Source organism: Metabacillus rhizosphaerae (genome assembly GCF_037201795.1).
GTDB classification, from domain to species: domain Bacteria; phylum Bacillota; class Bacilli; order Bacillales; family Bacillaceae; genus Metabacillus; species Metabacillus rhizosphaerae.
The window spans coordinates 1-367,500 of the sequence record NZ_CP147403.1 but is presented as its reverse complement, the minus strand read 5'-3'; the positions used below and the strand labels follow the sequence as shown (position 1 = coordinate 367,500).

331 protein-coding genes, 17 tRNA genes, 8 rRNA genes, 6 pseudogenes and 2 riboswitches (1 of these 364 only partly in view) are annotated in these 367,500 nt (G+C 36.3%); of the genes and pseudogenes, 273 read left to right on the top strand and 89 right to left on the bottom strand.

Annotation, left to right across the window (positions count from 1 at the left end; all coding sequences use genetic code 11):
- The 21 genes and pseudogenes from WCV66_RS01820 to purD all read left to right on the top strand — a co-directional run.
- Positions 1-1,789 (top strand): 23S ribosomal RNA (locus WCV66_RS01820); it begins 1,142 nt to the left of the window's first position.
- A gap of 80 nt (positions 1,790-1,869) precedes the next feature.
- Positions 1,870-1,985, top strand: a 5S ribosomal RNA gene (rrf, locus tag WCV66_RS01815).
- 902 nt (positions 1,986-2,887) lie between these two features.
- Positions 2,888-4,408, top strand: coding sequence for an aldehyde dehydrogenase (gene adh, locus WCV66_RS01810; protein WP_338787775.1), 1,521 nt, complete (start codon positions 2,888-2,890; stop codon positions 4,406-4,408).
- A 71-nt stretch (positions 4,409-4,479) separates the two neighbouring features.
- Positions 4,480-4,836: a DUF779 domain-containing protein gene (locus WCV66_RS01805; RefSeq protein ID WP_338787774.1), complete on the top strand. Its 357-nt coding sequence runs from the start codon at positions 4,480-4,482 to the stop codon at positions 4,834-4,836.
- Positions 4,837-5,144: 308 nt separating this feature from the next.
- Positions 5,145-6,694 (top strand): 16S ribosomal RNA (locus WCV66_RS01800).
- Positions 6,695-6,928: 234 nt separating this feature from the next.
- Positions 6,929-9,859, top strand: a 23S ribosomal RNA gene (locus tag WCV66_RS01795).
- A gap of 80 nt (positions 9,860-9,939) precedes the next feature.
- Positions 9,940-10,055 (top strand): 5S ribosomal RNA (gene rrf, locus WCV66_RS01790).
- Together the 16S, 23S and 5S rRNA genes form the textbook arrangement of a ribosomal RNA operon.
- Positions 10,056-10,476: 421 nt before the next feature.
- Positions 10,477-11,019, top strand: a complete 543-nt coding sequence (locus tag WCV66_RS01785; protein ID WP_066333798.1) for a DUF2179 domain-containing protein — start codon at positions 10,477-10,479, stop codon at positions 11,017-11,019.
- On the top strand, positions 11,016-11,216 hold the full coding sequence (locus WCV66_RS01780) for an NETI motif-containing protein (protein ID WP_338787773.1): 201 nt from the start codon (positions 11,016-11,018) through the stop codon (positions 11,214-11,216). Before WCV66_RS01785 ends, WCV66_RS01780 begins: the two co-directional genes overlap by 4 nt.
- An 85-nt stretch (positions 11,217-11,301) precedes the next feature.
- Positions 11,302-11,403: riboswitch (purine riboswitch) on the top strand.
- Between the two features lie 144 nt (positions 11,404-11,547).
- Positions 11,548-12,036: a 5-(carboxyamino)imidazole ribonucleotide mutase gene (gene purE, locus WCV66_RS01775; RefSeq protein ID WP_338787772.1), complete on the top strand. Its 489-nt coding sequence runs from the start codon at positions 11,548-11,550 to the stop codon at positions 12,034-12,036.
- Complete coding sequence (gene purK / locus WCV66_RS01770) at positions 12,023-13,153, top strand: 5-(carboxyamino)imidazole ribonucleotide synthase (protein WP_338787771.1); 1,131 nt, start codon at positions 12,023-12,025, stop codon at positions 13,151-13,153. The genes purE and purK overlap by 14 nt, the downstream gene beginning before the upstream one ends.
- 16 nt (positions 13,154-13,169) lie before the next feature.
- Positions 13,170-14,485, top strand: a pseudogene (gene purB, locus WCV66_RS01765) (adenylosuccinate lyase).
- A gap of 134 nt (positions 14,486-14,619) precedes the next feature.
- Complete coding sequence (gene purC, locus WCV66_RS01760; protein ID WP_338787770.1) at positions 14,620-15,339, top strand: phosphoribosylaminoimidazolesuccinocarboxamide synthase; 720 nt, start codon at positions 14,620-14,622, stop codon at positions 15,337-15,339.
- The gene (purS, locus tag WCV66_RS01755) at positions 15,339-15,593 is read left to right on the top strand and encodes a phosphoribosylformylglycinamidine synthase subunit PurS (protein ID WP_066333767.1); all 255 of its coding nucleotides are present in this window, start codon (positions 15,339-15,341) and stop codon (positions 15,591-15,593) included. The genes purC and purS overlap by 1 nt, the downstream gene beginning before the upstream one ends.
- Positions 15,590-16,273, top strand: a complete 684-nt coding sequence (gene purQ / locus WCV66_RS01750; protein WP_338787769.1) for a phosphoribosylformylglycinamidine synthase subunit PurQ — start codon at positions 15,590-15,592, stop codon at positions 16,271-16,273. The genes purS and purQ overlap by 4 nt, the downstream gene beginning before the upstream one ends.
- Positions 16,257-18,485 carry a phosphoribosylformylglycinamidine synthase subunit PurL gene (purL, locus tag WCV66_RS01745; protein WP_338787768.1) on the top strand — a complete coding sequence of 743 codons (2,229 nt, stop codon included), beginning with the start codon at positions 16,257-16,259 and terminating at the stop codon, positions 18,483-18,485. Before purQ ends, purL begins: the two co-directional genes overlap by 17 nt.
- A complete protein-coding gene (gene purF, locus WCV66_RS01740; RefSeq protein WP_066333759.1) occupies positions 18,461-19,873 on the top strand; it encodes an amidophosphoribosyltransferase in 1,413 nt (470 codons plus the stop codon). Before purL ends, purF begins: the two co-directional genes overlap by 25 nt.
- Positions 19,874-20,043: 170 nt before the next feature.
- Positions 20,044-21,084, top strand: a complete 1,041-nt coding sequence (gene purM, locus WCV66_RS01735; RefSeq protein WP_066333757.1) for a phosphoribosylformylglycinamidine cyclo-ligase — start codon at positions 20,044-20,046, stop codon at positions 21,082-21,084.
- A complete protein-coding gene (gene purN / locus WCV66_RS01730; RefSeq protein WP_066333749.1) occupies positions 21,081-21,647 on the top strand; it encodes a phosphoribosylglycinamide formyltransferase in 567 nt (188 codons plus the stop codon). Before purM ends, purN begins: the two co-directional genes overlap by 4 nt.
- 18 nt (positions 21,648-21,665) lie before the next feature.
- On the top strand, positions 21,666-23,204 hold the full coding sequence (gene purH, locus WCV66_RS01725; protein WP_338787767.1) for a bifunctional phosphoribosylaminoimidazolecarboxamide formyltransferase/IMP cyclohydrolase: 1,539 nt from the start codon (positions 21,666-21,668) through the stop codon (positions 23,202-23,204).
- Positions 23,205-23,333: 129 nt separating this feature from the next.
- A complete protein-coding gene (gene purD / locus WCV66_RS01720; protein ID WP_338787766.1) occupies positions 23,334-24,602 on the top strand; it encodes a phosphoribosylamine--glycine ligase in 1,269 nt (422 codons plus the stop codon).
- Here purD and WCV66_RS01715 read toward each other — a convergent pair.
- Together WCV66_RS01715 and WCV66_RS01710 are read right to left on the bottom strand one after the other, a co-directional pair.
- Complete coding sequence (locus tag WCV66_RS01715; RefSeq protein WP_332310343.1) at positions 24,583-24,684, bottom strand: EYxxD motif small membrane protein; 102 nt, start codon at positions 24,682-24,684, stop codon at positions 24,583-24,585. The two genes, purD and WCV66_RS01715, sit on opposite strands and share 20 nt — an antisense overlap.
- Before the next feature lie 66 nt (positions 24,685-24,750).
- Positions 24,751-25,017 carry a DUF2892 domain-containing protein gene (locus WCV66_RS01710; RefSeq protein WP_066333739.1) on the bottom strand — a complete coding sequence of 89 codons (267 nt, stop codon included), beginning with the start codon at positions 25,015-25,017 and terminating at the stop codon, positions 24,751-24,753.
- Positions 25,018-25,128: 111 nt separating this feature from the next.
- Between WCV66_RS01710 and WCV66_RS01705 the strand changes: the two genes are divergently transcribed.
- The 8 genes from WCV66_RS01705 (at position 25,129) to pruA (ending at position 36,579) form a co-directional block, all read left to right on the top strand.
- Positions 25,129-26,871 carry an adenine deaminase C-terminal domain-containing protein gene (locus WCV66_RS01705; protein ID WP_066333736.1) on the top strand — a complete coding sequence of 581 codons (1,743 nt, stop codon included), beginning with the start codon at positions 25,129-25,131 and terminating at the stop codon, positions 26,869-26,871.
- A 37-nt stretch (positions 26,872-26,908) separates the two neighbouring features.
- Positions 26,909-27,952 (top strand): DUF3048 domain-containing protein, encoded by a 1,044-nt coding sequence (locus WCV66_RS01700; RefSeq protein ID WP_338787765.1) that lies wholly within the window; start codon positions 26,909-26,911, stop codon positions 27,950-27,952.
- Positions 27,953-27,971: 19 nt separating this feature from the next.
- Positions 27,972-28,280 (top strand): YerC/YecD family TrpR-related protein, encoded by a 309-nt coding sequence (locus tag WCV66_RS01695; RefSeq protein ID WP_066333733.1) that lies wholly within the window; start codon positions 27,972-27,974, stop codon positions 28,278-28,280.
- 225 nt (positions 28,281-28,505) lie between these two features.
- Positions 28,506-29,189 carry a heptaprenylglyceryl phosphate synthase gene (locus WCV66_RS01690; protein WP_066333729.1) on the top strand — a complete coding sequence of 228 codons (684 nt, stop codon included), beginning with the start codon at positions 28,506-28,508 and terminating at the stop codon, positions 29,187-29,189.
- 67 nt (positions 29,190-29,256) lie between these two features.
- Positions 29,257-31,485, top strand: a complete 2,229-nt coding sequence (gene pcrA / locus WCV66_RS01685) for a DNA helicase PcrA (protein ID WP_338787764.1) — start codon at positions 29,257-29,259, stop codon at positions 31,483-31,485.
- A gap of 37 nt (positions 31,486-31,522) precedes the next feature.
- Positions 31,523-33,529, top strand: coding sequence for an NAD-dependent DNA ligase LigA (ligA, locus tag WCV66_RS01680; protein WP_338787763.1), 2,007 nt, complete (start codon positions 31,523-31,525; stop codon positions 33,527-33,529).
- 15 nt (positions 33,530-33,544) lie between these two features.
- The gene (locus tag WCV66_RS01675) at positions 33,545-34,729 is read left to right on the top strand and encodes a CamS family sex pheromone protein (protein WP_338787762.1); all 1,185 of its coding nucleotides are present in this window, start codon (positions 33,545-33,547) and stop codon (positions 34,727-34,729) included.
- A 302-nt stretch (positions 34,730-35,031) separates the two neighbouring features.
- Positions 35,032-36,579, top strand: coding sequence for an L-glutamate gamma-semialdehyde dehydrogenase (gene pruA, locus WCV66_RS01670; RefSeq protein WP_338787761.1), 1,548 nt, complete (start codon positions 35,032-35,034; stop codon positions 36,577-36,579).
- A gap of 215 nt (positions 36,580-36,794) precedes the next feature.
- Here the strand turns inward: pruA and WCV66_RS01665 are convergent, their stop codons facing one another.
- Positions 36,795-37,223: a hypothetical protein gene (locus tag WCV66_RS01665; protein WP_338787760.1), complete on the bottom strand. Its 429-nt coding sequence runs from the start codon at positions 37,221-37,223 to the stop codon at positions 36,795-36,797.
- Between the two features lie 568 nt (positions 37,224-37,791).
- On the opposite strand from WCV66_RS01665, the gene putP reads away from it, so the two are divergent.
- The 6 genes from putP (at position 37,792) to WCV66_RS01635 (ending at position 44,590) form a co-directional block, all read left to right on the top strand.
- Positions 37,792-39,264: a sodium/proline symporter PutP gene (gene putP, locus WCV66_RS01660; protein WP_338787759.1), complete on the top strand. Its 1,473-nt coding sequence runs from the start codon at positions 37,792-37,794 to the stop codon at positions 39,262-39,264.
- Positions 39,265-39,478: 214 nt separating this feature from the next.
- Positions 39,479-39,769 carry an Asp-tRNA(Asn)/Glu-tRNA(Gln) amidotransferase subunit GatC gene (gatC, locus tag WCV66_RS01655; RefSeq protein ID WP_066333703.1) on the top strand — a complete coding sequence of 97 codons (291 nt, stop codon included), beginning with the start codon at positions 39,479-39,481 and terminating at the stop codon, positions 39,767-39,769.
- A 13-nt stretch (positions 39,770-39,782) separates the two neighbouring features.
- On the top strand, positions 39,783-41,240 hold the full coding sequence (gene gatA / locus WCV66_RS01650; RefSeq protein WP_338787758.1) for an Asp-tRNA(Asn)/Glu-tRNA(Gln) amidotransferase subunit GatA: 1,458 nt from the start codon (positions 39,783-39,785) through the stop codon (positions 41,238-41,240).
- Between the two features lie 13 nt (positions 41,241-41,253).
- A complete protein-coding gene (gene gatB, locus WCV66_RS01645; protein ID WP_338787757.1) occupies positions 41,254-42,684 on the top strand; it encodes an Asp-tRNA(Asn)/Glu-tRNA(Gln) amidotransferase subunit GatB in 1,431 nt (476 codons plus the stop codon).
- Positions 42,685-42,887: 203 nt separating this feature from the next.
- Complete coding sequence (locus WCV66_RS01640) at positions 42,888-43,241, top strand: MerR family transcriptional regulator (protein ID WP_413789625.1); 354 nt, start codon at positions 42,888-42,890, stop codon at positions 43,239-43,241.
- A 53-nt stretch (positions 43,242-43,294) separates the two neighbouring features.
- Positions 43,295-44,590 carry a hemolysin family protein gene (locus tag WCV66_RS01635; RefSeq protein ID WP_338787756.1) on the top strand — a complete coding sequence of 432 codons (1,296 nt, stop codon included), beginning with the start codon at positions 43,295-43,297 and terminating at the stop codon, positions 44,588-44,590.
- A gap of 60 nt (positions 44,591-44,650) precedes the next feature.
- Here the strand turns inward: WCV66_RS01635 and WCV66_RS01630 are convergent, their stop codons facing one another.
- The gene (locus WCV66_RS01630; protein WP_338787755.1) at positions 44,651-46,165 is read right to left on the bottom strand and encodes a potassium/proton antiporter; all 1,515 of its coding nucleotides are present in this window, start codon (positions 46,163-46,165) and stop codon (positions 44,651-44,653) included.
- Between the two features lie 17 nt (positions 46,166-46,182).
- A complete protein-coding gene (locus tag WCV66_RS01625; protein ID WP_338787754.1) occupies positions 46,183-46,740 on the bottom strand; it encodes a tyrosine-type recombinase/integrase in 558 nt (185 codons plus the stop codon).
- Positions 46,741-46,987: 247 nt separating this feature from the next.
- On the opposite strand from WCV66_RS01625, the gene WCV66_RS01620 reads away from it, so the two are divergent.
- From WCV66_RS01620 to WCV66_RS01610, 3 genes are all read left to right on the top strand, one after another.
- Positions 46,988-48,124 carry an AI-2E family transporter gene (locus WCV66_RS01620; protein WP_066333666.1) on the top strand — a complete coding sequence of 379 codons (1,137 nt, stop codon included), beginning with the start codon at positions 46,988-46,990 and terminating at the stop codon, positions 48,122-48,124.
- Between the two features lie 218 nt (positions 48,125-48,342).
- The gene (locus WCV66_RS01615; protein WP_338787753.1) at positions 48,343-48,963 is read left to right on the top strand and encodes a DUF47 domain-containing protein; all 621 of its coding nucleotides are present in this window, start codon (positions 48,343-48,345) and stop codon (positions 48,961-48,963) included.
- 19 nt (positions 48,964-48,982) lie between these two features.
- Positions 48,983-49,981: an inorganic phosphate transporter gene (locus WCV66_RS01610; RefSeq protein WP_066333660.1), complete on the top strand. Its 999-nt coding sequence runs from the start codon at positions 48,983-48,985 to the stop codon at positions 49,979-49,981.
- Positions 49,982-50,133: 152 nt separating this feature from the next.
- On the opposite strand, the gene WCV66_RS01605 is transcribed toward WCV66_RS01610, so the two are convergent.
- Positions 50,134-50,892, bottom strand: a complete 759-nt coding sequence (locus WCV66_RS01605; protein ID WP_338787752.1) for an AAA family ATPase — start codon at positions 50,890-50,892, stop codon at positions 50,134-50,136.
- A gap of 589 nt (positions 50,893-51,481) precedes the next feature.
- Between WCV66_RS01605 and WCV66_RS01600 the strand changes: the two genes are divergently transcribed.
- Complete coding sequence (locus WCV66_RS01600) at positions 51,482-52,393, top strand: diacylglycerol kinase (protein WP_066333648.1); 912 nt, start codon at positions 51,482-51,484, stop codon at positions 52,391-52,393.
- A 93-nt stretch (positions 52,394-52,486) separates the two neighbouring features.
- On the top strand, positions 52,487-53,866 hold the full coding sequence (rlmD, locus tag WCV66_RS01595) for a 23S rRNA (uracil(1939)-C(5))-methyltransferase RlmD (RefSeq protein ID WP_338787751.1): 1,380 nt from the start codon (positions 52,487-52,489) through the stop codon (positions 53,864-53,866).
- Positions 53,867-53,916: 50 nt separating this feature from the next.
- Here rlmD (WCV66_RS01595) and WCV66_RS01590 read toward each other — a convergent pair whose 3' ends face one another.
- The gene (locus WCV66_RS01590) at positions 53,917-54,285 is read right to left on the bottom strand and encodes a site-specific integrase (RefSeq protein WP_338787750.1); all 369 of its coding nucleotides are present in this window, start codon (positions 54,283-54,285) and stop codon (positions 53,917-53,919) included.
- Positions 54,286-54,305: 20 nt separating this feature from the next.
- A complete protein-coding gene (locus WCV66_RS01585; RefSeq protein WP_338787749.1) occupies positions 54,306-54,482 on the bottom strand; it encodes a tyrosine-type recombinase/integrase in 177 nt (58 codons plus the stop codon).
- A gap of 54 nt (positions 54,483-54,536) precedes the next feature.
- On the opposite strand from WCV66_RS01585, the gene WCV66_RS01580 reads away from it, so the two are divergent.
- From WCV66_RS01580 to WCV66_RS01535, 10 genes and pseudogenes are all read left to right on the top strand, one after another.
- Entirely contained in the window at positions 54,537-54,848 is a 312-nt protein-coding gene (locus tag WCV66_RS01580; RefSeq protein WP_338787748.1) for a TetR-like C-terminal domain-containing protein, read from the top strand.
- Positions 54,849-55,220: 372 nt separating this feature from the next.
- Positions 55,221-55,865 (top strand): TetR/AcrR family transcriptional regulator, encoded by a 645-nt coding sequence (locus WCV66_RS01575; protein WP_338787747.1) that lies wholly within the window; start codon positions 55,221-55,223, stop codon positions 55,863-55,865.
- Between the two features lie 466 nt (positions 55,866-56,331).
- Complete coding sequence (locus WCV66_RS01570) at positions 56,332-57,528, top strand: MFS transporter (protein WP_338787746.1); 1,197 nt, start codon at positions 56,332-56,334, stop codon at positions 57,526-57,528.
- Between the two features lie 97 nt (positions 57,529-57,625).
- On the top strand, positions 57,626-58,336 hold the full coding sequence (locus WCV66_RS01565; protein WP_338787745.1) for an SDR family oxidoreductase: 711 nt from the start codon (positions 57,626-57,628) through the stop codon (positions 58,334-58,336).
- 115 nt (positions 58,337-58,451) lie between these two features.
- Positions 58,452-58,694: pseudogene (locus WCV66_RS01560) on the top strand (aldo/keto reductase); the annotation flags it as partial.
- A gap of 40 nt (positions 58,695-58,734) precedes the next feature.
- The gene (locus tag WCV66_RS01555; RefSeq protein ID WP_338787744.1) at positions 58,735-59,586 is read left to right on the top strand and encodes an aldo/keto reductase; all 852 of its coding nucleotides are present in this window, start codon (positions 58,735-58,737) and stop codon (positions 59,584-59,586) included.
- Positions 59,587-59,747: 161 nt separating this feature from the next.
- Positions 59,748-60,731 carry an aldo/keto reductase gene (locus tag WCV66_RS01550; protein ID WP_338787743.1) on the top strand — a complete coding sequence of 328 codons (984 nt, stop codon included), beginning with the start codon at positions 59,748-59,750 and terminating at the stop codon, positions 60,729-60,731.
- A gap of 65 nt (positions 60,732-60,796) precedes the next feature.
- On the top strand, positions 60,797-61,594 hold the full coding sequence (locus tag WCV66_RS01545; protein ID WP_338787742.1) for an SDR family NAD(P)-dependent oxidoreductase: 798 nt from the start codon (positions 60,797-60,799) through the stop codon (positions 61,592-61,594).
- Between the two features lie 87 nt (positions 61,595-61,681).
- Positions 61,682-61,999 carry a putative quinol monooxygenase gene (locus WCV66_RS01540; RefSeq protein ID WP_338787741.1) on the top strand — a complete coding sequence of 106 codons (318 nt, stop codon included), beginning with the start codon at positions 61,682-61,684 and terminating at the stop codon, positions 61,997-61,999.
- Between the two features lie 687 nt (positions 62,000-62,686).
- Entirely contained in the window at positions 62,687-63,847 is a 1,161-nt protein-coding gene (locus tag WCV66_RS01535; RefSeq protein WP_338787740.1) for an NAD(P)/FAD-dependent oxidoreductase, read from the top strand.
- Positions 63,848-64,967: 1,120 nt separating this feature from the next.
- Here WCV66_RS01535 and WCV66_RS01530 read toward each other — a convergent pair.
- A complete protein-coding gene (locus WCV66_RS01530; protein WP_338787739.1) occupies positions 64,968-65,300 on the bottom strand; it encodes a DUF4363 family protein in 333 nt (110 codons plus the stop codon).
- Between the two features lie 137 nt (positions 65,301-65,437).
- On the opposite strand from WCV66_RS01530, the gene WCV66_RS01525 reads away from it, so the two are divergent.
- The 15 genes and pseudogenes from WCV66_RS01525 to WCV66_RS01455 all read left to right on the top strand — a co-directional run bounded on the left by WCV66_RS01525 (position 65,438) and on the right by WCV66_RS01455 (position 78,438).
- A complete protein-coding gene (locus WCV66_RS01525) occupies positions 65,438-65,794 on the top strand; it encodes a hydrogenase maturation nickel metallochaperone HypA (protein WP_191560419.1) in 357 nt (118 codons plus the stop codon).
- Complete coding sequence (gene hypB / locus WCV66_RS01520) at positions 65,794-66,453, top strand: hydrogenase nickel incorporation protein HypB (protein WP_066333627.1); 660 nt, start codon at positions 65,794-65,796, stop codon at positions 66,451-66,453. Before WCV66_RS01525 ends, hypB begins: the two co-directional genes overlap by 1 nt.
- Positions 66,438-68,723 carry a carbamoyltransferase HypF gene (gene hypF / locus WCV66_RS01515; protein ID WP_338787738.1) on the top strand — a complete coding sequence of 762 codons (2,286 nt, stop codon included), beginning with the start codon at positions 66,438-66,440 and terminating at the stop codon, positions 68,721-68,723. The genes hypB and hypF overlap by 16 nt, the downstream gene beginning before the upstream one ends.
- Positions 68,724-68,757: 34 nt before the next feature.
- Positions 68,758-69,009, top strand: coding sequence for a HypC/HybG/HupF family hydrogenase formation chaperone (locus tag WCV66_RS01510; protein WP_338789382.1), 252 nt, complete (start codon positions 68,758-68,760; stop codon positions 69,007-69,009).
- Complete coding sequence (gene hypD / locus WCV66_RS01505; RefSeq protein ID WP_338787737.1) at positions 68,966-70,072, top strand: hydrogenase formation protein HypD; 1,107 nt, start codon at positions 68,966-68,968, stop codon at positions 70,070-70,072. The genes WCV66_RS01510 and hypD overlap by 44 nt, the downstream gene beginning before the upstream one ends.
- A 5-nt stretch (positions 70,073-70,077) precedes the next feature.
- Positions 70,078-71,085 carry a hydrogenase expression/formation protein HypE gene (gene hypE, locus WCV66_RS01500; RefSeq protein WP_413789624.1) on the top strand — a complete coding sequence of 336 codons (1,008 nt, stop codon included), beginning with the start codon at positions 70,078-70,080 and terminating at the stop codon, positions 71,083-71,085.
- 56 nt (positions 71,086-71,141) lie between these two features.
- A complete protein-coding gene (locus tag WCV66_RS01495; protein WP_338787736.1) occupies positions 71,142-71,669 on the top strand; it encodes a cytochrome b5 domain-containing protein in 528 nt (175 codons plus the stop codon).
- A gap of 14 nt (positions 71,670-71,683) precedes the next feature.
- On the top strand, positions 71,684-72,574 hold the full coding sequence (locus WCV66_RS01490; protein WP_338787735.1) for a hydrogenase small subunit: 891 nt from the start codon (positions 71,684-71,686) through the stop codon (positions 72,572-72,574).
- Positions 72,567-73,973: a nickel-dependent hydrogenase large subunit gene (locus WCV66_RS01485; protein ID WP_338787734.1), complete on the top strand. Its 1,407-nt coding sequence runs from the start codon at positions 72,567-72,569 to the stop codon at positions 73,971-73,973. Before WCV66_RS01490 ends, WCV66_RS01485 begins: the two co-directional genes overlap by 8 nt.
- A complete protein-coding gene (locus tag WCV66_RS01480) occupies positions 73,973-74,428 on the top strand; it encodes a hydrogenase maturation protease (RefSeq protein ID WP_338787733.1) in 456 nt (151 codons plus the stop codon). The genes WCV66_RS01485 and WCV66_RS01480 overlap by 1 nt, the downstream gene beginning before the upstream one ends.
- A 104-nt stretch (positions 74,429-74,532) precedes the next feature.
- A pseudogene (locus WCV66_RS01475) lies at positions 74,533-75,093 on the top strand (cupin domain-containing protein); the annotation flags it as partial.
- The gene (locus WCV66_RS01470) at positions 75,088-75,420 is read left to right on the top strand and encodes a DUF5661 family protein (protein WP_338789380.1); all 333 of its coding nucleotides are present in this window, start codon (positions 75,088-75,090) and stop codon (positions 75,418-75,420) included. The pseudogene WCV66_RS01475 and the gene WCV66_RS01470, both read left to right, overlap by 6 nt.
- A gap of 352 nt (positions 75,421-75,772) precedes the next feature.
- A complete protein-coding gene (locus tag WCV66_RS01465; RefSeq protein ID WP_338787732.1) occupies positions 75,773-75,988 on the top strand; it encodes a recombinase family protein in 216 nt (71 codons plus the stop codon).
- Positions 75,966-76,910 carry a recombinase family protein gene (locus WCV66_RS01460; protein WP_338787731.1) on the top strand — a complete coding sequence of 315 codons (945 nt, stop codon included), beginning with the start codon at positions 75,966-75,968 and terminating at the stop codon, positions 76,908-76,910. The genes WCV66_RS01465 and WCV66_RS01460 overlap by 23 nt, the downstream gene beginning before the upstream one ends.
- A 259-nt stretch (positions 76,911-77,169) precedes the next feature.
- A complete protein-coding gene (locus WCV66_RS01455) occupies positions 77,170-78,438 on the top strand; it encodes a mechanosensitive ion channel family protein (RefSeq protein WP_338787730.1) in 1,269 nt (422 codons plus the stop codon).
- 460 nt (positions 78,439-78,898) lie between these two features.
- On the opposite strand, the pseudogene WCV66_RS01445 reads toward WCV66_RS01455, so the two are convergent.
- Positions 78,899-79,098: pseudogene (locus tag WCV66_RS01445) on the bottom strand (tyrosine-type recombinase/integrase); the annotation flags it as partial.
- Between WCV66_RS01445 and WCV66_RS01440 the strand changes: the two are divergent.
- From WCV66_RS01440 to WCV66_RS01385, 12 genes are all read left to right on the top strand, one after another.
- Complete coding sequence (locus tag WCV66_RS01440; protein WP_338789575.1) at positions 79,057-79,272, top strand: hypothetical protein; 216 nt, start codon at positions 79,057-79,059, stop codon at positions 79,270-79,272. The pseudogene WCV66_RS01445 and the gene WCV66_RS01440 overlap by 42 nt on opposite strands.
- Before the next feature lie 1,131 nt (positions 79,273-80,403).
- Complete coding sequence (locus WCV66_RS01435; RefSeq protein ID WP_338787729.1) at positions 80,404-81,438, top strand: LacI family DNA-binding transcriptional regulator; 1,035 nt, start codon at positions 80,404-80,406, stop codon at positions 81,436-81,438.
- A 203-nt stretch (positions 81,439-81,641) separates the two neighbouring features.
- Positions 81,642-84,779 (top strand): glycoside hydrolase family 2 TIM barrel-domain containing protein, encoded by a 3,138-nt coding sequence (locus WCV66_RS01430; protein ID WP_338787728.1) that lies wholly within the window; start codon positions 81,642-81,644, stop codon positions 84,777-84,779.
- 747 nt (positions 84,780-85,526) lie between these two features.
- Positions 85,527-86,423 carry an ABC transporter permease gene (locus tag WCV66_RS01425; RefSeq protein WP_413789653.1) on the top strand — a complete coding sequence of 299 codons (897 nt, stop codon included), beginning with the start codon at positions 85,527-85,529 and terminating at the stop codon, positions 86,421-86,423.
- Between the two features lie 15 nt (positions 86,424-86,438).
- Positions 86,439-87,341, top strand: coding sequence for a carbohydrate ABC transporter permease (locus tag WCV66_RS01420; protein ID WP_066327781.1), 903 nt, complete (start codon positions 86,439-86,441; stop codon positions 87,339-87,341).
- Positions 87,342-87,414: 73 nt separating this feature from the next.
- On the top strand, positions 87,415-89,001 hold the full coding sequence (locus WCV66_RS01415; protein WP_338787727.1) for an extracellular solute-binding protein: 1,587 nt from the start codon (positions 87,415-87,417) through the stop codon (positions 88,999-89,001).
- Between the two features lie 269 nt (positions 89,002-89,270).
- Positions 89,271-91,640, top strand: a complete 2,370-nt coding sequence (locus tag WCV66_RS01410) for a glycoside hydrolase family 2 TIM barrel-domain containing protein (RefSeq protein WP_338787726.1) — start codon at positions 89,271-89,273, stop codon at positions 91,638-91,640.
- Positions 91,641-91,768: 128 nt separating this feature from the next.
- On the top strand, positions 91,769-92,761 hold the full coding sequence (locus WCV66_RS01405; protein ID WP_338787725.1) for a glycoside hydrolase family 43 protein: 993 nt from the start codon (positions 91,769-91,771) through the stop codon (positions 92,759-92,761).
- A 508-nt stretch (positions 92,762-93,269) separates the two neighbouring features.
- Positions 93,270-93,803, top strand: a complete 534-nt coding sequence (locus tag WCV66_RS01400; RefSeq protein ID WP_338787724.1) for a DUF1456 family protein — start codon at positions 93,270-93,272, stop codon at positions 93,801-93,803.
- Between the two features lie 26 nt (positions 93,804-93,829).
- Positions 93,830-94,537 carry a SprT family zinc-dependent metalloprotease gene (locus WCV66_RS01395; RefSeq protein WP_338787723.1) on the top strand — a complete coding sequence of 236 codons (708 nt, stop codon included), beginning with the start codon at positions 93,830-93,832 and terminating at the stop codon, positions 94,535-94,537.
- A gap of 237 nt (positions 94,538-94,774) precedes the next feature.
- Positions 94,775-95,773, top strand: a complete 999-nt coding sequence (gene bioB, locus WCV66_RS01390; RefSeq protein ID WP_338787722.1) for a biotin synthase BioB — start codon at positions 94,775-94,777, stop codon at positions 95,771-95,773.
- 280 nt (positions 95,774-96,053) lie between these two features.
- Complete coding sequence (locus WCV66_RS01385; RefSeq protein ID WP_338787721.1) at positions 96,054-96,554, top strand: hypothetical protein; 501 nt, start codon at positions 96,054-96,056, stop codon at positions 96,552-96,554.
- A 117-nt stretch (positions 96,555-96,671) separates the two neighbouring features.
- Here the strand turns inward: WCV66_RS01385 and WCV66_RS01380 are convergent, their stop codons facing one another.
- Entirely contained in the window at positions 96,672-97,193 is a 522-nt protein-coding gene (locus WCV66_RS01380; RefSeq protein WP_338787720.1) for a YpiB family protein, read from the bottom strand.
- A gap of 158 nt (positions 97,194-97,351) precedes the next feature.
- Here WCV66_RS01380 and WCV66_RS01375 point away from each other — a divergent pair, with 158 nt between their 5' ends.
- Together WCV66_RS01375 and WCV66_RS01370 are read left to right on the top strand one after the other, a co-directional pair.
- Positions 97,352-97,960, top strand: a complete 609-nt coding sequence (locus WCV66_RS01375; protein WP_338787719.1) for a methyltransferase — start codon at positions 97,352-97,354, stop codon at positions 97,958-97,960.
- An 85-nt stretch (positions 97,961-98,045) separates the two neighbouring features.
- Complete coding sequence (locus WCV66_RS01370; RefSeq protein WP_338787718.1) at positions 98,046-99,392, top strand: sodium-dependent transporter; 1,347 nt, start codon at positions 98,046-98,048, stop codon at positions 99,390-99,392.
- Positions 99,393-99,522: 130 nt separating this feature from the next.
- On the opposite strand, the gene WCV66_RS01365 is transcribed toward WCV66_RS01370, so the two are convergent.
- A complete protein-coding gene (locus WCV66_RS01365) occupies positions 99,523-99,876 on the bottom strand; it encodes a hypothetical protein (RefSeq protein ID WP_338787717.1) in 354 nt (117 codons plus the stop codon).
- Positions 99,877-100,092: 216 nt separating this feature from the next.
- Here WCV66_RS01365 and WCV66_RS01360 point away from each other — a divergent pair, with 216 nt between their 5' ends.
- From WCV66_RS01360 to WCV66_RS01310, 11 genes are all read left to right on the top strand, one after another.
- Entirely contained in the window at positions 100,093-100,710 is a 618-nt protein-coding gene (locus tag WCV66_RS01360; RefSeq protein WP_413789652.1) for a DNA-3-methyladenine glycosylase, read from the top strand.
- Positions 100,711-100,837: 127 nt separating this feature from the next.
- Positions 100,838-102,223 (top strand): protoporphyrinogen oxidase, encoded by a 1,386-nt coding sequence (gene hemG / locus WCV66_RS01355; protein ID WP_338787716.1) that lies wholly within the window; start codon positions 100,838-100,840, stop codon positions 102,221-102,223.
- Between the two features lie 344 nt (positions 102,224-102,567).
- A complete protein-coding gene (locus WCV66_RS01350; protein WP_338787715.1) occupies positions 102,568-105,207 on the top strand; it encodes an aminotransferase class III-fold pyridoxal phosphate-dependent enzyme in 2,640 nt (879 codons plus the stop codon).
- A gap of 23 nt (positions 105,208-105,230) precedes the next feature.
- On the top strand, positions 105,231-106,397 hold the full coding sequence (locus WCV66_RS01345) for a DUF3419 family protein (protein WP_338787714.1): 1,167 nt from the start codon (positions 105,231-105,233) through the stop codon (positions 106,395-106,397).
- The gene (locus tag WCV66_RS01340) at positions 106,394-107,557 is read left to right on the top strand and encodes a Glu/Leu/Phe/Val family dehydrogenase (protein WP_338787713.1); all 1,164 of its coding nucleotides are present in this window, start codon (positions 106,394-106,396) and stop codon (positions 107,555-107,557) included. Before WCV66_RS01345 ends, WCV66_RS01340 begins: the two co-directional genes overlap by 4 nt.
- A 3-nt stretch (positions 107,558-107,560) precedes the next feature.
- Positions 107,561-108,781, top strand: coding sequence for an MFS transporter (locus WCV66_RS01335; RefSeq protein WP_338787712.1), 1,221 nt, complete (start codon positions 107,561-107,563; stop codon positions 108,779-108,781).
- A 73-nt stretch (positions 108,782-108,854) separates the two neighbouring features.
- A complete protein-coding gene (locus WCV66_RS01330; RefSeq protein ID WP_338787711.1) occupies positions 108,855-109,445 on the top strand; it encodes a TetR/AcrR family transcriptional regulator in 591 nt (196 codons plus the stop codon).
- Between the two features lie 36 nt (positions 109,446-109,481).
- Positions 109,482-109,856, top strand: coding sequence for a DUF5367 domain-containing protein (locus WCV66_RS01325; RefSeq protein ID WP_338787710.1), 375 nt, complete (start codon positions 109,482-109,484; stop codon positions 109,854-109,856).
- Positions 109,857-109,916: 60 nt separating this feature from the next.
- Positions 109,917-111,050 carry an acyl-CoA dehydrogenase family protein gene (locus WCV66_RS01320; RefSeq protein ID WP_066327882.1) on the top strand — a complete coding sequence of 378 codons (1,134 nt, stop codon included), beginning with the start codon at positions 109,917-109,919 and terminating at the stop codon, positions 111,048-111,050.
- A 294-nt stretch (positions 111,051-111,344) separates the two neighbouring features.
- Positions 111,345-112,532 (top strand): methionine gamma-lyase, encoded by a 1,188-nt coding sequence (gene megL / locus WCV66_RS01315; RefSeq protein ID WP_066327890.1) that lies wholly within the window; start codon positions 111,345-111,347, stop codon positions 112,530-112,532.
- Positions 112,533-112,895: 363 nt separating this feature from the next.
- On the top strand, positions 112,896-114,317 hold the full coding sequence (locus WCV66_RS01310) for an alanine/glycine:cation symporter family protein (protein WP_066327898.1): 1,422 nt from the start codon (positions 112,896-112,898) through the stop codon (positions 114,315-114,317).
- A gap of 139 nt (positions 114,318-114,456) precedes the next feature.
- Here the strand turns inward: WCV66_RS01310 and WCV66_RS01305 are convergent, their stop codons facing one another.
- The 3 genes from WCV66_RS01305 to WCV66_RS01295 all read right to left on the bottom strand — a co-directional run bounded on the left by WCV66_RS01305 (position 114,457) and on the right by WCV66_RS01295 (position 117,361).
- On the bottom strand, positions 114,457-114,771 hold the full coding sequence (locus tag WCV66_RS01305; protein WP_066327899.1) for a DUF5634 family protein: 315 nt from the start codon (positions 114,769-114,771) through the stop codon (positions 114,457-114,459).
- A gap of 174 nt (positions 114,772-114,945) precedes the next feature.
- On the bottom strand, positions 114,946-115,527 hold the full coding sequence (locus tag WCV66_RS01300; protein ID WP_066327900.1) for a YitT family protein: 582 nt from the start codon (positions 115,525-115,527) through the stop codon (positions 114,946-114,948).
- A gap of 556 nt (positions 115,528-116,083) precedes the next feature.
- Positions 116,084-117,361, bottom strand: coding sequence for an IS110 family transposase (locus WCV66_RS01295; RefSeq protein ID WP_338786039.1), 1,278 nt, complete (start codon positions 117,359-117,361; stop codon positions 116,084-116,086).
- Between the two features lie 343 nt (positions 117,362-117,704).
- On the opposite strand from WCV66_RS01295, the gene WCV66_RS01290 reads away from it, so the two are divergent.
- Both WCV66_RS01290 and WCV66_RS01285 read left to right on the top strand, forming a co-directional pair.
- Positions 117,705-118,706 carry a cation diffusion facilitator family transporter gene (locus WCV66_RS01290; protein WP_338787707.1) on the top strand — a complete coding sequence of 334 codons (1,002 nt, stop codon included), beginning with the start codon at positions 117,705-117,707 and terminating at the stop codon, positions 118,704-118,706.
- Positions 118,707-118,859: 153 nt separating this feature from the next.
- Positions 118,860-119,264, top strand: coding sequence for a hypothetical protein (locus WCV66_RS01285; protein ID WP_338787706.1), 405 nt, complete (start codon positions 118,860-118,862; stop codon positions 119,262-119,264).
- A gap of 83 nt (positions 119,265-119,347) precedes the next feature.
- Here the strand turns inward: WCV66_RS01285 and WCV66_RS01280 are convergent, their stop codons facing one another.
- From WCV66_RS01280 to WCV66_RS01265, 4 genes are all read right to left on the bottom strand, one after another.
- The gene (locus WCV66_RS01280; RefSeq protein ID WP_066327921.1) at positions 119,348-119,719 is read right to left on the bottom strand and encodes a hypothetical protein; all 372 of its coding nucleotides are present in this window, start codon (positions 119,717-119,719) and stop codon (positions 119,348-119,350) included.
- A gap of 14 nt (positions 119,720-119,733) precedes the next feature.
- On the bottom strand, positions 119,734-120,252 hold the full coding sequence (locus WCV66_RS01275) for an acyl-CoA thioesterase (protein ID WP_066327924.1): 519 nt from the start codon (positions 120,250-120,252) through the stop codon (positions 119,734-119,736).
- A 310-nt stretch (positions 120,253-120,562) separates the two neighbouring features.
- Entirely contained in the window at positions 120,563-121,453 is an 891-nt protein-coding gene (cidR, locus tag WCV66_RS01270) for a cidABC operon transcriptional activator CidR (RefSeq protein ID WP_338787704.1), read from the bottom strand.
- Positions 121,454-121,544: 91 nt separating this feature from the next.
- Positions 121,545-121,658 (bottom strand): aspartyl-phosphate phosphatase Spo0E family protein, encoded by a 114-nt coding sequence (locus WCV66_RS01265; RefSeq protein WP_413789651.1) that lies wholly within the window; start codon positions 121,656-121,658, stop codon positions 121,545-121,547.
- Between the two features lie 402 nt (positions 121,659-122,060).
- On the opposite strand from WCV66_RS01265, the gene WCV66_RS01260 reads away from it, so the two are divergent.
- From WCV66_RS01260 to WCV66_RS01220, 9 genes are all read left to right on the top strand, one after another.
- Complete coding sequence (locus tag WCV66_RS01260; RefSeq protein ID WP_338787703.1) at positions 122,061-123,155, top strand: GerAB/ArcD/ProY family transporter; 1,095 nt, start codon at positions 122,061-122,063, stop codon at positions 123,153-123,155.
- Between the two features lie 31 nt (positions 123,156-123,186).
- Entirely contained in the window at positions 123,187-124,752 is a 1,566-nt protein-coding gene (locus WCV66_RS01255; protein ID WP_338787702.1) for a spore germination protein, read from the top strand.
- A 29-nt stretch (positions 124,753-124,781) separates the two neighbouring features.
- Positions 124,782-125,936: a Ger(x)C family spore germination protein gene (locus WCV66_RS01250; RefSeq protein WP_338787701.1), complete on the top strand. Its 1,155-nt coding sequence runs from the start codon at positions 124,782-124,784 to the stop codon at positions 125,934-125,936.
- Between the two features lie 33 nt (positions 125,937-125,969).
- The gene (locus tag WCV66_RS01245; RefSeq protein WP_157094304.1) at positions 125,970-126,134 is read left to right on the top strand and encodes a hypothetical protein; all 165 of its coding nucleotides are present in this window, start codon (positions 125,970-125,972) and stop codon (positions 126,132-126,134) included.
- Positions 126,135-126,451: 317 nt separating this feature from the next.
- Positions 126,452-126,679 (top strand): hypothetical protein, encoded by a 228-nt coding sequence (locus WCV66_RS01240; protein ID WP_066327957.1) that lies wholly within the window; start codon positions 126,452-126,454, stop codon positions 126,677-126,679.
- Between the two features lies 1 nt (position 126,680).
- Positions 126,681-127,796: an endospore germination permease gene (locus tag WCV66_RS01235; RefSeq protein WP_338787700.1), complete on the top strand. Its 1,116-nt coding sequence runs from the start codon at positions 126,681-126,683 to the stop codon at positions 127,794-127,796.
- The gene (locus WCV66_RS01230; protein ID WP_338787699.1) at positions 127,793-129,394 is read left to right on the top strand and encodes a spore germination protein; all 1,602 of its coding nucleotides are present in this window, start codon (positions 127,793-127,795) and stop codon (positions 129,392-129,394) included. The genes WCV66_RS01235 and WCV66_RS01230 overlap by 4 nt, the downstream gene beginning before the upstream one ends.
- On the top strand, positions 129,391-129,966 hold the full coding sequence (locus WCV66_RS01225) for a hypothetical protein (RefSeq protein ID WP_338787698.1): 576 nt from the start codon (positions 129,391-129,393) through the stop codon (positions 129,964-129,966). Before WCV66_RS01230 ends, WCV66_RS01225 begins: the two co-directional genes overlap by 4 nt.
- Positions 129,888-130,592 carry a Ger(x)C family spore germination C-terminal domain-containing protein gene (locus WCV66_RS01220; protein WP_338787697.1) on the top strand — a complete coding sequence of 235 codons (705 nt, stop codon included), beginning with the start codon at positions 129,888-129,890 and terminating at the stop codon, positions 130,590-130,592. Before WCV66_RS01225 ends, WCV66_RS01220 begins: the two co-directional genes overlap by 79 nt.
- 97 nt (positions 130,593-130,689) lie before the next feature.
- Here the strand turns inward: WCV66_RS01220 and WCV66_RS01215 are convergent, their stop codons facing one another.
- Both WCV66_RS01215 and WCV66_RS01210 read right to left on the bottom strand, forming a co-directional pair.
- Positions 130,690-131,553, bottom strand: a complete 864-nt coding sequence (locus WCV66_RS01215) for a Cof-type HAD-IIB family hydrolase (protein ID WP_338787696.1) — start codon at positions 131,551-131,553, stop codon at positions 130,690-130,692.
- Between the two features lie 14 nt (positions 131,554-131,567).
- Positions 131,568-132,335, bottom strand: a complete 768-nt coding sequence (locus tag WCV66_RS01210) for a DeoR/GlpR family DNA-binding transcription regulator (RefSeq protein WP_338787695.1) — start codon at positions 132,333-132,335, stop codon at positions 131,568-131,570.
- 229 nt (positions 132,336-132,564) lie between these two features.
- Between WCV66_RS01210 and WCV66_RS01205 the strand changes: the two genes are divergently transcribed.
- Positions 132,565-134,517: a BglG family transcription antiterminator gene (locus WCV66_RS01205; RefSeq protein ID WP_338787694.1), complete on the top strand. Its 1,953-nt coding sequence runs from the start codon at positions 132,565-132,567 to the stop codon at positions 134,515-134,517.
- A 308-nt stretch (positions 134,518-134,825) separates the two neighbouring features.
- Here the strand turns inward: WCV66_RS01205 and WCV66_RS01200 are convergent, their stop codons facing one another.
- A complete protein-coding gene (locus WCV66_RS01200; protein WP_066327978.1) occupies positions 134,826-135,188 on the bottom strand; it encodes a winged helix-turn-helix transcriptional regulator in 363 nt (120 codons plus the stop codon).
- A gap of 198 nt (positions 135,189-135,386) precedes the next feature.
- Here WCV66_RS01200 and WCV66_RS01195 point away from each other — a divergent pair, with 198 nt between their 5' ends.
- From WCV66_RS01195 to WCV66_RS01165, 7 genes are all read left to right on the top strand, one after another.
- The gene (locus tag WCV66_RS01195) at positions 135,387-136,583 is read left to right on the top strand and encodes an MFS transporter (protein WP_338787693.1); all 1,197 of its coding nucleotides are present in this window, start codon (positions 135,387-135,389) and stop codon (positions 136,581-136,583) included.
- 97 nt (positions 136,584-136,680) lie between these two features.
- Positions 136,681-137,523: an aldo/keto reductase gene (locus tag WCV66_RS01190; RefSeq protein ID WP_338787692.1), complete on the top strand. Its 843-nt coding sequence runs from the start codon at positions 136,681-136,683 to the stop codon at positions 137,521-137,523.
- Positions 137,524-138,252: 729 nt separating this feature from the next.
- On the top strand, positions 138,253-140,196 hold the full coding sequence (locus WCV66_RS01185) for a PTS fructose transporter subunit IIABC (protein WP_338787691.1): 1,944 nt from the start codon (positions 138,253-138,255) through the stop codon (positions 140,194-140,196).
- A gap of 125 nt (positions 140,197-140,321) precedes the next feature.
- On the top strand, positions 140,322-140,552 hold the full coding sequence (locus WCV66_RS01180) for an excisionase family DNA-binding protein (protein WP_338787690.1): 231 nt from the start codon (positions 140,322-140,324) through the stop codon (positions 140,550-140,552).
- A 99-nt stretch (positions 140,553-140,651) separates the two neighbouring features.
- A complete protein-coding gene (locus WCV66_RS01175; protein WP_338787689.1) occupies positions 140,652-141,614 on the top strand; it encodes an alpha/beta hydrolase in 963 nt (320 codons plus the stop codon).
- A 160-nt stretch (positions 141,615-141,774) separates the two neighbouring features.
- On the top strand, positions 141,775-142,782 hold the full coding sequence (locus WCV66_RS01170; protein ID WP_338787688.1) for a BMP family ABC transporter substrate-binding protein: 1,008 nt from the start codon (positions 141,775-141,777) through the stop codon (positions 142,780-142,782).
- Between the two features lie 20 nt (positions 142,783-142,802).
- Entirely contained in the window at positions 142,803-144,602 is a 1,800-nt protein-coding gene (locus WCV66_RS01165; protein ID WP_338789377.1) for an ATP-binding protein, read from the top strand.
- 213 nt (positions 144,603-144,815) lie between these two features.
- Here the strand turns inward: WCV66_RS01165 and WCV66_RS01160 are convergent, their stop codons facing one another.
- Positions 144,816-146,495: a glutamine--tRNA ligase/YqeY domain fusion protein gene (locus WCV66_RS01160; protein ID WP_338787687.1), complete on the bottom strand. Its 1,680-nt coding sequence runs from the start codon at positions 146,493-146,495 to the stop codon at positions 144,816-144,818.
- 259 nt (positions 146,496-146,754) lie between these two features.
- On the opposite strand from WCV66_RS01160, the gene WCV66_RS01155 reads away from it, so the two are divergent.
- Complete coding sequence (locus WCV66_RS01155) at positions 146,755-147,990, top strand: MFS transporter (RefSeq protein WP_338787686.1); 1,236 nt, start codon at positions 146,755-146,757, stop codon at positions 147,988-147,990.
- Between the two features lie 147 nt (positions 147,991-148,137).
- On the opposite strand, the gene WCV66_RS01150 is transcribed toward WCV66_RS01155, so the two are convergent.
- Entirely contained in the window at positions 148,138-148,263 is a 126-nt protein-coding gene (locus tag WCV66_RS01150) for a hypothetical protein (RefSeq protein ID WP_260445676.1), read from the bottom strand.
- Positions 148,264-148,433: 170 nt separating this feature from the next.
- Here WCV66_RS01150 and WCV66_RS01145 point away from each other — a divergent pair, with 170 nt between their 5' ends.
- From WCV66_RS01145 to WCV66_RS01085, 12 genes are all read left to right on the top strand, one after another.
- Complete coding sequence (locus WCV66_RS01145; protein WP_338787684.1) at positions 148,434-148,907, top strand: hypothetical protein; 474 nt, start codon at positions 148,434-148,436, stop codon at positions 148,905-148,907.
- A 220-nt stretch (positions 148,908-149,127) separates the two neighbouring features.
- A riboswitch (SAM riboswitch) is annotated at positions 149,128-149,235 on the top strand.
- Between the two features lie 143 nt (positions 149,236-149,378).
- Positions 149,379-150,506, top strand: coding sequence for a sugar ABC transporter substrate-binding protein (locus WCV66_RS01140; RefSeq protein ID WP_338787683.1), 1,128 nt, complete (start codon positions 149,379-149,381; stop codon positions 150,504-150,506).
- A gap of 160 nt (positions 150,507-150,666) precedes the next feature.
- Positions 150,667-152,172 carry a sugar ABC transporter ATP-binding protein gene (locus WCV66_RS01135; RefSeq protein ID WP_338787682.1) on the top strand — a complete coding sequence of 502 codons (1,506 nt, stop codon included), beginning with the start codon at positions 150,667-150,669 and terminating at the stop codon, positions 152,170-152,172.
- Between the two features lie 2 nt (positions 152,173-152,174).
- Complete coding sequence (locus WCV66_RS01130; protein WP_338787681.1) at positions 152,175-153,176, top strand: ABC transporter permease; 1,002 nt, start codon at positions 152,175-152,177, stop codon at positions 153,174-153,176.
- A gap of 532 nt (positions 153,177-153,708) precedes the next feature.
- Positions 153,709-154,530, top strand: a complete 822-nt coding sequence (locus WCV66_RS01125) for a basic amino acid ABC transporter substrate-binding protein (RefSeq protein ID WP_066328051.1) — start codon at positions 153,709-153,711, stop codon at positions 154,528-154,530.
- 233 nt (positions 154,531-154,763) lie between these two features.
- Positions 154,764-155,420: an amino acid ABC transporter permease gene (locus tag WCV66_RS01120; RefSeq protein WP_066328057.1), complete on the top strand. Its 657-nt coding sequence runs from the start codon at positions 154,764-154,766 to the stop codon at positions 155,418-155,420.
- Positions 155,417-156,139, top strand: coding sequence for an amino acid ABC transporter ATP-binding protein (locus WCV66_RS01115; protein ID WP_338787680.1), 723 nt, complete (start codon positions 155,417-155,419; stop codon positions 156,137-156,139). The genes WCV66_RS01120 and WCV66_RS01115 overlap by 4 nt, the downstream gene beginning before the upstream one ends.
- A 534-nt stretch (positions 156,140-156,673) precedes the next feature.
- Positions 156,674-158,035, top strand: coding sequence for an aspartate kinase (locus WCV66_RS01110; RefSeq protein WP_338787679.1), 1,362 nt, complete (start codon positions 156,674-156,676; stop codon positions 158,033-158,035).
- 500 nt (positions 158,036-158,535) lie between these two features.
- The gene (locus WCV66_RS01100; RefSeq protein ID WP_338787678.1) at positions 158,536-159,510 is read left to right on the top strand and encodes a carbohydrate kinase; all 975 of its coding nucleotides are present in this window, start codon (positions 158,536-158,538) and stop codon (positions 159,508-159,510) included.
- Between the two features lie 392 nt (positions 159,511-159,902).
- Positions 159,903-160,589, top strand: a complete 687-nt coding sequence (locus tag WCV66_RS01095) for a Na-translocating system protein MpsC family protein (protein WP_338787677.1) — start codon at positions 159,903-159,905, stop codon at positions 160,587-160,589.
- A gap of 255 nt (positions 160,590-160,844) precedes the next feature.
- A complete protein-coding gene (locus WCV66_RS01090) occupies positions 160,845-161,531 on the top strand; it encodes a Na-translocating system protein MpsC family protein (RefSeq protein WP_066328075.1) in 687 nt (228 codons plus the stop codon).
- A 207-nt stretch (positions 161,532-161,738) separates the two neighbouring features.
- Complete coding sequence (locus WCV66_RS01085; protein ID WP_338787676.1) at positions 161,739-162,935, top strand: ATP-binding protein; 1,197 nt, start codon at positions 161,739-161,741, stop codon at positions 162,933-162,935.
- 49 nt (positions 162,936-162,984) lie between these two features.
- Here the strand turns inward: WCV66_RS01085 and WCV66_RS01080 are convergent, their stop codons facing one another.
- The 9 genes from WCV66_RS01080 to WCV66_RS01040 all read right to left on the bottom strand — a co-directional run bounded on the left by WCV66_RS01080 (position 162,985) and on the right by WCV66_RS01040 (position 172,152).
- Positions 162,985-163,122, bottom strand: coding sequence for a hypothetical protein (locus tag WCV66_RS01080; RefSeq protein ID WP_338787675.1), 138 nt, complete (start codon positions 163,120-163,122; stop codon positions 162,985-162,987).
- 17 nt (positions 163,123-163,139) lie between these two features.
- Positions 163,140-163,364: a hypothetical protein gene (locus WCV66_RS01075; RefSeq protein ID WP_338787673.1), complete on the bottom strand. Its 225-nt coding sequence runs from the start codon at positions 163,362-163,364 to the stop codon at positions 163,140-163,142.
- A gap of 348 nt (positions 163,365-163,712) precedes the next feature.
- A complete protein-coding gene (locus WCV66_RS01070) occupies positions 163,713-164,918 on the bottom strand; it encodes a 3D domain-containing protein (RefSeq protein WP_338787672.1) in 1,206 nt (401 codons plus the stop codon).
- A gap of 100 nt (positions 164,919-165,018) precedes the next feature.
- The gene (locus tag WCV66_RS01065) at positions 165,019-166,260 is read right to left on the bottom strand and encodes an MFS transporter (RefSeq protein WP_338787671.1); all 1,242 of its coding nucleotides are present in this window, start codon (positions 166,258-166,260) and stop codon (positions 165,019-165,021) included.
- Positions 166,261-166,481: 221 nt separating this feature from the next.
- Complete coding sequence (locus tag WCV66_RS01060; protein ID WP_338787670.1) at positions 166,482-167,555, bottom strand: ABC transporter ATP-binding protein; 1,074 nt, start codon at positions 167,553-167,555, stop codon at positions 166,482-166,484.
- Complete coding sequence (locus WCV66_RS01055) at positions 167,539-169,266, bottom strand: iron ABC transporter permease (protein WP_338787669.1); 1,728 nt, start codon at positions 169,264-169,266, stop codon at positions 167,539-167,541. Before WCV66_RS01055 ends, WCV66_RS01060 begins: the two co-directional genes overlap by 17 nt.
- Positions 169,267-169,286: 20 nt before the next feature.
- Entirely contained in the window at positions 169,287-170,330 is a 1,044-nt protein-coding gene (locus WCV66_RS01050; RefSeq protein ID WP_338787668.1) for an ABC transporter substrate-binding protein, read from the bottom strand.
- A gap of 306 nt (positions 170,331-170,636) precedes the next feature.
- Complete coding sequence (locus tag WCV66_RS01045; RefSeq protein ID WP_338787667.1) at positions 170,637-171,830, bottom strand: chromate transporter; 1,194 nt, start codon at positions 171,828-171,830, stop codon at positions 170,637-170,639.
- 13 nt (positions 171,831-171,843) lie between these two features.
- Positions 171,844-172,152, bottom strand: a complete 309-nt coding sequence (locus tag WCV66_RS01040; protein WP_338787666.1) for a PadR family transcriptional regulator — start codon at positions 172,150-172,152, stop codon at positions 171,844-171,846.
- Positions 172,153-172,416: 264 nt separating this feature from the next.
- Between WCV66_RS01040 and WCV66_RS01035 the strand changes: the two genes are divergently transcribed.
- The 9 genes from WCV66_RS01035 to WCV66_RS00995 all read left to right on the top strand — a co-directional run bounded on the left by WCV66_RS01035 (position 172,417) and on the right by WCV66_RS00995 (position 183,835).
- Positions 172,417-173,274 (top strand): aldose epimerase, encoded by an 858-nt coding sequence (locus tag WCV66_RS01035; RefSeq protein ID WP_338787665.1) that lies wholly within the window; start codon positions 172,417-172,419, stop codon positions 173,272-173,274.
- Positions 173,275-173,526: 252 nt separating this feature from the next.
- Positions 173,527-175,257, top strand: a complete 1,731-nt coding sequence (locus WCV66_RS01030) for an ABC transporter ATP-binding protein (RefSeq protein WP_338787663.1) — start codon at positions 173,527-173,529, stop codon at positions 175,255-175,257.
- Positions 175,238-177,058 (top strand): ABC transporter ATP-binding protein, encoded by a 1,821-nt coding sequence (locus WCV66_RS01025; protein WP_338787662.1) that lies wholly within the window; start codon positions 175,238-175,240, stop codon positions 177,056-177,058. The genes WCV66_RS01030 and WCV66_RS01025 overlap by 20 nt, the downstream gene beginning before the upstream one ends.
- Positions 177,059-177,479: 421 nt before the next feature.
- Positions 177,480-178,601 carry a sn-glycerol-3-phosphate ABC transporter ATP-binding protein UgpC gene (locus tag WCV66_RS01020; RefSeq protein ID WP_338787661.1) on the top strand — a complete coding sequence of 374 codons (1,122 nt, stop codon included), beginning with the start codon at positions 177,480-177,482 and terminating at the stop codon, positions 178,599-178,601.
- A gap of 35 nt (positions 178,602-178,636) precedes the next feature.
- Positions 178,637-179,536 carry a sugar ABC transporter permease gene (locus WCV66_RS01015; RefSeq protein WP_338789376.1) on the top strand — a complete coding sequence of 300 codons (900 nt, stop codon included), beginning with the start codon at positions 178,637-178,639 and terminating at the stop codon, positions 179,534-179,536.
- Positions 179,533-180,345: a carbohydrate ABC transporter permease gene (locus tag WCV66_RS01010; RefSeq protein ID WP_066328142.1), complete on the top strand. Its 813-nt coding sequence runs from the start codon at positions 179,533-179,535 to the stop codon at positions 180,343-180,345. Before WCV66_RS01015 ends, WCV66_RS01010 begins: the two co-directional genes overlap by 4 nt.
- A gap of 72 nt (positions 180,346-180,417) precedes the next feature.
- Positions 180,418-181,788, top strand: coding sequence for an ABC transporter substrate-binding protein (locus tag WCV66_RS01005; protein ID WP_338787660.1), 1,371 nt, complete (start codon positions 180,418-180,420; stop codon positions 181,786-181,788).
- A 320-nt stretch (positions 181,789-182,108) separates the two neighbouring features.
- Positions 182,109-183,563 carry an alanine/glycine:cation symporter family protein gene (locus WCV66_RS01000; RefSeq protein ID WP_066328152.1) on the top strand — a complete coding sequence of 485 codons (1,455 nt, stop codon included), beginning with the start codon at positions 182,109-182,111 and terminating at the stop codon, positions 183,561-183,563.
- 116 nt (positions 183,564-183,679) lie between these two features.
- Positions 183,680-183,835, top strand: coding sequence for a hypothetical protein (locus WCV66_RS00995; RefSeq protein WP_185653930.1), 156 nt, complete (start codon positions 183,680-183,682; stop codon positions 183,833-183,835).
- Between the two features lie 377 nt (positions 183,836-184,212).
- Here the strand turns inward: WCV66_RS00995 and WCV66_RS00990 are convergent, their stop codons facing one another.
- The 3 genes from WCV66_RS00990 to WCV66_RS00980 are packed head-to-tail and all read right to left on the bottom strand — an operon-like array spanning position 184,213 to position 187,454.
- On the bottom strand, positions 184,213-186,195 hold the full coding sequence (locus WCV66_RS00990) for a DUF6449 domain-containing protein (protein WP_338787659.1): 1,983 nt from the start codon (positions 186,193-186,195) through the stop codon (positions 184,213-184,215).
- Positions 186,170-187,072, bottom strand: a complete 903-nt coding sequence (locus WCV66_RS00985; RefSeq protein ID WP_338787658.1) for an ABC transporter ATP-binding protein — start codon at positions 187,070-187,072, stop codon at positions 186,170-186,172. The genes WCV66_RS00990 and WCV66_RS00985 overlap by 26 nt, the downstream gene beginning before the upstream one ends.
- Positions 187,050-187,454 carry a GntR family transcriptional regulator gene (locus WCV66_RS00980; protein WP_338787657.1) on the bottom strand — a complete coding sequence of 135 codons (405 nt, stop codon included), beginning with the start codon at positions 187,452-187,454 and terminating at the stop codon, positions 187,050-187,052. Before WCV66_RS00980 ends, WCV66_RS00985 begins: the two co-directional genes overlap by 23 nt.
- Positions 187,455-187,639: 185 nt before the next feature.
- Between WCV66_RS00980 and WCV66_RS00975 the strand changes: the two genes are divergently transcribed.
- Positions 187,640-188,092 carry a hypothetical protein gene (locus tag WCV66_RS00975; protein WP_338787656.1) on the top strand — a complete coding sequence of 151 codons (453 nt, stop codon included), beginning with the start codon at positions 187,640-187,642 and terminating at the stop codon, positions 188,090-188,092.
- Positions 188,093-188,234: 142 nt separating this feature from the next.
- Here WCV66_RS00975 and WCV66_RS00970 read toward each other — a convergent pair whose 3' ends face one another.
- On the bottom strand, positions 188,235-188,450 hold the full coding sequence (locus tag WCV66_RS00970) for a hypothetical protein (RefSeq protein ID WP_338787655.1): 216 nt from the start codon (positions 188,448-188,450) through the stop codon (positions 188,235-188,237).
- A 121-nt stretch (positions 188,451-188,571) separates the two neighbouring features.
- On the opposite strand from WCV66_RS00970, the gene WCV66_RS00965 reads away from it, so the two are divergent.
- A complete protein-coding gene (locus WCV66_RS00965) occupies positions 188,572-190,464 on the top strand; it encodes an ABC-F family ATP-binding cassette domain-containing protein (protein WP_338787654.1) in 1,893 nt (630 codons plus the stop codon).
- 41 nt (positions 190,465-190,505) lie between these two features.
- Here WCV66_RS00965 and WCV66_RS00960 read toward each other — a convergent pair whose 3' ends face one another.
- Both WCV66_RS00960 and WCV66_RS00955 read right to left on the bottom strand, forming a co-directional pair.
- The gene (locus WCV66_RS00960; protein ID WP_338787653.1) at positions 190,506-191,000 is read right to left on the bottom strand and encodes a site-2 protease family protein; all 495 of its coding nucleotides are present in this window, start codon (positions 190,998-191,000) and stop codon (positions 190,506-190,508) included.
- A 193-nt stretch (positions 191,001-191,193) separates the two neighbouring features.
- Positions 191,194-192,471 carry an MFS transporter gene (locus tag WCV66_RS00955; RefSeq protein WP_338787652.1) on the bottom strand — a complete coding sequence of 426 codons (1,278 nt, stop codon included), beginning with the start codon at positions 192,469-192,471 and terminating at the stop codon, positions 191,194-191,196.
- A 337-nt stretch (positions 192,472-192,808) separates the two neighbouring features.
- Between WCV66_RS00955 and WCV66_RS00950 the strand changes: the two genes are divergently transcribed.
- The 3 genes from WCV66_RS00950 to WCV66_RS00940 all read left to right on the top strand — a co-directional run bounded on the left by WCV66_RS00950 (position 192,809) and on the right by WCV66_RS00940 (position 196,148).
- A complete protein-coding gene (locus WCV66_RS00950) occupies positions 192,809-193,483 on the top strand; it encodes a hypothetical protein (protein WP_338787651.1) in 675 nt (224 codons plus the stop codon).
- Positions 193,484-193,868: 385 nt separating this feature from the next.
- Positions 193,869-194,978, top strand: coding sequence for an endospore germination permease (locus WCV66_RS00945; protein ID WP_338787650.1), 1,110 nt, complete (start codon positions 193,869-193,871; stop codon positions 194,976-194,978).
- A gap of 234 nt (positions 194,979-195,212) precedes the next feature.
- Positions 195,213-196,148, top strand: coding sequence for an alpha/beta hydrolase (locus WCV66_RS00940; RefSeq protein WP_338787649.1), 936 nt, complete (start codon positions 195,213-195,215; stop codon positions 196,146-196,148).
- Here the strand turns inward: WCV66_RS00940 and WCV66_RS00935 are convergent.
- Complete coding sequence (locus WCV66_RS00935) at positions 196,143-196,628, bottom strand: GNAT family N-acetyltransferase (protein WP_338787648.1); 486 nt, start codon at positions 196,626-196,628, stop codon at positions 196,143-196,145. The genes WCV66_RS00940 and WCV66_RS00935 overlap by 6 nt on opposite strands.
- 396 nt (positions 196,629-197,024) lie before the next feature.
- On the opposite strand from WCV66_RS00935, the gene WCV66_RS00930 reads away from it, so the two are divergent.
- A complete protein-coding gene (locus WCV66_RS00930) occupies positions 197,025-197,540 on the top strand; it encodes a type 1 glutamine amidotransferase domain-containing protein (protein ID WP_338787647.1) in 516 nt (171 codons plus the stop codon).
- A gap of 110 nt (positions 197,541-197,650) precedes the next feature.
- Here the strand turns inward: WCV66_RS00930 and WCV66_RS00925 are convergent, their stop codons facing one another.
- The 3 genes from WCV66_RS00925 to WCV66_RS00915 form a co-directional block, all read right to left on the bottom strand.
- The gene (locus tag WCV66_RS00925) at positions 197,651-197,800 is read right to left on the bottom strand and encodes a hypothetical protein (protein WP_157094307.1); all 150 of its coding nucleotides are present in this window, start codon (positions 197,798-197,800) and stop codon (positions 197,651-197,653) included.
- A 58-nt stretch (positions 197,801-197,858) separates the two neighbouring features.
- Positions 197,859-198,083 carry a DUF1128 domain-containing protein gene (locus WCV66_RS00920; protein WP_066328204.1) on the bottom strand — a complete coding sequence of 75 codons (225 nt, stop codon included), beginning with the start codon at positions 198,081-198,083 and terminating at the stop codon, positions 197,859-197,861.
- A gap of 98 nt (positions 198,084-198,181) precedes the next feature.
- Positions 198,182-199,543: a sodium:alanine symporter family protein gene (locus WCV66_RS00915; RefSeq protein WP_338787646.1), complete on the bottom strand. Its 1,362-nt coding sequence runs from the start codon at positions 199,541-199,543 to the stop codon at positions 198,182-198,184.
- A gap of 206 nt (positions 199,544-199,749) precedes the next feature.
- Here WCV66_RS00915 and WCV66_RS00910 point away from each other — a divergent pair, with 206 nt between their 5' ends.
- The 3 genes from WCV66_RS00910 to WCV66_RS00900 are packed head-to-tail and all read left to right on the top strand — an operon-like array spanning position 199,750 to position 201,399.
- Positions 199,750-200,220, top strand: coding sequence for a low molecular weight protein-tyrosine-phosphatase (locus WCV66_RS00910; protein ID WP_338787645.1), 471 nt, complete (start codon positions 199,750-199,752; stop codon positions 200,218-200,220).
- A 15-nt stretch (positions 200,221-200,235) separates the two neighbouring features.
- On the top strand, positions 200,236-200,568 hold the full coding sequence (locus WCV66_RS00905) for a YtxH domain-containing protein (protein WP_066328209.1): 333 nt from the start codon (positions 200,236-200,238) through the stop codon (positions 200,566-200,568).
- A 9-nt stretch (positions 200,569-200,577) separates the two neighbouring features.
- On the top strand, positions 200,578-201,399 hold the full coding sequence (locus WCV66_RS00900) for a YihY/virulence factor BrkB family protein (protein WP_338787644.1): 822 nt from the start codon (positions 200,578-200,580) through the stop codon (positions 201,397-201,399).
- A gap of 257 nt (positions 201,400-201,656) precedes the next feature.
- On the opposite strand, the gene WCV66_RS00895 is transcribed toward WCV66_RS00900, so the two are convergent.
- Both WCV66_RS00895 and WCV66_RS00890 read right to left on the bottom strand, forming a co-directional pair.
- On the bottom strand, positions 201,657-201,803 hold the full coding sequence (locus tag WCV66_RS00895) for a BH0509 family protein (protein ID WP_066328473.1): 147 nt from the start codon (positions 201,801-201,803) through the stop codon (positions 201,657-201,659).
- Positions 201,804-201,952: 149 nt separating this feature from the next.
- Positions 201,953-203,149 (bottom strand): MFS transporter, encoded by a 1,197-nt coding sequence (locus WCV66_RS00890; protein ID WP_338787643.1) that lies wholly within the window; start codon positions 203,147-203,149, stop codon positions 201,953-201,955.
- Between the two features lie 147 nt (positions 203,150-203,296).
- Here WCV66_RS00890 and WCV66_RS00885 point away from each other — a divergent pair, with 147 nt between their 5' ends.
- From WCV66_RS00885 to WCV66_RS00865, 5 genes are all read left to right on the top strand, one after another.
- On the top strand, positions 203,297-203,677 hold the full coding sequence (locus WCV66_RS00885; protein ID WP_338787642.1) for an OsmC family protein: 381 nt from the start codon (positions 203,297-203,299) through the stop codon (positions 203,675-203,677).
- A 315-nt stretch (positions 203,678-203,992) separates the two neighbouring features.
- Positions 203,993-205,048, top strand: a complete 1,056-nt coding sequence (gene cax, locus WCV66_RS00880) for a calcium/proton exchanger (protein WP_066328227.1) — start codon at positions 203,993-203,995, stop codon at positions 205,046-205,048.
- A 474-nt stretch (positions 205,049-205,522) separates the two neighbouring features.
- Positions 205,523-206,128: a membrane protein gene (locus WCV66_RS00875; RefSeq protein WP_338787641.1), complete on the top strand. Its 606-nt coding sequence runs from the start codon at positions 205,523-205,525 to the stop codon at positions 206,126-206,128.
- A gap of 67 nt (positions 206,129-206,195) precedes the next feature.
- Positions 206,196-206,990, top strand: a complete 795-nt coding sequence (locus tag WCV66_RS00870; protein ID WP_185653936.1) for a YfkD famly protein — start codon at positions 206,196-206,198, stop codon at positions 206,988-206,990.
- A 107-nt stretch (positions 206,991-207,097) separates the two neighbouring features.
- On the top strand, positions 207,098-208,345 hold the full coding sequence (locus WCV66_RS00865) for a hypothetical protein (protein WP_338787639.1): 1,248 nt from the start codon (positions 207,098-207,100) through the stop codon (positions 208,343-208,345).
- A 63-nt stretch (positions 208,346-208,408) separates the two neighbouring features.
- On the opposite strand, the gene WCV66_RS00860 is transcribed toward WCV66_RS00865, so the two are convergent.
- Complete coding sequence (locus WCV66_RS00860) at positions 208,409-209,257, bottom strand: mechanosensitive ion channel family protein (RefSeq protein WP_338787638.1); 849 nt, start codon at positions 209,255-209,257, stop codon at positions 208,409-208,411.
- 9 nt (positions 209,258-209,266) lie between these two features.
- Positions 209,267-210,388, bottom strand: coding sequence for a radical SAM/CxCxxxxC motif protein YfkAB (gene yfkAB, locus WCV66_RS00855; protein WP_338787637.1), 1,122 nt, complete (start codon positions 210,386-210,388; stop codon positions 209,267-209,269).
- A gap of 136 nt (positions 210,389-210,524) precedes the next feature.
- On the opposite strand from yfkAB, the gene WCV66_RS00850 reads away from it, so the two are divergent.
- The 16 genes from WCV66_RS00850 (at position 210,525) to WCV66_RS00775 (ending at position 233,139) form a co-directional block, all read left to right on the top strand.
- Complete coding sequence (locus WCV66_RS00850; RefSeq protein ID WP_066328242.1) at positions 210,525-210,713, top strand: SE1561 family protein; 189 nt, start codon at positions 210,525-210,527, stop codon at positions 210,711-210,713.
- A gap of 266 nt (positions 210,714-210,979) precedes the next feature.
- On the top strand, positions 210,980-212,518 hold the full coding sequence (locus tag WCV66_RS00845; protein ID WP_338787635.1) for a fumarate hydratase: 1,539 nt from the start codon (positions 210,980-210,982) through the stop codon (positions 212,516-212,518).
- A gap of 240 nt (positions 212,519-212,758) precedes the next feature.
- Entirely contained in the window at positions 212,759-213,508 is a 750-nt protein-coding gene (gene pdaA / locus WCV66_RS00840; protein ID WP_413789650.1) for a delta-lactam-biosynthetic de-N-acetylase, read from the top strand.
- Between the two features lie 96 nt (positions 213,509-213,604).
- A complete protein-coding gene (locus tag WCV66_RS00835; RefSeq protein WP_338787632.1) occupies positions 213,605-214,471 on the top strand; it encodes a DNA-3-methyladenine glycosylase in 867 nt (288 codons plus the stop codon).
- Positions 214,472-214,489: 18 nt separating this feature from the next.
- Positions 214,490-215,890, top strand: a complete 1,401-nt coding sequence (gene rlmD, locus WCV66_RS00830; RefSeq protein WP_066328248.1) for a 23S rRNA (uracil(1939)-C(5))-methyltransferase RlmD — start codon at positions 214,490-214,492, stop codon at positions 215,888-215,890.
- A 187-nt stretch (positions 215,891-216,077) separates the two neighbouring features.
- Positions 216,078-217,040 carry a tRNA-dihydrouridine synthase gene (locus tag WCV66_RS00825; RefSeq protein ID WP_338787629.1) on the top strand — a complete coding sequence of 321 codons (963 nt, stop codon included), beginning with the start codon at positions 216,078-216,080 and terminating at the stop codon, positions 217,038-217,040.
- A 423-nt stretch (positions 217,041-217,463) separates the two neighbouring features.
- On the top strand, positions 217,464-218,150 hold the full coding sequence (locus tag WCV66_RS00820) for a response regulator transcription factor (protein WP_338787627.1): 687 nt from the start codon (positions 217,464-217,466) through the stop codon (positions 218,148-218,150).
- The gene (locus WCV66_RS00815) at positions 218,150-219,415 is read left to right on the top strand and encodes a HAMP domain-containing sensor histidine kinase (protein WP_338787626.1); all 1,266 of its coding nucleotides are present in this window, start codon (positions 218,150-218,152) and stop codon (positions 219,413-219,415) included. The genes WCV66_RS00820 and WCV66_RS00815 overlap by 1 nt, the downstream gene beginning before the upstream one ends.
- Positions 219,416-219,555: 140 nt before the next feature.
- Positions 219,556-220,317, top strand: coding sequence for an ABC transporter ATP-binding protein (locus WCV66_RS00810; protein ID WP_338787625.1), 762 nt, complete (start codon positions 219,556-219,558; stop codon positions 220,315-220,317).
- Between the two features lie 10 nt (positions 220,318-220,327).
- Positions 220,328-222,661 (top strand): ABC transporter permease, encoded by a 2,334-nt coding sequence (locus tag WCV66_RS00805; RefSeq protein ID WP_338789375.1) that lies wholly within the window; start codon positions 220,328-220,330, stop codon positions 222,659-222,661.
- Between the two features lie 584 nt (positions 222,662-223,245).
- Positions 223,246-224,484: a serine/threonine transporter SstT gene (gene sstT / locus WCV66_RS00800; RefSeq protein ID WP_338787623.1), complete on the top strand. Its 1,239-nt coding sequence runs from the start codon at positions 223,246-223,248 to the stop codon at positions 224,482-224,484.
- A gap of 192 nt (positions 224,485-224,676) precedes the next feature.
- Positions 224,677-226,008, top strand: coding sequence for a CoA-disulfide reductase (locus WCV66_RS00795; RefSeq protein ID WP_066328417.1), 1,332 nt, complete (start codon positions 224,677-224,679; stop codon positions 226,006-226,008).
- 454 nt (positions 226,009-226,462) lie between these two features.
- Entirely contained in the window at positions 226,463-229,222 is a 2,760-nt protein-coding gene (locus WCV66_RS00790; RefSeq protein ID WP_338787620.1) for a response regulator, read from the top strand.
- A gap of 3 nt (positions 229,223-229,225) precedes the next feature.
- Positions 229,226-230,086, top strand: a complete 861-nt coding sequence (locus tag WCV66_RS00785; RefSeq protein WP_066328419.1) for a CheR family methyltransferase — start codon at positions 229,226-229,228, stop codon at positions 230,084-230,086.
- On the top strand, positions 230,052-232,082 hold the full coding sequence (locus tag WCV66_RS00780; protein ID WP_338787619.1) for a PAS domain S-box protein: 2,031 nt from the start codon (positions 230,052-230,054) through the stop codon (positions 232,080-232,082). The genes WCV66_RS00785 and WCV66_RS00780 overlap by 35 nt, the downstream gene beginning before the upstream one ends.
- 106 nt (positions 232,083-232,188) lie before the next feature.
- Positions 232,189-233,139: a sugar ABC transporter substrate-binding protein gene (locus WCV66_RS00775; protein ID WP_066328427.1), complete on the top strand. Its 951-nt coding sequence runs from the start codon at positions 232,189-232,191 to the stop codon at positions 233,137-233,139.
- A gap of 114 nt (positions 233,140-233,253) precedes the next feature.
- Here the strand turns inward: WCV66_RS00775 and WCV66_RS00770 are convergent, their stop codons facing one another.
- Positions 233,254-233,427: an asparagine synthase gene (locus WCV66_RS00770; protein WP_066328428.1), complete on the bottom strand. Its 174-nt coding sequence runs from the start codon at positions 233,425-233,427 to the stop codon at positions 233,254-233,256.
- A gap of 247 nt (positions 233,428-233,674) precedes the next feature.
- Here WCV66_RS00770 and WCV66_RS00765 point away from each other — a divergent pair, with 247 nt between their 5' ends.
- Together WCV66_RS00765 and WCV66_RS00760 are read left to right on the top strand one after the other, a co-directional pair.
- Positions 233,675-234,793: an FAD-binding oxidoreductase gene (locus WCV66_RS00765; protein WP_338787617.1), complete on the top strand. Its 1,119-nt coding sequence runs from the start codon at positions 233,675-233,677 to the stop codon at positions 234,791-234,793.
- Between the two features lie 111 nt (positions 234,794-234,904).
- Positions 234,905-235,816, top strand: coding sequence for a DMT family transporter (locus WCV66_RS00760; RefSeq protein WP_396652612.1), 912 nt, complete (start codon positions 234,905-234,907; stop codon positions 235,814-235,816).
- 802 nt (positions 235,817-236,618) lie between these two features.
- On the opposite strand, the gene WCV66_RS00755 is transcribed toward WCV66_RS00760, so the two are convergent.
- Positions 236,619-236,813, bottom strand: a complete 195-nt coding sequence (locus WCV66_RS00755; protein ID WP_066328433.1) for a YwbE family protein — start codon at positions 236,811-236,813, stop codon at positions 236,619-236,621.
- Between the two features lie 181 nt (positions 236,814-236,994).
- Here WCV66_RS00755 and WCV66_RS00750 point away from each other — a divergent pair, with 181 nt between their 5' ends.
- The 8 genes from WCV66_RS00750 (at position 236,995) to WCV66_RS00715 (ending at position 245,645) form a co-directional block, all read left to right on the top strand.
- Entirely contained in the window at positions 236,995-238,020 is a 1,026-nt protein-coding gene (locus tag WCV66_RS00750; protein WP_338787616.1) for a LacI family DNA-binding transcriptional regulator, read from the top strand.
- Between the two features lie 103 nt (positions 238,021-238,123).
- The gene (locus tag WCV66_RS00745; RefSeq protein ID WP_338787615.1) at positions 238,124-238,846 is read left to right on the top strand and encodes a ThuA domain-containing protein; all 723 of its coding nucleotides are present in this window, start codon (positions 238,124-238,126) and stop codon (positions 238,844-238,846) included.
- Between the two features lie 99 nt (positions 238,847-238,945).
- On the top strand, positions 238,946-239,977 hold the full coding sequence (locus tag WCV66_RS00740) for a Gfo/Idh/MocA family oxidoreductase (protein ID WP_338787614.1): 1,032 nt from the start codon (positions 238,946-238,948) through the stop codon (positions 239,975-239,977).
- Positions 239,978-239,982: 5 nt separating this feature from the next.
- Positions 239,983-241,002: a Gfo/Idh/MocA family oxidoreductase gene (locus tag WCV66_RS00735; protein WP_338787613.1), complete on the top strand. Its 1,020-nt coding sequence runs from the start codon at positions 239,983-239,985 to the stop codon at positions 241,000-241,002.
- A 13-nt stretch (positions 241,003-241,015) separates the two neighbouring features.
- A complete protein-coding gene (locus tag WCV66_RS00730; RefSeq protein WP_338787612.1) occupies positions 241,016-241,984 on the top strand; it encodes a sugar phosphate isomerase/epimerase in 969 nt (322 codons plus the stop codon).
- A 116-nt stretch (positions 241,985-242,100) separates the two neighbouring features.
- Positions 242,101-243,297, top strand: coding sequence for a class I SAM-dependent rRNA methyltransferase (locus tag WCV66_RS00725; RefSeq protein ID WP_338787611.1), 1,197 nt, complete (start codon positions 242,101-242,103; stop codon positions 243,295-243,297).
- 402 nt (positions 243,298-243,699) lie between these two features.
- Entirely contained in the window at positions 243,700-244,278 is a 579-nt protein-coding gene (locus WCV66_RS00720; protein ID WP_338787610.1) for a histidine phosphatase family protein, read from the top strand.
- Between the two features lie 233 nt (positions 244,279-244,511).
- Complete coding sequence (locus WCV66_RS00715) at positions 244,512-245,645, top strand: DEAD/DEAH box helicase (RefSeq protein WP_066328454.1); 1,134 nt, start codon at positions 244,512-244,514, stop codon at positions 245,643-245,645.
- A gap of 331 nt (positions 245,646-245,976) precedes the next feature.
- On the opposite strand, the gene WCV66_RS00710 is transcribed toward WCV66_RS00715, so the two are convergent.
- The 7 genes and pseudogenes from WCV66_RS00710 to WCV66_RS00680 form a co-directional block, all read right to left on the bottom strand.
- Positions 245,977-246,384 carry a peptidoglycan-binding domain-containing protein gene (locus tag WCV66_RS00710; protein WP_413789649.1) on the bottom strand — a complete coding sequence of 136 codons (408 nt, stop codon included), beginning with the start codon at positions 246,382-246,384 and terminating at the stop codon, positions 245,977-245,979.
- A 156-nt stretch (positions 246,385-246,540) separates the two neighbouring features.
- Positions 246,541-247,062, bottom strand: a pseudogene (locus tag WCV66_RS00705) (N-acetylmuramoyl-L-alanine amidase family protein); the annotation flags it as partial.
- Positions 247,063-247,362: 300 nt separating this feature from the next.
- Entirely contained in the window at positions 247,363-247,554 is a 192-nt protein-coding gene (locus WCV66_RS00700) for a YfhD family protein (RefSeq protein WP_066335972.1), read from the bottom strand.
- A 245-nt stretch (positions 247,555-247,799) separates the two neighbouring features.
- Positions 247,800-247,928 (bottom strand): YfhE family protein, encoded by a 129-nt coding sequence (locus WCV66_RS00695; RefSeq protein ID WP_232329061.1) that lies wholly within the window; start codon positions 247,926-247,928, stop codon positions 247,800-247,802.
- Positions 247,929-248,065: 137 nt separating this feature from the next.
- Positions 248,066-248,623: a GNAT family N-acetyltransferase gene (locus WCV66_RS00690; RefSeq protein WP_066335975.1), complete on the bottom strand. Its 558-nt coding sequence runs from the start codon at positions 248,621-248,623 to the stop codon at positions 248,066-248,068.
- 451 nt (positions 248,624-249,074) lie between these two features.
- Complete coding sequence (locus WCV66_RS00685) at positions 249,075-250,205, bottom strand: amidohydrolase (protein ID WP_066335983.1); 1,131 nt, start codon at positions 250,203-250,205, stop codon at positions 249,075-249,077.
- Positions 250,206-250,486: 281 nt separating this feature from the next.
- Positions 250,487-251,386 carry a TIGR01777 family oxidoreductase gene (locus WCV66_RS00680; RefSeq protein WP_338787609.1) on the bottom strand — a complete coding sequence of 300 codons (900 nt, stop codon included), beginning with the start codon at positions 251,384-251,386 and terminating at the stop codon, positions 250,487-250,489.
- Positions 251,387-251,486: 100 nt separating this feature from the next.
- On the opposite strand from WCV66_RS00680, the gene recX reads away from it, so the two are divergent.
- Positions 251,487-252,287 (top strand): recombination regulator RecX, encoded by an 801-nt coding sequence (recX, locus tag WCV66_RS00675; protein ID WP_338787608.1) that lies wholly within the window; start codon positions 251,487-251,489, stop codon positions 252,285-252,287.
- A gap of 23 nt (positions 252,288-252,310) precedes the next feature.
- Positions 252,311-252,628: a YfhH family protein gene (locus tag WCV66_RS00670; RefSeq protein WP_338787607.1), complete on the top strand. Its 318-nt coding sequence runs from the start codon at positions 252,311-252,313 to the stop codon at positions 252,626-252,628.
- A gap of 33 nt (positions 252,629-252,661) precedes the next feature.
- Here WCV66_RS00670 and WCV66_RS00665 read toward each other — a convergent pair whose 3' ends face one another.
- Together WCV66_RS00665 and WCV66_RS00660 are read right to left on the bottom strand one after the other, a co-directional pair.
- Positions 252,662-252,817, bottom strand: a complete 156-nt coding sequence (locus WCV66_RS00665) for a YpzG family protein (protein ID WP_083964705.1) — start codon at positions 252,815-252,817, stop codon at positions 252,662-252,664.
- 29 nt (positions 252,818-252,846) lie between these two features.
- Positions 252,847-253,011 (bottom strand): small, acid-soluble spore protein K, encoded by a 165-nt coding sequence (locus WCV66_RS00660; protein ID WP_338787606.1) that lies wholly within the window; start codon positions 253,009-253,011, stop codon positions 252,847-252,849.
- 111 nt (positions 253,012-253,122) lie between these two features.
- On the opposite strand from WCV66_RS00660, the gene WCV66_RS00655 reads away from it, so the two are divergent.
- Complete coding sequence (locus WCV66_RS00655; RefSeq protein ID WP_338787605.1) at positions 253,123-253,392, top strand: YfhJ family protein; 270 nt, start codon at positions 253,123-253,125, stop codon at positions 253,390-253,392.
- Between the two features lie 132 nt (positions 253,393-253,524).
- Here WCV66_RS00655 and WCV66_RS00650 read toward each other — a convergent pair whose 3' ends face one another.
- A complete protein-coding gene (locus WCV66_RS00650; protein ID WP_066335998.1) occupies positions 253,525-254,505 on the bottom strand; it encodes a metal-dependent hydrolase in 981 nt (326 codons plus the stop codon).
- A gap of 234 nt (positions 254,506-254,739) precedes the next feature.
- Here WCV66_RS00650 and mutY point away from each other — a divergent pair, with 234 nt between their 5' ends.
- A complete protein-coding gene (gene mutY, locus WCV66_RS00645; protein WP_338787604.1) occupies positions 254,740-255,840 on the top strand; it encodes an A/G-specific adenine glycosylase in 1,101 nt (366 codons plus the stop codon).
- A gap of 11 nt (positions 255,841-255,851) precedes the next feature.
- Here the strand turns inward: mutY and WCV66_RS00640 are convergent, their stop codons facing one another.
- Entirely contained in the window at positions 255,852-256,076 is a 225-nt protein-coding gene (locus WCV66_RS00640) for a cytosolic protein (RefSeq protein WP_066336008.1), read from the bottom strand.
- A 136-nt stretch (positions 256,077-256,212) separates the two neighbouring features.
- On the opposite strand from WCV66_RS00640, the gene fabL reads away from it, so the two are divergent.
- From fabL to WCV66_RS00615, 5 genes are all read left to right on the top strand, one after another.
- Positions 256,213-256,968 carry an enoyl-[acyl-carrier-protein] reductase FabL gene (gene fabL, locus WCV66_RS00635; RefSeq protein ID WP_338787603.1) on the top strand — a complete coding sequence of 252 codons (756 nt, stop codon included), beginning with the start codon at positions 256,213-256,215 and terminating at the stop codon, positions 256,966-256,968.
- Between the two features lie 80 nt (positions 256,969-257,048).
- Positions 257,049-257,258 carry a gamma-type small acid-soluble spore protein gene (locus WCV66_RS00630; protein WP_066336014.1) on the top strand — a complete coding sequence of 70 codons (210 nt, stop codon included), beginning with the start codon at positions 257,049-257,051 and terminating at the stop codon, positions 257,256-257,258.
- Between the two features lie 370 nt (positions 257,259-257,628).
- Positions 257,629-257,883, top strand: a complete 255-nt coding sequence (locus WCV66_RS00625; RefSeq protein ID WP_066336024.1) for a YgaB family protein — start codon at positions 257,629-257,631, stop codon at positions 257,881-257,883.
- Between the two features lie 146 nt (positions 257,884-258,029).
- Positions 258,030-258,560 (top strand): DUF402 domain-containing protein, encoded by a 531-nt coding sequence (locus tag WCV66_RS00620; RefSeq protein WP_066336031.1) that lies wholly within the window; start codon positions 258,030-258,032, stop codon positions 258,558-258,560.
- Positions 258,561-259,083: 523 nt separating this feature from the next.
- Positions 259,084-260,826, top strand: coding sequence for an ABC transporter ATP-binding protein (locus tag WCV66_RS00615; RefSeq protein ID WP_338787601.1), 1,743 nt, complete (start codon positions 259,084-259,086; stop codon positions 260,824-260,826).
- Between the two features lie 134 nt (positions 260,827-260,960).
- On the opposite strand, the gene WCV66_RS00610 is transcribed toward WCV66_RS00615, so the two are convergent.
- Both WCV66_RS00610 and WCV66_RS00605 read right to left on the bottom strand, forming a co-directional pair.
- The gene (locus tag WCV66_RS00610; protein ID WP_338787600.1) at positions 260,961-262,028 is read right to left on the bottom strand and encodes an aromatic acid exporter family protein; all 1,068 of its coding nucleotides are present in this window, start codon (positions 262,026-262,028) and stop codon (positions 260,961-260,963) included.
- A gap of 402 nt (positions 262,029-262,430) precedes the next feature.
- Complete coding sequence (locus tag WCV66_RS00605) at positions 262,431-263,720, bottom strand: glutamate-1-semialdehyde 2,1-aminomutase (RefSeq protein ID WP_338787599.1); 1,290 nt, start codon at positions 263,718-263,720, stop codon at positions 262,431-262,433.
- A gap of 390 nt (positions 263,721-264,110) precedes the next feature.
- Between WCV66_RS00605 and WCV66_RS00600 the strand changes: the two genes are divergently transcribed.
- The 7 genes from WCV66_RS00600 to perR all read left to right on the top strand — a co-directional run bounded on the left by WCV66_RS00600 (position 264,111) and on the right by perR (position 270,009).
- Entirely contained in the window at positions 264,111-265,127 is a 1,017-nt protein-coding gene (locus WCV66_RS00600) for an ATP-binding cassette domain-containing protein (protein ID WP_066336058.1), read from the top strand.
- Between the two features lie 8 nt (positions 265,128-265,135).
- Positions 265,136-265,927 (top strand): ABC transporter permease, encoded by a 792-nt coding sequence (locus tag WCV66_RS00595; RefSeq protein WP_066336064.1) that lies wholly within the window; start codon positions 265,136-265,138, stop codon positions 265,925-265,927.
- Between the two features lie 4 nt (positions 265,928-265,931).
- Positions 265,932-266,717 (top strand): ABC transporter permease, encoded by a 786-nt coding sequence (locus WCV66_RS00590; protein ID WP_066336066.1) that lies wholly within the window; start codon positions 265,932-265,934, stop codon positions 266,715-266,717.
- 365 nt (positions 266,718-267,082) lie between these two features.
- Positions 267,083-267,484, top strand: a complete 402-nt coding sequence (locus WCV66_RS00585; RefSeq protein WP_185653946.1) for an ion channel — start codon at positions 267,083-267,085, stop codon at positions 267,482-267,484.
- A 67-nt stretch (positions 267,485-267,551) separates the two neighbouring features.
- A complete protein-coding gene (gene bcp / locus WCV66_RS00580; RefSeq protein ID WP_338787597.1) occupies positions 267,552-268,019 on the top strand; it encodes a thioredoxin-dependent thiol peroxidase in 468 nt (155 codons plus the stop codon).
- Between the two features lie 16 nt (positions 268,020-268,035).
- Entirely contained in the window at positions 268,036-269,145 is a 1,110-nt protein-coding gene (locus tag WCV66_RS00575; protein ID WP_338787596.1) for an aminopeptidase, read from the top strand.
- Between the two features lie 426 nt (positions 269,146-269,571).
- The gene (gene perR / locus WCV66_RS00570; protein WP_066336074.1) at positions 269,572-270,009 is read left to right on the top strand and encodes a peroxide-responsive transcriptional repressor PerR; all 438 of its coding nucleotides are present in this window, start codon (positions 269,572-269,574) and stop codon (positions 270,007-270,009) included.
- A gap of 214 nt (positions 270,010-270,223) precedes the next feature.
- Here perR and WCV66_RS00565 read toward each other — a convergent pair whose 3' ends face one another.
- Positions 270,224-270,583, bottom strand: a complete 360-nt coding sequence (locus WCV66_RS00565) for a YgzB family protein (RefSeq protein WP_066336079.1) — start codon at positions 270,581-270,583, stop codon at positions 270,224-270,226.
- 264 nt (positions 270,584-270,847) lie between these two features.
- Between WCV66_RS00565 and WCV66_RS00560 the strand changes: the two genes are divergently transcribed.
- The 24 genes and pseudogenes from WCV66_RS00560 to WCV66_RS00445 all read left to right on the top strand — a co-directional run bounded on the left by WCV66_RS00560 (position 270,848) and on the right by WCV66_RS00445 (position 281,813).
- Positions 270,848-271,720 (top strand): nucleotidyltransferase-like protein, encoded by an 873-nt coding sequence (locus WCV66_RS00560; RefSeq protein WP_066336082.1) that lies wholly within the window; start codon positions 270,848-270,850, stop codon positions 271,718-271,720.
- 265 nt (positions 271,721-271,985) lie between these two features.
- Positions 271,986-273,536, top strand: a 16S ribosomal RNA gene (locus WCV66_RS00555).
- A 366-nt stretch (positions 273,537-273,902) separates the two neighbouring features.
- Positions 273,903-276,833: ribosomal RNA gene (locus WCV66_RS00550) — 23S ribosomal RNA — on the top strand.
- Positions 276,834-276,957: 124 nt separating this feature from the next.
- Positions 276,958-277,073, top strand: a 5S ribosomal RNA gene (rrf, locus tag WCV66_RS00545).
- Positions 277,074-277,089: 16 nt separating this feature from the next.
- Positions 277,090-277,164, top strand: a tRNA-Asn gene (locus WCV66_RS00540).
- Between the two features lie 4 nt (positions 277,165-277,168).
- Positions 277,169-277,260 (top strand) — tRNA-Ser (locus WCV66_RS00535).
- Positions 277,261-277,278: 18 nt separating this feature from the next.
- A tRNA-Glu gene (locus WCV66_RS00530) sits at positions 277,279-277,353 on the top strand.
- Positions 277,354-277,356: 3 nt separating this feature from the next.
- A tRNA-Val gene (locus WCV66_RS00525) sits at positions 277,357-277,432 on the top strand.
- A gap of 28 nt (positions 277,433-277,460) precedes the next feature.
- Positions 277,461-277,537, top strand: a tRNA-Met gene (locus tag WCV66_RS00520).
- 3 nt (positions 277,538-277,540) lie between these two features.
- A tRNA-Asp gene (locus WCV66_RS00515) sits at positions 277,541-277,617 on the top strand.
- Positions 277,618-277,789: 172 nt separating this feature from the next.
- Positions 277,790-277,862: transfer RNA gene (locus WCV66_RS00510), tRNA-Phe, on the top strand.
- Positions 277,863-277,894: 32 nt separating this feature from the next.
- Positions 277,895-277,967, top strand: a tRNA-Thr gene (locus WCV66_RS00505).
- 15 nt (positions 277,968-277,982) lie between these two features.
- Positions 277,983-278,066: transfer RNA gene (locus tag WCV66_RS00500), tRNA-Tyr, on the top strand.
- An 8-nt stretch (positions 278,067-278,074) separates the two neighbouring features.
- A tRNA-Trp gene (locus WCV66_RS00495) sits at positions 278,075-278,148 on the top strand.
- Positions 278,149-278,163: 15 nt separating this feature from the next.
- Positions 278,164-278,239, top strand: a tRNA-His gene (locus WCV66_RS00490).
- 41 nt (positions 278,240-278,280) lie between these two features.
- Positions 278,281-278,355, top strand: a tRNA-Gln gene (locus WCV66_RS00485).
- A 63-nt stretch (positions 278,356-278,418) separates the two neighbouring features.
- Positions 278,419-278,493, top strand: a tRNA-Gly gene (locus WCV66_RS00480).
- Positions 278,494-278,504: 11 nt separating this feature from the next.
- A tRNA-Cys gene (locus WCV66_RS00475) sits at positions 278,505-278,578 on the top strand.
- 16 nt (positions 278,579-278,594) lie between these two features.
- A tRNA-Leu gene (locus WCV66_RS00470) sits at positions 278,595-278,680 on the top strand.
- 20 nt (positions 278,681-278,700) lie between these two features.
- A tRNA-Leu gene (locus tag WCV66_RS00465) sits at positions 278,701-278,782 on the top strand.
- Positions 278,783-278,992: 210 nt separating this feature from the next.
- A complete protein-coding gene (locus WCV66_RS00460; RefSeq protein ID WP_338787594.1) occupies positions 278,993-279,997 on the top strand; it encodes a DUF3231 family protein in 1,005 nt (334 codons plus the stop codon).
- 55 nt (positions 279,998-280,052) lie between these two features.
- A pseudogene (locus WCV66_RS26765) lies at positions 280,053-280,239 on the top strand (hypothetical protein); the annotation flags it as partial.
- 556 nt (positions 280,240-280,795) lie between these two features.
- The gene (locus tag WCV66_RS00450; protein WP_066337298.1) at positions 280,796-281,119 is read left to right on the top strand and encodes a hypothetical protein; all 324 of its coding nucleotides are present in this window, start codon (positions 280,796-280,798) and stop codon (positions 281,117-281,119) included.
- A gap of 241 nt (positions 281,120-281,360) precedes the next feature.
- Positions 281,361-281,813 carry an SRPBCC family protein gene (locus WCV66_RS00445; RefSeq protein ID WP_338787593.1) on the top strand — a complete coding sequence of 151 codons (453 nt, stop codon included), beginning with the start codon at positions 281,361-281,363 and terminating at the stop codon, positions 281,811-281,813.
- 122 nt (positions 281,814-281,935) lie between these two features.
- Here WCV66_RS00445 and WCV66_RS00440 read toward each other — a convergent pair whose 3' ends face one another.
- From WCV66_RS00440 to WCV66_RS00430, 3 genes are read right to left on the bottom strand one after another with little or no spacing between them, the layout of a single operon-like run.
- Entirely contained in the window at positions 281,936-283,282 is a 1,347-nt protein-coding gene (locus WCV66_RS00440; RefSeq protein ID WP_338787592.1) for an MFS transporter, read from the bottom strand.
- A gap of 32 nt (positions 283,283-283,314) precedes the next feature.
- The gene (locus WCV66_RS00435) at positions 283,315-284,838 is read right to left on the bottom strand and encodes an FGGY-family carbohydrate kinase (RefSeq protein WP_338787591.1); all 1,524 of its coding nucleotides are present in this window, start codon (positions 284,836-284,838) and stop codon (positions 283,315-283,317) included.
- A 42-nt stretch (positions 284,839-284,880) separates the two neighbouring features.
- A complete protein-coding gene (locus WCV66_RS00430; RefSeq protein WP_066337291.1) occupies positions 284,881-285,657 on the bottom strand; it encodes an SDR family oxidoreductase in 777 nt (258 codons plus the stop codon).
- A 215-nt stretch (positions 285,658-285,872) separates the two neighbouring features.
- Here WCV66_RS00430 and WCV66_RS00425 point away from each other — a divergent pair, with 215 nt between their 5' ends.
- The 6 genes from WCV66_RS00425 (at position 285,873) to WCV66_RS00400 (ending at position 293,998) form a co-directional block, all read left to right on the top strand.
- Entirely contained in the window at positions 285,873-286,997 is a 1,125-nt protein-coding gene (locus WCV66_RS00425) for an ROK family transcriptional regulator (RefSeq protein ID WP_338787590.1), read from the top strand.
- 392 nt (positions 286,998-287,389) lie between these two features.
- Positions 287,390-288,286 carry a carbohydrate ABC transporter permease gene (locus tag WCV66_RS00420; RefSeq protein ID WP_066337345.1) on the top strand — a complete coding sequence of 299 codons (897 nt, stop codon included), beginning with the start codon at positions 287,390-287,392 and terminating at the stop codon, positions 288,284-288,286.
- A complete protein-coding gene (locus tag WCV66_RS00415) occupies positions 288,286-289,113 on the top strand; it encodes a carbohydrate ABC transporter permease (RefSeq protein ID WP_066337285.1) in 828 nt (275 codons plus the stop codon). The genes WCV66_RS00420 and WCV66_RS00415 overlap by 1 nt, the downstream gene beginning before the upstream one ends.
- Before the next feature lie 100 nt (positions 289,114-289,213).
- Positions 289,214-290,500: an ABC transporter substrate-binding protein gene (locus WCV66_RS00410; RefSeq protein WP_338787589.1), complete on the top strand. Its 1,287-nt coding sequence runs from the start codon at positions 289,214-289,216 to the stop codon at positions 290,498-290,500.
- 116 nt (positions 290,501-290,616) lie between these two features.
- Positions 290,617-292,437: a sensor histidine kinase gene (locus tag WCV66_RS00405; protein ID WP_338787588.1), complete on the top strand. Its 1,821-nt coding sequence runs from the start codon at positions 290,617-290,619 to the stop codon at positions 292,435-292,437.
- Positions 292,418-293,998 (top strand): response regulator, encoded by a 1,581-nt coding sequence (locus tag WCV66_RS00400; protein WP_338787587.1) that lies wholly within the window; start codon positions 292,418-292,420, stop codon positions 293,996-293,998. The genes WCV66_RS00405 and WCV66_RS00400 overlap by 20 nt, the downstream gene beginning before the upstream one ends.
- Before the next feature lie 208 nt (positions 293,999-294,206).
- On the opposite strand, the gene manA is transcribed toward WCV66_RS00400, so the two are convergent.
- Positions 294,207-295,154: a mannose-6-phosphate isomerase, class I gene (gene manA / locus WCV66_RS00395; RefSeq protein ID WP_338787586.1), complete on the bottom strand. Its 948-nt coding sequence runs from the start codon at positions 295,152-295,154 to the stop codon at positions 294,207-294,209.
- A 243-nt stretch (positions 295,155-295,397) separates the two neighbouring features.
- Here manA and WCV66_RS00390 point away from each other — a divergent pair.
- Positions 295,398-295,471 (top strand) — tRNA-Gly (locus WCV66_RS00390).
- Positions 295,472-295,574: 103 nt separating this feature from the next.
- Here WCV66_RS00390 and WCV66_RS00385 read toward each other — a convergent pair.
- Complete coding sequence (locus tag WCV66_RS00385; RefSeq protein WP_066337273.1) at positions 295,575-296,237, bottom strand: B3/4 domain-containing protein; 663 nt, start codon at positions 296,235-296,237, stop codon at positions 295,575-295,577.
- Positions 296,238-296,333: 96 nt separating this feature from the next.
- On the opposite strand from WCV66_RS00385, the gene queG reads away from it, so the two are divergent.
- Positions 296,334-297,473: a tRNA epoxyqueuosine(34) reductase QueG gene (gene queG / locus WCV66_RS00380; protein ID WP_338787585.1), complete on the top strand. Its 1,140-nt coding sequence runs from the start codon at positions 296,334-296,336 to the stop codon at positions 297,471-297,473.
- Between the two features lie 118 nt (positions 297,474-297,591).
- Here queG and mscL read toward each other — a convergent pair whose 3' ends face one another.
- On the bottom strand, positions 297,592-297,951 hold the full coding sequence (mscL, locus tag WCV66_RS00375; protein WP_338787584.1) for a large-conductance mechanosensitive channel protein MscL: 360 nt from the start codon (positions 297,949-297,951) through the stop codon (positions 297,592-297,594).
- 174 nt (positions 297,952-298,125) lie between these two features.
- On the opposite strand from mscL, the gene WCV66_RS00370 reads away from it, so the two are divergent.
- The 15 genes from WCV66_RS00370 (at position 298,126) to WCV66_RS00300 (ending at position 316,208) form a co-directional block, all read left to right on the top strand.
- Complete coding sequence (locus WCV66_RS00370) at positions 298,126-299,016, top strand: amidase domain-containing protein (RefSeq protein WP_338787583.1); 891 nt, start codon at positions 298,126-298,128, stop codon at positions 299,014-299,016.
- Between the two features lie 68 nt (positions 299,017-299,084).
- Entirely contained in the window at positions 299,085-299,558 is a 474-nt protein-coding gene (trmL, locus tag WCV66_RS00365; RefSeq protein WP_338787582.1) for a tRNA (uridine(34)/cytosine(34)/5-carboxymethylaminomethyluridine(34)-2'-O)-methyltransferase TrmL, read from the top strand.
- 403 nt (positions 299,559-299,961) lie between these two features.
- A complete protein-coding gene (locus WCV66_RS00360; protein ID WP_066337259.1) occupies positions 299,962-301,857 on the top strand; it encodes a PrkA family serine protein kinase in 1,896 nt (631 codons plus the stop codon).
- Between the two features lie 293 nt (positions 301,858-302,150).
- Complete coding sequence (gene yhbH / locus WCV66_RS00355) at positions 302,151-303,326, top strand: sporulation protein YhbH (RefSeq protein WP_066337258.1); 1,176 nt, start codon at positions 302,151-302,153, stop codon at positions 303,324-303,326.
- Between the two features lie 221 nt (positions 303,327-303,547).
- On the top strand, positions 303,548-304,879 hold the full coding sequence (locus tag WCV66_RS00350; RefSeq protein ID WP_066337256.1) for a hemolysin family protein: 1,332 nt from the start codon (positions 303,548-303,550) through the stop codon (positions 304,877-304,879).
- A gap of 116 nt (positions 304,880-304,995) precedes the next feature.
- Positions 304,996-305,988: an L-glyceraldehyde 3-phosphate reductase gene (mgrA, locus tag WCV66_RS00345; protein ID WP_338787580.1), complete on the top strand. Its 993-nt coding sequence runs from the start codon at positions 304,996-304,998 to the stop codon at positions 305,986-305,988.
- A gap of 271 nt (positions 305,989-306,259) precedes the next feature.
- Positions 306,260-306,649, top strand: coding sequence for a ribbon-helix-helix protein, CopG family (locus WCV66_RS00340; protein ID WP_338787579.1), 390 nt, complete (start codon positions 306,260-306,262; stop codon positions 306,647-306,649).
- Between the two features lie 431 nt (positions 306,650-307,080).
- Positions 307,081-308,037 carry an ABC transporter permease gene (locus WCV66_RS00335; protein WP_066337247.1) on the top strand — a complete coding sequence of 319 codons (957 nt, stop codon included), beginning with the start codon at positions 307,081-307,083 and terminating at the stop codon, positions 308,035-308,037.
- Positions 308,024-308,980: an iron chelate uptake ABC transporter family permease subunit gene (locus tag WCV66_RS00330; RefSeq protein ID WP_338787577.1), complete on the top strand. Its 957-nt coding sequence runs from the start codon at positions 308,024-308,026 to the stop codon at positions 308,978-308,980. Before WCV66_RS00335 ends, WCV66_RS00330 begins: the two co-directional genes overlap by 14 nt.
- Entirely contained in the window at positions 308,977-309,744 is a 768-nt protein-coding gene (locus tag WCV66_RS00325; RefSeq protein ID WP_338787576.1) for an ABC transporter ATP-binding protein, read from the top strand. Before WCV66_RS00330 ends, WCV66_RS00325 begins: the two co-directional genes overlap by 4 nt.
- A gap of 448 nt (positions 309,745-310,192) precedes the next feature.
- Complete coding sequence (locus tag WCV66_RS00320) at positions 310,193-311,239, top strand: siderophore ABC transporter substrate-binding protein (RefSeq protein ID WP_338787575.1); 1,047 nt, start codon at positions 310,193-310,195, stop codon at positions 311,237-311,239.
- 225 nt (positions 311,240-311,464) lie between these two features.
- A complete protein-coding gene (locus WCV66_RS00315) occupies positions 311,465-312,433 on the top strand; it encodes a magnesium transporter CorA family protein (RefSeq protein ID WP_338787574.1) in 969 nt (322 codons plus the stop codon).
- A gap of 217 nt (positions 312,434-312,650) precedes the next feature.
- Positions 312,651-314,726: a GAF domain-containing protein gene (locus WCV66_RS00310; RefSeq protein ID WP_338787573.1), complete on the top strand. Its 2,076-nt coding sequence runs from the start codon at positions 312,651-312,653 to the stop codon at positions 314,724-314,726.
- Positions 314,727-314,920: 194 nt separating this feature from the next.
- Entirely contained in the window at positions 314,921-315,499 is a 579-nt protein-coding gene (locus tag WCV66_RS00305; protein WP_338787572.1) for an NAD(P)H-dependent oxidoreductase, read from the top strand.
- A 130-nt stretch (positions 315,500-315,629) separates the two neighbouring features.
- Positions 315,630-316,208: a class D sortase gene (locus WCV66_RS00300; RefSeq protein ID WP_338787571.1), complete on the top strand. Its 579-nt coding sequence runs from the start codon at positions 315,630-315,632 to the stop codon at positions 316,206-316,208.
- Positions 316,209-316,287: 79 nt separating this feature from the next.
- Here the strand turns inward: WCV66_RS00300 and tatC are convergent, their stop codons facing one another.
- From tatC to WCV66_RS00285, 3 genes are all read right to left on the bottom strand, one after another.
- On the bottom strand, positions 316,288-317,022 hold the full coding sequence (gene tatC, locus WCV66_RS00295; RefSeq protein WP_066337225.1) for a twin-arginine translocase subunit TatC: 735 nt from the start codon (positions 317,020-317,022) through the stop codon (positions 316,288-316,290).
- A gap of 107 nt (positions 317,023-317,129) precedes the next feature.
- Positions 317,130-317,360 (bottom strand): twin-arginine translocase TatA/TatE family subunit, encoded by a 231-nt coding sequence (gene tatA, locus WCV66_RS00290; RefSeq protein ID WP_066337223.1) that lies wholly within the window; start codon positions 317,358-317,360, stop codon positions 317,130-317,132.
- A gap of 349 nt (positions 317,361-317,709) precedes the next feature.
- Positions 317,710-318,618 carry an RluA family pseudouridine synthase gene (locus WCV66_RS00285; RefSeq protein WP_338789570.1) on the bottom strand — a complete coding sequence of 303 codons (909 nt, stop codon included), beginning with the start codon at positions 318,616-318,618 and terminating at the stop codon, positions 317,710-317,712.
- Between the two features lie 234 nt (positions 318,619-318,852).
- Here WCV66_RS00285 and WCV66_RS00280 point away from each other — a divergent pair, with 234 nt between their 5' ends.
- Positions 318,853-319,257, top strand: coding sequence for a DUF5365 family protein (locus tag WCV66_RS00280; protein WP_066337219.1), 405 nt, complete (start codon positions 318,853-318,855; stop codon positions 319,255-319,257).
- A gap of 111 nt (positions 319,258-319,368) precedes the next feature.
- On the opposite strand, the gene WCV66_RS00275 is transcribed toward WCV66_RS00280, so the two are convergent.
- Together WCV66_RS00275 and WCV66_RS00270 are read right to left on the bottom strand one after the other, a co-directional pair.
- Positions 319,369-319,839 (bottom strand): thioredoxin family protein, encoded by a 471-nt coding sequence (locus WCV66_RS00275; protein ID WP_338787570.1) that lies wholly within the window; start codon positions 319,837-319,839, stop codon positions 319,369-319,371.
- A gap of 1 nt (position 319,840) precedes the next feature.
- Positions 319,841-320,272 carry a disulfide oxidoreductase gene (locus tag WCV66_RS00270; protein ID WP_338787569.1) on the bottom strand — a complete coding sequence of 144 codons (432 nt, stop codon included), beginning with the start codon at positions 320,270-320,272 and terminating at the stop codon, positions 319,841-319,843.
- Positions 320,273-320,518: 246 nt separating this feature from the next.
- On the opposite strand from WCV66_RS00270, the gene WCV66_RS00265 reads away from it, so the two are divergent.
- The 5 genes from WCV66_RS00265 to WCV66_RS00245 all read left to right on the top strand — a co-directional run bounded on the left by WCV66_RS00265 (position 320,519) and on the right by WCV66_RS00245 (position 325,896).
- A complete protein-coding gene (locus WCV66_RS00265) occupies positions 320,519-320,944 on the top strand; it encodes a CBS domain-containing protein (protein WP_066337210.1) in 426 nt (141 codons plus the stop codon).
- A 139-nt stretch (positions 320,945-321,083) separates the two neighbouring features.
- On the top strand, positions 321,084-321,743 hold the full coding sequence (locus WCV66_RS00260; RefSeq protein ID WP_338787568.1) for an HAD family hydrolase: 660 nt from the start codon (positions 321,084-321,086) through the stop codon (positions 321,741-321,743).
- 45 nt (positions 321,744-321,788) lie between these two features.
- Positions 321,789-323,333 (top strand): bifunctional GNAT family N-acetyltransferase/carbon-nitrogen hydrolase family protein, encoded by a 1,545-nt coding sequence (locus WCV66_RS00255; protein WP_338787567.1) that lies wholly within the window; start codon positions 321,789-321,791, stop codon positions 323,331-323,333.
- A 405-nt stretch (positions 323,334-323,738) separates the two neighbouring features.
- Positions 323,739-325,484, top strand: coding sequence for a phospho-sugar mutase (locus WCV66_RS00250; protein WP_338787566.1), 1,746 nt, complete (start codon positions 323,739-323,741; stop codon positions 325,482-325,484).
- Between the two features lie 61 nt (positions 325,485-325,545).
- Positions 325,546-325,896 (top strand): VOC family protein, encoded by a 351-nt coding sequence (locus WCV66_RS00245; protein WP_338787565.1) that lies wholly within the window; start codon positions 325,546-325,548, stop codon positions 325,894-325,896.
- A 10-nt stretch (positions 325,897-325,906) separates the two neighbouring features.
- Here WCV66_RS00245 and WCV66_RS00240 read toward each other — a convergent pair whose 3' ends face one another.
- From WCV66_RS00240 to WCV66_RS00230, 3 genes are read right to left on the bottom strand one after another with little or no spacing between them, the layout of a single operon-like run.
- Positions 325,907-326,566, bottom strand: a complete 660-nt coding sequence (locus WCV66_RS00240; RefSeq protein ID WP_338787564.1) for an ABC-2 transporter permease — start codon at positions 326,564-326,566, stop codon at positions 325,907-325,909.
- Positions 326,550-327,407 carry an ABC transporter ATP-binding protein gene (locus WCV66_RS00235; RefSeq protein WP_338789569.1) on the bottom strand — a complete coding sequence of 286 codons (858 nt, stop codon included), beginning with the start codon at positions 327,405-327,407 and terminating at the stop codon, positions 326,550-326,552. The genes WCV66_RS00240 and WCV66_RS00235 overlap by 17 nt, the downstream gene beginning before the upstream one ends.
- A gap of 14 nt (positions 327,408-327,421) precedes the next feature.
- Complete coding sequence (locus WCV66_RS00230; protein WP_338787563.1) at positions 327,422-327,793, bottom strand: GntR family transcriptional regulator; 372 nt, start codon at positions 327,791-327,793, stop codon at positions 327,422-327,424.
- Positions 327,794-327,983: 190 nt separating this feature from the next.
- Between WCV66_RS00230 and WCV66_RS00225 the strand changes: the two genes are divergently transcribed.
- Genes WCV66_RS00225 through WCV66_RS00215 form a run of 3 tightly spaced genes read left to right on the top strand, consistent with a single transcriptional unit; the run spans position 327,984 to position 330,309 of the window.
- Positions 327,984-329,111, top strand: a complete 1,128-nt coding sequence (locus WCV66_RS00225; protein ID WP_338787562.1) for a GAF domain-containing sensor histidine kinase — start codon at positions 327,984-327,986, stop codon at positions 329,109-329,111.
- 3 nt (positions 329,112-329,114) lie between these two features.
- Positions 329,115-329,765, top strand: a complete 651-nt coding sequence (locus tag WCV66_RS00220) for a response regulator (protein ID WP_066337186.1) — start codon at positions 329,115-329,117, stop codon at positions 329,763-329,765.
- A gap of 16 nt (positions 329,766-329,781) precedes the next feature.
- A complete protein-coding gene (locus WCV66_RS00215; protein WP_338787560.1) occupies positions 329,782-330,309 on the top strand; it encodes an NADPH-dependent FMN reductase in 528 nt (175 codons plus the stop codon).
- 141 nt (positions 330,310-330,450) lie between these two features.
- On the opposite strand, the gene WCV66_RS00210 is transcribed toward WCV66_RS00215, so the two are convergent.
- Positions 330,451-330,690, bottom strand: a complete 240-nt coding sequence (locus WCV66_RS00210; protein ID WP_066337175.1) for a YhdB family protein — start codon at positions 330,688-330,690, stop codon at positions 330,451-330,453.
- A gap of 163 nt (positions 330,691-330,853) precedes the next feature.
- On the opposite strand from WCV66_RS00210, the gene WCV66_RS00205 reads away from it, so the two are divergent.
- Positions 330,854-331,828, top strand: coding sequence for a M14 family zinc carboxypeptidase (locus tag WCV66_RS00205; protein ID WP_338787559.1), 975 nt, complete (start codon positions 330,854-330,856; stop codon positions 331,826-331,828).
- 74 nt (positions 331,829-331,902) lie between these two features.
- Positions 331,903-332,256, top strand: coding sequence for a DUF3889 domain-containing protein (locus WCV66_RS00200; RefSeq protein WP_066337173.1), 354 nt, complete (start codon positions 331,903-331,905; stop codon positions 332,254-332,256).
- Positions 332,257-332,345: 89 nt separating this feature from the next.
- On the opposite strand, the gene WCV66_RS00195 is transcribed toward WCV66_RS00200, so the two are convergent.
- Entirely contained in the window at positions 332,346-332,795 is a 450-nt protein-coding gene (locus tag WCV66_RS00195) for an RrF2 family transcriptional regulator (RefSeq protein WP_066337338.1), read from the bottom strand.
- A 176-nt stretch (positions 332,796-332,971) separates the two neighbouring features.
- Here WCV66_RS00195 and hmpA point away from each other — a divergent pair, with 176 nt between their 5' ends.
- A complete protein-coding gene (gene hmpA / locus WCV66_RS00190) occupies positions 332,972-334,195 on the top strand; it encodes an NO-inducible flavohemoprotein (protein WP_338787557.1) in 1,224 nt (407 codons plus the stop codon).
- Positions 334,196-334,402: 207 nt separating this feature from the next.
- Here the strand turns inward: hmpA and WCV66_RS00185 are convergent, their stop codons facing one another.
- Both WCV66_RS00185 and WCV66_RS00180 read right to left on the bottom strand, forming a co-directional pair.
- Positions 334,403-334,690, bottom strand: a complete 288-nt coding sequence (locus WCV66_RS00185; RefSeq protein WP_338787556.1) for a hypothetical protein — start codon at positions 334,688-334,690, stop codon at positions 334,403-334,405.
- Between the two features lie 25 nt (positions 334,691-334,715).
- The gene (locus WCV66_RS00180; protein WP_338787555.1) at positions 334,716-335,183 is read right to left on the bottom strand and encodes a DUF2243 domain-containing protein; all 468 of its coding nucleotides are present in this window, start codon (positions 335,181-335,183) and stop codon (positions 334,716-334,718) included.
- A gap of 639 nt (positions 335,184-335,822) precedes the next feature.
- On the opposite strand from WCV66_RS00180, the gene WCV66_RS00175 reads away from it, so the two are divergent.
- The 18 genes from WCV66_RS00175 (at position 335,823) to arsC (ending at position 351,546) form a co-directional block, all read left to right on the top strand.
- Positions 335,823-336,551 carry a GntR family transcriptional regulator gene (locus WCV66_RS00175; protein ID WP_338787554.1) on the top strand — a complete coding sequence of 243 codons (729 nt, stop codon included), beginning with the start codon at positions 335,823-335,825 and terminating at the stop codon, positions 336,549-336,551.
- A gap of 89 nt (positions 336,552-336,640) precedes the next feature.
- Positions 336,641-337,675 (top strand): PhnD/SsuA/transferrin family substrate-binding protein, encoded by a 1,035-nt coding sequence (locus WCV66_RS00170; protein WP_338787553.1) that lies wholly within the window; start codon positions 336,641-336,643, stop codon positions 337,673-337,675.
- An 18-nt stretch (positions 337,676-337,693) separates the two neighbouring features.
- Positions 337,694-338,482 carry a phosphonate ABC transporter ATP-binding protein gene (phnC, locus tag WCV66_RS00165; protein WP_338787552.1) on the top strand — a complete coding sequence of 263 codons (789 nt, stop codon included), beginning with the start codon at positions 337,694-337,696 and terminating at the stop codon, positions 338,480-338,482.
- Complete coding sequence (locus WCV66_RS00160) at positions 338,475-339,257, top strand: ABC transporter permease subunit (protein ID WP_338787551.1); 783 nt, start codon at positions 338,475-338,477, stop codon at positions 339,255-339,257. The genes phnC and WCV66_RS00160 overlap by 8 nt, the downstream gene beginning before the upstream one ends.
- Positions 339,257-340,123, top strand: a complete 867-nt coding sequence (locus WCV66_RS00155; protein WP_338787550.1) for a PhnE/PtxC family ABC transporter permease — start codon at positions 339,257-339,259, stop codon at positions 340,121-340,123. The genes WCV66_RS00160 and WCV66_RS00155 overlap by 1 nt, the downstream gene beginning before the upstream one ends.
- 175 nt (positions 340,124-340,298) lie before the next feature.
- Positions 340,299-340,736, top strand: coding sequence for a phosphonate C-P lyase system protein PhnG (phnG, locus tag WCV66_RS00150; protein ID WP_338787549.1), 438 nt, complete (start codon positions 340,299-340,301; stop codon positions 340,734-340,736).
- The gene (gene phnH, locus WCV66_RS00145; RefSeq protein ID WP_338787548.1) at positions 340,723-341,355 is read left to right on the top strand and encodes a phosphonate C-P lyase system protein PhnH; all 633 of its coding nucleotides are present in this window, start codon (positions 340,723-340,725) and stop codon (positions 341,353-341,355) included. Before phnG ends, phnH begins: the two co-directional genes overlap by 14 nt.
- A complete protein-coding gene (locus tag WCV66_RS00140) occupies positions 341,356-342,477 on the top strand; it encodes a carbon-phosphorus lyase complex subunit PhnI (protein ID WP_338787547.1) in 1,122 nt (373 codons plus the stop codon).
- 37 nt (positions 342,478-342,514) lie between these two features.
- Entirely contained in the window at positions 342,515-343,375 is an 861-nt protein-coding gene (locus WCV66_RS00135; protein WP_338787546.1) for an alpha-D-ribose 1-methylphosphonate 5-phosphate C-P-lyase PhnJ, read from the top strand.
- Positions 343,372-344,229 (top strand): ATP-binding cassette domain-containing protein, encoded by an 858-nt coding sequence (locus WCV66_RS00130; RefSeq protein WP_066337126.1) that lies wholly within the window; start codon positions 343,372-343,374, stop codon positions 344,227-344,229. The genes WCV66_RS00135 and WCV66_RS00130 overlap by 4 nt, the downstream gene beginning before the upstream one ends.
- A 22-nt stretch (positions 344,230-344,251) precedes the next feature.
- A complete protein-coding gene (locus tag WCV66_RS00125) occupies positions 344,252-345,442 on the top strand; it encodes an alpha-D-ribose 1-methylphosphonate 5-triphosphate diphosphatase (RefSeq protein ID WP_338787545.1) in 1,191 nt (396 codons plus the stop codon).
- A gap of 17 nt (positions 345,443-345,459) precedes the next feature.
- Positions 345,460-346,068, top strand: coding sequence for a DapH/DapD/GlmU-related protein (locus WCV66_RS00120; protein ID WP_066337120.1), 609 nt, complete (start codon positions 345,460-345,462; stop codon positions 346,066-346,068).
- Between the two features lie 24 nt (positions 346,069-346,092).
- On the top strand, positions 346,093-346,806 hold the full coding sequence (gene phnL / locus WCV66_RS00115) for a phosphonate C-P lyase system protein PhnL (protein ID WP_066337117.1): 714 nt from the start codon (positions 346,093-346,095) through the stop codon (positions 346,804-346,806).
- Positions 346,807-346,834: 28 nt separating this feature from the next.
- The gene (locus tag WCV66_RS00110; protein ID WP_338787544.1) at positions 346,835-347,695 is read left to right on the top strand and encodes a PHP domain-containing protein; all 861 of its coding nucleotides are present in this window, start codon (positions 346,835-346,837) and stop codon (positions 347,693-347,695) included.
- 160 nt (positions 347,696-347,855) lie between these two features.
- On the top strand, positions 347,856-349,271 hold the full coding sequence (locus WCV66_RS00105; protein ID WP_185653966.1) for a SpoVR family protein: 1,416 nt from the start codon (positions 347,856-347,858) through the stop codon (positions 349,269-349,271).
- A gap of 170 nt (positions 349,272-349,441) precedes the next feature.
- Positions 349,442-349,786 (top strand): metalloregulator ArsR/SmtB family transcription factor, encoded by a 345-nt coding sequence (locus WCV66_RS00100; RefSeq protein WP_338787543.1) that lies wholly within the window; start codon positions 349,442-349,444, stop codon positions 349,784-349,786.
- A 16-nt stretch (positions 349,787-349,802) separates the two neighbouring features.
- Positions 349,803-351,101: an arsenic transporter gene (locus WCV66_RS00095; RefSeq protein ID WP_338787542.1), complete on the top strand. Its 1,299-nt coding sequence runs from the start codon at positions 349,803-349,805 to the stop codon at positions 351,099-351,101.
- A 25-nt stretch (positions 351,102-351,126) separates the two neighbouring features.
- Entirely contained in the window at positions 351,127-351,546 is a 420-nt protein-coding gene (arsC, locus tag WCV66_RS00090) for an arsenate reductase (thioredoxin) (RefSeq protein ID WP_338787541.1), read from the top strand.
- Between the two features lie 103 nt (positions 351,547-351,649).
- On the opposite strand, the gene WCV66_RS00085 is transcribed toward arsC, so the two are convergent.
- The 5 genes from WCV66_RS00085 to WCV66_RS00065 all read right to left on the bottom strand — a co-directional run bounded on the left by WCV66_RS00085 (position 351,650) and on the right by WCV66_RS00065 (position 355,987).
- Positions 351,650-351,973: a YnfA family protein gene (locus WCV66_RS00085; RefSeq protein ID WP_338787540.1), complete on the bottom strand. Its 324-nt coding sequence runs from the start codon at positions 351,971-351,973 to the stop codon at positions 351,650-351,652.
- A 310-nt stretch (positions 351,974-352,283) separates the two neighbouring features.
- A complete protein-coding gene (locus tag WCV66_RS00080; protein WP_338787539.1) occupies positions 352,284-353,150 on the bottom strand; it encodes a permease in 867 nt (288 codons plus the stop codon).
- 16 nt (positions 353,151-353,166) lie between these two features.
- Positions 353,167-353,343 (bottom strand): hypothetical protein, encoded by a 177-nt coding sequence (locus WCV66_RS00075; protein ID WP_338787538.1) that lies wholly within the window; start codon positions 353,341-353,343, stop codon positions 353,167-353,169.
- Between the two features lie 180 nt (positions 353,344-353,523).
- On the bottom strand, positions 353,524-353,847 hold the full coding sequence (locus tag WCV66_RS00070; protein WP_338787537.1) for a metalloregulator ArsR/SmtB family transcription factor: 324 nt from the start codon (positions 353,845-353,847) through the stop codon (positions 353,524-353,526).
- A gap of 1,279 nt (positions 353,848-355,126) precedes the next feature.
- The gene (locus WCV66_RS00065; protein WP_338787536.1) at positions 355,127-355,987 is read right to left on the bottom strand and encodes a Cof-type HAD-IIB family hydrolase; all 861 of its coding nucleotides are present in this window, start codon (positions 355,985-355,987) and stop codon (positions 355,127-355,129) included.
- A 214-nt stretch (positions 355,988-356,201) separates the two neighbouring features.
- On the opposite strand from WCV66_RS00065, the gene WCV66_RS00060 reads away from it, so the two are divergent.
- The 7 genes from WCV66_RS00060 (at position 356,202) to WCV66_RS00030 (ending at position 363,631) form a co-directional block, all read left to right on the top strand.
- Positions 356,202-357,185: a Gfo/Idh/MocA family oxidoreductase gene (locus tag WCV66_RS00060; RefSeq protein ID WP_338787535.1), complete on the top strand. Its 984-nt coding sequence runs from the start codon at positions 356,202-356,204 to the stop codon at positions 357,183-357,185.
- 156 nt (positions 357,186-357,341) lie between these two features.
- Positions 357,342-358,946, top strand: coding sequence for a catalase (locus WCV66_RS00055; RefSeq protein WP_338787534.1), 1,605 nt, complete (start codon positions 357,342-357,344; stop codon positions 358,944-358,946).
- Positions 358,947-359,057: 111 nt separating this feature from the next.
- Positions 359,058-359,189, top strand: a complete 132-nt coding sequence (locus WCV66_RS00050; RefSeq protein WP_338787533.1) for a hypothetical protein — start codon at positions 359,058-359,060, stop codon at positions 359,187-359,189.
- A gap of 209 nt (positions 359,190-359,398) precedes the next feature.
- Positions 359,399-360,295 carry a YitT family protein gene (locus tag WCV66_RS00045; RefSeq protein ID WP_338787532.1) on the top strand — a complete coding sequence of 299 codons (897 nt, stop codon included), beginning with the start codon at positions 359,399-359,401 and terminating at the stop codon, positions 360,293-360,295.
- Between the two features lie 154 nt (positions 360,296-360,449).
- Positions 360,450-361,046: a DedA family protein gene (locus WCV66_RS00040; protein WP_338787531.1), complete on the top strand. Its 597-nt coding sequence runs from the start codon at positions 360,450-360,452 to the stop codon at positions 361,044-361,046.
- A 462-nt stretch (positions 361,047-361,508) separates the two neighbouring features.
- A complete protein-coding gene (locus WCV66_RS00035) occupies positions 361,509-363,137 on the top strand; it encodes an MDR family MFS transporter (RefSeq protein ID WP_185653976.1) in 1,629 nt (542 codons plus the stop codon).
- Positions 363,138-363,466: 329 nt separating this feature from the next.
- A complete protein-coding gene (locus tag WCV66_RS00030; RefSeq protein WP_157094466.1) occupies positions 363,467-363,631 on the top strand; it encodes a transcriptional regulator SplA domain-containing protein in 165 nt (54 codons plus the stop codon).
- Between the two features lie 108 nt (positions 363,632-363,739).
- Here the strand turns inward: WCV66_RS00030 and WCV66_RS00025 are convergent, their stop codons facing one another.
- Complete coding sequence (locus WCV66_RS00025) at positions 363,740-365,209, bottom strand: SulP family inorganic anion transporter (protein ID WP_338787530.1); 1,470 nt, start codon at positions 365,207-365,209, stop codon at positions 363,740-363,742.
- 262 nt (positions 365,210-365,471) lie between these two features.
- Here WCV66_RS00025 and WCV66_RS00020 point away from each other — a divergent pair, with 262 nt between their 5' ends.
- The gene (locus tag WCV66_RS00020) at positions 365,472-365,891 is read left to right on the top strand and encodes a universal stress protein (protein WP_338787529.1); all 420 of its coding nucleotides are present in this window, start codon (positions 365,472-365,474) and stop codon (positions 365,889-365,891) included.
- Positions 365,892-365,979: 88 nt separating this feature from the next.
- Here the strand turns inward: WCV66_RS00020 and sda are convergent, their stop codons facing one another.
- Positions 365,980-366,144 (bottom strand): sporulation histidine kinase inhibitor Sda, encoded by a 165-nt coding sequence (gene sda / locus WCV66_RS00015; protein WP_338787528.1) that lies wholly within the window; start codon positions 366,142-366,144, stop codon positions 365,980-365,982.
- A 246-nt stretch (positions 366,145-366,390) separates the two neighbouring features.
- Here sda and WCV66_RS00010 point away from each other — a divergent pair, with 246 nt between their 5' ends.
- Positions 366,391-366,495 carry a YhdX family protein gene (locus WCV66_RS00010; RefSeq protein WP_185653977.1) on the top strand — a complete coding sequence of 35 codons (105 nt, stop codon included), beginning with the start codon at positions 366,391-366,393 and terminating at the stop codon, positions 366,493-366,495.
- Positions 366,496-366,565: 70 nt separating this feature from the next.
- Here WCV66_RS00010 and WCV66_RS00005 read toward each other — a convergent pair.
- The coding region (locus tag WCV66_RS00005; RefSeq protein WP_338787527.1) for a ribonucleotide-diphosphate reductase subunit beta at positions 366,566-367,500 on the bottom strand (935 nt) is incomplete at its 5' end.

The following is a 367,500-nucleotide window of genomic DNA, read 5'->3' as shown; positions in this document are numbered from 1 at the left end:
AGCTCACTGGTCGAGTGACTCTGCGCCGAAAATGTACCGGGGCTAAACGTATCACCGAAGCTGTGGACTGTTCTTTTAGAACAGTGGTAGGAGAGCGTTCTAAGGGCTGTGAAGCTAGACCGTAAGGACTAGTGGAGCGCTTAGAAGTGAGAATGCCGGTATGAGTAGCGAAAGAGGGGTGAGAATCCCCTCCACCGAATGCCTAAGGTTTCCTGAGGAAGGCTCGTCCGCTCAGGGTAAGTCGGGACCTAAGCCGAGGCCGAAAGGCGTAGGCGATGGACAACAGGTTGAAATTCCTGTACCACCTCCTCACCATTTGAGCAATGGGGGGACGCAGAAGGATAGGGTAAGCGCGCTGTTGGATATGCGCGTCCAAGCAGTTAGGCTGACAACGAGGCAAATCCCGTTGTCACATAAGGCTGAGCTGTGATGGCGAGGGAACTATAGTACCGAAGTTCCTGATTCCACACTGCCAAGAAAAGCCTCTAGCGAGGTGAGAGGTGCCCGTACCGCAAACCGACACAGGTAGGCGAGGAGAGAATCCTAAGGTGAGCGAGAGAACTCTCGTTAAGGAACTCGGCAAAATGACCCCGTAACTTCGGGAGAAGGGGTGCTTTTTAGGGTGAATAGCCCGGAAAAGCCGCAGTGAATAGGCCCAGGCGACTGTTTAGCAAAAACACAGGTCTCTGCGAAGCCGCAAGGCGAAGTATAGGGGCTGACGCCTGCCCGGTGCTGGAAGGTTAAGGGGAGAGGTTAGCGTAAGCGAAGCTTTGAACCGAAGCCCCAGTAAACGGCGGCCGTAACTATAACGGTCCTAAGGTAGCGAAATTCCTTGTCGGGTAAGTTCCGACCCGCACGAAAGGCGTAACGATCTGGGCACTGTCTCAACGAGAGACTCGGTGAAATTATAGTACCTGTGAAGATGCAGGTTACCCGCGACAGGACGGAAAGACCCCGTGGAGCTTTACTGTAGCCTGATATTGAATTTTGGTACAGCTTGTACAGGATAGGTAGGAGCCTGAGAAGCCGGAGCGCTAGCTTCGGTGGAGGCGTCGGTGGGATACTACCCTGGCTGTATTGAAATTCTAACCCACAGCCCTTATCGGGCTGGGAGACAGTGTCAGGTGGGCAGTTTGACTGGGGCGGTCGCCTCCTAAAATGTAACGGAGGCGCCCAAAGGTTCCCTCAGAATGGTTGGAAATCATTCGTAGAGTGTAAAGGCACAAGGGAGCTTGACTGCGAGACCTACAAGTCGAGCAGGGACGAAAGTCGGGCTTAGTGATCCGGTGGTTCCGCATGGAAGGGCCATCGCTCAACGGATAAAAGCTACCCCGGGGATAACAGGCTTATCTCCCCCAAGAGTCCACATCGACGGGGAGGTTTGGCACCTCGATGTCGGCTCATCGCATCCTGGGGCTGTAGTCGGTCCCAAGGGTTGGGCTGTTCGCCCATTAAAGCGGTACGCGAGCTGGGTTCAGAACGTCGTGAGACAGTTCGGTCCCTATCCGTCGTGGGCGTAGGAAATTTGAGAGGAGCTGTCCTTAGTACGAGAGGACCGGGATGGACGCACCGCTGGTGTACCAGTTGTCTTGCCAAAGGCATAGCTGGGTAGCTATGTGCGGAAGGGATAAGTGCTGAAAGCATCTAAGCATGAAGCCCCCCTCAAGATGAGATTTCCCATAGCGTAAGCTAGTAAGATCCCTGAAAGATGATCAGGTTGATAGGTCTGAGGTGGAAGCGCGGTGACGTGTGGAGCTGACAGATACTAATCGATCGAGGACTTAACCTAATAAAAGCGTTAAATAAAGTGAATTGAATTGTGAATCGTTATCTAGTTTTGAAGGAACATCCCTTCAATTTCATAAATTATCTGGTAATGATGGCGAAGAGGCCACACCCGTTCCCATGCCGAACACGGAAGTTAAGCTCTTCAGCGCCGATGGTAGTTGGGGGTTTCCCCCTGTGAGAGTAGGACGTTGCCAGGTAAGAGAGAAAAAGATCAGTAGAGATACTGATCTTTTTTGATATTTTTTAAACCGAAAGGTTTATTATTTAAAACTGAAGACAAATTTAACCTATTAGCCTGAGGCTTGGGAGAAGCATATAAAGGAACTTCTACTAAAAACCGCCACGTCCTGTGGCAACGTAGAAGTCAGCACATCCTGTGCAAGTGAGGAAGCGCAGAGAGTGAAGACCGGAATGTGCGTTCTTGGCACATGAGGATCTGAATGAACAAGCTGACGAAGAGATTCGCCGCTTATCGCAAGCCGATATCCGAACACGGAAGTTAAGCTCTCAGCGCCGATGGTAGTTGGGGGTTTCCCCCTGTGAGAGTAGGACGTTGCCAGGTAAGAGAGAAAAGGATCAGTAGAGATACTGATCCTTTTTTTATTGTCTTTTTATAAACCGTAAGGTCTATAATTTAGGATCAAAGACAAATTTAACCTACTAGCCTGAGGAGTGGGAGAAGCATAAGGCAATGAAAGAACCTAAAAAAGTTTTATTTAATATAATACACTAGGAGGTGTCGTAGTTTTGTCATCTGAAAAAAGACAAAGCAAAAAGCTGAACTGCCCTAGATGTAACATTTTAATGGAAGAAATTTTACAAAGAAGTTATGGTGAGATTGGAAGTCTATATGAATGCCCTAAATGTAAGGGGATTATACAAAAGTAACCGTCTAATTTAGGCGGTTATTTTTCATTACTCACTATTTCTCTGATTAGTATTTAAACAGTAATGAGAAGTTTTGGACAAGTTTTTTCTTATTAATGTAATAAACCCATTTTTGAAGAATAGGTATATATTGATAGATTGGACAAGGCTTACATAATAAACTTTCTACTATCATTTTCTGTCTTGAAATAATTAATAGGAGGGATTTTAATTGATTTATTCAGAACCGGGTACAAAGGGGTCAAAGGTTACATTTAAATCAAAGTACGAAAATTATATTGGTGGAGAATGGACGCCACCGGTAAAAGGAAAATACTTCGAGAATGTATCACCAGTGAATGGGCGTGTTTTTTGTGAAGTAGCTAGATCTTCATCTGATGATATTGAACATGCGCTCGATGCAGCACATGCAGCGAAAAAATCATGGGGTGAAACGTCTGCCGCCGAAAGAGCAAATATTTTAAACAAAATTGCGGACAGGCTAGAACAAAATTTAGAAATGCTAGCAGTGGCTGAAACTTGGGATAACGGAAAGCCTATTAGGGAAACTTTGAATGCAGATATTCCATTAGCAATTGATCACTTTCGGTATTTTGCAGGGTGTATACGCTCTCAAGAGGGAAGCATAAGTGAGGTAGATAAAGACACTGTTGCTTATCATTTTCATGAACCACTCGGAGTAGTAGGACAAATCATTCCTTGGAACTTTCCAATTCTAATGGCAACCTGGAAACTTGCACCTGCACTTGCAGCTGGAAATTGTGTTGTACTAAAGCCTGCAGAACAAACACCTGTAAGTATTTTAGTTGTAATGGAATTAATCGCAGATCTCTTGCCAAAGGGTGTTGTTAATATTGTTAATGGTTTTGGGGTAGAGGCAGGCAAACCACTTGCTACTAATAACCGTGTAGCTAAAGTCGCTTTCACAGGTGAGACAACAACAGGGCGACTTATTATGCAGTATGCATCTCAGAATTTAATCCCAGTTACACTCGAACTTGGTGGTAAGTCTCCAAATATATTCTTTGAAAATGTAATGGATAGAGATGATGACTTTTTAGATAAAGCAATCGAAGGGTTTGTTATGTTTGCTCTTAATCAAGGAGAAGTTTGTACTTGTCCATCCCGTGCTTTAATTCAAGAATCTATCTATGATGACTTTATGGAAAAGGCATTAAAGCGTGTTAATGAAATTATACAGGCTAATCCTTTAGATACTGACACAATGATAGGTGCACAGGCCTCTACAGAACAGTTAGAAAAAATACTCTCTTATATTGATATCGGGCAACAAGAAGGAGCGCAACTCTTAACCGGAGGAGGAAGAAAATATCTAGAAGGTGACCTAAGCGGAGGATATTATGTAAAACCAACTGTTTTTAAAGGGCATAATCAAATGAGGATCTTTCAAGAAGAAATTTTTGGTCCGGTAGTTTCGGTCACTACATTTAAAAATCAGGAAGATGCATTGGGAATTGCAAATGATACTTTATACGGATTAGGTGCAGGAGTTTGGTCTCGAGATATAAATACTGCATACAGATTTGGGAGAGGAATTGAAGCTGGACGTGTTTGGACAAACTGCTACCACGCTTATCCTGCACATGCAGCATTCGGTGGTTATAAAATGTCTGGTATAGGAAGAGAAAATCACAAAATGATGCTTAGTCATTACCAGCAAACAAAAAATATGTTAGTTAGCTATAGTCAAACTAAATTAGGATTCTTTTAATATATAAAATATGTAAACTTCCGCATCTTAAGTTTAATGCGGAAGTTTACATTATTAAGGAGGAAAGAGGTATGGAGGAAGTTAAAAAAGTAGTTTGTAGAAAAAAAGCATCTGAATTAATTGGTGATTTAAAGCAGAAACATGGTCCATTAATGTTCCATCAATCTGGAGGGTGTTGTGATGGTAGTTCACCGATGTGCTACCAAGCAGATGAAGTTTTAATTGGTGAGCAAGATATTTTACTAGGATATATTGAGGAATGTCCGTTTTATATAGGTAAAGCACAATATGGCTATTGGATGCATACACAATTAATTATTGATGTTGTCGAAGGAAGAGGTGGGATGTTTTCATTAGAAGGGCCTGAGGGTGTAAGGTTTTTAACGAGATCAAGGGTTTTTACAGAAAATGAGAAGAAGACACTTTAGGTTCTTTCTATATACAAGTTCATCTAAAATTTTATTAAAAAAGTTTACTAGAATGATTGACTCATTTATAAATATAGGTTATTATTAACTCCTGTCCTCAAACAGAAGTAACATTACTATTTCAGAAAAATAACTTTTAAAAAAGTTATTGACTTAAAAAAGTATAAATGTTATGATAAATACCTAGTCGTTAAGAACGACTAATAAATGATCTTTGAAAACTAAACAAAACCAAGCGTGCCAACGTTAATTTTTAATTAACAAAAACGTACTATATAGTACAAAACTTATGAGCTATATCAAACACTTTATTGGAGAGTTTGATCCTGGCTCAGGACGAACGCTGGCGGCGTGCCTAATACATGCAAGTCGAGCGAATCGATGGGAGCTTGCTCCCAGAGGTTAGCGGCGGACGGGTGAGTAACACGTGGGTAACCTGCCTGTAAGATTGGGATAACTCCGGGAAACCGGAGCTAATACCGGATAACATTTTGAACCGCATGGTTCAGAATTGAAAGATGGTTTCGGCTATCACTTACAGATGGACCCGCGGCGCATTAGCTAGTTGGTGAGGTAACGGCTCACCAAGGCAACGATGCGTAGCCGACCTGAGAGGGTGATCGGCCACACTGGGACTGAGACACGGCCCAGACTCCTACGGGAGGCAGCAGTAGGGAATCTTCCGCAATGGACGAAAGTCTGACGGAGCAACGCCGCGTGAACGATGAAGGCCTTCGGGTCGTAAAGTTCTGTTGTTAGGGAAGAACAAGTACCAGAGTAACTGCTGGTACCTTGACGGTACCTAACCAGAAAGCCACGGCTAACTACGTGCCAGCAGCCGCGGTAATACGTAGGTGGCAAGCGTTGTCCGGAATTATTGGGCGTAAAGCGTACGCAGGCGGTTTCTTAAGTCTGATGTGAAAGCCCACGGCTCAACCGTGGAGGGTCATTGGAAACTGGGGAACTTGAGTACAGAAGAGGAGAGTGGAATTCCACGTGTAGCGGTGAAATGCGTAGAGATGTGGAGGAACACCAGTGGCGAAGGCGACTCTCTGGTCTGTAACTGACGCTGAGGTACGAAAGCGTGGGGAGCGAACAGGATTAGATACCCTGGTAGTCCACGCCGTAAACGATGAGTGCTAAGTGTTAGAGGGTTTCCGCCCTTTAGTGCTGCAGCAAACGCATTAAGCACTCCGCCTGGGGAGTACGGTCGCAAGACTGAAACTCAAAGGAATTGACGGGGGCCCGCACAAGCGGTGGAGCATGTGGTTTAATTCGAAGCAACGCGAAGAACCTTACCAGGTCTTGACATCCCACTGCCCGGTATAGAGATATACCTTTCCCTTCGGGGACAGTGGTGACAGGTGGTGCATGGTTGTCGTCAGCTCGTGTCGTGAGATGTTGGGTTAAGTCCCGCAACGAGCGCAACCCTTGATCTTAGTTGCCAGCATTTAGTTGGGCACTCTAAGGTGACTGCCGGTGACAAACCGGAGGAAGGTGGGGATGACGTCAAATCATCATGCCCCTTATGACCTGGGCTACACACGTGCTACAATGGATGGTACAAAGGGCTGCAAGACCGCGAGGTCAAGCCAATCCCATAAAACCATTCTCAGTTCGGATTGCAGGCTGCAACTCGCCTGCATGAAGCTGGAATCGCTAGTAATCGCGGATCAGCATGCCGCGGTGAATACGTTCCCGGGCCTTGTACACACCGCCCGTCACACCACGAGAGTTTGTAACACCCGAAGTCGGTGGGGTAACCGTAAGGAGCCAGCCGCCTAAGGTGGGACAGATGATTGGGGTGAAGTCGTAACAAGGTAGCCGTATCGGAAGGTGCGGCTGGATCACCTCCTTTCTAAGGAAAATGAGGCACACTTGGTTTTTGTTTAGTTTTGAGAGATCATTTTAGATCTTTCATTATAAGTAAGAAAAGACATAGGAGTTTAAATGCATCTAGCATTTGCACATCCTGTGCTTTATGTTCCTTGAAAACTAGATAACGATAACAATTCAAGTAATTCACTGAGTTTAAACGCTTAGTTTAGTGATTCTCTTAATAATTGATTTAAATGACATTTTTAATGTCGAAGGTTAAGTTGTTAAGGGCGCACGGTGGATGCCTTGGCACTAGGAGCCGATGAAGGACGGTACTAACACCGATATGCTTCGGGGAGCTGTAAGTAAGCTTTGATCCGGAGATTTCCGAATGGGGAAACCCACTGCTCGTAATGGAGTAGTATTTTTACCTGAATACATAGGGTAATAAAGGCAGACCCGGGGAACTGAAACATCTAAGTACCCGGAGGAAGAGAAAGCAAACGCGATTTCCTGAGTAGCGGCGAGCGAAACGGAATTAGCCCAAACCAAGAGGCTTGCCTCTTGGGGTTGTAGGACACTCTATACGGAGTTACAAAGGAACGAAGTAAATGAAGAGGTCTGGAAAGGCCCGTCAAAGAAGGTAACAACCCTGTAGTTGAAACTTCGTTCCCTCCAGAGTGGATCCTGAGTACGGCGGGACACGAGAAATCCCGTCGGAAGCAGGGAGGACCATCTCCCAAGGCTAAATACTCCCTAGTGACCGATAGTGAACCAGTACCGTGAGGGAAAGGTGAAAAGCACCCCGGAAGGGGAGTGAAATAGATCCTGAAACCGTGTGCCTACAAGTAGTCAAAGCCCGTTAATGGGTAATGGCGTGCCTTTTGTAGAATGAACCGGCGAGTTACGATCCCGTGCAAGGTTAAGTTGATGAGACGGAGCCGCAGCGAAAGCGAGTCTGAATAGGGCGAAAGAGTACGTGGTCGTAGACCCGAAACCAGGTGATCTACCCATGTCCAGGGTGAAGTTCAGGTAACACTGAATGGAGGCCCGAACCCACGCACGTTGAAAAGTGCGGGGATGAGGTGTGGGTAGCGGAGAAATTCCAATCGAACCTGGAGATAGCTGGTTCTCTCCGAAATAGCTTTAGGGCTAGCCTTGAATTTAGAGTCTTGGAGGTAGAGCACTGATTGGACTAGGGGCCCCCAACGGGTTACCGAATTCAGTCAAACTCCGAATGCCAAAGACTTATATTCAGGAGTCAGACTGCGAGTGATAAGATCCGTAGTCAAGAGGGAAACAGCCCAGACCACCAGCTAAGGTCCCAAAGTATACGTTAAGTGGAAAAGGATGTGGAGTTGCTTAGACAACCAGGATGTTGGCTTAGAAGCAGCCACCATTTAAAGAGTGCGTAATAGCTCACTGGTCGAGTGACTCTGCGCCGAAAATGTACCGGGGCTAAACGTATCACCGAAGCTGTGGACTGTTCTTTTAGAACAGTGGTAGGAGAGCGTTCTAAGGGCTGTGAAGCTAGACCGTAAGGACTAGTGGAGCGCTTAGAAGTGAGAATGCCGGTATGAGTAGCGAAAGAGGGGTGAGAATCCCCTCCACCGAATGCCTAAGGTTTCCTGAGGAAGGCTCGTCCGCTCAGGGTAAGTCGGGACCTAAGCCGAGGCCGAAAGGCGTAGGCGATGGACAACAGGTTGAAATTCCTGTACCACCTCCTCACCATTTGAGCAATGGGGGGACGCAGAAGGATAGGGTAAGCGCGCTGTTGGATATGCGCGTCCAAGCAGTTAGGCTGACAACGAGGCAAATCCCGTTGTCACATAAGGCTGAGCTGTGATGGCGAGGGAACTATAGTACCGAAGTTCCTGATTCCACACTGCCAAGAAAAGCCTCTAGCGAGGTGAGAGGTGCCCGTACCGCAAACCGACACAGGTAGGCGAGGAGAGAATCCTAAGGTGAGCGAGAGAACTCTCGTTAAGGAACTCGGCAAAATGACCCCGTAACTTCGGGAGAAGGGGTGCTTTTTAGGGTGAATAGCCCGGAAAAGCCGCAGTGAATAGGCCCAGGCGACTGTTTAGCAAAAACACAGGTCTCTGCGAAGCCGCAAGGCGAAGTATAGGGGCTGACGCCTGCCCGGTGCTGGAAGGTTAAGGGGAGAGGTTAGCGTAAGCGAAGCTTTGAACCGAAGCCCCAGTAAACGGCGGCCGTAACTATAACGGTCCTAAGGTAGCGAAATTCCTTGTCGGGTAAGTTCCGACCCGCACGAAAGGCGTAACGATCTGGGCACTGTCTCAACGAGAGACTCGGTGAAATTATAGTACCTGTGAAGATGCAGGTTACCCGCGACAGGACGGAAAGACCCCGTGGAGCTTTACTGTAGCCTGATATTGAATTTTGGTACAGCTTGTACAGGATAGGTAGGAGCCTGAGAAGCCGGAGCGCTAGCTTCGGTGGAGGCGTCGGTGGGATACTACCCTGGCTGTATTGAAATTCTAACCCACAGCCCTTATCGGGCTGGGAGACAGTGTCAGGTGGGCAGTTTGACTGGGGCGGTCGCCTCCTAAAATGTAACGGAGGCGCCCAAAGGTTCCCTCAGAATGGTTGGAAATCATTCGTAGAGTGTAAAGGCACAAGGGAGCTTGACTGCGAGACCTACAAGTCGAGCAGGGACGAAAGTCGGGCTTAGTGATCCGGTGGTTCCGCATGGAAGGGCCATCGCTCAACGGATAAAAGCTACCCCGGGGATAACAGGCTTATCTCCCCCAAGAGTCCACATCGACGGGGAGGTTTGGCACCTCGATGTCGGCTCATCGCATCCTGGGGCTGTAGTCGGTCCCAAGGGTTGGGCTGTTCGCCCATTAAAGCGGTACGCGAGCTGGGTTCAGAACGTCGTGAGACAGTTCGGTCCCTATCCGTCGTGGGCGTAGGAAATTTGAGAGGAGCTCTCCTTAGTACGAGAGGACCGGGATGGACGCACCGCTGGTGTACCAGTTGTCTTGCCAAAGGCATAGCTGGGTAGCTATGTGCGGAAGGGATAAGTGCTGAAAGCATCTAAGCATGAAGCCCCCCTCAAGATGAGATTTCCCATAGCGTAAGCTAGTAAGATCCCTGAAAGATGATCAGGTTGATAGGTCTGAGGTGGAAGCGCGGTGACGTGTGGAGCTGACAGATACTAATCGATCGAGGACTTAACCTAATAAAAGCGTTAAATAAAGTGAATTGAATTGTGAATCGTTATCTAGTTTTGAAGGAACATCCCTTCAATTTCATAAATTATCTGGTAATGATGGCGAAGAGGCCACACCCGTTCCCATGCCGAACACGGAAGTTAAGCTCTTCAGCGCCGATGGTAGTTGGGGGTTTCCCCCTGTGAGAGTAGGACGTTGCCAGGTAAGAGAGAAAAAGATCAGTAGAGATACTGATCTTTTTTTATTACGTTGAAAAAATTTAGAAAATATCCTCCTCTCTAATTAAGTTAAAGGTTTGATGTGTAAAGATAATCATTGGGTGGAAGATTATAAAGAACTGGGTTATTGGTTGTAAAGCCTTAAAAATATGATTAGGAACAGTGACATTTTTACAGGTCTTTATTTAATACCTTTTATAGAGTTTAATAAGTTCATGTGCATTTAGTTATTTTAAAATATCTTTTCTTCACTTTACATATCTGAATATTCAGTAATTATCAGGAAATCATATTAGTATTCTTAAGCATCGTAACTTTTTTCAAAAGGTTAACTTTGACCCATTGTATCAGTGAAAATATTTTAGTAAAATATAGCCTACTTTATTGTTATCTGAGGAGGAGTTGTGTTGCTTCACAACAGCATTACTATGGTTATAATCATTTTGGTCATTAATATCGTTTATGTCTCATTTTTTACTATCAGAATGATTTTAACGTTAAAAGGTCAGCGTTATTTAGCTGCATTCATAAGTATGTTTGAGGTTGTTATTTATGTTGTTGGTCTTGGCTTGGTGCTTGATAACTTAAATGAGATTCAAAACTTAATTGCATATGCAGTAGGATATGGGATTGGTGTTATAGTAGGGATGAAAATAGAAGAGAAACTAGCTCTGGGTTATATTACGGTTAATGTTATTACAACAGAACATGATAAGGACTTGCCAAAGCAATTGCGGGAAAAAGGATATGGAGTTACAAATTGGATGGCAAATGGATTAGAAGGTGATCGTTTATCGATGCAAATTCTTACTCCACGAAAATATGAGCTTAAGCTTTATCAAACAATAAAAGAGCTAGATCCTAAGGCGTTTATTATTGCCTATGAACCAAAAACGATTCACGGTGGCTTCTGGGTGAAAGCTGTACGGAAAGGGAGAATTAAGGCATGACTTCTAAGCCTAAAAAGCAAAAGTTTATTGTTGAAGATAACGAAACCATTGATGACTGTTTAGATAGAATGCGTCAAGAGGGCTATTTTCCAGTTAGAAGAATGGAACAGCCTATCTTCAAGGAAGAAATTCGAGATAATATCGTTGAACATGTACCTTGTGGTAGGATGATCGTATTTGAAGGGAAATTGCTGTAAAAGACGAACATTAACATACTAATAAAATAAATCGTTCGATTTTACGTTGACATTGATAGTCTTCATTGTTAAGATAATACATGTAAATAAGCGATAACGATAACCTCATATAAAATTGGGAATATGGCCCAGAAGTTTCTACCCGTTGACCGTAAATCATCGGACTATGAGGGAAAGTGTACGTATATACGATTCGGATGAAAAAATGATTAATCCGGGCTCGATATACTGTACTTTCTCTATAAAAGGAGAAAGTACAGGTATCGAGCCTTTTGTGTTTGTATAGAATAACCATTTGTATCAAAGTAAGTAATCTAAAGGTGGGGAAAAGATGAAGCCGCTTGTTGGGGTTATTATGGGAAGTACATCTGACTGGGAAACAATGAAGCATGCATGTGAGATATTAGATGAGCTAAACGTACCATATGAAAAGAAGGTAGTTTCTGCACATCGTACTCCTGATTACATGTTTGAATATGCGGAAAATGCTAGAAATAGAGGTTTAAAGGTAATTGTTGCTGCTGCAGGTGGTGCAGCACATCTACCGGGAATGGTTGCAGCGAAAACAACACTACCTGTTATTGGTATTCCAGTTCAATCAAAGGCATTAAATGGTCTTGATTCATTACTATCAATAGTCCAGATGCCAGGAGGAGTCCCAGTAGCAACAGTTGCTATTGGTAAAGCCGGGGCAACGAATGCTGGATTGCTTGCAGCTGAAATTCTTTCAACAGGAGATCAAAGTTTAGCTGACAAACTTGATACTAGAAGAGAAGAGCTTCGTTTAAAGGTCCTAGAGAGCAGTGATGAACTTGAATAGTAAAAGAATCCTTCCAGATCAGACTATAGGAATTATCGGTGGTGGACAGCTTGGGCGAATGATGGCGATCGCTGCAAGACAACTTGGCTATCGTATCGCAGTATTAGATCCAACAGAAAATTGCCCATGTGGTCAACTTGCTGATATAGAGATTACAGCAAGCTATGATGATTTGGATGCAATAAAAAAGCTTGCTGAAATTAGTGATGTCATTACTTATGAATTTGAAAATATAGATTATACTGCTTTGACTTGGCTAGAGGAAAATGCATATTTGCCTCAGAAAAGTTCATTATTGCTCCTTACACAAGATCGTGAAACAGAAAAGGCTGCAATTGAAAAAGCAGGATGTGTAGTAGCTCCGTATCAAATCATTCACAATGAAGTAGAGCTAACAGATGCCATTAAGCTACTTCAATATCCTAGTGTCTTAAAGACGTGTAGAGGCGGTTACGATGGAAAGGGTCAGGTTGTACTTCGTACAGAACAAGATTTAGCTGAAGCAAAAAAGCTGTTATTACTTGGAGCATGCATTTTAGAGAAATGGGTTCCTTTTGATAAAGAAATTTCAGTTATCGTCACGAGATCTGTTAATGGAGAAACGAAGACTTTCCCAGTAGCTGAAAATATCCATAAAGATAATATTTTATATCAAAGCATTGTACCTGCAAGAATTTCGGAAGAGGTTATAACAAGAGCACAACAGCTAGCAATTAAGCTTTCAAATAGTTTCGAACTTGTTGGGACACTTGCTGTAGAAATGTTTTTAACAAAAGATGGAGACATTTTCATTAATGAATTAGCTCCACGTCCACATAATTCTGGTCACTATACAATTGACTTATGTGAAACAGATCAATTTGAACAACATATTCGAGCGGTATGTAACCTTCCTTTAGGACGTACTACATTGCTACAAAGTGGAATGATGGTTAACCTTTTAGGGGAAGATTTAAGTATTATTAATGACCATATCTCATTACTCGAAACTGCTAAGCTTCACCTTTACGGAAAGAAGGAGCCAGTAGCAAAGCGTAAGATGGGACATGTTACTCTTATAAGTGAATCAATAGAAAAAGACATTGCAAACATTAACCATATATGGGGCCAAAAATAGAACGGAGGCAAAAAGGATGATTGAACGTTATACAAGAGAAGAAATGGGATCTATTTGGACGGAAGAAAACAAATTTAAAGCATGGTTAGAGGTTGAAATTCTTGCTTGTGAAGCTTGGGCTGAATTAGGTGTAATTCCTAAAGAAGACGTTTCTCTTCTTCGCAAAAACGCTTCATTTGATGTTAATCGTATTAATGAAATCGAACTTGAAACCAGACATGATGTTGTAGCATTCACTAGAGCTGTCTCTGAGACTTTAGGTGAAGACGCGCAAGTGGGTTCATTACGGCTTAACATGATGTTTCAACAGAGCTGTCTCTGTAGTAGACAGTGGGTTCAGCCCTTTCTTACTTACTTAAACAAGCAAACGATATTCTTTTAAAAGATATCGAAAACTTCATCCAAATTTTAAAAGATAAAGCACAAGAGCATAAATATACCGTTATGATGGGGCGTACACATGGTGTTCACGCTGAACCAACAACATTTGGCTTAAAGCTTGGTCTTTGGTACGAAGAAATGAAGCGTAACCTAGATCGATTTAAACGTGCGGCATCAGGTGTTGAATTCGGAAAGATATCAGGAGCGGTTGGAACATACGCAAATATCGATCCATTTGTAGAAAAGTATGTGTGTGAGAAATTAGGAACACAACCTGCACCTATCTCAACTCAAACGTTACAACGAGATCGTCACGCAGATTACATGGCAGCTTTAGCATTAGTAGCAACTTCGATTGAAAAATTTGCGATCGAAATCCGTGGATTACAAAAAAGTGAAACACGTGAAGTTGAAGAGTCCTTTGCTAAGGGTCAAAAAGGATCTTCTGCAATGCCACATAAACGAAATCCAATCGGATCAGAAAACATGACAGGTCTTGCACGTGTGATTAGAGGCTATATGCTAACAGCTTATGAAAATGTGCCGTTATGGCATGAAAGAGATATTTCTCACTCATCTGCTGAACGTATTATCTTACCAGATGCAACAATTGCATTAAACTACATGTTAAATCGCTTCGGAAACATTGTGAAGAACTTAACTGTTTTCCCAGAAAATATGAAGCGTAATATGGACCGCACACAAGGCTTAATCTATTCTCAACGTGTATTACTAGCTTTAATTGATACAGGTATGACAAGAGAAGAGGCTTATGACCTTGTTCAACCTAAAGCAATGGAAGCTTGGGAGAAACAAGTACCATTCCGTGGGTTAGTTGAAGCTGAAGAAAAAATTACTTCACGCCTTTCTGCTGAAAAGATTGAAGATTGCTTTGATTATAACTACCACTTAAAAGGTGTAGATGCAATTTTTGAACGTTTAGGTCTATAAAAATCACAAAAAAATAGCAAGGGTCTAATAAAAAGCCCCTTGCTATATCTTTGATTAATATACAGGGTTAGATTATCTAACAAATATTACGTACTAGCCTAAAAGTTCCCAATATTCTGTTTAGGAGGGCTACCATGATTACTGATAAACTTGACTTACTTTACGAAGGTAAAGCAAAACGCATTTATAAAACGAATGAACCCAATATCTTACTAGTATCTTATAAAGATTCTGCAACAGCCTTTAACGGTGTGAAAAAGGAAGAGATTACTGGTAAAGGTCGCTTAAACAATGAGATTTCAACATTAATTTTTGAAAAGCTAACAGCTAATAATATTGAAAATCATTTTGTGAAGCGTCTATCTGAGACAGAACAGCTTGTAAAAAAAGTGACAATTATCCCACTTGAAGTTGTTGTTAGAAATGTTGTTGCTGGAAGTCTTTCTAAACGACTTGGTATTGAAGAAGGAACAGAAATCAAAGAAACACTTGTTGAGTTCTACTATAAAGATGATGCATTAGGTGACCCACTAATTACCGAGGATCACATTGCACTATTAAACCTTGCAACGAAGGAGCAAGGTGAAACGTTAAAAACACTTGCTAAGCAAGTAAATGAAGTATTAAAGGCTCACTTTTTATCATGTGATGTACGATTAATTGATTTTAAACTAGAATTTGGCGTCACTGAAGAAGGAAACATCATTTTAGCTGATGAAGTTTCACCAGATACTTGTCGTTTATGGGATATTAAAACAAATGAAAAATTTGATAAAGATGTATTCCGTCGAGGTATAGGTAGCTTAACTGATGCATATGAAGAGATTTTAACTAGACTTGGAGGCCAATCATAATGTACAAAGTAAAAGTTTATATCACGTTAAGAGAAAGTGTATTAGATCCACAAGGAAGCGCAGTTAAGAGTGCATTACACAGTATGTCTTATAATGAGGTTCAAGATGTTCGTATCGGAAAATATATGGAGCTAACGATTGAAAAGTCAGATCGTGACCTTGATGTAGCCGTTCGTGAAATGTGTGAAAAATTACTTGCTAATACAGTGATTGAAGACTTTAGCTATGAGGTACAGGAGGTTGTCACAAAGTGAAATTCGCTGTGATCGTTTTCCCAGGATCTAACTGTGATGTTGATATGTATCATGCTATTAAAGATGAGCTTGGTGAAGAAGTAGAGTATGTATGGCATGACGAAACAGATTTAAGTGGTTTTGATGGAATTTTATTACCAGGTGGTTTCTCTTATGGAGATTACTTACGTTCAGGTGCTATTGCTGGTTTTTCTAATGTTATGAAAGAAGTTGTAAAAGCAGCTGAAGCAGGTAAGCCTGTCCTTGGCGTATGTAATGGATTCCAGATTTTATTAGAAGTAGGATTACTTCCAGGAGCGATGAAAAGAAACGAGAACTTAAAGTTTATGTGTCGACCAGTAAATCTAAAGGTTGCCAATAATGAGACAGCTTTTACGTCAGCATATAAACAAGATGAGATTATCTCCGTTCCGATTGCACATGGAGAAGGGAATTATTATTGTGATGAAGAAACACTTCAAACGCTTAAAGCAAACAATCAAATTGTGTTTACGTACGAAACGAATCCAAATGGGAGCTTAGTGGATATCGCTGGTATTACTAATGAACGTGGAAATGTATTAGGAATGATGCCACATCCTGAACGTGCGGTTGACGAGTTACTAGGAAGTGCAGATGGATTAAAATTATTTCAATCAATTGTGAAAAACTGGAGGGAATCTCATGTCACTACTGCTTGAACCAACTAACCAGATGATAAAAGATGAAAAAGTCTACAGACAAATGGGTGTAAGTGATGATGAGTTTGCCCTTATTGAAAAGATCATCGGTCGTCTTCCAAATTACACTGAAATCGGAATTTTCTCAGTTATGTGGTCTGAACACTGCAGCTATAAAAACTCAAAGCCTATTTTGAAAAAATTTCCTATAACAGGAGAAAAAGTATTACAAGGTCCTGGGGAAGGAGCGGGGATTGTCGATATCGGTGACAATCAAGCTGTTGTGTTTAAAATTGAAAGTCATAACCACCCTTCAGCAATTGAGCCATACCAAGGTGCAGCAACTGGTGTGGGTGGTATCATTCGTGACGTATTCTCTATGGGAGCAAGACCAATTGCAATCTTAAACTCTTTACGCTTCGGTGAATTACAAACGCCACGTGTTAAATATTTGTTTGAAGAGGTTGTTGCTGGTATTGCTGGCTACGGTAACTGTATTGGGATTCCAACAGTAGGTGGGGAAATCCAATTTGACAGCTCATACGAAGGAAATCCGCTTGTTAATGCAATGTGTGTTGGGTTAATTAATCATGAAGATATTAAAAAAGGTCTGGCAAAAGGCGTTGGCAACACGGTAATGTATGTTGGAGCTAAAACTGGTCGTGATGGAATTCATGGTGCGACATTTGCATCTGAGGAATTGACTGAGGATTCTGGCGAAAATCGTCCAGCTGTTCAAGTTGGAGATCCATTCATGGAGAAACTATTACTAGAAGCTTGTCTAGAAGTCGTAAAAAATGATGCTCTAGTAGGTATTCAAGATATGGGTGCTGCCGGATTAACAAGCTCATCAGCTGAAATGGCTAGTAAAGCTGGATCTGGTATCGAAATGAATCTAGACCTTATCCCACAACGTGAAACAGGCATGACGCCATATGAAATGATGCTTTCTGAATCACAAGAAAGAATGCTACTTGTTATTGAAAAGGGAAGAGAGCAGGAGATCATTGACCTGTTTGAAAAATATGATTTAGAAGCTGTAACAGTAGGTAAAGTTACAGATGATAAAATGCTTCGTCTTTTCCATAAAGGAGAAGTAGTTTGTGAACTTCCAGTTGATGCACTAGCTGAAGAAGCACCAGTTTATCATAAACCTTCAGCAGTACCTGCGTACTTTGAAGAGTTCCAACAAATGGACGTAGCGCCAATTCAAGTGGATAACTATAAAGAGACGCTTATTAATTTATTAAGCCAACCGACAATTGCAAGTAAAGAATGGGTATATGATCAATATGATTATATGGTACGTACAAATACAGTTGTAGCACCAGGCTCTGACGCTGCAGTTGTTCGTATTCGTGATACGAAAAAGGCATTAGCAATGACAACTGACTGTAATTCTCGTTACCTGTATTTAGATCCTGAAGTTGGCGGACAAATTGCAGTAGCTGAAGCTGCACGTAATATTGTTTGTTCAGGTGCAACACCTTTAGCTATTACAGATAACTTAAACTTCGGTAATCCTGAAAAGCCTGAGATTTTCTGGCAAATTGAAAAAGCGGCTGACGGTATTAGTGAAGCATGTCGTGTATTAGATACACCAGTAATTGGTGGAAATGTATCGTTATACAATGAAACGAACGGAACGGCAATCTATCCTACACCTGTTATTGGTATGGTTGGGTTAATTGAAGATACAGACTATATTACAACTCAAGACTTTAAAGCAGCTGGAGATCTTATTTACTTAATTGGGGAAACAAAGCCTGAATTCGGTGGTAGTGAGCTTCAAAAGCTAACTTACGGAAAAATCTTTGGTAAATCACCAGAGCTTGATTTAGAGAAAGAAAGAAATACATTAGGACAGCTTTCAAAAGCGATCCGTGCAAATACAGTAGCATCTGCTCATGATGTATCAGAAGGTGGAGTTGCTGTTGCCCTAGCAGAGCCTTTATTTGGCGGTAACGGGCTTGGAGCAACTGTAACACTTAAAGGTGATGCAACTGCTTCATTATTTAGTGAATCACAAACAAGATTTGTTGTTTCAGTGAAAAAGGAAAATCAACAAGCATTTGAACAATTGGTTAATGCGGTTTGTATTGGAGAAGTAACTGATACAGGAAAACTTATTATAAATAACGAAAACGATGAATCACTTGTCGATGCATCTGTTGAAGAATTGAAGGATGCATGGAAAGGAGCTATCCCATGCTTGCTGAAATCAAGGGATTAAATGAAGAGTGTGGCGTTTTTGGAATTTGGGGGCATAAAGAAGCGGCTCAAATTACGTACTATGGTTTACACAGTCTTCAGCACAGAGGTCAAGAAGGTGCAGGGATTGTTACAACTGATGGTGAGAAGCTAACAGGCATGAAGGGGTTAGGCCTAATTTCCGAGGTTTTCGGAAATGGGAAATTAAACCAGTTATCTGGTAAAGGGGCTATAGGACATGTTCGTTATGCGACTGCAGGTGGAGGCGGATATGAAAATGTCCAGCCTTTACTTTTTAAATCACATAGCGGAAGTTTAGCACTCGCACATAACGGAAACCTTGTTAATGCTAATCAGCTTAAACATCAGCTTGAGAGCCAAGGTAGTATTTTTCAAACAACTTCGGATACAGAGGTGCTTGCACATCTTATAAGAAGAAGCGGCTATAAGGATATGAAGGAAGCTGTCAAAAGTGCGTTATCAGTGATTAAGGGAGCATATGCTTTCTTAATTATGACTGAAACAGAAATGATGGTTGCGCTAGATCCTAATGGTTTGCGTCCTTTGTCAATCGGTGTAATGGGAGATGCTTATGTCGTTGCTTCAGAAACATGTGCCTTTGATGTTGTTGGTGCAAAATACGAAAGAGATGTTCAACCAGGAGAGCTGTTAATAATTAATGATGAAGGAATTCGCTCTGAGCGTTTCTCAATGAATATTAATCGTTCAATTTGTAGTATGGAGTATATTTATTTCTCTCGTCCAGATAGCAATATTGATGGAATTAATGTTCATACAGCTCGTAAAAACCTCGGTAAACGTTTAGCTGTCGAGTCTGAAATTGATGCTGATGTTGTAACGGGTGTACCGGATTCTAGTATTTCTGCTGCGATTGGATTTGCTGAGTTAACTGGTATCCCATATGAGCTAGGCCTGATTAAGAATCGTTATGTAGGACGTACTTTTATACAACCTTCACAAGAATTACGTGAGCAAGGTGTAAAAATGAAGTTATCGGCTGTACGTGGTGTTGTTGAGGGAAAACGAGTTGTTATGGTAGATGACTCTATTGTACGTGGAACAACTAGTAAACGAATTGTAACAATGCTTCGTGAAGCTGGTGCAAAAGAGGTTCATGTTCGAATCAGTTCACCGCCAATTGCGAATCCTTGTTTCTATGGAATTGATACTTCCACACACGAGGAACTGATTGCATCAAGCAATTCAGTAGAAGAAATTCGTCAAATGATTGGGGCAGACAGCTTAGCCTTTTTAAGTGTAGAAGGTTTACTTGAGGGCATTGGTCGCACATATGAAGGTGAAACCAAAGGGCAATGCCTAGCATGCTTCACAGGTCGTTACCCTACAGAAATATATCAAGATACTGTGCTTCCACATGAGAAGGCATAAATAAGAAAAAGCATAAGCACACGTTTAGCGTATGGGAGTCACAAGTTAACTTCTGCTTTAGTGCTAGAGCTGGATAATAAGCAAAACCAGATAGGAATCGACATTTCGATTCCTGTCTTACTTTAAACATAAATTTATCATTTTAAGAGATTGCTGAGGAGGAATCAGACATGTCCGACGTTTATAAACAAGCCGGTGTGGATATCGAAGCAGGCTATGAAGCTGTTTCAAGAATGAAAAAGCATGTTGCCAAGACAATGCGTGCGGGAGTAATGGGTGGACTTGGTGGCTTTGGTGGAATGTTTGATTTAAGTGAATTAGATTATAAAAAGCCTGTTCTCGTTTCAGGTACGGATGGCGTAGGAACAAAATTAAAACTTGCATTTATGGCTGATAAGCATGATTCTATTGGGATTGACGCCGTAGCAATGTGTGTAAATGATATTTTAGCTCAAGGTGCTGAGCCATTATTTTTCTTGGATTATTTAGCATTAGGAAAGGCTGTTCCAGAAAAGATTGAGCAAATTGTAAAAGGAATCGCCGATGGTTGTGAAGAATCTGGTTGTGCATTAGTCGGTGGAGAGACTGCTGAAATGCCTGGATTATATGAAGAGGACGAATATGATGTAGCTGGTTTTTCAGTTGGAGTAGTTGAAAAAGATCAGATTGTAACTGGAGAAAATATTAAGCCAGGACACGTTTTAATAGGTCTTTCATCTAGTGGCTTACACAGCAACGGATTTTCATTAGTTCGTAAAATTCTTCTAGAGGATCAACAACTTGATTTAAAAACTGTATATGAACCATTTACTAAAGACTTAGGTGAAGTTTTATTAACACCAACAAGAATATATGTTAAACCGGTACTTGATGTTGTTAAAAAATTCCAAATAGATGGTATGGCACATATTACAGGTGGCGGATTTATTGAAAATATCCCACGGATGCTTCCTGAAGGAACAGGTGCTGAAATTGATTATGGTTCATGGCCATTCCCAGAAATTTTTGATTTCCTCAAAGAAAAAGGCGAGCTTAGCCGTGAAGATATGTTCAATGTCTTTAACATGGGAATTGGGTTTGTTTTAGCTGTTAAAGAAGAGCTATTACATGACGTCATTCAGCAGTTAGAAGGAAATGGTGAAAAGGCATATATCATTGGCCGAGTGACAAAAGGATCTGGCGTTTCGTTCGGTGGAGGCGCGCTTCGATGAAGAAAATAGCCGTTTTTGCATCAGGAAATGGCAGCAATTTTCAAGCGATACTTGATCAAATACAGCTCGGTGCAGTGAAAGCGGAAATTGGTCTTGTTGTTTGTGATAAACCTCAAGCAGGCGTAGTAGACCGTGCGAAATCAGCTGGTATACCAGTCTTTTGTTTTGTCCCAAAGGAATTTAAAACAAAAGATGAATTTGAAAGTGAAATTTTAGCTGCTTTACAAAAACATCAAATTGATTTTGTTATTCTAGCTGGTTATATGAGGTTAATTGGTTCTACATTGCTAGGTGCGTATACAAATAAAATCGTGAATATTCACCCTTCCTTATTGCCGGCTTTTCCAGGGAAAGATGCTATTGGCCAAGCTTTTCATGCAGGTGTTAAAGTAACCGGTGTTACAGTTCATTTTGTTGATGCTGGTATGGATACTGGACCAATTATTGCTCAGCAAGCAATTGAAATTACAAATGAAGATACTGCCCTAACAATCGCGGATAAAATTCATAAAGTTGAACATGCCTTGTATCCAAAGGTGATCGGGGAGTTAGTGTCAAAATAAAGCTAAGAGGTGAATGAAATGACAATCAAACGCGCGCTTATTAGTGTGTCAAATAAAGAAAATCTCGTTCCTTTTGTTAAAGAGTTAATAGAGTTAGGTGTTGAAGTCATCTCAACAGGTGGAACGAAATCATTACTAGAAGAAAACGGTTTGAATGTAATTGGTATTTCTGAGGTTACTGGATTTCCAGAAATTATGGACGGACGTGTAAAGACGCTTCATCCTAATATCCACGGTGGTTTACTAGCTGTCCGTAACAATGAAAGTCATATGAATCAACTTAAGGAAAATAACATTGAAACAATCGATATGGTTGTTGTGAATCTTTATCCTTTTAAAGAAACAATTTCAAAACCAGATGTTAAATTCCAGGATGCAATTGAAAATATTGATATCGGTGGTCCTTCAATGCTGCGTTCTGCAGCTAAAAACCATGAAGATGTAACTGTTTTAGTTGATCCACAAGATTACAGTGTTGTTTTAGAGGAATTAAAAGCATCTGGAGCGGTTTCATTAGCACAAAAGCAACGTCTTGCTGCAAAGGTATTTAGACATACAGCAGCATATGATGCATTAATTGCAGAATTTTTAACAAACACGATTGGTGATGAAGACCCAGAATCAGTCACATATACATTCGAGAAAAAGCAATCTCTTCGTTATGGAGAAAATCCTCATCAAAAAGCAACTTTCTATCAGAAGCCTTTTGTACCAGTTGCGTCAATCGCAAATGCGAAACAGTTGCATGGTAAAGAGCTTTCATTTAATAACATTAAAGATGCTGATGCAGCATTGCAAATTGTCCGTGAATTTACAGAACCAGCTGCAGTTGCAGTTAAGCATATGAATCCATGTGGTGTTGGTGTTGGAACTTCGACATTTGAGGCATTTACACGTTGTTATGAAGCTGATAAAACATCGATTTTCGGTGGCATTGTTGCTTTGAACCATGAGGTTGATTTAGCAACAGCTGAAAAGCTTCATGAAATCTTCCTTGAAATTGTGATTGCACCTTCTTACAGTCAGGAAGCTTTAAACGTATTAACAGGAAAGAAGAATCTTCGTATTTTAACAATTGATGTTTCAGCACTTTCAAAACCAGAAAAACAGCTTCAATCTGTCCATGGTGGATTATTAGTACAGGATGAGGATATACTGTCTCTTGATGATGTTGAGGTGACAATCCCTACGAAGCGCGAGCCTTCTCCTGAAGAGTGGAAGGATCTAAAACTAGCTTGGAAAGTAGTAAAACATGTAAAATCAAATGCAATTGTTCTTGCTAAGGATGAAATGACAGTTGGAGTTGGAGCAGGTCAAATGAATCGAGTAGGATCAGCGAAAATTGCTATCGAGCAAGCTGGTGAAAAAGCACAAGGTAGTGCACTTGGCTCTGATGCATTCTTCCCAATGTCTGACACAGTTGAAAATGCGGCAAAAGCTGGTATAACAGCTATCATCCAACCTGGTGGATCAATTCGTGATGAAGATTCAATCCGCATGGCTGATGAATATGGAATCACAATGGTATTCACAGGAGTACGTCATTTTAAACATTAAGAACAAAAGCGCAAGCGCCCCTTGATCAGCAACGTATGAACTAGGCCGCTAGGCGCTGGAGCTGGATGTCAAAGCGCTTATCCGAAGTACAAGAATTATAATTTCTTAAACATATAAAGAGGTGTTAACATGAAAGTTCTAATAATTGGACAAGGCGGGCGTGAGCATGCACTTGTATGGAAAGCTGCACAAAGTAACCTTGTAGAAGAAGTCTTTGTTGCACCAGGTAATGATGGTATGGATGAACTTGCAACAAGGGTATCAATAAGTGAGTCAGATAATCACGGCTTATTGGAATTTGCGAAGGAAAAAAACATCGACTTAACAATTGTTGGTCCTGAAGTACCGTTATTAAATGGAGTTGTAAATGACTTTGAAGCTGCAGGCTTAAAGGTGTTTGGGCCAAGAAAAGAGGCAGCTCTTATCGAGGGTAGCAAAAACTTTGCTAAGGAGATCATGTTTAAATACAACATTCCAACAGCAGACTATCAAACATTTACAGATTTAGAAGAAGCAAAAGCATATGTAAAAGAAAAGGGTGCTCCGATTGTTATAAAAGCAGATGGATTAGCTGCTGGAAAAGGAGTAACTGTTGCTGAAACAATTGACGTAGCGATTGACAGTCTAACTGAAATGCTTGAGGATGGAAAATTTGGAGACGCTTCTTCATCAGTTGTTGTTGAGGAATTTCTTGCAGGAGAAGAATTTTCTTTAATGGCGTTTGTTAAAGGTGAGAAGGTGTATCCGATGGTGATCGCTCAAGATCATAAGCGTGCTTATGACAATGATGAGGGTCCTAATACTGGTGGTATGGGGGCTTATTCACCAGTACCACAAATTTCTGAACAAGTTGTTAATACAGCTGTTGAGACAATTTTAAAGCCAGCAGCAAAAGCACTTGTGAGCGAAGGACGTTCTTTTACAGGGATTTTATATGCTGGACTTATCCTTACAACAGATGGTCCAAAGGTAATTGAATTTAATGCACGTTTTGGTGATCCAGAAACACAGGTTGTTCTTCCAAGATTAGAATCTGATTTAGTGGAATCACTTTTAGCAATCCTTGACGACAAACCTGTTGAACTTGTTTGGACTTCTAAAGCTGTGTTAGGAGTCGTACTCGCTTCGAAGGGCTATCCAAACGAGTACGAAAAAGGACAAGCTATTGGCCAACTGACAGAAAAACACGTTGAAGCAGTTATTTTCCATGCTGGAACAAAAAAGGTTGAGGATCAATTCGTAAATAACGGTGGTCGTGTACTTGTTGTTTCAGGATATGGTGATACGATTAGCGAAGCTCAAGAAAATGCGTATGAGCTAGTAGAAAAAATAGCAGTACCAGCTCTTTTCTATCGTAAAGATATTGGTAATAAAGCTATTAAGCACGGCGTTTCTTAATATAAACGAATAATAACGCAATAATCCCGCCAACTAATGCTATCAATATAAACGACATATCGGTTAAATATTCAAAAAACATGGGAACACCTCCAAGATGAATAAATAAGGGGCTGGCTTTTTAAGCCAGTCCCATTTTGATTAATAATTACGATGGATTAAATACAATCTTTTCATCATCTTCTTCATAGCCCTCTTCGTCGTCAAAGAAATATCCATTAGAATTTTCAAACATATAAGTGATTGGACAGAAACGTAGAATTCCCTCTCCGACCTTCATTGCCCCAAGTACGATAACAATTAAATATGAATCTCTCCAAGGTTTTTTACAATATCTAGATGTAGCCCAAGCTAGTATGGAAAGGCCACATGTAATACGTATTAAAGAATTGACGATGCCTATATTTGGTCGCATCAAATTTACCTCCCTAAAATTGTCATAAAAATGCAATAAAACTTTAATGCGTTAATAAATTCCATATGTTAACATAGTATTAAGTTAGTAACTAAAATTGGAGGGTTTTTTATGCCCGAGAGAAAATTTCAATGGAAGATTAGTCAAATCCGAAAACAAATAGATGTTTTATCAAACAAATGTGCACCAACTATTGTCTTAAAAAATGCAACTTATCTTAATTCTTACTTGCGTCAATGGGTTAAAGCTCATATTTGGATAGTCGAGGATCGAATTGTCTATGTGGGAGACAATTTACCAGAGTATACAAATCAAACCGAAATGATTGATTGTACAAACAAAGTGGTAGTGCCAGGATACATTGAACCACATGCTCATCCATTTCAATTATATAATCCCCATACGTTAGCAAAGTATGTATCGCAAACAGGTACAACATCATTTATAGGTGATAATCTTTTTTTTCTTTTACAATACGAGAAAAAGAAAGCGCTTACGTTTTTGGATGATATGGGGAAATTACCATATCACTTTTATTGGTGGGCTAGATTTGATTTGCAAACAGAGGTACATGGTGAGGATAAAATTTTCTCCCATGATTTTCTTAAAACGTGGTTAGAGCATAAATCTGTTGTTCAAGGAGGAGAATTAACGAGTTGGCCAAAGCTACTAGATGGTGATGACTGGATTTTATATTGGCTAAGAGAAACTAAGCGAAGAGGAAAACGGATAGAAGGACATTTTCCAGGAGCTTCAGATAATACTTTAATGAAAATGAAACTATTTGGTGTTGACAGTGATCATGAATCTATGACAGGTAAAGATGTGATAAACCGTCTGAAAATGGGGTATACTGCTGCCTTAAGACATTCATCAATTCGTCCAGATCTCGCAATCCTTCTTAAGGAGATACAGGATGAGGGACTAACAACATATGATCATTTATATTATACTACTGATGGGGCAACCCCTACTTTTTATGAAAATGGAATGATTAATCGTTGTATAGATATAGCTTTAGATTGCAATGTTCCTTCAATTGATGCATATAATATGGCAGCATTCAATGTAGCGAAATATTACCAATTGGAAGAGCAAATAGGTGTTATAGCTCCAGGAAGAATTGCTACTCTAAATATTTTAGATAGTATTGACAAACCTGACCCATCTTCTGTTATGGCAAAAGGAACATGGGTTCTAAAAGAGGGTCATTGTCAGGAGGATAAAGAAGTTGTTGAATGGGCTGAATATGGTATTCAATCAGCAGATATAAAATGGGATCTGACTATAGATGATTTACAATTTTCAATGCCTCTTGGGATGAAGATGAGGAATGCTGTTATTATGGAGCCGTACTCGATTACAATCGATAGCTCTGTTAATGAGCTATCCGAAATACATGACGAAAGCTTTCTAGCTTTAATTGACCGTAATGGAAAATGGAGAGTAAATACAGTGATAAAAGGTTTCTCCAAACAGGTACAGGGTTTTGCAAGTTCTTATTCCACAACTGGAGATATCATTATCATTGGTAAAAATAAAACTGAAATGCTTGCTGCCTTTACTCGAATGAAGGAGATCGGCGGAGGAATTGTGTTGACTGAGAATGGAAATGTTACATTTGAAATGCCGTTAGAGATAAATGGAAGCGCTTCAATAGAGGAGCTTGAAGAGGTTATGAGAAAACAGAATCAGTTGAACACTCTATTAAAAGAAAGAGGCTATGGCTTCGATGATCCTGTTTATTCCTTGTTATTCTTGTCTTCAACGCATTTACCATATATTAGAATAACACCTAGAGGTATTTTTGACGTAATGAAAAAAACGGTACTCTTTCCATCGATAATGCGTTAAAATATAAAAGTGGAAAAGTAGATAAGGTTGTGTTTTTGTGTTTAAAGGAAAATTTTCAATTGCTATATTTTCAATGCTTATAATAATAAGCGCTTGCAGTAATAAGGAAGAACAACGTTCAGTTGAAAATATAGATTCTAATCAGAAAGAAGAAAAGCCAGTTGCTGCTGAAGTTGAAGAAAAAGTGACTTACCCGCTCACTGGAGTAGAAGCAGAAGAAACTGAACTAAACCAACGACCGATAGCTGTTATGATAAATAATCATCCAAGTGCAAGACCACAATCTGGCCTTCATAAAGCTGATGTTGTGTACGAAGTTCTTTCAGAAGGAAGTATTACAAGATTTTTAGCAATCTTTCAAAGCGAAGTACCTGACATAATCGGACCTGTAAGAAGTGCAAGAGAATATTATGTTGATTTAAGTAAAGGCTTTGATGCACTTTATATTAGTCATGGTTGGAGTCCTACTGCTCAAGAAAAGCTTGAAGCAGGCGAAGCGGATTATTTAAATGGATTATTTTATGATGGTACTTTATTTTGGAGAACTGATCATCGAAAGCCTCCCCATAATTCCTATATTTCAAGCGAAAATATAGCGAAGGGTGCAGAGGACAATCATTATGAAATAACCGCTGAAGTTGAGCCTTTTGAGTTTCTTTCTGAGGAAGAAGTGGTAAATTTAAAAGGTGAACCTGTAAACAATTTTGTTATTAAATATGACAACTCTCAAACATGGCATGCGACATATGAGTATAATCAAACTAAACAAAGTTATAGCAGATTTAGTAATAATGAACAAACGGTTGATTTAGAAAGTGAAGAACCGATCCAACTATCAAATGTGTTTGTTGTTGAAATGGAACATAATGCTATCGATAATTATGGAAGACGGGGAATTAATTTAACTTCTGGAGGAAAAGCTTTTCTTTTCCAAAATGGACTTATGCAAGAAGTAGAATGGGAAAATCGTGATGGTAGAATTCTCCCTGTAAAAGATGGAGAACTTATAAAGTTTGTACCAGGAAGAACGTGGATAAATGTAGTTCCAGACATTGAGAAAGCATTTCTAATTCAATCGTAATAGTAAAAGGAGAATGTATATGCAAATAGAGAAGCTACGTGGAAAAGAACTTGATCAGCTTTTTGAATCTATTTTGTCATTAAAAGATTTAGAAGAATGTTATCGTTTCTTCGATGATCTTTGTACAGTAAATGAAATCCAATCGCTTGCACAAAGACTTGAAGTAGCGAGAATGCTGCGAGAAGGATATACTTATCATAAGATAGAAACCGAAACGGGAGCGAGTACTGCAACCATTTCTCGTGTAAAACGTTGTTTAAATTATGGGAATGATGCTTATACAATGGCATTAGAACGAGTGCACGATCAGAAGGAACCAACCGAATAAATTTGTAAAGCACCGAGGATATCGGTGCTTTTTCTTTGTGTAAAAGTAAATAATAAAAGGATATGCACTTTATAAGGAAAACCTCCTTAGTAAAAAACAGCGTTTGTCTACGCCTTTTTATTTCATTTTGATGAAAGCGAAATGGATCATCCGTATTTAAGTTTTTTGCCTCCATGTTATTTGCTATAATAATGAAATGGATGTTTTTGAATGGAGGAATCCTACATGTATGATATTAACGAGTGGAAACATGTGTTTAAACTCGATCCAGATAAAGTAATAAGTGATGAGGACTTAGAGAAAATTTGTGAATCTGGAACAGATGGTATTATTGTTGGGGGAAGCGATAATATTACGGAAGAAAATGTATTGAACTTAATGTCTAGGATCCGTCGCTATCTTATTCCCTGTGTTTTAGAAGTATCAACAGCTGAATCAATTATTCCTGGCTTTGACCTATATTTTATCCCTACAGTATTAAATAGCAGAAGCACAAAATGGATGATTGATTTACATCATGAAGCAGTGAAGGAATATGGAGAAATTATGAATTGGGACGAGCTAATTGTTGAAGGGTATTGTATTTTAAATCCCGATTGCAAAGCTGCGGCACTAACAGATGCAAATACTAATCTCTCACTTGATGATGTAACAGCATACGCAAGAGTTGCTGAGAAAATGTACCAGCTCCCTATTTTTTATCTAGAATATAGCGGAATGCTTGGAGATCTAGCAGTAGTTGAACAAACTAAGAAGGTATTAACAAAAACAAAGTTATTCTATGGTGGAGGCATTACTTCAGCAGAAGAAGCTAATCGTTTTGCTCAATTTGCTGATGTTGTAGTAGTAGGAAATGTTATCTACACTGATTTAAAGGCAGCTCTAACAACAGTAGAAGCTGTAAAATAAATTTTTTTGAACTCAACCTCAATCTTTTGATAAAATAGAACATATGTTTGTTAAGGTGGTGAAGAAGTTGCAATTCTTATCAAATCAATTACTTTCAGGTTTGAATGACATGCAACAAGAGGCAGTAAAAACAACGGATGGTCCGTTATTAATCATGGCGGGTGCGGGTAGTGGTAAAACCCGTGTGTTAACCCATCGGATTGCATATTTAATGACTGAAAAACAAATTGCTCCGTGGAATATTTTGGCGATTACATTTACAAATAAAGCAGCACGTGAAATGAAAGAGAGAATTCAACGGATTTTAGGACCTGGTGCTGATGAAATTTGGATTTCAACCTTTCACTCTATGTGCGTTCGAATTTTGCGTAGAGATAGTGACAGAATGGGAATTAATCGTAACTTTTCTATTCTTGATACGACAGATCAATTGTCGGTTATTAAAACGGTGCTTAAAGAAAAGAACCTTGATCCTAAAAAATATGAGCCAAGAAGCTTATTAGGTTCAATCAGCAGTGCGAAAAATGAACTGATAACACCAGAGGAATATGATAAAACAGCTAACAGTCACTATGAACAAATGGTTAGTGATGTATACAGGGAATACCAGAAGAAACTACGCAAAAATCAATCTCTTGATTTTGATGATTTGATTATGACAACCATTCAATTGTTTCAACGTGTACCTGAAGTGCTTGAATCTTATCAACGTAAATTTCAATATATTCATGTTGATGAGTACCAGGATACGAACAGAGCTCAATATATGTTAGTAAAGCTTTTGGCCTCACGGTTTAAAAACCTTTGTGTTGTAGGTGATTCAGATCAATCAATTTATCGCTGGCGTGGTGCAGATATTGCGAATATCCTTTCCTTTGAAAAGGATTATCCTCAAGCGAATGTAATTTTGCTAGAACAAAACTACCGTTCAACGAAGTTAATTTTAGAGGCTGCAAATGAGGTTATTAAAAGGAATTCAAATCGTAAGCCGAAGAAGCTTTGGACTGAAAATCAACAAGGGGCAAAGATTACGTACTATCGTGCAGATAGTGAAGCAGCAGAAGGGCAATTTGTTGCAGGGAGAATCAAACAGCTGGTAGATTCAGGACAAAGAAAGCTTTCAGAAATTGCAATTCTTTATAGAACAAATGCACAATCAAGGATTATTGAGGAAGTATTACTTAAATCAAATCTAAATTACACAATCGTCGGAGGCATTAAGTTCTATGATCGTAAAGAGATTAAGGACTTACTCGCTTACTTACGATTAATTGCAAACCCAGATGATGATATTAGCTTAGCTCGTATCATCAATGTACCAAAACGTGGTGTTGGTTCGACATCTGTTGATAAAATAGCTAATTATGCAATAGACAATGATTTATCTTTATTTCAAGCATTAGATGAAATTGAACAAATAGGTGTTAGTGCAAGAGTTATAAACGCTTTAGTTGAATTCCGTGAATTGATTCGAAACCTTGGTAATATGCAGGATTATTTATCTGTTACGGAGCTCGCCGAAGAGATCATTGAGAAATCTGGTTATCGAGAAATGCTTAAACTAGAAAAAACAATTGAAGCACAAAGTCGTTTAGAGAATATCGATGAGTTTTTATCGGTCACTCAAACATTTGAAAAGCAAAACGAAGATAAAAGTCTTGTGGCCTTTTTAACAGATTTAGCACTTGTATCTGACATTGATAAACTTGAAGAAGATGAGCAGGAACAAAGTGATGCACTTGTGTTAATGACCCTTCACTCAGCAAAGGGATTAGAGTTTCCTGTTGTGTTCTTAATTGGACTTGAGGAAGGGGTTTTCCCTCATAGCCGTTCATTAATGGAAGAGGATGAGATGGAGGAAGAACGTCGTCTTGCTTACGTAGGGATTACTCGGGCTGAAAAAGACCTGTTCATTACAAATGCACAAATGCGTACGTTGTTTGGGCGGACAAGTATGAATCCTGAGTCACGATTTATTTCTGAAATCCCAAGTGAGTTGATTGAGAATCTAAATGAAGTAAAGAAATCTACTTCTCCTTCTACCCCTACCTCTGCTTTTAATTCAGGTCGTCGTCTTGAAAAGCGCCCACCAGTTTCAAAACCTATTGCCGCTTCAACTGGCGGGGACGGAATTTCTTGGGCTGTTGGAGATAAAGCTGAACATAAAAAGTGGGGAATTGGTACTGTCGTAAGTGTAAAAGGTACAGGGGAAGGAAAGGAATTAGATATTGCGTTCCCAAGTCCTGTTGGAATAAAGCGTCTGCTTGCAAAATTTGCACCAATTAATCGTATTTAAAGAGAAGATAGTTCGGTAGAAAGGATTGGACATCTGAATGGATAAACAATCAGCAAATAAACTAGCTCGCGAGCTCCATGAGCTAATTAACACTTATAATTATGAATACAATGTTTTAGATAAACCAAGCGTGCCTGATTCTGAATATGACCGCCTTATGCAGGAACTATTAAAGCTTGAAGAAGCATTTCCTGAATTGAAAACCTCAGATTCCCCGACACAAAGAGTCGGGGGTACTGTGTTAGCTGCTTTTCAAAAGGTTGTTCACAAAACACCAATGCTAAGCTTAGGTAACGCTTTTAATGAGGCTGATTTACGTGATTTTGACCGTCGAGTAAAACAGTCTGTAGGTGACGATGTTCAATATGTTGTTGAATTGAAAATTGATGGTTTAGCGGTTTCTCTAAGATATGAAAATGGACTGTTTGTACAAGGTGCTACGCGAGGAGACGGTACAACAGGTGAGGATATTACGGAAAACCTCAAAACGATACGCTCCATTCCACTTAGATTGAAGAAGGAATTGTCCTTTGAAGTACGTGGTGAGGCATTTATGCCGAAAAAGTCCTTTGAGAAGTTGAATGAATTACGATTACAACTTGAAGAAGAGCCATTCGCAAACCCACGTAATGCTGCAGCTGGTTCCATTAGACAGCTAGACCCTAAAATAGCTGCAAAGCGTAATTTAGATATCTTCGTATACAGTATTGCAGATTTAGGTGGAACAGGTGTTGAAAAACATAGTGAAGCACTAGATCTACTAGAAGAAGTAGGATTTAAAACAAATCAAGAACGAAGAAAATGTGAAACGATTGAAGAAGTCCTCACCATCATAGAAGATCTTCAAGAAAAAAGAGCAAATTTATCTTACGATATTGATGGTATCGTTATTAAGGTGGATTCTCTCGCTCAACAGGAAGAGCTTGGGTTTACTGCTAAGAGTCCACGTTGGGCCATTGCTTACAAATTTCCAGCAGAAGAAGTTATGACAAAGCTAGTGGATATTGAATTAAGTGTAGGTCGGACTGGTGTCATTACTCCAACAGCTTTATTAGAGCCAGTTCGGGTTGCGGGTACAACTGTTCAACGTGCCTCACTTCATAATGAAGATTTAATTAGAGAAAAGGATATTAAAATTGGTGATACGGTTGTTGTCAAAAAAGCAGGTGATATCATACCTGAGGTTGTCAATGTGCTAATAGATCTGCGCACTGGTGAAGAACAAACCTTTTCGATGCCTACACATTGCCCTGCTTGTGAAAGTGAGCTAGTTCGTATTGAAGGTGAGGTTGCCCTTCGTTGTATTAATCCACAATGTCCGGCTCAAATTAAAGAAGGTCTTATTCATTTTGTATCAAGGAATGCAATGAACATTGATGGTCTTGGTGAAAGAGTTGTAGCACAATTGTTTCAAGAAGGATTAATTAAGGATGTTGCAGATTTATACAGATTAACGAGAGATCAGCTTCTCGAGCTTGAGAGAATGGGAGAAAAATCTACCGATAATTTATTAAATGCAATTGTACAATCAAAAGAAAACTCACTTGAAAGACTATTGTTTGGTTTAGGGATTCGCCATGTTGGTGCTAAAGCCGCAAAAACATTAGCTCAAGAATTTGAAACAATTGAAATTCTTCAGCAAGCTTCAAAGGATGAGCTTATTGCGATAAATGAAATAGGAGACAAAATGGCTGATGCAGTTGTCACTTATTTTGATAACCCAGATGTGCAGTATTTAGTAAATGAGCTTAAATCTCTAGGTGTAAATACGACATACAAGGGACCAAAGCTGATTAGGATTGAAGACAGTGATTCATACCTAGCTGGAAAGACTGTTGTATTAACAGGGAAGCTTGAACAGCTATCAAGAAATGAAGCAAAAGAAGGTATTGAAGCACTTGGTGGTAAAGTAACCGGTAGCGTAAGTAAAAGTACAGATCTTGTGGTAGCTGGTGAATCAGCAGGAAGCAAGCTAAAGAAAGCCCAAGAATTAAATATAGAAATATGGGACGAAGCTCGGCTCTTTGATGAACTAAATAAATAAGAGGTGTGGAATCACTTGAAAAAGAAACTAATTATGGTGTTAACAAGCTTTTTTGTATTAACAGCTTGTGCACCAAACTTTGGAGAGCAAGAAGAAATCGTGCAGGAAATAGAGGACGAGTCAAAGGAACAGGCAATTATCCCAAAATACAATATTTCAGATTCGTATTACAAGATGATTTTGCCATTTAAACCAGGGGAAGCAAGAGGACTTGTTTCAGAACAATTAAATACCCGCTTAGATATTGATGAATTTGAAACAGGTTTAATGAGGGTTGCCCAAGACACATTTTCTCCTGATAAATATTTATATCAAGAAGGTCAATATTTAACTGGAGAAGTCATTCAAGGTTGGCTAAATCGAAAGCTAACCGGTGAAGAATTAAAAAATGAACAAGAAAAAGCGAAAGAGGCAAAGAAAGAATATACTGAGATCGGGCTAAATCCAGCATTGCCTGAGGAGGGAAATCTTGAGGAATTACATTCGGAAAATCCGATCTACTTATCCCACATTCTTGAACATAACTATTTAATCCGAGAGGATGATACAGTTGAATTAGGTGGAGTTGTCATTGGTCTAGCGATGAACTCTGTTCATTATTTTCAACAGGAAGACGGGTATGCTCGTGAGAAGCGAATAAGTACAAGTGAGCTTTTAGCAAAAGGGAAAGAATATGCTCAACAAGTGATTAATCGTGTAAGAAACACAAAAGGATTGGGAAATGTTCCGATTGTTATTGCGATATATGAACAAGAAAAAAAATCTTCGATTGTTCCTGGTAATTTCGTAACGAAAACGGTTGTGAAGGCGGGAAGTAATAGTCTTGGTAAGTGGGAAGGAATTGATGAGGATTATTATTTCTTTCCATCAGATGAAGCGACAAGTGATTATCGAGATGATGCACAAATGTTCAATCGTTTTAAATCTGATGTTGAGGAATTTTTCCCTAATTACACAGGTGTAATTGGAAAAGCCTTTTATAAAAACGGAGAATTAAATTATTTAGATATAGAAATTCCGATGCAATTTTACGGAAAAGCGGAAGTGATCGCCTTTACACAGTTTGTAACAGGTAAGGTTATGGAATATTTCCCTGACTATGTAACACTTGAAGTTAATGTTATGTCTACTACAGGACAGGAAGCGCTAATACTGAAAGAGCCAAACCAAGAAGAGCCAACTGTTCATATTTATAAGTAAATGTAAGGTGAGGATGCAAGCTAAGGACAAAATCTTAGCTTGCATTTTTATGTTTATAAGAAAATAATAATATGCTTTTACTTTGGAAAAGCGCTTTGACATTTACCTCAGTGCTAATTTTTTAAAGTCAACACCGAACGCTAAAGTAACTAGAAAGAAAAGATACTCATTTCTATCAATAGGTATGCATACGAATGAAGCATAAGAGCTCAAACACAAGATCAGTTTTATGTGTGAGTTTGAATGAAGGAAATGTCATGATCTTAACGCTCTATCTTAAAATTTAAAGGAGGCGTTCGAAAATGGTAGTACCTTATAAGCACGAACCATTTACAGACTTTTTAGTAGAAGAGAATAAACATGCGTTTGAAGCAGGTCTTAAAGTTGTTCACTCCTATTTAAATCACGATTATGACTTGGTTATCGGTGGAGAGCGTGTGGCAACAAAGGATAAAATCATCTCTATAAACCCTGCAAATAAGGAAGAAATTATTGGTTCCGTATCTAAGGCAACTAGGGAGCATGCGGAAAAAGCGATGCAGATTGCAGATGAAACGTTCAAATCTTGGCGAAAGTCTAAGCCGGAAATGAGAGCAGATATTTTGTTTCGGGCCGCTGCTATTGTTCGGAGACGTAAACATGAGTTTTCGGCACTTCTTGTAAAAGAAGCAGGGAAGCCTTGGAATGAGGCAGACGCTGATACTGCTGAGGCAATTGACTTTATGGAATATTACGGTCGACAAATGTTGAGCTTAAAGGATGGGATTCCTGTTGAGAGTCGACAAATTGAATATAACCGTTTTAACTACATACCGCTTGGAGTAGGTATCGTTATTTCTCCATGGAATTTCGCATTTGCGATTATGGCTGGGATGACTTCAGCTGCATTCGTTTCTGGGAATACAGTTTTATTAAAGCCAGCTAGTACAACACCGGTTGTTGCAGCAAAATTTATTGAAGTATTAGAGGAAGCAGGATTACCGCCAGGTGTCGTTAATTATGTACCGGGAAGCGGAGCCGAGGTAGGAGATTATTTAGTGGAACACCCTCGAACCAGGTTTATTAGTTTTACTGGCTCGCGGGAGGTTGGTGTAAGGATATATGAGAGGGCTGCAAAGGTTCATGAAGGGCAAATTTGGTTAAAGCGTGTTATAGCAGAGATGGGTGGAAAAGACACGATTGTTGTTGATTCATCTGCTGATTTAGAATTAGCAGCACAATCAATTGTCGCATCTGCTTTTGGATTTTCAGGTCAAAAATGTTCTGCATGCTCTCGCGCTGTTATTCTTGAAGACGTATATGATCGAGTGTTAACTCGTGTTGTGGAAATCACAAAGAATCTAACAGTTGGTAATACAAAGGATTCAACGATTTATATGGGACCTGTCATTGATCAGGCTGCCTATGAAAAAATACTAAACTATATTGAAATCGGTAAAGTGGAAGGGAGATTAGTCGCTGGAGGGAATGGTGATAACTCACAAGGCTTCTTCATCGAGCCGACCATTTTTGCAGATGTTAGTGAAAATGCCAGAATTATGAAAGAAGAAATTTTTGGCCCAGTCGTTGCCTTTTGTAAGGCGAGAGATTTTGATCATGCAATTGATATCGCCAACAATACAGAATATGGACTCACAGGTGCTGTTTTAACAAATAATCGTTCACATATAGAAAAGGCTCGAGAAGACTTTCATGTAGGAAATCTCTATTTTAACCGTGGCTGTACAGGAGCTATTGTAGGTTATCAACCATTTGGTGGTTTTAATATGTCTGGGACTGATTCAAAAGCAGGGGGGCCTGATTATCTACTGCTGCATATGCAGGCAAAAACAACGTCTGAAATGCTATAAACAGTAAAGGGACTGACTAAATTTTGAGTCAGTCCCTTTATTCCTTTTATTAAAGGTAAGAAAGTATAAAATTTTGTACTTAGTTTTGGTGGTCTAGCTCCAGCGCCTAGACCCTCTTGGGTCTAAGCCACAAATGAATTGAAGACAAAGAACGTCTTCTATTCATTTGCGTCTTATGCTTGTCGGGTCTGAACAAGGCGCTTGCGCTTTTCTTATTAACCCTTCCAAAAATACCGTTCATCATCCTGATCTACAGAGAGTTCAACATCGGTTTTTGTAGTACTGATGACCTTAGTGTTTGTATCTTTGTAATCCTCGCGAGTTGAATTGTGATTATCTGTTTTTTTCTCACTTTGAATCGACCGTTCAGTGAGTGCTTGAATTAATTGGGATGTTAGCTCGCTACGCTTTTGATACTCATTAAGGAAGAGTGTAATGGCGATAATCATTCCTCCGCCAATTATGCATGATATGTAAGGTCCAATGGTTGAACCAGTCATTTGAAGAATCATGAAGGGAATGGATCCCCCATACATTTCCTGTTCTTCTTGTACCGCCTTTATGGCCATTGAAATATGATTTATAATTCCGGCTGCACCTAGAAGGATTAAAAAGCCTCCAAAGCCGAACAAAAATTTCTTCACAAAGTCCACTCCTGACAATGATTCATTTTGTACATCTTATCATGTTTCAGAAGAATCTTCTAGAAATTCAAATCATCTCCAATTAAGTTTACGAGAAAAATAAATAAAGAAAATAAAAAATGTTTTATAGTGAAATTACTTTGGAAGTTTTCTTTTAAAAGACAAACTTCTGCAAAAAAACAAGCTAATTTTCTAGTATAATGCAAACTTAATTTTATGAATTTATATGAATAGATATAATGAATAATAGGATATAGTGCCTGATCGATACGTTTTTATGAATAAATATACATTTAGGGATAATTTATGAACGAGTCAATTTGTGAGGTCTGTCATATTGTGTTACGATTGTAAACGTCTTGTGGGCATCGTCAACCTACTAAACTATTATGGTTAATCATCATGAAATTGCATAAGCTTGCATAAGGATTTGTTGATAGCAATTTTAGGAGGTGATAACGTGGAGTTAACTTTAGCAACTTGGTGTTGGCTGTTAATACCTATGCCATTGTTAATATTACTATCAATTATTACGTATTTTACAGAGAAGAGGAGTGAGTAATGAAAAATGGATATTAATATAGCACAGTTAACGGCAATAATCATCTATCTAATTGGAATGGGCGCTATAGGTATAGTTGCAACCAAAATGACAAGTAATTTAAATGATTATGTACTTGGTGGAAGACGTCTAAGTGCTGGGGTTGCAGCTTTAAGTGCAGGAGCATCTGATATGAGCGGATGGCTTATGTTGGGGTTACCAGGTGCAATGTATGTTAGTGGAATGGGAGGTATGTGGATTGCGATCGGGTTATCAGTTGGTGCTTACTTGAATTGGCAATTTGTAGCTAAACCGTTCAGAGTATATACTGAAGTGGCCAATGATTCAATTACGGTACCAGACTATTTTGAAAATCGTTTTCATGATAAATCAAAGCTACTAAGGGTAGTATCAGCAGTTGTTATTCTTGTATTCTTTACATTCTATACTTCTTCAAGTCTTGTAGGTGGTGCCATTCTTTTAGAAAGTTCATTTGGAATGGATTATAGGTTAGCTTTATGGGTCGGATGCGCAGTTATTCTGTCATATACACTATTTGGAGGCTTCTTAGCTGCAAGTTGGACCGACTTTGTTCAAGGTATTTTAATGCTTTTAGCTCTAATTGTTATACCAATCGTTGTAGTATATGAACTAGGTGGTTGGGGAGAAACATTACAGAAAATCGGAAATATTGATCCATCTTATCTAAATGTCAATAATGGAGCAACATTTATTGGTGTCGCTTCACTACTTGCTTGGGGCCTTGGGTATTTCGGACAGCCACATATTATTGTTCGCTTTATGGGGATTAGGTCAACAAAGGAAATCCCAAAAGCACGCTTAATCGGGATGACATGGATGATTATTTCACTATTTGGAGCGATTTTTATTGGGTTTACAGGGATTGCATACTTTGCTGATGTGCCTCTCGAAAATTCTGAAACAGTTTTTATCATGATTTCGCAAGTTTTATTTAATCCATGGGTATCAGGATTCTTACTTGCAGCGATTCTTGCAGCAATTATGAGTACAGTTGATTCCCAATTAATCGTTGCCTCAAGTGCATTAGCACAGGATTTTTATAAGCAACTATTTAGAAGAGAAGCTAGTCAAAAGGAAGAAATGGTAGTTGGTAGAATTGCATGTCTTGTTATCGCCATTATCGCGATCTTCCTAGGTTATGATCGAGATAGTAAAGTTCTAGAGTTAGTAAGTTATGCTTGGGCTGGCTTTGGTGCTGCATTTGGTCCTGTTATAATCTTGAGCTTATTCTGGAAGCGTATGACGAGAAATGGTGCATTGGCAGGAATGATTATTGGTACTCTAACAGTAATTATTTGGTCAAATCTTACAGGTGGAATTTTTGATCTGTATGAGCTAGCACCAGGATTCATATTTGCATGGATTGCAATTATGATTGTAAGTTTAATAGGAAAGGCGCCTTCAGAAGAAGTCCAAAATGAGTTTGATACGTTTAAAGAAGAATTGAAAAAATCCTAATATAGAATTAAAACATCCTTCTTCTATTTATTTAGAAGAAGGATGTTTTTTTGTATCTAAAGTAAAAGTTATAAAGTAAATTGGTATTTGGAGGACGACATTATCTTTAAGTTGGCTAGGTTATATGCTTTTCTTAGGAATTGTTGATTAAATAGTCCTTAGTTTGGTATCATCAGAGTATTGTGAATGAACGATTTTGTGGAGGTGAAAGGATATGTCAAGAATTTCAACTGATCAAGTTAAACACGTAGCTAATTTAGCACGCTTATCAATTAATGAAGAGGATGCGGAGCTTTTTGCTAGTCAGTTAGATGCAATCATCACGTTTGCTGAGCAACTAAATGAAGTAGATACTGAAAATGTTAAACCAACGTCACATGTATTAGATATGAAAAATATTATGCGTGAGGATATACCGAAAAAAGGATTAGACAACGAAGAAGTTGTTAAAAATGCTCCAGATCATGCTGATGGGTATATTCGTGTACCATCAATTCTAGAATAAAGGAGGGATAAACATGGCGCTTTTTGATCATAAAATATCAGAATTAAAAGAACTTTTACATAAAAAAGAAATCAAAGTTTCTGAACTAGTTGATGAATCTTATAATCGTATTCAAGAGGTAGACGACAAAGTTGGCGCGTTTTTAACTTTAAATGAGGAAAACGCACGTACATATGCGAAGGAATTAGATGAAGCATTAGGTAGTCGTGACGAGTTTGGCTTATTAGTTGGTATGCCAATTGGAATAAAAGATAATATTGTTACAAAGGGTTTGCGGACTACATGTGCAAGTAAAATTCTAGAAAACTTTGATCCTATTTATGATGCAACCGTTGTTAAAAATCTTCAAAATGCTGAAGCTGTTACAATTGGTAAATTAAATATGGATGAGTTTGCGATGGGTTCTTCTACAGAAAACTCAGGCTACAAACCAACGAGAAATCCTTGGAATCTTGAAACAGTACCAGGTGGTTCAAGCGGTGGATCAGCTGCAGCGGTTGCAGCAGGAGAAGTTCCTTTTTCATTAGGCTCTGATACAGGTGGGTCGATTCGTCAGCCAGCAGCTTTTTGTGGAGTTGTTGGGTTAAAGCCTACATATGGTCGTGTTTCACGCTTTGGATTGGTAGCATTTGCATCTTCTTTAGATCAAATTGGACCAATCACACGAAATGTTGAAGATAATGCATTCCTTTTACAAGCAATTTCTGGTGTTGATGAAATGGACTCTACATCGGCAAATGTTGAAGTGCCAGATTTTCTTTCATCATTAACTGGTGATGTAAAAGGATTGAAAATTGCCGTGCCAAAAGAGTATCTTGGTGAAGGTGTTAAGGAAGAAGTAAAGCAATCTGTTCTAGATGCACTTAAAGTGTTAGAAGGACAAGGAGCAACATGGGAAGAGGTATCATTACCACACTCTAAATATGCTCTTGCTACTTACTATTTATTATCTTCATCAGAAGCATCTGCAAATCTTTCTCGTTTTGATGGTGTGCGCTACGGTCACCGTTCTGATAATGCAGAAAGCTTAATTGAGTTGTACAAGCAAAGTCGTGCAGAAGGCTTTGGTGATGAAGTAAAACGCCGGATTATGCTTGGCACATTCGCATTAAGCTCTGGTTACTATGACGCATATTACAAAAAGGCTCAAAAGGTTCGAACATTAATTAAAAAAGATTTTGAAGATGTTTTTGAAAAATACGATGTTATTATTGGACCAACAACACCGACACCAGCATTTAAAATTGGTGAAAATGTAAAAGATCCGTTAACAATGTATGCGAATGACATTTTAACGATCCCAGTTAACCTAGCAGGTGTACCTGGTATTTCAGTTCCGTGTGGTTTATCCAATGGTTTACCACTTGGGTTACAAATTATTGGTAAGCATTTCGACGAGAGTACAATTTACCGAGTTGCACATGCTTTTGAGCAAGCAACAGATCATCATAAAGCAAAACCTGAACTGTAAGGGGTGAGAAACAATGAATTATGAAACGGTTATCGGACTAGAAGTCCATGTTGAGTTAAAAACAGAATCTAAAATCTTTTCAAGTGCACCAAACCATTTCGGAGCAGAACCTAATACTAATACAACTGTTGTCGAATTAGGTTATCCTGGTGTTTTACCAGTATTGAATAAGAAGGTTGTCGACTTCGCTATGAAAGCATGTATGGCACTAAATTGTGAAGTTGCCACTGAAACAAAGTTTGATCGTAAAAATTACTTTTATCCGGATAATCCAAAGGCATACCAAATTTCTCAATTTGATAAGCCGATTGGTGAAAACGGATGGATTGATATTGAAGTAAACGGTGAAACGAAAAGAATCGGGATTACACGTATTCATATGGAAGAGGATGCTGGTAAGCTAATCCACTCTGGTGATGGCTACTCATTAGTTGACCTTAACCGTCAAGGTACACCACTTATTGAAATCGTATCTGAACCAGATATTCGTACACCTGAAGAAGCATATGCTTATTTAGAAAAACTAAAAGCTATTATTCAATATACAGAGGTTTCTGACTGTAAAATGGAAGAAGGCTCACTTCGCTGTGATGCTAATATTTCACTTCGTCCAGTAGGGCAAGAAGAATTTGGTACGAAAACAGAGCTGAAAAACTTAAACTCATTTGCATTCGTACAAAAGGGTTTAGAATATGAAGAAAAACGTCAAGAAAAGGTTCTTCGCTCAGGTGGTGTGATTGAGCAAGAGACACGTCGTTATGATGAGGCCTCAAAAAAGACGATCTTAATGCGTGTAAAAGAAGGTTCTGATGATTATCGTTATTTCCCAGAACCAGATCTTGTGGAGCTTTACATCGATGAAGAGTGGAAGGAACGTATTCGCGCTTCTATTCCAGAGCTTCCAGACGATCGTCGAAAACGTTATATTGATGAGCTCGGTTTACCTGCATATGATGCACAAGTATTGACGATGACAAAAGAAATATCCGACTTCTTCGAACAAACTCTAGAGGCTGGAGCAGAAGCGAAACAGGCCTCTAACTGGATCATGGGTGAAGTATCAGCATACTTAAATGCTGAAGGGAAAGAGCTTAAAGATGTGGCTCTTACAGCTGAAGGTTTAGCTGGTATGATCAAACTCATCGAAAATGGAACCATTTCTTCTAAAATTGCAAAGCAAGTTTTCAAGGAGCTTATTGAAAATGGCGGAGACGCAGAAAAAATCGTAAAAGAAAAAGGTCTAGTTCAAATTTCTGATGATGAAACTCTCCGTAAATTTGTAACAGACGCTTTAGATGCAAATCCACAATCTGTTGACGATTTTAAAAATGGAAAGCAAAAGGCTATTGGTTTCTTAGTTGGTCAAATTATGAAAGCGACAAAAGGACAAGCCAATCCACCATTGGTTAATAAGTTGTTGATGGAAGAAATTCAAAAACGTTAATAGTTTATAGAATTTGAAAAAAAGCAGTGGAACTCAATCCACTGCTTTTAATTTGCGTTTAGGATTTATACATAAAGGGGTAAATAGTTGAAAGATTGTTCGATTTCTATTAAACTGTTAATATAAACTATAACGTTTTGGTTTTGGGGTGATAACATGGGGCAGAGAATCTAAGAATCGGTGAATTAGCTGGAATTACTAACGTGACGAAAAGAACAATTGACTATTATACTACAATAGGATTGCTGAAGGCAGAACGTTCTGCTTCAAATTATCGGTACTATGATCAATCCGCTATAGAGCGTCTACACTATATTGAAAAGTGCAAAGCTGAGGGAATGTCTTTAGACAAAATAAAAAAAGAAATGTTAGAGAAAGATGCGGAGGAAATAGATGTTCACGAATTAAGATTGAGAATTAGAGGGCTAGAGAATGATGTATCTGAAATTCTTGCCCATCTCGATAGGAATGATCCAAAAAGTCAAGAAGAGATGAAAAAGCAAATATCTCATGAAAGCCTTTCGTTAATACAAACATTGCTACTATTAATCAATTAAAACTTATTTAACAATAATAGGAGGTGTAGGTCTTACTTTTGTAAGACTACTCATTGGCCACAATAAACTTATTTTTACTAGCTTTATTAATAGCTTTCACTGCATTTTTCGTAGCGACAGAATTTGCTATTGTGAAAGTACGTACGTCTAGAATTGATCAACTAATTGCTGAAGGGAAAAAAGGTGCAGTTTCTGCTAAAAGGGTAGTATCTCATTTAGATGAGTATTTATCAGCCTGTCAATTAGGGATCACTGTAACTGCTTTAGGAATTGGTTGGTTAGGAGAACCTACGTTTGAAGAGCTGTTACATCCTATTTTTGAATACTTTCATTTGAATGAATCAATTGCAAGCATTTTATCATTTGGAATAGCCTTTGCGATCGTAACATTTTTGCATGTAGTAGTTGGTGAGCTAGCTCCTAAAACGGTTGCTATTCAAAAGGCTGAGGCTCTAACCTTGTATTTATCTGTTCCAATTATTTGGTTTTACAGAATTATGTATCCTTTTATTTGGTTGCTTAATGGTTCGGCTCGTTTGCTTGTTGGGATCTTTGGATTAAAGCCTGCCTCAGAGCATGATTTAGCTCATTCAGAGGAAGAGCTTCGTATCTTATTATCAGAAAGCTACAAGAGTGGAGAAATTAATCAGACAGAGTTAAAGTATGTAAACAATATTTTTGAATTTGATGAGAGAATTGCGAAAGAAATAATGGTTCCTCGTACTGAAATGGTGAGTATATCGATTGATGATTCTCTTGATGAAATATTGGATATTGTAAGAGAAGAAAACTATACAAGATACCCAGTAGATGATGGAGATAAAGATAACATACTTGGTTTTGTGAATATGAAGGAATTGTTAACTGACAAGGTTATGAATCAAGATCGTGTAAAAGAGTTAAAGCTATCAGCCTATATAAATCCAGTTATCAGTGTTATTGAGACGATAGCCATTCACGATTTATTAGTTAAAATGCAAAAAGAACGTACTCACATTGCTATTTTAATTGATGAATATGGCGGTACTTCTGGCTTAGTTACTGTTGAAGATATTTTAGAGGAAATTGTTGGAGAGATTAGAGATGAATTCGATGAAGATGAAATACCTGAAATTCGTAAATTGAAGGAAAATCATTTTATTTTAGATGGAAAAGTTTTAATTGGAGATGTAAACAATCTACTAGGAACAAACTTATCGGATAAAGAAATTGACACAATTGGCGGTTGGTTCTTGACTGAAAATATCGATGCTAAAGCTGGAACGGAAGTCGAAAAGGAAGGTTTTATATTCAAAGTTAGTGATATTGATGGACACCATATTCAATATTTAGAAGTTCAAAAAGTGTAAAGATTGTAGGTAAAGACGTTCCTTTAATGGAACGTCTTTTTTTAGATATTGTTTTAATCTTTATACAGATTGATAGGAATTACTAGTTTCCTCATCTATTTGATCTTGTTTCTCTTGAAGAATTTGTTTTAACTTTGGTTTACTTCTCTTGGATGCAAGGATATAGAGAAAATCTCCTAATTTAATCCTTGTGTTTCCGGTTGGGGTAATGAGTTGATCATTTCGTATGATTGCGTTAACTAACGTACCATCTGGGAATGGAATATCAAGAAGTGTTTTACCTACTAAGTTTGAGTCTGAATCAATTTCATATTCAATCATTTCTGTATTTACTTTTCCAAGAGATACAAGCTCAAGTGAATGCATGGGCGTAGCCTTTTTAGGACCAGTTAATCCTAGTTTGTCAGCTAAGTTCGTAACGGTTGCTCCTTGTATTAAACAGCTAGTAAGAACGACGAAAAATACAACATTAAAAATGAGTTGGCTACCTTCAATATCTGCTAATAATGGGAAAGTCGCAAGTACAATTGGTACTGCTCCTTTTAAACCTGCCCATGAAAGAAAGACTAATTCTTTATTTGTAAACTTCATCTTTATCGTTGACACATAGACGGCGACTGGTCTAGCTATAAGCATAAGAATCGCTGAAATTAAGATGCCCTTAAAGATAATATCCCAAGTGAATAGGTCAGATGGGAAGACGAGAAGTCCCAATATAACAAACATTGAAATTTGCATCATCCATGCAAACCCCTCTGAAAAGCGGAAAATTGAATGTCTATAAGCAATTTCTGCATTTCCAATAATGATAGCTAATACATACACTGCAAGAAGTCCGCTTCCGTTCATGAAAGCTGTAATTCCGTAAGTGAGTAAGGCAAAGGCGATGGCGAAAATGGGATAAAGACCACTAGAATCAAGGTTTATCTTATTTAATGCTTTAACTGCTAATTTACCTGCGATAAAACCAAGTAATACACCAAGACCCATTTGGACAAAGAACGAACCGATCATCGTTATGATGCTAGTTTCAGGAATAGTAATCATTTCAATCATAGCAACTGTTAAAAATACGGCCATAGGATCGTTTGACCCTGATTCAGCCTCTAATGTCGTACCAATTCGTTCATTAATATTTTGTCCTTTTAACACAGCAAATACCGCTGCAGCATCTGTCGAACCGACAATGGCTCCAAACAAAATTGCTTCAAGCCAGCCTAGTTCAAGAATAAGCTTTGCTGCGACGGCAACAATACCAGATGTTAAAAGAACACCAATTGTTGCAAGGGAAAGGGAGGGAATTATGACAGGGCGAAGAGTTTTCCATTTTGTTTGAAGTCCACCTTCAAATAGAATAACAACAAGTGCAAAGACACCAATCATTTGGGCAGTACTTGCATTATCAAAATAAATAATACCTAATACGTCGCTCCCCATTACCATACCAACCATCATAAATAAGACAAGGGCAGGTACGCCTAGCCTTGCAGAAAATTTTGTTGTTAACACTCCTGCTATTAATAGAATGGCTGTTAGTAAAATAAATGTGTCTGTGTGTAAAATATCAGCAAACATATACATCAACTCACTTTCTATAGATTTACGTCAAGCTTGATTTGTACTGCGGATTGGGTTGTCACTCCTATATATTGTCGTGTTTCCGAAGGGGTGGAGTGCTGGAGTCTTTTTTGAATGAGAGAGATTGCAATTCCCTTTCGATAGGCATGGTATCCGAATGTTTTGCGAAGCGTGTGTGTACCAATTGATTCGCTAATTCCTGCTTGTTTAGCGGCCTCATTAATAATTCGATAGGCTTGCTGGCGGGTAATTGGATCGTTGGATTTTCTAGATTTAAAAAGGAAATCGTTAAAATCTAGTGACCCATCTAAAATACAGGATTTTAATGCGTTACGAACTTGTAAGTTAAGGTATACCGGAGGATTTGTGTGTACCGAAGATTGGAGGTAATGATAGTATTCACCAGTTTCGGTCATAAAATCTTTTACGTGCAAATGTAATAAATCATGGATTCGAATACCTGTATTTATGCCAAGCATAAACAAACAGTAATCACGAGGTGAGCGACACTCTAAATATGACTTAATAGAAAGAATTTGTTGTTCATCTTTAATTGCTTCTACAGTTTTCATTCAAAATTACCCCTTTATGTTACATAATATGATTATATCATAGGATTATGTTACATGGTATGAATAAGCCTCAGAGTTGGCTGAAAAATTTTAAGTAAATTAATAAAGTATTTATTGTTTAAGGTGCCCAAAGTGATTTACAACATTGCGAAATTAAAGGTACTATTAATATGTAACTTAAAATACGAAGGCTCATGTTTCGATATGGAGTTCTTATTGTTTTGAAGTATTTGAGAGGGGAAAGTTGATGGAAAATTCACGTCATCCAAAAGCTGAGATATTTAAAAAGCTAATATTAAATAATCGTTTTGTGCTTTTTTTAATGATTTTATTATTAATTGGAATAAATATATTAATCTTTAGAGAAGTCTCGTTTATCTTTACACCATTAGAAGTTCTGTTTAAAACAGTGCTTTTACCTATTATGATGGCAACAGTGCTTTATTATTTGTTAAATCCAATTGTTAACTATCTTGAAAAATTAAAAGTTAAAAGGGTCTATTCAATCCTTTTGTTATATCTCATTATTATTGGCTTAATCAGCATTTTAATTGTATCTGTTATCCCTTTTTTACGAGAGCAAATTATGAGTTTAGTTCATAGCTTTCCACAATATACGAAAGATGTAGAAGAATTGATTGAACAGATTGTTGGAAGTCAGTTTGTTAATGAGGCCCAAAAAACATTAAATATTAATGTGCCTGATCTAGCCAATAATATTTCTAATCAGGTTTCAAAAATAGTAAACAATACATGGATGGGAATTGGAGTTTTTGTAGGAGCAGTCAAGGACTTCATCTTAGCATTAATTATCATGCCATTCATTTTGTTTTATTTATTAAAAGACGGAAAAAAGCTGCCTAAATATATTTTAAGTTTATTGCCAGTGTCATTTCGTAGCCAGACCTTTGATGTTATGAAGGAAATCAATAATAGTATTAGCCTTTATATTAGGGGACAAATTATCGTCAGTTTTTGTATCGGGTTTTTATTATTTATCGGTTTTTTAATCATAGGCCTTGAGTATGCTTCCTTGTTAGCTCTCATAGCAGCTTTTACAAGTATTGTCCCTTATTTAGGACCTGCAATTGCGATTACTCCAGCATTAATTATCGCGATTGTTACTTCACCGATCATGCTACTTAAACTAATTATTGTTTGGACGGTTGTCCAACTAATAGAGGGGAAATTTATTTCTCCACAAATTATGGGGAGAAATCTTCATATCCATCCAATTACGATTATATTTGTTATCCTAACAGCAGGAAATCTATTTGGGGTAATCGGGATTATTTTGGCGGTCCCAGGATATGCCGTTTTAAAGGTTATTATTACCCATTTGTTTGAGGAGTTAAAAACTAGAAGTGAATTATATAATGATTAATCGAATCGATAATTTTAGCAGAGGTGTAATAGCCTCTGTTTTTTTGCCTATAAAACGCATGTATGAATAACCGTATTATTGGAAAAATAATCAAAACCAAAAACCCTAATGTAAAGGTTTTGTAAATTTTATATAAATATATTGTAAATTCGACAAAATGCAATAAAATAAGACATTGGGTGAAGAAAAAATAGATAGAATCTATGGAGGGTTTTCTAATGGTGTTTGGATCAAAAAAAGATGTGTTTTTTGAGAAGATTTTAACGGTTGCTAAAAATGTAGAAGAATCTGCAAAATATTTAATTGATCTAAAAGTAAAAAATGTTAGTGATCTAAAAGCAATAGCATCAGTAATGAAAAACTATGAGAGTAAAGGCGATACTTACATACATGAGTTGATTGTTGATTTAAATAAGACCTTTATTACACCAATTGAACGCGAAGATATTTTACAGTTAGCAATGAAAATGGATGATATATTAGATGGCTTAGAGCAATGTGTAGCCTATTATGAAATGTTCTCTTTTACAGAATTTGATGAGCACATCGATAAATTTGTAGCTTATATTTATGATAGTACTATCGAAGTTACTAAAGCGATGGAATTATTATCAAACAAGAAATTGCTTGATATGAGAGCACATGCAATCAAAATTAAGGATATCGAATCAAAAAGTGATGAGCTTTTAAGGGTATCAATTAAAAATTTATTTGCTACACAAAAAGATCCTATTAAAATCATGCAACATAAGGAAATATATGAAATGCTTGAGAAAGTTACAGATAGCTGCCAAGATGTAGCGAATACAATCGAAACTATTATCATGCGTAACGCATAAGGGAGCGTTAATAATAATTATGGATACACTTCTATTACTAACAATCTTAGTTGTTATTTGTGCGTTAGCATTTGATTTTATCAATGGGTTTCACGATACAGCAAATGCTATTGCAACTTCTGTGTCTACACGTGCTTTGTCACCAAGAAAGGCGATTATTTTAGCTGCTGTAATGAACTTTGTCGGTGCTTTAACTTTTACCGGTGTAGCTAAAACTATAACAAAGGATATTGTGGATCCTTTTGCACTTGATAATGGTTCAGTTGTCATTTTAGCGGCTCTTATTGCCGCGATCGCTTGGAATCTTATCACATGGTATTATGGTATACCGAGTAGCTCCTCCCATGCGTTAATTGGTTCTATAGCAGGTGCAGCAATTTCAGCAGCAGGTTTTGGTATCCTGAATTGGAATGGATTTATCAAAATCCTTCAGGCGCTACTTATTTCACCATTTTTAGCTCTAGCTTTTGGATTTGTCATGATGAGTCTGTTTGCTGTTCTATTCAGAAGAACGAATTTATACAAATCTAATAAAGGCTTTAGGTTATTTCAAATTGGGACAGCTGCTCTACAATCATTTACACACGGAACAAATGATGCTCAAAAGGCAATGGGGATTATTACAATGGCGCTTATTGCTGCTAATTACCAAACATCTTCAGATATTCCGATGTGGGTTCGTCTATCAGCTGCGACTGCAATGGGAATTGGTACGTCCATCGGTGGATGGAAAATCATTAAGACAGTTGGCGGTAAAATTATGAAAATCCGTCCGGTAAATGGAGCGGCCGCTGATCTAGCTTCAGCACTAATTATTTTCGGGGCAACTACTATTCACCTCCCAGTTAGTACAACTCATGTTATCTCTTCTGCTATTATGGGGGTTGGTTCTGCTCAACGTGTAAAAGGCGTAAAATGGGGAGTAGCTCGAAAAATTGTTATAACATGGGTAATCACTTTACCAATTTCAGCTATTTTAGCAGGAATAACTTATCAAATATTAAATTTATTTTTTTAAGATGAAATACAATCCGTACTTATAGCATTGATTTTTACTATATAAATGATAAAGGACTCTACTTCTTTTAAGTAGGGTTCTTTTTTTTCTTGATAAGTGCTTAGCTCAGTCTAGTGGCTAGTAGCATTGGTCGAAGGCGAACCCTTTAATAATTATTCCTTTAGTAAATGATGGATTAATCGCTCTCTATCATCAAAAAATTGCTTCATAATCGAATAATGATTTGTATCCTCGAGCCTTGATTCATTGATACTTGATTCTGTTAGTTCTAAAATTTTCGCTTTAGGATAGGACATAATAATTGGCGAGTGTGTAGCAATTATAAATTGTGAGTTTTCATTCACCAAATCATTAATCCTTGTTAACATGGATAATTGTCTTAATGGCGAAAGGGCTGCCTCTGGTTCATCTAAAATATAGATACCATTACCCCGAAAACGGTTTGTAAAAGTTGCGAAGAAGGCTTCCCCATGTGATTGCTCGTGAAGTGATACTCCACCGAAGGAGTCAATAATACGCGGTCCGTTCGATTCTGGGTCATTGTCTAATTCTTCAATATTTGAAGCAACATTGTAAAAGCTTTCCGCACGAAGGAAAAAGCCATCTTTTGGCTTCGTTACCCCTTTCGTTATACTGAGGTAATTTTCGAGGTTTGAATGAGAATCATATGTTGTGAAATTGAAGTTCAAAGATCCTCCCTCTGGATTAAACCCAATTGAAATCGCGATAGCCTCTAATAATGTAGATTTACCCATACCGTTTTCACCAATAATAAAGGTTACGTTAGGGTGAAGGGATAGTTCATTTAAGGACTTAATGCTAGGTAAAGTAAACGGATAGGTATTGAATGAAGGAACCTCGTCTTTTTTGAGTTTTATACCTCTAATATATTGCTGATTAAACATACTCATAATAAGCCTCCGCTAAAAAATTACCTTTTCTCCTATTTTAGCAAAGTTTTTAAATTACTTCTGTGCTTTTCTCCGTTCATAACAATTAAAAAGTAATCTTTCGTTCTGTGGGGGATAAGAAACATTATAAAAAGAACAATTGGTGAAATTGATAATTAAAAACTTTACTTTTCTTTAAAAACATGGTGATAATAATAGTTGGGCATTTAACGGAAAAGAAGTTTTGTTGTCGCTTAAATTGGGCACATTATTGATATAGCTAATATTTGCGATTCTTGTACATATTGAATAAAGTTATTGCTTAACCACCATAAAATTTTGGCTTATTGCAGAGTCTATATGGTGAGTGCATTAGTTTATATTTTTTATCGGTTAAGAAAGTATAAAATTTTGTACTTAGTTTTGGTGTCTAGCTCCAGGCGCCATCGGCTCGAGGTCATAAGTCAAGTAGGAATTGAAGGTATAGTGCACCTTCTATTCCTACTCGCCTTATGCTTGTCGCCGATAGGCGGGCGCCTTGCGCTTTTCTTATACTATCTCGGTAGTGTAAATATGCAAAATACATTCTTTAGATAATAGGATGATGGGGATGAAAAAGGCAAGAATTATCTATAATCCAACTTCAGGTAGGGAGCTTTTTAAAAAGCATTTACCAGAGGTATTGCAAAAATTTGAACAAGCTGGGTATGAAACGTCATGCCATGCAACAACTTGTGAAGGAGATGCAATTCAAGCTGCTAAGGTTGCTGGTGAGCGGGGCTTCGATTTGATCGTAGCAGCAGGTGGAGATGGGACAATTAATGAGGTAGTTAATGGAATAGCTGAGCTTGTAGAAAGGCCACAACTTGCAGTCATTCCAGTTGGAACAACTAATGACTTTGCAAGAGCGATTGGGATTCCATTAAACAATGTTATTCAGGCAGTTGAGGTGATATTAAATGGTGAGCCTCAAAAAATTGATATCGGTCGTGTAAACGATCATTATTTTATAAATATTGCAGGTGGAGGTCGTTTAACTGAGCTTACATATGAAGTGCCTAGTAAGCTAAAAACAATGGTCGGGCAGCTTGCTTATTATTTAAAAGGAATGGAAATGCTACCGTCTATCCGTCCTTCTGAAGTGGAAATTGAATATGATGGTAAGCTTTTTCAGGGTGAAATTATGCTATTCCTAGTGTCACTAACGAATTCAGTTGGCGGCTTTGAAAAGCTAGCTCCAGATTCCAAGTTAAATGATGGAATGTTTGATTTATTAATCTTGAAAAAAGCGAACTTGGCTGAATTTATCCGTGTCGCTAGTTTGGCTTTAAGAGGCGAACATATAAATGATGAGCACATTATTTATACAAAAGCGAATCGGGTAAAGGTTACAAATAATGATAAAATGCAGTTGAACTTAGATGGTGAATACGGTGGCCTGCTTCCAGGAGAATTTGTTAATCTCTATCAGCATATTGATGTGATGATGTCATCTGACAAAGCTAGACAAATGGAGGAATAGAAACTTGGCAGAATGAGGCCAGGTTTTTTTCTTGATTGCGCATTATACTACGATTAAATAAGAAAATTAGTTTGCATGAAAAGGAAGAACAAAATGCCAAAATTACAAGCACCCGTTTTGAAAAATGAATATTACGAAGTAACCTTTGAAGACTTAACTCACGAAGGTGCAGGTGTTGCCAAAGTAGAGGGGTTCCCTATTTTTGTAGAAAATGCACTCCCAGATGAACGTGGGAAAATTAAAGTGATTAAGGTGAAAAAGGGATTTGCTTTTGGTCGTTTAATTGAACTATATGAAACAAGCAAAAATCGTATTGAAGCACCTTGCCCAATCTACTCTCAATGTGGAGGGTGCCAGCTTCAGCATTTTAGTTATGAAGGTCAACTTAACTTTAAGAAAAAGCAAGTAGAACAAGTGCTTGCACGAATTGGGAAGCTAGATCTTAACAACGTAAAGGTTCATCCAACACTCGGAATGAATGATCCATGGAATTATCGAAATAAGGCACAAGTCCCTATAGGAGAGCGGGAAGGTGGACTTGTAGCAGGCTTTTATCAAAAACGAAGCCACGATATTATTGACATGGAACGTTGCCTAATCCAACAAGCTGAAAATGATGACGTAGTTCAGGCTGTAAAGAAAATATGTGAACAGTACGGGATTCGCGCTTATAACGAAGAAAAGCATAAAGGATGGTTACGTCACATAATGGTGCGCTATGGCCTCGTTACAAAAGAAATGATGGTCGTATTCGTAACGAAAACCAATGACTTTCAGCATAAGCATGAAATCATTTCACAAATTACCGAACTATTTCCTCAAGTAAAATCTATTGTACAAAATATAAACAACAAACGCACGAACGTTATTTTCGGCGATGAAACAAAGGTGCTCTGGGGAGAAGAATATATCTATGACAAAATTGGTGATGTGAAGTTTGCCATTTCAGCTCGTTCCTTTTATCAAGTAAATCCTGAGCAAACAAAAGTGCTTTACGATAAGGCTTTAGAATATGCAGGGCTTACAGGTGAAGAATCAGTTATTGATGCATACTGCGGGATTGGAACCATATCACTATTCCTTGCCCAAAAAGCTAAAAAAGTATTTGGTGTTGAGGTTGTCCCAGAAGCAATAGAAGATGCAAAGCGAAATGCAGAGCTAAATGGAATTACAAATGCTGAGTTTGCAGTTGGAGAAGCTGAGGCTGTTATTCCTGAGTGGAATAAGCAAGGGAATAAAGCAGATGTAATTGTAGTGGATCCGCCACGAAAAGGCTGTGATGAAACCTTACTTAAGACAATACTGGACATGAAGCCTCATCGGGTAGTGTATGTTTCCTGTAATCCTGGGACACTTGCGAGGGATCTGAATGTACTTGAGCAAGGTGGGTATGAGACGATTGAGGTGCAGCCGGTGGATATGTTTCCGCATACGACACATGTAGAGTGTGTAGCGCATCTAAGCTTGGTTTAACAGGATTTTTAGGGCGATGGATTTGTGGTTGACCACATTTTGACCACCTTTTATCCATTGCCTTTTAAAATTGCTTTTCCGAATTTTCTTGCTGTTTCTTTCTGCATATTTGGTGTGACATGTGAATAAGTATCAAGAGTTGTTTTTATACTAGTATGTCCTAACCGTTCTGCTACAATTTTTGGATTTTCACCAAGCTCCATTAAGATGGTTGTATGGGTATGTCTTAAATCATGAATTCTTATTTTAGGAACACCAGCATTCTTAATAATAGCACCAAATTTTAAAGCCAAGGTACGTGGGTAAATGGGGTGTCCATTTTCCCGACAAAAAATTAAATCGTAATTCTGATATGATTCACCAAAAAGCAGTTTGAATTCATTTTGTGATTTTTTATATTTTTTTAATTCCTTGACCACATTTTCATATACAAGGATGCTCAGTTGTGAGCTTTCGGTTTTGGTTCTGTAAAGCGGAATCCATCCTCATCATAAACAAGGCTTTGTTCAATATTGATATATCCTGTTTCAAGGTCTATATCTTGCCATCTTAAACCAAGAAATTCTCCTCTTCTCATTCCTGTATGAATAGCTAAAAGGAAAATAGTATAATACATTTCATTTTCATGATCAGCAAACTTTAAGAAGCTATTTGCGAAAATGCATCTGAAATGGATTTTGTTGAAGGGAATCTAATTTGGTTTGAATACTTTGAACGTAATTATTCTTTTTTTTCGACTATGTTAGCAAGCAGTGGAGCCCCTTCTTTCCGTAATCGTTTCCTTGAGTTTGTCATCGAAGAATTAAAAGATGAAGTAGATATAACCGAAGAAAAAAATAAAGGATTAAGTAAAGATGTTATTCTTAAATTTTTTGGAACAGCTATCGTTGGTATAGTGGAATCGTATTTCACGAATGGAATACCTGAACCGGCTCAAGTCGTGGCAGAACAAGTAGGGATTTTGTTAGAGAGGAATCTATAGATATCTCGTATTATAATTCCCTTAATTTAGAGGTGAAAGTATAGGTTATTGGTGTAAGAATTTTGTCTTTCACCATTTAATTAAAGGGGGCAAGAGTTGAACAAAGGGTTGCTGCGGCAGTTCTTTTTCTTATTCCACTACCATGAAAATAAGTTTCTTCAAGAACAGAAAAATGACAATACTTAAGAAGACCCTGCTCAATCGTTTAAAAAAAGAGGAGAGCGGTAATAAATAAGTATAGATTAGGTTGACTGGATTAAGATCAGTATCAGTATCAGTATTGACACTTCCTAACCATTTTCATTCTCTGTGGTGCAACACTGATTTTGTGCTGCATGGATGGCTAGCGAGTTAGTTTAATAAGAATAGTTGTTGATTGTAAATATAGTTGTTCTTCAGAACCACTTGACTTTAATCGAACGTTCATTTAATATATGGCATATGAGACATAAAGATGAAAACAAAAACGAAAGCATTTTTAATGCAACAATAGAGTTAATAAATGAACAGGGTCTTGCCGAAGTTTCTATGTCGAAGATCGCTAAAAAAGCCAAGGTATCTGCTTCAACTATTTACGTTTATTTTGAAAATAAGGAGGATTTGCTTAATAAATTATTTTTGAATGTCAAAAAGAAGATGAGTCTAGAAATATTCAACAATTTCGATGATTCAACTCCATTACAAATAGCATTTGAAACTTCTTTAAGAAAATTTATTCATTTTATCTTGACCAATAAAGATTACTTTTTGTTTATTGAGCAGTTTCAAAATTCACCCCTACTTCACAAAATCTCTCTTGAAGAAAGTATAGAATTGTTTGAACCGCTCTATAATAGTTTATTTGAAAAAGGGAAGCAGCAACATGTTTTTAAACAAGTTGATACGAATCTGCTGGTTATCTTTACTTTTAGACCGGTCATTGAATTTGCTAAAGAACATTTTAATGGAAATTCTGAATTGAATCAGGAAAAAATGAACGAAATTATTCGTATGAGTTGGGATGCTATAAAAGCTTGAAAATCGATTCCATTGAAACTTTTCATTCAGAGGGAGCAAATGGTTAAATCTGTATTAGTTAACTCCATTGTATAAAAAACATGCTCTCTCTGATAAAAATATATATTGACTATAATCGAATGTTCGTTTAATATATAACGAGTGGAAGTTAATATTTTTTTAGGGTTAAAATGAACGAACATTCGATTAATATTTAGGTTCTAAGTAGCTAATTCCTTTCAGTCTTTCCGTTAAGGTGTACAGAATGAACATAAAGAAAGAGGTTAAAATAGCTAATTATTAATTTGATTATAAATAAACGAACATTCGTTTATTATTGAAGGATGGTGATGTTATAAGTATCCACAATGGTACAAATCCAGATCTTCCGTCTATGAAACAGGTGACGTATCTGTTCATGCTATTTATAGAAATGCATTACCAAAAAGTTAAGATTTATAATGAATGAAAGTAGGAGAGGGATATTATGTCTAAACGAAATAGCTTGTTTATATTTATACTAACCATAGGAGTTTTCGGCATCTTAAATACTGAAATGGGTGTTGTTGGCATTTTACCTTTAATTGCTGAACACTTTCATGTCAGTGTATCCACAGCAGGGTTGCTAGTGAGTTTCTTCGCACTTGCAGTTGCTATATCTGGTCCAATTTTACCTTTATTGTTCTCTGGTATAAATCGAAAGAAGGTATTGTTACTTGTACTTGGTGTTTTCGTTCTGGGTAATATTGTCTCCATATTTGCACCAAACTTTACAATTGCATTAATTGCTCGTGTGATTCCAGCCTTTTTACATCCAGTTTATATCTCAATAGCTTTGACAGCAGCAGCTAGCTCAGTTCCCCAGGCAGAAGCTCCAAAAGCTATTTCTAAAGTAATTTTGGGAGTTTCTGCAGGTATGGTAATAGGTGTACCAATCACTACCTTTATTGCTAATACAACTTCGGTTGAAAATGCGATGTTATTCTTTGCTATCGTGAATGCTGTAGCATTCATTGCTATGTTACTATTTGTACCATCTATGCCGGTTAAGGAAAGACTTTCTTACGGAACACAATTAAGCGTATTAAAAAAACCAATTTTATGGCTATCCATTTTTGCTGTCATATTTATAAATGCAGCAATATTTGGGGTTTACACTTACCTTGCCGAGTATCTCGAAACTATTACTAAAGTATCAGGGGAAACGATTAGTTTAATGTTAGTTATATTTGGTGTGGCAAGTTTAATAGGAAACCTCGTGGGAGGGACGTTACTTACTAAAAATGCCATCAAATCTGTAGTGTCTTATCCATTCGCATTAGGAGCCATTTACATCTTATTACTCCTAATGGGGACGTTCACTGCACCTATGTTTATCATTGTTTTGCTATGGGGAGTATTATTTGCTGTTGGTAATAATATTAGCCAATATTGGATTGCGTCTGCAGTTCCAGAAGCTCCTGAATTTGCTAATGGATTGTTTCTAGCATTTGGTAGCTTAGGAATAACCATTGGTTCGGCAGTAGGCGGATTGTTTATATCGGGCATGGGTATCCAATACGTATTGTTAGCAGGGGCTCTATTCTTGATATTGAGTATAGTGTTTATTTTACTGAGAAACACCATGTATAGTTCCAAAAAACAACTAATTCAACATTCTATAAAAGTTGCCAATCATTCTTGATTTATATCCTTGTCCTATTTCCTTGATAGGATTAGCAGTTAAAAATGTAAATTGCCCTAACCAAGGTTATTAGGAGGAGAGAAATGGAGGATTTTAAATGTCACAGGATAATAAAAAAGTTGCTTTTGTCACCGGCGGGAATCGAGGAATTGGATATGAGCTGGTTAAACAATTGGCTTTGAAAGATTTTAAAGTTATTTTGGCAAGTCGGGATCCAAATATGTGTCATGAAGCTGCCCAAAAACTTAAGGAGTCAGATCTGGATGTTTCGTTTGTGATGATGGATGTAGACGATAAAGAAAGCATCCGTCAAGCTGCGATTACAGTAAATGAAAGGTATGGAAGATTAGACGTATTGATTAATAATGCTGGCGTGTATTTGGATGAGTATAAAAGGTTATTGACTATGGACCCTTCCATTCTAGAGAAAACGATGGCAACTAATTTCTTCGGCGCTTACCATGTCATCCATTCCTTTATTCCACTCATGGAAAAGCAAGGCTATGGGCGAATTATTAATGTTTCTTCAGAACTTGGGGCGATGAGAGAAATGTCCGTTCAAGGAACAGGCGCCTATAAGTTGTCTAAACTTGCCTTGAATGGATTGACACAATTGGTAGCTGCAGAAATCAAAGGAGACATCAAAATAAACGCAGTCTGTCCGGGATGGGTAAGTTCAGATATGGGTGGACCATCCGCTCCAAGAACTCCAAAGCAAGCAGCTGAGTCTATCCTTTGGTTAGCGTCTATTGGAACTGAAGGACCTAATGGGGGATTCTTCAGAGATGGAAAACCAATCGATTGGTAACATTCGAACATTATAAGCATCCTTTTTCTATTAAATGAAAAGTAATGGTAGCTATATTACGTCTATTCGTAAGTGAGAACCAATCAATTAGAATATGTGTTTTCCCTCAACATCCGATTCAGACCGGAAAGTGGTAGAACGAGTAGTATAATTGGCGGCAAAACGCGGTGTTCTCCGCGCTCAAATCACGCTTGCTTGGTTGCTGCAAAAGGAGCCTATTACTTCTCCTATAATTGGGGCTACGAAAATGTCTCATCCCGAAGATGCGGTAGCTTCTCTTCTGATTACCTTAACACCTGAAGATATTAGCTTCCTGGAAGAGCCGTATGTACCGCATCCAGTGCTTGGTTTTAATTAATAATTAAAATAAATAATAAAAGAATTAGGAGGATTACAAAATGCAAAAAGTAATTTTGAACAATGGTGTGGAGATGCCTATTCTCGGTTTTGGTGTTTATCTGATTGAAGATGCAAATGAATGTGAACAAAGCGTTTATGATGCCCTTATGGCAGGCTATCGTCTGATTGATACCGCTGCTGCATATCTAAATGAAGAAGCGGTTGGCAGAGCAATCAAACGGAGTGGGGTGCCAAGAGAGGAAATATTCATTACTACGAAAGTTTGGATTCAGGATGCCGGTTATGAGAATACAAAAAAAGCATTTGCAAAATCACTAGAAAAATTGCAAGTGGATTATTTGGATTTGTTTTTAATTCATCAGCCTTTTGGAGATGTATATGGTTCTTGGCGTGCTATGGAAGAATTGTATCGTGAGGGAAAGATCAGGGCAATCGGAGTCAGCAACTTCAAGATGGACCGTCTAGTAGATTTAATGGATCATAATGAAGTGATTCCTGCCGTAAACCAGATTGAAACACATCCTTTCACCCAGCAAATTGAAAGTGCTAAATTTATGAAAGAGAACAATGTTCAGATAGAGTCCTGGGGTCCTTTTGCCCAAGGAAAAAATAACATCTTCCAAAATGAAGTTTTAGTATCAATAGCAGAAAAGTATAATAAATCCGTTAGTCAGGTGATTTTACGTTGGTTAACACAAAGAGAAGTCATTGTGATTCCAAAGACTGTTCGTAAAGAAAGAATCATCGAAAACTTAAATATCTTTGACTTTGAATTAAGCCAAGAGGATATGGAGACGATTACTACTTTAGATACGAAAAAAAACCTTATCTTTGATCATAACGATCCTGAAAGCGTGAGAATGATCGGTACCCGTAAATATGATATTTAATTCTAATACAATGAAGTACCGAGAACAATATTACAAGTGAGTGTAAACTTTAAAAGCAAGCTAACAATTGATATCCATACATGTTTATTTAATGATGTTTGTCGAATGATAAACAGCGTTTATGAGCTATATTACATCTATAAGAAAGAGGGATGAAACAAATGGAATATGCAAAACTTGGAAATACAGGTTTGGATGTATCACGGATTTGCCTGGGTACGATGGGCTTTGGTGTACCATCAGAGCGCTGGCCCCAAAAATGGGTAATTGATGAGGAGAAGAGCCGTCCGATTATTAAAAAGGCACTAGAATTAGGGATCAATTTCTTTGATACAGCAAATGTGTATTCAGACGGAATGAGTGAGGAATTTGTGGGACGTGCTTTAAGGGATTTTGCAAATCGGGATGAAATCGTCCTTGCAACAAAAGTTCATTTTCCAATGCACGACGGTCCAAATAGTGTTGGACTTTCTCGAAAGACGATTATGAGCGAAATTGATAAAAGCCTTAAACGCCTTGGTACAGATTATGTGGACCTCTATATTACCCATCGGTGGGATTACAATACTCCAATCGAAGAAACGATAGAGGCATTGCATGATGTTGTGAAGGCCGGCAAGGCAAGATACATTGGTGCTTCTGCCATGTACGCATGGCAGTTCCAGAAGGCGCTTCATGTGGCTGAGAAAAATGGATGGACAAAGTTTGTATCCATGCAGAACCACCTAAACCTCATGTACCGTGAGGAAGAAAGGGAGATGCTGCCGCTCTGCAAGGAAGAAAAGATCGCCGTCACCCCATACAGCCCGCTCGCATCGGGAAGATTGACACGTGATTGGTCGGAAACAACGCTTCGTTCGGAAACGGATCAAGTTCAAAAAACGAAGTATGATGCAACAGCAGACGCCGATCGATTAATCGTAGAACGTGTTGCCGAACTCGCAGAAAAACATGGTGTTCCACGCGCTCATATTGCCCTTGCCTGGCTGCTGCAGAAAGAACCGGTAACAGCTCCTATTGTCGGTGCTACAAAAATCTCTCATCTCGAAGATGCAGTAGCTGCTCTTTCCGTTTCGTTAACACCGGAAGATGTTGCATACTTGGAAGAGCCGTATGTACCGCACGCAATCGTTGGCCATAGTTAATTGTGACATAACGACATTTAGATGATATTTAATACATGTAATTATGGGGAAGTGGGGATGACTTAATGGAAGATGTGAATATTGGAAAACTGACATCAAAGACATTGGAAGGACGCGTGGCACTTGTCACAGGGGGTAGCGCTGGGATTGGCTTCGGCGCTGCTAAGCGCTTATCCGAGGCGGGAGCATTCGTCTACATTGTCTCGCGTCGACAAGAACAGATTGAACAGGCGTCAGCGCGGCTCGGAACATCGGTGCGTGGCATCGCTGTTGATGTTACGAAGAAGGACGATTTGGAGCGTCTCGCCGAGACCATCCAGAAAGAGCACGGAGGCCTCGATATCATCTTCGCAAATGCTGGTGGAGGCAAACCCATCGCATTCGAAGAGCTCACCGGGGAGGACATCGACCACTTGTTGGGTGTCAATATCAAGGGCGTAATCTTTACCGTTCAGACAATGCTTCCGATTCTCAAGGACGGCGCTTCCGTTATTCTGAACGCTTCGATCACCGCCGACATGGGGCTTCCTGGTTTTGCGGTTTATGCGGCGACCAAGGCAGCCGTCCGTTCGCTTGCACGCAGCTGGACCACAGACCTCAAGCATCGGGGCATCAGAGTGAATTCGGTTAGCCCGGGCGTTGTGCCGACAGAGGGATACCGCACCGAGCAAAAAATGACCGAAGAACAGGTGGCCGATTACGCGCAACGAGTCACGAGTGAGATTCCTATAGGGCGTGTCGGGACGCCGGAAGATATTGGTGACGCCGTGGTCTTTCTGGCTTCTTATGCGAGCAGCTTCATTACGGGTATTGATCTGGTGGTCGATGGCGGGCAGACACGAGTGTATGCGGGGAAAAATTGATCGGTGGTCGATCAACATACTTTTGCTCGTTGAACGTAAAGCCAGATGACATTCGGGCTCTGCTAACTAAAAAAGGGGGGATGACCAATGCAAACCTTAAAACCAGACGAACAACACATCATTTGCGAAGTAAGTTGTGAAACGCCGAACCGCGAAAAGGTAAAAGAACTTCTCCTGGAACTTGTAGGACCTGCACGTCTTGAGGAAGGGTGCCTTTACTACGATTTATACCAAAAGATTGAAGACCCCAACACTTTCTATATCCTTGACGGTTGGGTTAATGAAAAAGCTGTTGCTGAACACGCTCAGCATCCTAATGTGGCAAGAGTTATGGAAGTTTTGAGCCCATTACTTCTGTATGCTCCGAAGATCACACTGAGCCACCGCGTAAGCGATCCGTCATAATTGCAATATTGACTATAAGGAGAAACGGAAATAGGAATTGGTCTATTCTTTTTAGGTTCACTGATTCCTGCAACTCGGTATTATGTTTAGTCTGTACAGTTCCTTCGTACAGCTCGGCTTTGCCACGGGCGCCGACATCGGGGGAATCACCGTGGGAGGCTTGTCGATAATGGCGATCACTTGCACTGGATCAGTGCGCTATATAGATTATAAAGTATTGATTGTACACCTGTTTGAAATGGAGACTAAAAGAAAAAAGGTATAATCCCTTGCAATTATGAGGTATTATACCTTTTTTCAATAGGGCATTTTTACAGTGCCTTTAGCTTCTATCGGGTTGTTTTTAAAAATTATTGAGTTCTTATTCAACTATTCTTAGTTAAAGCATCTTCAAGAAAATCAAGCTCTAGTTGATTTACTTAAAAAGGTTACAGAACAGAAAAATGCAACTCTTGCCCAAATTGCCCTTGCCTAGCTGCTAGCTCAAAAGCCGTGGATTGTTCCGATCCCAGGTACGCGAAAAATAAATCAACAGCCATTTATTTTATCGATGTCGGGAGAGATGTAATTGGTTAATATCAAATATTTCTTTTTTACTAGAGTTATCGACATCAATCAATAATTTGAAACAGGGGGGACTTCTTCAACTATCGGGGCAAGTTAGTTGTAGGATAAGGAGAAAATACAATGACTGAAAAAAATGTAGGAAAGGATAATTTCCTGAGTGAATCAATCAATGACACTTTTACCGAATTCATTCAAGAAGCAAATGAATCTGCTGTAGTTGTCGGTGCGTCGCTTTCTGGACTAATGGCAGGGATTGCTCTTGCGCGAGTTGGGTTAAATGTTACAATTTTAGAGAGAGCTGGAGCGAAACCACGTAGTGGCGCTGTTCTTCAAGTTGACAGTGGAGATATTGATCGAACTATAACAGCGAAAGTCTTAAGAAAACTTGCTTCTGGTGGAATTAAGTCTGTTGAGGCTTGGTCATCTGTACAGTCTCGATTGCGCGCAGAAGCCGAAGCTGATCCTAGAATCGACTTACGTTATGATACTCGCGTTCAAACTGTTAATCAGGACGACGACTCTGCTTGGGTTGTGACGGATAAGGGAGAGACATTCCGCGGAGATATTTTGATTGGTGCTGATGGTCACCGCAGCACGGTGCGACATCATGTTGCACCGCATAAACCGGACGCAACTTTTGCGGGATACTTGATATGGGTAGCTATTGTAGATGAGAATGATATCCCTGAAGAACATCGACCTAGTCGTAATGCCCCGATGACTACTATGCCAGATGGTATTGGTGACTTTTTACTCGGTTCTATTGTTGCTGGAACAGACGGTTCTCGCGCTCTAGGACAAAGACGAGTAGGATGGGCTTGGTACGATAACACTCGAAATGATTTGTTACGTCGTCTTGGATGTGTGGAAGGAAATGTTGTGCGACATTCACTTAATGCTCCTGACATTCCAGAACAGACACTGATTGAGCTAGCTGAACAAGCTTCTGTTAGATGGCCTCAACCATGGTTAGACGCGACTCTTCATAGCATTCAAACACGTAACCTTACAGGAACACCGATTGCCGAATACGTTCCTGATAATCTTGTGAAAGGACGTATAGCAATCGTTGGAGATGCTGCACATGTACCTACACCACTCACTGCATCGGGATTTAATGCTTCATTACAAGATGCTGCTACCTTGGCCGACTGTGTTGCAAAGGGAATACAAGGAACTGCAGCAGCTGAGGCTCTTTTGGAATATGAGTCTCGCCGTTTAAAGAATGTACGTCAGATTGTGCAATCAGGACAACCTTTCAGTCGCTCTTTTGGACGATAAATGTAGCAATTTTAATTAAACTTCCTATATTTAGAAAATGAAAATGGTGGAATGTCTTAAGAATAGTTTAGAATGACATAGCGTCGTTATAAAACTCTCTTCTTATGTGCGCCTAATATGGTTGACTTCAAGATAGGGGATAGCAGCATCAACTTCGGGGCGGTACATCTGAAGGAATTCCGTTTCTGTAAGAGCGACATTTACCCACCCAATAACTGTTTTTAAGTAATAACACCTTTAAATTAATAACAGAAGGAAAGTCGATTTTCCTAATTAGGAAGATCGGTTCTTTTTTCTGTGACTTTGTGAAGAATTGTACTTAAACTCCCTCAGTTTAATTCAATTTACTCTTAAATGCTCGCTTATAAAGCCACAATAGTTGTCAAATAAATAATATCAAGGCGCCTAATAGGTGCTTTTTTATTTCTATATAATAAGTAAAATGCGAGTGGTTAAGTGAAATTAAAACTGACACCCATAATGGGTGCCAATAATTGACCACGAAACATATAGAAAGGATATAACTTTATTTTCTCTTCTTAAATAAAAGGGATATATCTCTAAATTATAGGATTGTTTTAATCCATGTTTCTTCATAATTATATTCAAATATGAAAGAACTTAAAGAATATGGTTTGCTATTATATTTCCAATATTAGAAAAGGTGGAGGTTTGAACTTAAAACCTCCTCTAATCAAAGTTATTCTTTATAAAAAATCTGAGTCGTAAAATAGGTATATACATTTATTTGAGGTAATAACAATTTGACCACATGACCACAAAATGACCACACACTTAAGTTTTTTAAGTGAATGAAAGTAGTCTAAAAGCAATGAAGGGATTGGATAATATACACTTAAATCAATTAAATAAAGTAAAATAAACAATGGTTTAAAAAATACCTAATACGACACATGTGGAGTGCTGTTCACTACTTGTAAGAAAAGATAATTAAAGATGTAATAGTGAGTAGAGAGCCTTCCCTGAGTTGGGAGGCTCTTAATTAATTGTCATGAACTACGGAGACAAATAGCACTGACCTTTAGAGTAATCACCTGCTTGTTCCCTAATAAAAAAAGACTTTTCTAAGCCTGAGACTCAGTAAGTCTTAGCATATTTCTTAAAATGAATAAATATGTTCAATTAGCGTTTTTACAGTTTCCAATTCCATCCTTGAATCTGTACGATCTTTTTCTTCAATTAGTATCCTTAATCTGCTAATAGTCTCATAAAGATCCTTATATTCAGCTTCCCCACCTACTAATTGTACTTTCCAAAGATTTTTATCATAATAACTACTCAAATCATCCATTTGTTTTTTTGCAAGAACCCAATCCTCTTTATTTAAGTAGTGTTCCAAGTTAGCAATTTTTTCATTGAATTCATCTTTGCCAAATTGATTTGTACTTACTAATAAGATAATGGCTATTAATAAAATCGGATACTTTTTCATATCAGCCTCCTAAGTCATTCCTCTTTTAACGTACCCCAAGCCTTCTTTTACCAAAAACTCGGTATGAAATAAAGCGGTCTATTTAATAAAGCTAAGCATAAACATTTAGGAGAGATAATAATAGAAGGGTGTTAAGCATGCATGAGATGTCGCTTATGTCAGAGATTATTAAAATAGTTTCAGAAGATGCTAGACTACATGGTTTTAACAAAGTGGATAAAATAGACGTGATTGTCGGTGATTTATCAAATGTACTGCCTGATGCTCTAGAGTTAGCATTTTTGCATTTTCGGAAACAAGGATTAGGCATTCTAGATGAAAATACGAAATTACATTTTATACGTGAAGTTGCGAAAGCAAAATGTCAAAGGTGTCTGTTAGAGTTTACCCCCGACTATAGAATAGCACTATGTCCCAAGTGTGGACTAGCAAATTGTATACTCGTTTCCGGTGAAACCTTTAGGGTTGAATCATACGAAGGAAGTGATGAATAGTGAAAATTAAGCTGCAAGAAGATGTGTTAAAAGATCAAAACTTGGCTGCTGCATTCAATAGAGAAACCTTTAAAAAAACCCATACTCTTGTCATTAACTTAATGAGCTCTCCAGGAGCGGGTAAAACGACTTTACTTGAAGAAACAATGAAAGTGTTAAGGGATGAGTTTCATATGGCTGTGATTGAAGGTGATTTAGCAACGGAGAGGGATGCAGAAAGATTACGTCTTCTAGGAATCAAAACGGTTCAAATCAATACGGTAGGAGGCTGTCACCTTGATGCAAGGATGATTGCAAAAACATTACCAGAATTTGACCTAGAATCGGTCGATATTCTTTTTATCGAGAATATTGGGAATTTAGTTTGCCCATCTGGTTACGATTTAGGACAAGATTATAAAGTGGTGGTTTTAAGTGTTCCTGAAGGAAATGATAAAATCCCGAAATATCCTGTCATGTTTAGACGTACAGATGTAACCATCATTAATAAAATCGACCTCCTACCTTATGTATCTTTCAATTTAGAAGAAGCGATAAGAAATTTACAAGAAATTAATCCACAAGCGCAATTGAAAGCATTATCCGCCAAAACGGGTGAAGGGATGGAAGAATGGATCAATTGGATAAAGGATGCTTATCGTCAATGTACAAAGCGATAAAAGTAATCGTGAAAGGGAAGGTGCAGGGAGTTGGTTTTCGCCCATTTATCTACAATCTTTCAAAAAAATATCATCTCAATGGATCAGTCCAAAATAATTTCGATAGGGTCGTCATCATTGCAGAAGGAGAAGAAAGGCTGGTAAAGAAAATGGTGGACGAAATCAAAAAGTCTCCGCCTAAATTGGCGAAAATTAATGAGATCAACATTCATCAAATTCCACTCGCTCATTATAAAGAATTTACGATTATTCCCAGCGTGAAAAACGGAAGGTCTATTCCCTGGATACCTGCGGATGCGGCGATTTGTGAAAAATGTTTGGAGGAAATGAACGACCCATATAATCGACGTTTTCACTATCCATTTATTAATTGCACTCAATGCGGACCGCGCTATACGATTATCAGTCGTCTTCCATATGATCGTTCAAATACGACAATGAAGGAATTTACTATGTGCCTTGATTGTGAAGTGGAGTATGAAGATCCATGGAATCGGCGGCACCATGCTCAGCCTATTTGTTGTTCAGATTGTGGACCAACACTTACGCTTTATAACCAAGGTGGGAAAACATTGGCTGAAAATCAATCAGCCATTACGCAAACGGTTGATCTAATCAAAAAAGGAAAGATTGTGGCCATTAAAGGAATAGGTGGCTTCCATTTAGCTTGTGATGCTTATCAAGAGAAGGTAGTTGACCAATTAAGACTTAGAAAGAAACGACCACAGAAACCGTTGGCGATCATGGTTAAATCTATAGAGGTGGCAAGAAATCTTTGTTTTATTTCCAGCCAAGAAGAAAACCTCCTAACGAGCCCTGAAATGCCGATTGTTATTTTAAAAAGAAAAAGAGAGGGAGTAGTACCACCAAATATTTCTCCCGGTTTATCGACTATTGGGGTGATGCTGCCTTATACGCCTTTACATCATCTTTTATTTGAAAATCATAAATTAGAATGTATCGTGATGACGAGTGCTAATCCTTCTGGTCTGCCCATGTTATATAGTGATGATCATTTAGAACACCTACAAAACATATGTGATAACATCTTAACTCATAACCGTAAAATTGATTTTCCCATTGATGATTCCGTTGTTCAATGTGATGCAGAAAATGCGATATTTGTACGGCGTGCTAGAGGATTTGTTCCAGAGCCGCTTAAAACAACATCCAATGTGGATCATATTATTGCATTAGGTGGAAACCAAAAGAATACATTTTCTGTTGGAAAACAGAATAACATTGTCATGAGTCCTCACGTAGGTAATTTAGAAAACGAAGAAATGATTGACTCTTTTGAAGAACAACTCCATCATTATAAAGAATTTCTAGGGGTTAAAGAAAAATATATGGCTATCGACAAGCACCCATTATACGCATCCACTTCTATTGCAACAAAACTTAACCGTAAAATCATATCCATTCAACACCACCATGCACACCATGTATCTTGTATGGAAGATAACGGTCTTAACGAACCTTGTTTAGGGATTATATTAGATGGTACAGGATACGGAGAAGACGGAAATATTTGGGGATTTGAATTTCTATATGGAGATGCAAAATATTTTGAACGATTGGCTCATCTGAAATACACTCCTCTTCCAGGTGGAGAAAGAGCCGTGAAAGAACCGTGGAGAAATGCAGTGGGGATGCTGCTTTATTACTGGCCACAAGAGGGAAAAGAATTATGTATGGAACTTTTTCCTGAGAGATTAACAGAAATAAACATGATGGAACAAATGATTGTCCATCAGATGAATACGCCTATGGCTGGAACATGTGGCCGATTGTTTGATGCCGTTAGTGCCATACTAGGAATCTGTTCGATATCAACGTATGAAGGGGAAGCTGCGATTAAATTATCTGATTATATGAATAGAACCAAACTAGAAAGTACGGGTAAGATGTACTCATTTCATTTAAAAACAAACACTGCATCTCAACTTCAACTTGACTTATCACCTATGATTTATCAAATCATTCAAGATAAACTCCAACAACAATCCATTCCTGCAATCATACAGAAATTCCATACCACATTGGTGTCTTGCTGTGTACAGATGATTTTAAAACTATTGAGGAATAGACCGGAATTAAATAGAACGGTCGTCCTATCAGGAGGGTCCTTCCAGAATGTTTTTCTTGCCAGGGAGATTCAGAAAGGTCTTCAAAAAGAAGGATTTAACGTATATACACATAGACAAGTCCCATGTCACGACGGAGGCTTATCACTAGGACAAATTATCATTGCTGCTCATCAGTTGTAAGGATAATAAAAGAAAATGAAGGGGCTGAATGGATTTGTGCTTAGGAGTACCGGCTAAAGTTATTGAAATTGAAGGGCAAACAGCTCTAGTAGATGTGATGGGTTCGAGGATGTATGTAGGGATCTTTTTTGTTCCAGAGGTTAGGATAGATGATTATGTTTTACTCCATGCTGGGCAGGCCATGACCATAGTGGATGAGGAATTTGCCAAGGAAAGTATAGAAGAATGGAGGAATGTGTTAGATGGTAAACATGGAACTTTTTTCGGAACCGACCTTAACTCGTGAGTCAGTAGAGGCTGTTATCGATTTAGCGAAGAAATTTAAAAAAGAAAAAGGTAGAATCCCGGTATTTATGGAGGTATGTGGTTCACATACGATGGCCTTAGCCAAAACAGGAATAAAAACTAGATTGAAAGATTATGTACACCTTATTGCTGGGCCGGGATGTCCTGTATGTGTCACAGATCAAAAGTCGATCGATGCGATGATTCAATTATCAGAAGAGTCTAACACGATTCTTTGTACATTTGGCGATATGATGCGTGTTCCTGGTTCTAAATTTACCCTAATGAAAGCGAAAACAGATGGAAAGGATATCAGAGTCGTTTACTCTCCGTTAGATAGTGTGAAAATAGCAGAAGAAAATCCAGATAAGGAAGTCATTTTTTTAGGAATTGGATTTGAAACAACGATTCCAATTCTCGCTCTTGCTGTTAGAGAGGCAACAAGAAAGGAGTTAAAGAATTATTCGATATGGATGACAACAAAATTGGTGGAACCTGTTTTAAGAGTCCTTCTTAGTTCAGGAGATGTAAAACTTGATGGATTTCTTTTACCTGGTCAGGTTTCCATTGTTATAGGAAAACAGAGCTACCGTTATTTAGCGGAAGAATTTGATATTTCGGGTGTCATTACTGGATTTGAACCCGTTCAGTTACTCAGTGGGATTTATAAGCTGCTGCATCTTCAGCTGGAAAAAAAGGTTAAAATCATCAATGATTATACATATGTTGTAAGAGATGAAGGAAATGCAGCTGCTCAATGTTTAATGGAAGAATATTTAGAAGCGGATGACGAAGCATGGAGAGGGATGGGGACCATTCCTAAAAGTGGATTAGTACTTAAAGAACAATATGCGCAATACGATGCAAAAAAGAAATTTAACATTTTGGTAGGTGAGCCGAGAGTAACCAAATGCCGATGCGGTGAAATCGTTCGAGGATTAATTACACCAGAAGAGTGTGTGCTGTTTAATAAAGGTTGTACTCCCACCCACCCTATTGGTCCTTGTATGGTATCAACAGAAGGAACCTGTGCGGCACATTATCAATTCATGAGGGAGGTGTAACCATAGTGCAGCGAATTAGTCTAGCTCATGGAGAAGGTGGAGAATTAACACACCAACTGATACAAGAGATCTTCATTCAATCATTTGGACATTCAGAGCAAACACAGTTTGATTCTGCCATTCTTGCCATTCCTTCACAAACAATCGCTGTAACAACAGATAGTTACGTGGTAAAACCTATTTTCTTTCCAGGTGGAAATATAGGGAAACTGGCGATCACAGGAACAGTGAACGATTTAGCTGTAAGTGGTGCTATTCCTCACGTGATAACTTCCGGATTTATTATCGAAGAAGGGTTTCCAATAAAAAGTCTAAAAGAGATTGTCAACACGATGGCATGGGAAGCAGAAAGAGCCGGGGTAAACATCATCGCCGGTGATACAAAAGTAGTCGAAAAGGGGAGTGTGGATGGCCTATTTATTAATACGACAGGGATCGGTGTAATGCAAAAACAACATCGATTGAAACCTGAAGCGATTCGAGAAGGAGATTCCGTAATCATTAGTGGAACAATCGGGGATCATGGGGTCGCAATTTTGAGTGCACGTAACGAGCTTGGGTTGCTAACAGATGTTAAGAGTGATTGTGCATCATTAAACCACCTGATACATGAACTCTTGGAGGAAATCAAAGGGATTCGGATCATGCGGGATCCGACAAGGGGTGGCTTAGCCACAGCACTAGTAGAACTATGTGAAGACTTTCGTATTACAGTTGAAGTAGATGAAGCTTCAGTTCCAGTACGTAAGGATGTTCAAGGTGCCTGTGATATTTTGGGTTATGATCCTCTTTATCTAGCAAATGAAGGGAAAGTAGTGATCATCGTGGATTCAAATGATAAACAAAAGGCGCTTGATATCTTGAAGAATCATGAGATGGGAAAGGATGCAAGTGTGATTGGTCAAATTACTTCCTGTCATATTCAATCAGGGAAATTACTTTTAAAAACAGCTGTTGGCACAACAAGAAGACTTAATCGCCTGTCTGGCCAGCTTTTGCCTAGAATTTGTTAAATCATTTTGATATGGAAGCATAGGATAGGAGGAAACCGCCTAAAGGGGAGAACATCATGAATAACATCGAAATGATTAGAATGCAAATAAATTATCTTGTTACACAAGCCCGTCATGATATCTATACGTTATCTACATTGAGTGACACTTCCATGAAGCCGCAAATTCTTCAACGGTTATGGGATGCACTATCTACTATCCATTTTCTGAGTGATTGGCTGGCAAATCAAGCTAAGACTAGTTCTCATAATTTATCTTCTCAACCATCTATTCCAGGTCTTTCAGGGGCATTATATCAGTCACAAATTCCTCCCATTACTCCTTTACCCACTCCACCTATATCACTGTCTAATCAACGTACGTTTACTATTGGAGAATTGGCCACATTTACTGGGAAAAATGGGAGGCCTGCTTATGTTGCGGTCAATGGCATTGTCTATGATGTGACTAACAACCGGGCCTGGGCTGCTGCTACCCACTTTGGCTTAATTGCAGGCAAAGATTATACGCAGGAATTTGCTTCTTGTCATGCTGGGCAACAATCAATCTTAGCAGCACTACCCGTTGTAGGGAGGTTGGTTTAATGGAAGGACAAATTTTGCCGCCAGAATCTTTAACAAATGAAGCCATTGCGGAAAGGTTAACAAGTACGGCACTAAAGAGCCTTAAAAAGGGGACTATTAAGAAAAAAAAACTGATTTATTTAGAATTAAATGGTTGTTCCGGTAATATCATTTCCTTGTTAAACGGGCAGAATCCCGACTTTGAGTACACGTTAAATTCGATGGTTGATCTTAAGTTTTGCAATAGTTTAATGGCTGCTGAAGGAGAGCGGGCCATCGAGAAACTAATAAAGGCGATGGACGAAGAGTATATTTTAGCAGTTGAAGGAGCTGTGGCGTTAAAAAATAATGGTTTATACAATATTATCGGCAACTGGCAAGGAAAGCCTCTTACAGGCCTTCAAGCAGCACAGATGCTCGGAGAAAAGGCTTCACATATTTTTGCAGTGGGGGCTTGTGCCACACATGGAGGGGTATCAGCAGCAAAACCCAATCCATCCCAATCTGTTGGGCTGCAACAGGTCCTGCCAAACAAGAAGATGATTAAACTTCCCGGATGTCCTGTTCATCCAGACTGGTTTTTAGGGACATTAGCGCATCTTTTATTATATGGGGAGCCGGAAACAGATAACCTAGACCGGCCTTTAATGTTCTATAGCACGCTTATCCATGATCGTTGTCCAAGAAGGCCGTTTTTTGACCGTGGGATTTTTGCTGAAAAATTAGGGGATAAAACATGTTTATTTAAGCTTGGATGCCGAGGCCCTGTGACGAGAGTGGATTGTCCGACAAGGCAATGGAATGGTCATGTGAATTGGCCGATAGGAGATAATACGCCATGCATTGGCTGTGCTCAGTTTGGGTTTCCAGATGCCATGGCGCCGTTCATTAGCTATGACACGACAAGGGTGGTGAAGAATGAGTAAGAGAATCGTGATTAATCCGTTGACACGTATTAGCGGTTTTATGGAAATTGATGTGGTGATCGACCAGAATCAAGTTGTTGATGTCAAAACAAAAGGAAACTTATTTCGCGGCTTTGAGCAAATGTTAGTAGGCAGAAGTCCGTTCGATGCCGTTTATTTTACTCAGCGAATATGCGGCATTTGCTCTGCAGCCCACTCCATGGCTTCATCCCGTGCTTTAGAAGATGCTTTAAACATTGAACCGATGGAACAAGGAAAATATTTACGAGACATCATCCATTGTTGTGAGTTTTTACAAAATCATATCCGCCATTTTTATCAGTATACTGTTCCTGACTTTGTAAAGATTGAACAAAACTCTCTTTTCCAGTCCGACCATGACGACTTTCGATTACCCAAAAACATTAATGACCGGATCACACAGCATTATTTTGATTCCCTCAAGTTCAGTCGTTTAGCTCACGAGATGTTAGCTGTTTTAGGCGGGAAAGCTCCCCATAATCATGGGGTTTTTATTGGAGGGATAACCACACAGGCAACAGCAGAGAAAGTCGTTCATATCGATTCTATTTTGGATAAAATATCCAAATTTATTGATGAAAAAATGATCCCGGATGTATATGACATTGCGCGCTTCTATTCAGACTATTTTCGCATGGGCGGAGGGTATGGCAACCTTTTAACCTACGGGGCTTTTAACCATTATAAGGAGTTAGGCACACTATATGTGGATTCGCTTGTATCCACAATGGAATCTGTTGAAGCATTTGATGAAAGTAAAATTCAAGAAAAAATAGATTACTCCTATTTCAACTCAATAAATAACAGCAATCAACCAAATGAGGCAGTGACAGAGCCGGATATGGACAAAGAAAAAGCCTATTCCTGGGTGAAGGCACCAAGATATAAGGGTCTCCCTTTTGAGGTCGGCCCGTTGGCAAGATTAATATTAAGTGGAGCGTATAACAACGGAATTTCCGCTATGGATCGAACGATTGCCAGAGCATTAGAAGCAAAGAAAATCACAGAAATTATGAAAATATTACTTCTGCAAATCATTCCAGGAGTAGATGTGCAAAAAAAATATGAACTTCCAGAATTAGCATCTGGAAGGGGGTTAGTGGATACAACGAGAGGGGCACTAGGCCATTGGCTAAAGATTCGAGATAAGAAAATCTCCTTCTATCAAATCATTACTCCTTCCACATGGGATTTTTCAACTAGGGATGATAATGGCTATAGAGGTACTGCTGAAGAAGCTTTAGTCGGTACACCCATTCAGAATCCAGATAAACCTGCGGAAATTGGCAGAATTCTTCGTTCTTTTGATCCGTGTATGTCATGTGCGACTCATGTATATAGTCCAGGTAAACAAGTAAAAACGATAAAGGTGTTTTAATGGAAAAAATACTCGTTTTAGGTATTGGCAATATATTAATGATGGATGATGGAATTGGAATTGATCTAATTGAGCAACTATCCAAGCTGAATCGTACACCTCATGTATCTTTTTTGATTGGGGAATCAGATATTGATTACTGCATGGATCAAATAATGAACGCTACATTTGTATTCATTGTGGATGCTGTATTTTCAGGAAACGAACCAGGGGAGCTTACCGTTTATCCACTTGCCAATTTACATGAATATCAAACTTTAGACATCTCAGCGCATAACTTTCACTTGTTTCAATCATTGTATCAACAGAAAGAATCAATAAAGGGGTATCTCATAGGAGTGGAACCTTATGAGATCAGGTTCCATATTGGATTAAGCAAAACTTTAAGAGAAAAATGGAAAACGATTTTACAAGATGTATCACAGACTATTGATAGCTTGATTGCTAAGAATTGAGTGTGTTATATAGATCTTCAGATTATAAGTTAAAATAAATAGAAGAACATTCCCTAAGCATAGGCATATGATGTTTTTGTATATCTGTGAAGGGAATGAAAAAAATGTACAATGTCCCTAGTATGTATCCATATCAAAATCAATATCATTATTATGTTAATGCACCAATGCATAACTATGAAAGACAGTCTGTTTACAGGAATATTCCTAATGGTACTAACCAATATGGTTTTAAAGATTATGGACCAGAACCATTTGTAGTTAATATCAATGAGGCTACGAAGCGAAACAAAACCTATCGTACCGCTTTATGGACAGGGAATCGTTTGCAAGTTACTTTAATGAGTCTCAATGTTGGCGAAGATATCGGTTTGGAAATGCATCCTGACGTTGATCAGTTCTTACGTATTGAACAAGGACAGGGAATTGTTCACATGGGCAAGAGTAAAGATAATTTTGACTTTGAAAGAAATGTCTATGACGATTTTGCAATAATGATACCTGCTGGAACATGGCATAATCTAACCAACACAGGTAATATTCCGCTAAAACTTTACTCGATTTACGCTCCTCCTAACCATCCATTTGGTACTGTCCATGTTACCAAATCAGATGCAGTAGCTGCGGAAAAAGCCTACGGTCATCGCAATGAAAAAAATATAACTACAAAAAATTCAAATATATTTAGACCAGAAAATATTAATACAACTAATTCAAACATCTCTAAAACTAGCTTTTCTAAAGAGGAAGCAGCAGCAATAGCTTTACTTTTAGGCATTGATTTTACCAAGAGTAAATTTGATTTAAATGAGTTTTGGATGGGAGTAAATACAGAACTTGAACATGGAAGAAAATACAATCTGACAAATGTTACTGCGGATGAACCTATCACTACTGGAAAAATTGCATTGGCTCATCTCAACGAATTTCCTGATTATTATAAAAGGTTAAAAGTGCTTGAGGAAGAAGCAAAAGCGTATTGGAACAAATAATATACCAGATAAAAAAGGTCAAGCAGAAATCTGGTTGACCTTTAGTTTAAGAAAGATTGCAATTTATTATTTCCACCTTAATTGATTAAAAAAACAAAAACCAATAAGAAGGAAAGGAGCACGCGGCAATGCGTGTTTTTTAATTATATTTCTAGTCAATCAAAACGGTAAATAAATGTCGCGCATTTAGCTGGTTGGATGCTTGTTGGTCACAGTTGTTATAATATTCTTTAAATAATAAAAAATATATTTATGTCTAGTAATCCAATTTTAAATACCTATATATTGAGTTAATTTTTAAAAACAACTTTTCTATAACTTTATCGCTGAAAAACAATGGGAACTGTATGAAATGTATGTCGATGTGGAAAGTGGTACAACAGATAAGCGAGTTTCATTTAAAAGGATGAATGACGATGCTGAGAAAGGTAAATTCGATTGTATACTTGCAAAAGAATTGTCCCGTATAGCCAGAAATGGTGAGTTGGCTTATAAGATTAAAAGAGTACTACTATCCAATAACATCCACTATATTACATTAGATGGTGCCATTAACAGTCGGATGTGAATCCATTGCAAGAAAACTGGATGAAGGGGGATACCCAACTCCGGCCAGTATAGCAGGAAAGAAAAATGCTGGACAGTTTTGGCATGGCTCTTCAATTAAAACCATATTAAAAAATCCTCATTATATAGGTGATTTAGTACAGGGACGGACAAGAGTACGTAGTGTAGTAGATAAAACGAGAGATGAAGTTGCGGAAGAGAATTGGATAGTAATTAAAAATACTCATGAACCAATTATATCAAAAGAAGAATTTGAATCAGTACAAAATATAATGAAAAGCAGATATACGAAGCGTCCAAAAGCCAAAATTCATCTTTTTACTAATGTAATCTACTGTGAGGATTGTGGTACAGGGTTATGGTTTTTGAAAAATCGAAATGGTTATGTGTGCGGGAGATTTAAAAAACATGGTGTGAATGCATGTAGCAGTCATAGCGTGAAAGAACAATATATTAAAGAAAAAGTATTAGATGATTTAAAAAATCTGATTTCAGCTTCGGTCGATGAAAAAGATTTACTTAAAAAGGTTCAACCACAAATCAAGAAGCAAGAACAAACATTCTATAAAGGAATAGAAATCAGGGAAAACAAAATTGCAGAGTTGAAAAAGAAAAATAAGAAATTTCTAAAGTTGTTAGCGAATGAAGTAATAGAAAAAGTTGATTATGATGAAGCGATTAATGAAAATAGAAATGTAATAAAAAAGCTACAATCAGAAATTCTTGAAAAGAAGGATATGTTAAAACGATACACAAAAAGTACAGAGATGGTTCAAAAAGTCCCAAATGAGCTAAAGAAGCTTATAAATATAAATGATATAACGCCGGAGTTACTTCATAAGCTTATTCATAAAATTGAGGTGAAGGAAAACAAGGATCTTATTATCCACTACCGTTTTTCTAACCCTTTTATGGTCAATTGAAGTAGTGATCAGTACTCGACACATGTCGAGTGTATCTCGCAGCTCATTTTAAAAGAAGGCAACTAACCCTTGTGGGTGTTGCCTTTTAACGTTTCCTGCAACGTATGAACACTTCCATTTGACTGACCCCAGTAAACTGAAGCGTTACACCTCAGGGGCTAAGGCACCATTTTTTCGTTATTGATAAAGTAGGAATTGACAGTTTAGATACTTTACGCGTAAAGTTGCTTATGATGTAAATTAAAATGGAGGAGAACAGATGCAATTCATTAATAATCTACTTCTGGATATGGAACTAGATCCTAGATTAGTAGAATATCTTTCAATTATAATTAAGATTCTGCTAATAGGGCTTATCTGTATCGTAGCAAATTTTATTTCAAAGAAAATAGTGATCAGGATCATTACTCGTATCGTTACAAACTCCAAATTCAAGTGGGGTACAATCATTTTGGAAAGACAGATTTTTCGAAAGTTATCCCATATTGTTCCTGCGATCATTATTTATTCGTTTTCTTCAACCTTTCCAACCTATCAATCAATTATCGAAAAATTGGCCATTACCTATATCATTATTGTAGGGTTAGTGTTTATTCAATGCTTACTTAATGCACTTAATGATATTTATCAAACCTTTGAAATATCTAGGATTAAGCCTATTAAAGGATATATTCAGGTGATTAACATTATTATCATGACTCTTGGGTTCATCTTAGTTATCTCGAACCTATTAGGGGAGAGTCCTCTTATCTTATTAAGTGGTATTGGTGCTCTCTCGGCAGTTTTGATGTTAGTATTTAAAGATTCGTTATTAGGACTAGTGGCAGGAATTCAGTTAACGGCCAATGATATGGTTCGGGTTGGTGACTGGATTGAAATGCCAAAGTATGGAGCAGATGGTGACGTTATTGATATTTCTTTAAATACCGTAAAGGTTCAAAATGGGGACAAAACGATTACGATGATACCAAGTTATGCCCTTACTGCCGATTCTTTTAGAAACTGGAGAGGGATGCAAAGCTCAGGCGGACGACGAATCAAGCGCCCTTTGTATATAGATACCAGTAGTATCACGTTTTGCACCGACGAAATGCTTGAGAAATTTATACAAGTTCATTACCTTTCAGACTTCATTATTGAAAAGGAAAGGGAAATTACTGAGTACAATGCCAAAAATGAAATAGATAGGAACAATCCTGTGAATGGTAGGGCCCTTACCAATATCGGTGTTTTTAGGGCGTATATCAGCAATTACCTCAAGAATCACCATGGAATCAATCAGAATATGACCGTAATGGTTAGACAACTGGGACATAGTGAATACGGGTTGCCTCTAGAAATTTATGCATTTACCAATGACGTACAGTGGGCAGTGTATGAATCTGTGCAATCTGATATCTTTGACCATCTATTTGCAGTTGCACCAGAGTTTGGACTTAGAGTATTCCAGAATCCATCTGGGGCTGATTTAAGAAACCAGGTAGATGAATCGAGCAACAAAGCCTTGATTGGCGAAAGAAGCTATTGAAATAATCAATCACCGAAACAAACCCGACTGTTTTAAATAACACAGTCGGGTTTTTCTAATTCAAGAGACTACTTTGGTAACCCTTTTTACCTTGCCGTTGTCAATTTTTGTATGTATTCCTCAAACTCAGGCATTTCCGCTTCTCTAGTTATTCTTATGGACAATTCAATATCATAATGATATAAACTAATGCAATCGTATATTCTAGATTAAAATATAAAATAAAGAGTTATTTGCAATTTTTCACAAAAATGACAGTTGTTAACTATAAAAAGCTAAAATATACCCACATATTATAACAGCATTAATTATAGCTCACAAAACACTCACCAACATCCCATTTGTTGCCACATATTCTCTGGACATGAGGAGTGTGTTGCTCGATTAACGTTGAAATCATAAGGTTTTCTGGTTGGCCAAGTTGGATTTGACCACATTTTGCCCACTTAGCCGTTCATTCTCATGAATTCACTGAACTTTTGTGCGCTTTTTTCTCGCATCCTAGTGGGGTAACGTGTGCATAAATATCTCCTGTTATTTTGATGCTAGAATGACCTAATCGTTCTTGAACTTCTTTTAAACTTTTTCAACAGCTTCTAACATTAAAGTTGCATGAGTATGCCTAATATCATGATTTCGTATTTTGGGTACATCAGCTGTGAACTTCAAAAGGTATTAAAAAAACTTGGTGAACTGGATACTAAAGAATATGAACGACACTTAACTAAGGAACAAATTGAATCAGTTTGTGAAAAGATTAATACAAAGAAGCCAGTAACATATACACAACTTGAAGCAAGCAAAAAAGAATGTTTGATAAAATGGGGGAGTTGAGGTGTAAGAACCTCAATAAAAAACATGAGTCATCCTTAATAGAGTTCCTCAAGAAAGGGTTGATCGGCTCTTTTTTTGTGTTTCGTATCGCTGGGTGATATACCTGCAATTAAATCCCTAGAACCTTCATCTTTAAGAAAAGGAAGTTTGATATGCGACATGGTATACATCTGAATGAACGAATATTCTCTTCCAAGAAAGTGGCAGAAGAAGTGGTAGTGCAACACCCACTGTTTAAATGTATGGCCACATTTTAGCGTGAAAAGGACATGAGTTTTAAAAGAGGACAATCCACGTATCTTTGTTCAATCGACATAGGAGCGCTTATAGCGTTACCCGATACGGACAAGTCTCTAGACGAAACAACTAAAACCTTGTGTATCAACAAAAAGAAAGATTAGAAGCAACAAATGAAACAGATATTGCGATACCTGATACAATTGAGTATTTACCCTTTGACTCCAATCAATTTTAAAAAATTACTATTTTTCAAATAACAACAAATTCCCGGGAAATATCTACAAATTATGAGTAAATATCGACAAAAATTAGAAGCATTTATATAAACATTTTTTGCTGATAAGAAAGTAGACATACTATAGAATTCAAATTCTCAATGCTGTTAATTTTGCTCATTGCTTTTTTATCTTCTGTTTTGAAACATATAGATATGAATGAATTGTATTACATCAATTAGTTGAGGGAATTGATGTGAAAGATAATGGCAAAGGGGCTTCCTTGATTCGGAATTCAACACGATGTCGAAAGAAGAAAAATATGATACAGTTGCTTTGTGTAAGTATATGGGGAAACGTCATTTGTCTTGTATAGTAGGGAGTACAGCTTTAAATCTGGGTAACTTAAATTACGTGGTACCTGTTAAAAGATCTAATGTATGGTTTGAAGATAGGGTCATTTCAAAGACTGCAAAATATTGGATGCTTCCCCTCAATTCACCTACTTGAATAAAAATAGCTGCTTAAAACACAGAATATGTAATATTCACCAGTTAGCCCAAGCGGAAATAAAACAAATGTGTTGACTTATGGTTATTATTGCATTTCAATTAGATGAAATAGTTATAATAATCCTTTTTGAATTCAATATAATCATTAGCCATGGGGGAAAGATATGAAAAAAGAGAATATAACAATATATGACATTGCTAAAGAAGCTAATGTATCTCCAGCAACGGTTTCGAGAGTCTTAACCGGAAATGCAAAAGTTCGCCCACAGACAACGCGGAAAATAGTTGATGTGATTGAAAAATATAATTTTAGACCAAATAGTTTAGCAAGAAGCTTATTCCATAAGCAATCGAAAACAATTGGCTTTATTTTACCAGACATAAATCATCCGTTTTTCTCGACATTGGTTCAAAGTAGTGAGGCTCATGCATTGGAATTAGGGTATACAACATTTTTGTGTAATACGAGGAACAACTCAGAAAATGAATCTAAATACTTGCAAAGCTTAGTAGAAAAACAGGTGGATGGGATTATCTATCTTGGTGGGAGAATTAATGATACTGACACTGATCAGGAATATGCAGAAGAAATGAAGACAGTGATGGAAAGAATTCCAGTTGTTTTTGTTAATGGCCAAATGAACGGGGTAGATGCCCATATTGTTAGAACTGATGAAGAGTCAGGGATTGAAAAGCTTGTTGAATTGTTATTAAATTTAAATCATAAAAAGATTGGTTTTCTTGGTGGAAAAGAAGGAATAAGTTCAACTGATGTAAAAAGGAATACATTTGTTAAAATGATGGAAAACAAAGGGATAAGTGTTAACGAAGATTGGGTTTTGGGTACTGGGTTTAGTATTGAATCTGGTGAAGAAGTTGCTGGACAATTGCTCAATCTAAAAGATAGGCCTACAGCGGTTATCTGTGCCAATGATTTTGTTGCGATCGGGGTAATAAAGGTTCTTACCAAATTTGGGTTAACGGTTCCAGATGATGTTTCCGTTGTCGGGTTTGATGATATTTACTTGGCGCAGCATTTTCCACCAGGAATTACGACTGTAAGCCAGAATTATGATCATTTGGGTCAAACTGCTATTAATGTACTTGTGAATTTAATTAATGATAAAGAAGCAGAGAGAGAAACGGTTATTCCAACATCACTTGTATTAAGGGATTCTTGTAGAATATTTTCAGAATAATAAATTAATATTGCTTCTTTTCAAAATTCAAGTTACGATAAAAAAGTAATGGGTTTCGTATTTAAAGGAATATAAATGTATAGTATTCAAACTTACTACACTAGATTTATGTTCTTTTATTCTCGGCAATAATGAAACGGGTTTCAAAATGTATGAGTTGAATGAGAAAGAGAAATATAAATTCATAGAAGAGAGGTATTCTTATGCTCAAACAGTTGAATAAATATAGGTATACTCCACCTGAAAATGGATATCCGGAATGGAATAACAACCCTGAGATTTTTCAGTTGAACAGATTGGATGCTCATGCGACTTTAATGCCGTATAAGACAGTTGAGGAAGCGTTAAAAGGGGATCGAACTTCATCTGAATATTATCAGTCGTTAAATGGAAACTGGAAATTTGCATTTTATGAGAATCCTGAAGTAAGAAATCAAGCCTTTTATAAAGTGGATTATGATACTAGTGAGTGGGATGAGATCAAAGTTCCATCACACTGGCAGTTACAAGGTTATGATTATCCTCAATATACGAATCTTAGATATCCTTGGGAAGGAAAAGAAGATATAAAGCCACCTTTTGCTCCAATAAAGTATAATCCGGTCGGGCAGTATATTCGGAATTTTACAATCTCAGAGGATTGGAAGGAACAACCGGTTTATATTAGTTTTCAAGGAGTAGAGTCAGCTTTTTATGTGTGGGTGAATGGAGAATTTGTTGGATATAGTGAGGATACCTTTACACCGGCAGAATTTGATTTAACACCTTACTTAATTGACGGAGAAAATAAGGTAGCAGTAGAGGTATATCGTTGGTGTGATGCGAGCTGGTTGGAGGACCAGGATTTTTGGAGGATGAGTGGAATCTTTCGAGATGTCTATTTATATTCTACTCCAGAAGTCCATATAAACGATTTCTTTGTGATCTCGGAGTTGGATCATGAATATAAGGATGCTAAATTGAATATCGAAGCAAAAATTAAAAATACGTTTGAGCGGGTAGTTAAAGATTATGCTGTTGAAGCGATTCTCTATGATCAAGAAAATAACCCAGTTTTAGAGGACTCACTTCAATTAAAGGTTGACATGAATAATCAATCCTTTATTTCGATCTATGCGTCAACCGATGTAAAAGCTCCTTTTAAATGGAGTGCAGAGAGTCCATACCTATATACACTTGTTTTAATTTTGAGAAATGAAAGCGGAAACATTATTGAAACAGAAAGCTGTAAGGTAGGATTCCGAACATTTGAAATTAAAGACGGTCTCATGAAAATTAACGGTAGTCGAATTGTCTTCAAGGGTGTAAATCGGCATGAATTTGCATCGGATAAAGGAAGAGCAATTGGCTATGATGATATGATTCATGATATTAAACTAATGAAGCAACATAATATTAATGCAGTCCGTACATCCCATTATCCGAATAATCCGTTGTGGTACGAATTATGTGATCAATATGGTTTGTATGTCATTGATGAAACAAATCTTGAAACACATGGGTCATGGAAGTATGGGCAAAAGGATGAAGGAGATACGGTGCCAGGAAGCAAGGTTGAATGGCAGGAAAACGTACTTGATAGATGTAATTCAATGTTTCAACGTGATAAAAACCATCCTTCGATTATTATTTGGTCGCTTGGAAATGAATCGTTTGGTGGAGATAATTTTATTAAAATGCATGATTTTCTTAAGAAGAATGATCCTACTAGAATTGTTCATTATGAAGGGATTTTTCATTACCGTAAATCAGAAGCAGCTTCAGATATTGAAAGCACCATGTATATAAATCCTGAAGGTGTAAAGAAGTATGCTGAAAATGCAGAAAATCCAAAACCATACATTCTATGCGAGTATAGCCATGCAATGGGAAATTCTTGTGGAAATCTTTACAAATATACAGACTTATTTGAAAAATATCCTATTATTCAAGGTGGATTCATTTGGGACTGGAAGGATCAAGCTTTAGAAACAAAGACGGATGATGGTGTGCCTTACTTAGCCTATGGTGGTGACTTTGGGGAAACACCTCATGATGGGAATTTTTCAGGTAATGGTCTAATTTTTGCTGATGGTACAATTTCGCCAAAGATTATCGAGGTGAAAAAGTGCTATCAGAATGTTCGTTTTACAGCGATTAATATGGAAGAAGGCCATGTTGATGTGGTAAATAACTTTCTGTTTACAGATCTTCAAGAGTTCGAACTAGTTTGGCAGCTAGCAAAAAATGGTGTGTTCATCCAAAAGGGAATCTTAGAAATAGAGGTAGAACCATGTTCCATAAAAACTATTAAACTAGATTACTCTCTTCCAGAGGTCAGTAAACAGTCAGACGAATACATTTTAACTGTTAGCCTACATTTAAAAAAGAGTTTAATTTGGGCTCAGAAGGGTCATGAAGTTGCTTTTGAACAATTTGTGATTCCTACAGTGAAAGCAACATCAGAAAATATTATTCCTGTCAACACACTTAAAATAAAAGTACTTCAAGAAGAAAATTATGTAACAATAAATGGTGCTAGTTTTAATGTTGTTTTTAATAAAAATAATGGAAGCTTAGAATCATATAGTTTCAATGGCGTCTCTCTTATTGAGAAAGAATTAGGTTTAAACTTTTGGCGTGCGATGACTGATAATGACCGTGGGAATAAATTGCATGAACGTAGCTCTGTATGGAGAGAAGCGGGGATGAATAAAGTTCTTACATCATTTTTAGTTGATGAGAAAAATAGTTCGAATACAGTAATTACAACCGAATACAGTTTGCCAACAACAATGTCATCTTGCAAAATCGTTTACACCATTAATGGTGATGGAGAAATACTGATAAACTATGAGTTAAATCCAGGGAATGGCCTTCCTGAGATACCTGAGATTGGAATGATGACAACATTGGATGCCTCGTTCGACACTATCACTTGGTATGGAAAAGGCCCTTATGAAAATTATTGGGATAAAAAGAAGGGTGCAAAAATTGGATTATATACTGGAAAAGTAAAAGATCAATATGTTCCATACTTAAAACCTCAGGAATGTGGAAATAAAACAGGCGTAAGATGGGCATTACTATCCAATCAACAGGGAGTAGGATTAAAAATATCCGGAAGCCCTACAGTTGAGGTGAATGCCTTACCATATACTCCATTTGAGCTTGAGGAACATGATCACGGATATAAATTACCACCTAGTACTAAGACTGTAGTACGGATGAATTATAAACAAATGGGTGTAGGTGGAGATGATAGTTGGGGACAAAAAACACATCCTGAATTCACGCTTTTTGCAAATCAATGTTACTCTTATACGTTTAAGCTTAAGGGAATTAATATAAAAGATATGTAGCAGCTTATTTATCAACCTTTTCACTTTTATCAACCTTTTCACTTTTATCAATTTTGATGGAAGTTACGGTAACTAGATATAAACTTCCGTTGTGTTCCCTTGGATTCTTATTTTTAAACCAAGGGAACATGCATCTATAACAATAATAAATATAGTCCTGAAACCCATTTCAAATAAGCTAAGTGGGATACTAAAAAGGGTCTTAAAAGAATTTATTTGAATAATTTTTAGAATAATATTAATTTTTAGAATAATTGTATTTACTTTTAATGGGCGTCCGAATATAATGAAGTTAAGGTAACCGCTTTCAATAAATAAATCCTAAGAAATTAAAAGAATTACTTAGGTGTTTTGAACAAAAACTGTACATTTGTTTCGAATAAATGAAACCCGTTTCATCTCTCTGCACAAAACCATACATAATAAAATAAGACTAATATAATGTGAAGGTATTGTTTAAATATTATTGAAACCCATTTCATTTTCCTTCTACTTTATAATAGTTTATAACATATATCATCTTCATATAAAAAGTCTTTCATAAAAATAGAAAGCTTTTTTTAGGTAGATAGTATGGTAATAGATAAACAATTTACGAGATCACCTAGTCGCTACATTTTGTAAAGTTGGTTGCTGTTTTCTTAGTCAAGATCATGTTGTTTAGGGGGGAATTATATGAAAACCGTTACAGTGCAATCACAGACACCTATTATTGAAAAACAAGCTAAATTGTCTGTATTTAAAAGAATGTGGAAGAATCGAACCCTTCTTCTTATGTGTATGCCTGCAATTATTTTCTTTGCAATATTTGCTTATCTACCAATGCCGGGACTATATCTTGCATTTGTAAACTATGATTATTCACTTGGAATATTTAATAGCGCTTTCGTAGGGCTTGATAATTTTCGGTTTTTGGTGATGACAGGTGATTTATGGAAGCTAACATTTAATACGATTGCTTATAATCTTGCTTTCATCGTTCTAGGGAATTTCCTGCAAATTGCTGTAGCCATCATGCTGAACGAACTGACAAGTAAATGGTTCAAAAAGGTATCACAAACAATTATGTTTCTTCCACATTTTATTTCTGCAGTTCTTATTGGACTATTAGCCTATAACATACTTAGTTACGATTATGGTGTACTTAATTCATTTTTAAAAATGATTGGCATGGATCCGGTACAGACCTATTCTAATCCGGCGATTTGGCCTTATATTATTGTCATTACTTTCCTATGGCAATCAACAGGTTATGGATCGATCGTCTATTTTGCAGCGATCATGGGTCTTGATAAATCCATTTTGGAAGCAGCGGAAATCGATGGGGCTAATGCTTTCCAGCGTATTAGACATATCATCATTCCTTGGCTTAAGCCAACCTTTATCATTTTACTACTGTTCTCTTTAGGTGGAGTATTAAAAGGAAATTTTGGTTTGTTTTATAACCTAGTGGGTGCTAATAATACAATGCTCTATCCAACCACGGATATTATTGAAACCTACGTGTTCCGAACATTAATGACGAATTTTAACTTTTCATTAGGTAGTGCGGTAAGTTTATACCAGTCTGTTTTTGGATTCCTTATTGTCATTATCGCTAACTGGATTGTTAAAAAGGTTTCACCAGAAAATTCATTGTTTTAAAGGAGGGACGTATTTATGGAAAATACAGCCAGACGGAATATAGATTTTTCTACTATTATTGTTCGTATTATTGGATATGGTTTTATTGGACTTTTTGCTCTATGTTGTTTATTGCCCTTTGTCTTAATTGTGTCGTCTTCCTTATCATCTGAGAAGGCGATTATGGAAAGCGGATTTGCTTTATGGCCGAAGGAGTTCTCTACATTTGCTTATGAAATTGTTTTTAGGAATCCAAAACTTGTTATTGGATCATATATGGTAACAATGGGGATTACGATTGTAGGGACTGCGCTAGGTTTATTTATTGTAGCGATGACAGGTTATGCCTTACAACGTTCTGACTTCTTATATCGTAATAAAATATCATTTTATATCTACTTTACAACACTTTTTTCAGGTGGACTTGTCCCGTTTTATCTTTTAGTCACGCAGTATCTCGATCTTAAAGATAATTACCTAGCAGTACTGCTACCAGGTTTGTTGAGTCCTTTTCTAATCATTATGATGAAGGCGTTTACAAAGTCAATTCCATATGAGATTACGGAATCGGCGAAGATGGATGGTGCGGGAGATTTCACGATCTTTTTAAGATTAATTCTACCAATGTCTACTCCAGCCTTGGCGACAATAGGACTATTCATTGCCTTAGGGTATTGGAATGAATGGTATAATTCAATGCTTTTCCTTTCACCTAATATGGAATATAGACCGTTGCAGTTGTTTCTTTATAACGTTATCACAAGTGCTGATTTCATAAGAAACTCGGCTGCGGCTTCCAATGTAGCACCACAAGAAATACCATTGGAAACCATGAAAATGGCAACAGCCGTTGTGGCTACCGGTCCGGTTATTCTATTTTATCCATTTATACAAAAGTACTTTATTCAAGGGATTACAATTGGAGCAGTTAAGGGCTAATGGAATATGAGTGAGGAATCTTCCTTGTTTCATAGATGTAAGGAATGAAAACAGATAAAGGGGAGGAAGTAAAATGTTGAAGATGAGAAAGTTTTTGGTACTATTCTTAGTTATGTTGTTGTCATTTACTCTTGTGGCCTGCAATGGATCCAGCAAAACAAGTTCCGAAAACTCTAAATCAGATCCAAGTACAAAGGTAAAAGAAAATGGGGAAATTGATACTTCTGAATTTGTCACAATAACCATGATGACGTTGGGAGATAAACCAACCAATGGACAATTAGAAAAAGTAATGGAACAAGTAAATGCGAAATTAAAAGAAAAAGCAAACGCTCATCTTGAAATAAAATGGATTGAATGGGCGGATTATATGACAAAGTATAATTTAACACTAGCTTCTGGTGAACCTGTTGATTTAATTATCACAGCAACTGACTGGCTAGATGCTTGGGGAAATGCACAAAAAGGTGCATTCATGGATATCACTGAACTTCTACCAACATATGCACCACAGACATGGGGAGAAGTTTCCGAAGAAAATTGGGAGCAAACAAAATACGAGGACAAAATTGTCATGATTCCTGAGGACTCTTTTACTCAATGGGTTAACCACGGCTTTTTCTATCGCACAGATTGGGCAAAAGAGTTTGGAATCACTGAACCTATTAAGGATTTTGAAACATTAGGTGAATACTTCCAAGGTATCGTTGATAACAAGCCGGGTGTAATTCCTTGGGATACACCAGGAACAAACGTTACAACAGCGTGGGGATATACAACTTCTTATTCAGATGCGATTGAACTTCCAATCGCTACAGGAGTATTCCCAATTTACTGGGCTCAATCTTATGATGAAGCTTATAACGTTATGAGTCCTGTGTTCGAGGATACTTTTGTAGACTATGCAAAACTTATGAAGGATTGGGCAGATAAAGGTTACTGGCGTGCTGACGTATTAAACTATAAAGGAGACACTCGAGCTTTATTCCAAGCAGGAAAGACAGGTGCTGACCAGCATCATACGGAAACATTCTCAGGCTTACGTACACAAATGGACTTGAAGCAACCAGGCTCAGAAATCGATATGTTTGCTTGGTCTGATACACGTGACAACTTAATTTCTATGTCAGTTACTCACGGTGCTACTGCTGTTGGAGCGCATAGTGAAAACCCAGAGCGTGCCTTAATGGTATACGATCTACTTCGTAACGATGAGGAAATTTACAAATTATTCAACTACGGTATTGAAGGGGTACAATACGAGATTGCAGACGGCAAACGTGTTCGTCCTGAAGGGTATGATGAGACAAAAGATTCATTCGCTAGTAACTTCTGGGGTGGTCGTGTAGACAAGTTCGAAATCCCAAGCTCTGACAAATGGGAAGGGATTTCTGAGATGTACGCAGAGTACGATAAAATTAAGAAGCCGTATCCTTATGGCAGATTTGTTTTTGATAGTACACCTGTAGAAGCTGAACTTGCTGCTCTATCACAAGTGACTGCACAAATGGTACCAGCGATTGCATTCGGTAAAGCAGGCGATCCAGAAAAGGCTGTTAAAGATTTACGTAATAGATTAGAAGCAGCAGGCTATGAGAAGGTTTTAAAAGAAATTCAAAAACAAATGGATGAATATAAAAAGCTTGTAGAAGAAAATTAATCAGAGATTACATGTAAGTTAGAAAAGCTCAGGGCGCCTTGATCAGCCCCGACAATCATATGACGCAAATGAATAGAAGACGCTCTTGTCTTCGATTCATTTGTGGCTTATGATCTGGAGGGGCTAGGCGCTGGAGCTAGACACCAAAACTAAGTACAAAAACTTTTACTTTCTTACCTTGTGAAAAGAGGGCTATCAACATAATGATAGCCCTTTACCTATCATTCTTTTAATTCGTTTTATTAATAAATAAGGGGTGTAAGCTGAATATGGAAAAAGTCATAACTCAAGAATGGGATCTGTCTGTTAAAAGTAGAAAGTTTAACTTTGATTGGAAATTCTTAAAGGATGATAATCCTGATGCATTTAAAATTCAGTTTGATGATTCAGATTGGCGTTCATTAGACTTGCCACATGATTGGAGTATTGAGGGTGCTTTTAAGCAGGAATATGCAAGTTCAACAGGGTATTTGCCAGGAGGAATTGGTTGGTATCGGAAGAATTTTATTATACCTGATAGCATTAAGGGAAAGAAAATAGTTATTCAATTCGACGGAATTTATAAAAATAGTGAAGTATGGATAAATGAACAATATCTGGGTAAAAGACCCTATGGATACAGCTCATTTCAGTATGACTTAACCCCATTTTTAAATTTCGAAACACAAGAAAATGTGATTGCTGTGAAGGTAGATCACTCAGATTTTGCTGATTCTCGTTGGTACCCTGGATCGGGTATTTATCGAAATGTATTTATTAATTTGACTGATCATGTCTATATCAAGCCCTATGGGATATTTGTCACAACTCCGAACATTTCAACATCAGAAGCAGAAATCCAAATTCAAACAACTGTGAAAAATGAATATAATATCGAAGCTAATTTCCAAATTGAACATCAAATTAAAGATGCTACTGGTAAAGAATTAATCGCTTGTTCATCTGTGGAGACAATTACAGCAAATGATGAACAGGACTTTTCTCATTCTATTTTCCTTGAACAGCCTAATCTCTGGTCACCGGAAAATCCGTATTTATATTGTGTTGAAACGAAGGTGATAAAAGATGGTGAAGTGATAGATTTAGAGATTACTCCACTTGGTGTTCGATCTTTTCATTTCGATGTAGACTCAGGATTTTATCTTAATGGGAAGAATATCAAAATGAAAGGTGTATGTATCCATCATGATGCAGGGTGTCTCGGAGCGGCTGTTCCTGAGAAGGTCTGGCATAGACGTTTGCAACTATTAAAGGAAGCAGGTGTAAATGCGATAAGAATGAGCCATAATCCGCCTGCACCAGAGCTACTAGATATGTGTGATTCTTATGGGTTTTTAGTTCAGGATGAAGCGTTTGATGAGTGGGAATTTCCTAAGAATAAGTGGGTAGAGGGCTGGAATAAAGGTGAACCATCACTTGATGGTTACGCTTCGGACTTTTCTGAGTGGGCAGAGATCGATTTGAGGGATATGGTTTTAAGAGACAGGAACCACCCGTCAATTGTTTTCTGGAGTATTGGCAATGAAATTGATTATCCAAATGACCCTTATTCACATCCAGTACTTGAAGATCGTTACAAAACTGACAAACCCGAAGCGAAGGGAATGGGTGATATTGCAAAAAGGTTGGTGAGTGTTGTAAAGCAATATGATCCATCGCGACCTGTTACAGCAGCTCTAGCTAGTGTCATTATGTCAAATGAAACGGAATTTCCAGATGCACTTGATGTGGTTGGATATAACTATCAAGAATTTCTTTATCCTGAAGACCATAAAAAATACCCAAATAGAGTGATTTACGGAAGTGAAAACGGAAGGCATCACGATGCATGGTTGGCTGTCGAACAGAATGACTTCATATCAGGACAATTTATTTGGACTGGGATTGACTATTTGGGAGAAGCCCGTGGATGGCCTGTTCGTCACGCAACACCTGGAATGCTCGATCTTGCTGGTTTCAAAAAACCTTTATACTTCTTTAAACAAAGTCAATGGTCAGAAAAAGATATGGTCCATTTAGGCATGACTTCTATTAAGAAAAAAAATCCTGATCAAATTTATTGGGACCACGAAGTCGACTGCGAGTGGAAAGGAAATGAAGGAGAAATTGTAAGGGTGGCTTGTTGTACAAATTGCCCTGAAGTGGACTTACTGTTAAATGGTGAATCAGTTGGTGTCAAAAAATATGAAGACTTCCCAAGTGGAACGATCTATTGGGACATTCCATACTCTGAGGGTACTTTAAAGGCAGTAGGAAAAAGAAACGGAAACATTTGTTGCACACATGAATTAAAGACAGCTGGTGAGCCTACTAAATTACAATTACACTCGGATACAATAACGCTTAAAGCTGACAAACAGGATGTAGCACATGTAGAAGTAAATATCCTTGATCAAGATAATAATCTTGTCTATGATGCAGATAACCAAATTGATTGTGTTATTGAGGGGCCAGGTGAAATTATAGGAATTGAATGCAGTAACCCTGCTAGCCATCAGGATTATAAAGCAACCTACAGAAAGGCCTACCACGGGAAATTATTAATTTATGTGAGGACTACAGATCAGCCTGGGACCATTACATTAAAGACATCTTCTGTTGGGTTGGAAAGTTCATTTATAGTAATAAAGGTTAAATAAAGCCAAAACAGAATCATAAAGCCCTCGGGTACCAATCTAACCAAATTGGTACCCGGAGTTTTTTATAAGTAACATGCATCCAAACATTCGCAAAGTTTTATTTTAAAAAATTGTAAGGAGATGCTTAAATGCCATATAACAATGCGTCTGATACATCTAATCCTACGGACAGGCACCGCCTAAGAGATATTCCCGCTCATGACCCGTTTGTCTTGTCACATAAAGAAACAAATACCTACTATTTATATACAACTGGAATTCCAGAATTAACAGATCTAGAGAGAAATGGAGTACTAGTTTATAAAAGTAAAGATTTACTAGATTGGGAAGGACCTTATGTTGTTTTTGAGATTCCTGATGGAACGTGGGCACATCCACAGCATGGCACATGGGCACCAGAGGTTCACCAATACGATGGGAAATATTATTTGTTCGTTACTCTTCATAACAGAGATACGATACTGGCAGAACCACCAGAGGTTTGGAAAACTAATCATCTTCGTGGTACAAGCATTGCAGTATCTGATTCGCCAGAGGGGCCGTTTGAACTGCTAAAAACGGATGGGCCAGTACCACCGAGAAACTTCATGACATTAGACGGAACCTTATATGTGGATGAGGGTGGAAAGCCATGGATGGTCTATTGTCATGAATGGATTCAAGTATTAGATGGTACTTTTGAGGCTATTCCACTTAAATCTGATTTGTCTGCAGCAGATGGTGAACCACAACATCTTTTTAAAGCTTCGGATGCTCCATGGATCAATACTGAACGAAAGCCAAATGTGAAGCATTCAGCTTACGTATCTGATGGGTGTCAATTGTATAAAACAAAAGGTGGTCACCTTGTTATGCTCTGGTCAAGTTATAACAATGAAGGATATGTCCAAACGATTGCTAGATCAAGGTCTGGTAAGCTAGCGGGACCTTGGGAACAACTGGATCCGTTAGTTGAAGGTGATAGTGGACACGGTATGCTGTTCAAAACATTTGAAGGTACTTGGATGCTTATTCTTCATCATCCATTCAGCACACCTGAATCTCGAGCGAAGGTTTATGAAGTAGAGGAAACTGAGGATAGCTTTAAGGTTATTAAACCTAGAGTTGATCTACATGATTAAATAAATATTAGGATTGAGGGACAAATGGACAGATAGATTATCCTGTCTCTTAAGCAGACATGGGCAGTGTTTTTGAGAAATCAAAAAACTGCTTTTTCTTCGTTTCAGGAAATTATAAAATTCTTGAACCGTGGATACGCGCACGACATCCAGCGCCTACCCCCCTCTAGGGTCTAGATAATTTAGAATTGAAGTCAAAGAACGCCTTCTATTCTAAATCAACTTATTTGCCTGAGGTTGAACAAGGCGCTTGCGCTTTTATTCTTTTCATATAAGTGTTACAAATATTAATTAAGGTAAAACTATAAAACATGTCTTTAAAGTGTTAAACTTTTAATTTGATAAGCATTGGCTTAAAAGTGGTAGTTTTTTGTATTGTTAACGTCGTTGGAGATACAATATTAAGGCATATTTTTCGATTGCAAAATTATTTAACATGATAACTGTTGTGATTTGAAGTATTTTGGAGAATATGCTTTGACTGCTGTGTAAATTGGAGGGTTAAAAGATGGATATGAATAATAATGATATCTTAATTCGATTAAGATATGCTCTAGATATAAAAAATACAGATATGGTAGAGATATTTAAACTTGGTGGAATTGAACTAACTAAAGAAGAAATGCTTAAGATGCTCGTAAAATCAAAGGACAGTTACCATGATGAAGTTGACTATGATGGTGATATAGATGAAGACGAAGAGAATATAAAATGCGATAATTATATGTTAGAGTCATTTTTAAATGGCCTTATAATATTTAAAAGAGGAAAACAAGAATCAAAACCAGGGCAACCTGAAAGACCTGCAATGTCGATAAAGAATAATGCAAGTGTCAATAATGTATTGCTAAAGAAATTGAAAATAGCACTAGCATTAACAAGTGAAGATATGCTTGATCTATTAGAAGAAGCAGGAGTCTTTATAACAAAAGGTGAATTGAGCGCTTTATTAAGAAAAGAAGGACATAAGAATTATAAAGTGTGCGGAGATAGATATGCTAGGAATTTCTTAAAAGGATTAGCTATAAAATATAGGGGATAAATCATTAGGATACTCTAGGTGATTACATGATACATACACACTCAGGTGAGGAAATTAATTTTGATATAAAATACAAAAAGCGGACATCCATGGGCATTTATATAGATCCTTTTGGGAATGTAGAAGTCCAGGCTCCTAAAGGGACACCTGTTGAAAGTGTGCTTCAATTATTAGAAGAGAAGTGGGATTGGATTCAGCAAAAGTCTAAAGAAATGAAGGATAGAGCGCTTGGACCAAATGTTAAGGTCTACGATCATGGTGAAAGCTTCCTTTATTTAGGGAACGCATATCCCATACAGATCTATCTAGATATAAATATTAAGCAAGACCATGTGGTGTTTGAAGGGGATAAGTTACATATTTATGTGAAGCAAGTTGAGGATGAAAAAATAAAACAAGCGCTAAAACGATTTTATTATCAGCAGTGTAAAGCGTTAGTAGAGAAAAGTGTTCAGTCCTTTCAAAGCAACTTTAAAATAAAACCACGTTCTATCCGCATTTCTGATAATAAACGAACCTGGGGAACCTGTGATTCAAAGCTACAGTTAACCTTTAATTGGAGGTTGGCAATGGCACCACAAAGGGTGATCGATTACGTTGTCGTTCACGAAATGTGTCATATGGTCCATCTAAATCACGATAGATCCTTTTGGCGCCTTGTAGGAAAAATAATCCCAGATTATAAGGAACAGGAAAACTGGTTAGCGTTATCAAGTTGGAAAATGACTGTTTAGCAGTAGGAGAGTTCTTTTCTCATTAAAATTGAGTCAGCAATGTGTTAACTGCTTATAGAAAAAGAATTATTTACCCCTAAACTTAATAAAGAACAACAAAGGTCCTTGAAGGGCCTTTTTGTGAGACTAGAGTAAAATTATTGTATTCAAAATCCTCCCACAATTGCAGTTTATATGTTAACTTATTATATATTAAGGTTAACATATAAGAGTGCCTATGAAAAAGGAGAGGGTATTATGAATTGGTTGCAGTTAGCACAAGAGGTTGTTGGGGGAAAAGTCATTAGTGATCAAGAGGCAATTAGCATATTGAATTGTGATGACGATGAATTACTAGTTTTGTTAAACGGTGCTTTCCATATTCGTAAGCACTATTTTGGAAAGAAAGTTAAATTAAATATGATCATCAATGCTAAGAGTGGCTATTGTCCGGAAGACTGCGGATATTGTTCACAATCATCAATTTCTACTGCCGAAATTGAAAAATATCCATTTATTACGAAAGAAGAAATTTTAGAAGGTGCAAAGATAGCGTTTGAAAATAAAGTAGGTACATATTGTATCGTTGCTAGTGGTAGAGGACCTACTAGAAAAGGCGTGAATGTGGTAAGTGAAGCAGTCGAAGAAATTAAGGATAAATATGGTCTGAAAGTGTGCGCTTGCTTAGGGATCCTAAAGGAAGAGCAAGCAGCTCAATTAAAACAAGCAGGAGTAGATCGTTACAATCATAACTTAAACACTTCTGAGCGCCATCATTCCTATATTACAACCTCACACACTTATAAGGACAGGGTAAATACAGTTGAAATTGCCAAAAAACATGGCATTTCACCGTGTTCAGGAGCCATAATTGGAATGAAGGAAACGAAGGAAGATGTAATCGACATTGCCCGTGCCCTTCGCCAACTTGATGCTGATTCAATACCGATAAACTTCTTACACGCAATCGACGGAACAAAGCTAGAGGGTGTAAATGAATTAAATCCTAGATATTGTTTAAAGGTGCTAGCATTATTTCGTTATATCAATCCTACTAAGGAAATCCGTATTTCTGGGGGACGGGAGGTTAACTTAGGCAGCTTACAGCCTTTAGGGTTATATGCCGCTAATAGTGTTTTCTTAGGAAACTATCTAACTACTCAAGGGCAGGAGTCTAATCAGGATCATAAGATGTTAAGCGATTTAGGGTTTGAGATTGAATTGGTAGAAAAGCAGGAAGGGGTATTTTCCCTTTGAAGAGTAATAATATAAGTAAGAACATTCTAGAGAAATAGTGTATGTGGAGTGTATCACGCAACACATTTTTAATTCTTGACTCGGTTTTTGTGAAAAAAACCGGGTCTTTTGTCTATTCCTTGGGACAGCAATCTTTATTCTAATTCCTAACATTGCTTGTAAAATTCATACGAAATAGTATGTAACTGGTGTATCTTTCATTCATTAATACATATCCGTCCATAATTGGCAGGGTAAATGCTCTTTTTTGTCGAAATAATTCGTGAAGGGAGAGTATTTTATGGTTGAAGTCAAATCAGTAAAAATAGATGGAGAGTGTATCCATGTTTTTAATAGTGCGATATATATCTTTGAGACAAGTACGGGATATACTTTGGAATTGGGTATAATCGTGAGTGAAATTGTTGTAAATAAATTTAAACATGAAGAGAATTTAATTTTAGAGATAGAATTACTAGATGGTAGAGTGATAAATACAATTATGCATTTACAAGACTTGTCTGGAGGATTACCTCGGCTTAATTTATATTGTGAACTGAATGAGTTTGAAGAATATCAGGATTTCTTAATGGTTAACGAAGATCATTTAATGTTTCCAAACATAGAAGAGGGCATCACACTTGAGGAGATAAGAAAATATGAAATGCCCGATGAAAAAGTAACCTTAAAAATGAAGCTACCAATCGTTCAAGTTGAATGGATAAAAAAGCAAAAGAACGCGGATTTAACTGAAATTTTCAAAGAAGCTATCTATGATTATTGGAAAAAACATAATAATTAGATAGTGATTTTTCCTACATTCTAAAACTAGACAGCTTTTCATTACAAAAAACTGGTTGCATCTATGGGTGAACTTAGAGATCTTAAGTGCACCCTTCTCTAATGTAATCAACAAATTTTAATTAGTAATTTCCTTCAACTTCCCTACTAAAGCTTTAAACAGCTCTTCATCTCGATCATCCAATGCTTTATTAATCTGACTTTTAAGTAAAGCAATTTCAACAACAATATCAGTTGCTTTTGCATCTTTTTCAGATTGCTCATATTGTTTAATAGACTGTAGTCTTCGTGTTTCAACTAATTCTTTAAAGCGGTAATTAGCTTGTTTTCCAAAGAAGTGGAGGATGAGATTGACTTTGTCTGTAGGGTTATTAATTAAGGATCCCAATGCCTTAGAGACTTCTTCTGTTTTCATGTTATTAGCATAAAACAGAAAGCCGGCTTCATCTGAACTTATACTTGATATTATAATGGTTCGTTCAGTTGGATGAACCGTCTCGATAAAGGATAGATTCTTGAGGATATGGTGATTATTTTGAATGTATTCTATGAGCCTTCGTGCTTCTTTATTCTTTAGTTGATGATGATTTAAAAACCATTTGAGAAAATCGCCTTTTTTAGTGGTTGATACCCAGTTCATTAAATCCCACCTTTTACCTTCTAGTAATATTTCTTTCTATCATAACATTTTGCTTAGCATTTAACATATCGAGTTTGATAAGTTTCTTTATGATTAAAATAACTTTACGTTTATAATAAAGTTTATAGAAAATAGGTAATTACATTTAGGAGTGCAAAATGAAAGAACTATTTTATGATAAACTGCTAAACATAAAGACAGGTGGAGATCAAAAGGGGTTCAATAAGTCTTTCCATTATCATCGATATGAGCCAACACCATATAGTGCCCTGCAACATTTGCTTCACCATTATGAATTAAAAAGCAGTGATCGGATTGTTGACTTTGGGTGTGGAAAAGGAAGGCTAAACTTCTTTATCAATTATTTGATTAATACAACAGTTATAGGGATAGAAATGAATGAGGATTTTTATATGGAAGCGGTTGAAAATCTTACTCGTTATTTAAAGAAAACGAAAAAGAGTGCCGATAAAGTTCATTTTCATTGTTGTTTAGCAGAAGAGTATCAGATTGATCCATTTGACAACCGATTTTACTTCTTTAATCCCTTTTCGATCCAAATTTTTATGAAAGTCATTAAGAATATATTGATTTCTGTGGAAAATACGGAGCGAGAAATAGAGCTAATTTTATATTATGTGTCAAAAGAATATATCTTTTTTTTAGAAAACCACAGCTCTTTTGAATTAAAAAAGGAAGTCAAGCTGCCAGGATTATATGAACATAATCCTAATGAAAGATTTTTAATCTATCGATTGGTTCGGTAAGTGAATAATTTGATTCGCTTCGTATATGGCGACAAAAATCAACAAATTCCGGGGGGTGACAGGCACCCAACAAAAGGAGGAAATCATGGAAAACAAACAACGAGAGCAATGGTCATCCAAAATAGGCTTTATCCTTTCCTCTGCTGGAGCTGCAATTGGCCTTGGCGCAATTTGGAAGTTCCCTTATGTTGCAGGGATGAATGGAGGGGCTGCTTTTTTCTTAGTCTTTCTCGCCTTTACAGTCCTTATCGGGCTACCGATGCTTATTTCAGAGTTTATTATTGGACGAGGGGCGAAGCGGGAGGCAATTTCTGCGTATAAAATATTAGCACCGAAGGGCCAGTGGGATAAAATCGGTAAGCTTGGTGTGATTGGCTGTTTTTTATTGCTATCATTTTATTGTGTTGTTGGTGGATGGGTTTTAATTTATAGTTTTCTTTCCATTACTGGTCAAGTGATTCATAGCGGGGCAAATTATCCCGAGCTCTTTGGAAGGATTACAAGCTCACCAAGTATAACTCTTCTTGGATTAGCTCTTTATTTACTAATCAATATTGTTGTTCTTACGTTTGGGATAAAAAATGGTATTGAAAAAGCAAGTAAGTATATGATGCCGTTATTATTTATCTTTTTTATCGTCCTTGTTATTAGATCTCTTACATTGGATGGTGCTATGGAGGGTGTACAATTCTTTTTAAATCCTGACTTCTCAAGCATAACAGGTGAGGGTATTTTGTATGCATTGGGTCAATCATTTTTCGCATTGGCAGTTGGATTTTCATGTATGGTTACTTACAGTTCCTATTTAGATAAAACAGTAAGTATTCCGTCCTCTGCAGGCTCAGTCGTCCTTATGAATATTTTTGTGTCATTGCTTGCAGGATTAGCAATATTTCCAGCTGTCTTTGCGCTTGGGCTTGAGCCTACTGAGGGACCTGGGCTGTTATTTATCGTTCTACCAACAGTATTTTCTCAAATTCCATTTGGAGAGTTCTTTTTAAGCTTGTTCTTACTACTTTTCTTATTTGCAACTTTAACATCTTCGTTCAGTTTACTAGAAATTATCGTATCCGCTTTTACAGAAGGCGGAAAACGCTCAAGAAGGAATGTTTCATGGGTAGCTGGTTTAGTTGTTTTTATTGCTGGAATCCCAGCTGCTTTATCAATGGGCGTCCTTGGTGAGTTTCAGATTTTCGGTAAAACAGTTTTTGATGCAACTGATTACCTTGTTAGTAATATTATGTTGCCGCTGGGCAACTTACTAATTGCGTTGTTTATATCATTTAAAATGAATAAAACAATCGTTGAGCAAGAATTTAGATTGGAAAATTCATACTCACCTTTATTGTTCGCTACTTGGAGATTTTTAATGAAATGGATTGTCCCGTTTACAATAATCATTGTTTACCTTCATACACTAGGTGTGATATAAAAAGGATTCGATTTTCAATGGGTATATGAATGATATAGAAGAATTCCTATAAAATTAATTTGGCTTCATACAGGACTTAACGGTAGGTTCTATATGAAGCCTTTTTATTTGGTGCTTGTGCTTTTGTTCATTAACTCTTTGAAAGCTTCCATGCCGGAATAAGGGAATGGAAACGAAAGAGAGAGCTGACAGCTACATGAATGATGACATAGATTAATAGTGTTAATGAATAAGTGAAAAGCCACACAGTAAAGCCTTCATTTAAAAATAAAAACAGCAGTAGCATTCCAACGGGGAAGGGTGTAAGGATAATGAGCCACATTGGTGCACGTAATTTTTCTGCAGTAGCACCTAAAATAACCACACTAGCTCCAATTATTAGAGCTTGCCATATTAATAAGCCCTTAGACAGGAACAGATCCCCTAGAACATAAGAAAGACTTGTTAGCAAAATTGCTGCAACGAAACTACTAAAATATTTCAATTTAGCCTTTACCCCCTAATCTTAAATCTCAACATGCTATTATTATTTTATTATGAATACAAAATAATTGTATAGGATTTTGTGTAAAATATAGGGAAATGGGGTGTAATCCCCCGCTAAGGTTACCTGCAATCTGACTAATCCTAGATAGAGTGTATAAGGGAAAGCTGTCCTTTTCTATACCTATAAAAATACTTACAATCAATCTTAATGAACATGAAAGGGGATAAAAAGGATTTGAATATAGAACCTTTTTTAAAGCCTTTACCACAAGCATTTTATAACCAACCAACATTAGAATTGGCTCAAATGCTACTCGGATGTTTACTAGTGAAAGAAACAAAGGATGGTATTGCATCTGGAATGATTGTTGAAACAGAAGCTTATAAGGGGCCTGAAGACCGTGCTGCTCATAGCTTTGGGAATAGAAGAACAAAAAGAACGGAAATAATGTTCGGGGAGCCTGGATATGTGTATACATATGTCATGCACACTCATTGTCTCGTTAATGTCGTGAGTGGACGTGTGGGGAAACCAGAAGCGGTGCTAATCAGAGCGGTGGAACCGTACTCAGGAATTGAGCTTATGAATAAAAGACGGCCTGTAACAGATCAAAAAAACCTTACCAATGGGCCTGGAAAACTTACTAAGGCATTAGGAATTGGAATGGAAGACTATGGACACCCAATTTTTAAGCCACCTTTATATCTTGCTGAGGGATCTAAGTCTGAAGGAATATCTTGTGGAAAGAGAATTGGAATTAATAATTCAGGTGAGGCAAAAGATTATCCTTGGCGTTACTGGATATCAGGAAACAAATTTGTGTCTAAATAAGACTTAATTAAACGTTTGTTTAATGTGATTAAAGTCAGTTAATATGTATCAAAAATCACTGAATGGAAGGTGGAATATGGTACACTTTAAATGATTTAAATTGGATTGTAAATAGAGGTGTGCATAGGTGAAAACAGTAATAGTCATTGGTGGCGGTATTACAGGATTATCTACGATGTATGAATTGTATAAATGGAAAAAAGCGAATCAATCGGATATGAGGCTTATTCTTGCAGAAGCATCTGCAGAGCTTGGTGGGAAAATTCGTACAGTAAAAAATAGTGGTTTTGTGATAGAAGCGGGAGCGGATTCAATTGTAACTCGGAAAGCGAATACGATGACATTTATTGAAGAACTCGGTTTGCAGAGTGAAGTCGTATACAATGCTACAGGCCGTTCGTTTATATATACAGAAGGTGAATTAAAGCAGATTCCTACTGACGCAGTTTTCGGAATTCCAGCAAGTGTTGAGTCGTTAGCGAAAAGCACACTTGTTTCTGCAGAAGGAAAAGTTGAGGCCTTGAAAGATCTTTATACAAAAAATGAGACGTTCACCAAAGATGATTCTGTTGGAGCGTTTCTAGAACATTTTCTCGGAAAGGAATTAGTGGAAAAACAAATTGCACCAGTTCTCTCCGGTGTTTATTCTGGGAAACTAAGCGACTTAACACTTGCTTCAACATTGCCATATCTGCTTGAGTATAAAGACAAATACGGTAGTATTATAAGGGGTTTAGAAGCGAACAAGGAGAAATTCCAGATCGGTGGAGAAAGGAAGTTTCTTTCTTTTAGAAGCGGTTTAGATACACTTGTTAATGCATTTGAAAATAAGCTTGGGGATGTTGAAATTTTAAAGAACACCAAAGTAAGTGAAATTGAAAAAGAGAATAACAGGTATAAGGTTTCTTTTGCGAATCAGGAAGTGATTGAAGCAGATCATGTGGTATTGAGTATACCCCATACAGCTGCGGGGGAAATTCTCAATGATAAAGAAATCATAGGGGAGTTAGTCAAACTAAAAAGTAGCTCATTGATCAGTGTTTATGTGGGATTTGATGTTCCTGATTCACTACTTCCAACAGAAGGAACTGGGTTTATTACTGCAAGCAATAATGAGTTGTCATGTAACGCATGTACATGGACAAGCAGGAAATGGGAGCATACGTCAGAAAGTAAAAATTTGCTTGTAAGGCTGTTTTATAAAAGTAGTCATCCGGCATTTCAAGCTTTACAAAAAATGAATAAGGAAGAAATTCTTCAAGCTGCACTGAGCGATATTAAAAAAGGCCTTGGTATTTCAGCTGAACTGATTACAAGTGAAATAACAAATTGGTCAGATCAGATGCCTAATTATCGAATTACTCATTCGAAAAGTGTGGAAGCGATCGAAAGTAAACTTGCTACAGCTTATCCAGGAATTATAATTGCTGGTTGCTCCTACTACGGTGTAGGCATCCCAGACTGTATTGAAAATGGAAAAAATACTGCGCGAAAGATCATCGCATTACTATAATTTAAGGCTATGTTAAAAACTGATTGTTGTTTTTTGCACTTTGTTGATTTGAGCGGAATCAACAACCAAGTTTTACAGAGCCTAACGTAAAAAAGCAGGACAGTTTATGTAGGACTGTTCTGTTTTTTATTACGTAGATTCAAGCATCAGAAACTTCGACAAATATCAACAAAAACTGGGTAGTGACAGGCACTACGCTTGACCTACAATTTTAATAACCAATTAGTAAAAAATAGTACGTTTTGCACAATACAATCGCGGATATTCTAAGTAGAATGGATATGTGTTGGGAGTGAAGTAAAAATTTTACAGGTTTGTTAATTTACTGAGAAAGGAAAATAAATGTGGAATATTTAAATCCTTCTGTTAACAAGATTATGGGCCTATTTCATTTGAATAAAGTTTTTACAAAAGGGGAGAGCTACTACATATTTGATGTAAAACAAAGATATACAGATTTCATCGCGCAATATGGCGCACTTCCTCTAGGTTATAATCATGAAGAAATTTGGCAAAGTATAACCCAATTTAAAGAAAATAAAACTCCGAGCCTTTGCCAGCCTTCACTTCCATTGGTAACTCAAGAGTTAGCTAGTCAACTAACTAACTTATTTCCTGGTGATTTAAACATATGTACTTTTGCCCAAAGCGGAGCAGAGTCGATTGAAGCAGCTATAAAGTTAGCTCGAGCAAAAACAAAGAAAGAAAAAATTCTGTCTTGTCATAAAGGTTTTCATGGCAAGACACTAGGTGCACTTTCTGCAACTGGTCAAGCACAATATCAAGAGCCATTTTTTATTCAGCAAGATGTGTTTTTAAAGATTCCATATAATGATCTTCTAGCACTCCAGGAGGCTCTTGAACGACATAGTGAGGAAATAGCTGCATTTATTGTTGAACCTATACAGGGAGAAGGCGGCGTAAGGATTCCTCATAAACAATATCTCTCTAAGGCTATTGAATTATGCAGACAATATGATGTATTAGTGATAGTAGATGAAATTCAGACCGGTTTAGGCAGACTAGGGAATTGGTCTGTTACGACTGAGGAAAACTTATTGCCGGACATGGTAACCCTATCAAAAGCATTAGGGGGAGGCCTTGTTCCAATATCAGTATGTATTAGCCGTTCTTCCATTTGGACAGAAGATTTTGGATTTAACCATAGTTCCACATTTGCAAATAATAATTTCACCTCTAGTGTGAGTTTATCTTTTATCAATTATTTGAAAAAAAATGATGAATTATTTACAGAAGTAAAACAAAAGGGCTCGTATTTCAAAGCGAAACTGGAGGACATACATAAGAAATGGCCTGGTGTAATTCGCGAGGTGCGCGGTAATGGCTTGATGCTTGCCGTTGAATTTGAAGTAATTGATGCTGGTGACTCATTTGAGATCGCAAATATGACAAGTGCTGGGGGAATCGGATATTTACTAAGTGGCTATTTGTTAAATGTTCATCAAATACGGGTGATGCCATTTTTAAATGACTCTCTTACAATTCGAATTCAGCCACCGCTAATCATCAATAAACAAGAGATTGATCGATTTATAGAAGTATTTAACGAATTATGTGAGATTTTATACAGACGAGATTTTTATTTAATTTATCGCTATACAACTGGTGATTATAGAAAGCCTGAGTTCATTAAAGATTACCGTCACTATTATTCACCAATTATATCATCCTTATTAGATGAAAATGATAAGCCAAAGACTTCCTTTGCCTTCTTATGTCACTATCCTTCACCACAAGACTTAGTAACTAATACACCATCTTTTGAAAGGTTTTCAGATCATGAGCTCAGTAAAATATTTGAATGGCAGGCAGACTACTCTGGAGCCGGGGTACTATGTCATATGCCATCAGTTCGTACACCTGCAGGAGGCTATGCAGAGGGGTGGTTGATAGGTCTAACCTATGGAGGAAAAGAGATTTTAGAAAGACCAAGGAATGAAGTAGTAACTGCAATAAAAAAAGGCATTAAATTGGCAAAAGAACTCGGTGCCAATGTTGTTGGTTTAGGAGCATATACCTCAATAGTTACTCGTGGTGGCTATGATCTACTTGACCAAAATATTACGTTAACAACCGGAAATACATTAACGATTATTACTGCCGTTGAAGCATTGATTGAATCTGCCAAAAAAAAGGGGCATGACATTAATACAGCCAAAATAGGAATTTTAGGTGCAAATGGTTCAATTGGAAAAAAATGTGCGATGATTTTAGCTCAAACAACTTCAAATATAACGTTGATCGGTAGAAATAGTAACCCTACTAAAAATATCGAAAGACTAAAACAGTTAGCCAACCTTATTTACGTGCATGCGTTATGCATATATGAGGAAGATGAAGGGGTTCGTAAGGAAGTTTTGTCAACGCTTGAGCTAATGAAAGGTAAAAATCAATTCAATAATACCCCTTCAACAACAGCAATAGAACAAGTACTCATGCAAAAGAATCCTGGTGAAGAGATTGAGTCTATTAATGTGATTGATGAAATAGAGGAGGTTTACAAGTTTTTAAAACTACAACCACCAATTCATTATAGCGTAGAGATAAAAAATGAGATTAGTAATTTAGACATGATGATTACAGCAACAAGCTCGATGGAGGAAATAATTCCTGTTGATCAGATAAAATATGGGGCTATTATTTGTGATGTATCACGTCCAGCTAATGTAGGACCATTAGTTAAAGAGCTAAGGAAAGATGTGCTAGTGATTGAAGGTGGCCTTGTCCAATACCCTGAACCTATTTCATTTGGGCAAAATCTAGGATATAAGCCTGGTGTGAATTTAGCTTGTTTATCTGAAACAATGCTATTAGCTCTAGAAAATGAGAAGAAGAACTTTGGGATAGGTGGAAGAATCACAATGGAGGATATCTACTATATACAGAAAATTGCTAAAAAACATCAGTTTACGTTAGCAGAATTAGATAGTTTAGATCTAAGCACAGAAATGGTGAAGGTTTAAAATGGAAGGAGATCTTAAATCTAATGTCAATTCAGACGAATCATTCTCTTAAACCAGACCAGATTACATGGACTGAAGAAAAAATGGAAAATAGCATCTATCGTGATCAATGGTTGCTTTACACAACTAGTGATGAGGACTCGGAGTCAGAATTAAAGGCTTTACAAATTAAACCAAGTGACACAGTAGTATCAATCACTGGAAGTGGATGCCGGAGTCTATCTTTATTAGTTGATGGTCCTAAAAAATTAATATCTGTTGATGCAAATCCGAATCAAAACTTTCTTTTGGAATTAAAGATAGCGGCAATAAAGGAACTTGATCATGATGAGTGTTTATCCTTTTTAGGCATTAAACAAAGTGGAGTTTCTAGAAAAGAAGTATTTTACACCTTGCAACATCATCTTTCACCCCCTGCTCAAAAATTTTGGCAAACACATCTTTCAAAGATTGAAGAAGGAATTATCTTTTTAGGTAAGCACGAAATGTTTTATAAAAAATATTTAGGTTCACTTATATTTCGTGTGAAAAGGCCCCAATTTGAAAAACTATTAGAATGTGAAAGTATTGAAGAACAAAGAAAATTTTACGAAGAGAAATGGAATACCCCCTTTTGGAGATGGTTAGTTCGAACATGTAGTAAAAAGAAATTTTTTGAAATATTTTTGGGAGATCCAAGTTATTTTAACCAAGTAGAGGATGGTTTTTCTATAGGGGATTATATGCTATCTCGTTTTGATCAATCATTTAAGGAACATTTAGTTAGAGATAATCATTTTATGACTTTTTTATTTTGTAGCAAATATATGAATGAGGAAGCACTGCCAGTATATATACAAAAGAAACATTATGAAACGATCAAAAAAAACATAGATTGTGTTGAGATTGTGACAGATAGAATCGATCAATTTTTAACACAATGTCCAAATGGTGTATTGGATAAATATTCACTTTCAGATATTTCAGGATGGATTCCCAAAGAGGAGTTTGAAAAAATCCTATTCCATGTTGAACGTACGATGAGAAATAATGGGATTGTATGCTTTAGAAATTTCCTTGCCAAAAGGGATATACCTGTATCTAAGTTTCCTAGTCTATCAATTCAAAATGAAATGATGGAAAGATTAAATAAAGAGGATTGTGCTTTTGCCTTTACGTTTCAAGTAGCAAAAAAGGAGGTCATCCAATGAAAGCACAATATGAAATAGAACTGTTTGATCCTCAAAACAATACAAGAGCTTTTATTGTTATTGATAGGCTTATTGGTGGGCTGGCTGCCGGTGGTATTAGAATGAGTCCAAATGTAACAATGGATGAAATTCGAAGTTTGGCAGAAATAATGACTTATAAACATAGCATGATGGATATTCCTTTAGGTGGAGCTAAAATAGGTATTGTTGGTGATCCAAATTCAAATCATAAACTGGAGAAAATAACAGCATTTGCTAAAATGGCAGAACCTCTTTTACGTTCCATGCTTTTAGTTGGTGAAGATATGGGGATGACGAGTTCGGATGTGAAGCATGTTTATAAAAGCATTCAGTTTGACCCTAGCTCGCTTGTTATTGATCAGTTAAGTGAAAAAGGAATTGATATTAAATTACCAGAGGGAAAATCAATTGATGATTTATTAAGTGAAGAATTTATGGATTACTTAGCAGGATTTGGCTTAGTAGAGGCCATCGATGAATCAACAGACTTCTTACATTTAAATCTTCAAACTGTAAAAGTAGCAGTACAAGGGTTTGGAACAGTTGGTAATGGAATTATTCGCTTGCTTGCAGCAAAGGGTGTAAAAATATGTGCAATAAGTGACATAATTGGGACGGTTTATTCTGAAAATGGTTTTAGTTTTGAGGATTTAGAAAATGCTAGAACAGATAATGGCTTGATTCGTCGTGATCATTTGAAGCATTATACATTTTTAGAACCAAATGATATTTTAACTTTACCAGTCGATATCTTAATACCTGCAGCAGTATCTAACGTAATTACAGAAAAAAATGCAAATCAAATAAAAGCAAAATTAATTGTGGAAGGCTCAAATATGCCAACAACAAAGGAAGCAGATTATATATTAAAAAACAACCAGATTACAGTATTACCAGACTTTATAGTGAATTCTGGTTCCGCAACTGGTTTTGGTTTATTAATTACAGCTCAAGCTAATGTTGAGAATGTTCTTGATGAGTGTTCAAAACGGATTAGACAAAAGGTTAAACATCTTTTAGTGGAAAGTGTTAGGAAGGACAAAACAACTAGAGAGATAGCAATGGAAACGGCTACTACTAACTTACAGCAAATCATTGATGCGGAAAGAGAAAAAAATACAACCAAAGCGAGTAGATAAACGATGGAAAAGACTATGGGATTTTTACAAAAAGTCTATCTTTGGGTGATTGGTCTAAGTGTTTTCTTTGTTATGCAGGATGGAACATTACTTTATGTTTTGTTGCCTATCATTCAGACAGATCTTCAAATAGAAATGTCTCATACTATTTGGATTATGAATGGGTATATATTACCTTTTGCTTTATTAATGCCGTTAGTAGGAGTACTGTCTCAACGAATTGCTAATCAACGACTTTTCTTTTTGGGTATATTGTTGTTTTGCTTTGGCTCTTTGTGTGGAGCATTGAGTCCCTCTTTTATATACCTGTTAATTGCACGTATTATTCAAGGAATTGGCTCATCAATCATAGTTCCGATTAGCCTTGTACTCATGCTAAATCAGAGTAAAAAAGAGGACTATACAAAGGTAATTGGAATATGGGGAGCACTTAGTGCATTAGCTGCGTCAGCCGGGCCAATTTTGGGTGGAATCATAGGACAATTTGGACACTGGAAAGTCATTTTTTTCGTAAACTTAATTGTCTTTTTAATCATTCTCATTTGTTCAATCAGCATGCAAAAGCACTCTGATTCAGAATTGTTGGGAACGCTTGATTTTAAAGTTGTATTGAAACGGTCAATTTTACTGTTTACTATGCTTTTAAATTTCGGAGTAGGATTTATATTAAATAGTATTTTATACGTTGAACCATTTATTTTATCCAACTTTATTGATTCGACTTTTGGTATTGCTATCGGTGTGGTTCCTTTATGTATAAGTATTATTTTAGCAGCTGTTTTGATCAGAAGGCTGGAGAAACGATTTTCATTATTAAACCTGGCGATAGCAGGGATGGCCTTCTTACTTTGTGGTTTGCTGTTTATCATCCTATCTGCGAGCTTTAATTTATTAGCAATAGCGTTAGCTAACTTGTTTGTTGGATTAGGGTTAGGGCTCATTATCATAAGTAGTACATCACAGGCAATGATAGAGATGGAAATAAAGTATCATAGCTTTGTGTCATCCATGATAAATATGTCACGCCTTCTTGGAGCAGTGATAGGAAGTACAATTTCTTCACAGGTTTACAACCATTTTGCGTTAAGCGACGTGAAACACGGTGCAAATACCTTTTATACTTCCTTACTACTTCCGGCGGCGGTGATTATGCTGATTCTCATTTACCAGGCATATTGGCAACGTAAAAATAAATCCTTTAATAATATCCAGGAAGAGATGTAAAAATGAGTAGGATAAACTTTTAATAGAAAAAGGATTATTTCGGGCTTTAAGGAAATGAAGGGGAGAAATAGATATGGCTAAACCAAATGTTGTAACGAAAGAAGAATTAATCGAAGCTGCGAAGCGTTGTATCGTTGAAAAGGGAATTCAAAATGTAACATTAAAATCTGTTGCAGAAGTAGCAGGAATTTCTCAAGGTACAGTCTATTACCATTTTCGAAGCAAGGATCAATTGATGATGGAGATTGTAAAGGATATAAGCACAACTTCTTGGAATAAATTGGATAGTCTTGCTAAACAAAAAGAAAAAAGTAAAGAAGATTGGATGGAAAACGCACTAAATTCAGCTCAAGATCGAATCACAAAGGATAGTTACTATCATAAGTTGTTTTTGTCTTTAGCAGTTACTGGATTTAATAATGAACTGATGCGAGAAGAATTGGGAAACCTATTAAGTTATGAGAACCATGTCTTAAAACAACAAATAAACACATTTATAGGAGATTCAACTCTACATGGGGTATCCACTGAGGTTTGGAGTGTATTACTTAACGCCTTATTTGACGGTTTAGCCATTCAAGCTTTAATGCGCGAAGATACAGATTTTGATGGTGTTTTTCGTGATTTGCAATTTTTAATAAAGAATCTATTGGATAAATCATAGTATATGTAAACGAAAAATAATAGAGGAGTGTTCTTCATGTTTTTTCTGTTATGGGGACTATTAGTTTGGCTTGGAGCGACATTGATTTTTAGATTTGGTGGTCAATTCTTTTTTCTACATGATCAACCAATGCTAATGATTATGTCATATATTTTGGTTGTACCATTAATTCTTGTATTAACATTGCCAATATACAAGTGGAAAAAGGTTACAGCGAGTCAAAGAATAAAGGCTGCGATCTTTATTGCCCTACCTGGTATGCTGATTGATTCTATTGTTCTTATTTATTTCCAAGACATATTTACGAATCTTAGTCCTGATACGGATAAATTTTTTGCTTCATGGTTGCTTTGGGCATACTCACTAATTTTATTATCTGGTTTTATTGGTAATCGTAATGAGTTAGAATAGCCAGAATCTACACTAGTGGAATATCAGAAGGAATAAAAAATAGCTAGGGAGAGTGTAATCATGTCATTACTATTAGCAAAGGAACGTTTAGTACTTGATGAGTATTTTCCAGGTTTGGATGATAAACTAGCTTCTTTTACTTTTATGGAAAGAGAGTCTCAAGGAAATGAGTGTATAGATCTAATAAAGCAAATGGGTGTTCCGTCACTTATGATTCCAAAAGAGTATGGTGGAAAAGGTGCTAGCGCCTTGGATGCCATTTATATTCAAAGAGCAATTGGCTCTAGATCTCCTTCTTTAGCAATAGCATTGACAATGCATCAATTTTCAGTTGCATCATTAATTGGTGCAATAAGCGTACAACCTGAATTAGAGCGAATCTTAACTATGATTGCAGAAGAAAACCTTTTATTGGCTTCAGGGTTTGCTGAGGGGATTAGCCAAAATATTTTTTCACCTACAGTAGAAGCAATACCTGTCAATGGAGGGATAATTGTTAATGGTAGGAAAAAGCCATGCACTTTATCTCACAAAATGGACTTATTGACAGCAAGTGTTAAGTTGCCCAATGACCAATTAGCTATAATAATCATTCCTAGTAACACACCAGGAATAAAAGTAAATGATTTTTGGAATCACTGGATTCTTAAAGGTACTGATACTCATGAGGTGGTTCTTGAGGATGTATTTGTATCAAATGAAAATGTTTTTCATGCCGGAACTGAGCAAAACGTAAGTCCGGTCATTATGAATGGGTTAATTTGGTTTGAATTACTTGCTACAGCATCTTACATAGGTGTAGTTTCTTCCATGGTTGAAAAGGTTCTACAATCGGATAAGGCTCAAAATTTAGATAAAATACATGACTTGACTGCTGATTTAGTTCTGACGATGAATTCTCTTGAAGGTTTAGCATATAAATTTATCAATAATCAATTTTTAGACGTGTTGTTAAATGAGGTTTTATTAGTTAGAGATAGCATTGAAAGGAAGATTGAGCAAATTTCAACTCAATCAGCAAAACTATTAGGTGGTATGAACTTCTTAACATCTTTAGATACATCATATCTTCTTCTGGTGTCTCAACTTCTTACATTTCATCCACCTTCCAAACAAGATTGCTTTGCGCTATTTGAACAATATATTCATGGTGGTGAGAGTCAACAAGTAGGTGAACCAACAGTACTAAAATAATGGCTCTTTGCAATATTTATTTTATAGGCTATGTTATAGCGACACTGTTGATTTTGGCACTTTGTTGATTGAAGCGAACACTTGCAGCGGAAATCAACAACCAAGTTTAACAGTGCGATTCTATAAAAAGATGATAAAAGCATCTACATTAAAAGAATGTAGGTGCTTTTTGTTGCGTAAAAATACATCATTTAAAAAATTACAAGTATACCTGTGACGAAATAAGGTTTGAGCAAATAAGATATAAAATACAACCGCCTAGTAACTATCATGTTCCGGACAAGGGGGATAACAATGAAAAAAGAAGGCACATATCATTTTGAAACAAAGGCAATCCATGCAGGTTATACTTCGAAAGAGCACTCAGATAGCTTAACCCCACCAATTTATCAATCATCAACATTTACTTTTACATCATTAGAGCAAGGAGCTAATCGATTTGCAGGTGTAGAGGATGGCTATATTTATTCAAGGCTTTCAAATCCTACAGTTACAGTTTTAGAAAAACGTATGGCCCAGTTAGAAGAGGGGGAGGCGGCACTTGCATTCGGGTCAGGAATGGCTGCAGTATCAGCAGTTTTAATTGGATTAACAAAGGCGAATGATCATATTTTATGTTCAAGAGGTGTTTATGGGTGTACCTTCGGCCTGTTAAGGATGCTACAAGAAAAATATCAAATAGATCATACCTTCTCAGAATTAGCTACAACCGAAGAAATTATTTCAAAAATTCAAGAGAACACAACGTGTATTTATATTGAAACGCCGATTAATCCTACAATGAAATTAATTGACTTAGAACTAGTTGTAAAGATTGCTAAAGAAAAGGGAATAATGGTTGTTGTTGATAATACTTTCTCAACTCCTTATTTACAAAAACCTCTAACATTAGGCTGTGATATTACCATTCATAGTGCAACGAAGTACATTGGTGGGCATGGTGATGTAATTGCAGGTATCATTGTCGGAAATCATGAAGTTATAAGTCACTTAAAGAAAACGACTCAAAAGGATATTGGAGGAGTCATTTCTCCTTTTGATGCTTGGTTACTGCTTAGAGGAATCAAAACATTGGCTGTAAGGATGGATCGCCATTGTGAAAATGCAAAAAAGCTTGTCGATCTATTGGGTAATCATCCAAGGATTAAGGCAGTTTATTACCCTGGAGACCAAAATCACCCAGATTACGAAATAATGAAGAGACAAATGAAAAACGGTGGAGGTCTTCTATCATTTGAAGTTAATGGGACATATGAAGAAGCTGTAAGAGTGGTAAATCAATTAAAACTAATCCCAATTGCGGTAAGCCTAGGTGATGCTGAAACACTTATCCAGCATCCCGCTTCAATGACACATGCAGTCATTCCTGAAGATGTTAGAAAGGATATGGGGATTTCAAATGAATTACTTCGTCTCTCGGTAGGACTGGAAGCATGGGAGGATATTTGGGAGGATTTAAAGCAGGCTTTAGATTCATTGTGACAATAAAAAAGACCTGTTGAAATGCTAAGTGTGAGCAGGTCTTTCCTAATTCTATATGGACTACATATGTTTTAAACGTATTTAATACGATCGACCTTTTTCGTTATTTGTAATAATTTGAACACCTATAGTAATACGCTCTAAGAAGGAGGCTGGTTTTAAAGTTAGAAAAATAAACTAATGCCTAGATTTACTGAATGCGAATACCAATATCGTTTGTCGTGCTTTATTATCAAAAAATCTCGATGAAAATAAAGGTTTTTAGGAATTAGGTAATATGCTAATATAGTAAAAGTGTATATCTGTAGACGATTGTGCATCATATTTAAAGTCTAGAGTAAATAAAGTAAGGGGTGTTGTGAATTGAACATAATTGAAACGTTTATTAATGGAACTAATACATTACTTTGGTCATATGTTTTAATTATATTGTTAATTGGGACTGGTCTTTATTTTACTTTTCGAACAAAGTTTGTACAGTTTCGTTTAATTGGCGAAATGTTTAGGCTCTTAGGTGAAGGTGCAAGGGCTGATAAAAAAGGTGTCTCATCCTTTCAGGCTTTTTGTATTAGTACAGCTTCACGCGTAGGTACAGGTAACCTTGCAGGGGTTGCAATAGCAATCACAACTGGTGGTCCAGGAGCGGTGTTTTGGATGTGGTTGATTGCCTTAATTGGTTCAGCTTCTGCATTTATAGAAAGTACACTAGCTCAAATTTATAAGGTTAAAGATGGTAACAATTACCGAGGCGGTCCCGCTTACTATATGGAAAAGGCGTTAAATGCTCGCTGGATGGGTGTAACATTTGCTGTGTTAATTTCTCTAACGTTTGGATTAGCATTTAATTCGGTTCAGGCAAATACAATTACAAGTGCGTTAAATGGATCTTTTGGAATAAATAAAATTATCATTGCGATCGTCTTGTCTATCATTACAGCCGTTGTTATCTTTGGTGGGATAAAACGAGTTGCAACAGTATCAGAAATCATGGTACCAATCATGGCAGGAGGATATATATTAATTGCTCTGTTTATCATGATTATGAATATTTCCGAATTACCTGGTGTAATCGTTTTAATATTCGAAAGTGCTTTTGGTGTCAGTGAAGTGGCTGGTGGAGCTTTAGGTGCTGCGATGATGAATGGAATAAAACGTGGTTTGTTTTCAAATGAAGCAGGTATGGGTAGTGCTCCGAATGCTGCAGCTACAGCTGATGTCAGCCATCCTGTAAAACAAGGATTAATTCAATCTCTTGGTGTATTTGTGGATACACTTTTAATCTGTAGCTCAACAGCATTTATTATTCTTTTGTCAGGTCTTTACACATCAACAGAATCAAATGGTATCCTGCTTACACAAAATGCACTTGAAACAACAATGGGTTCTTGGGCTGGGATATTCCTTGCAATCATTGTTTTACTATTTTGCTTTAGTTCAGTTGTTGGGAACTATTATTATGGTGAAACAAACATTGAGTTTATCAATACAAGTAAACTATGGCTAAATATTTACCGTATTGCAGTAGTTGGCATGGTCGCATTTGGATCTCTTGCATCGTTAAGCTTTGTCTGGAGTCTTGCTGATTTACTAATGGGCTTAATGGCGATCATTAACTTAATTGCGATTGTGCTACTTGGGAAGATTGCGATCTCAGCACTCAATGACTATTTGAAACAAAAAGCGAGTGGGAAAAATCCAGTCTTTCATGTTTCAAATATTAAAGGTCTAAAAAATGTTGAAGCATGGGGTGGAACTTCAGAAAAGAGAAGTGCCGGTAACAAATAAACTTTCTTGAAGATCATGTAAGGTAAAATGATTAGTCAATTTATAGTGCTAAAAAAATAAAAGCCTTAGCTCGATAATTTTTCGGGCTAAGGTTTTTGTTTTAAGACTGTGGATAAGTGCTACACATCCAGCTCATCTCCTAGTGAATCTCCTGAATTTCACGAAGGGCATCCTCTAATCCCTTAAATCCTTTCAAATCCTTCCTATCAGGTTCATCAGATTCTATTGTCCATTCTTTTTTCTCAGGAGCTAAACCCCCATGATTGTTCTTTAAATAAGATGAATGGATATGATAGGTCTTTCCTTCTTTACGAACTGTATAGCCTAAATAGTAATGATTATCTTGACCTTCTTCTTCAAAAATACCAATGTCCTCTATTCCATACTTATTAATAAAAGGTTGAAACGAATCCTGTAGTTCGTTAATAATTTGCTCTCTTGATAAAAAATCCATCTTTTCAACTCCATTTCAATTTTCCTCTTATCTTAATATGTCTTTCTTTTTTGTTGCTAAACACCTTTTTTTGAAAGGCTATGGTAAAGCTACTGTTGATTGGAGCGGAAACGTGAGACTTCTGAGGGAGTGCGAGTCCAAGTGAGTCACTCCAGGTGCTTGTACGTGTTTAGCCTAATCTGAATGTACAACATTTCTTGTAAATATACTTGTCGTAATGCCAACAAAAAGAATGGTGATAATCGAAAGCAAAAGAGTTTCGGTTGAAAATAACAAGCCACCAGATAAAATAACAACTGCATCAATAATAAAAATGAGGATACCCACATTCATACCTGTTTTATCAGAGATAAATTGAGCGACAAGATCTGTTCCACCAGTACTCGTTTTATATTTCAACATTAGCCCAATTCCTAAGCCAACTAAGATCCCGCCAATGATGGAGCTAGGAACTGCTTCAATACGAAAAAATGCATGGATTGGGTTTAAGATATCGATAAAAAAGGAAGAGATAACCATACCATGTAAGCTATTGTAAAAATAATCTCTATAGCCAAACCAAGCGATGAAAAAGATAGGAATACTAAAAATGATAATCATCAGGCCTGCTTTAAGGCCCCATAAATAATTTACAATAAGACCGATCCCAATGATTCCTCCATCCAACACTTTGTAGGGGACCAAAAAGTAATTTATTCCTAAGGATATTAAGATGCTGCCAATAATAATGATCAAGCCTTTTCTAATAAATTTCATTGATAACCCCTCCAAAGAAATTGGACATGTATTTATCATATGTACGTATTTGATTTTAAATGAAGTCTGCATTTTATTATTTGGCTGTTTTCGCAAACCTTGTTGCTTTTAAAATAGTATTGGGTTGGTTGATTGGCACTCCAGGATGCTCGCTTTCCGTGGGGCGGGCGATGAGCCTCCCTCTAGAAATGTTGGTATATCAACGCTTAAAACTGTTTTAATAGATAGAAAAAAAATTTTCACTTACTGATTTTCACTACAGATTATCATCAATTTCCAAAAGTTCAAAATATTGTTATTCTGAGGTTACGCTTCGCTAGAGTTAATTGGAAATGATTAACTCTAAGTGCTTATATGATGCACTTCGGATCTCTGCGAATCTTATGATGACGTACCCTCCCATGTCTCTTGGCGTCTAACGCGTACATTCCTTCGTTCGGTCTATTCATAAGGCAGAGGCTGGCTATGCTCCTCAAGGGACTCTTAGTCTAATGGCTCATTTCGTGCCAACTTCTCCGTGTCATCCTATTGTCTAGATTACAAACTAGGAAGTTGCTTAGGCTGCCTCTTTGAGGCAATGGAGATCTGTTAACATATGATTTACATTAAAGTGCACTCGTTTTGTACACAAAGCGTGTAGAATTTTTAGTAATTTCCCGCATAAAACAACCATGGCTTCTTTCTTCTTTAATGGATTGACAGTACGAGTCGTGTAGTAATGGTACAAAGATTTAAACGCTATGTTGTGTTGAATTATAGGGAGGATGACTCTAAATAATATAGCCCGTAACTTCCTCCTACCTCTTTTGGAAATTTTCTTTTGACCTTTGTGTTGGCCAGAAGAGTTTTCTCTAAGCGTGAGCCCCGCTAATTTAATTAATTGGCGTGGGTGCTGATATTGCCTAAGGGAACCTATCTCAGAGAGTAGTTCAACAACAGTATTTTCGCCTAAACCAGGAATAGATAAAATATACTCATAGTCTGTCAATTGTTGAGCGAGGTCATTTAACCTTGATGATAAGACCTCCAGTTGGTTTGAAAGAGCTTTGTACTGAGAAAGTAATGTATCCATTTCAAATCGGGCCATTTCTAGCCCCTCAGTTAAACCAATGGACTGACTGGCTATTGATTTTAGCTTTTGTATTTTAGAAACGGAAAGACACTTTATTCCTTCAACCCTTTTGTAAAGTGCGATAAGTTCTTCATCATTTTTCCCATCAAAATCGATTGGCAAAGGTGTCACCTCGAGAACAGCGCATGCGTTTTTACCGAAGCTTTTGAATACATGATGGAACTCAGGGAAATAAAGATCTGTCCACCGAATCATTCGATTCTTAAGTGATGCGAGGTCTTCCTGCATTTTAGTCCGAAAACTCGCCCCATTACGAAGTTCGGCTTCTGTCCCTTCTAAAATTCGTGTATAGTTGAACCGGCCATCGCGGATTAAAGAAGCGATAACGCGAGCGTCCTTTTGATCATTCTTAGTTTGAAGGTTATCATCTAATTCCTTCGTTCTATTCACATGCATAGGGTTAACCATGACAAATTGAATATTATTTTCGACTAAATAAGCAGCTAAGTTCATCCAATAATGCCCTGTGGGCTCAAAGCCGACTAAGACATCTGTCTTTTCATGTGATTCTAGTAGAGAATGAATCATATTGTGTAGTTGCTCAAACCCATCAAGGGATTGTATGAACGGAAACGGTTTTTGCAAAATTCGTCCACGATCATCGATAGCGCATGCGTAATGTTTTTTCTTCGCAATGTCTATTCCAATAACAAGTGTTTTTTCAGATACTTGATTAATTTTGGTATTCATATTACTATTCATCATATGGTCCTCCTGTATGGTGATGAGTCAATTTAGTCGTTGATACTCAAGCATCATACAAGAGGACTTTTTGTTTTGCAAGAAGCCTTAAGGATATTAAACAGGAATGCTCCTCAGCGCGAGCGCCTGCGGGGTCTCATCTGTCCCGCTACTCCCACAGGAGTCTCGCATATCCGTTCCAATAAACCTAATCAGTTTTGTTCAAAAACAACAATCTTTTAGAAAAGAGCCTATTATTTTTATATGAGCATTGGAATGCAATTTCATGTTCAAAAGTAATAATCCACGAATTTTAAAGAACAATAAACATATTATAAAATGCTGATTTATGGAGGCGTTAAACTTGAGTAATGAAACAGACAATAATGGATTTATTTCACTAATTAAAAAGGGGAATAAATCATCAGCAGTTGCAATGATTGGTAACGCGATTATTGCAGCTTGTAAGGCTATCGCTTATGTAATAAGTGGGAGTGGGGCTATGTTTGCATCTGCTATGCACTCACTTGCAGATGCAGTAAATCAAGGGTTTGTGTTTATTGGTAGTGTTCTATCAGAAAAACGGCCGACGCCACAATTTCCAACAGGCTTTGGACGTGTAATCAACATATTTTGTATGATCGCAGTCATAGTAGTGACCATCATGGCTTACGAAACAATCAAAGAAGGCTGGCACTTACTGCATCACCCAGTAGAAAATACCGGTGGGTTTTGGTTAAGTATAGGTGTATTAATCATTAACCTGGTTATTGATGGTGGAATTTTACTAAAAGCAATGAAGGAAATTCTAAAGGAAGCTAGAGTAGAAAAGACAAAAGGATGGGGAATAGCCATAGCGGCATTTAGAAACGTTGGTCGTGCAGCACCGCCTACTCGTTTAGTTTTTTATGAAGACATCGTAGCTGTTACAGGGGCATTATTAGCCTTAACCGCAATCATTGTCACAGCATTTACTGATTTCACAAGCTTGGATGGTATAGCTACAATTCTAATTGGCTTTTTAATGATTGGAGTAGCCTTTAGAGTAGGATTTGATAATATGGTTGGACTTATCGGGGTAGCTGCGCCAAAGGATATTGAAGAAAAAGTGTTCAGAACAATATTAAGTGATGAAGATGTTACAGATATTAAAAAACTCAGGATAATACAAGAAGGTCGATATTATCATGTTGAGGGCCTAATTGAATTAAGAAAAGGACTTTCACTTGCAGTTGCAGATGATATAAAATTCAGGGTGCAAGATAAAATTATATCTGATCAAGATATTACTGATGTTACTCTCGGTATTATAGAGGATGATGGGATTATGGATCTGTCCCCAGATCGGTTAAATGGTCTGATTTGAAACTAAACGTACTCAAGCAGTTTTCTTGCTTGAGTTTATTTGTGTCGTATTTTTTTAGCGCATGCAAAAAAATACATTATTTAAAGAAATATGATTTCAATTCCATATACTTCCTACATATACTGTTTATTAGCTTATTTGGGAGGTATTAATATGAATAACAAATATAAATTGTATGTAGACGAAATTTTAAATACATGGCAAGAAAAATTGAGAGAAGGTGCTTTTAAGCTAATAAATAAGTATGGTTATCCTGATGAAGCGTCAGCAAGTAAACTTATTTGGTATAACAATGGGGATTGGAAACGAACGATTGCCCACCGTGATGCAATAACATATCTACTGTCCAATAATCAATCAAACTTTCTTGAACAAACGTTTGAATATATGCATTCTTTGGATGAAATGAAAATAGATAATGAAAATATTTATGTAAATAGTACAAATAAGGAAATAACAATTTTTGGTGAAAAAGAAGAGATGAATCTTATATCCCTAAATATTCTTCTTGAAAAGGATAAAGAGAGTTATAAAAGCAAAAGTCAAAAGGTACTTTAAATGTCTTTTAAAAAGATGAAAACTACTGAATGAAAGTGGTTGCTACCCGAGGGAGTCCATTTTCGTTCAGTAGTGGATTTTTATTATTGTATAGATGATGAGCCTACTAACGATTCAGTGGTATGACCAAGAAGTAATAAACTAATCTTTGCATAGCCAACATTTTTATTAGCAACAAATAAGTCCTTGAGAACTTGTGAATCTATATCATTGATCAATTTTTGTACTTCTTTCTTATATAAGCGTAAAACAGATCCATAAACAAAATTAGGTGTGCAATTATGAACATCTTCATCCATAATTAAACAACCCATATATTGAAATTTGAATTGGAATGCTCTTGTTAAATTTACGACATGCAATAGTTTGTCAAAAAGTTGAGGAAAGTCCCGTTTTAATTGTTTAACCGCTTCTTCGGTGGCCTTCAATTCATCATGACTAGATATGGTAATCATTATTCGCCCTCCTCTTATTTATCCCAAGGTTTTCTAACTGTAATATATTCTGCTAGTTCCTTACTTTTCTTTCTTCTTAATCTACGCATTTCCGCTCTATCTTTAGCAGTGTTGTAGAGAAACTTTTCCTCTTCTGTTTCTGGGATAATACCAGGAACTTCTACCGGTTGTTTCTTTTCGTCTAATGCAACAAAGGTTAAAAAGGCTGTTGCAGCCATTCTACGTTCGCCTGTCATCATATCCTCGGCGATTACTTTACAAAAAATTTCCATAGATGTTTTTCCTGTATAGGTAACAAATGATTCAATGCAGACTGAATCAGTTTGGTGAATTGGACATAAAAAGTCGATAGAATCTGTAGATGCTGTTACACATTCCTTTACTCTAGAATGTCTACGTGCTGATAACGTTGCGACATTATCTAGTTTTTTCATCAGAACTCCACCAAAAAGAGTATTATAATTATTTAAATCACATGATAATACTTGGTCTGTACTAACAATGCGGCTTTCTTTTGTTTTTATTGCTTCCATTTTTAATCCATCCTTTCATATTGGATTTACACAGAAATTTGCTGTCTTCTGCATTTCTTCATAGAGATGATAAAGTGATGCTGAAAAAAGTTATTGTTTACTTGTTACAAGTTTAGACCTGAGTTTTTGTTAAGTAAAATGGTTATATTTTATCTGAAGTATAGCTTTTGTCTATGTAAATGCTTCCAAGCATAAATTAAGTGAATGAGCTGGAAGGGGAGGATTTTCAAGTATGGGCAAAAAGAATGTTTCTCATTTTTTTCCAAATAAAATAGACGACCCTTAACTAAGGATCGTCTATTTGAAGTATTCAAGAATTTTTATTTGTCAGATGTTCCTTCGTAAACTGTAACCATTCCTTTGCTGCAGTAGAAAGATATTTGTTTTTTCCCCAAATGAGGGCGAGGTTCCACCTGATCGAAGGATTTACTATTTTTACAGTTCGGACATTCTTGTTTAAATAACGGCAAATGCTTTCTGGTAAAAGGGATATTCCAAGCTTTGAGGCAACCATTTCTTCAATAAAGGACCATTGGGAACTTTCAGAAATAATATGTGGGTTAAAGCCAATATTATTACAAGCATTTATGATCCTGTCATTTAAAACAAAGTCCTTATTAAAAAGAATAAAGGATTCATTTGCTAATTCTGCTAAATTAACTTCAATTTGATTAGCCAATGGGTGTGTTGGGTGGAGGATTAGTTTCAAGTCCTCCTCCATAAAAGAAAAATGTTCAAACATTTCATTGTTAGTTGGAAGGACCACAACACCTACATCAAGGAGATTGTTATCCACATCATCTTCTATCTTCTTTGATCCATCTTCAACAAATTGAAAGGTAATCCCTGGATACTTTTCGTGAAAACTGCCAATTATTTTAAGGAAAAAGTGAGCATCAAATATAGGTGGTAAACCAATTCTAATATGTCCTTTTTTCAAACCTAAAAGATTATCTAACTCTATTTCTAAATTCGTAAACGCTTTGTCGATCAACTTTGCTTGTTCTAATATCGTATGTCCTGCATCGGTTAAGAAAAGCTTTTTTCGAGAGCGATCAAATAATGACACACCTAATTCTGTTTCAAGGTTTTTAATCATTTTACTAATGGTAGGTTGAGTTATAAATAGGTGCTCGGCTGCCCGGGAGAAGCTATTATTATTTGCAACTTCAATAAAGTATTGTAATTGTTTGATATCCAATGAATTCCACCTACTTGTATAATCTAGTACAGGTATTAATGTATCATTAATCTGCGACAATTCAAGTAATGTGGAACTCGATAGATAAATTTTAACTGCAGGATTTTAAAAATATCTGTGTTTCAAAAATAAGTCTATCTAATTCCTCACTATATTTAATTGTTTCAGGATTATTGAATCCCTTTGTTTGTGCTGTGACAATCATAAGTTTTCTTACTAGATTTATCTTATATGTTAATTCAGAGTAATACTTTGTATTCATATTTCATAGCTCCCATTAAAAGGTATGTTAAATATATCTATATTATTAATGATTTTGGTGGATTTTGAAATACCTTCGACAATTCTTCTATTAAAAAGACATTTTCTTTAAGTTCTTCATAGTGAGTCGACTAAAAACGATTAAATATGTTTAAAATCGATGAAACCTTCCATATTGTTAGCGGAAGGGTTTTTATGTTTAAGAATAAAAAGTCTGAATCTGTGGCTAATATATTGAGGTTATCAATTTAAAAATTGTAAGAAAACGCATAACAAGGATTAAATCGGAAAAGATAAATTTAACCAGAGGCGAAAATTTATGGTAAGGAATTGGTGGGAGTGACAGGTGGAAAAGGAAAAAATAAGCTCACTTCAACTATTTTATATTCTCATTGGATTTGAATTTGGAACAGCGATCATTCTTGGGTTAGGAGCAGGTGCAGAGCAGGATGCGTGGATAGTAATATTGGTGTCTACTTTATTAAGTATCGTTTTAATGAGTATTTATGTAAAGCTAGCATCTTTTTATCCGAATATGACGTTGATTGAGATCATTCCAAAGTTAATAGGGAAGTACCTTGCTTATCCTTTCATCTATTTATACCTTACTTATTTTGTCTACACTGCTGGAAGAGCTTGTCGCGACTTTGGTGATCTAATCGGATCAACGATTCTAGTTGAAACTCCTATAATCATCGTGATTGGTAGCTTTATGGTCTTGGTGATTTATTGTTTGCGTGGTGGAATTGAAATATTTGGACGAATGGGGGAGATAGTATTTCCGATCTTTATGATTTCGTTAATCATTGTGTGGATCCTCTTATTAAGTGTTAAATCTATTCAATTTTCTAATCTTAACCCTATTTTAGGGAATGGAGTAAAACCAATATTAAAAGAGGTATTTCCAAAGAATATAAATTTCCCATTCGGAGAAACGATTATAATTATGATGTTTATTCCTAATTTACAGAATCAAAAAAATGCAGGTAAGGTAGGATTTGCTGTCATCCTAATTGGAGGTATCCTTTTAACGATCAACTCAGTACTAATCCTCTCTGTTGTTGGTCCAGAGCTATACAAAATAGATTACTTTCCACTACTTTCGGCAACAAGGTTAGTAAGTATTGCTGACTTTTTAGAAAGGTTTGATGCACTAATTATCCTTATGATGGTTGCTGGGGTATTTTTCAAAGTGGGTGCATGGATGTATGGTGCAGCAGTAGGAATTGCACAATTATTCAATGTGAAAAGCAAGAAATCAATCATACTTGGGATAGGTACGATAATAATACCATTATCTTTATTAATAGGAAGAGACTTTGTAACACATTTAGAAATAGCTTTTAAGTTTCTTAACATATATGTTCTTACTTTGATGCACATCATCTTACCGATTTTATTTTTCTGTATTGCATTTATTCGTAAAAAAGTTCTGTCGTAATATTGATCATCCTATTGGGAGGTGCGTTGAAATGAAAATGAATAGATGGATGAAACTTCTAAGCTCTACTCAAAAAGTTATGAATAAAAATAGCAATACCCATACCAATAAGGATGAGACTGATTATTTAACAGGAACTCTTGAAGAAGATTTTTATAAAATTAGAAGAATGTTTGAAGGATCTTCAGACTTTAGTTATCGGAAATTTGACATAAATAAAACGTATACTGCAATTATTCTATACCTTGATGGACTAGTAGATATGAAAAGAATGGAAAATAGTATTTTGGAACCATTATTAAACCATAATCAAGATTTACAAAAAAAAACTCACCTAACTATTGTAGATATTGAAGATGTAATAAGCTCAGGACAAGTTGAAAAAGGAGAAACTATTCAACAACTTGCTGATCATTTATTTATTGGTGGGACAGTAATACTCATTGATGGGTTTAAACAAACGCTTTTAATAAGTGAACAATCATGGCCGCAACGATCAGTCGATGAGCCAGCTTCAGAAGCAGTAGTACTAGGGCCAAGAGAGGGCTTTACTGAAAATATACGAACAAATACAAGCATGCTTCGTAGGAGGATTAAATCCCCTCAGCTTAAATTGGAAAGCATGAAGTTAGGGAGACTTTCTAAAACGGAAATAGTTATAACCTATATAGAAGGTATTGCAGAGTCGTCATTGGTTGAAGAAGTACGAAGTAGACTAAGACGGATAGACATTGATGCCATTGAGGATAGTGGATATATTGTAGAATTTATTGAGGATAATCCTTACTCTGTATTTCCACAAGTATTACAAACGGAAAGGCCGGATCGTGTTGTTGGGAACCTCCTTGAGGGAAGAGTTGGGATAATTGTTGAAAACAGTCCATTTGTACTTGTTGTACCAGTTACTTTTTTTCAAATGATGGCTTCTCCAGAAGATTATTATGGAAGATTCCTTATGGCATCGTTTATACGATGCATCAGGTATTTATTTTTATTAATTGCATTGTTGTTTCCGTCCATTTATATTGCGGTAACAACCTTTCATCAGGAATTATTACCAACAAATCTCTTGTTTAGTGTCGCTGCCTCTAGAGAGAAGGTACCGTTCCCGGCGGTAGTAGAAGCATTGTTAATGGAAATAACATTTGAAGCTTTAAGGGAGGCTGGTTTGCGGCTACCTAGACCAATTGGATCAACAGTTAGTATTGTCGGTGCATTAGTAATCGGTCAGGCAGCAGTTGAAGCAGGGATTGTTTCCGCTCCCTTGGTTATCGTTGTTTCCATTACAGGTATTGCTTCGTTTATGTTCCCTAGTTACAGTTTGACAGGGGCGATTCGTCTTCTTCGTTTTTTGATGATGTTCTTAGCTGCACTGCTCGGATTTTATGGGATTCTGTTAGGTGTATTTTTTATATTGGTTCATCTTGTCCAGCTCCGTTCATTTGGGGTTCCTTATTTGGCACCTATTGCTCCTTTTAATTTCAATAATCTTAAGGATGTCATAATTAGGGTTCCATGGTGGGGAATGAATGAAAGACCAGAACAAACTGCTAAAAGGAATTTAAAGAGGTTAGCTTCAAAGAGACGTAAATATTAAATCGCTTCTAAGAGGGCAGGATGGTACAGATGAAAACAACTAGAATATTGGTCATTTTAGCAATGTCAGTCTTCTTGCTATCTGGTTGCTGGAATCGAATTGAAATAAATGATATTGCAATCGTTACTGCTGTTGGTTTAGATCTAGAGGACGATAAAATTCGTTTATCACTTCAAGTAGCGGTCCCATCAAAGCTAGGTCCAACTAGTGGTACAACAGGTAGTGGTGAAAATAGTACTTTTATGATTTCAGATACTGGTGACACACTTTCTGAAGCATATAGACATCTTCAAGGAAAGTTATCAAGACGCATATTCTTTTCTCATAGTAGGGTTTTAATAATAGGGGAAGAACTCGCTAAAAAGGGTGTTTCCCATATTCTTGATTTCTATTCAAGGTTTCATGAACCTCGTATGAATAGCTATATTATGTTTACAAAAGGTAAAGCCTTTGAAATTATCAAGAATAGACCTACATTAGAAAGTGTGACAGCTGAAGAAACAAGGGAGCTAACGAAGCTTAGTGTGGGGTTGTCTGTAAATATTAAAGAGTTTCTCGATATGCTTCTTACTGAAGGCTTAGAGCCGGTAGCTCCTCAATTTGCGTCAGAACCAATGGAAAAAGGAGGTAGTGGTAGTGCTGAGACTGATAAAACACAAGCAATCATTGGAGCAGCAGTATTTAAAGATGATAAATTGGTTGGGTGGATGAACGATTCGCAAACGAGAGGTATTTTATGGTTGCGAGATGAAATGGAACTTGGAGTCATTACCGTCAAAGTCCCAGAAGAAAAGGGTGGTGGCCATATTAGTACGAATATTATTCGAACGGAAACAGAAATTGTTCCTAAAATTAAAAATGGAGAGATAAAAATAGATGTAAAAACTACATCAGAAATGAATGTAATGGAAAACGCTTCTGAATTAAATTTAGATGATTCGAAAAACATTGATAAGTTACAAATTGAGATCGAGAAGGAAGTTAAAGACAGAATTCAAAGTGTATTAGATAAGTCAAAAGATGATCTTGGTACAGATATATTTGGTTTTGGAGAAGCTGTATATAAAAAATATCCAAAACAATGGAATGAGAAATATAAAAAAGATTGGAATGAAAGATTTACAGAATTAGAAGTATCGATTCATCCTACTGTTTACGTAAGAAGAATCGGTTTAACAAAATAGTATCATATCACTTAGTAAGAGAAGGTTTGATATATGTCTAAGTTTTTGTTGATTTTCGTCATTTTTGTCATCATCTTTGCGTTTGAAATCCCAAGATTAGTTAGGAAAAAAGAAATAAAAGAATTAATTGTTTTTTCCTGTCTTGGGTTGATTGGGTTCATTTTAAGTATCATGTTGGTTATTCGATCGTTTATTTAAAAGGCTGTTTTCGCAAACTTTGTTGCTTTTAAAATAGTATTGGGTTGGTTGATTGGCACTCCAGGATGCTCGCTTTCCGTGGGGCGGGCGATGAGCCTCCTCAGCGCGAAGCGCCTGCGGGGTCTCATCTGTCCCGCTACTCCCACAGGAGTCTCGCATATCCGTTCCAATCAACCTAATCAGTTTTGTTCATAAACAACAATCTTTTAGAAAAGAGCCATTTAAAAAACTTTTTCGCAAACTTTGTTGCTTTTTAAGAAAAGACTGATCATCGATCAGTCTTGACGACGTGAAAATACGGTTGTAGGAAGGTTTCGATGAGAGTATTCATGTTTCTAATGATCCTGACAATTCTTACTGTCCTTGTAGCAAGAATCGATGCATTTATATATAAGAGTGATTTGATAACCGAAATACTCAAAATCCTTAGTTTAGCACCTGGTACAAATAAATGGATGGTGTTTGTTTTTTTATTCATTGGGTTTCTTTATACAATTGTAGCCGGAATTAAGGGAAAGCTTCAAAAGAATGGAATGAAATCCTAGTATGAGTAATCTTGTAGAGAAGATATCTCTTTGGCAGTTATACATCATTATTATATGCTTTCAAATTGGCAGTGCAGCCTTGGTTGGGATCGGTAATGATGCGAAGCAAGATGCTTGGATAGCTGTTATTCTAGCCACATTAATAGGGATATTTATTGTACTTTATTATGTATTTTTATTATCAAGGCTACCTGGGAAGAATATTTTCGAAATATATGTCTTTTGTTTTGGGAAATGGATTGGAAAGCTTATCACTCTTTTGTATGTAATCTACTTTTTTTATCTTTCAGCAAGAGTATTAAGAGATTTTTGTGAGCTACTGGTTTCAACAATTTTTGAGTTTACTCCAATCGAAGTTATCTGTATTACGATGATGCTTGTTATCATTTATATGCTCCAACATGGTTTGGAAGTGTTAGGACGTACAAGTGAAGTTTTCTTTCCATATGTTGTGACATTTATCGTTACAACAGGATTAGGCATATGGTTTTCAGGAGGCTTAGAATTTCATCATTTATTGCCAGTGCTTTCAAATGGACTTGGGCCTATATTTAAAGCAATATTTCCGCAATTGCTAACCTTTCCATTTGGTGAAGCTATTGCCTTTACAGTTATTATCGTTTATGTAGGGAAAACTAAGAAGGTTGGAAGGGTAAGTGCCGCAGCTGTTTTAACTAGTGGTTTATTGTTAACATACGGCTCTCTTGTTCAAATTGCAACGTTAGGAATAGATTTAAAAGAAAGAGCTAATTTTCCCTTACTAAGTGCTTCACGTGAAATATCCTTATTGAATTTTATAGAACGGGTGGATTTGATCATTGTTTTTTTCGTTATGTTTGGAATTATTGTAAAGGTAAGTATTTTCTTTTATGGTGGATTAAAAGGGCTTGAGCTTATTACGAAAAGACCTTATCGTACCATGACAATGCCGATGGGTACTATAATTGGGTTTCTCACAGTAGTTATTAGCAATAACTTTGTAGAGCATATAGAGGAAGGTCTCAAGTTTGTTCCCCTATATATGCATATTCCATTTCAGTTTGTTTTCCCTGCTATAGTGCTCCCTATTTTATTATGGAAAACGAAGAAGAAGCAGGAAAAGGAGTCTAGTCTATGAGTAAACTTTCTTATATGTTTCAGCGTAGAAAAAATAAAAAAAGTGGAGAAACAACTGAGAAAGAGATTTTTGACAAGGAAGGTATTCCAAAGGATTATGACCCTAAGCTAGAAATTAATTTAAAGAGTTTGCATGAGTTATTTTATCAAACATCTGATTATCAAAAAATTGATATTAAAATAGGTAGCAGGAACGGTTGTGTTTGCTATTTAGGTACGACACTGAATAAAAATGAGCTAAATTCACAAGTATTAGAACCTTTAAGAGGCGCATTTAAAGAGGCTAAAGAAAATGATAAAGATATTGAGAAAATTAGAGAAGCCTATTTTCCAGCAGTTGCATATGAGTATGCACAGACACTCCATCAGATTGTATGGCAGATGCTCAACGGCTTTGCAGTTATATTAGTAGATGAGCATATGAAGGCTTTGGGTTTGAACATTGGTGGAATGGATAAACGATCAATTTCTGAGCCAAGTACACAAACGATAATTCGGGGACCAAAGGATGGTTTTGTAGAAGATATTGATACAAATATCGGATTAGTTAGAAAAAGAATAAAGAATCCGCGGCTTGTGTTTGAAAATTTTCATGTTGGAATGGACTCACATACAAAGCTAGTAATTGGTTATATGAAGGGAATTGTTAATGAGGATATATTAGATGAAGTCAAACAAAGAGTTCAAAAAATAAAAACATCAGGTGTACTAGATACTGGGAATATTGAGGAGTTTATTACAGATGATAACTATACTTTTTTTCCTCTCATTTTCAATACTGAGCGCCCAGATAGTATTAGTGGGAATCTGTTAGAAGGTAAAATTGCAATTTTTCTTGATGGGACTCCTTTTGTATTGATCGTTCCCTCTGTTTTTACTGATTTTTTTCAGTCAACAGAGGACTATTACCAACCTTTTTTTATGACAAGCTTTATTCGAATCATTCGATATATTGCTTTTATGATTGCCTTAACATTTCCTTCGCTGTATGTGGCGATAACAACTTATCATCATGAACTTTTACCGACTCCGCTTTTAATTAGTGTTCAAGGTCAAAGGGAGGGTGTACCATTTCCAGCTGTTATTGAAATATTAATAATGGAGCTTACATTTGAAGTTTTGCGTGAAGCAGGGGTAAGGATGCCTAGAGCAGTTGGGCAAACGCTATCCATAGTTGGTGCACTTGTAATCGGACAAGCTGCGGTTGAAGCTGGATTAGTTTCCAATGTATTAGTTATTGTTGTATCATTCTCTGCTATCGCCAGCTTTGTTTCTCCAATATATAATTTTTCAATCGCTGCTCGCCTTATAAGGTTTATTTTAATATTTATGGCTGCTTCCTTAGGGTTATATGGAATTCTTATCTCTCTCATCATAATGGTTATTCATTTAGTGAGTTTACGAACATTTGGAGTCCCTTATTTAACACCTGTAGCTCCATTTAAGCTAAAGGACCAGAAAGACGTCTTTATAAGATTCCCTATTTGGTCAGATCGAAATAGACCTTCCTACTTAGTAACAGATGCTCCAGTAAAAGAGAAAGGATCGTCAGCACCTTCCCCACCTGATTCGAGTTCACGGGGGGAGAATTCAAAATGAACAAAAAAATGATTGGTTTTTTTGTGTTAATGTCCTTCCTATTAACAGGTTGTTGGGATAAAGAAGAGTTAAATGACGTATCAATTGTTACAGGAATTGCTGTTGATCCCGGCGAAGAAAAAAAGTATAGAATGACGGTTGAATTAGTTAATTCCCCAGAGTTTGGAAAACAAGGATCTCTAGGAAATACACCAGTTATTACCTATTCATTAGAGGGAAACTCTCTATCGGAATTATCTAATAAAATGAATGTTGGATTGACTCGTAAGCTAATTTATTCTCATACGCGAATTGTTTTTATCAATGAAGAAATTGCACGAGAGGGATTGTTTGGCTTTTTAGATTTTTTAGAGAGGAGCGGGCATTTCCGTAATGACTTTAATATCCTTATTACAAAGGGAAATCCTGCCTCTGATTTCACAAAAATCACATACCCTATTCAAAAAAGTCCATCTTTAAAACTCCATAAACAAATTAATACGTTTCTTGAGGAATGGGGAGGAGATCCCCGCGTGCGATTGATTGGGTCTATACCAAAGGCAAAAATCCAGTTGCGGCAACTGTTGTATTAAAGGGTGATGTAGAGAAGGGGAAAAATGTAGAGAATAATAAATCGTTAGATCCAGAGGCGCTTATCCTCATAGATGGGATTGCTATTTTTAAGGATGATAAAATGCTTGGGTCTATACCATTGAAGGAAACAAGAGATTATTTATGGACTCAAAAGTTAAAACATACGAGCTTAAGTATACCGTGTGGAGAAGGAGAAGAGGAGGAACAACTTTATTTCGATGTAAGGGTTTCTAGGTCTAATACTAAAATTAGCGTAAGTTACAAAAATAACAGTCCCAAACTTATGGTGAAGATTACAGGGGAAACAAAAATACAAGGATCGGAATGTACAAATGATCTAACGAAAATTGACGTTTTTATGGAATATGAGAAAAAAATTAATGAACTAGTAAAAAAAGATATTACGACTATGATCCAGAATATTCAAGAAGAATTCAGTGTAGACATCTTTGGATTTGGTGAAGCATTATATCGCCAAGACCCGCAAAAATTCAAAAAACAAGAAAGCAAGTGGGATGAAGTATTTTCAAAAGCTGAAGTTGAGGTTGAGGTTGATCTTCATTTATTACGATCAGGCATCAAAAATAAAAGTTTTATGACTGACCTAGAAAACTTGAAAGAATAATAATAGATAATTAAAGATAAAGCCAACCATCTTCGTCACGCTACCTTTAAGGTGTTACGCCGAGGTTTGGTTGGCTAAAATTATATGACTTATATTATCAGCATTCTATTAATTCGGATAGGAGGATCTTTGCAACACCATGCTCATCATTTGTCAAAGTAATTTCATCGCTAATTTCTTTAACTTCTAACCTTGCATTTCCCATCGCAATCCCTTTACCCGCTAGTGATAGCATGGAAACATCATTCATGCTATCACCGATTGCAATTGTTTTAGTAATAGGAATATCGAGCTTATCCGAAAGGCGTCTTAAGGCATTCCCTTTTGATGCTTCGCAGTGTTCAAGCTCAAAGTTATGATGTGCTGAGGATACGATTGTTAGTCCATCTATGTTTCCGTATTTTGCCCACCCAGTTTCTAACTTTTCCTCGAAGAACGAAAAAGCAAGGATGTTATAAATCTCTGCAGAAGCATTCTTTATATCTTTATAAGAATCAATAAAGCAAAAGCCGGTTTGACTAAATTGCTTCACTAAAGCTTCCTCTAAGCTTGAGCTATTAACTTCGGGATTTGCACTTTTCATTCGATCAATTTCTATTTGCAAAAGCTCTCTTCCATTCTGAGATGTGAAAATACACTCCTTACTAAAGACTTCATAATAGTAGCCATCTTCTTCTAAAGAACGCAAGATATCATGGGCTAGCTCTGGTTCGATTGGTTGCGAATAATAAAGTGAACCATCTGGGGCATGGATCGTAGCCCCATTAGCTCCTATAATCCACGTTTTTACCCCAGTGTTTTTAAAAAGAGCTTGCACGTCAAAATGAGCACGGCCAGTAGCGATAACAACCTCAATCCCAGCATTTTGAGCATTTTTAATTGCTTCAAGATTTTCAGTGCTTATTTGACTCTTACTATTTAAGAGAGTCCCATCTAAATCGATTGCAATCAATTTCGTCATATTATCGACCTCCATCATGTGATCTGAGATACAATCAGTAATTCTACTCCATGCTTCTCAAGAAGCTCTTGAAATTCTTCATCTATTTCCTGATCAGTGATAAATAAATCAATATCGTTTAAGGTTGCACAGCGAAAATAACCAGTAACACCAATCTTTGTATGATCTGCTAGGAGGATAACTTGATCTGCTTGCTGCATCATTTTTTGCATGACCATCCCATCCTCTTCATGGGCAACTGTTAAACCTTTTTCAGAAATACCAACACAACCAATGAATGTTTTGTCTACATGGTAATGTGAAAGTTTTTCAATGACAGAAGTTCCGTATAAATAACGATGTTCTTTATGGAATTCCCCACCAAGTAATTGAATATGAGCTTGTGAATTCTTCGCTAAAATATCAGCTTGATTTATGGAATTCGTGATAACTGTACATTCAATATCCTTTAAATGTTCTGCACATGCTTGAACGGTTGTTGATGTATCTAGAATAATGTAATCACCAGGCATTATTAGTGAGGCAGCCTTTTTTCCAATCCGTTTCTTTTCAGATGAGACTAAGCTTAAACGATTAGAGTAATCCTTAATCACATGCTGCCCTGAAGGAAGAATGGCTCCTCCTCGTGTTCGGATAATCGCTTTATCTTCCTCGAGCTTTACTAAATCTCTTCTTGCTGTATCTCTTGATACATCAAAAAGGCTACAGATTTCATCAACAGATATTCGTTTCGCTTTTTTTAAATAATCGATAATGGAGCGTAATCTTTCTTCTTGGAACATTAAACCAGCCCTCATTTAAGTGTTTTTAAGTATATATAAGTATTTATAATTAATTATAAGTGTTTTTTAGCTGTATTACAAGTTAAATAATGAATAATAAGCAATATGGCTGAATGACATATATATAAAGCAAATGAATTTCGTTTCTGTTTTTGTTAATAAGGAACTTCTTATGGTATAAATGGAGTAGATAAATGTAAGGCGTTACAACAAGAAATAGGTGAAAAGAATGAATGAAAGACAAAAGGAAATTTTAAGAATATTAGTAACTAAATCTGGAAAGCCACTATTTGTGCAGGATATCGCGGAACGCGTAGGTTATTCTGAGAAAACAATTCGAAATGATTTTAAAACAATTGAGATTTATTTGCGAGAAAACACAAGTGCAAAGTTGATTCGCAAGCCTGGTCTGGGTGTATATATCGATATAGATGATCTTGAAAAAGCTCAGCTTTTTCAAATGCTTCAGTTAACTAGCTCAATGACTAAAGATGAAGAGGATTCAACTCGACTTTTACATATTGCTTATGAACTCATTATGAGCAGAGAGCCAATTTCTGCGCAGGAACTTGCAGAAAAACATTATGTTAATAAATCTATTATAAAAAAGGATCTAGAAAAACTTGAGAAATGGTTAACTCAAAAAGAATTATCCTTACAATCAAAACAAAAAATTGGCCTAAGCATAGAGGGTTCTGAAACAAATAAAAGAAGGGCTTTAGCAAACTTGTCTGATTTAAACAAGGAATCAGCAACAGGGTTGGTATTTTTACTAAACAAGTTTTCACAACATGAAATTAAAATAATCCAAAGAGAATTACTAGACTTTCAACGGTTCCATTCATTATTTTTCACTGATGAAACAAATGACAGACTTTTAACTCATATACTTCTAATGATCAGAAGAATGAAATTAGGGCAACCTATTTCTCTCGCTAATGAAGATATGAACATCGTAATGGATAAGTTGGAATTTCAATGGGCACATACATTTCTAAAGAAGCTTGAAATTATGTTCGTTGTGCACTTTTCGGAGGAGGAAATTGCTTATTTTACATTGCATTTACTAGGTGGGAGGTTTCGAATACAGCATAACCAAGAAATTAATGAGCTCTATGAAAATCCCCAAATGAATGCTCAACTTTCGGCTATTATTAAAGAACTCATATCAAATATGACTGAACTAACTAAGGTTGACTTTAAGAATGACAACTCGTTAAAAGAAGGTCTGCATATCCATTTATACTCAGCCTTAAATCGCTTAACGTACGGTCTTACAGTCTCTAACCCAATGCTTAATGAAATCAAAAGGATGTACCCATATGTATTTGATTCGGTCATCCATGTATTAGAGGAAATCAATCATTCGTTTTCAATTGCAATTCCAGAGGAAGAAGCTGCATATTTAACGATTCACTTTCAGGCTTCAATTGAAAGGCTTCGTCAAACTATAGGAAATGACCAAAATGTGATCATCGTTTGTCATATGGGCATTGGAATGTCGCAATTATTAAATGCGAAGATAGAGAAGAAAATTCAATCTGTAAACATAATTGGTTGTATTGCAAAAGCTGATTTACGAGACTATTTAATTGACCATGAGGTAGATCTGATTATTTCAACGATTGATCTACCCGATGTCATAATTCCTCATATTGTCATATCACCTTTATTAGAAGGGGCAGAAGAAAATAGGCTTAAAGCATTTATTGCACAACAAACGTCATCAACTGAAGAAAATCAACATCATAGTATGTTAAATCAGTTTATCGAAACTTCCACACTTTTTCTAAATCAAGTCAGTGATCATCGCTTTAAAATTATAGAAAAACTGGCAAACGCATTATATGAAGCAGGATTTGTAGAAAATGAGTATGGTCATAGTGCTATCATTAGGGAAAGGATGTCAGCAACAACGATTGGATCAGGCATAGCCATTCCACATGGTAACCCAAAGCTAATTAGAAAGCCTGCTATCGCAGTAGCAACCTTAAAGCATCCAATAGAATGGGAAACAGAAAAGGTTTCACTAGTCTTTATGCTAGCAGTTCCCAATCAAGACCAACAAGCTACAAAGCAACTATTTCGGGAATTATCGTCAATTAGTGAACAGCCTAGGTTAATAAAGAAATTAACTGAAGCAATGTCGATCGATCAATTTTTATCGCTGTTAAATAAGTGAAAGAGAACGAGAAAAACCTGTTAAATGATCGTCAATTTAACAGGTTTTTTATAAAAGGCTGTTTTCGCAAACTTTGTTGCTTTTAAAATAGTATTGGGTTGGTTGATTGCAGCGAGAGGATGCTCGCTTTCCGTGGGGCGGGCGATGAGCCTCCTCAGCGCGAAGCGCCTGCGGGGTCTCATCTGTCCCACTACTCCCACAGGAGTCTCGCACTTTCCGCACCAATCAACCTAATCAGTTTTATTCAGAAACAACAATCTTTTAGAAAAGGGCCTTATAAAAAGAGTTAATGAAATTCATTTCAGCAGTTAATTATTTAAAATACTTTCTTCTAGGACAGAATATTTATCTCCGTAAACTTTTGTGATATGTTTTTCTCCCCAATCACATAGGGATGACAAGATACTTTCTAAACTCTTTCCATAATCACTTAGTTCATATTCAACTTTTGGCGGGATTTGATTGTAAACAATGCGATTAATAACCCCATCTTGCTCTAATTCACGTAATTGTTGAGTTAGCATTTTCTGTGTAATCGTTGGCATAAGACGTTTTAATTCACTTGTACGTTTTTTCCCATGTGTGAGATGGCAAAGAATGACGCATTTCCACTTGCCGCCAATTACTTCTAGCGTTGCTTCGACTGATATATTGTATTTCTTTTTCTCCATATAACCCCTCCTAAATATAGGTACTAAAAAGTACCTATATAACTTTTAGGTGCCTTCAGCACAAAAAAGTGCGTACTTTCCAATTGAGTTTCCATAATTCATAATAACATTTGCAAGCCGATAGCAACTATTTATTTTATTCATTTTATCGTTTGTTTCTATTATTAGTAATTTAAACGAAAAATAGGAGGAGAAATTATGTCGATAGATAAAAAGCGTAGTACTCTGGCATTGCTTGCATTAGCAGTAAGTGCATTTGCCATTGGGACGACAGAATTTATTAGTGTAGGATTACTACCACTAATAGCTGAAGATTTAAATATTCCTGTGACCACTGCAGGGTTAACTGTTTCTTTATATGCGTTAGGAGTGACCTTCGGAGCACCTATCTTAACATCTTTAACATCAAGCATGTCGCGTAAATCCTTATTGCTTTGGATTATGGTGATTTTTATTATAGGTAACAGTTTAGCTGCTAGTGCAACAAGTATTGGTGTCTTACTAGTAGCTCGGATCATTTCGGCCTTGTCACATGGTGTGTTTATGTCCATTGGCTCGACAATTGCAGCAGATTTAGTACCAGAGAATCGAAGAGCTAGTGCTATTTCAATTATGTTTACAGGACTTACAGTTGCAACGGTTACAGGAGTTCCATTTGGAACATATATCGGGCAACAATTCGGCTGGAGATTTGCCTTTTTCGCGATTATTGTCATTGGTATTATTGCGTTTATTGCCAACAGCATTCTTATTCCATCTGATTTACGAAAAGGACTTCCGACAAGCATTCGAGACCAAGTCAAACTTGTGACAAACGGTCGTTTATTACTACTATTTATTATTACTGCATTAGGTTATGGCGGAACATTCGTTGTATTTACGTATTTATCGCCATTATTACAAGAGATTACTGGCTTTAAGAGTGAAACAGTTGCGATTATTTTGCTAGTTTACGGAATTGCAATAGCAATCGGGAATATGATTGGTGGAAAGTTATCTAACCGAAATCCACTTGGTTCATTGTTTTATATGTTTATTGTCCAAGCTATTGTTCTTGTTATTTTGATGTTCACAGCACCATTTAAATTAGCTGGTCTTATTACGATACTTTTAATGGGGTTACTAGCTTTCATGAATGTACCAGGATTACAAGTATATGTTGTGATCCTAGCAGAACGTTTTGTACCGAGTGCGGTTGATGTGGCCTCTGCAATTAATATTGCTGCATTTAATGCAGGCATTGCAATCGGCTCATATCTGGGTGGATTGATTACAGATTCTATTGGACTCATTCATACTTCATGGATCGGTGCGATGATGGTTTTAATAGCCGCAATTCTAACTGGCTTTAGTCTAGCACTTGAACGAAAGGATCAGGTAAGTAAGGCGGCGTAGGAATTTGTGGGAAATGTATTTTTTTAAAAGGAGGTAATTCTTCTTTAGTTAGAAAATATTTTGAAAAAACGTAGCTAAAATAGGAGGTTTATATAGAATGGTTAATCATTTACAAGATACAACATCTTTGCATAACGGGGTAAAAATGCCTTGGTTTGGTATAGGGGTATTTAAAGTAGAGGAAGGCCCTGAGTTAGTAAATGCTGTGAAAACAGCGATTAAACATGGCTATCGAAGTATTGATACAGCAGCGATCTATGAGAATGAAGAAGGTGTAGGACAAGCTGTTCAAGAAGTTTTGAAAGAAACGGGCATTGCTAGAGAAGAATTATTTATTACATCAAAAGTCTGGAATGCAGATTTAGGATACGAATCTACAATTGCAGCTTTTGAAACTAGTTTAAGAAAACTTGGTTTGGATTACTTAGATCTATATCTCATTCATTGGCCTGTAGAAGGTAAGTATAAAGAGGCATGGAGAGCGTTAGAAACTCTTTATAATGAAGGGAAAGTAAAAGCTATTGGAGTAAGTAACTTCCAGGTACACCATCTTGAAGAATTAATCAAAGATGCTAAAGTAAAACCAATGGTAAATCAAGTTGAGTACCATCCACGTTTGACACAAAAGGAACTACAAGCATTTTGTCAAAAGCATGGAATCCAGTTCGGGGCTTGGTCACCTTTAATGCAAGGTCAATTACTAGATAATCAAGAACTACAAGAAATTGCCGATAAATATAAAAAATCGATTGCTCAAGTTATCTTGCGCTGGGACTTACAAAATTGTGTTGTCACGATACCTAAGTCAACTAAAAGCAATCGAATTGTTGAAAATGCGAATGTATTTGATTTTGAGCTATCAATAGAAGATATGAAACGCATTGATAGTCTAAATCAAAATGTAAGAGTTGGCCCGGATCCAGACAATTTTGACTTTTGATTTAGTGAAGGTTGAAAAATGGTAGCATATAGTAGCAAGGTTTAGCACCGTTCGAAATTTGAACGGTGCTTTTTTTAGTCCGAGATTAAAAAGATTGTCTAAATGTCATTAAAAGAGGTTTATAAATAGGGTTGGTTCAAAAGCATGGTGAAGTGGTTCAATAACCGTATAAAGTGATTCAATCCAAGAGCGAACCGGTTCAAAAAAATAGAAAAGTGGTTCAACTGTCAACAAATAGAGGTTGAAAGTAGGGGTTAGGTTCAAAAGCATGGTGAAGTGGTTCAATAACCGTATAAAGTGATTCAATCCAAGAGCGAACCGGTTCAAAAAATAGAAAAGTGGTTCAAAAGTCAACAAATAGAGGTTGAAAGTAGGGGTTAGGTTCAAAAGCATGGTGAAGTGGTTCAATAACCGTATGAAGTGATTCAATCCAAGAGCGAACCGGTTCAAAAAAATAGAAAAGTGGTTCAACTGTCAACAAATAGAGGTTAAATGAGTTCAGTTTCAAAAGCATGATGAAGTGATTCAAAGTAATTCAATCGTGCGGAGAACGTTTTAAATTAAATGAAAATTTGAGAATAAAGTTTCCATAAAAAAGAAACCTAACCAATAAGGTGAAATGTTAAATTCTCATTTTCCGTAGCTGCGGTAAAAATCTTATCTTTTTTTGTCGAATTCATGAAGTATAGTATATGTAAGCGATTCATAAACACATAAGGAGGTTATTTCATGAAGCTATTAGCGATTACATCATGCCCGAACGGGATTGCACATACGTATATGGCTGCTGAAAATTTACAAAAAGCAGCAGATAAAATAGGTGTTTCAATGAAAGTTGAAACTCAAGGTTCCATTGGAGTAGAAAATGAATTTACCGAAAAGGATATTATTGAAGCTGATGGAATTATTATTGCCGCTGATAAAACTGTTAATAAAGATCGTTTTGTAGGGAAAAAGGTATTAGTTGTCGGGGTTCAAGACGGAATTCGTAAACCTGATGAGCTCATCAAAAAGCATATGAATGGTGAAGTTCCAGTTCTTCAAGGTGGATCAAATAAAGCTAGTGATGAAAATAGCTCAAAGAAGGATAAACAAAATCCAATTTACCGGCACTTAATGAATGGAGTATCTTATATGATCCCATTTATCGTAATTGGTGGATTATTAATTGCCGTTGCCTTAACACTTGGTGGAGAAAAAACTCCTGGTGGCCTAGTGATTCCAGATGATTCTTTCTGGAAAACAATTGAAAAGCTAGGTGCAGCATCATTTACATTCATGATTCCAATCTTATCTGGTTTTATTGCCTATAGTATAGCCGATAGACCAGGACTTGCACCAGGTATGATCGGTGGTTATATTGCAGCCAATGGCAGTTTTTATGGAAGTGAAGCAGGTGCAGGTTTTATTGGGGGGATCATAGCTGGTTTCCTTGCAGGGTATGTTGCTTTAGCTATTAAGAAGATGAAGGTTCCTAGAGCTATTCAACCAATCATGCCAATCATTATTATTCCCGTTATAGCTTCATTAATTGTAGGTTTAGCATTCGTATTTATTATTGGTGCACCAGTTGCACAAGTGTTTGAATCATTAACAGCTTGGTTGGCAGGTATGCAAGGCTCAAGCTCAATTCTTTTAGCTCTTATTCTAGGTGCCATGGTTTCCTTTGATATGGGGGGACCCGTAAATAAAGTTGCTTTCCTTTTCGGATCGGCAATGATTGGTGAAGGAAATTATGAAATCATGGGTCCAATTGCAGCTGCGATCTGTATCCCACCAATTGGAATGGGACTTGCAACATTTTTAAACAAAAAGAAATTTCAACCTTCTGAAAGGGAAGCTGGTAAAGCATCCTTTACGATGGGATTATTCGGAATAACAGAGGGTGCGATCCCATTCGCTGCCCAGGATCCACTTCGAGTTATTCCAAGTATTATGGCAGGTTCTATGGTAGGTTCTGTTATTGCAATGATGGGGAATGTTGGAGACCGTGTAGCACATGGAGGTCCAATTGTTGCTGTACTTGGTGCAGTAGATAATGTGTTAATGTTCTTTGTAGCCATTGCCGCTGGAGCGTTTGTTGCAGCTATTATTGTTAACTTCTTAAAGAAAGATGTCGCTTTGATGGAGGCCTCAACAGGAGCGGAGATAGTATCTACTGAGGAAAAGTTTGAGCAACAACGAGAAAAGGACAGAGAGGTAGTAGTTGAAGAGGTCAAAAAGTTAACTGATATTACGAGCCTCGACCTTATTAATACGAAATTAAAAGGAAATACACGTGACGAGATCATTGATGAAATGATTGCAAAGCTAGATAGTGAAGGTGCATTAACTTCAAGAGAAGAATTCAAACAAGCAATCCTTAATCGTGAAAATGAAAGTTCAACTGGAATTGGAATGAACATCGCGATCCCTCATGGGAAATCAGATGCAGTTACAAAGCCAAGAGTTGTATTTGGAATTAAAGAAGATGGTGTAGACTGGAAAAGTCTTGATGGTACAGAGGCAAAACTAATTTTCATGATTGCTGTACCGAAAACCGGTCAAGGTGATGCACACTTGAAAATTCTGCAAATGCTCTCACGTAAGTTAATGGATGATACTTTTAGAGATCAATTGTTAGCAGCTCAATCAGAAAAAGAAGCATTTGAACTTCTTGGTGAAATAGAATAAACGAGAAAAATATTTACTTTTTAAGCCTTTCCTTATAATCTTTTTAGGGAAGGCTTTTGTTTGTGCATTGTAATATTTCAAGGTGTTTCAAAATATACTTCAGTATTTCTAAAGGAATGATAAAAATGTATTTAACGATTAAAGAGACAGCTGATTACTTGTCTTTACCAGAGGAACTTGTAAAAAGCTTAGTTCTCCAAAAGAAAATTAGATCCCTATATGATGGTGAAGAATACTTAATTTATAAAAATCAGTTTCAATCACACTTAGAACAAGTTGAGAAATATAAAATGTTATATGATGAATATCTGAAAGAGCCAATACCAGAGGATATAGATGTCAAAGATGAGGATTAATTAGAAACTTGTAAAGAAAAATTTACAAAAAAAGTCTATAACTTTCTAAGGATTAATGTTATCATTATTGATAATGAAAACAAAAGGAGATTGTCACTTATGAACTCTATAATAGAAGAATTAGTTAGTATCAAAAGTGATGTAATATTAAAAGGAACACTGGCATTGCCGAACACTGATCTTGATCAGTATCCAGCTATTGTCATCATTAACGGTTCAGGTAGTGCAGACAGAGATGGGAATATGAAAAAGCCGGCACTTGTTACAAATTTATATAAGGAACTTGCCCACTTTTTAACGAATTTGGGCTTTATCACACTTCGTTATGATAAGAGGTCTGTTGGAGAAAGTGAAGGCGATCCGATCAGAAGTGGAATGCTGGACCTTGCTAATGACGTAAATAGTACAATTTCGTTTTTAAAGCAGCATAGTAAAGTTAATAGTGAAAAGATCATTTTGCTTGGACACAGTGAAGGATGTATTCTAGCCACAAAGGTAAATGAAACAACACCTGTTGCAGGATTAGTTCTGATTGGTGGAGCAGCAACCAATTTAAAAGAGCCAATGATGTATCAAAATCGTCAAACACTTGAGGAAATTAAACGACTAAAAGGGATTAAAGGCAAGCTGTTAAGGTTTCTTGTAAAAGAATATAAAATAGTAAAGCAGTCAGAAGAACTTTTTATTAAAATGGAAGGCTCTGAAGGTGATACGATTAGGTTTAAGCTGAAAAAAATGCCTGCCAAATGGTTTAGAGAGCACTTTTTATATCGTTTAGAAAACGTTCTTGACGCTTTAAGACAGGCAAATTGTCCAATATTGGCTATAACAGGTGACAAGGATGTCCAAGCGAATTCAGAGGATTTAAAGCGAGTGGATGATCTTGGAAAGCTAGATGCAAAGACAGTCGTAATAAAGAACATGGATCATATGCTTAAAGAGTATAAGGGTGAAAAAACGATATTAAATCTAATGAAGCAATACAAGAAAGAGGCAACAGCTCCAATTCACATACAGTTGAAAGCTGAACTAAGAGATTGGTTAATAGAACAATATTTATGAGGGTCAGTCTCTTCAGCGAACTCAATGCTGGAGACTGACCCTTAGTTTTGTGAAGGTTTTGTCGAATTGTGTAGATATTATTAGATATTTGTAGATTGATTGTGTTTGGTTCGTTATAATGTTTGAAGGAGAATAGTACTATAGTTAGGGGAGAAAAAAGTTGCAACAATCCAAACAACTAAGAATAATAGGGTTTATCACCTTGATTGTTGTTATTGTAATAGTAGGAACAATTATCCTTCAAACAAAAGGGATTATGTTGGAGGCCGAAACTAGCTCTGGCAATAGATTAGAAAAAACAAAGGTAACAATTATTACCTCAGATATCGTTGCAGATCAAAGTTGGGGTAGTTTAGCATATAAAGGGCAATTAAAGATAGAGGAACAGTATCCAGTTGATGTTAAGCTTTATAGTGAGATAGAAACAGATAAATTGATGAGTGAAACAATAACTGCTGCAATTAACGAAGGATCAAAACTAATAATAGGACATGGTCGGGAGTTTTCTGATGTTTTTACTGCAACAGCACTAAGTCATCCAGATGTTCAATTTGTTACAATTCATGGGTCATCTAAATATCCTAATCAAACCGTTTATACGTTTGATCAAGGTGAAATTGAATACTTTGCAGCACTAGCTGCTGCTCTAAAAACTAAAACCAATAAGGTTGGGGTACTTTATCCATTTGAACCAAAGGAAAACATTTCTGAATTTGAGAGAGGTTTAGCCTATTATTCTCCTAATTCAAAATCGTACTATAAAGCGGTTGGAAGTAGAGATGATGGTGTCAAGGCAACTCAACTTATGAAGGAGTTAATTGCACAGGGTGTAGATGTTATTTATAGTAAAGGTAATTCATACAACCGAGATGTCATAGATTTGGCAAAAAAAGAGAATGTGTATGTCATTGGTTACCTTGATGATCAATCATATATGGGGAAAGAACAAGTTTTAACAAGTGTGATGAATGATGTTTCACAAGCATATGTGGCCGTAATGGAAGATTATTTTAGCGGTTCTGGTATGCCATCAGGAAAAGTAATTCTAAATGAGAGCCACGGAGTATATAGCTTGGCTCCTTTTGGGCCAATGTTTTCTGCACAAGATATAAAGTATATTGAAGCTGAAATGAAGAGATATAGTAGTGGGGAACTAACGTTTCCTTAGAAGGAGGTAAGGAAATTGTGATGAAAAAAATAATAAGAGATATGTCTTTTCGTAGCAAAATTCTCACAATTCTCCTTATATTTACTTTAATTTTTAGCGGATTTTCTCTTATTCTAGTCCAGTCAATTGAGGATATAACTCAAGTAAGTAATAAGATTAAGGGGACAAACATTCCAGAGCTTTTTTGGCTTTCTCAGATAGAAGAGGAGTTAGATGTAAAGGAATATATTGTTGAAAGTGTTATTGACAATGATATGTGCTGTAACTTGGTAGAGGATTATCAGAATTATGATGCACAAAGTTCTGAAGAGTTAGAAGAGAATTCATTACCAAAATCCCTTGATAACTTTAATAAAAGAGTGGACTTACTTGATTTTGTAATTGTTAACAATGTTCAAGGACTTCTTAACTACAATGATAAAAAGGGAGCAGAAGAGTATATTAAATTTAATTTCCTCCCACAGCTCACTAAGCTACAGCAAGAGATACAAGCAGCAAAAGAAGCATCTTATTCAAAATTAAATGGGCATTCTAATACGTTTACCGATATAATTAAGGGTTCACTATGGCTATTGATGTTTGTAACTACTTTAGCGATAGGGTTATCGATTTTAGTCTCGTATCGGATTAGTGCTAGCTTAACAAATCCAATTGAAACAATGATAGGTAAAGTAGATCGTATTGCTAATGGGCAATATGGGTTAACACTTCACTCAACGAATCAGTTAGAGCTTCAGCATTTAACACTTTCGATTAATCAAATGTCCAGACGACTTAAAGAATCATTTAACACAATAATGAATGATAAAATTTATCGAGAGCAAATATTAAATTCATTGCCAGTAGGTATTATTACGATCAATGATAAAACCTCAGAAATTTCATTGAATACATCAGCAATCAAACTGCTTAATAAGAATAAAGAACAGGTAAAAGAGCTTGTTTCTATTCAAGGTGATGAAGTCAATGAAGAGTTTTGGCGGATTTTGTCATCGAAGAAGGCTTGTAAGCATACTAAGGTTCCATTTAGCACACAAGGCGGTCAAAGATTTTTATTAGTCTCTAAAACAGAGCTATTAAATCAGCATCACTGCGTCATTGGTTGGATAATGAATTTTATTGATATAACGGAAACAGACGAATTAGAAAAAAGAATACATCAGTCGGAAAAGTTGGCTGTTGTAGGAGAAATGGCTGCTGGTGCAGCACATGAAATTCGTAATCCGTTAGCGGTTGTACATGGTTTCTTATCATTAATGAATCAGTCATTTTCAGTACAACATAGAAATCAATATCATATGCCGCTCATCATGAAGGAAATAGAACGAATCAATGTGATTATTGAAGAAATGCTACTGCTTTCAAAACCTGGAGCACCGATTAAGAAGGAAACGTATCTTGAAGATATTTTAGCTGAGTTTTTGCCGCTTATTATTCAGTCCTCAGAGGAGATTGAATTTAACATAAAATTGGAACGTACACCGTTGTATTTAGATGCAAAACAGATAAAACAGGTATTCCATAATCTGATTCGAAACAGCATTGAAGCAATGGGCGGAAAAGGAGTAATCGACATTTATTCACAGGTGACTGAAAAGGACTATCAGGTCTTTTTAAAGGATTGTGGTTCAGGGATTTCTCCTTCGATGTTGAAAACGATCTACGATCCTTTCTCAAGTTCTAAGGAAAGCGGTACAGGATTAGGGTTAATGATTGTAAAACGAATTGTTGAAAACCACCAAGGAAGTATTGATTTGTTTGAAACATCTGACTTGGGCACAACCTTTCTAATTCACTTACCGTTACCTAAAAAAGAGTAAAAAAAGCAGATTCCACTTATATCTAGTAGGGAATCTGCTTTTTTATCGTTAGAAATTTTAAAATTCTTGTACTGTGGATAAGCGCACTACATCCAGCTCCAGCGCCTAGCCCCTCTAGGGTCTAGCTAATTTAGAATTGAAGGCAAAGAACGCCTTCTATTCTAAATCATCTTATTGCCCGAGGCTGTTCAAGGCGCTTGCGCTTTTGTTATATTACTTCAATTTAAAAGAGCTCTTTAACGAAACGATACGATTAAACACGATTTTTTCATTAGTAGAATGCTTAGGATCTACATTGAAGTAACCGTGACGGAAAAATTGAAATTTATCGTGAGCTGTTACTTCCTTCATATTAGGCTCAACAAAGCCTTGTAGAACTTCTAATGATTGATCGTTAACAAAGTCAAGGAATGTTTTTTCTTCAGAGCTTACTTGTTCCGTACTGTCCTCTTCTTTCTCAAGCTTATCAAGAATAAGTGGTTCATATAAACGAAATTCAGCTGGTAACGCATGTTTAGCGTCGACCCAGTGGATCGTTCCTTTTACTTTTCTTCCTGTAAACCCTGAACCACTCTTTGTTTCAGGATCATAAGTGCAATGAATTTCAATGACATTTCCATCAGCATCTTTAATCACATCTTCACATTTTATAAAGTATGCGTGTTTCAAACGTACTTCATTACCAGGGAAGAGACGGAAGTATTTTTTTGGAGGATCCTCCATAAAGTCTTCCTGTTCAATATAAATTTCACGTGAAAATGGAATTTGTCTTGTACCCATCTCAGGAACTTCAGGATTGATCTCAGCATCAAGCATTTCCACTTGATCTTCAGGATAATTTGTAATAACTACCTTTAAAGGTTTTAATATCCCCATCGTACGTGGTGCTTTTAGCTTTAAGTCTTCTCTCACAAAGTGCTCAAGCATTGCCTCATCAACTGTTCCAGACCCTTTTGATACACCAGTTTCTTTAACAAATTCACGGATGGATTCTGGTGTGTACCCTTTTCTGCGTAAACCTGAAATTGTTGGCATGCGAGGGTCATCCCAGCCATCAACAAACTTTTCATCAACAAGCTGCTTTAATTTACGCTTACTCATTACTGTATTTGTGATGCCTAAACGACCAAATTCAATTTGTTGTGGCTTATGCTCCATTTCACATTCTTCAATTACCCAGTTATAAAGTGGGCGTTGATCTTCAAATTCTGTTGTACATAAAGAATGTGTTATTCCTTCAATTGCATCCTCCAGTGGATGTGCAAAAGCATACATCGGATAGATACACCAAGCATCACCAGTATTATGATGTGTCGTATGTGATACGCGGTAAATAACTGGATCACGCAAGTTTATGTTTGGTGATGACATATCAATTTTTGCACGAAGCACCTTTGTTCCATTTTCAAATTCACCTTTACGCATGCGCTCAAATAAATCAATATTTTCTTCTATAGAACGGTTTCGATAAGGGCTTTCTTTCCCAGGCTCTTTTAATGTCCCACGATATTGTCTGATTTCATCAGCAGATAAGTCATCAACATATGCTTTTCCTTTTTTTATGAGGAGTATTGCGCGATTATACATTTCTTCAAAATAATCGGAAGCAAAAAACATGCCATCCCATTCATAGCCTAGCCATTCTACATCTTCTTTAATTGCTTCAACGTATTCTGTATCTTCTTTTAATGGATTTGTGTCATCAAATCTTAAGTTTGTTTTACCATTAAAATCATCTGCTAGTCCAAAGTTAATCACGATTGATTTTGCATGACCAATATGGAGATAGCCATTTGGCTCTGGCGGGAAACGTGTGTAGACATTATCACGTTTTCCAGTTTCAAGATCCTCTGTAATAATACTTCTTATAAAGTTTGAGGAATTGTGTTCCAAGTCAGATCAAACCTTTCTTTTATATGTAAAAATAAGTTCTGTCTTCCATTATACCAATAGAAAGGCAAAAGGTTAATTTACTAAGTTAATTTCGTCATAATAGTATATATACTTACATGAATACTTAATCTGTATACGGGATTAACGATAAAATAATTGAAACTTCATCATATAAAAGGAATTATTTGGGATATGTGGAATTATTATATATGGTGCGTGAATTCATTTTTAGATTGCTGAATAGTGGAGGATAAAAAGGATGAAACAAGAAACAAGCTTTAAGGAGTTTTTGGGAAATCGGTTTGTAAGAGCGATATTGCTTTCTGGCTTATTCTTGCAGCTTGGTATTTGGGTAAGAAATTTTTCTGTTTTATTATTTGTCATGGAGCAAACAAATGAAGATCCATTTGCGGTTTCAATGATTTCAGTTGCAGAGTTTGCTCCGATTTTTATTTTCTCAATCATTGGCGGTACATTTGCAGACAGGTGGAAGCCGAAGAAAACGATGGTTTGGTGTGATATTTTAAGTGCTATTTCTGTTTTTGCTGTGTTACTAACATTAATATTCGCAACTTGGATGGTCGTCTTTTTTGCGATGCTTATTTCCTCAATTCTCTCTCAGTTTTCTCAGCCTTCAGGTATGAAGTTATTTAAGGTGCATGTTCCTGAAAAACAACTGCAAATGGGAATGTCAATTTATCAAACGATGTTTGCTTTATTTATGATTATTGGACCTGTTATTGGAACAGTTGTATTTCAGCAATATGGGATAGAAGTATCTATTGCAATCACAGGTGTCATGTTTTTACTTTCAGCAGTAGCGCTTATGTTTTTACCTGCCGATAAGTTGGTAGAAAAAACTGATGAGCAAACAACAGTTTTAGAAGAATTTGTGCAAGGATTTAAGTATGTTATGAAAAATAGATTTCTCACCATCCTAGGTGCTAATTTCTTCGTAGCAGGATTGGCTGTTGGTTTAATACAACCATTAGGTATCTTTATTGTGACAGAACAGCTTCAAATGGATAAGGAGTTTGTCCAATGGTTTATGGCGATAAACGGAATTGCTATGATTATTGGAGGTGGAATCGCGTTAGCTTTATCAAAGAAAGTAACACCGATTCGAATGCTCGCAGCGGGTATGTTTGTAAATGCCCTAATGATTTCAGTCATTGGGTTCTCGGAGATTTTATGGCTAACTTTAATAGCCCAGTTTTTCACAGGATTAATGATGCCAGCTATTCAAATTAGTATTAATACAATGATTCTTCAAAATGCTGAGGAATCTTTTGTAGGGAGAGTAAACGGGATCATGACACCTCTTTTTATGGGCGCGATGGTACTGATGATGAGTTTAGCGGGAATCTTAAAACAACAGGTGGGTCTGGGGATTTCATATCAGGTATCAGCTGTTTGCATGGTCATTGGAGTTATTCTTGTTCTGCCGCTTGTTCTTGATCGATCTATAAAAAAGCGCGTAAAAGTTAATGTATAGGGTTTGATCGCTTAGAGGTCTCTAGCATAAGTACTGGTTATACACCATGTACTTATGCTTTTTACTTAGTGGACTAGATCCCTTATATTCTGCAAATAAAATAAGGCAAGCACAGTAAAATGCTCACCTTTAACATTAAGTATACAATTATTTTTTTCCTTGACTTCTCGCACGGTTCCTCTCAAGCTCAGCAGCATACTCTTCTTGAGATTTCCCTTGTTTCGCGCTTTCAGATTCAATTTTTCTAAATTTGTTATCATTTCGATTTGGCATTCTTCCACCTCCTTTTGCACATCATTATTCTATACAACCTCTTTACTTTTATCCTTATTAACATAGGCTTAAAGGGTGATGAGGAGGAATTGGTATATTTTCCAACTAATTATATCAAGATAAACATAAAAGATAATTGATTTGAAAATAAATGATAATAAGGTGATTTAATGGAATTAATGAAGTATGAAGGTGAATGGTATGTATGGACCTTAGTAATAACAACAATATTATTCGTATTAATCATGCCAAAAAAAAATCTAACATGGGTCGGTATATTTATTACTATTGTTTTCTCAAGTGGGTTTTCTTGGATTTCTGATAGCATTGCAGGGTCGTTAATCGATTTATTTGACCTAGCAAAAAAACAAACAATCGAGCCAGGTGATGCTATGTTAATTAGCTTTGTACCTGCGAGTATTGCTACTATCTATGTAAATTTTTATAAACCTCACAAGAAATGGATTTTTGCTTTTGTTTTTACATTATTATGTTTTGTCTTAGAATTAGGATTAGTTAAGTCTGGATACATGGTAAATAACGATTGGAATACATGGTATGGAATTCCTGTTTATTTTACACTTTTTAGATTCTTCTTCCCTTGGTATTTACAGTTACTATCAAAAAATTTATCAAATAATTAATTTAACAAACTGAGATTTACCACCTGTGTCTGTGGGGGAAAGCATTCAAACTGTAAATGGGAGTAATAATCAAATGGATACATTATTATTTTCCTATAACATAATAAGAGGTAATTTTTAAAAAAATCATTTAATATAAATATTCAAATAATAGTTGACATTAATGCTATACACTATTAAAGTATACATATTCTTATCTTTACTTAATTGCATATTCGATCTCTTATCAAGAGTGGCAGAGGGACTGGCCCGATGACGCCCGGCAACCGTTCTATTATAGAATTGGTGCTAAATCCTGCAAAACCGTTACGGTTTTGAAAGATAAGAGAGGAGACTCCTATATATTCTTGTGGCGAAACCTCTCTATCTTAGAGAGGTTTTTTGTGTTATCTAAGGTCTTTATTTAAATAGAGATAATAGATGTTAATAAAGTAAAAATATACTAAAAAAAGAAAAGGGGAGTTTACAATCATGAAAAACAAAGTTTTTCACTCTGCATTTATTTTTATTCTCGTATTTACATTGTTATTAACAGGTTGTTCGTCAAATGGTGGAGAAACTAATGAGCCTGCAAAAGCAAAGGGCAATCCAGACGTTTCATTGGAGAATGTTCCAGAACGCTTTGCTAAGGGTGAGGGAGCGAAAATAAAAGTCATTCGTAAAATCGGTGGAGATGATCATACAGCACAATTTTTAGCTGGTGCGAAGGAAGAAGGAGAGGCATTAGGCTTTCAAGTAGATGTATTTACAGCTAATGGAGACACGGCAAAATTTCATGATGCCATAGCACAAGGACTAGAAGAAGATTATGATGGATTTATTATTTCTCACGGAGATGACGCTGCAACTGTTAATGCGGTTCAAAAACTAGTTGATGCTGGGAAAAGTGTTGTTACATTTGATTCAACGGAAAAATTAGCACAAATTGAAAATGTAACATTAACATCTCAGGATGATGAAGCACTTGCAACATTAGCATTAGACCAACTTATTAAAGATACTAATGGTGAAGCAAATATTGTGTATCTTTGGGTAGATGGCTTTCCTCCGATGGTTAGACGTAATCAAGTTTACCAAGAGAAATTGGCTAGTAACTCTGGTATTAAAGAAATTGAGCGCTTTGGAGTGGCAGCAGCTGATACTTCTGTAAAAACGCAAAATGCTGTAGCAGCAATGCTTAATAAACATCCTAAAGGTGAAATTGATGCAATCTTCGCGACATGGGATGCATTTGCAATCGGTGCAGCACGTGCAATTAAAGAAGCTGGTAGAGATGAAATTAAGATTTACGGTATTGATGTATCGAATGCAGATCTTCAAGAAATGCAAGATAAGAGTAGCTCTTGGAAATATACGGCAGCAGTTGATCCAAAGTTAATTGGAGCAGTTGACATGAGATTGTTAGCTAAAAAGCTAGCTGGTGAAGAAACGCCAGCAACGTATAACCTTGAAGCATCACTTATTTCTGGTGAAGTATTAGGGAAATCAGACGAGCCTATTAATATGGTAAATCTTGCAAATACTGTTGAAGGTTGGGGACAGTCTACCGCATTTGAAGAGGAATGGATGAAGACATTAAAAGAGTATTATAAAAAGTAAAATCTATTTCTTAAGAAAATGAGCGAACACTCTCTTGGTCTAGTATAAGAGGGTGTTTGCTTTTATCCCCCATATACTGGTAGAAATCTCCACAGATGAAAAATAGGTTTTGATAGAATAATAGCAAAATTTTCTCCATTAACATCAGAGGAGGTAAATGATGATTCATACAGTATTAAAAATGAAAGAAGTCTCAATCGAATTTCCTGGTGTGAAGGCATTAGATTCTGTAGATTTTACAATGAAAAGTGGTACAACCCATGCTCTAATTGGAGCAAATGGTGCTGGGAAATCAACGTTAATGAAGGTTTTATCAGGTGCCTATGACCATTACACTGGTGAGATCTTAATTGATGATCATAAAACAAATATCCGTACCCCAAAGGAAGCACAAGGCTGTGGTATTCAAATTGTTCACCAAGAGGTAGATACTGCGCTCATACCAAATTTAACAGTAGGGGAAAATATTATGCTATCAAATACTGTTAATGGCATGGGGAAAAGACAATTTGTAAGGTGGAAGGATCTTCATAAAAAAGCAACAGTTATTTTGAACAGCCTAAACATTCATGTTTCCTCCAAAAAATTAGTTAGCGAGTTAACCTTGGCAGAAAAACAAATGGTACTGATTGCTAGAACAGTCTCGACAGATTGTAAATTTCTTATATTAGATGAACCAACAGCCCCGCTTAGCCATTCAGAAACAAAAGAGTTGTTCAGGATCGTGCAAGAGCTTAAAGCGAAGGATGTAGGAATCATCTTTATTTCCCACCGGCTCCCAGAAATTTTTGAAATCTGTGATGAAATTACAATTATGAGGAACGGTAAGTTAGTTTCACATGAGTTTGTTGCTGATACCACGACAGGTAAGGTAGTGGAACAAATGCTAGGCAGGGAATTGCAAGAACAATTCCCGAAAAAACACTCTCAAATTGGTGAAAAGATCTTTGAAGTAAACACTCTTTCAGATACGGATAAAATAAGAAATATTTCTCTGTCAGTTCATAAGGGTGAAATTGTTGGGGTTGCAGGCTTAGTTGGAGCTGGTAAAACGGAATTATGTAAAGCTTTATTCGGAGAAGCAAAAATAAAGTCAGGTGAGGTAAAACTACGAGGTAAGGTGTTAACTTTATCAAATCCATATCAAGCAGTAAAACAAGGAATCGCATTAGTACCTGAGGAAAGAAGAAAAGAAGGAATTCTTGTTATGGAGTCAGTTGCAACAAATCTAACCGCAGCAAATCTGGGTGCTTTTACAAGGCCTTTTAGTTTCTTAAATCATAAGGCAGAAAAGCAAAAGGCATTAGAGCTTATTGAAAGTCTAGGGATTAAAACACCTTCAGAAGAAGCAAGAGTCCAAAATCTGTCTGGTGGTAATCAACAAAAAATTGCCATAGGAAAATGGTTAATAGCTGATGCAGACGTTTATATCTTTGATGAACCAACTAAAGGCGTGGATGTCGGAGCGAAAAAAGATATTTTTGAGCTTATATGTGAGCTGGCACAAAGAGGAAAGGCAATTATCTATGCCTCCTCTGAGTTATCAGAAATAATGGGGATTACCACTCGATTATATGTTTTATATGATGGACAGGTTGCAAAAGAATTAGAAACGGACTTAACCAATGAGGAAGAGCTATTATTTTATTCAACAGGAGGCAACTAAGGATGAATCAATCAAATCCTGTACAAGCGAGTAATCCTTCAAAAAGGACATTTGATCTTTTTCAATTTTTATATAAATATGGGACGATTTTAACAATTTTCATTCTTATTATCGTTTTCGCTATATCTAATCCAACGTTTATTCAAGGCAATAATCTTATTAATATATTACGTTCTATTTCTATTGTAACGATTATCGCAATTGGAATTACGATCTCGTTATCAGTAAATGGTTTTGATTTGTCAGTTGGATCAGTGGCTTCATTATCAAATGCAATTGTTATTTCAATGTTTGTGTGGTTTTCTCAAAATACGTTTATTGCGATATTTTCCGCAATTGTCGCATCATTACTTGTGGGAGTGTTAAATTCATTTATTATTGTGAAACTCAAGGTTCCTGATATGCTAATTACATTAGCGACAATGTTTATTGTACAAGGAATTGCACTCACATACACAAAGGGTGCAACTGTTTCGCAAAATATGGTAATGCCTGATGGTACATTTTCAACAGGCATCATTAGCCCAATATTTGAAAAAATTGGTCAGGTTCCTTGGATTATTTTGATCATGGTCATTGTTGTGGTAGTTGTACACATTTTTCTGAACTTTACAAAGCATGGGAGATATATGTATGTGATTGGTGGAAATATCGAAGCGGCAAGATTATCAGGTATTCCAGTTAATAAGTATAAGATAGCTGCATATCTATTATCTGCTCTTTTTGCATCAATTGGTGGAATCGTTCTAGCTTCTCGTGTTATGACAGCAGAAATTAATGCTGGTTCTCCATACTTAATGGACTCAGTTGCTGCAGCATTTATTGGTTTCTCAGTATTAGGGGCGGGAAAACCAAATGCGTTTGGTACATTTATTGGAGCAGTGTTAATTGGGATTCTTCAAAATGGCTTAGTTATGATGTCAGTACCATATTATGCAATGGATATTGTAAAAGGTACAGTACTTGCGTTTGCACTGGCACTTACGTATTATAAGACAAAATAAACAGGGATTATCGGATATCTAGCAGTAAATTTGCTGTGGAGATAACGCAAAAGAGGTTGTTGGCATTTTAGCCAGCAGCCTTTTTGAATGAAGCAGGAAACTATAAAAATCTAGTACTGTGAATAAGCGCTTTGTCATCTAGCTCCTAGTAAACTATGGAATATACATCTTTAACGTGCATAAATATTAGTGATTTTATAACATTGGTTTTTTATTATTTGATAAAAATTAGCGTCAGGTTTACTCACAAATAGATTGACAGTTTTCTACAAATTCTTAAAATTAGAGGGAAAGTTGAAGTTTTTAAATAATAGATTGAAAATAAACCCTATTCTAATAAAAGATTTTTATACATTATATTGTATTTAAATACATATACTGATATACTTCATACAAGCATATGTTATATCATGACACATGATAACAAATGTAATAAATGAAAAGTTGTTTACTATGAATCAGAGTAAGGGTACATAGCAATTATAGTTTTCTGAATTATTAAATTACAATAATAACAAAGGGGGAAATTAGTTTGAAAAAAGGATTGTTTACATTTGTATTGGTACTTGCATTTATGATGATTTTATCTGCTTGTGGAACAAGTCAGGAGACTTCAGGTGGAGAGGGAAGCGATTCTAAAGAAGAGAAAAAGGTACTAAGAGTTGCAACAGAAGCAAATTATGCACCATTTGAATACCAAGATAAGGGAGAAGTCGTAGGCTTTGATATTGATTTTATTCAAGCTGTTGCAAAAGAAGCTGGTTATGAAGTCGAAGTAGTAAATGTAGGTTGGGATCCATTATTCGTAGAGGTAAAAGATGAGATAGCAGATATAGGTTTATCTGCAATAACAATAAATGATGACCGTAAGCAAACATATGACTTTTCTGTACCATATTTCTTATCAACAAACAAAATTCTAGTGCCTGAAGGTAGTGATATTAAGACTGCGGCCGATTTAAAGGACAAAGTAATTGCTGTTCAAACAGGAACAACTGGTCAAGAAGCTGTTGATAGTATTGTAGGAGAGAATAATCCTAAAGTTAAAAAATTTGAAAATAATAATCTAGCAATAATGGAGCTTAATAGTGGTGGAGCAGATGCAGTGGTTGCAGATAATACTGTAGTTGAAGAATATGTTAAAAATAATCCTGACAAAAAATTAATTGTTGTTGAAGATGAAGATAGTTTTGATGCAGAATACTACGGATTAATGTTTCCTAAAGGAAGCAAATTGAAAGCAGAATTCGATGAGGCTATTAATCAAGTATTAGATAATGGAAAATATACAGAAATATACAATGAATGGTTTGGTTCTGATCCAGATGTTGAAAACTTAAAGGCACAGCAATAAAGGATAATATAAATTGCGTACCATCCTTAATAAGGTGCTACGCAATTTTTTTCCTTAAAGTAAGGAATTGATGATTTTTGAAAATTATTTCTTGTGTTTAGCTCCAGCGCCTAGCTCACCCGGGTCATAAGCCACTCATGAATTGATGGTAAAGACATCTTCAATTGATGAGTGTTTTATTTTTTCAGAGCTGATTCAAGGTGCTTTCGCTTTTCGTATGAGGAGGAGATTAAATGGACTTTCGCTTTGATATTATTATTGAATATGCTCCGTTTTTACTTAAAGGGACATTATTAACGATAGGTTTATCTCTTGCAGGGATTATCATAGGCATGGTTCTTGGACTTGGGATTGGTCTTGGTAAAATGCTGAATAACAAATTGCTAGCGCTTCCTTTTAAATGGTACATTATTTTCTTTCGAGGAACACCATTATTTGTTCAAATTTTAATTGTCCACTTTGGTGTGGTGCCATTATTTACTGGTGAAACAAATGGAATAGCTGCAGGGATTATCGCGCTTTCATTAAACGCAGCAGCTTATATTGCTGAAATTTTTAGAGGTGGAATTCAATCGATTGATCGCGGGCAGATGGAAGCAGCGCGTTCACTGGGGATGAATCATGTTCAAGCAATGACACATGTTATCTTACCTCAAGCGATTAAACGTATGATTCCTCCATTTGGGAATGAGTTTATCGTTCTAATAAAAGACTCATCTTTGATATCTGTTGTTGCAGCACCAGAAATCATGTATTGGGGACGAGCAATGTCAAGTCAATATTACCGTGTATGGGAGCCATATATTACGGTTGCACTGATCTATTTAGTACTAACTCTATCACTAAGCTTCCTGCTTAATTTACTTGAAAGAAGGCTGAAGACTGAATGATAACCGTAAAACGATTGAAAAAGTCATTTGGAGCAAATGAAGTCCTAAAGGATATCAATGTAGAAATTAAACCTCAAGAGGTTGTTGTTGTTATTGGACCCTCTGGATCTGGAAAATCAACGTTTTTACGTTGTCTTAATTTACTTGAATCGATTACAGGTGGTCAAGTTATCATCAATGGAATCGACCTTACGGATAAACAAACAAATATAAATAAGATTCGTGAGGATGTTGGAATGGTCTTTCAACAATTTAATCTATTTCCACATAAGACTGTTCTTGAAAATATTATTTTAGCCCCGATTAAAGTGAAGAAACTGAATGCAGAGCAAGCGAAGGAAAATGGCTTATCACTGCTTCGTAAGGTAGGATTAGAGGAAAAGGCCTATGCCTATCCAAATTCATTATCAGGCGGACAAAAACAACGGGTAGCCATCGCGAGAGCTTTGGCAATGGAACCAAAAATCATGTTATTTGATGAGCCAACATCAGCTTTAGACCCAGAAATGGTCGGTGAGGTATTAGAGGTTATGAAGCAGCTTGCTAGAGAGGGAATGACAATGGTGGTCGTCACGCATGAAATGGGTTTTGCAAAAGAAGTGGGGGATCGTGTTATTTTTATGGATGGTGGTTATATTGTAGAGGAAAATCAACCACAACAGTTATTTGATCAACCGCAACAAGAAAGAACAAAAGCCTTTTTGAGTAAGGTTTTATAAAAAGATAAGAAAGTATAAAATTTTGTACTTAGTTTTGGTGTCTAGCTCGAGCGCCTAGCCCCTCGAGGTCATAAGTCAATTTGGAATTGAATGCAAAGAACACCTTCTATTCCAAATCGCCTTATTTGCCTGAGGCTGAACAAGGCGCTTGCGCTTTTCTAATTCGAATTTTTACTTATTATTATAAGGAGATAGCACATACTTAAAAGAGGAAAAAGGAGACTAGAGAGGTTAGTCTCCAATTTGTTCTAATATCAGAATTTATAACTTTTCTTACTCAGTTTTGGTGTCTAGCTCCAGCGCCTAGACCCTCTTAGGTCTACAGCCACTCAGGAATTGAAGACAAAGAACGTCTTCTATTCCTGAGCCTCTTATGCCTGCCTTAGTCTGATCAAGGCGCTTGCGCTGTTCTAATGTCCTTTATAAAAATACAAATGTGTTTCTCTGGAAGAAAACCCTTGATTATTTAGTGAAAACAAGAGATAATAAAAACTAAAATTTGACTGAAAATTTTAAATAGTAGGAGTTGTGGAAATGAAGGTCGTAAAGTTTGGGGGTTCTTCTTTAGCATCTGGAGAACAACTTAAAAAGGTTTTACAAATCGTAGTATCAGACCCGGAAAGAAAGGTAGTCGTTGTCTCTGCTCCAGGGAAACGTTATTCAGATGATATTAAAGTTACAGATTTATTAATAGAATGTGCGGAGAAGTACTTAGCAAATGAAGAGGCTGGGGAAGTTTTTGAAGTCATCATTGATAGATATGCAAGTATTGCTAAGGAATTAGGGATTTCTTTAGAAGTTGTTGAGACGATTTCAAGTGATTTAAAGAATTTACTTAATGGTGATAAAAGCAAACCAGAAAGCTATTTAGATGCAGTAAAGGCAAGTGGTGAGGATAATAACGCAAAGCTCATTGCTGCTTATTTTCAGCATAGCGGTGTAGACGCACAGTATGTTAGTCCAAAGGAAGCTGGTTTGTTAGTATCTGATGAACCAGGTAACGCACAAGTCTTACCTGAATCCTATGAGAATTTATATAAGCTACGTGACCGATCAGGAATTATCGTCTTTCCAGGATTTTTTGGCTACAGTAAAAGTGGAGAAGTTTTAACTTTCTCACGGAGCGGATCTGATATTACGGGTTCAATTCTTGCTAATGGAATTAAAGCTGATTTATATGAAAATTTTACAGATGTAGACGCTGTTTACTCAGTAAATCCTACGATTGTGCAGAATCCAAAGGAAATCAGTGAGCTAACATATCGCGAAATGCGAGAGCTTTCCTACGCTGGTTTTTCAGTCTTTCATGATGAAGCCCTTATTCCAGCATTCCGTGCCGGAATCCCAGTGAATGTAAAGAATACAAATAATCCATCTGCAAAAGGAACACTAATTGTAAATGAACGCGCAAATTCGAACGGTCCTGTCATTGGAATTGCTAGTGACGAAGGCTTTTGCAGTATTTATGTAAGCAAATACTTAATGAATAGAGAAATCGGCTTTGGTCGAAAACTCCTACAAATTTTAGAGGATAATGGTTTGACGTATGAGCATGTACCTTCTGGAATTGATGACATAACTGTTATTTTAAGACAAAATCAAATGGATAACAGGATTGAAGAATCAATAATTGAACGGATTATGACAGAATTACAAGCAGATGAAGTCATTATTGAGCATAACTTAGCACTTATTATGGTCGTTGGAGAAGGAATGCGCCACAATGTGGGTACAACAGCCCGAGCTTCCAAAGCACTTGCAGACGCAGGAGTAAACATAGAAATGATCAATCAAGGCTCTTCAGAGGTAAGTATGATGTTTGGAGTTAAAGAGCCTCAGGAAAAACGTGCTGTACAAGCACTTTATAATGAGTTTTTTGTAGCTGTTCCAGTGTAAAAAGACTAAAATGATATAAAGTTGAAGTTAAGACGCTTGGTTTTGTTACCTTGCGTCTTTATTTTCATGAATCTATATTTAAAAAAGGACACGAACATCTGTTATTCTAAAATCTATTTCGTGTATACTTGATAACAAGCATATAAAAGTGAAGTTGTAAAAGAAATGACAATTTGAGAGATCTAGAAGCCTGCAGGAGTGGCGAAAAGTACAGTTTCAAGGAACTTGAACGGTTTGATCTGTTGGCGTAGCTACAAGATGAAAACTTGAGCGAGTAATTAAAGAGACCAGTTATCTCCTAAATACATTTGTACGTAGTTTAAAAGAGAAAAAGACAAATATCATTGGTATGATTGTTGCTGGTGGTTACTGATTGGGGATCAACAACCTATTAACAGTACAAGACTTGTTTATTAACGGGATGTCACTTGTTGAGGCTGATGGGGGTAGTGCAACTTCATTGCTGAAAAATGGGATTTATAAAGGAGAGGTGAATGGTAATGGCAAAGTTATTTTCGATTGGAGAAGTGTTAATAGATTTTATTCCGGCACAAAAAGGTAAGGCGTTAAAAGATGTGGTTTCGTTTGAACGAGCACCAGGTGGAGCACCTGCCAATGTTGCAGCAGCAGTGGCAAAGGCTGGGGGAAAAGCTTCTATGATTACAAAGCTTGGTATCGATGGCTTTGGTGATTTTTTAGTAGAGACATTAAACAATGTTGGTGTAAGTACTGAACATGTACTCAGAACAAACGAAGCAAACACTGCATTAGCTTTTGTATCATTGAAAGAGGATGGGGAAAGGGACTTTTCCTTTTATCGAAAGCCTTCTGCAGACTTACTCTTAAATGAGGATGAGATTGACGCGAACTGGTTTGATGCTGGAGATATTCTTCACTTTTGTTCGGTTGATTTAGTAGAAAGCCCTATGAAGCAAGCTCACATAAAGGCTATTCGTTCCGCCAAAGATAAAGGTGCAATCATTAGCTTTGATCCAAATGTCCGATTACCATTATGGGAGGATCCAGAAGATTGTCGTAAAACGATTCTTCAGTTTATTCCTGAGGCACATATTGTAAAAATTTCAGATGAAGAGTTAGCGTTTATTACGGGATTGAATGATGAAACAGAAGCCATTCAATCATTATTTGTGGGAGATGTAAAAGGAGTTATTTTTACTAGAGGCTCTGAAGGTGCAGATCTTTATGTCAATGGAGAACGCTATTGTTCATCTGGCTATCGTGTTTCTGTACAAGATACAACAGGAGCAGGTGATGCATTTATCGGAGGCTTTTTATATAAATTATTAGAGAAAAATGCAACTGTGTTTCGATTAAGTACAATCTTACAGGAAGAAAATCAGGATATTCTTTCATATGCTAATGCGAGTGGTGCTTTAACGACCACTGGTAAGGGAGCCATCTCTGCTTTGCCAACAAAGGAAGAAATTTTTCAATTAATTAAAAGTCACTCATAAATTTAAGTTTCGTGTTTTTTTAAAAGGGTATTATTAAAATGTTAGGTTTGGATTACACATTCTTAAATGCCCTAATTGATAGCTCCCATTAACAAAACTGACATTTGTTTTCAATAGTGAAATGTGATAAAATAATGTCGATTAATGTCTAGCAGTCATTAATTTTTGCTAATCAATCTATTTATACAATAATAGGACATTCAATATCTATGTAACTATATAAATCAAATAATACATTGGTAAATGGAAGAATTAAAATAAGTCTATCCGTGGCCTAACTTCATCTTTTGAGGTTAGGCCATTTTTGCTTTCTTAGGAAGCTATCTAAAGGCTAAAATGCACTTAGAATTGTGTCCTGTATTCTGGTTGATAGGATTGGGGGAATTGGATATATGATAAAAACGAGGAACAATCATGAAGATATCACATATTTAAACAGTTATATTAGTAAGGTTTTAAAAAGAAATTTCGGTAAGGGACCAGCAACCTGCTTTACATCGCTCACAAACGATAAAATGTTTATTTATATGAAGCATTTTATTACACCAGCTGAAGAGGTTTTATTTGAAAAGAATGAACTTCACTTAGCTTATAAAACACGTTCAGTAGTTTTCGAATCAATTTTTGACGAGATAAAGGATGAAATAAAGAAAGTATTGGGGATTGTTTTTACTTCAATACAGCATGATTGGGATTTTTATAATAATACTGGAATCTTGTTATTAGAAAAAGATTCGACACTTAATTTAAACAAATTTACTCTAAAATGTGATCAAATGTATAGTGAAATTCAAAAAATATGTTCAGAGGTACATAAGCTGCCAGATCAAATAAATATTGTGAATGCCACACCTTCAATCTATTATATAGAATACTCCGGTTTTAAGTCGCGAATTGAACATGTCCTCTATACGAAAGGGTACGTTGATTTACTGATTGATTGGAGTAATGAGGTTAAAAAGACTTATAGAAAAAACAAACGCTTGTTTGAAACATGTTTAAATGCTTCTATTGAAGATATCTTTACCATAATGGACTATGAACATGATCGCGGTACAATCATTTTTTATGTGAAATGACAAATGCTATATCATCAAGACTAGTAATGATAGTTCAAAGGTGATTGTTTTTGGATGAAAAAATTTTCTTTAAAAACATTATAAAAAAACTAAGTTATAGAAACACTTACTATAAAAAGGGAAACGGCATAAATTGACGTAAAATAGGGACATATATCACTTTACTGTAAATAAGTTCCTGTGATACCATAAACAAGGTTAATGTTTTATAGGCATTAATTATTTTCAGTTCCCGTATTTGAAAGAAGTGTTTCTATGCAAATTCAGGACCAATTAAGTTATATTAGCGGGTACACGAGCAAATTGCTAAGGCAAAAGTTCGGAAGAGGACCTCAATCGTGTCAGGCTACAGTAAACCAAAATCATTTAGTGATCTATATCCGTGGATTTCTGTCGCCGATGGAAGAAGTTTTATTAAGCCAAGGTAAAAATGATATGATAGATCTAATTAGAATTGCTATTATTAAGTCTGTATTAGAAGAATTAAAGGGTGTCATTCAAGTAACGATTCAATCAGAAGTTTGCGATTTCTACCACGATTGGAATATCCCGAATAATTCAGGGATCTTAATGTTCGTCTTAAATAATCCAATAAATCAAGAAAATGAACACATCCAGCTAGACACTAATGTGTTTGAAGCCGAGATTTCTAGACTCAGTGCCCTTGTTCAAAAGATACCTGATCGAATCATTCTTTATCCTATATCTAGACAGATTCTACTAGTAGAGAGAAAAGGAATCTTAGTTCCAATCGAAAAGGCTCTCATTGCGAAAGGATTTGATGAAGAACTAAGATTGGCAAAGGATGAACTTGAAAAGAAGTATTTTCATCGTGAGGGTAGATTTGATGAAATGTTTAAACAAAGTGTTGTTGATATTTTTATTGATTGGAATCTTAAAGAAGATAAATCCTTAATGGGCTTTATTATACATAATAGGTAAATAATGTGAATAAGTCATTTTTAAAATGATGAAAGTCACATATGGCCTAGCCTCTGACATTAATCAGAGGTTAGGCCTTTTTTATTAAAAATAATTAATCGTCTAGAGAGGAGGACCAAGCCTTCGATCCCATCTCGAAGCAAGCAAAGATCGCATATTTTATATAGTAAGTCATGTTCTTAATTAGACGAACCTAGGAGGTACTTTATGCTATTAGGAAAATTGCTTCAGGATCAAAATAAGTTTCTGATTTTTTCAACTTGCTTGACTGGATTGATAGGTATAGTAGGTTTATTACTTCAAATCCGAATTTCTATTGCAATCTTGATTGTCATTATCATGGTTATACAATTGGTTCTTATTCTTGATATAAATAGACAAAGGTCTAAGACCGCGCAGAAAGTGATCATAGATGATATCCCATTGCCTGTCATAATAACAGACAATGAGAAACTTCTAGATTTAAATACAGCTACAGTATTAATGATTGGTGCAAAAAATAAAAATGAATTAATTGGAAGAGCTGTTAATGAGTTTATAACGTTTCGAGAAAGAGGACATAAATCTTTACATGTCCAAGATTTTCAACATGCTCAGTTAAGTATAAAAGGGAAAATAAATTGCATGAATGGCAGAGTACTCGATATAGAACTCCTTAGCGGTGACCGCACTAATGAACTGGATGGAAGAATATGCTATGTAATAAAGGATATTAGTGAATATATTGAAAGTGAGAAGAAGCTCCAGCATTCTGAACAGCTTTCAGTTCTTGGGGAGCTTGCTGCAGGTATTGCTCACGAAATTCGAAATCCCTTAACAAGCTTAAAAGGTTTTTTACAGCTTTCTATAGGTACAAAGGAAAATAGAGAGATATACAATAATATCATGCTGTCAGAAATTAATCGAATTAATTTAATTGTAGGAGAATTACTGCTTTTGTCCAAGCCTAAGGAGATGGTTTTTCAACCCAGTCATCTTTTATCGTTAATAAAGACTGTCGTAACAATTGTTAATACACAGGCAATCTTATACAACATTGAGATCATAACTGAGATCGATGATGAAGTGCAACAGTTAAATATTAGCTGTGAAGAGAATAAATTAAAGCAAGTGTTTATTAATATTTTGAAAAATGGAATTGAAGCAATGCAAATAGAAGGAAAAATGTACATAAAGGTTAAGAGGTTAAATAATGATGTTCACATCTCTTTTATTGACCAAGGGAATGGGATTCCAGAGGAAGAACTTGAGCGATTGGGTAAACAATTTTATTCAACGAAGGAAAATGGAACAGGGTTGGGGCTTATGATTAGTTTCAATATTATCGAAAATCACAAAGGTAAGATGAGTATTTCAAGTGAAGTTGGGAAAGGAACCGTAATTGATATTGTTTTACCAGTTTAAACAAAATGATAGAGGCTGATGATCATAATGAATCAGCCTTTTGTAGATTTTATCTTTTGTCTTCAGTAGAACTTTTTAATGATCTACTTTTAAAAGTATTCTGCCTACTTAATAGCATCTTTGAGGAGCGAATACTTTTAGCTGGTAAATTGTTATTAGGTGCAGCTTGTTCATTCCAATCTGACATTCAGTCATCACCTCGCTTTATTCTTCCACTTTTTTACCGCTCATTAGCTTTTTAAATGGAGCCATATCTGGATTTGGTTTAAATTGATGATCAAACGGGTTCTTTTCTTGAGTTAGCTCTGGATCAGCATCAAGTTTTATTCCCATTTGTGAACCAGCTGTAGCTAGTGAATCATTGATAATCGATTCCTTTTTTCCATCAGGGTGAGGAGTTACCTCAGAATGTAGGTTTCTTCTATCCATGTTATCATCTCCTTTTAAATGGATACTCTTAAGATAACGTATATGGGCAAAAACTATTCCTAGGTGAAAAATTGCGAACTTGTTTTTTATCGTTTTAAAAAAATTATAAAATTCTTGAACTGTGGATAAACGCACGACATCCAGCTCCAGCGCCTAGCCCCTCTAGGGTCTAGCTAATTTAGAATTGAAGGCAAAGAACGCCTTCTATTCTAAATCATCTTATTTGCCTGAGGCTGTTCAAGGCGCTTGCGCTTTTGTTCCTAAACAACAAAAGGATAGATAAGCCAGATGTAATCTGGTTTATCTATCCTTTCGTTACATATATTCTTTATTTGAAAATCTGTGAATTTAATCTAAGATAATAATTTTTACTGTTTTACGTCCCCATTGCTTTGCGTGTGCGCTTGAAGGCATTAATACATCGATTTTATGGCCAATAATTGCACCACCAGTATCACCAGCAATAGCAGTGCCATAACCTTCTACCCAAACTTTTGATCCAAGTGGAATTACACCAGGGTCAACAGCAATAAGCTTCATGTTAGGATTCTTTTTAATATTATAACCTAAATAGGTTAGATCGCTTTTGGTATCCTCGTGGCTATAGGCTGTTGCAGTAACGTACATTTCTTTATTATTTGTCTTAGGTGTTTCACTTTTGTTAGAAGTAGATGTAGAATTAGAATTAGATTTATTTTTAGTTGAAGGAGGAGGTGCAACAGCTACTTCTACAGCAGCAACTTCTTCTTTCGCCTTTTTAGCTTTAGCAAGCTCAATTGCTCTTGCTTTTGCAGCAGCTTCCTCTTTTTCAATCTGAGATTGAATCGTTTTTATTTGTGATTGGATATTATTTTTTTTCTGTTCGGCAAGACTAATTTCAGATGCTAGCTTTGTATATTTATCCTGCATCGCAACTAGTGCTTGATTTCTTTTCACACGATTTTCTTCAAGGTTTGCCTTTTGGGTTTCAAGGTCTGCTTGCTGACTAATAAGGAGTTGTTCTTGTTTATCGATTTCTTGTTTATCTTCCTCAATTTGCTTTAAGTCAGCTTCTTGTTCAGCTAATATTTTTTTATCGGCATTTAATAGTGTAGTAACTGCGCCAATACGTTCAAAGAAATTTCCGATATTTTCAGAGTTGATAAGTGTTTCAATCACAATTGTTGTATGGTCGTGGTGTTGGAGAGCGACTAGACGCTTTTCCATAATTCCTTCACGCGCATACACCTTGTCTTGTAAGAGAACAATCTCTTCTTTTTTTTGTTGGATGATTTGTTGAATTTCTTTAATTTTACCTTCCACTTGTGCCAAGCTTTGTTGATTTTGTGAAATTTCACTTTCTAAAGCTTGTACATTTTCTTGAATGCTTTTAACTTCTTCATGAACAGCTTGCTGTTCTTTTTCCTTTTGAAGAATGGTTTGTTGATTCTGCTCTAGCTGTTCTTCAGCACTATGTAAAGTGTCTTTAGTAGATTCTGCGTTTGCCACATAAGAAATAGGTAAAGATAATAGAAGGATACCAAGTGTGGCAAGCGTTCGCTTTAAAGCTCGCATAAAGCAACCCCTTTCTCGTCTTAATAGTTATAACATAGAAAGGGGGTTGTGTAGGTTACAAATAGATTAAATTTTCCGGAAATTTTTTCCTATTATTCTATTATTTCTCTTGTTGCCACTCATATAATTTTCTATCTGTGGGTAATAAAAACGCTAGAATTCCAATTAAAGGTAATAGTGCGACACCAATCATAGTAGGTGTTAAGCCGATAAAATCAATCATAGCGCCTAACGCAACCGAGCCAATTGCTCCCATACCGAAGGCTAGCCCTACTGTTAGTCCTGACATTGTACCAATTTTTCCAGGAACAAGTTCTTGAGCGTAAACAACTGTTACCGAAAAGCTTGACATTAAAATTAATCCAATAAGTGCTAAGACAATAAGAGATAAAGTAGAACCGACAAATGGTAATAATAAAGTGAGTGGTGCTGTTGCAAGTAAGGAAACAATAATGACGTTTAGTTTCCCGAATTTATCAGCTAATGGTCCACCAAAAAATGTTCCGACGGCACCCATTAATAAAAAGCAAAAAATATAAACTTGTGATCCGGCAATTGTTAAGTCATATTTTTCGATTGCATAAAATGTATAAAAGTTTGATATAGCACTTACATACCAAGAACGAGCAAAAATAAGTAAAATAATGATTAATAGTGCATTCCTAATCGCTTTAGAAAATGATTGATTTTTCACTTGGGCTTTTGGTTTTGATTTAGTAGTAGGTTTTATATCATTTAATTTGCTAGAATACCAGTTTGCGATATAAATCAAAAAAGCAACTGCAAGTGCTGCTACAATCGTAAACCAGATCGCACCAAATTGACCAAGTGGTACAAGAATTAGTGCCGTAATAATTGGGGCGAGTGCCTGACCACTGTTACCCCCAACCTGGTAAATGGATTGTGCCAAGCCGCGCCGTTTGCCTGCAGCCATATAGGCCACTCGCGAACCCTCTGGGTGAAAAACCGCTGACCCTAAACCAATAAATACAACGGAAAGCAGGATTGTTAAAAAGGATGGTGCAAATGCCAATCCTAAAACACCGAGCATACTGCATGTTAATCCGATCGGAAGAGCGTATGGCATTGGACGTTTATCAGTATACAGTCCTACAACTGGTTGCATGACAGAGGATACCATATTTAGCGCAAATCCGATCAGACCAAGCTGGGTAAAGGTAAGGCCCATTGATTTTTCTAAAATTGGGAACATCGCAGGAATAACCGATTGGATGCTATCGTTTAAAAGATGACAGAGGCCAATAATGAATAATATATTATAGACAGTTCCTGTATCTTTTTGATAGGGTGCAGGTTGCTTTGAAATAGAAGCAGTTGACATAGTATATTCTTCTCCCTCGTAGTAAATAGTTGTTTCGATCCTCGAAATACTCTAATAGTCATATTATTGTCATTAGCAGGAAAAAATTCAAGTGAATTATGAGAATATTAGATTAAAAGTAAAAAATAGATGTTCAGGGATCGATCTCTATTGGTTTTTATGGGACAAAAAAGCTTGTAGATCTGTCTAGTTTTCACAGGATCTACAAGCGCATGTCTTCGTTATATAGTGACTAGGGAGGGTGCGTTTTTTCTCTGGTTCAAATTAATGTATACCTTATCACCAATATAAAAAGGTTTATTTTGAGAATCCTCATGAATGGCGATGAGGTCAGTACCGATATTTACAGTATAATGGATTTCCTTTCCTTGAAATTGGACATTGATAATTTCCCCTTCAATGCCTTCGCCTGTATAGGATAAAGAAAATTGCTCTGGCCTAATTGGACAAAGATTTTTAGCTCTTAAATCTGCTGAGACTTCAATATTCATCCAATTTGATTGGATCGTTATTGAATTGGGCTTGAATGTAACCTCATTCAACCATTTTCCATGAATAAGATTTGCCTTACCTACAAATTTGGCTACAAATTCAGTGTTCGGATGACGGTAAATTTCTCTTGGAGTGCCTACTTGTTGAATTTGTCCATTGTTCATGACAACAATTCGATTTGCCATCGCAAGGGCTTCTTCTTGATCATGTGTCACATAAACAATTGTGGCTCCAGTCATTCTATGGAGACTTTGGATTTCTCTTCTCATTTCCATTCTTAATTCTGCATCTAAACTGCTTAAAGGCTCATCCATTAGAAGCAGGGCTGGTTTTGGAGCAATTGCTCTTGCTAATGCAACCCGCTGTTTTTGACCACCCGATAATTCATGTGGCATTCTATTTGCATAAGTTTGTAGCTCAACAGTGTTTAATACCTCATCAATTCTCTTTTCAATGTTGTTTTTTAGATCGTTTGCTAAAAATTGATGGTGAAGCAAAGGGAATTTTATATGATCCTTCACGGTCATATGCGGCCATAATGCAAATGACTGGAATACCATACCAATATTACGTTTCTCTGGAGGTGTTGAATTGTTTTTCTCACTTACATTTTGATGATCAATCATAATAATCCCATCAGTTGGTGAATCAAATCCTGCCAAAAGTTTAAGTAATGTTGTTTTTCCACATCCAGAGGGTCCGAGTATTGCGATAAATTCACCATCTTTAATCGATAAATTTATTGTTTTTAATGCTTGTGTTTTCCCGAAAAACTTAGTTATATTTTTAATCTCTGTTGCCATTATGAAACACCTTTCTTTCCCAAAGCTTTTGAATGAGGAAAATAGCTAAAAATCCTACGAGGATAAGTAATAAAATAATCGTCGAAAAGGCGGTTGAATGTGTTGTGTATCCGGCCTGTTCAAAATTAAAAATCACGAGGCCAATTGTTTCTGAACCACTAGACCATAATAGGGACGATACAGTAAGTTCAGTTAAGGCAGTCAGAAATACAAGAAATGCCCCACTTAATACACCTGGTAATATGAGTGGAATTAGAATCTTCCTCCACTTAATATAAGAAGAAGCTCCACTTGTCCTTGCTGCATCTTCCATTGATACATCGATCTGTAAAAGAGATGTTACACTTCCTCTAATTTGCAGAATGAGAAACCTTGTGAAATAAGCGATATACATAATCCAAATTGACCCATATAGACCAGGATTCCAGCCAGGTAAAGGTTCTAACCATGTGAAGATCATAGCTAATGCCAAAACAGTCCCAGGAAGTGCATATGGAATACTAATCATACCTTCTATCGTTTTATTGAAAAAGGAAGGCTGTCTAACACGTAAATAGGCAATAAATGTACCAATGAATAAGCCTACTAGTGTGATAATTGACGCAAGTTTTAGGCTGTTTTGAATAGCTTCTTGTGATTTGGTGCTAGAAAATAGAATAAATTCATAATGTTTAAAACTAATATTTTGTAATGAAAAGTCTAATCCGTATGCTTTTATTAATGATGTAGAAGTCATAGATAAAAGAGGGACAAGACTTGTTGAAATTAAGAAAAACCATAACCCACTTTCAATTATTACTCTTTTTTTCGTAGATAGAATGATGCGAGGTTCATGGTCTTCTCTGGATGTTTCAAATTGCTTTGAACGTCTAAGCAGCAGCCATTGAATAAGCGTTCCGATGATCGCGAAAATCCCTAAAATAACAGAAAGTGTAGCTCCTTTTGCAAAAGCTGATGGGCCGAATCCAATGATTTGTTCATAAATATAGGTGCTTAGAACACGGATATTAGCGGGAATTCCTAAAAAAGCGGGGATTCCAAAGTTATCAAGGCTTGCAAGAAAGGCTAATAACCCACCACTTGCAATCCCTGGAAGTGCTAGTGGCATCGTGACTTTTCGAAATGAAGTGAATCTCGAACCACCAGAAACTTTAGCTGCCATCTCAAGTTCTCTTGGGATTTTTCTGAGTACACTAATTGTTAGTAAATACACTAAAGGGTAATGAGAAAATCCCATTACTAGAATTATTCCTGTAAGACTATATAAATTCATAGGTTCTAAGTTGCCAGGAAGGCTATTTAGTAGTAAAGCTACTGGTCCATTGACCCCCATAAATTGCGTCCATGCTAATGTTGTTATGTAGGATGGAATGACAAAGGGTAAAAAAATAAAAGCCTGCAATAGCTTTTTATTTTGGATATTTGTATAAGCGACCAACCAGGCTGTTAGCAAACCTAGTACAACTGAAAGAATCGTAGATCCGGTAACGATTATAAGGGTATTAAAGAGTGTTCTCCATGTCACAGGACTATGTAAAACCTCATAATAGTGTTCTAAGCTCAAGCCGCCTTCAGATGTGAAGCTTAAAAATAGTAGCCTAACAATTGGGATGAAAAAGATAAGTATAACGACAATAAAACCAATTATTTTCAAAAAAGAAGGGGAATACATAATAAGACGATTCCCCGTATTTGTTGCTGAACGAACCATTCTTGACGCCTCATTTCATTCTATTGATCACCAAACATGCTGTTGAACTCTTCTTTATCTGTTTCACGTGCTTGATATAAATCGGATAATTCTGCTTCTAAAACGTCCATTTCTTCAATCGATTTAAGTCCTTCAGGAGCATCTACCCCTTTACGAATAGGTGTATAGCCTATTTCTGCTGCTAGTTTTTGCCCTTCTTCAGAAAGTACGAAGTCTACGAATGCCTTCGCAGCAGTTTCATTACTAGTATTTTTCATAATTGCAATAGGTTCAGTAATAACCGGTACACCTTCTTTAGGGTAAATAAGATCGATTGGTGATCCTTCAGCTTTTGCACGAGCGATAATAAAGTCAACAACCATTCCATATGATTTTTCTCCAGCTGCTACAGCTTGTTGAACAGCACCGTTTCCTTCTGTTATCATTACTTCATTTTCTTTTAATTTCTCATAAAAATCCCAATTGAATTCGTCATTCCTAGTAAAAACACCTAGGTTATAAGCAGCAGCACCAGAGTATAATGGGCTAGGCATAATACTTTGTCCCTTAGCTTCTTCAGTAGTTAGAACATTCCATGAATCTGGTAAGTCTGTAACCTTTTCTGTATTTACCGCTAAAACCGTTGCCATAACTTTTGTTCCTGTATACATTCCATCTTTATCTACAAAAGTTTCTGGAATCTCACTTGTTTCTTCGGATTTATAAGATAACAATAGGTCTTCGCTTTTTAAATTCTCAAATGTTACAGCATCTGCTACTAATAGAACATCAGCTTGTACTTCACCAGCTTGATTTTCTGCTTGGATTTTACTTATTACTTCTTCAGTGCCAGAGCGGAAAATCTCTACATTTACATCAGGGAATTTTCCTTTAAAGGCATCTACAAGTTTTTGAGCATCTTCGTCAGGCTGTGAAGTATAAAAAGATAAATCTCCTTCAATTGCTGTTTGCTCGTTGTTTTCAGTTCCTTCATCAGCCCCTGTTGGTTCTGAATCATTACTACTACAAGCTACTAAAAATAAAAAAATGATTACAAAGCTGAATGTTTTTTTGATTGTGATCATGTTTAGTTCCCTCCTAGAAATGGTGAAGTTTCAGTTTTGATCTTGAATAGTGAAAAATGGAAAGGGTATGTACATTTACTTTTGCTACTTACCTCCTGTAGTTACTAGTCTATTGATTTATTATTAAGACTAGGTAAAGGCAAGGTTCTTGTTTTGTTAAATAAATGTAAATATAATCATAATTTGCAAAGGTATTAGTTGAGAGGGTTTGAAAAGACTAAAAAAAGACTGTCTTTATTAGTAAATACCAATAAAAGACAGTCTATCGGAAGTTGATATTTTCGATTAATCATCTGAGCAACCAAATTACATATTAATGAATGAAAGCAGCCAACCACCAACAGCACCAGATGCTACAATTATCCAAGGTGGAAGCTTCCAAAAAACAAGCATGCTGAACAAAATTGCAGCAAAAGCAAAATCGATTGGATCTAAAATTGAGCTTGTCCATATAGGGTGATAAAATGCTGCAATTAAGATCCCTACAACTGCTGCATTTACGCCCATTAATGCTCCTTTCATTGCAGGGTTCTTACTTAAAATTGTCCAAAAAGGTAATGTACCTAAAATAAGCAGAAATGCTGGTAAGAATATTGCTAGTGTAGCTAATAATCCGCCTTGCCAGCCATTTATAACTGCGCCAATATACGCAGCAAATGTAAATAATGGACCAGGGACTGCTTGGGTAGCACCATAGCCAGTCAGAAAGGCTTCCTCGCTTAACCACCCAGTTGGAACAAATTCTTTCTCAAGCAAAGGTAAAACAACATGTCCTCCACCGAATACTAATGCACCAGAACGATAAAAGCTATCAAACATTGCGATCCAACTAACTGAAGTCATTTCACTTAAGATAGGTAGTAGAATCAATAATCCAAAAAATAAGATTAAGCAGATTATTGCAAAGCGACGAGAAACTGGAAAACTTATGGTCGATTCTTCTTCACTTTTATGATGTTTATAAAGGGCAAATCCGATAATTGCAGCTATTAAAATAACTGCTACTTGAATATAGGCTGTTTGCCAAAGCAGCGTTGCCACTAGTGCAAATAAAGCAATTGCTTTTCTTTTTAAGTCTGGAGTCAATTTTTGGGACATACCTAAAATAGCATGGGCAACAACTGCGACTGCAACCAGCTTTAGTCCGTGTAGCCAACCAGCATCACTAATATTAAACCCTTGTAAAACGAGTGCAAAGATAATAAGTGCAATAACTGAAGGGAGTGTAAATCCAATAAAAGAAATGATGCCACCAAGAACTCCAGCCCGCATGACTCCGATTCCGATCCCGACCTGGCTACTTGCTGGACCAGGTAAGAATTGACATAGAGCAACTAAGTCTGCATAGCTTTTTTCATCCATCCATTTCCTTCTTCGAATATATTCTTCATGAAAATACCCTAAGTGAGCAATTGGTCCACCGAACGATGTGAAGCCAAGTCTTGAAGAAACAATAAGTATTTCAAAAAGTGTTTTTAAAGTTGTATTTTTCTGGTTCATTTTTGAGCTCCTTTTACTCTTTTATTTCCTTGAATAGTTCATAGGCTTTTTTCTTAGCTTCTACTAACACTGTATTTCCTTTTGCAGTTGTGGAATAATACTTTCTAATTTTCCCCTCTACATTTTTATCTTCTCTTACTAAAAGACCATCTGACTCCATAGTGTGGAGAATAGGATAGAGAGTGCCAGCGCTTATGTTATAACCGTGTTCCTTTAATTCTTCAAGCATCCATAACCCGAAGATTGGATGTTCCCTCGCATGATGAAGGATGTGGATATGAATAAATCCAAGGAATAGCTTTCGTAATACTTTATCTTCCATTAGCTCACCTTCTTTTAATATCGAAATCCAATATCGGAAACCGATAATGTGTTTCGATTGAAATTATACCAGTTGAAAATCTATTATCATAGCAAAGAGAAGGAAATTTACAAAACTTTAATAAGGCAAGTTATAGGTTGTACTTATTTTATATATCTCAATCAAGGATAGGAATCAATCTTTTATCCAAACTAGATAAGGAAAACAAATAACTGTATAGTTAAATGTAAATCAAATGATAAAGTGACAAGGAGTAGGAACGAAATGTATATAAAGAAAGAGTACAAAGAAGGAAATCTGACATTTATAGAACTTCGCAGTGAAGAAAATTCTTCATGGTTAAAAGTGGTTCCTGAGCGAGGAGGAATCATTACGAGTCTAGGGATTCATAGTGAAGAGTTACTATTTATCAATGAGGAAACATTACATAATGCAGATAAAAACATTAGAGGCGGTATCCCGATTCTATTCCCGATTTCTGGTCAACTTACAAATGGGCAATATGAGTGGGACGGTAAAACTTATACGATGAAAAACCATGGTTTTGCTCGTGACTTGCCTTGGGAAGTTGTTGAAATAAATACTTACGAGGAAGAGGCTTTAATAAAAATAAAGCTTGAAAGTAATGATGAGACGAAAACAGTCTATCCATTCGAGTTCGAGTTGGTATTTACATACATATTACGAGAAAATGAGTTAATTATTGATCAAACTTATCTAAATAAATCTACAAAAGATATGCCGATTTATGCTGGCTTCCATCCTTATTTTAAAACTGAGAATAAACAGCTTAAGCTTGAAACTGATGCAAGTGATTATCTTGATTATAATGACATGCAGAAGAAGAGAATAGAGGGAGTTATCAGCATTGACCAAAAGGAATCATATGTATTAAAAAGTGATATCAGGTCGATTCGTTTTCCACTGGAAGAAATAGATAAATTAGTAACGATGAATTATGATGATGAATTTCCTTATATTGTTCTCTGGTCAGAAGAAGGTCAAGGATTTGTCTGTGTCGAGCCATGGATGGCGAAAACCGATGAACTAAATAAAAAAGATGAATTAACAATGATTCACCCTGGAAAAACGATTCATACGAAGGTAAGTATATCTATATAAGATTATAAGCTGTTATCGTTTCTTGAAAAGTGGACGATTACAGCTTTAATAATTTAAAGCCAAATAACATATGGATTAAAAGGGGATGCTTTTAGAAACCAAGCATTCTGCTCGGCATTCAATTCATTTACTGGTAAACTATTAACATAGAAAACTGTTAATTAATATAATTGAACTTTATGATGTGATCACTAAAATGAAAACCCTTACTTGCATACTATTTTTCCGCAACTAATAGCTTGGAGGACTCATATGTTAAAGTTTAGCTCATTTCTTAAACCATATCGAATATCGATGTCAATCGCACTTTTATTAATGCTTACTGAATTAGCGGTTGAACTCCTTCATCCAATTTTAATGGCGAAAATTATTGATGAAGGTATACTTCAAGAGGATCTATCCGTTGTCATACGGTGGGGCGGAGTAATGATTGGGATTTCACTTTTTGCATTTGCTTCAGGAATGATCAATTCATTTTATGCTGCACATGTAAGTCAAAGCTTTGGGTTTGATATTAGAAAGCAAATTTTTGTTAAGGTACAACAATTCACATTTGAAAATTTAAGCCGTTTTCCAGCAGCCTCTCTTATTACACGGATGACAAATGATATAACCCAGCTACAAAACACGTTATTTATGGGGCTAAGAATCATGTTGAGAGCACCTCTCCTTGTTATTGGATCGGTGATTATGTCGTTTTTCGTAAACCCAGTATTAGCAAGTGTTTTTGCTTTTGTTATTCCTGTAGTTGTAATGATGCTTATTTGGATTATGAAAAGGGGTAGCCATTTATTTAATAAAGTACAATCAATGTTAGACAATGTAAATGATGTTTTACGCGAAAATTTAATTGGGATGAGATTAGTTAAAGCCTATGTCAGAAGAGATCATGAAATAAAAAGATTTTCACTTGCTACTAACTCATTAAGAGATTCCACGGTTACTGCTTTACGGATGATTGAAACGTCAATGCCTATTTTATTGTTCATCATGAATATCGCGATTCTTTTTATATTGTGGACTGGAAGAGCACAAGTTGTAAACGGCGATGTTCAGGTAGGGGAAGTAGTTGCAATTGTAAATTATGGACTTAGAATAACTTCAGCCTTGTCGATGTTCTCATTTATTATTATGTTTCTTTCGCGCTCTCGTGCCTCAGCATCACGGATTTCAGAGGTTTTAGAGACTAAGGTTGATATTGAAAGTCATGAAAATGTACACGAGTTCAAACATGGTAAAGTAACCTTTGAACATGTTTCATTTACATATCCAGGTACAAATCAAGTTGTTCTAAAGGACATTTCATTTACTGCAAATGCAGGTGAAACAATTGCTGTAATGGGGGGGACAGGTTCTGGTAAATCATCACTTTTTCAGCTGTTACCACGGCTTTATGAAGTAGATTCAGGGAGAGTCTATATTGATGATATCTCTATTGATTCTATTAGTATGCAGAACCTGCGAGGGCAAATCGGCCTTGTTCCTCAAGAAGCTGTCCTGTTTACCGGTTCAGTAAAGGAAAACATTGCGTGGGGGAAGGAGCATGCGTCCTTCGTAGAAATAATCGAAGCTGCTCAAGCAGCACAGATTCATGAAACGATTGAAAAACTACCTGCTAAATATGAGACTAGGATAGGTCAAAAAGGAGTAAATCTATCAGGAGGGCAAAAGCAACGAATGTCTGTTGCAAGAGCATTAGTTCGAAAGCCTAAGCTACTTTTATTAGATGACAGTACAAGTGCATTAGACGTAAAAACAGAAATAAAGCTGTTAACGGCGTTACGTGATTATTCTTGTACGATATTTTTAATTACTCAGAAAGTTAGTTCTGCAAGGGAAGCAGATAAAATTCTGCTATTAGACGATGGTGTTTTGATTGCAGAAGGTAGTCATGAAGAATTAATAAAAACATCATCTCTTTATCAAAAGATCTATCACTCTCAGATGATGGAGGAACTAACCGATGTTAAAGCAACTAACTAGCCCGTTTAAATATGAAAGAATAGCAGTCCAAGAAACAAATGTTAAAACTAAGCAAAAACAAAAGGTAAATGTTAAAAATGGTTTCAAAACATTACGTAGATTATGGGCGTATTTATCTGAAAAACGAGCTCAATTTACATTTGTACTATTCATGGTAGTGGCAAGTTCAGGTCTAGGTTTACTTGGTCCGTATCTAATCGGAACAACGATTGATGAATATATTGTTACTCGGGAAAGCGAAGGTATCATCTTTTTGTTAGGTGGCCTTATTGTCGTCTTTGCTTTTCATTCACTATCATTGTTTTTGCAAAATTTCTGGATGATTGGCATTTCACAGTACACAGTAAATCAAATGAGGAAAGATTTGTTTCAGCATCTACATATGCTTCCGATTTCCTATTTCGATAAAAGACAGCATGGTGAATTAATGAGCCGTGTGACAAATGATATTGAAAATGTTAGCTCTACGTTAAATAGCTCTGTTATTCAGGTCTTCTCAAGTATATTAACGTTAATAGGTACAGTTTCGGTCATGATTTTGCTAAGTCCATTATTAACTTTGATTACCTTGCTTATTGTTCCATTAATGGTCCTTGGGATGAAGTGGATTACAAAACGAACAGGTACACTATTTAAGCAACAACAGAAAAACTTAGGGGAACTTAACGGTTATATTGAAGAAATCATTTCAGGACAAAAAATGATTAAAGCATACTCTCAAGAGGAAAAAGTGATTGCTAGTTTTATTGAGAAGAGTAACACTCTTAAACAATCAGGCTTTTGGGCGCAAACAATATCAGGCTTTATACCAAAGGTTATGAACATGTTAAACAATCTAAGCTTTGCGTTGATTGCGGGGATAGGTGGGGTGTTGGCGCTTAATGGTATGGTAACAATTGGGGTCATCGTGATTTTTGCTGAATATGCTAGACAATTTACACGTCCATTAAATGACCTTGCTAACCAATTTAATACCCTTCTTTCTGCGATTGCGGGTGCGGAAAGGGTGTTTGATATCCTTGATGAAAAGGTAGAAAGAGATGCAAAAATTGATTCTAATCAGCTACCTTCTATAAAAGGAGAGGTTGTTTTTTCAGATGTCTCCTTTTCATATGAAGAGAAAGAGGACAAACAAACTGTTGAGCATGTTAGTATAAAGGCATCTCCAGGTGAAACGATTGCCTTAGTTGGGCCAACTGGTGCTGGGAAAACAACATTAATCAATCTTTTATCACGATTCTATGATGCTGATACTGGAGTGATTACTGTTGATGGAATTGATATTAATCAAATTCGCCGTGATGGTCTTAGAAAGCAAATGGCCTTTGTGTTACAGGATACATTTCTTTTTCGAGGTTCAATTCTAGAAAATATTCGCTATGGAAGACTAGATGCAACAGATGAGGAAGTGGAAGAAGCGGCTAGGCTAGCAAATGCTGATTCATTTATTCGCAAGCTGCCACATCAATACCAATCTATGATTAGCTATGATGGAAATGGAATTAGTCACGGACAAAAGCAGCTCCTAGCAATTGCTAGAGCAATGCTTGCTGACCCTAAAATATTAATCTTAGATGAGGCGACAAGTAGTATAGATACAGTGACAGAATTACGAATTCAAGAGGCATTGACTCGTTTAATGTCAGGTAGAACGACCTTTGTGATTGCACATCGTCTAAACACAATCCAAAAAGCGGATAAAATCCTTGTTTTAAAAGATGGAAGGATTATTGAGAGTGGGACACATAAGGAACTTTTGCAGCAGAGAGGATTTTATTTTGAGCTTCAAAATAGACTGTAGATTGGTTCCTAAACCCGTTATTACTCAAAATCGCTATCTTAAATGAATTGGTGAAATTTGAATAGTTTAAAGTTAGGCAGTGATAATCTTAATAGATTTCACTGCCTTTTTTATCCCATTTTTAACGGACGTAAGATTGCCACCCGAAAAAACCTCACTAAAATGATGTTTCACTTTATCTACCTAACTTAAATGGGACAAAAATTTACAATTTAAAACAAAATATTAACAAATATATACATAATGTTTATACAGACTTTATATTCCATTAGTAAGATAAGGCAGTGAAGAAAAGGGGAATTATACTAGGCTGTGAATATGAGAAACCATAAAAAAGGAATAGGTGACTTACATGCGTAATCCTTTTGTTTTTTTATGGTTTTTATTATGACAGCTACTGCATTCCAAGGAGGAATAAAGAATGAAACGTGTAGAGCTAAAGGGAGTTTCAAAATCCTACGATGGAAGGGAAAATGTCATTAAAGAGATTGATGTAACAATAGAGCCGGGTGAGTTCTTTGTATTAGTTGGACCATCTGGTTGTGGGAAAAGTACAATGCTTCGTATGATCGCGGGACTTGAGGAGGTTACTGGAGGAGAACTGTCTATCGGTGATCTAGTCGCAAATAATCTGCCTCCAAGTCAACGAGATTTGTCTATGGTTTTTCAAAATTATGCGCTGTATCCACATTTAAGTGTTAAACAAAATATTACCTTTGGATTACATACAAAAAAGATAGCGAAGCATGAGCAAAAGCAAAGGTGCTTAGATGCAGCTGACATGCTAGGTTTAACTGAATTATTGGATAGAAAACCGCGACAATTATCAGGTGGACAGCGACAAAGGGTAGCACTTGCTCGAGCGATCGTTACTCATTCACCGATTTGTCTTATGGACGAGCCCTTATCAAATTTAGATGCAAAACTTCGTGCAAAGATGAGATCGGAGATTCGCCAAATTCAACGTAGACTAGGAATTACAATGATTTACGTTACACATGATCAGACAGAAGCAATGACAATGGCAGATCGCATGATGATTTTACATAACGGAGAAGTACAGCAAATCGGACGACCTTTAGATATTTATAACGTTCCTGCTAATACGTTTGTTGCCTCATTTATTGGAGCTCCGCCAATGAATCTAGCTGATGGAAAAATGGTGGAGGACTCATTTTTACTAGAGGATAATTTCTCAATTTTGATAAATAAGGAGATTGTGAGCTCGGTTCCTTTGGGCCGAAAAGTAACAATGGGAATTCGTCCAGAGAGCATTCAGCTTGCAAAGAACGGTCAAAAAAGCTTTTTTGCTGACACAGTAAATGTAGAAGTTCTTGGCACTGAAACACTTATTACTTTTGAAGTTGGTTCACAGCAATGGGTTGCAAAATGGAACGGCCAATGGAATATCGAAATTGGAGAACAGGTGCCATTATTTATTCATGAATCAGATTTATTCTTTTTTGAACCAGAAAATGGGGAATGTATTTGGTACCAATCAAAAGGTGATGATAAACGATCTCTTAAGGAGGCTGTGTTATGAGTAGTTTACCAAATGTATCCAATCCTTCCGTAAAGATGAAGGAAAGGTCAATAGGTAAAGGAAAAGAGTTACCTAATGTACTTGTAGGGTTACTCTATCTATTACCATCTATCATCTTATTTGGATTTTTTCTCTTTTATCCAATGCTTCGGACTTTATATTTAAGTTTTTTCTTAACTGATGGTCAAGGGACGCCGATTACGTTCATTGGTCTTGAAAATTTCACTTATCTATTACAATCTACGAGCTTTCAAAAAAGCCTAAAGGCAACAATACTCTTTGTTGTTTATACGGTTCCGATGGGGGTTATTCTCGCTCTATTTTTAGCGCTTATTGCAAATGAAAAGGTTAGAGGTATTGGTTTTTTTCGGACGATGTTTTCCTCGACAATGGGAATGAGTGTTGCTGCGTCTTCTGTTATCTGGATGTTTATGTATAACCCATCTATTGGTATTTTAAATAAACTCGTTAGTGCTGTAGGAATTTCAGAGATTCAATGGCTACTAGATCCAAAGTTTGCTCTTATTTCAGTGTCGATATCAACAATTTGGATGAACACTGGTTTTGCTTTTCTTATTTTATTAGGTGGGTTACAAAATATCGATGAGCATCTCTATGAAAATGCAGAGATTGCGGGTGTAAGCTATTGGTATAAACTGCGAAGGATTACAATCCCAATGCTATCACCAACACTTTTTTTTATCATCACTGTGTCATTAATAAATTCCTTTCAAACCTTTGGTCAAATAGACATCTTAACAAAGGGCGGACCTGTAGAATCAACAAATGTCATCGTTTATTCCATATACAAGGATGCCTTCATTAATTACAATGTCGGATCAGCCAGTGCTCAAGCAACAATTCTTTTCTTCTGTATATTAGTTATTACCATTCTTCAATTTAAGCTTGGAGAAAGGAAGGTGCATTATCAATGAGCATAGTGAAAAAAATCATTTTATATGGACTTTTAATCATTTCTGTTGTGTTTATGATGTTCCCAATTTTCTACGCGTTTATGATTAGCTTTATGCAAGGTGGGGAGGTTCTAAAAGGAAACCTTATCCCAGATACGTTGACAATGGATAATTATATATCAGCCTTTGAGAAGGTACCGCTTGTTCGTTATCTCTGGAATAGCTTTTACGTTTCAATGGTTGTTATGATCGGACAATTATTAATTTCAGGCTTAGCGGCATTTGCATTTGTATTCATACCATTTAGGGGAAGGGACTTTATATTCTTTTTATTCATTTCAACAATGATGATTCCTTGGGAAGCAACGATGGTTCCTAACTTCTTAACGGTTCAAAAGCTTGGTTGGATAAATCAACCTGCAAGTTTAACCATTCCTTTTTTCGCATTAGCTTTTGGAACATTCTTGTTGAGACAGCAATTCAAAACAATTCCAAACGAATTGTTTGAAGCCTCACAGGTAGCAGGGATTAGTCGATTTCGCTTCTTTTGGAATATTGTCTTACCTGTTTCCAAAACAAGCTTAATGACATTAGGAATTTATAGCTTTTTAACAACGTGGAATATGTATTTATGGCCATTGCTCGTAACAAACAATGAAAGTGTGAGAACAGTACAAATTGGTTTAAAGCAGTTACAATCACAAGAAATTTCAACTGAATGGGGGGTGGTGATGGCAGCAGTAGTTGTTGTGATACTCCCAACTCTCATTCTATTGTTTTTAGGGCAAAAAAGCCTACAAAAAGGACTAACACAAGGTGCAATCAAATGAAGACTTATAGAGTAAATTGCTTTTGAAAGAGGCTTGCAAATATAGTCTTTAAGTAAAAAGGAGGCGTTATCCATGAAACAAAAATTTCTTATCGTTTTATCCGCATTTCTTTTATTGATATTAGGTGCTTGCTCTAGTACAAATACTGGTACAAATGGATCTGGAGCAGAAGGTGAAGGAACAAACACAGAGGAAACGGCAGGAAAGCAAGAGGTTGTATTCTGGCATGCGATGAGTGGAGAGCTTGAGACAGTTTTAAATGATATTGTTGCTGACTTTAATGAATCACAAGAGAATATTGAAGTGAAGCCAATTTTTCAAGGTACATATGAAGAGGCTCTAACGAAATTTAACACAGTTGCTGGTACAGAAGATGCTCCAACCATTATGCAGACCTTTGAGGTTGGTACAAAATACATGATTGATAGTGGTCACGTACAGCCAGTCCAAAAGTTTATTGATGAAGACAATTATGATACTTCACAATGGGAAGAAAATATTTCAAATTATTACTCAGTAGATGGTGAGCAGTATTCAATGCCGTTCAATTCATCAACTCCAATCCTTGTATATAACAAAGATGCATTTAAGGAAGCAGGTTTAGATCCTGAAAAGGCACCAATGACTTATAGTGAATTGAAGGACGCTGCGAAAAAACTAACAAAAACTGAAGGTGGAGAAACAAGTCAATATGGATTTTCTATCTTAAACTACGGTTGGTTCTTTGAAGAGATGCTAGCAGAGCAAGGCGGTCATTATGTGGATAATGAAAATGGCCGTAGTGGTAATGCAACAAAAGCAACGTTTAATGATGAACTAGGTTTAAACGTATTTAATTTAATAAGTGACATGCACAAAGAGGGAACATTCTTTAATGTAGGACAAAACTGGGATGATATGCGTGCTGCGTTCCAATCAGGTAAAATTGCCATGTATTTAGATTCTTCAGCAGGTATTAAAGCGATGGTTGATAATTCTGATTTTGAAGTAGGTGCATCATACTTGCCAATCCCTGATGATGCTGATCGAGAAGGAGTTATTATCGGTGGTGCTTCAGTTTGGATGTCTAGTGGTATTAATGAAGACAAGCAAAAGGCTGCATGGGAGTTTATGAAGTATTTAACAACTCCAGAGGTGCAAGCAGAATGGCATGTGAAATCAGGTTATTTTGCAATCAACCCTGCTGCTTATGATCAAGATATCGTAAAAGAAGAGTGGAAAAAGTATCCACAGTTAAAGGTTACAGTTGATCAACTCAGTGAAACTAAGAAAGGTACAGCTACACAAGGTGCATTGATTTCTGTATTCCCTGAATCACGTCAAAAGGTTGTATCAGCAATGGAAAGCTTATATCAAGGAATGGACCCAAAGAAAGCGTTAGATCAGGCAGCTGAAGAAACAAATCGTGCATTAGAGGTCGCGAATAAAAAGCAAGGTAACTAGATAACAAATAAAGGTGACCCTTGAAGGTGAATTTCTTCAAGGGTCATTTTTCTAGTTAATATGATAGGATTGATTATCTTAATATAGAAGAAAAGGTTTTGTTTATATTATATCAAAATAGGGTATTTCACGTGATGAACTACCATGATTTCTTCTTATTAGAAGAGCCGAATGGCTGGACTTTAAAAGTTCAGCCTCTTATTTTTATTATAATAAAATAAAATGTGAGATTTCCTAACATTGCTATTGTGTTATAGGGACATATTGATTATAATCTTAAAAGATAGAAAATTCTGCATTCAAAGAAGGGGGTAAGGTTTTTGGAGCAATTTGTTACAGGTTTAAACGGGATTTTATGGAGTACACCAGTGATCTATATCTTACTTGGTGTAGGTTTATTGTTTTCAATTTTAACTCGTTTTCTTCAAGTGAGGCATATTAAGGAAATGGTTGTACTCATGTTTCAAGGGAAGAGCTCCGAGGCAGGTGTATCATCATTTCAGGCACTTTCAATTGCCCTTTCAGGACGAGTCGGAACAGGTAATATTGCAGGTGTTGCAACCGCAATTGCTTTTGGTGGTCCTGGTGCCGTTTTTTGGATGTGGGCGATTGCCTTTATCGGTGCATCAAGTGCATATATCGAATCAACTTTAGCACAAATTTATAAAGTAAAACAGGATGGACAATATCGTGGAGGGCCTGCTTATTACATAGAAAAGGGGATTGGTTGGAAATGGTTTGCTGTCCTTTTTGCTTTTGCAGCTCTTATCGCAATGGCAATATTAATGCCTGGTGTACAATCTAATTCTATTGCACTTGGAGTAGAAAATGCATTTGGAATTCCGAAATACATCACGGGTGCTGTAATTGTCCTTTTATTAGCTTTTATTATTTTCGGTGGAGTTAAACGAATTGCACATGCTGCTCAAATTATCGTTCCTTTTATGGCTTTAGGATATATTATTTTATCTGTTGTTATAGTGTTAATGAATATTCAAGAGTTACCAGGGGTGATTTCACTTATTTTCCGAAGTGCTTTTGCATTAGATTCTGCCTTCGGTGGATTAATCGGAATGGCCATTGCTTGGGGAGTAAAACGTGGGGTTTACTCAAATGAAGCTGGACAAGGTACTGGTCCGCATCCAGCGGCTGCTGCAGAAGTTTCACATCCGGCAAAACAAGGATTAGTACAGGCATTTTCTGTTTATATAGACACTTTATTCGTATGTTCTGCTACAGCTTTTATGATTTTATTTACGGGAATGTACAATACTGAAGCACCAGATGGATCATTTATTGTGAATAATTTGGAAGGTGTAGAGGCTGGTCCAGGGTACACACAAGCAGCAATTGACAGTGTTCTTCCAGGATTCGGTGCAGGATTTGTAGCTATAGCATTATTCTTTTTTGCCTTTACAACCATTATGGCTTATTACTATATCGCAGAAACGAATATGACTTACTTAATTCGTGGTAGCAATAAAAAGCTGTCATTGTTAATATTAAAGTTTGTAATTTTAGCTGCAACATACTATGGGGCTGTAAAAACAGCATCACTAGCATGGGCATTAGGTGATGTAGGACTTGGAATTATGGTGTGGCTCAATGTTATCGCCATTCTTATTCTTGCAAAACCAGCGATAATCGCACTAAAAGATTACGAACAACAAAGGAAACAAGGACTTGATCCAGTCTTTGATCCAAAAGCTTTAGGAATAAAAAATGCTGACTATTGGGAAACAGAATATAAAAAAGATAAAGATCAAGCATCTTAAAAAATGGGTTGACCGTCATCTCGGTCAACCTATTTTTGCGTTTAAAATGAAAATTTGAAAGAAATTCCTACAAACAGTACATATTAAGAAAGATCGTAACATGAGGAGGTTTCAAAATGTCTAAACAAGGTAAACAAAACGCTGAACAAACTAGTCAACAAATTGCAAAACAGCAGGGTAGAAACGATATCGAATTTGGTAGCGATATGCAAGTAGGAAACAGCAAGAATCAAAGTCAAAAGAAAAGTGGAAAACAAGTGAATAAGAAGTAGCTATAAGAAAACAAGAGGCTAAGATCCCTTAGCGATTCAGCCTCTTGTTTTCTTATAGTAATAATAATTTTCTTGTACAGTGTATAAGCGCTTTGACATCCAGCGCCTAGCCCCTCTAGGGTCTAGCTAATTTAGAATTGAAGGCAAAGAACGCCTTCTATTCTAAAACATCTTATGCTTGTCGGGGCTGATCAAGGCTTGCGCTTTTATTCAAAGGTAAGAAAGTATAAAATTTTGTACTTAGTTTTGGTGTCTAGCTCCAGCGCCTAGACCCTCGGGGTCATAAGCCACTCAGGAATTGAAGACAAAGAACGTCTTCTATTCCTGAGCGTCTTATGCCTGCCTTAGTCTGAACAAGGCGCTTGCGCTTTTCTAATTTACTTAAGTTTATTCTTTATATCAGTTGGAATAGCTTCAGCTGGAATAGAACCATACCATTCATTTCCGTCTTTTAAAGTAAATTTAATAAAATACGTATGGTCTTCCGAATACTCAGTAAACTGTTCAAGTGCGTTTAATAAGAGTTTTTTATCTGTTATTGTGGAGAATTGTTCTCCAGAATTAAATAGTTCATCAGGTCTATAGTTTTCCAAGTCCTTTGGAAGATTCACTTTAGTAATTTCGGCTTTTAAGAGATCTTCAATGTTTATTCTTGCATCGTCTAAATACCCATGTTCATCAAGCCATTTAGTAGTTTCATCAAATGATTTCTTCCATTCAACAATTGGATATTCTTCGTATGAATGAACTTCACTTGATGCTTTTGTAGAAATTTCAATATAGCCCCAAGGACTTGTGGATTGAACTAAATCATCCAATGTCTGTGAGAGTAAATCCTTCTCAATTGCACTGCTAAACTCCTCAATTTCCTTTTGATCTGTCAGCATAACCTGCGTTACACCGGGACCATTAGGGACAATTTTAATTGAAAGGATATTTTCTTGTAATTTTGTGTACTCTGGGAGGATTTTCTTGTATGAATCAGCTTCCATGACAGGCGTTAATTTTTCTTTCATCAGTTGAACTGGCAATCTATATTCACGTATAAATGTTCTACCGTCGTTTAAACGATAAGCGATTACCATATCTTGTCTATATTTCTCGTCAGTTTGGGCTTCAATAAGATCCTGCTGACCAAGAATATATTCATGAAGATTTCTTACATCCTGAATATAGAGCTTTGAATCTGAGTAAACTTCTATATCATCACTCAACATTTCCTGCATTTGATATTTATTACCAAAGTAAACCTCACTAATTTGGTCCATGCGAGGGAGTTTCTTTTCAAAATCAATTAAATCAGTTTTAATGCTAAAAAGGATGATTATAAAAATGATACTGTAACCTATAAACCCAGTAAATACACGAAAGTGAAAGATCCTCCAGGTTTTTTGTAAAATCATCTCAGCTACAACATAGCCGATTAATGCGCCACTAATATAACCGAAAATGATCCAGCCCCAATTAAGTGTACCTGTAACAGAAAAATACGAACCACCTAAAGTCATGCTACAAAATGTCACACCATATTTAAAAACCGGCTTTAAAAATGGAAAAGCAATTACATCGGTTGCACTTTCCAGCTGTCTTGCTTTATAAAGGCCTAAACCAATAAAGAAGGAACAAATGACGATGATAATGTAGATGAAAATTTCAAGGGTCGAAAACGGATCTTTTGTATTCCAAATATCAACGAATCGTAGAAATGGTGATAAGTAGGTAAGTTTCTCATCAATAAATATAGAAGAGAATCCAAAGAGCAAAAAGGATAAATTATAGCTTACCATTGCAACCATTCCAATTGGTAGAAAGAAAAAAATATATGTTAAGATTGCTTGTGCACTAGACATACCTGTCATCATTCCGACCGCAACAGTAGCAAAAAACAACATGCATGTTAGTAAAGTGATAATACCTGTCCATGATAATAGTTCTGAAGGCGTCAGGATTGAGTGAAATTCTTCAATTGATTGTGTAACAAAAAATGTCACACATGACATAAGAACAATTGGGAGCAATAACAATATTAATCCACTTATGATATGACTTACATACAATGTCACTCTTCGAATAGGTAAGCTGTGAATCATATCAACTGATGCTTCGTTCTGTAGATATCGGAATAGTAGTAAACCTGCTGCGACTGGGATCGTGAATAGGAAAAGTATTTGTAGTTCTGTATTTACATATAAATAGTTCTTGTAATCTTCGAACACAACATAGTCTCTGGTTGCTAGCTGCATTAGCTCTAAAGGTATAGCGAACATTAGACAGATAAAATAAACAATACTAATCCATCCGTGCTGTCTGAAGTCTTGTTTAATGATGCCGTTCTTAAAGAAGGATTTTTTCGATTTCATATCCGACATCCTCCATTTCGTAAATAAATATCTCTTCAAGTGTTAATGGTAATAGATCAAATAGAATAACACTTGTAGAATGTATAGCTTTTTTTATTTGTTCTTCATTGCCTCTAACAATAAGAAGCAAAACACTTCCTCTTTTTTCGTGGTGTAAGATGTTTAATTTATTTAAAAGATGCTCTTCATGAGTAGGATCTGACAATGCAAGTTGGACTTTATGTGTATCAGATTTTAAATCATCAATTTCCTTCTCAATAATGATTTTCCCCTGGTGCATGATACCAACATGGTCGCATAGATCCTCAATTTCACGAAGGTTATGAGATGAAATGAGCACAGTCATTTCCCGCTCAGCAACATCCTGAAATAGTAGGTTTTTGATTTTTTGTCTCATAACAGGGTCAAGTCCATCGATCGGTTCATCTAAAATTAAGACATCGGGCATTGCGGATAGTGCGAGCCAAAATGCTACCTGGCGCTTCATTCCCTTAGATAAGCGGTGAACTTTTCGATTTAATTCAATATTAAATGCAGGCGTAAGTTGTTCAAATCGCTCTTGGCTCCAGCTAGGATAATATTCTTTATATTGGGAAGCCATTTGTGCAACAGTAGCCTGTGGGAAAAAATAAAGCAAATCTGGAATAAAAACAACCCGTTCTTTTATTGCTACATTTTCATAGGCAATTATGTTATCAATTTTAATCGTCCCTTTATCCTGACGGTTAATTCCTGCAATCATTTTTAAAAGAGAGGTTTTACCTGCTCCATTAGAGCCTAGTAAACCATAAATTGACCCTTTATTTACTGTCAGTGAAAGATCATTTACAGCAAAGTGTTTATTATATTTTTTACTAACGGAATGAACCTGTATCATCACTGTTTATCCCCTTTGTTTGTTGATGTGCTTCATGAAACAGTACATAAATATCATCTTTTGTTAAACCTAAATAAATGGCTTCTGCAATAAGCCTTTTTAAATCTGTTTTAAGTTCGGCTAATTTCTGTTCATTGGGATTTAGCTCTATTGCTGCGACAAAATTACCTTTGCCTTTAATAGAATAAATGTACCCTTGGTTTTCTAGTTCGCGGTAAGCTCGCTGAATCGTATTTGGATTTACTGTTAATTGACTAGAAAGCATTCTGACTGAAGGCAATTGTTCGTCAGGCTTAAGAATCCGATTAATAATAAGCTCTTTAATCTTATCGACTAATTGCTCATAAATGGGTTTCCTGCTTCTTACATCTAATTGAAACATAAGTTACCCCCTTTGTATTAACTGTATTAATATTGTTAGTACAGTTAAATTGTATAGGATAAAAAAGGAAAATGCAATGATAATAATTAGAAAAAATAATACATTTGGCTGTCAGGAATATGAGATGATATTAAGAGAAGGGTTTGGATATATACATTAGTGAAAGAAAGGTGTGAATCATTACATTGCAGCATAGAGTAATTGAATCTGTTGTGAATGAATTACTGCTACGGTCTTGTTCATTAGTTAAAGTTAAAGTGGAATCAACATTTCCAGATGGACGTTTAGTAGGGGGGAAATATCACTTGGGAACTCATACCATTACCTTATACATTGATGAAATAAAAAAGCAGTGTGAACAGTTGTTTTCTACTAATAAATATTTCATTGACTATCTATCAATTGTACTTGCTCATGAAATTGGTCATGCAGAAGATCAGCAATTAGGTGATTTATGTGATCAGCTAGATGAATGCAAGACTCAATCTGAAAGAGATAAAATTGCCTTAATAATTGAAGAAAATGCATGGCGGTATGCTGAATCTCTTTTAGCTGGGATTAACTATAGTATATTTGAGGAAGTTATTTTTCATTCTTTGCAACCGTATCGTGAGAAAATTAAAATGGATATTGCATAATAAGAGTGATTTTTTTTGTAAGAATAATTTTTTTAGCTATACAGGGATATTGGAAGATTTAAGGAAAAGGTTTTGCCATGTTCATAAGGATTGATGGCAAAACCCCTCAAGGATGTGTTCGTGACTAACGTAAAAGTATTCATTATTTGAATTTTTCCTCACTAGATGAGTTATTTTTTGTTTTGTGTTTTTGTTTTTCTTCACGTAATTCCATTTTTAGATCTTCCATTGGGATGGGGTCTACATTTTGTTCACTTTCAAAACGGTCAAATAGAGTCTCTTCCTTTGTTTTATATTGCTCAGGATGATCAGTTTCATTTCTTCTATTAGATTCCTTCATTCTTATCACCACCTTCATGTCTATATTTTCAATTACCACAAATATAGAATAGAAAAACATAGGATAGACTGTTTTTTTAGCATAGACTCCTGTTATGCTATACAATAGAACAATACTTTGTAAAAGGATAGGATAAACAATGAGTATTTTACATGTTGAAAATTTATATAAAACATATGGTGAGAAGATATTATTTGATCATATTTCCTTTGCTATCGCCGAAAAGCAGAGAATTGGTTTAATTGGTGTGAATGGTACTGGGAAATCTACATTATTAAAGGTAATAGCTGGACTGGAAACTGCGGATTCAGGTGAAATCACTCACTCCAATTCAATGCGGATTGAATATTTACCTCAAGACCCTGAGCTAACTAAAGGCTTATCTGTACTTGAGCAAATCTACTATGGTGATGCACCGATAATGCAGGTAATGAAAGCGTATGAACTTGCGTTAAGTGAGCTTGAGAAAGATCCTGAAAACGAAACAAAGTTAAAGCAGTTAATGAATATGCAGCAAAAAATGGATCAGCAGGATGCATGGGAAGCGAATACAATTGCGAAAACTGTGTTAACAAAGCTTGGGATAACTGATTTTTCTAGCCCAGTTACTCATTTATCAGGTGGCCAAAAGAAGCGAGTTGCGATTGCAAAGGCACTCATTCAACCAGCAGATATATTAATACTAGATGAGCCTACCAACCATCTTGATAATGAAACAATTGAATGGTTAGAAGGATTTTTAGCGCAATATAAAGGCTCGATTGTCTTAATCACACATGATCGCTACTTTTTAAATCGTGTCACAAATCAAATTTTTGAGTTGGATCAAGGGCATTTATATACGTATTCAGGAAATTATGAAGTATTTCTGGAAAAGAAGGCAGAGAGAGAAATTAATGCTGAGAATTCAGAAGAGAAAAGACAAAATCTATTAAGACGTGAACTTGCTTGGCTCCGCCGTGGTGCAAAGGCAAGAACTACAAAGCAGAAAGCACGAATTGGTCGAGTGGAAGAGCTTCAGGAGCAAAAAGGACCAGCCTTAAGTAAGGATCTTGATTTTGCAATCGGCTCTACACGCTTAGGGAAAAAGGTTCTTGAGCTTGAACATATTTCCAAAGCATATGACGGAAAGAAAATGATTAATGATTTTAGTTACTTAGTTACACCAGGTGAAAGATTAGGTATTATTGGTCCAAATGGAAGTGGGAAATCAACGCTGCTTAATATTATGGCTGGTCGCATTCAGGCTGACCTAGGCTCGATTGATGTGGGTACGACTGTAAAAATTGGATTCTATACACAAGAGCATGAAGAAATGGATGAAAATCTTCGTGTTGTGGAATACATTAAGGAAACAGCAGAGATTGTCCATACAATTGATGGCGAGGTAATTACTGCAGAGCAAATGCTTGAGCGTTTTTTATTTTCAAGATCAGCTCAATGGACGTATATTCGTAAATTATCTGGTGGAGAAAGACGACGCCTATACTTATTAAAGGTATTAATGGAAGAACCAAATGTCCTTTTTCTTGATGAGCCAACAAATGATCTTGATACACAAACGTTAAGTGTTTTAGAGGATTATTTAGATCAATTTCCGGGAGTTGTCTTGACTGTTTCACATGATCGCTATTTTCTAGATCGGGTAGTTGACCATTTAATCGTTTTTGAAAGAAATGGGCAAATAAGTCGTTTCCAAGGTAGTTACACAGACTATATGGAAGAAAGTAAGTTCCAGGAAGTGAAGCAAGACAAAGAGACGGCCCCTGATAAAGCAAGCTATAAAAAAGAGAAGAAAAAACGCCTTTCATATAAAGAACAGCAGGAATGGGAACAAATTGAAGATAAAATCGCCAGCCTTGAGGAAAGAAAGGAACAGTTAGAGCAAGAAATTGCAGCTGCTGGAAGTGACCTAGGGAAGGTGCAGGAGTTTTATAAGGAACAAGAGCAGATTGAGGAAAAATTGGAGGAAACAATCGAACGTTGGGAAGAATTATCTCTTCTCGTAGAAGAGATTGAGCAGGGAAATTAAGTATCGGCAGGACTTAAGCAAATGGTTTAAGTCCTGCTTTTCTATTTATCATGACAGTCAGTAGATTTATTAACTCTTTCATCTCTAAATATACGAATAATCGCTTTTCCATCACTAGGACTCCCATCAGGATAATCCATTGGTATTAAGGCAAAGAAAACGGTATAGATGGAAAAGTAAATAAATTGATAAGTTATATTTGAAGCCTCTATTAGATCTAGCTTAATAAACATGTGGACAATGAATATACCTAACATGTTAAAAAGAGCTCCACCAAAATAAATCAATATATACTGAAATTTATTGTTCACCTCAATATGTGATAACTCACAGCCACCATACCAAAAGTAAAACTTTCGAACTTCAACTTTTCGGAAGGTAAAGAGCTTTTTTCCGCACCCAATAATAATGAAAACATCATGACAGCCATTGATTCTAGCAAACAGATAATGACCAAGCACATGAATGAGTGTAACGATCGGAAAGACAATGAAAAAGGCTCGAAAAAACACAAGGAAGTCGTCTAAGCCAAACATCTGAAAGCCCCCATTCATTTTTCGTAAGGTGAACAGTATCAATCTTATATTCACTTTCAGTACTCTACCCTGCTTGTCAGACTTATAACAAAATCCTTGGAAAATATGAAAATAGTCTTAGTGAAAGTAAGGCATAGTGCATTTTGATAAAATAGGCAAAGCTGTATGGCGCATAGTGACCATATAGCTTTGCCTAAATAGATTCAGCATGTTCAAGAGTCTTTTTTTCAACCTTCTGGAACATTAGATAATATAGTGCCCCACTAAAAAAGGCTAAAGCTCCAAGTAGCGCAAATGTAATCGGATAGCCAAACCAAAGTGACATTGGTATTGCAATCGGTGCAATTGTTCGTCCAATCGTATACCTGAGACTTGCAGCTGCAAAATATTGACCGCGCATATGATCAGGAGCAATTTTTGAAACAAACGTTTGTTGAATTCCTGCTGTCATTAGCTCAGCAAAAGTGAATAATCCCATGGCAACAATAAAGACCCATATGGATCCTGAAAGACCAAATGTAATAATGGATAATCCGTAAATAATTGACGAAAGTATAAAAACATTTCTTTCTTGATATTTGCCCATCCATTTTGTCACACTAATGGTGAATAGTGCTACAAGCAGACCATTTTCTGAAAGAATGACTCCGAATGCTTGCTCGCCGTTTAGTGATAACGACCAGTCCCCTAGTTTAATCATTTCTTGATGGTGGACCATATCCGTAATATATACGGGGATGATCATGTCAAGTTGCATAAAGGTAATGGCTACAAGAACACCAGCAATAATAAAGAGTAAAAAAGTGCTGTCCTTGATGATAATGCGATAGTCTTGAATTTGCTGGACAATCGCATAATACCATTTTCCTGATGCTTCGTTGCTCTCGGCTTGAAAAACAGGTGCAGTTTCTCGAATTTGTTTGGCCAATAAAAGCGATAGGAGCATGCAAACAAGACCTGCAATTAGCAGAACCTCAAATGGATAATGAACATAGAAGATCGCTCCTAAAATTGGACCAATTACGACTGCTATATTAATTGATGTATAAAATATCGCAAACACACTACTACGGTCTTTCTCATCAACAACATCTGCAACCATTGCTTGTGAAGCCGGCCAATAAAAAGCACCAAACACACCAGCGAAAGAAAAACAGATAAACCCGAGAATGGGTAAATCCAGCCACGGTGAATTTGAAAAGGCAAATATAATAAACACTAATCCCTGTCCAAAGGCTGAAAGAACCATCATTGTTTTTCGACCAAAGCGGTCGGCACAATAACCACCCATTAAATTAGCCAGGACAGAAAAAACTTGAGAAATGATAAGAAATAATCCAGCCTGTTCTTTTCCAAATGCATCAGCAAAATAGATGGTTAGAAAAGGAAAAAACATCCAAAATGTGATGTTCATCAAGGCCTCACCAAATAATCGAATTTTAAGGTTATAATCCCAATCTCGTATTCTCATTGCTGCTACCTCAATTCTAGTAATCTACCGTACTCATAATACTCTTTCGGGTCTCGAAATACAATAGAGTCATCACAGCCTTTTGCGTTTTAAAAAATCTGAGCAAATTCACTTAAAAAATTTATGAAATATGGCTTAGATAATGTTCATAAATTCAATAATACTGAAAATTTTAACGCTTTCATTTTACTTTTAGAATAAAATGGCTGTGATGAAGAAATGATTTCTAACATAAACCTTGTACAAAGATAACTTTCTACAGTTTCTAAAACAGGAATTTAAGTGGCCTCTAAAGAAGAGGTTAGAGAGTTTAAAATAAACAATGAGGAGGAGCACTATGAAAAAAAATATTTTTACATTATTGCTTTTGACCGTGTTTATTACTGTAACAGCCTGTGGGAATCAAACTTCAAATGAAAATGAACCAAAGAGTGAAGTTGAAGATGAAGCTAATAAAGAGGATACATCAAGCTCTGAAGAAGTTGAAAATGATGAACAAACAGAAGAAGAGGCAAAGGAAATCATCATGGAGAAGGCTGATGAAGTTTTGAAGCTTTTAAAGGAGAAAAACGCAATTGAATTAGCGAATTATGTGCACCCTGAAAAAGGTGTTCTGTTTTCCCCTTATTCATTTGTCGATAAAGATGCAGTAACATTCGATATAGAAAAAGTTGAAGGGTTTTTTGAAGGCGCGGAGACTTATACTTGGGGAACTCAAGATGGCAGCGGTGAACCAATTAAGTTAACATCGAGTGATTATTATTCTAAATTCATATATGACAGTAAATATGATCATGCAGACGAGATTGAGTTTGATCGCAAAGAAGCAAGAGGCAATACGATTAGAAATATTGCTGAGGTATTTCCAAATTCACATTCTGTCGAATACTATGTGAAAGGTACAGAGGAGAATGGGAATATGGATTGGAAGGCGTTAAACCTTGTGTTTGAAAAAGATGCAGAAGGTGAATGGAAGCTTGTAGCGATTGTGCATGATCAGTGGACGATATAATGCGTGAAACCACCGCAAAATGTTGGCCACGGGTTCGGATTAAGATTACAAAGCATTAATTAATTAACTAGCCTTTAAGCATTCCAATTAACACATTAATTGGAATGCTTATTTTTACTGATTTAACAAGGTTTAAATAAATTTCACCTGTAAAACATAGGTAAATGGATATTTTTGTTGAGATAATGTAATGAGAATCTTTGTACTTAAACTAACTGACAGAGTTGAAGGAGTTATGTTAACTGGTTTTGTATATGGTATTCATTAGAGACATCGGGAGCTTGTTCGTCTAGCATAAAGTGTTTGCACTTGGTAATAATAAGCAAAAATAAAGTTTCGTTTTGATTTGGAATAATCGAAAGCTTTTTCATACTGAGGAGACAAAATGAACCAACAAAAAATAAGTGCCCTTCAACTTTTCTATGTCATTATTGGATTTGAAGTAGGAAATAAGTTTATTTTCGGAGGAGGCGCACCTGCAAAACAGGACGCCTGGATAACAATCTTATTAGGTATGTTATTCGGATTAATATTAATGTTAATCTATGTGAAATTATCTGACTATTATCCAGGTGACACATTAATTCAAATGATCCCAAAAATCATTGGGAAGTATCTTGCATATCCAATCATTTTATATTATCTCTGTTATTTTACTTTTCTTGCCGCAACTGCCTGCCGAGACTTCAGTGATTTAATATATACAACCATTTTAACGGAGACCCCTATGCCGATTATATCCGTAAGTTTTATGGTGTTAATGATTTATTGTCTCAGGGGTGGTGTTGAGACATTTGCCCGTATGGGAGAAGCAGTCTTTCCCATTTATATTTTCTCACTTATCGTGATTTGGATCCTTTTATTAACTGTTGAAGACTTTAACATGACGAACCTTGCCCCTATATTAGGTAATGGTGTAGAACCGGTATTAAAGGAAGTTTTTCCGTATGCTATTACGTTTCCATTTGGCGAAACAGTCTTAATTACAATGTTTTTTCCAATGCTAAATAAAAAACAGCATGCTAAAAAGGTAGGCATGGCTGTCATTTTGATTGGTGGTATTTTGTTAATCATTAATTCAATGATTAACATTGCAGTTTTAGGACCAGAAATTTATAGTAAGCAATCTTATCCTCTTATGTCTTCAACACGAATGGTTTCTATAGCCGATTTTCTTGAACGATTCGATGTATTAGTTATTTTAATGATGGTGGCAGGTGTGTTTTTTAAGGTTGGAGGGTGGATGTATGGCGTTTCTGTTGGTATTACACAATTATTTAATCTAAAGGATAATCGTTCCACACTGCTTGCAATCGGGACTATAATTATTCCTTTATCATTTTTATATTCAGCTAATTATGTGGAAGCCCGGGAATTTGGTATTGAATTTATGCACCCTTATTTACATATACCGTTACAAATTATCATACCAATACTATTGTTATGTATCGCATATATCCGTAGAAAGTTCAATCCTGAAAACTCTTCTATGTAAAGCTAACTTTATGCTAAATATAATGTGATTAACCTAGTCGATTTGATTGTTAAAACTGATGCGTTTTCAGTTTATAATTGTAATTTTTTTCCTTAAAACTGAACCCGTTAAAAGGTTGACAACGGTGGTTTTTAGTTTGAATTGAATGAATTATTTACAGAAGTAAGAAAGTTTTTCACACCCTTCAGTCTTTTTTAATAGGATATAAAAAAGCCTAGAAGGGAGGAGAAGTAGATGTTGCATTGGCTTTTTCAATCAATTCTGATTGTTACTTTAGTCAGTATGCTGGTTGTGTGTTTATTATGCCGTCTTCTTCTTTCACCAAAACGGGTGTCATATGAAAAAACCTATAAGTTAGGGATTCAAAAGGGAGAAATTGATGATAGCATTTTTCATTCGATAATAAAAGAAGAGTTATTTATTCAGTCATATCATGGATATAAGCTTCATGGAATGTTTTTTCCTGTAGAAAAGGGAAAAAAGGTTATCATAATTGCACATGGTATTACATGGTCGTTGTTCGGTAGCTTTAAATATGTAGAAATGTTTCAAAAAAGAGGCTTCCATGTTTTGTTATGTGATCATAGATATCATGGATTAAGCGGTGGGAAATATACATCATATGGTTTTTATGAAAAGGATGACCTAAAAGCATGGATTGATTATTTAACCGATAAAATGGGGGCAGGGGTTTTTATTGGATTATCGGGAGAATCGCTAGGAGCTGCTTCAGCCTTAGAGGCTAGTAAGCGAGATCGTCGTGTGAAATTTTGCATTGCGGATTGTTCGTTTAGTGACTTTCAATCTCTATTAAGATTAAGACTTAAAATGGATACAAAGCTAAGATTATATCCACTAATTGATTTGGTAAGCTTTTTTGTAAAGCTTCGTCATGGCTGGAGTTTTCCAGATATCTCACCAATAAAGGATCTAGAAAAAACAAAAACTCCGATTCTTTTCATTCACGGTAAAGAAGATTCGTTTATTCCGCTGCAAATGACTTTAGATATGTTTAAACGTAAGAAAGATAATAAAAAGCTATATTTGGTCCCTCGAGCTGGGCACGCTGAGGCTTATAATACAGATCCTAAAGGCTATGAAAAAAAGGTTATTGAATTTATTAAGGACATTGAACAAGCTTGGCTAAAGGAAAATGCCAACTTATTATAAGTTGGCTTTCATATCCCATGAAGTGCCATCAACTCCAATTTTTTTGAAATTAAATCGTTCGTATAGGCGTAAAGCAGGATTCGCTGGGTCAACGCTAAGGGAAACAGCTTTGTACCCATTTATCTTGGCAAGAGTGCATATCTCTTGAATGAGCCTTGTGCCAATACCCTTTCCGCGATATTTGGGTAAAATAGCCATACTAAGAATAGGAATATTTTCATTAACATAACCATACGTTTTGTTTTGCTCACTAAAAAGTCTGATCCAAATAGCTCCTACTTTATTGTCGTCAGAATCTGTGGCAATGAGAGCATGATCACCATGCCTTCCCCAGTTTTCAACACTGTGTGCAAGCTCCGGCTTATCTAAAATACTTCTTGGAGGCCTTACTTCACCTTCACCAACATAAATCGCTTCGTATAACATGTCCCATAAGAAGGTGATATCCTTTTTGGTTGCTTGTCTTAATTTAATATACATAACATCAGCTCGTTTCCTTTTTAATTACTAATTCTTTATAAGATTTGGAATTCCTTTTTGGAGGTTTAGAAAAGGAGTGGTTTAATTTATATAATCAGCTTGTTCAATCCGGTACCGAATTGAGGGTTATAACCAAGAGAAGATTCAAAAAAGATGAAAGTTGGTTCAATAATTATAATAAGTGATTCAATCCTCTTGAAAACGGATTTAATACAACGTTAAGATGGTTCAATCGGTAACAAAATAAGAGGTGTAAAGATAGGTTGGATCAATTATGTAAGGAAAACCCATCAATTATACAACCCTACAAATTTAGATGTGAAAAAATTTAAATGTTTATCCCAAACAAGCCCGGGTATAGTTCAATATAAAAATAAATTGGAGGTTATGTACAGCATGTCAAAAAAAATCGCCGTATTATTAACAGATTCATTTGAAGATGTAGAGTATACTGATCCAGCCAAAGCATTTAAAGAAGGAGGACATAACTTAACCGTGATTGAGGAGGTAAAAGGTAAAACGGTAGAAGGCAAACAGGGGAAAGCAAGAGTTGAAATTGATGCTGGAATTGATGATGTCAGCCCAGATCAATTTGATGCATTATTCATTCCTGGTGGATTTTCTCCAGACATATTAAGAGCAGACGAGCGTTATGTAGCTTTTACGAAGGAGTTCATGGATGACAAAAAACCAGTGTTTGCAATCTGTCATGGTCCACAGCTTTTGATTTCATCTGAAACATTAACGGGCCGAGATGTAACAGGCTACAAATCCATTCAGATTGATTTGAAAAATGCAGGAGCAAACTTTCATGACAAAGAGGTAGTCGTTTGTGGAAACCAGCTTGTAACAAGTCGAACTCCTGAGGATCTTCCTGCATTTACAAGAGAAGCTTTGAAATTGATTAATTAACATTTAAACAAACGTTTAATTAACGCCTGAAAGCCATCTAATTAAGCTATTTGTTGGAAATAAAACCCCCTATTGAGCAATAATTAAGCTCAATAGGGGGTTTTCATTCATTACTTATTTTCGGAATCGTCATTAGGTATTGGATCCACACGATATGCATCATCCGAGCTGACAGAACTTTTTAAGGTGTAAAGAACAAGACCAATTGAAATTACGAGGAATCCGCCTAAACTGATTGTTGCTAACCACCAATTTAACATAATAACCTCCCCCTTATTCCATTAATATGTAGATAAGGGAGAGGTCAGAATAATAATACTAACCTTTGCGAAGATTTCCTAGTTCTTCAACGATCGCTTGCATTTCATTCGGGCTGAATGAATTTTTTTTCATAACAAGGTCGTAAATATCTTTAAGCTCTTCATACATATTTTCGTCAAAGTGTGAAGGCTTAATCGCACCAAAGTTAAGAACTCGAAGCTTTTCTTTAATTTGCTCGATCATATACTCGACGTTTTCAACAGATTTTTCTGTTAGGTTCAACTTACTTCATTCCTTTCTCGGTATCCACTAGAATTACTGTTATTGTAACATGATTTGCTGACAAGCATTCAAAAAGTTGTTAATATCCTAAACAACAGTTACGAGGTAGATCCTTCTTTTTCTTGTTTCTTTTCTTCCTTGACTACTGCTAGGAATCTTTTCGTTTCTGCTACAACTACTCCTGATAAGCCAAGGAGTCCAATTAAGTTAGGGAAGGCCATTAGTCCGTTCATAACGTCTGCAATACCCCAAACTATGTCAATGGTTGTTATGGATCCTAAGAATACTGCCAGAACAAATGCATAACGATAATATTTAATAACGGATTCGCTAAAGAGATAGGAGAAGCATTTTTCCCCGTAATAGGACCAGCCTAGTATGGTGGAATAAGCGAAAAATAGCATTCCGATTGCTACAATGATTGAACCTGCTGGGCCGAGGAATTGTTCAAATGTAACTGAGGTAAGGGCATTTCCTTCTGCTCCACTTGTATAAAGATCTCCCATAACAATCGTAATACCTGTTATTGAGCATATTAAAATTGTATCGATAAATACTTGAGTCATTGAAACGAGAGCTTGCCTGCCAGGGTAGTCTGTTTTTGCAGCAGCTGCAGCAATTGGTGCTGAACCTAAACCAGCTTCATTCGAGAATACACCACGTGCAACACCCCAGCGGATGACGGAGCCTAGTGCACCACCGGCGACTGCTTCACCTGTAAAAGCATCTGTAAAAATAAGACCAATTGCATCCGGGACAAGGTTAGCATTCATAATTAAAACAATTAATCCGGCAATTAAATAAAATAAAGCCATAATTGGTACGAAGTAGGCAGTTACTCTTCCGATCGATTTTATTCCGCCTAAAATAACTAAAGCAGTAAAGATCGTAATAATGATACCTGTGACAAAAGTAGGTACAGAAAAGGTAGCCTTCATTACACCAGAAACAGAGTTAGATTGAACCATGTTTCCGATCCCAAACGCAGCGACCGCACCAAAAATAGCAAATAGCACACCGAGCCATTTTTGTTTCAATCCATGTTCTAAATAGTACATAGGACCACCGGACATTTCTCCGTTTTTATCCTTCACCCGATATTTTACAGCTAAGATAGCTTCGGAATATTTCGTTGCCATTCCAACTAGTGCAGTAACCCACATCCAGAAGACTGCTCCTGGTCCACCCATTAAGACAGCTGTTGCAACCCCAACAATGTTACCAGTTCCAACTGTTGCGGCCAAGGCAGTCATGAGTGCTTGGAAGTGAGAGATATCCCCTTCTGACTTTTTGTCCTGCTTTTTTGAAAAGGCAAGCTTTAATGAATAAGGCAGCATCCTAAATTGGAGAAAACCTAGACGGATTGTTAAATATAAACCTGTACCAACCAATAAAATTAGAAGCGGTGGACCCCAAACAAAGCTACTCACATCACCGATGAACGCTTCAAATTGTTCCATAACATCCCCCTAATTGATTGTAATGTGACCTCTTGTCAAGACTGTCCTTTTAGGCCACTTAATGAAGGATATTCTTAGAGTGTAACGTAAATGTCTACAATTTAAAGAATGAATTAGGGAAATCTTAAGAGAAAAATATTATGATTATAAGGAGCTGTCGTTTTTTCTTAATAAAAAATGGGTAGATAAAGATAGGAGGAAATATAATGATAAAGATATTATTTGTTTGCTTAGGAAACATCTGCCGATCACCAATGGCTGAAGCTGTTATGAGACATTTAATCCAAAAGGAAGGATTAGAGAAGGAAATCGTTGTCGACTCTGCTGGAACAGGTGATTGGCATATTGGAAAGCCACCACATGAGGGAACTTGTCATATTTTAAACAAGTACCATATATCTTATGAAGGACAAAAGGCAAGACAAGTAATAGCAGAGGACTTAACTAGCTTCAACTACATTATTGGCATGGATATTGAGAACGTTGGGAATATTAGACGACTAGCAGGGTATGTACAAACAGGTGAAATTGTGCGACTTCTCGATTATCTTGAAGATTATCCTATTGCAGATGTACCCGACCCTTACTACACTGGTAATTTTGAAGAAGTATATGAAATGGTTAGTAAGGCTTGTGAAAATTTGTTAGATGAAATTAAAGCAAAATATCATCTATAAAGGGGAGACAACTTTATGGCAAATGATAATAAGTTGTTAACAGGAATGCTAGTAGGAGCCCTTGTCGGAGCAGCAGTATCACTTTTGGACAAACGTACTCGACAAGATGTTGTTCAGTCCGGAAAAAAGGTCTCTTCTAAAATTAAGGATTATATTGAACAACCTGCAACTTTTGCAAATGATGTAAAGCAAAAAATTGAGGATGTAAAAGATACTGTAAAGGAAGTATCAGAGGATGTAACATTCATTAATGAGAAGGTAAACGAGCTAAAAGAAACAACACCACAAGTAGTAAATATGATTCAAGAAACTAGGGACAGATTCATTCCAAAACGACAACAATCGTGAGGTGAATACATGATAAGTGAAGGCTCGTTTCTAAAGGAATTAATCAAACGATTTACTAGTGATGAAGTGCCTGGGTTATCTGCACAGCTTTCTTATTTTTTCCTTTTGTCGTTGTTTCCATTTCTTATATTTTTGATTACTTTAATTGGGTATTTACCAATTTCACAAGAGGATGTACTTGTTAATATTAGGCAGTTTGCACCAGGAGAATCTTTAGAAATAATTGACAGTACCTTAAACCAAATTATAAATAAAAAAAATGGTGGACTACTCTCATTTGGTATTATTGCTACGCTTTGGTCAGCCTCTAATGGAATTAATGCCATAGTAAGAGCCTTTAATAAAGCATATGATGTGGATGAAACTAGATCATTTATTGTTGCGCGTGGTATGGCAATTTTACTGACAGTTGCAATGGTGTTTGTCATTGTTGTTGCGTTATTATTACCTGTGTTTGGTAGGGAAATTGGGTTATTTATCTTTTCGAACTTTGGTTTTTCTGAGGAGTTTTTAACAATATGGAATACTTTACGATGGCTCGTTAGTGGCATCATTTTATTTATTGTCTTTACTGCACTTTACTATGTAGCACCTAATAAGCACCTACATATTAAAGATGGATTACCGGGATCCTTTGCAGCAACGATAGGTTGGATCGTTGTATCCTTGGCTTTTTCTTATTATGTAGGAAACTTTGCAAACTACAGTGCCACATATGGGAGTATAGGTGGTGTTATTGTGTTAATGATCTGGCTATATTTGTCTGGAATGATCATTATCTTAGGTGGAGAGCTAAATGCACTGCTATATAAAAGGAAGCATGCAGCTTAAAAGGTTTCCATTTATTAATTCACATACACTCACAACTCCTGTGGAATAGTAATTATTGAAGACAAATAGTCTTTACTTCCATGAAAGCGGGGGATTAAGAATGACAAAACAAACGAAAAAGGGCGGAAGCCACAATAAACAAAATTCAAAACACAAGCCAAAAAATAAGACAAGTGGTAGCGCAAACGGACAAAATGGCTATCATTAAATAGAAAAAACGGCTGACAATGGAATACTTCCTAGTCAGCCGTTTTTTTCTATTCAGCAAGCTCGATATAACTGTTATATACTGCGCTATAAATATGTTCGATATCCGCATCTGTCATATAAATAAGTGAGTCCTTGTCAATGTCCTTCATTCTCTCAATAAATTGAATCATATTCTTTCTCTCTTGTCTGTTCATCATTTCAACCATCTCCCTTATTGTTATGGTACAGTTTATCATTATTAATTGTATTATATAACAGTTGAAACAAAATGTTCAAACATATTTTGTAAATATTGAAAAAACTTTCGGAATAAAAAGAAGCTGACGGATTGTCAACTTCGATCTTAATTTGAGAGTGAAACTTTTTCATTCTTCATTTGACCTTGTGAGACTTGGCTAGGTTTAAAGGCCGTAATGGCGATGAAAATCATTAATAACATACTACTAATAATGAGGAAATAGCTAATATTCTCTGTATACTCGATAAAAACTCCACCAACATAGGGACCTGCTAAGCTACCGACACTAAATGCGACTCCACATAATAAGTTCCCTGTAGGTAAAAGATTTTTTGGCATTAGGTCGGTCATATAGCTAATTCCTAGGGAAAAGGTTGAGCCAACGACCATTCCTGCAATAAAAAGACAAATTGTTAATGCGATAACAGACTCTTCAAGAAAACTTGCGGACGTAAAGCTAACGAAGCCAAGGAAAAGTATCGCCATTAAAATCGTTCTTATTCCAAATTTATCACTGAGTAAACCAAGTGGTAGTTGAAAAACAATTGCTCCTATGGCAAATGAAAATAATAAGATAGAAATACTAGAAACTTCTAGTCCGATTCTTAATCCATAGATAGGGAAGCTTCCATTCAGTGATGATTCCAAAAAACCGTAACCAAGAGGAGGTAAAAATGCCACCCAACCATATTTAAGAGCATTTCGAAATCGTTTCATCGTTTCATTTATTGAATTTACTTCAATTGTTTGTTCAGGAAAATCATTTTTTAACAGGAATATTAAAAGCCATCCGATAAAGCAAAGTACAGAAGATACAATAAATGGTAATGTCTCATGTAAGTGTAATAAAGGAGTCATTAATGGTCCCATTGAAAAACCAATTCCAAAGAATAAGCCATAAAGAGATATGTTTCTTCCACGTCTATTTTCTGGTGAAAAAGATGTAATCCATGTTTGTGTCCCGAAATGTAAGGCATGATCACCAATTCCAATCAATAGACGGAGAATGAACCAAAACCAAAATGAATTCCAAATTGGAAATAACCCAAGTGACACGGCAACTAATAGTCCGCCAAGGAGAATAATTGGTTTAAAGCCAAATTTTCGAAGAGGATATTCCATAAAAGGTGATACTAAAAGTATACCAATATATAATGCAGTTGCGTTCAAGCCGTTTAACGCAGATGAAACGCCATTGTTTTCAAAAATAACTGCAATTAAAGGAAGTAGCATTCCTTGGCTAAATCCTGATATACCTACAATCGATATCAGTATCCAAAATCTCATGCGCTGTTTATTCATTGTAGTTACCCCTGTTTCTAAAAATATAGGTTACCATCTGAATAGTATAATGAAATAAGAAAGATTACAAGAAACAAAAGAATCAACAAACTTTCCTATAAAAAATTTTTCATATACAATTATGTTAAAAAAGCAGGAGTGAATAGTGTGGAATTTAAAATGAAGGAAGTCGGCTTTCATACAACAACAGAATATGGCGAATTGCATGTAGCTGGAGATGAGGCTTATGGTTACCGTCCTTATCAGCTTATGGTAGCCTCAATCGCCGTATGTAGTGGTGGTGTTTTGAGAAAGATATTAACGAAAAAAAGAATTGAAATAGATGATATGACGATCGCAACAAAGGTTGAACGTATTGAAGCGGAAGCAAATCGAATTGAAAAAATACATATCCATTACCGTATTAAGGGAAACAATTTAAACCCTAATAAGATCCAACAGTCAATTGAACTAGCAAGTAAAAATTGTCCAATGGCTCAATCAGTTAAGGAAAGTATTAAGATTGAAGAAACGTTTGAACTAATTTAAGGCTACTCCGTTATAGGGACTGAACCATTCCTCTTTAGATGGTCAGTCCCTTTCATTTCTTCCTCGATTAATTCTTTGGATAAATTTCTTATTTATTCCATAAAATATCATGACAAACTGTTTACACATAAAATTTTATATTGGTTAATAAATACTTAAAAGGATATTACTTCCTGTATAGACGAAAACAATTATAATACAACTTAAAGTGAAAATGTTACATCAATCGTATTTATAGGTTTTTAAATTATGTAGAAAAGGTATTGTCTCAATTGTAGAAAAGTATCATTTTAAATGTGAGGATAGGTGAATCTATTGGTAAATCGAATTTTTACGCTTGTTGTTTTAATTGGTATTCCACTTTCAGTTTTAGGGAGCATATTTCACTGGCCATCAGTAGTTATGTTTGGTGTTTATTGCCTAACAATTATTGCCCTCGCTGGTTTTATGGGTAGAGCAACAGAAAGCTTGGCAATCGTAACAGGTCCGAGGGTCGGCGGATTGTTAAATGCAACGTTTGGAAATGCTGTTGAGTTAATTATTTCAATTTTTGCTTTAAAAGCTGGGTTAGTGGGGGTTGTGTTAGCTTCCTTGACTGGTTCTGTATTAGGGAACCTTCTTCTAGTAGCTGGCTTAAGTTTTTTTGTTGGTGGATTGAAATTTAAGCGCCAGGAGTTTAATGTTTATGATGCTCGTCATAATTCAGGACTTTTAATGTTCGCGGTAATTGTTGCATTTGTTATTCCTGAAGTATTTGCGATGGATATGAACGAAACAAAAACGTTATCACTGAGTATAGGGATTTCTGTCATTCTAATTATTCTTTATTTAGCTGCATTGTTCTTCAAGCTTGTTACACATCGTGGAGTGTATCAGCATAAGACAGATCTTGTTGAAGAGCATGAGGAACCAGAATGGTCAAAGATGAAGGCCCTTGTTATTTTATTGCTTTCAACAGTTGCAGTAGCATACGTATCTGAAAATCTTGTCCATACGTTTGAATCGGTTGGTGAGAAGTTTGGATGGTCAGAGTTATTTATTGGTGTTATCATTGTAGCGATAGTTGGAAATGCAGCAGAACATGCATCTGCAATTATTATGGCCTATAAAAATAAGATGAACATTGCAGTAGAAATTGCTGTTGGATCAACATTGCAAGTAGCAATGTTTGTTGCTCCAGTATTAGTGTTAATTTCACTTTTTTTTCCTCAAAATATGCCGCTAGTCTTCACGTTACCAGAATTGATATCTATGGTTACAGCTGTACTATTAACGATTTCGATAACAAATGATGGAGATACAAACTGGTTTGAAGGTGCAACACTATTAGCAGCTTATATCATTATGGGGATTGGATTTTATCTACTATAGAAATGTTAATGCTACTAAATGATTGTGTGAATAGAATAACCATATTGAGAAAGAAGTGTGAATCAATAAGATTTTCACTTCTTTTTTATTTGTGCAGCCACTTTAGGAATTTAAGACGATAAACAAGATTACTGCTTGGCATTTGTTTACATAATGCTGATAGATTTGGATAATTAAGCAATATTTACTGTGGATTAGTAAAAGGATATGATAGTATTAGAAGGGTTAGAAGATAAAAAGAGACTCTGTGCAAATGCACAGAGTCTTACAATGTGTAGGACGAAACAGATAACTAGAGATATTGGTAACGCTTGCAAAAAGCATTGCCAAATTACTAGGTGATAATCTTTCGTATGATATTATCATACATCATTTTATAAGGTTTGTAAATATTCTGTTTATTTATTTGGATAACATGTCTTAAAGTAAAATGCTACGCATAATGTATAGCATTTGCATGAAAGGAAACTGATGATGAAAATAAGAATTTTATTTTATTTATTTGGCCTTTTTTTAATGGGGTTTGGAGTAACGTTAACAATTAAAGCTGATCTTGGCGCAGGAGCATGGGATGCATTGAACGTTGGACTTTCTACTAAAATAGGACTAACAGTAGGTAGTTGGGTCGTTATTATAGGAATTGTCTTAATGTTTTTAAATGCATTTATTGTGCGGGGGAAGCCTAAGCTACTTGCGTTAGCAACAATTTTACTAATTGGATTTTCAGTTGATTTTTGGTTGTTGGTTGTATTGGAGAATTTTCAATTTGAGTTGCTTATATATAAAGTTTTTTCACTCATAGGCGGAATTGTCTTTATTGCAATTGGTGTAGCGATGTACCTTCAAACTAAATTCCCTGCAAATCCTATTGATCAATTAATGATTTCATTACATGAAAGGTTTCAGTTAAACTTCATGGTGTCTAAAACAATAGGTGAGGTATGTGCGTTAATTCTAGCATTTTTCCTACAAGGCCCAATTGGAATAGGGACGATTATTATTACATTCCTCATCGGACCTATTATTCAATATATTAACATTCCAGTATCAAAAAGATATGAAATGTTACTCAAAAGATAAAAAAATTGGATAAACAAATTCACACTTGAAAACACTAATGGTAAGCATTTTGAAAGGAGTAGAAAGTATGAAAAAATGGTTGCTCGTTTCTCTAGTATTGCTTTTATCATTTAGTTTTTCAAGTGCTGTTCTAGCAGAGGGAAAACAACAAAAGCCAAAGATTCCAAGTTCGGTTATGGAGATATCAAAGGAAAATACGTATCCGAATCCAACACAGGATTTGCCATATCTTCAACCAAGTGAGCTAACTAAAAGCTTAATTGATACGTCAGATGTTCCAATTGAAAACCCCGATTTAATCAGGATCCTAAATGAGACGACGATTTCCGATGCTCCTCTTGCATTTGGATATCGCGCAACGATATTTTTAGGACAATGGGCGCTAAATTACGAATCCACTGAAACTGCAACAAATTGGGAATATCAAAAAATTAATACAAACTATCAAGATAATCGTGGTGGGAAATCACCTGTTCAGGTACATTATAAGCAGGAAGCACAGAAGTCTATTAAAGGTGGACTAACTGCAAAAGTACCTGAGTCGGAGCATGTGAAAAAAATGATGCTCTTAAAGGCGATGCAGAAAACAAATCTGCCACTTTCATTTGAGACGATTATTGGTGCTGGAACGAAAAAGGACCAAGTATATAATATTCCATCAAAAAAACTTGGCTATTTATATGCATATGCGCCTGCAGTTAATGAAAAAGGAAAAGTAACATATGGAGAAGTTTACTTAGTGCTAAAAGGAAACAAAAAAAGCATTGTTGTAAAAAATATTACCTCACAAGGAATTGGTGCTTGGATTCCATTGCAAGACCATGCATCTTTTGGTTTTGTGACATCAGACCGACCTAGATAAAAACAAGAAGGAGATCAATGCGCAGTGCGTGTTGGTCTTTTTAATAGGCTTTTTATGCAAAAATTGTATCTTTTAATGTCTATATTTTGGTTAAGGAGTGCAAGAGAGTGTATAGAGTTATTTTCTTTGTGATTATTATGGCAATACTTTTTCCAAATATAATAGTAGCTGGAGGTATATCCGAACTAAAGGATCTTAAAATTGCGTTTATACGTGATGGTGATTTGTGGACATTGGTTAATGGGGAAGAAAAACAAATTACGAATACAGGGAGAGTTTATCCAACTCTTCAATGGTCACATGATGGAACATGGCTAGCATATCAAATTGAAAACTCTTCTGAAGCACAAGATAATGGACAACAGGTTGAAGTATGGGCTTATCATATTGAAACTGGGGTAAAGAAGAAAATTTTTTATGATGGATATTCTCCTTCATGGTCACCAAGGAAAAATGTCATTGCTTTTAATGCAAAGGGTATATTAAATATTTCAAATTTTAAACGATTTTATAATATGGCAACTGGTGTTGACAGTTACACCTGGTTACCTGATGGAAGTGGATTTTTACTTTCGTCTGCGGGAGTACTCCGACCAGATGGGTGGACAAGTGCGATTCTTTATACTAAAAAGGTAAATGATTCTTACGATGATATTATTTTATTTGGTGGAGTAGATCATTTTTTTACTCTTCCAAAAGAGATTGGCATTAATAAAAAGAAAATCACTGCTATATATGCCGATAAATTTGAATTCTCACCTAGTAACAAGTGGATTTCCTTCATTGTTTCACCAACAGCTTCCTGGTCGATGGATAGCAATATGCTTTGTGTCATTTCAAGAGAAGGGGAAAAATTTGAAGTATTAGATGAAGTAATCTTTGGAGTTGGTGAACCAAAATGGGCACCAACAAAAGATATCATCGCCTATATTGCTGGAGGCGGTAGAATTGTATTTGGTTTTAAAGATAAAGATTTGAAGATTAAGGAAATGCCAGTATCAGGCTCTCTTACCCCGCAAAATTACACAGAGCTAGATTTCACATGGATTAATGACCATTCAATTGTTACTTCCAGAGTAAAAGAAAAGGAGTGGTCAAATGACTTTAATGAGCATCCATTACCTTCTCTGTATTCAGTAAATATTGGTAATAACAAGCAGGAGAGAATATCCAAGCCACCAGTGGGCTTTGGCGATTATAATCCAATGAGTATTCAATCTGCTAAAAAGCTCATTTGGTTTAGAGGGAAGTCAATAACCGATGAGAATCGCGATATATGGATTTCAGATACGAATGGTGCCAATGCTAAAAAGTGGTTGGAAAATATTGATGTGATTACACTTTACGATGAATAGAGTAGGTAAATAAAACAATAGAACTGAATCATTTTCGGATTCAGTTCTTATTTATTTCACTAATCATCTTGAGCTAGAGTCTTCATGTTGATTCAGTAAGATTTGCTCCTCCGCAAGACCAATTTTTTCATCATAGAGTGTTTGGGCAATTATCTTTCTTGCTTCTTTAGCAGTACTCCAATAGGCTTGATCATCAACAAGTCCAGTAATCGTATATTCATATCCACGATATCCTGAATTTAATGAAGTCATTCCGTATAGTTGAAAGGGCTCAATGACACAATCCTCTTGATCTCGCTTTAAGCAGTGGTCATATTCTTGATTAATTTTTACACATGCCTTCTCAAGGACAGACCATACTTTTTCAGGATTTTCTCGAAACCTTACAACCACTCGTTCAATTACCCTCATTCTGTCGATATTATAATTTTGGATTTGTTTAATTTCCCCGTTACTAATGGTAAGAAGCTTTCCACTCCATTCACGTACCTTTAAAGAGCGAAGGCCAATTTCTTCAACTGTCCCATTAAACGTATTATTAATTGTGATAAAGTCACCTTGGTGAATCTGTTTTTCATAGATCAAAAACAATCCGGCTAGAATATCCTTTATAAGGCTTTGTGCACCAAAACCAATGATAATTCCAGCAACCCCAGCACCAGCGATAATTGAGCCAAAGTTATCAACAAATTGAGAAACTACATACAAAATAAAACTAATTGAGGCTGTATACTTAGTTAAAGACCGGATCATACTCTCAATTGTTTTTTCTTTTCGTTCTTCAATAAAGTTTGTCTTTTGAAAAAATTTACCGATAATAATATTTATGAGAAAAACACTAATCCATAAAATAACGGCAACAAGTAAAATATGAAAGACTTTCAAATCCATGAGTTCCTTTAATTGCTCCATTTGGTCACCTTATATATTTGATTTTCGTGCAGAAAAATCAACATCTTGATAATAGCTATTCTTTACAAGTATATTTGGTCCTAGACATTTTACTTCAGGACAATGGCAATTAAGCGATTTCGCTAATTTAGACTCCATCCACTTATCGTATGCAGATTGTAGTGTATTATCTTGAATATTACCTAATGCAGGAGCATCACCAAAGTCAGTAACGATAATACTTCCATCAAAAATATTAACATTAAGACGTGAACGGCCGTCAGGGTCATTTCGAACCGTTACGTTTTTACTTTGACGAAGGCGATTAATTAATTCTAAATCAACCTGCTCATTACTGCATGCATAAAACGGTAATGTTCCAAATAGCATCCAAACATTTTCATCACGGATATCTAATAAATGATGAATTGCATTTCGCATTTCTGACAAGGATAGCGTTTCTAAGCTACTTGCAAAATCGCTTGGATACATAGGATGGATTTCATGGCGCTGACAAAGCATCTCTTCAACGATTTGTTTATGGATCTTTTCTATATAGGGGAGTGTCCGCTTATTAAGCATTGTTTCAGCTGATACAATCACACCTGCTTTAACGAGAGCGCGGCTATTTTCGATCATTCTTTCAAATAATGCAGCTCTTTGCTGATAAGTTGGTTTTCGATCCATTACAGCAAATCCAACCTCTACAAACTCTTCGATCGTTCCCCAATTATGAGAAATATGTAATACATCTAAGTAAGGAATGATTTTTTCATATCGCTTTAAGTCAAGTGTTAAATTTGAATTTATTTGTGTACGCACTCCACGTTCATGGGCATACTTTAAAAGAGGAACAACGTATTGCTCAACTGATTTTAACGAGAGCATCGGTTCACCACCGGTAATGCTTAAAGAACGGAGTGTAGGTACTTCATCTAATCTTTTTAATAGAAGCTCAAGTGGCAGAGCGTTAGGATCCTTAGGTTGTAATGTATAGCCAACAGCACAATGCTCACAACGCATATTGCATAGTGTAGTAGTTGTGAACTCAATATTTGTCAACGACATTTTTCCATATTGCTCAACATCTAAGTAAGCTTCCCATGGGTCATATGAAGTTGAAATTTGTTTTAAAGATTTTATAGCATTCATGAGGATACTCCTTTATTTATAGCATAACAACCATTTTATCATGAACCCTATTCGTTATCATAGGTGGGAGTTGGAAATATGGTTGTCAAAAAATTACGTTTAAGCTACGATGAAATTATCTGAAAGGAGAGATAAGATGGGTAACGCAGTTCAAGATAAAGATTCACAACTATCTTATTTAAAAAATCGCTTAAATATGTTTTTAGAAGTACTTGACTCAATGGATCCTGAATCTACTGATGTAGATGATATAGATCGTTTATTACAAATGCTTGATGACCTTGAATTTAAGCATGATCAGTTTAAAAAGGGTTGGGAAAAATAAGTGGGAGAGCTGGACACTATTGTGTCGGCTCTTTTTTATTTGGTGGAGAGATTTTCGAGAAAGGTGTAGTTTATTGTGGAACGGTCGATATCTTAGTTAAGCTGAAAGCGCTTTGAATACATCTTTTCAACAAATATCGGAAGGAGTATAATAAAAATTGAGAGAAAAGACCGAAAGTTAACAAATCTAAAACGAAATAAAGAAGCAGTTCATCGTTCACTGACAAAATGTCGTGACGCTTGCTGTTCTATAAGGGGAGAATCGAGATGGAGAACTTTTATGAAAGTATGTATCAATTAATTGTAGAAACATCGACTAACTTACCAAAAGACGTAAGACGAGCAATTGCAGCTGCAAAGCAACGAGAAAGCGCAGGGACTCGTTCAGCGATGTCACTTGCAACGATTACGAATAATATAAAAATGGCTGATGACAATATTTCACCTATTTGTCAGGATACAGGCCTACCTACATTTAAATTAAAGGTTCCAGTTGGTGCTAATCAACTAGCGATGAAAAAAGAAATAAAGCGTGCAATCGAACAAGCAACGAAAGATGGAAAACTTCGACCAAACTCAGTAGATTCAATTTCAGGTGATAACAGTGGGGACAATCTAGGAGATGGAACACCTGTTATTAAATTTGAGCAATGGGAAAATGACTATATTGATGCTCGTCTTATTTTAAAAGGCGGTGGCTGTGAAAATAAAAACATTCAGTACAGCTTACCTTGTGAACTTGATGGTCTTGGGAAAGCTGGACGAGACCTTGATGGTATTCGCAAATGTATTATGCACTCTGTCTACCAAGCACAAGGACAAGGCTGTAGTGCCGGGTTTATCGGAGTAGGAATTGGCGGAGATCGTACTAGTGGCTATGAACTAGCTAAAGAACAGCTCTTTAGAAGAATAGATGATGTAAATCAACGTGAAGACTTACGTCAGCTTGAAGAATATGTAGTTGAACATGCTAATGAACTAGGAATTGGTACAATGGGCTTCGGTGGAGAAACAACATTACTTGGCTGTAAAATTGGTGTAATCAACCGTATCCCAGCAAGCTTCTTTGTATCGGTTGCCTACAATTGTTGGGCATATCGTCGACTTGGTGTATTCATTGATCCTGACAATGGTTCAATTAATGAGTGGCTGTACCAAGATGGAGAAGAGATTGATTTTGGTCATGATGAAGTGGCAGCTACTGAAGAACAAACCATTCAAACGAGAGAAGTTGTTCTTGAAGCACCAATTACAGAAGAGAAAATTAGAGAGCTAAAAGTTGGAGACGTTGTTCGAATTAACGGCATGATGTATACAGGACGTGACGCGATCCATAAATATCTTTCTGAAAATGACTCACCAGTTGATTTAAATGGACAAGTTATTTACCACTGTGGTCCAGTTATGATGAAGGATGAAGACGGCAACTATCATGTAAAAGCAGCTGGACCAACAACTAGTATTCGTGAGGAACCTTATCAAGGTGACATTATGAAGCGCTTCGGAATTCGAGCAGTTATTGGAAAAGGTGGCATGGGACCAAAAACACTAAAAGCCCTAGGTGAGCACGGTGGAGTGTACTTAAATGCTATTGGGGGAGCCGCGCAATACTATGCAGATTGTATCAAATCTGTTGAAGGTGTCGACCTTATGCAATTCGGTATCCCAGAAGCAATGTGGCACTTGAAAGTAGAAGGCTTTACCGCTGTTGTTACAATGGACTCTCATGGTAATAGTCTACATGCAGATGTTGATAAATCTTCATTAGAGAAGCTTGCGCAATTCAAAGAGCCAGTATTTAAATAAATAATTGATTGAGAAGAAGACTTTGGGTGACCTGGGTCTTCTTTTTTGATGTGAGTGGGAGCATATCATTAAACTAAATCATTAGACCTCTAAAATCTAGAACAAATAATCCTTGGAATTTTTTTTCAGTATGGAAATTCTCTCTAAATAAACACTATACATAATGACAATAATGAGGAGAGAACAAAGATGAAAAAATGGTCCATCGCTGTTAGTTTATTTTGTCTCATTTTTCTTTCTATGAGTACTGTTTCCGCCCAATCCAATAAACCAATTCATTGGGGATTTAAGAAGAGTCAAAATCATGAGCCTGCTTCTGCTGGTAAGGAATTAGATGACCTCTTAAGCAAATATGGTTCGTTTTATTTAGGTGATCCTACAAAAAAGGAAATTTACTTAACGTTTGATAATGGATATGAAAATGGATATACAGCTAAAGTACTTGATGTATTAAAGCAACGAAATGTTCCTGCTACATTTTTTATCACAGGTCATTATTTAAACACTGAACCAGAATTGGTAAAACGGATGGTAAAAGAAGGGCATATAGTTGGGAATCACTCTTGGTATCATCAGGATTTAACAACACAAAGTGATCATCAGCTTAAAGAGGAACTTGAGTCCGTGCGAATAAAAGTTGAGGAGCTTACTGGGCAAAAAGGGATGAGCTATCTGCGTCCACCAAGGGGGATCTTTAGTGAACGAGTTCTCGCTAAATCTAAGGAGCTTGGTTACACAACTGTCTTTTGGTCATTAGCATTTATAGATTGGAAAGTTGATGCACAAAAGGGTTGGAAATACTCTTACGATAATATAATGCGCCAAATCCATCCAGGGTCGATTCTTTTGCTTCACACAGTTTCGAAAGATAATGCTGAAGCGCTTGATCAAGCAATTGTTGATTTAGAGAAGCAAGGCTATATTTTTAAAAGCTTGGATGATTTGATGATCAATAAAATGATCGATCACCCTTATTTATTTTCCCTTTGATGAAAGATCTCAAAGGGTTTTTTATTGGTCTTAGAAAGCAGACGTTATGTAAAATGCTATAATAGGCAATAAAAAGAAGCAAAGGATGTAAGCGTAATGTGGAAGGAAATTGTTGCAGCCGAAGGCCCATATGATTTTGATCGAGTGTTAGATCGACTTTCATTAGATCCTGTTATTTTTCTTAATAAAGATGATAGATTTGTAAAGGTTCCAGTAGTCATAGACGAAAATCCTTTTGTCATAAAAGTACAAGCTGTTGGTTCAATAATGAATCCTAGCTTTGAAATTAGTGGAAGTGATGAAAGTGTGAAAGAACTTGCGTTAAAGGCAGTGCAAAGGATCTTTCAGTGGGATTTTTCATTACATACACTTGGATTACACTTTCAATCAACAAACATTGCAGAAATCTTTAGGCAGCATGCAGGGACACCAATTGTGTTAGAATTTAATCTTTATAGCTGTTTAATGAAATGTATCATTCATCAACAGTTGAATTTAGCGTTTGCTCACACATTAACAAAGCGATTTGTGACTACATTTGGCTATCAAGTTGACGATGTTTGGTTTTATCCAAAACCGGAAACTATAGCAGCTTTAGAGTATGAAGACTTAAAGGCTTTGCAATTCAGTGGTAGAAAAGCAGAATATGTCATTGATACTTCACGACTTATCTCACAGGGGAAGTTAAATTTATCCGAACTGGACATGCTGTCTGATGAAGAGATTATGAAAAAGCTAATCAAAGTACGGGGGATTGGCCCTTGGACAGTTCAAAATCTATTATTAGCAGGATTAGGGCGACCAAACCTTTTTCCGAAAGCTGATATTGGGATTCAAAAAGCCATTCAAAAGCATTTCAACCTTGAGAAGAAGCCAACAAGTGAGGAAATGGATCAATATAGTAAGCTATGGGCGCCATATTTAAGCTACGCTACATTATATTTATGGAGAAGCATTGAGTAGAAACGGAGCGTTTTAATAATGAAAGATAAAAAGCAGGACAATCAAATAAAAATAACCCAAGGTCAAACCTTTCCGTTAACAATTAAAAGGCTAGGTATCAATGGGGAAGGAGTTGGATATTTTAAAAGGCAGGTTGTCTTCGTACCTGGTGCACTTCCAGGCGAAGAGGTACTAGTTGAAGCTACAAAGATTCAACCGAAATTCGCAGAGGGAATAGTAAAAAAAATTCGTAAGCAATCACCTTTCCGGGTAAAACCACCATGTCCAATTTATGAAGAATGTGGAGGATGTCAGCTTCAGCATTTAGCTTATGACCAACAGCTTAAGGAAAAACGGGATATCGTTTTGCAGTCGATGGAACGTCATACAAAGCTTAAGGTAGATAAACTCGATATTCGTCCTACCATTGGTATGGAAGAGCCTTGGAATTATCGCAACAAAAGTCAATTTCAAGTCGGCCAACAAAAAAATGGGAAGGTAATTGCAGGCTTATATGGTCTTGACTCACACCGATTAATTCCAATTCAAAATTGTATGGTTCAGCATCCACTAACAAATAAAGTATCAGAGGAAGTAAAACAAATTCTCGAAGACTTCAATGTACCAATCTATGATGAACGAAAACGGAAGGGTATTGTCCGAACAATTGTGACCCGTGCAGGTTTTCAATCAGGTGAAGTTCAAGTGGTTCTAATTACAACGCAAAAAGAAGTTCCGCGTAAAAAATTAATTATGGCTGAGATTCAGAAAAGATTACCAGAAGTAAAATCACTCGTGCAAAACATAAATGGAAATAAGACTTCTCTAATCTTTGGAGAAAAAACGATTCACCTTAGTGGTGAGGAAGTAATCCAAGAAACACTTGGAGATCTTAGCTTCGAACTTTCAGCACGTGCCTTCTTCCAGCTAAATCCTGTTCAAACCGTTAAGCTATACGACGAGGTGAAAAAGGCAGCAAACCTTACTGGTAAGGAAAAAATTGCTGATGCATATTGTGGTGTAGGAACAATTGGGTTATGGCTAGCAAGTGGTGCTAGCGAAGTTCGTGGGATGGATACAATTGAAGCCGCGATTATTGATGCCCAGTATAATGCAAAAAGGCATGAAATTGAGAATGCAACCTATGTAACAGGAACTGCGGAACATTGGCTTCCAAAATGGGTTGATGAAGGATGGCGCCCAGATGTTGTAGTTGTCGATCCTCCAAGGACCGGATGTGACCGTAAGTTGTTGGATGCGATAAAAAAGGTGAAGCCGAAGAAGTTTGTTTATGTTTCATGTAATCCTTCAACGCTTGCTAAGGATATAGATTATTTGTCCAAGGATTATAAGGTTGAGTATATTCAGCCGGTGGATATGTTTCCGCATACGGCACATGTGGAGTGCGTCTCGCAACTCATTTTAAAAGAAGGCAACTAACAATCGCTAGTTGCCTTTGTGCGATTTTCTCAATAGTTTTTAACAAATTATAAATGTTCAAATGTACTTGTGTTTGATAATAAGTTATTAAGCATGATATAAGTGTAAAAGAAATAGAACATTTGGCTTTATATCTTTGGACCGAGAGTTTGAAGTTGTATCCATAGTGAGAGGATTTGAGTTTGAAATGATAGATAATTTTTGGCGTGATTTACCACGACCATTTTTTGTACTTGCACCAATGGAAGATGTGACAGATGTTGTTTTTCGTCACGTAGTTAGTGCAGCCGGTCGACCGGATGTATTTTTCACAGAGTTTACAAACTCGGATAGCTATTGTCATCCAGAGGGCATGAAAAGTGTGCGTGGCCGTTTGACTTTTACAGAAGATGAACAGCCAATGGTGGCACATATTTGGGGGGATAATCCCGAATATTTCCGTCAAATGAGTATTGGCATGGCAGAGCTAGGATTTAAAGGCATCGATATTAATATGGGCTGCCCTGTACCGAATGTGGCATCGAGAGGGAAGGGTAGTGGCCTAATTCTGCGTCCAGACGTTGCCGCAGAACTTATTCAAGCAGCAAAAGTGGGCGGACTGCCTGTCAGCGTGAAAACACGACTTGGCTATAAGGAGGTTCAGGAGTGGGAGGAGTGGCTAACGCATATTTTAAAACAGGATATTGCGAACCTTTCTATTCATTTACGTACAAGAAAGGAAATGAGCCAAGTAGATGCGCATTGGGAGCTAATTCCGGAAATTAAAAAATTACGTGACCGTATCGCACCAAATACGCTGCTAACAATCAATGGAGACATTCCTGATCGTCAAACTGGGCTGCAGCTTGCTGAACAATATGGAATTGATGGCGTTATGATCGGGCGAGGTATTTTTAAAAATCCTTTTGCTTTTGAAAAAGAGCCTAAAGAGCATAGCAGTAAAGAATACCTTGATCTTTTAAGACTGCAGCTTGATCTTCAAGATCAATATGCGGAAGCACTACCACGTTCAATCACAGGGCTTCATCGCTTTTTCAAGATTTATGTCAAAGGATTCCGTGGAGCTGGTGAATTAAGAAATCAATTGATGAACACGAAATCAACAGATGAAGTGCGTGCATTGCTTGATAACTTTGAAAAAGAATGTTGATGGAACGGGGACAGTGAAATGATGTAACTCTCAAAAATTTAGAGAAAAAATGAATCACATCAACTCATATGTACTTATTTTATTCAGTTTCAAGTTCCTTTGCAGCGGCAACTTTTGTTTTGATAAAGTCTGTTTTCTAAAAAGAAAATGATCTTAAGAATGTAATAAACCCACCAGCACCTTTGTGTTGCCACATGCATCTGCCATGTGGAGTGTGTCACAGTGAGTTTTAAAATTGTAACCTATAAATAAACTCTTGCTAAACCGACCCTGATTTCGTTTGAAAAATCTTTTGCGATTTCGGGGTCTTTTTCTGCTCAAAACCTTGCCGATCCAGTATTTCATCGAATTTCTATTGTCTCTAATGTATACTGTAAATATCCTGTTAACAAACTAGGATAATCTTTTTCTAGGAGTTTTACGATGAAATTAGATTGTTTGATTGTTGATGATGAGATTGCTTTAGCTGAAACAACTTGTGAATATTTTAATATGTTTGAAGTCAAAACGGCATTTGTGACAGGTGCTGAAGAGTGTGAACGTTTTTTGAAGGAACATGAACCATCATTGATTCTTCTTGATATTAATCTTGGGAATTCTTCTGGATTTGATTTATGTAAAAAATTGCGCCGAACAACGCAGGTTCCGATTCTTTTTATCAGTGCACGTTCTAGCGATGATGATGTTCTAATTGCGCTAAACATAGGTGGTGACGATTACATTCAAAAGCCATATACATTAAGCATCTTACTAGCAAAAGTAAAAGCAGTACTCAAAAGATATGGCAGTGGTTCTAGTAACCTACAAGAAGTTTTAGAGTTTGGACAGATCCAAATTGATACAAAGCTGCACCGTGTACGAGTAAATGGTGTTGTTATTCAACTAAAAACGATGGAATATAAACTTCTGTCTTACCTTGCAAAAAATAAAAACCGGATCATCACAAAAGATGAATTGTTTCAAAATGTATGGGAAGATTCTTTTGTAGGGGATGGGACCCTAAATGTTCATATTCGCCATTTACGGGAGAAAATTGAGAGTAATCCAAAGGATCCGCAATTTATAAAAACTGTTTGGGGAACAGGATATGTTCTAGAGGATAGCAACTAATGAAAATAAAATTTCTAATTGTAACAATTCTGGTTGTTTTTAGTGTGAGTATTGTTCTCTCCGTAATAGTTATTAAAAATAAAAATTTTACAGATGTAGATGTTGTAGCCATAAATGATGTGATTAAAACTGTCGAGAAAAATTGGGGACAAGTTAGTGAAGAAACTTTTCAAAACAGTGACTTAAAACAACCATTTTCTATAATAGATCATTTGGGAAACGTGATTTATCAAACATCAGATAATCACTTTATCGATTTATACGATTCCATAAAAAATAGGGACACAATTATAGATCTGAAGCAAGATGACGAGAGTGTAGGGAAAATAATTATTCACAACAACGAACAAGAAATAGTGCAACAAATGAAAAGTGAACTGGTCACATTTGTAAGTTTGATATTTGGTGTATTAATGATTTTTAGTATTCTTTATATTATCTATATTTATAGAACGATATTGAAACCATTTCAGCAGCTTCAAAATTTTGCAGCGAGCGTTGCTAGAGGGAATCTAGATATAACTTTAAATATGGACAAGAACAATTACTTTGGTGCGTTCACGGAAAGTTTTGATTTATTGCGTGAAGAACTAGGGTGTGCACGACAAAGAGAGTATGAATCCAATCGTAGTAAGAAAGAGCTTGTGGCTACATTAAGTCATGATGTTAAGACACCTGTCGCTTCAATCAAAGCGATTAGTGAATTAATGCTAATGCAGGCAAATGAGGATAAGGTGATTAAGCAAGTGAATACGATCTATTCGAAAGCAGAGCAAATTGACTTACTTGTTACGGATATGTTTCACGCCACATTAGAAGAACTGCAACAATTAAAATTAACGGTAACTGAAGTATCGAGTGAAATGCTTGTTGATATGATTGAGAACGTCAATTATGATGATCAAATCTTCTATGATCCAATTCCACAATGTATTATTTTAACGGATCCCGTCCGTATGCAGCAGGTAATAGACAATATTATAAGTAATTCATATAAATATGCAGGTACAAAGGTCACTATTAAGTCTCAAATCTATCAGGGTTATCTTGAACTCCACGTTATAGACTTCGGATCAGGAATTAGTGAAGAAGAATTACCTCTCCTGTTCAATAAATATTATCGAGGAAGAAATGTGAAAGGTAAGAATGGTTCAGGACTTGGTCTATATATATCAAAGTACTTCATGGAAAATATGTATGGCCATATTAGCTGTTACAACCGAGAAGATGGTTTTACAGTAGCATTGAAAATCAAGCTTGCATGATGAATTAAGAATTAGTTAAGAATTGCACAAAGACTTAATAAGAACTCATTTTGTATGATAAGACTGTAATCTACTTTACAGTCTTTTTTTTATAGCGCGAAAATAAGAAATATTAAAATAAAGGGGGATGGGAGCAAATTATGACAAAAACAATTATTAGAACGGAGAAGCTGTGTAAAACCTTCTCTAGCGGTGGAATTCAGCAGCATGTTTTAAAAAACCTAGATATCAGTTTAGTAGAAGGGGATTTTACAATCATAATGGGGAGTTCAGGGTCTGGGAAATCTACATTACTTTACGCAATTAGTGGTATGGATAAACCGACCTTAGGTGAAATCGATTTTGCTGGAAAAAATTTAGCTAATTTAAGCAACGATCAATTAGCGGTATTTAGAAGAAATCATTGTGGCTTTGTCTTCCAACAAATTTATTTACTAGACAATATGAGCGTACTCGATAATGTACTGGCAAGTGGTCTTTTAATAAATAAAAATAAGCGGGAACTCGTTAAAAAAGCGAAAGAACAATTACTACAAGTAGGGATTAGTGAAAACTCATGGTCTAAATTTCCAACTCAGCTTTCTGGTGGTGAGGCACAACGAGTTGGGATTGTAAGAGCAATAATTAACAGCCCGAAAGTATTATTTGCAGATGAACCAACCGGTGCGTTAAATTCTGCATCTAGTGATCGTGTTTTAGATGTATTAACGAATGTAAATCGTAATGGACAAAGTATTGTCTTGGTAACTCATGATATTAAAACTGCATTACGTGGAAATCGAATTATATATTTGAGAGATGGCGTAATTTGCGGTGACTTGCATTTAGGTGTATACAGTGAGAATGAGAAATTTGAGCGCCATGGAAAGCTCAAACACTTCCTTGCAGAAATGGGGTGGTAAGGTGAAGATTATGAATCTAGCTATGGCGAATATTAGAAAAAGTAAATCTGCTACAGCTTCTTTATTTATATTTATTTTGGTGGCTTCGCTACTACTAAATATAGGACTAATGGTCATTACTCAACTAAATACATTTTTTGATAATAAAATTGAACAATTAAAAGATCCTCATGTAACGTTTGTTATGGATCATGAAAGTTATCAACCGACATATAGGGAATTTTTAGAGAACTATCCTGGGGTAACAGAGACGGAAATAGAATATATTATAAATATGGACATTGCTAATTTTACATTTGGTAATGGTGAATTAACGAGTAGTGCCATTATTTTTAATGCGGATGCAAATCGTAATATTGGAAAGTTAAAGTTGGTTGAAAAGCTAAATACATCGAGTACCAATGATATCTTTGCTCCTTACAGTTTTAAAACAAATGGGGGGTATGAATTAGGTGATCATTTTACCCTCACATATCAAGACAAGGAATATGAATATCGAATTTCTGGATTCTTTGAAACAACGATGATGGGTACAAACAACATAGGTGTTATGAAATTTATGTTACCAGAAACTTCGTATCGACAATTAGCAGACGAACTGGATAATCGATCAAAAGCGTTGATACTTTCTGCAATGATGGAAGATAAAATACAATCTTCAAATTTAAATAATGATTTTATACAGGAAGTTCAATCTCAAGCAAATGAATCAACTTCATATATTTTGGGATTAGATATTGGATTAGTGAAAAATGTCAATTCATTGACCATTAATATTATTGCTACAATATTAGTAGCTTTTGCCACCATTATCGTGCTCGTATCACTAATTGTCATTAGATTCCGTGTTTCAAATAGCATAGAAGATGGGATGGAAAATATAGGAGCACTTAAAGCTATTGGCTATACAAGTTGGCAAATTCTCTCATCAATTATTTTACAGTTTATCTTAATTGTTCTTTGTGCGAGTGTGGTTGGGATTGCATTGTCATATGTACTAATGCCATTCTTCGGAGGAATTATTTCAACTTTAACTGGCTTAATATGGGTTCAAGAATTTGACATCATCATAAATTTAGTCAGTATCAATCTTGTTAGTTTTTGTGTTGTAATCGTTACATTACTATCCGCCTTTCGAGTTCGAAAAATTCTCCCTGTTGCGGCACTTCGTGGAGGTATTCATACTCATAGTTTTAGAAAAAATCACTTTCCTTTGGAGCAAGCGAGAGGTGGCCTTCATTTTTTACTTGCTATTAAATCAATGCTAGCAAATGCAAAACAAAATATGATGATTCTTTTAATTATTATTGCTTTAACTTTTGCTACAGTCTTTTCAGCGGTACTGTATTACAATGTTGCTTCAGACAAAACCGCATTTGTTAACATATTCGGATCAGAACCGGCAAATGTGTTTCTGACTGTTAAGTCGGATGCAGATACAAGAGACCTTTTGAGTGACATTGAACAAATGGATCATGTACGGAAAGTAAATATATTCGATTTAATTGAAACAAAAGTTGATGATCAAACTGTATATACAAACGTTACTGACCGTTATAAACAATTAGAGAATAATATCGTCTATGAAGGGCGACAGCCAGTCCATGAAAATGAAATATCTATCTCATGGGTTGTATCAAATCAAATCAATAAAGGAATTGGCGATACGGTTGAAGTAGAATATGGGAATGAAGCAAGTAGTTATATAGTAACTGGCCTCAGTCAATCAATTGGTAATTTAGGGCAGGTAGCTGCTGTAACAATGGAAGGCATTCAGCAATTACATTCAGATTATAAAGGTAAGTCCCTTTATGTATATCTAGATGGTATATCGAACAAAGACTTTATCAAAAATGTCCAGTCTCAGTACGGGCATCATATTGTTGAAACGTTAGATATCGATGAAAATATAGAAAGCCAGACAGGTATGTATACAACTGCAGTGTTTGCTGTTATGGTGATGGTTTTGACAATTACCGTTCTAGTCGTTGTGATGATTCTGTATCTTGTTATTAAAACGATGATTATTAAGCGTAAGAAAGAGTTTGGGGTGATGAAAGCTATTGGCTATTCAACGATTCAACTGATGAATCAAATATCCATCAGTTTTCTGCCTGTGATTATTACAGGTGTTGCAATTGGTGGTGTGCTAGGGTTTTATTTCACTAATCCTATGCTTTCCCTATTACTATCAAGTGCAGGGGTTAAACGTTTGGATTTTACTATTCATTTACCAATTATTCTACTACCTTGTGTAGGCATCCTTATTTTAGCCTACCTTGTCTCAATGTTCGTATCTAGAAGTATTAAGAAAATTTCTGCTTATGCGCTAATTACAGAATAGTTTGAAACGATGAACTCAGGTATTTATGGAAATAAATAATTGGTGACTAGCACCTAGGATAGCGGCATTGTTTTTAGTAATTAAAAGCACTGACCGCTATTTATTTTTACGAAACGGTGATTCGTGGATGTGTACAAGGAATTATTAAGGATTTATGTTCTTGGGAGTTAAAGTTCTTTTAAAATAGCAATATCTAACAAAAATAATATAAATGTAAAGTGTTACTCTTTATATTTATGTGAATATTTTAACTATTATGAATATATTAATTTATCATAATAATATTGTAATATACCAAAAAAGTCAGTATAATACTATTAATTAGAAGGACATATGTCTTTATGGAGTGGAAAGTTAGTGTATAATCTTCAAAATTAATCCTCCTTAAAACTATTTATTTATATTATGACCTTTATTAGATGAAGGTTTTAAAGAGAACTTCAATACTTAGGTAGGTGCTACCCTTATAAGAGTCATCTACTATTTAATTGCATGCACTTGAATAGACTGCATTCTTATCGATGGGTTATTAGAAATATTAGCAATGATGGGCAATTATATCTTAGACAAGTGGGGGAACATTTATGAAAAATATAATGAAAAAGTGGAGTCAATTGAGTCTGGTTAAACAAATAATTGTAGGTTTGATTATTGGTATTATCCTGGCTGTAACGGTCCCCGAAGCAGCCAAGCCTGTTGCAATTTTTGGCTCTTTATTTGTAGGTGCTTTAAAAGCAATTGCACCTGTATTGGTACTGTTCTTGGTTATGTCGGCCATCGCTCAACACAAAAGTGGTCACCAAACGAATATGAAATCCATTATCTTCTTATACCTTTTAGGAACCTTTTTAGCTGGATTAATCGCCGTTATTGTAAGTTTTATTTTTCCAGTAAGCATAAATTTGGTAGATAGTGCTGTGGATTTGACAGCTCCTGGTGGTGTTGTAGAGGTTCTCAAAACATTATTGCTGAACGTTGTTGATAACCCAGTTAGTGCAATTTATAATGCGAACTATATTGGTATTTTAGCTTGGGCAATACTCCTTGGTTTGGCCTTAAGAAATGCCCCTGATACGACAAAAACATTGATTTCTAATTTTTCAGATGCTGTATCAAAAATTGTTACATGGGTGATTAAGATTGCACCATTAGGAATCATGGGGCTAGTGTTTGAATCTATTACGACAAATGGAATTGAGTCGTTGTTAAGCTATGGGAAATTACTTGCTGTTTTGATCGGTTGTATGGCACTTGTGGCATTGGTTGTCAATCCAATAATTGTGTTTGCGTATATACGTCAAAACCCTTATCCACTAGTTTTTAAGTGCTTAAAGGAAAGTGGAATTACAGCATTTTTTACACGAAGCTCAGCTTCAAATATTCCTGTAAATATGAGATTATGTGAAAATCTAGGTTTGAATAAGGATAGTTATTCAGTATCCATTCCTTTAGGTGCAACCATCAATATGGCTGGTGCTGCTGTTACTATTTCTGTTTTAACACTCGCAGCGGTTCATACACTTGGTATTGAAGTGGACCTCCCTACAGCAATCATTCTCAGCTTACTGTCAGCTATAAGTGCTTGCGGTGCTTCAGGTGTTGCTGGTGGATCCTTATTACTTATTCCTCTAGCATGCAGCTTATTTGGAATTCCAAATGATGTTGCTATGCAGGTAGTTGGGGTAGGCTTTATTATTGGTGTCCTACAAGACTCTAGTGAAACAGCACTTAACTCATCTACAGACGTACTTTTCACAGCAGCTGCTGAATATAAAGAGTGGCGTAAAGAAGGAAAGAAAATAGATATACACAAAACAGCATAAAGAGGTAATCTTCTTATATGCGGTTGAACTGCACCCAAATTGTTAGACCAGACTAACAATTTGAAGTGCAGTTTTTTTATGGGGAAATTTATTTAGGCTTCACCTTGATGATAGAGACGGGGGATAGTAAATAGCACTTTTCTATGTTTAAAAAACCAATTTAAATGGAAAATAGTGATAGGAGGGTTGCGGATGAAAATTATAATTATCGGCGGTGATGCAGCAGGGATGAGTGCTGCTATGCAAATTGTACGGAATAGCACTGGACACGAAATTACCGTTCTTGAAAAAGGCGGAGTATATTCTTATGGACAATGTGGTCTTCCTTATGTGATCAGTGGGAAAATTGATTCAACAGAAAAGCTAATTGCCCGCACTCAAGAGACTTTTCGTGATAAATACGGAATAGATGCACGCATTTTTCATGAGGTACTTCAGGTTGATTCGGAAAATAAAACGGTGAGTGGGATAGATCATTCAAATGAAGAATCATTTAGCTTGTCTTATGACCGTCTTCTTATTGCTACTGGTGTAAGTCCGGTGGTCCCGGATTGGGAGGGTGCCAGTCTTTCGGGTATTTTTTCGTTAAAGACCATCCCTGATGCAAAGGAAATAATTGATTATATGCAGAGGGATATTAAAAACGTTACAGTCATTGGTGGTGGATACATAGGTTTAGAGATGGCTGAGTGTTTTGCTGAATTAGGTAAAAAGGTGACAATAATTGAAAGGAATGAGCAATTAGCAAAAATTTTTGATCATGAAATGGCGCAGTTTATCCATGAAGAAGCAGAGAAACAAAACATTATTCTCAAAATGGGGGAATCTGTTGAAGCATTCTCTGGAAAAAACCAAGTTGAGTTTATTAAAACCGACAAAGGAGAGTATGAAACAGACCTTGTATTGATAGCTATTGGAGTAAGACCAAATACTACCTTTTTAGAAGGTACAGGAATCATAAAAAGTGTAAATGGTGCTATTCAGGTAAATGCCTATATGCAAACAAGTATAAAAGATATTTATGCTGCTGGAGATTGTGCAATACAATATCATCGTATTAAAGAAAAGGATGACCATATTCCTTTAGGTACACACGCAAATAAGCAGGGTCAAATCGCTGGATTAAACATAGTCAATATTCATAAAACATTTAAAGGTGTTGTAGGAACGTCGATTATTAAATTTTTCAATTTAACACTTGGTCGGACGGGTATATCAGAAATGGAAGCAAAGTTGTTAAACATCCCTTGTCAATCAGTCACAATTCAATCTTCTGATATTGCTGGCTATTATCCTAATAATAAAAAGCTGACTTTGAAATTGATTTATCATAAAGAAACTCATATGATTCTTGGTGGACAAATTATTGGTGGGGACGGAGTGGATAAACGTATAGATGTGTTAGCAACTGCGCTATTTAACTCAATGACTACCGACCAATTGCTTGACTTGGATTTGGCCTATGCCCCGCCATATAATGGCGTATGGGATCCGATTCAAAAAGCTGCTAGAAGGGTAAAATAGTAAAAGTAATCTTACTTCAGTGACCCCAACAATAGAGTACAAAAACCATTTCGGATTTTTGTTCAAATTTAATTGGGAGTATCACTTTAACAAAGATTTAAAATCAGTTATATTATCCAATATATCCCATTGATTCACATTGTGCTCCCTAAGATTTCGACAGATATCTACAAAAACCGAGTAATGACAGCCGATTTTTTAAATAGAACTGAAACCGGTAATACAAAGCCTTTCCATTTGGGAAGGCATTTTTTATTTTATTAATTATAAAAGGAATAGTAATAGATGAAAAAAATAATTGTGTAAAATTCGACAGTTATCTACAAATTCCGGGTGGTGACAGGCACAACACTTTAAAGTATTATTATAAGAAAAATATTAATTTGAATATTAAAATTTTATATAGTTTGAACTAAGTATAGAAAGAAAACTGTTTGGTAAATACGGAGGTCATATGAAATTTAAAACAAAGCTCTATGCGAGCATAGGATCATTACTTTTATTGATTTCGATAATTGTTGTTATTTTAATGAATTTACTTCAACAATCAACAGTGAATATGCAAGTGGTTGTTAATGAATTGTATGACAGAATTGATATGGCTTCTGATATTAAGTACGAGACCTCTAATATTGGTAGAGAATTAAGAGAGATTACGAGTGTTCAATCCAGTGAATACAAACAAATTGCAACAAATGCATGGGAAGAATCACATATAAATATGCAGCTTGCGATTGAGTCACTTGAAAAGAGGGATACTCAAGAAAAGTCTCAGGAACTGATTGCTAAGTTTAAAACATTGCATAAGTCCTATCAGAATATGGCCCAGCAAGTCATGACTACTCAAAATATAGATAGTGAAGTCGATATTCAACCTTCACTGTGGAATGAAGCGGAGCTTACTAGACAAAGAATGCTGCAAATTGCAGACCTTCTTCATGGCTTACAGGAACAAGAAATGAAAAATGAGCTCCTAAGGTCGAGAGAAACATACAATTGGGCGGTCACCGTTATTTATATCTATTTAGCCATTTCCTTGACTATTGGAATCGGATTTACAATATGGATCATTAGTCGCATTACAAAAAATCTTAACAATGTTACATCGGTCATGAAACGTGTTTCTACTAGTGATTTCGGTAAATTGCCAAGAATTGAGATTTTTTCTAAAGATGAAATAGGTGAAATCGCTGTCGCGTTTAACAAAATGGCAAAGGCGCTTGAAGAGCATAGTAAGCTTGAGAAGAAATTCATAGACGAAGCAGAAGAACATAGCTGGCTGAAAACAAAGATTGCCGAAATAGCAACAATGTATCCAGAAGTTGAAAATATTCAAATGCTAGCGGAACTGTTAATTGCCAAGCTTGTCCCGATGGTGGGTGCTAGTTTCGGAGTTTTCTATATTAAGGAAGTTGAAGAAAGTGAGCAGTTTTTAAAAAAGCTATCCGCATATGCCTTTTCTGATGAAAATAAAGAATTTGAGCGTTTTCGAATTGGAGAAGGACTAATTGGGCAATGTGCGGCTGAAAAACGTCCAATCTTACTTAACCAGATTCCTGAAAATTACATAAAAGTCCGTTCAGGTATGGGAGTTGGCTCACCAAAAAATATCATTATTTTACCTGTGCAATTCGAAGATGATGTACTTGCAGTTATTGAAATTGCATCCTTTGAACCATTCAGTCCTTCTCAAGTAAAGCTTCTTGAGGAAGTGAATAGCAATATAGGTATTACAATCAATAGTATTTCAAACCGTATGAAGGCAGAAAGATTATTACAGGAATCCCAAGCTTTAACAGAAGAACTTCAAGCGCAATCTGAGGAGTTACAGCTGCAGCAAGAGGAATTAAGGACAACTAACGAAAAACTTGAAGAGCAATATGAGACCTCAGAACAAAAGAAAAAAGAGGTAGAAAAGGTGAGAGAGGCACTTGAAGAAAAGGCTCAGCAACTAGAGCTAAGCTCTCAATATAAATCCGAGTTTCTAGCAAATATGTCCCATGAGCTTAGAACACCACTTAATAGTTTATTAATATTGGCGCAAATCCTCTCTGAGAATGGACAAGGCAACCTAACAGCAAAACAAGAAGAATATATCCGTACGATTTACTCATCTGGAAATGATTTACTACATTTGATAAACGATATTTTAGATTTGGCGAAAGTGGAGTCAGGTAAATTAGAGGTTATCCCTAAAGAAGTAGAGTTTCAAAAGGTGAGAGATTTTATTACTAGTCAATTCTCTCCAATAGCTCGTCATAAAAATGTTCAGTTTTCTGTTGAATTGGAAACTGGTTTGCCAGAGAGTTTCTATACAGATGAACAACGTTTACAGCAAGTGCTAAAAAATCTCCTTTCAAATGCATTTAAATTTACTGAAAGTGGGAGTGTGTCCCTAGTTATTAATAAAGTAGTAAAAGAAGGCAATGGAAGGCACTTATTCGAGGGAGATAAACAGGTTAAACCTATGCTAGCCTTCTCTGTAATCGATACAGGAATTGGTATAGATAATGATAAACAAGAAACAATATTCGATGCCTTTAAGCAGGCAGATGGAACGACAAGTCGTCAATATGGCGGTACTGGATTAGGTCTTTCTATTAGTAGAGAATACGCTCAATTATTAGGTGGGTTTATAGAGGTAACGAGTAAGAAAGGTACAGGAAGTACTTTTACATTATATTTGCCCCATTTCGAACAAAGCGGCAAAATTGATGAGCAAGCTACTTTAAAAGAAGTAGCAGTTGGACTTGAGATTGAGAATTATCAACTTAACTTAACGACCAAAGATAATGCGGAAGTTACGATGAAGCAACATGGTAAGTCATTGTTAAAAGATAAGAAAGTTCTTATCGTTGATGATGATATCCGAAATGTTTATGCCTTAACAATTGCTCTTGAGAAGTATGAAATGGATATTATTGTCGCAGAAAATGGTCGTGAAGGCATTGATGTGCTGCGGGCCAATCCTGATACCGATTTGGTTCTAATGGACATTATGATGCCTGAGATAGATGGGTTTGAAGCAATGAGAAGAATTCGCAAGATCCCAGAATTTGAAGCAATTCCAATTATAGCTCTAACAGCAAAAGCAATGAAGCATAGTCGAGAAGAGTGCCTAAATGCTGGTGCAACAGATTATATTAGTAAACCGATTAATTTAGATCAGTTATTCTCTCTCATGCAAGTATGGTTGTATAGTAAGGAGGGGTAGAAAATCACGAGCGAATTTACAATACACAATCATAATAAAGCAGAAGTAGAAGAGGTTGAGAAAATTGAAATAGATTTACTTCTAGAGGCCGTGTTTCGCTACTATGGATATGACTTTAGAAATTATGCTACTCCTTTTATTCAAAGAAGAATCTGCCATCGTGTTAATAAGGAGAATTTAACGAGTGTATCTGCTTTACAGGAAAAGGTTTTACGTGATCCAGTCGTTATGGAGAGCCTAATTTCTGATTTCTCAATAAACGTTACCGAAATGTTCCGAGATCCCGAATTTTTTAAATCTTTTCGGACAAAAGTTATCCCATTAGTAAAAGACTATCCAGATATCCGTATTTGGCATGTTGGCTGCTCTTCTGGAGAGGAAGTTTATTCAATGGCTATTCTTTTGCATGAGGAAGGGATTTACGAAAAAACGAGAATTTTTGCCACCGATATAAATGCAAGTATTTTAGATAAGGCGAAGAAAGGTACTTTTCCATTAGATGGAATGCAGCGTTATACAAAAAATTACTTTGAAGCAGGCGGGAAAAGGGCCTTTTCAGAATATTATAAGGCAGTGGATGATAAGGTTTTTTTTCATCCCTTTCTTCAAAAAAATGTTGTATTTGCACAGCATAATTTAGTAACAGATCATTCATTTAACGAGTTTGATATTATTATTTGTCGTAATGTCCTAATCTATTTTAATAAGTGTCTTCAAAATGATGTCCATAAGCTATTTTACGATAGCCTAAGCTTATCTGGTTTTCTTGGACTAGGTAAAAGAGAGGGGATAAAGTTTACAAGTTATGAAAACTGTTACGGAGAATTTGATGCATCGGAAAAACTCTATCGCAAAATTAAATAGTACACCTACAAAAAAGGTTAATATTTTAATGGTGGATGATCATCCAGAAAATCTATTAGCATTGGAAGCTGTACTCATATCTCCAAACTATCACTTAGTTAGTGCGAACTCAGGAAAAGAAGCTTTAAAGTGTATGCTTAAACATGATTTTGCTGTTATTTTACTTGATGTACAAATGCCTGGGCTAAATGGTTTTGAAACAGCTAAACTTATTAAAGCTAGAGAAAAAACCAGACATATACCGATTATTTTTATAACGGCAATTAGTCAAGATATGGAAAATGTTCAGCAAGGTTATTCTGTAGGTGCGATTGATTATATTTTTAAGCCATTTCATCCAGAAACGCTTAAACAGAAAATTGAACAATTTGTGAAAATCCACCAAAAGCATGAAGAGAATATTATTCAAAGTGACTTAGAACGTAATGTCGAACTTAATGAAGTTAATAAAAAACTTGATCGAACAACTTTAAATTTACGCCGCACGGAAGCATTAGCAAAAGTTATTGGTGAAACCTTAATGGATACCATTGTGACTTTTGATGAACAAGGCTTTATTCTATCGGTTAATCCAGCTGTAAAAACCATGTTTGGCTATGAAGCTGAAGAAATAATCGGTAAAAATATTGTAATGCTATTTCTAAAGATGAAGGATGACAATGAGAATAAATCATCATTTTCTATCTTTTCCTCTATAAAAAAAGCTGTAGGCAAGGTGATTGAGTCTGTTTCATTACGAAAGGATGAAAGTTACTTTCCTGCCGATATTCAAATTGGAGAAACGACAGTGGAAGATCAACAGATTTTTGTCTGTACAATTCGTGACATCACTGAAAGAAAGCAAATTGAGGAAGTTAAAAAGCAAAAGCTACATAATATGGAGCATATAGTCGAAGAACGGACCTTTGAGCTTTTAAAGGCTAACGAGAAGCTTCAAAAAGAGATAGAAGAACGAAATAAGATAGCGGATCATCTTTATCTTTCTCAAGAAAGATTTAGGAAAATCTTTGAATCTAGTCCTTGTTTAATGGCGATTTTTTCACTTAAAGATAAAATGTTTATCGACATAAATACAAGTTGGGTGAACATTATTGGATATAGTTATGAGGAGTTGGTAAACAAAAGTATTAATATACAACATTTTATCGATGAATCAGATGGCAGCTATATCGATCTCAATCAGACCATACGTAATAGGAAAATTAGCTACAAAACGAAAAATGGCGAGATTCGGGCAGGGTTATTGTCAACAGAAATGATAGATATTCATCCAGAGCCATGCACCCTTATTGTTTTGACTGATATTACGGAAAGGGTTCATTTGGAGAAGGAAATGTATCGATTAGATCGTTTGAATTTAATTGGAGAGATGGCTGCAGGAATTGCCCATGAAATTCGAAATCCGATGACAACGGTTCACGGCTTTTTACAAGTTACTAGGAATGACCGTGATAATTTACCTGTAGAAATTGTTGATTTAATGTTAGAAGAATTAAATAGAGCGAACTCAATCATTACCGAGTTCCTTAATTTGGCTAAGAATAAGGTTAGCGTTAAGATGAAGCATAATTTAAATACAATCATCGAAGCTTTATCACCATTGATTCAAGCAGAAGCATTGCGTTCAAGTAAGCATATATATCTTGATTTAGGAAAATGTCCAGATATTTACCTTGACCAAAAGGAGATTCGTCAGCTTATTTTAAATATTGCACTCAATGGACTTGATGCAATGTCATCAGGTGGAAAACTTACGATAAAAACGTATATAGAAGAACAAGCAGTCATTTTGGAAGTAAAAGATCAAGGTTCAGGCATAAGCCCTGAGGTTTTAGAGAAAATCGGAACACCTTTCTTTACTACTAAGGAGAAGGGAACTGGATTAGGGCTAGCTATCTGCTATAGTGTAGCGGAACGCCACCATGCTGACATTGATATCGAAACGGGTAGTATGGGAACAATTTTCTCGATTCGTTTTGACTTAAATCATAATTAAAATAACTTATTGAGTAATTGTATGAAGGTGAATAGACTAAAACTTTCGCAAATTTATTAGACCTACTTTCTTTCGACATGAATCAATACAGAGAGGAGAGGATGGCGTGTTTAAAAAAAGCAAATTACTTTTGCTTATTGTCTTTGTCTTTTCTGCCATTATTATAGGATTTATCACGAAATCATTTGCAGACGAAAAGCCAAAAGTAGTCGTTGTTTTTAAGGATTTAAATTCTCAGTATTGGGAAATTCTTAATGCTGGTGTTATTAAAGGGTTTCAAGACTTTGGTATAGATGGTAAAGTACTTGCACCTCGAGTCGGGACAATTGAAGAACAGAATGCAATATTAGAACAGGTACTTAAAGAAAAGCCTGATGTATTGGTCGTTTCGCCAATTGTACCATCCGAGGCCATACCAATATTGGAGAAATTTGTTGAAATCGACATTCCAGTATTACTTTTGGATACAGATGATCCGTGGGCAAATAAAACAAGTTATATTGGTACTAATAACTTTGAATTAGGCGAAAAAGCAGGATCATTAATAGCATCCCACCTTCAGCCTGGAGATGAAGTAGCTCTTATTGGCGGCGACCTATCAAGCCCTGTATCTGGTGATCGAATGAGAGGAGCTAAACAAAGTTTAGAAGATGCTGGGATCATAGTTGCGGCACAAATTACTGAATTATCCAATGATTCTAAACCAGTAAGAAATGCAATGACAACAATTTTAAAGAATCACCATGACATTAAAGGAGTAATGGCATCAAATGACGAGATTGCACTAAAGGCTCTAGATGTTATTAATGAGCGTGGAATGAACATACCGGTTACAGGAGCAGATGGAACTACCGAAATGCTTGAATTAATTAAAGATGGGACCTTACCTGGTACAGTAGCACAAAATCCATATGATATGGGTTACTTAAGTGTTGAAAACGCATTAAAAGTTGCAGAGGGAGAAAAGGTTGAGAAAAACATTGATAGTGGTGTAGATATCATTATTAAAGAAAATGCGGAAGGTAGACTGAAATTTCTTAATAAGTTGTTGAAGTGATATACCTTAAGTAAACAATGCAAAATTAAAGAATCCTTGCTTAATTGCAAGGATTCTTACTTTTTATAAAAGGTATGACTCAACAGCCAAGGTTTCAAGTCATCCTTCTACTCCCTAACGACGATGTTGAACAAGGTCAATGGCTCCTAATACAACGTGAGCTAAACCAAAACCAAAAACAGTGTTTGCAACCATTTTATTAGAACCACGTTTTTGCTTTAACACATAACCTGTAGCTGTTACTGCTGAGCCTAATGCAGTTGGAATTAACCCTTCACGAATATTCATAGTCATTTTCCTCCACATCGTAGTTAGTTGGTGTATTTACACCGTTTTTTAATATTCCCATTATTGAATGTGAATATTAAATATAGTATTTGGTGGTTAATATGACCTAAGATCATCAAGCATAAACGTCAGTATTTCATTGTATACTTGATTTTGGAAGCCTTCTCTAAATCTAATATCTAAATTGAGTACAATGTAAATGTTCTGTAAAATAAAAAAAAGTCATTATAAAATGAAGGTGTATTGAATGAGAAAATTTATCGTAGTAGGGGCAGGGATTCTCGGTGCATCGACCGCATATCACCTTGCAAAGGCAGGGGCTGATGTTACAATAGTTGATCGTCATGACCAAGGTCAGGCTACAGATGCAGCAGCTGGGATTGTTTGTCCATGGCTTTCACAACGACGCAATAAAGCATGGTATCAGCTTGTAAAGGGTGGAGCAAAGTATTATCCTGAATTGATTAAAAAATTAGAAGATGACGGTGAAAAGGAAACAGGGTATAAGTGTGTTGGGGCAATTAGCCTCCATACGGATGAGGAAAAGCTAAAAAAGATGGCTGAACGTGCACAGAAACGACGTGAGGATGCACCAGAGATTGGTGAAATTACAATTTTATCGCCGGCTGAGACAAAAAAACTATTTCCTCCACTTTCTGAGGAATATGGCTCTGTTCATGTGAGTGGAGGAGCACGCGTAAACGGACGAGCTATCCGTAAAGCTTTAATAAATGCTGCTATAAAGAATGGTGCTGTATTTCACCTAGGTGACGCCAGTCTAGTACATAAAGATGAACGAGTCAGTGGAATCAAACTGAATGAAAAGGTTTTAAATGCTGACCAGGTTATTGTCACTGCTGGAGCATGGTCAAAGGAATTAATTGAGCCATTAGGTATCCAGTTTTTAGTAACAGCTCAAAAAGCACAGATTGTTCACCTTGAAATTCAAGGTACGGATACGAGTCATTGGCCAGTTGTAATGCCACCAAATGACCAATATATTTTAACGTTTGAAGATGGTCGAGTTATTGTCGGTGCAACACATGAAGATGAGGTTGGACTAGACTACAGAGTAACAGCTGGTGGACTGAATGAAATAGTTGGAAAGGCCTTGGCAGTTGCACCAGGCTTAGCGAATTGTACGATGCTTGAAACAAGAGTAGGTTTTCGGCCGTTTACTCCAGGTTTTCTTCCTGTCATAGGTGCTTTACCTAATTACGAAGGGATCTTACTGGCTAATGGGTTAGGTGCATCGGGGTTAACAAGTGGTCCATATTTAGGATCGGAGCTTGCGAAACTGGCACTAAGGGAGAAGACAGAGATTGATGTTTCTCTCTATGATGTAGTAGGAGCTCTTGGGATTTAGTGTTAGGTAACAATGCCTGGCACTTTTTTAAATAAAATATAAGGTTTAATATCGCGAATATTGCTATAATTAACTCAAATTCAGCTAGATTAAAAGAATAGGATGGACGATGTGAAAAATACTCAATTTTATTATGTAGGCCTTATCCTCGTGGCCATAATCTGGGGTGTTAATTTTGGAATTTCTCGTTTTGCAATGGAAGTGTTTTCTCCTGAGGTGTTTGTTTTTCTTAGGTTTGGCTTAGCTCTACCGATTTTGTTTGGAGTATTGAAATGGACAGAGGGAAGTGTGAAAGTAGAGAAAGGCGATCTACTAAAGTTGGCAATTATCGGTTTCTTTGGGGTAACTGTTTTAGAAATATTAGTGATGTATTCAATAAAGTTTACGACACTTGCAAACGCTTCATTATTAAATGTTGCACCATGGCCAATCTTTGCCGCTCTTTTTGCACCCCTTTTTACAAAGGAAGTGATGACACCTAGATTAGCGATTGGTGGATTTGTAGCATTAATCGGGGTGTTCCTTATTATTTTAGGTGGTAAGGATGGATTTGATTTTAGTTCTCAGTATATGCTGGGAAACATACTTGCACTGTTGATTAGCTTAATAGGAGCATTGTTTAATTTAGCCTGTATGCCTTTAATGAAAAAATATTCACCCTTACGTGTATCAGCATGGTATATTTTATTTGGTTCATTGCTCTTATTTCCTGTAACTTTGGGAGGGTGGCAAACTATACAGTGGAATGATTTTACAATAGGTGTATGGGGGGCAATTGCCTACAACGTTATACTATGTACTGTTGCAGCATTCGTTATTTGGAATCTATCAATGAATAAAGTAGGTGCAGCAAAATCGAATTTTTACAGATATTTTGTACCTGCTGCAGCCGCGGTAACTGGTGCATTCTTTTTTAATGAGCAAATATTGATTACACAAATAATTGGTGGCATTGTCATCATTTTCGGTCTTGCATGGATTGCGATGGAGAGAAAGCCAATTACGGCAGAGGTAAGCGGCTAAAAATGAAGGGAAGCAGCATTTGATGCTGCTTCCCTTCATTCGTTAATCACTATTTTCACATTCCTGGTGTACTAACTAGATATTGATTTTCTAGCCATGCTTGTTAATCTCTATAGTGCAAAAACCATAACTTTAACAGTGAATATACTAAGTTGATAAAGAAAATACAAACAAAATCCAACAAGTGTAAAAAATACTAAAAAAGTAGCAGGTAATATACTTTTCATTTTAGTAACCTCACAATCTCTTAAGTATAAAAAACATTATTACCATTTTTATAGAGTATATACATTGAAAAAGTGAGTAAAAAAATAATAGCACATTTATCAGCGAGATTATTGCCAACAAGACATGCAAATGAACTTAAATGCTTTTGTAAGTATTTGTTACATAGGTGGCAAATAAGAAGAGTAATTGAATAAAAAACCATGTTACATAACCTGACGTGAATACTTACAAGTACTTTTGGATGCTGTATTGTTAAAGTATCAAAGGTAAAGGGGCTGTCAAAATGAAAAATTCAAAGGTAGGATTCCTAACATTTATTATTTTAACAGTGAAAATTGCATTTACTTACTAAGGTAATCATTTTATTAAAATTCGCTATTAGGGTTTGAGGATTTTAGCTTTATTATAAAAGGTATGTTATAGAAAAATCACACTCTTTAAAATTGGAGTGTGATTTTTCATTTCATTATTTATGAAGTGGAAATGTGGTTTAAATATCTGAGCAGCTATAAGTATGTCAGAAAGTAGGATTTAAAGAAGTTTTAGGATCTTAAAAGAAAATGAAAAAAGTATCCTAGTTTAAAATTTCCTTCACCCTTCCAACCTGTCCATCTTTTAGCCTTACCTTAATACCGTGAGGATGAAAACTCGAGTTAGTAAGGATATCTTTTACAACACCTTCAGTTAAAGTACCAGTTCTTTGGTGTTGCTTCAAAACAATTTTGACAGATATCCCAGCTGTGATGTTCTTTCGTTCTTGACCGTTCAATGATCTGCCTCTTTTCTTTTTTTGAATTGTATCTCTATAGAGTAGCCTAAACCCTCATAGGTGTAAACTAGATGAATCTTTTTCTTTTATTTTAATAAAAATCAAAAATAATTTATTGAACTTCTAGGCAGGCTATTATATAATCATCTTAAAGTTAGTTAACCGCTTAACTGGAGGCAATATGAATCAAAAAATAACGATACGAGATGTAGCAAAACACGCTGGAGTTTCATCTGCAACAGTATCCTATGTGCTAAATGGAGTAAATAAGGTATCAGAAGAAACAAAAGAGAGAGTTCTTTTAGCTATAGAAGAGCTAAACTATCAGCCTGATTTTACTGCAATTAGCTTATCCAAACGAAAGTCAAAAATGTTAGGCGTTATTATGCCTTTAGTAAATGATTCATTATCACCAATTTTTAAAGAAAATCATTACTTTAGTGAACTGCTCAGTGGGGTAGAATATGTATGTCGTAAAAATGGCTATGATTTTCTAATCTCTGGTATCTCAAAGCCAGAGGAATGCAAAAACTGGGTTATGAAACGAAATTTAGATGCACTTCTTGTATTTGGAAGGTTTCCTCTTAAAGTATATGAAGAAATGAAAACGTTATCCACACCTTTAGTGTTTGTCGATTCGTTTGAAGAATATGCAAATTTTTATCATAATATCCGAATAGACGACGAACATGGAGGATATTTAGGAACGAAGCATTTAATTGAATTAGGACATAAGAATATTAGTTTTGTTCCGAATGGGAGAGTAGATTGTAATGTTGATGGACAGCGCTTCCAAGGATATAAACGGGCATTATCTGAGGCAAATATTGAGTTTAAATCGGGTATGATCATCGAAGGAAAAGCCAATTCTTTTGAAAATGGCTATAAAATAGGAACAGAAATATCCAAAAACAAACAGATTACTGCAATATTTACGTCATCAGATATTACTGCATTAGGAATAATAAAATCACTTAATGATTTTGGCAAAAGGATACCAGAGGATATTTCGATTGTCGGATTCGATGACTTGATGATTAGTAGATATTCATCACCAAGTTTAACGACTATACGTCAAGATGTTTTTCGTAAAGGAGCGGTTTCAGCAGAGACTGCAATTGATGCCATTGAAAATAAGGATCTTCAACCAACACAAATTATGCTGCCTGTTGAACTTGTTGTTCGAGATTCTACGACAAACATTTAAGGGGGTGAGTTCATCTAATCAAGTTGTAAAATTATCAGTTGTTAACCGGTTCACTTATGAATGTAAACACGATATATAAAAATAATAGATTAGGGTGAAAACTATGACAAGAGTAACTGTATGGAATGAAAATAGACATGAACAGAAAAATCCTGTAGTAAGTGAGATTTATCCAAAGGGAATTCATGGAGCAATTGCTGAATTTTTACAGTCAGATAACTATGAAGTAAGAACAGCTACACTTGATGAACCAGAACATGGACTTACAGAAGAAGTGTTAGAAAATACAGATGTACTAGTTTGGTGGGGGCATCTTGCACACCATGAAGTCCAAGATGAAATTGTAAAAAAGGTACAGCAACGCGTACTTGATGGAATGGGTCTTATTGTCCTTCATTCAGGCCATTTTTCAAAAATCTTCAAAGTGTTAATGGGAACAAGCTGTGATTTAAAATGGCGTGAAGCAGATGAAAAAGAACGCCTATGGGTAGTTGACCCAACTCACCCAATTGCAGAAGGTATTGGGGAATACATTGAACTTGAAAAAGAGGAAATGTATGGAGAACACTTTGATATTCCAGCACCAGACGAGTTGATTTTTACTAGTTGGTTTGAAGGTGGAGAAATTTTCCGTAGTGGATGTACGTTCAAACGTGGAAACGGTAAGATCTTTTATTTCCGCCCAGGTCATGAAACATATCCAACTTATCACAATGAACAAGTACAACAAGTAATCAAAAATGCGGTGAAATATGTTAAGCCAGCAGATCGTAAACGCCCTGTTTATGGAAATGCGCAGCCATTAGAAACAATTTCAGCAAAATAAAGAATTGAACAGGATTTTTAAAATTTATATAGAAAATGGTAGGGGAGGAATGGAGCAAAGGGCTCCATCTACTCTCCACAAAAACGGGAGGAAAATAAAATGGCAAAATTAAGAATCGGTGTTATTGGTTGTGGAAGTATTGCGCAATATCGTCATTTACCTGAGTATGCTTTAAATAATGAGGTTGAGCTAGTTGCGGTATGTGATATTGTTGAGGATCGTGTGAAGGAAGTTGCTGAAAAATATAACGCAAAAGCATTTACAGACTACAAAGAATTAATACAAAGTGGAGAAGTTGATGCCATAAGTGTGTGTACACCAAACTATTTACACGCACCTATTTCAATAGAAGGATTAAATAATGGTCTACATGTTTTATGTGAGAAACCAATGGCTACTTCTCAAGAAGAAGCAGACGCGATGATTGAAGCAGCAAACAAAAGTGGTAAGAAACTAATGATTGCTCACAATCAACGTTTTGTACGTTCACATCAGCTTGCTCGTCAATTAATTGAAAGCGGTACAATTGGGAAGATTTACAGCTTCAGAACAGCATTTGGACACCCTGGCCCAGAAGGCTGGAGCATTGATGGGAAAGAAAGCTGGTTCTTTGAGAAAGAGAAAGCATATATCGGTGCAATGGGTGACTTAGGAGTCCATAAAACAGATTTACTCCGCTACTTACTTGGAGAAGAGATTGTTGAGGTTGGTGCATTTATTGAAACAACTGCAAAGGAATTTGCTGATGTAGATGATACTGCAGTATGTGCATTAAAAACAGAAAGCGGGATAATCGGTACACTGGCTGCTAGCTGGTCTTATACAGCAAAAGAAGATAATTCAACAATTATTTACGGAGAAAAAGCAATTATCCGATTAGAAGATAACCCAACATATTCACTTGTAGTTCAATATACTAATGGTGAAGTTGTTAACTATGAGCTTGGCAAAATTCAATCAAATGCTGAGGGCGGCCAAAACACAACACATGTAATTGATAACTTTGTGGCATCTATTGTTGATAACACAGAGCCATTAATTAATGGAGAAGAAGGCATGAAATCTTTAGCCGTTATTCTTGCAGCAATTAAATCGAACGACACGAAAACAATCGCAAAAGTATTTGAGTGATTACGATGACTAAATTACGAATTGGAATCATTGGGGTGGGAGGCATTGCGCAGGGACGTCATATCCCAGCCTTTCAAAAACTTAATGAAAATTGTGAGATTTCAGCAGTTAGTGATGTGAATAAAGAAAGAGCACAGGAAGTTGCTGCTAAGTATAACATTGAAAACGTGTATGAAGATTATCGTGATATGTTTCAAAAAGTAGATGCTGTTTGTATTTGTACACCGAATAAGTTCCATGCAGAGATTACCATTGCTGCATTAGAAGCAGGTGTGAACGTTCTTTGTGAAAAACCGATGGCGCTTTCTTCAGAAGAATGTGAGGAAATGCTAGAGGCATCAAAGCGTTCAAATAAAGTACTAGCGATTGCCTACCACTACCGATTTATGAAGAACTCTCAAGCGGCAAAACAAATGATGCAAGAGGTTGGAACACCACTTGTAACAAGAGTACAAGCATTGAGACGTCGAAAGGTACCGGGCTGGGGTGTGTTTACGAACAAATCCCTTCAAGGTGGAGGTAGCTTAATTGATTACGGCTGCCATTTGCTAGACTTAGCCATTTGGTTAATGGGTAGTCCGAAACATATTTCTGTAAATGGTAGTACCTATAATATATTAAGTAAAACCCCTAATAGTGTTAATCAATGGGGAACATTTGACCATGAAACATTTGATGTAGACGATCATGTCACCGCCTATATTAAATTCGAAAATGGAGCATCACTTTTACTCGAAACCTCTTGGGCAGCTAATATATTAGATGACCAAGAGCACGTGAGTATTTCTGGTGTTGAAGGTGGATTGAGTGTGTTTCCACTTGAGCTTTATACAGCAAAAAATGGAATGCTTATGAATAGTCAAGCAGCCTGGGTACCTGGTGAAGATGACCCTGGACTTGCCCAAGCTAAAAACTTCATTGATACTTGTCTCGGAAAAGCTGAACTTGTTGTCAAGCCTGAGGAAGCGTTACAGGTGTCACAAATTATCGATCAAATTTATAAGTCTGCTGAAGTGACAAAATAAAGGAGGAATTACTATGAAATTAGGTGTATTTACAGTTCTGTTTAATGATAAATCTTTCGAAGAAATGCTAGATAGAGTGAAGGCTTCTGGACTACATGCAGTAGAGATCGGCACAGGCGGTTATCCAGGGAATACACATTGTGATTTAGATACTCTATTAGAGAGTGAAGAAAAGCGTAATGAATACTTGGCTAAGATACAAGAACGCGACTTAATCATTAGTGCATTTAGCTGTCACGGAAATCCTGTTTCTCCAGATAAAGAATTAGCACAAGATCACCATGAGACATTATTAAAAACAATTAAACTAGCATCTTTATTAAATGTTCCTGTTGTTAACACATTCTCAGGTACACCTGGAGACAATGAAGATGCGAAAAATCCGAACTGGCCTGTTACACCATGGCCAAATGAATACGGCGATGTATTAAAATGGCAATGGGAACAGAAATTAATCCCTTATTGGAAAGAAGTTGGCCAATATGCACAGGAGCATAATGTGAAAATTGGTTTAGAATTACACGGTGGATTTTTAGTTCACACACCATATACATTGCTAAAACTTCGCGAGGCAACATGTGATGCGATCGGAGCTAACTTAGACCCAAGTCATCTTTGGTGGCAAGGAATTGACCCAGTTGGAGCGATTAAAATTTTAGGTAAAGCAAATGCAATTCACCACTTCCATGCAAAAGATACATATATCGATCAAGACAATGTGAATATGTATGGATTAACAGACATGCAGCCATATGGAGAAGTTCAAACAAGAGCTTGGACATTTAGATCTGTTGGATGTGGTCATAGCCTAACTGAGTGGAATGATATCATGAGTGCGCTTCGCACATATAACTATGATTATGTTGTGAGCATTGAGCACGAAGATCCTATCATGTCAATTGATGAAGGCTTTGAACGTGCTGTTACAAATCTTAAAACTGTATTAATTAATGAAACGCCATCACAAATGTGGTGGGTATAAGCTGACACTACCCCTCTTGAAAACAAGAGGGGTTTTATTTTTCTAGCAAAAATGGGTATGATGGAATAGTTGGAAAGGGGTCATACCCCTAAATAAAAGAATGATTGGGTGAATAAATGGCTAAAACAATCAACTTACAGGTGAAATCAGATTTTGTAAAGTATTTCAAATCAGGTTATCCACTTATAAATAAGGATGCAATTAAAAATAGTGAAGTATTAAAAGTAGAAGGAACAATTATCGATCTTTTTGATGATAAAAATCAATTTCTTGCAAAAGGCTATTATGGTACGCAAAACAAAGGAAGAGGTTGGGTTCTAACTAGAAATAAGCAGGAAGAAATTAATCAAGTTTTTTTTCAGGGGAAAATAAAACAGGCTTTGGATTATAGAAAAGCTCTTTTTGAAGATCCTGAAACAACTGCATTTCGAATTTTCAATGGTGAAGGCGATGGGATTGGTGGCTTAACCATTGATTATTATGATGGCTATTTTGTCATGAGCTGGTATAGTGAGGGGATTTATCGGTTTAAAGACTATGTGATTGAGGCACTGACAAACCTAGTGAGCTTTAAGGGACTATATGAAAAGAAACGATTTGACGATAAAGGTACATATATAGAAGATGATGATTTTGTAGCAGGAGAGAGGGCCAATTTTCCCCTAGTAGTGAAGCAAAATGGAATTCACTTTGCGACTTATTTAAATGATGGTGCGATGGTTGGGGTCTTCCTTGATCAAAGAGATGTACGTAAAACGATTCGTGATAAATATTCAGAGGGTAAGCATGTACTAAATACATTCTCTTATACAGGTGCTTTTTCTGTTGCAGCAGCATTAGGTGGAGCATCAAAAACAACGAGTGTTGATCTAGCAAATCGCAGCAAGCCTAAGACGATTGAACAGTTTAGTGTAAATGGACTAGACTACGCGGCACACGATATTATTGTTGAAGATGTCTTTAATTACTTTAAATATGCTGTAAGAAAGCAATTAAAATTCGGTATGGTCATTCTCGATCCACCAAGCTTTGCGCGTTCAAAAAAACATACGTTTAGTGCAGGTAAAGATTATCCGGATTTATTAAAGCAAGCGATAACCATTACAGAAAAAAATGGAATCATTGTTGCTTCCTCCAACTGTAGCACATTTGGAATGAGTAAATTTAAAGGCTTTATTGAAAAGGCTTTTAAAGCTTCTGGGGAGACATACAAAATCCTTGAGGAATTTAGCCTTCCAAATGATTTTAAAACAATAAAGGAATTTAAAGAGGGTAACTATCTCAAAGTGGCGATTATTAAAAAGGAGTCATAAAGAAGTAGTGGCTTTAATGGAATTTTAACCTGATCTCACATATGTTAGGCTAACCCGCTTTCCTACGGAAATATACCTGCCTCAGTTAACACAAAGATGCTGACACATTTCTCTTCTTAGAATTTAGATATAAATGTGTCAGCTATTTTGTTTTTAAATTCAACAAGAGTGTTTCTTTTTTTGTGGGATCCATAAAAAAAGAGAAAAATAGAATACTAGTAAAGAAAGATGTGAATGGTGTAAAAATCGGGTGTAGGTTGCACGGAAATTATCAAAAATTCTGGATATGAGGTTTTTCTTCTAGAGAAAACTAGTAAATAATTTGTCATTGTTTTCTGTTTATTTGCAGAATGATAATTATTTCTGGGGAAATATGCCGAAATATTGTTTTGAGGAGAATATATGAAAATTGGTTTAGTTCGTCATTTTAAGGTTATGAAAGGTTACCCAAGTGCTAGTTTAACTCAAGAGTGGCTATTTCAATGGATACAGGAATATGATTCATCAGATATAGAAGGTAAAGAAGTCAATTTTAAAGGAACCACATGGGATAGATGTTTTTCAAGTGACTTATATAGAGCCGAAAAAACAGCAAGGCAGATCTATAAAGGTGACATTGATATAATGGAGGAATTAAGAGAAATACCTATCTATCCTTTATTTAAACGAAATGTGAAAATGCCATTTCCTCTATGGATGCTATTAATAAGACTCTCATGGATGGTGAATCATAAATCTCAATTGGAAAAGAAAGTTGATGTAATAAATCGAATTGAATATGTTGTGAAAAAGGCAATGGAAAATGAAGAGGAGAATATCCTAATTGTCAGTCATGGTGCATTAATGATATATATTCAGAAATACCTTGTTAAAAAAATGGTTTTAGTGGTCCTAAAATTACTAGGGCGAAAAATGGCGTTCTTTATCTTTTTGAGAAATCTTGAGGTTCCAAAAACATACATAGATTTTGTTGCGTTATAGAATCCCTTTGCTTTTATTGTTATTTAGCTGTACTATAATGGTTGACTTTTATTCTGTTTATCCCATTGTTAACGGGCAGTAAAACTCCCAGCACCTAAAAGGGTGACCAATAGTTAAAAATCGGTTTTGCTAGAGTTAGCAATTTATAAAATAACGTGAAGACTACATAATTTTATAGGTAGTTTATCATCATGAAAGTAACGAATTTTGTTAAGTAAAGGAGATAGCTTTTCATGACACAAGCGAATTTTTTAACGGATATAAAACCATTCCTTCAAACGAATTGGGAAAAGGCAAATTTTCAAGAGCCAACTGCGGTTCAAATTAAAACAATTCCCCTTATTTTAGAAGGGAAAGATGTTATTGCTGAATCTCCAACTGGGACAGGAAAAACACTAGCATATGTACTACCACTGTTAAATAATATTGATGCAAATAAGAAGAATGCCCAAATCGTGATTCTTGCCCCTTCAAGGGAACTTGTTATGCAAATCTTTGATGAAATTAAAAAGTGGTCTGAAGGTAGCGGATTAACAAGCGCTTCTTTTATAGGTGGTGCAAATATTAAACGACAAGTTGAGAAGCTGAAAAAAAGCCCGCAAGTAATTGTCGGAACGCCAGGAAGAATTCATGAATTGATTAAAATGAAAAAGTTAAAAATGCATGAGGTGAAAACAATTGTATTAGATGAGGGGGATCAGCTACTCACTCCTGAACATAAAAATACAATGAAAGATATTATTAAAACAACACTGAATGAACGCCAAGTAGTGTTGTTTTCAGCTACCTTAAATGAAAGCACAGAATCAAAGGCGAGAGATCTTATGAAAGGTAATCCTGAGATCATAAAAGTTGGCTTAGAAGAAGTGCCTGTAGGTGATGTGGAGCATGTTTATCTTGTTTGTGAGCAGAGAGAAAAAATAACCATTTTAGAAAGATTAGCTAAAACAGTTCGAATGAAAGCTTTAGGGTTTGTGAAAGATATAGGCAGTCTTGATGTGCTCGCTGAAAAATTAGAGTTCAAGGGCGTTGATTTACACCTCTTGCACAGTGATACTAAAAAAGAAGAGAGAGAAGCTGCTTTAAAAAGCTTAAGAACAGATACACAAGGACTTCTTCTTGCAACAGATGTAGCTGCAAGAGGCTTAGATATCGTTGGGCTTTCTCATGTAATCCATTTTGACCTTCCAGCTAATGCATCACAGTATGTTCATCGTTCAGGAAGAACAGGGAGACAAGGGGCTTCAGGAACAGTTGTGTCAATTGTAACAGAACGAGAAGTAAGGGAATTGAAGAAATTGGCAAATGAGCTAGGTATAACTTTGAAAAAGAACAGATTATATAAAGGTGAATTAGTTGAAGCATAGGCTTGAATGGTCTGATATAATTTGTCAGACCTTCAAGCTTTTTTTATTGTTTAGAAAATTCTTAAATGCTTAAACTGTGGATAAGCGCACGACATCCAGCTCCAGCGCCTAGCTCATCTAGGGTCTAGCTAATTTAGAATTGAATTCAAAGAACGTCTTCTATTCTAAATTAGCTAATTTGCCAGAGGCTGTTCAAGGCGCTTGCGCTTTTGTGACAATAAAACACGCCACTCTATATGAGCAGCGTGCTTTCTAGAAACGTGGTGTAAGTTCTGAGTTGTAATAATACTTTATGTTGCATTGGCGATAGTTATACATGAAATTTTAAGAATTAATCATCTAATTCCATTCTTATATATTTTCGTGTATTTGGACCATAAATACCATCATCAGCTAGTGCTCTATACATTGATTGAAATCTTTTTACGGCATCTTCCGTATTTGGTCCGTAGATGCCATCGATTGATCCGGGATTAAAATTTATTTGTTTTAAAGCTCTTTGAATTTGTTTAACTGCATTTCCTTGATCTCCACGACGATAAACACCTGTTGGTAATGGGAAATCTGAGGCAGATACTCTTTGATGATTAACCTCTTGTAGTCGGTTTAAAGTAACGGGTCCAACCAAACCATCTATAGCCAGATTATTATCTCTTTGAAATTTCATTACAGCATTTTCAGTTTCTTCTCCGAATTTTCCATCTGCTCCAAATCTGGGAAGTCTGTAACCAGCTTTTATTAATTCTTGTTGAATATCACGAACAAAGGGACCGGAATCTCCTTCACCAATCGGTAATGTAACGGTTGTACCTTTAACAACTGAAGCAGGTGGTTTAGAAGTTTGTGGTTTTGAAAGTGCTGACGGTGCAGCAGGAGCTGATGGAATTGCTCCGTTGAAGTTCCGAAGTACTTCAACAACATCATCGATAAACATCGACCAGGAAATTCCGTGTGTTCTTAATATATTTATTGGATCTGTTCTTCTTGAGGGATCTAAAGTTGCGTGTGCAATAATATCTGATTTCGGATTTAGATTAAATCTATCACATAGATATGCGTGATACCAGACATAGCGATTGTAGGCTTGTTGAAAATTGATTTTCCCGCCGTGACACAATTCCACTCCGATGGCAGCATCGTTTGAATTAGCACCATATCGACTATTGTCACCTGGTACATTAGAACGAACATGCCAAGCCTTTTCGCTTAAAGGAATAATTTCAAGTATATATTTATCATCAATAAAGGTGTGTGCAGATGCGGAAGGTTGCTGATTATCGAAATAATTGCGATTACCATAAGCTGTAGAGCCTGGATTTCCAGTATCATGGCTGACAATAAAGCGTACAGTCCCAATACGTTGCCCAGACCGAGAATTACCAGTACGAATATAATCTCGAGTGATCTCGTATGCCAACTAATAAACACCCCTGTCATTTTATTAATACAAACCAATACGTTATAGATTATGAAAAAGGAGTATTTATTGTGAAAAATATGAACAATGTGAAAAGTTATTAACATTGTCCACAGCATATTAGGTTAGGGTGACAACGCTTATGGGATAAAATTGTGGATAAAATGAAAACGATTGCTGGAGATATTAACAAGTTATTAACAATATTCACAATTTTTAATTAAACTTATCCACATTTTCGACAATAGTTATTCACATAATAAAAAGGAGTGGGTTTTCCACTCCTTTTCTACACTATTATCACTTTCTGTTTGTTTGTTGACGTTGATTAGCAGCGTTAGCTCTAGCTTGAGCTTCCATATCTGCTTGGTCTGCGATCTCACGAGAGAATTCCTCGTCTACACCGTCTCTTTTTAAATTTTTGGGAGTTTGAGGAAGCGTTACTGAATTTTTATCACGAGCTTTATGATTATGTTGATGTCCACGACCCATGAAAAAGCCCTCCTTTGTTTGTTAAAGAATTTTTAAAATTCATTGTACAGTGGATGAGCGCTTGACATCCAGCTCCAGCGCCTAGCCCCTCTTGGGTCTAAGCCGCTCATGAATTGAAGGTAAAAAACACCTTCTATTCATGAGCGGCTTATTTGCCCGTGGCTGTTCAAGGCGCCCTGAGCTTTTGTACTTGTAACTGTCGTACAAGATTAGGATGGCTTTTTTTCATGATTTCATGTTGGAAGTTAGTGTCTTGATTTACTTATGTATCCACCAGCACGGTCAGCACTTTTAAACTCTCTAGAATAAGTAACTTCTTGCATACTAGATAGAGTACTTTTTGTCTTATCTCGCTTCTTTCTTTCTGATGCCAATGTAATCATCCTTCCAAAATATAGTATTCATCATTAGTTTTGACAAATGAGGGTGGATTCATACAAATTACCTCTTAGCTAAAAAATATTAAATCAATAAAATAGGTGAGATCAATGATCTCACCTGGCCTGGTATATTAAGCTTCTTTAAGCTGATTGTCATCCGCTTCTGAAGTTTGGTGGTACGTGTTGAATGTATAAAGGTCTTTTGTAATTTCAAATAAATTGAATAAATCTTCACCTTTGTTTATTTGCTCAAGTAAGCTTGCTCTTGTTTCATTAGCATTAACAACATACGGCAGTTTTGCGGCTGCTCTTGTTGAACGAACGTTTTGTTTACGTATTCGTAAGAAGATTGTTTCAATATCTAATTCATAAAATAATTCATGAAAAAAAGCATCCTTAGCAAGCTTATTATAGCCTTTTCCATGGTATGGCTTTCCTAACCACGTTCCTAAAAAGCCAGCGTTATCCTGGATATCAAACAAACTAATTGTTCCGATTGGAGAGCCCCATTCGTCTAAAATGGTACGTGAAATCAACTCACCACGTTCTTCAGCTTCAATTGTTTGTTTCGTTAAGAATAGATATTCCTCAAAAGAATTTGCTTTATGACGGACAAATGGGAAAACATCAGGGTGAACCATGTGATCATAAAGTGCATGACTATCATGAATATCACGTTTTTTTAGCATCTGGACCCCTCCAATATGAGGGCAGACTCCACGTGATATGGTCGTCTCCACCCTCGAAATTTTTTATAAAAACATTACCTTCAAAAAATTTCGGGGTGGGAATCGAACCCACTAGAACCAGTAAAGCTGGTGGCGCACCATTTGCCTTCCCATTACTAGATTTAATTGTTTTTTTAACTTGCTCCATGGAGTATAATACGTCATTTTAAATGAAAAAGATACTCCTTTTTTGTCGAATTTCAAAAAAAATAATTTATCGTAAAATAGTAGTTGATATTACTGAAATCCTACTATTTTAGTGGAAATTACGTACAGAAAAAAACGGTGCTAATCTTCTAATTTAATGCGTTAATCAAATATAGTAAATGGGCTTTTAAATTGAGATTCCTACCAACTAAAGGAACAAGTAGTATCTAGTTCTATACAATACCAAAATAACTTTTTGGTAATATTATCCTTTTGCGTCATAGACTACTTTTCCATCTATCATTGTTAATTGTGGTTTTGCAAGATAATGAAACGGGTGATAATTCCATATAACTAGATCTGCATCTTTTCCTACCTCAATACTACCAATTCGTTTATCGACCCTTAGATTACGTGCAGCAGCTATGGTAATTCCTTCTAGCGCTTTTTGTTCATCAAACCCTTCTCGAACTGCAATTGATGCGCAAATATTTAAGTATTGTATAGGAGTGTAAGGGTGATCGGTTGTAATTGACACCTCGACACCTCTTTCAGATAATGCTTGATAGGTTGACCAACTTTTATTCTTGAGTTCAATTTTCGACCTTCTAGTTAATGTAGGTCCAACACATACCTTTGCTTGCTTGCCTATTAATTCATCTGCAATTAAGTGCCCTTCAGTACAATGCTCAATTCTGTAGTCAAGTTCAAATTCTTCGGCGAAGCGTATAGCGCTCATAATATCATCTGCACGATGGGCGTGGATTCGAACCGGAATTTCACGTCGGAGAGCCTTCTTGATTGGAATTAATCGAAAATCCTCAGTTTCATCACTGTATTTCGCTTTGTAAAATGCTTCACGAAGCATACCCATAATTCCCATTCTTGTGATTGATTCTTTATTTCCATGACTATGCATCCGTTTTGGGTTCTCTCCCAAAGCAATCTTTAACCCAGCTGTTTCCTGGATAATCATATTTGCAACGTTTGCGCCGTAGGTTTTAATAACAGAAGTTGTGCCACCAATCACATTTGCACTTCCTGGCATTACATGAGCTGTCGTAATCCCGTATTTAATGGCATCCGTAAAAGCGGGATCAAGCGAATGAACACCATCAAGTGCACGAATATGGGGAGTTAGTGGTTCAATCGTTTCATTGGCATCATTCCCCGCCCAGCCTGTACCTTCGTCATATAAACCTAAATGGGTATGAACATCGATAAAGCCAGGAAATAATAGCTGATCCTTACAATTAATCACGATCGTATCTTCAGTACTTTCTAAATTCTTTCCAATTGCAACTATTTTCCCGTTTTCAACAAGTACATCTGTTTCGTACTTAACAGCAGAGGTAACAGGATAAACCGTTGCTTGTTTAAAAAGTGTTGAATTCATAACAATGTCAAGCTCCCATCAAGATTGTTTTTTTGTTTGGCTGTTTTCGCAAACTTTGTTGCTTTTAAAATAGTATTGGTTGGTTGATTGCAGCGAGAGGATGCTCGCTTTCCGTGGGGCGGGCGATGAGCCTCCTCAGCGCGAAGCGCCTGCGGGGTCTCATCTGTCCCGCTACTCCCACAGGAGTCTCGCATATCCATTCCAATCAACCTAATCAGTTTTGTTCAAAAACAACAATCTTTTAGAAAAGAGCCTTTTGTTTTGAGCATAAGACTTCTTTATTAACTGCGTAGAAGATTAACCAATGCTTTATCAAGAGTTGGAAATAAAAAGTGATAATGATGCTGTAGAGCCTTTTCAGGTATTACCTTTTGACCTTCTAAAATTAATATACTCATCTCACCTAATAATGTTTTTAAAGCAAAAGATGGTCCTCGCAACCAATTAGGTTTTTTTAAGACATCAGCTATTGTCTGACTAAATTCATTCATTCTAACTGGATTCGGTGCTGTAGCATTAATTGGACCAGAGATAGCAGGGGTGTGAATGATATAATCAATAAGTTTTACGAGATCGTCAATATGTATCCATGACATCCATTGCTGTCCTGATCCAAGATTTCCACCTGCAAATAATTTATAAGGAAAAACCATTTTAGGGAGGGCCCCTTGCTCACCTAAGACGATGCCGAATCTTGCGTATACTGTTCTTACGGATAAATCCGCAACTTTTGCGGCTTCTGATTCCCATTGCTGCACGGTCTTAGCGAGAAAATCAGTACCAATTTCCTTTGTTTGTTCTGTAAATGTTTTTTCTAATGATGTACCATAAATGCCAATTGCACTTGCGTTAATAAACACAGAAGGCTTATTTGGAATACTTTTAATCATAGAATAGATCGCATTAGTTGAACTAATTCTGCTCTCGACTATTTCTTTTTTAGCTTTTTCAGTCCAGCGGTCATTTATTGATTTTCCTGTTAAATTTATGACAGCATCTACACCATCCAAATTAGCAGACGGTTTTGCTGAATCAGTTAACCATTTAACAAAATGGAGGTTTTTTTCTGAAGAAGTTATTTCACTTCGTGTTAAAATAAAGACATCGTGACCTTTAGATAAAAAATGACGAGTTAAGTGCTTTCCAATAAAACCGGTGCCACCGGCTATGGCAATTTTCAATTTGATCACTTCCTTTGGAATAGCTCTATTACTTATATACCCTTTTTATGAAAAATCTCCTCTTTTTAATATATTTTTAAAACGATTAGTAGGTGAGAATATGGCTATTATTACAAAAATCACTGCGCAAAAGCATTCTGATGATCGATTAAATATTTTTTTAGATGATGGAACGGGAGAAAAATATGCTTTTAGTGTAGATCAAGATGTGTTTATTAAATACAATCTTCAAAAAGGAAAAGAACTTGATGAATTTGATATTAATGAAATCCAATATGGTGATGAAATTAAAAAGGCATATAATAAAGCTTTAGAATTTTTAAGTTATCGGATGCGCTCTATAAAAGAAGTGGAGGATCACTTACAAAAAAAGGAATATAACGATGCGATTATTCAAGAGGTCATATTTAAGCTTAAGGAATATCGCTATGTTGATGATCTTGAATTTGCTTTAGCTTATGTCAGAACACAGTGGCAAACGAATGGAAAAGGGCCAAGTGTGATAAAGCGAGAGATGGCAGGTAAAGGAATCGAACAAGCATTTATCGAACAAGCCCTTATTCAATATACGCAAGCTGCTCAAATTGAAGAGGCAGTTAACCATGCTGAAAAGGTATTGAAAAAAAATAATAAGCTATCGAGTGTGCAGCTAAAGCAAAAATTAGAGCAGCATCTGATGAGGAAGGGCTTTTCTTATGATATTATTTCAATTGCATTAGAAGAAGTGAATGTAGAGCAGGAAGAATCAGAGGAATGGGCTGCATTACTAAAACACGCAGAAAAGGCTAAAAAGAAATACCAAAATGAGGATTCATATCACTATAAACTGAAGATGAAACAATTTTTATTTCGTAAAGGGTTTTCCGTTGAAATAATTGATCAATATTTAGACGAAGAATAATTATATGACTAGGGGAAATTACAGTGAATAATAAACGATATAGTGAAATGACTGAATATGAACTAAAGAACGAAATTGCGTCCCTTAAGGAAAAGGCGAGAAAAGCAGAACAGCTTGGAATTGTTAACGAATTTGCTGTTTTAGAGCGTAAAATTTCAATGGCAAAATCTTATTTATTGGATCCAACCAATTATAAACCAGAAGAAATATATGAAGTGGAAGGTGCACCTGGAGAATCATTTAAAATTTCGTATATGAATGGAATTTTTGCATGGGGTTATCGTCTGTCAACACCAAATGTTGAGGAAGCATTGCCAATTTCAATGTTAATTAAGGACTGACAAGCATATAAGCTGTCAGTCCAAACTTACAAGTTAAGATTGTTTTCTTGTTTGTCTTTTTAGAATGATGAGGTCTTGAGATTGTTGGGTTTGACCATTTACTTGAGCGTGGGCATGTTTTGGATTAGCCCAGGGCTGATTAAATGGATTAGAATACAAATTGTCATAGAATCTTTTCTTTGTACCCATTAGGAAGCACCTCCACAAGTTTTAGCGTATTAAGAGTAAGGGTTTTCTCGATTTCCAGAAGCTCTCATCCGTTCTTGTGGATGAGTGTTAATGGTACCGTCTGCTCGTTTAGAAGCATATTCAGCTTTAGCTCTTGGTTCGCCTTCAAACTTGTTGTTGCTCATATTAGGAAATCCTGCTTCTTTGTTACGCAACACAATCCCCTCCAAGTCATCATTCATTAGCTTCCTAAAAAGAAGCGTACTAATAGTATGGGTGCTTTTGATTAAAATATAAGTAACGATTCCTTCCTAGAGGTGAGAATAATGGAAATATATTTTGAACGATTAACGAATGAGTTGTTAAGTAAAAACACAAGCCTTTCATATGCACAAGCAAGAACGTGGATTGAATTATTTTGGGAAGACTTTGAATCAACACAAGCTAGAACTGGTAGAGAATATCGTGGTAAAGAAGTGACCGAACAGGTAGTTAGACAATTAATTTCTCATTATGGTGACAAGCTTCATGAATTTATCGCCACAAATCCAAAATATAGTCATTTGTTGAATAATGAAGATTATTTAAAGCATTAATTAAACGTTTGTTTAAATAAAAAAGGCTGGCTCATGAGTTATGAATCCAGCCTTTTTCTTGGTTTTGGGAACTGTAATAATCTGCATCACAAAAAGCGTAAGTAACTGAACCAAAGTCGCTTATGCTTTTGTTCATTCAGGTATGAGCTCCAGCTTTTTACGAAGCTTTTCTTCGCTAAATATCCAGCCTGTATAGGAGCTTACGATGTTTAGTTCTTGATCGAGCTGTACAATTGCAACGAAAGGATAATACCCTTTACTTCTGTATCGTAAGTCAATAAAACGTACCTCATAATGATCTGTATACTCATCGACTTCCCACCGATAAACTGGGGAAAAGGATAAAAATGCTGATATGTTGTCATCTTGCTCTGCGGCTCTGATTACATCTGTCTGTGGGACAGGTATTCGTTCAAATTCATCAAGGAACATAATTTCACCATCAACAGCTCTTGCTACATGGAAGCTTGTATCGGTCATAATTGCAATATGCCATCTACGAAACCTCATTGTTGGTGAGATAATAACTTGTTCGATTTGAGGTACTAGCTTGTGTAAACGATGAATAATCCTTCGTTGCATAGAAAATCGAATAATATAGTACCCAATCAATATGATATAAACACTTAAAAATGTGTAACCAGGATGACCACCGATTAACCAAATCGCTATGCCAACTAAGTGAGCAACAAAGATAAATGGGTCAAATGTGTTTATGATGCCTAATGCAATCCATTTCTTCGTAAATGGCCTTAGTGCCTGGGTACCATAAGCATTAAAAATATCAACAAAAACATGGAGCACAATCGCGAGTAGTGTCCACAGCCATAAATGAAGCAAATTGCTTTCAGGAATAAATATCGTTATCATCCCTGTAATTAAAAAAGACCAAATAAAAATTGCAGGGATGGAATGAGTAATTCCACGATGATTTCGGATATACTTTGCGTTATTTCTAAGTTTTAAAATGGTATCTAAGTCGGGTGCTTGAGAGCCGAAGATCGCCCCAAGCATGACTGCATGTGCTGTCGGATTATCGACTCCTATAGCGGGATCTAATGTTGCTAATCCTCCTAATGCAATTCCCATGACGACATGTGTTCCAGTATCCAACGAAATGTACCTCCTTGTTTTTACTCGAAAGGAGTTTTTTTTTAATTACTAAGGAATTTATATGTCATAATACTGTCCAATGTGTTCAATTCTTATTACTTTTAAACATAAAGGCTTTATTAATATTTAGTCTTATACTATCCTGATAAAAGTGAAACTGCAAAAATAGAAGCAAACTATTTATATTCTATTTTCCCGATTATTAAGGAAATTAACATCCGGAGGAAAATTCACATGGATAACGATTTACAAAATAAACTCAGAAGCTTTTCAATACATGTATTTCAAGATGATTTGATTAACTGGTATTTGACTGAAAAAAGGGATTTGCCATGGCGTAAGGATCAAGATCCTTACAAGGTATGGGTTTCAGAAATAATGCTTCAACAAACTAGAGTTGATACAGTTATCCCTTATTTTACTTCATTTATCGAAAAATTTCCCACAATAGAAGCATTAGCTGATGCCAATGAAGAGGAAGTGCTAAAAGCTTGGGAGGGGCTTGGTTACTATTCCCGAGTACGTAATCTCCAATCAGCTGTTAAAGAGGTAAAAGAAAGTTATGGTGGTGTGGTTCCAAATTCTCCACACGAAATATCAAAACTAAAAGGCGTCGGACCTTATACTAAAGGGGCGATTTTAAGTATTGCTTATAACATACCTGAGCCTGCTGTTGATGGGAACGTTATGAGAGTTCTTTCGAGAATATTATCGATTTGGGAAGATATTGCTAAGCCGAAAACAAGAAAGACTTTTGAGGATGTCACCTATGAGTTAATTTCAAGAGATGATCCTTCTTCTTTTAATCAAGCACTTATGGAGCTAGGGGCATTAATATGTACACCAACTTCTCCCTCTTGTTTACTTTGTCCAGTTCGAGAGCATTGTACTGCTTTTGAAGAAGGTGTTCAAGCTGAATTACCGATTAAAAGTAAGAAAAAGAAGCCAAAACCATTACAAATGGCCGCAGCAGTTTTACATGATTCAGATGGAAATCTCTATATTCATAAACGACCATCTACAGGCTTGCTTGCAAATTTGTGGGAGCATCCGAACTTTGAAATAGTAGCAACAACAGGAAAAACTTATCGTGAACAGTTAGCTGATTATTTACAAACAGAATATGAAGCAAAGGTTGTGTTATCTGAATTAGCAGGTACGGTGGAACATATTTTTTCTCATTTGATCTGGAATATCTCTATTTTCATTGCAGAAGTAAAGAATAGTCCGAACGAAAATCTAGTTGCAGTATCACCAGAAGAATTGAGCAAGTTTGCTTTTCCAGTATCACATCAGAAAATTTATCAAATTTATAAGGGGCAGAACAAGGCCTGACCCCTAAAAAATCAATCATATTGTGTTCTTGTCCCTTGGGTATAAGTGGCTTCACTTCTGTTAAGACCGCCACGGGAAGTTATTTCTTGTACAATTTCTCGATGAATTGTTTGTCCTTCTACGTTCAAGTAAGGTACAACCTGTTGAAGAGAGTGATGGAAAAAAGCAAGTTCTTCATCCTTCCACTCTTTCTTTGACATCATGGATAGTTCAGTCATATCACGGCCTACGTACATGGGTATCCTCCTTATGAAATGGACGATGTTCGTTAAAGTTATTAGGAGAAAAAACACCCCTAAATAGTAGTTTCACTATAGTATCTGATACAATAAATTCATCTATACGATTTATTACATATAAGGAGCTGACAAAATGAGCCAAGAGAATAAAGTAGCACTCATTACAGGGAGTAGCCGTGGGATTGGTAAGGCGGTTGCTATACGTTTAGCTGAGAAAGGCTATGACATCATTGTTAATTATGCACGTAGTAAAACAGCAGCGTTAGAAGTAGTAGAAGAAATTGAGAAGCTTGGTGTTAAAGCTATTGCTATAAAAGCAAATGTTGGAAAGCCAGAAAAAATCAAAGAGCTCTTCGCACAAATCGATGAGCAGTTTGGAAGACTCGATGTTTTTGTCAATAATGCCGCTTCAGGTGTGCAAAAGCCTGCCATGGAGCTTGAAGAAAACCATTGGGATTGGACAATGAATATTAACAGTAAGGCACTTCTTTTCTGTGCGCAAGAGGCAGCAAAGCTTATGGAGAGAAATGGCGGAGGATTTATTGTTAGCACAAGCTCGCTTGGTTCTATTCGCTATCTGGAAAATTACACAACTGTTGGTGTTTCTAAGGCTGCACTTGAAGCACTTACAAGATATTTAGCTGTAGAATTGTCTCCTAAAAATATAATTGTAAATGCAGTTTCTGGTGGTGCAGTTGACACTGATGCACTTAAGCATTTCCCAAATCGAGATGAACTTTTAGAGGATGCAAGAAAAAATACTCCAGCAGGCAGAATGGTTGAAATTGAAGATATAGTAAATGCAATTGAGTTTCTTTTAACTGAAAAAGCATCCATGGTAAGAGGGCAAACCCTAATAGTAGATGGTGGTCGTTCGTTACTCGTTTAATTTTTTAAAAAAAATTTTAAATTTCTAGGATATAAAGATCATCTCCGGGACAATCTATATTTCGTGGAGGTGATATTAAAATGGCACAAAACAACAACCAACAACCTGGTAAAACATCAGCAGGTACTAACATTCAACAAGTGAGACAACAAAACGCTCAATCAGCACAAGGCGCTGGAGCTCAAGCGGGTGCAGGTCAATTTGGCACTGAATTCGCTAGTGAAACGAATGCTCAACAAGTAAGACAACAAAACCAACAAGCTGAAGCTAAAAAGAACCAAAATTCTTAAGTTAGTTATGCAAAAGACACCTTTCCCAATTCGTGGAGAGGTGTCTTTTTTTGGTGGAATTGCTTTAATTTAAGAGATTGTTGCTTTTAAAACAAAAACTATTTCAGGTTAATTGGATCGGAAATTAGCCACCGTATTACTTTGTAAATAGCAACAACGTTTGCGAAAATAGCCATGTGAAAAGTGAAATAGTCTATTAAAAATAGTTATAAGAATTGACCTAGTAGCATTGTAAATGAAAAGATAACACTCAAAACGACAAAACTTCCGTTTCCTCTACATAAGTAGTCAAAGGAAAGAACGATGTTACGGAGAATTAAACACTATCACAATTTTTGATGATTTCTCTTTAACAGAAAGGAGTGTTGCTATGAATTTTGATCAATTGGTAGGTGAGCAGTTAAAAACTATGGATAAATTATTATATTTGCAGTCTGAAATTGAACGGTGCCAAGATATAATGAAACAACTGATTGCTTTGCAGGACGAAGCAAAGATACAATCTGTGCAAGATGAGATTGAGCAAATGAAGCTGGAATTAAATAGAATTCAAGAAATATTTGAAAAACAAACAGAAGAGGTTATTCGATCCTACGAAAATCAACAATTCGAAACCGTTTCTTGAATACAATTGGGGTCATTTCCTACGAAATGACTCTTTTATTTTCTTTTTTAATTCACAAACGGTATAATGATAACAAATAAATTACGAGACGACGTTTGTGAGATAAGAGATTTCACGAAGCGACCATTTGAAAGAAGGGGAGAAACGTGGGCTTTCCCAGGGAAGGAGACAAAATCCAAATTCATAGTTATAAGCATAATGGTTACATCCACAGAGTTTGGGAAGAATCAACTGTTTTAAAAGGTTCACAGCATTGTATTATTGGTGGTAATGACCGAACAGTTGTAACAGAATCGGACGGAAGAACGTGGATAACGAGAGAACCTGCTATATGCTATTTTCATGCGAGACATTGGTTTAATATTATCGGTATGCTTAGGAATGATGGTGTTACCTACTACTGTAATATAAGCTCACCATTCGTTTGGGATGATGAAGCGTTAAAATATATCGACTATGATCTTGATGTGAAGGTGTATCCGGATATGACTTATACGATATTGGATGAAGATGAATACGAGCAGCATAGCAAGATTATGAACTATCCAGAAGTAATCGATCTTATCTTAAAGAATAATTTAGAAACTTTACTGCGGTGGATTCGCCAGAAAAAGGGGCCATTTGCGCCTGAATTTATCGATGAATGGTATGAACGGTATTTAACCTATGTAAAATAATAGTGTGTAAGTAAGGGTGGCTCAGGTAACGTTTCAACTTTGGCAGTAGTTGAAACAAAGGTAAGAGTCAGCCTTTTTTCTGTCCATAATAGGATATTTTTATTAAAGAATGTTTTCGCAAACTTTGTTGCTTTTAAAATAGTATTGGTTTGGTTGATTGCAGCGAGAGGATGCTCGCTTTCCGTGGGGCGGGCGATGAGCCTCCTCAGCGCGAAGCGCCTGCGGGGTCTCATCTGTCCCGCTACTCCCACAGGAGTCTCGCATATCCGTTCCAATCAACCTAATCAGTTTTGTTCAAAAACAACAATCTTTTAGAAAAGAGCCTTATTAAATAATATCAATTTAAAGAAATAATTTTATCTTTCTATAAAGTCTATTTGTTAAACTTGGTTGTTGATTTCCGCTACAGGCGTTCGCTCCAATCAACAATGTGCCAAAATCAATAGTGAGCTTTAACAGAATCTATATAAAATAAGAAGGAAAAATAGTAAGTAACGTTTATAGAGAGAAACGGGGGGTTAACGTGGGGTCTGTAAAGCGGTATATGGCTTTTGTAAAGCCTTATAGGCTTCAGATTGTGGGAACGATTATTATTGGTGTCATTAAATTTTCAATCCCACTTTTTTTGCCTTTATTAATAAAATATGTAGTTGATGACATTATTGGTGGGACAGGTTCTGCTGATGAGAAGACAAAAACCTTACTGACTATTATGGGCGGCATGTTTGTCTTATTTGTTGTTATTCGTCCGCCAATTGAATATTTCCGCCAATATTATGCGCAATGGGTAGGAAGTAAAATTTTATATGATATTCGTGACCAGCTATTCACGCATTTACAAAAATTGAGTTTACGTTATTACGCAAATACACGAGGGGGAGAAATTATCTCTCGTGTAATAAATGATGTTGAGCAAACAAAGAATTTCGTTATAACTGGGTTAATGAATGTCTGGCTTGATGTTGTTACGATTGTAATCGCAATAGGGATTATGTTGACTATGGATGTAAAGCTAACACTAGTGTCAATCGTTTTATTTCCATTTTACGGATTGTCTGTGAAGTACTTTTATGGAAAACTTCGTCATTTAACAAGAGTTCGATCACAGGCACTTGCAGAGGTTCAAGGACACTTACATGAGCGTGTTCAGGGTATGCCTGTTATTCGAAGCTTTGCTACAGAGGAATTTGAGCAGAAACAGTTTGCGAAAGAAAATTCAAATTTTCTTACAAGTGCTTTAGATCATACGAGTTGGAATGCTCGAACTTTTGCGATTGTTAATACGCTGACAGATATTGCACCACTTGTAGTAATCAGCTATGCAGGCTACCAGGTGATTCATGGACAGCTTTCAATTGGTACAATGGTTGCGTTTATTGCTTATATCGAACAGCTATATAATCCACTTCGTAGATTAATTAATTCTTCAACAACACTAACACAGGCCTTTGCCTCTATGGATCGTGTATTTGAGTTTATTGATGTTCCTTATGAGGTTGTTGATAAGCCGAATGCAGTTGTAGCAAGTAATGTAAGGGGAGAGGTTGAATTTCAAAACATTTCTTTTCGCTACCAAGAAAACGAAGAGCTTATTATAGAAGATCTCTCTCTTCGAGTAAAACGAGGGGAAACAGTCGCACTTGTAGGAATGAGTGGTGGCGGGAAATCTACACTTGTTAGTTTACTTCCTCGTTTTTATGATGTGACAGACGGAAGAATTCTATTAGATGATATCGATATTCGTGATTATCAAGCACAAAGCTTACGTGGAAATATCGGTATGGTCCTACAGGATACGTTTTTATTTAGTAATACAGTTCGAGAAAACATCTTAATTGGGAAACCAGATGCAACCGAAGAAGAAGTAATTCATGCAGCAAAAGCGGCAAACGCACATGACTTTATTCTAAAATTACCAAATGGTTATGATACAAAGGTTGGAGAACGAGGAGTTAAGCTTTCAGGAGGACAAAAGCAAAGGGTTTCTATTGCGAGGGTGTTTTTGAAAAACCCGCCAATCCTTATTTTGGATGAAGCAACCTCAGCTTTAGATTTAGAAAGCGAGCATTTAATACAGGAAGCACTGGAAAACCTAGCAAAGGATCGTACTACCTTTATTGTTGCTCATCGACTGTCAACGATTACACATGCAAACAAAATTGTTTTAATTGAGGATGGTAAAGTTGTTGAGCAAGGAACACACCAAGAGTTAATGGAAAAACAAGGTCAGTATTTTAAGTTATTTCAAATACAACAATTAGACTGAAATCAATGCTGTATTCACTTTTAGATGAAGTGGGTATAGCTTTTTTTATACCAGCATTATTACGGTTGTTTGCGATCCTTTGGGAAAATATCAGAATAAAAGATCTAAAAAAATAAGGCTAGCAAATGCCAGCCTTATTCCTCCGTAATCTTTACTTCATTATCTTCTTTATGAAAGCTTTGGAAGCTACTAATTAACGTATCTAAGTGCTCAAGCTGTTCACTATAATCGATGATTGCCGATACTAGTGGTAATAGGTGATAAAAGCAGGATGAATCTTGCTTTTTATAAAATTCCATGAACACTTCAGTAAGCTGTTGTTTATTAAACTTATTTTCCCTCATCGGTTCGGATGGAGGTTGGGTTTTAATTTTCCCGATAAAACGTAACAGGGATTCTTCGTGAACATAAAGTAAGTAATCTAATTCACTTATTAACACTTTTTGAAAGTTTTCTGGCATTTGATGAAGTTCATTCTCTAAGCGATGAAGCTTCTTTAGTGTTTCAAGTGCACGATTTGTTGTTACAATCATCTGTCTAAAGAGAACGAGCTTTCTAGATTTTGCATATGATTCTCGTTTAAAATAATTTCGTTCCTCTTTATAATTCAAGTAGAGTTGATCGAGCTTTATCATGTGTTCTTTAAGCTTTACGATTTCATCCTTTAAGACATTATGTTCTGATGCCTGGCGAAGATTAATTCGAATCCATTTAATAATATCCTCTGTATTTTCTGTGATTCTCATATAAAGCTTTGTTTCATATTTTGGTGGAATAAATACTAAATTTACAATAAAAGCAGCTAAAACCCCTAGTGAAATTGTAAAAAAGCGAACGAATGCTACTTCAATGAAATCATCGCCTGGGCTTTCTAATATCGCAATAACCGTAACTAAGGCTACTGGAATCGTGTTTTCAGCCTTAAGCTTTAAATTGATTGCAATCACAATAATGGCAGTTAAACCAATAATGATTGGGTGTGAGCCGAATATAAGGCCAAAACCAATCGCTAATCCTGCACCAATAACATTTGCCTGGATTTGCTCAATAATCGATAAGTAGGAACGGTAAATCGTCGGCTGTATCGCAAAAATCGCTGAGATTCCAGCAAATGCGGCAGATGGCAGCTGAAAGGCTGTAGCTAAAAATAAAGCTAGTGTAATGGCAATCCCTGTCTTTAGGATGCGTGCACCTAGTTTCATGTATGCTTAATGACATTCCCTTCTTAAAATCATATAGTCGTTAAACTATCGTACATAGTTTTAGTGCCTAGCTCCAGCGCCTAGCGACTAATGAACTTCACACTCCTCCTTACGATAAGTCAACATCGAATCGCTTACGCTCTTCGTGTTTCCTTTATCTCATACGAAGTGCTCCAGTTCATACGTCGCTGAGCAAGGCGCTTCCGCTTTTCCTATAAACCAATATCGTACTATACAGGCTTTAGCTACTTTATACAAGGTACAATTTCCCTTTTTAATAAAAATTTAAAACGTAAATATATTCTGAAAATAGAAAGGTAGTGAAAATTTAAGACAAGGTACTTTTGTACACTTGTCTCAAAGGTAAAACAGCCCCCAATGAATGAGGGCTCACAGTATCTATTATATTAGTTTGCTAAATGCGTATTCCACAGCTTTTAGTGTTTCTGATAAATCCTCTTTTGTATGAGCAGTTGTTAAAAACCATGCTTCATATTTAGAAGGTGCTAGATTAATTCCTTGATGAAGCATTAGTTTGAAAAACTTGGCAAACATTTCACCATCTGTATTTTCCGCTTGTTCATAGTTTGTTATTTTTTCATCAGTAAAGTAAATCGTTAATGCGCCTTTTAATCGATTAATTGTTATCGGAATATTATATGTACGAGCGTGTTGTAATATACCTTCCTCAAGGATTGCTCCTAGTTCATCGAGGTTTTCGTACACCTTCTCTTGCTTTAATACTTCTAAGCAAGCAATTCCAGATAAAATGGATGCTGGGTTACCAGCCATTGTCCCAGCCTGATATGCTGGTCCTAGAGGTGCAACAGTCTCCATTATTTCCTTTTTCCCACCATAAGCTCCAATTGGGAGCCCTCCACCAATAATCTTTCCTAATGCCGTTAAATCTGGATATACTCCTAATAGATCCTGAGCACCGCCATACATAAAGCGAAAAGCGGTTATAACCTCATCGTAAATAACGAGTGCACCTGCATCATGGACCAATTCATTCACTTTTTCTAAAAAGCCAGGCTTTGGTTCGACGATTCCAAAGTTACCAACAATCGGTTCCACCAATATTGCAGCTACTTGGTCTCCCCATTTTTCTAATGCTTCTTTTAATGGTTCAATTTCATTAAAAGGGACAGTGATGACTTCTTGGGCGATGCTTTTTGGAACACCTGCAGAGTCTGGGGTACCTAATGTTGATGGACCAGAACCAGCAGCAACTAGGACTAGGTCTGAATGTCCGTGGTAACAGCCTGCAAATTTAATGATTTTGTCACGACCAGTGTAAGCTCTTGCCACACGAATTGTTGTCATGACAGCCTCTGTTCCGGAATTAACGAAACGAACCTTATCTAAAGCAGGCATCGCTTCCTTAAGCATTTTTGCGAATGTAACCTCATGTGGAGTTGGAGTTCCGTATAACACGCCACTCTCGGCGGCCTTTTGGATTGCATTTGTAATATGAGGATGAGCATGTCCTGTGATGATTGGACCATATGCTGCTAAATAATCAATATATTTGTTGCCATCGACATCCCAAAAATAGGCTCCATTAGCCCTCTCCATTACGACTGGTGAGCCGCCGCCAACTGCTTTATAAGAACGTGAAGGGGAATTTACCCCGCCAACTATATGTTGTAATGCTTCTTCGTGTAATTCATTTGATTTTGTAAATTGCATGATAGCCTCCTAGTATGTATCTAAAATCCTTTATTATTTTATCATGAATGCTAATCCCTTAAGAAATATTAAATTTTCTCTTAGGCTGTTTTCGTAAACTTTGTTACTATTTACCAAGTGGTGCGGTGTGGTTGATTTCCGCTCCAGTTGCTCGCTTTCCGCGGGGCGGGCGGTGAGCATCCTCGGCGTAAACGCCTGCATGAGTCTCACCTGTCCCGCTACTCCCGCAGGAGTCTCGCAATCCGTTCCAATCAACCTGAAATAGTTTTTGTTTTAAAAGCAACAATCTCTTATAAAAGAGCCTTCTCTTAAAAGTATAGACCTAGCATTTGTTGTAATCCTAAAGTTTCGTTAAACTATTCGTTGTGGTGAAAGATGGAGGGATAAAAAATGACAAACATTATTGAAGTGAAAAAATTACGCAAAGAATTTAAATCGTACTCTAGTCGTCAAGGTTTAAAAGGTGCTTTTCGCGATTTATTAAATCGTCAATATAAAACAATTCCAGCTGTAAATGATGTTTCGTTTACGGTTAAGCAGGGGGAAATGGTTGGGTATATCGGTGAGAATGGTGCTGGGAAATCTACCTCAATAAAGATGCTGACTGGAATTTTAACACCAACTTCAGGGGAGGTTCTTGTCAATGGGATGAATCCGCATAAAGAACGAGAGCGGTTTGTTCAATCAATTGGTGTTGTTTTCGGTCAACGTTCTCAATTATGGTGGGATATTGCGGTACAAGAATCATTTCGTTTATTAAAAAAGGTATATAAGGTGTCTGATGCAGATTATAACGAGCATATGGAGCATGTAATCACCACGTTAGATATTGGACCATTGTTAGATAAGCCTGTAAGGAAGCTGTCTTTGGGACAAAGAATGAGATGTGAGCTTGCTGCGGCTCTTATTCACAATCCACCATTATTATTCCTTGATGAGCCGACAATTGGACTAGATGTTTTAGTGAAATTGAAGATTCGTCAGTTTTTAAAAGAGATGAATGAAAAATACAAAACAACAATTCTTTTAACTACTCATGACTTATCAGATATTGAGGCACTTTGTGAACGCGTTGTAATGCTTGATGAAGGAAAGGTTATCTATGATGGAGCATTAGAGGAATTAAGATCTCACTGGGGAGAGGGAAAACAAATTCAATTCCAATTCGCGGAAGCAGTAGTTGAAAACCAGCTATCATTTTTAACAGCTGATATTGAAGTTTTTTGGCAAAAAGGTGATAAATTGAATGAATGGACTGCACTTGTAAGTGATAAGGAAGCTCAAATGTCTGAACTAATTAGTCGGGTAGTGGGTGCTCATCAAATTACGGATTTAAGTGTTACGGAAATCTCCACAGAAGAAGTCATTCGAAACATTTATGAAAAGGGAGAGGCATTAACTAGCTGAGGTGAAATATGGATAAATATTTAGAAATGATTAGGATTCGTTTTTTAATGATGCTTGCATATCGAACAAATTATTATAGCGGAATCTTAATTTATAGTATTAACATCGGTGCATATTATTTTTTATGGACAGCTATTTATGGTGGGAAAGAATCTATTGAAGGCTTGTCTGCGCTTCAAATGACAACATATGTGGCCGTTTCATGGATGGCAAGAGCGTTTTATTTTAATAATATTGATCGTGAAATAGCATTAGAGATTAAAGAAGGTAAAGTGGCTGTTGAATTGATTAGACCCTATAACTATTTAGGGATGAAGACAATGCAGGCATTTGGAGAAGGTATCTTTCGTTTAGTGTTTTTCTCTGTTCCAGGATTGGTTATTGTCGGACTGGTGTTCCCGATGGAGTTTTCTTCAAACGGGACAACGTGGTTTATTTTTGCATTTTCGTTATTATTTAGTTTTATTATTAATACCCAAATTAACTTGGTTACAGGCATGCTGACATTTTTCTTATTTAATAATGATGGTCTCATGAGGGCGAAACGAGTGATTATCGATTTGTTTTCTGGTCTCCTCCTGCCAATTAGCTTTTATCCAATGTGGGCTCAAGACGTTATGAAGTATTTTCCTTTCCAAGCAATTAGTTATATTCCAAGTATGATTTTTACAGAGGGAATGAAAGGGAATGAAGTGCTTCAAGCCCTTCTGTTACAAGGTTTTTGGGCAATTGTATTACTCATTCCAATCCAACTGCTGTGGGTCTTAGCGAAAAAACGAATGATTATACAGGGGGGATGAGGGTATGTTCTATTTTTCAATGTTTACTCAATATATCGGACAATATATGAAAACAAGAATGCAATATCGGGCAGATATGGTTGTAGAGCTTCTATCTGATATGCTTTTTCAAGTAACAAATCTTGTTTTTATACTTGTTGTTTTTGGGCATACACAATTTTTAAGTGGTTGGTCACGTGATGAGATTATTTTTATTTATGGTTTTTTCTTAGTGCCATTCGCTGTGTTTGGGGCATTCTTTAATATTTGGGATTTTAATGAACGTTATATTGTAAAGGGGGAAATGGATAGAATTTTAACGAGACCGATTCATAGTCTGTTCCAAGTGATCTTAGAACGGATGGAGCTCGAATCGTTGTTCGGTGCAATAACAGGAATCTTGATTATGGGGTATGCCTCAATTCAATTAGATTTAACTTTTCAATGGTATGATTTTATCTTATTTTTTGTATTTGTCATTAGTGGTGCTCTTGTTTATGCAGGTATTTTCGTCTCGTTAGCCAGTATTGGCTTTTGGTCAGATGCCAGAACCTCTTTAATGCCTATGATGTATAACATTGGTAACTATGGGCGCTATCCGGTTGATATATATAATTCAGTGATTCGCTTTGTCTTAACGTGGATTTTGCCGTTTGCATTTGTTGGCGTATATCCGGCTGCATTCTTTCTAGAGAAAGAAGAATGGTATGTTTACTCGTTTTTAACTCCAGTAATGGGTGTAGGTTTCTTTGTATTATCTGTCTTCCTATGGAATTCAGGTGTGAAAAGATATCGAGGAGCAGGGAATTAGGGTGTGGAATTGAATCTTAAGGAGAGCTAGGGAAGCCTGGTTCTCCTTTTTACTTTTGGCTGTTTTCGCAAACCTTGTTGCTTTTAAAATAGTATTGGGTTGGTTGATTGGCACTCCAGGATGCTCGCTTTCCGTGGGGCGGGCGATGAGCCTCCTCAGCGCGAGCGCCTGCGGGGTCTCATCTGTCCCGCTACTCCAACAGGAGTCTCGCATATCCGTTCCAATAAACCTAATCAGTTTTGTTCAAAAACAACAATCTTTTAGAAAAGAGCCTTACTTTTTTAGTAGGTTCAAAAGTCATTTGAATATCAGCCTCCATGCTTGTATATATTGTACAAAGCAGTATCAGTTGGGTGGGGGTTGATTTGGAACTATTATTTTGTGTATTCATCGTAGTTTGTATTTTCATGAGCTTTAAAAGTGTTGTAGTTGCTTGTTTTCAGAAAAACTTTCTATCTTTTGAAACAGTTATTTTGATTACATATCTCTATTTATCACTCCTTATCGGCTTCGGCATGATATATCTAATTTTCATTCAAAGTAATCTGCATGTATTAATTGAATCAGGAGCCCCTATCTCAGGAGATTACTTTGATAAGCTTGTTACCTCGCTCTATTTTAGTGCTGTTACTTTATTTTCAGTAGGCTACGGTGATGTTGTGCCGATCGGAATTGGACGATTTCTTGCAGTATTTGAGGCTTTAATTGGTTATATCCTTCCAGCGGTATTTCTGGCGCGAACGGTGATTGGAATTGAAAAACAGTAAATAGTTGTACGATAGGCTAATGTTGGTTAGGCTTAGTTTAATTAGATATTTATTGGAGGGTAAAACAATGACAATTGATGTTGGCAATAGTGCACCAGATATTGAATTAGTTGCTGATGATGGTGAAAAAACGAGATTAGCTGATTTTAGAGGGAAATATATCGTTCTATACTTTTATCCAAAGGATATGACCCCAGGTTGTACAACTGAAGCTTGTGATTTTAGGGATCAACATCAAAGCTTTGCAGATGTTAATGCTGTAATTCTAGGCGTTAGTCCTGATCCTAAGGAGAAACACCAAAAGTTTAAAGAAAAACACGATCTGCCATTCCAATTATTGGTAGATGATGAGCATATATTAGCAGAAGCATTTGGTGTATGGAAGTTAAAGAAGAATTTTGGAAAAGAATACATGGGGATTGAAAGGTCCACGTTTATTATTGATCCTGAGGGCACTTTAATTAAGGAATGGAGAAAGGTAAAAGTGAAGGATCATGTCCAAGAAGCTCTTCAGTACATAAAGGAAATATCATAATTTAGAAGGTGAATAGATGAGAGACGAAAGAGTTAAGAAGTTAGCATCCGTTTTATTAACGCATTCTGTCAAAGTGAAAAAAGCAGAAAAAGTCTTGATTCGTGGGTCTATAATTACGAAGCCACTTATTACAGAGTTAATTGACCAAGCTTATTCGATGGGAGCCTATCCTTATGTAGAGCTTTTTGATGATGAAATTAATCTCCATTTAGCGAAAAACTACAAACGGGCTCAACTGGAAACACAAGCAAATTGGCAAATGCAGGTGTATAAAGATGTTGATGTGGTGATTGTCATCATCGGTGAAGAGAATGATGCAGAGATGGTTGGGATTCCTAAGGAAATGCACCGATTACGTGGTGAGATCATGAAGCCGGTTTCGGAGTTTTATGTTAATAATCGAAAATGGGTTTTGCTCAATTACCCTACAAAGGGGCTAGCTCAAAAGGCAGGTATGAGTACAAGGGAATTCGAGGATTATTTATTTGCTGTGTGTACTGTAGACTATGAAAAAATGGCAAATGCAGTTGCTCCTCTTAAAAGGTTGATGGAGAAAACAGACCAAGTACGTTTAGTAAGTCCTGGAACTGACTTGCGTTTTTCCATTAAGGATATACCTGTCATACCTTGTACAGGGGAAGCAAATGTTCCAGACGGGGAGATTTTCACGGCTCCTATTAAAGATTCAGTAAATGGAACGATTCTTTTTAATACACCATGTCCATATCATGGAACAACTTTCCGAAATGTGAAATTAACCTTTGAAAACGGGAAAATCACTGAAGCAACTTCGGATAACACGGATAAGTTAAATGAAATCCTAGATACAGATGAAGGTTCGAGATATATAGGTGAATTTGCAATCGGGTTTAATCCTCATATTGAAGAGCCTATGGGAGATATTTTATTTGATGAAAAAATCTGTGGCAGTCTACATTTCACACCAGGTGAAGCATATGAGGAAGCTGACAATGGGAATAAATCTGCTGTCCATTGGGATATGGTTCTAATACAAAGACCCGAATATGGCGGGGGAGAAATTTATTTTGACGATGTTCTAATACGAAAAGATGGAAAGTTTGTCCTACCAGAGCTTGAAAGCTTAAATCAGGAAAACCTAAAATAGGCTGCCTATTTTTTAAAAGCAAGGCAAACGTCCAGCCAATTTGATATAAAAAGCGTAATCTATAGGGAAGGCATTACCTCCTCAAATGTTAGCGCCGGACTAAGTGCGGATACGAGTTCCGCACTCTTTTTTGTGTGAAAAAGTGGTTAAGTTACATAAAAGATAATGATCGCATGAATATTTGTGAAAAGTAAACAATATTGATAAGTACTACCTACTGTAAACGGGGAGTAACTGTCACCATAGCTTATGGCTGTGGTAGTCAGGTTTCTCTATTTTTTCCGTTATTCTTAATATTGAAGAGTGATATTACTACTAGTTGATGAATGACTAATAAAGAACGTTTGACAAAAGTCTTAGTCACAATGTACACTATTTATAAACATTATAAAGTAATAATATTTATTAAGGTGAGGTGCATGGCGGATGTCTGAACATCAATTAAAAGATGCGTTAGAAACATTGAAGCAAACAGGAGTTCGAATAACACCTCAACGTCATGCTATACTTGAATTCTTAGTCGATTCCATGACACATCCTACAGCCGATGATATATATAAAGCATTAGAAGGGAAATTCCCTAATATGAGTGTTGCTACTGTTTACAACAATTTAAGGGTATTTCGTGAAGTTGGACTTGTAAAGGAATTAACGTATGGCGATGCATCAAGTCGGTTCGATTTTGTCACGTCTGATCACTATCATTGTATTTGTGAAAATTGTGGTAAGATTGTTGATTTTCATTACCCCGGACTTGATGAGGTTGAGGCGTTGGCTGCACATGTAACAGGATTTAATGTAAGTCATCACCGTATGGAAATATACGGATTGTGCAGCAATTGTGAAAAGAAAGAAACTCATTAAACAAGCTCAGGTTTAAACCTGAGCTTGTTTTTTTGTGAAATTTATTTCTGTTGTGATGTTTTTATAATTTTGGAGCAAAATACGGCTAAAATAAAAAAGAGGGTGACTCACTTATGGACAGACCCCTCTAATTCGATATATAGCATCATAACAAATGAATACTGTATAAATGAATTTTGGAGGGATCTGACTTAGTTGTGAGTCAGCCTCTTTTCTATTTGGTCTTCATCTTTTTACGATTATAATCCTCGTCAAACTCCTTGCCTTCTAAATCCTTGTCCAATGTTAAAGGTTCTTTACAATACATACACATATCAACACGGCCAAGTATTTTTGTCGGCTTTCCACATGATGGACAAATAACTTGAACAGCTTTTGTTGAAAGCATTCCAATCCAAAAGTAAACAACTGTACTAGCGATGATCGAAAGCATTCCCAACAGCATGAAAATCGTCATTACCCACATATTCGTACGGAAGAAAATACCTAAATACATAATTATAAAACCTACAAAGACTAAGCTAAGGGCAAAAGTTCTTATTTTATTTATTTTACTACTATATTTACGAGCCATAACATAAACCTCCTTTGTTTAATATAGCACATGATGAATTTTAGATAAATTGTTAACTAATTTTCCTAATAAAACTTCCATAAGTGTTTAATGATTGTTTTATATGTTGATCTTACTTTATACTATCAGGAGTTAAATTTTAAGGATCGTATAATAAAAACCAAAACTTTCGACATTGGGCAATTTTTATCGTGCAATTTTGAAAAGGGTTTTTGCTTTTATATGTAGAAACAATAATATAGCCCATATAATGGAGGAATCATGATGGAAAATATTCTCCGTCCTATATATCAAGAAAGAGCAAGTCACTCAAATACATTAGCAATCATCATGATAGAAAAAAGAAATCAAACTTCTCCTTTAACAGATAACTTAGATGTTGCTTTGTTAGTAATTGTAAATGACTCAGATCAGTCATCATTTGTGAAACATTATGAATATGAAGATAAAAAGGCATCTTTAACAGTCATGACAAAAGATGAATTAAATGAATCCATTTTATTAGGAACAAATAGAAGGATTGTTGATTGGGTTTTAAATGGGAAAATACTATTTGATAGAAATGAATACATAATAGGGCTTATTGATCGCTTGCGAACCTTCCCCTTTTCAGAGCGCAAACTGAAAATTGGGATTGAATATGGAAAATTAATTCGAAGATATTTAGAAGGAAAGGTATTTTTTGAATCTAAGCAGCTATTAGATGCTTATAACCATATTGTTCACGCCCTTCATCATTTAGCAAGACTAGAAGTCATTGATCGGGGATATTATCCTGAAGTGACAGTATGGAACCAAGTAAAACATATCGAACCACAAATTTATAAGCTTTATAAAGAATTAGTAGAAAGTGATGAATCGTTAGAGAAGAGATTAGAGCTTTTGTTTTTAGCAAGTGACTTCTTAATTCATTCTAAAACAGAAGTTGGTGCAGCACATATCCTGACGATAATGTCAGAAAAGGAATCGTGGTATTATAATGAGTTATACCATCACCCGGAACTAAAGTATTACTCTGTAGATCTTAGTGTTCTATTAGAATTCTTAGTTGAAAAAAACTATGTTTCAATAGAACGAATCGAAACAAAAGGTAAAGAGGTTTTTCATCGTTCATATTTTGTTGCGAAAAAGTATTGACTTAGTTTTTTCGAGATGATATATTAGTAAACGTCGCTGCTACCGAAAAGGTAAACAGCGGCTCTCATCTCAGTTTCAACTTAAAAAGATTTTAAAAAGTTGTTGACAAAGAAAAACGAAAATGTTATATTTATAAAGTCGCTTCTAGACGAAACGACAACACAATGATCTTTGAAAACTAAACAAAACCAAGCGTGCCAACGTTAATTTTAATTAACAAAACAACGTACTATATAGTACAAATTTATGAGCTATATCAAACACTTTATTGGAGAGTTTGATCCTGGCTCAGGACGAACGCTGGCGGCGTGCCTAATACATGCAAGTCGAGCGAATCGATGGGAGCTTGTTCCCAGAGGTTAGCGGCGGACGGGTGAGTAACACGTGGGTAACCTGCCTGTAAGATTGGGATAACTCCGGGAAACCGGAGCTAATACCGGATAACATTTTGAACCGCATGGTTCGGAATTGAAAGATGGCTTCTAGCTATCACTTACAGATGGACCCGCGGCGCATTAGCTAGTTGGTGAGGTAACGGCTCACCAAGGCAACGATGCGTAGCCGACCTGAGAGGGTGATCGGCCACACTGGGACTGAGACACGGCCCAGACTCCTACGGGAGGCAGCAGTAGGGAATCTTCCGCAATGGACGAAAGTCTGACGGAGCAACGCCGCGTGAACGATGAAGGCCTTCGGGTCGTAAAGTTCTGTTGTTAGGGAAGAACAAGTACCAGAGTAACTGCTGGTACCTTGACGGTACCTAACCAGAAAGCCACGGCTAACTACGTGCCAGCAGCCGCGGTAATACGTAGGTGGCAAGCGTTGTCCGGAATTATTGGGCGTAAAGCGTACGCAGGCGGTTTCTTAAGTCTGATGTGAAAGCCCACGGCTCAACCGTGGAGGGTCATTGGAAACTGGGGAACTTGAGTACAGAAGAGGAGAGTGGAATTCCACGTGTAGCGGTGAAATGCGTAGAGATGTGGAGGAACACCAGTGGCGAAGGCGACTCTCTGGTCTGTAACTGACGCTGAGGTACGAAAGCGTGGGGAGCGAACAGGATTAGATACCCTGGTAGTCCACGCCGTAAACGATGAGTGCTAAGTGTTAGAGGGTTTCCGCCCTTTAGTGCTGCAGCAAACGCATTAAGCACTCCGCCTGGGGAGTACGGTCGCAAGACTGAAACTCAAAGGAATTGACGGGGGCCCGCACAAGCGGTGGAGCATGTGGTTTAATTCGAAGCAACGCGAAGAACCTTACCAGGTCTTGACATCCCACTGCCCGGTATAGAGATATACCTTTCCCTTCGGGGACAGTGGTGACAGGTGGTGCATGGTTGTCGTCAGCTCGTGTCGTGAGATGTTGGGTTAAGTCCCGCAACGAGCGCAACCCTTGATCTTAGTTGCCAGCATTTAGTTGGGCACTCTAAGGTGACTGCCGGTGACAAACCGGAGGAAGGTGGGGATGACGTCAAATCATCATGCCCCTTATGACCTGGGCTACACACGTGCTACAATGGATGGTACAAAGGGCTGCAAGACCGCGAGGTCAAGCCAATCCCATAAAACCATTCTCAGTTCGGATTGCAGGCTGCAACTCGCCTGCATGAAGCTGGAATCGCTAGTAATCGCGGATCAGCATGCCGCGGTGAATACGTTCCCGGGCCTTGTACACACCGCCCGTCACACCACGAGAGTTTGTAACACCCGAAGTCGGTGGGGTAACCGTAAGGAGCCAGCCGCCTAAGGTGGGACAGATGATTGGGGTGAAGTCGTAACAAGGTAGCCGTATCGGAAGGTGCGGCTGGATCACCTCCTTTCTAAGGGAAATGAGGCACACTTGGTTTTTGTTTAGTTTTGAGAGATCATTTTAGATCTTTCATTATAAGTAAGAAAAGACATAGGAGTTTAAATGCATGTAGCATTTGCACATCCTGTGCTTTATGTTCCTTGAAAACTAGATAACGATAACAATTCAAGTAATTCACTGAGTTTAAACGCTTAGTTTAGTGATTCTCTTAGTAATATTAACGGATATTCAGTAAGTACTGATATCCTGAGACGAAGGAGAAGCGAGAAGTTCGAGGCGACGAGTGGTCGAGGAGCGGAATGTACGTTTTGTGTACATGAGCACCGCAGAACACGAAGTCAACGAAGAAATTCGAAGCTTATCATTCGTCGAAGAAGGTTAAGTTGTTAAGGGCGCACGGTGGATGCCTTGGCACTAGGAGCCGATGAAGGACGGTACTAACACCGATATGCTTCGGGGAGCTGTAAGTAAGCTTTGATCCGGAGATTTCCGAATGGGGAAACCCACTGCTCGTAATGGAGTAGTATTTTTACCTGAATACATAGGGTAATAAAGGCAGACCCGGGGAACTGAAACATCTAAGTACCCGGAGGAAGAGAAAGCAAACGCGATTTCCTGAGTAGCGGCGAGCGAAACGGAATTAGCCCAAACCAAGAGGCTTGCCTCTTGGGGTTGTAGGACACTCTATACGGAGTTACAAAGGAACGAAGTAAATGAAGAGGTCTGGAAAGGCCCGTCAAAGAAGGTAACAACCCTGTAGTTGAAACTTCGTTCCCTCCAGAGTGGATCCTGAGTACGGCGGGACACGAGAAATCCCGTCGGAAGCAGGGAGGACCATCTCCCAAGGCTAAATACTCCCTAGTGACCGATAGTGAACCAGTACCGTGAGGGAAAGGTGAAAAGCACCCCGGAAGGGGAGTGAAATAGATCCTGAAACCGTGTGCCTACAAGTAGTCAAAGCCCGTTAATGGGTAATGGCGTGCCTTTTGTAGAATGAACCGGCGAGTTACGATCCCGTGCAAGGTTAAGTTGATGAGACGGAGCCGCAGCGAAAGCGAGTCTGAATAGGGCGAAAGAGTACGTGGTCGTAGACCCGAAACCAGGTGATCTACCCATGTCCAGGGTGAAGTTCAGGTAACACTGAATGGAGGCCCGAACCCACGCACGTTGAAAAGTGCGGGGATGAGGTGTGGGTAGCGGAGAAATTCCAATCGAACCTGGAGATAGCTGGTTCTCTCCGAAATAGCTTTAGGGCTAGCCTTGAATTTAGAGTCTTGGAGGTAGAGCACTGATTGGACTAGGGGCCCCCAACGGGTTACCGAATTCAGTCAAACTCCGAATGCCAAAGACTTATATTCAGGAGTCAGACTGCGAGTGATAAGATCCGTAGTCAAGAGGGAAACAGCCCAGACCACCAGCTAAGGTCCCAAAGTATACGTTAAGTGGAAAAGGATGTGGAGTTGCTTAGACAACCAGGATGTTGGCTTAGAAGCAGCCACCATTTAAAGAGTGCGTAATAGCTCACTGGTCGAGTGACTCTGCGCCGAAAATGTACCGGGGCTAAACGTATCACCGAAGCTGTGGACTGTTCTTTTAGAACAGTGGTAGGAGAGCGTTCTAAGGGCTGTGAAGCTAGACCGTAAGGACTAGTGGAGCGCTTAGAAGTGAGAATGCCGGTATGAGTAGCGAAAGAGGGGTGAGAATCCCCTCCACCGAATGCCTAAGGTTTCCTGAGGAAGGCTCGTCCGCTCAGGGTAAGTCGGGACCTAAGCCGAGGCCGAAAGGCGTAGGCGATGGACAACAGGTTGAAATTCCTGTACCACCTCCTCACCATTTGAGCAATGGGGGGACGCAGAAGGATAGGGTAAGCGCGCTGTTGGATATGCGCGTCCAAGCAGTTAGGCTGACAACGAGGCAAATCCCGTTGTCACATAAGGCTGAGCTGTGATGGCGAGGGAACTATAGTACCGAAGTTCCTGATTCCACACTGCCAAGAAAAGCCTCTAGCGAGGTGAGAGGTGCCCGTACCGCAAACCGACACAGGTAGGCGAGGAGAGAATCCTAAGGTGAGCGAGAGAACTCTCGTTAAGGAACTCGGCAAAATGACCCCGTAACTTCGGGAGAAGGGGTGCTTTTTAGGGTGAATAGCCCGGAAAAGCCGCAGTGAATAGGCCCAGGCGACTGTTTAGCAAAAACACAGGTCTCTGCGAAGCCGCAAGGCGAAGTATAGGGGCTGACGCCTGCCCGGTGCTGGAAGGTTAAGGGGAGAGGTTAGCGTAAGCGAAGCTTTGAACCGAAGCCCCAGTAAACGGCGGCCGTAACTATAACGGTCCTAAGGTAGCGAAATTCCTTGTCGGGTAAGTTCCGACCCGCACGAAAGGCGTAACGATCTGGGCACTGTCTCAACGAGAGACTCGGTGAAATTATAGTACCTGTGAAGATGCAGGTTACCCGCGACAGGACGGAAAGACCCCGTGGAGCTTTACTGTAGCCTGATATTGAATTTTGGTACAGCTTGTACAGGATAGGTAGGAGCCTGAGAAGCCGGAGCGCTAGCTTCGGTGGAGGCGTCGGTGGGATACTACCCTGGCTGTATTGAAATTCTAACCCACAGCCCTTATCGGGCTGGGAGACAGTGTCAGGTGGGCAGTTTGACTGGGGCGGTCGCCTCCTAAAATGTAACGGAGGCGCCCAAAGGTTCCCTCAGAATGGTTGGAAATCATTCGTAGAGTGTAAAGGCACAAGGGAGCTTGACTGCGAGACCTACAAGTCGAGCAGGGACGAAAGTCGGGCTTAGTGATCCGGTGGTTCCGCATGGAAGGGCCATCGCTCAACGGATAAAAGCTACCCCGGGGATAACAGGCTTATCTCCCCCAAGAGTCCACATCGACGGGGAGGTTTGGCACCTCGATGTCGGCTCATCGCATCCTGGGGCTGTAGTCGGTCCCAAGGGTTGGGCTGTTCGCCCATTAAAGCGGTACGCGAGCTGGGTTCAGAACGTCGTGAGACAGTTCGGTCCCTATCCGTCGTGGGCGTAGGAAATTTGAGAGGAGCTGTCCTTAGTACGAGAGGACCGGGATGGACGCACCGCTGGTGTACCAGTTGTCTTGCCAAAGGCATAGCTGGGTAGCTATGTGCGGAAGGGATAAGTGCTGAAAGCATCTAAGCATGAAGCCCCCCTCAAGATGAGATTTCCCATAGCGTAAGCTAGTAAGATCCCTGAAAGATGATCAGGTTGATAGGTCTGAGGTGGAAGCGCGGTGACGTGTGGAGCTGACAGATACTAATCGATCGAGGACTTAACCTAATAAAGGCGTTAAATGAAGTGAATTGAATTGTGAATCGTTATCTAGTTTTGAAGGAATATAAAAAGTTTAAAAAAACACTTGAAATATTCTTCTAAAATAGTATAATAGTCTTTGTCACAAATGTCTGGTGATGATGGCGAAGAGGTCACACCCGTTCCCATGCCGAACACGGAAGTTAAGCTCTTCAGCGCCGATGGTAGTTGGGGGTTTCCCCCTGTGAGAGTAGGACGTCGCCAGGCTGTTATATTATATTATTCCGCAGTAGCTCAGTGGTAGAGCTATCGGCTGTTAACCGATCGGTCGTAGGTTCGAGTCCTACCTGCGGAGCCATTTTGGAGAGCTGTCCGAGTGGCCGAAGGAGCACGATTGGAAATCGTGTAGGCGGTGTAAGCTGTCTCAAGGGTTCAAATCCCTTGCTCTCCGCCACTACTTATAATAAATAATGGCCCGTTGGTCAAGCGGTTAAGACACCGCCCTTTCACGGCGGTAACACGGGTTCGAATCCCGTACGGGTCACCATATGGAGGATTAGCTCAGCTGGGAGAGCATCTGCCTTACAAGCAGAGGGTCGGCGGTTCGATCCCGTCATCCTCCACCATTTTAAAACTTAGAACAACTATTATTATCGCGGGGTGGAGCAGTCTGGTAGCTCGTCGGGCTCATAACCCGAAGGTCGCAGGTTCAAATCCTGTCCCCGCAACCAAATGGTCCGGTAGTTCAGTTGGTTAGAATGCCTGCCTGTCACGCAGGAGGTCGCGGGTTCGAGTCCCGTCCGGACCGCCATTTATTTAATAAGAAAAATTACTTTTTTACTTTTCTTAAGTAAAAGGGTTTCGGTAAGCAAAAAGGTCGAGGAAACGACTAAACGAACACCGGAGCGTATGTTAATACGTGAGGATGTGAGTGCAGGAGTTGACGAAGAGATTTGAAGCTTAACGGAAGCCGTAAACTTAATGGCTCGGTAGCTCAGTTGGTAGAGCAATGGACTGAAAATCCATGTGTCGGCGGTTCGATTCCGTCCCGAGCCACCTTTAAAGAAAAGATTTTGAAATTTAAGTATGCCGGTGTAGCTCAACTGGTAGAGCAACTGACTTGTAATCAGTAGGTTGGGGGTTCAAGTCCTCTTGCCGGCACTGTTTCACACATATGGAGGGGTAGCGAAGTGGCTAAACGCGGCGGACTGTAAATCCGCTCCTTAGGGTTCGGCAGTTCGAATCTGCCCCCCTCCACCATTTAAAATAGGGGCATAGTTTAACGGTAGAATAGAGGTCTCCAAAACCTTTGGTGTGGGTTCGATTCCTACTGCCCCTGCCAATTTAAAATATAGTGGCGATTGTGGCGAAGTGGTTAACGCACCTGATTGTGGTTCAGGCATTCGTGGGTTCGATTCCCATCAGTCGCCCCATTTATTTTATATTAAAAATAACTCTCATGAAAATTCATCGATGGGCTATAGCCAAGCGGTAAGGCATCGCACTTTGACTGCGACATGCGTTGGTTCGAATCCAGCTAGCCCAGCCATTTCTTATACACATTTTCGTTTCTCTTGCATAGGCTAGAGTATACGGTTAAATAAGTTAGATTGCGGAAGTAGTTCAGTGGTAGAACACCACCTTGCCAAGGTGGGGGTCGCGGGTTCGAATCCCGTCTTCCGCTCCAGTTTTATGAATGGCGGCATAGCCAAGTGGTAAGGCAGAGGTCTGCAAAACCTTTATCACCGGTTCAAATCCGGTTGCCGCCTCCATTTAAACTACACCCTTGCCGGGGTGGCGGAACTGGCAGACGCACAGGACTTAAAATCCTGCGGTAGGTGACTACCGTACCGGTTCGATTCCGGTCCTCGGCACTTTTGATTTTATTTTTTTTGCCAGTGTGGCGGAATTGGCAGACGCGCACGACTCAAAATCGTGTTCCGTGAGGAGTGTCGGTTCGACCCCGACCACTGGTATCAAATGGAATTCTCGAACGTTATAGCGACGTTATTTCGGCGTAATTATTCGCAGAAATAACGTCGCTTTTTTGCGTTTAAGGCTATGATAAATGTAGATATATATTCAAACCCGTAAATACGAATTTATAACTTAAGCAGCATATACTAAAAAATAAGAATCACATAACTATTGCTTTATTAGAGGATAATAATCTAAGAGGTGATAATATGGAAAAAGATAAATTAAAACTCACATCTTCCGAAATAGGAACATTGTGGGGAGAATATGTAAACGGAACAATGACAGATGTAGTAAATAGATATATGTTCTCTATAATTGAGGATGAGTCAATAAAAAATATTTTTGAGGATGCTATCAAGACCTTCGAAAAACAAAAGAAACAAATCGTGATTATTATGGAAAACGAAGGGTTTCCAGTTCCAATTGGATTTACTGAATCTGACCTCAACAAAGGTGCAGAAAGACTGTTTACTGATATATTTTGCTTAAATTATTTACATATCATGACTTTACATGGTTTGCTCGGTCATATCACTTCATTAGGTGTTTCTGTTAGAAAAGACTTACGAGATTATTACGATTCATGCGATAACGATGCAAAAAAAATGTATCATCAAACTATTGAATTGTTGCTTGAGAAAGGGAATTTTCAAAGAGACCCTTTATTTTATCCTTCGAAGAACCCTGAATTTATTTCTAGCCAAGATTTCACAGATGGATTTTTCGGAAAAGGGAGACGTTTAGCTGCAACAGAAATCATCAGTATTTCTTTCAACCTTAAAAAGAGTATTATGGCTAAAACTCTTTCTATTGGATTTAGTCAGGTCTCTCAATCAAAAGAAGTAAGAAAGTTTTTAGAGAAGTCTGAGAAAACAGCTGATGGTCAAATAAAATCCCTTACAAAAATAATGCACAAGGATAATTTACCAGCTCCTAAGTCGTGGGAAACAGAAGTGACAACTTCAACGGACTCTCCTTTTTCTGATAAGTTAATGTTGTATCATATGGGCTTCTTGTTTCAAGCTGCACAATTGTATCACGGGGCAGGTTTAGCATCAGCCATGAGAACAGACCTTGCAACGGTTTACGAAGGTGTCATACTTAAAAATCTAATTGTAACAAAAGAATGGTTTAATATTATGGTGAAAAATAAATGGTTAGAACAACCACCACTTGCTCCTAATAGAAAAGAAATAGCAAAAGAAAAATAATAAATACATTGTTACATGGTATGTATAAGTGAATAAGAATCCATTTGAAAGACTTATGTGGAGCATCGCACTTCCTGGATTTGGAGTATTTAAACGGTAAGTATTTTAAAGGCACAGTTTTATTGATACTTAAATTTCTGATTAATGTACAAGCCAATTTTAACCAGGTAATACTTCTAAGTTTTCATGGTGAAATTTGTGGTGCCATAAAACATGCAGATTATCAGTGGTTGATGTTTTATTCTTATTGGATCCTGTTTGGTTAGCCAATGTTATTTTTGATTCGAGGAATATCGATTGGAATAGTTATTCAAAAAATCATGATATTAACACTACATAAATAAAAAATGCTATATTTATTCGCCTTTTTCCGCTCATTACACACGTAACAGCATAAATAAAAGAGCCTATTAACCATGATTGTAAATATGCCAATGGTTGTAGGCCTTTATTTAACTTGTCACTACTTACACTTTCTGATTATCGGTGTGGCGGAATTGGCAGACGCTCACGACTCAAAATCGAATTCCTCGGTTAAATGCTCAAGAAATTGATATTGCCGTTGAGCTAATCGAGTTTAATACTCGGACATTTGAAGGTACGAAGTCGGTATTGATAGCCGATGCCGTGCGGGAAAGTTTATTTGAAGATACAATAATACTCCGGGGGGTTAAGTGCAAAGAATATTTGAAACTTATTTGGCTTTAATACGTATTAGTAATAAGTAATTATTAAGAATATGTTACTTATTACGAAGAAGTCGGAAAGTCCGCTAACTAGAAAGGTGATGGTTATACATTGAACAAACAAACAGTAAAAACGTTAAAATGGATATCTGGTGGAATCGAAGCGATTCTAGGTATACCTATTATAGGTGGAAGTATTGTAATAGGCTTAGGTTGGACGCCATTATGGGTTATGCTTATTTTTCATATAGCAGTATTAGTACTTTCCAAAAAGGTCGGAGTTAAAGCATATGGTAATATTCTCGGAATTGTAACTTCAGCTATCGGATGGATTCCTATTGTCGGTATGTTTATGCACATGTTATCTGCGGTATTTATTCTTATTGATGCAGCACGTAAGGATAAAAATTCGGACATAATCGAAATGTCCAAATAAAAGAAAAGCCTCGACGTTTAAGTCGGGGCCTTATTTATACTCACGATAATTCTTGTTAACTATCCATATAGCCTCTGTTATAGCAATACAGCAGGACTTGATGTATGCTATGTTAAATATAATTAAGAACAAATTAATTTCAGAAAATAGCTTAAAGTGAGAAGAGAACAATTAGAATGAGGATTAAAAGAGCAAATTTAAATGATTACTGTAAATACTACTTTTTTAGGAGGATATAAGCTTGAGTATCCGTTTTGAAGTGAAAAGAACTTTTCATGTATCCCAAGAAAAAGCATATAAAGGACTGCTTGATCTTGAGGCTGCTAAGCACTGGATGCAAGGTTTAGTCAAAATAGAGCGATTGGATGATGGACCTTTGCATATTGGAAGCGAATGGAAAGAGACAAGGAAAATGTTTGGAAAAGAGGCCACAGAACATTTTGAAGTTGTTGGACTTGAAGATCAGGAGAAAATTGTGCTACGTTGTGATGGAACGAAAGGAACAACGGGCAAAGGGGAATTTGTGTTTACATACATACTAGCTCCATCGGCTGATCATACAACAATTACTTTATATGGTGAGATTAATGGTCTGACAGGCTTGGCAAGATGGTTTGGGAAAATGATGGCAGGAACCTTTAAAAGTGCCTGTGCAAAAGATTTGGATGCGTTAAAAAGCTATTTAGAGAAATGAATATAATTGTATACGGAAAAATTGAATAGGAGTTAGTAGTGAATAGAGCCCTACCCCAAAGGTAGGGACTCTAAATGAAGCTTCCGTTCATAAAAGGGAAGACCGTCTAATGTTCCGACTTATTAAAAGTTAGCAACATCCTGGTTTGACACTGTACGACGTCGTTCAAGCTCTACATCCATCTCTGCACGTTTTTCATCAAGTTTATAGAACATCATTGTAAGTCCAATGAATAAACAAATGGCTAGAGGCACCCATATAAAGATGATTTCAATATAGGTTAAAGCGGTTGCAGTTTGAGTAGCATTTGGAATATAACCACCCATACTAAGAACAACTCCTATAAAAGCACTCGCAAGTCCCATGCTTCCTTTTACAAAAAATCCTTGAAAAGCAGCAATCATACCAGCAATACTTCTATTCTTTTTGTACTCTGAATAGTCAATGATATCCGGTTGAATGGCAAAGGTTGTGCCAAAGATACCGTAAATACCAAGTCCTGTTATCGCGAGTCCCGCTACTAGCAAAGGAGCTGATGATTTTCCAAAAAAGATCAGTAAATCTCCTGCAATAAAAATAGCAGAACTTAATAGCATGACATGCTTCTTTGCCATTTTCTTTTGAAGCCAAGGTAAAATAAGCAGCATCGGAAGTCCAGATAGAATTCCGAATAGCCCCACAAATACTAGCCAGTCGGTACGTCCAAGATTATACGTAAAATAATAGATCACGGTTGTATTTCGGATGACAAAAAGAGCAAAATAAAGAAAATTAATGATAAAGAAAATGTAACTCTGATCCGTCAACCCTTTTAAATCTTGTTTAAAAGAGGATTTCTCATGTTTGACCGACGGTGGGACAACCTCTTTCGTGTTCATGAATGTATAGACAAATAATAACATCGCTATAATGCCATAAATACTCATGGTAATTAAAAAGCCTTTTTGTATATCTCCTTGACCGAATAAATTGACAAGTGGCATTGTAATGGACATCACTAAGGCTGTGCCTATTAATGCACATATCATTCGAGTCGATACTAACCAGTTTCGTTCATGGTTATCTGAGGTTAACCTCGGTACAATCGTATTCAATGGTATATTAACCACAGTATAAGCGGTACATAACAAGCAATAAGTGACATAAGCCCAAATAAGTTTTCCTGTCATATCGAAATTAGGAACAATAAATGTCATGACAGTAAATATAGCGAAAGGAATAGCTCCTATTAAAAAATAGGGTCTTCCTTGCCCCCATCTAGTGTTAGTACGATCAACCAATATTCCCATACCGGTATCTGTTAACGCATCAATAATTTTTGTGACTAGCATTAACGTACCTGCAGCTGCTGCTGTTATTCCAAAGACATCTGTATAAAAAAACATTAAATAAGACGCCATTGTACTAAATACTAGGTTACAGCCTAAATCGCCAACCCCATATCCGATTCTTTTTTTCCATATATTCATTGCATCACAACCCTTCATTAAGCATTTGATATTTATTTAAGTCTTGTTAACTTTTTCATGTCTTGCTTTAAATTGTGATAGATAGATTTGTAAACAGTGTAATATTCATTATATTTTTCATGGTTCAGCTTATTTGGCATAATCTTTTCATCTAAAACCTGCCATTTCTTCACATCTTCATAAGATAGAAGACCTGTCCCAATTCCAGCAAGGATGACATCTCCCATATTCGCTTCTACATCATGAACAGGACACACTACTGGATAGCCAGTTACATCCGCAAAAATTTGTCTCCACAATTTTGACTTTGTCACACCACCGGCAAGCAAAATATATTCACCTAGATTTTCCCCAGTCGCAACCATCGCATCTCTTAAGGAAAACGCAACAGCTTCTAGAAATGCACGGTAAATATGAGCTTTTGTATGCGCCAATGAAAGTCCAACAATTGTTCCTTTTGCATCTGAATCCCAAATAGGACTTCTTTCTCCCATAAAGTAAGGAAGTACTATCAGACCTTCGCTTCCAGCTGGAATATTAGTTGCCTGTTCATTTAATACATCATAGGCATTTTTTCCTCCAGCTTTTTCCGCTTCGATTTCAAATTGACACATCGTTTGACGGAACCATTTCACAATTGCTCCTGCTGTAGCTCCACCAGAAAAATAATAGGACAGTCTTTTGGCATCATATAAATATGGCCAAACAATCAGATCTTTTCCTTTTACAGGTTTATCAGAAATTAATGCTGCACACATAGACGTACCAATTGCTGCTGCATAAATACCAGATTCAAAAACACCGAGGCCGATATTGGCTGCACCACAGTCAATACCACTTGCTATTACTGGCATTCCTTCAGAAAGACCCAGCTCAACTGCGACTTCTTTTGTAAGTCTGCCAACAATATCAGTTGATTCTACGATTTTTTCTGGCATCATTGACAGAGGAATTCCCATCGCATTCATCAATTCTTTCGACCAGGTTCTATTATTCATATCAAATATGCCGCCGATATTTCCTGCAGAAGAATAATCAATGGCAATTTCTCCGGTCAGTTTATAAATGACATAGTCATTTGGTGGGAGAAAGAGCTTTGTCTTCTTCCAATTCTCAGGCTCATGATTTTTTAGCCATAATATTTTTGTATAGCCATAATAAGGATCTGCCCCATTATGGGTAATTTCTAAAAGTTTTTCTTCTCCAATATGGTCTAAGACCCACTTTGTTTCTGCTTCTGCTCTGCGGTCCATCCAAATCATACAAGGCCTAACAGGTTCCATTTTTTCGTCTAATGGAATTCCAGAACCTCCATACAGACCACTAATGGCGATCCCTCGAATTTTCTCCGCTGGAATTCCTGCATTCATAACTGTATTTTTTATCGAAGTTTTCGCAGCATGTAGCCATACATCTGGCCATTGCTCCGCCCATAAAGGCTTTGGAGTCAATACATCATATTCCTGTAAATCCTGAGCAATCAGATTGCCATCTGTGTCCATTAAAATGGTTTTGGTACCAGATGTTCCAATATCTGTTCCGAGTAGGTAGTTCATAGATAGTCTCCTTTTCACAAAAAATCAGATTCTTTCAATCTATTAGATGCTAGTAAATGCTCCGTCAATTACAAAGTCTGATCCTGTAGTAAAGCTACTAGTGTCTCCTGCAAGATAAACACAAATGGATTGAAGTTCTTCAGGTTTACCCATTCGCCCGAGTGGTGCCATTTCATTCCATTGTTGGATCAATGGCTGTAGACTTGGAGAATTTAATGTAAGTTCTGTTCCAATATATCCTGGACTGATACAATTTACGCGCACATTTCTTTTTGCCCATTCGACTGCAAGTGATTTTGTTAACTGGATCACTCCTGCTTTCGAGGCGTTGTAAGAGCACTGTGGTTGTGGCACATTCACAATATGTCCTGACATAGAAGCAGTATTAATAATAGAACCACCACCTTGTTTTAACATAACTTTTCCAGCTGCTTGTGCCGTTAAAAATACACCAGTAAGATTAATATCAATAACTTTTTTCCACTGGTCGTATGTCATTTCTTCTGCTGGAATATTCATGCAGATTCCGGCGTTACAGAAGGCTACATCTAAACGTCCAAAAACATTCAGTATTTCCTGAATCATGGCATCAACATCTTCAGGTTTTGTAACATCTGCTTTGATTGCAATCGCTTTAATTCCATTGTTTTCTTCAAGCTCTGTTGCTGTTTTTTTTGCTTCCTCGATATCTAAGTCGACAATCGCTAAATCTGCTCCTGCTTCAGCAAAGGCGGTTGCGACACTTTTACCAATTCCTCTTGCGCCACCAGTAACAAAAATTTTCTTTCCGTCTAGTCTCATTTTTTCTAAAATACCCATATTTATCTCTCCTTTAGTAAATTCATTTTGTAAAATGGTTTTATAAAATTAATTTATATATTAAAACTATTTTCTGCGATAGTCAACAAAACAAAATTAAGAATTGGCAAAATACATCTTGCCAAAGTTGTTATTGCATTATCTTCTGTGATATATTTTAAAAAGAATTAAATGAAATATTTTTATAAAATCACTTTATATAAAGAGGTATTTTCATGGATCATAGCATCACATTTAAAGATATAAAAAAGAATAATTACTCACTGATTTACCATCTCATTTATCAAAATGAGAAGCTTTCTAAACAGGAAATCGCGAACCAACTTCACTTGAGTTTACCAACTGTAACCCAAAACCTAGTTCGGTTGGAAAAGGAAATGTTGATTGAGAAGAGTGGACAGTTTGAATCTTCAGTTGGTAGGCGCGCAACTGCATACGCAATTTGTCCTCAGGCACGTATTAGTATCGGTGTGGAAATTCTGAAAAAGACAGTACGAATTTTAGCAGTTGATTTACTTGGTATTGCCTTTAAGAAAGAGGAGTTGTCACTTTGTTATTCAAATGTAGACAGCTATTACAAGGAGTTAAGCCATGCTGTACAAACGTTCATCACTTCTCTTAATGTGGCAGAAGAACAGATTCTAGGTATCGGTTTTGCAGTTCAAGCATTAACATCAATTGATGGGCAAAAGATTACATATGGAAAAATTTTAAACTGTACAGGATTGGATATTCATGTTTTTTCACAATATCTTAATTATCCTTGTATGTTTGTTCATGATGCAAAGTGTGCGGCAACAACAGAATTGTGGGTAGGTAATAATATTGGAGATGCTGTTTATCTGTCGATTGGTACGCATCTTGGGGGGGCAATTATCTTAAATGACCAAATTTATATGGGTAAGGAAGGACATAGTGGTACAGTAGAACATATGACGATTAATCCTAATGGTTCTTCTTGTTACTGCGGAAAGAAAGGGTGCATGGAAACATATTGCTCTGTTAGTGCGCTTTTAGAAGAAGGGGAAACACTGGACTTTTTCTTTCAGCAGCTACGTTATGGTACCCTTTCATATGTGGAGAGATGGAATTGTTTTTTAGGTAATTTAGCATTTTCGATTAACAATATACATCTTGTCATTAATAGAGAATTTATTCTGGGTGGACATCTTTCTCCTTATTTGAAGAATAATGATATTGAAACTCTGCATGAAAAGGTTTATGAAAGAACTGCATTTCCAGGAAATGAGCCATTTATATCGATTAGCCGTTCACCTGAGAATGGGGTACCTATAGGTGCAGCCATTCCATTTATTCAATCATTTTTGAATACGATTTAATCATCGGGGATCCTGCTAATTTTTCTTCCTGAATAATTTATCTTCGATTCTGATGATTTTATCTGCGATTATTCAAATATATCTTCTATTCTTATAATTTATCTTCGATTATAGAAATTTATCAACGATTAGCCATAATTCATCAAAATTCGACAAACAAAACCTTGGATCTCACAAAAATGTGAGGTCTTTTTTATACTTGTTTGTTTAAAGGAAAGTCAAAGGTCAAAATTGTGCACCTTTTTAGTCAATTCAGTTGATCGAAACTAATTACTTAGGGCTATATAATTAGAACTAAGAAAGCGCTTGCAAATAAGCAGTTAGGTGGTGTAGATCAGGTGAGTGCAAAGTTAAATGTGAAAGAGTTAGATACAAAGGAAAGATATGTAGATGTGGAAAAACAAGCAAAGAGAAAGGTAAAGCTAAATAAGATCTTATCTTATGGGGCTTTCGTAGGGCCTGCACTTTTATTTTTCATACTGGTTCAAATTATTCCATTTTTTATGGGAGTTTATTATTCGTTTACTTCCTGGAATGGAGTAAGTTCGGCGGTTGAGTGGGTTGGTTTAGAAAATTATATAACTGTCTTTACAGATGATGCTAAATTTTTCAATTCATTTTTGTTTACGACTAAGTTTATGCTAGCCGCAGTTTTAATCAGTAATGTGATTGGGTTTGGATTAGCTTTAATCCTAAACGCGGCGTTAAAAACGAAGAATATTTTACGAACTGTGTTTTTTATACCTAATGTAATCGGTGGACTCTTACTAGGTTTTATCTGGCAGTTTATCTTTGTAAAGGGATTTGCATCAATTGGTAATATGACAGATATAGGATTCTTTAAACTACCATGGTTAGGTGATGAGACAACAGCATTTTGGGGGATTGTCATTGTATTTGCTTGGCAGATTAGTGGCTATATGATGGTTATCTATATTGCTGCACTTCAAGGTGTTGACACTTCATTGCTAGAAGCGGCAAAAATGGATGGAGCAACAAATTGGGATGTATTAACAAAAATTATGATTCCTTTAATCTTACCAGCATTTACGATTTGTTTCTTTTTAACAATATCAATGGCGTTTAAAATCTTTGACTTGAACCTTTCATTAACAGGCGGGGGTCCATTTAATTCAACAGAGTCAGTAGCGATTAACATTTATCAAGAGGCATTCATGAACAATCGATATGGATTAGGTACAGCAAAATCAATTTTATTCTTTATTGTTGTAGCATTGTTTACAACATTCCAAGTTATGTTTACGAAGAAAAGGGAGGTTGAAGCATAATGAAAAAGAACTATTCAAAGCGCACATTTCTCCTAGAGATCTTTGCAATTATGCTTGGTTTAATCTTTCTTGTACCGTTTTACTTTGTGTTTATTAACTCTGTAAAAGGTTTTTCTGAAATCTTAATTGATGCAGCTGCATTACCGAAGGAAGTTTTATTTAGTAACTATGCAAAGGTTTGGGAAGTTATTAGTTTCCAAGATGCATTTCTTAATTCTTTAATTATAACCGTTTTAAGTATTGCAGGTATTGTTGTGATTAGTTCGATGGCAGCCTGGAAGATGGTTCGAACACCTGGCAAGCTAAGCAAGTTTTTGTTTATCTTCTTTGTTTCTGCGATGGTTATTCCATTCCAAACAGTTATGATTCCACTTATGAAGCTTGGTGGAATGCTTGGAATTATGAATAGTATTCCTGGTATTGTTATCATGTATTTTGGATTTGGGGTTTCATTATCTCTATTCTTATACCATGGTTTCGTAAAAACAATCCCACAGGAAATTGAAGAGTCTGCTAGGGTAGATGGATGTAGTCAGTTTGGTGTCTTCTGGAGAATTGTATTCCCATTATTAAAACCGATTACTGTAACCGTCATCATTCTAAATACTTTATGGATATGGAATGATTACTTATTACCACTTCTCGTATTACAGGATGCAGAGTTAAGAACAATTCCATTAGCGACTAGTTCATTTTTCGCACAGTATACAAAACAGTGGGATATGGGTTTAGCAGCATTAGTGTTAGGGATAGCACCAGTTATTGTTTTCTTCTTATTCCTGCAAAAGCATATTATTAAAGGAATTGCTGCAGGATCTATTAAGTAGGAAAACGAATTTGATATAAAATTATTATAGCTAGATAACTAGTTACAATAATTTATATAAATAGAAAAAGAAACATAGAAACTAAGGAGGTCAATTGTTAATGAAAAAGCTATTATTATTATGTCTCTCAATGCTATTAGTTTTAGGAATTATGGCTGGATGTGCTTCAAATAAAAAGACTGAAAATACTGGTGGAGAATCAGATTCTGGTTCAGGTGATGGTGAAGTTGTAACATTAAATATGTTCCAATTTAAAGTTGAAATTGCTGATCAGCTTCAAGCAATGATCGAAGAATTTGAAAAGGAACACCCAAATATTAAGGTTAAGCTTGAAAGTGTTGGCGGTGGAGCAGATTATGGTGCTGCTTTAAAGGCTAAGTTTGCATCTGGAGAAGAGCCAGATATCTTTAACAACGGTGGATTTAAAGAGCTTGAGCTTTGGAAGGAGCATTTAGCTGATCTTTCAAATGAGCCATGGGCAGAGCATGTACTACCAATTGGTAAAGTTCCGACTACAGATGAAGATGGTAAGCTTTATGGAATGCCTGTTAATCTAGAAGGGTATGGATTTGTGTATAACAAGGATTTATTCGAAAAAGCAGGTATTACTGAGACACCAAAAACTCTTACTGAATTAAAAGCAGCTGCTAAAAAGCTTGAAGATGCTGGAATTAAAGCTTTCTCAGCAGGATATGGTGAATGGTGGGTAATTGGACAGCATTTATTAAATATTCCTTTCGCTCAACAAAAAGATCCGGATGCATTTATTGAAGGTTTATATGATGGATCAACATCATTTGTAGGAAATGAGCAATTTGAACAATTTAAAGAAGTTATTGATACTGAAGTTAAGTATGCAAATGGTAACCCATTAACAACAGATTATAATACTCAAGTTACATTGTTTGCTTCTGGAGAAACTGCAATGTTACAACAAGGTAACTGGACTGAGAATATGATTACTGAAATTAATCCAGATATGAATATGGGCTTCTTACCAATTCCACTTAATGATGATGCTAGCATGGACGTTTTACCTGTAGGTGTACCTAATAACTGGGTGCTTAACAAAGATTCTGAGCATTTAGAAGAAGCGAAAACATTCTTAAATTGGATGGTTTCTTCTGAAACTGGTAAACGCTATATTACCGAAGAATTTGCCTTTATTCCAGCATTTGATAATATTGAAGCAAATGGTTTAGGTGATTTAGGTCAATCAATCTTGGAATATTCAAAAGCAGAAAAAACTATTCCTTGGACTTGGTTCAGATGGCCTGATGGAGCAAACAAAGAGCTTGCAGCTACAATCCAAGAATATGCAGCAGGGAAAATTGATTATGATACAGCTTTAGAAAAATTCCAAGCAACCTGGGATAATATGAAGTAAAATTAAAAGAACGAAAGCATGTCTATATTAGGCATGCTTTTTACTATACTATGAATAATGTTAAAAAAAGGTCATGTAGTAGTGTTAAGAGAATACAAACAGATGGGAGGTTCCTTATGTTTAAAACGAGTATCCGAAATAAGCTTATTGTTCTTTTATTACTCATAACAATCGTTCCATTTGGAACCTCGATTGTTATTACTTATTTATATACGAAAGAGTCATTGAAGGACGAGTTCGTACAGGAAAATGTGAATCTATTATACCAAGGAAAATTAAACTTAGAAGGGTATGTTGGAGAATTAAAGAACTTAACATTATCGTTTTATAATAATATTGACTTTATGAATTATTTACGAAATCCAAGTCAAGATGATGATGATTATTTAGCTAAAGAAAGTGTTAAAAATGTCATTTTAACGATTCTTTATGCAGAAAAAAATATCAATCGAGTCAATATTGCTGTTGAGGAAGACAATCAAAATGTCTCTGTTTCAAAAACGTCGGGTGTAGTGTTCTCACCAGTAGTAAAGAATCTTTATAAAGAAAGCTATGAGAAAGCAATGAATAATTCCAATTTTATTTATATTGAACCTATGCACGTCCTTCAAAAGGATGGTGCTGTTAAAGATAAAAGGGAGAAAAAAGAAGTAATTCGATTACATCGAGCGTTAATTGACATTCCTTCAAATAAATTGCTGGGCTATATTTCATTAGATATTGCACCTGATCAAATTATTGATATAAGTGAAAAATTATATGTAAAAGACAAAGAAGAATTTTATATACTAAGTCCAGAAGGAGAACTTATTTTTCGTTCAAATAGTGAAGTATCTGAAACTGAAGAATGGGTAACTAGTGTATTAAAGTCTACAGAAACCAGCGGAACAATGGAATGGGAAAAGGATTCATTTCGTGGATTGATGATGTATGATAAACTTTCTGAATCAGCAGGTGGATGGATACTAGTGAAACGTATTCCTTATACATCTGTATTTGAAAGTGCACTGAGTGTAGCTAAAATTAACATCATGTTTGGTGTTATTGGTTTATGCCTTGTGATTATGGCAACGTTTCTTGTTTCCTTTAAAATCACATCACCAATTCGTGTGCTACTGCAAAATATTAAAAAGGTTGAAGAAGGTAATATGAATGTTTATTTCGATTCATTAGGAAATGATGAAATAGGTATTTTAGGGGAGCGTTTCATTCAAATGATTGGAAAGATTAATCATCTCATTAATCGGGAATATAAACTTGAGCTTGAGAATAAGACAAATCAATTAAAGGTTCTACAGTCACAGCTCAACCCGCATTTCTTATATAATTCTCTCCAATCTATTGGCACTTTGGCCTTGAAGAACAATGTACCGCAAGTGTATACACTTGTAACACATCTATCTAAAATAATGAGATACGGAATGAATATCGATGAAGATTTGGTACCTTTAACAAAGGAAATAGATTTTACTAAGGCATTTTTATTACTACAGAAAGAAAGATTTGGAGACCAATTTGAGTATTCATTACAGTTTGATAAGGAAGTATTAACAATAGAAGTTCCAAAAATGATCCTTCAGCCAATCATTGAAAACTATTTTAAACATGGTTTTAATAGTAGTGATGAATCGATCGGCCAGTTAATGATAATGGGAAGGAAAGAAAGTAATCAGCTTGTCATTACTATTCATGATAATGGAAAAGGAATAAGTGAAAATCGACTTAATGAAATTTATCAGTCATTTGACAAAGAGAAACAAAAAATTGATACCGATGGAACGAATATAGGATTAAGAAACGTTTATTTTCGTTTAAAGTTGTATTTTGATGGAAGAGCAAATTTTCACATTCAAAATCATCAGGATGGAGGACTTCTTGTTATACTAAGGCTGCCGATAGAAACAGGGGGTGGGATGGTTGAAGGCAATTATTATTGATGATGAGAAACATGTAAGAGATGGTTTATTGTTATTAGGAGAATGGGACCGCTTTGGTATTCATGAAATATTTGAGGCGAAAGATGGAGAAGAAGCGAAAACACTGATCCTAGAGCAGCGACCTGAAATCATTTTTACTGATATGAATATGCCTAAATTAGATGGGATTCAGCTATTAAAATGGCTGCATGACAAGGAAATAAATAGCAAAACTATTGTGGTAAGCGGGTATGATGATTTTCACTATATGAGAAACGCGATTACTTATGGAAGCTTTGACTATATTTTAAAACCGATTGAACCAGATGTTTTAAATGAGACATTAGAAAGGGCTACAAAGGAATGGAAGAAGCAAGCTTTAATGAGGGAGTCTACACTAGAAAATACACGAGTGATGAATGAAATTAAACCGTTATATTGGGATCATTTATTCACAGGTATTATGAACAAACCAACAATTCCTTCTGATGCGAAAGAGAAGATTCAAAAAGAATTTGGAATAAATATTACAGAGGTCCAATGCACAATTACATTACTATCGATTAACTCGATTATTTCAAGGTATTTCGAGGGAGATAAAGATTTAGCGTTTTTTTCGATGCTAAACATATGTAATGAAATAGTCTGGTCAAATCGTAATGGCTTTTGTTTTAGAAATGTCAACAAGGAAGATGAGATTGTAATACTCTTGTGGACTCATAAAAATCAATTCGATTTACTTGAAAAAGTTCAAATATCTATTTCTAAATACTGTCATATAAAACTGACAATGGCTGTCGGTAAACCTTCACAGCAGTTACATGAAACCTATCAATCTGCACTGCAAACAATGCTTAAGTATAATATCGTAGAAGCGAATAAAAAGAAGATTGTTTCTTATCAAGACATCTCTTCAAGTCCCTTGCTTCATATTTTAGATTATACTCAGGAGATTATGTGGGCATTGCAAAGTGGGAGTATTGAGCAAATGGATGATGTGCTAAATCGGATCTTTCATTCACTTCAATCAACCCATATTCTATCATTTGAACAAATACAAGTATGGGAAAATCAGTTTGAACTTTTAAGGAAGAATTGGCTAAAGGAATATAATATTAACGAGCAGATATCCCAATATAATGGCAAGGATTATTGGAAAGATGATGGCTCTTTTTCTTATGAGAAATTTAGAGAAGAGAAGAGAAAAGAATTTCATGAATTAATTCATTCTTTATATAAAGTAAAATACCAAAAGGAAAAGAATAGTATACAAGAAATTGAATCATTTTTAAGAAATAACTATGAAAGAGATATTCCACTACAGGAAATTGCTGATCGCTTTTATTTAAGTCGAGAATATATTTCTAGAAAATTTAAAGCGGAATACAACGAAACAATTACAAATTACTTAACGAATATTCGGATTGAAAAAGCGAAGGAGCTTTTAGAAAACCCTCATTTGAAAATATATGAAATTTCATTTAAAGTTGGCTATCAAAATGAAAAGTATTTTAGTAAAGTGTTTAAAAAGGCAGTAGGCCTTTCACCGAATGAATACCGAGTATCAATGATGTCTAAGTAGGCAGTGTTAATTTAATATAGGCTGTCTCGCTAAAATTTGTTACTATTTACCAAGTAGTGCGGTGTGGTTGATTTCCGCTACAGTCAACCTCAAACAGTTGTTGTTTTTAAAGCAACAATCTCTTAGAAAAGAGCCTTAATAAAATAGTGTTTTGGAAATGAAATGGAGCAACTCTAGCTTTAGAGTTGCTCCATTGTTTTTATTCTTGTTATAAATATGATGCAATTAAATCAGCGTTACCTTTAAGGCTAAATTCACCAAACTCATTTGGTAACAAGAAATGATCACCTTTTCTAAAGCTATATGTTGTACCTCTGTGAACTAATTCCCCCTCACCATCAATAACACTAACTAAAGTGAATGGTTTCTCTTGTGTTAGAGTGGCAGTATCTGAAAGGCTCCATTTTTGAACAGTAAAATAAGGACATTCTACATATGTTGTTATTTCCACACCATCAATTTGTTTTGTTTCTGGTGAAACTTCCGTATGTGAAGATGGTGTTTCGGTTACTTCAATGCTTTTTTCGATATGTAGCTCACGAAGATTTCCTTCAGCGTCTTTACGGTTAAAATCAAAAACACGATACGTTGTATCAGAGTTTTGCTGTGTTTCTAGTATAATCGTTCCAGCTCCTATTGCGTGAATTGTGCCACTTGGGACGAAGAAGAAGTCGCCAGGCTTGATTTTTACTCTTCGTAAAAGTTGATCCCATTCACCTTTTTCAATCATACTAATTAATTCTTCTTTTGTTTGTGCGTGATGACCATAAATAATTTCAGCGCCTTCTTCACAATCAATAATATACCAGCATTCTGTTTTCCCTAGTTCGCCATTTTCGTGGATTCTAGCATATTCGTCATTAGGATGAACTTGAACAGACAGATCTTGGTTAGCATCAAGGATTTTTGTTAATAGCGGGAAGCGATCACCAGCAATATTTCCAAATAGATCGCGGTGTTTCTCCCAAAGTTCACCTAAGGTTACACCTTCATATTGACCGTTCTTTACAACACTTTGTCCATTAGGATGTGCAGAAAAAGCCCAGCATTCACCTGTAGTTTCAGAGGGGATATTATAATGAAAGGATGTAAGTTGTGTTCCACCCCATATTCTATCTTTAAAAATTGGCTTAAAAAAAAGTGGTTCATTTCTCAAGACGTTTATTCCTCCTTATTCATTTTACCTAGTCTATTTTATGATAAAACTATCAAAATGCATAATCTTTTTAGTTCTTTACTGATTGTAAAATAATTTAAAAAAACATCTTGATTAATGGTTGTACAGGTTATATACTAGGTAAGTAACTTTTCCGACTTTCATCGACAACGTTCGACAAATTTATATTAGAATAATGTTGATTATTGTTGAGAAACTTGTTATAATTTAAAACATGTTCTTGCGGGTGTAGTTTAGTGGTAAAACCTCAGCCTTCCAAGCTGATGATGAGGGTTCGATTCCCTTCACCCGCTCCATACATAATAATCGTGTGCAACGCAGTGTTTCGTTTCTTAGATAAACGATGTATTGCGTTTTTTAGTGCAGTAAAATGATAAGTAGGATGCTTTAAGCACCCACTTAAATGACGTTAACCTCAGCTGTACCACCATGTATTTGTGTGAACATATTTGATAATGCTTGTAATAAAGTTAATGCCTCATCCTTTTGAAGTGAAGGCTGAAAATAGATAAGATGAAGTGCTTGAGTTGTGTCTGATGTAACAACTGATCGTTTTGAATCAACATAAGGACTTCCGAAAGCTCCGTGTTGATCAGCGGATACTAGCTTCTTTGTTAAAGACACCTCACGCTCATTAATCGCAATATACGAGTCCTGTTCGGTACCTATTTTAATTACAACATCACCATCGAGATTACTAACATCATAAATACCTAAAGGAATTTTATATTGAAGAGATAAAAAGTTATTCATATCAACTGCTGAGTTTACTGTATGTAAATATTGTTGTTTTTGTACACGACGATATAATGCCTCATTAGATGGGCGGTAACGGTTTGGATCTGTACCAATTGTTTTAAATAATTTTCTCCATTCATTTATTGCTGGGATATCAGAGACTTTTTGATCTGCATAATCAAAGTATAAGGATTCTTGAAACAATCGTAATCGACCCATAAGCATTTGAGGAGAGTCGGAAACCTGTATATCTTGATATTGAACGACTCCGATTTTAAATTCTGGTATTAATTGCTTTAATTCATCACTAATTAGAATTTCCATTATTTTAACCTCCACAATGGTAGTGCTGTTATTTTACCATAGTGAGAGGGTTGAAACGTTAGATCTGCTTGATAAAACAAGAAGGGAGGGAAAGCTATGAATATCGAGCAGTTAAAAAAAGAAGTCATTGAATATAGTAAAGAGATTGGTATAGATAAAATTGGATTTACTAGTGCAACTATGTTTGAAGAACTAAAACAACGGCTCATGACACAGCAGGAGTACGGGTTTCAATCTGGATTTGAGGAGTCAGACATCGAGAAACGGGTCACACCTGTAAAGCTTTTACCGAAGGCAAGTTCAATTATATCAATCGCTCTAGCCTACCCTTCTAAGCTGAAAAATGCTCCTAAAAGTACGAGAGAGGATAGACGGGGAATTTTTTGTCGTGCTTCATGGGGACAGGATTATCATACTGTATTACGTGATAGACTAAGTAAATTAGAGAACTTTTTAAGAGAAAAGGTACCTGATATTCAAATTAAATCGATGGTAGATACAGGTGAACTTTCAGATAGAGCTGTTGCAGAACGTGCAGGAATTGGCTGGAGTGGCAAAAACTGCTCCATAATAACTCCTGAATTTGGTTCTTATGTTTATTTAGGAGAAATGATAACGAATTTTCCTTTCCCTCCTGACAAGCCGATGGAGGATCAATGTGGAAGCTGTACAAAATGCTTAGATGTTTGCCCAACTGGTGCACTTGTTCAGGGGGGGCAGCTTGATTCGTCAAAATGTATTGCATTTTTAACCCAAACAAAAGGGTTTTTACCTGACGAATATCGCTCAAAAATAGGAAACCGTATTTATGGTTGTGATACATGTCAAACGGTTTGCCCGGTTAATAAGGGGAAGGACTTTCATTTTCACGAAGAAATGGAGCCAGATCCAGAAATCGCCAAGCCGAAATTAAAACCACTGCTTAAAATTAGTAATCGGGATTTTAAAGAGAAATATGGTCATATTTCTGGATCGTGGAGAGGGAAAAAGCCATTGCAACGGAATGCGATCTTAGCCCTAGCACATTTTAAGGATACAACTGCACTTCCTGACTTAATCGACTTGATGCACAATGATTCAAGACCCGTAATTCGTGGGACTGCTGCATGGGCAATTGGGAAAATCGCTAATAATATAGATGTTGCAAAAGAACTGCATAAGGCTTACATGACTGAGAAAGATGAAGAAGTGAAGGAAGAGATTAGCAAGGGATTAGCTTTTATTGAGAAAAAATGAGCCCAATTAAATTAAAAGAAGAGATCAATCTTTATTGCAGGAGTTGTTTACAATAAATAGCTTTAAAATATAAAGGCTCAGGTATACAGAAATAGTGTACCTGAGCTTTTATAAATGTTTATGATTTCGATTCCTTTAATAAATCTCTAATTTCTTTTAGGAGCTCTTCTTTAGTATCTACTGGTGGAGCTGCAGCTTCTTCCTTCTTTTTAAATCGATTAAAGAAACGAACGACCAAAAAGATTGAAAAGGCAATGATGAAAAAGTCAATAACTGATTGAATAAACGCTCCATATTTAACTACTGAGTAAGATAGATGGCTAAAATTGATCCCTCCCATAAGCAGTCCAATAATTGGCGTAATAATATCATTTACAAGGGAAGTAACAATTTTACCGAAAGCAGCTCCAATGACAACTGCAACAGCTAAATCTAATACATTTCCTTTTAAAGCAAATTTTTTAAATTCTTGAAACATCTAAGTTCACCTCTAGTATTTAGTAATCCTTAGTATAGTTGTAAAAAAGGGTGAGGACAACCAGACCAATGTTCTATATCCTTTCCTAAATTAATAGTGTCTAAAAACATTTTATCGACATTTCTATTCATCATTTACATACCTTGTAGTAAATATAGGATGGTGGTGAGGACGTTGAAACAAATGCTTTCAGAATTAAATGAACTGAAGCTTCAGATGCTGATTAATAAAAAGATACAAAATAGTTATCGAAATGATCATGAATTTCAGGCGATTGAACGAAAGCTTCTTTCAAGTGAAAATAGGAAAACGGAGGTTGTAAAAGGAAGTGCTCACGTAAGAATTAAGAAGGTGGAAGAACAATCCCAGGATCTAAAGGATGCATTATATATATGTCACTTCAAATGGTTGAATAAACAACAAGATTCTTTTTATTTAGAGGAACGAATCGAGCAGCGTATGGCTCGTTTTTATCGAGATGAGTTAGTTGAGGACAGAATTATTGATAATCATAATAATGAGGTTGAAACCGACATTCAAATTGATGAACCACGAAGCAAGGATTCTTTTATTTATGATCGGCTTGCAGCAGTTCAATATGCAGAGAGATGGTGGAATAGTACCAATTCAATCTATAAAAATTTTGAAGTGAATTGTACGAACTTTATTTCTCAATGTCTCCATGCAGGTGGTGCCTCAATGCGAGGGTATCCAAATCCTTCTTCGGGATGGTGGATGCAAAGTAACAAATGGAGTTATAGTTGGTCTGTAGCAAATGCGATGAGAAATTTTTTCATCCATTCAAAGGCTGGGTTAAGGGCAGAAGTGGTCGATTCTGCTGAACAATTAATGCCAGGTGATGTTATATGTTACGATTTTCAAGGTGATGGTCGTTACGATCACACGACATTTGTTGTAGCAAAGGATCAAGAGAATATGCCACTTGTGAATGCGCAAACTTATAATAGTCGCATGCGTTATTGGTCATATGAAGATTCTACGGCATATACACCAAATATAAAGTACACATTTTTTCGAATCATTGATGATACGAGTTCGAAATAACAATGGTATAATGTTGTAGTAAACACGGGCGCTTGCGCTTTTCTAATAAATAGTTGAGGTGAAAAATTTTGGCTTTACACGTAGTATTATATCAACCAGAAATTCCTGCAAATACAGGGAATATTGCGCGTTCTTGTGCAGCAACAAACACAACTCTTCATTTGATCCGTCCATTAGGTTTCTCTACGGATGATAAAATGTTAAAACGAGCAGGGTTAGATTATTGGGAATATGTAAATGTCGTTTATCATGATTCATTGGACGAATTATTTGAAACTTACGCAGATGGAGAATTTTTCTACTTAACAAAGTTTGGCCAAAAGCCACATACAACATTTGATTATAGTAATGTAGAAAAGGACTTTTTCTTCGTGTTTGGAAGAGAGACAACAGGACTACCTAAGGATTTAATTGAGGAAAATATGGAAAGATGTTTACGTCTGCCAATGACAGAGCATGTTCGCTCGTTGAATCTATCTAATACAGCAGCAATATTAATTTATGAAGCATTAAGACAACAAGAATATCCTGGATTAAAATAAAAAATAGCCCCTTGTACACTATGTACTTGGGGCTGTTTTTTATTTTTTTACGCCTGGCTTGCTATCATATCCTGCAGTGAAAATAGCTGTTAAAAACGCTAAGCTAACGCCAATAACTAATAAAAAGTTCATTGATGTTCCTCCTAAGAATCGTTCAATACTTCTAGTTCAGAAGAATGAAGAATATATGTGTAGAGTACCCTTACATAGCTAGTTTCATTATAACTCATTCGATTTGTGATGTGAATGTGTAACAACTTTTTTCGAAAAAAATATCTATCATATCGTAAGTTGTAGGAAGCTTTTTAACATCTTAGAAGAATGTTAAAGGACATCCTCGCATAAAGTGTATTAATCTGCACGAGTTTTTTACAACTACGACCAATGATGGGGGAGGTCCTTAATGGATATTTTAAAGAAAATTGAAAAGTACAGGGAAGATGAGCAGCGTTTAAAGTGGGAAGGAACCTTCGTAGAGTATTTGGACATTGTTAAGGAAAAGCCTTGGGTTGCACAATCAGCTCATTCCAGGGTTTACAATATGATTAGAGATGCTGGAATTGAAGAAGTCGAAGGTAAGAGAACATATAAGTTCTTTGATCACCAGCTGTATGGGTTAGAAAATGCATTAGAACGATTAGTCGAGGAGTATTTCCATCCTGCGGCAAAAAGGTTAGATGTTAGAAAGCGTATTTTACTATTAATGGGTCCTGTAAGTGGAGGTAAGTCAACACTTGTTACCATGCTCAAAAGGGGATTAGAAAAATACTCGTTATCAGATAGAGGCGCTGTTTATGCGATTAAAGGCTGTCCAATGCATGAAGATCCTTTGCACCTGATTCCACATCATTTACGTGAAGACTTTTATGATGAATATGGGATTCGAATTGAAGGGAATCTTTCACCATTAAATGTGATGCGTTTAGAAGAAGAATATGGCGGAAGAATTGAAGATGTCAGGGTTGAACGTGTATTTCTTTCCGAAGACAAACGTGCAGGGATTGGAACATTTAGTCCATCAGATCCAAAGTCTCAAGATATTGCTGACTTAACAGGAAGCATTGACTTTTCAACGATAGCAGAATATGGATCAGAGTCAGACCCACGTGCATATCGTTTTGATGGTGAGTTAAACAAAGCGAACCGAGGTATGATGGAGTTCCAGGAGATGCTTAAATGTGATGAGAAATTTCTCTGGCATTTGCTTTCATTAACTCAAGAAGGTAATTTCAAGGCAGGTCGTTTTGCATTAATCTCTGCAGATGAATTAATCGTAGCACATACAAATGAAACGGAATATCGTTCATTTATTTCAAATAAAAAGAATGAAGCCCTCCATTCTCGGATTATCGTCATGCCTGTTCCGTATAATTTAAAAGTGACTGAGGAAGAGCGCATTTATGAAAAGATGATAAACGAAAGTGATGTATCAGATGTTCATATTGCACCACACACGTTAAAAGTAGCGGCTATGTTTACGATCTTAACACGTTTGAAAGATCCGAAGCGCGGAGATATTGATCTCGTTAAGAAAATGAGATTATATGATGGAGAGAGCGTCGAAGGTTTTAATTCTGTTGATCTCGTTGAACTTCAAAAAGAATACAATGATGAAGGTATGTCAGGCATTGATCCACGTTATGTCATAAACCGTATTTCATCAACAATTATTCGTAAGGAAGTACCTTCTATTAATGCACTTGATGTATTACGTGCACTTAAAGAAGGCCTTGATCAACATGCATCAATCTCAAATGAGGATCGTGAGAAATACTTAAACTTCATTTCGGTTGCACGTAAGCTATATGACGATATGGCGAAAAAAGAAGTACAAAAAGCTTTTGTCTACTCTTATGAAGAATCAGCAAAAACGCTTATGGATAACTACTTAGATAATGTGGAAGCTTATTGTAATAAAAACAAGCTTCGTGACCCATTAACGGGTGAAGAAATGAATCCAGACGAAAAACTAATGCGTTCAATTGAAGAACAAATAGGTATTTCCGAAAATGCGAAAAAAGCGTTCCGCGAAGAAATTCTTATTCGAATCTCAGCATATGCACGTAAAGGAAAGAGATTTGATTACAACTCACATGAGCGATTACGTGAAGCAATCCAGAAGAAGCTATTTGCTGACTTAAAAGATGTTGTTAAAATTACAACGTCTTCGAAGACACCTGATGAGCAACAGCTTAAGAAAATCAATGAGGTTGTCGCACGTCTAATTGATGAGCATGGGTATAACTCAACCTCTGCTAATGATTTATTGCGTTATGTAGGAAGCTTATTAAATAGATAAAAAAGGGAATGACTTGCTGACAATTTTACGATTGTCAGCTTTTTGTTCCTGTTAAAAGCAATGAAAGAACTCTTGAACATCAGGTGGATGGGGACTTGTCTCATTTTAGATGATTCCATATTTATTTTCTAAATTATTTGTCAATAAATCGATTTCTTAGCATAGGATAGAGTAATCCAATGAAATACAAGACTGATTGGGTACGGAATTTATTCATCCACGTTAATGTATGCTAAAAATTCATGTTATGTGACACTTTTTTTAAAAAAATTATTGGAGGGGGAATTGTTTATATGTCAGGTAAAGAAGAACAAAATTTTGTTATTTCACAAGAAGATTGGACCCTCCATCGTAAAGGCCAGGATGATCAAACACGCCATCAAGAAAAAGTACAAGAAGCGATTCGCAACAACCTTCCAGATCTCATTACAGAAGAAAGTATTGTAATGTCTAATGGGAAGGATGTTGTGAAAATTCCTATTCGTTCACTGGACGAATATAAAATTCGTTATAACTATGATAAGAATAAGCATGTTGGCCAAGGAGATGGAGAAAGTCAAGTCGGCGATGTTGTAGCAAGAGATGGCTCACAGGCAGATGCGAAGGGGCCTGGAAAAGGTCAAGGAGCAGGAGATCAAGCAGGAGAAGATTATTATGAGGCTGAAGTATCTATTTTAGAGCTAGAAGCTGCACTCTTTAAAGAGTTAGAGCTTCCAAATTTAAAGCAAAAGGAACGCGACGATATTGTTATTGAAGATATTGAATTTAATGATATTAGACGTACAGGATTAATGGGTAATATTGATAAAAAACGAACAATGCTAGCAGCATATAAACGTAATGCAATGTCAGGAAAATCAAATTTCCATCCAATTTTTCCTGAGGATTTAAAATATAAAACTTGGAATGAGGTTGTTAAGCCTGAATCAAAGGCTGTTGTAATCGCCATGATGGACACTAGTGGATCAATGGGTCTCTGGGAAAAATATATGGCAAGAAGCTTTTTCTTCTGGATGACAAGATTCTTAAGAACAAAATATGAAAAAGTTGATATCGAGTTTATTGCTCATCACACTGAAGCTAAAGTTGTCACAGAGGAGGATTTCTTCTCAAAAGGTGAGAGTGGTGGAACAATCTGTTCATCTGCATACCGAAAAGCACTTGAGATTATAGAAGAAAAATATAACCCATCACGCTATAATATCTATCCATTCCATTTTTCAGACGGCGATAATTTAACTTCGGATAATGCGAGATGTGTGAAATTAGTCGGGGAACTTATAAAGGTTTCCAATATCTTTGGTTATGGTGAAGTTAATCAGTATAATCGCCACTCAACCTTAATGTCCGCATATAAAAATATCAATGATGAGAAGTTCCGCTACTACATCCTCAAGCAAAAAGCAGATGTTTTCCAAGCAATGAAAAGTTTCTTTAGAAAAGATGATGAGAATAAACTATATGCATAGTTAGAAAAGGCCCTGACTCATTTTATTTTGAGCAGGGCTTTATTTAATTTTTCGGAAATGATGTTGCAAGGGTTAAAAAGGACAAAAGTTTAATCATTGCCTTTCAAAGTAACTCAGAAATATCTTCCTTACAAAAAAGATGATTTTAGGGCATGATAATAAAAAATATTAGGAATAAATAACAAATTATTTTTCTTTATTAACTCCGGAGGTTGGTGTTTTTGGCAACAGAACTATTGATATTAGGAATCCTAATTATTTTAAATGCTTTTTTTGCAGCATCTGAAATCGCCTTGATCTCATTAAACGATAATAAAGTTAGGATAATGGCAGAAAACGGAGATAAAAAGGCGAAAATGCTTTATAGTCTCCTATCAGAACCAAGCCGTTTTTTAGCTACGATTCAAATTGGTATCACACTTGCCGGATTTTTGGCTAGTGCATTTGCAGCAGAAAGCTTTGCAGGAAGGTTAGCAAATACATTGTATGAAATGGGTGTTCCAATCTCTGAGGATTTATTAGGTACTATTTCAGTTATTGTGATTACACTAGTTTTGTCCTATTTTACTTTAGTATTAGGTGAGCTCGTACCTAAGCGACTGGCCTTACAAAAGGCAGAAGCAATCTCAATGTTTGCAGTAATGCCATTAACGATTTTATCTAAAGTATCATCACCATTTGTTAAGTTATTGACTTTATCAACAAACTTTATCGTACGTCTATTTGGTGTAGATCCAAATGCAGATGATGAAAATGTAACGGAAGAAGAAATACGGATGATGGTCGACGTTGGGAAAGAAAGAGGTACCATCCAAGAAACTGAAAAAATGATGATAAATAATATCTTTGAATTAGATAATAAAACAGTATCAGATATTATGACACATCGAACAAATATTATTGCTATTCCCTTTAATTATTCTCTTCTAGAGACTGTACGCTTAGTGAATATTGAAAAATACACAAGGTTTCCGGTCTATGAAGATAAAATCGATCATATTGTTGGGATATTACATGTTAAGGATTTAATTCAGTTTGTTGAAAATTGTGATGAGCAAACTTATAACATTAAAGAATTACTCAGGGAACCCTATTTTGTTTTAGAATCAAAACGGATAGATGAACTGTTTAAAGAGATGCAAATGAATAATATTCATATGGCGATTGCTATTGATGAATATGGGGGAACAGATGGGGTCGTAACGATTGAAGATGTTATTGAAGAGATTGTCGGAAATATCTTTGATGAATATGATGATCGCGGCATAGATGAAGAAGAGATTATAGAGCTTGATGACAAGACCTATCTAATTCCTGGAATGACAAATCTTTATGTTGTGGAAGATTTATTAAATATCAATTTCCCAACGGAAGATTTTGATACATTAAGTGGATTTGTTATTGGACAGTTAGGATTTATCCCTAGCGAGAATGAAAAGCCTGAAGTCGAATTTGAAAACATATTATTTAAAGTAGAAAAAATGGATGATAAACGAATCATGCTTTTGAGAGTTTCAGAATTAGAAAAAGGTGAAATAGAAGAAATTGAATAAATTAATATGCCTGAAACCAACTTCTGATAAATGGAGTTGGTTTTAAGCATTTTTATAGTAAAAACCTTAAGTCATAGGTAAAATGAATATTGACGTAGAAATGAAAGGGGATACATATGACATACACTGCTAATAAAGATCGATATCGTGATATGAAATATAATCGAGTTGGAAATTCTGGTTTATTATTGCCTGCTATTTCATTAGGGTTATGGCATAACTTTGGTGGAGTGGATACGTATGAAAATGGAAGAGCGATGTTGCACAAAGCCTTCGACTTGGGAATTACCCATTTTGATTTAGCAAACAACTATGGACCACCACCAGGTAGTGCAGAAGAAATGTTTGGAAAGATTATAAAAACTGAATTTGCCCCCTATCGGGATGAAATGGTGATTTCAACGAAGGCTGGATACCACATGTGGGATGGACCATATGGTGAATGGGGATCAAAAAAATACCTGATTGCAAGTCTTGACCAAAGCTTAAAACGTATGGGACTAGACTATGTTGATGTGTTTTATTCACATCGTCCTGATCCAAACACTCCGTTGGAAGAAACGATGGGAGCCCTTGACCAGATTGTTCGACAAGGGAAAGCATTATATGTTGGGATTTCAAGCTATGATGCGGTCCAAACAGCTGAAGCAGTAAAAATTTTAAACGACCTTGGAACACCTTTACTAATCCATCAGCCGAGTTATTCCATGTTTAATCGTTGGATTGAAGATGGCTTGCAGGATGTATTATCTGAAAATGGAGTAGGCTCAATCGCATTTTGCCCATTGGAGCAAGGCTTATTAACAAATAAATATATTTCAGGAATTCCATCTGATTCACGAGCAGCCAAAGCAAATACATTCTTAGATAAAGATAGAGTCACAGACCAAGTATTAAATCGTGTAAGACATCTAAATGAGCTTGCTGTAGAAAGAGGACAAAACTTAGCTCAAATGGCATTGGCTTGGGTCCTGCGCGAAAGAAGAGTTACTTCTGCACTAATTGGTGCAAGCAAGGTAAGCCAAATTGAAGAAAATGTTGCTGCATTAAATAACCTTGAATTTACTGCAGAAGAATTAGCGAGAATAGAAGAGATTCTTAAAAATTAATCTAAATCTATAAGATAATTAATAGCTGACTATCATACATAGACTTCAATAGTTTTGAAGATCTAATTGTTTTGGTCAGCTTTTTTGGGTTTTTCTTCATTCTAGTTATAAACTAGCTGAGAGTATGCTAAATTAGCTTGAGAAGAAGATGTTCTTCTACTAAAAAGACGCGATAGATCCCAAAAGGCGAGATAACCTCGCAAAACTACCTTTTGCATTCTTAAAAAAGAAGGGTTATCATTTTCTTATCAGGTGTTTCAGGAGAGGGAATATGAAGGAATTAACATTTAGGTCATATGATCAATTTCAGCAATTTATTGAGCATAAGGTAATGGAAAAGGCAGTCATGAAAGGACTGCAAGATGAAAAACTTGCCACATTTAAAAAGGAATTTAAAGAAAGAGCAAATAAAATGTGGAAAGAAAATGATTGTGATCATTGGATAGAAAAACATGGGTATGTCGTCATTATGGTGTGGAAAGATGAAATAGGCAGAAGGAAAATAGCGAGAGGAAGGCCGAAAAAGCTTGAATCTGATAAGTTTAACCATTCGATTCATGTAAGACTTGATGATGATGCATACGAAAAGCTTAGCCAATATTGCCGAGAAAAAGATATTGATATATCAGAAGCTATAAGGCAATTGATAAGAGAACTGTAGAAGATATTTTTTGAAAAAACACTCCAAAGGTAAAAGTGATTAAATCCCTCCAATGTCGAGTTGAAAAACTATTGACGTTGGGGGATTTTTTTAATTCAACTCATAGCTAAACGGGCGCTTGCGCTTTTTTTCTTAGATCTTTATAGAAATATGGATAATATGTGAATAAAAACCATTTTGCAATAATATTTCAAAAATAATCCTTTTCACTAATTATTTTTTGTGATACATTAAATACTGTAGTTGATAATCAATCTCATTAGTAACAAACCTGCTTAAGAATAAGCACATTTTTTTTCGTGATGGATGATAATGATTATCAAACATAGCCTTTAATCACTTTTAAAGGCAGTTTTAGAAAAGTTAGCACTTGGAATGATAAACGTTTTCAGGTTGTCATGATGAGAATAAACACGTTATGAGGAATACAGATGAGACTATGGATGTTAATAATTGTAACTATAGTCCTGTCATGTGTATCGCTATTTATAGGAGCGATTGATATTAAGGTGAGTGACTTACTGGATTGGGATTCGGATAAAGCACAACTCTTTTTTATCAGTCGAGTGCCACGTTTATTGGCGATTATATTGGCGGGAGCAGGAATGAGTATTGCGGGTTTAATTATGCAGTCTTTAAGTCGAAATAAATTCGTCTCGCCAACGACTGCTGGTACCTTAGATGCAGCAAAACTAGGAATATTAATCTCAATGCTGTTTTTTACGAATACATCGTATATTCAAGAAATTATTTTTTGCTTTGTATTTGCTTTAATGGGTACATTTATTTTCACGCAAATTCTAGATCGTATTAAATTTAAAGATGTTATTTTCGTTCCATTAATTGGGATTATGTACGGGAATATTTTGTCATCTATTACCACGTTTTTTGCATACGAGGCAGACCTTATTCAAAATATTTCTTCATGGTTAATGGGGAGTTTCACATTAGTTATAGCTGGTCGCTATGAGCTCTTATATGTAAGTATACCGGCGGTTATTTTAGCGTATCTTTATGCGAATAAATTTACCGTTGCAGGTATGGGTGAAGATTTTGCAAAAAACTTAGGCTTAAGTTATAAGCTTGTGTTAAATATAGGTCTAATCCTTGTTGCGATCATTTCTACAACTGTCGTATTAACAGTAGGAGTTATTCCGTTTTTAGGTTTAATTGTACCTAATATTGTTTCTCTTTATTTAGGTGATAATTTACGTAAAACAATTCCACATACAGCAGTATTAGGGGTTGCCTTTCTATTAACATGTGACATTATTGGACGTATTATTATTCACCCTTATGAGATTCCAGTTAACGTAACTGTGGCAGTAATTGGTAGTGCGATCTTCTTAATTATGTTATTTAGGGGGAGAGCATATGCGGAAAAATAGTACAAAGTTGATTTTTTTAGGGGTATTAGCAATTATTTGTATTTTGTTATATGGATTCTATGACATAAAAGGTGGTTTTGATTACGCCTTCCCAAGACGTATGATTCGGGTTACGGCAATGGTTATAACAGGGATTGCGATTGCATATGCGACAGTCGTTTTCCAGACAATCACACATAACCGTATTTTAACACCATCTGTAATGGGACTTGACTCAATGTACGAAGTAGTGCAAACGTTAATTTACTTCTTTGCAGGGTCAATGTCAATTTGGGTTTTAAATAGATATCTAAATTTTGGTGTAGCAATTATTGCAATGGTATTATTTGCAATTCTTTTATATCGTTTCTTATTTCGCGCAGATAAGCATCCTATTTATTTACTCCTTTTAATCGGGATGATTATAGGTGCGCTTTTAGGAAGTCTTGTGACATTTTTACAAGTACTGATAGATCCAGTGGAATATTTAAGTCTGCAAACTCGCCTATTCGGTAACTTTACAAACGTAAAAGCTGATTTATTATATATTGCAATCGGAATATTAATCATTGCATTTATTTACGGTTATCTCATTATGGATAAGCTAGATGTTATGTCTCTTGGCCGTGAAAATGCAATTAACCTTGGTGTCAACTATGATCGTATGGTAATGAACATTTTAATTTTATCGTCGGTATTAATCGCGACATCAACAGCTCTTGTTGGCCCAATTACTTTCTTTGGCTTAATCGTGGCGAACCTTTCATATCAATATTTAGTTACATATAAGCACTCTATTTTAATTTTAGGTGCAAGTTTAATAAGTATTATTGCATTAGTAGGTGGTCAGTTCCTTGTTGAACATATTCTTGAATTACGTACAACGCTAAGTGTAATTATTAACTTTATCGGTGGTATTTACTTCATTTATTTATTATTAAAGGAAAGTAGGGCAGCAGGATGATTGAAATCAAGGGGTTAACGAAGCGATTTGGTAAAAAGCCTGTTGTAGAAGACGTATCTGTAACAATTGAGCCGGGGACAATTACATCGTTTATTGGGCCTAATGGTGCCGGTAAATCTACACTTCTTTCTATGGTGAGCCGTTTATTGGATGCAGATACAGGGGAAGTTTTACTTGATCAAAATAATGTAGAAAAATGGAAGTCAGCTGAGTTTGCTAAGCGCGTATCGATATTGAAGCAAGCAAACTACATTAATGTACGATTAAGGGTACGTGAGCTTGTTGCATTTGGTCGCTATCCATATTCAAAAGGACGACTTACAGCAGAAGATGAAAAATTTGTTGATCAAGCAGTTGAATATATGAACTTAACAGAGATGCAGGATATGTTTTTAGATGAATTATCAGGCGGTCAAAAACAACGTGCGTTTATTGCGATGGTTATTGCGCAAGACACGGACTATGTATTACTTGATGAGCCTTTAAATAACTTAGATATGAAGCACTCTGTTCAAATTATGAAGATTTTACGTAAGCTTGTTGATGAGCTTGGCAAAACAGTGATCATTGTACTACACGATATTAACTTCGCGTCTGTTTATTCAGACCGTATTGTCGCGTTGAAAAACGGTAGGCTTGTGAAAAATGGGTTAACGCATGAGATTATTAATTCGGATGCACTGCGAGAAATTTATGATATGGATATTCCAATTCAAGAACAAAATGGATGCCGCATTTGTGTATACTTCAATTCACATACATAGGCTAACTTTAGTAATTAGGTTGACTCGCCAAACTTTGTTGCTTTGTAATAAGTATTGGTAAGGTTGATTGAAGCTTCAGGATGCTCGCTTTCCGTGGGGCGTGCGGTGAGCCTCCTCGACGCTTTGCGTCTGTGGGGTCTCACCTGTCCCGCTGCTCCCACAGGAGTCTCGCATATCCGTTCCAATCAACCTAATCAGTTTTTGTGCATAGTTCCAATCAACCAGTTAAAAACAACAATCTTTTAGAAAAATAGCCATTAATTAAGAAAGCCTAGAGAAAATTTTTTCTTGTATAACTGTTTTCTCTAGGTATTGAATTTAATTAAATAAATTTTCCAGAATGGTATTGACGAGCATAATTTAAGGTTCTATAATGATAATGGTTATCATTGATAATGATTATCAATTGCAATAAAAAATACATATAGATAAGAGGAGAATAAGACACATGAAAAAATGGAATGTAGTTATTGTACTATTAGCTATTATGTTAATGCTTGCTGCTTGTGGTTCCAATGAAGAAGCTTCAACAGAAGAACAAAAAGAAACGACTGCAGCAGAAGGTAAAGCTACAGAAACTGATGGAGCTACAGATGAGGAAGGTCCTGTTTATCCAATGACTGTATCTCCAACAATTGCTTCAACTGAAAGCGAAGAAAAAGGTACAATTAGCTTTGAAGATGTTAAATTCGAGAAGATGCCAGAAAAAATTGTAGTATTTGATTATGGTATGTTAGATACATTGAATACCCTTGGTGTTGAGGGGATCGTTGGGGTTGCTAAAGACTCAAGCTTACCATCTCACCTTGAAGAGTATGCAAGTGATGAGTATGCAAACATTGGTAACTTAAAAACTCCATTACTTGAAGATATCGCAGCACTTGAACCAGACGTAATCTTCATTTCTGGTCGCCAATCTGCATTCTATGAGGAATTAAAAGAAATTGCTCCTGTAGTATTCGTTGGTACTCAAGAAGACGATTATTGGAACACATTCTTAGCTTCTGTAGATACCGCAGCTAAAATGTTCGGTAAAGAAGCTGAAGCTGATGAGTACCTTGCAAAATTTGATTCAGCTTTAGAAGAAATCAAAGCATTAGGTGGTAACTATGAAACTTCATTAGTTACTATGTATAACGAAGGTAACTTATCTGGTTTCGCTAAAGAATCTCGTTTCGGTTACATTTATGATATTTATGGCTTCAAACCTGTAACGGAAGATATCGAAGCTTCTTCTCACGGTTCAAACTTTGGATTTGAAGCAATTTTAGAATTTGATCCACAAGTATTATTCGTAATTGACCGTACAGCAGCAACTAATGGTAACGAATCTAACATTGAAGCTGACATGGAAAACGATATTATTAAACAAACGACAGCTTACAAAAACAAACAAATCGTATATTTAGATGGTCCACTTTGGTACTTAAGTGGCGGCGGTTTACAATCTGAGCTTGCAAAAATTGAAGAAGTATTAGCTGAATTAGGTAAATAACTTGTATAAAGGCTGTCCAGAAAGTCAGTATTAACTGACTCGCTGGCAGCCTTTTTTTATTCTATTCTTTTCATACTTTGTTGATTGGAGCGGACGTCTGCAGCGGAAATCAACAACCAAGTTTAACAGGAATTCTAAAAAGTGCATTGTGTTTTTTGAATGATTATTCCTTTTTAACAAATAATATCAAGCATCATATTATTTTGTGTAAAGGGGAACATCATCATGCTTAAGTATAATAAACAAACAAAATGTATAGAAAGAGTTGAATCATTTACAATCCCTAACACTGACGAGATTATTTGGTTTCATATTGAAAATAAGTCGTATCAAAAAACACTTGATACAATAACTGAACAGTTAAAGATACATCCTTTAGCAAAGCGGTTTATGGAAGAGTTTAGTGATCTTCCAAAAGTAAATATATTTAAGAATGAAGCTGTTATCTCAGTATTTTCAATTGAAGAGGACTTTCAGCCTGTAAAAATAAACATACTTGTCGGTACTAATTTCATCATTACACGTGAGCAAGATAGTAATCTTCACTTACTTTCAGAAATTATAAAACACTTTGAAGAAAACCCAGAACATATGTCCCATACTGGTTATATTTTGTATCGAATCATAGACAAAGTATCAATCGAGTTTCTTCGTGCAGTTGATGAAATTGCCGATGAAATTCAAGCTTTAGAAAAAAGTGTATTTAAAGATCCATTTGAAAATAAGATTGGCAAAAATGCTTACCGCTGGAAAGCAAAATTACATGATTTAAGGCAAATTATTGAACCTCAAGAAGACGTTATTAAATCAATTGGTCAGTCAGAATTTCCTTATATTAATGAAGATTCAGGGTTCTATTTTCAGGACTTACAACATAATTATGCTCGGATCATTAGTGCCTTTGATACGTTTATAGAAAATATGGCAAGCATTTTCAACCTGCAGCTTTCATTAAAATCAGATCATACAAACACAATTATGAAGACATTAACGCTTGTAAGTGTGATTTTTATTCCAATGACCTTTATTGCCGGATTATATGGGATGAATTTTGAATACATACCTGAATTGAAATGGGATTATGGATATTTATATGTACTTTTGTTAATTTTTGGTTTGGGGATTGGGATTGCTTTGTATTTTAGAAATAAAGGTTGGTGGGGAAAAAAGGGTGAATCTGAGAAAACAAAATGATCATGATAAGGATTATTCAGATTGTGGGTTGGTGTATGTCTTATTAGTCCCAACCTTGTTTTCGGTTTTCTAACTTATAAAATAGCTTCTCAATAGTACATTTGTACCTCGAGGTGTAATTTTCAGATATGAAACAATAAATATACTTATCTGTTAATGTAATATATCGAACTTTCGTTCTATACCACATATATCCCATATGTTATAATGTGAAAAAATGCTTGGAGTGATTTCTATTTTTAATCTAGAGGATATATTCAAAGATGGTAGCTCCTCTTTTTTAGAAAAGGAACAGAGGAGATTAACAGAATTATATAGTCTTAATCTCATTGGTACTCCAGAGGAAAAATCATTTGATCAAATAACAAATTTGGCAAGTAGGCTTTTTGGAGTGCAAATATCTCTTATAACATTAATAACCGAGGATAAACAATGGTTTAAATCTTGTGTTGGGCTTCCAGACAATTTGAAGGAATCGCGCTCAACTGAACGAAGTGCTGCATTTTGTCATTGTGTAGTTGCTGATGGGAACCCATTAGTTGTTCAGGATTCGTCATTGGATGAGAGATTTATTAATAATCGCTTTGTAAAAGAATATAATATTCGCTTTTACGCAGGTGCTCCTATTATTACGAAAAATAATAATGTTTTAGGTTCATTATGTATTATAGATACAAAGCCTCGTTTATTTAGTGAAGAGGAGTTAAACACATTAATCGATTTAAGCAACTGGGTAAAGGCAGAAATAGAACTAAAAGCTGATTTAATTGAGAGAACAATTAGTGAACAATCCATTCGAACTCTTTATGAGGTGACAAGTAATAATGAGTTAAGTTTTCAAGATAAGTTAAGAAACCTTTTGATATTAGGATGCGAGCGATTTAATTTCCCTAATGGTGTTGTTTCACGGATAAAGAATAACCAATATGAGGTTCTTGAAGCAATTGGTGCATCAGGAGATTTCTTAAAGCAAGGGGATCTAATTCCGCTAACAGATACGTGTTCATCAAATGTAGCTGCTTCTTTAGAGCCGGTCCATATAAAAGATTCATATAATCAATACACGGTTAATGGGTTTAAGATAGACGAATATATAGGAGCACCTATATTTGTAAATAAACAATTTTACGGGACGTTTTGTTTTATATCAGGAAGTCATGATGTACGAACGATAACTTACTCAGATTTAGAGTTTTTACAATTAATGGCACAGTGGATTGGGAATGAACTAGAACGATTACAATCTGAAACAAAACTAAAAGAAAGTCAGGAACGTTTGCAGCAAATTGCTAATAATATTAAGGAAGCATTTTGGATGTTTGATATAAAAGAGGAAAAACTCCTATATATGAGTTCAGCATGGTTTGATATTTCTGGAATGACTTTTGAAAATTTTAATCAAAATCCTACGTTGTGGCTAAATGCTATTCATCCTGATGATCTTGAATATACAGTCAATCGTTTTAAAGATATAAAAGAAAGTGGAGAATTTGATTATCGGTTGTTTCATACAAATGGAACGATTCGTTGGATTCGTAATCGAATTGTACCAATTTTTAATAAAGAAGGAATAATCTCTAAAATAGTTGGAGTTGCAGAAGATATTACCGATTCTAAAATAAATGAAGAATTACTACGAAAATCCGATAAGCTTGCAGCGGTTGGACAATTAGCAGCCAGTATTGCTCATGAAATTAGAAATCCATTAACTAGTATTAAAGGATTTATGCAATTAATAAATAATGAACAATGTTCATTTAAAGAGATATTAATATCAGAGTTTAATCAAATTGAAAATTTCATTAATGAAATTCTCATGCTTGCAAATCCTCATCATGAAACAACTTATGAGAAAAAGCCTATTGATAAGTTAGTACAAGAAGTTGTGAATACAATAAAAGGACAAGCCAACTTACATGATATCCAGTTTTCCTTAAAAATGAATGATGAAACAATAACCATTCTTTGTGATGGGAATCAGATTAAACAGGCATTCCAAAATATTATTGAAAATGCAGTTGAGGCGATGCCTGATGGTGGGTTGGTATCTATTGAAATTGGAACGGAATTGGAACAGTTTGTGTATGTCTTAGTTGAAGACCAAGGTATAGGAATCACAAAGGAAAGACTAACGAAATTAGGGGAGCCTTTTTACTCCAATAAAGAAAAAGGCAGTGGTTTAGGATTAATGATAAGCTATAATATTATACAAAATCATCAAGGTAGAATTGAATTTACTAGTCAGCTCAACAAGGGAACAAAGGTGAAAGTTTTATTACCAATAGAATGTTAAATTATTTAAAGACAAGTCCCTCTTAATTATTTTGAGAGGGGTTTTTTGCACGCTTTTGAGCATATGTACGATGTTTTAATGTAGCCTATCTCACGTTTAATAAGGTCAGAGTAGCTTAAATAAACGTTCGTTTAAATGAATATTGGCTAAGAAACATCAAATACTAGAAGAAAAAGTGACTTTTGGAGGCATGTATGAATACGCTGATAATCCTGGTACATCCTTGTGAGGATAGCTTTAATCATGCTATATGCGATAAAGTGAAAAATCATCTAATACATAAAAACTACGAGGTTAAAGTAAGGGATTTGTACAAACTGAAATTTAATCCTATTTTAACAGAGGACAATCATACAAGCTTTTACCAAACGAAACTTCCTAAAGAAATTCAACTAGAACAGAATGAGATATCTTGGGCGGAAAATCTAATTTTTATTTTCCCTTCCTGGTGGTGTGGTATGCCTGCGATGATGAAAGGGTATTTTGATCGTGTATTTACAAATGGATTCGCTTTTAGATTTGATAAAAGTGAAGTGGATGGACTTCTTAAAGGCAAGAAGGCAGTTATTTTTCAGACAACTAGCCAAACTGAGGAGTTTATGAAGCCTAATCAACTTGTTTCATCAATGGAAACAGCTATGGATGTTGGAATTTTTGATTACTGTGGAATTGATATTATCACCCATAAATTCTTCTTCTCTGTTCCCTATATTGATAAAGAATCAAGAGAAAAGATGTTAAAAGAAGCAGAAGGTATTGTTGATACTTTATAAATAAAGTGGGGGACTGTCCCCTATTTACAAAATTTTAACAATTAAAGGTGTAAATCTATGTACTCTGTTAATATTGGTGATTATAGCTGTGATATAATGAACCTATTAATAGAGGAAAGAGTGGAAGGTAATGAAGAAGCTATCATATTTATTGATTGTTGTTGGTCTTTGTATAGTTGCTTATGCTGTATGGGAAATTGCTGATACAAAGATGCAAACTTCTAAGTCTTTAGATGAGGCAAAAGCTATTGTTGAATCTCCACCTAGTAAAGAAGTGTATAAAGAAGAGGACGGGACATTTAAACCACCAATAGGTGAAGCTGTCGGTATTTTACAAATCCCAAGATTGAATGCTGATTTACCTATTGTTGAAGGAACGGATCCCGATGATCTTGAAAAAGGGGTTGGGCACTACAAAGGCAGCTATTACCCTGATGAAAAGGGCCAAATTGTCTTGTCCGGGCATCGTGACACGGTGTTTCGTAAGGCGGGAGAACTTGAAATAGGAGACTCACTTGAAATAGTCCTACCATACGGCAACTTTGAATATGAAATTACTGAAACGAAAATCGTAGAGTCTGATGATTTAAGCATCATTACTCTGCAAAACGAAACAGAAGAGCTTCTCCTCACAACATGTTATCCATTCAGCTACGTCGGAAATGCTCCACAACGATATATTATTTATGCTAAAAAGAAGACAGTTTAATACGCTGTAAAAATATAATCAGCCTGAGTCCGATTTGATATGGACTTAGGCTGATTGTTTTAATGGATAAAAAAAGCCCTTAACTAGCATGTAATGAAGATTGCTCAAGTGAAATCTTCTTTCGATAAACAATTTTTGATAGTGTAATACTAAATTCGTATAGCAGCAACAAAGGCACAATAACTAAAATATCAGATATAAAATCAGGCGGTGTTATAAAAACGGATATCACAATTAAGATAAAATAAGAAATCTTTCTTGTCTTTGCAAGCTTTTGTGGATTAATAATACCTAGTCTTGTTAAAAACATTATGACTGCTGGCATCTCAAATAAAAATCCAAAAGGTAATGTAAGGTTAATCATAAAGCGAAAGTATTTATCAACAGTAAAAAATGTTTCAAATTGATTTCCTGCTAGACTTTGTAAGAAGCCTAATACGATTGGGAATAATAAAAAATAACCGAAGGCAATTCCTGAAATAAATAATATAAAAATTCCTGGGATAAATGCTAAAGTTACACGTTGTTCCTCTTTCTTTAATCCAGGTTTGACAAATAACCATACTTGAAAAGCAGCAACAGGAATAGTTAGTGTAATTGCGCTAAATCCAGCAATCGCCATATACACCCAAAGGATATCTCCAGGACCTAATATTGCTAATTTATCATCTAGGTCTTTTACTAAGAAGTCATGAATATCCTTTACGAAAATAAAGGAGACAAGCAGAAAAATAATAAAGGAAGTCAGGGTAATAATGATTCGCTTTCGCAATTCTCCTAAATGTTCAATAACGTTTTTTTCTGTTAAATCCATATGTAGAGCTCCTTTCTGAAAAAGAAAACAAAAACACCAAGTTTTAAACTTTATAAGTGAAAAAATGTAAGCAGTCAACTGAATTGACCCACTTACATCTTTGCTCTTTAGCTACCCGTTTTACTTTTGGAATTATCGATCGCTTGAAGCTGTTTTACATCCTCTGGATGATCTTTTTCCTTACTATCTCCATGTACTAGATCATTTGTTGCTTTTTTAAATTCTTTTAAGGTTGATCCAAATGCTCGTCCTATTTCAGGAAGCTTTGAAGGGCCAAAAATAATTAATGCGATTACTAGGATGATGATTAGTCCGGGAATACCTATGTTTTGTAACATATGAAACCTCCAATAATTAGTAATAGTTCACTTAAAGGATGGCATGCTCTAAAGAGAATGCAACTGTCCTCATACCTCCAACCTTTTATAAGTCCCTACGATTCATGTTTCCAAACTCCTTTTGGTTTACTAATAAAGATCCCTCCTTAATATTTTGAGATGAGTATCAATTCTGTAAGTCCTATGTACAAGCTACCAATTGAATATTAACGAAATGTATTTGTTATGTTAATGTTTTATTAACCTGAGAAAAACAAGTAAAAAGCACCAGTCTTTAAGTAGGTTATACGTATTAACACGTCCCTTAAATACTAGTGCTTAACTTGATTTAGTTAGGTAATTAGTAGTGCTATGCTTTCTTTACTAATGGCAGCATGTCCTTTGGGAGGCAAGCCTCAACATTTATTTCTTCACCTGTTATTGGGTGAAGAAGAGAAACCTTTGCTGCATGGAGGGCTTGCCTGCTAATGATCCCTTGTTTTCCACCGTATAATACATCTCCAATAATCGGATAACCAATTGAGCTTAAATGTACACGAATTTGATGGGTTCTCCCTGTATCAAGCTGAAGTGATACAATCGATAAGTTAATAGCTGGTAAATATTGTTCTACTTGATAATGTGTCAACGCCGTTTGACCTTTTGGGGAAACTCTCCTCCGTGTAGCATGATGTCGGTCTCTTCCAATCGGTTGGTTAATTTCACCTTTTAAATGAGGTAATTTTCCTTCGACAAAAGCGATATATGTACGTTTAATCTTTCTTAGCTTTAGTGCTTGATCCATAAGGGAATTGGCTAAGTCATGTTTAGCAAAAATGATCGCACCAGACGTATCTTTATCTAGCCGGTGGATATGTCTTATCTTTATTTGAAGACCGTTCATTTGATAATAGGAGGCAATATGATTTGCTAAAGTTCCTTTTTGTCCAGGAACATTCGGATGCGTGTCAATCCCAGCATCTTTATTGACGATTAACAAATGATCATCTTCATATAGAACGTCAATAGGTCGATACTCAGGTATTACTCCGAAATCTTCATTCTTAAATATATGTAAATATAAGCGGTCACCAAGATAAAGTCTATGATTGACGTCTGCTTTGCTGTCATTTTTTTTTATAGCTGATTCATTATTCCATTTCTGGATAAGAGCTTTAGATACACCAAGTTCCTTTGAAAGGAAGTGAAATACTGTGTTAGGAGTCCATTTACTTGGAATTACAATTTCTAGCCATTCGCCTATTTGTTTCAAGCTGATCACCAATCCTTTAATGTACATACTGTGTGTTGCCATTCCTTTTTAAAAAGTATACAGAACTAATAATGGATGTACAATCTAGTTCCGGTAACACTTACCTCTGCAATGTCGAAATAGAGTGTGGTATGCTAACTATAGTTTAAAAAAAGTGTTTGATAGATGATTATCGATAGCATTGTTTTTTTTAAAAAGTTAACAAAGTTTAAATTCTGACGTCTAAAAAGGGTGATAGAGATGAAGGTTGTTGTTGCGTCAACAGAAGAACAAGAACGTCATATAGATGAGCTTGTTGAACAAATATATACAGAAGTATTTCCAAGATTTTTCCCAGATACTGAAATTAAAACTTTAAAAGGGCAGAAGGTGTTACAGCCCCAGGATTCAGATCAAATGTATAATGGTACATTGAAAGATGCCTTTCATATTATTTCTAGTCTCCAAGCTGTCATTGCCGTACTGGAACATATTAACGATTGCAAGCATGAACGGGAGTATCAAGAAATGTTTGAACGTAATTGCAATAATTTAAATGAATATGGATACTTTTTTCCATTATCATTTTCTCAATTTAAAGAGGCTGAGAGTCAGGACGGGGAATTCAGTGAGTTTATTAAACCTGCAAATAGCTTGATAATATAAATAGAAAACGCGGCCCTTTACTAGAAAGTAATGGAACCGCGTTTTTTTACTTATTGTAGAAATATCAGTAAAGATTAGCTTCAGATTTCAGATCGCAATCCAAGTATTTCTTTATTCAGCCTTCCAATCTGTTAACAGAGTCTGGAAAGCTTCCTTTGTATTAGACCCCTCACTACGAGCAACTTCTTTTCCATCTTTGTAATGGACAAGAGTTGGGGTAGCATTAATACGGTATTGATTCCAACCATCTTCATACTCTAATAAGTTAAATTGATTGATTTCAACACCAACCTCTTCAGCTACTGGCATTAGAACTGGTGTAGTAACCTGACAGTGTTCACAAGTAGGGCTAAAGAAATAGACAATCATATCTTCTTTATCCTCTAATTTTTGTTCTAACTCATCAGGGAGAATGATGTTTTGATAATTAGGATCATCTAATTGATCAATTGTTGCAGTATGTAAATCATCCTTTCCATATACATTGCCTTCTGCCTTTTCACTTTTTTGATAGGTTGTTACAAATGCTAAAGCTCCAAAGAGAACAATAATAATTGCACCAAAAATAAGAATTTTTTTCAACTTAACGACCTGCCTTTTTTAAAATTAGTATACTTGTAATGAAAATGATGATAAATGCTACAAGTGCCAAGAAAGGAATGGTAATAAATCCAAGCCAGTTTATGTATTCACCAGTGCAAGGAACGATACCACATGAAATTGATTTTTCTCCTAGAAAGTCAATCTTTTGGATGCTGTAATGGTAGATAGAAATACATCCGCCGATCGCTGATAGAATTAGTGAATAAAGAGCGATCGAAGCATCTTTTTTAAACACGCCAATTCCTAAAATGATAACTAACGGATACATAAATATTCGTTGATACCAACAAAGTTCACATGGTGTGTATTGTAATATTTCAGAAAAGTAGAGGCTTCCCAGTGTAGCAATAAAAGAAGCGATCCAGCCAATAGACAATAAATTTTCAACTCGCTTTTCATTCGAGCTCGACATGACATCCCCTCGCAATTACTTGTGTTTCTTTAAATTATAGTCGTTCCAGAATGGACTGTAAAATGGATAGATTGTGAATTTGCAGGAAATTATCGTTGAATTTACCTTATTCTTAATAATCGAACGAAATAGAACATGATTACTTTTTAATTTTTACTTAAATTTCACAAACTATCCATGATAAAAACTTCTATAAATAAAGTTCAAACAACTGCCCATACTATGATTCGAAAGGGGTGGATCATCTTGAATACAATTCAAGAATGTATGACAACTAACGTAGCAACAGTATCTTCTAATCAAACGATTAAGGAAGCTGCAGAAATCATGAGTCAAGATAATGTTGGTTCGATTCCAGTTGTAGATAATGGTCAGCTTAAAGGAATTATTACTGACCGTGATATTACGACTCGTTCAACTGCGCAAGGTGGCGATATTAATACACCTATTTCACAAGTCATGTCGACAAACCTTGTCTCAGGACATACATCAATGTCCGCAGAGGAAGCAGCTAAGGTAATGGCACAGCATCAAATTCGCCGCTTACCGATCGTTGAAAACAATCAGCTAGTAGGAATCGTCGCGCTTGGTGACTTAGCAACTAACCAAATGTCAGACCAAGCAGCAGGAGTAGCATTAACAAACATTTCTGAACCAAATAAAACAACCTAAGCAAAGGAGGGGTAGGCACTTGTGTCTGCCTCTTTTTCATGGCCTCATAACACTAATAATACATACTCTACGCACAAAGGATTTGAAGAATGAAAAAGTTATCCAATTTTTGTATAATACTTAAGAGGTGATGAAATCTATGATAAAAGCAATTATTTTTGATTTTGATGGGTTGATTTTAGATACAGAAACACATGAATATGAAATACTATGTGAAATTTTTGCAGAACATAAATGTGAATTACCTTTAAGTATTTGGGGGAAATTGATTGGTACAAAATCAGATTTTAGTCCTTTTACTTATCTTGAAGAACAAGCTAAAAAAGCACTTGATCATAATGAATTGTCAAACCTACAAAAGGAGCGATTTTCGCAAAGAATTGCTCAAGAAAAGGCAAGACCAGGTGTTAATGACTATTTAGAAGCAGCCCAAACACTGGGTTTGAAAATAGGGCTTGCTTCTAGCTCGAATTACGAATGGGTGTCATCTCATTTAAAAAGGCTGAATTTATTAGATCGTTTTGAATGTATTCGGACTTCTGATCATGTTGAGGTAGTCAAACCGGACCCTGCATTATATTTAGAAGCAGCGAAATGTCTTCGGGTTAAACCTGAGGAATGCATTGCTTTTGAAGACTCAGCAAATGGTGCGTTAGCAGCCAAGCGAGCTGGGATGAAATGTGTAACTGTACCAAACACTGTTACAAGAGATTTAGATTTTTGCAAAGTAGATCACAGCTTAGAATCAATGGCAAATATGGAACTTAAGGAATTGATCTCGTTTTTAGAAAAGCAATAAAGGGTAATATATCATTGAGATATTTATTTCAAAGGAGCTACCATCATGTCAGAAGAGCTAGATTTATCTAAATTTGAGAAAAAAATGATTATCCGTAATATTGAAGAGAGTGATATTGATGAACTTTTAAAGCTTCAAAACAAATGTTTTCCAGGTATGACACCTTGGAAGAGAGAACACCTTGAAAGTCATATAGAGCATTTTCAAGATGGTCAGTTTTGTGCGGAATTAGAAGGGAAAATCATTGGTTCATGCTCTAGTTTGTTAATTAACTTTGATGAATACGATGATCGTCATACATGGGATGATATTACCGATAATGGTTATATTACAAACCATAATCCAGATGGATACAATATGTATGGAATTGAAGTGATGGTACATCCCAACTACCGTCGCATGAAAATTGGGCACCGTTTATATGAAGCTCGGAAGGACTTAGCTAGAAGATTAAACCTAAAAAGTATAATCATTGGTGGACGGATCCCTAATTATTACAAATATGCAGATGAATTAACACCTAGAGAATATGTGCAGCAAGTGACATTACATAAAATATATGATCCAGTTCTCTCTTTTCAGCTATTAAATGAATTTACATTAATGAGAATAAATCCAAATTATTTATCCGATGATTTGGCTTCATATAAATATGCGACACTGATGGAGTGGAATAATGTCGATTATCAGCCAAACACAAAGAGATTTTACAAAACATCCCATCCAGTCCGTATTTGTGTTGTGCAATATATGATGAAACAAATTAACTCATTTGATGAATTTGCTAAGCAGGTTGAATATTATACAGATGTTGCTTCAGATGCAGGTTCTGATTTTGCAGTGTTTCCAGAAATTTTCACTACTCAACTAATGTCATTTCTCGATGAAAAGGTGCCAAGTAAAGCAATTCAGAAGTTAACTGAGTATACGGAAGACTATATTGAATTATTTACTGAGTTAGCAGTCAGATATAACGTAAATATTATTGGCGGATCACATGTTGTCGAGGAAGAAGGACGGATTTATAATATTGCTTACTTATTTAGACGAGATGGTACAATTGAAAAGCAATATAAACTTCATATTACCCCAAATGAGAGAAAATGGTGGGGAATTAGCCGTGGTAAAAAAGTAAATGTATTTGATACAGACTGTGGAAAAATAGCGATTCAAATTTGTTATGATATTGAGTTTCCTGAGCTTGCGAGGATTGCGACTGATATGGGAGCTAGAATCATTTTTACTCCATTCTGTACAGAGGACCGTCAAGGCTACTTAAGAGTTCGTTATTGTTCACAGGCCCGTGCAGTGGAAAATCAAATTTACACTGTTATTGCGGGAACTGTAGGCAATCTGCCACAAACAGAAAATATGGATATTCAATACGCGCAATCTGCCATTTTTGCCCCATCTGATTTTGAATTTGCCCGAGATGGGATTGTTGTGGAATGTAATTCGAATATTGAAATGGTGGCCATTGGTGATGTAGATTTAGAAATCTTAAGACGCAAACGACAATCTGGTACCGTTAATCAATTAAAGGATCGAAGAAATGATATTTACTCAATTAATTATAAAAAGAATAATTAATGAAATTGTAAACTGACTCATGATTGGGTCAGTTTTTTTGTCGTTAGCAGAATTTTTAAGTTTTTGTTCTGTGAATTAGGTGCACGAAATACCTTTCCAGCGCTTTTGTTCTGAAGCTATCCCAAGAGTGAAAAAAATCTTAAATAAAAATCAAGAAGCAGTAGTCGTTTTTTGTCGATGAATTAATATGTTAAGAAAGTAAAAACTAAAGAGTATTCTACTTAGCAATATTCAGTTACTTTTACAAAATTGTTCTAAAATAACTTCTTAATACAATCTCCCTAAAAGGTAGTCGATAACTGCAGATTTTGTAGAAATTCAATTATGTTGAAATTCCTAGAATATGCTAAAATAGGAATGTTATTTCGATAGAATACTATGATAAAACAAATCCAGGAGGTAAAGATGAGCTGGGAACAGAACTATCAACGTTGGAACAATAAACAAGATTTAGATCAAGAATTACAAACTCTATTAACTGAAATTAAAGGCAATGAAAAAGTGTTAGAAGATTGCTTTTACAAGGATTTAGAATTTGGAACGGGTGGTATGCGCGGAGAAATTGGACCGGGTACAAACCGTATGAATTTATACACAGTTCGTAAAGCATCTGAGGGCTTGGCATCTTACATAGATTCTTTTGGTGAGGAAGCAAAAAAGCGTGGTGTAGCTATTGCTTATGATTCTCGTCATAAGTCGCCAGAATTCGCAATGGAAGCTGCAAAGACGCTGGCTTCTCATGGGATTCAAACATACGTATTTGAAGAGTTACGTCCGACTCCAGAATTATCATTTGCTGTACGCTACCTAAATGCATTTTCAGGGATTGTTGTTACAGCAAGTCATAATCCTCCAGAGTATAATGGCTATAAAGTATATGGTAATGATGGTGGACAGTTGCCGCCAGCAGCTGCTGATACAGTGATCTCCTATGTAAATAAAGTAGAGGATGAATTATTAGTAGAAGTAAAGGATGAGGCTGAATTAAAAGAGCAAGGTCTTATCAAAATGATTGGTGAAGAAATTGATGAAGCTTATACAGAGAAACTAACAACAATCTCTGTTAATCCTACTCTTTCAAAAGAGGTAGAAGTAAAAGTAGTGTTCACTCCATTACATGGAACAGCAAATAAACCTGTTCGTCGCGGATTACAAGCACTTGGCTATGAAAATGTAACCGTTGTAAAGGAGCAAGAACTACCAGATCCAAATTTCTCAACAGTTAAATCACCTAATCCAGAAGAGCATGATGCCTTCACTCTTGCAATTCGTGACGGTGAGGCAATTGATGCAGATCTGCTTATCGGTACAGATCCAGATGCAGACAGACTTGGTGTAGCGGTAAAAGATAATGAAGGTCAATATGTTGTCCTAACTGGTAACCAAACAGGAGCACTTCTTCTTCATTACTTACTTTCAGAGAAGAAAGTAAATGGATCACTACCAAGCAATGGCGTTGTGTTAAAAACAATTGTAACCTCTGAAATTGGCCGTGATATTGCAAAATCATTCGGCTTAGATACTATAGATACGTTAACAGGATTTAAATTTATTGGTGAGAAAATTAACGAGTATGAAAGAACTGGACAATATCAATTCCAGTTTGGCTATGAAGAAAGCTATGGCTATTTAATTGGCGATTTTGCTCGTGATAAAGATGCAATCCAAGCTGCATTATTAGCAGTTGAAGTGAGTGCCTTTTATAAAAAGAAAGGGCTAACTTTGTATCAAGGCTTGCTTGAAATCTTTAAAGAGTATGGCTATTACAAGGAAGGTTTGCAATCTCTTACATTAAAAGGAAAAGAAGGTGCAGAACAAATCCAAAGCATTCTTCATTCCTTTAGAACAAATCCTCCAACTGAAGTGGCTGGTAAAAAAATTACAACAATTGAGGATTATAAAACAAGTGAACGCCAAAACGTATTAGTTGGCACTACAGAAAAAATCGACCTTCCTGGTTCAAATGTTTTAAAATATATTCTAGAAGATAACTCTTGGTTCTGTGTTAGACCATCAGGAACAGAGCCAAAAGCAAAATTTTACTTTGGGGTTAAGAGTGAAACTCTTGAACAAAGTGAACAACAACTAGCAGCACTTGAAGCTGGTGTAATGGAAAAGGTTAATGAATTAATTGCTGCACTTAGCAAGTAAAATGATTGAAGCGGACAATAGCTGTTGTCCGCTTTCTTACAATACTTAGGGGGGCTTTAATATGAATCCAATCTTAAATAAAGTTGGAACGATCTTTATCCCAGTGAGTAATCTTGAAAAGGCACGTGATTGGTATTGTGAAATTGTAGGTTTACCTAAGGATGGAGAAATTCTATTCGAGCATTTATATGTGCTACCAATGGATGGAACAAATATTGTATTAGATAGTAAAATATTTTCAAAGGATGCAGTCTATAAAGTACCTGCATTTCATTTTAATACGAATAACATAAAGGAAGCCTACACCTATATGAAAATGAAGAATGTAGACCTACTAACTGACATAGAATCCAATCATTGGTTTAATTTCAAGGATCCTGACGGAAATATTTTAATGGTATGTCAATGTTGAATTGTTATCTTCATAAATCCTGTTTATTATATATTTTTAAAGAAGTGTAGAAGGAAGTAATCGTAATTAGTAGAGCTACCACAATTAGAATCCCCGCAATCATCCATTGATTCTGACCAATAAAAGTTAAGAAATCCTTAACCGAGGGGAACTTTGGATTCCCAGCTGTATTTAAAGTGATTTGGAGACCCATTAAAATACTAAGTAGGACAATTGCGGTTAGGGCTGATGCTACTTTATAGCCTATTGCGTACATAAGTGGATAAAAGATAGAAAGCAATATATAAGTGATTGTTAATGAGATTACATATTCCTCCAGGAACATCATTCGTGATGGAAATGGTGCGAGCATGTGGAATAACAAAACATAAAGTGTGACAAATATCGCAGCAAATGCGTACCAAATAAGGCCAGTAACATATTTCCCTAAAACAACCTGTCTCCTTGTAACCGGTAAGCTATTAATGAAGATTGATTGCTTTTCTTCTGAGGTTGTCGTGTTGAAGTTAGAATAAAGAACCATGTTAAAAGCTAAAAATGCCATTAATAATACGTGTTTAAATGGTGTTCCATCTGTGAAAAAATTTGTTAGCGGTATAAACCAGATTAAACAAAGCAGATATACTTTTTTTGGCTGAGTTAGTAAATCCTTTTTAATAAGTGCTTGCATGTTTATTCCCCCTAACTGTGTAATACATAATATCCTCTAATGTTGGCTTTTCATGGATAAGATCATCGTGTTTCATTTGATATTGTCGTGCAAGAAGACCTTCAAATCCGACTGCTGTTTCTTTTAACCCAATTATTTTCGAGGAATCAATGTACTCTAATGCTTTTTTATGCCCTTTTACAAGGACATAAAGATCAAGAATAACTTCTTTTTCATCACTGAAAACTAGTTCTCCATTATTGATAAAGGCTATATAATCAGCAACTTGTTCTAAATCCTTTGTCATATGTGTTGAAAAGAAGATTGCTTTTTGCTCATCTTGAACGATATCGAGTAAAATATCGAGGAATTCTCTTCGGAAAACAGGGTCAAGACCTGAAGTTGGTTCATCCATAATAATGAGTACTGGATGATGGGAAAGGGCAATGGCTAGTGAAAACTTCATTTTCATCCCTTTTGACAAATCCTTAATTCTTTTATGCTTTGGGAGCTGAAATCTTTCTAAATATGAGTAAAAGCTTCTTTCATCCCATTTTTCATAGAACATGCTGACAATTCGTTTGTTTTGTTCTATTGAAAGATCCTCGTAAAAATAATTCTCATCGTAAACAAATCCGATTTTCTGCTTGATTTCATTTGTTGCTTCAAGATGGGTCTTCCCAAACAACTTAATTTCTCCAGAATCAATATGCATTAAATTCATCAAACAACGAATTAAAGATGTCTTACCTGCACCATTAGGTCCGATTAAACCTGTAATAAAACCTCTCTTTATGTCCAAATTAATATTATTCAACTTAAAGTTCTGTCTGTTTTTCATTAGATTTCGTATTTCAACGATGTTTTCCATTTATCTCACTCCTCATATAGCAGTTTCAATATGTTCATTAACTCTTCCAAACCAATATTAAATGCTTTGCTATCATTGATGACTTTTGATAATTGATCCTCAATTACCTTTAGCTGCCTTTCCTTTAAAAGCTCCTTATTTTGTGCAGTCACAAATGAACCTTTTCCAGGGAATGTTTCGATGAATCCTTCACGTTCTAGCTCTTCATATGCTTTTTTTGTAGTAATCACACTAATTTGTAAGTCTTTAGCTAGCTTACGTATTGAGGGTAAACTTTCTTTTTCGCTAAGTTCCCCAAGTAAGATTTGTTCCTTAATTTGATTTTTGATCTGTAAATAAATTGGTTGGTCATTTGAATTAGCGATAATTATGTTCAATGTCTCACCTCCGTGTTCATACTGTTCATATATAATATACACAGTATGAACAGTTGTGTCAATAAAAGTAAAATAACAAAAACTCCTTCAAAAGTCTTAGTGGAAATTCATACTGATAGCGAAGGTTTTCAGTTGTAAGAAGTTGTTATAATAGGTATTAAGAAACCATTGGGGCTGGGAGAGGCTTTTAATGAATGATAATCGAGTACACGAGTTAACTACGTTAAAAATAATTGCAGAAAAATTAAATGAAGCAACAGATGTAGAGGATATGTTAAAGGAAGTATTGAAGGAATTACTTCAATTGATAGAACTAGATACAGGATGGATTTTCTTAATTAATAAGCAGGGTGAGTATGAATTAGCTGCTGATTATTCCTTACCAGAAGGTTTAACTTGGAATCGGAAAAAGCCAATGTGCCAAGGTGGATGCTGGTGTATTGATCGTTATAAAGATGGACGTTTGAAAAAGGCTGCTAATATTATTTCATGTAAAAGAATTGAAGAAGTGATCGAGCATAACTGGGGAGAAACAAGAGGCATTACTCATCATGCAACAGTACCATTACGAGCTGGAGATGAAAAGTTTGGTTTACTAAATGTTGCAGCTCCAAATAAAACGCATTTCTCCAATGAAGAGCTCGCTTTATTAGAATCTGTTGCTTTTCAAATTGGAACAGCGATAAAGCGAATTGAGCTTGTGAAAAAAGAAAGAAGACATGCATTAATTGAAGAAAGAAATAGGCTTGCTCAAGATTTACATGATTCAGTTAATCAGCTGTTGTTTTCAATTATGTTGACTGCGCGAGGCACGAAAGAATTGACTGATCAGCATGATATTAAGGAAATGCTCACCTATATGCAAGAGCTTTCACAGGAAGCATTAACAGAGATGAAGGCACTTATTTGGCAGTTACGGCCAAAGGGTTTAGAAAATGGAATCGCTGCAGCACTGTTAAACTATGCTACTGTATTAGGATTAAAGATAGAATCGGAAATTTCTGGTGTTAATACATTGCCTTGCCATATTGAAGAGGAGCTTTGGCGATTTGGTCAAGAAGCATTAAATAATTGCAAAAAACATGCCGGTACAAATGAGGTTTTCCTTTCAATTACGCGTTCAAAGCAAATTGTGAAAATGATTGTTAGTGACCAAGGGATTGGCTTTCATTATGATGAGCAGGCTGTGATTCCATCTTTAGGTCTCAAAGGAATGAAAGAGCGTGTCATGAGATTAAATGGCAGCTTTAACATAAGTAGTACTCCTAGTAAGGGTACCAAGATTGAAATTATGATTCCATTGCAAAAAGGAGGTTAATACATGGCAAAAATAAAAGTATTAATAGCAGATGATCATCATGTTGTGCGAAGGGGTTTGCTATTTTTCCTCAAAACACAAAGAGATATTGAAGTGATTGGCGAGGCGAAAAATGGAAAAGAAGCAGTAGAATTAGTTACTGAGCTAAAGCCAGATGTTGTTTTGATGGATTTGTCTATGCCAGAAATGGACGGTGTGATGGCAACTAAAGCAATTCGAGAAATGAATGAAACAGTAAAAATTATTATATTAACGAGTTATGCAGATCAGGATCATGTTATCCCTGCCATTCGTGCAGGTGCTTCTGGCTACCAACTCAAAGATATCGAGCCAGATGAGTTAGTTGAAACAATCCGGGATGTATTGAAGGGTGAGAGTAAGCTTCACCCAAAGGTTACCTCACATGTAATGACTCATTTAACATTGGGTGCGAATCAGAAGACATCTAAAATAAGTGATTTGACAAAGCGGGAAAAAGAAGTTTTAAACGAGCTAGCTAAGGGGAAGAGCAATAAAGAAATTGCTTCGTCATTATTTATAACTGAAAAAACGGTGAAAACTCATGTTTCTAATATCCTTGCAAAGCTGCAGCTTTCTGACCGAACACAGGCTGCATTATATGCAGTGAAAAATGGGTATATAGAGAAAGAATAGTCAGGAGTAGATAAAATTGAAAATGTTAGTTGTTAATGGAAGTCCAAGAAAAACAGGTAGAACAAGATTAGCCGCATCATTTATTGCAAAGACATATGATACAGAATACTTTGATTTAAGTGAAAAAGAAGTACCATTATTTAATGGAGAAGAAGAACAGAAACAGTTGCAAGTAGTTATAGATTTAAAGCAGGTAGTATCAACTGCAGATGCTATTATTTTATTATCACCTGAATATCACAGTGGTATGAGTGGTGCATTAAAAAATGCGTTGGACTTTTTAAGTAGTGAACAGTTCGCACATAAGCCGGTAGGATTAATTGCTGTTGCTGGTGGAGGTAAAGGTGGAATAAATGCCTTGAATAATATGAGAACGGTTATGCGTGGGGTTTACGCGAATGCAATTCCAAAGCAATTAGTACTTGATCCGATTTGCTTTGATTATGACAAGAATGAAATAAAAACAGAGACTGCATTGCTTGTTAAACAATTAATCGATGAACTAACAGTTTTTACCAATGCATTCAAAGGATTAAATAAATAAGAAAGAGGCTGACATTAGGTAGTATGACAAATACTAACTATGTGACAGCCTCTTTTTTTATCTTTTATCCTGTGTATAAGCGCTTTGACATCCAGTTTCAGCGCAAAAGTAGAAGTGAACTTCACATTCTTCCGCTTTTATTTACATCTGATGTGCATATTCCATTTCTGGATATTCAACAGCATGATCAATATATCTGAGTAATGAATATAACTGTTTCTCGACTTCTTTGTAGTCATGTTCAAAGTTATATGCATGTAAAAACTGTTCTATTTTCTTTGACAAGAAATCGTCCTTAGTGCGGACCATTAGTATGAGCAAGTTATCCCACTGTGAACGATGAGTGTAATACAATGCTTTATCATAATCAACACTGTTCATTCAATCCCTCCTTCTTAAGGAGATATGATTATTGTGTGTCTCCTGAGCATTTTCTTACTGTGTAAAACTTGGTGTTGTTGCTATATAAGGTATGGAAGTGATTACCCTAATAAAAAAACAATGTGTTGGAAAGATAAAAAACAAAAAGGATGTTAAACAATTAATGATTAAAAGGATTTTCACATTATTTCTCGTTTTCTTTTTATGGATAAGCCATGCTCATGCCTCAACAACTGAAATGTATACATATGATCGAATGAAGGATCAAATAAACTCATTAGCTAAAACATATCAGTTGGAATTGAAAACAATTGGTCAATCTGAATTTGGAAGAGACCTTTTAGCTGTTAAGGTTGGGAAGGGCTCGAACTCGATTTTGATAACTGGAAGTCATCATGGACGGGAATGGCTTACAACACATGTCATCATGAACATGATTGAACAATATGCATCTGCATATGAGGAAAACCAATCTTTATATGGTCATAATCTAAATATATTGGATCAAATCTCAATTTGGTTTGTCCCTATGGTTAATCCAGATGGTGTGACGATACAGCAAGAAGGGATAAAAGAGTTACCACTTTTGTTACAAGATATATACATAGATATGAATAAAGGAAATGAGGACTTTTCTAGATGGAAAGCAAATGGCTTAGGTGTTGATCTAAACCGACAGTATCCAGCAGGGTGGGAAAGAATTGAAGGAAGCCAACGATATGCAGCCTTTTCGCATTATAAAGGTCAAAAGCCTTTAGAGGCGAAGGAAACATTGGCTCTTTCATCCTTTACTGAACAAGTTCGTCCCTTAGCATCTGCTTCGTACCATACTTCTGGTCGATTGATTTATTGGTATTATTTTAATGAAATTGAGCATTTGCAACGCGATCATGACCTAATTGAACAGGTTGCAAATAAGACGGGATATGAAATATCATATCCACCTGCAAATGCAATTGGTGGAGGTTATACGGATTGGTTTATTCAAACTTATAAAAAACCAGCATTAACAATTGAACTAAGCTTTCCAGTAGAAGAAACAAACCCACCTCTTTCTGTTCTGGAGGAAGAGTGGCAACGAAATAAGGAAATTGGACTTATTATGGCCAAATATGCAGAGAGTGAAGTTTTGAGATGATACAACGATGATGAATAGGATAAAAAAAATTGGACAAATTAACTTCATATTCAAGCAATTTGGAGGAAACTTTAATGAAAACTGTTTCACTATCAAAGATTCTATTCACATTTGTAGTATTAACAATTATTTTCACCGCTGGAATTAAAGCATATGGGGAACAGAATGTAGAGAATGTTGATTACGAAAAGTGGAGTCGAATTGCTCTATCATCTGTTAAAGAAAAGTACCCAGAATCACAGCTTATCGATTACAAATATGTAAAACGAGAAGAAGTAAATGAAGAAGAATCTAAGGACATTTTTCATGTGAAAGTGAAGGAAAAGGATAAGCTTTTTGTTGCAAGCGTTGACGTTGTGTTTAATCCGAAGACAGGTAAGCTTATAACAGTAAATGTTGAAAAAGTAGAAGACGCTCCTGGCATGTAGGAGCGTCTTCTTTTGCCTATCGTTTAGGAAATAATAAAATTTTTGAACGGTGGATAAGCGCACGACATCTAACTCCAACGCTTTTGTTCTTATTCCTTCTCACTATTCAAAGAAAAATAAGCCAATAATGAATTTTGATTATTAACTAAGTCAGCTAAAGTGTATTGATCAAGTACGGCAAAGTATGCTTGTAGAGCTTTGTTTAGTGCATGTTTTAAACCGCAAACTGGTGATATCACACATTGGTTTTGCTCATTGTCAAAGCATTCAACAAGATGAAAATCCTCTTCGGTTTTACGGACGATTTCCCCGATGTTTATTTGATCTGGTAAATGGGCTAACCTAATTCCACCATTACGTCCACGGATGGTTTCAATAACATTCATTTTACCAAGCTCAAAGGTAACCTTCATAAGATGGTTCTTAGAAATATTATAAGCTTCTGCTATTTCTTTAATATTTGAAAGCTCATCACTTGGTTTCGATGCTAAATATATCAAGACTCTTAGCGAGTAATCAGTATAATTTGTTAATCTCATAAGAGAAGACCTCACAATTTTAGATTCACTTAATAATACCATAATCCCTCTAAAAAATTGTATCTAACGTTTAATTGTGACAGATTTATTAAAGATGTATTCAAAATATTGCTTTTGTTGATTGTGAAGCCTATCATAAAGATATATTTTAAATACATCTTTAAGGGGCTGGAATTATGTTATCTGAAAACACGATTAAAATAGTAAAGTCAACCGCACCAGTTTTAGCTGAAAGAGGAGTCGAAATTACCTCATATTTTTACAAAACAATGTTTGAGGCACATCCAGAATTATTGAATATTTTTAATCATGCGAATCAGAAGCAAGGACGTCAGCAAACAGCTTTAGCAAACACTGTATACGCAGCTGCAACGTATATTGACCAACTTGAAGTCCTGTTACCTGCTGTTAAACAAATTGCGCATAAGCACCGAAGTCTAAATGTTAAGAAAGAGCATTACCCAATTGTTGGTGAATTTTTACTGAAGGCGATTAAGGATGTACTAGGTGATGCGGCAACTCCAGAAGTTCTTCAAGCATGGGGAGAGGCATATCAAGTAATTGCTCAAGTATTTATTGATATCGAAAATGAAATGTATGAGGAAGCTAATACAAATAAATGGGAAGGATTCAAAGCTTTTAAAGTCATGAAAAAAGTTGATGAGAGCTCATTGATTACCTCATTTTATCTACAGGCTACAGATGGATCAGATGTGCCTGCCTTCCAACCAGGTCAATATGTAACCGTTCGTCTTACAGTATCAGGTGAAGAGTATTTACTAAATCGTCAATATAGTTTATCTGATGCACCTGGAAAGAATTACTTAAGAATTTCAGTGAAAAGAGAAGGGGCTGAACCTTCTAAACTAGGTAAAGTTTCAAATTATCTGCATGATCATGTAAATGAAGGCGAAGAAATTGAGTTAACTGCTCCAGCAGGAGATTTTGTACTTGATGAAAATAATAATTCCCCTCTTTACCTTATAAGTGGTGGTGTAGGAATCACACCGATGATGAGTATGTTAAAAAGAGTAGCCGATAAGCAAACAGATCGAGCTGTAACATTTATTCATGCAGCAAAAAATAGTGAAGTTCAAGCCTTTCATCAGGAAATAACTGAGACAATTAACCTGTTACCAAATGCAAGAAAATATAATGTATATGAAAATCCAACAGCGTCTGATAGAGAGAAAAAGACATTTGACTTAGAAGGCTATGTTGATTACCAAAAGCTTCAAGAAATCGTAACAGATAAAGAAGCAGACTTTTATGTATGCGGACCTGTTCCGTTTATGAGAAACGTAATTGATGGTCTTGAAACTCTAGGTGTGAAAGCAGAAAATATTCACTTTGAATTCTTTGGACCTTCTATTAATCTAAAAGAGTATCAACAAGCATAATCGTAGCCAAGATATCGAGGTTGACTGAAGTGGGTCTAAGTCAACCTCGTTTTTATTTGGCTTCATTAGTGATTTTAATTGTTTGGTTAAATGCAATTTCATCTCCATGGTTATTACCATTTAGAGTCACTTTTATATGATAAGTCCCTGGCTTAAGAACATCCAAATTGTAAAAATTACCGTATAGCCGATTCTTTTTCTCCCCGTTTATATAAAGATGGGCATGTCCCTCATCATAACGAATATCATTTGTTCCAATTTTTTTGGTGTAAAGCTGAAATTTTCTGTTTGGATTTCCAGCAACCAGGTTCCAGAGGGGTCTTGGGTAACAGAGCCTGTTATCGCAGGAGCTTGTTTGTGGTCAGGGATTTCAATTAGCGTATGGTTATGAACTTCAGAATTACTGGAGACATGATCATGCCCATTTTGATGATGGAAATATAGCATCACTGAAACAAAGGAAAAGATCACAATAAAACTAAAAAATCTATACATTATATCCTCCTATTTTAAAATCATATCATGCATTAATAGATGATAATTGTGTCCTTCCACTTCGCTTAATGAAAATACCAATGATAAGTAAAAGTAATCCAACTGCTAGGAACGAAAGATCATAGACTAGAGCATTTGGGTCACCTGGTTTGACACGATGGATTTGAAGAATATGGTGGTTTATAATACCTTCCACTATATTGAATGTACCACCGCCAATTAAAATACCGCCTACTAACAATCTAATACCTTTTGAAAGATTAGTTGGATTTCCAGCTAACCACAATAGAATTCCACCAATAACTAATGTAATAGTGACAGCGAAATGAAATATCCCATCACTGATAATTTGTCCTGGTCGATCCGTTGCCATAATTACACTATGCCATTGTAATAATTGGTGGAAAATAATCCCATCCGATGCACCTAAAAAACCAAATCCTAATACAAAACTACCAATGTGAATGAATCTTGTTTTTATTTTTGTCCTCACCGTTTTTTCTCCTTTTCATACAATTCTGAACATTAATACATTTTTGCCGAATTATTAAAAATTAAACTGTTAAATAATAGAATGTTTGTACTATATAACTTGTTAAGATTGACTTGCACCTATCTTTTTTGTTTCGTCAGATAGATCGATCTTAATGGGAAGGTTAGAAAACAATTTCTAGAGATTCGGTCAAGATGTAGTAAATCATTCTTAACATGCAAAAACTTATAAAGGTGAATTGGTTTGAAGATGAGTAACATAACTGTCAATTTCTATTTATCTCTATAGCGGAGCATCGACAAATCATTATATTAAAAGACAAATCTCGAAGAGCTGTAGCGGATGAATAAAATCATGCGGTTTGGTTTTTGTATTATTTTGTTAAAGCGAGGTAGTCTTTTTCTTTTAATTTCTAAGAGAACTAATCCAAATGTGGATTAAGAAATATGAAAGAACTTAATATCAGTAATTTTGTAGACTTTGTTAAAAATGTAAAGAGTATTTTTCAAGAGATGCTAATTATTAAATATAAATTTACAAATGAGCAGAAATTTCATGTAATTTTTACTCTAGCTTAACCTAAGGAACTTGTCGATAAGTTAGAGTTAAATTGTCGAAAGAAACAGAAAGGAGACATACATGACAATGAAATTAAATGAGGACATGCCCTGTCATTTGGAAATTTCTGAGTACTTAATCCGAAATATCCAATCAGGTATCTTTCGAGAAAATGAGAAAATCCCTTCGGAAAATGAACTTTGCCTGAAATTTAATGTGAATCGTCATGTAATTAGACAAGCACTGACAAGGTTAACGAATTTAGGCTGGATTACTCCTTTTCAAGGTAAGGGCTGTTATGTAAATAGTCTTCAAAAGCCTATTCAATATGTCTTGTCATCAAACACCCGCTTTTCTGATAATATGGAAAATTTAGGTGTTATGCATAAGAGTAAATTATTGAGTTGGGAAAAGGGATTGCCAAGTCGAGTTGAAATGAAAAATTTATTATTATCTGAAAAACAAGCTGTCTATCGATTGGAAATTCTCAGATTTATAGAGGGTCAACCCCTTTCTGTTACAACAACTGTCATGCCTGAAGAAGAAGTTCCACAACTTGAAATTTACTTACAAGAATTCAAATCACTCTATCAAATTATGTTAGATCATTATCAGTTACGTCCAGTTCGTTCAAGGTCAATATTTCAAGCTTCTTTACCGTTACTTAGAGATGCAAAAGTCCTTGAGATTCCAGAAAATATTCCAATAATTCAAATTGAAAGCTTAATGAATCATCCTACTGGTAATTCGATAGAGTACAGTATTGCAAGAATAAGAGGCGATATGCATAAGTGTCTCGTTGAATTTTGAGAACGATTTTTAATAATCAACATTGGAAGCAGTTTTTCTATCTTCCAAGATGATAATAAAATACATAAAAATGTAAGGAGGAAGGTCAAATGAAAAAGGCATTATTGATCGTTATTGCTTTAATCATGTCAGCAATAACTGCTGCTTGTTCAGCTGGAGGAGACACTAAAGCAAGTGGTGGAAGTGATGATGGTACTTTAACAATTGCGTGGTACCCAAATGAATCAGGGGCTGATATGAAAGACGCCCGTGACGTAATTGGTAAGGTAATTGAGGATGCAACTGGGAAAAAGGTAGAGCATAAAACAACGACAGATTATATTATTGCGATTGAATCATTAGCATCTGGTAATGCTGATTTAGCTTTTATGGGAGCCCAAGGATATATTGAAGCAAATGCAAAAAATGATAAAGTTCAGCCTTTAGTCGTACCAAGCGGTCCTTCTGGAACATTAGATGATGCAGTATACCATAGCTGGTTGGCAGTGAAAAATGGAAATGAAGATGCTTATAAAAATGGCAATGATTTTTCAATTGATAATATCGTAGATAAAAAGTTTTCTTTTGTATCGAATAGCTCTACTTCTGGCTTTAAAGTTCCTTCTGATGGAATCGTAACTCACTTTAGTGAAAAAGAAGAGTACAAAGACCTTACTGCAGAAGATCTTCTTGAAGGAGGAAAATTCTTTAGTGAAGTTCTTTACGGAGGATCACATCAAGGATCCGCAGTAAACTTATTATCTGATAAAGCAGATATTGCAGCTTTTTGTGATACTTGTGTAAGCAATTATGTAGAATTAGCAGATGGTGAAGAAAATACGCCAGGATCAACATATAAAGTCAAAGCTGATGCTGCAGAACCATTCAACACAGTTCCAGGTGAGGAATTTAAACTAATATCAGTAACACCAGTTTTGAATGCGCCTTTCGCATTAAATACGGAAACTGTTAGTGAGGAAGATAGACAAGCTCTAATTGATGCCTTTACTTCAGATGAAATGGCAAACAATGAGAAGGTGTTTGTACCTGAAGATGCAACTGGATTGTTCAAGAAAACCGATAAAGAGCAGTTTTTAGAAGTAGAAGATGCTTGGTTTGATCCGATTAGAGAATTATCTAAATAATCGATAGGGGAGTTAACTATGACAACGTTACTAGAGGTAAAAAATGTATCAAAACAATATGGTAGTGATACATTTGCGTTATCAGATGTTAACTTCTCTGTTAATGAAGGAGAGTTTGTTTCCATTATTGGTCCATCTGGAGCAGGAAAGTCAACTCTTCTTCGCTGCATTAATCGCATGATTGATGCAAACAGAGGAGATATTTTATTTGATAATGTTAATGTTCAAGATTTAAAGAAAAAAGACCTTAGGAAGTTAAGGACGAAAATAGGGATGGTTTTTCAACATTATAATCTTGTTAACAGACTAAGTGTAATTGAAAATGTCCTGCATGGAAGACTTGGCTACAAATCTGTTATTGGTGGAGCTCTAGGTTTTTATAGTGAAGGCGAAAAAAGGCAGGCAATGGCCCTATTAAAGATACTAGGATTAGAAGAGCAAATTTATAAGAGATGTGATCAATTAAGTGGTGGACAAAAACAACGTGTAGGAATTGCACGTGCGCTAATACAGGACCCAAAAATGTTGCTATGCGATGAACCTATTGCATCTTTAGATCCTAATGCGTCTAAGGTTATTATGGATCATTTAAAAAACATTTCTACAAATATGGGTATTACTGTTCTCGTTAATTTGCATCAAGTAGACGTTGCTCTTAAATATTCTGATCGTGTTATTGGAGTGAGTAATGGGAAAGTGGTCTATAATGGCTCCCCAAGAGACATTTCAAATGAAGAAATCCACAGAATTTACGGCTCTGAAGCAGGAGAATTAATGATGGAACTTGGAGGAAAAAACGTTGGATAATTTCTTTTTAAAAAAAAGAGCTCAATCAGTTCTTGTTCTGTCATTACTAATCGTTATTTCCTATGGGTCCATCTTGATTACCGAATTTGATGTAATTAAAGGATTAACTTCCATCCCAAATGCAATTATTTGGGGTGTCACGAATTTTTATCCAACCAGGGAATCATTAGAGAAGCTCCCAAGTATTTTAGCGAAACTTCAAGAAACGATCTTAATCTCAATAGCAGCAGCTTCGGTTGCATCCGTATTTGCTATCGTGTTTGCGATTTTTGGATCAAAGACAACGAAGGTAAACGGTATCTTAAGTACAATTAGCCGCGGGATTGCTACGTTGTTTCGGAATATTGATGTGGCTGCATGGGCAATGATTTTGCTATTTTCATTTGGCCAGAGCTCATTAACAGGATATTTTGCATTATTTTTTGTTTCTTTTGGTTTTTTAACAAGAGCTTTTATGGAGACAATTGATGAAATTGGCGTTCAAGCTGTTGAGGCGTTAACTTCAACAGGTGCAAACTACACTTCAGTTATTATTCATTCTGTCATTCCTTCGAGCATCCCTCAAATCCTAAGCTGGGTATTATTTATGATCGAAACAAATATACGCAGTGCCACTTTAGTTGGGATCCTCACTGGAACAGGCATTGGTTTTTCTTTCGATTTGTTTTATAAAAGCTTAAATTATAACGCAGCAAGTTTAGTTGTACTGACAATTATTGGAACAATTTTAACAATTGAATTCATTTCAAATTATGTAAGAAGGGTGATTTTATAATGAAAGTTGGTGAAGTTAGTAAGGTAGTTCATTCTACAAATAGTGCAATAGGTAATATAAATAAACGTACTAAGTTAAAACCGATAAATAAAGCTATGATTACGATTCGATTGACGATAATTATGCTTGCAATCTTGACAATTTATGGATTTCTTACATTTGACTATAAGGATATTAAACTCTTCGATGGAATTCTCTCTACGCTTGCAAACTTTAAGGTGATGTTCTTTGAGCCTCATTTTGTTCATTTTTCATTTCAAGATGCAATCTATCAAGCATTGGTAACAATGGGGCTTGCTTTATTAACGACATTGATAGGCGCGTTCTTTGCCCTAATCTTAGCACTGTTTGCTGCCCAGAATTTATCGTCAGCAAGAGTATCAAATATGATAAAAGGTTTTGTTGCTTTTATTAGAGCAGTTCCAACAGTATTATGGGTACTGATATTTGCTGTTGCAGCAGGGTTAGGCAGTGTAGCTGCTATTATAGGTATGACCTTTCATTCGGTAGGTTACTTAATAAAGGCTTACTCAGAATCATTTGAAGAATTAGATGAAGGTGTAATAGAAGCGTTAAGAGGAAGTGGTGCTAGCTGGTGGCAAATAGTTTTTCAGGCTGTTATTCCTACATCTCTAACATACCTAGTCTCATGGACCTTTTTACGATTTGAAATCAACTTTGGTGTCGCAATCGCAATGGGTGCAGCAGCTGGGGCAGGTGGAATTGGCTTTGATATGTTTATGGCTAGTAGCTTTTACCTTGATTTGCGTGAAGTAGGGTCTATTACGTACTTCATTTTATTCTTTGCCATCCTACTAGAAATTATAGCTCAAACAATTAAATCTAAATTGCAGGTGAAAATATAATATAGCACTCTGCTTTTAAAGCACAGGGACGATTCTTGTGCTTTTTATTATGTTTAAAACGTACCTTAATTAATTCTTCATATGATATTTACATTAGCTTAACCATTGTAACTTATCAATAAGTTACCTTTTAGTTATTAGGAAATGTTTAACGACATTACAGGAGGTTGTCAAAATGAAAAAATCGAGGTTAACGAAAATCCTCGTGGAAGGTAGACCGGAATTTCTTGAAAAATGGGCAGACTTAATTGAAAAAACAGCAGCTGTCAGGATCGATCGTGCTCCTTCTACTGGACTAGTTATGCTTAAAACGAGGGATTCTGTTTCAAAACAGCCCTTCTATATGGGAGAGGTTCTTGTCACAGAGTGTTCGGTTGCTATTGATCATCATGTAGGAATAGGAATTGTTATGGGCGAGGAACCTAATCGATCTTATCAAATTGCGGTCGTTGATGCTGCTATTAATGCTGGGCTTCCGATTACACAGGAATTGCTAGCTGAATTAGATATGGAGGAAGCCTATATTCAGCAACGAATGAGAGAAGAAGCCGCGCGTATTGCAAAGACTAGAGTCGAATTTGATACGATGGAGGATTACAATGCAAAAAGTTAATCTTACTAGATTTGATATGGTACATGGAACACAACGTATTTTTAGGAAATTATTAGATTGTATGGCAAAACCAGGGGAAATTGATAGTATATCTGAAGAGATTGCTCCAATTGAAGCAATGGAGGGATTTCCTTGTTCACTACAAGGAATTGCTTTTACGTTAATAGATCGAGAAGTACAATTTCATGTTCTAGCAAACCATTCTGAAACAATCAAACGAGCATTGGAATGGAAAACGTATAGTAAATTTAGTTCGATTCTTGCTGCCGATTATATTTTTATTAATCATCCAGAAAATGTGGAAAATATTTCTGAAGTTATGCAGCAAATAAAAAAGGGGACTTTATCAGACCCTCATGATAGTGCCACGGTCGTTCTCTGTGTTGAAGGTTTAACTAGCACTAACATGCCTTCTTCCTCATTAAAACTTACTATGAAAGGGCCAGGAATAGCAGCTAATAAAACAGTATACATCAGTGGTTTAAGCTCCAAATGGATTGAAGAGCGAAATATCGCAACAAATGAGTTCCCATTAGGGACCGATCTCATTATAACAACCAATGAAGGTGACATCATGGCAGTACCTAGAACTACATTACTAGAGAGTGAGGAATTGTAGATGGGTTATGTAGCAGTTACAGGAGGTCAAAGGGCAATTGAACATGCAAATGATCTCACAACATATTACCGATTAAAAGATGCCGATCATGTTCTAAAGACTAGGGATATTGAAGCGCAGTTTCGGCTTTTAATTGACCGTGTTATGGGTGAAGGTGGCCTTTACGCCCCTGAATATGCTGCTCTAGCTTTGAAGCAAGCTGAAGGTGATCCAGCAGAAGCAGCCTTTTTATTAAGAGCTTACCGTTCAACATTACCAAGAAATTATTACTCCCAGACAGTTGAACCAAGCGAGATGAGAGTCATACGTAAAATCTCTTCTTCTTTCAAGGATATTCCTGGTGGTCAATTATTAGGACCTACATATGATTATACACATAGGCTCTTAAACTTCGAATTGCATAAAGAAGAAAATGAAGTGATTAAACAATTTTTATCAGACTTTGAACTGACTTCCAAGATTGATGAAAATGAAGGATTTACATTTGGAAAAGTGGCAGATTTACTTCAACAAGAAGGTTTGATTGGTAATCCGAACAAGGAAGAAGTGGAACCCTTTGATGTAACAAGAGACAAGCTTACGTTTCCTGTATCACGTTCTGCTCGCCTGCAAATTTTATCTAGAGGTGAAACCGGTGCAATGACATCCTTTGCTTATAGCAGTATGAGAGGGTATGGAGTTGTCCATCCAACAATTGGTGAATTAAGGGTTGGCTATACAGAGGTATTCATACCGTATCCATTTGGAGATGAAGATGATTCGATATACATCGGAGAAGTAATGGTAACCGAGGTAGAAACGATTAATTCTTTTTCACAAAACGAACAAGGGAATGTCGAGTTTTTACTAGGCTATGGCTTAACGTTTGGACAAAACGAAGTAAAAGCCATTGCAATGGCTATTCTAGAAAGAAGTTTAGAAACAGAAGGGACTTCTCCAACACAAGACGAGGAATTTGTTTTATTACATATAGATAGTGTCGAAGCACATGGCTTTGTTTCACATTTAAAGCTACCTCACTATATAACATTTCAATCTAAGCTAGACAGAATAAGAGAAGCAAAAAATAAAAAACAAAGTGAAATACAACAAGAACAACCTGTTACGTTTAGTCCGTTTTAAGCAAACTGTAACCCAATAGAAAGTGAGGAAATGTGAAATGAATATGGAAGTTACACAAACTTACAATTATGCCTTTTTAGATGAAGGATCTAAAAGGGAAATAAGACGGTCAGTACTTAAAGCTGTTGCGATTCCTGGATACCAAGTTCCATTTGCATCAAGAGAGATGCCAATCGGAAGGGGATGGGGGACAGGAGGGTTACAAATCACTCTTTCGTTAATAGGTGAAACAGATATTTTAAAAGTAATTGACCAGGGTCACGATGACAGTGTAAATGCAGTTAGTATTAAACGTTTAGTAGAAAATTGCTCGAATGTGAGCACAACAGAGAATTCAGAGGATGCTTCTATCATTCAATCAAGGCACAGAATTCCCGAAATTCCTTTAAGAGATGATCAAATATTAGTTTTACAGGTTCCACTTCCTGAACCTTTAAGAAGAGTAGAAGCGAAAGAAAAAGATACAAAAAGGCTTCATGCAGAAATGGATTACAGCAGTATCTGGCTAAGATTATATGAGGACATTGTGAGATGGGGGAAAATCACGATTGGTGCTGATTATCCGAGTATGGTTAACGGAAGGTATATCTTTAACCCGAGTCCAATTCCTCGTTATGATTTATTAAAATTACATCAAGCAAACGGATTATTTTTATTCGGAGCAGGTCGAGAAAAGAAAATTTATGCTATTCCTCCTTTTACAGATGTAAAGCCATTGGAATTTGATGATTATCCATTTGAGGTAGAAAAATTTGAAGGGTTAACATGCCATTCATGTGGCAGTAAAGATGTGTTCCTTGATGAGATTTATGATGCTGATACTGGTAAGAAACGATTCCAATGCTCTGACACTGGATACTGTCAAACGAGGCAAAAGGAAAGTGGGTATTTAGTATGAAGACTCAGCAGCTACAATTGAAAAAACCTGAACTTGAAGTGAAGGGCTTAAATAAGAGGTATGGAAAAGGGTGTTCAAATTGTCAAACACCTGAAATGCTTCATGTAAAAGATAATCGTTGTCAACATTGTGGAAGTGTTTGGGCTTGTATTGATGTGAATTTTGAATTGTATAAAGGTGAAATTTTAGGAATAGTTGGAGAAAGTGGTTCTGGAAAAAGTTCATTAGTCAAGAGCTTATATTTTGATGATGCTATTTCATCTGGAAGTGCGACCATTTCTACATATAAAAATGGCGAGGTGAATATTTTTACAGAATCTGCACAACAAAAGCGTTATATTCGAAATTACATTATGGGCATGGTCTATCAAAACCCATATTTGGGGTTGAAAATGTCCTTTTCAAGTGGTGGAAATATAGCAGAAAAATTAATAGCATCAGGTACTTTTCACGTTGGTTCGATACGTGATCGAGCAAGGCAGTTATTAGAACATGTTGAAATACCGTTAGCAAGGATGGATGAACTTCCGAAGAATTTCAGCGGAGGGATGCAACAAAGAGTGCAAATTTCTAAAGCTTTAGCCAATAATCCACCGATCCTTTTGCTTGATGAAGTAACGACTGGTTTAGACCTTTCCGTACAAGCAAGAGTATTAGATTTAATTCGAAAAATCCAAAGGGATTTAGGAGTGGCTATGATTGTTGTTTCGCATGATTTAGGTGTTATTAGGATGCTTGCTGATCGCACAATGGTTATGAGACATGGAAGAGTCGTTGAGAGAGGACTTACGGATCAAATACTAGAGGACCCTCAACATCCATATACACAGCAGTTAGTGCATTCTCTTTTATAAAAAACGTGAGGTGATAGAAAAGATGAACACACTTAAGATATACTCCGCAAATATTGTCACACCTGAAAAGGTCATTTATAACGGCACTGTTGTCATTAAAGATGACAAAATTACTGAAGTTTTAGATGGTCTCCCTGAGCAGTTACAACCAGAGGATATTAATGCAAAAGGAAGCTGGGTCCTACCAGGATTAGTTGATTCACATAGTGATGCAATTGAAATGGAGCTTGAGCCTCGTCCAAGCAGTACTTTTCCGATTGAGGTTTCGTTTTATGAACTAGAGAAAAAGCTTGTTGGAGAAGGAATTACCACAATCTATCATTCTCTCTCTTTGCTTGAAGAAAACGCAAAAAAGTTTGTAAGACAAAATAAAACAGTTTTATCAGTTATAGAAGATATTAATCGATTGTCACAAGGAGCGTATCTTATTCGTCATAAGACTCATCTAAGGTACGAGATTACAAATTTAAGTGCAGTCAATGAGGTAAAGGAATTGATAAAAAAACAGAAAATCGATCAGCTTTCTTTTATGGATCACACTCCTGGACAAGGACAATTTCGTGATATTGAAATTCATAAAAAGCTATTAATTGTCCACCGTCGTTTTTCTGAAGAAGAAGCAATGGAAATTATTGAGCATAGTAGAAAACAAGTTAAGTTAGAGGAGCATGTAGTAAAGGAATTGGCTGATTTAGCACATGAACATCGAATTCCTATTGCATCACATGATGATGACACATTAGAAAAACTCGAGGTTGTAAAAGAATGGAATGCAACAATTAGCGAGTTTCCAATTGAGCTTCAAATAGCGAAGAAGGCAAAAGAAATGGGACTATTTATTGTGATGGGTGCACCTAATGCTTTGCTTGGCAAATCCCATAGTAATAATCTTTCAGCGATGGAAGCATTAGAACATAAACTTGTCGATATTTTATGCTCAGATTATTATCCATCATCATTACTGCATGCAGCTTTTAAATTACATAGTCAAGGCACTCCAATCTATGAAGCAATCAAAATGGTTTCATTGAACCCTGCAAAAGCTTTATATATTGATCATGAGGTCGGTTCTATTGAAGTTGGAAAAAAAGCTGATTTACTTATTGTGAGCGAGGAGCAGTCACGTCCAGTGCTACAGACAGTACTTGTTAATGGGAACGTAGTTTGTCAAATGAACTATCAAATGCCGCTAACTGTTGGCGGAAGAGTGTAAGAAGGAGATTATGTCATATGATAAAGCAATTAGGGGTAAAACCAACAATCCATCCCAGTGCACAAGTAGAAAATAGTTTCATAGGAGAGTGGACTGAAATTGGTCCAAATACCAAAATAGAAGAATCATATTTTGGAGATTATAGTTACACTGCAGGAGATGCAGAGATTATATATTCATCTATTGGAAAGTTTTGTTCAATTGCTTCTCATGTTCGAATAAATCCAGTGAATCATCCAATGTGGAGAGTAACACAACATCATCTTACTTATCGATTAACTCAATATGATCTGGCAGATCATGACGATACTGATTTTTTTGACTGGCGAAGAGAACATCATGTTAATGTGGGACATGATGTATGGATTGGTCATGGAGCGATTATTATGCCAGGAGTCACGATTGGAACAGGCGCTGTAATTGGTGCAGGATCAGTTGTCACAAAAGATGTCCCTGCTTATACCATTGCTGTTGGTGTGCCTGCAAAGCCAATTAAAAGGCGGTTTTCAGAGGAAGTAGCAGACAAGCTTATGAGAATAGAATGGTGGAATTGGGATAGAAGACTGATTGAAGAACGATTTAGTGATCTCAATAATATAGAGAATTTCATTTTGAAATATTCGTAAAGTAGTTAAAAAGGAGGGAAATAAATGGCAGAGCTGCTAAGTATGAAGGAATTAGAAAAGACATTCATTATGCATTATTTACATGGGGAACATGTAGTAGGCTGTAAGAATATTAGTTTTGATTTGAATGAGGGCGAATTTATCGGAATTACAGGAAAAAGCGGTGCAGGAAAATCAACAATATTAAAAACAATTTACCGTACATATTTACCGACAGGAGGAAAACTCATTTTTCACTCTGATCAATATGGGTCAATTGATCTTGTCACAGCTACCGAGCGTGAAATGATCGCATTACGTAAAAAGGAAATAGGATATGTTTCTCAATTCCTTAATGTGATGCCGAGAGTGACTGCTTTAGAAGTTGTCATGGACGCCATTTTAGAAATGGGAGTTAGTGCATATGAAGCAGAAGAAAAGGCAAAAAATATGTTGGCTCATTTTCGTTTACCAGAATCATTGTGGGATTCATTTCCAAAGACATTCAGTGGTGGAGAAAAGCTTCGGTTAAATTTAGCTCAAGCAATGGTGAAAAAACCCAAGTTATTGTTGCTTGATGAACCAACTGCTTCATTAGATGAGGCATCAAAACGATCAGTAAAAGAAATGATTGAACAGCTCAAACAGTCAGGAACGAGTATGATTGGTATCTTTCATGATCTTGAATTTATGGAATCGGTTGTAGACTCACATTACCATCTGGAAAATGGTGTCTTGAACAAAAAAATGGTTGTTTGAAAATTTTTCTAATGGAGCTGATCTACATATGATCGATTTACATTGTCATACAAATATATCGGACAATTCTTTTTCAATTGAGGAAGTCATTGGGCTTGCTAAAGACAAAGGTGTTAAGCATTTAGCCATTACAGATCACGATACAACAAAAGGTCTTCTTCAAGCCATCCAAATTGGACAAACCTTAGGCGTAGAAATAATTCCCGGAATCGAGATTTCTGCTTATGATTACGAGCGAAACAGACGTGCACATATATTAGGTTTGTATATTACTCCTAACCATCCATCGATAGCTGAATTGTGCGGACCATTAGTAGCCAAAAGGCATGAGGCATCATGGCAAATGGTGAAACTGATTAAAAATGCTGGATATGATATTACATGGGAAGAGGTTAATGCCCTATGCGAGGATGGAACTGGGGTGTATAAACAACATATTATGCATGCATTATTAAACAAAGGCTATACGGACAAAATCTATGGTGATCTATATCAAAAGCTATTTAAAAGAGGGGAAACTTTACAGGAAAAAGGGTTAGCCTTTGTTTCAATTGATTACATTGACGTATTAGATGCCATTCGCGTGATTAAAGAAGCGGGAGGAATCCCGGTCCTAGCCCATCCTGGACAATTTGATAATTTTTCAGCTGTCGATGAGTGGGCCCGTGCAGGCCTTGAAGGAATAGAAGTATTACATCCATTGCACGATAATAAAGATGAAATTAAAGCAAGAACTATTGCTGAGAAATTGAATCTTATTCAAACAGGCGGATCTGATTTTCATGGATTTTATGGAGAATCTGCAAATAACTACATTGGATCTAAAAGTATTGGCTATGAGCATTTCAATCAATTGCTTGAACGAAAAAAAGTTCTGCAAATGAAATAATAACGAGACCCTCCCATGTTGATTTAGATGCATGTTGGAGGGTTTTCATTTTGTTATTTTTCATTTTTTAAGATAAAAACTTTTTTATATAAAAAATACAACCTCATGTTTCGCTAATACCGCTCATACACTATGTTAAGAATAGCTTAGGGGGGAGACCATGAAAGATGCTGATCAAAAGGCCCTTGAATATGCAATTGGTGAAATAACTGAGATTGCAAAAGGATTTGGGCTAGACTTTTACCCAATGAGGTATGAAATCTGTCCTGCTAATATTATTTATACATTTGGCGCATATGGTATGCCAACAAGGTTCTCACACTGGAGCTTTGGTAAACAATTTCATAAAATGAAGCTCCAATATGATCTTGGATTAAGTAAAATTTATGAGCTAGTCATTAATTCTGATCCTTGTTATGCCTTCTTATTAGACACAAACTCCCTGATCCAAAATAAATTAATTGTCGCCCATGTATTAGCGCATTGTGATTTCTTTAAAAATAACGCTCGTTTTAGTAATACAAAACGAGAAATGGTTGAAAGCATGGCAGCAACAGCAGAACGAATTAAAAATTATGAGATTGAGTATGGAAGACATGAAGTAGAAACATTTTTGGATGCTGTTCTTTCTATTCAAGAGCATATTGATCCCTCACTAGTACGTCCGAAACTTGCATGGACAATTGATGATATTGATATCGAAGAAGAAGAGATGAAAACAATCACACCTTATGATGACCTTTGGAAGCTTGATCAAAAACAAGATCTAAATCGTTCAATTAAAAAGAAAAAACGTAAACTTCCACCATCTCCAGAAAAAGATATTCTCTTATTTATCGAGGAATATAGTCGTGAGCTAGAGGATTGGCAGCGTGATATATTAACGATGATGCGTGAAGAAATGCTGTATTTTTGGCCACAGCTAGAAACAAAAATCATGAACGAGGGCTGGGCTTCGTATTGGCATCAACGGATCATCCGTGAGCTTGATTTAACATCTGATGAATCAATCGAATTTGCAAAATTAAACGCAGGTGTTGTTCAGCCATCTAAAACTAGTATTAATCCTTACTATTTAGGATTAAAAATCTTTGAAGATATTGAGGAGCGCTACAACAACCCAACAGAAGAGATGAAAATGTTTGGGGCAACACCAGGATCTGGTCGAGACAAAATGTTTGAAGTACGTGAAGTTGAATCAGATATATCGTTTATTCGTAATTATTTAACGAAGGACCTTGTCATGCGAGAAGATATGTATTTGTTCCAGAAACAGGGGCGTGATTATAAAATTGTTGATAAAGAGTGGGAAGCGGTCCGAGACCAGCTCGTAAGTATGCGTGTCAATGGTGGATTTCCATACATTACTGTAAATGATGGAGACTACTTGAAAAATAATGAGCTTTATTTAAAACATTGGTTTGAAGATATTGAGTTGGATCTTAAGTATTTGGAGAAGGTTCTACCTTATGTGTATCAGCTATGGGGGCGACCAGTTCATATGGAAAGTGTACTAGAGGATAAGCCAGTGTTGTTTACGTATGATGGTAAAAGTATTTCTAGAAAATATCTATAAGTGGAGAGAGTCACTGAGATTTCAGTGGCTTTTTTAATGGTATAAAATTATAGCAGTCTATCTGCATAAATTAAGAAGATGCTTCTAATAATAAAAACACATCTTTTCTATTGAATATATAAGTGAATTATTATATAGTAATATACGGATAATCATTGGAGGTGTATGAAATGCTAGAAACTACGATTGAAATAGAAAAGGCTGCAACAATTCTAAAGCTTTTAGGTGATAAAACAAGACTAACAATGGTGAAAATGTTAGATTCAAATGATTGTTGTGTTTGTGAGTTTGTTGAAATCTTTAAAGCAAGTCAGCCGGCAATTAGTCAACATCTTCGTAAACTAAAAGATGCAGGGATTGTGAAAGAAACGAGAAGAGGGCAGTGGATCATCTACTCGTTAAATAAAAATAGTGATTACTATTCACTAGTTCAAAATTTACTTGAATACCTTCCTAACCAAGATTATCGAATAAAAGAATTAGAGGAGCAAGGATTACGAATCTCGTGTGAATAAATGGAGGATTTAACAAATGACATCAATCATTTTAGCATCAGTCATCTTTTTACTTACACTTACACTAGTTATTTGGCAACCTAAAGGACTTTCCATCGGTTGGTCTGCATGTGGTGGTGCCATTTTAGCTCTTATTGTAGGTGTGGTTGATTTTAAAGATGTTATTGATGTGACATCAATTGTATGGAACGCCACGTTAGCATTTATTGCAATTATCATTATTTCTCTCATATTAGATGAAATTGGATTTTTCGAATGGTCAGCTTTACACATGGCTAGAGCTGCTAAAGGAAACGGTATTAAAATGTTCGTTTATGTAAGTATCTTAGGAGCAATTGTTGCGGCATTCTTTGCGAACGATGGTGCAGCATTAATTCTTACACCAATTGTACTTGCAATGGTACGTAATTTAAACTTTAGCGAAAAAATGGTCTTTCCATTTATTATAGCAAGTGGATTTATTGCCGATACAACATCACTTCCATTAGTGGTAAGTAACTTAGTTAACATCGTATCAGCTGACTTTTTTGGCATTGGCTTTGTTGAGTTTGCATCTAGGATGATTATTCCAAATCTATTCTCTTTAGGTGCAAGTATCTTGGTTTTATTTCTCTTTTTCCGAAAGAGCATTCCTAGTAATTACGATATATCTCAATTAAAAAAACCTGTTGAAGCTATTCGTGATGAAAAGATGTTCAAATTGTCTTGGATTGTTTTGGGCATTTTACTTGTTGGATATTTTGCAAGTGAATTCATCGGAATTCCTGTATCGATTATTGCAGGTATAGTTGCTATTTTCTTTCTCTATATGGCAAAAAGAAGTCCTGCTGTAAACACAAGGACTGTCATAAAAGGGGCACCTTGGGCAATTGTGTTTTTCTCAATCGGAATGTATGTCGTTGTTTACAGTTTACGAAACGTTGGATTAACAAATGTTTTAGCAGATTTAATCCAAGTGACAGCTGATCAAGGTTTATTTGCTGCAACAGTAGGAATGGGCTTTATCGCTGCTATCTTATCATCTGTTATGAATAACATGCCAACAGTTATGATTGATGCACTTGCGATCTCTGATACAAATACAAGTGGTGTCATTAGAGAAGCTCTTATTTATGCAAATGTGATCGGTTCTGATTTAGGACCGAAAATTACACCGATAGGTTCACTTGCCACTTTATTATGGCTACATGTTCTATCATTAAAAGATGTGAAAATCTCTTGGGGTACTTACTTTAAAACTGGAATTATCTTAACCATCCCGACATTGTTTATTACACTTGTTGGTCTATATATTTGGTTACTTATCATCCATTAATCTTATTTAAAAAGGAGCAATTAACATGTCTAAAAAAACAATCTATTTCTTATGTACTGGAAACTCTTGTAGAAGCCAAATGGCAGAAGGTTGGGCGAAAAAACATTTAGGTGATGAGTGGGAAGTGAAAAGTGCAGGACTTGAAGCTCATGGACTAAACCCAAATGCGGTGAAAGCAATGAACGAAGTAGAAATCGATATTTCGAATCAAACATCGGATGTAATTGATCCAGAAATTTTAAATAATGCTGATTTAGTCGTTACACTTTGTGGTCATGCAGCAGATAATTGCCCAGTTACTCCTCCACACATCAAACGTGTTCATTGGGGCTTTGATGATCCTGCTAAAGCTGAAGGAACAGAAGAAGAAAAATGGGCGTTCTTCCAACGTGTTCGTGATGAAGTTGGAGAAAGAATTGAACGTTTCGCAAAAACTGGAGAATAACAGAAAAAGCGGGAGTTACCGTAAAGTGACATAAAAAAGAGCACTTTATCTCTTTTGGAGTGCTCTTTTTATGTCCCTGATCAAGGGCGCGCGTGCGCTTTTGTTATTGCCTTGACGGTAAGAGCATTACTGAGACTCCTATTAAACAAATTACTGCTCCAATCCAATCGTATGTATCAGGTGTTTTCTTATCCACTCCCCATCCCCAAAGTACAGAAAGAACAATAAAAACTCCACCATACGCAGCATAGACCCTTCCGAATGATGGAAATGATTGAAAGGTGGCTATCACTCCGTATAATGCTAAAGCCACACCACCAGCTATTCCATAAAAAACATGTTTCCCATCACGTAACCACAACCAAATTAGATAACCCCCACCAATTTCCGCTATTCCTGCTAAAAGAAATAATGCAATAATAATCACCCATCTACACCTACCATTCTCTTTCACTAAATAAATAGTTACACGTAAAGTTTGCTTTTACATACTAATTGCCAATTGCGGCATCCTTTAAATACACTAAAAGGTCCCTTTTTAAGAAGACCTTTCTAAGTTATTAATCAGTAAATTTTTAGGACTAATTTTTCCCCTCTGTCGAACAGCACACTTTCTTTTTGTCCTCATTTACACTAGACGCTTCTTTTTTTACCTCTTCGATTTGAATGTTACAACAATTTGAATCCTTTTTAAAACCCTTTCTAAAAAAACTTAACATAAGATCATCTCCATATCTTTAAATTAGATAAAAAATAAAACCTGAAATCGTGGACATTGTTATCACCGATAATACAAAGGTAACAACTAATTCTTTTTTAAAGATTGATTTCAATAAAATGACTTCTGGTAAACTAGCACCTGCGGAGCTAATCATCATGGCCATTACAGGACCTAACGCCATCCCTTTCATAATAAGAATTTGCGAGATAGGAATCATACTTGAAAGTCGAATATATAACGGAATTCCGATGATTGCTGCAATCGGAATTAACCACCAATGACCCTCATCGAAAACAGTTGAAATCCATTCAGTTGGAACTAATCCATGAATGATCGCTCCAATTGCTGCACCAATAATTAAATAAGGATAAACGCTTTTCATTAGGTCCATTGTTTCTTTAAAGGCTAGTTTAAAATTAAACTTTTTGTTGTTTTCTTCATATCCAGTCATGACTACAGTTTTTACATATTTTTCGAATCCAAATGCTTCTAGAGTAAATCCAATCACGATTGAAAAAATGCTTGTAACAACTGTGTATATAATCGTTACTTTCCAGCCTAGCATAACACCCATAATTGTTAGAATCGTGGGGTCTAATACTGGCGATGCAAATAAAAAGATCATCACAATCCCAAAAGGCATCTTCTTTTTCAGCATATTTACAACTACCGGTATAGTGGAACATGAACAAAAGGGTGTAATAAAGGCAAATACAATCGCTGCTAGTGCAGCTAAAAATCTATTTTTACCTGCCAACTTTTTCTCGATTTTTTCGTAAGGAATATATCCCTGTAAAAGACTAATGAGAAAGGAAATGGCGACAAATAAAACTGTTAATTCTAATGCAATATAAATAAAGTTATTAACTAGCTCGATCCACATCTTTATTCACCTTCTTTTAGCAACAAGCTGTTTCACAGCAAATTGTTGAATTATTATGTTTAGTTTTTACATGAGCGTTTAAAGTGTTTTTCTTGTCCTTTATTGAGGATAATAATTTACTTTCGTTAGCAAATATCACCATTTCTGCTTGTTTTAATTTTGAAAGCATATAGAATTCATAATCATTAAACATTACTTCTCCTCCTAAAACAAATAATTTTGATATATTAATCAAAAAAAATTGATGTTATCTCTAAAAAATTTTACTCAACATTAACCTGACAGAAAGGTTCTCGGAAGTCTAAGGCATTAGGTGATAAAAGAAGTAAAGATTAGGAATAACTGACCGCAAAAGTCGATCAGTCTTGTTCTTTCAGCAAGTAGGTCTAAATAAACAACAGAGTTCTGCAGACAATAAGTGGTTAACTTCATCTAGATTAAGTTTGTAATAATTCCATGTACCTCTTGTTTCTCTTATGATAAGGTTTGCATCTAAGAGTATTTTTAAATGGTACGATAACTTTGATTGTGTCATGTTTACCATTGGAGCTAAATCATTAACGTTTATTTCCCCTTTTTGTGTTAGGAGATTCATAATTTGTAGTCTTTTTTTATCTGCAATTGCTTTAAACTTGACTTCATATGTCTCAAAAACATTTTCTAATGACACATCCTGTTGGTTAATATTTTGATTCATGAAAACACCTTTTCTTAATCAATTTTTTTTGATGATTTAACTATATCTCCAATATTTTCATTTGTCAATTCATTAAATCAAAAAAAATTGATTTAATGAATTGAGAGGTTTTGACCGCACAATTTGTCTTCATTTGGGTTAAAGGCATCCTGCATAATTATTACAGAAATACGAAAGATAAATACTATCTAGTTAATAGGAGTAGGATTGCGAAAATGAGATTGAAGAGAAAGATAAAAAATAAATCAGTACCATTTGTTGTGCTATTAATCGTCCATGCGCTTATTTTAGCCTTTACTTTTTATAAAAAAAGAGACAAAATCTACCGTAAATTATTATTGTCAAACATTGGATTTGCCTATCTCTTTGAATATTTTGTCCTTAATTTATTCCAGGGATATACATACAAGCCCAATATCTTAAAGAATCGAGAATTGGATAATATTTTAGGTGCCGTATTTTCACAGGCAATATATATACCAATCATAGGTACGACAATTACAGCTTTTCGTTTGGGCTGGAAGTGGAAGCTTTTATTTACCATTTATTTCAGCCTAATAGAGCGGTTATTTATTCATTGGAAGATCTTTAGGAAAAGATGGTGGGAAACTTTCTATACTTTCTTTTTTTTGCTCCTATTTTTTAATGTGAGTGACATTTGGCATCGGCTATTAAAAGGGAAAAACCCGATTGCACAGGGTATCACCTCATATTTATCTTTTACTTCTATTAGTGTGAATGTTCTATTTATACTTTCAGTTTTCAGTAGGAGGTTTAAATTAGGCCTAGGAATGGTTCATACTTGGAAAGAGCACTTTATTATTATTCCGTGTTACTCTTTAATGATATCGGCAATATTATTGATAACATATAAAATTAGATTTAAATATTCTCAGCTCCTCAGAATTTTCTTTATTACAATATTGGATTATCTTTTATATCGATTTAATGTTTTCAAAAACAAACAAACCGTATACCTACTATTTCCAATCCATCTCTTTATGTTTTTTCTTTCCAATCGACTATTTAATATGATTTATAATCTGGACGCCGGTGACTCAGAAAAGGTAATAGACAACGTGTAAATGTTATTTCTTTAGTGAAAGTGTTTAAATTAGAAGTTAAAAAAGCTAACAAAGTCTTAGTTGAACTTGTTAGCTTTTAGTATGAAGGGAATGTGTTGGATATAAGAAAAAATATAAGCGACCAAAATTAGCTTCAAATTTCACTATAGACCCTACTTCGTTTTGAGGAAGAAGAGTTCTTGTTTCGTTATAGTTTAGTTATTTGTTAATACATACTTTTCTATAGCGTGAGCAACACCATGTTCATTGTTTGTTAAGGTTACAACATCAGCAATGTCTTTTACAGACGGATCAGCATTTCCCATCGCAACTGAAAGACCAGCTACTTCTAGCATTGGAACATCATTGAAGTTATCACCGATTGCGACCGTGTTTTCGATAGGAATATTAAAGTACTCAGCCATTACTTTGATACCATTGCCTTTATGTCCATTTGTGTCCATAATTTCGATATTGAATGGACCTGAAGTTGTAATTGAAATACCATCAATTTCTTTTAGTGTGGAAATGAGTTCAGTTTTTCCAGAAATGGTTGGGATAAAGAATTTTTGAATAGCTATATTCTCTTTATTTAAAACGTCGTCAATGTGATCGAATATTTTAATAGAATCTGTTTCTTTGGGTTGTTCAGTCATAAATTTATATTCCTTTGGTGTTAAGCCTTTACTTACTTCTTGATTTTGTTCTAAGAATGCAAGCATGCGCTCAGTCCAGGTTGAAGCAACAAATATACCTTGACTTGAATAAATTTTGAATGGGTATTTTTTTTCATTAAGAATATTAGCAACACTTTTTACGTTATTTTTATCTATAGAAATTTGGCTTAATAACTTATTGTCTGCAAGCACCATTGTACCATTGCTTCCCGCAACAGGACATTTAAGTGGAGTTTGAGCGATAACTGTTTTTATATCCTCTGGTGCACGGCCAGAACAAATCATGACAACATGACCTGCTTCTTGAGCCTTTTGAATAGCTTGAACGTTTTCCTCAGAAATTTCAATGTTAGATGATAACAATGTTCCATCTAAGTCAATTGCAATTAATTTTTTCATACTAATTGTCTCCTTTGCTACTTTTCGATTCAATATATATGTAAATGATGTACATGTTAACTCAATTATCTATTATGACATATTTTCAGTTATTTAATTATAAAAAGGATTGAAATAATAATAAATTTACAAAAAGATAATACTTCCCTTTTTCTTTATTCAAAAAAAAGATATACTGTCCAATAGAAATAAAGTATATATGGAGGGATAAAACATGGTTCGATTCGGTATTATCGGAACTAACTGGATTACAGAAAGCTTTATTCAAGCTGCTAGTAAAGTTGAGGGCTTTTCACTCACAGCTGTTTATTCTAGAACAAGTGAAAAGGCGGAGGAGTTTGCCGGCAAATATGATATTGAACATACATATACTGATTTAGAACAATTTGCTAGTAGCAACCAATTTGAAGCAGTATATATTGCTAGCCCAAATTCACTTCATGCTTCTCAAGCAATATTATGCATGAAAAATGGGAAGCATGTGATTTGTGAAAAGCCAATGGCCTCCAATACGAAGGAAATTAGTGAAATGATTAAGGTTGCTAATGAAAATTCTGTTGTCTTAATGGAAGCTCTTAAAACAACTTTACTACCAAACTTTTTAGCAATAAAAGAAAATCTACATAAAATTGGCAAGATTCGTCGCTATTTTGCTAGCTATTGTCAATACTCTTCTCGCTATGATAAATATAAAGAAGGTATCGTTTTAAATGCATTCAATCCAGAATTTTCCAATGGTGCATTAATGGATATTGGGATTTATTGTGTGTACCCTGCTGTAACATTATTTGGTGAGCCAAAGCAAATTCAGGCTTCAAGTTATATGCTTGAGTCGGGTGTTGATGGTGAGGGGAGTATCCTGCTAACGTATGAGGAGATGGATGCAGTTATTATGTATTCTAAGATTACAAACTCATATGTGCCTTCTGAAATACAAGGTGAGAATGGTAGCATCATCATCGATCAAATGAATACACCTCAAAGTGTGAAAATTCAGTATAAAGATGGAACGGTTGAAGACATAACAAGAACTCAAGACTTAGACAGCATGTATTATGAGGCAAAAGAATTCGTTGAATTAATTACTCATAAAAAGCAGCAATCAGAAATGAATTCACACCAAAATTCCTTAATAACAGCAAAAATATTAGAGGATACTAGAAAACAAATTGGGTTGGTTTTTCCAGCGGATAAGTAATATTTTTTGGGGACAGTCCCTCACTGCTTTAAAGCAGTGGGGGACTGTCCCCTTTTTAATTACTGGAATATTTTACTGAAAAGGGGAGAAAGTAAATATGAAAATATAATAAACCATAAAATCCCAATGTTTACTTACATACTGAGGAGGTCGAGGATGATAATGGATCAATCAAATCAAGCAAATCAAAATACGAATGAAGAAAACGAAGATACCCTAACAAATAGGCAGGGGCATCCTGTAACAAATAATCAAAATATACGAACTGTCGGAAATCGCGGTCCTGCAACGTTGGAAAATTACGATTTTATTGAAAAAATAAGCCACTTTGATAGAGAACGTGTTCCTGAACGTGTTGTTCATGCACGTGGTGCTGGTGCGCATGGTTATTTCGAAGCTTATGGAACAGCAGGAAACGAGCATGTTTCGAAATATACCCGTGCCAAATTATTTCAAGAAAAGGGAAAAAGGACTCCTGTTTTTGTCCGCTTTTCATCTGTTATCCATGGGGGGCATTCTCCAGAAACGCTCCGTGATCCTCGTGGGTTTGCTGTTAAATTTTATACTGAAGATGGAAACTGGGATTTAGTTGGGAATAACTTGAAAATTTTCTTTATCCGCGATGCGATAAAATTCCCTGATATGATTCATGCCTTTAAACCAGATCCGGTTACGAATATTCAAGATAGTGAAAGGTTTTTTGACTTTTGCTGTAACTCTCCCGAAACATTCCATATGGTCACTTTTGTCTATTCACCATGGGGAATTCCAGCTAACTATCGTATGATGCAGGGGTCTGGCGTTAATACATATAAATGGGTAAATAATGAAGGTGAAGGGGTTCTTGTAAAATATCACTGGGAACCAAAGCAAGGGATTAAAAACTTAACACAAAAGGAAGCTGGGGAAATTCAAGCAAAAAACTTTAACCATGCTACCCAGGATTTATATGAAGCAATTGAGCGTGGCGACTATCCTGAATGGGAGTTGCTTGTCCAAGTTATGAGCGATGATGAGCATCCTGAATTGGATTTCGATCCTCTTGATGATACAAAACTCTGGCCGGAAGATCAGTTTCCTTGGCTACCAGTAGGGAAAATGGTGTTAGATAGAAACCCTGAAGATTATTTTACAGAGGTCGAACAAGCTGCATTTGGTACAGGGGTTCTTGTTGATGGGCTTGATTTCTCTGATGATAAAATGCTTCAAGGTCGAACGTTCTCTTATTCTGATACTCAACGTTATCGAGTAGGTTCAAATTACTTACAGCTGCCAATTAATGCTCCTAAAAAACGAGTAACGACTAATCAAAGCGGGGGACAAATGCAATACAAAGTAGACCGCGCACCTAACCAAAACCCTCATATTAACTATGAGCCATCAATATTGGGTGGATTAAAGGAAGCTAAACAATATGGAAAAGAGCATACTCCGAAAGTCGAAGGGAACCTAGTCCGTGAGTCAATTGATCGCCAAAGTAATACAAAACAAGCGGGTGAAACATATCGTAGATTTGAGCAATGGGAAAAAGATGAACTCATTTCAAACCTAGTAGGAGATCTTTCTAAATGTGACCAAAGAATTCAAGATAAAATGGTTGCTCTCGCTGAAGAAGCTGATGAAGAGTACGGTCGCCTATTAAGAGAAGGTTTGGCTCACGCTTCTAAGGAAGGATCAAGTCAAAAACCTCTTGGAAACAAAAACGGGAATCAAGCAACTAAAACAGCTGTGGATAAGGGTCACGATGCAGATCCTTATTAAGGGAGGACCACTTCAAAATTATAAGGCCTAAACATAATGATTTTTTAAAAATATGGCCATACTATTTTTTAATGCTAGTCAATAAACTAAACTATAAAGGGGCTAATTAATATGGCTGAAAGAGATAGTCACAAAAATCAACAAAAGAAAATGAAAAAGGCAAGTGACGCAATCAATACAGACAAGGACTTTGGAAATGATTTAGCTGAAAAAAACCATAACGAGAAAAGGTCAAGAAAATAGTGTGTTTAAAAAACAGCAAAAACTTGGGTTTGTTCGAAAATGAACAAATCCAAGTTTTTTGTGGAATCAAATTCTCAGTTTGCTTTGCTTTAAGCGTTTTAGTCCACTATTCACTATGGTTACGTTATAATAGAGTAATAATACTTTAAATAAGTAGATATTTTCTCCTTAATAGATAGAAAGAAAATTTGAATAAAAGGGGGACATTTATGACAGAAATTCCGATGGTAGTACAAAAGGAAATAAAAAAACATCAGGGTTTAACGAAAGCGAAAATATTTAAAAGAGCTTTTTTCATTTTTATTGGTGCTGTCTTAATGGCAGTTGGTTTAGAGATTTTTTTAGTCCCAAATAAGGTTATTGATGGGGGAATTGTTGGAATATCAATTATCTTATCCCATCTACTAGGAATGAGTCTTGGTTTGTTTATATTCCTATTAAATATTCCATTTTTCTTCATTGGTTATAAACAAATTGGAAAGACATTTGCTTTATCGACTTTGTTTGGAATTACCGTGTTATCAATAGCGACAGCATTATTTCACCCAGTTCCAGCATTCACTGAAGATATTCTTCTAGCAACTGTTTTTGGCGGGATTATTCTTGGAGTCGGTGTAGGAATAGTTATTCGTTATGGAGGATCGTTAGATGGAACTGAAATTTTAGCAATCCTTGCGAATAAGAAGTTACCTTTTTCTGTTGGTGAAATCATTATGTTTTTTAATATTTTTATTTTAGGAAGCGCGGGCTTTGTCTTTGGCTGGAACAGAGCAATGTATTCGTTAATCGCCTATTTTGTAGCATTTAAAACAATTGATATTGTTCTAGAAGGACTTGATGAATCAAAATCTGCATGGATAATTAGTGAGCAATATCGTGAGATTGGAGACGCTATTTTAGCTCGATTAGGCCGTGGAGTAACATACCTTAATGGAGAAGGCGCGTATACAGGAGATGATAAGAAGGTTATTTTCTGTGTCATTACTCGACTAGAGGAAGCGAAATTAAAATCTATAGTTGAAGACTTAGATCCTTCTGCGTTTTTAGCAGTTGCAAATATTGCAGAGGTGAGAGGCGGAAGGTTTAAGAAAAAGGATATTCATTAATGATGTTGCAGCTCTGTGGAGAACGTATCCTACAGAGTTTTTTTAGGTTACATAACATAATTTGGTCCATTTTTGGGCTAATTTCTTATACTTCTTCATACCTTTTATAAGGACAAGATATGCATGGACTTTAAAAAGGTAAGGGTGTGAACAAATGGAGCAAGCGATTATGAACATATTAGAATGGCTAACAGGTCTTGGATATGTAGGTATAGCACTAGGGCTAATGCTTGAGGTCATTCCGAGTGAAATCGTTCTTGGATATGGTGGGTACTTAATTGTGCTTGGAAGGGTTGGTTTTATAGGAGCATTTGCTGCAGGTGTAATTGGCGGAACAATTGCTCAATTAATCTTATATTGGATCGGTAGCTACGGGGGTAGGCCCTTTCTTGAGAAGTATGGCAAATTGCTGCTTTTAAAAAAGCACCATTTAGATTTAGCAGAGACCTGGTTTGAAAAGTATGGTTCTGGTGTTATATTCGGAGCAAGGTTTATCCCAGTAGTAAGACATGCAATTAGTATACCTGCTGGGATCGCAAAAATGTCAATATGGAAATTCACTTTATATACTGTTGCAGCGATGATCCCATGGACACTTTTCTTTTTATATTTAGGAATTGAGCTAGGGAGTAATTGGATGTATATAAAAGAGGTTGCTCGTCCTTACCTCATACCAATTATAAGCTTTGCACTATTAATGGCTGTAGTTTACTATTTAGTGAAAAAGTTTAAAGCTCCACGGACAAATTAATGATAGCACATTTTATGTAAGGCTTACGTTATGGTAAGCCTTTTTTGACAGTTAAGAAAGTAAAAATTTTGTACTTAGTTTTGGTGTCCAGCTCCAGCCCCTAGCCTCTCTAGGGTCTAGCTAATTTAGAATTGAAGGCAAAGAACGCCTTCTATTCTAAATCATCTTATTGCCCGAGGCTGATCAAGGCGCTTTTGCTTTTCTCAAATGTAAATATATCTTATTGCATTTTAGAGGGAATCAGAATATAATCAGTATTGCTATTATTTTTGTATGTGAAATATTATTCAAGTTAAGTATTTGTTGTATGAAGAATTAATAAGAGTTTAAACCCTACAAATGAATAGGTAAAAGCTCTGTCGAAAGTGGGAATCATTCAGATGATCTCCACTTTTTAAATCGATTAATACTTCATTTAGTTAACATTATGAGGAATAAATAAAGAATAAGGGGGAACGAATATTGGAGCATTTAAGTCAGAAAGAAAAAATTACAATTATGATTGCGATTATTGGCGCAATGTTTTTTGCTGCGGTTAACCAAACAATTGTAGGGAATGCTCTCCCTAAGATCGTTGCAGACCTCGGAGGACTAGATTACTATAGCTGGGTTTTTACAATCTATATGTTAACATCAGCTATTACAACGATTTTAGTTGGTAAATTATCAGATATATATGGACGTAAGCCATTTATATTAATCGGGATCTTTATTTTTATGGTTGGTGCCTTTTTATCTGGCTTGTCAAAGGATATTATTCAGCTCATTACTTATCGAGGTATTCAAGGATTTGGCGCAGGAATGATTATGTCCACAGCCTTTACAGCTGTTGGCGATCTTTTTGCACCGCGTGAACGTGGCCGTTGGCAAGGAGCGATGGGGGCTGTATTTGGAATTTCGAGTGTATTTGGTCCAACTCTTGGTGGATATATTGTTGATAACTTAGAATGGAAATGGGTATTTTGGGTGTTCTTACCTTTAGGAATTGTAGCTGCTATTCTAATATGGAAGCTTTTCCCTAAAGCGGAGAAGAAAGAAGGAGAGTCTGTCGATTATTTAGGGTCGATTTTCTTAACTACTACTATTGTTCCTGCATTATTAGCATTTTCATGGGCTGGTACAAAATATGATTGGAATTCTACGCAAATTATTAGTTTATTTGCTAGTGCTATTTTTTCATTGATTTTGTTTATTTTAGTAGAAAGAAAAGCAAAGAGTCCAATTCTCCCGCTTTATTTGTTTAAAAATAGTATTTTTACGATTTCAAATATTATCGGTTTTGCAATTGGCGTTGCGATGTTTGGTGGTGTTATGTATATTCCTTATTTTGTTCAAGGAGTATTAGGATTTTCAGCAACTCATTCAAGTTTTATTACAATGACCATGACATTAGGTTTAGTTTTTGCAAGTGGCGTTGGCGGGCAGATTATTACGAAAACAGGGAAATATAAGCTACAAGCAATTATCGGTTTAATTGTAACAACAGTTGGAATGTTTTTATTTACAACAATGAATGCTGGAACGTCTCAGTGGTTATTGATTTTTTATTTAGTATTAGTAGGACTTGGTCTTGGTGTCGGAATGACTGTCTTTACATTAACTGTGCAAAATGCTGTTGATCAGCGTTATTTAGGAGTGGCAACTGCAACTTCACAGCTATTCCGTTCTGTTGGAGGAACAGTTGGAGTAGCAATAATGGGAACAGTTTTAAATCAGCGAATGAGTGACAAAATGGCTGAATCGTTTGCAGAGGTCAGTAAGCAGGCAGCTGCTGTACCACCTGAAATGCAAGATAAGCTGGCAGAGCTACAAAATCCACAACTATTATTGGATCATGCGAAGTTAGCGGAAATCCAACAAAGCCTACCGGAAGAAATGATTGTCTTTTTTGAAAAGATTGTAAGTATGCTTCAGGACTCATTGAGTTTTGCATTATCTGGTGTGTTCATGACTGCAGCAATTATCATGATCCTAGCGGTCTTTTTAACTTTATTCTTAAAAGAAATACCTTTAAGAAGTTCAAGTGATGCCCTTCCCGATACACATCGAAAGCAGCATGAGAAAGAAAAATTAACAAAACAACCTGTTTAAAAAGTTGAGAGGATGATGCCTCTCAACTTTTTTGGTTTACGCAAGGAAAATTGTCAATCGCAATAAAAAGAGAGGTATAAATTGCAGTTGGTTTAATAAATGAGAATTGTGGTTCAATTTAAGAAATAGATGGACTAATTATTTGAAAAAGAGGTTCAATTATCTAAGAAAATGGTTCAATAAATGATTAAACAGGTTCTATCCGCTTATAATAAGTGGTTCGATCCATAATGAAAAATGAAGTGCCATACTATCTCTTACATAAAGCCTCAAATACATGGATAAAATGTAAGCGATAGTAATTGCCTAAAGTAGAAAGGAATGAAAAAATGTTCCCTAAAGATGAAGAATTTTATGATAACGAGGTTTTTGCTCAGGCAGAAGTTGTTCCACATCCTAAAGAAGAAAATCGGTCTGCATTAATCTTGACGCAATCGTACCATCTTTTGTCCAATGATGACCTAACATCTGGCGACAACTCTTCAAAGGATTAAATTAACTAAGGAGCGTTCGGTCTAAAACTGAGTGTTTTTAATCGTTTTGTGAGGCCTAAAAGCAAAATAAGCCTGATCAACTTGATCAGGCTCTTTCAAATTAGTTTATTAATGATTTGCCATTTTAGCATTTGCTTTATCGTAAACAGCAAGTTTTTTTACAAGTGTTGAACTGTCTTTATTTAGACCTAAGATACTAACATTTGTACCATTTTGTTTGAATTTAAGGACGATTTTATCGATAGCTCCTACGGCGGAATCATCCCATAAGTGTGCATGACTAAAATCAATAACAACTTCCTGGATATCTTCTTTGAAGTCAAAGCCTGATACTAAATCTGTAACTGATGCGAAGAACAATTGCCCTTTTACACTGTATGTTTTGTGATTTTGTTCATCAAGTTTTGATTCGACATGTACTTTTGAAATTTTAGCGGCAAAGAAGATTGCGCTTAGTAAAACACCTACTAATACACCCTTTGATAAATCATGTGTAAGTACAACAGTGACAACTGTTACAATCATAACAGAAGAATCTGTTATAGGCATTACTCTTAGCTTTCTTATGGAAGACCAATCAAATGTACCAATAGATACCATGATCATAACACCAACTAAAGCTGCCATCGGGATTTGTACTAAAATGTTGTTCAGTAGTAAAATTAGCACCATTAGAAAAACACCGGCAACAAGTGTAGATAATCGGCCGCGTCCACCAGATTTAATATTAATACCAGATTGACCAATCATCGCACAGCCAGCCATTCCTCCAAAGAAACCAGCTACAATGTTAGCAATACCTTGTCCTCTTGCTTCTCTGTTTTTATCACTTTCAGTATCTGTCATATCATCAACGATTTGTGCAGTTAATAGTGATTCTAGTAACCCAACAAAAGCTAAAGCGATTGAATAAGGTAGAATAATTTGCAATGTTTCAAGGTTAAAAGGAATCTGAGGAATTAAAAATAATGGTAAAGCTTGCGTTAATTCACCCATATCTCCAACAGTGCGCACCGAAACTCCTGACATAATTGCATAGATTGTCATCACGATGATTGCCACAAGTGGTGAAGGAACGACTTTCGTAAATCTTGGTAGTATATAAATGATCGCTAGTGAGCCAGCTACCATTGCGTACATTACCCATGATTCACCAATAAAGTGTGGTAATTGTGCACTGAAGATTAGGATAGCTAGTGAGTTTACAAAGCCCACCATAACAGAGCGAGGGATAAACCTCATAAGCCTTCCCACTTTTAAAACGCCAAGTAGAATTTGAATTATTCCAGTTAAAATTGTCGCTGCAAGAAGATAATGTAGCCCATGGTCAGCTACTAAAGTAACCATAACTAATGCCATTGCGCCTGTAGCAGCTGAAATCATCCCCGGTCTTCCTCCTACGAAGGCAATTACGACAGCGATACAAAATGAAGCGTACAGTCCAACCATTGGATCGACACCGGCGATAATCGAAAACGCAATTGCCTCAGGAATTAGTGCCAATGCAACAACAATACCTGAGAGAATATCTCCGCGTATGTTCCCAAACCACTGTTGTTTTAATGTTTGTGTGTTCAAAACAACACCTCTTTCTTCATATTAATTTGTGTGAAAAGATATGTGACTTTCAACTCTCATGAAAGTCGGGTCCGTTATTAACGGTCATGATTATACCACCGAATAATAAATTATGTTAGTCGTATGTAAGCGTATTAATCATCTATTTTCTTTTAATATCTTTAAAATTCGCCGTTTTAAGCAGAAATTTGTAAAAGGAAGTTTATATTAATGAAGCAATTGCTGTTGTAAAATATTAGTAAAGGGTTTGGAGAGGGGAAACATGTTCAAAAACATATTATTAGCAACAGATGGATCGATGCATGCATTACGTGCAGCCATTAAAGCGTCTGAAATAGCAAAAATGAATCCAGATGCAATCATTACAGTCGTTTATGTAATCGATGGATCAACATCTAAATGCGATATGTTATCAGAAGGAAACAAGGAAGCAGTTCTAGAAAAGCGTTTGAGGAAGCTAAGACCAACTGAGGAAATACTAAGAAAACAATGTGTGAATTTTAAGGTAGAATTGCTTAAGGGTGAGCCTGGTCCAGAGATTGTAAAGTATGCAAATAAACAGCACTTTGATTTAGTTGTTGTAGGAAGTCGTGGTCTTAATGGTTTACAGGAAATGGTTTTAGGTAGTGTAAGTCATAAAGTTGCGAAACGTGTTGAATGTCCGGTGATGATTGTGAAATAAAGTAATTTCAGGATTTTTATATATGGTTGACCTAGAGAGTGTAAGATGTAAACTCTCATCACCTTAACTATGGTCAACCATAAAAAAGCTAATCTATCTTCTTTAACTGTTTATAAAAGACGTTCGGAAGAGAAAGTCCTCTCTCATTAATCTCTTTTTCTAGCATTCTAATAAAGTCAGAGCTTATTTGTAATTTGCAAGCTTCACGAAAACTTACTAATAAAGTTTCATCTGACAAGTTTGTAAATCTCATTGAAAACCATCCTTTAATTTAATGCTTTTTATAATATTATGGTTGTTTCAACCACTTTCCTTTTACATACCACTAAGTAAAAGAATCTAAACTGAAGTTTGTAATAAAATGTAGAAAATAGAAGATTCTATAAGACAGAAATAATATACTGTTGAGAAAATTCTTTTAATTTAGTACTTTCGTTATGTTTACATATACAATGATTTTTTTATAATGTAGGTAAGCTTTCGGGAGGAGGGAACTCTGATGGGAAAAGGTCGAATCCGAGTGGAAGAAAGTATTAAGGTAGAAACAGATAAAGAAATTAGTGAAGCTAAGCTAATAGTTGATAAAGAAAAAGACAAAGAGTAAAGAAGTGGAGAGTGACATAATACTACGGGCGTAGACCCTTATTAGTCACTCTCCGTCTCCTAAATGGTGATCAAAGATCGTCAAAGCCATTATCTACATGGTTTACTTTCGTATATTGTCTTGATTTTTGTTCGAAGAAATCAGATTTACCTAGATCTACTTCTTCGTAAGCTTTAATCCATTTTAGAGGGTTTGTTCGATACCCCTCAAAAGGGCGGTCATAGCCTAGTTGATGGCATCGGACATTTGCATAAAACTTAATATAATCTTCAAGGTCCTGCATATTAATCCCATCCATTTTATTTCCAATAATGAATTTTCCCCATTCAATCTCAAGTTCAGCAGCCTTAATAAATGTATTTTTTACAAATGTAGCAAGTTCTTTTGTATCATAGTCAGGGTATTGATTTAAAACTTCTTTATAAATTTGAACAAATAAGTCGACATGTATTTGTTCATCACGGTTGATATAGTTAATCATTGTGCTCGTTGCAACCATTTTCTGATTACGTGCAAGGTTGTAAAAGAATGCAAATCCTGAATAAAAGAAAAGTCCTTCTAATATGACATCATATACGATTGATTTTAACAGATTCTCAATGCTTGGTTGTTCAGAAAAGGCTTGATACCCATCTGTTACAAATTCATTTCGTTTTCTTAGTATAGGTTCATTTCTCCAATACTCAAATACCTCATCTTGTATCTGCTTAGGAACAAGACTTGAGAGTACATAGGAATAGGAATGATTATGAATAACCTCTTGTTGAGCAAGAATAATCATTAAAGCATTGACGCTGGAATCTGTAATGTAGTCAGAGACTTTTCCAGCATAATCAGTTTGAATACTATCTAGAAGAGCAAGAAGCCCAATGATTTTTAAAAATGCATCTTTTTCATCATTTGTTAGATTGGGATATTGTTTTATATCCTGGGCCATGTTGATCTCAAATGGGGTCCAGAAGTTTGCTAGCATTTTTTTGTAGCGTGGATATGCCCATGGGTAAG

Excerpts from the sequence above, each read along its gene's own strand:
- WCV66_RS01805 (WP_338787774.1), top strand. The coding sequence starts at position 4,480 with ATGGAGGAAGTTAAAAAAGTAGTTTGTAGAAAAAAAGCATCTGAATTA.
- WCV66_RS01780 (WP_338787773.1), top strand. The coding sequence starts at position 11,016 with ATGACTTCTAAGCCTAAAAAGCAAAAGTTTATTGTTGAAGATAACGAA.
- purE (WP_338787772.1), top strand. The coding sequence starts at position 11,548 with ATGAAGCCGCTTGTTGGGGTTATTATGGGAAGTACATCTGACTGGGAA.
- purK (WP_338787771.1), top strand. The coding sequence starts at position 12,023 with ATGAACTTGAATAGTAAAAGAATCCTTCCAGATCAGACTATAGGAATT.
- purC (WP_338787770.1), top strand. The coding sequence starts at position 14,620 with ATGATTACTGATAAACTTGACTTACTTTACGAAGGTAAAGCAAAACGC.
- purS (WP_066333767.1), top strand. The coding sequence starts at position 15,339 with ATGTACAAAGTAAAAGTTTATATCACGTTAAGAGAAAGTGTATTAGAT.
- purL (WP_338787768.1), top strand. The coding sequence starts at position 16,257 with ATGTCACTACTGCTTGAACCAACTAACCAGATGATAAAAGATGAAAAA.
- purF (WP_066333759.1), top strand. The coding sequence starts at position 18,461 with ATGCTTGCTGAAATCAAGGGATTAAATGAAGAGTGTGGCGTTTTTGGA.
- purM (WP_066333757.1), top strand. The coding sequence starts at position 20,044 with ATGTCCGACGTTTATAAACAAGCCGGTGTGGATATCGAAGCAGGCTAT.
- purN (WP_066333749.1), top strand. The coding sequence starts at position 21,081 with ATGAAGAAAATAGCCGTTTTTGCATCAGGAAATGGCAGCAATTTTCAA.
- purH (WP_338787767.1), top strand. The coding sequence starts at position 21,666 with ATGACAATCAAACGCGCGCTTATTAGTGTGTCAAATAAAGAAAATCTC.
- purD (WP_338787766.1), top strand. The coding sequence starts at position 23,334 with ATGAAAGTTCTAATAATTGGACAAGGCGGGCGTGAGCATGCACTTGTA.
- WCV66_RS01715 (WP_332310343.1), bottom strand. The coding sequence starts at position 24,684 with ATGTTTTTTGAATATTTAACCGATATGTCGTTTATATTGATAGCATTA.
- WCV66_RS01710 (WP_066333739.1), bottom strand. The coding sequence starts at position 25,017 with ATGCGACCAAATATAGGCATCGTCAATTCTTTAATACGTATTACATGT.
- WCV66_RS01705 (WP_066333736.1), top strand. The coding sequence starts at position 25,129 with ATGCCCGAGAGAAAATTTCAATGGAAGATTAGTCAAATCCGAAAACAA.
- WCV66_RS01695 (WP_066333733.1), top strand. The coding sequence starts at position 27,972 with ATGCAAATAGAGAAGCTACGTGGAAAAGAACTTGATCAGCTTTTTGAA.
- WCV66_RS01690 (WP_066333729.1), top strand. The coding sequence starts at position 28,506 with ATGTATGATATTAACGAGTGGAAACATGTGTTTAAACTCGATCCAGAT.
- ligA (WP_338787763.1), top strand. The coding sequence starts at position 31,523 with ATGGATAAACAATCAGCAAATAAACTAGCTCGCGAGCTCCATGAGCTA.
- pruA (WP_338787761.1), top strand. The coding sequence starts at position 35,032 with ATGGTAGTACCTTATAAGCACGAACCATTTACAGACTTTTTAGTAGAA.
- putP (WP_338787759.1), top strand. The coding sequence starts at position 37,792 with ATGGATATTAATATAGCACAGTTAACGGCAATAATCATCTATCTAATT.
- gatC (WP_066333703.1), top strand. The coding sequence starts at position 39,479 with ATGTCAAGAATTTCAACTGATCAAGTTAAACACGTAGCTAATTTAGCA.
- gatA (WP_338787758.1), top strand. The coding sequence starts at position 39,783 with ATGGCGCTTTTTGATCATAAAATATCAGAATTAAAAGAACTTTTACAT.
- gatB (WP_338787757.1), top strand. The coding sequence starts at position 41,254 with ATGAATTATGAAACGGTTATCGGACTAGAAGTCCATGTTGAGTTAAAA.
- WCV66_RS01630 (WP_338787755.1), bottom strand. The coding sequence starts at position 46,165 with ATGTTTGCTGATATTTTACACACAGACACATTTATTTTACTAACAGCC.
- WCV66_RS01625 (WP_338787754.1), bottom strand. The coding sequence starts at position 46,740 with ATGAAAACTGTAGAAGCAATTAAAGATGAACAACAAATTCTTTCTATT.
- WCV66_RS01620 (WP_066333666.1), top strand. The coding sequence starts at position 46,988 with ATGGAAAATTCACGTCATCCAAAAGCTGAGATATTTAAAAAGCTAATA.
- WCV66_RS01615 (WP_338787753.1), top strand. The coding sequence starts at position 48,343 with ATGGTGTTTGGATCAAAAAAAGATGTGTTTTTTGAGAAGATTTTAACG.
- WCV66_RS01610 (WP_066333660.1), top strand. The coding sequence starts at position 48,983 with ATGGATACACTTCTATTACTAACAATCTTAGTTGTTATTTGTGCGTTA.
- WCV66_RS01605 (WP_338787752.1), bottom strand. The coding sequence starts at position 50,892 with ATGAGTATGTTTAATCAGCAATATATTAGAGGTATAAAACTCAAAAAA.
- WCV66_RS01600 (WP_066333648.1), top strand. The coding sequence starts at position 51,482 with ATGAAAAAGGCAAGAATTATCTATAATCCAACTTCAGGTAGGGAGCTT.
- rlmD (WP_338787751.1), top strand. The coding sequence starts at position 52,487 with ATGCCAAAATTACAAGCACCCGTTTTGAAAAATGAATATTACGAAGTA.
- WCV66_RS01585 (WP_338787749.1), bottom strand. The coding sequence starts at position 54,482 with ATGTATTATACTATTTTCCTTTTAGCTATTCATACAGGAATGAGAAGA.
- WCV66_RS01580 (WP_338787748.1), top strand. The coding sequence starts at position 54,537 with ATGGATTTTGTTGAAGGGAATCTAATTTGGTTTGAATACTTTGAACGT.
- WCV66_RS01570 (WP_338787746.1), top strand. The coding sequence starts at position 56,332 with ATGTCTAAACGAAATAGCTTGTTTATATTTATACTAACCATAGGAGTT.
- WCV66_RS01565 (WP_338787745.1), top strand. The coding sequence starts at position 57,626 with ATGTCACAGGATAATAAAAAAGTTGCTTTTGTCACCGGCGGGAATCGA.
- WCV66_RS01555 (WP_338787744.1), top strand. The coding sequence starts at position 58,735 with ATGCAAAAAGTAATTTTGAACAATGGTGTGGAGATGCCTATTCTCGGT.
- WCV66_RS01550 (WP_338787743.1), top strand. The coding sequence starts at position 59,748 with ATGGAATATGCAAAACTTGGAAATACAGGTTTGGATGTATCACGGATT.
- WCV66_RS01545 (WP_338787742.1), top strand. The coding sequence starts at position 60,797 with ATGGAAGATGTGAATATTGGAAAACTGACATCAAAGACATTGGAAGGA.
- WCV66_RS01540 (WP_338787741.1), top strand. The coding sequence starts at position 61,682 with ATGCAAACCTTAAAACCAGACGAACAACACATCATTTGCGAAGTAAGT.
- WCV66_RS01535 (WP_338787740.1), top strand. The coding sequence starts at position 62,687 with ATGACTGAAAAAAATGTAGGAAAGGATAATTTCCTGAGTGAATCAATC.
- WCV66_RS01530 (WP_338787739.1), bottom strand. The coding sequence starts at position 65,300 with ATGAAAAAGTATCCGATTTTATTAATAGCCATTATCTTATTAGTAAGT.
- WCV66_RS01525 (WP_191560419.1), top strand. The coding sequence starts at position 65,438 with ATGCATGAGATGTCGCTTATGTCAGAGATTATTAAAATAGTTTCAGAA.
- hypF (WP_338787738.1), top strand. The coding sequence starts at position 66,438 with ATGTACAAAGCGATAAAAGTAATCGTGAAAGGGAAGGTGCAGGGAGTT.
- hypD (WP_338787737.1), top strand. The coding sequence starts at position 68,966 with ATGGTAAACATGGAACTTTTTTCGGAACCGACCTTAACTCGTGAGTCA.
- WCV66_RS01495 (WP_338787736.1), top strand. The coding sequence starts at position 71,142 with ATGAATAACATCGAAATGATTAGAATGCAAATAAATTATCTTGTTACA.
- WCV66_RS01485 (WP_338787734.1), top strand. The coding sequence starts at position 72,567 with ATGAGTAAGAGAATCGTGATTAATCCGTTGACACGTATTAGCGGTTTT.
- WCV66_RS01480 (WP_338787733.1), top strand. The coding sequence starts at position 73,973 with ATGGAAAAAATACTCGTTTTAGGTATTGGCAATATATTAATGATGGAT.
- WCV66_RS01465 (WP_338787732.1), top strand. The coding sequence starts at position 75,773 with ATGTATGTCGATGTGGAAAGTGGTACAACAGATAAGCGAGTTTCATTT.
- WCV66_RS01455 (WP_338787730.1), top strand. The coding sequence starts at position 77,170 with ATGCAATTCATTAATAATCTACTTCTGGATATGGAACTAGATCCTAGA.
- WCV66_RS01440 (WP_338789575.1), top strand. The coding sequence starts at position 79,057 with ATGCCTAATATCATGATTTCGTATTTTGGGTACATCAGCTGTGAACTT.
- WCV66_RS01435 (WP_338787729.1), top strand. The coding sequence starts at position 80,404 with ATGAAAAAAGAGAATATAACAATATATGACATTGCTAAAGAAGCTAAT.
- WCV66_RS01430 (WP_338787728.1), top strand. The coding sequence starts at position 81,642 with ATGCTCAAACAGTTGAATAAATATAGGTATACTCCACCTGAAAATGGA.
- WCV66_RS01425 (WP_413789653.1), top strand. The coding sequence starts at position 85,527 with ATGTGGAAGAATCGAACCCTTCTTCTTATGTGTATGCCTGCAATTATT.
- WCV66_RS01420 (WP_066327781.1), top strand. The coding sequence starts at position 86,439 with ATGGAAAATACAGCCAGACGGAATATAGATTTTTCTACTATTATTGTT.
- WCV66_RS01415 (WP_338787727.1), top strand. The coding sequence starts at position 87,415 with ATGTTGAAGATGAGAAAGTTTTTGGTACTATTCTTAGTTATGTTGTTG.
- WCV66_RS01410 (WP_338787726.1), top strand. The coding sequence starts at position 89,271 with ATGGAAAAAGTCATAACTCAAGAATGGGATCTGTCTGTTAAAAGTAGA.
- WCV66_RS01405 (WP_338787725.1), top strand. The coding sequence starts at position 91,769 with ATGCCATATAACAATGCGTCTGATACATCTAATCCTACGGACAGGCAC.
- WCV66_RS01400 (WP_338787724.1), top strand. The coding sequence starts at position 93,270 with ATGGATATGAATAATAATGATATCTTAATTCGATTAAGATATGCTCTA.
- WCV66_RS01395 (WP_338787723.1), top strand. The coding sequence starts at position 93,830 with ATGATACATACACACTCAGGTGAGGAAATTAATTTTGATATAAAATAC.
- bioB (WP_338787722.1), top strand. The coding sequence starts at position 94,775 with ATGAATTGGTTGCAGTTAGCACAAGAGGTTGTTGGGGGAAAAGTCATT.
- WCV66_RS01385 (WP_338787721.1), top strand. The coding sequence starts at position 96,054 with ATGGTTGAAGTCAAATCAGTAAAAATAGATGGAGAGTGTATCCATGTT.
- WCV66_RS01380 (WP_338787720.1), bottom strand. The coding sequence starts at position 97,193 with ATGAACTGGGTATCAACCACTAAAAAAGGCGATTTTCTCAAATGGTTT.
- WCV66_RS01375 (WP_338787719.1), top strand. The coding sequence starts at position 97,352 with ATGAAAGAACTATTTTATGATAAACTGCTAAACATAAAGACAGGTGGA.
- WCV66_RS01370 (WP_338787718.1), top strand. The coding sequence starts at position 98,046 with ATGGAAAACAAACAACGAGAGCAATGGTCATCCAAAATAGGCTTTATC.
- WCV66_RS01360 (WP_413789652.1), top strand. The coding sequence starts at position 100,093 with ATGAAAGGGGATAAAAAGGATTTGAATATAGAACCTTTTTTAAAGCCT.
- WCV66_RS01345 (WP_338787714.1), top strand. The coding sequence starts at position 105,231 with ATGTCAATTCAGACGAATCATTCTCTTAAACCAGACCAGATTACATGG.
- WCV66_RS01340 (WP_338787713.1), top strand. The coding sequence starts at position 106,394 with ATGAAAGCACAATATGAAATAGAACTGTTTGATCCTCAAAACAATACA.
- WCV66_RS01335 (WP_338787712.1), top strand. The coding sequence starts at position 107,561 with ATGGAAAAGACTATGGGATTTTTACAAAAAGTCTATCTTTGGGTGATT.
- WCV66_RS01330 (WP_338787711.1), top strand. The coding sequence starts at position 108,855 with ATGGCTAAACCAAATGTTGTAACGAAAGAAGAATTAATCGAAGCTGCG.
- WCV66_RS01325 (WP_338787710.1), top strand. The coding sequence starts at position 109,482 with ATGTTTTTTCTGTTATGGGGACTATTAGTTTGGCTTGGAGCGACATTG.
- WCV66_RS01320 (WP_066327882.1), top strand. The coding sequence starts at position 109,917 with ATGTCATTACTATTAGCAAAGGAACGTTTAGTACTTGATGAGTATTTT.
- megL (WP_066327890.1), top strand. The coding sequence starts at position 111,345 with ATGAAAAAAGAAGGCACATATCATTTTGAAACAAAGGCAATCCATGCA.
- WCV66_RS01305 (WP_066327899.1), bottom strand. The coding sequence starts at position 114,771 with ATGGATTTTTTATCAAGAGAGCAAATTATTAACGAACTACAGGATTCG.
- WCV66_RS01300 (WP_066327900.1), bottom strand. The coding sequence starts at position 115,527 with ATGAAATTTATTAGAAAAGGCTTGATCATTATTATTGGCAGCATCTTA.
- WCV66_RS01295 (WP_338786039.1), bottom strand. The coding sequence starts at position 117,361 with ATGAATAGTAATATGAATACCAAAATTAATCAAGTATCTGAAAAAACA.
- WCV66_RS01285 (WP_338787706.1), top strand. The coding sequence starts at position 118,860 with ATGAATAACAAATATAAATTGTATGTAGACGAAATTTTAAATACATGG.
- WCV66_RS01280 (WP_066327921.1), bottom strand. The coding sequence starts at position 119,719 with ATGATTACCATATCTAGTCATGATGAATTGAAGGCCACCGAAGAAGCG.
- WCV66_RS01275 (WP_066327924.1), bottom strand. The coding sequence starts at position 120,252 with ATGGAAGCAATAAAAACAAAAGAAAGCCGCATTGTTAGTACAGACCAA.
- WCV66_RS01265 (WP_413789651.1), bottom strand. The coding sequence starts at position 121,658 with ATGATTGTCACAGCACAAACAAAGGGATTCAATAATCCTGAAACAATT.
- WCV66_RS01255 (WP_338787702.1), top strand. The coding sequence starts at position 123,187 with ATGAAAATGAATAGATGGATGAAACTTCTAAGCTCTACTCAAAAAGTT.
- WCV66_RS01250 (WP_338787701.1), top strand. The coding sequence starts at position 124,782 with ATGAAAACAACTAGAATATTGGTCATTTTAGCAATGTCAGTCTTCTTG.
- WCV66_RS01245 (WP_157094304.1), top strand. The coding sequence starts at position 125,970 with ATGTCTAAGTTTTTGTTGATTTTCGTCATTTTTGTCATCATCTTTGCG.
- WCV66_RS01240 (WP_066327957.1), top strand. The coding sequence starts at position 126,452 with ATGAGAGTATTCATGTTTCTAATGATCCTGACAATTCTTACTGTCCTT.
- WCV66_RS01235 (WP_338787700.1), top strand. The coding sequence starts at position 126,681 with ATGAGTAATCTTGTAGAGAAGATATCTCTTTGGCAGTTATACATCATT.
- WCV66_RS01230 (WP_338787699.1), top strand. The coding sequence starts at position 127,793 with ATGAGTAAACTTTCTTATATGTTTCAGCGTAGAAAAAATAAAAAAAGT.
- WCV66_RS01225 (WP_338787698.1), top strand. The coding sequence starts at position 129,391 with ATGAACAAAAAAATGATTGGTTTTTTTGTGTTAATGTCCTTCCTATTA.
- WCV66_RS01220 (WP_338787697.1), top strand. The coding sequence starts at position 129,888 with ATGGGGAGGAGATCCCCGCGTGCGATTGATTGGGTCTATACCAAAGGC.
- WCV66_RS01215 (WP_338787696.1), bottom strand. The coding sequence starts at position 131,553 with ATGACGAAATTGATTGCAATCGATTTAGATGGGACTCTCTTAAATAGT.
- WCV66_RS01210 (WP_338787695.1), bottom strand. The coding sequence starts at position 132,335 with ATGTTCCAAGAAGAAAGATTACGCTCCATTATCGATTATTTAAAAAAA.
- WCV66_RS01205 (WP_338787694.1), top strand. The coding sequence starts at position 132,565 with ATGAATGAAAGACAAAAGGAAATTTTAAGAATATTAGTAACTAAATCT.
- WCV66_RS01200 (WP_066327978.1), bottom strand. The coding sequence starts at position 135,188 with ATGGAGAAAAAGAAATACAATATATCAGTCGAAGCAACGCTAGAAGTA.
- WCV66_RS01195 (WP_338787693.1), top strand. The coding sequence starts at position 135,387 with ATGTCGATAGATAAAAAGCGTAGTACTCTGGCATTGCTTGCATTAGCA.
- WCV66_RS01190 (WP_338787692.1), top strand. The coding sequence starts at position 136,681 with ATGGTTAATCATTTACAAGATACAACATCTTTGCATAACGGGGTAAAA.
- WCV66_RS01185 (WP_338787691.1), top strand. The coding sequence starts at position 138,253 with ATGAAGCTATTAGCGATTACATCATGCCCGAACGGGATTGCACATACG.
- WCV66_RS01180 (WP_338787690.1), top strand. The coding sequence starts at position 140,322 with ATGTATTTAACGATTAAAGAGACAGCTGATTACTTGTCTTTACCAGAG.
- WCV66_RS01175 (WP_338787689.1), top strand. The coding sequence starts at position 140,652 with ATGAACTCTATAATAGAAGAATTAGTTAGTATCAAAAGTGATGTAATA.
- WCV66_RS01165 (WP_338789377.1), top strand. The coding sequence starts at position 142,803 with ATGAAAAAAATAATAAGAGATATGTCTTTTCGTAGCAAAATTCTCACA.
- WCV66_RS01155 (WP_338787686.1), top strand. The coding sequence starts at position 146,755 with ATGAAACAAGAAACAAGCTTTAAGGAGTTTTTGGGAAATCGGTTTGTA.
- WCV66_RS01150 (WP_260445676.1), bottom strand. The coding sequence starts at position 148,263 with ATGCCAAATCGAAATGATAACAAATTTAGAAAAATTGAATCTGAAAGC.
- WCV66_RS01145 (WP_338787684.1), top strand. The coding sequence starts at position 148,434 with ATGGAATTAATGAAGTATGAAGGTGAATGGTATGTATGGACCTTAGTA.
- WCV66_RS01140 (WP_338787683.1), top strand. The coding sequence starts at position 149,379 with ATGAAAAACAAAGTTTTTCACTCTGCATTTATTTTTATTCTCGTATTT.
- WCV66_RS01135 (WP_338787682.1), top strand. The coding sequence starts at position 150,667 with ATGATTCATACAGTATTAAAAATGAAAGAAGTCTCAATCGAATTTCCT.
- WCV66_RS01130 (WP_338787681.1), top strand. The coding sequence starts at position 152,175 with ATGAATCAATCAAATCCTGTACAAGCGAGTAATCCTTCAAAAAGGACA.
- WCV66_RS01120 (WP_066328057.1), top strand. The coding sequence starts at position 154,764 with ATGGACTTTCGCTTTGATATTATTATTGAATATGCTCCGTTTTTACTT.
- WCV66_RS01115 (WP_338787680.1), top strand. The coding sequence starts at position 155,417 with ATGATAACCGTAAAACGATTGAAAAAGTCATTTGGAGCAAATGAAGTC.
- WCV66_RS01110 (WP_338787679.1), top strand. The coding sequence starts at position 156,674 with ATGAAGGTCGTAAAGTTTGGGGGTTCTTCTTTAGCATCTGGAGAACAA.
- WCV66_RS01100 (WP_338787678.1), top strand. The coding sequence starts at position 158,536 with ATGGCAAAGTTATTTTCGATTGGAGAAGTGTTAATAGATTTTATTCCG.
- WCV66_RS01095 (WP_338787677.1), top strand. The coding sequence starts at position 159,903 with ATGATAAAAACGAGGAACAATCATGAAGATATCACATATTTAAACAGT.
- WCV66_RS01090 (WP_066328075.1), top strand. The coding sequence starts at position 160,845 with ATGCAAATTCAGGACCAATTAAGTTATATTAGCGGGTACACGAGCAAA.
- WCV66_RS01085 (WP_338787676.1), top strand. The coding sequence starts at position 161,739 with ATGCTATTAGGAAAATTGCTTCAGGATCAAAATAAGTTTCTGATTTTT.
- WCV66_RS01080 (WP_338787675.1), bottom strand. The coding sequence starts at position 163,122 with ATGTCAGATTGGAATGAACAAGCTGCACCTAATAACAATTTACCAGCT.
- WCV66_RS01075 (WP_338787673.1), bottom strand. The coding sequence starts at position 163,364 with ATGGATAGAAGAAACCTACATTCTGAGGTAACTCCTCACCCTGATGGA.
- WCV66_RS01070 (WP_338787672.1), bottom strand. The coding sequence starts at position 164,918 with ATGCGAGCTTTAAAGCGAACGCTTGCCACACTTGGTATCCTTCTATTA.
- WCV66_RS01065 (WP_338787671.1), bottom strand. The coding sequence starts at position 166,260 with ATGTCAACTGCTTCTATTTCAAAGCAACCTGCACCCTATCAAAAAGAT.
- WCV66_RS01060 (WP_338787670.1), bottom strand. The coding sequence starts at position 167,555 with ATGGCAACAGAGATTAAAAATATAACTAAGTTTTTCGGGAAAACACAA.
- WCV66_RS01055 (WP_338787669.1), bottom strand. The coding sequence starts at position 169,266 with ATGGTTCGTTCAGCAACAAATACGGGGAATCGTCTTATTATGTATTCC.
- WCV66_RS01050 (WP_338787668.1), bottom strand. The coding sequence starts at position 170,330 with ATGATCACAATCAAAAAAACATTCAGCTTTGTAATCATTTTTTTATTT.
- WCV66_RS01045 (WP_338787667.1), bottom strand. The coding sequence starts at position 171,830 with ATGAACCAGAAAAATACAACTTTAAAAACACTTTTTGAAATACTTATT.
- WCV66_RS01040 (WP_338787666.1), bottom strand. The coding sequence starts at position 172,152 with ATGGAAGATAAAGTATTACGAAAGCTATTCCTTGGATTTATTCATATC.
- WCV66_RS01035 (WP_338787665.1), top strand. The coding sequence starts at position 172,417 with ATGTATATAAAGAAAGAGTACAAAGAAGGAAATCTGACATTTATAGAA.
- WCV66_RS01030 (WP_338787663.1), top strand. The coding sequence starts at position 173,527 with ATGTTAAAGTTTAGCTCATTTCTTAAACCATATCGAATATCGATGTCA.
- WCV66_RS01025 (WP_338787662.1), top strand. The coding sequence starts at position 175,238 with ATGTTAAAGCAACTAACTAGCCCGTTTAAATATGAAAGAATAGCAGTC.
- WCV66_RS01020 (WP_338787661.1), top strand. The coding sequence starts at position 177,480 with ATGAAACGTGTAGAGCTAAAGGGAGTTTCAAAATCCTACGATGGAAGG.
- WCV66_RS01015 (WP_338789376.1), top strand. The coding sequence starts at position 178,637 with ATGAAGGAAAGGTCAATAGGTAAAGGAAAAGAGTTACCTAATGTACTT.
- WCV66_RS01010 (WP_066328142.1), top strand. The coding sequence starts at position 179,533 with ATGAGCATAGTGAAAAAAATCATTTTATATGGACTTTTAATCATTTCT.
- WCV66_RS01005 (WP_338787660.1), top strand. The coding sequence starts at position 180,418 with ATGAAACAAAAATTTCTTATCGTTTTATCCGCATTTCTTTTATTGATA.
- WCV66_RS00995 (WP_185653930.1), top strand. The coding sequence starts at position 183,680 with ATGTCTAAACAAGGTAAACAAAACGCTGAACAAACTAGTCAACAAATT.
- WCV66_RS00990 (WP_338787659.1), bottom strand. The coding sequence starts at position 186,195 with ATGAAATCGAAAAAATCCTTCTTTAAGAACGGCATCATTAAACAAGAC.
- WCV66_RS00985 (WP_338787658.1), bottom strand. The coding sequence starts at position 187,072 with ATGATACAGGTTCATTCCGTTAGTAAAAAATATAATAAACACTTTGCT.
- WCV66_RS00980 (WP_338787657.1), bottom strand. The coding sequence starts at position 187,454 with ATGTTTCAATTAGATGTAAGAAGCAGGAAACCCATTTATGAGCAATTA.
- WCV66_RS00970 (WP_338787655.1), bottom strand. The coding sequence starts at position 188,450 with ATGAAGGTGGTGATAAGAATGAAGGAATCTAATAGAAGAAATGAAACT.
- WCV66_RS00965 (WP_338787654.1), top strand. The coding sequence starts at position 188,572 with ATGAGTATTTTACATGTTGAAAATTTATATAAAACATATGGTGAGAAG.
- WCV66_RS00960 (WP_338787653.1), bottom strand. The coding sequence starts at position 191,000 with ATGTTTGGCTTAGACGACTTCCTTGTGTTTTTTCGAGCCTTTTTCATT.
- WCV66_RS00955 (WP_338787652.1), bottom strand. The coding sequence starts at position 192,471 with ATGAGAATACGAGATTGGGATTATAACCTTAAAATTCGATTATTTGGT.
- WCV66_RS00950 (WP_338787651.1), top strand. The coding sequence starts at position 192,809 with ATGAAAAAAAATATTTTTACATTATTGCTTTTGACCGTGTTTATTACT.
- WCV66_RS00945 (WP_338787650.1), top strand. The coding sequence starts at position 193,869 with ATGAACCAACAAAAAATAAGTGCCCTTCAACTTTTCTATGTCATTATT.
- WCV66_RS00940 (WP_338787649.1), top strand. The coding sequence starts at position 195,213 with ATGTTGCATTGGCTTTTTCAATCAATTCTGATTGTTACTTTAGTCAGT.
- WCV66_RS00935 (WP_338787648.1), bottom strand. The coding sequence starts at position 196,628 with ATGTATATTAAATTAAGACAAGCAACCAAAAAGGATATCACCTTCTTA.
- WCV66_RS00930 (WP_338787647.1), top strand. The coding sequence starts at position 197,025 with ATGTCAAAAAAAATCGCCGTATTATTAACAGATTCATTTGAAGATGTA.
- WCV66_RS00925 (WP_157094307.1), bottom strand. The coding sequence starts at position 197,800 with ATGTTAAATTGGTGGTTAGCAACAATCAGTTTAGGCGGATTCCTCGTA.
- WCV66_RS00915 (WP_338787646.1), bottom strand. The coding sequence starts at position 199,543 with ATGGAACAATTTGAAGCGTTCATCGGTGATGTGAGTAGCTTTGTTTGG.
- WCV66_RS00910 (WP_338787645.1), top strand. The coding sequence starts at position 199,750 with ATGATAAAGATATTATTTGTTTGCTTAGGAAACATCTGCCGATCACCA.
- WCV66_RS00905 (WP_066328209.1), top strand. The coding sequence starts at position 200,236 with ATGGCAAATGATAATAAGTTGTTAACAGGAATGCTAGTAGGAGCCCTT.
- WCV66_RS00900 (WP_338787644.1), top strand. The coding sequence starts at position 200,578 with ATGATAAGTGAAGGCTCGTTTCTAAAGGAATTAATCAAACGATTTACT.
- WCV66_RS00895 (WP_066328473.1), bottom strand. The coding sequence starts at position 201,803 with ATGAACAGACAAGAGAGAAAGAATATGATTCAATTTATTGAGAGAATG.
- WCV66_RS00890 (WP_338787643.1), bottom strand. The coding sequence starts at position 203,149 with ATGAATAAACAGCGCATGAGATTTTGGATACTGATATCGATTGTAGGT.
- WCV66_RS00875 (WP_338787641.1), top strand. The coding sequence starts at position 205,523 with ATGAAAATAAGAATTTTATTTTATTTATTTGGCCTTTTTTTAATGGGG.
- WCV66_RS00870 (WP_185653936.1), top strand. The coding sequence starts at position 206,196 with ATGAAAAAATGGTTGCTCGTTTCTCTAGTATTGCTTTTATCATTTAGT.
- WCV66_RS00860 (WP_338787638.1), bottom strand. The coding sequence starts at position 209,257 with ATGGAGCAATTAAAGGAACTCATGGATTTGAAAGTCTTTCATATTTTA.
- yfkAB (WP_338787637.1), bottom strand. The coding sequence starts at position 210,388 with ATGAATGCTATAAAATCTTTAAAACAAATTTCAACTTCATATGACCCA.
- WCV66_RS00850 (WP_066328242.1), top strand. The coding sequence starts at position 210,525 with ATGGGTAACGCAGTTCAAGATAAAGATTCACAACTATCTTATTTAAAA.
- WCV66_RS00845 (WP_338787635.1), top strand. The coding sequence starts at position 210,980 with ATGGAGAACTTTTATGAAAGTATGTATCAATTAATTGTAGAAACATCG.
- pdaA (WP_413789650.1), top strand. The coding sequence starts at position 212,759 with ATGAGTACTGTTTCCGCCCAATCCAATAAACCAATTCATTGGGGATTT.
- WCV66_RS00835 (WP_338787632.1), top strand. The coding sequence starts at position 213,605 with ATGTGGAAGGAAATTGTTGCAGCCGAAGGCCCATATGATTTTGATCGA.
- rlmD (WP_066328248.1), top strand. The coding sequence starts at position 214,490 with ATGAAAGATAAAAAGCAGGACAATCAAATAAAAATAACCCAAGGTCAA.
- WCV66_RS00825 (WP_338787629.1), top strand. The coding sequence starts at position 216,078 with ATGATAGATAATTTTTGGCGTGATTTACCACGACCATTTTTTGTACTT.
- WCV66_RS00820 (WP_338787627.1), top strand. The coding sequence starts at position 217,464 with ATGAAATTAGATTGTTTGATTGTTGATGATGAGATTGCTTTAGCTGAA.
- WCV66_RS00815 (WP_338787626.1), top strand. The coding sequence starts at position 218,150 with ATGAAAATAAAATTTCTAATTGTAACAATTCTGGTTGTTTTTAGTGTG.
- WCV66_RS00810 (WP_338787625.1), top strand. The coding sequence starts at position 219,556 with ATGACAAAAACAATTATTAGAACGGAGAAGCTGTGTAAAACCTTCTCT.
- WCV66_RS00805 (WP_338789375.1), top strand. The coding sequence starts at position 220,328 with ATGAATCTAGCTATGGCGAATATTAGAAAAAGTAAATCTGCTACAGCT.
- sstT (WP_338787623.1), top strand. The coding sequence starts at position 223,246 with ATGAAAAATATAATGAAAAAGTGGAGTCAATTGAGTCTGGTTAAACAA.
- WCV66_RS00795 (WP_066328417.1), top strand. The coding sequence starts at position 224,677 with ATGAAAATTATAATTATCGGCGGTGATGCAGCAGGGATGAGTGCTGCT.
- WCV66_RS00790 (WP_338787620.1), top strand. The coding sequence starts at position 226,463 with ATGAAATTTAAAACAAAGCTCTATGCGAGCATAGGATCATTACTTTTA.
- WCV66_RS00780 (WP_338787619.1), top strand. The coding sequence starts at position 230,052 with ATGCATCGGAAAAACTCTATCGCAAAATTAAATAGTACACCTACAAAA.
- WCV66_RS00770 (WP_066328428.1), bottom strand. The coding sequence starts at position 233,427 with ATGAATATTCGTGAAGGGTTAATTCCAACTGCATTAGGCTCAGCAGTA.
- WCV66_RS00765 (WP_338787617.1), top strand. The coding sequence starts at position 233,675 with ATGAGAAAATTTATCGTAGTAGGGGCAGGGATTCTCGGTGCATCGACC.
- WCV66_RS00750 (WP_338787616.1), top strand. The coding sequence starts at position 236,995 with ATGAATCAAAAAATAACGATACGAGATGTAGCAAAACACGCTGGAGTT.
- WCV66_RS00745 (WP_338787615.1), top strand. The coding sequence starts at position 238,124 with ATGACAAGAGTAACTGTATGGAATGAAAATAGACATGAACAGAAAAAT.
- WCV66_RS00740 (WP_338787614.1), top strand. The coding sequence starts at position 238,946 with ATGGCAAAATTAAGAATCGGTGTTATTGGTTGTGGAAGTATTGCGCAA.
- WCV66_RS00735 (WP_338787613.1), top strand. The coding sequence starts at position 239,983 with ATGACTAAATTACGAATTGGAATCATTGGGGTGGGAGGCATTGCGCAG.
- WCV66_RS00730 (WP_338787612.1), top strand. The coding sequence starts at position 241,016 with ATGAAATTAGGTGTATTTACAGTTCTGTTTAATGATAAATCTTTCGAA.
- WCV66_RS00725 (WP_338787611.1), top strand. The coding sequence starts at position 242,101 with ATGGCTAAAACAATCAACTTACAGGTGAAATCAGATTTTGTAAAGTAT.
- WCV66_RS00720 (WP_338787610.1), top strand. The coding sequence starts at position 243,700 with ATGAAAATTGGTTTAGTTCGTCATTTTAAGGTTATGAAAGGTTACCCA.
- WCV66_RS00715 (WP_066328454.1), top strand. The coding sequence starts at position 244,512 with ATGACACAAGCGAATTTTTTAACGGATATAAAACCATTCCTTCAAACG.
- WCV66_RS00700 (WP_066335972.1), bottom strand. The coding sequence starts at position 247,554 with ATGGGTCGTGGACATCAACATAATCATAAAGCTCGTGATAAAAATTCA.
- WCV66_RS00690 (WP_066335975.1), bottom strand. The coding sequence starts at position 248,623 with ATGCTAAAAAAACGTGATATTCATGATAGTCATGCACTTTATGATCAC.
- WCV66_RS00685 (WP_066335983.1), bottom strand. The coding sequence starts at position 250,205 with ATGAATTCAACACTTTTTAAACAAGCAACGGTTTATCCTGTTACCTCT.
- recX (WP_338787608.1), top strand. The coding sequence starts at position 251,487 with ATGGCTATTATTACAAAAATCACTGCGCAAAAGCATTCTGATGATCGA.
- WCV66_RS00665 (WP_083964705.1), bottom strand. The coding sequence starts at position 252,817 with ATGGGTACAAAGAAAAGATTCTATGACAATTTGTATTCTAATCCATTT.
- WCV66_RS00655 (WP_338787605.1), top strand. The coding sequence starts at position 253,123 with ATGGAAATATATTTTGAACGATTAACGAATGAGTTGTTAAGTAAAAAC.
- mutY (WP_338787604.1), top strand. The coding sequence starts at position 254,740 with ATGGATAACGATTTACAAAATAAACTCAGAAGCTTTTCAATACATGTA.
- WCV66_RS00640 (WP_066336008.1), bottom strand. The coding sequence starts at position 256,076 with ATGTACGTAGGCCGTGATATGACTGAACTATCCATGATGTCAAAGAAA.
- fabL (WP_338787603.1), top strand. The coding sequence starts at position 256,213 with ATGAGCCAAGAGAATAAAGTAGCACTCATTACAGGGAGTAGCCGTGGG.
- WCV66_RS00630 (WP_066336014.1), top strand. The coding sequence starts at position 257,049 with ATGGCACAAAACAACAACCAACAACCTGGTAAAACATCAGCAGGTACT.
- WCV66_RS00625 (WP_066336024.1), top strand. The coding sequence starts at position 257,629 with ATGAATTTTGATCAATTGGTAGGTGAGCAGTTAAAAACTATGGATAAA.
- WCV66_RS00610 (WP_338787600.1), bottom strand. The coding sequence starts at position 262,028 with ATGAAACTAGGTGCACGCATCCTAAAGACAGGGATTGCCATTACACTA.
- WCV66_RS00605 (WP_338787599.1), bottom strand. The coding sequence starts at position 263,720 with ATGCAATTTACAAAATCAAATGAATTACACGAAGAAGCATTACAACAT.
- WCV66_RS00600 (WP_066336058.1), top strand. The coding sequence starts at position 264,111 with ATGACAAACATTATTGAAGTGAAAAAATTACGCAAAGAATTTAAATCG.
- WCV66_RS00595 (WP_066336064.1), top strand. The coding sequence starts at position 265,136 with ATGGATAAATATTTAGAAATGATTAGGATTCGTTTTTTAATGATGCTT.
- WCV66_RS00590 (WP_066336066.1), top strand. The coding sequence starts at position 265,932 with ATGTTCTATTTTTCAATGTTTACTCAATATATCGGACAATATATGAAA.
- bcp (WP_338787597.1), top strand. The coding sequence starts at position 267,552 with ATGACAATTGATGTTGGCAATAGTGCACCAGATATTGAATTAGTTGCT.
- WCV66_RS00575 (WP_338787596.1), top strand. The coding sequence starts at position 268,036 with ATGAGAGACGAAAGAGTTAAGAAGTTAGCATCCGTTTTATTAACGCAT.
- perR (WP_066336074.1), top strand. The coding sequence starts at position 269,572 with ATGTCTGAACATCAATTAAAAGATGCGTTAGAAACATTGAAGCAAACA.
- WCV66_RS00565 (WP_066336079.1), bottom strand. The coding sequence starts at position 270,583 with ATGGCTCGTAAATATAGTAGTAAAATAAATAAAATAAGAACTTTTGCC.
- WCV66_RS00560 (WP_066336082.1), top strand. The coding sequence starts at position 270,848 with ATGGAAAATATTCTCCGTCCTATATATCAAGAAAGAGCAAGTCACTCA.
- WCV66_RS00460 (WP_338787594.1), top strand. The coding sequence starts at position 278,993 with ATGGAAAAAGATAAATTAAAACTCACATCTTCCGAAATAGGAACATTG.
- WCV66_RS00440 (WP_338787592.1), bottom strand. The coding sequence starts at position 283,282 with ATGAATATATGGAAAAAAAGAATCGGATATGGGGTTGGCGATTTAGGC.
- WCV66_RS00435 (WP_338787591.1), bottom strand. The coding sequence starts at position 284,838 with ATGAACTACCTACTCGGAACAGATATTGGAACATCTGGTACCAAAACC.
- WCV66_RS00430 (WP_066337291.1), bottom strand. The coding sequence starts at position 285,657 with ATGGGTATTTTAGAAAAAATGAGACTAGACGGAAAGAAAATTTTTGTT.
- WCV66_RS00425 (WP_338787590.1), top strand. The coding sequence starts at position 285,873 with ATGGATCATAGCATCACATTTAAAGATATAAAAAAGAATAATTACTCA.
- WCV66_RS00415 (WP_066337285.1), top strand. The coding sequence starts at position 288,286 with ATGAAAAAGAACTATTCAAAGCGCACATTTCTCCTAGAGATCTTTGCA.
- WCV66_RS00410 (WP_338787589.1), top strand. The coding sequence starts at position 289,214 with ATGAAAAAGCTATTATTATTATGTCTCTCAATGCTATTAGTTTTAGGA.
- WCV66_RS00405 (WP_338787588.1), top strand. The coding sequence starts at position 290,617 with ATGTTTAAAACGAGTATCCGAAATAAGCTTATTGTTCTTTTATTACTC.
- WCV66_RS00385 (WP_066337273.1), bottom strand. The coding sequence starts at position 296,237 with ATGGAAATTCTAATTAGTGATGAATTAAAGCAATTAATACCAGAATTT.
- queG (WP_338787585.1), top strand. The coding sequence starts at position 296,334 with ATGAATATCGAGCAGTTAAAAAAAGAAGTCATTGAATATAGTAAAGAG.
- mscL (WP_338787584.1), bottom strand. The coding sequence starts at position 297,951 with ATGTTTCAAGAATTTAAAAAATTTGCTTTAAAAGGAAATGTATTAGAT.
- WCV66_RS00360 (WP_066337259.1), top strand. The coding sequence starts at position 299,962 with ATGGATATTTTAAAGAAAATTGAAAAGTACAGGGAAGATGAGCAGCGT.
- yhbH (WP_066337258.1), top strand. The coding sequence starts at position 302,151 with ATGTCAGGTAAAGAAGAACAAAATTTTGTTATTTCACAAGAAGATTGG.
- mgrA (WP_338787580.1), top strand. The coding sequence starts at position 304,996 with ATGACATACACTGCTAATAAAGATCGATATCGTGATATGAAATATAAT.
- WCV66_RS00340 (WP_338787579.1), top strand. The coding sequence starts at position 306,260 with ATGAAGGAATTAACATTTAGGTCATATGATCAATTTCAGCAATTTATT.
- WCV66_RS00335 (WP_066337247.1), top strand. The coding sequence starts at position 307,081 with ATGAGACTATGGATGTTAATAATTGTAACTATAGTCCTGTCATGTGTA.
- WCV66_RS00330 (WP_338787577.1), top strand. The coding sequence starts at position 308,024 with ATGCGGAAAAATAGTACAAAGTTGATTTTTTTAGGGGTATTAGCAATT.
- WCV66_RS00325 (WP_338787576.1), top strand. The coding sequence starts at position 308,977 with ATGATTGAAATCAAGGGGTTAACGAAGCGATTTGGTAAAAAGCCTGTT.
- WCV66_RS00320 (WP_338787575.1), top strand. The coding sequence starts at position 310,193 with ATGAAAAAATGGAATGTAGTTATTGTACTATTAGCTATTATGTTAATG.
- WCV66_RS00315 (WP_338787574.1), top strand. The coding sequence starts at position 311,465 with ATGCTTAAGTATAATAAACAAACAAAATGTATAGAAAGAGTTGAATCA.
- WCV66_RS00310 (WP_338787573.1), top strand. The coding sequence starts at position 312,651 with ATGCTTGGAGTGATTTCTATTTTTAATCTAGAGGATATATTCAAAGAT.
- WCV66_RS00305 (WP_338787572.1), top strand. The coding sequence starts at position 314,921 with ATGAATACGCTGATAATCCTGGTACATCCTTGTGAGGATAGCTTTAAT.
- WCV66_RS00300 (WP_338787571.1), top strand. The coding sequence starts at position 315,630 with ATGAAGAAGCTATCATATTTATTGATTGTTGTTGGTCTTTGTATAGTT.
- tatC (WP_066337225.1), bottom strand. The coding sequence starts at position 317,022 with ATGGATTTAACAGAAAAAAACGTTATTGAACATTTAGGAGAATTGCGA.
- tatA (WP_066337223.1), bottom strand. The coding sequence starts at position 317,360 with ATGTTACAAAACATAGGTATTCCCGGACTAATCATCATCCTAGTAATC.
- WCV66_RS00280 (WP_066337219.1), top strand. The coding sequence starts at position 318,853 with ATGAAGGTTGTTGTTGCGTCAACAGAAGAACAAGAACGTCATATAGAT.
- WCV66_RS00270 (WP_338787569.1), bottom strand. The coding sequence starts at position 320,272 with ATGTCGAGCTCGAATGAAAAGCGAGTTGAAAATTTATTGTCTATTGGC.
- WCV66_RS00260 (WP_338787568.1), top strand. The coding sequence starts at position 321,084 with ATGATAAAAGCAATTATTTTTGATTTTGATGGGTTGATTTTAGATACA.
- WCV66_RS00255 (WP_338787567.1), top strand. The coding sequence starts at position 321,789 with ATGTCAGAAGAGCTAGATTTATCTAAATTTGAGAAAAAAATGATTATC.
- WCV66_RS00250 (WP_338787566.1), top strand. The coding sequence starts at position 323,739 with ATGAGCTGGGAACAGAACTATCAACGTTGGAACAATAAACAAGATTTA.
- WCV66_RS00245 (WP_338787565.1), top strand. The coding sequence starts at position 325,546 with ATGAATCCAATCTTAAATAAAGTTGGAACGATCTTTATCCCAGTGAGT.
- WCV66_RS00240 (WP_338787564.1), bottom strand. The coding sequence starts at position 326,566 with ATGCAAGCACTTATTAAAAAGGATTTACTAACTCAGCCAAAAAAAGTA.
- WCV66_RS00225 (WP_338787562.1), top strand. The coding sequence starts at position 327,984 with ATGAATGATAATCGAGTACACGAGTTAACTACGTTAAAAATAATTGCA.
- WCV66_RS00220 (WP_066337186.1), top strand. The coding sequence starts at position 329,115 with ATGGCAAAAATAAAAGTATTAATAGCAGATGATCATCATGTTGTGCGA.
- WCV66_RS00210 (WP_066337175.1), bottom strand. The coding sequence starts at position 330,690 with ATGAACAGTGTTGATTATGATAAAGCATTGTATTACACTCATCGTTCA.
- WCV66_RS00205 (WP_338787559.1), top strand. The coding sequence starts at position 330,854 with ATGATTAAAAGGATTTTCACATTATTTCTCGTTTTCTTTTTATGGATA.
- WCV66_RS00200 (WP_066337173.1), top strand. The coding sequence starts at position 331,903 with ATGAAAACTGTTTCACTATCAAAGATTCTATTCACATTTGTAGTATTA.
- WCV66_RS00195 (WP_066337338.1), bottom strand. The coding sequence starts at position 332,795 with ATGAGATTAACAAATTATACTGATTACTCGCTAAGAGTCTTGATATAT.
- hmpA (WP_338787557.1), top strand. The coding sequence starts at position 332,972 with ATGTTATCTGAAAACACGATTAAAATAGTAAAGTCAACCGCACCAGTT.
- WCV66_RS00185 (WP_338787556.1), bottom strand. The coding sequence starts at position 334,690 with ATGTATAGATTTTTTAGTTTTATTGTGATCTTTTCCTTTGTTTCAGTG.
- WCV66_RS00175 (WP_338787554.1), top strand. The coding sequence starts at position 335,823 with ATGACAATGAAATTAAATGAGGACATGCCCTGTCATTTGGAAATTTCT.
- WCV66_RS00170 (WP_338787553.1), top strand. The coding sequence starts at position 336,641 with ATGAAAAAGGCATTATTGATCGTTATTGCTTTAATCATGTCAGCAATA.
- phnC (WP_338787552.1), top strand. The coding sequence starts at position 337,694 with ATGACAACGTTACTAGAGGTAAAAAATGTATCAAAACAATATGGTAGT.
- WCV66_RS00155 (WP_338787550.1), top strand. The coding sequence starts at position 339,257 with ATGAAAGTTGGTGAAGTTAGTAAGGTAGTTCATTCTACAAATAGTGCA.
- phnG (WP_338787549.1), top strand. The coding sequence starts at position 340,299 with ATGAAAAAATCGAGGTTAACGAAAATCCTCGTGGAAGGTAGACCGGAA.
- phnH (WP_338787548.1), top strand. The coding sequence starts at position 340,723 with ATGCAAAAAGTTAATCTTACTAGATTTGATATGGTACATGGAACACAA.
- WCV66_RS00140 (WP_338787547.1), top strand. The coding sequence starts at position 341,356 with ATGGGTTATGTAGCAGTTACAGGAGGTCAAAGGGCAATTGAACATGCA.
- WCV66_RS00135 (WP_338787546.1), top strand. The coding sequence starts at position 342,515 with ATGAATATGGAAGTTACACAAACTTACAATTATGCCTTTTTAGATGAA.
- WCV66_RS00130 (WP_066337126.1), top strand. The coding sequence starts at position 343,372 with ATGAAGACTCAGCAGCTACAATTGAAAAAACCTGAACTTGAAGTGAAG.
- WCV66_RS00125 (WP_338787545.1), top strand. The coding sequence starts at position 344,252 with ATGAACACACTTAAGATATACTCCGCAAATATTGTCACACCTGAAAAG.
- WCV66_RS00120 (WP_066337120.1), top strand. The coding sequence starts at position 345,460 with ATGATAAAGCAATTAGGGGTAAAACCAACAATCCATCCCAGTGCACAA.
- phnL (WP_066337117.1), top strand. The coding sequence starts at position 346,093 with ATGGCAGAGCTGCTAAGTATGAAGGAATTAGAAAAGACATTCATTATG.
- WCV66_RS00110 (WP_338787544.1), top strand. The coding sequence starts at position 346,835 with ATGATCGATTTACATTGTCATACAAATATATCGGACAATTCTTTTTCA.
- WCV66_RS00105 (WP_185653966.1), top strand. The coding sequence starts at position 347,856 with ATGAAAGATGCTGATCAAAAGGCCCTTGAATATGCAATTGGTGAAATA.
- WCV66_RS00100 (WP_338787543.1), top strand. The coding sequence starts at position 349,442 with ATGCTAGAAACTACGATTGAAATAGAAAAGGCTGCAACAATTCTAAAG.
- WCV66_RS00095 (WP_338787542.1), top strand. The coding sequence starts at position 349,803 with ATGACATCAATCATTTTAGCATCAGTCATCTTTTTACTTACACTTACA.
- arsC (WP_338787541.1), top strand. The coding sequence starts at position 351,127 with ATGTCTAAAAAAACAATCTATTTCTTATGTACTGGAAACTCTTGTAGA.
- WCV66_RS00080 (WP_338787539.1), bottom strand. The coding sequence starts at position 353,150 with ATGTGGATCGAGCTAGTTAATAACTTTATTTATATTGCATTAGAATTA.
- WCV66_RS00075 (WP_338787538.1), bottom strand. The coding sequence starts at position 353,343 with ATGTTTAATGATTATGAATTCTATATGCTTTCAAAATTAAAACAAGCA.
- WCV66_RS00070 (WP_338787537.1), bottom strand. The coding sequence starts at position 353,847 with ATGAATCAAAATATTAACCAACAGGATGTGTCATTAGAAAATGTTTTT.
- WCV66_RS00065 (WP_338787536.1), bottom strand. The coding sequence starts at position 355,987 with ATGAAAAAATTAATTGCAATTGACTTAGATGGAACATTGTTATCATCT.
- WCV66_RS00060 (WP_338787535.1), top strand. The coding sequence starts at position 356,202 with ATGGTTCGATTCGGTATTATCGGAACTAACTGGATTACAGAAAGCTTT.
- WCV66_RS00055 (WP_338787534.1), top strand. The coding sequence starts at position 357,342 with ATGATAATGGATCAATCAAATCAAGCAAATCAAAATACGAATGAAGAA.
- WCV66_RS00050 (WP_338787533.1), top strand. The coding sequence starts at position 359,058 with ATGGCTGAAAGAGATAGTCACAAAAATCAACAAAAGAAAATGAAAAAG.
- WCV66_RS00045 (WP_338787532.1), top strand. The coding sequence starts at position 359,399 with ATGACAGAAATTCCGATGGTAGTACAAAAGGAAATAAAAAAACATCAG.
- WCV66_RS00040 (WP_338787531.1), top strand. The coding sequence starts at position 360,450 with ATGGAGCAAGCGATTATGAACATATTAGAATGGCTAACAGGTCTTGGA.
- WCV66_RS00030 (WP_157094466.1), top strand. The coding sequence starts at position 363,467 with ATGTTCCCTAAAGATGAAGAATTTTATGATAACGAGGTTTTTGCTCAG.
- WCV66_RS00020 (WP_338787529.1), top strand. The coding sequence starts at position 365,472 with ATGTTCAAAAACATATTATTAGCAACAGATGGATCGATGCATGCATTA.
- sda (WP_338787528.1), bottom strand. The coding sequence starts at position 366,144 with ATGAGATTTACAAACTTGTCAGATGAAACTTTATTAGTAAGTTTTCGT.
- WCV66_RS00010 (WP_185653977.1), top strand. The coding sequence starts at position 366,391 with ATGGGAAAAGGTCGAATCCGAGTGGAAGAAAGTATTAAGGTAGAAACA.